The organism is Nitrospira sp. ND1, assembly GCF_900170025.1.
Classification (GTDB): Bacteria; Nitrospirota; Nitrospiria; order Nitrospirales; family Nitrospiraceae; genus Nitrospira_A.
Map to the genome: position 1 here is coordinate 1 of NZ_FWEX01000006.1, position 447,500 is coordinate 447,500.

Annotated in this window: 415 protein-coding genes, 3 tRNA genes, 2 rRNA genes, 1 pseudogene and 2 CRISPR repeat arrays (1 of these 423 running past the window's edge); of the genes and pseudogenes, 182 read left to right on the forward strand and 239 right to left on the reverse strand. The window is 59.0% G+C overall.

Translation table 11 applies throughout. The annotated features are described in order from the left end of the window. Positions 1 to 148: 148 nt before the first annotated feature. Both istA and istB read left to right on the forward strand, forming a co-directional pair. Entirely contained in the window at positions 149 to 1,387 is a 1,239-nt protein-coding gene (istA, locus tag NSND_RS04530) for an IS21 family transposase (RefSeq protein WP_159450537.1), read from the forward strand. After that, positions 1,384 to 2,175: an IS21-like element helper ATPase IstB gene (gene istB, locus NSND_RS04535; RefSeq protein WP_080877024.1), complete on the forward strand. Its 792-nt coding sequence runs from the start codon at positions 1,384 to 1,386 to the stop codon at positions 2,173 to 2,175. The genes istA and istB overlap by 4 nt, the downstream gene beginning before the upstream one ends. Before the next feature lie 59 nt (positions 2,176 to 2,234). On the opposite strand, the gene NSND_RS04540 is transcribed toward istB, so the two are convergent. After that, positions 2,235 to 5,636 (reverse strand): toxin TcdB middle/N-terminal domain-containing protein, encoded by a 3,402-nt coding sequence (locus tag NSND_RS04540; protein ID WP_080877860.1) that lies wholly within the window; start codon positions 5,634 to 5,636, stop codon positions 2,235 to 2,237. A gap of 716 nt (positions 5,637 to 6,352) precedes the next feature. Here NSND_RS04540 and NSND_RS21155 point away from each other — a divergent pair. Both NSND_RS21155 and NSND_RS21160 read left to right on the forward strand, forming a co-directional pair. After that, positions 6,353 to 6,712 carry a response regulator transcription factor gene (locus NSND_RS21155; protein ID WP_159450634.1) on the forward strand — a complete coding sequence of 120 codons (360 nt, stop codon included), beginning with the start codon at positions 6,353 to 6,355 and terminating at the stop codon, positions 6,710 to 6,712. A gap of 331 nt (positions 6,713 to 7,043) precedes the next feature. After that, positions 7,044 to 7,439 (forward strand): retropepsin-like aspartic protease family protein, encoded by a 396-nt coding sequence (locus tag NSND_RS21160; protein ID WP_159450635.1) that lies wholly within the window; start codon positions 7,044 to 7,046, stop codon positions 7,437 to 7,439. A gap of 374 nt (positions 7,440 to 7,813) precedes the next feature. On the opposite strand, the gene NSND_RS22055 is transcribed toward NSND_RS21160, so the two are convergent. Then, positions 7,814 to 8,089 (reverse strand): tyrosine-type recombinase/integrase, encoded by a 276-nt coding sequence (locus tag NSND_RS22055; protein ID WP_080877863.1) that lies wholly within the window; start codon positions 8,087 to 8,089, stop codon positions 7,814 to 7,816. Between the two features lie 367 nt (positions 8,090 to 8,456). Here NSND_RS22055 and NSND_RS04560 point away from each other — a divergent pair, with 367 nt between their 5' ends. Further along, positions 8,457 to 8,765, forward strand: coding sequence for a type II toxin-antitoxin system TacA family antitoxin (locus tag NSND_RS04560; protein ID WP_080877864.1), 309 nt, complete (start codon positions 8,457 to 8,459; stop codon positions 8,763 to 8,765). Next, positions 8,762 to 9,256 (forward strand): GNAT family N-acetyltransferase, encoded by a 495-nt coding sequence (locus tag NSND_RS04565; protein ID WP_080877865.1) that lies wholly within the window; start codon positions 8,762 to 8,764, stop codon positions 9,254 to 9,256. Before NSND_RS04560 ends, NSND_RS04565 begins: the two co-directional genes overlap by 4 nt. 466 nt (positions 9,257 to 9,722) lie before the next feature. Here NSND_RS04565 and NSND_RS04570 read toward each other — a convergent pair. The 3 genes from NSND_RS04570 to rph form a co-directional block, all read right to left on the reverse strand. Then, a tRNA-Pro gene (locus NSND_RS04570) sits at positions 9,723 to 9,799 on the reverse strand. Beyond that, positions 9,790 to 10,404, reverse strand: a complete 615-nt coding sequence (locus NSND_RS04575; protein WP_080877866.1) for an XTP/dITP diphosphatase — start codon at positions 10,402 to 10,404, stop codon at positions 9,790 to 9,792. Before NSND_RS04575 ends, NSND_RS04570 begins: the two co-directional genes overlap by 10 nt. A 2-nt stretch (positions 10,405 to 10,406) precedes the next feature. Then, on the reverse strand, positions 10,407 to 11,150 hold the full coding sequence (rph, locus tag NSND_RS04580; protein WP_080877867.1) for a ribonuclease PH: 744 nt from the start codon (positions 11,148 to 11,150) through the stop codon (positions 10,407 to 10,409). Between the two features lie 471 nt (positions 11,151 to 11,621). On the opposite strand from rph, the gene NSND_RS04585 reads away from it, so the two are divergent. Further along, a complete protein-coding gene (locus NSND_RS04585) occupies positions 11,622 to 12,800 on the forward strand; it encodes an HD domain-containing phosphohydrolase (protein WP_080877868.1) in 1,179 nt (392 codons plus the stop codon). Next, on the forward strand, positions 12,797 to 13,294 hold the full coding sequence (locus NSND_RS04590; RefSeq protein ID WP_080877869.1) for a hypothetical protein: 498 nt from the start codon (positions 12,797 to 12,799) through the stop codon (positions 13,292 to 13,294). The genes NSND_RS04585 and NSND_RS04590 overlap by 4 nt, the downstream gene beginning before the upstream one ends. A 107-nt stretch (positions 13,295 to 13,401) precedes the next feature. On the opposite strand, the gene metH is transcribed toward NSND_RS04590, so the two are convergent. Continuing rightward, on the reverse strand, positions 13,402 to 17,085 hold the full coding sequence (gene metH / locus NSND_RS04595; RefSeq protein ID WP_080877870.1) for a methionine synthase: 3,684 nt from the start codon (positions 17,083 to 17,085) through the stop codon (positions 13,402 to 13,404). A gap of 187 nt (positions 17,086 to 17,272) precedes the next feature. On the opposite strand from metH, the gene NSND_RS04600 reads away from it, so the two are divergent. Continuing rightward, complete coding sequence (locus NSND_RS04600) at positions 17,273 to 18,052, forward strand: hypothetical protein (protein WP_080877871.1); 780 nt, start codon at positions 17,273 to 17,275, stop codon at positions 18,050 to 18,052. Positions 18,053 to 18,149: 97 nt separating this feature from the next. Here the strand turns inward: NSND_RS04600 and NSND_RS04605 are convergent, their stop codons facing one another. Further along, complete coding sequence (locus NSND_RS04605; RefSeq protein WP_080877872.1) at positions 18,150 to 18,803, reverse strand: hypothetical protein; 654 nt, start codon at positions 18,801 to 18,803, stop codon at positions 18,150 to 18,152. A gap of 169 nt (positions 18,804 to 18,972) precedes the next feature. On the opposite strand from NSND_RS04605, the gene NSND_RS04610 reads away from it, so the two are divergent. Then, complete coding sequence (locus NSND_RS04610) at positions 18,973 to 19,425, forward strand: hypothetical protein (protein ID WP_143833408.1); 453 nt, start codon at positions 18,973 to 18,975, stop codon at positions 19,423 to 19,425. A 38-nt stretch (positions 19,426 to 19,463) separates the two neighbouring features. On the opposite strand, the gene NSND_RS04615 is transcribed toward NSND_RS04610, so the two are convergent. Together NSND_RS04615 and NSND_RS04620 are read right to left on the reverse strand one after the other, a co-directional pair. Then, positions 19,464 to 19,733 carry a putative signal transducing protein gene (locus tag NSND_RS04615; RefSeq protein ID WP_080877874.1) on the reverse strand — a complete coding sequence of 90 codons (270 nt, stop codon included), beginning with the start codon at positions 19,731 to 19,733 and terminating at the stop codon, positions 19,464 to 19,466. A gap of 229 nt (positions 19,734 to 19,962) precedes the next feature. Continuing rightward, a complete protein-coding gene (locus tag NSND_RS04620) occupies positions 19,963 to 20,247 on the reverse strand; it encodes a hypothetical protein (RefSeq protein ID WP_080877875.1) in 285 nt (94 codons plus the stop codon). Between the two features lie 47 nt (positions 20,248 to 20,294). On the opposite strand from NSND_RS04620, the gene NSND_RS04625 reads away from it, so the two are divergent. From NSND_RS04625 to NSND_RS04640, 4 genes are all read left to right on the forward strand, one after another. Beyond that, positions 20,295 to 21,047, forward strand: coding sequence for a TenA family transcriptional regulator (locus NSND_RS04625; protein WP_200810500.1), 753 nt, complete (start codon positions 20,295 to 20,297; stop codon positions 21,045 to 21,047). Between the two features lie 20 nt (positions 21,048 to 21,067). Further along, a complete protein-coding gene (locus NSND_RS04630; RefSeq protein WP_159450636.1) occupies positions 21,068 to 21,943 on the forward strand; it encodes a formylglycine-generating enzyme family protein in 876 nt (291 codons plus the stop codon). Between the two features lie 174 nt (positions 21,944 to 22,117). Next, positions 22,118 to 23,263 (forward strand): response regulator, encoded by a 1,146-nt coding sequence (locus NSND_RS04635; protein ID WP_080877877.1) that lies wholly within the window; start codon positions 22,118 to 22,120, stop codon positions 23,261 to 23,263. A 38-nt stretch (positions 23,264 to 23,301) separates the two neighbouring features. After that, a complete protein-coding gene (locus NSND_RS04640; RefSeq protein ID WP_080877878.1) occupies positions 23,302 to 23,937 on the forward strand; it encodes a response regulator in 636 nt (211 codons plus the stop codon). A gap of 11 nt (positions 23,938 to 23,948) precedes the next feature. Here NSND_RS04640 and NSND_RS04645 read toward each other — a convergent pair whose 3' ends face one another. The 3 genes from NSND_RS04645 to NSND_RS04655 are packed head-to-tail and all read right to left on the reverse strand — an operon-like array spanning position 23,949 to position 25,219. Further along, positions 23,949 to 24,638: a hypothetical protein gene (locus tag NSND_RS04645; RefSeq protein ID WP_080877879.1), complete on the reverse strand. Its 690-nt coding sequence runs from the start codon at positions 24,636 to 24,638 to the stop codon at positions 23,949 to 23,951. A 4-nt stretch (positions 24,639 to 24,642) separates the two neighbouring features. Further along, a complete protein-coding gene (locus NSND_RS04650; protein ID WP_080877880.1) occupies positions 24,643 to 24,960 on the reverse strand; it encodes a hypothetical protein in 318 nt (105 codons plus the stop codon). A 31-nt stretch (positions 24,961 to 24,991) separates the two neighbouring features. Further along, positions 24,992 to 25,219 carry an FmdB family zinc ribbon protein gene (locus NSND_RS04655; RefSeq protein ID WP_080877881.1) on the reverse strand — a complete coding sequence of 76 codons (228 nt, stop codon included), beginning with the start codon at positions 25,217 to 25,219 and terminating at the stop codon, positions 24,992 to 24,994. Between the two features lie 81 nt (positions 25,220 to 25,300). On the opposite strand from NSND_RS04655, the gene NSND_RS04660 reads away from it, so the two are divergent. The 5 genes from NSND_RS04660 (at position 25,301) to NSND_RS04680 (ending at position 28,212) form a co-directional block, all read left to right on the forward strand. Continuing rightward, on the forward strand, positions 25,301 to 25,555 hold the full coding sequence (locus tag NSND_RS04660) for a hypothetical protein (RefSeq protein ID WP_080877882.1): 255 nt from the start codon (positions 25,301 to 25,303) through the stop codon (positions 25,553 to 25,555). Between the two features lie 14 nt (positions 25,556 to 25,569). Further along, positions 25,570 to 26,721: a radical SAM family heme chaperone HemW gene (hemW, locus tag NSND_RS04665; RefSeq protein ID WP_080877883.1), complete on the forward strand. Its 1,152-nt coding sequence runs from the start codon at positions 25,570 to 25,572 to the stop codon at positions 26,719 to 26,721. 69 nt (positions 26,722 to 26,790) lie between these two features. Continuing rightward, positions 26,791 to 26,988, forward strand: a complete 198-nt coding sequence (locus NSND_RS04670; protein WP_080877884.1) for a hypothetical protein — start codon at positions 26,791 to 26,793, stop codon at positions 26,986 to 26,988. Between the two features lie 99 nt (positions 26,989 to 27,087). Beyond that, on the forward strand, positions 27,088 to 27,804 hold the full coding sequence (locus NSND_RS04675; RefSeq protein WP_080877885.1) for a hypothetical protein: 717 nt from the start codon (positions 27,088 to 27,090) through the stop codon (positions 27,802 to 27,804). A gap of 114 nt (positions 27,805 to 27,918) precedes the next feature. Then, a complete protein-coding gene (locus NSND_RS04680; protein ID WP_080877886.1) occupies positions 27,919 to 28,212 on the forward strand; it encodes an ATP-dependent Clp protease adaptor ClpS in 294 nt (97 codons plus the stop codon). Between the two features lie 49 nt (positions 28,213 to 28,261). Here the strand turns inward: NSND_RS04680 and NSND_RS04685 are convergent, their stop codons facing one another. Then, the gene (locus NSND_RS04685; RefSeq protein WP_080877887.1) at positions 28,262 to 28,609 is read right to left on the reverse strand and encodes a hypothetical protein; all 348 of its coding nucleotides are present in this window, start codon (positions 28,607 to 28,609) and stop codon (positions 28,262 to 28,264) included. 247 nt (positions 28,610 to 28,856) lie between these two features. Here NSND_RS04685 and NSND_RS04690 point away from each other — a divergent pair, with 247 nt between their 5' ends. The 6 genes from NSND_RS04690 to NSND_RS04715 all read left to right on the forward strand — a co-directional run bounded on the left by NSND_RS04690 (position 28,857) and on the right by NSND_RS04715 (position 33,334). After that, the gene (locus tag NSND_RS04690; protein WP_080877888.1) at positions 28,857 to 29,534 is read left to right on the forward strand and encodes a DUF3386 domain-containing protein; all 678 of its coding nucleotides are present in this window, start codon (positions 28,857 to 28,859) and stop codon (positions 29,532 to 29,534) included. Positions 29,535 to 29,563: 29 nt separating this feature from the next. Continuing rightward, complete coding sequence (locus NSND_RS04695) at positions 29,564 to 29,965, forward strand: DUF5069 domain-containing protein (protein WP_200810501.1); 402 nt, start codon at positions 29,564 to 29,566, stop codon at positions 29,963 to 29,965. 74 nt (positions 29,966 to 30,039) lie between these two features. Further along, complete coding sequence (locus NSND_RS04700) at positions 30,040 to 30,597, forward strand: hypothetical protein (RefSeq protein ID WP_080877890.1); 558 nt, start codon at positions 30,040 to 30,042, stop codon at positions 30,595 to 30,597. Positions 30,598 to 31,045: 448 nt separating this feature from the next. Beyond that, positions 31,046 to 31,642, forward strand: a complete 597-nt coding sequence (locus NSND_RS04705) for a hypothetical protein (RefSeq protein ID WP_080877891.1) — start codon at positions 31,046 to 31,048, stop codon at positions 31,640 to 31,642. Between the two features lie 325 nt (positions 31,643 to 31,967). Beyond that, a complete protein-coding gene (locus tag NSND_RS04710) occupies positions 31,968 to 32,525 on the forward strand; it encodes a universal stress protein (RefSeq protein ID WP_080877892.1) in 558 nt (185 codons plus the stop codon). A gap of 62 nt (positions 32,526 to 32,587) precedes the next feature. Next, a complete protein-coding gene (locus NSND_RS04715) occupies positions 32,588 to 33,334 on the forward strand; it encodes a zinc ribbon domain-containing protein (protein ID WP_080877893.1) in 747 nt (248 codons plus the stop codon). An 81-nt stretch (positions 33,335 to 33,415) separates the two neighbouring features. Here NSND_RS04715 and NSND_RS04720 read toward each other — a convergent pair whose 3' ends face one another. The 3 genes from NSND_RS04720 to NSND_RS04730 all read right to left on the reverse strand — a co-directional run bounded on the left by NSND_RS04720 (position 33,416) and on the right by NSND_RS04730 (position 35,450). After that, positions 33,416 to 33,838, reverse strand: a complete 423-nt coding sequence (locus tag NSND_RS04720) for a CBS domain-containing protein (protein ID WP_080877894.1) — start codon at positions 33,836 to 33,838, stop codon at positions 33,416 to 33,418. Positions 33,839 to 33,944: 106 nt separating this feature from the next. Beyond that, a complete protein-coding gene (locus NSND_RS04725; RefSeq protein ID WP_080877895.1) occupies positions 33,945 to 34,802 on the reverse strand; it encodes a universal stress protein in 858 nt (285 codons plus the stop codon). Between the two features lie 291 nt (positions 34,803 to 35,093). After that, a complete protein-coding gene (locus tag NSND_RS04730; RefSeq protein WP_080877896.1) occupies positions 35,094 to 35,450 on the reverse strand; it encodes a hypothetical protein in 357 nt (118 codons plus the stop codon). A gap of 296 nt (positions 35,451 to 35,746) precedes the next feature. Between NSND_RS04730 and NSND_RS04735 the strand changes: the two genes are divergently transcribed. Then, entirely contained in the window at positions 35,747 to 36,133 is a 387-nt protein-coding gene (locus tag NSND_RS04735; protein ID WP_080877897.1) for a nuclear transport factor 2 family protein, read from the forward strand. Between the two features lie 426 nt (positions 36,134 to 36,559). On the opposite strand, the gene NSND_RS04740 is transcribed toward NSND_RS04735, so the two are convergent. The 7 genes from NSND_RS04740 to NSND_RS04770 all read right to left on the reverse strand — a co-directional run bounded on the left by NSND_RS04740 (position 36,560) and on the right by NSND_RS04770 (position 42,709). Beyond that, the gene (locus NSND_RS04740; RefSeq protein WP_235000172.1) at positions 36,560 to 37,159 is read right to left on the reverse strand and encodes a hypothetical protein; all 600 of its coding nucleotides are present in this window, start codon (positions 37,157 to 37,159) and stop codon (positions 36,560 to 36,562) included. Positions 37,160 to 37,228: 69 nt separating this feature from the next. Then, positions 37,229 to 38,089 (reverse strand): formylglycine-generating enzyme family protein, encoded by an 861-nt coding sequence (locus tag NSND_RS04745; protein ID WP_080877899.1) that lies wholly within the window; start codon positions 38,087 to 38,089, stop codon positions 37,229 to 37,231. Between the two features lie 563 nt (positions 38,090 to 38,652). Continuing rightward, positions 38,653 to 39,333, reverse strand: coding sequence for a TPM domain-containing protein (locus NSND_RS04750; protein ID WP_080877900.1), 681 nt, complete (start codon positions 39,331 to 39,333; stop codon positions 38,653 to 38,655). Then, positions 39,330 to 40,088: a hypothetical protein gene (locus NSND_RS21165; RefSeq protein WP_159450637.1), complete on the reverse strand. Its 759-nt coding sequence runs from the start codon at positions 40,086 to 40,088 to the stop codon at positions 39,330 to 39,332. Before NSND_RS21165 ends, NSND_RS04750 begins: the two co-directional genes overlap by 4 nt. 186 nt (positions 40,089 to 40,274) lie before the next feature. Beyond that, the gene (locus NSND_RS04760; protein ID WP_080877902.1) at positions 40,275 to 41,552 is read right to left on the reverse strand and encodes an FAD-dependent monooxygenase; all 1,278 of its coding nucleotides are present in this window, start codon (positions 41,550 to 41,552) and stop codon (positions 40,275 to 40,277) included. Positions 41,553 to 41,564: 12 nt separating this feature from the next. Then, a complete protein-coding gene (locus tag NSND_RS04765) occupies positions 41,565 to 42,173 on the reverse strand; it encodes a phospholipase D-like domain-containing protein (RefSeq protein ID WP_080877903.1) in 609 nt (202 codons plus the stop codon). A 158-nt stretch (positions 42,174 to 42,331) separates the two neighbouring features. Then, the gene (locus NSND_RS04770) at positions 42,332 to 42,709 is read right to left on the reverse strand and encodes a hypothetical protein (protein ID WP_080877904.1); all 378 of its coding nucleotides are present in this window, start codon (positions 42,707 to 42,709) and stop codon (positions 42,332 to 42,334) included. Between the two features lie 392 nt (positions 42,710 to 43,101). Between NSND_RS04770 and thiS the strand changes: the two genes are divergently transcribed. The 9 genes from thiS (at position 43,102) to NSND_RS04815 (ending at position 48,980) form a co-directional block, all read left to right on the forward strand. Next, positions 43,102 to 43,302, forward strand: a complete 201-nt coding sequence (gene thiS / locus NSND_RS04775; RefSeq protein ID WP_013248375.1) for a sulfur carrier protein ThiS — start codon at positions 43,102 to 43,104, stop codon at positions 43,300 to 43,302. Next, complete coding sequence (gene cysK, locus NSND_RS04780; RefSeq protein WP_080877905.1) at positions 43,299 to 44,228, forward strand: cysteine synthase A; 930 nt, start codon at positions 43,299 to 43,301, stop codon at positions 44,226 to 44,228. The genes thiS and cysK overlap by 4 nt, the downstream gene beginning before the upstream one ends. Positions 44,229 to 44,544: 316 nt before the next feature. Next, positions 44,545 to 45,372: a HesA/MoeB/ThiF family protein gene (locus NSND_RS04785; protein WP_013248373.1), complete on the forward strand. Its 828-nt coding sequence runs from the start codon at positions 44,545 to 44,547 to the stop codon at positions 45,370 to 45,372. A gap of 13 nt (positions 45,373 to 45,385) precedes the next feature. Then, positions 45,386 to 46,636: a threonine synthase gene (thrC, locus tag NSND_RS04790; RefSeq protein ID WP_080877906.1), complete on the forward strand. Its 1,251-nt coding sequence runs from the start codon at positions 45,386 to 45,388 to the stop codon at positions 46,634 to 46,636. Beyond that, complete coding sequence (locus tag NSND_RS04795) at positions 46,633 to 46,905, forward strand: MoaD/ThiS family protein (RefSeq protein ID WP_013248371.1); 273 nt, start codon at positions 46,633 to 46,635, stop codon at positions 46,903 to 46,905. The genes thrC and NSND_RS04795 overlap by 4 nt, the downstream gene beginning before the upstream one ends. A 2-nt stretch (positions 46,906 to 46,907) precedes the next feature. Beyond that, positions 46,908 to 47,147, forward strand: coding sequence for an NIL domain-containing protein (locus tag NSND_RS04800; RefSeq protein ID WP_013248370.1), 240 nt, complete (start codon positions 46,908 to 46,910; stop codon positions 47,145 to 47,147). A gap of 85 nt (positions 47,148 to 47,232) precedes the next feature. Further along, positions 47,233 to 48,036 carry a molybdopterin-synthase adenylyltransferase MoeB gene (gene moeB, locus NSND_RS04805; RefSeq protein ID WP_080877907.1) on the forward strand — a complete coding sequence of 268 codons (804 nt, stop codon included), beginning with the start codon at positions 47,233 to 47,235 and terminating at the stop codon, positions 48,034 to 48,036. 1 nt (position 48,037) lies between these two features. Further along, positions 48,038 to 48,550 carry a M67 family metallopeptidase gene (locus NSND_RS04810; protein ID WP_080877908.1) on the forward strand — a complete coding sequence of 171 codons (513 nt, stop codon included), beginning with the start codon at positions 48,038 to 48,040 and terminating at the stop codon, positions 48,548 to 48,550. 100 nt (positions 48,551 to 48,650) lie between these two features. Then, positions 48,651 to 48,980 carry a hypothetical protein gene (locus tag NSND_RS04815; RefSeq protein ID WP_080877909.1) on the forward strand — a complete coding sequence of 110 codons (330 nt, stop codon included), beginning with the start codon at positions 48,651 to 48,653 and terminating at the stop codon, positions 48,978 to 48,980. Positions 48,981 to 49,082: 102 nt separating this feature from the next. On the opposite strand, the gene NSND_RS04820 is transcribed toward NSND_RS04815, so the two are convergent. The 13 genes from NSND_RS04820 to NSND_RS04880 form a co-directional block, all read right to left on the reverse strand. Further along, entirely contained in the window at positions 49,083 to 49,292 is a 210-nt protein-coding gene (locus NSND_RS04820; RefSeq protein WP_080877910.1) for a hypothetical protein, read from the reverse strand. Positions 49,293 to 49,337: 45 nt separating this feature from the next. After that, a complete protein-coding gene (locus tag NSND_RS04825; protein WP_080877911.1) occupies positions 49,338 to 49,532 on the reverse strand; it encodes a hypothetical protein in 195 nt (64 codons plus the stop codon). 229 nt (positions 49,533 to 49,761) lie between these two features. Further along, complete coding sequence (locus NSND_RS04830) at positions 49,762 to 51,486, reverse strand: ABC transporter ATP-binding protein (protein WP_235000173.1); 1,725 nt, start codon at positions 51,484 to 51,486, stop codon at positions 49,762 to 49,764. A 24-nt stretch (positions 51,487 to 51,510) separates the two neighbouring features. After that, on the reverse strand, positions 51,511 to 52,041 hold the full coding sequence (gene def, locus NSND_RS04835; protein WP_080877913.1) for a peptide deformylase: 531 nt from the start codon (positions 52,039 to 52,041) through the stop codon (positions 51,511 to 51,513). Positions 52,042 to 52,151: 110 nt separating this feature from the next. Then, positions 52,152 to 52,955, reverse strand: a complete 804-nt coding sequence (locus NSND_RS04840) for a HEAT repeat domain-containing protein (protein ID WP_080877914.1) — start codon at positions 52,953 to 52,955, stop codon at positions 52,152 to 52,154. Positions 52,956 to 53,006: 51 nt separating this feature from the next. After that, the gene (locus NSND_RS04845; protein WP_080877915.1) at positions 53,007 to 56,090 is read right to left on the reverse strand and encodes an efflux RND transporter permease subunit; all 3,084 of its coding nucleotides are present in this window, start codon (positions 56,088 to 56,090) and stop codon (positions 53,007 to 53,009) included. Between the two features lie 52 nt (positions 56,091 to 56,142). Then, complete coding sequence (locus NSND_RS04850) at positions 56,143 to 57,288, reverse strand: efflux RND transporter periplasmic adaptor subunit (protein ID WP_080877916.1); 1,146 nt, start codon at positions 57,286 to 57,288, stop codon at positions 56,143 to 56,145. Further along, complete coding sequence (locus NSND_RS04855; protein WP_159450638.1) at positions 57,285 to 58,631, reverse strand: TolC family protein; 1,347 nt, start codon at positions 58,629 to 58,631, stop codon at positions 57,285 to 57,287. The genes NSND_RS04850 and NSND_RS04855 overlap by 4 nt, the downstream gene beginning before the upstream one ends. Positions 58,632 to 58,728: 97 nt before the next feature. After that, complete coding sequence (locus NSND_RS04860; RefSeq protein ID WP_143833409.1) at positions 58,729 to 59,799, reverse strand: polyamine ABC transporter substrate-binding protein; 1,071 nt, start codon at positions 59,797 to 59,799, stop codon at positions 58,729 to 58,731. Beyond that, the gene (locus NSND_RS04865; protein WP_080877919.1) at positions 59,800 to 60,573 is read right to left on the reverse strand and encodes an ABC transporter permease; all 774 of its coding nucleotides are present in this window, start codon (positions 60,571 to 60,573) and stop codon (positions 59,800 to 59,802) included. Beyond that, a complete protein-coding gene (locus tag NSND_RS04870) occupies positions 60,570 to 61,460 on the reverse strand; it encodes an ABC transporter permease (RefSeq protein WP_235000174.1) in 891 nt (296 codons plus the stop codon). The genes NSND_RS04865 and NSND_RS04870 overlap by 4 nt, the downstream gene beginning before the upstream one ends. 2 nt (positions 61,461 to 61,462) lie before the next feature. Further along, the gene (locus NSND_RS04875; RefSeq protein WP_080877920.1) at positions 61,463 to 62,602 is read right to left on the reverse strand and encodes an ABC transporter ATP-binding protein; all 1,140 of its coding nucleotides are present in this window, start codon (positions 62,600 to 62,602) and stop codon (positions 61,463 to 61,465) included. 39 nt (positions 62,603 to 62,641) lie between these two features. Continuing rightward, on the reverse strand, positions 62,642 to 62,920 hold the full coding sequence (locus tag NSND_RS04880; protein ID WP_143833410.1) for a hypothetical protein: 279 nt from the start codon (positions 62,918 to 62,920) through the stop codon (positions 62,642 to 62,644). Between the two features lie 135 nt (positions 62,921 to 63,055). Here NSND_RS04880 and glgC (NSND_RS04885) point away from each other — a divergent pair, with 135 nt between their 5' ends. The 3 genes from glgC (NSND_RS04885) to NSND_RS04895 all read left to right on the forward strand — a co-directional run bounded on the left by glgC (NSND_RS04885) (position 63,056) and on the right by NSND_RS04895 (position 67,284). Continuing rightward, complete coding sequence (gene glgC / locus NSND_RS04885; RefSeq protein ID WP_080877922.1) at positions 63,056 to 64,294, forward strand: glucose-1-phosphate adenylyltransferase; 1,239 nt, start codon at positions 63,056 to 63,058, stop codon at positions 64,292 to 64,294. Then, positions 64,269 to 66,131: a helicase-related protein gene (locus NSND_RS04890; protein WP_080877923.1), complete on the forward strand. Its 1,863-nt coding sequence runs from the start codon at positions 64,269 to 64,271 to the stop codon at positions 66,129 to 66,131. Before glgC (NSND_RS04885) ends, NSND_RS04890 begins: the two co-directional genes overlap by 26 nt. An 82-nt stretch (positions 66,132 to 66,213) precedes the next feature. After that, a complete protein-coding gene (locus NSND_RS04895; protein WP_080877924.1) occupies positions 66,214 to 67,284 on the forward strand; it encodes a DEAD/DEAH box helicase in 1,071 nt (356 codons plus the stop codon). A gap of 442 nt (positions 67,285 to 67,726) precedes the next feature. Here NSND_RS04895 and NSND_RS04900 read toward each other — a convergent pair whose 3' ends face one another. Beyond that, on the reverse strand, positions 67,727 to 68,758 hold the full coding sequence (locus NSND_RS04900) for a hypothetical protein (protein ID WP_080877925.1): 1,032 nt from the start codon (positions 68,756 to 68,758) through the stop codon (positions 67,727 to 67,729). A gap of 508 nt (positions 68,759 to 69,266) precedes the next feature. On the opposite strand from NSND_RS04900, the gene NSND_RS21170 reads away from it, so the two are divergent. The 14 genes from NSND_RS21170 (at position 69,267) to NSND_RS04970 (ending at position 81,757) form a co-directional block, all read left to right on the forward strand. Then, positions 69,267 to 70,442: a BACON domain-containing protein gene (locus NSND_RS21170; RefSeq protein WP_080877926.1), complete on the forward strand. Its 1,176-nt coding sequence runs from the start codon at positions 69,267 to 69,269 to the stop codon at positions 70,440 to 70,442. A gap of 118 nt (positions 70,443 to 70,560) precedes the next feature. Beyond that, a tRNA-Arg gene (locus tag NSND_RS04910) sits at positions 70,561 to 70,636 on the forward strand. A 788-nt stretch (positions 70,637 to 71,424) separates the two neighbouring features. After that, positions 71,425 to 71,751 carry a YtxH domain-containing protein gene (locus tag NSND_RS04915; RefSeq protein ID WP_080877927.1) on the forward strand — a complete coding sequence of 109 codons (327 nt, stop codon included), beginning with the start codon at positions 71,425 to 71,427 and terminating at the stop codon, positions 71,749 to 71,751. A gap of 70 nt (positions 71,752 to 71,821) precedes the next feature. Beyond that, complete coding sequence (locus NSND_RS04920; protein ID WP_080877928.1) at positions 71,822 to 72,136, forward strand: BON domain-containing protein; 315 nt, start codon at positions 71,822 to 71,824, stop codon at positions 72,134 to 72,136. Positions 72,137 to 72,426: 290 nt separating this feature from the next. Further along, positions 72,427 to 73,902 (forward strand): DUF4403 family protein, encoded by a 1,476-nt coding sequence (locus NSND_RS04925; RefSeq protein WP_080877929.1) that lies wholly within the window; start codon positions 72,427 to 72,429, stop codon positions 73,900 to 73,902. A 176-nt stretch (positions 73,903 to 74,078) separates the two neighbouring features. Next, positions 74,079 to 74,477 (forward strand): hemerythrin domain-containing protein, encoded by a 399-nt coding sequence (locus NSND_RS04930; protein ID WP_080877930.1) that lies wholly within the window; start codon positions 74,079 to 74,081, stop codon positions 74,475 to 74,477. 108 nt (positions 74,478 to 74,585) lie between these two features. Beyond that, positions 74,586 to 75,689 (forward strand): Gfo/Idh/MocA family protein, encoded by a 1,104-nt coding sequence (locus NSND_RS04935; protein ID WP_080877931.1) that lies wholly within the window; start codon positions 74,586 to 74,588, stop codon positions 75,687 to 75,689. A gap of 141 nt (positions 75,690 to 75,830) precedes the next feature. Then, on the forward strand, positions 75,831 to 76,181 hold the full coding sequence (locus NSND_RS04940; RefSeq protein ID WP_080877932.1) for a hypothetical protein: 351 nt from the start codon (positions 75,831 to 75,833) through the stop codon (positions 76,179 to 76,181). Between the two features lie 19 nt (positions 76,182 to 76,200). Next, on the forward strand, positions 76,201 to 76,608 hold the full coding sequence (locus tag NSND_RS04945; RefSeq protein WP_080877933.1) for a phage holin family protein: 408 nt from the start codon (positions 76,201 to 76,203) through the stop codon (positions 76,606 to 76,608). Beyond that, positions 76,572 to 77,294: a hypothetical protein gene (locus tag NSND_RS04950; RefSeq protein WP_080877934.1), complete on the forward strand. Its 723-nt coding sequence runs from the start codon at positions 76,572 to 76,574 to the stop codon at positions 77,292 to 77,294. Before NSND_RS04945 ends, NSND_RS04950 begins: the two co-directional genes overlap by 37 nt. Before the next feature lie 133 nt (positions 77,295 to 77,427). Beyond that, complete coding sequence (locus NSND_RS04955; protein ID WP_159450639.1) at positions 77,428 to 78,357, forward strand: YihY/virulence factor BrkB family protein; 930 nt, start codon at positions 77,428 to 77,430, stop codon at positions 78,355 to 78,357. Positions 78,358 to 78,392: 35 nt separating this feature from the next. Next, positions 78,393 to 79,592: an AI-2E family transporter gene (locus tag NSND_RS04960; protein WP_080877936.1), complete on the forward strand. Its 1,200-nt coding sequence runs from the start codon at positions 78,393 to 78,395 to the stop codon at positions 79,590 to 79,592. Next, positions 79,589 to 81,343 (forward strand): thiamine pyrophosphate-dependent enzyme, encoded by a 1,755-nt coding sequence (locus NSND_RS04965; RefSeq protein ID WP_200810502.1) that lies wholly within the window; start codon positions 79,589 to 79,591, stop codon positions 81,341 to 81,343. Before NSND_RS04960 ends, NSND_RS04965 begins: the two co-directional genes overlap by 4 nt. A gap of 42 nt (positions 81,344 to 81,385) precedes the next feature. After that, a complete protein-coding gene (locus tag NSND_RS04970; RefSeq protein ID WP_080877937.1) occupies positions 81,386 to 81,757 on the forward strand; it encodes a sensory rhodopsin transducer in 372 nt (123 codons plus the stop codon). A gap of 36 nt (positions 81,758 to 81,793) precedes the next feature. Here NSND_RS04970 and NSND_RS21625 read toward each other — a convergent pair whose 3' ends face one another. From NSND_RS21625 to NSND_RS05010, 7 genes are all read right to left on the reverse strand, one after another. Continuing rightward, positions 81,794 to 82,054 (reverse strand): hypothetical protein, encoded by a 261-nt coding sequence (locus NSND_RS21625; protein WP_080877938.1) that lies wholly within the window; start codon positions 82,052 to 82,054, stop codon positions 81,794 to 81,796. Between the two features lie 148 nt (positions 82,055 to 82,202). Next, the gene (ligD, locus tag NSND_RS04980; protein ID WP_080877939.1) at positions 82,203 to 84,815 is read right to left on the reverse strand and encodes a DNA ligase D; all 2,613 of its coding nucleotides are present in this window, start codon (positions 84,813 to 84,815) and stop codon (positions 82,203 to 82,205) included. A 33-nt stretch (positions 84,816 to 84,848) separates the two neighbouring features. Further along, positions 84,849 to 85,616, reverse strand: a complete 768-nt coding sequence (locus NSND_RS04985; protein WP_080877940.1) for a Slp family lipoprotein — start codon at positions 85,614 to 85,616, stop codon at positions 84,849 to 84,851. Next, positions 85,573 to 86,205 (reverse strand): outer membrane protein, encoded by a 633-nt coding sequence (locus tag NSND_RS04990; RefSeq protein ID WP_080877941.1) that lies wholly within the window; start codon positions 86,203 to 86,205, stop codon positions 85,573 to 85,575. The genes NSND_RS04985 and NSND_RS04990 overlap by 44 nt, the downstream gene beginning before the upstream one ends. 385 nt (positions 86,206 to 86,590) lie before the next feature. Continuing rightward, positions 86,591 to 88,630: an amylo-alpha-1,6-glucosidase gene (locus NSND_RS04995; protein WP_080877942.1), complete on the reverse strand. Its 2,040-nt coding sequence runs from the start codon at positions 88,628 to 88,630 to the stop codon at positions 86,591 to 86,593. A 2-nt stretch (positions 88,631 to 88,632) separates the two neighbouring features. Then, entirely contained in the window at positions 88,633 to 90,588 is a 1,956-nt protein-coding gene (gene treZ / locus NSND_RS05000) for a malto-oligosyltrehalose trehalohydrolase (protein WP_080877943.1), read from the reverse strand. 214 nt (positions 90,589 to 90,802) lie between these two features. Beyond that, entirely contained in the window at positions 90,803 to 91,663 is an 861-nt protein-coding gene (locus tag NSND_RS05010) for a non-homologous end joining protein Ku (RefSeq protein WP_080877945.1), read from the reverse strand. A gap of 689 nt (positions 91,664 to 92,352) precedes the next feature. On the opposite strand from NSND_RS05010, the gene NSND_RS05015 reads away from it, so the two are divergent. Beyond that, the gene (locus tag NSND_RS05015) at positions 92,353 to 93,807 is read left to right on the forward strand and encodes an FAD-dependent oxidoreductase (protein ID WP_200810503.1); all 1,455 of its coding nucleotides are present in this window, start codon (positions 92,353 to 92,355) and stop codon (positions 93,805 to 93,807) included. Between the two features lie 199 nt (positions 93,808 to 94,006). Continuing rightward, positions 94,007 to 95,740, forward strand: coding sequence for an HAD family hydrolase (locus tag NSND_RS05020; RefSeq protein WP_080877947.1), 1,734 nt, complete (start codon positions 94,007 to 94,009; stop codon positions 95,738 to 95,740). A gap of 269 nt (positions 95,741 to 96,009) precedes the next feature. Here NSND_RS05020 and NSND_RS05025 read toward each other — a convergent pair whose 3' ends face one another. Further along, on the reverse strand, positions 96,010 to 96,876 hold the full coding sequence (locus NSND_RS05025; protein WP_143833414.1) for a DUF6279 family lipoprotein: 867 nt from the start codon (positions 96,874 to 96,876) through the stop codon (positions 96,010 to 96,012). A 218-nt stretch (positions 96,877 to 97,094) separates the two neighbouring features. Between NSND_RS05025 and NSND_RS05030 the strand changes: the two genes are divergently transcribed. Then, entirely contained in the window at positions 97,095 to 97,532 is a 438-nt protein-coding gene (locus tag NSND_RS05030) for a cupredoxin domain-containing protein (RefSeq protein WP_080877949.1), read from the forward strand. Positions 97,533 to 97,624: 92 nt separating this feature from the next. Here the strand turns inward: NSND_RS05030 and NSND_RS05035 are convergent, their stop codons facing one another. Further along, a complete protein-coding gene (locus NSND_RS05035; RefSeq protein ID WP_080877950.1) occupies positions 97,625 to 99,820 on the reverse strand; it encodes a catalase in 2,196 nt (731 codons plus the stop codon). A gap of 35 nt (positions 99,821 to 99,855) precedes the next feature. Continuing rightward, entirely contained in the window at positions 99,856 to 100,356 is a 501-nt protein-coding gene (locus NSND_RS05040; protein WP_159450642.1) for a hemerythrin domain-containing protein, read from the reverse strand. Between the two features lie 206 nt (positions 100,357 to 100,562). Here NSND_RS05040 and NSND_RS05045 point away from each other — a divergent pair, with 206 nt between their 5' ends. Further along, complete coding sequence (locus tag NSND_RS05045; protein ID WP_080877952.1) at positions 100,563 to 100,802, forward strand: hypothetical protein; 240 nt, start codon at positions 100,563 to 100,565, stop codon at positions 100,800 to 100,802. Between the two features lie 140 nt (positions 100,803 to 100,942). Here the strand turns inward: NSND_RS05045 and NSND_RS05050 are convergent, their stop codons facing one another. Together NSND_RS05050 and NSND_RS05055 are read right to left on the reverse strand one after the other, a co-directional pair. After that, positions 100,943 to 101,632, reverse strand: a complete 690-nt coding sequence (locus NSND_RS05050) for an endonuclease/exonuclease/phosphatase family protein (RefSeq protein ID WP_080877953.1) — start codon at positions 101,630 to 101,632, stop codon at positions 100,943 to 100,945. Between the two features lie 21 nt (positions 101,633 to 101,653). Then, positions 101,654 to 103,861: a VTT domain-containing protein gene (locus NSND_RS05055; protein WP_080877954.1), complete on the reverse strand. Its 2,208-nt coding sequence runs from the start codon at positions 103,859 to 103,861 to the stop codon at positions 101,654 to 101,656. Positions 103,862 to 104,093: 232 nt separating this feature from the next. Here NSND_RS05055 and NSND_RS22060 point away from each other — a divergent pair, with 232 nt between their 5' ends. From NSND_RS22060 to NSND_RS05090, 7 genes are all read left to right on the forward strand, one after another. Beyond that, positions 104,094 to 104,498: a four-helix bundle copper-binding protein gene (locus NSND_RS22060; RefSeq protein WP_080877955.1), complete on the forward strand. Its 405-nt coding sequence runs from the start codon at positions 104,094 to 104,096 to the stop codon at positions 104,496 to 104,498. Positions 104,499 to 104,549: 51 nt separating this feature from the next. After that, positions 104,550 to 105,008 carry a hypothetical protein gene (locus NSND_RS05065; protein ID WP_080877956.1) on the forward strand — a complete coding sequence of 153 codons (459 nt, stop codon included), beginning with the start codon at positions 104,550 to 104,552 and terminating at the stop codon, positions 105,006 to 105,008. Between the two features lie 119 nt (positions 105,009 to 105,127). After that, entirely contained in the window at positions 105,128 to 109,933 is a 4,806-nt protein-coding gene (locus NSND_RS05070; RefSeq protein WP_080877957.1) for a response regulator, read from the forward strand. Further along, positions 109,930 to 113,049 carry a hybrid sensor histidine kinase/response regulator gene (locus NSND_RS05075; protein WP_080877958.1) on the forward strand — a complete coding sequence of 1,040 codons (3,120 nt, stop codon included), beginning with the start codon at positions 109,930 to 109,932 and terminating at the stop codon, positions 113,047 to 113,049. Before NSND_RS05070 ends, NSND_RS05075 begins: the two co-directional genes overlap by 4 nt. Next, positions 113,046 to 113,885 carry a CheR family methyltransferase gene (locus NSND_RS05080; protein ID WP_235000176.1) on the forward strand — a complete coding sequence of 280 codons (840 nt, stop codon included), beginning with the start codon at positions 113,046 to 113,048 and terminating at the stop codon, positions 113,883 to 113,885. Before NSND_RS05075 ends, NSND_RS05080 begins: the two co-directional genes overlap by 4 nt. Next, a complete protein-coding gene (locus NSND_RS05085; RefSeq protein WP_200810504.1) occupies positions 113,882 to 114,487 on the forward strand; it encodes a chemotaxis protein CheB in 606 nt (201 codons plus the stop codon). Before NSND_RS05080 ends, NSND_RS05085 begins: the two co-directional genes overlap by 4 nt. Then, positions 114,481 to 116,562 carry a response regulator gene (locus NSND_RS05090; RefSeq protein ID WP_080877960.1) on the forward strand — a complete coding sequence of 694 codons (2,082 nt, stop codon included), beginning with the start codon at positions 114,481 to 114,483 and terminating at the stop codon, positions 116,560 to 116,562. The genes NSND_RS05085 and NSND_RS05090 overlap by 7 nt, the downstream gene beginning before the upstream one ends. A gap of 8 nt (positions 116,563 to 116,570) precedes the next feature. Here NSND_RS05090 and NSND_RS05095 read toward each other — a convergent pair whose 3' ends face one another. Then, positions 116,571 to 116,954, reverse strand: coding sequence for a hypothetical protein (locus NSND_RS05095; RefSeq protein ID WP_080877961.1), 384 nt, complete (start codon positions 116,952 to 116,954; stop codon positions 116,571 to 116,573). Between the two features lie 215 nt (positions 116,955 to 117,169). On the opposite strand from NSND_RS05095, the gene NSND_RS05100 reads away from it, so the two are divergent. Then, positions 117,170 to 119,149: a PAS domain S-box protein gene (locus NSND_RS05100; protein WP_200810505.1), complete on the forward strand. Its 1,980-nt coding sequence runs from the start codon at positions 117,170 to 117,172 to the stop codon at positions 119,147 to 119,149. A gap of 217 nt (positions 119,150 to 119,366) precedes the next feature. Then, positions 119,367 to 122,912 carry a PAS domain S-box protein gene (locus NSND_RS05105; protein ID WP_080877963.1) on the forward strand — a complete coding sequence of 1,182 codons (3,546 nt, stop codon included), beginning with the start codon at positions 119,367 to 119,369 and terminating at the stop codon, positions 122,910 to 122,912. A gap of 9 nt (positions 122,913 to 122,921) precedes the next feature. On the opposite strand, the gene NSND_RS05110 is transcribed toward NSND_RS05105, so the two are convergent. From NSND_RS05110 to NSND_RS05175, 13 genes are all read right to left on the reverse strand, one after another. Beyond that, positions 122,922 to 123,089, reverse strand: a complete 168-nt coding sequence (locus NSND_RS05110; RefSeq protein ID WP_080877964.1) for a DUF1328 domain-containing protein — start codon at positions 123,087 to 123,089, stop codon at positions 122,922 to 122,924. 392 nt (positions 123,090 to 123,481) lie between these two features. Next, positions 123,482 to 124,564, reverse strand: a complete 1,083-nt coding sequence (locus NSND_RS05120) for a DUF1207 domain-containing protein (RefSeq protein ID WP_080877966.1) — start codon at positions 124,562 to 124,564, stop codon at positions 123,482 to 123,484. An 86-nt stretch (positions 124,565 to 124,650) separates the two neighbouring features. Then, complete coding sequence (locus NSND_RS05125; protein WP_080877967.1) at positions 124,651 to 125,250, reverse strand: outer membrane protein; 600 nt, start codon at positions 125,248 to 125,250, stop codon at positions 124,651 to 124,653. 34 nt (positions 125,251 to 125,284) lie between these two features. Beyond that, complete coding sequence (locus NSND_RS22065; protein ID WP_369974241.1) at positions 125,285 to 125,515, reverse strand: CsbD family protein; 231 nt, start codon at positions 125,513 to 125,515, stop codon at positions 125,285 to 125,287. 195 nt (positions 125,516 to 125,710) lie between these two features. Then, positions 125,711 to 125,989, reverse strand: coding sequence for a PepSY domain-containing protein (locus NSND_RS05135; RefSeq protein WP_080877968.1), 279 nt, complete (start codon positions 125,987 to 125,989; stop codon positions 125,711 to 125,713). A gap of 67 nt (positions 125,990 to 126,056) precedes the next feature. Next, a complete protein-coding gene (locus NSND_RS05140; protein ID WP_080877969.1) occupies positions 126,057 to 126,296 on the reverse strand; it encodes a CsbD family protein in 240 nt (79 codons plus the stop codon). Between the two features lie 469 nt (positions 126,297 to 126,765). Then, entirely contained in the window at positions 126,766 to 128,904 is a 2,139-nt protein-coding gene (glgX, locus tag NSND_RS05150) for a glycogen debranching protein GlgX (protein ID WP_143833653.1), read from the reverse strand. 55 nt (positions 128,905 to 128,959) lie between these two features. Beyond that, the gene (locus NSND_RS05155) at positions 128,960 to 129,499 is read right to left on the reverse strand and encodes a ferritin-like domain-containing protein (RefSeq protein WP_080877972.1); all 540 of its coding nucleotides are present in this window, start codon (positions 129,497 to 129,499) and stop codon (positions 128,960 to 128,962) included. Positions 129,500 to 129,548: 49 nt separating this feature from the next. Further along, the gene (locus tag NSND_RS05160) at positions 129,549 to 129,740 is read right to left on the reverse strand and encodes a hypothetical protein (RefSeq protein WP_080877973.1); all 192 of its coding nucleotides are present in this window, start codon (positions 129,738 to 129,740) and stop codon (positions 129,549 to 129,551) included. Positions 129,741 to 129,876: 136 nt separating this feature from the next. Then, positions 129,877 to 130,344, reverse strand: a complete 468-nt coding sequence (locus NSND_RS05165) for a CBS domain-containing protein (protein ID WP_080877974.1) — start codon at positions 130,342 to 130,344, stop codon at positions 129,877 to 129,879. 29 nt (positions 130,345 to 130,373) lie between these two features. Then, the gene (locus NSND_RS05170) at positions 130,374 to 130,670 is read right to left on the reverse strand and encodes a hypothetical protein (protein ID WP_080877975.1); all 297 of its coding nucleotides are present in this window, start codon (positions 130,668 to 130,670) and stop codon (positions 130,374 to 130,376) included. Positions 130,671 to 130,774: 104 nt separating this feature from the next. Then, complete coding sequence (locus NSND_RS20875; protein WP_143833415.1) at positions 130,775 to 130,978, reverse strand: hypothetical protein; 204 nt, start codon at positions 130,976 to 130,978, stop codon at positions 130,775 to 130,777. A 10-nt stretch (positions 130,979 to 130,988) separates the two neighbouring features. Then, the gene (locus NSND_RS05175) at positions 130,989 to 131,624 is read right to left on the reverse strand and encodes a superoxide dismutase (RefSeq protein WP_080877976.1); all 636 of its coding nucleotides are present in this window, start codon (positions 131,622 to 131,624) and stop codon (positions 130,989 to 130,991) included. A gap of 312 nt (positions 131,625 to 131,936) precedes the next feature. On the opposite strand from NSND_RS05175, the gene NSND_RS05180 reads away from it, so the two are divergent. Next, positions 131,937 to 132,593 carry a response regulator gene (locus NSND_RS05180; RefSeq protein ID WP_159450643.1) on the forward strand — a complete coding sequence of 219 codons (657 nt, stop codon included), beginning with the start codon at positions 131,937 to 131,939 and terminating at the stop codon, positions 132,591 to 132,593. Positions 132,594 to 132,597: 4 nt separating this feature from the next. On the opposite strand, the gene NSND_RS05185 is transcribed toward NSND_RS05180, so the two are convergent. Continuing rightward, positions 132,598 to 133,281 carry a response regulator gene (locus tag NSND_RS05185; RefSeq protein WP_080877978.1) on the reverse strand — a complete coding sequence of 228 codons (684 nt, stop codon included), beginning with the start codon at positions 133,279 to 133,281 and terminating at the stop codon, positions 132,598 to 132,600. 91 nt (positions 133,282 to 133,372) lie between these two features. Next, positions 133,373 to 134,650 carry a hypothetical protein gene (locus tag NSND_RS05190; protein ID WP_080877979.1) on the reverse strand — a complete coding sequence of 426 codons (1,278 nt, stop codon included), beginning with the start codon at positions 134,648 to 134,650 and terminating at the stop codon, positions 133,373 to 133,375. A gap of 405 nt (positions 134,651 to 135,055) precedes the next feature. Between NSND_RS05190 and NSND_RS05200 the strand changes: the two genes are divergently transcribed. The 3 genes from NSND_RS05200 (at position 135,056) to NSND_RS05210 (ending at position 137,469) form a co-directional block, all read left to right on the forward strand. Next, entirely contained in the window at positions 135,056 to 135,817 is a 762-nt protein-coding gene (locus NSND_RS05200) for a hypothetical protein (protein ID WP_080877981.1), read from the forward strand. A gap of 16 nt (positions 135,818 to 135,833) precedes the next feature. Further along, the gene (locus NSND_RS05205) at positions 135,834 to 136,187 is read left to right on the forward strand and encodes a hypothetical protein (protein WP_080877982.1); all 354 of its coding nucleotides are present in this window, start codon (positions 135,834 to 135,836) and stop codon (positions 136,185 to 136,187) included. Between the two features lie 499 nt (positions 136,188 to 136,686). Next, positions 136,687 to 137,469 (forward strand): class I SAM-dependent methyltransferase, encoded by a 783-nt coding sequence (locus NSND_RS05210; protein WP_080877983.1) that lies wholly within the window; start codon positions 136,687 to 136,689, stop codon positions 137,467 to 137,469. A 10-nt stretch (positions 137,470 to 137,479) separates the two neighbouring features. Here the strand turns inward: NSND_RS05210 and NSND_RS05215 are convergent, their stop codons facing one another. The 12 genes from NSND_RS05215 to NSND_RS05275 form a co-directional block, all read right to left on the reverse strand. Continuing rightward, entirely contained in the window at positions 137,480 to 138,763 is a 1,284-nt protein-coding gene (locus tag NSND_RS05215; protein WP_080877984.1) for an NAD(P)/FAD-dependent oxidoreductase, read from the reverse strand. A 142-nt stretch (positions 138,764 to 138,905) separates the two neighbouring features. Further along, entirely contained in the window at positions 138,906 to 139,613 is a 708-nt protein-coding gene (locus tag NSND_RS05220; RefSeq protein ID WP_080877985.1) for a PRC-barrel domain-containing protein, read from the reverse strand. Between the two features lie 56 nt (positions 139,614 to 139,669). Next, entirely contained in the window at positions 139,670 to 140,029 is a 360-nt protein-coding gene (locus tag NSND_RS05225; RefSeq protein ID WP_080877986.1) for a PRC-barrel domain-containing protein, read from the reverse strand. A gap of 131 nt (positions 140,030 to 140,160) precedes the next feature. After that, positions 140,161 to 143,055 (reverse strand): malto-oligosyltrehalose synthase, encoded by a 2,895-nt coding sequence (treY, locus tag NSND_RS05230; protein ID WP_080880819.1) that lies wholly within the window; start codon positions 143,053 to 143,055, stop codon positions 140,161 to 140,163. Positions 143,056 to 143,079: 24 nt separating this feature from the next. Continuing rightward, positions 143,080 to 144,339: a glucose-1-phosphate adenylyltransferase gene (gene glgC / locus NSND_RS05235; RefSeq protein WP_080877987.1), complete on the reverse strand. Its 1,260-nt coding sequence runs from the start codon at positions 144,337 to 144,339 to the stop codon at positions 143,080 to 143,082. A 43-nt stretch (positions 144,340 to 144,382) separates the two neighbouring features. Continuing rightward, the gene (locus tag NSND_RS05240; RefSeq protein WP_080877988.1) at positions 144,383 to 145,840 is read right to left on the reverse strand and encodes a cytochrome B6; all 1,458 of its coding nucleotides are present in this window, start codon (positions 145,838 to 145,840) and stop codon (positions 144,383 to 144,385) included. Between the two features lie 449 nt (positions 145,841 to 146,289). Beyond that, positions 146,290 to 146,562 (reverse strand): HAD hydrolase-like protein, encoded by a 273-nt coding sequence (locus NSND_RS05250; protein WP_080877990.1) that lies wholly within the window; start codon positions 146,560 to 146,562, stop codon positions 146,290 to 146,292. 268 nt (positions 146,563 to 146,830) lie between these two features. Then, entirely contained in the window at positions 146,831 to 147,088 is a 258-nt protein-coding gene (locus NSND_RS22070; RefSeq protein WP_080877991.1) for a DUF6496 domain-containing protein, read from the reverse strand. Positions 147,089 to 147,103: 15 nt separating this feature from the next. Continuing rightward, positions 147,104 to 147,304, reverse strand: a complete 201-nt coding sequence (locus NSND_RS05260; RefSeq protein ID WP_080877992.1) for a hypothetical protein — start codon at positions 147,302 to 147,304, stop codon at positions 147,104 to 147,106. Positions 147,305 to 147,488: 184 nt separating this feature from the next. Then, complete coding sequence (locus NSND_RS05265; RefSeq protein ID WP_080877993.1) at positions 147,489 to 147,836, reverse strand: SPW repeat domain-containing protein; 348 nt, start codon at positions 147,834 to 147,836, stop codon at positions 147,489 to 147,491. A gap of 25 nt (positions 147,837 to 147,861) precedes the next feature. Then, the gene (locus NSND_RS05270; protein ID WP_080877994.1) at positions 147,862 to 148,425 is read right to left on the reverse strand and encodes a vitamin K epoxide reductase family protein; all 564 of its coding nucleotides are present in this window, start codon (positions 148,423 to 148,425) and stop codon (positions 147,862 to 147,864) included. Continuing rightward, positions 148,422 to 149,480, reverse strand: coding sequence for an NAD-dependent epimerase/dehydratase family protein (locus NSND_RS05275; RefSeq protein WP_235000178.1), 1,059 nt, complete (start codon positions 149,478 to 149,480; stop codon positions 148,422 to 148,424). The genes NSND_RS05270 and NSND_RS05275 overlap by 4 nt, the downstream gene beginning before the upstream one ends. Before the next feature lie 473 nt (positions 149,481 to 149,953). Here NSND_RS05275 and NSND_RS05280 point away from each other — a divergent pair, with 473 nt between their 5' ends. Then, positions 149,954 to 150,712 (forward strand): hypothetical protein, encoded by a 759-nt coding sequence (locus NSND_RS05280; protein ID WP_143833416.1) that lies wholly within the window; start codon positions 149,954 to 149,956, stop codon positions 150,710 to 150,712. Between the two features lie 20 nt (positions 150,713 to 150,732). On the opposite strand, the gene NSND_RS05285 is transcribed toward NSND_RS05280, so the two are convergent. After that, positions 150,733 to 152,118, reverse strand: coding sequence for a sigma-54-dependent transcriptional regulator (locus NSND_RS05285; RefSeq protein WP_235000179.1), 1,386 nt, complete (start codon positions 152,116 to 152,118; stop codon positions 150,733 to 150,735). A 284-nt stretch (positions 152,119 to 152,402) separates the two neighbouring features. Continuing rightward, a complete protein-coding gene (locus NSND_RS21630) occupies positions 152,403 to 152,552 on the reverse strand; it encodes a hypothetical protein (RefSeq protein ID WP_235000180.1) in 150 nt (49 codons plus the stop codon). Between the two features lie 228 nt (positions 152,553 to 152,780). Between NSND_RS21630 and NSND_RS05295 the strand changes: the two genes are divergently transcribed. After that, positions 152,781 to 153,335 carry a hypothetical protein gene (locus tag NSND_RS05295; RefSeq protein WP_143833418.1) on the forward strand — a complete coding sequence of 185 codons (555 nt, stop codon included), beginning with the start codon at positions 152,781 to 152,783 and terminating at the stop codon, positions 153,333 to 153,335. 670 nt (positions 153,336 to 154,005) lie between these two features. Here the strand turns inward: NSND_RS05295 and NSND_RS05300 are convergent. The 11 genes from NSND_RS05300 to NSND_RS05350 form a co-directional block, all read right to left on the reverse strand. Next, positions 154,006 to 154,356 (reverse strand): Na-translocating system protein MpsC family protein, encoded by a 351-nt coding sequence (locus tag NSND_RS05300; protein ID WP_080877998.1) that lies wholly within the window; start codon positions 154,354 to 154,356, stop codon positions 154,006 to 154,008. Positions 154,357 to 154,653: 297 nt separating this feature from the next. Beyond that, the gene (locus NSND_RS05305) at positions 154,654 to 155,013 is read right to left on the reverse strand and encodes an isocitrate dehydrogenase (protein WP_080877999.1); all 360 of its coding nucleotides are present in this window, start codon (positions 155,011 to 155,013) and stop codon (positions 154,654 to 154,656) included. A 35-nt stretch (positions 155,014 to 155,048) separates the two neighbouring features. Next, complete coding sequence (locus NSND_RS05310; protein WP_080878000.1) at positions 155,049 to 156,062, reverse strand: isocitrate/isopropylmalate dehydrogenase family protein; 1,014 nt, start codon at positions 156,060 to 156,062, stop codon at positions 155,049 to 155,051. Between the two features lie 260 nt (positions 156,063 to 156,322). Further along, positions 156,323 to 157,714, reverse strand: a complete 1,392-nt coding sequence (locus NSND_RS05315; RefSeq protein ID WP_080878001.1) for a bifunctional folylpolyglutamate synthase/dihydrofolate synthase — start codon at positions 157,712 to 157,714, stop codon at positions 156,323 to 156,325. A 32-nt stretch (positions 157,715 to 157,746) separates the two neighbouring features. Then, on the reverse strand, positions 157,747 to 161,022 hold the full coding sequence (locus tag NSND_RS05320) for a DUF2309 domain-containing protein (protein ID WP_159450645.1): 3,276 nt from the start codon (positions 161,020 to 161,022) through the stop codon (positions 157,747 to 157,749). 263 nt (positions 161,023 to 161,285) lie between these two features. Beyond that, positions 161,286 to 162,083, reverse strand: coding sequence for a sulfate adenylyltransferase subunit CysD (gene cysD / locus NSND_RS05325; RefSeq protein ID WP_080878003.1), 798 nt, complete (start codon positions 162,081 to 162,083; stop codon positions 161,286 to 161,288). Positions 162,084 to 162,540: 457 nt separating this feature from the next. Next, complete coding sequence (locus NSND_RS05330) at positions 162,541 to 163,941, reverse strand: sigma-54-dependent transcriptional regulator (RefSeq protein ID WP_080878004.1); 1,401 nt, start codon at positions 163,939 to 163,941, stop codon at positions 162,541 to 162,543. Between the two features lies 1 nt (position 163,942). Continuing rightward, entirely contained in the window at positions 163,943 to 165,916 is a 1,974-nt protein-coding gene (locus tag NSND_RS05335; RefSeq protein ID WP_080878005.1) for a PAS domain S-box protein, read from the reverse strand. 116 nt (positions 165,917 to 166,032) lie between these two features. Next, entirely contained in the window at positions 166,033 to 166,356 is a 324-nt protein-coding gene (locus tag NSND_RS05340) for a P-II family nitrogen regulator (protein WP_080878006.1), read from the reverse strand. Positions 166,357 to 166,433: 77 nt separating this feature from the next. Beyond that, a complete protein-coding gene (locus tag NSND_RS05345) occupies positions 166,434 to 169,784 on the reverse strand; it encodes a DUF2309 domain-containing protein (protein WP_080878007.1) in 3,351 nt (1,116 codons plus the stop codon). A gap of 38 nt (positions 169,785 to 169,822) precedes the next feature. Beyond that, complete coding sequence (locus NSND_RS05350; RefSeq protein ID WP_080878008.1) at positions 169,823 to 171,490, reverse strand: NADH-quinone oxidoreductase subunit 5 family protein; 1,668 nt, start codon at positions 171,488 to 171,490, stop codon at positions 169,823 to 169,825. A gap of 473 nt (positions 171,491 to 171,963) precedes the next feature. On the opposite strand from NSND_RS05350, the gene NSND_RS05355 reads away from it, so the two are divergent. The 6 genes from NSND_RS05355 (at position 171,964) to NSND_RS05380 (ending at position 179,278) form a co-directional block, all read left to right on the forward strand. Further along, positions 171,964 to 172,449, forward strand: a complete 486-nt coding sequence (locus NSND_RS05355; protein WP_080878009.1) for a hypothetical protein — start codon at positions 171,964 to 171,966, stop codon at positions 172,447 to 172,449. Positions 172,450 to 172,553: 104 nt separating this feature from the next. Continuing rightward, positions 172,554 to 173,813: a TolC family protein gene (locus NSND_RS05360; RefSeq protein WP_080878010.1), complete on the forward strand. Its 1,260-nt coding sequence runs from the start codon at positions 172,554 to 172,556 to the stop codon at positions 173,811 to 173,813. After that, positions 173,810 to 175,021 carry an efflux RND transporter periplasmic adaptor subunit gene (locus tag NSND_RS05365; RefSeq protein ID WP_080878011.1) on the forward strand — a complete coding sequence of 404 codons (1,212 nt, stop codon included), beginning with the start codon at positions 173,810 to 173,812 and terminating at the stop codon, positions 175,019 to 175,021. The genes NSND_RS05360 and NSND_RS05365 overlap by 4 nt, the downstream gene beginning before the upstream one ends. A 7-nt stretch (positions 175,022 to 175,028) precedes the next feature. Then, positions 175,029 to 178,151, forward strand: a complete 3,123-nt coding sequence (locus NSND_RS05370; protein ID WP_080878012.1) for an efflux RND transporter permease subunit — start codon at positions 175,029 to 175,031, stop codon at positions 178,149 to 178,151. Positions 178,152 to 178,339: 188 nt separating this feature from the next. Next, the gene (locus NSND_RS05375; protein ID WP_013248319.1) at positions 178,340 to 178,705 is read left to right on the forward strand and encodes a response regulator; all 366 of its coding nucleotides are present in this window, start codon (positions 178,340 to 178,342) and stop codon (positions 178,703 to 178,705) included. A 174-nt stretch (positions 178,706 to 178,879) separates the two neighbouring features. Next, positions 178,880 to 179,278, forward strand: a complete 399-nt coding sequence (locus NSND_RS05380) for a VanZ family protein (RefSeq protein ID WP_080878013.1) — start codon at positions 178,880 to 178,882, stop codon at positions 179,276 to 179,278. A gap of 2 nt (positions 179,279 to 179,280) precedes the next feature. Here NSND_RS05380 and NSND_RS05385 read toward each other — a convergent pair whose 3' ends face one another. The 7 genes from NSND_RS05385 to NSND_RS05415 all read right to left on the reverse strand — a co-directional run bounded on the left by NSND_RS05385 (position 179,281) and on the right by NSND_RS05415 (position 186,198). Next, the gene (locus NSND_RS05385) at positions 179,281 to 179,697 is read right to left on the reverse strand and encodes a glycine zipper family protein (protein WP_080878014.1); all 417 of its coding nucleotides are present in this window, start codon (positions 179,695 to 179,697) and stop codon (positions 179,281 to 179,283) included. Between the two features lie 84 nt (positions 179,698 to 179,781). Then, positions 179,782 to 180,639 carry a hypothetical protein gene (locus tag NSND_RS05390; RefSeq protein ID WP_080878015.1) on the reverse strand — a complete coding sequence of 286 codons (858 nt, stop codon included), beginning with the start codon at positions 180,637 to 180,639 and terminating at the stop codon, positions 179,782 to 179,784. 59 nt (positions 180,640 to 180,698) lie between these two features. After that, positions 180,699 to 182,462 carry a SagB/ThcOx family dehydrogenase gene (locus tag NSND_RS05395; protein WP_080878016.1) on the reverse strand — a complete coding sequence of 588 codons (1,764 nt, stop codon included), beginning with the start codon at positions 182,460 to 182,462 and terminating at the stop codon, positions 180,699 to 180,701. A gap of 48 nt (positions 182,463 to 182,510) precedes the next feature. Next, positions 182,511 to 183,206 (reverse strand): VIT1/CCC1 transporter family protein, encoded by a 696-nt coding sequence (locus tag NSND_RS05400; protein WP_080878017.1) that lies wholly within the window; start codon positions 183,204 to 183,206, stop codon positions 182,511 to 182,513. Positions 183,207 to 183,224: 18 nt separating this feature from the next. Next, on the reverse strand, positions 183,225 to 183,482 hold the full coding sequence (locus NSND_RS05405) for a hypothetical protein (RefSeq protein ID WP_080878018.1): 258 nt from the start codon (positions 183,480 to 183,482) through the stop codon (positions 183,225 to 183,227). A 321-nt stretch (positions 183,483 to 183,803) separates the two neighbouring features. Further along, positions 183,804 to 185,048 carry a hypothetical protein gene (locus tag NSND_RS05410; protein WP_143833419.1) on the reverse strand — a complete coding sequence of 415 codons (1,245 nt, stop codon included), beginning with the start codon at positions 185,046 to 185,048 and terminating at the stop codon, positions 183,804 to 183,806. Positions 185,049 to 185,340: 292 nt separating this feature from the next. Beyond that, positions 185,341 to 186,198 (reverse strand): HDOD domain-containing protein, encoded by an 858-nt coding sequence (locus tag NSND_RS05415; protein WP_080878020.1) that lies wholly within the window; start codon positions 186,196 to 186,198, stop codon positions 185,341 to 185,343. Between the two features lie 270 nt (positions 186,199 to 186,468). Here NSND_RS05415 and NSND_RS05420 point away from each other — a divergent pair, with 270 nt between their 5' ends. Further along, complete coding sequence (locus NSND_RS05420) at positions 186,469 to 187,170, forward strand: endonuclease/exonuclease/phosphatase family protein (protein ID WP_080878021.1); 702 nt, start codon at positions 186,469 to 186,471, stop codon at positions 187,168 to 187,170. Between the two features lie 120 nt (positions 187,171 to 187,290). Here NSND_RS05420 and NSND_RS05425 read toward each other — a convergent pair whose 3' ends face one another. Next, complete coding sequence (locus tag NSND_RS05425) at positions 187,291 to 187,860, reverse strand: thioredoxin family protein (protein ID WP_080878022.1); 570 nt, start codon at positions 187,858 to 187,860, stop codon at positions 187,291 to 187,293. A gap of 211 nt (positions 187,861 to 188,071) precedes the next feature. Here NSND_RS05425 and NSND_RS05430 point away from each other — a divergent pair, with 211 nt between their 5' ends. From NSND_RS05430 to tadA, 8 genes are all read left to right on the forward strand, one after another. Beyond that, positions 188,072 to 188,494, forward strand: coding sequence for a hypothetical protein (locus tag NSND_RS05430; protein WP_080878023.1), 423 nt, complete (start codon positions 188,072 to 188,074; stop codon positions 188,492 to 188,494). Between the two features lie 72 nt (positions 188,495 to 188,566). Continuing rightward, a complete protein-coding gene (locus NSND_RS05435; RefSeq protein WP_080878024.1) occupies positions 188,567 to 189,334 on the forward strand; it encodes a tetratricopeptide repeat protein in 768 nt (255 codons plus the stop codon). Between the two features lie 66 nt (positions 189,335 to 189,400). Beyond that, positions 189,401 to 189,718, forward strand: coding sequence for a tetratricopeptide repeat protein (locus NSND_RS05440; protein WP_013248306.1), 318 nt, complete (start codon positions 189,401 to 189,403; stop codon positions 189,716 to 189,718). 16 nt (positions 189,719 to 189,734) lie between these two features. After that, positions 189,735 to 189,935 (forward strand): hypothetical protein, encoded by a 201-nt coding sequence (locus tag NSND_RS05445; RefSeq protein WP_080878025.1) that lies wholly within the window; start codon positions 189,735 to 189,737, stop codon positions 189,933 to 189,935. Between the two features lie 56 nt (positions 189,936 to 189,991). Further along, positions 189,992 to 191,071 (forward strand): glycosyltransferase family protein, encoded by a 1,080-nt coding sequence (locus NSND_RS05450; RefSeq protein ID WP_080878026.1) that lies wholly within the window; start codon positions 189,992 to 189,994, stop codon positions 191,069 to 191,071. Positions 191,072 to 191,207: 136 nt separating this feature from the next. Further along, on the forward strand, positions 191,208 to 191,861 hold the full coding sequence (locus NSND_RS05455; protein WP_143833420.1) for a sigma-70 family RNA polymerase sigma factor: 654 nt from the start codon (positions 191,208 to 191,210) through the stop codon (positions 191,859 to 191,861). Then, on the forward strand, positions 191,858 to 192,874 hold the full coding sequence (locus tag NSND_RS05460; protein WP_080878028.1) for an anti-sigma factor: 1,017 nt from the start codon (positions 191,858 to 191,860) through the stop codon (positions 192,872 to 192,874). Before NSND_RS05455 ends, NSND_RS05460 begins: the two co-directional genes overlap by 4 nt. Before the next feature lie 132 nt (positions 192,875 to 193,006). Further along, on the forward strand, positions 193,007 to 193,495 hold the full coding sequence (tadA, locus tag NSND_RS05465; protein WP_080878029.1) for a tRNA adenosine(34) deaminase TadA: 489 nt from the start codon (positions 193,007 to 193,009) through the stop codon (positions 193,493 to 193,495). On the opposite strand, the gene NSND_RS05470 is transcribed toward tadA, so the two are convergent. The 3 genes from NSND_RS05470 to NSND_RS05480 all read right to left on the reverse strand — a co-directional run bounded on the left by NSND_RS05470 (position 193,492) and on the right by NSND_RS05480 (position 205,552). Beyond that, a complete protein-coding gene (locus NSND_RS05470; protein ID WP_080878030.1) occupies positions 193,492 to 194,256 on the reverse strand; it encodes a 4'-phosphopantetheinyl transferase family protein in 765 nt (254 codons plus the stop codon). The genes tadA and NSND_RS05470 overlap by 4 nt on opposite strands. 31 nt (positions 194,257 to 194,287) lie before the next feature. Next, on the reverse strand, positions 194,288 to 195,985 hold the full coding sequence (locus NSND_RS05475) for a cyclic peptide export ABC transporter (RefSeq protein WP_080878031.1): 1,698 nt from the start codon (positions 195,983 to 195,985) through the stop codon (positions 194,288 to 194,290). A gap of 204 nt (positions 195,986 to 196,189) precedes the next feature. Beyond that, complete coding sequence (locus tag NSND_RS05480; protein WP_080878032.1) at positions 196,190 to 205,552, reverse strand: non-ribosomal peptide synthetase; 9,363 nt, start codon at positions 205,550 to 205,552, stop codon at positions 196,190 to 196,192. Between the two features lie 280 nt (positions 205,553 to 205,832). Here NSND_RS05480 and NSND_RS05485 point away from each other — a divergent pair. Continuing rightward, a tRNA-Ser gene (locus NSND_RS05485) sits at positions 205,833 to 205,920 on the forward strand. 444 nt (positions 205,921 to 206,364) lie between these two features. After that, entirely contained in the window at positions 206,365 to 206,499 is a 135-nt protein-coding gene (locus NSND_RS21810; RefSeq protein ID WP_255373845.1) for a hypothetical protein, read from the forward strand. Here NSND_RS21810 and NSND_RS05490 read toward each other — a convergent pair. Continuing rightward, complete coding sequence (locus NSND_RS05490; protein ID WP_080878033.1) at positions 206,496 to 208,001, reverse strand: DUF2779 domain-containing protein; 1,506 nt, start codon at positions 207,999 to 208,001, stop codon at positions 206,496 to 206,498. The two genes, NSND_RS21810 and NSND_RS05490, sit on opposite strands and share 4 nt — an antisense overlap. A 95-nt stretch (positions 208,002 to 208,096) precedes the next feature. On the opposite strand from NSND_RS05490, the gene NSND_RS05495 reads away from it, so the two are divergent. Beyond that, positions 208,097 to 209,434 carry an MATE family efflux transporter gene (locus NSND_RS05495; RefSeq protein ID WP_080878034.1) on the forward strand — a complete coding sequence of 446 codons (1,338 nt, stop codon included), beginning with the start codon at positions 208,097 to 208,099 and terminating at the stop codon, positions 209,432 to 209,434. Positions 209,435 to 209,439: 5 nt separating this feature from the next. Here the strand turns inward: NSND_RS05495 and NSND_RS05500 are convergent, their stop codons facing one another. Continuing rightward, a complete protein-coding gene (locus NSND_RS05500; protein ID WP_080878035.1) occupies positions 209,440 to 210,807 on the reverse strand; it encodes a 2-dehydropantoate 2-reductase in 1,368 nt (455 codons plus the stop codon). A gap of 90 nt (positions 210,808 to 210,897) precedes the next feature. On the opposite strand from NSND_RS05500, the gene NSND_RS05505 reads away from it, so the two are divergent. Next, positions 210,898 to 211,629, forward strand: a complete 732-nt coding sequence (locus NSND_RS05505) for an SIR2 family NAD-dependent protein deacylase (RefSeq protein ID WP_080878036.1) — start codon at positions 210,898 to 210,900, stop codon at positions 211,627 to 211,629. Here NSND_RS05505 and NSND_RS05510 read toward each other — a convergent pair. Continuing rightward, positions 211,615 to 212,340, reverse strand: a complete 726-nt coding sequence (locus NSND_RS05510; protein ID WP_080878037.1) for an HAD-IA family hydrolase — start codon at positions 212,338 to 212,340, stop codon at positions 211,615 to 211,617. The two genes, NSND_RS05505 and NSND_RS05510, sit on opposite strands and share 15 nt — an antisense overlap. 222 nt (positions 212,341 to 212,562) lie before the next feature. Here NSND_RS05510 and NSND_RS05515 point away from each other — a divergent pair, with 222 nt between their 5' ends. The 9 genes from NSND_RS05515 to NSND_RS05555 all read left to right on the forward strand — a co-directional run bounded on the left by NSND_RS05515 (position 212,563) and on the right by NSND_RS05555 (position 224,012). Then, on the forward strand, positions 212,563 to 213,729 hold the full coding sequence (locus tag NSND_RS05515; protein ID WP_080878038.1) for a response regulator: 1,167 nt from the start codon (positions 212,563 to 212,565) through the stop codon (positions 213,727 to 213,729). 326 nt (positions 213,730 to 214,055) lie between these two features. Beyond that, positions 214,056 to 216,806 carry a valine--tRNA ligase gene (locus NSND_RS05520; RefSeq protein ID WP_080878039.1) on the forward strand — a complete coding sequence of 917 codons (2,751 nt, stop codon included), beginning with the start codon at positions 214,056 to 214,058 and terminating at the stop codon, positions 216,804 to 216,806. Continuing rightward, positions 216,778 to 217,674 (forward strand): carboxylating nicotinate-nucleotide diphosphorylase, encoded by an 897-nt coding sequence (nadC, locus tag NSND_RS05525; RefSeq protein WP_235000181.1) that lies wholly within the window; start codon positions 216,778 to 216,780, stop codon positions 217,672 to 217,674. The genes NSND_RS05520 and nadC overlap by 29 nt, the downstream gene beginning before the upstream one ends. Beyond that, complete coding sequence (locus tag NSND_RS05530) at positions 217,658 to 218,530, forward strand: biotin--[acetyl-CoA-carboxylase] ligase (protein WP_159450646.1); 873 nt, start codon at positions 217,658 to 217,660, stop codon at positions 218,528 to 218,530. The genes nadC and NSND_RS05530 overlap by 17 nt, the downstream gene beginning before the upstream one ends. Positions 218,531 to 218,565: 35 nt before the next feature. Next, the gene (locus tag NSND_RS05535; RefSeq protein WP_080878041.1) at positions 218,566 to 219,336 is read left to right on the forward strand and encodes a type III pantothenate kinase; all 771 of its coding nucleotides are present in this window, start codon (positions 218,566 to 218,568) and stop codon (positions 219,334 to 219,336) included. 134 nt (positions 219,337 to 219,470) lie between these two features. After that, positions 219,471 to 220,025 carry a nucleotide exchange factor GrpE gene (grpE, locus tag NSND_RS05540; RefSeq protein ID WP_080878042.1) on the forward strand — a complete coding sequence of 185 codons (555 nt, stop codon included), beginning with the start codon at positions 219,471 to 219,473 and terminating at the stop codon, positions 220,023 to 220,025. Between the two features lie 89 nt (positions 220,026 to 220,114). Continuing rightward, positions 220,115 to 222,046 (forward strand): molecular chaperone DnaK, encoded by a 1,932-nt coding sequence (gene dnaK / locus NSND_RS05545; protein WP_080878043.1) that lies wholly within the window; start codon positions 220,115 to 220,117, stop codon positions 222,044 to 222,046. Between the two features lie 81 nt (positions 222,047 to 222,127). Continuing rightward, positions 222,128 to 223,240 carry a molecular chaperone DnaJ gene (dnaJ, locus tag NSND_RS05550; protein WP_080878044.1) on the forward strand — a complete coding sequence of 371 codons (1,113 nt, stop codon included), beginning with the start codon at positions 222,128 to 222,130 and terminating at the stop codon, positions 223,238 to 223,240. A 34-nt stretch (positions 223,241 to 223,274) separates the two neighbouring features. Next, on the forward strand, positions 223,275 to 224,012 hold the full coding sequence (locus NSND_RS05555) for an RsmE family RNA methyltransferase (RefSeq protein WP_080878045.1): 738 nt from the start codon (positions 223,275 to 223,277) through the stop codon (positions 224,010 to 224,012). 19 nt (positions 224,013 to 224,031) lie between these two features. On the opposite strand, the gene NSND_RS05560 is transcribed toward NSND_RS05555, so the two are convergent. From NSND_RS05560 to NSND_RS05625, 14 genes are all read right to left on the reverse strand, one after another. Then, positions 224,032 to 224,904, reverse strand: a complete 873-nt coding sequence (locus NSND_RS05560) for a WD40/YVTN/BNR-like repeat-containing protein (RefSeq protein WP_159450647.1) — start codon at positions 224,902 to 224,904, stop codon at positions 224,032 to 224,034. A gap of 107 nt (positions 224,905 to 225,011) precedes the next feature. Next, complete coding sequence (locus NSND_RS05565; RefSeq protein ID WP_080878047.1) at positions 225,012 to 226,688, reverse strand: IPT/TIG domain-containing protein; 1,677 nt, start codon at positions 226,686 to 226,688, stop codon at positions 225,012 to 225,014. 243 nt (positions 226,689 to 226,931) lie between these two features. Beyond that, entirely contained in the window at positions 226,932 to 227,393 is a 462-nt protein-coding gene (locus NSND_RS05570) for a RidA family protein (RefSeq protein WP_080878048.1), read from the reverse strand. A gap of 45 nt (positions 227,394 to 227,438) precedes the next feature. Then, entirely contained in the window at positions 227,439 to 228,593 is a 1,155-nt protein-coding gene (locus NSND_RS05575) for a phosphopentomutase (protein ID WP_080878049.1), read from the reverse strand. 55 nt (positions 228,594 to 228,648) lie between these two features. Then, positions 228,649 to 229,338 (reverse strand): deoxyribose-phosphate aldolase, encoded by a 690-nt coding sequence (gene deoC / locus NSND_RS05580; RefSeq protein WP_080878050.1) that lies wholly within the window; start codon positions 229,336 to 229,338, stop codon positions 228,649 to 228,651. A gap of 74 nt (positions 229,339 to 229,412) precedes the next feature. Next, the gene (gene mltG, locus NSND_RS05585; protein WP_080878051.1) at positions 229,413 to 230,465 is read right to left on the reverse strand and encodes an endolytic transglycosylase MltG; all 1,053 of its coding nucleotides are present in this window, start codon (positions 230,463 to 230,465) and stop codon (positions 229,413 to 229,415) included. Next, positions 230,350 to 230,961: a Holliday junction resolvase RuvX gene (ruvX, locus tag NSND_RS05590; RefSeq protein WP_143833421.1), complete on the reverse strand. Its 612-nt coding sequence runs from the start codon at positions 230,959 to 230,961 to the stop codon at positions 230,350 to 230,352. Before ruvX ends, mltG begins: the two co-directional genes overlap by 116 nt. 4 nt (positions 230,962 to 230,965) lie before the next feature. Further along, positions 230,966 to 233,596 carry an alanine--tRNA ligase gene (gene alaS / locus NSND_RS05595; RefSeq protein WP_080878052.1) on the reverse strand — a complete coding sequence of 877 codons (2,631 nt, stop codon included), beginning with the start codon at positions 233,594 to 233,596 and terminating at the stop codon, positions 230,966 to 230,968. Further along, positions 233,593 to 234,051, reverse strand: coding sequence for a regulatory protein RecX (locus NSND_RS05600; RefSeq protein WP_080878053.1), 459 nt, complete (start codon positions 234,049 to 234,051; stop codon positions 233,593 to 233,595). The genes alaS and NSND_RS05600 overlap by 4 nt, the downstream gene beginning before the upstream one ends. A gap of 39 nt (positions 234,052 to 234,090) precedes the next feature. After that, positions 234,091 to 235,203 (reverse strand): recombinase RecA, encoded by a 1,113-nt coding sequence (recA, locus tag NSND_RS05605; protein ID WP_080878054.1) that lies wholly within the window; start codon positions 235,201 to 235,203, stop codon positions 234,091 to 234,093. 495 nt (positions 235,204 to 235,698) lie between these two features. Beyond that, a complete protein-coding gene (locus tag NSND_RS05610) occupies positions 235,699 to 236,778 on the reverse strand; it encodes a glycosyltransferase family protein (protein ID WP_080878055.1) in 1,080 nt (359 codons plus the stop codon). A 216-nt stretch (positions 236,779 to 236,994) separates the two neighbouring features. Continuing rightward, positions 236,995 to 237,375, reverse strand: coding sequence for a PilZ domain-containing protein (locus NSND_RS05615; RefSeq protein ID WP_080878056.1), 381 nt, complete (start codon positions 237,373 to 237,375; stop codon positions 236,995 to 236,997). Between the two features lie 185 nt (positions 237,376 to 237,560). Continuing rightward, a complete protein-coding gene (locus tag NSND_RS05620; protein ID WP_080878057.1) occupies positions 237,561 to 237,992 on the reverse strand; it encodes a type II toxin-antitoxin system VapC family toxin in 432 nt (143 codons plus the stop codon). After that, positions 237,989 to 238,222, reverse strand: a complete 234-nt coding sequence (locus NSND_RS05625) for a FitA-like ribbon-helix-helix domain-containing protein (protein WP_080878058.1) — start codon at positions 238,220 to 238,222, stop codon at positions 237,989 to 237,991. The genes NSND_RS05620 and NSND_RS05625 overlap by 4 nt, the downstream gene beginning before the upstream one ends. A gap of 202 nt (positions 238,223 to 238,424) precedes the next feature. Here NSND_RS05625 and NSND_RS05630 point away from each other — a divergent pair, with 202 nt between their 5' ends. Then, entirely contained in the window at positions 238,425 to 238,928 is a 504-nt protein-coding gene (locus tag NSND_RS05630) for a hypothetical protein (RefSeq protein WP_080878059.1), read from the forward strand. Between the two features lie 75 nt (positions 238,929 to 239,003). On the opposite strand, the gene NSND_RS05635 is transcribed toward NSND_RS05630, so the two are convergent. Beyond that, complete coding sequence (locus NSND_RS05635) at positions 239,004 to 239,390, reverse strand: hypothetical protein (RefSeq protein ID WP_143833422.1); 387 nt, start codon at positions 239,388 to 239,390, stop codon at positions 239,004 to 239,006. Between the two features lie 263 nt (positions 239,391 to 239,653). Between NSND_RS05635 and NSND_RS05640 the strand changes: the two genes are divergently transcribed. Then, the gene (locus NSND_RS05640; RefSeq protein ID WP_200810506.1) at positions 239,654 to 239,872 is read left to right on the forward strand and encodes a YetF domain-containing protein; all 219 of its coding nucleotides are present in this window, start codon (positions 239,654 to 239,656) and stop codon (positions 239,870 to 239,872) included. Between the two features lie 58 nt (positions 239,873 to 239,930). On the opposite strand, the gene NSND_RS05645 is transcribed toward NSND_RS05640, so the two are convergent. The 7 genes from NSND_RS05645 to NSND_RS05675 form a co-directional block, all read right to left on the reverse strand. Next, positions 239,931 to 240,908, reverse strand: coding sequence for a hypothetical protein (locus tag NSND_RS05645; protein ID WP_080878062.1), 978 nt, complete (start codon positions 240,906 to 240,908; stop codon positions 239,931 to 239,933). A gap of 12 nt (positions 240,909 to 240,920) precedes the next feature. Next, positions 240,921 to 241,670, reverse strand: coding sequence for a hypothetical protein (locus tag NSND_RS05650; RefSeq protein ID WP_143833423.1), 750 nt, complete (start codon positions 241,668 to 241,670; stop codon positions 240,921 to 240,923). A gap of 250 nt (positions 241,671 to 241,920) precedes the next feature. Next, positions 241,921 to 242,259, reverse strand: a complete 339-nt coding sequence (locus NSND_RS21180) for a DUF1353 domain-containing protein (RefSeq protein ID WP_235000328.1) — start codon at positions 242,257 to 242,259, stop codon at positions 241,921 to 241,923. Between the two features lie 761 nt (positions 242,260 to 243,020). Further along, on the reverse strand, positions 243,021 to 245,225 hold the full coding sequence (locus NSND_RS05660) for a patatin-like phospholipase family protein (RefSeq protein ID WP_080878065.1): 2,205 nt from the start codon (positions 245,223 to 245,225) through the stop codon (positions 243,021 to 243,023). 182 nt (positions 245,226 to 245,407) lie between these two features. Then, complete coding sequence (locus NSND_RS05665) at positions 245,408 to 246,541, reverse strand: hypothetical protein (protein WP_143833424.1); 1,134 nt, start codon at positions 246,539 to 246,541, stop codon at positions 245,408 to 245,410. Next, a complete protein-coding gene (locus NSND_RS05670) occupies positions 246,538 to 248,139 on the reverse strand; it encodes a hypothetical protein (RefSeq protein WP_080878067.1) in 1,602 nt (533 codons plus the stop codon). Before NSND_RS05670 ends, NSND_RS05665 begins: the two co-directional genes overlap by 4 nt. 14 nt (positions 248,140 to 248,153) lie before the next feature. Beyond that, complete coding sequence (locus tag NSND_RS05675) at positions 248,154 to 249,359, reverse strand: hypothetical protein (RefSeq protein ID WP_080878068.1); 1,206 nt, start codon at positions 249,357 to 249,359, stop codon at positions 248,154 to 248,156. 731 nt (positions 249,360 to 250,090) lie between these two features. On the opposite strand from NSND_RS05675, the gene NSND_RS05680 reads away from it, so the two are divergent. Then, entirely contained in the window at positions 250,091 to 250,282 is a 192-nt protein-coding gene (locus NSND_RS05680) for a hypothetical protein (protein WP_080878069.1), read from the forward strand. A gap of 178 nt (positions 250,283 to 250,460) precedes the next feature. Here NSND_RS05680 and NSND_RS21185 read toward each other — a convergent pair whose 3' ends face one another. From NSND_RS21185 to NSND_RS05695, 4 genes are all read right to left on the reverse strand, one after another. Then, positions 250,461 to 250,619, reverse strand: coding sequence for a hypothetical protein (locus tag NSND_RS21185; RefSeq protein WP_159450649.1), 159 nt, complete (start codon positions 250,617 to 250,619; stop codon positions 250,461 to 250,463). Continuing rightward, positions 250,616 to 251,155 carry a zeta toxin family protein gene (locus NSND_RS21635; protein WP_080878070.1) on the reverse strand — a complete coding sequence of 180 codons (540 nt, stop codon included), beginning with the start codon at positions 251,153 to 251,155 and terminating at the stop codon, positions 250,616 to 250,618. Before NSND_RS21635 ends, NSND_RS21185 begins: the two co-directional genes overlap by 4 nt. 50 nt (positions 251,156 to 251,205) lie before the next feature. Then, positions 251,206 to 252,453 (reverse strand): MFS transporter, encoded by a 1,248-nt coding sequence (locus NSND_RS05690; RefSeq protein ID WP_080878071.1) that lies wholly within the window; start codon positions 252,451 to 252,453, stop codon positions 251,206 to 251,208. A 161-nt stretch (positions 252,454 to 252,614) separates the two neighbouring features. After that, positions 252,615 to 253,877, reverse strand: a complete 1,263-nt coding sequence (locus tag NSND_RS05695) for an MFS transporter (protein WP_080878072.1) — start codon at positions 253,875 to 253,877, stop codon at positions 252,615 to 252,617. Between the two features lie 350 nt (positions 253,878 to 254,227). Here NSND_RS05695 and NSND_RS05700 point away from each other — a divergent pair, with 350 nt between their 5' ends. The 5 genes from NSND_RS05700 to NSND_RS05720 all read left to right on the forward strand — a co-directional run bounded on the left by NSND_RS05700 (position 254,228) and on the right by NSND_RS05720 (position 261,221). Further along, positions 254,228 to 254,602: a CZB domain-containing protein gene (locus NSND_RS05700; protein ID WP_080878073.1), complete on the forward strand. Its 375-nt coding sequence runs from the start codon at positions 254,228 to 254,230 to the stop codon at positions 254,600 to 254,602. A 214-nt stretch (positions 254,603 to 254,816) separates the two neighbouring features. After that, the gene (locus NSND_RS05705; RefSeq protein WP_080878074.1) at positions 254,817 to 255,245 is read left to right on the forward strand and encodes a response regulator; all 429 of its coding nucleotides are present in this window, start codon (positions 254,817 to 254,819) and stop codon (positions 255,243 to 255,245) included. Next, positions 255,239 to 258,511 (forward strand): efflux RND transporter permease subunit, encoded by a 3,273-nt coding sequence (locus NSND_RS05710; protein WP_080878075.1) that lies wholly within the window; start codon positions 255,239 to 255,241, stop codon positions 258,509 to 258,511. Before NSND_RS05705 ends, NSND_RS05710 begins: the two co-directional genes overlap by 7 nt. Continuing rightward, the gene (locus NSND_RS05715) at positions 258,508 to 259,806 is read left to right on the forward strand and encodes an efflux RND transporter periplasmic adaptor subunit (protein WP_080878076.1); all 1,299 of its coding nucleotides are present in this window, start codon (positions 258,508 to 258,510) and stop codon (positions 259,804 to 259,806) included. The genes NSND_RS05710 and NSND_RS05715 overlap by 4 nt, the downstream gene beginning before the upstream one ends. After that, positions 259,803 to 261,221 (forward strand): TolC family protein, encoded by a 1,419-nt coding sequence (locus NSND_RS05720; protein WP_080878077.1) that lies wholly within the window; start codon positions 259,803 to 259,805, stop codon positions 261,219 to 261,221. Before NSND_RS05715 ends, NSND_RS05720 begins: the two co-directional genes overlap by 4 nt. Before the next feature lie 195 nt (positions 261,222 to 261,416). Here NSND_RS05720 and NSND_RS05725 read toward each other — a convergent pair whose 3' ends face one another. The 11 genes from NSND_RS05725 to NSND_RS05775 all read right to left on the reverse strand — a co-directional run bounded on the left by NSND_RS05725 (position 261,417) and on the right by NSND_RS05775 (position 270,006). Beyond that, positions 261,417 to 262,073 (reverse strand): hypothetical protein, encoded by a 657-nt coding sequence (locus NSND_RS05725; protein ID WP_143833425.1) that lies wholly within the window; start codon positions 262,071 to 262,073, stop codon positions 261,417 to 261,419. A 99-nt stretch (positions 262,074 to 262,172) separates the two neighbouring features. Beyond that, complete coding sequence (locus NSND_RS05730; RefSeq protein ID WP_080878079.1) at positions 262,173 to 262,682, reverse strand: peptidylprolyl isomerase; 510 nt, start codon at positions 262,680 to 262,682, stop codon at positions 262,173 to 262,175. A 17-nt stretch (positions 262,683 to 262,699) separates the two neighbouring features. After that, positions 262,700 to 263,776 (reverse strand): ligand-binding sensor domain-containing protein, encoded by a 1,077-nt coding sequence (locus tag NSND_RS05735; protein WP_080878080.1) that lies wholly within the window; start codon positions 263,774 to 263,776, stop codon positions 262,700 to 262,702. Between the two features lie 35 nt (positions 263,777 to 263,811). Further along, the gene (gene tatC / locus NSND_RS05740) at positions 263,812 to 264,582 is read right to left on the reverse strand and encodes a twin-arginine translocase subunit TatC (RefSeq protein WP_080878081.1); all 771 of its coding nucleotides are present in this window, start codon (positions 264,580 to 264,582) and stop codon (positions 263,812 to 263,814) included. A gap of 105 nt (positions 264,583 to 264,687) precedes the next feature. Beyond that, the gene (locus NSND_RS05745; protein WP_080878082.1) at positions 264,688 to 264,903 is read right to left on the reverse strand and encodes a YdcH family protein; all 216 of its coding nucleotides are present in this window, start codon (positions 264,901 to 264,903) and stop codon (positions 264,688 to 264,690) included. 68 nt (positions 264,904 to 264,971) lie between these two features. Continuing rightward, entirely contained in the window at positions 264,972 to 265,472 is a 501-nt protein-coding gene (gene rimI / locus NSND_RS05750) for a ribosomal protein S18-alanine N-acetyltransferase (protein ID WP_159450650.1), read from the reverse strand. Positions 265,473 to 265,499: 27 nt separating this feature from the next. Further along, positions 265,500 to 266,324: a tRNA (adenosine(37)-N6)-threonylcarbamoyltransferase complex dimerization subunit type 1 TsaB gene (gene tsaB, locus NSND_RS05755; RefSeq protein ID WP_080878084.1), complete on the reverse strand. Its 825-nt coding sequence runs from the start codon at positions 266,322 to 266,324 to the stop codon at positions 265,500 to 265,502. Continuing rightward, entirely contained in the window at positions 266,321 to 267,205 is an 885-nt protein-coding gene (locus tag NSND_RS05760; protein ID WP_080878085.1) for a LolA-like protein, read from the reverse strand. Before NSND_RS05760 ends, tsaB begins: the two co-directional genes overlap by 4 nt. Beyond that, positions 267,189 to 268,550 carry a DNA repair protein RadA gene (gene radA, locus NSND_RS05765; RefSeq protein ID WP_080878086.1) on the reverse strand — a complete coding sequence of 454 codons (1,362 nt, stop codon included), beginning with the start codon at positions 268,548 to 268,550 and terminating at the stop codon, positions 267,189 to 267,191. Before radA ends, NSND_RS05760 begins: the two co-directional genes overlap by 17 nt. A gap of 227 nt (positions 268,551 to 268,777) precedes the next feature. After that, on the reverse strand, positions 268,778 to 269,596 hold the full coding sequence (locus tag NSND_RS05770; RefSeq protein ID WP_080878087.1) for a TrmH family RNA methyltransferase: 819 nt from the start codon (positions 269,594 to 269,596) through the stop codon (positions 268,778 to 268,780). 68 nt (positions 269,597 to 269,664) lie between these two features. After that, on the reverse strand, positions 269,665 to 270,006 hold the full coding sequence (locus tag NSND_RS05775) for a hypothetical protein (RefSeq protein WP_013248232.1): 342 nt from the start codon (positions 270,004 to 270,006) through the stop codon (positions 269,665 to 269,667). A gap of 175 nt (positions 270,007 to 270,181) precedes the next feature. On the opposite strand from NSND_RS05775, the gene NSND_RS05780 reads away from it, so the two are divergent. After that, positions 270,182 to 270,652, forward strand: coding sequence for a helix-turn-helix domain-containing protein (locus NSND_RS05780; protein ID WP_080878088.1), 471 nt, complete (start codon positions 270,182 to 270,184; stop codon positions 270,650 to 270,652). Between the two features lie 38 nt (positions 270,653 to 270,690). On the opposite strand, the gene NSND_RS05785 is transcribed toward NSND_RS05780, so the two are convergent. Both NSND_RS05785 and NSND_RS05790 read right to left on the reverse strand, forming a co-directional pair. Further along, positions 270,691 to 272,691 (reverse strand): OPT family oligopeptide transporter, encoded by a 2,001-nt coding sequence (locus NSND_RS05785; protein WP_080880822.1) that lies wholly within the window; start codon positions 272,689 to 272,691, stop codon positions 270,691 to 270,693. 7 nt (positions 272,692 to 272,698) lie between these two features. Then, positions 272,699 to 273,895 carry a class I SAM-dependent rRNA methyltransferase gene (locus NSND_RS05790; RefSeq protein WP_143833428.1) on the reverse strand — a complete coding sequence of 399 codons (1,197 nt, stop codon included), beginning with the start codon at positions 273,893 to 273,895 and terminating at the stop codon, positions 272,699 to 272,701. 222 nt (positions 273,896 to 274,117) lie between these two features. On the opposite strand from NSND_RS05790, the gene NSND_RS05795 reads away from it, so the two are divergent. From NSND_RS05795 to NSND_RS20885, 6 genes are all read left to right on the forward strand, one after another. Further along, positions 274,118 to 275,770, forward strand: a complete 1,653-nt coding sequence (locus NSND_RS05795; RefSeq protein WP_080880823.1) for an alpha-keto acid decarboxylase family protein — start codon at positions 274,118 to 274,120, stop codon at positions 275,768 to 275,770. A 193-nt stretch (positions 275,771 to 275,963) separates the two neighbouring features. Then, positions 275,964 to 276,926 (forward strand): hypothetical protein, encoded by a 963-nt coding sequence (locus NSND_RS05800; protein WP_080878090.1) that lies wholly within the window; start codon positions 275,964 to 275,966, stop codon positions 276,924 to 276,926. Then, complete coding sequence (locus NSND_RS05805; RefSeq protein ID WP_080878091.1) at positions 276,883 to 278,178, forward strand: hypothetical protein; 1,296 nt, start codon at positions 276,883 to 276,885, stop codon at positions 278,176 to 278,178. Before NSND_RS05800 ends, NSND_RS05805 begins: the two co-directional genes overlap by 44 nt. A gap of 130 nt (positions 278,179 to 278,308) precedes the next feature. After that, entirely contained in the window at positions 278,309 to 279,541 is a 1,233-nt protein-coding gene (locus tag NSND_RS05810) for a glycosyltransferase family protein (RefSeq protein ID WP_080878092.1), read from the forward strand. A gap of 398 nt (positions 279,542 to 279,939) precedes the next feature. Next, entirely contained in the window at positions 279,940 to 280,284 is a 345-nt protein-coding gene (locus tag NSND_RS05815; protein WP_080878093.1) for a hypothetical protein, read from the forward strand. 548 nt (positions 280,285 to 280,832) lie between these two features. Further along, complete coding sequence (locus NSND_RS20885) at positions 280,833 to 281,327, forward strand: hypothetical protein (RefSeq protein WP_143833429.1); 495 nt, start codon at positions 280,833 to 280,835, stop codon at positions 281,325 to 281,327. 1,068 nt (positions 281,328 to 282,395) lie between these two features. On the opposite strand, the gene NSND_RS05830 is transcribed toward NSND_RS20885, so the two are convergent. Together NSND_RS05830 and NSND_RS05835 are read right to left on the reverse strand one after the other, a co-directional pair. Next, entirely contained in the window at positions 282,396 to 283,109 is a 714-nt protein-coding gene (locus tag NSND_RS05830; RefSeq protein ID WP_080878096.1) for a hypothetical protein, read from the reverse strand. Continuing rightward, entirely contained in the window at positions 283,106 to 283,312 is a 207-nt protein-coding gene (locus NSND_RS05835) for a helix-turn-helix transcriptional regulator (RefSeq protein ID WP_080878097.1), read from the reverse strand. Before NSND_RS05835 ends, NSND_RS05830 begins: the two co-directional genes overlap by 4 nt. A gap of 203 nt (positions 283,313 to 283,515) precedes the next feature. On the opposite strand from NSND_RS05835, the gene NSND_RS05840 reads away from it, so the two are divergent. Both NSND_RS05840 and NSND_RS05845 read left to right on the forward strand, forming a co-directional pair. Further along, the gene (locus NSND_RS05840; protein ID WP_080878098.1) at positions 283,516 to 284,193 is read left to right on the forward strand and encodes a hypothetical protein; all 678 of its coding nucleotides are present in this window, start codon (positions 283,516 to 283,518) and stop codon (positions 284,191 to 284,193) included. Further along, complete coding sequence (locus NSND_RS05845) at positions 284,168 to 285,364, forward strand: tyrosine-type recombinase/integrase (protein ID WP_080878099.1); 1,197 nt, start codon at positions 284,168 to 284,170, stop codon at positions 285,362 to 285,364. The genes NSND_RS05840 and NSND_RS05845 overlap by 26 nt, the downstream gene beginning before the upstream one ends. Here NSND_RS05845 and NSND_RS05850 read toward each other — a convergent pair. Next, a complete protein-coding gene (locus NSND_RS05850) occupies positions 285,361 to 285,555 on the reverse strand; it encodes a cupin domain-containing protein (protein WP_080878100.1) in 195 nt (64 codons plus the stop codon). The two genes, NSND_RS05845 and NSND_RS05850, sit on opposite strands and share 4 nt — an antisense overlap. A 15-nt stretch (positions 285,556 to 285,570) precedes the next feature. After that, positions 285,571 to 286,401, reverse strand: a complete 831-nt coding sequence (gene proC / locus NSND_RS05855) for a pyrroline-5-carboxylate reductase (protein WP_080878101.1) — start codon at positions 286,399 to 286,401, stop codon at positions 285,571 to 285,573. Between the two features lie 114 nt (positions 286,402 to 286,515). Here proC and NSND_RS05860 point away from each other — a divergent pair, with 114 nt between their 5' ends. Further along, complete coding sequence (locus NSND_RS05860) at positions 286,516 to 287,592, forward strand: HEAT repeat domain-containing protein (protein WP_080878102.1); 1,077 nt, start codon at positions 286,516 to 286,518, stop codon at positions 287,590 to 287,592. 38 nt (positions 287,593 to 287,630) lie between these two features. Then, positions 287,631 to 288,149 (forward strand): hypothetical protein, encoded by a 519-nt coding sequence (locus tag NSND_RS05865; RefSeq protein WP_080878103.1) that lies wholly within the window; start codon positions 287,631 to 287,633, stop codon positions 288,147 to 288,149. A 611-nt stretch (positions 288,150 to 288,760) separates the two neighbouring features. Here NSND_RS05865 and NSND_RS05875 read toward each other — a convergent pair. The 6 genes from NSND_RS05875 to NSND_RS05900 all read right to left on the reverse strand — a co-directional run bounded on the left by NSND_RS05875 (position 288,761) and on the right by NSND_RS05900 (position 293,352). Continuing rightward, on the reverse strand, positions 288,761 to 289,204 hold the full coding sequence (locus tag NSND_RS05875) for a type II toxin-antitoxin system VapC family toxin (RefSeq protein WP_080878105.1): 444 nt from the start codon (positions 289,202 to 289,204) through the stop codon (positions 288,761 to 288,763). A gap of 1 nt (position 289,205) precedes the next feature. Further along, positions 289,206 to 289,454 carry a hypothetical protein gene (locus tag NSND_RS05880; RefSeq protein WP_080878106.1) on the reverse strand — a complete coding sequence of 83 codons (249 nt, stop codon included), beginning with the start codon at positions 289,452 to 289,454 and terminating at the stop codon, positions 289,206 to 289,208. Between the two features lie 34 nt (positions 289,455 to 289,488). Next, a complete protein-coding gene (locus NSND_RS05885; protein ID WP_080878107.1) occupies positions 289,489 to 290,610 on the reverse strand; it encodes an LPP20 family lipoprotein in 1,122 nt (373 codons plus the stop codon). Further along, complete coding sequence (locus tag NSND_RS05890; protein WP_080878108.1) at positions 290,607 to 292,037, reverse strand: COG3014 family protein; 1,431 nt, start codon at positions 292,035 to 292,037, stop codon at positions 290,607 to 290,609. The genes NSND_RS05885 and NSND_RS05890 overlap by 4 nt, the downstream gene beginning before the upstream one ends. Before the next feature lie 80 nt (positions 292,038 to 292,117). Beyond that, a complete protein-coding gene (locus NSND_RS05895; protein WP_080878109.1) occupies positions 292,118 to 292,747 on the reverse strand; it encodes a penicillin-binding protein activator LpoB in 630 nt (209 codons plus the stop codon). Positions 292,748 to 292,785: 38 nt separating this feature from the next. Continuing rightward, complete coding sequence (locus tag NSND_RS05900) at positions 292,786 to 293,352, reverse strand: hypothetical protein (RefSeq protein WP_013248205.1); 567 nt, start codon at positions 293,350 to 293,352, stop codon at positions 292,786 to 292,788. A 229-nt stretch (positions 293,353 to 293,581) separates the two neighbouring features. On the opposite strand from NSND_RS05900, the gene NSND_RS21490 reads away from it, so the two are divergent. Beyond that, positions 293,582 to 293,752 carry a hypothetical protein gene (locus NSND_RS21490; protein WP_013248204.1) on the forward strand — a complete coding sequence of 57 codons (171 nt, stop codon included), beginning with the start codon at positions 293,582 to 293,584 and terminating at the stop codon, positions 293,750 to 293,752. A 266-nt stretch (positions 293,753 to 294,018) separates the two neighbouring features. Here NSND_RS21490 and NSND_RS05910 read toward each other — a convergent pair whose 3' ends face one another. After that, the gene (locus tag NSND_RS05910) at positions 294,019 to 295,404 is read right to left on the reverse strand and encodes a caspase family protein (RefSeq protein WP_159450651.1); all 1,386 of its coding nucleotides are present in this window, start codon (positions 295,402 to 295,404) and stop codon (positions 294,019 to 294,021) included. 227 nt (positions 295,405 to 295,631) lie between these two features. On the opposite strand from NSND_RS05910, the gene acs reads away from it, so the two are divergent. Continuing rightward, positions 295,632 to 297,521 carry an acetate--CoA ligase gene (gene acs / locus NSND_RS05915; protein ID WP_080878112.1) on the forward strand — a complete coding sequence of 630 codons (1,890 nt, stop codon included), beginning with the start codon at positions 295,632 to 295,634 and terminating at the stop codon, positions 297,519 to 297,521. A 55-nt stretch (positions 297,522 to 297,576) separates the two neighbouring features. Next, positions 297,577 to 298,095, forward strand: coding sequence for an IPT/TIG domain-containing protein (locus tag NSND_RS05920; RefSeq protein WP_080878113.1), 519 nt, complete (start codon positions 297,577 to 297,579; stop codon positions 298,093 to 298,095). Positions 298,096 to 298,131: 36 nt separating this feature from the next. Here NSND_RS05920 and NSND_RS05925 read toward each other — a convergent pair whose 3' ends face one another. From NSND_RS05925 to NSND_RS05965, 9 genes are all read right to left on the reverse strand, one after another. Continuing rightward, positions 298,132 to 298,788: a riboflavin synthase gene (locus NSND_RS05925; protein WP_080878114.1), complete on the reverse strand. Its 657-nt coding sequence runs from the start codon at positions 298,786 to 298,788 to the stop codon at positions 298,132 to 298,134. Between the two features lie 174 nt (positions 298,789 to 298,962). Continuing rightward, a complete protein-coding gene (locus NSND_RS05930) occupies positions 298,963 to 300,138 on the reverse strand; it encodes an MFS transporter (RefSeq protein WP_080878115.1) in 1,176 nt (391 codons plus the stop codon). A gap of 10 nt (positions 300,139 to 300,148) precedes the next feature. Continuing rightward, complete coding sequence (locus tag NSND_RS05935) at positions 300,149 to 300,955, reverse strand: hypothetical protein (protein ID WP_080878116.1); 807 nt, start codon at positions 300,953 to 300,955, stop codon at positions 300,149 to 300,151. Further along, on the reverse strand, positions 300,952 to 302,283 hold the full coding sequence (locus tag NSND_RS05940) for a carboxylesterase family protein (RefSeq protein ID WP_080878117.1): 1,332 nt from the start codon (positions 302,281 to 302,283) through the stop codon (positions 300,952 to 300,954). The genes NSND_RS05935 and NSND_RS05940 overlap by 4 nt, the downstream gene beginning before the upstream one ends. A gap of 7 nt (positions 302,284 to 302,290) precedes the next feature. After that, positions 302,291 to 303,418, reverse strand: coding sequence for a bifunctional diaminohydroxyphosphoribosylaminopyrimidine deaminase/5-amino-6-(5-phosphoribosylamino)uracil reductase RibD (ribD, locus tag NSND_RS05945; RefSeq protein ID WP_255373848.1), 1,128 nt, complete (start codon positions 303,416 to 303,418; stop codon positions 302,291 to 302,293). Further along, entirely contained in the window at positions 303,415 to 306,264 is a 2,850-nt protein-coding gene (gene ppdK, locus NSND_RS05950) for a pyruvate, phosphate dikinase (RefSeq protein WP_080878119.1), read from the reverse strand. Before ppdK ends, ribD begins: the two co-directional genes overlap by 4 nt. 25 nt (positions 306,265 to 306,289) lie before the next feature. Continuing rightward, positions 306,290 to 306,808 carry a hypothetical protein gene (locus NSND_RS05955; RefSeq protein WP_080878120.1) on the reverse strand — a complete coding sequence of 173 codons (519 nt, stop codon included), beginning with the start codon at positions 306,806 to 306,808 and terminating at the stop codon, positions 306,290 to 306,292. A gap of 14 nt (positions 306,809 to 306,822) precedes the next feature. After that, entirely contained in the window at positions 306,823 to 309,015 is a 2,193-nt protein-coding gene (gene glyS, locus NSND_RS05960) for a glycine--tRNA ligase subunit beta (protein WP_080878121.1), read from the reverse strand. Between the two features lie 20 nt (positions 309,016 to 309,035). Further along, positions 309,036 to 309,956, reverse strand: a complete 921-nt coding sequence (locus NSND_RS05965; protein ID WP_080878122.1) for a glycine--tRNA ligase subunit alpha — start codon at positions 309,954 to 309,956, stop codon at positions 309,036 to 309,038. A gap of 242 nt (positions 309,957 to 310,198) precedes the next feature. Between NSND_RS05965 and NSND_RS05970 the strand changes: the two genes are divergently transcribed. The 6 genes from NSND_RS05970 (at position 310,199) to NSND_RS05995 (ending at position 315,343) form a co-directional block, all read left to right on the forward strand. Continuing rightward, positions 310,199 to 310,624, forward strand: coding sequence for an RrF2 family transcriptional regulator (locus NSND_RS05970; protein WP_080878123.1), 426 nt, complete (start codon positions 310,199 to 310,201; stop codon positions 310,622 to 310,624). Between the two features lie 22 nt (positions 310,625 to 310,646). Then, complete coding sequence (locus NSND_RS05975) at positions 310,647 to 311,702, forward strand: sulfate ABC transporter substrate-binding protein (RefSeq protein WP_080878124.1); 1,056 nt, start codon at positions 310,647 to 310,649, stop codon at positions 311,700 to 311,702. A gap of 102 nt (positions 311,703 to 311,804) precedes the next feature. After that, on the forward strand, positions 311,805 to 312,686 hold the full coding sequence (gene cysT, locus NSND_RS05980) for a sulfate ABC transporter permease subunit CysT (RefSeq protein WP_080878125.1): 882 nt from the start codon (positions 311,805 to 311,807) through the stop codon (positions 312,684 to 312,686). Between the two features lie 48 nt (positions 312,687 to 312,734). Further along, the gene (locus tag NSND_RS05985; protein ID WP_080878126.1) at positions 312,735 to 313,544 is read left to right on the forward strand and encodes a sulfate ABC transporter permease; all 810 of its coding nucleotides are present in this window, start codon (positions 312,735 to 312,737) and stop codon (positions 313,542 to 313,544) included. Positions 313,545 to 313,548: 4 nt separating this feature from the next. Continuing rightward, on the forward strand, positions 313,549 to 314,646 hold the full coding sequence (locus tag NSND_RS05990; RefSeq protein WP_080878127.1) for a sulfate/molybdate ABC transporter ATP-binding protein: 1,098 nt from the start codon (positions 313,549 to 313,551) through the stop codon (positions 314,644 to 314,646). Positions 314,647 to 314,746: 100 nt separating this feature from the next. Continuing rightward, positions 314,747 to 315,343, forward strand: a complete 597-nt coding sequence (locus NSND_RS05995; protein ID WP_080878128.1) for a hypothetical protein — start codon at positions 314,747 to 314,749, stop codon at positions 315,341 to 315,343. 340 nt (positions 315,344 to 315,683) lie between these two features. On the opposite strand, the gene NSND_RS06000 is transcribed toward NSND_RS05995, so the two are convergent. From NSND_RS06000 to NSND_RS06045, 8 genes and pseudogenes are all read right to left on the reverse strand, one after another. Beyond that, positions 315,684 to 316,583, reverse strand: coding sequence for an RHS repeat domain-containing protein (locus NSND_RS06000; protein WP_080878129.1), 900 nt, complete (start codon positions 316,581 to 316,583; stop codon positions 315,684 to 315,686). Between the two features lie 60 nt (positions 316,584 to 316,643). Next, positions 316,644 to 317,423, reverse strand: a complete 780-nt coding sequence (locus tag NSND_RS06005) for an enoyl-ACP reductase FabI (protein WP_080878130.1) — start codon at positions 317,421 to 317,423, stop codon at positions 316,644 to 316,646. 183 nt (positions 317,424 to 317,606) lie between these two features. Continuing rightward, positions 317,607 to 318,455, reverse strand: coding sequence for a hypothetical protein (locus NSND_RS06010; protein ID WP_080878131.1), 849 nt, complete (start codon positions 318,453 to 318,455; stop codon positions 317,607 to 317,609). Positions 318,456 to 318,495: 40 nt separating this feature from the next. Then, entirely contained in the window at positions 318,496 to 318,738 is a 243-nt protein-coding gene (locus NSND_RS06015) for a hypothetical protein (protein ID WP_080878132.1), read from the reverse strand. Between the two features lie 363 nt (positions 318,739 to 319,101). Further along, complete coding sequence (gene bcp / locus NSND_RS06025; protein WP_080878133.1) at positions 319,102 to 319,569, reverse strand: thioredoxin-dependent thiol peroxidase; 468 nt, start codon at positions 319,567 to 319,569, stop codon at positions 319,102 to 319,104. A 39-nt stretch (positions 319,570 to 319,608) separates the two neighbouring features. Next, entirely contained in the window at positions 319,609 to 320,049 is a 441-nt protein-coding gene (locus NSND_RS06030) for a tetratricopeptide repeat protein (RefSeq protein WP_080878134.1), read from the reverse strand. Between the two features lie 35 nt (positions 320,050 to 320,084). After that, positions 320,085 to 320,714, reverse strand: a pseudogene (locus NSND_RS22075) (DUF507 family protein). A gap of 57 nt (positions 320,715 to 320,771) precedes the next feature. Continuing rightward, positions 320,772 to 321,182 carry a cyclophilin-like fold protein gene (locus NSND_RS06045; RefSeq protein ID WP_080878137.1) on the reverse strand — a complete coding sequence of 137 codons (411 nt, stop codon included), beginning with the start codon at positions 321,180 to 321,182 and terminating at the stop codon, positions 320,772 to 320,774. 132 nt (positions 321,183 to 321,314) lie between these two features. Here NSND_RS06045 and NSND_RS06050 point away from each other — a divergent pair, with 132 nt between their 5' ends. From NSND_RS06050 to NSND_RS06085, 8 genes are all read left to right on the forward strand, one after another. After that, positions 321,315 to 322,088 (forward strand): ribonuclease H-like domain-containing protein, encoded by a 774-nt coding sequence (locus NSND_RS06050; protein WP_080878138.1) that lies wholly within the window; start codon positions 321,315 to 321,317, stop codon positions 322,086 to 322,088. 1 nt (position 322,089) lies between these two features. Beyond that, positions 322,090 to 322,896 (forward strand): PP2C family protein-serine/threonine phosphatase, encoded by an 807-nt coding sequence (locus NSND_RS06055; RefSeq protein ID WP_080878139.1) that lies wholly within the window; start codon positions 322,090 to 322,092, stop codon positions 322,894 to 322,896. Positions 322,897 to 323,054: 158 nt separating this feature from the next. After that, entirely contained in the window at positions 323,055 to 323,894 is an 840-nt protein-coding gene (locus tag NSND_RS06060; protein WP_159450654.1) for a nuclear transport factor 2 family protein, read from the forward strand. Positions 323,895 to 323,968: 74 nt separating this feature from the next. Then, a complete protein-coding gene (locus NSND_RS06065) occupies positions 323,969 to 324,970 on the forward strand; it encodes a hypothetical protein (protein WP_080878141.1) in 1,002 nt (333 codons plus the stop codon). 399 nt (positions 324,971 to 325,369) lie between these two features. Beyond that, the gene (locus NSND_RS06070) at positions 325,370 to 329,563 is read left to right on the forward strand and encodes a PilZ domain-containing protein (protein ID WP_159450655.1); all 4,194 of its coding nucleotides are present in this window, start codon (positions 325,370 to 325,372) and stop codon (positions 329,561 to 329,563) included. A 106-nt stretch (positions 329,564 to 329,669) separates the two neighbouring features. Continuing rightward, on the forward strand, positions 329,670 to 330,950 hold the full coding sequence (locus tag NSND_RS06075; RefSeq protein ID WP_080878143.1) for a two-component system sensor histidine kinase NtrB: 1,281 nt from the start codon (positions 329,670 to 329,672) through the stop codon (positions 330,948 to 330,950). 1 nt (position 330,951) lies between these two features. Next, complete coding sequence (locus tag NSND_RS06080) at positions 330,952 to 332,364, forward strand: sigma-54-dependent transcriptional regulator (RefSeq protein WP_080878144.1); 1,413 nt, start codon at positions 330,952 to 330,954, stop codon at positions 332,362 to 332,364. A gap of 186 nt (positions 332,365 to 332,550) precedes the next feature. Further along, complete coding sequence (locus NSND_RS06085; protein WP_159450656.1) at positions 332,551 to 333,693, forward strand: HD domain-containing phosphohydrolase; 1,143 nt, start codon at positions 332,551 to 332,553, stop codon at positions 333,691 to 333,693. Here the strand turns inward: NSND_RS06085 and recN are convergent. The 13 genes from recN to NSND_RS06150 form a co-directional block, all read right to left on the reverse strand. Then, positions 333,690 to 335,387 (reverse strand): DNA repair protein RecN, encoded by a 1,698-nt coding sequence (gene recN / locus NSND_RS06090; RefSeq protein WP_080878146.1) that lies wholly within the window; start codon positions 335,385 to 335,387, stop codon positions 333,690 to 333,692. The two genes, NSND_RS06085 and recN, sit on opposite strands and share 4 nt — an antisense overlap. A gap of 18 nt (positions 335,388 to 335,405) precedes the next feature. Further along, complete coding sequence (trxA, locus tag NSND_RS06095) at positions 335,406 to 335,702, reverse strand: thioredoxin (protein WP_235000329.1); 297 nt, start codon at positions 335,700 to 335,702, stop codon at positions 335,406 to 335,408. 155 nt (positions 335,703 to 335,857) lie between these two features. Then, the gene (locus NSND_RS06100; protein ID WP_080878147.1) at positions 335,858 to 336,391 is read right to left on the reverse strand and encodes a hypothetical protein; all 534 of its coding nucleotides are present in this window, start codon (positions 336,389 to 336,391) and stop codon (positions 335,858 to 335,860) included. 78 nt (positions 336,392 to 336,469) lie between these two features. Next, positions 336,470 to 338,953: an LPS-assembly protein LptD gene (locus NSND_RS06105; protein WP_080878148.1), complete on the reverse strand. Its 2,484-nt coding sequence runs from the start codon at positions 338,951 to 338,953 to the stop codon at positions 336,470 to 336,472. A 1-nt stretch (position 338,954) separates the two neighbouring features. Next, entirely contained in the window at positions 338,955 to 340,259 is a 1,305-nt protein-coding gene (locus tag NSND_RS06110; RefSeq protein ID WP_080878149.1) for a bifunctional folylpolyglutamate synthase/dihydrofolate synthase, read from the reverse strand. Between the two features lie 222 nt (positions 340,260 to 340,481). After that, positions 340,482 to 341,318, reverse strand: a complete 837-nt coding sequence (accD, locus tag NSND_RS06115) for an acetyl-CoA carboxylase, carboxyltransferase subunit beta (RefSeq protein WP_080878150.1) — start codon at positions 341,316 to 341,318, stop codon at positions 340,482 to 340,484. A 10-nt stretch (positions 341,319 to 341,328) separates the two neighbouring features. Further along, the gene (locus NSND_RS06120) at positions 341,329 to 342,117 is read right to left on the reverse strand and encodes a 3',5'-cyclic-nucleotide phosphodiesterase (protein WP_080878151.1); all 789 of its coding nucleotides are present in this window, start codon (positions 342,115 to 342,117) and stop codon (positions 341,329 to 341,331) included. 190 nt (positions 342,118 to 342,307) lie between these two features. Next, a complete protein-coding gene (locus tag NSND_RS06125) occupies positions 342,308 to 343,015 on the reverse strand; it encodes a HoxN/HupN/NixA family nickel/cobalt transporter (protein WP_080878152.1) in 708 nt (235 codons plus the stop codon). A gap of 60 nt (positions 343,016 to 343,075) precedes the next feature. Further along, entirely contained in the window at positions 343,076 to 344,140 is a 1,065-nt protein-coding gene (gene moaA, locus NSND_RS06130) for a GTP 3',8-cyclase MoaA (protein ID WP_080878153.1), read from the reverse strand. 53 nt (positions 344,141 to 344,193) lie between these two features. After that, positions 344,194 to 344,667 (reverse strand): molybdenum cofactor biosynthesis protein MoaE, encoded by a 474-nt coding sequence (locus NSND_RS06135; protein WP_080878154.1) that lies wholly within the window; start codon positions 344,665 to 344,667, stop codon positions 344,194 to 344,196. Between the two features lie 9 nt (positions 344,668 to 344,676). Continuing rightward, entirely contained in the window at positions 344,677 to 344,934 is a 258-nt protein-coding gene (locus NSND_RS06140; RefSeq protein WP_080878155.1) for a MoaD/ThiS family protein, read from the reverse strand. A gap of 1 nt (position 344,935) precedes the next feature. After that, the gene (moaC, locus tag NSND_RS06145; RefSeq protein ID WP_080878156.1) at positions 344,936 to 345,433 is read right to left on the reverse strand and encodes a cyclic pyranopterin monophosphate synthase MoaC; all 498 of its coding nucleotides are present in this window, start codon (positions 345,431 to 345,433) and stop codon (positions 344,936 to 344,938) included. Between the two features lie 181 nt (positions 345,434 to 345,614). Beyond that, positions 345,615 to 346,799: a YncE family protein gene (locus NSND_RS06150; protein WP_080878157.1), complete on the reverse strand. Its 1,185-nt coding sequence runs from the start codon at positions 346,797 to 346,799 to the stop codon at positions 345,615 to 345,617. A 293-nt stretch (positions 346,800 to 347,092) separates the two neighbouring features. Between NSND_RS06150 and NSND_RS06155 the strand changes: the two genes are divergently transcribed. Continuing rightward, entirely contained in the window at positions 347,093 to 348,451 is a 1,359-nt protein-coding gene (locus NSND_RS06155) for a dicarboxylate/amino acid:cation symporter (RefSeq protein WP_235000186.1), read from the forward strand. 16 nt (positions 348,452 to 348,467) lie between these two features. On the opposite strand, the gene NSND_RS06160 is transcribed toward NSND_RS06155, so the two are convergent. Next, entirely contained in the window at positions 348,468 to 349,736 is a 1,269-nt protein-coding gene (locus tag NSND_RS06160; RefSeq protein WP_080878159.1) for a DUF445 domain-containing protein, read from the reverse strand. A gap of 271 nt (positions 349,737 to 350,007) precedes the next feature. On the opposite strand from NSND_RS06160, the gene NSND_RS06165 reads away from it, so the two are divergent. Then, a complete protein-coding gene (locus tag NSND_RS06165) occupies positions 350,008 to 350,712 on the forward strand; it encodes a hypothetical protein (RefSeq protein WP_080878160.1) in 705 nt (234 codons plus the stop codon). Positions 350,713 to 351,034: 322 nt separating this feature from the next. Here the strand turns inward: NSND_RS06165 and NSND_RS06170 are convergent, their stop codons facing one another. After that, a complete protein-coding gene (locus tag NSND_RS06170; protein ID WP_080878161.1) occupies positions 351,035 to 351,214 on the reverse strand; it encodes a hypothetical protein in 180 nt (59 codons plus the stop codon). Between the two features lie 290 nt (positions 351,215 to 351,504). Here NSND_RS06170 and NSND_RS20890 point away from each other — a divergent pair, with 290 nt between their 5' ends. Then, the gene (locus NSND_RS20890) at positions 351,505 to 351,816 is read left to right on the forward strand and encodes a hypothetical protein (RefSeq protein ID WP_143833432.1); all 312 of its coding nucleotides are present in this window, start codon (positions 351,505 to 351,507) and stop codon (positions 351,814 to 351,816) included. A 5-nt stretch (positions 351,817 to 351,821) separates the two neighbouring features. Here the strand turns inward: NSND_RS20890 and NSND_RS06175 are convergent, their stop codons facing one another. From NSND_RS06175 to NSND_RS06190, 4 genes are all read right to left on the reverse strand, one after another. Further along, on the reverse strand, positions 351,822 to 353,267 hold the full coding sequence (locus NSND_RS06175; RefSeq protein ID WP_080878162.1) for a sensor histidine kinase: 1,446 nt from the start codon (positions 353,265 to 353,267) through the stop codon (positions 351,822 to 351,824). Next, a complete protein-coding gene (locus tag NSND_RS06180; RefSeq protein ID WP_080878163.1) occupies positions 353,264 to 353,947 on the reverse strand; it encodes a response regulator in 684 nt (227 codons plus the stop codon). Before NSND_RS06180 ends, NSND_RS06175 begins: the two co-directional genes overlap by 4 nt. 242 nt (positions 353,948 to 354,189) lie before the next feature. Then, positions 354,190 to 354,855: a glycosyltransferase gene (locus NSND_RS06185; RefSeq protein ID WP_080878164.1), complete on the reverse strand. Its 666-nt coding sequence runs from the start codon at positions 354,853 to 354,855 to the stop codon at positions 354,190 to 354,192. A gap of 366 nt (positions 354,856 to 355,221) precedes the next feature. Then, positions 355,222 to 356,256: a Tim44 domain-containing protein gene (locus NSND_RS06190; RefSeq protein WP_143833433.1), complete on the reverse strand. Its 1,035-nt coding sequence runs from the start codon at positions 356,254 to 356,256 to the stop codon at positions 355,222 to 355,224. Between the two features lie 203 nt (positions 356,257 to 356,459). Between NSND_RS06190 and NSND_RS21190 the strand changes: the two genes are divergently transcribed. The 3 genes from NSND_RS21190 to NSND_RS21815 all read left to right on the forward strand — a co-directional run bounded on the left by NSND_RS21190 (position 356,460) and on the right by NSND_RS21815 (position 358,230). Next, on the forward strand, positions 356,460 to 356,609 hold the full coding sequence (locus tag NSND_RS21190) for a hypothetical protein (RefSeq protein WP_159450657.1): 150 nt from the start codon (positions 356,460 to 356,462) through the stop codon (positions 356,607 to 356,609). 266 nt (positions 356,610 to 356,875) lie between these two features. Beyond that, positions 356,876 to 358,081 (forward strand): type II toxin-antitoxin system HipA family toxin, encoded by a 1,206-nt coding sequence (locus NSND_RS06195; protein ID WP_080878166.1) that lies wholly within the window; start codon positions 356,876 to 356,878, stop codon positions 358,079 to 358,081. Further along, entirely contained in the window at positions 358,030 to 358,230 is a 201-nt protein-coding gene (locus NSND_RS21815; protein ID WP_080880824.1) for a helix-turn-helix transcriptional regulator, read from the forward strand. Before NSND_RS06195 ends, NSND_RS21815 begins: the two co-directional genes overlap by 52 nt. 57 nt (positions 358,231 to 358,287) lie before the next feature. Then, positions 358,288 to 358,820: direct repeats of the CRISPR family, unit length 37 nt; unit sequence GTTTCAATCCTCGCCCGTCACTAAGGACGGGCGCTAC. 66 nt (positions 358,821 to 358,886) lie between these two features. Here NSND_RS21815 and NSND_RS06205 read toward each other — a convergent pair. The 8 genes from NSND_RS06205 to NSND_RS06240 form a co-directional block, all read right to left on the reverse strand. Further along, positions 358,887 to 360,043, reverse strand: a protein-coding gene (locus NSND_RS06205; protein ID WP_143833434.1) for an IS3 family transposase whose coding sequence is annotated in 2 segments (ribosomal slippage) — positions 358,887 to 359,770 and positions 359,770 to 360,043 — 1,158 coding nt in all. Because the reading frame shifts where the segments join, the coding sequence is not laid out codon by codon here. Between the two features lie 65 nt (positions 360,044 to 360,108). After that, positions 360,109 to 361,863: a CRISPR direct-repeat array (repeat unit 37 nt; unit sequence GTTTCAATCCTCGCCCGTCACTAAGGACGGGCGCTAC). A 178-nt stretch (positions 361,864 to 362,041) separates the two neighbouring features. After that, positions 362,042 to 362,332, reverse strand: a complete 291-nt coding sequence (gene cas2, locus NSND_RS06210) for a CRISPR-associated endonuclease Cas2 (RefSeq protein WP_080878167.1) — start codon at positions 362,330 to 362,332, stop codon at positions 362,042 to 362,044. Positions 362,333 to 362,340: 8 nt separating this feature from the next. Continuing rightward, entirely contained in the window at positions 362,341 to 363,372 is a 1,032-nt protein-coding gene (cas1c, locus tag NSND_RS06215) for a type I-C CRISPR-associated endonuclease Cas1c (RefSeq protein WP_080878168.1), read from the reverse strand. Positions 363,373 to 363,379: 7 nt separating this feature from the next. Then, the gene (gene cas4, locus NSND_RS06220) at positions 363,380 to 364,018 is read right to left on the reverse strand and encodes a CRISPR-associated protein Cas4 (RefSeq protein WP_080878169.1); all 639 of its coding nucleotides are present in this window, start codon (positions 364,016 to 364,018) and stop codon (positions 363,380 to 363,382) included. Between the two features lie 8 nt (positions 364,019 to 364,026). Further along, positions 364,027 to 365,022, reverse strand: a complete 996-nt coding sequence (cas7c, locus tag NSND_RS06225; RefSeq protein WP_080878170.1) for a type I-C CRISPR-associated protein Cas7/Csd2 — start codon at positions 365,020 to 365,022, stop codon at positions 364,027 to 364,029. Between the two features lie 11 nt (positions 365,023 to 365,033). After that, the gene (cas8c, locus tag NSND_RS06230; RefSeq protein ID WP_080878171.1) at positions 365,034 to 366,764 is read right to left on the reverse strand and encodes a type I-C CRISPR-associated protein Cas8c/Csd1; all 1,731 of its coding nucleotides are present in this window, start codon (positions 366,762 to 366,764) and stop codon (positions 365,034 to 365,036) included. A gap of 2 nt (positions 366,765 to 366,766) precedes the next feature. After that, positions 366,767 to 367,537 carry a type I-C CRISPR-associated protein Cas5c gene (gene cas5c, locus NSND_RS06235; protein WP_080878172.1) on the reverse strand — a complete coding sequence of 257 codons (771 nt, stop codon included), beginning with the start codon at positions 367,535 to 367,537 and terminating at the stop codon, positions 366,767 to 366,769. A gap of 8 nt (positions 367,538 to 367,545) precedes the next feature. Then, a complete protein-coding gene (locus NSND_RS06240) occupies positions 367,546 to 369,858 on the reverse strand; it encodes a CRISPR-associated helicase/endonuclease Cas3 (RefSeq protein ID WP_080878173.1) in 2,313 nt (770 codons plus the stop codon). A 694-nt stretch (positions 369,859 to 370,552) separates the two neighbouring features. On the opposite strand from NSND_RS06240, the gene NSND_RS06245 reads away from it, so the two are divergent. The 9 genes from NSND_RS06245 (at position 370,553) to NSND_RS06285 (ending at position 378,726) form a co-directional block, all read left to right on the forward strand. Then, positions 370,553 to 371,464 (forward strand): caspase family protein, encoded by a 912-nt coding sequence (locus tag NSND_RS06245; RefSeq protein WP_080878174.1) that lies wholly within the window; start codon positions 370,553 to 370,555, stop codon positions 371,462 to 371,464. Positions 371,465 to 371,492: 28 nt separating this feature from the next. Continuing rightward, positions 371,493 to 372,011, forward strand: coding sequence for a hypothetical protein (locus NSND_RS06250; RefSeq protein WP_080878175.1), 519 nt, complete (start codon positions 371,493 to 371,495; stop codon positions 372,009 to 372,011). A 613-nt stretch (positions 372,012 to 372,624) separates the two neighbouring features. After that, positions 372,625 to 372,864 (forward strand): hypothetical protein, encoded by a 240-nt coding sequence (locus NSND_RS06255; protein WP_080878176.1) that lies wholly within the window; start codon positions 372,625 to 372,627, stop codon positions 372,862 to 372,864. A 120-nt stretch (positions 372,865 to 372,984) separates the two neighbouring features. Next, on the forward strand, positions 372,985 to 373,455 hold the full coding sequence (locus tag NSND_RS06260; RefSeq protein ID WP_080878177.1) for a hypothetical protein: 471 nt from the start codon (positions 372,985 to 372,987) through the stop codon (positions 373,453 to 373,455). Positions 373,456 to 373,632: 177 nt separating this feature from the next. After that, positions 373,633 to 374,562 carry a dihydroneopterin aldolase gene (gene folB, locus NSND_RS06265; protein WP_080878178.1) on the forward strand — a complete coding sequence of 310 codons (930 nt, stop codon included), beginning with the start codon at positions 373,633 to 373,635 and terminating at the stop codon, positions 374,560 to 374,562. Next, positions 374,559 to 375,407 carry a PHP domain-containing protein gene (locus tag NSND_RS06270; protein ID WP_080878179.1) on the forward strand — a complete coding sequence of 283 codons (849 nt, stop codon included), beginning with the start codon at positions 374,559 to 374,561 and terminating at the stop codon, positions 375,405 to 375,407. Before folB ends, NSND_RS06270 begins: the two co-directional genes overlap by 4 nt. Positions 375,408 to 375,730: 323 nt before the next feature. Continuing rightward, positions 375,731 to 377,140, forward strand: a complete 1,410-nt coding sequence (locus tag NSND_RS06275; protein WP_080878180.1) for a serine/threonine-protein kinase — start codon at positions 375,731 to 375,733, stop codon at positions 377,138 to 377,140. Between the two features lie 8 nt (positions 377,141 to 377,148). Then, on the forward strand, positions 377,149 to 377,985 hold the full coding sequence (locus NSND_RS06280) for a Stp1/IreP family PP2C-type Ser/Thr phosphatase (RefSeq protein ID WP_080878181.1): 837 nt from the start codon (positions 377,149 to 377,151) through the stop codon (positions 377,983 to 377,985). A 9-nt stretch (positions 377,986 to 377,994) separates the two neighbouring features. Then, positions 377,995 to 378,726 (forward strand): FHA domain-containing protein, encoded by a 732-nt coding sequence (locus NSND_RS06285; protein WP_080878182.1) that lies wholly within the window; start codon positions 377,995 to 377,997, stop codon positions 378,724 to 378,726. Positions 378,727 to 378,934: 208 nt separating this feature from the next. Here the strand turns inward: NSND_RS06285 and NSND_RS06290 are convergent, their stop codons facing one another. The 3 genes from NSND_RS06290 to NSND_RS06300 form a co-directional block, all read right to left on the reverse strand. Then, positions 378,935 to 379,546 carry a cysteine rich repeat-containing protein gene (locus NSND_RS06290; RefSeq protein ID WP_080878183.1) on the reverse strand — a complete coding sequence of 204 codons (612 nt, stop codon included), beginning with the start codon at positions 379,544 to 379,546 and terminating at the stop codon, positions 378,935 to 378,937. Positions 379,547 to 379,668: 122 nt separating this feature from the next. Next, entirely contained in the window at positions 379,669 to 380,682 is a 1,014-nt protein-coding gene (locus NSND_RS06295; RefSeq protein ID WP_080878184.1) for a hypothetical protein, read from the reverse strand. A gap of 162 nt (positions 380,683 to 380,844) precedes the next feature. After that, positions 380,845 to 381,258: a secondary thiamine-phosphate synthase enzyme YjbQ gene (locus tag NSND_RS06300; RefSeq protein WP_080878185.1), complete on the reverse strand. Its 414-nt coding sequence runs from the start codon at positions 381,256 to 381,258 to the stop codon at positions 380,845 to 380,847. Between the two features lie 442 nt (positions 381,259 to 381,700). Between NSND_RS06300 and NSND_RS06305 the strand changes: the two genes are divergently transcribed. The 6 genes from NSND_RS06305 (at position 381,701) to NSND_RS06330 (ending at position 387,191) form a co-directional block, all read left to right on the forward strand. Then, positions 381,701 to 382,444 (forward strand): SH3 domain-containing protein, encoded by a 744-nt coding sequence (locus tag NSND_RS06305; protein WP_080878186.1) that lies wholly within the window; start codon positions 381,701 to 381,703, stop codon positions 382,442 to 382,444. Between the two features lie 158 nt (positions 382,445 to 382,602). Then, positions 382,603 to 383,310 (forward strand): HAD family hydrolase, encoded by a 708-nt coding sequence (locus NSND_RS06310; protein ID WP_159450659.1) that lies wholly within the window; start codon positions 382,603 to 382,605, stop codon positions 383,308 to 383,310. Beyond that, positions 383,307 to 384,239, forward strand: a complete 933-nt coding sequence (locus NSND_RS06315; RefSeq protein WP_080878188.1) for a cobalamin-binding protein — start codon at positions 383,307 to 383,309, stop codon at positions 384,237 to 384,239. Before NSND_RS06310 ends, NSND_RS06315 begins: the two co-directional genes overlap by 4 nt. A 7-nt stretch (positions 384,240 to 384,246) precedes the next feature. Beyond that, on the forward strand, positions 384,247 to 385,122 hold the full coding sequence (gene hpnD, locus NSND_RS06320; RefSeq protein WP_235000187.1) for a presqualene diphosphate synthase HpnD: 876 nt from the start codon (positions 384,247 to 384,249) through the stop codon (positions 385,120 to 385,122). After that, positions 385,119 to 386,429: a hydroxysqualene dehydroxylase gene (locus NSND_RS06325; protein ID WP_080878190.1), complete on the forward strand. Its 1,311-nt coding sequence runs from the start codon at positions 385,119 to 385,121 to the stop codon at positions 386,427 to 386,429. Before hpnD ends, NSND_RS06325 begins: the two co-directional genes overlap by 4 nt. A 90-nt stretch (positions 386,430 to 386,519) precedes the next feature. Beyond that, a complete protein-coding gene (locus NSND_RS06330; protein ID WP_080878191.1) occupies positions 386,520 to 387,191 on the forward strand; it encodes a uracil-DNA glycosylase in 672 nt (223 codons plus the stop codon). A 63-nt stretch (positions 387,192 to 387,254) separates the two neighbouring features. Here NSND_RS06330 and NSND_RS06335 read toward each other — a convergent pair whose 3' ends face one another. The 4 genes from NSND_RS06335 to tldD form a co-directional block, all read right to left on the reverse strand. Continuing rightward, on the reverse strand, positions 387,255 to 387,710 hold the full coding sequence (locus NSND_RS06335; protein WP_080878192.1) for a hypothetical protein: 456 nt from the start codon (positions 387,708 to 387,710) through the stop codon (positions 387,255 to 387,257). A 36-nt stretch (positions 387,711 to 387,746) separates the two neighbouring features. Then, a complete protein-coding gene (locus NSND_RS06340) occupies positions 387,747 to 388,301 on the reverse strand; it encodes a YbhB/YbcL family Raf kinase inhibitor-like protein (protein ID WP_080878193.1) in 555 nt (184 codons plus the stop codon). 290 nt (positions 388,302 to 388,591) lie between these two features. After that, complete coding sequence (locus tag NSND_RS06350; protein ID WP_080878195.1) at positions 388,592 to 389,950, reverse strand: TldD/PmbA family protein; 1,359 nt, start codon at positions 389,948 to 389,950, stop codon at positions 388,592 to 388,594. Between the two features lie 2 nt (positions 389,951 to 389,952). Then, on the reverse strand, positions 389,953 to 391,389 hold the full coding sequence (gene tldD / locus NSND_RS06355; protein ID WP_080878196.1) for a metalloprotease TldD: 1,437 nt from the start codon (positions 391,387 to 391,389) through the stop codon (positions 389,953 to 389,955). A gap of 192 nt (positions 391,390 to 391,581) precedes the next feature. Between tldD and NSND_RS06360 the strand changes: the two genes are divergently transcribed. The 6 genes from NSND_RS06360 (at position 391,582) to NSND_RS06385 (ending at position 400,108) form a co-directional block, all read left to right on the forward strand. Continuing rightward, positions 391,582 to 392,367 carry an isoprenyl transferase gene (locus NSND_RS06360; protein ID WP_080878197.1) on the forward strand — a complete coding sequence of 262 codons (786 nt, stop codon included), beginning with the start codon at positions 391,582 to 391,584 and terminating at the stop codon, positions 392,365 to 392,367. A gap of 43 nt (positions 392,368 to 392,410) precedes the next feature. After that, entirely contained in the window at positions 392,411 to 393,259 is an 849-nt protein-coding gene (locus tag NSND_RS06365) for a phosphatidate cytidylyltransferase (RefSeq protein ID WP_080878198.1), read from the forward strand. Positions 393,260 to 393,291: 32 nt separating this feature from the next. After that, positions 393,292 to 394,452, forward strand: a complete 1,161-nt coding sequence (locus tag NSND_RS06370) for a 1-deoxy-D-xylulose-5-phosphate reductoisomerase (RefSeq protein ID WP_080878199.1) — start codon at positions 393,292 to 393,294, stop codon at positions 394,450 to 394,452. 25 nt (positions 394,453 to 394,477) lie between these two features. After that, entirely contained in the window at positions 394,478 to 395,869 is a 1,392-nt protein-coding gene (gene rseP / locus NSND_RS06375; RefSeq protein ID WP_159450660.1) for an RIP metalloprotease RseP, read from the forward strand. A 6-nt stretch (positions 395,870 to 395,875) separates the two neighbouring features. Further along, a complete protein-coding gene (locus NSND_RS06380) occupies positions 395,876 to 397,582 on the forward strand; it encodes a proline--tRNA ligase (RefSeq protein WP_080878201.1) in 1,707 nt (568 codons plus the stop codon). Positions 397,583 to 397,795: 213 nt separating this feature from the next. Next, a complete protein-coding gene (locus NSND_RS06385; protein WP_080878202.1) occupies positions 397,796 to 400,108 on the forward strand; it encodes a GspE/PulE family protein in 2,313 nt (770 codons plus the stop codon). A gap of 28 nt (positions 400,109 to 400,136) precedes the next feature. Here NSND_RS06385 and NSND_RS06390 read toward each other — a convergent pair whose 3' ends face one another. From NSND_RS06390 to NSND_RS06430, 9 genes are all read right to left on the reverse strand, one after another. Next, on the reverse strand, positions 400,137 to 401,093 hold the full coding sequence (locus tag NSND_RS06390) for a tetratricopeptide repeat protein (protein ID WP_080878203.1): 957 nt from the start codon (positions 401,091 to 401,093) through the stop codon (positions 400,137 to 400,139). Next, positions 401,090 to 402,079 (reverse strand): MlaD family protein, encoded by a 990-nt coding sequence (locus NSND_RS06395; RefSeq protein WP_080878204.1) that lies wholly within the window; start codon positions 402,077 to 402,079, stop codon positions 401,090 to 401,092. Before NSND_RS06395 ends, NSND_RS06390 begins: the two co-directional genes overlap by 4 nt. A gap of 45 nt (positions 402,080 to 402,124) precedes the next feature. Beyond that, complete coding sequence (locus NSND_RS06400; RefSeq protein ID WP_080878205.1) at positions 402,125 to 402,856, reverse strand: ABC transporter ATP-binding protein; 732 nt, start codon at positions 402,854 to 402,856, stop codon at positions 402,125 to 402,127. Then, entirely contained in the window at positions 402,853 to 403,632 is a 780-nt protein-coding gene (locus NSND_RS06405) for an ABC transporter permease (RefSeq protein WP_159450662.1), read from the reverse strand. The genes NSND_RS06400 and NSND_RS06405 overlap by 4 nt, the downstream gene beginning before the upstream one ends. A 221-nt stretch (positions 403,633 to 403,853) precedes the next feature. Beyond that, the gene (locus NSND_RS06410; protein WP_159450663.1) at positions 403,854 to 404,186 is read right to left on the reverse strand and encodes a PilZ domain-containing protein; all 333 of its coding nucleotides are present in this window, start codon (positions 404,184 to 404,186) and stop codon (positions 403,854 to 403,856) included. Positions 404,187 to 404,241: 55 nt separating this feature from the next. Further along, positions 404,242 to 404,643 (reverse strand): PilZ domain-containing protein, encoded by a 402-nt coding sequence (locus tag NSND_RS06415; protein ID WP_143833435.1) that lies wholly within the window; start codon positions 404,641 to 404,643, stop codon positions 404,242 to 404,244. Positions 404,644 to 404,760: 117 nt separating this feature from the next. Beyond that, positions 404,761 to 405,699 carry an LpxL/LpxP family Kdo(2)-lipid IV(A) lauroyl/palmitoleoyl acyltransferase gene (lpxL, locus tag NSND_RS06420; RefSeq protein ID WP_080878209.1) on the reverse strand — a complete coding sequence of 313 codons (939 nt, stop codon included), beginning with the start codon at positions 405,697 to 405,699 and terminating at the stop codon, positions 404,761 to 404,763. 202 nt (positions 405,700 to 405,901) lie between these two features. Then, entirely contained in the window at positions 405,902 to 406,282 is a 381-nt protein-coding gene (locus NSND_RS06425) for a PilZ domain-containing protein (protein WP_080878210.1), read from the reverse strand. Positions 406,283 to 406,454: 172 nt separating this feature from the next. After that, entirely contained in the window at positions 406,455 to 406,811 is a 357-nt protein-coding gene (locus NSND_RS06430) for a cysteine rich repeat-containing protein (RefSeq protein ID WP_143833436.1), read from the reverse strand. A gap of 343 nt (positions 406,812 to 407,154) precedes the next feature. Between NSND_RS06430 and NSND_RS06435 the strand changes: the two genes are divergently transcribed. Both NSND_RS06435 and NSND_RS06440 read left to right on the forward strand, forming a co-directional pair. Continuing rightward, on the forward strand, positions 407,155 to 407,922 hold the full coding sequence (locus NSND_RS06435) for an acyl-CoA desaturase (protein ID WP_235000188.1): 768 nt from the start codon (positions 407,155 to 407,157) through the stop codon (positions 407,920 to 407,922). 365 nt (positions 407,923 to 408,287) lie between these two features. Further along, on the forward strand, positions 408,288 to 408,611 hold the full coding sequence (locus NSND_RS06440; protein WP_080878213.1) for an RNA recognition motif domain-containing protein: 324 nt from the start codon (positions 408,288 to 408,290) through the stop codon (positions 408,609 to 408,611). A gap of 80 nt (positions 408,612 to 408,691) precedes the next feature. On the opposite strand, the gene arfB is transcribed toward NSND_RS06440, so the two are convergent. Further along, complete coding sequence (gene arfB, locus NSND_RS06445) at positions 408,692 to 409,108, reverse strand: alternative ribosome rescue aminoacyl-tRNA hydrolase ArfB (protein ID WP_080878214.1); 417 nt, start codon at positions 409,106 to 409,108, stop codon at positions 408,692 to 408,694. A gap of 199 nt (positions 409,109 to 409,307) precedes the next feature. Between arfB and NSND_RS06450 the strand changes: the two genes are divergently transcribed. The 8 genes from NSND_RS06450 (at position 409,308) to NSND_RS06490 (ending at position 417,886) form a co-directional block, all read left to right on the forward strand. After that, positions 409,308 to 411,080 carry a sensor histidine kinase gene (locus NSND_RS06450; RefSeq protein WP_200810507.1) on the forward strand — a complete coding sequence of 591 codons (1,773 nt, stop codon included), beginning with the start codon at positions 409,308 to 409,310 and terminating at the stop codon, positions 411,078 to 411,080. Between the two features lie 23 nt (positions 411,081 to 411,103). Beyond that, the gene (locus NSND_RS06455; protein WP_080878215.1) at positions 411,104 to 411,565 is read left to right on the forward strand and encodes a response regulator; all 462 of its coding nucleotides are present in this window, start codon (positions 411,104 to 411,106) and stop codon (positions 411,563 to 411,565) included. Continuing rightward, a complete protein-coding gene (locus NSND_RS06460) occupies positions 411,562 to 414,558 on the forward strand; it encodes a PAS domain S-box protein (RefSeq protein ID WP_143833437.1) in 2,997 nt (998 codons plus the stop codon). Before NSND_RS06455 ends, NSND_RS06460 begins: the two co-directional genes overlap by 4 nt. 78 nt (positions 414,559 to 414,636) lie before the next feature. Next, positions 414,637 to 415,281 carry a response regulator gene (locus NSND_RS06465; RefSeq protein WP_080878217.1) on the forward strand — a complete coding sequence of 215 codons (645 nt, stop codon included), beginning with the start codon at positions 414,637 to 414,639 and terminating at the stop codon, positions 415,279 to 415,281. Between the two features lie 575 nt (positions 415,282 to 415,856). Next, entirely contained in the window at positions 415,857 to 416,288 is a 432-nt protein-coding gene (locus NSND_RS06475) for a PleD family two-component system response regulator (protein WP_143833438.1), read from the forward strand. A gap of 55 nt (positions 416,289 to 416,343) precedes the next feature. Next, the gene (locus NSND_RS06480; RefSeq protein WP_080878220.1) at positions 416,344 to 416,670 is read left to right on the forward strand and encodes a DUF2934 domain-containing protein; all 327 of its coding nucleotides are present in this window, start codon (positions 416,344 to 416,346) and stop codon (positions 416,668 to 416,670) included. 154 nt (positions 416,671 to 416,824) lie between these two features. Beyond that, the gene (locus tag NSND_RS06485; RefSeq protein WP_080878221.1) at positions 416,825 to 417,115 is read left to right on the forward strand and encodes a hypothetical protein; all 291 of its coding nucleotides are present in this window, start codon (positions 416,825 to 416,827) and stop codon (positions 417,113 to 417,115) included. Positions 417,116 to 417,136: 21 nt separating this feature from the next. After that, complete coding sequence (locus NSND_RS06490) at positions 417,137 to 417,886, forward strand: LuxR C-terminal-related transcriptional regulator (RefSeq protein WP_080878222.1); 750 nt, start codon at positions 417,137 to 417,139, stop codon at positions 417,884 to 417,886. 155 nt (positions 417,887 to 418,041) lie between these two features. Here the strand turns inward: NSND_RS06490 and NSND_RS06495 are convergent, their stop codons facing one another. Then, positions 418,042 to 418,623, reverse strand: a complete 582-nt coding sequence (locus NSND_RS06495; protein ID WP_159450664.1) for a Tgt2/MlaC family protein — start codon at positions 418,621 to 418,623, stop codon at positions 418,042 to 418,044. Positions 418,624 to 418,894: 271 nt separating this feature from the next. On the opposite strand from NSND_RS06495, the gene NSND_RS06500 reads away from it, so the two are divergent. After that, positions 418,895 to 420,145: a murein transglycosylase domain-containing protein gene (locus NSND_RS06500; protein WP_080878224.1), complete on the forward strand. Its 1,251-nt coding sequence runs from the start codon at positions 418,895 to 418,897 to the stop codon at positions 420,143 to 420,145. Between the two features lie 195 nt (positions 420,146 to 420,340). After that, the gene (locus tag NSND_RS06505; RefSeq protein ID WP_080878225.1) at positions 420,341 to 421,819 is read left to right on the forward strand and encodes a hypothetical protein; all 1,479 of its coding nucleotides are present in this window, start codon (positions 420,341 to 420,343) and stop codon (positions 421,817 to 421,819) included. Between the two features lie 29 nt (positions 421,820 to 421,848). On the opposite strand, the gene NSND_RS06510 is transcribed toward NSND_RS06505, so the two are convergent. Continuing rightward, positions 421,849 to 422,943, reverse strand: a complete 1,095-nt coding sequence (locus NSND_RS06510; RefSeq protein WP_080878226.1) for a glycosyltransferase — start codon at positions 422,941 to 422,943, stop codon at positions 421,849 to 421,851. Between the two features lie 136 nt (positions 422,944 to 423,079). Then, positions 423,080 to 423,805, reverse strand: coding sequence for a sterol desaturase family protein (locus tag NSND_RS06515; protein WP_080878227.1), 726 nt, complete (start codon positions 423,803 to 423,805; stop codon positions 423,080 to 423,082). Between the two features lie 530 nt (positions 423,806 to 424,335). Here NSND_RS06515 and NSND_RS06520 point away from each other — a divergent pair. The 4 genes from NSND_RS06520 to NSND_RS06535 all read left to right on the forward strand — a co-directional run bounded on the left by NSND_RS06520 (position 424,336) and on the right by NSND_RS06535 (position 428,858). Further along, positions 424,336 to 424,827 (forward strand): hypothetical protein, encoded by a 492-nt coding sequence (locus tag NSND_RS06520; RefSeq protein WP_080878228.1) that lies wholly within the window; start codon positions 424,336 to 424,338, stop codon positions 424,825 to 424,827. 115 nt (positions 424,828 to 424,942) lie between these two features. Then, positions 424,943 to 426,646, forward strand: coding sequence for an alginate export family protein (locus NSND_RS06525; protein WP_080878229.1), 1,704 nt, complete (start codon positions 424,943 to 424,945; stop codon positions 426,644 to 426,646). Between the two features lie 6 nt (positions 426,647 to 426,652). Further along, a complete protein-coding gene (locus tag NSND_RS06530; RefSeq protein WP_080878230.1) occupies positions 426,653 to 428,206 on the forward strand; it encodes a sigma-54-dependent Fis family transcriptional regulator in 1,554 nt (517 codons plus the stop codon). A gap of 370 nt (positions 428,207 to 428,576) precedes the next feature. Then, positions 428,577 to 428,858, forward strand: a complete 282-nt coding sequence (locus tag NSND_RS06535; RefSeq protein WP_080878231.1) for a hypothetical protein — start codon at positions 428,577 to 428,579, stop codon at positions 428,856 to 428,858. 281 nt (positions 428,859 to 429,139) lie between these two features. Here the strand turns inward: NSND_RS06535 and NSND_RS06540 are convergent, their stop codons facing one another. Continuing rightward, positions 429,140 to 429,487 carry a hypothetical protein gene (locus tag NSND_RS06540; protein ID WP_080878232.1) on the reverse strand — a complete coding sequence of 116 codons (348 nt, stop codon included), beginning with the start codon at positions 429,485 to 429,487 and terminating at the stop codon, positions 429,140 to 429,142. Positions 429,488 to 429,516: 29 nt separating this feature from the next. Continuing rightward, positions 429,517 to 430,812, reverse strand: coding sequence for a DEAD/DEAH box helicase (locus NSND_RS06545; RefSeq protein WP_080878233.1), 1,296 nt, complete (start codon positions 430,810 to 430,812; stop codon positions 429,517 to 429,519). Positions 430,813 to 431,106: 294 nt separating this feature from the next. Between NSND_RS06545 and NSND_RS06550 the strand changes: the two genes are divergently transcribed. After that, positions 431,107 to 431,394 carry a hypothetical protein gene (locus tag NSND_RS06550; RefSeq protein WP_080878234.1) on the forward strand — a complete coding sequence of 96 codons (288 nt, stop codon included), beginning with the start codon at positions 431,107 to 431,109 and terminating at the stop codon, positions 431,392 to 431,394. Between the two features lie 130 nt (positions 431,395 to 431,524). Beyond that, complete coding sequence (locus tag NSND_RS06555) at positions 431,525 to 431,839, forward strand: DUF3574 domain-containing protein (protein ID WP_159450665.1); 315 nt, start codon at positions 431,525 to 431,527, stop codon at positions 431,837 to 431,839. A 20-nt stretch (positions 431,840 to 431,859) separates the two neighbouring features. Here the strand turns inward: NSND_RS06555 and NSND_RS06560 are convergent, their stop codons facing one another. Next, positions 431,860 to 432,696: a hypothetical protein gene (locus NSND_RS06560; protein ID WP_143833439.1), complete on the reverse strand. Its 837-nt coding sequence runs from the start codon at positions 432,694 to 432,696 to the stop codon at positions 431,860 to 431,862. 642 nt (positions 432,697 to 433,338) lie between these two features. Between NSND_RS06560 and NSND_RS06565 the strand changes: the two genes are divergently transcribed. Continuing rightward, positions 433,339 to 434,826: a tetratricopeptide repeat protein gene (locus tag NSND_RS06565; protein WP_143833440.1), complete on the forward strand. Its 1,488-nt coding sequence runs from the start codon at positions 433,339 to 433,341 to the stop codon at positions 434,824 to 434,826. Positions 434,827 to 435,188: 362 nt separating this feature from the next. Here NSND_RS06565 and NSND_RS06570 read toward each other — a convergent pair whose 3' ends face one another. The 14 genes from NSND_RS06570 to NSND_RS21210 form a co-directional block, all read right to left on the reverse strand. Continuing rightward, positions 435,189 to 435,533: a hypothetical protein gene (locus NSND_RS06570; protein WP_080878238.1), complete on the reverse strand. Its 345-nt coding sequence runs from the start codon at positions 435,531 to 435,533 to the stop codon at positions 435,189 to 435,191. A gap of 90 nt (positions 435,534 to 435,623) precedes the next feature. Beyond that, a complete protein-coding gene (locus tag NSND_RS06575; RefSeq protein WP_080878239.1) occupies positions 435,624 to 435,866 on the reverse strand; it encodes a CsbD family protein in 243 nt (80 codons plus the stop codon). 443 nt (positions 435,867 to 436,309) lie between these two features. After that, positions 436,310 to 437,203, reverse strand: a complete 894-nt coding sequence (locus NSND_RS06580) for a thiamine pyrophosphate-dependent enzyme (protein ID WP_080878240.1) — start codon at positions 437,201 to 437,203, stop codon at positions 436,310 to 436,312. A 52-nt stretch (positions 437,204 to 437,255) separates the two neighbouring features. Further along, positions 437,256 to 438,152, reverse strand: coding sequence for a thiamine pyrophosphate-dependent enzyme (locus tag NSND_RS06585; RefSeq protein ID WP_080878241.1), 897 nt, complete (start codon positions 438,150 to 438,152; stop codon positions 437,256 to 437,258). 82 nt (positions 438,153 to 438,234) lie between these two features. Next, the gene (locus tag NSND_RS06590) at positions 438,235 to 439,440 is read right to left on the reverse strand and encodes a transketolase C-terminal domain-containing protein (RefSeq protein WP_080878242.1); all 1,206 of its coding nucleotides are present in this window, start codon (positions 439,438 to 439,440) and stop codon (positions 438,235 to 438,237) included. 57 nt (positions 439,441 to 439,497) lie between these two features. Next, positions 439,498 to 439,818 carry an iron-sulfur cluster insertion protein ErpA gene (gene erpA, locus NSND_RS06595; protein ID WP_013248027.1) on the reverse strand — a complete coding sequence of 107 codons (321 nt, stop codon included), beginning with the start codon at positions 439,816 to 439,818 and terminating at the stop codon, positions 439,498 to 439,500. A 428-nt stretch (positions 439,819 to 440,246) separates the two neighbouring features. Further along, positions 440,247 to 440,435, reverse strand: a complete 189-nt coding sequence (locus tag NSND_RS06600; RefSeq protein ID WP_080878243.1) for a hypothetical protein — start codon at positions 440,433 to 440,435, stop codon at positions 440,247 to 440,249. Between the two features lie 91 nt (positions 440,436 to 440,526). Next, positions 440,527 to 441,084, reverse strand: a complete 558-nt coding sequence (locus NSND_RS06605) for a phycobilisome rod-core linker polypeptide (RefSeq protein ID WP_143833441.1) — start codon at positions 441,082 to 441,084, stop codon at positions 440,527 to 440,529. 47 nt (positions 441,085 to 441,131) lie between these two features. Beyond that, entirely contained in the window at positions 441,132 to 441,299 is a 168-nt protein-coding gene (locus NSND_RS21200; protein ID WP_159450667.1) for a hypothetical protein, read from the reverse strand. 102 nt (positions 441,300 to 441,401) lie between these two features. Next, the gene (locus NSND_RS20895; RefSeq protein WP_143833442.1) at positions 441,402 to 441,590 is read right to left on the reverse strand and encodes a hypothetical protein; all 189 of its coding nucleotides are present in this window, start codon (positions 441,588 to 441,590) and stop codon (positions 441,402 to 441,404) included. Between the two features lie 55 nt (positions 441,591 to 441,645). Next, positions 441,646 to 442,254, reverse strand: coding sequence for an MlaC/ttg2D family ABC transporter substrate-binding protein (locus tag NSND_RS06610; RefSeq protein WP_159450668.1), 609 nt, complete (start codon positions 442,252 to 442,254; stop codon positions 441,646 to 441,648). 199 nt (positions 442,255 to 442,453) lie between these two features. Further along, the gene (locus tag NSND_RS21205; protein ID WP_159450669.1) at positions 442,454 to 442,750 is read right to left on the reverse strand and encodes a ComEA family DNA-binding protein; all 297 of its coding nucleotides are present in this window, start codon (positions 442,748 to 442,750) and stop codon (positions 442,454 to 442,456) included. 139 nt (positions 442,751 to 442,889) lie between these two features. After that, a complete protein-coding gene (locus tag NSND_RS20900) occupies positions 442,890 to 443,177 on the reverse strand; it encodes a hypothetical protein (protein WP_143833443.1) in 288 nt (95 codons plus the stop codon). A gap of 47 nt (positions 443,178 to 443,224) precedes the next feature. Beyond that, positions 443,225 to 443,362: a hypothetical protein gene (locus NSND_RS21210; RefSeq protein WP_159450670.1), complete on the reverse strand. Its 138-nt coding sequence runs from the start codon at positions 443,360 to 443,362 to the stop codon at positions 443,225 to 443,227. An 863-nt stretch (positions 443,363 to 444,225) separates the two neighbouring features. Here NSND_RS21210 and NSND_RS06620 point away from each other — a divergent pair. Then, positions 444,226 to 444,612, forward strand: a complete 387-nt coding sequence (locus tag NSND_RS06620; protein ID WP_080878247.1) for a hypothetical protein — start codon at positions 444,226 to 444,228, stop codon at positions 444,610 to 444,612. A gap of 367 nt (positions 444,613 to 444,979) precedes the next feature. On the opposite strand, the gene NSND_RS06630 is transcribed toward NSND_RS06620, so the two are convergent. From NSND_RS06630 to NSND_RS06645, 4 genes are all read right to left on the reverse strand, one after another. After that, positions 444,980 to 445,768, reverse strand: a complete 789-nt coding sequence (locus NSND_RS06630; RefSeq protein WP_080878249.1) for a carbonic anhydrase — start codon at positions 445,766 to 445,768, stop codon at positions 444,980 to 444,982. A gap of 136 nt (positions 445,769 to 445,904) precedes the next feature. Further along, positions 445,905 to 446,585, reverse strand: coding sequence for a uracil-DNA glycosylase (locus NSND_RS06635; protein ID WP_080878250.1), 681 nt, complete (start codon positions 446,583 to 446,585; stop codon positions 445,905 to 445,907). A gap of 199 nt (positions 446,586 to 446,784) precedes the next feature. After that, a 5S ribosomal RNA gene (rrf, locus tag NSND_RS06640) occupies positions 446,785 to 446,901 on the reverse strand. A gap of 126 nt (positions 446,902 to 447,027) precedes the next feature. Beyond that, positions 447,028 to 447,500: ribosomal RNA gene (locus NSND_RS06645) — 23S ribosomal RNA — on the reverse strand; it runs 2,534 nt beyond the window's last position.

Below are 447,500 nucleotides of genomic sequence, written 5' to 3' on the forward strand. Positions count from 1 at the left end.
GGAGGATAATCATGCCAAATTGACCCCTGTCATCATGTGAAATGGACCCCTCCCCCACAACCAGGAGAGGACACCCATGGAGCTAGCAGAACCAGTGCGCACCCCACTACCTTCTTCTCGGGAGACGGCTCGAACGGAGGAGGATGGGATGCTGCGAGAAGACGGCGTGCGAGAGGTGCTGGCGCGACTACAGCGCGGCGAGCGTATCAAAGCCATTGCGCGGGATCTCGGCGTGGCCCGCAATACCGTGAAGCGGTGGCAACGGCTGGGGGGCTGGCGCCCGCGGCCGTCGGGACCCCGCCCCAGTCAGATCGATCCCTATCGGCTATTCGTGGAACGCCGCGGCCCCGAAGTGAATTGGAACGGCCGGGTGCTCCATCGGGAACTGCAGACGTTAGGATTCGCGGGGACCTACCAACAAGTGCAACGGGCGATTCAGCCGCTCCGCGTCGATCGCGCCTGGGCGACCGTGGCGACTGTGCGGTTTGAGACGACTCCGGGCCAGCAAGCCCAAGTGGATTTTGGCCAAACCCGTCTCTGGATTGGCGACCGGCTGGAAGTCATCCACATCTTTGTGTTCACCCTCGGGTACTCTCGCCGACTGTGGGCGTCGGCTTATCCGCATGAACGGCTCAGTGCGCTCCTCGATGGGCATGAGCGGGCCTTCCAGCATTTTGGCGGCGTGCCGTTGGAGTGTCTGTACGATAACCCCCGGACCCTGGTCCTGGGCCGGCGCGAGGGCCGCGTGCTCTGGCATCCGGTCTGGGAGGATTTTGCGCGGCGCTATGGGTTTACGCCGCGGGCCTGCCAGCCGTATCGGGCACAGACCAAGGGCAAAGTAGAAAGCGGCGTGAAATATGTGAAGCGCAATGCCCTCGCGGGCCGCCGGTTTGCGTCGTGGGACGCCTTGAACGCCTGGCTGCAGGAGTGGACGGTGACGGTCGCGGATCAGCGCGTCCATGGGACGACGCATGAGCGGCCGATCGAGCGGTTCGCCCGGGAGACGCTCACGCCGCTGGGCTCGCGGTCCCCCTATCACTATGAACGGGTGCGTCTGCGCCGCGTTCCGGCCGATGCGCTCGTCGCCATCGCGGCCGCCCGCTATTCTGTGCCGGTGGAGTATGTCGGCACGACCGTCCACGTGCAGGAGAGCAGTCGTCACTATGAAATCTTCCATGGCGGGGTCTGCATTGCGCGGCATGCCAAGTCCCCGCGCCATGCGGTGGTCGTGGATCGGGCGCACTATCGCGGGCTGCTGCGCGCGGGCGGACCCGCCCCCACGCCCCGGCCGCCCCAGTGGGATCCTGGGTATGGGGACCTCGGCGAGGTGATGGTCCGGGATCTGGCCCTCTATGCCGCCGTGGCCGAACCGGGCGGTGCCTCATGAGCACGCCCCAACTGGAGCGACTCCAGGCACACTGTCAGCGCCTGCGCCTCTATCAAGTTGCCGCCGAACTGCCGAGTTTACTGGAGCAGGCGGCCAAGGCGGAACGCTCCTATACCGACTTTTTAGAGGAGGTACTGCGGCGCGAGGTGCAGGCCAAGACCGACAAGCATCTGGCGATGCGGTTGGCGATGGCGCGGTTCCCGTTCCAGAAGACGCTGGAGACGTTCGACTTTAAGGTCCAGCCCTCCATTGATGTGAAACTGATCCGTGAACTCGGCACCGGGCGCTATCTGGAGCAGGGCGAGAATGCGTTGTTCCTCGGGCCGCCCGGCGTCGGCAAAACGCATCTGGCCGTGGCCCTGGGCATCGCGGCCTGTGAACAGGGCCACCGCGTCTTGTTTACGACCGCCATGGGGCTCCTCGCGACGCTCGGCAAAGCGCTCTCCGAAAACCGGCTGGAGGACCGGCTCAAGGTGCTGGCCCAGCCCCAGCTCTTGATCATTGATGAGATCGGGTATATCCCCATTGATCGGCAAGGCGCCAATCTGTTCTTCCAGCTCATCTCTCGGCGCTATGAGAAGGGCTCGATCCTGCTCACCAGCAATCAGAGCCTCGGCGCCTGGGGCGACGTGTTTGGCGATCCGGTGATCGCCACGGCGATTCTCGACCGGCTCCTCCACCATTCCATCACGATCAATATTAAAGGTGAGAGCTATCGATTGCGAGAGAAGCGGAAGGCGGGGCTCTTCAAGTCCCCTGTCGGTGCCGCGGCCCAGTCGGAGTCATAGCGCCATCACATGCAGATTCAACTCGGGGGAGGGGTCAATTTCACATCAGAATAAAAGGGTCAACTTCGGCTGATGATTGACACTTTGTCCACGACCTGCCCATCTACCCCGTAATATTGAGTGGTGGTCACATGTCCCAACGGATTCGTGGTCGTTGTGGGGAACGTCTTCGTGCTGTCGTACGTCACCGTGCTCACATTGCCGTTGGCATCACGCGTACAGGTGATGTTCCCCCACACATCGTATTCGGCTCCCGTGACCGAGAGCCAGTTCGTCGCTTTCGTCAGGTGTCCCTTTGTGGGTGTGGTGGTCCCATTCGGCGAGGCGCATCCGCCCGTCCCGTCATACAAGAATGTCTTCTGCGCGACGAGATTGACCGAGCTGGTGTTACTGCTGTTGTAGTGCGACTCTCGCGTAGGAAGACCCACGATCCAGTCTGTCACATTGTCCGAGTAGGTGCGGTATATGGCACGATCATCATATGCGCTCGCCAAATCACCGTAATGGGTTTCATAGGACAGATTTCCGAACTGGTGATCGTATGCGAACGTGGTGCGTGTGTGGCTCGCACATGTCCCACTTTCACAGAGGTAGGTATCGATCTGCGATTGCGGGGTGTACCAGGGGGCCGCAAGGTCATTATCGGCCACGTATGCAGTTGTAGTTTCCGAGTAGACCTTCCCTGTCGCATCGGTCACCTTACTACGATAGGGCATGCCCTTCGTGTAGCCGGTAGGCACGTTCGGATTGTTTGAGTCCACCCCAAGATCATTACCTTGATGGAACCAAGTTTCAGTAATCGCTTGCTCGCCATTCGGTCCCGACGGGGCGGTGACCTTCACAGAGTTGAACCCGCGAAATTCGCGTTCAGCAAAGTGGTGGTACCCACCACTATATTCATAGCTTGTCGTGGCGGAGATGCCCGCACACGCCGTTCCATTCCAGTTGTCGCAGCTCACAATGGAGTTCACGGTTTGGATCGAATAGGGGAGTTGCGTGTTGGTATACCGGGTGGAGGGCTTGTAGGTGATCGCTCGGCGGCCACCTATCCCATTGGACACGGATAGCAGTTGGCCAGCCACCATGGTGCTTTGGTTTCCGCTTTTTGCCACCCAATAGTTGCCATTGGTGCGATCCTCGCACAGAAAATCCGTCTTCCCATCTCCGTTGAAATCGCCATATCTGGTAAAAATCCCGCTACCAACACGGCAAGCCCCTGAAGCCGAGTTTCCATTGCCGAGCCAAGTTCCGGTATAGCCATTGCCATTGCCGAATCTGATGCCATCACTCAGCGCCACATAATAGGTGCCGGTATTTCGGTCTTCGCAAACCAGATCGGCCTTCCCATCCCCATTAAAGTCCCCATATTGCGGAGTGACATTGGCTGCCGCCACACAGGCCCCATTGGCCGCATTCCCATTTCCCATCCATTCCTGGGTATACCCCCCTCCGCTCCCGAACTTCGTGCCGTCACTCAGAGCCACATAGTAGGTTCCGGAATTTCGATCTTCACAGAGCAGATCGATCTTTCCATCGCCATTGAAGTCCCCATACTGCGTCGTGATATTGGCTCCCGCAATGCAGGCGCCGGAGGCGGTGTTCCCGTTACCGAGCCACGTTCCGGTCCAGCCTGCACCGTTGCCGAATTGTGTGCCATCACTCAACCCTACATAGTAGGTTCCAGTGTTCCGGTCTTCACACAACAAATCCGTTTTCCCATCGCCGTTGAAATCCCCATATCGTGTCGTGACATTGAGTGCAGGACCACACGCCCCATTCGCGGCATTGCCATTGCCTAGCCAGGTGCCTGTCCACCCACCTCCGCTGCCAAACTTCGTGCCATCACTCAACGCCATGTAGAAGGTTCCCGTGTTCCGGTCCTCACATAACAAGTCGGTCTTCCCATCGCCGTTAAAGTCCGCATACCGCGTGTTGAGTCTGGCTCCCCAAATTGAGTTGGCCGGGTTCGGAAATGCGCAGGCGCCCCCCGCATAACTGCCATTGCCTAACCATATGCCCGTATAGCCCGCTCCATTCCCAAATTTGGTCCCATCGCTGAGAGCCACATAAAACGTTCCGGTGTAACGATCCTCACACAAGAGGTCGGTTTTTCCATCTCCATTAAAATCCGCATACTGTGTTCGAATTCCATCATTGTATGGAGGTGCGGCGGGATGAGCAGGATCCCGGTATTGAAATGGCGGCAGTCCACAAGCCCCGCTGGCGGCATTTCCGTTGCCTAGCCAGGTCCCTGTCCACCCGGCTCCATTATTGAACAGTTCTCCACTACTCAATGCCACATAGTAGGTGCCTGTATAGCGGTCCTCGCACAGAATGTCCGTCTTCCCATCCCCGTTGAAATCGCCATAGCGCGTATTGACGAGAGGGGCGTTCACGTTAGAGCACGCTCCCGACCCAAGCCACAGCCCGGTATATCCACCCTCGGGCCCAAATGTGGCTGGTCCCGCTGACCATTCCATGGAAGTGGACGGTAACCGTGTCGCCGTGGCTTCATTGGTAATCGCGCCCGTGCCATTAATCGTGGCATCGCTGCCAAACTGAGTCACGCTCGTGAGCACCGAACTAGGAATGCTCGATGTCTGGCCGTACGTCATCTTATACGCACGCACACTGTTTCCTGAGGCGTGCACCTCAATGGTTTTGAGCCGCTTGGCCGTCTTCACCACGTAGTTGGTCGTAAACATCGACGGCGCATCGCTTCGGTCCTCAAGATAAAACTTCACGACATTCGTGGGTGCCGTCGTCCCGTTGCCAGCGTACTCAATCCGAGAGAGATAGACCTGTCCTTGGTCAGACACATAGGTGGCCACCATATAGTTACCGTCTCGATCTTCAATACGATCCAGCAGCCACTTGAATATTCGTGAGGGATTGGCCGAATCCGCCATCCGGGACGCGGCCGTTTGGCCGAAGAAATACCGCACTCCCTTCTTGTCCGTCGCCTCAAAGTATGCTTGTCCATCCCCAGCACTGAGCTTACGGAACCTGACAAAACTGCGCTCGATCTTCGCACGATATTCGTTAGTCTGTGCTGGCGCTGGAGCCTGCACGAGCTCGGAATTGGCACCGCTCATTCGCGCCACAAAGTCATTGGCGGAATAATTGAGCCCGTATCGCACTTGTCGCTCCACAGCCCCAAGTTCGAGCTTCCATCCCACCCCTACCCAGCCGTTGCCATTCCCCGACATATAGACCAGACTGAGGTGTGGTTGGATGCCATTCCGCCCTGGGGGGACTTCAATGGGAATGCTCATCGTGGCTGCGCCAGTAAAGGGATCCGCGTGGGCCTCGCCACCAACATTCCCAATGGGCATTTCCGGCTGCTGAAGCATTTCTATGGTGCTTGCCTCTTCCGCACGCACCTCGGTCTCAACACTAAACGCCATCAGTAGTCCAGCCAACACCGTGCCTGCCATCCTATATCGACGTTCGGGACGCATGTGAACTCCTTGCTTCGGGGTAGCGGTGGCCTACACAAATGACACGTGCATCGAGCACGGAGCTTATGGGAAGCGAGTCTCAGCAACAATCACCCCAGATGGATGTACGCCGATCTGGGGGTATGCGCTCACAGGATTGGGATTAGCTGAGTGAGGGGAAGGGGCCTAACGTGAGTCCTACGGGACGATGTAGAAACTTTTCCGACACACAGTTCATTCGAAAGAGATCTTCCCTTCAGGAATTCCAGGACTCGTCCGCAGGCTTACGCGTGCTCACAAGCTCTCACTCTAAAGGAGGGCTACCAAATGTGGGATTGAGGGCTGCTAGTCCAGCCCTTAGACTCGCCCGAGTGCTTTTCCTCCGGCTGGATACTTCTGGTCAACCCCTAAGGCGAGGACATGACATGAAGGTGGCACCTGAATCTACATCGCTGACAGCAGGCAGCGGCGTGCTGAGTCGCACCGCTCATACCGGCATTCTCCTGCTATCATCCTCCCTTCACGTGCTATACATAAACCCGGAAGGTCGCGCACAGCTTTACGACTTCATCCTACAGCCGCCACCCTCTGCATACCTGCCTCCTGCCATTCGTGCCTTCTGTCAGGAACTCTTTGCGACATTGCCAACGACTCCTACACCCAAGGACTGGGAGCACCTTCACCGCTCGCACGTAGCGATGGTGCCCGCTGGTCCGATTCTCCTCCGAGCATTCGGAGTGCCTGCTCCACTCCATGATGGTGACGGACAACTCCTGCTCCTCATTGAACCGGCTCAGGCGACTTATCAGCCGGTTCGTTCATCCCCTGCCCCAACGCACCAGATCCACCTGACGCCGCGGGAAGAATCGGTCACGCGCTATCTCCTGAAAGGTTTCACGAACAAAGAAATTGCGGGCAAGCTAAGGCTAAGCGAACACACGGTGAAAGATCATCTGAAACGTGTGATGAAGAAAACTCAGGCCACCACCAGGACTGCCGTGCTCAGCCACCTGCTGAATCACCCCGAACTGATCACTCGGCTCACAACTACCTCGCCCCCTGTCTTGGACCAGGAAATTCATGAATTGGCAGTCTGAGGCCTATGCCAGCCTCCCCTCAGTCCAGCAATTGACGAACGTGCGTTTCCTCTCCCTCACGTCCTTGATAATATTTTTGGCAGCGGACGCCTCAGCGACCAACACACTCTTTGAGTGCGTCGATTCCCACGGTAAGCCTGTCTTTACCGATAGTCCTCACCAGCTACTGACCTGCCAGGCGATAGACTTTTCTTCTCTCCAGCACTCGCTATCCTCTTCACCTCCTGCCGGAGTGCCCTCGACATCGGGCGCAGGTCCGGATGCTGAAAAATCTTTCCCCACGGCCCCTGTACCGAGCGAACCACAGACTGCTAGGATCCCGGTCGAACGCGTGGAAAATATCCTCATCGTGTCGGCCACCTTGAACGGATCCACACAGGCACGACTTATCATCGACACCGGTGCGTCGCAGACAATCATCTCTCAACGACTCGCTTTGGATCTTGGACTATACTCGACAGCCCACACGACTCAGGTCTTACTCCACACCGCGAGTGGATCAGTGAAAGCGAATGCGGTGACGCTTGACTCGATTCGGATCGGCGAGGCGGAGATACGGAATAGCCAGGTGTTGATTCATACCCTTCCAGACCTTCCCTTTGCCGTGGACGGGCTGTTGGGATTGAGCTTTCTTGGCGCTTATCAAATCACCCTCGACACCAAGCGTGGAGAACTTCAGTTGAAATCCTCGTCAGAGAAATTTGGTGGCCTGGTGGAAAAGAAATAGATCCCGGAGAAGCAGAGGAGCAACAATTCTTTGTCGCGGACGATATGTATCCACCGGGTAAGGTTGCGCTCGCGATGACTACGTCAGTTCAAGAAATGTTTTCCGCCTTACCTCCCCCAGTATGACAACTACCAACCAGCTAGCTATTAACCCTACGTGTTCCCGGCGTGTTCACAATACAGCAAAAAATGCCTGAACTTGACTCATTTGAACTGAACTGAACAAAAACACAAAACAGCGAAACGCCTCTCCTGGAAAGGCATTTATCTACATCAACGACGGTTTATGAAGGAGTACCAGAACGGCTTAGAAGGCTGATGCTCTATCCGACTGAGCTACGGGCGCCCCTGTATTTTCAGTCACTTAAGAGATGATTACTCTACAGAGTTTTCGCCTAGTGTTCCCGGCCGGTTCTCATGGAGGTATCTGTGAACCTTTTGGGCAGCGTGAGTCAAGTCTCGCTCCTCGATGGCATTGTACCGTTTCCACATCTTCTCGGACTTATGGCCAACAATTTTCATAACTGTCGCTGTATCCACCCCTGCGCTTCTGAGATGAGTAGAAGCACAGTGGCGCATGCCATGAAACCTGAAGTCCGTGATACCTCCCTCCTCGAGGGCCGTATTGAAAGACCGGCTGCCGCGGCTCAATGGTCATTCCTTATACAAGAAGCTGTGTCGGGATGCCAGGCTCTCCCTTTCCCGACAGAGCCGATGGAGGGGCTCACGTTCCCCGAGCGATCGCGCAAGAACGATCCGCCGTTTGGAATCTGTCCTTCGACCGAGTGACCGTTCCTCGTTGTAGACCTACAGACTTGTCGAGCATGCTATGGCACTCTTCCAAGAAAGAGAAGTCCCATCCCCTACGTACCGTAGCTCATATGTACCCAACGGTCTTATTGACCTGTGAGAATCATTATATTCGCAAGAAATTGTGATCACTAAACATTTCTGTCATCACATTGTCTTGACATTAGATGAATGTCGAGCTATCGTAAGCAACAACAAGAGGTGGCTTATGGCAACTCGCGCGCTTCGTACTGAAAAACTGGATCTTCGGGTGAGCGTCTCAACCAAGAAAACGCTGGAAGCTGCCGCCTCTGTCTCTAGTCGTACAGTGAGCGCATTTGTCCTTGAAAGTGCCCTGGCCCGTGCAGATGAAGCATTGGCAGATCGCCGAACGTTCCATCTGAGCAAGGCTAAATGGACTGAGTTCTTAGCTGCCCTTGATGCTCCGACCCGCCCCCTTCCTCAGATGCAACGTCTCCTAGCTGAACCAGGCTTCTTTGATGCGACACCTGCGCCTGGCTTCAAAGAAAAGCGTTGACTAGGCGTATCGAGAAACTTCAGCCGCATCACGCAGTTGAAGCGTTCGACTGCGGACATGAAGTCCTCAATCGCTTCCTCCAGAAGCACGCAGTACAAAATCAATTCAGTGGTGGGTCGCAAACCTATGTGGGGTTGGTCGATAACATTGTCGTCGGTTATTACGCACTCGCGGTGGGATCGGTGGAACAAGATAACGCTCCGGAAAGAGTGAAGAAGGGGCTGGCAAAACATTCCATTCCCATCATGCTGCTTGCCAGGTTAGCGGTAGATCTTCACTGGCAGAAACAAGGAGTCGGTGCTGCCCTATTGAAGGACGCTACACTGCGGACGCTTCAGGCCGCCGATATTGCAGGAATTCGCGCCTTGGTGGTCCATGCCAAAGATAATGTAGCTAAAAAGTTCTACGAGCGTTTCGATTTCCTTCCTTCACCAAGCGATGCTTTGCATCTCTTCATTCTCCTCAAAGACGTCCGAAAGATAGGTTCATAACACCCACCATCAGCAAGACCGTCGCAGCCAGAAGAAATAGAATGGGTAGGAAGTCGTTTGCGCCTGCCCCCCAACTCACGGCAAATCGTCTCGCCGGACTCATGCGACCAACCGTCGTATTTAGCAGCGCACGCAGCATTCACAACGGCATGCGCTGCCCCTTGATGCTGCTCTGTTGTTCGACCGTGATATACGCAAGGTCTGAATGAGGGCCAGATGGGGCGTGCGGAGGCTCGATTGCCAGAGATTACGTTGTGGAGTGAATAAGAGGATAACGCTGCTGAACGTTTTGAGTATCCCCGCACGCCTGGGAGGGGCCTGGTCAGCCTTTCCCGAATCGTTGGAGGTGTTGTCAGGCGTCCCAGTAAAAGAGGAGACTCCGGGTCGAGCAAACGGGAAAAGACTTCACTGAAGGTGTTGAATATCCCCGCGCACATTTGAAATGCGGGGTCGAGCAAGCTTTGTTTGGTCGGGGCGAGAGGATTTGAACCTCCGACATCCTGGTCCCAAACCAGGCGCGCTACCGAGCTGCGCTACGCCCCGACTGAGTTCTGTTCCGCCATCATCTGCTCGAGCAGAGTCCTGGCCTGGGTAAAGGCACGGGCCCGATGGCTGATTCGATTTTTCACATCCGGCGACAGCTGGGCCAGAGTCTGATGATATTCCGGCAGGAAAAAGACCGGATCATACCCAAAACCACGGGAGCCCGTCGCCTCTTCGGCAATGACTCCCTCTAACACCCCTTTGGTCGAGAAGGTCTTGCCGGCAGGAAACGCAATGGCCGCCACGGTTATAAAGCGGGCACCACGATCTTCCGCTGGAATACCACGAAGCTCCTGCAATAGCTTCCGCCAATTGTCTTCATAGCTGGCCTGTTCACCGGCGTACCGCGCCGCAAAGGCTCCCGGGCGCCCGCCGAGGGCATCGACCTCCAATCCGGTATCATCTGCCACCGCCGGCAGTCCCGTATACCGAGCGATCTCGACGGCCTTTTTCATCGCGTTGGCTTCACAGGTCTCGCCGTCCTCCACCACGTCCGGCGCGTCGGGAAAATCGTCCAGTGTACGAATCGTGATATCCATACCGCCTAATAGGGCGACCAGCTCCTGCTTCTTATGCTGATTCCTGGTCGCCAGCACGATCTGCATGGTTAACTCAGCGAGCCGATCAACGACTTTTGCAAATCAACCAATTCACGGATCGCGCCCCAGCCGAGATCGAGAAACTCATCCATATCTTTCTTATTGAACGGCGTCTTTTCAGCCGTCCCCTGCACTTCGACGTACTGCCCGGCGCCGGTCATCACCAGATTCAAATCCACCTCGGCATGCGAGTCTTCTTCGTAGGCTAGGTCCACCATGACCTGTCCCCCGACCTTGCCGATACTGATGGCCGCCAGGTAATCGGTCAACGGATTAACCTTGATCAAGTCCTTTTTCTTCAGCACACCCACGGCATCCGCGAGGGCGATAAAGGAGCCGGTAATGGAGGCCGTGCGAGTTCCACCATCCGCTTGAATCACATCACAATCGATCCAGATGGTCCGTTCGCCCAAACGGCCCGTATCGATCACGGCACGGAGCGCACGTCCGACCAACCGCTGAATCTCCAACGTGCGGCCGCCCTGCTTACCCTTGACCGATTCCCGGGGCGAACGATCGTGCGTGGCCCGGGGCAGCATGGCATATTCGGCTGTCACCCAGCCGGCACCCTTACCTTTTAAAAACGGCGGAACTTTTTCTTCAATCGACGCCGTGCAAATGACCTTAGTGTCCCCCATTTCGATCAAGACGGAGCCTTCGGCATGTTTCGTAAAATTGCGCGTCACCCTAACCGGACGGATCTGATCCCGCCGACGGCCATCGATTCGACCTAACCCTGCTCCGCTCGCCATTGAGTCGCGCTCCTTCCTGCACAGCAAATCTAAAGGAGCGAATTATAGTGAACAGGGCTTCAAAGAGCAAATCCAGCGGCGCGACCGGTGCTCGTTTCTCAAACTGCGTTTCGGCTGGCAATCGGGAAAGCCCCCTGTATAATCCAGCGTGATGGTGCAGGTTGCTGTTCCCTCGGGAACGCCGCCTGCTCAAAGACCAACGGACGAGCGTCAGAGTTGACGATCACAGCCCCGGGCCGGGCAGAGCGGCCGGAAACTGCCACTCGTCGGATCTTGTCCCGATAGAACAGAGTTCCCAGCATTGATGCAGCAATGGGCGGGCGGCACGGGACAGTTGGTCGCACCGCGGCTTGAGTGGCATAAAAGGTGCTTTTCCCCTCAATCCATCTCGCACTTCAGACTTTACGCCCAACGACCGATACTGACTCTATTGCTGATCGACACCACGATTAACCTAGCCCGGCGAACCATATGAGCATTCCGAGCGTCACCGAAGTCACCACCCAGCAAGCAATCCTCGAAAACCGCAACATCCTGATTGTGGACGATGAAGAGCCTATCCGTCGATTATTGGGCTACCTTCTCGAACCCCACGGATACAAGGTGGCGCTGGCGGGAGAAGCGCGCGAAGCCCGTCAACGGATGGAGAGCGGTTCCTATGCGTTGGTGCTGTGTGACGTGAACATGCCGGGCGAATCCGGCATGGATCTCATTCGCCACATCCTGACGCAATACCCCAGCACCGCCGTCATCATGATTACGGGCCTCGACAGCCCCGTCCTCGCGAATGCGGCCTTGGATATGGGCGCCTTCGGTTACGTCATCAAGCCGTTCGAAGCGAACGAAGTCCTGATCAACGTGGCCAACGCGTTGCGACGACGCAAGTTGGAAATTGAAAACGCCATGCACCGGGAGAATCTGGAAGAAGTCGTCCGGACCAGGACGATTGCCCTTCAGCAGGCACTTGAGTGGCTGGAGCGGAGCGAGAAGGAACTGCGCCTCTCCCGCGAAGAAACCATTCAACGGCTCGCGATCGCCGCCGAATACCGCGACAGTTCGACCGCGCAGCATATTCAACGAATGAGCCACTACTGCGAACTGCTGGCCCGTCGCTACGGGCTTTCACCCGAGCGATGCGATCTCATCCGCACCGCCAGTCCGATGCACGACATCGGCAAGATCGGCACCCCGGACCATGTGCTGCTCAAGCCAGGCAAGTTCACACCCGAAGAATTCAAGGTGATCACCCAGCATACGGAAATCGGGTACCGGATTCTGGCCGGGTCTGATTCGGAACTCTTGAAAGTCGCCGCGCTCATCGCCTGGACGCACCACGAACGCTTCGACGGCACCGGTTACCCGCGCGGACTCAAAGGCGAGACGATTCCGCTTGAAGGCCGGATCACCGCCATCGCCGATAACTTCGACGCCCTGACGACGCAGCGTGTCTACAAGCCGGCCTATGATTTCGATCACGCGAAGGAACTGATGCTTAAGGAGCGGGGCAAGCACTTCGATCCGGAACTGCTGGATATCTTCTTCGACTCGATGGAGGAGATCACACGCATTTACGATCAATTTGCCGATCCGACCTGGTTGTCCACCTCCCGTCACCGCGCCATCACGCAGGACCAGGGAGAAGTCGCATGACCCGCACATCACGCAATTGGATCGCGTATCTGTGCGAGAGCCTCGCCTCCTCCGGCATGATGCCGACCTGGGAAGCCGCCACCTACCTGACCGACAACCTGTTCGGCGACAAGCCCAATCCCCGACTCTTGCGAACCGCCTGCCCCTATGAGGATACGACGCACCTGCTGCACCGGTTGTATCAACCGCTGGTCGAGGCCGCCACGCGCGATATCCCGATTCCCGCAGCAGCCATGATCCACGTCTTCACAGATATCAGCCTCACCGGCAAATCAGCCGTGCTGGTGGTGTATTTCCCCGGACACAATCAGCCGCACCAGCTCTTACTGCTGGATGCCGCCAAAGCCTGGGAACTGGTGTTTGACAATTCGGAGGAGTTTAACAGCTGGGCGGAGGAACGATATCATTGGATCAAGACCTCGCTCACGAGTGTCATCGCCGGCGTGTCCGTCTCCCCTGCCATTCCCTCGCCTCTCGAAGCCGTCAAGAACTGACTGGAAGGTAAGAGCGTATAGCCTGTGGCTTATAGCCTAGCCCGGAGCCTTCCTCATCCTTTCTGTCCGCCATCAGCTATATGCTATCTGCCATCGGCTCTTCGCAATTACGCATCGTAGTTCAGATTTGGAGCCAGCCACCGCTCTACTTCGCCGACCGGTAGATTCTTGCGGGTCGCGTAATCCTCCACCTGATCGCGATTGATCTTGCCCACGGCAAAATACTTGGCCTCCGGATGCGCAAAATACAAGCCGCTGACCGCAGCCGCCGGCAGCATGGCGTAGGATTCGGTCAGCGTCACCCCCGCTTGAGCCTCGGCATTCAATACATCGAAGAGCGTCCGCTTCTCCGTGTGATCCGGACAGGCCGGATAACCGGGAGCCGGCCGGATCCCCCGATACCGCTCGCGAATCATGTCTTCGTTCGTGAGGTCCTCCGTCTTCCCATATCCCCATTCCAGCCGCACCTGCTTGTGCAGCCATTCGGCAAAGGCCTCCGCCAGCCGATCCGCCAAGGCCTTGACCATGATGGAATTGTAGTCGTCATGATCCTTCTCATACTTCGCGCAGAGCGCCGGCACGCCGATGCCGGCCGTCACCACAAACGCGCCCACATAGTCGGCACGCCCGGACTCCTTGGGCGCGACATAATCCGCAAGCGCCAGGTTGAATTGGTCGGTCGGCTTCTCCATCTGTTGCCGGAGCGTGTGGAAAGTGGCCAGCGGCTCACGTCGATCCGGATCCCGATAGAGATGAATGTCGTCACCCGCGCTATTGGCGGGAAAGAACCCGTAGACACCGCGAGCCGTCAGCAACTCACCCTGGATGATCTCCTCCAGTAACGCCTGTGCATCCGCCAAGAGTTCTTTGGCCTTCGGACCCACCGTGGCATCGTCCAGGATAGCCGGATACCGGCCGCGCAATTCCCACGTATGAAAAAACGGCGACCAATCGATATAGGGCACCAACTCACGCAACGGCATCCGATCGATCTGACGCACGCCGGTGAATGAAGGCGCGGGGATATCGGCAGCGGCCCAATCAGTCGACAGCTTGTGCTTCCGGGCTGCTTCCAGGCTACGCAGGGTTTTCGGCCCTCGATCCTGATGCGCCTGCCGGATGCGGTCATAGTCGGCACGTACACCGGCAGAAAAGCTCTCTCGTTGCTCTTCATTGATCAGACTGCCCACGACACCGACGGCGCGGGAGGCGTCGAGCACATGCACCGTCGCATGGCCGTACGAAGGGGCAATTTTCACGGCCGTGTGGGCCTTGCTGGTCGTGGCGCCGCCGATGAGCAATGGCACCGTAAACCCCTGGCGCGTCATCTCCTTGGCCACATGCACCATTTCATCCAACGATGGAGTGATCAAGCCGCTCAGCCCGACCATATCCACCTGATGCTCACGCGCGGCCGCCAGAATCTTTTCGCAAGACACCATCACGCCAAGGTCGATCACCTCATAGTTGTTGCAGCCCAACACCACACCTACGATGTTCTTGCCGATATCGTGCACATCGCCCTTGACGGTCGCGAGCAGGACCTTGCCGTTCGCGCGGGACGTGCCCAACCGTAACTTTTCGGCTTCCATAAACGGCATGAGATACGCCACCGCTTTCTTCATGACTCGGGCGCTCTTCACCACTTGCGGCAGGAACATTTTTCCCGACCCGAAGAGATCGCCGACAATGTTCATGCCCGCCATCAGCGGCCCCTCGATCACGTCGAGCGGCCGGGAGGACTTCTGCCTCGCCTCCTCCACGTCCTGATCGATGTAGTCGGTCAGTCCTTTCACCAGCGCATGGGCCAACCGTTCCTCCACCGGTCTTGTCCGCCACTCATCATCCTTGACCGCCGTCTTGCCCTTCTGTTTGACCGTGTCGGCAAAGGCCACCAGCCGCTCCGTGGCATCCGGCCGGCGATTCAGCAGCACGTCTTCGACCAGCGTCAGCAGATCTTTGGGGATCTCCTCGTAGACGGCCAGCTGCCCCGCATTGACGATGCCCATGTCGAGGCCGGCCTGTATGGCATGGTAGAGGAACGCAGCATGCATCGCCTCGCGCACGACGTTGTTGCCGCGGAACGAGAACGAAATATTGCTGACGCCGCCGCTGACCTTCGCCAGCGGCAAGTGCTGCTTGATCCACCGTGTCGCATCGATAAAATCGACCGCGTAGTTGTTGTGCTCTTCGAGTCCGGTCGCGACCGTGAGAATATTCGGATCGAAAATAATATCCTGCGGCGGCACCCCGACCTGTTCCGTCAGCAGACGATAGGACCGCTCACAGATCTCGATCCGCCGTGCAACCGAGTCAGCCTGCCCCCGTTCATCGAACGCCATGACCACGATCGCCGCGCCGTACCGACGGATGAGCCGCGCCTGTTCGAGGAACTTCGCCTCGCCTTCCTTCAGACTGATGGAATTGACGATGCCCTTCCCCTGTATGTTGCGAAGGCCCTCTTCGATGACCTCCCACTTGGAACTGTCCACCATGATCGGCACCCGAGCGATGTCCGATTCCGCCGCCAGCAGCCGCAGAAACTTCTGCATTGCCGCTTTGGAGTCCAGCATGCCTTCGTCCATATTAATGTCGATGACCTGCGCCCCGCCTTCCACCTGCTGACGCGCGACGGTCAGCGCCTTGTCATAATCGCCGGCCAGAATCAGCTTGGAAAAGGCCGGTGAGCCGGTGATATTGGTGCGCTCCCCGACATTGACGAAATTCGACTCAGGCCGCACCGTCAAGGCCTCCAGGCCGCTCAGCCGCAAGTAGGGCTCGACCTTGGAGGGCTGCCGTGGCGTCACACCTTTCACAGCCGTGGCGATCGAACGGATATGGTCGGGCGTCGTCCCGCAGCAGCCGCCCACGATATTGAGCCAGCCGTTCTGCGCCCACTCGCGCAGCTGTGGTGCCAACGAATCCGGCGTTTCCGGAAATCCTGTCGGCAGTAAGGGATTGGGCAATCCGGCATTCGGATGGCTGCTGACAAAAATCGGCGCGATCTGCGAGAGCTCTTCGATCAGCGGCCGCATTTCTCTCGGCCCCAATGCGCAGTTCATGCCCACGCTGAGCAACGGCACATGCGAGATGGAATTCCAAAACCCTTCGACCGTCTGACCCGAAAACCCACGGTTGCTCCCGGCCTGAATGAAGGTGACCGAGGCCATGATCGGCACCTGCCGCGCCCCTTCCGCAAACAGCCGCTGGATCGCGAAAAATGCGGCCTTGGCGTTGAGCGTATCGAAAATCGTCTCGACCAGGAGCAGATCGACGCCGCCGTCCAACAGGCCGCGCACCTGCTCCCCGTAGGCCTGCACCAATTCAGGATAGGTCGTTCCACGCGCCGCCGCATCGTTCGAATCGGTCGAGACCGAAGAGGTCTTGGTGGTGGGACCGATCGCACCGGCCACAAAGCAGCGGCGAGTCGGCTGCGCGGCAACGACCTGTGCCACGGCCCGCTTCGCGCATTCGGCGCCGGCTTTCGACAATTCATATCCCAGGTCATCCATGCCGTAATCAGCCAGCGACACAGACTGCGAGTTAAACGTATTGGTTTCGATGATATCCGCGCCAGCTTCAAGGTACTGCCGGTGAATCGCCTCAATGACATCCGGCCGGGTGACATTCAGAAGATCGTTGTGTCCCTTGAGATCTTTGGTCCAATTTCGAAAACGCTCCCCACGAAACGCGGCTTCGTCCAGCTTATACCGCTGGATCATGGTACCCATGGCACCATCCAGGATCAGGATGCGCTCTCGCAGGAGGTCGCGAACTTCATGTACCGGCATGACTACCTATGTCTTTCTGCCACCGGACGTCAGGCGTGCGCCGTCTGCGTCGATGACTGGCAATTGGACGGCCATCATATCGGGAACGGACTTTTTTCAGCAAGCTATTGCAGGCTCTTCGCCTTGACATTGACTACCCCGGCCGATACGATGCCCACCGTTGTCTGCCCGAGCCTGAGACAATCCTATGGCGCATCAGACTGTCTCCCGCCTGTTCATCCTCTGCTTGTTCTGTATCACTATCGTCTTGTCGAGACTCGATCCTCTGTGGGCAGGCCCCTACTTCGAGGACGGCTACCTCGGGCTCACGCAAACGGAACTGCACGACAAGCTCGGTCTGCCGCAGGCCGTCCGGGACCGCAAATCTGCGCTGCGTGTCTTCACGTATTATCCGATCACCGATTGGGAGCAGTACTTCAAGAAGGTGGCCTCACCAGAAAACGGAGAGGATGTGTACACCTTCAAACGTGACGGCATCGACGTGCGCTATTCGTTCAGCTACACCTTCGATCCGAACGACCACAACGACCAACGCCCGCTCTTTGTGCGTTTGGTGGATATCGAATTCATGCCGCCGGTCGCGTTGAGCAAGGTTCCCCAACTCGTCCCGGAGTTCAAGCCCTCCGAAGACGCCAACGCGCCGGTCTTCCGTTCGAACATCATGCTGTTGTTTTTCGCCGGAAACCCTTCGCCGGAGGCGCGCTTTCTTGTGCGGGAAAAGGGGAAGGAGGCCTTGGACTGGTCACTCGCCTTTCAAATGTTCGCCCTGCAGGGACTACCCGATCCGCTGACCTCGAAGGCCCCGATCGACCGCCTGGAGATCAGCACGCAGAGTTTACCGCTGGTCAAGCTCCGCCAACGCAACACCCACGAGCCGGTCCTGAACCCTTACTCCAAGGCCTTCGCCCAACAGCCGCCTCCCCCGCCGACCGTAAAAAAGATTCCGGTGCCCAAATACGCCGACTGAGAGGTTCCGGACGGTCCTGCTCTCTGCCCTCTCGAAGCTACAGAGTGGGCGAAAGCCACACGCCTGGCTGCAAGTCTGTCTCATCCCACCGGGATCGTTACTGGGTAGGCGGTTCGATCTGCTCCAATTGACGGGCCGTGCGAGCGTCTTGCGCGCGATAACTTTGCTCGGTCTGGCTTCTCATTTTCCCCAGCACATTCTCCATGGCCTGTTCCGATCCCTGCTGAGGCGAGCCGGTCACCGCCTCGAAGGAAGGCATGCCTGAGATCGCCACCTGATAGAGAGCCGCGACGCCGACCAGCACCAGGAGAAACTTGCAGAGCAGCCGGATGCCGGGGTTGGAACTCATAAATATCGGCACCAGCAGTGCCAGCCAGCAGACGCCGGCCAGGATGATGACGGCGGTTTGATGGGCCGTGAGGCCCTTGATCGTGCGGGACCCGACTTTTGCCGCGATGACGTTGAGGAGGTTCTCCACCACCCCGGAAGCAGACGGTGACCGGCTGACGGTTGCAGCAGCCACAGGCGCGGGAGCAGCGGTCGGCGGAGCTTCCGCAGTGGCCATCGTTCGCACACGCCCGCGAAACTCTGCCGGTACCTGCTCGAGGTTATCGGTCAGCACAGCCTGTCCCTGAGCATCGGTGTAGACGTAGAGCGGTCCCGCCCCCGCCACGCCGTACCATGTCAGGCAAATACCCAGCATGATCAGCCCAATCCAACATCGGTTGATCGAATAACGCCAGCACCCCATGCGTCGCCCTCCACGGTCCTGCTTCAAGCATAGCAGGTCGAACAGCCGGCTCAAGGGAGTGAAACCCGTCTCTGATGCCCTCCCCCTCCCTTGACGGAGCGAAAAACGATTGTTTAGCATGCAGAAGTACCAGCACTCTTCTTGCCCATTCGATGACGGAAGGACCATTGTGACCGATCAGACGACCTCTGCAACTCCCGTTTCGGCCCTCCCCCCGGCGGTGGAACCGACACCCTTCATCCGCCAGCGGCCGGTCCGGATCATTATCCATACGTTTCTGGGGTTATTCGTGGTCGCCCTGATCGCGTTTCGTTTCGTGCCGGGCTGGCTGGATCCGGACTTCTCGAAGCACATCGAAAGCCACCGAGTGATGGTCGGCATGGACCGTAAACAGGTCCTCGACTCCTGGGGCTCCCCGAATACGATGAATGTGACGCACACCAGCGACGGGCTGCGGCGCGAAGAATGGATTTTCGAAGACTGGGAAAGTCCGGCGGTCGTGAAGCACCGCTACTTGTATTTCGAAGAAGGCAAGCTGATCGGCGGGCATTTTTCGGGATCGGATGTGCGCCTGCCCATTCCCACCACACCTGAGCCGGTCAAACCGAAGGGTCATCCGTAGGCGGCCGTTGACCGGCCGGTAGCCCGCTGCTCAAGACGTCATCCGTCCACATCACCGGTCGTTTCACGAATGTGCAGGGCCAGACGGCTGAGCAGCACCTCGGCCCGCTGCTTGTCCCGCTCCTCCACCATCACCCGGCTGCCCAACAGCGCGACCCCGGGGTACAACGCCCCGACGTGCTCATGCTGCACCGTGTAGGTAATCCCATTGCCGTCGAGCAGGCTCTTGATCAACGCCAACTCACCGACATCACCCGACTCACACAGGGTGACCAGCTTCGTGGAATTTTCAGGGTGGTGTCTTGGCATGAAGGTCGGCCTCCCGGTCGGCAGTTCGAAGCCACATTCCGATCAGGCTTGTCTGGAACCGGCAGGCCGGGCGGCTGACAGTGCGCGATTCGTTGCAATTCTGTCGGTTGGTCAATACACTGACTGATGAGTGAGTACTGCACCTTCCATCAGGTCGGCTAGACTACATGCGAGCGAGGCGAGAAGCCATCCACCGGTTGGCTGGCACCGGCGGTACGACACGGACGACTTACGGGGTTTCAGTGATCTGCACCCGCCGTTCCTTCCCGGCGCCCCCCGACACAGTCAGCACTCGCTTCCACTCGCGGACTTGGTAGATCGCCCAGGCCTGAGGCTGGTCCTTATAGAAGGCATCCGGATCCTCACCGGAGGCGTTCAGATAGATCGGTTCGGTAAATCCTTCGTCCAGGACATAATCCAGCAGGCAGTCGGTGGTAAACCCCTTGCCGTGCAGGGCCACTTCGGCGAGGAAGTTGAGAATCTGGTCGGAGTCTTGAATCGTGATAGGCTTCATCTGATCGGTGGCTGATTGTAGCCAGTGAGAAAGAAGGAAGGCAAGGCATGGCACACAAGAGATTGACCCGCACACAATTTCTCGAACGGCTGTTGGCGATCATGGACTGCAAACACCACTGGGCCTGGCCGATCATCATGGGGCCCGGCATCACGAAAGCCCAGCTGAAGCTTCACTATCAACAGGAGTTCCTGGTCTACGTTCGCGACTTCCCTGTTCTGCTGGCCCGCGTGCACGGGCAGAATCCGCCTTCCGATGTGCGGCGCATGTTGGCGGAGAATATTTATGAGGAAGATACCGGCGGGCTCTCCTTCGGCCGATCCCATCCCGAACTCTTTAACGAAATGATGCGCGGCCTGGGCTTCGACGGCGAGACGTTTCGCAGGACGAAACTCCTCCCTGCCAGCGCGCGGTATCGAGCATGGCTGGAAAAGGTCACGGCCAGTCGTGACTGGGTGGTCGGGGCGGCTGCCCTCGCCGTATTTGTCGAGGGCAGCATCAAGGACCGGCAGGAGATCCAGGCGCCCTCCAAGCCGAAAACCGAGACGGAGATTGAAGCCTATATCGATGCCCATCCTCTTATTCGTCACCATGGAATCGACCGGCAGCACATGGATTTGATTCGCGCCCACCAGAAGGTTGAGGCGGGTCATCGACAGGATGCGTACACGATGGTCGTCAACTACGCCGAAACCAGAAGCCAACAAAACGCTGTGCTCGCATGCGTCACCAAAGGCCTCGCCTTGTGGATGGCCTACCGCGACAGCGTCGCGAAAGCCTGTAAGCTGAAGAAAGCCTAGCCCGGATGAGACTGACCCGTGTGCTCCTTCTGACACTCTGCCTCTTTCCGACCATCGGCTATCAGCCATCAGCGTTCGCGGCTCCTCGGGTTGACGACATGGTCATGGTTCCGGCAGGTGAATTTACGATGGGGGCCTCGGCAGAGAGCGGCGGGCTTCCGGATGAACGTCCGCTACGGCTCATCTACCTCGGGGCGTTCTGGATCGATCGGCACGAAGTCACCAACGTAGCCTATCAGGAATTCGTGCAGGCCACCGGATACCAGGCACCAGCCAACTCCGCTCCGGCATTGACGTTGTGGGAGCACAACGCGCCTCTACCCGGCATCGAGCAACATCCCGTCGTCAATGTCAGTTGGCTTGATGCCGTGGCCTTCTGTCGCTGGGCGAACAAACGCCTCCCGACTGAAGCGGAATGGGAAAAGGCGGCACGGGGAACAGACGGGCGAACCTATCCCTGGGGCAACGAATGGAGTTTCGAGAACGGCAACAGCGCGAGCTACTGGGCCCGTCAGACGGTGCAGTTCGCCGACAGCACGGAATGGGACGCGTTCTGGGTCAAGGGTGTCGGCGCAGCCATCTCCAAAGAAAAGGGCCTGAAGGGAGAAATCCTGACCTTGCCGGTGGGCAGCTTTCCGGCTGGTGCCAGCCCCTACGGAGTGCTGGACATGGCGGGCAATGCCGCCGAATGGGTGCAGGACTGGTACAACCCCAACGATTACCGCACGGCGACGCTCACCAACCCCCAGGGTCCGGAACGCGGGGCCATCAAGGCCATGCGCGGCGGATCCTGGCTCAAACCGGCGATCAGCTTACGCACGACTGATCGCGACTGGGGGACGATGGACAGCCGCCCTTCTGGAACCGGGTTCCGTTGTGCCCGGGACGCCTACTGATCGGGGCACCTCCCGTCGCCGCTTCAAGCCTCATGCTGAGTGCCCCTCTGCTACCCTGTTCTGCCTGCTCGAATTTCAGGAGATCCTAGGTGCCCTACGCAATCGCCGCTATACTGCAGGTGAGCGCGACGCACTATCCTCGTCGCCGGGCGCTGATCGTTCGAGCACCGCACCATGACACTCCACACCGCCCGATTCATGACGACCGGCATCCTCGTCCTGCTGACGGGCCTCATCTTCCTCGCCGAACTGACATCTGAATTCAGACTGGCCACCTGGCTTCCGTACTTCTTGTTGACCATTCCGGCTTCTCGCCTCTATCCCCGACATATTTTCCTGGTTGCCGTCGGAGGATGGTCGCTGTTGATTGTGGCCGGATGCCTCGCACCCTTTCCAGCCGAGGAAGCAACCAACGCGCTCGTGAGTCGCGCAATCGGTATCCTTGGTGTATGGATCATCGCCTATCAGCTTGATCGACAACCTGCCGCTTGCGGCCTGCGCGAGGTCAACCGACCCACGTTGCCCGGATCGGAACATCCCCAGTTACAAGGACCGGCGTCTCAGGCGCCGGAGCCGGTCCTGCCGCTCGTGCCTGCGGAACCGGCAGAACAGAAAACCCGCGTCTTACTGGTCGACGATTCGATTGAGTCGCATACACTGATGCGGTTCTATTTCCGGAATACGCCGTACGACCTGGAGATCGCCTCGGATGGCGAGCAAGCCGTCGCGACCTTCCAGACAGGCCGATTCGACTTCGTCCTCATCGACCTGCACCTGCCCGGGATGGACGGCTTCACCGCCACCCGCGCGATGCGTGCCTGGGAAACCGCCCACAAACGCCCCCTCACCACAATCGTGGCACTGACAGCCAGCAGCGTGGCTGACACTCAGGCACAGAGCCTGGCGGTGGGCTGCACGGACTTCCTGACCAAGCCCATCACAAAAGCGCACTTGTTCAGCACCCTACGCAAGTACCGCCGGTCTTCTCCAGTCACCGACACCACTCCGGCACAAGCTGCGGGAACGCCGGACGTGACAGAGCGCATCGACGACGAGCTCCGGCGACGCCGGCCCGCGTTTCTCGCCAATCGCCGCACGGATCTCACCCTGATGCAGGATGCCCTGGTTCAGGGAGACTATGAAGCGATTCGCACCACGGGGCACCGCATGAAAGGCCTCGCAGGCTCGTTCGGGTTTCCCGACATCGGGGCGGTAGGACAACGACTGGAACAGGCGGCTCGATCCCGGGATCGGGAGGCGATTCGCCGGGAACTCGACGGACTGGCGACCATGCTCGACGGAGTGGATCAAGCCGCCTGAGGGGATTTCAGGAGACCCTTCGAAGGAACAGAGGGACCATGAGTATTCTGATCATCGACGACTTCCAGGAAGAGCGGGACCTGCTCTTCACCATTCTCAACAGTGCGGGGTTCGGCCCGCTCCTCCCGGTCGGCACCGCGCGGGAAGGGCTGCACCTCCTGGGGGTCGGGAAACGTGGAAAGCAGACCAGCGGAATCGACCTGGTGCTGATGGATATCGAAATGCCCGAGATCGATGGATTGGAGGCCTGCCAACGCATCCGGATGGAGGAGCAGCTGCAAGGCCTGCCCATCATCGTCATCACGGCGCACACGGAAGCCAAAGATATTCAGGCGGCCTATACGTGCGGCGCCACGGACTATATTCGGAAACCGGTGATCCCGGCTGAACTGATCGCCCGGGCGGCCAATGCGCTCAGCCTGAAACAGGAGATCGATGCCAGGAAACTTCGTGAGCAGGAACTTCTGGAGCGGACCAAGGAACTCGACCACGCGTTCGAGCAGATCACCACGCTCCATGGTACGGTCCACATCTGCGCCAAGTGCAAACGCGTAAAAGCCGACGGCCCGCATTGGCAACGCGTGGAAGATTACCTACGCCGGCAGGCCCGCGCGAAAGTCGCCGAAACCGTGTGCGACACTTGTCTGCATCAGGCCTATCCCCACCTGAAATAAAGACGTCCCGGTCACGGCTGCTTTTCCTGTCCGCCCTCCAGCACAAAGTCAACCGACTCGACACGCACCACCGGCATGATGAGTCCCAGCCCCTCTGCTTCATGGGAGAAATCGTACATCAACGACTCCTCCGGAATCAGCCGACCGGTGATCAGGACCGCAACGGGGGCAGGCGTTCCCTGCTGGATCCGCGTTCTGAGCTTGGCGGTCCCCTGCCCCGCCAACGCAATGAGCGTGGACGGCAGGTCCTCATGCTTGAACCGCACCTCACCCCATGCGGTTCGGTTGAACTTCGGCCCCAGTACGACGCGGAATCCGCCCTCCCGCTCATCGAACCCGGACAGTTCGCCGAGCCAGACAAACGCAATCAGCCACTGTAACGGTGCCTTCCCTTCACGCCGGGCATCGCGCTCGCGGTTGAGCGCAAAGAGTCGTTCATCGTGGCCCGGGTCATGGTGCCCCTGCCCATAGACAGTGGCCCAATCGGGCGGCGCGCCGTCCAGTTCCACAAGAAACTGTTCAATCGATTGCTGCTCGAGAAGGAGATGGGTCTGAGCGGGAAGGCTCGCCAGAGCGGCAGCCAGGCCGTTGCGTAACGGCCTGACACCGGCCGATTCTTCTGCTCGCGTGGAGACAGGACTCAGGGAGCCCAAGAGCAGGAGGGTCATGAGGAGTCGCAACCCTCTGTCGAAGCGAATCATGGGCTCAGGCGGCGGGTACCGACACCCGCTGAAAGAGGTCGCGAAGGTCTTTTGTTCCAGGATGGTCCCACGACAACACACCCATATCGACCAGCACCTGAAGCCGGGGCGCTGGGTCCAGCCGAGGCAATGAGGCGGCAGGGACCGGCTGGGACTTCAATACCTGCGCGTAGACTCCGATCCAGGATTCCGTCACCGCCCGCAATCCGGGGTCGGTGGCTTTCATTCTTCCCAACCTGACTTCCTGCAGCAACTTGATCAACGGGTCCGACTGTAGGAGCGTCCCGATCGCACGACGCACCTGCTCTTCCTGCTCGTCCATGATGAGGATGATCCAGTGAAATAAAAAATAATTAGTTCATCGAACAGGAACCGGGGCCGCGAGGATCCCCGCAGGAGCCACACCCGCCGCCGGAACTGGAGGTGACGGGCCATCCGCCGGTTGCGCCGACTCCAAAGGCCGAAAACTGCTTGTCGAGTCCCGTAGCCTTGCACGCGGGACAGGCCGGCACGACGTCGCCCCGGACCAACAGTTCAAACCGATGGTTGCATTCCTTACAGACGTACTCGAATATGGGCATGGTGCTGTACTCCTTGAGATTTAAAATATTATAAGTAAGGTCGGTTCCACTTCGCAATCATCAGCCGATGGGAGTCCACAGATGTGGTCAGAAGATACATCGTTTGTCTTTCGAATCAGTCTCGAAGCGCAATTCCCCGACGACTATGAAGGCCCTCACGATGAACATGCGTGGCTTCGTGAGTGGGAACTCCAGATCAAACCAGTACTCATCAAGAACCTGTTCGAGACGCTGCGAGAATATCCCGCGTGGAAGGCGCATGTCCGCAATCGCGGGAAATCGCCGACGGAAGAAATTGAAGTCGCGATGACCCGGGATTTTTCAACGGCACCCTAACCGGACGAACAGCCATGCGTCAGGCGACCGGCCGCGGCCTCTACATTCACGTGCCCTTCTGTCACCAGCGCTGCCATTTCTGCGCCTTCTATCTCGAAATTCATCACGCGCGTGCCGCGGAGGAATTTCTGGGGTCCCTGACGACCGAACTGCGCCTCTATGGTGAGCAGCGGCTCTTTGGATCGGAACCGTTGCAATCGGTCTACTTCGGTGGCGGGACGCCCACGACCCTGTCCGCTCCGCAACTCGCCACCGTCCTGTCGGCGGCGAGGGAGACGTTCGGACTCCAGTATGAGGCTGAAATCACCGTCGAGGCCCACCCGGGATCAGTCACGCGGGACAGCTTGTCTCACCTCCGCAGAGCCGGATTCACGCGGGTGAGCTTCGGCGCCGAATCCATGAATCAACTCGAATTGGATCGAGTCGGACGCCCCGGCAGTCCTATGAGCACCGTGCAGATGGTGACCGCTGCGCGGAAAGCCGGCTTCACCGATCTGAACCTCGACCTCATGTACGGCCTACCCGGACAAACCATCGAGAGTTGGGCGGCCTCGCTGCGCCAGATCGTCGATCTCGCCCCGACGCACCTCTCCTGTTATGCCCTGACGGTCGAAGAAGGCACCGCCTTGCAGGCGGCGATCCGACGTGGGACGGTTCCCGCCCCTGACGAGACGCTACAAAATGAGATGGAAGATCTGGCGGAGGACGTTCTGAGCAGAGCAGGTTTCACGCGCTACGAAATCTCCAACTACTGCCGTCCCGGATTTGCCAGCCGACACAATCAGTTGCACTGGACCGGCGGAGACTATCTCGGCCTGGGGCCCAGCGCGCAATCCTATGTCGCGGGCCGGCGGTTTGGAAATGTGAGCGATCTGAGCATGTACAATGCCTCTCTCCGAACCGGCGCCCTCCCCGTGACAGCATCCGAGCAACTCACGACAGCCGACGACGCCTGCGAACGACTGGTGTTCGGACTCCGGCTGACCGAGGGCATCACGCTCGGGGAAACGGGAGCCCTGGCATTCTCAGGTTTGACCGGCAAAGTAAACGAATTGATCGGCGACGACATCCTCGAACGCAGGGGTGAGCGGGTACGACTCACCGCCCGAGGCCGGCGCTATGCGGATACTGTCGCAGTAGCCCTGCTGGCAAGCCTGGAGCCCTAACTATCCTCCTCCCATTGACTTCGGGACCCGACAGAGGGGAGACTGACGAACTGAAAGGAGGCCTCCGTCATGCCAGTGAACATGGACCCCACCAAGCGGCGCCGACGTCAGTCCGCCGAACAGGCTGCGGCCGCGGCCGACCAGGACAGCAGCCAGATCAAGCGATTCGGAGAAGATACCGAAGCCGATCGGGAAAAGGCCATTGCAGAAGCGGAACTGAAAAACCTCTGGGACGCGACCGAAGTCATTGATATGGATACCTGGTGATTGAGCGCCGTAACCAGCAGAGATCGATACAACCAGTCCCGCGCACCACTCGAGCACACACCGATCCGATCTCACCTTCGATCGACAGCCATACGATCCATGAACGCCTTGTCCCCCCGCAACGCTCTCTTTCACCCGTTCCACCTCTGTGCCCCGCACACCCTTGAGGCTCTGCTCGCACGGTACGATGCCGTCCATTTCCGCGACTACATGGCGCTCCGTCTCACTCCGCTGATGGGCACCACGGCCTATCAGGACCGCATGGGGGACGATCATCCGATGCTCGTCACGAGCGGCCGGCTGGTGCAAGGCTATCCGGTCAGCGGCCCGCTGGACGACACCGCCGTGACGGCCATTGATCGTGACCTGAGCGATTCCCGTTGGCGCACCCTGTTCCATGACGGGCTCAGAAACGACCGGCGTTTTCAGCGCGGGCTCTTCGACCTGACGCATGCAATGAGGATCGGATCGTCGCTGGTGCCCGGCCCGGCCGCGTTGCTCCGACTGCTTGAGCCGAACCGTGCAGCCGCGCTCTACAACGTCGCCCTCGTGCAACGCCTCGCAAAACCGACCCTGACGCTGGACGAGGCCTATCAATTTGAATATGGTCTGGCCTTGTTGAAGACCGCCGCCGCGCAGGTCTATACCATTCGCCTGTCCCGAGCGCACAACCTGGTGCCGGTCACCGACTCCCACACCCACCATGTCCTGCTGAGCCGGACCCTGGCCCGTGAGGGGATCGACCTCGCCCACGAATCTATCGGCGCGTCCGTGGGAGCACCATTGTCGCAGCACACATCAGGGCTGCATGAATAAACCAGAGTTGGGATACTCAAGGAGCTTGATGCCACTGATCTACCGCTGTCATGAGTTCCGGTTGCATTCAGCCCTATCTCACCTGCTACACTCCGCGCCTGGCGAGACGACCGCATGAGCACACTGACCCCTGCCATGACCCCTGAGGCCCTCGACACGACCGACGTGGGCACCGGCGACGACCTGGAAGCACGGGTCATCGTGTTCAACTGCGACTGCCACACCTATCAGCAGGTCATCGCGCTCTTCTGCAAATGCATTCCTGGAATGAACTCTTCCCGGGCCTTCGAATTGGCGTGGCGCATCGACCACGAGGGCCAGGCGACGGTCTATTCGGGAGAGCGAAAAGCGGCGGAGGAGATCGGGAAGAAACTGGCGGCCGGAGGGTTACGGGTCGGAGTGCAGTAGAGAAGGGAACGGGGCTGGTCTGCGCCGAGGATCTCGACGCAGACCGACTTTACTTGGCTGGTTTCTTTGCCCCTGTTGCCTTGGTGGTTTTGGGCTTGCCGGCTGCTACAGGCTGGGATGTGGAGGGCTTCGGATTGCTCTTGGCGCTGCCATGCGCACCCTTGGCCATCTTCGCCGGTTTGCTGCTCGCCTGACTGGCCTTTTGTTCCTGCGCAGCCGCCGCTTTATAGTAGGATTTATTAAGTTTGCTGAGCATGTCGCCGTTCAGAACACGCACCTGGTACAACTCGAACAGCTTGCTGATGGCCTTGGGGTCGCCCTTGCGCGCCAGTCCCAGAAGCCGCCGCCGTTGATTCATTTCTTCTTCTTCAGTATGAGACGCTGCTCGCCGCTCCATAGCGCTCCTTTCAAAGGATGCCCGAAACTCACTGCCCAAATATGCCAAATTGCCGGATGAAATGCCCCGCAGTATAACAGATTCGGCCTAGCCAGTACTACACAAACATCGGTCATCCGGGAGAAAATATCGCGCCCTGGCCTGTTCGATCCGATCCGGTCCACCGATCAGGCCTCGGGTTGTAGAGGGGGGATTGAGGTCTCTATAATCAGCTTTTAGCCTTCACCACGACACAAAGGAGCACCTGATGGAACATGCTGCAGCGATCGATACACAAACCACCGTTGCCGACAACCCCCAAGCCCGCGCCCTGCTCCAACGGGCCTTCGAGAGCACGGCCAGATGGCAACCTGATTTTCGAGGATTTTCGGCCGACCTGACGGTGAATACCAACGGCCAGCAGGTGCGCGGAACCGTGGTGGTCAAGGGACCGCGTGAGGTTACGGTGCAGTTGCCGGACGAAACCATTCAGAAGTGGGCCCAGGAACAGATCGGCATGATCGCCGTGCACCGCGCGCCCCGCAAGTTCGAGGAATCGGACGGCAAACACCGCCTCACCATGGAAGCCGGCGAAGACCACCCGCTCGGCCGTCGGTTAGACATCCACGGCGACGGCATGCAGTCTTTCTACCGAATCAAAGATAACCGCATCACGCAGATCAATCGGAAGATGCCCCATGTGGCGTTCACTATCAACGTGGAAGAAAGCAGCACCACGCAGGACCAGAAACAGCTGACCACCAAGTACACGGTGTATTATTTCGCGCCGCAGGACGCCAAGCTGCGCAACGTCGAGAGCTTTACCGACACCCATATGCGGGTCGGCAACTCCGATCTGCCGTCCACACGCCGGATCATTTCGTACGAAAACGGCGCGGTCCTGGTTCGAACCCTGACGTTCACCAACCACAAGTTGCTGGCCTGATGGATTTGCGCACGACGTTCCCGCGCAGCATGCGCGTTAGATTGGAAGGATATGTGCACCTCGCGCGCATGATCGACAAGTGCCGCGCTGTGCTCGCGGGAACCGAAGGCGAGTATATCTATCCCTGCCCCATGGATGACCGGCTGATGGCATTCGCCGGTATTACCGCGGCGCAGTTCACCGCGGCCGTGAAGCAACACCTGAGTGACGAAGGCGTCATCCAATGGTTTCGCGGGATGGCCACGCCACACCCCCAAGCCGAGCTGGAAGAGTGGAACCGGATGATGTTGAGCCGGGGGCCGACCACGCCGGAGAAGCAGGCTTCATTTAATAAGTACCGGGACGCCGTGGATCCTTCCCGCACTGACCTCACCAGCTGGGCCGACCTCCAGGACCTCGAAGAAGGTCGGACGGTCCCACGAAGAGCCTAGGGGGCAATGGTTGACATCTGCTCCGCCTGCGCGTCGAGAGCAGACTCGTCCTACATTTTCATAGGAGGCACAACATGGCCCTGTTACAACAGGATCTTGTTCCTGCAAGCGGTGACTCGCTCATTACGTTCGACACCGATACCAACCTCGAATGGTTGAGCCTCACGAAGACCGTAAATCTTTCCATTTCGGACGTGCGGAACGGCACCGGGGGCTACGCCACCACCTACGGTTTTCGTTACGCCAACGGCGCTGAGCTCCAGGCGCTGTGGAACCATGCCGGAATCACAAGGTTTGCCCCCAACCAGCCTGTACCATTGCCCGATAGCAACTCCGCGGGAATACAAAAGCTCATCGACTGGATGGGCGGCGCGACGAGTTATCCGACAACCGGCACGATCCAGACGCAAGGAATCTTCATGGTTCCACCAGCACCCGGCCACCCGGGGGTGGGACAACTCTGGTTCTTCACCAACAACCCTGGTGGGTCGTACGCAACCACGGATATTTTTCCCAATGTACCTCAAGGAGTGACGCCGGAAGACTACCGGAGTTCTGCGCTGGCATCGTATCTGGTACGCAATCCCGTGTCCCCTGCTCCTCCCCGTAACCTTCGGGTGGGCGAAAAGTAAGGCGTGGCCATCGACTCGTTTTTTCACGGCAACTCTGCGCATCAGGGATGAAGCCCATGACGCGGAGAAGGCCGTTTCATCGACAGCAACCTGCCAGCTCCATGAAGCCGGACGGAATCGGCTTCATGGAGCGTGGGCTTCGAGGCAGGACAGTTCACCGCAGCAGTGAAGAGCCGGCACGACGCAGCGGGAATCCGACGCATGGGTCGAATCGTATCCATACAGATTCCGGCTGTATCTCCCCCGATACGTGTTGTTCACGATTATTTGTACTTACGACGCGCTTTATTGCTGCCCCGTGATCTTCCGCCAGGGCTACGTGCCTCACTCGGAATGGTCACACAATCAGGAAATGATGGCATTGAGACGTACTGGCATATGTATCGCAACCCTGACGATAGACCTCGCGCAATCGCCCACTCCACCACCATCCGCAGGAGGTACCGACATGGCTCTTGTTCAACAGAATCTTGTTCCCGCAACCGGCGACCATCTGGTGACGCTCGACACCGAAACCAACCTTGAATGGTTGAGCCTGAATGCGACGGCGAATCTGTCCTACCTGGAGGTGCTGGGTGGCGCCGGAGGGTACACCACCACCTATGGCTTTCGTTATGCCACCGGCCAGGAAATCGGACTGCTCTGGCAACATGCCGGCATCACAAAGTATGGCGTCACCCATGTGGTGCCGTTCCCTCAAAGCAATCACGTGGCGATGGAAACCCTCATCGAACTCATGGGCGGCGCAACGCTGTACCCATCGGTCACCAGCGGTTCCGTCCTGGTCCAGACACAGGGCATGATGAAGTTTCGAGGAGCGGGCGTCCCGACTCCCATCACCCCCATGAGCGTCGGGCAACTCTGGCTTTTCAAGAACAATCCAGGCGGGTCCTATGCAGACACCAACCCGGCTGGAAACGCCGGAAAACGAACTCCTGAAATCGCCTCCTATCTGGTGCGCGATCGAATCATGCCCGCCGGCTCCATCTCTCGTGGAAAATCCGCCAAGGCGGTGAAAGCCCGTAGCGCGAAAAAGCAGGGCTGATCTCAAGCAGCTCCATGAAGCCGAAGATCATCGGCTTCATGGAGCACAGGCTTCCATTTACTCCAGCCCTTTGGCGAACCCGTCTGCGCCCCCCACATTGATTTGTCCTCCGTAGAGGGATAGGCTACCACGTGTCCTGGTCGCGGGAGATGGTAGCTCCTCACGGGCATACTCGCTCCGCCACCGGCGACCATCACCGTATCACCGCAAGAGGGGTCGTATGGAAGACCTCAGTCCGCCAGATCACCATCATCGCCCAGACAACTAACCTGCCCCCTCGGGTACACAGTGAGGCAGTCTACTCCTGCACGCGCATGGTGATACTATGACGACCAAGACAACGGGTGACCAACCCCTTTTCACACCGGAACAGACGTTCAGCAGCCACACCTCTGCCAAGAACATTCTTATCGCCGTCGATGACTCGGACGAGTCCGCCCGCGCCCTGCACTATGTCGGCGCGCTGCTCCGGGACATTCAGGACGTGAATGTAACATTGTTTCATGTGCTGAACCCCATGCCTCGGGAACTGATGGAGCACGGCGGCTCGGAGAACCCTGAGACTGAACACCATCTCGGCGAACAACTCCGCAAGGACCAGGAAGAATGGATACGCACTGAAGGCGCCATTGAATATCCCATCCTGGTGACGGCGATGGAACGACTCGGGCAGACCGGATTTCCTCTCGACCATGTCACGCTTAAGTTGGGACATGAACGCGATATCGCCGACAGCATCATGGATGAAGCCAGGGCCGGAGGGTATGGCACCGTCGTGGTGACCCGATGCGGGCCGACAGGAACCAAGCGACTCTTCAGCAGCCGCATCACCGACCGCCTGGTGCGGGACCTCTCCGGAGTCGCGCTCTGGGTCCTGGGATAATCTTGTGACAGGCACAACTATCGTCCTGAAGAATGAGCGCGAGGCGCGCCTCGGAGGCTACCATGAACTGCACCAGTTGTGAGACTGCGCTCCCGTTGCGGGCCCGCTTTTGTCCCGCCTGCGGGGTGCACGTGACATTGCCGGAGGATCCGGCGTTCGATGAAGCAGCCTTGCAAGCGGCCGGGTGGGGGGACGAGCTGAACCAACGAACGGCTCCGGCGCCCCTCGACCGTGAAACCCTGAAGGCTCGATTGATCGATTGTTATGTGAATTTTTCCATGGCCAGGGAACTATCCGGATGGCTGCAAGCACTCGGGCTTCCATCAACAGGAACGATGCAGGAGAAACTCACCCGTGTGCGACAACAAGCGGATTCGCTGGTACTGCCGGCCGAAAGTCTTCCTCGCCAGACCATCTGGTACCTGAACCGATATGACGAGAAGATTCTCACGGAGATTTGCGAAGAGCTTGGTATCGACAGCAGCGGACCCAAAGAGCGGCAGATCACCAGGATCTATCATGCCGTGGGTCTGCGTGAGGGCTGGCTCCAACCGTTGTCGGAAGATGCTCGAAATATCATCACCGAGACGTTTCTGCCTATCCTGAGAGCGGTCGATCACAGAAATTATGCTGACCTCGACCAGTGGGGTGAACTCGGAGACCTGCTCGACAGGGAAAGTAGGACTCGGCTCGATCATCAAGGCCATGGGAGCGCCTTCATGGCCGTCCTCATTCCCAGCTTACTCCAAGAGGCGCATCGGGATCTGCTTCAACATGAACTCGATGCCAGAGCCGGGAAACCCTTTTGACGACACAACACCGGTCCCCTCGGGTCTCTGACAGCAGAGGCCCGAAAGCCCTCCTCTCTGCCGAACCGACCGTCGCAGTCTTCATGAACTGATGTATTGGTGGAGATAGGCGATGAGCGCCTCCTTTTCCTCCATCAACAGCGCAACCATATCCCGGAGCGAGACAATCCCGATAAACTCCTCGTTGTCGAACACCAAGAGGTGGCGGCAGCGATGTTCCTTCATCAGATTCAAACAATGATTCGCAGTATCCTTCGGACTCACGGTGACCATATTTTTCGTCATCACATCCTTGATCTTTACGTTCTCCGGATCTCGCTTCCGACCGACGACGCGCATCATCAAGTCTCGTTCCGTGAAAACGCCGGCGATTTTGGAGGAACTGGTGATGAGCGCCGATCCGACGAATTCCTCGGCCATCAGCGTCGCAGCATCGAGCACGGTATGGTTCTCGTCGATCGTCACCACCCTGTGAACAATTTTCGAGGCAATATTCCACGCCATCGTCGCCTCCTTTCTGTTGGATGCAGGTGGACGGAGCCTGTGCTTTATGCCAAGTACAGGGAGCACGTAACGCCGACGCCCATCGAAACCGGAATCAGCGCCCCCTTCATCGAAGGACCAGGATGGGACAGGTCACGTTGTGCAAGACCGCATGTGACACGCTGCCGAGCAGGAAGTGTTCGAGGCCTCTCCAACCATGCGATCCGACAATCACAAGATCGGCATGGCCTGCCGCTTGGGTAATGCAATGAGCCGGATCACCATGCTCGACTTGCGCGGTGACAGCAGGATACATGGTTCGCAAGGCTGCAGCCGTTTCGTCCACAAGTTGCCGGGCATACTGATCCATTTCAGCTGTCCATTTGTCGTATCGAAATTCCATCGTCGAATCGCCGATGGGAATGGTCGGCACGACGGTCGAGAGGGACAGTTCTATCGGCCGGCTGAACCGGTGAGTGCTCAACCAGCTGCGCAGCCTGACTGAATTCTCATACCCTTCCACGGCGAGCAACACACGTCGGATGCTCCCCGGGTCCTCCCTGACCAGCAGGGCCGCGCAGGGGGCATGCAACACCACCCGATGCGAGACGCTGCCTAAGACCAGCTCCGCAAGGCGTCCACGCCCCCGTGATCCGACCGCAACCAAGTCGGCATGAGCCGAACGAATCGCCTCCAGCACAACCGGCGCCGGGTTCCCGATCTTATAGACCCGCTGGATGGAAGGAATCGTGACCGGCACCAATGAGCCGGTTTGATCGAGCAGGCGCTCTCCTGCTGCAACCATCGCCTCTCGCATGGCGCCAGCGCTGTTGCGGCCGAGCGGTTGCGCAAAGAGCGGATTTTCGAACGGCCGGAGATCGACCGCATGGATGAGGGTCAATGATTCATGAGTGAAGAGACGGCAGACGACTTTAACGGCGTTGAAAGACTGCTCGGACCAGTCGACGGCAACGACGGTGCGCATCGCAGCCTCCTGAAGCGAAGGCGTGTCGGCAATCGCTCTTCTAGGAGGCAGAGAACCCTCATTCAGTAGAGCGACATCCGCAGATTGCAGGATGCGCCATCATACTCCCTATCCGGCGATGGAGGTCAAGCGCAGCGAAAATATTCGGCTGGTAGGGATCGAGGCGGAGCTTGCCGATGGGGAGAAACCCATCGAATATCGAAGCGTGCTTATTCTATTGCACGCCCGAGTCGTGAATGGGAACAGGAGTATGCCGCCGGGACCGGATCACCTCCCTGTTTGCAAAGACAGCTAACCGGCGTAACGCACATCACGGACATCGGCGAGGGACAGATACGCCTCTCCCCATTGATTGGAGCTCTGGAGACTCCAAGGCTCATCGAATTGGATGGGCCTGAACCGTAGACCATAGAGCCCTCCATACACGAGGTACGCCAACCCCGACCCCGAATCTTCAATCAGCTGGACGTAGGCGGGACATGTGGGAGCCTGTTCATTGTCGCTCCAGCCCGTCACCCAGCACCACTCACCGGTAGGGTTTCGCTCATACAGCCGGACTTGAACCACCGGTCGAGCCGGCCCGACTTCCTTGAAGCGCGCGAAGAAGCTGGTGTCGCAATTGTCGTTCGATTCAACTTCCACGATCATGAGGTCCTCATGCAACTGCTGGTAAATTCATCGCGGAGGATGGCCGACTGAAACATTGCCCTTACCGAGGGGCCGCACAATTCAATCATAGGTTGATCTGTTGCCACCAGCATAGGCATCATCTTCAGGGCTACGCCTGAGGATGCTCCTCAGGCTAAGTCGTCGCTGTGCCGGCGAAGAAATTTTCAGGAATAAGAAATCCACAGGATGCTACGCCTCCGTAATTCATCTGAAGGCCAGAGTTTCCAGCATGTTTATTCACACAACATTCCATCCGATGCAAAGGAGAATCAAGCATGACCTCTGAGAACGTTCCGGCAGTTGTGGCCCGGTATTTTAGCGCCATAGGAGAGATGGACCCGGACGCATGGGCCGCCTGCTTCGCAGAGCAGGGAACCAGTTACGAGCCAGGCTCCCCCACACCCCTCCAAGGCCATGCGGCACTGCGACAATTTCTAGCGGGGGTTCTCGGGGCCTTTGAAAAGATCACTATGACCCAGGACCATGTCTTCCTCTCCGGCAACCGGGTCGCGGTGAAGTTCACAGGGCGTGGCACCGGCAAGAACGGCCGAGCAGTGGTCTTCGAGGGCATCGACGTGTTTGAGATCAACCAGGAAGGAAAAATCCAAACCATGTGGGGTTACTGGAACCCAGCCGCGATGATGGCGCAGCTGCAGGGATGAAGCAGTATTTCCATCTCCCGCATAGCCAATTTCTGGTATGTTCTTTAGAAATGTGACCGTCCTAGAGCCCGATATTGTCGAAGCGTTTTGGGACTCGGCGTCGGTCAACTCAGCCCTCCGTTCGCTCCTAGAGATATGGCAAACAACGAGACGCCTCACCACCCGGCCAAAGCGAGCATCACGCAAACAGCCCCCTGTGTAAACGGCCTGAGACACAGTCGATCCCCGCAAACCAAACTCATCTGCTTCGGGATCTGTCGTATCTCCAAGAAAGTAAGTAAGTGCAGAAACGTCAATAGCCGCCACTTCTAGCTGGCGTGCACGCACTCTAAATCATTCCCGACACGATTTCTTCATCCCAACTCATGCCACCCCTGGCGACCAATCGTCCGACTGACAGGCGAAATTTAAGGGGTCCGACCCCTTTTATCTCTCGCCACACGAGAACACTCCGAGTTCTCGCAAGAATTGCTCCCATGCCTCAATGGCTTTCAGCTGAATGGTGTAAAGATCTCCGATCGAAGTACCATCGGAATTCAGAACGTCTGCCGTGACAATTAGATTGGCAGAGCCTGTCCCGGCCACTCGTTGCTCTCCGGAAGGAGCGATTGAGAAAGCAACACTTCCCTCGGGCCCTGCTCTTGTCGTAAGACGCATGACGCGGCGAAGGTTGGTCAACCTAGGCGCTTTGCCAGAAAACCCACCGTTTCGAGGCGGATAACCATGCTTGTCGTTATTGGATAGGTCTTGGATGACAGCAACCGATTCATTCGCCTTAAGAAACTCGTCCACCTGTTGCTTGTTTACCCCCTTGGCAGACTTCACTATCCATGAACGCGTGTGATCTCGAAGATTGGCAATGTTGTGAATGACTGAATGCGCGAGGTTCTCCAACTCTGCATCAGACAGACTGCCGCGAAAATCTTGAAATACGCCTCGACCTTGCGTGCTTGAGATAAGAACAGGAAGAGCTTTGTTAATATCATTGTCAATTACCGCATCCAGAGCGGCATAGATACGCTGCAATCGGACGCTAGCTTCGCCTGCAGTCATACTGCCTGAAAGTGATAATCACTGACTAGCCTATTGCGCTGATTACTTCGTAAAATCCTGAGCACAACGGAAGCCAATGGAGAAGTTAGTAAGCGACGGGTCAGACCAACTCGGTATCCGGATGGGGAGGCCCGTCGCAGGAGTGAACCACGATCCTCCACGCAGTACTTTGAACTGGCCTAGCACCGGCCCTGCTGGATTGCGACTTATATCGGTTTTGTAGTACTGGCCTTCAATATCGATCCAGTCAGCTACCCATTCTTCAGCATTTCCTGCCAAGTCATAAATTCCATAGGGACTGATGTCCAACGCATAGCTTCCAACCTTGGCGAGAGTGCTATAACCTTTCCACCAATCGTCTCGCCTATCGAAGTTTGCATGCTTTTGAGTTGGCACTTCCTGCCCCCATGGATATTCTCGGCCATCAGTCCCTCGAGCGGCTTTTTCCCACTCCGCATCCGTTGGCAGACGTTTATCTGCCCAACTGCAATACTCGTGGGCGTCATACCAAGTTACTCCGATCACCGGCCGGTCAGCATCAATGCCAAGATTTGATTCGCTCCACCTATTCGGATGCCTCCGATCAGAATTCGCTAGGAATTTCGAGTACCGAGAGACGGTGACTTCAAACTTATCCAGGTAAAACGCATCCAGATAAATCCGACTTGGCGGCCGCGGAATCTGATCGCTACCGCCCCAAATGAATTCACCGGCCGGAACCAGTACCATTGCGCCCCCGTCCTTTCCGTTGATTTCAATGGTTGGTTCATGAGCCGGAAAATTGAACTGCGCTGAAACTGTCAGTTCGGGATTGAACCCCTCTGATCTTAAGTACTCTTGATGACTGGCAAGCAAAAACAGCAGTGTGAAAAGTGTTGCGACAAGAACTTTCTGAACAAACATATAGGGTCCTTTAGCCCTAACAGCACGGCTCTCAATTAGCTCGTTCCCGGTATTCCAATGTGCGCCACGCCCGTCGGGTTAGGTCCTTCGGATGGCGCGGGATCCGGGAGCACATCCCTTAATGCTCCTTCAAAACTTGCTCGTTTTCCATCTCCGGGAGGGGCCGTCGAGCTGGTTCCAACTGCGCCCGTCGAGCGAGGTCCCTACTGAGGGCGCGCGCTCCGAGAGCACAATTCGATGCTCCTTCCAAGCTTGCTCGCCTTGCTTCACCAGCGGGTGGCCCGCTTGGTCTCCTACTGCGCGCGTCCAACGAGGGCCTTCTTAGGCCGCGCGTTCGCGAGGTGCGCGACGCGACGAATAAGGAACGTCACGTTTGCGCACGCCGGCGAGACGGTGAGCCGGCCGTGTCTTCATGAGACTAACGGGCCACATTCTTTCCGCCTTACTCACCTCGCTTAACAAGAGAGGGTGGGCTGGTGGGTCCTCAACCGCGCGCGTCGGACGAGCACCTTCCCAGTGTGCGCGTTCCGCGAGCAAGAGGACCCATCAACCCACCCTCTTCCCTACTTCCACCCCNNCCCCCAATATTCGCCGCGCCGCAGGCGCCCATAGGGATGGCGGAGATCCGGTCGGCTGAGCCACCAGAGAAACCAGAGAGCTCCCCCGACGGTAAAGATCGTGATCCAGAACCCGAGTCCGCGAAAGTGCGTCTTCTTAATGGAGCCGACGCGAATCTCCTGTGAGACTGAGGCCAATCCAACCACGGTGCGATACAGGCCTTCGCCGAAGTGGCCGTTCTTGACGGCGGGGTCGAGATATTCATGCCCGACCTTCCCGACGACGTTCCCCCCCATCACCGGCAACATCCGCCGTCCCATGGTAACGGCCGCCTGCCGCTCCTGCACAGACAGGAGCACCAGCACCCCATGCTCATTCTGGGCCGAACCGATGCCCCATTTCTGATAGAGCCCGACCGCGTAGTCATTGGCCGAACCATAGGGTTTCAGCGTGGGCACGGTGACGACCACCATTTCCACCCCGGTCTTGCGTTCAAGATCCTGGCAGACCGAACGGATTCGCGCGCGCCACTCGGCATCGATCACCCCTGCATGGTCGCTCACATACCCCTGTGGGTCATAGGAAGGCACCGGCTCGCGGGCGAACCCGACCGGCACTGCGACCAACAGCAGCAGAAGGCCCAGACTTACCACCGAACCGATATTGAGGCAGGATGGACGATTCATCGCGGCGTCACCGTCCCGTCCATGCGGATCAGCGCGATCAATGCGTCGAGATTTGCAGCATACCGTTCAAACAACCGTGGAACTTCCACCGGACCGGGAGAATTAATGCCCCGCTTCAACTCAAGCACATCGGTCAATCCGGCGAGATCGAGTCCCGTCAACGTGCGCATTCCTGCGAGCAACGCATCCGACTGAAACAAGGCCGGTTGTCCGGCAATCCGTTGCAACCCTCGCAAGCAGGGCAGCAACGCGGTGAGCGAGAGCGGCAATAACATGGTCATCGCTTCTTCCGTGCCGCCGCCTTCGATATATCGCTGCCGCAGACGCACCAGGTTCCCTTGAATGCCCTGCTGCACTTGATAGGCCAAATGCGTCCGGTCGATGTGCATGCCGATGAACGGATCCCGCCCCCAGAGCACGCGATGTTGCTCCTGAATCTCAAGGTATTCGAGGGGGAAGACAGTGCCGGGCCGCGTGAGTTCAGTCTCCGTCACCAGGAGCGGCACCACGAACTGTTCACGGCTCCACCGCTTATGCGCCTTGGCATACCGCTTCAGGCCCTCGCGCTCGTACCCGGTCAGCATGAGCAACAGATTCAGATTCGACCGGCCGGGCAGGAATTCGCCTCCCACGGCGCTGCCGTACAGCAGAATGCCTTCCAGCTGCGAACCGAGCAACGTCGTGGTTTCCTTCACGTATCGCTTGAGCAGTTGTTGAACCTCGGAGGGGATGTCGAGTGCAGTCGGTTGAGTCACAAACACCTCTGTCATGGTTGGGGTAGGATGCTGAAAAATCCCGCCAGCGGCGTTCTCGCTTCGTGTAGACCCTCAACGTACCGCAAGGGTACGCTTCGGCCCTGCACTCGCTGCGGCCTTGCTGGACGGCCTTTTTTGAGCATCCTGTGTTGGGTTTATTGTTGCCCGAACTGAAACATCTCCCTGTCACGCCTCGTCCGATGATCGCACCTGGGCGCGCGGATCTGGCAAGAGTCCGGCGGCCATTACGCGGTCCAACAATGAAAACGGCGGTCGGCTTCGCAATCCGGCCGTGGTCGAGAGCACACGGTAGCGCAGCCTGGCATTCCGGTCGAGCGTCCGGAACACCCGATCTCGCAAATAGGCCACCACCGGATTGCCGGTATTCCAGAATCGACATTGCTCATCGGCCAACCGCTGCAACATCATCACGTGTGGCCGCCGGGCCACCTCGAATGCGCGTAAGGCCTCAGCCGAGAAATCGTTTTTCTTCAACCAACCGGGAATGAGGTCCGCCACAACCACCGCGTCCACCATCGCCTGCATCCGCCCTTGGGACGCATGCGGGTTCATGGCGTGGGCCGCATCCCCGATGAGCAAGGCGCCATCCGCCACCCATCGATCGGTTTTCACACGTCCGGTGGGCATGTAACCCGTCTGGCTCCAATCGACCAGTTCTTGGACAATCCCTTCCATGCCGGGATCGATCCGGACCCAGGCCCTCCGCAACGCCTCCAACCCCTGAGCTTTGACCGCCTCATACGATCCGGCCTTGATCATATAGAAGGCATAGACCTGTTGCCCGGAGGCAGGAAAGAGGCCCAGGATTTCGCGCTTGCCCACCAGATACCGTGCCTCGTCGAAGCCCGGCGGAGCCTTGAGAATGGCAATGAGATAACTTTGGGGATACCGATGGAGTTGGGCGGTGATACCGAGCGACTCGCGTACTTTGGACAACGCACCGTCGGCGCCGACGACCAACCGCGCAGAGATATCGACCGGTTCCCCGTGACGTGTTGCCTGCAAGCCGATCACCCGCGAGCCGTCGAACCGGAGGCCGGTAAAGGTCGCGTCGTACCAGAGCGCGCCGGGATTCTGTTGTTCCAACGCATCGAGGATGGCATGGTGCGCCACATTCGGCAGCGTCACCAGGGCGCGATTATAAGGAGCCGGCAACTCGCCATAATCCACCGTACAGAGCCGTTCACCGCCCGCACGGCAAAAGTTGAATCGACGGACCGACCGGACTGCATGGGGGGGGAGCTTATCCAGTAACCCCAGACGATCGAGCACGCGCTGACCGTTCGGTTGCAGGATCTCGCCCCGCAATCCCTGCGGCGGCCCGGCAGCCCGCTCCAACACCAGCGACCGCACGCCCTGCTGCGCCAACATCAACGCCAACACGGCACCGCCGCCGCCCGCGCCGACAATCGCCACATCTGTCTCGATCATTGCACGGCCCATGCGCGGCTCATCCTATTGGGTCCAGGTCATAAATCGTTCGTGGTCGTTCCACATGGTCAAAAACTTCTCGCGGGCCTTCGCGGTCAGCCGCGCATCGGTGATGACATCGAGACGTTCGTCATTGTACCGGTTCCCGCTCGTCGTGTGGTTGGCTGAACCGGACGTATTGACGGCATCGTCGATCACGACCTGCTTCAGGTGCATCAATGCATCATGCCGGTTGATCCTGATGGGCACGCCTGCCAGTCGTAATGTATTCACGGCGCTATGCTGCTTCGGATCGTTGAGACGTTCGCGATCGGTAATCACCCGGACATCCACGCCCCGGCGTTTGGCCTCCACCAGCGCCTTCACCACCGAAGGCGCCGTCAACGCATAGACGGACACATAGATGTACCGCGTCGCATGCGCATAGAGACCGACCACCCGATCGATGGGCTGATCCTCCGGCGCATAGTAGACATCAATCGTGGCGGAGGCACAGACAGGAATCTGCGTCAGAAACACAAACCCAGCAACAATCAAGGCGATCAGGCAAGAGAGATTCCGGTGAGTCGTGCAGGGACTAGCAGGTTGCAGAGAACCGACGCCTTGCCCCTGCGAAATCAATACGTCACACATTGGAGGCCACGAGTATATATTCCCGCAGGATGCTCAAAACGTTCGCCCAGCAAGGCCGCAGCGAGTGAAAGTCCGAGGCGTACCCTTGCGGTACGTTGAGGATCTGAATGACGCGAGAACGCCGCTGGCGGAGGTTTTCAGCATCCTGCTAGAACCGATCACTCTATATCGAACAAGGTTCGAAAATGGTCGTCCGATTCCTCCCAGGCTTGCGGAGACGCTTTCGACAACCACTCACGCAAAAAGCCCTTCTGCTCCGGCGTCAACATCTGCTTGATCTGATGCGACCGGCCCTGCAAGGGTTGGAGAAAACCGGCGCGCGTACGAAAATCGAGTGTCGCGGTCCGCACATAGATGTTCGTGTACATGGAGGGACTGTCGTCCTCGCCTTCCCCCTGCACCCACACCGACAAAAATTTTTCCATCTGCAACCCGGCGCTGTCCAAGGCCGGTTCCGCATCATGAAACAGCTCGTTTTCCGACTCTTTCAGCGGAGCCGCCTCGTGCGCGCGAAATAAGAAATTTTTCTTCCACATGCCCTACCCTCCAGACCGGCGCATACTGTAAGCTAGGCATGGTGAAAGTCAAGAAAGCGGCCGCCTGCCTCATGCGACTCCGCAGCAGCCTCCGCCACATCGACCCATCGGGGTTTGTTGCCTTGACAAAACAAGAATGCGTTTGCTAACTTCTTGAAATTATTTAGCAGTTTCAGACAAACACGTCGAATCAAAAACTGTCGAGGGTCTGCGCTTACTGCGCAACAAGAATCCCTTTTGACAGGATGCTCAAAATGGCCGTCCAGCAAGGCCGTAGCGAACGAAGGGACGAGGCGTACCCTTGCGGTACGTTGAGGGCCTGAGAGATGCGAGAACGCCGCTGGCGGACATTTTGAGTATCCTGTCAGACTCTTACCTTCTCAGGAGCAGATATGCAGGTCATGATCAACGGCAAGTCCGAAGAGATCGCAGGGGGCAGCGTGCTGGATCTCTTGAAAGCCAAGAGCATCGAACCCCAAATGGTGGCGGTTGAAGTGAATGACACCATGCTCGAACGGACACACCTCGAGACCACACAGCTGAAAGACGGCGATCATGTGGAGTTTCTGTTCTACATGGGCGGTGGCCGGTGACCGTCAAGGCTCATGCAGATATCACCGAGTTGATCGGCGGAACCCCGCTGGTTCGCCTCAACCGCCTGAGCAAGCCGGGCGGGGCCACGATCTACGCCAAAGTGGAATCGTTCAATCCTGGCGGCAGCATCAAGGACCGCATCTGCTTGAACATGATCAACGAGGCCGAGCGCTTGGGCAAACTGAAACCGGGCGGCACCATCGTCGAACCGACCAGCGGCAATACCGGCATCGGCCTGGCGCTGGTGGCGGCGGTGCGGGGATATAAGCTCATTTTGGTCATGCCCGAAAGCATGAGTATGGAACGCGCCAGCCTCCTGTCGTCTTATGGGGCACAACTCGTGCTGACGGCGGCGTGGGAAGGGATGAAGGGCTCGATTAAGGAAGCGGAGAGCATCGTCGCGCAGAATCCGTCGTATTACATGCCCGACCAGTTCTCCAACCCGGCCAATCCGGATATGCACCGGAAAACGACCGGCCCGGAAATTGTGAATGCGCTGGATGGACGCGTGGACGCCTTCGTGGCCGCGGTCGGCACCGGCGGCACCATCACAGGCTGCGGCGAGGTGATCAGAGAACGGAATCCGGCAGCCAAGATCGTCGCCGTTGAACCGGCTGGATCGCCCGTGTTGTCGGGCGGAGATCCCGGGCCGCACAAGATCCAGGGAATCGGCGCCGGATTCGTCCCGAAGGTGTTGAACCGGACGCTGCTCGATCGCGTGGTGACCGTGACCGACGATGAAGCGTATCAGACGGCGAAGCTGCTCGCAAAGAAAGAAGGACTGCTGGTCGGCATCTCTGCCGGCGCCAACGTCTTTGCCGCGCAAAAGATTGCCGAAGAGCTTGGACCGGGAAAAAACGTCGTCACCATTCTCTGTGACACCGGCGAGCGATATATCAGCATCGAAAAGTATTTCAACATTTGACCATTTGGAATGAATGATTGAGGGGGGATGCTCATAATGGTCTCTCAGCAAGGCCGCAGGTGAGAGGAAACCGGAGGCGTACCCTCTGGGTACGTTGAGGATTTCCTCGAATCGAGAACGAAGCTGAAGGCCATTTGCAGCATCCGAAAGATTTTCAACATCTGAGCTTGGGACAGACCACTTAGGGAGAGGAGGCTCAAAAGCGTCATCCAGCAAGGCCGCAGCGAGTGAAGGTCCGAGGCGTACCCTTGCGGTACGTTGAGGGCGTGAACGATGCGAGAACGCCGCTGGTGACGGTTTTCAGCCTCCGTCGGATATGGAATTTACAGAAACACAAATCAACCGCTACAGCCGGCACATTCTTCTTCCCGAAGTCGGAGGCAAAGGCCAGAAGAAGATCGTGCAAGCGAAGGTCCTGATCGTCGGCGCAGGAGGGCTCGGCTCGCCGGCCGCGCTCTATCTCGCAGCCGCCGGGATCGGCACCATCGGGCTCATCGACAGCGATGTCGTGGATCTCAGCAACCTGCAACGGCAAGTCATTCACCAGACGCCCGACGTAGGCCGCCCCAAGGTCGTCTCCGGCAAAGAAAAAATTCAGGCGCTGAATCCCGACGTCAACGTGGTGATGTACGAAGAGCGGCTCACCGCCGGCAATGCGCTGAAAATCATGAGCGGCTACGATGTGGTCATCGACGGCGTCGATAACTTCCCGACGAAATTCCTCATCAACGATGCTTGCTTCTTCGCCGGCAAACCGTTGGTGCACGGCGGCATTCTTCGATTCGATGGTCGCGTCACCACCATCATCCCGAAGAAGTCGGCTTGTTATCGTTGCGTCTTTAAGAAGCCGCCGCCCGAGGGGCTCGTTGCCTCCTGCCAGGAAGCCGGTGTCATCGGTGTGCTGGCCGGCATCATCGGGACCATCCAAGCCACCGAGGCGCTGAAGCTGATCCTCGGCATCGGTCGCCCGTTGACCGATCGCTTGCTGGACTTCGATGCACGACGCACTCAGTTCAGAGAAATCCGCATCAAGCGGAACCCCGATTGTCCGCTGTGCGGCGAACGGCCCACGATCACGGAATTGATCGAAGACGGCGACGTCGCCGGGCCGACCTGTGCGCTCCCGGGTCAACGTAACTTGTAGCGAAGGTGTCTCCATGTCGAAAATGAAAGCGCTCGTGTGCCGGGAATGTGGGAAGGAATATCCACCCAAAGCCATCCACGTCTGTGAGATGTGCTTCGGCCCGCTCGAAGTCAAATACAACTACGACGAGATCAAAAGCACGATCTCCCGGAAAAAGATCGAACAAGGCCCGAACAGCATGTGGCGCTATATCGACCTGCTGCCGGTCGAAAGCACCGCGATCATCGGGCCCCATGCGGGACTGACGCCGTTGGTGCGGGCGAAAAATCTCGGCGCCTATCTGGGCATCGACGAGCTCTATATCAAGAACGATACGGTGAACCATCCGACCCTGTCGTTCAAAGATCGGGTCGTCTCGGTCGCCCTCACACGTGCGCGGGAACTCGGCTTTGAAACGGTGGCCTGCGCCTCAACCGGCAACCTGGCCAACTCCGTCGCGGCTCACGCGGCGGCGGCAGGCATGAAGTGCTACGTGTTCATCCCGGCCGACCTTGAAGCGGCGAAGGTGCTCGGCAACCTGATTTACAAGCCGAACGTGGTCGAAGTCGAGGGCAACTACGACGATGTGAACCGGCTCTGCAGCGAAATCGCGGGTGAACATGGCTGGGCCTTCGTGAATATCAACATTCGTCCCTACTATGCCGAGGGCTCGAAGACCCTTGCGTTTGAGACGGTGGAACAACTCGGCTGGCGCACGCCGGACCAGGCCGTCATTCCCATGGCCTCTGGTTCCTTATTGACGAAGATCTGGAAGGGCCTGCACGAAATGCATGCGCTGGGGCTGGTCGATTCCGTCCGCACCAAGATCAACGGTGCGCAGGCTGAAGGCTGCTCCCCGATCGCGACCGCCTTCAAGGCAGGCCGGGACTTTTTCAAGCCGGTCAAGCCGAAGACCATCGCCAAGTCCCTCGCCATCGGCAACCCGGCCGACGGCTACTACGCCTTAAAAGCCACCGCGGAGAGCAAGGGCGCGATGGACGCGGTGACGGACGAGGAAGTCGTGGAAGGCATCAAGCTGCTGGCCCAGACCGAAGGCATTTTCGCCGAAACCGCCGGCGGCGTGACCATCGGGGTCTTGTGCAAGCTCGTGAAGCAGGGGCTGATCAAGAAGAGCGACGTCACGGTCGCCTATATCACCGGCAACGGGCTCAAGACCCAGGAAGCGGTTGTGGACGCCGTCGGTCGTCCGTTCCGCATCCAGCCCAGCCTGGTGAACTTCCAAAAAACATTCAAAATGGGAAAGAACAGTGGTGGTGACTCATGATTAAGGTTCGTATTCCAACGCCCCTGCGTCCCCTCACAAAGGGTCAGGGCGAAGTTGAATCCGCGGCAGCCAACATTGTGGACATGATCGGATCGCTCGACGCGACCTATCCGGGGCTGAAGAACCGGCTCTGTGACGAAAAGGGCGACTTGCGCCGGTTCGTCAACATCTACGTCAACGAAGAGGACATCCGTTTCCTGAACGGGAAAGAAACCTCTTTGAAGGACGGCGATGAAGTGTCGATCGTTCCTGCGATTGCCGGAGGATAGCCATGACCAGCCTACGCTTTCATATTCGTTTTCCCGAGAACAAGATCAAGGAGCCGATCATTTATCAGATCGGCCATGAGTTCAAGGTCGTGACCAACGTGCGTCGGGCCGATGTGCGGGAGACGACCGGGTGGATGGATCTCGAACTGACCGGCGAGACCGAAGAAATCGAACGCGCCATCGACGGCATCCGCACCAAAGGCTGCGTCGTCGATCCCATTGAATTGAACGTAGTGGAATAACAATGGGTGAAGCGCACCTCGTGAAGTGTATCTCGTTTTAGGGCCAGACCGCTTCACGTTTCACGAACGACGAGAGACGAGTCGAATGGAATTTACCGAACAACAAATACAGCGCTATAGCCGGCACATCATCCTCAACGAGGTCGGCGGCAAGGGACAGGTCAAACTGTCCAAGGCCAAGGTCCTCCTGATCGGAGCCGGGGGACTCGGCTCGCCCGCAGCCCTGTATCTGGCGGCTGCCGGCATCGGCACCATCGGCCTGGTGGACGGCGACGTGGTGGATCTCTCGAACCTCCAGCGGCAGATTCTCCATACGACTGCCACCATCGGCGTGCCCAAGGTGGAATCCGGGAGAAGGATGCTGTCGGCCATCAACCCCGACATCACGATCAAGACCTATCAGCTAAACGTCGATACCGAGAATATTCTTGGACTCGTGTCCGACTATGACATCGTGCTGGACGGCTCCGACAATTTCACCACGCGCTTCCTCGTGAACGATGCCTGTTTCTTCGCCAGAAAGACACTCATCTCGGCCAGCATGTTTCGCTTCGAGGGACAGCTCACAACCATCAAGCCGCATGCCGGCTACCCTTGCTACCGGTGTCTCTACCCGGAACCGCCGCCGGCCGGATTGGTCCCGAACTGTCAGGAAGCCGGTGTATTGGGGGTCCTGGCCGGAACCATGGGCATCCTACAAGCCTCTGAAGCCATCAAGGAAATTCTGGGCATCGGCGAGACAATCGCGGACAAGCTCGTGATCTACGATGCGCTGGAGATGAAGTTCCGGAAAGTGTCGCGCCCGAAAGACCCGCGTTGCCCTCTCTGCAGCGCCACGCCGACGATCAAAGACTTGGGCGGGGACTACAGCGTCGCCTGCACCATCTGATATGCCCGATCTATCGATTCCGCAACACATCCTGGATCAGATCGTCGCGCATGCGCGCGAGTTGGCGCCGTTCGAATGCTGCGGCCTGCTCGCCGGCACGAACAAGACCGTCACACACCTCTACCGCATCACCAACATCGTGGCCGTCGAAGGCGCGGAAAAACTCTCCACCTTTGATGACGACAAGGTCGCCCATCTTGAACGGCTGTCCCCGGAAGAGCGAGCTGAGATCGCCTTCGTGATGGACATGGGGGATTTTTCGGCCGCTAAGAAAGACATCCGCAAGAATGGCTTGGACCTTCAAGTGGTCTACCATTCCCATCCGAAAGACCCGGCGCGCCCCTCGCACACCGACATCAAGATCGCCACCGATTACGAAGAAATCTGGGAACGCATCAATCTCCCCGTCCCCGCCTATCTCCTCGTGTCACTCATGCACTCCCCCGCAGCGGATATTCGCACCTACTGGATCGCCGACGGCAAGGTTCGCCCTGCCGACGTGCATATCATGTAGTCATCGCGCCGCTAGAACAAAACCATCTCGCTCCCTCTACCAATCGACCGGCAACGATGCCATAATTGCGCTTTGACCTTGTCATCGAAGGGAGCATTCGATGCGATTTGGCCTGCTCATTGTCGCACTCATTCTGTGCCTGACCGGGGTGACGAACCCTGAACACACCTCCGCCGCTGAAAAGAGCTACTACAGCCCGATCATCAACGTAGACGTCGATAACAGCCGCATTCTGATCTCAACGCTCGGCGCGGTGTTTTGGGTGGAGGTCCCGGAGGAGGCCAAAGCTCACATCGAGAAGCTGCCGCAATCAGGGCTCGTAGATATCGTGGTGGAAACACGCGAAGGGCAACCGCCGCTGCTTAAAACTTGGAAGGTCAAGTCCGGCGAATCGACCTGCCTGCATTTCGACGGAAAAGTCTGCAAGTAAAGTTGAGCCGTCGTCGCTGGTGCCTGTCGGTGGCCCAAGTTCCGACAGGCACACATGTAGAGACGGTCTGTTATGACCCGGAAGTCATGCGGTAGCGCTACGCTACTCCGAACTCCCCAACATGTCGTCGACTAACGGTCGATTAATATCCGTACACCCCATACAAATAGTATCGAACAACGATTCGTGATCGGACACGAAGTTGCGCTGATCGACCAGATTCTCAGCAAAGACCTGTTCATAACACACGTCACACAGCATCATGAGGCCGCGTGACACGGACACTGTTTTCCGGCCTGTACTCCCCGCCATAACACACTCCCTTTCGTATATATGCTCCGGTGCGCGCAGCCTGCGCTACACCGATCCCTTTTGCCTCGCGATCCAGAAATCTTCAGGCTCTAGATCAACACCACACACCGCGCACTCATAAATCGACTCTCCCTCCGGCAACCGGATTTCCGTCCGGTCGATCCTGCCCCGACAGACATGATAAAAATGCCCCCGGGCGTCCTCATTGTCGAGCGGATCACTCTCGTAAATCAGCACCATATCCCTTACTCCCTTTGATCATCATTCATGAAGTCTGCGCAACCGTAACACTCAATATTCAATCGACTCTTGGATATTGACCACGTATTTCTTATACATATTCGTAAGGATGCTCAAAATGGCCGTCCAGCAAGGCCGCAGCGACGTAAATGAGCGAGGCGTACCCTTGTGGTACGTTGAGCTCTTTCACGATGCGAGAACGATGCTGGCGGACTTTTTCAGCATCCTGTTAAATTTTAAACTGGGCCTCATACAGCCCCGCATACACCCCGCCCCGTTTCATCAGGGCCTCGTGGTCGCCTTCCTCGACAATCGTCCCGCGCTCCACCACGATGATGCGATCCACGTCATGCAGGGTGGCCAGGCGGTGTGCAATGATGAAGGTCGTTCGCCCTTTGGTGAGATCGTTCAGGGCTTCACGAATCTTCACCTCGGTTTCAGTATCGATATTGGAGGTAGCCTCGTCGAAGATCACGATGGGCGGATCTTTCAGCAGCACGCGCGCGATCGAGACCCGCTGCTTCTGGCCAACCGACAATTTCACCCCGCGCTCCCCGATCCAGCTATCATACCCGTCCGGCAGTCGGGTGATAAAGTCATGGGCACGCGCCGCACGGGCGGCCGCTTCCACACGCTCATGGCCGGCCGAGAGGTCGCTATAGACGATATTCTGGCGCACGGTGCCGTTGAAGAGAAAGGGCTCCTGCTGCACCAGGCCGATCTGCCCTCTCAAAAAGTCTAGCGGCAGCTCTCGCACATCATGCCCATCGACCAGCACCGCCCCGCTACGTACGTCGTAAAACCGCATCAACAGCTTCAAGAGCGATGTTTTGCCCGCTCCGCTCGGCCCGACCAGGGCGATCCGTTCGCCCGGCCTGACCGTGAGATTCACATCGGACAAGACGGTGCCGTCCTTCCGGTAGCCGAACCCCACATGCCGATACTCCACCGCGCCTCTCAGCCGCTCGACGGGCCGCACCGCGCCGGGCCGGTCTTCAACCTCCGTTTTGGTATCCAGGATCTCGAACACGCGCTCACTGGCCGCCAACGCATGCTGCAGCATGTGATTCAACGAGTGGATTTCGTTGATCGGCGTATAAAAGAGCCCGAGGTAGGAGAGGAACATCACCAACTGACCGACCGTCAGTTCTCCGGCCAGCACTTCCCCCGCGCCGTACCACAGGATCAACACCGTGCCGGTGCTGCCCACAAACACCATACCCGGCCAGTACCAGGACCACAGGAACATGGCCCGCAGGCTGTTCTGACTGTATGTCTGGCTCAATGTCTCGAACCGTTCGCGTTCATACTCGTGCTGATTGAAGCCGATGGTCTCCTTGATGCCCGACAGGGCATCCTGAAGATAGGCATTGAGGTCCGCCACACTTTTGCGGATCTCGGCGTAGTACCCGTGCACCCGTCGGGTAAACCAGGCGGCACAGACGATCAGGATCGGAATGGGCAGCAGCGAAAGCAGCGCGAGCTTCCAGTTCAGGAAAAACATCATGATCGTGATGCCGACCAGGGTCAGCGAGGCCGTCAGCAATCCCTCGAGCCCGTCGACGAAAATCCGTTCGACATGTTCGGTATCGCTGGTCACGCGGGTCATGATCTCGCCCGTCGAGCGGTTCTCGAAATAGCTCAACGACAAGCGTTGCAGCGCCCCGAACACCTGCATGCGCAATGCGTGCACGGCCTTCTGTTCGAGCAGATTATTGAACCGGACCCGCATCGAGCTCATCAGGTTCCGCAGGACATAGGAGCCGAGGAGCGCTCCCAACACCCAGGGCAACATCTCAGGACGCTTCGACTGGATCACATCGTCGATGACGATTTTGACGAGATACGGCGGAACCAGTTCCAGCGCCGTGGCGAGCCCCGCGCACACGAAGGTCACCACCGCCAGCATCCGGAACGGCTTGAGGTAAGACAGAACGCGTAGAAGCGAGCTCACGGCGACTCGACGATCCGGGACGGATCAGATGACACTGGCCGGTTCCTTCTGCCAATACTTCTGAAATTCATCCATCTGGGTGAGGGTGGAAAAGTCGGTCATGCGGTCGATGAACAGCTTACCGATGAGATGGTCCAGCTCATGTTGAATACAGACGGCGTACAAGCCGCTGGCTTCGAAATCGAACGGCTTCCCATTCCGATCCAGCCCGGTCACTCGAACGGTCGAGGGACGCGTCACTTTGCCTCGCAACCCGTCGACGCTCAAGCAGCCTTCCCAGCCTTCGACCTGCTCGGGCCCGTAAAACTGGATCGTCGGATTGATGAGCACCGTCTTGGGAAAACCGCCTTCACCGGGGCAATCCATCACGACAAGTTGCTGTGATCGTCCCACCTGCGGAGCGGCTAAACCGATCCCCGGTTCGTCGTACATGGTTTCAAACATGTCGTCGATAAGTTGCTGGAACGCGGCTTTTTTTATCTCCGCCGGGGTCAGAGGCAGGGCCTTCTGCCGGAGAATCGGGTTACCGAGTTTACTGATTGCCAATATCGCCATCCTGCACCTTTTCTATCAATACCATCGCGCGAGCGACTCACGCCGCGCAACCGGTCTCTTTATTACCTACCACGGCTTTTTGACTCTCCGCAACCGCCGAAATCCAGTCGTCAACCGGCCCGTTTCCGGCTCTTCGGTTCCGGCATTTCAAACGTCTCTTTCGACTGGTTCCACCATTCGATCCATTCCTGCGCCCAAGCCTGGCGATCCTGCTTGTTGGAGGCATCCCAATCGTGAAACTCCGTCTCATGCCGGGTCAAGGTCCAGAGCGACTGCACGGCGGACAGGGCCACGAACCGTTCGTCGTCCCCCAGCAGATCGATGAGGGGCTGAATCACCTCTTTCCGACGCACATACCGCGATTCAACCGCCGCCGCCTTCCGAATCGACGCATTGGCATCTTTCGCCATCGCTTCAATGGCGGGCGCGGCCTGCATCGGATCGAGCCGCACTGCGACCCGGAGCGCATGCTCACGAATGCGAGGCAGTTCGGTCCCCAGCTTCGCCGTATCCAGCAGAGCCGGCACGGCAGCCGGAGACTTGATCATGGAGAGGGTCTCAATGGCATTGTACCGTATCCGCGGGCCGGGCATGGCCAGCGCCTTGGTCACCACCGGCAGGACCGGCTCTCCCAGATGCACGAATTCTCCCATCGCCCAGAATTCTTGTTTTCCCTCCAACAACGGCAACAGCGCCTCGGCCCGCTGCAGTTCCTCAGGCGTCAGGGCCTTGGTATTGGGGGCCACCGAGACATCCGGGACCGGCTCGGACTTGGGCGGCGCCTCATACGGCATCTGCACCGGCCACACGGTAGCGTCGGACCAGGCTTGATCCACAGTGATTCCCACCAAGCCCAGGCACACCAGGCCCCGAACCAACAATCGACCGACCATCTGCTGCCTCGCTCCCATCATAATAGTGACCTACCCCCTACAGCATGACCATTAATGTGGAACCACCGGTTCCTACTCTGCTTCGACCGTGCGCGTGCTCGCCGTGCGACGATGCACGACTTCATACAAGACCGGCAGCACAACCAGGATCAACACCGCCGCAGTCAGCATACCACCCACCACCACCCGGGCCAGCGGTTGTTGTGCCTGCGAGCCGATCCCTGTGGCCAACGCTGCAGGAAGCAACCCGATGGCCGCGGCGAGCGTGGCCATGAGAATGGGACGCATCTGCACATCCGCCCCCTTCAAGACGGCCTCTCGCAAATCGAGCCCATGCCGACGAAAATCCTCAATGCGTGAGATTAGCAGGACTCCTCCGAGAATCGCTACTCCCAGCGTCGAAATCACCCCCACCGCTGCAGAGATGCTGAAGTGGGTTCCGGTGAAGACGAGCGAGAAAATACCGCCGATCAACGCAAACGGCACTGTGACCAACACCAGCAGCGCGTTCGTCAGAGAGTTGAAGGTCGTGTAGAGGAGAAACAGGATGATCACCAGACTCACCGGCACGATCATCGTCAGGCGTTTTTGTTCGGCCGTGAGTTGATCGTACTGACCGGCCCATTCAAGCCGATACCGTTCCGGGAGCGAAACCGCTTGAGCCATCTTGGTCTGGGCCTCCTTCACCGTGCTCTCCAGGTCGCGGTCGCGGACGCTGAACTTGATCGGAATATACCGTTCGTTGTTTTCCCGATAAATGATGAATGCGCCGGTCTGAGTTCTGATCGTCGCCACCTGTTTCAGGGGAATCCGCGCACCGTCCGGCGTATTCACCAGAATATTGCCGATGGTCTCGGCATCCCGTCGAAACTCGGGAAGAAACCGAACCACCAGATCGAACAGGCGCTCGCCCTCGTAGACCTGCGTCACCCCCTGACCGCCCACCGCCGCCTGCACCACCGCGTTGACGTCGGACACGCGCAACCCATATCGGGCGCTGGCTTCCCGATCCACCTGAATCAGCAGATTGGGCTGTCCTACTAACCGGAAAATTCCCAAATCCTTAACGCCTCGGACCCCCTTCATCACCGCTTCGACTTCGACGGCCTTCGCCTCCATGGTCTTCAGGTCGTTGCCGAATAACTTGATGGAATTCTCCCCCTTCACACCCGACATGGCCTCTTCCACATTGTCTTGAATGACCTGGGAGAAGTTGAAGACGATCCCGGGAATGACCTTCAGCCGCGCCTCGATCTCTTCCACCAACTGGTCCTTGCTGAGTCCCGGCCGCCACTCCTTCTGCGGCTTCAGATTTGCGAGGAACTCCGCGTTGAAGAAACTCGTGGGGTCGGTCCCGTCGTCGGGTCTCCCGAGCTGAGACACGATCGTGACGACCTCGGGCGACTGCCGGAACATCTGCCGGATTTCTCCGGTCAAGCGGGCGGCCTCGTCGTAAGAAATATCGACCGGCATGGTCGCGCGGACCCAGAGGTTCCCCTCCTCCAACGCCGGCATGAATTCTCCACCGATGAATTGCAGCGCCCCGAATGCTCCGACCAGCAGCAACAGCGCCGCGCCGATGACTTTCACGTTGTGGCGCAAGGCCCATTGCAACACGGCCAGATAGGTCCGGCGAATCGCGCCGACAAACCGCGTATCTTCTTCCTTGACCACACCCGTCAGCAGCAGCGAGCACAGCACCGGTGCCAGCGTAAAGGCCATGAGCAGCGCGCCGAAGAGGGCAAAACCATAGGTAATGGACATCGGCGCAAAAATCTTCCCGGGCACGCCGGTCATCGTGAACAGGGGAATGAACGCCACCACAATGATCGCCGTCGAAAAGAAAATCGGCTGCCCAACCTGGCGAGCCGCGCGCACGATCTGCTGCGGCACGGTCAGGCCCAGACGGCGATCGTGGCCGAGATGGAAAAAGATACTTTCCACCATCACCAGGGTCGCATCGACGATGATGCCGAAATCGATCGAGCCGAGCGAAATGAGGTTGGCGGACTGTCCGATCATCACCATCATCGTGAAGGTGAACAGCAGCGACATGGGAATGGTCAACGCCACGATGAGCGACGCACGGAAATGACCGAGAAACACGAACAGAATCACGAAGACCAGGACCATGCCGCTGATCAAAATATCGGTGACCGTTTCAACCGTGGTATGGATCAGGGCCGTCCGGTCGTAGAAGGTCTTGACCTTCACCCCTTCCGGCAATTTCCACTTGTTCAGTTCCTCGACCTTTTCCCGGACCCGCTCCAGCACGGACAGCGCCTTGTATCCGCGCTGCAAGAGGATCACCCCTTCCACGACGTCGTCGTTGTCGTCGATGCCGACCTTGCCCAACCGCACCCGATGACCCACCGACACGGTTCCCAGCGTCTTGACGAAAATGGGGGTGCCTTCCTTTTCGGCCACCATCACATTTTCGATATCCGCCAAACCGTTGATCAACCCGAGGCCGCGAATGTTGTAGTTCTGGGCGCCGACGGTGAGGTAGTTGCCGCCGACGTTGGCGTTGCTGTTGGTCAAGGCCTCCATGACCTGCGCGAGGCTGACTTGATAACTGATCAACTTCCCGGGATCGATATCGACGTGATATTCCTGGGTCGTGCCTCCGAAGGCCGTCACATCGATGATCCCCGGCACACGCCGGAACTCTCGCCGGACCTGCCAATCCTGGATCGTCTTGAGGTCGGTCAGACTCGTCTTCCCGTCTCCGGCCAGTTCATAGCGGTAGATCTCTGCAATCGCCCACCAGGGCGACAAGGCCGGCTGCACGTTTTGAGGAAGACTGACCGTGGCCAGGCGATTGATGACTTCCTGCCGGTCGAAGAAGTATTGCGTCCCGAAGTCGAAATAGATCTTCACGTCGCTCAACCCGAAAATCGATAAGGAGCGAATATCGGTGAGACCCGGCATCCCGTTTAAGGCAACCTCGATGGGAATGGTGATTTGCCGCTCGATCTCTTCCGCGGACCAGCCGGGAAATTGCGTGATCACCTCCACCATCGGAGGCGACGGATCCGGATAGGCGACGATGTCGAGTTGCTGGAAGGCATAGAGCCCGCCGAAGAGGAGACTGAATCCCAGCGCACAGATCAGAAACCGCTGAACGAGGGAGAGCTCGACGATACGAACGATCATGAGGCGGGATACCTCTGGGAGAGGCGAGAGCACATGATCATGACCTCGATCATTACTTCGCCTCCTGTCCCTTCACCAGCACCGCGCCCTTGATGACGATGCGCTGGCCGGATGTCAGTCCCTCCAGAATGCGGACCTGCCCGCTGGACACGTTGGAGACCACCACTTCGCGTTTCTCATAGTGATTGGGGGCGTCGATCAGGTAGACGAAATGTTTGCCGTCGATCTCGACGACCGCTTCCTTGGGAATCGTGAGGAATGGCGTAGCGTCGCCGACGTCCAACCTCAGCCGCGCGAACATCTCCGGTTTCAGGCGCTGTTCACGATTATCGACCCAGGCTCGAACTTTGATGGTGCGGGTGTTCGGGTCGACGACATCTCCGATGGAGGCCACGACGGAGGCGAAGTCGGTCCCCGGATAGGCTTCCACGTTGATGCGTCCGACCTGGCTGACTTTCACCAAGGCGAGGTCCCGTTCGTAGACATCGGCCACGACCTGCAACCGATCCAGATCGGCCACCGTGAACAACACCTGGCCGGCGTCGCTTCCGACAGACTGTCCCGGAGTCACGGCCCGTTCGACGACGGTGCCGGTCAAGGGACTCTTCATCTCGAAGCGCGAGGTAATACGCTGTTGGGCAAGCGGTTTCTCCAGCTCTTGAGCAGGAATGCGCAACGACAACAAGCGCTCTTTTGCCCGCCGAAATTCCGCGCGCGCCTTGATCAGATCGTTTTCAGCCTGCTTGAGATCTTTCAAGGCCAAGGCCTTGGTGGCATACAGTTCCTTCGCAAGTTCCTGCGCCCGCGTGGAATATTCCATCTCCGAGGCTTCTTTCACAAACTCCGAATAGGCGGCGGTAATGTCGGAACTGTCGATCACCAGCAAGGTCGCCCCTGCCTCCACGCGATCGCCCAACTTGGCCCGCACCTCCACCACCCGTCCTTGCAATGGAGAGGAAATTTTCGAATACCGGTCTTCCCCGTAGGCCACCTTTCCGACCAGGACCAGCTCGGGCTGGATCGGTTTAAAATCCACCACGGCCGTCTCAATCTGTCCGATGGACTGCGGCGGAGGCTGGACGGCAACATGTTCCGGGGTCACGGGAGGCTTCGAAGCGGCTGGTTCTTGCGTTTGACTGCAGGCCCACAACGACAGCGCTACGGCTACCCCTGCGACCGACCTCACGCCAATGATCATGACGTAATCTCCTGCCCGACCGAACTCTCCAGTTGGAACAGGTTCCGCTGATAGGAAAAGAGGGCCTCGATGAAATTCTGCTGAATCGTACGGGACGTCCGCGCGGCATCGAGAAGATCCAGGATGGTGGCTCCTCCCCGTTCATAGGCGCGCTCGACGATGGTGAAGGTGGAGCGGGCATCTTCCAGCACTCCCGCCAGATAGGCTTCCACCAGCCGGCGACTCTGGAGCAGATTCTGGTAGGCCACATCCACCTGGTTTTCCACCTGGTTGACCGTGCGATCCAATTCCGCCTGGGCCGACTGTACGCCGACTTCGGCCTGGACGATCCCGCCCTGGTTACGATTGAACAACGGCAGGGGCACACCGAGATTCAGGATCCCCATCTGCTGGTTATCGGGACCACGCGAGCCTTGCACCGCATAGCCGGCGCCGATCGTCACATCGGGAACCCGAAAGGCCTTGGCCAGTTTGAGATCCGCCTCTCGTTGCAACAAGGCCGCCCGCCGGCTCTTGATATCGGGACGGACATCCAGGGCCACCGACCTGAGCCGTCCCATGTCGGGATCCACCCGCCGGTAGTCCATTTCGGTCGTCAACTCCAGCCTCGACGCAGGAGAGAGACGCAGCAGTTGCCGGAGATCGGCTCTGGCGGACTCACCCTCCTGAATCGCCTCGATCACCTGCGCTTGAAAATCGACCACCTGCAGACGAATACGAATCAGATCGACTTCGGCGATATACCCTTTTTTAAAACGGATCGTGTTGACGTCTAAAATACGCGCAAACCGGTCCCGGTTTTCTTCGGCCAGAGACAACCGGCGCTGCGCCACCAGCACTCGATAGTAGGCGTCCTTGATCGTGAATCCCAACTGCCGGACGGCATCTTCAAAATCCGCTTCCGCCGACTGCACCCCGAAGCCGGCACTTTCGATGCGGTATCCGCGCTTGCCGGCCAATTCAAACAATTGCTGCACCTGCATGGTGAGCGCGCCGGTTTTGGACAGCGTATTGCCCTGCGTAAACGAGGCCACATTTCCCAGCTGCGCCACCGGATTCGGAAAGAGCCGTGCCGTAATCTGCTGCCCCTTGCTGGACTCGATCCCGTACTTGGCGATCAGCAAATCCAGGTTCTGCCTCAGAAACAGGGCCATCGCCTCGGACAAGTTCAGGCGGACCACCGGCGGAGAAAACGGAACCGTCGGGGGTGGAGTTGATTCAGCCGCCTGCGCAATCGCGCCGCCGATCACGAAGAATCCCAGCAGGCCGATCGCCAGCCAGGCACGACAGACCAGGGCCGATAGGCACGGGCCTACCCGCCTGCAATCTCTGTAGTGGAGCATGTCGTCACGCATTGTGCAGGAGTATCGAACCATCGAGGACAGCGCGCGCATTATACTGATTCTTCAGTGTTTTTGAAACAAGACCCGCGGCACTCGCTCATTGCATTTTCAGTTCCGTCCAGGCCCGGTCATAGAGACGGATGCCCCTGCCGACATCCTTCATCCACTCCAATCGATCGAGTTGATCGAGCGGCGGATACACCGCGGGATTGTCCCTCGTCGAGGCATTCACCAATTCACGGGCCGGCCGGGAAGCGGAGGCAAAACGCAGCCGCTCCGACGTGCGCGCCGCGACCTGAGGCTCCATTAAATAGTTGATAAACCGCATGGCTAACTGTTTCTGAGGCGCCGTCCGGAGCACCACCAGACAGTCGGCCCACAAGGTTGCCCCTTCCTTCGGAACGACATAGCGAATGGACGGCCGCTCGGCCATGGCCCGCGCCACGGGTCCACCCCAGGCATGCGCCAGGACCACCTCCCCTGAAGCCAACAACTGATCGTAATGGTCGCTCGTATAGGTCTTCACCAAAGGTTTCTGCCGCAGCAACCGCTCCTTTGCCGCCTCGATCACCTGCGGATCCGTGCTGTTCATCGATTGCCCCATCGAACGCAACACCGCACCGAACACTTCCCGCTGGTCGTTCAACATGCTGATGCGGCCTTTGTACCGAGGGTCCCATAGGATCGCCCAACTGTCCGGCGGCGTCGGGATCACCGCAGAATCGTACCCGATCCCCACGCTGCCCCACAGATACGGGATCGAGTACCGCCGCTCCGGATCGAAGGGCAGCGCTTGTAAATGCGGTTCCAAGAACGACGCGTTGGGCAGCGCCTGCTGGTCCAATTCACTCAGCAGCCCTTGCTGGATCATGATGGCCACCATGAAATCAGACGGCACCGCCACGTCATACCCCGTGGCCCCGCTCTGGAGTTTGGCCAACAACTCTTCGTTGCTGCTGAAGGTATCGATCACCACCTTCACTCCCTCGCGCCGTTCGAATTCCTGAATAAGCTCAGGCCCTACATAGTCGGACCAGGTGAAGTAATGCAGGACCGGTCGAGACTCGGCAGGATCACTCCCTGCACCTTGGCCGCAGGAAGACAACACCCCTGCCAGCCAAAGCAGACACAGCCCCCAGGGGCTCATTCGTCGGAGAGGAGTCCCCACTCAGACCTCCCGGCGTTGAAGATGAAGGGAGAGGGCGACACAGGCCATGGAAATGAGCAGCAGCAGCGCGGAAAGCGCATTGATCTCCGGCGTGACGCCGGACTTGATCATCGAATACACCTTCAACGGCAGCGTCGTCGCACCGGGACCGGCCGTGAAGAACGTCACCAGAAAATCATCGAGCGAGACCGTAAAGGCCACCAGCACCGCGCCCCAGATCGCCGGACGCAAGAGCGGCAACGTGACATGCCGGAAGACCTGCCAGGAGTCGGCACCCAGATCGGCCGCCGCCTCGCGCAACGCCGGATCCAGTTTGCGCAACCGCGTGCGGATCATAATGGTCACCAGCGGAATATTGAACACGATGTGTCCCAGAATGACCGTAGTGAGACCGAGCGGCATCTTGAGCATCACGAAAAGCAGCATCAGCGCCACGCCCATCATCACCTCAGGAATGACGAGCGGCAGCACCAGCCCGCCCTCGATGATCTGCTGCCGGCGAAGCGGCATACGCTCCATGCCGAGTGCCATCAGCCCGCCCAGCAAAGTCGCGCCGATGGTCGAGATCACGGCAATGAGCAGGCTGTTCGCGGTCGCAGCCAGCAGCGCCTCGTCTTGCCAGAGGGCGGCATACCACTTGAGGGTCGTCCCCCGCCAGGCCATCGACAGGTGGGCGGCATTGAACGAATAGAGCACGAGCACAAGAATGGGGCCGTAGAGAAACAGCATCGCCAGACCGCTCACGAGGCTCAGGCCGGTCGATCCTCGCCTCATCGTCCCTCCAACGGCCCGGCAGTCCGGGCGGCATGGCGGTAATACAGCGCCACCGCGGCCATGACGATCGCCATCAGCACAAAGGACACCGCCGATCCCAACGGCCAGTCCCGCACGACCAGATACTCGTGTTGAATGAGATTGCCGATCATCATGCTTCTCGCCCCGCCTAGCAGATCCGGCGTGATAAACGAGCCGATCGACGGGATGAAGACCAGGACACAGCCGCCGACGATGCCCGGCATCGTGAGAGGAACCACCACCCTCGTGAATATCGCCCAGCGCGAGGCGTACAGATCCCAGGCCGCCTCCACCAGGCGCGGATCCAGCCGTTCCACGGCGACATAGAGAGGCAGTACCATAAAGGGAAGGTACCCGTAGACCAGTCCGATCACGACGGCCGTCGGCGTGTAGAGCAATTCAAGCGGGGCGTCCACTATTCCGAGAGCCCGCAACAGGCCGTTCACAAGGCCGTCCTGGCGCAGCACAATCATCCAGGCGTAGGTTCGCACGAGAAAGTTCGTCCAGAACGGTAACATCACCAGAAGCAACAACACCGGCTGCCACCGGGCCGGACTTCTGGCGATCAAGTAGGCGAGCGGAAATCCGAGCACGAAACAGATCGCCGTGGTGAGACTCGCGTACCAGAGCGACTGCCCGAGGATCTTGCCGTACAGCGGATGCCACAGGTCCAGATAGTTCGCCGCCGTGAACTCCCACACAATGCCGCCATAGGTTCCGCGTGAAGCGAAGCTGATCGCAAACACCAAGGCCAGCGGCACGAGAAAAAACAGGCCCATCCACAACAGACCGGGAGCGGCCAGCCAACAGGAACGGCAGGTGGATTGACCAGGCGCAGGAGGTGAAGACAGGTCGTGAGAGGGCATGGTCACTCGAAGAACAACCGCGCATCAGCCAGGGACCAGTGAAGAAACACCGGGTCTCCCGCCGCGAACGCCGGGAGCGATGTGCCCGAGGTCATTCTCGTTTCCCAGAAGCGACCGGGAGCGACTCGAACCAAATACTTCATCTCGCTCCCGGCAAACAGGACTTTCTCAATCCGGCCGGAGAGCACCGGGTCGGATGTCGACGGCCGTTCCTGCGCCATGCGGATGCGCTCCGGCCGGAGCGAGAGCGTGGCTGAACGGCCGGCCTGTTCCGTGGAAGCGGTTCGCACCGTGAGCGGCGCCTGTTCGGCATCGTCCGGCCGAAACACGCGATCCTCCCCGACCGAGGCCCCGATCGTACCCGTTAGCTCATTCGACACGCCAAGAAATCGGGACACAAACAGATTACAGGGTCGCTCATACACCTCGCGCGGGCTTCCGACCTGCCACATGCGCCCCTGATGCATGACGGCAATGCGGTCCGACATCATCATCGCCTCTTCCTGATGATGCGTCACACAGACACAGGTCAGCCCGGCCTGCTCCTGAATGGATTTCAGCTCAACCTGCATGGCCTGCCGCAGTTGTTGATCCAACGCGGCTAACGGTTCATCGAGCAGCACCACAGCCGGCTTGTTCACCAGCGCACGGGCCAGGGCCACACGCTGTTGTTCGCCACCCGATAATTGATTCGGCATCCGTCCTTCTTTGCCGAGCAGCTTCACCATCGCCAAGGCCTGGCGTACCTGCTCAGCAATGAGTGCTGCGGACACCCGCCGCATCTTCAGGCCGAAGGCCACATTCTCGAAGACCGTCAGGTGGGGAAACAGCGCGTAGGATTGAAAGACTAGATTCACCGGCCGGCGATTCGGCGGCACGCCGAGCATCGACTGCCCGTCGATCAACAGATCGCCTTCGTCCGGATCGTCGAAGCCCGCCAGCATGCGCAAGACCGAAGTTTTCCCCGCGCCGCTCGGACCAAGAATGGAAAAAAACTCGCCCCGGCGGACCTGGAAACTCACCCGATCCACGGCCGTGACCGCACCGTGGCGGCGCACGATCCCGCGTATATCGATCGTTGGAAGTGTTGAGGAAAGAGACTGTTCAGAAGCGGTGAACGGAGGAGTGGACGACGTGGCCATCGAAGGCTGAATTCAAACCGCCGCGCCGACAGCCACGGCTCAATGCTCCAAATCGACTTTGGAACTGACATCGCGCAGGTGTTTGCGCACCCGCACCCGATGCTCATGTTTCCGCAAGAGTTCACGGCGAATGACGTCGCGATCCTCCGCCACAATGCGCACAAGCCGGTCGTTATCTTCGGCATGGTTCCGCACGAGCTCGGAGAGGCGCTGCACCTGCCGCTCCAGCCGCTCCAGCCGCCACACCATTTCCATCATCGGATTCGCGGCTTCGATATCGCGCTTGACGACCGCCTGACGGGCATTCTGTTTCTTCATGTCCGCTCCTTCGCATTGAGCCCGACCGGATGTCGGAGCCGCACGTTGAGTCGTAGTATCGTCCGAGATCGAGTTGAAGTCAATCATTCTGCATCCTTTCTATTCATCCGTCGTCCTGCTACAATCGGCCCGTCTATGGCTAAGATCTTCACCATGGTGCTGGCGGGCGGCAAGGGCGAACGCCTGAATCCGCTTACCGAACAACGTGCAAAACCGGCGGTGCCGTTCGGCGGGAAATATCGCATCATCGATTTCACGCTGAGCAACTGCCTGAACTCCGGCCTGCGGCAGATGGCCGTCCTGATCCAATACAAATCGCATTCTCTCGACCGTCATATCCGCACGGGGTGGAACATTCTCAATCCCGAGCTGGGCGAATACATCGTGTCTGTTCCTCCTCAGCAGCGTATCAGCGAAGAATGGTATCGCGGCACCGCGGATGCCGTGTATCAAAACCTCTTCCTGCTCGATAACGACCACCCCGAGTTCCTACTCGTGCTGGCCGGTGACCACATCTACAAGATGAACTATGCCGACATGTACAACCTGCTGATCGAAAAGCAGGCGGATGCGGTGGTCGGCGCGATTGAAACGCCGCTGGCGGATGCCAACCGGTTCGGCGTCATTGCGGTGGATAAAGACCGGCGGATCCTGAGCTTCGACGAAAAGCCGGAGAAGCCGATGCACATCCCCGGCGACCCGACCCAGGCGTTCGTCTCGATGGGGATCTACCTGTTTCGCACGGACGTCGTACGCGAGCAACTGATCCGGGACGCCAAAGAGGGCACCAAGCACGACTTCGGCAAGAACATCATTCCGCGCATGATCAAAGAGCAGCGCGTCTATGCGTTCAAGTTCCAGGACGAAAACAAAAAAGCCGTGAAGTACTGGCGCGACATCGGGACGCTCGATGCCTACTGGGAAGCCAACATGGATCTCGTGGCCGTCGATCCGCTGTTCAATCTGTACGATCAGCAATGGCCGATCCGCACCTACCAGGGACAATTCCCGCCCGCCAAGTTCGTCTTCGCCCAGGATTTTCAGGGAGGCCGCATGGGCGTGGCGCTGGACTCCATCGTCTGCGGCGGCTGCATCATTTCCGGCGGCCGCGTGCAGAACTCTGTGCTTTCGCCGAACGTCCGGGTCCACGACCATGCAGATGTGCGGGAATCGGTCGTGATGGAAAACGTCGTCATCGGCGAACAGGCCCGCATCAGGCGGGCGATCATCGACAAAGACGTGATCATCCCGCCCAAAACCGTGATCGGCTTCGACCCGGTCGCGGACCGTCAACGTTTCAAAGTCACCGATTCCGGATTGGTGGTCATCTCAAAGGGAATGAAACTGCATGCCGCCGTCGATTCATCCGGTTGATCTGGTCGCGACGCTCCGCCAAAGAAATCTCACTCCTGCGATTATCTTTCTCACATCGAGACGGGCCTGCGACGAAGCGATGCAGTCGTTCGAGCGCAGTCAGGTCACCCTGCCCAAGACGCAGCAGGAACAGATCGCCCGCGTCCTGGCCCAGGTCACCGAACAATATCCCAGCATCGCAGAACACCCGTTGATCGACACGGTTCAACGCATCGGTGTGGCGGCGCATCACGCGGGTCATCTCCCCTCCTGGAAGATCGCCGTCGAAGAACTCATGCGCACCGGGTCTCTGGACGCCGTCTTCGCCACCACCACCCTCGCCGCCGGCGTCGACTTTCCCGCCCGCACGGTGGTCGTGACACAATCCAGCATCCGGAAAGCGCGCGATTTTACCGACTTGACCGCCAGCGAAATCCAGCAACTGGCCGGCCGGGCCGGCCGCCGCGGCAAAGACCTGGTCGGATTCGCCGTCATCACCCCGTCGCCCTATATCGATCTCACCGTCCTGACCAAAGGGCTCACGGGACAACCGGAAGCGATTCACAGCCAATTCGTCATCAGCTACCCGATGGTGCTGAACCTGCTCAAAGCGCACCCGCGCGAACAGATCCAATCCATTCTTGCGAAAAGCTTCGCCCAGTTTCAGTTGAATCAGCGCACGGCCGTGCTCGAAACCAAACTCGATGGACTGCGCGTCGAGATGGAACCCTTCGGTCCGCGCGTCTGCTCGGATTGGATCACGCAGTGGCAGGTATTCGATCAGGCCAGGAAACGGAAGAAACCGCGCGGCCTGTCGGCCAGGCAGGAATCGCCCGATGTCGCCGCGCGCCTGCATTTTCTCACGCCGGGACGCGTCGTGGGGCTGATCCGGGGACGCGGCATCATCCTGCGCCAGTATCGAAGCAAGGGCCAGCATGCGCCGATGGTGACGTTGCTGCGGGACGGCGGTTCCCTCAATGAATGCCCCGCCTCGATCGTGACGCAGGTGTTCGATCGCACGTTCGACTGCGAGGAAACCTCCGCCTATCCCTGGTGTACTCCGCAGACACTGGAGCAGCTGACACACCACCTGCTGGATCTGCCGCCGCGTCTCCCGATTCTGCCGATTCTGACTCATCAGCACGAAGAGATTCCGCTCGACAGTTCGATCATCCAAACCCTTGGCGATTTCGCCTGCCCCACCTGTCCCTCGCGTCAGGCCTGTCAACGCGATTTCCCCAGGGCCTCACGGGTCCGCCAGGAAATCCAGCGGCACATGAAATCGATTCAAGCGCTCCAGACCAGCTTGTGGCACCGGTTTCAAGAGCGCATCGATGTCCTCGAGCGCTTCGGCTATCTCAACGCCACGGCACAGCTCACCGCCGACGGCGAGTGGGCGCGCTTGATTCGCATCGACCATTCCCTCCTGATTACGGAACTGATCCGGGCCGAGGCCTTCGGCGCCATCGATCCGCCGCTGCTCGCGGCCGTCATGGCCAGTATCGCGCATGACGACGATCGTCCCGGCTCATTTCCACGCGGCAGCGCGGGGCTCGTCACGCTCCTGTTCCAGGTCCGGAAGCTGGCAGAAAGTCTTGTGCCGCACGAGGCGCCGCCGATGCTTCGTGCCGATGTCGCCGCCTTGACCGAACGCTGGGTCGCAGACCAGACGCTGACCTGGATCGGCCTGGCCCGCCTGACCACGATGGCCGAGGGCGACATGTTCCGGCTGTTCGCGCGCACGATCGAGTTTCTCTCTCAATTGAAGACCCTCAAAGCGACCCACCCCTCGCTGGCCGAATCCGCCGATCGGGCCATCGCAGGCATGCGCCGTGGCGTCCTGGAGGAACTACCGTGAGCGTGTCGTTCGCAAGAGGATTTCCGACGGGCCTCGTATTCACACGTTTCACGTTTCACGTTTCACGCATCACGAGGCCTCTATGACGACGCACGAACTCGAACAGCTACTGCTGCAGCAACCGGTTTCTCTGCTGCACCGATTGGCACGTGGACGGATCAGCCGGCATTTTCGTTCCGGCAAACGCAAGCTGATCGATCTGTTGCTCCAGGCCTCCGCTGAAAATCGACCCGGCCTGGAGTCCGACCTGGCTGCCCTGATCGAGGAACAAACGCACAGGCGTCAGGCTGCACCGGTTGAGGAAGCCCCCAAATCGAAGGTCCATCCGAGACCGGCTGCATCGCCCACGACGCCACGCCCGCATAGGGCCGAGGAACACGGCCACCATGAGCCGCCGGTCTCGCTTCATGAATGGTTGTCGGGAATCGGAGTTCCGCCGGCACAGCCGTTTGTACCGGATGCCTGGCAGGTGGATGCGCTGGCGAAGCTGGCTGAAACCGACGTGGTGGTCAGCGTGCCGACCGGCAGCGGAAAAACCTATGTCGCCATCGAGGCCACGAAGCGGGCGATGCAGGAGAATCGCACCGTGATTTACACGTCTCCGCTGAAAGCGCTCTCCAATACGAAGTTTACGGAATTTTCGCGCCTATTCGGCCCGGGGCAGGTCGGGATCCTCACCGGTGACCGCCGCGAACATGCCCAGGCGCCCCTACTCATCATGACCACCGAAATTTTGCGCAATCTGCTCTACGATGCGGCGGGAGGCGAAATCGACGTACGCCTGGATACGTTGGGGCTGGTGATCATGGATGAATCCCAATACCTCGCCGATCCGGAACGCGGAGTGGTGTGGGAGGAGACCTTGATCTTCTGTCCGTCGCAGGCCCGCCTGCTCTTGTTGTCCGCCTCGATCGGGAATCCGCAGGATATTGCGGATTGGCTGACGGCCATCCGTCCGAACCCCTGTGCGCTCATTCGCCATACCAAGCGATCTGTCCCGCTCCGGGCCGGTTACATGCACCCGAACGAGAAACTGACGCCCCTCTTCCGGACCGCCGGAATCCCCTATGGTCAGCCGCACCTCCTTCATCCCGAAGCCAAACGGCTCATCGCGGAATACGAAGACGAAACCGGCCCATCTCGCTCGCGCTGAGCACCGCGCCGTGAAACGTCGTTCGTGAAACGTATCTCGGCAGCCATCCGAGCTGATGGCGGGAAAGAAGAGCGTATGGCTCATGGATGAAGGCAGAACGCCGCGGGTTGCTGTCGTTCCCAACTATACGCCATAAGCAATACGCTATTTGCTCCCGTTCTGCATCGAGAGACGAACGACGCGTACGCACACAATGCCGACTGACGTGTAGGTGGTCCAGCGCAAAACGAGGGATACACCGGACAACGGCTAGCCCGCATTATTCATGACGGTTCGTCGCGAGATTGCGGAGTCGCGACGCGAGACGGGCGCGCGGAGCCGTGAGGAAGGGAGGCATCCTTGAGCAGGATGTCGACCGACCGAGCGGCGAGCCCGCCCGCCGATAGGCCTGTCGCAGCTGCGAATCCGCGATTGCAGCAGGAGCGCTCATGAATAATGCGGGCTAGAACGAATAGGTCAGCCCGATGGTGGGGCCGTGCCGGAGAGTTTGAAACTGGTTCAGGGAGGCGGTAGCCGACGAGCCGTCGGAGCCGTACAGCTTCCACTGATCACCGACGAGCACGCGGTTCCAGAACACGCGATACCCGCCGGTCAGGTAGAGCCGGTCCCAGATCCTAATTCGCAGATTGATATCCGAATTGGTACCCAGGCCCAGGCCCGTCATTCTGAAGCTCGGATCCTGTGCGAGATCGGTTCTGAGGTGATGCACATCTTCATTGTTCAAATAGGACAAGAGCATCGCTATTTTGGCCTCAATGCTGATGCGCTTATCGACCCGATATTCGACCTCACCGCCGAACCGGCCTGATACCCAGGTAGACGTGTTGGTAATCACCGTCTGGTTACGGAACCCGACCGTACCGGCAGGCGAACAACGAAAATCCTGGTTCGGAGAGGATGCCGTGGTGCATTCGGCTTGTGTGACCCCGTTTGCCACATGCCGCTCCCGCCAGTACTGCAACCCCACAAACATCCCGAGGGTGCCTTTGTTTTCGGGAAAGGTGAACGTCGTCGCACCGATATCCCCGTTCAGATACCAGAGATTGTCTCCCCCGATGTCACTGAAGGTGCGCGAGAACCGATGTTCTCCGCTGACGGTCGCGCCCTGAGCCGCAGCCCCTTGTGCGCTGAGAAAGTCGTCATCTGTCAGCCGGCCTCCGCCGATCGAGCCGTACCCGAAGGCGCCGCGGAAAAAGATTTTGTTCTTCAACTGCACTCGACCGCTGATTTCGGTCACATTGGTGCCGGTATCCTTATACTTGAGTTTGGAACTTGGATTTCCAAGGTTGGCATCCAGGCCTGAGGCGTTGTGGCTCCAGACCGTCTCACCCTGGCTGAACCATTCGGACAGGCCGATGTCGACACGGGCGATAGAGGAGGACTGGGCAGGAGCAACCTCCGCCGCAGCAGGAAGCGCGCCGAAACCGGCCAGGCACGCGCACACCGCACACATGAGACGTCGTAGCGAGAACATGTCGTGGCCCCCTCTGCCACCGGCTCCGCATCGATATCAACGGACTACGTAACCCCTCGGAAACGGCGCGCCCACAGATACCCTACCTACCGAACATGGTCAACAACTTTCTCACACCTCATGCCCATAGGACCGTATGGCCACCCGCAAACGTCTCTGGTGCATACCTAGGGAATCTCTCTACATCGTGAACGGCAAGGCTGTCGGTTTTGTACAGACAGGTGCCGACACCCTACAGTGGTCATCGCCCTCATCCACTTTTTTCTACCAGATGTCTTCCTACGAGTCCTACGGGAAGCAAGTGAAATTTTTACTTGCCTATTCCGTCTTCTTCCGTTAGGGTCGGCACTGATAGTAATCCTGACGGGATTCTCACCGAACTCCGCTGAGCGATTCCCGACAAATAATTCAGAAGAACGCCGAAGCGATTTGTTGTGGCACGACTGTTGCTCACCAACGACCGTTTCCTTTTTTCTTTTCGGGAATATCACCTAAGGGAGTACTGACTATGAGGTTGCACGACACCACAGTGAACCAGCATCCACCCCGGCTCGTCGGACGACGCGCGAAGGGATTGCTTACGGCCTTGATGCTGACTCTGTGGTTCTGCGACTTCGGCACGGGAGGATCGGCACTCGCGCAGAACATCCAATTTACACCGGGCGCACTGTCCTTGACCGTCGCCAAGGGAGGAACGGTCAGCGGCACCCTCAGCCTGAAAAAATCGGATACGGCGCAACACACCTACTTCATCAGCGCCAACCAATCCTGGATCTGGCTGAATCCCCCCTACGGCAGTACCCAAACCATCAGCACAGAAACGGACGTCCTCACAGTCACGGTGAATACTGCCGCCATGGGACTTGCGGCCGGAACCTATTCGGGCACGATTTATATCGGACAGGCCGGACCCGGCGTGTCTACGACCTGGCGGATCCCGGTGACCACCACCGTGACTGCAACCGGCACGACACCGCCGCCTCCCCCGCCAGCGACCACGCCACCACCGCCGCCCTCGACGACGCCGCCCCCTCCGCCGCCGCCGACCGGCTCATTGACGCCCATGCTCCAGGCCTTCCCGTCTGCACTCTCGCTCAGCACAGCGAAGGGAAACACCGTGTCCGGAATCTTTAATTTGCAGAAATCGAGCACCCAACAAAGCACGTATAGCATCAGTGCGAACCAATCCTGGACGGCCCTCAATCCGCCCTATGGCAGCACGCAGACCATCACAACCGAAATTGACCCCATCACGGTGACGGTCAATACCTCTGCCATGAACATTGGGACCTATTCAGGTGTCGTCTATATCGTCGAAAGCGGCCCCAACGGGTCACAAACCTTGCGCATCCCGGTGTCGCTCTCCGTACTCGCGAGTGGCACGACTCCCCCGCCGCCTCCGCCTTCGCCGACCGGAAGCACGACGCCGCCACCGCCTTCTGGTACGGCAACCGGCACGGTGACGGTCACCTGGACCGCGAACAGTGAGGCGGACCTCAGAGGCTATCGGGTCTACGTCGGCACAAGATCCGGCGTTCGTTCTCAGTCGTTCGATGTCGGCAACGTCACCTCGACACGCCTGACATTGCCGCTGGGATCGACCTATTGGTTTTCCGTAGCCGCCTACGACTCAAGCGGCAACGAAAGTTCCCCCTCCGGAGAAATCAGCAGGAGTCTCTTCTAAAAAATATGTATGCTCGACAGACTTGACCGTTCTTCCCTCAAGCCTGTATAACGGGCGCTGCTCCTTTGAGCCCGCTCCGAAGGGACCGCTCTTCGAACGGGCTCAATAAATAGAATACGCGCCCGTAGCTCAATGGATAGAGCATCTGACTACGGATCAGAAGGCTACAGGTTCAAGTCCTGTCGGGCGCACCACAATCCCGCCCCACGTTCAAACCACCCACCATCTCATTCGCTGCGCTTGATCACTTCCGTTGTGTTTCAGCAGCTCTCCATCGCGCACTTTGCCGACCTCCGTGCGTGATATTCTAGCCCGGATTATTCATGAATGCCGTCGCAAGGCGTTCGAGACGGAAGTCCGCCGAGGCTGCTAGCACGTGAGGCCGACGCAGGCGTACTTGCAGTCCGTCGAGAAGGCCGAACGAGAACAGCCTCGCTGGGCGAGAGGATCGGACGCCGGAGCAGGTATTCATGAATAGTCCGGGCTGGAACACTTTGTATCGAACCCTCGCGGAGTCCCTGGTTCAGGGGCGCTCGGTGCAACACCCCTACCATGCATGATAGTCTGTTTCTCAGACATGCCGGTTGAAAATTCTGATCGCGCGCTTTAATAGGCCAAACCGTCGAATCCACACCGTTTCATTTTCCCTCGTCCCCTGCTCAGTATTGCCACGAATTTTCCGCGCCTGAGTTTCAGACATACCGTTACCGAACAGCTCAGCTCAATTGCCTATTTCCACTCCCTCATCACGCGATGCCACCCATGCCCGCATAACTCGCCGTCACGCATAGTCAATGCAATTTCACGCGTTCAAGCGCTGCGCATCGCTCAACTAGGGCCATGCCTAGTGGGAGGTTCGCGGCATCCTGTTACTGTGTAGTCAAGCAGAGGGATCGGGCGACGAACCGCTTGACCGCTGCTCCCCTGCTTAGCTTGAGATCAGGCAATCCAACATCATCGTCAATCCTAAGGAGGTCAGCAGATGCATACAGAAGAGTCTTCCAACTGGTCGGCATTTATGGCAGGCGCATTCATCGGTGCGGGGATCGCACTACTTTTGGCGCCCCAGTCCGGCACGGAGCTTCGCTCCACCCTGCGCGACTATGCATCCAAGGCCAAGGATGAACTGGACGAGGCTACCGAACAGGGTCGGGCCGCTTGGGATCACGCCGTGGATCGCGGGCAGGAATATGTCGAGGGTGGAAAGCAAACGCTGCGAAACGCCGGACGGGCTGCCCGGGAATTCGTGGATGAGACCGTCCAGACCGCCGAGAAAACCGTGGGCGAGGCGGCCTCCCGGCGCGCGTAGTATTCGTACGACATGGTCTGAGCGCATACGGATATACACCTGGACGAAATTCTGAAAAGGAGTACCGATAATGATCGCACATCTGACACGTTTCGTTTTTGCTGTGACGATGCTCTCGCTGGTCGGCTGCCAGTCCACGACCGGCAAGACCGCGGGACAAACCATCGATGACGCCACCATCACGGCTTCGGTGCAATCCAAACTGTCCTCCGATCGCTTGTCGAATTTTTCCCGTATCGACGTGGATACGGAACGCGGGGTGGTCACTCTGAACGGTGTCGTCACATCCACCGAACAGAAAATGCGGGTAGCGGAACTGACACGTGGAGTGACCGGCGTGAGGACCGTGAACAACAACCTGCAAATTCAACCGCAACCACAGTGAGAAGAAGCAAGCCACTGGCGCGCACAGGATGTGGGGATTCGCGGAGACGTCAGGCAGGTCTCTACCTCTCACCTCTGAGGCTGCATGCAATCTCACAATCGACGGGAGCCTCGTGAGGGTCCAGGCAGGATCTCGTCAGTTCGTGGTGTCATCGGTGGTCGAAAGAGCGGGAGTGCACAGATAACGCGTGACACACCGTGAGTGCCAGCCCTCTGTACGCCTCGCACGCAGGCCTGGCCACATCCGCTTCTTGGGTGGCTGCGGTCACGCATGGATTAAGGAGGTTCAATATGGGTCGATATACACAACCTGTTCTACCGGCGCTCTGCGCAGTCCTGCTGCTCGGTAATGCCTGCAGCCATTCCATCCCGCAGTCAACATCCAAACCGGTTCCCCCTCCGATCACCAGCGCGGTTCCTTCCTTCGCAGCGATGGCGAAGGAGGAGTCACGGGCTCCGCTCTCGCAGATGCCCTTCCAGGTTAAGACCGATCTGACGCCGATTCAGACGGCCATTCGAGATGCCATTCCGGAACGCATCACGGAGGCGGGGCATCCGCTCGGTCAAGAATTCCGTTGGACCTTTGTCAGGAGCAGCAATACACAGGTACATATCCAGGACGGCCTCGTCGCGATTCATGCCGAATATAAAGGAGAGATCGAATCGCGCAGCAGTTCACGGGCCTGTCGCCTGGATCCTGTTTTTGCCACACTGGACGTCACGGGCAAACTCGCCCTGCTGCAAGAAAGCGAATCGGTCTCGTTCGGCTTCGACCCCACTCATCTCGCGGTGAGAACCAAACCGGAGAGCGACGCGCGCTGCAACATGTTCAACGTCCCGGTGACCGATCAGGCTCCCGACTTGCTCGGACTGCCTGAAATCAAGATCGCCCTGACGGACGCCGTCCATGCCGACGCGTTTGCGATTCCATTGCAACGGCTCTGGGATGATCTCGACGGTCCCCTGTCCCTCTCGATGGCGACACTGAACACCCATGCCTGCCTCTACGGCAATCCGAGAGAAATGATTCTCGGACAACAGAAGGGTACGACACAGGAGACGGTGATTCTGGGCTCGGCAAAACAAATGCCCTTCATCACCTATGAGCCGACCTGTGCGGAGGCTGCTCCCACGGTCGCCCTCGTCAATTCTGGCCCTCTGTCGGCTGTTAATAAGCCCTACACGATGCTGGCCCGAGTCCCATTTTCTTATCAGCAGCTCTCGCACCAACTGCAGAGCAAGCTGTTCCACCAGACGGTGGTGCTCGATTCCACGGCCTCAGACAGGGCCGTCATTGAACAGGTCTCCGCCGCGGACGCCAGTGGGCGCGTCCTGGTGACGGTCGAACTCAGCGGCGATCTCAAAGGTACGATCTACTATTGGGGAACGCCACGCCTGGATGACGGGGGACGGAGCCTCTCCGTGCCGGACCTCCAAATGGCCAATGAGTCGAAATCCGCCATCGACTCCATTCGTATCGGCTATTGGCAACTGGTGGATCGGGAACTCAATCAGAAACTCCGGCAGGCTATGGCGGTCGACATCTCTGCGCAAGTCGATCGATTGAAGCAAACACTGACTGGAACACACCGGTCGGGAGGCGTCACGATGGATATCCTTGTGACACGGCAGATGCCCGACCAGGTCCGCTCTTCGCCGCAGGGCCTGACGGTCATCATTTTGCTGGAAGGGACCGCCAACGCCACCGGCCAGGTCACACTGGAGGGACAAAGGACCAGGGCGTTGCTCCCGCGGGAAAGCCGCTGACTCGCACCACAGGGAGAGGAGGCGTCCAACGACGCTTCCTCTCCGCACTCCGAATGTCGCCGCTCACCGTGGCGTCGATGATTAGGGTCCTGCCCAGTGCGCACGCGAACGATTGACTGATACGGCGGCGTTGAGACTCACGAACGACCACGCGTCACTCATTGGGAGGCAGCCCCATGGCGAATACACCGACGATTTCGAACACCGACGGCGCAGTCAAGCTGGTACGCGACGACCATCGTCATATTCTGGCCCTTTTCCAGCTGTACCGTGCCACACCGGCAGACTCCCGACAATCGTACGTCGAGCAGATCCTGCAACGATTGTCAGACCATTTCCACATGGAAGAGCGGTTGACTGAGGACGTTCGGCATCACGGCAACGAAGGCCGTATCCTCGTGGAACAACTCCTCGTGGAACATGAGGAGATCAAGGCAATGATAGACGAGTTACAACAGGCTGAAAACGATGACGACGAATCGTTGGATGCATTCTTTGAAGACATGATGCAGACCGTCCGTGCCCATTTCATCGCGGAGGAGCGCGATCTCTTTCCTCTATTGAACAAGGGATAGCACCACGCCCATCGGTAGCAGCACATCCGGAATGCTACACAGGATGACGGGTCGAACGACGGATGAGGACATCCCCTTCCCCGGGAGGGAGAAATGGAGTGGCACCGAATGAGTCTTTCACCACTGCGTTTTGCGGTCGTCGGTCTTGGACATATTTCCCAGGTTGCCGTGCTTCCCGCCTTCGCGCATGCAAAATCCTCGGCACGGCTGACCGCGCTGGTATCGGACGACCCCCTGAAGCGTCGCCTCCTCGGCCGACAATACGGGATCGCCCACACCTATGCCTACAAAGACTACGAACAGTGTTTGCGAAGCGGCGAGATTGATGCCGTGTACATTGCCCTGCCGAACAGTCTCCATCGCGAATACGCCGTGCGGGCAGCTCGTGCCGGCATACATATCCTGTGTGAAAAGCCCCTTGCCGTGACGGCCGCCGATTGCCGGAAGATGGTCCGGGCCGCCGAGCGGTATCGCGTCAAACTGATGGTCGCGTATCGTCTGCATTTCGAGGCCTGTAATCTTCAGACCATTGCCCTGCTGCAGTCCGGGCGCTTAGGTGAGCCGAGGCTCTTTCATTCAGTCTTCACCCAACAGGTTCGCCCCGGCGACATCCGTTTAAGCCAGAGGTTGGGCGGGGGGCCGCTGTATGATATCGGCATCTATTGCATCAACGCGGCACGATACCTCTTCCGCGATGAACCGACGGAAGTCACTGCCTTGGTCGGTCGCGGCCATGACCGCCGATTCCAAAAGGTCGAAGAATCGGCCGGCGCAATCCTTCGCTTTCCTCACGATCGCCTGGCGACATTGACCTGCAGCTTCGGCGCGACCGATGCCGCCATGTATGAAATCGTCGGCACAAAAGGCCGGGTGCGTGTGGAGCCGGCCTACGAATACCTGGGAAGCTTGAAAGCTTCCATCACCGTAAACGGGAAGACACGCGTCCGCACGTTCAGACCGGGGGATCAGTTCGCCCCCCAACTCATCTACTTTGCCTCCTGCGTACAAGACAATCGCCAACCGGAACCGAATGGGCTTGAGGGCCTGCTCGATGTGCAAATTATCGAAGCCCTGCATCGTTCCGCCCGGCAAGGCCGTAGCGTCCCGCTCCGACTATCGACGAAACAGGTGCGTCCCGACGTCCGGCTGCAGATGCACCGACCGCCGGTCGTCAAACCCAAACAGGTTCGTGCGACTTCCCCCACCCTCTGAGGGCACATGTCGGGGATGGAGTCATGCCTCCACCGGCGCGACTAGGGCTTTGCCCAGTTCATGCGCGGAACGCAGACCGTTACCTTGAGCATGCCGATGACACCGAGCCACAACCGTAATTGAGGATGAAGGAGAGTCCCGATGGACCAGGAGAAGAGCACTCTCGAACACACCGCCGAACAGATGAAGGCAACCGTTCATGACGCCGTGAGCGACACGATGGCTGCCGCCGATCGAACGACCAAACGCGCTGGTGAGGCGCTGGAATCCACGGCCGACCGACTGCGTGAACGGCTTCCACAAGATGGTGCAGCCGGTGCCGCAGCGGATGCCGTCTCTCGAGGCGTGAAACAAACCTCCCGCATGCTCCAACAACAGGGGGTGAGCGGCATCGTCGAAGATCTCGAAATCCTCATGCGGCGTTACCCGCTCCAAACCCTCCTCGTTGGACTTGGGTGCGGGTACCTGCTCGCTCGCACGCGGCCTGAATAGTGAAGGAAGGGCTTCGGACATGGACAATCCACATCCAATTTCAATCGGCGCGCTCGTATCGGGACTCATGTCCGACTTCCGCTGCCTCCTGCGACAGGAGATGGAACTGGCACGTCACGAAATGGAGCACGAACGGCACAAGCTCAGCTCGATCATGATACAAAGCGGAATCGGTCTTCTTCTGGGAATGATAGCGATCCTCTTTCTGCTACTGATGGTGGTCCATCTACTCGTGACCTACACAAACCTTCCGCTCTGGGCCTGTTTCGGCATTGTGGGGTTCATCTCGGCACTTGGAACCGGCGGGCTGCTCTATAGGGTGGCTAGGATAGGCGCGGGTCTCCGCCTCTGGCCATTTCGCACCTTTCACTCACTGAAGGAAGATATCCGATGGATCAAAGAACGAGTGCTATCGACCAGGACTTGAAAGACATTGCACAGACGAGAATCGCCATCGCTGAAAAGTGGGATGCGCTGGAGCAACAGATCACACACCGAGTGGAGGACGTGACGATGACGTGTTCAGACATGTTGAATCGAGCCACCGACAACATCGGTGCGTTCGTGAACAAAACCAAAGCGGTTGTGGATCCGGTCCATCGAATCGACCGGCATCCCTGGCTGATGTTAGGCGGTGCTCTTTGCGCAGGGTATGCCATCGGTTTGATTGAACAGGGGAACAGACATCAACGCCGTGGAGTGTATCCACACTACCCACCGGGTGTGCGCGGCCCCCGGGTCATGCCGGCTCCGGCTCAACGAAACGCCGAGTCCAGGCAGTCGGAAGGCGTGTATGACTACTATCCTCACGAATCGCAATCCTCGTTCAGAGGAACCGGAGGCAATGGCTCAAACCTTTGGAGTTCTCTGTCGCGCGAATTCGGCCCTGATACAGAAGAAGCCAAGCACATGGTGCTACAGGTCGGGCGCACGCTGCTGTTTGAATTGGCTCGCAAGGCCATGCCTGAAATCGCTCGCACGTTGGGTGTGAGTCTCTCAGCCCTCACGCCGAAGGACGAGCACCCCTTACGGACGCAGCCCTCATCGAACAAGGGAGCCGACGGCGGGAATCGCCGGAGCAACGATGCCCAACAGCCTACTCAGGCGACCTGATCTTAGGCTCCCTACTGGGAAGAACTGGACACTCATCACTCCTCCCATGACCTGCTCACGGAGCAGCATAAAATGTATGCGCAGTCCCGCTGGACGACGGCGGCAGGCCCTCAATGGAAATGGAGATAGATCCGTGCCTACCTCGCTCACCGGTTCCTCGCCCGGCTCGAATCCCTGGAAACTGGGCGGTCTAGGGTGGAAGGCATTGGTCCGCCGTTTGTGGCGGGAAAGTCTGCACGATGACATTCTCGGACGCGCCGCGCAGTTGGCGTACTACTTTCTGCTGGCCCTCTTTCCGGCACTCTTGTTTCTCACGGCATTGATAGGTCTATTTCCTCTGAAACAGACCATGCCCGAGTTGATGCAATATCTCCGGACCGTCCTCCCTGCCGATGCCCTCTCCCTGTTGGAGAAATATCTGGAAAACGTGATGCAGGGCAGCAGTGGCGACATCCTGTCCCTTGGACTGTTAGGCGCCCTCTGGGCCTCCTCCAGCGGCGTGACGGCGATCATGGAGGCGCTCAACGTGGTCTATGGAGCCAAGGAAACCAGGCCGTATTGGAAGGTGAGGCTGGTTGCCTCGTTGCTCACGATCGGCCTCGCGGGGTTCATTATCGTTTCCATCACGCTGATTCTCTATGGCGCCCGCATCGGCGAATGGATCGCCGATATCGTCGGGCTCGGATGGCTCTTCCTCATCACCTGGAACATTGCGCAATGGCCGGTCGCCGTCACGCTGATGCTCCTGGCCCTCGCAATTATTTACTACGTCTGCCCAGACGTGAAGCAGGACTGGCGTTGGGTCACGCCAGGATCTGTCTGCGCGGGGTCGCTCTGGCTCCTGGTGTCCCTGGCGTTTAAGGCCTACGTCGAGCATTTCGGAAACTACAATGCCGCCTATGGCTCCATCGCAGGGGTGATCGTCTTAATGTTATGGCTCTATCTCACCGGGGTGGTGATCCTGCTCGGAGGAGAAATCAATGCCCAGATTCAACAGGCCGCCTCATCGCTCCGCATCCGGCAGGAAAAGGCGCCACAAACTGTCCCGGCCCCTGCGAATTGAATTGAACGGCTCACACATTATGGACACGATGTTCTATGACGCCCGTCTATCCTGACCCGCTGATAAAACAAGAGGTGCCTTTGCCACCGGGAGAACAGGTCTCCCCTGCTCCTGCGGATCGGCATTTGTGGCAGATCACACCGATCAAAGACATGATGTGGTTGGGTGGGATTCTGTTCTGCCTCTGGTTCGGCTACTATCTGCGCGGCGTGTTTACGCCGGTCATCATCGCCCTGTTGTTGGCATACCTCTTCAACCCGCTGATCAGGCGAGCGAAAGACCGCTGGCACATTCCCCGCCCCGTCACGATTTCCTGCATTCTTTTCGTTTCAGCCGTGGTGATCCTCGGACTGATCACATGGCTGGGCCCGCTCCTGGCGGAGCAGGTGCAGTCGTTTGCCGAACGGGTCCCGTCGTATATCCAAAGCATTGCCCAGCGCTACCATGTCCGCCTGGGTGACTTCTCTGAGCACCTCTCGGGGCTTGCCACGAGCCTCAAGGACGATCCACTTTCAATCCTGAGACCGGTCTTCTCCGGAACCGGCCAGGCCTTTGGTGTGCTGGGGACCGTTATCGGCACCACAACCGACGTCGTCCTGGCATTCATCCTGATCCCGATTTATTTCTTTTTCTTTGCCTGGCACTTCGACGGCACGCTTGATCAAATCAAACGATACATCCCGACGACCTATCGATCACGAGTGCGTCACATCGTGCGACGCATGGATGATGCGGTCAGCGGATTCTTTCGCGGCCGCCTGGCGATCGCCCTCGGGTCGGCAGTCCTGTACTCACTCGCCTGGGCCTTCACCGGTATACGCTATTGGTTTCTTCTCGGTTTGATCACGGGCATCTTGACGATCATTCCCTATGCCTCACTGATCGGCTGGCCGCTTGCCATTGCCCTGAAATACCTGGACGTCCTCTCGTCCAATGCGGGCGGATTCGATCTGATGACGATCGTCATCTGGCCTTCTCTCGCCTACCTCCTGGTGCAGTTCATCGAGAGCTGGCTCCTCACCCCCTGGGTACAAAGTCAGTCGATGGACATGAATGCCGTCACGGTCTTGATCGTGGTCTTCATCGGCGGGGCCTTGGGCGGCTTCTACGGACTGCTGCTCGCCATTCCCATAGCGGCCTGCTTGAAGATCCTGGCGCAGGAACTGGTTCTTCCGCGGCTGGCCCGCACGGCCATTTTATCCGGGCCGCTCGACGAACAGAGGAGGGCGAGATGATGAGCAGCACCGTCGCGGACCTGTTAATCGACCGTTTGATCGCCTGGGGAGTCGACACGGTCTTCAGCCTGCCCGGTGACGGGATCAACGGCATCTATGAAGCCCTCCGCACCCGGCACGATCGCATCAGACTCGTCCAGGTGCGCCATGAAGAGTCGGCCGCCCTGGCTGCCTGCGGATATGCCAAGTTCACACGCCGATTAGGCGTCTGTCTGGCCACGTCGGGTCCGGGCGGCATTCACTTGCTGAATGGATTGTATGACGCGAAGAGCGACGGTCAACCGGTGTTGGCGATTACCGGGCACACCTTCCACGACTTGATCGGGACGCACTATCAACAGGACGTGAGCCTGGACAAACTGTTCAGCGATGTCGCCCTGTATAGCGAACGGGTCATGGGGCCAACGCATGTCCGCAACGTCGTCGATGAGGCCATCAAGACCGCCATCTCCCGTCGCACCGTGGCGCACATCACTATTCCGAAAGATATTCAGGATTGGAGCGCACAAGAGGAGGGCTCCAAGGCCAACATCCCGGGACACAGCGGAGATCGTTACAGCGATCCCTTGCCGCTCCCCTCGCAATCGCTGATTGAGCGGGCCGCCGCCGTCATCAATGCCGGGTCGAAGCCCGCCATCCTGGCAGGACGCGGCAGCCTGGGTGCGAAATCTGAAATTCTCGAACTCGCAGAGCTACTCGGGGCACCGATTGTGAAGCCGCTGCTGGGGAAAGCCGTCGTGCCGGACGATCATCCCTTGACCACCGGAGGAATCGGCCTGCTCGGCACCGCGCCCTCACAGGAAGTCCTCGAAACGTGCGACACCCTGATCATCGCCGGCAGCAGTTTCCCTTATCTGGAGTTTTATCCGAAACCCGGTCAAGCCAGGGCCGTTCAAATCGACCTCGATGCGAGCCGCATCGGCCTTCGATATCCGGTGGAGGTGGGATTGGTCGGACATTGCTGGGATGTCCTCCGCGCACTGCTTCCACTCGTGACGCACAGATCCGACCGCACATTCTTGACGGACGCTCAGGGGCGGATGGCGCAATGGAACACGTTGATGGAGGAGCGAGGCAGCCGCATGGACATGCCATTGAAGCCTCAGGTCGTGGTTCGCGCCGTCAACGAGTTCCTTGCCGACGACGCCATCGTCTGTTGTGATACCGGCACCGTCACCACCTGGGTCGCGCGACACATCAAGATGAAAGACCAAATGGAGTTTTCGGCCTCCGGGACACTGGCCACGATGGGCAACGGACTGCCTTACAGTTTGGGAGCCGGCATCGCACACCCCGGGAGACAAATCGTCTGCATCGCGGGCGACGGGGGATTCACCATGTTGATGGGCGAACTGGCGACGCTGGTGAAATACGCGCTGCCGGTCAAAATTATCGTCCTGAAGAACAATGTACTGGGCATGATCAAATGGGAACAGCTGGCGTTTGAGGGAAACCCGCAATACGGGGTCGACCTGCAGCCGATCGACTTTGCCGGCTTTGCGAGGGCTTGTGGCGCAACCGGCTTCACGGTCGAAGATCCCCGCCAGGTTCAGGACGTGCTGCGACAGGCGTTTTCGACACCGGGCCCGGTCGTCGTGGAAGCGGTGATCGACCCACTGGAAGCGCCGCTACCGGGAAAAATCACCACCGACCAGGCCTGGCAGTTTGCCAAGGCGTTAGCCCGTGGGCAGGACGACCGCTGGGAGATTATCAAGACCCTGGTGACCGGGAAAATCAGGGAAGTGGTCTAACAATACCCACGGCGACGGAGCGGGCTAGCAAGGAGGATCGAGATGGAAGCAATCGGTCGCAGACGATGGGCAATTGCAGAAGGATACCTGCCCGCCGGGAGTCATGGGCCGGCGCCGCAGATGACGAGTCATGAAACGGTCTGCATTCTCAACACGTCCGACCAGCACGCCGACGTCCGGATCACGATCTTCTACGCGGACCGGGAACCGGTTGGTCCCTATCTGGTCGCGGTTCCTGCCCGACGCACCAGACACGTTCGATTCAACGATCTGAAAGACCCCGCACCCATTCCAACGGATACGGATTATGCCAGCGTCATTGAGTCGAATGTGCGCATCGTCGTCCAGCATACCCGGCTCGACTCACGCCAGGCAGAGAACGCATTGTTCAGCACGATGGCGTTCCCCGCCTGATTCGCTGTTACCGTCCCGCTCGCTCCGTTTTTATCCTCACGCCGCTCGTACCACTTCCTGCGGCCTTTCCTGCGGCAGGTGTCGGTTTCGCAGGATCACCTCGTCGACGATGTCGCCGCATTGAATGCAACGCATGGCCCAGAACCAGTAGCCGCCGAGACTCTCGCCGATGTCCATACAACGCTCGCCGATCATCAAGCCTCCGCACCGTTCGCAGCAGGACGATGAACCTCGGACAGATTCGGCGGTCTGCCTGCTTCTATTGATGAGTGGGATGGTCATGCTGGTGGAGTTCATACGGCTCTCCTTTCATTGTGATCATTGACGGGATCGGCGGGCGCTCCCACCGTTTGTCATGCTCACCAATATCAGTCTGCCCTGAATCACTCCACTAGCACTCCCCCCAGGTCCCGGTTGAAAGCACCCTGGCCACGATCCTCATGCACTAGGTGAGTCTAAGCCGCATTGTTTTCGTGAGTCGTTGTTTCGTCGCACCGTACTCTGCCCACGGGTCTTTGGACAGTCGGCGGAGTCGATCCGGCAGATTGACGAGCGTGAAACTGTCGGACCGCAGGTCGATCGAGAGTTCGTCCCATGCCAGCGGCACTGACACCGGCGCGCCCGGCCTGGCGCGCGTGGAATAAGCGGCCACGGCCGTCGCGCCCTGCGCATTGCGCAGGTAATCGACATAGATCTTTCCCTGGCGCTTGGCCTTCGACATGGTGGCCACGAACCGTTCGGGAATCAGGCGTTCGAGATGTTCCGCGAGAGATTTTGAGAACGTCTTGACCTCATCCCAGGTGTGCACGCGCTGCAACGGCACGACGACATGCAGACCTTTCCCGCCCGTGGTTTTGACGAAGGAGGTCAGATTCAATTCGCGCAACAACGTACGAAGTAGTTGGGCTCCTTCGATGACGGACGACCAGTCCACAGCGGGACCAGGATCCAGGTCGAGGATCATCCGGTCGGGACGATCCAGTTTATCCCGCTTCGCCCCCCAGGTATGAATCTCCAGCACACCGATCTGAACCAGTCCCAGCAACGCCTCGAGCGAGTGGGCGATCGTATAGCAGGCACTCCCTTGATCTGCAGGAACCTCCACTCTTCCGATCACATCAGGCATCTGATCATTCGCATGTTTCTGATAAAAACAATCTTTTTGATACCCTTCAGGACAACGCACGAGCGTCAACGGACGGTCCTTCACGTGCGGAAGGATCCAATCGCGGACGGCCTCATAGTACCTGGCGAGCGCCAGCTTGGTGACGGCTTGCTCCGGAAACAGCACGCGGTCCGGATGACTCAGGGTTACTCCCCCGACCACGGTCGCTTGAGCAGATGAAGCCCTTTTTGAATCCCCTTGAGCGGCGCGGTTCTTTCGCCCAGTTCTCTTCGTGCGATCGTTCGGTTGTCCGGGCTTCTCACTCGAAGCGTTCTCCGATGTGCGCTCGGCAACGACGGAACCAGCGTCTTTGTCCTCACGCAAGCCTTGGAAGGAGGCGTGCCGCAATTGACCTTCATTGGTCCACTCGGCAAATGCGACTTCGGCGACCAGCGTCGGCTTCACCCAATGCACTCCCGCAGCCTGACTCCCGCCCGGTGGATTCACGAAAGGTGATTTCGTTCGTTGTAATCGTTTCAAGCGAGCGTGCAGTTCCGCAAGGGAACGGTTTGAAAAGCCCGTCCCGGTTCGTCCGGCATATCGCAATCGACCATTCTCATCGAACACACCCAGCAGCAACGCACCGAACACGGTCCGCGATCCGGAGGGATCGGTGAATCCGCCGATGACGAATTCCTGCCGCCGGCCACATTTGACCTTCACCCAATTGCGATTTCGCCCTGCGAGATAGGAGGCGTCGGCGCGTTTGGCAATCAGTCCCTCCATACCGCTTCGACAGGCCTCGGCAAAGGCCACCTCGCCCTGCCCGGCGATGTGGGCGCTATATCGAATCAGCGTGGACTGTGAGTTATCTTGAAGGAGAGCTGACAGGAGACGTTTGCGCTCAATCAGGGGGATCGGCCGCAGATCGTACCCATCGAGATAGAGCAGATCGAAGACGACATAGACCAGGTGACTGTCGGTATGCGCCTCGAAGGCATTTTGTAACCATTGAAAGCTGACCCGCCCATCCGGAAGCAACGCGACTACTTCACCGTCAAGCCAGGCGCTGTTGACCCGGAGGTCTACCGCCGCTGCAGCGACATGGGGCAGCTTTGCGGTCCAGTCATGGCCGTTTCTGGTCAACAAGGTTGCTGTGCCGTCTTTCACCCGACAGAGCATTCGATAGCCGTCATACTTGAGTTCGTGCACCCATTCCGGCCCTTCAGGAGAAGTCGAGACCAGCGTCGCCAGCTGCGGAGCCATCCATCGCGCTAGCGAGGCTTTTCGAGCTCCCGGAGCAGGAGCTCTTTTGATAGGACGATGCACGGACCCGGCGGGACTCCTTTTCCCCGATGGTCGCTTCGACTGCCACACGGCATGTCCTCCGGCGGCAATCTGCTCCAGATTTCTTCCGCTCGCCACACTCTCCCCCAGGGTCTGCGTAATGTCGCCCCCTTTCCCGCGCTGCGCCTCTTCATCATCCTCTTTGATGAGGAGCCAATTTTCCTTACCCCCTTCCTTTCGACCACCCATGCGCACCAGATTCCAGATGCCATGCAACTTTTCCCCGTGCAGGCTGAACGTGAGGCGTCCACGGCGATAACTGGAACCGGGGTCACCGATCGGCTCCCAGTAGCCCCGGTCCCAAAGCAGCACCGTGCCGCCACCATACTGTTTCTCGGGAATGACCCCCTCGAACCCGGCATACTCCAGCGGATGATCCTCCACATGCACAGCCAGGCGCTTTTGCGCCGGATCCAGACTCGGCCCTTTCGGAACCGCCCAACTTTTCAGTGTGCCATTCAGTTCGAGACGAAAATCATAGTGGAGACGGGAAGCGGCATGCTTTTGGATGACGAACCGCAGTCGACCGTCAGGCGGGACGTTCTTACCCCGAGGCTCCGGCGTCCTCTGGAAGTTTCGCTTCTTCCAATATTGCTGAAGCCCCATGGGATTCCTCCGCCTGATGACGGCCCCTCCAGCTCATTTCTTGAACTGTGGCGGCGCAGATGCGGGTGGTGGCCCGCTGGGGGCGGATGAACCGCTGCCGATCCCGTAGAACGGTCCATAGTAGGGATACCCATATCCGTACCCAGGATAACCGCCATACCAACCTCCCAATCCTCCGTATGGCCCCCAGTAGGAATAGGGGTAGGCATACATGGAGCGCCCATAGGGATAGGCGTAGGGTGCGGACCGTATTTGTGGATTGACTTCATCCCAATCCACCAGATGTTTGATCTCAAGCACCGGATAGGTGTACTCCCCTTCATCCATCGCTCGCGTCACGGCAGGTCCCACCTCACCGACGATCGTCACCGGTGTGCCGGCATCGACGACCGCAGGATCCAAAAACTCTCCGCTCTTGACCGCCAGAAATCGGCCCTGGGACCTCGTGCGATCGTTGGTCGGCACCGCGCCGGAGCCGGTAGGAATTTGCAGTACCTCAATCTCGGTGCGATCCTTCACTCGCCTGCTCTTGAGCACGATGCCGCTGACCATGATGGTATTGCCTTGATAGGCGGATGGATTGGCTTTCAATGCGGCGAACGAGACTGACGGGTCGACTTGTTGCTGCACGTGGTCCGGCAAGATTCGATCGAGCAGATCTCGGCCTGATTGGTGAGCGCTTTGGGCACAGCCGGTCGCGAGCGATAACAGCATAGCCGCCACGCCGGCCAGAAGATGCGGCCAGACCGGTCGGTTTCTAGAAATGGTAGGACAGGCCGGTGACCAGGATGTGCGCATCATAATCTCCGTTAAACCCACCCGCCGGTCCGAATGCCTGGTTGAACTCGAAGGTGGACTGATTATATTTGTACTCGGTATACACCGCCACGTAAGGGGTGATGAAGGCTCTCATTCCCAGCAGCACGTTCACCGCCGAAGACACGTCGGTATTCCCACGCGTCGTCGCCGAATCTCCGATGCGCGCAATCGCCGCGCCGGCGCCGATCCCAGCATAGGGCTGAAACGTCACCCCTGGGTAACGCACCAGCAAATTCACCCCCACATTCGTGACCCGCATATGAATTCCGGGCACATCATCCAGATTCTTGATGTGCGGCGTGCTATGGAAGGCGTCGAGTTCCACTCCGAACCAGCCGTTACCGGGAAACGTCCCCACTTTTCCCCCGTAGAGAAACGAATTCTGAAGATCGAAATCCGGCGCACGAAATCCGCTTAGATCGCCGGTCCCGCGAATGTCGCTGAGCCGGTCGGCCAGGTTCGCGCCGAACTGGCCCGCCACATACCATTCTGCGAAAGCCGAATGAGGGTGTAGCATGCCCGCCGCAAACCACAAAAAGCTCACCGCCACTATATTGCCTAACCGCGTCATAGATCGTGGTCTCTCTGGATTTATCGGGCTTGAGCTCAATCGAGACAGGCGCAGAAGCCGACTGTACCGGTACGGAACAGCAAGTGGTAGCTGGCGTTTATCCTAGCCGCGGCGTTTTTCCTATCCGACTTCAGAGGTGCATGAGGTGCGAAACGGGACGGGCCGGAGAAACGGAGGCTCTCTTCAAATCGGGTCCAAGCATGAACGAACGACGACGAAGGGCTCATCGCATGAGAAACGCCTGGATGGCAAGATGAAAAGAGTGAGGTCATTCCGTTGCCTCGCGGGCGATAGTAGGGTCCGCGCCGATGTTGATAGTGCCATCCCGATGTGCCGATGCGCACATGGGGCAGGTGTCGGCCCGGCCCACGGGAGATCCAGGTGTTCATTGAGGCTCCAGGGCCTGTTTCGTTTTTCTGCAGACCCGCAAAAGCTCTGCGACGCTCCAGGCTTGGGCGATGCACCCGCGTGGATGGTAGGGAGGTTCCGCATCGAAAATCTCGCTCACCGTGCCGATGCCGTTCTCCAGCAAATGGGAGTGAAAACCTTCCAACATCTCTCGTGACTTCGGCGCATCCTTGTAGACCTTCAACCAGGCGTCGATAAAGGGTCCGATCAGCCACGCCCAGACCGTTCCCTGATGATAGGCGGCATCTCTGGCGCGAAGGTCTCCGAAGTAGATCGGCTTGTAGTCGCGATGGTCGCGCGAGAGACTGCGCAGCCCGACCGGCGTCAGCAACTTGTGTTCGACGGCATCCACTACCGAGCGCCATCGCGATTCGTCGAGGATCGGGTGCTGTAGGGCAATCGCGAGAATCTGATTCGGGCGAAAACTGGGATCATCGCCCTGCTCGCCGTCGATGACATCGAGCAAATAGCCACCCTCCTGGCGCCAGAACCTCTCATTGAACGATTGCCGCGCCCTGGTCGCCATCAGCGCCCACTCGCTCGTCTCCTCCCCGGCCATCTCCCCCCACTCCACCATGCACCGGAGCGCGTTATACCAAAGAGCTTGAATTTCGACCGGCTTGCCGCGCCGAGGGGTCACGACCCACCCGTCCACCTTCGCATCCATCCAGGTGAGCTGATATCCCTCCGCGCCCGCCCGCAAGAGCCCATCGTGCCGATCCACGCCGATACCGAAATGGGTGCCGTTGTGATGATGTTCGATGACGGATTTCAAAACGGTCCGCAGGGCCAGCAGAGTCTCGCTGTCGCCGGTCACCCGGTGATACCGGTCCAGCGCGTGAAAATACCAGAGCGTCGCATCCACCGTATGGTAGAGCGCCTTCCGCTGTCCCTCAGGGAACAAATTGGGCAGGAGTCCGTCCTGCATATAGTTGGCGAAGGTGCGAAGAATCGACCGCGCTTCTCGGTATCGGCCGGTACAGAGCGTGAGTCCGTCTAAACTGATCATCGTGTCGCGTCCCCAGTCGGTGAACCAATGATAGCCGGCGATCACCGTTCGCGCTTCATCGCCTGACGCTCGTGCAAGCGCTTGCTCTTCCATGCGCGAACCCGGGAGGACGATAAACTGGTCTGCCGCAAGCGTCAGCCATCGTTCAATATCATGCTGACTTGCATCCGGCAGCTGTGCCACCAACTTATTGAGCCGTTGCGCTTCCGCGTCAAAAATCGCTTCGGGAGTGAACTCGAGGTGTTCCCACGGCTCCGTGCTGGACACAAACGCGATGGGCAGACCCGGCATCAGGTCCGCGCTGAAGTAGCCGGGACTTGCGAGGCTTTCGACATGTTCAGCCCCGCGATCGCGGTCCACTCGATAGGACACACCTGGACTCAACAGCGGGTCGGCCACAAAGACTCCAGCGTGAGGCCGCAGGCACATTTTGAGCGACGGGGCATTTTCGCACAGAGACATTTCGTAACGCCCGTCGAGCACCGTGAGCGGAAAGGGAGGCTTCCTCGCGTCATGGAGCGGCGCATCCAGCATGCGAAAGGTCACGAACGGGCGGAGATGCAACCGGACCGAATCACCCTCCAGCAACCGGTATTCCACATAGACCGAGTTGTGACCGTACGGCATGATGACGCGCTTTTCCAGCTGCCTGCCCTTGAATGAGCAGCGCCAGACAGGAGTTTGCCACTCACGGGTGAACGCACTGATCACCTTTGTCAGGTCGCTCTCCAAGCGCCCATCTTCAAACTCGATGCCGCTGAGGAGCACGGACTCTCCCTCCACCACGACTTCTTCGTCCAGGCGGGGAATCATGACTGTCCGCCCCCAAGGCGAGGGAAGATCGGGCACGAACATCCCGTGGTAACGGCGAGTCGGGGCGCCGAGCAATGTCCCGGAGGCATAGCCGCCGAGACCATTCGTCACCAGCCATTCTCTGGAGAGCAAGGCATCGCTGTCCTGAAGCTGCTCCAGCGGCACAGAGAGAGTCATATTATCGACTTGCACCATGGTTATACCGTTCCTATCGGACCTCGCTCCTCCAAGACTGACCTCCCGTTCTTAACCTTGGCGGAATACAACGCTGCCGATTCACCAGGAATGACCCATCCGGTTTCGGTCAAGGGCTCGATGACTCCGGGTCCTCCGTATTCCGGCGCATCGCTCGACCAGAGCAGGTGCCAGGTTCGCCCATCGGGCGGGGCAAGCAATGGTTCAGGAGCGGGACGATAGTCGCAATCCGCCCCCAGATTGATGAGCAGCAGCCGATCATCGCCTTGTTTACCGGCATACCGCAGGACGAACGCTGCCGGTCCGATCACGGCGCCATCCAGCCGGTCACGAGCCTGTTGCGCGATGACCGGATCTTCCCGCCGGAGGCGAAGCAGATCTCGATGCAATCGGACGGACCCGGCATGCCGCTCGCGCTCCGACCAATCGATTTTGGAACGCTGGAACACGGCAGGGTCGCGAGGATCAGCGACGGCCGCCTGAGCCCCCGCGGAGGCATAACTCGGAAACTGAGCGAGGAACTGCTTTCTCCCTTGGTGGATCTGCCGGGCCAATTCGCCAGGTGGAAAGTCGGCGAAGAACAAAAAGGGAGCGGATGCCCCGAACTCCTGCCCCATGAATAACATCGGTGTTTCGGGAGCCAGCAGGAGGAGCGCCGTCAAGGCGCGATGCAGACCGGGACCGGTCTTCTGGTGCAATCGGTCTCCCCGCAACTGATTGGCCACCTGGTCATGGTTCTGAAGAAAAAATACAAACTGCTCCGCCGGCTCGTCACGAACGGCCGTTCCACGCGGGCCATCTTGCCATTGATAGCGTTGTCCCTGGTAAAGAAACGCCCGCTTTACACAGGAAATCAGCTCCTGCGGCCCGCCCCGATAGTCGGTGTAATAGCCTTCGCTTCGGCCCGTGGCGGCTACACGCGCGCTGTGGTGAAAATCTTCACTCCAGACCGCATCGAGCCCCCATCCCTGTCCGTCCGTCGGTTGAATCGTACAGACCCACTGCGCCTCACATTCGGCGACCAGGATGATCGATCGTGCTCCTGCCGCCTTCCTGGCTGCCTGAGACAATTCTGCGATCACGTGCAGAGGCCCCTCATCATGAAATGCGTGGACGGCATCCAGCCTGAGGCCATCGAGATGAAACTCTTCGATCCAGTAACAAGCATTCTGGATAAAAAACTCCCGCACCTCTTTGGAGCCGGGTCCGTCGAAATTGATCGCTTGTCCCCATTCGTTGGGATATCGATCGGTGAGGTATTCGTCGCTGAAGGCAGGCAGATAGTTTCCATCCGGTCCCAAATGGTTGTACACAACGTCGAGAATCACACCCAGGCCTCGCAGATGCGCCTCGTCCACAAACCGTTTCAGGGCATCGGGCTCACCGTACACATGCGCAGGCGCATAGAGGCCGACCCCGTCATAGCCCCAATTCCATCGACCGGGAAACTCCGCCACCGGCATGATCTCGATAACGGTGATGCCGAGATCCTTCAGGGTATCGAGACGCGTGACGGCTGCATCGAATGTCCCTTCCGGGGTAAACGCGCCGATATGCAGCTCATAGATCACCTGCCCATGCATCGTCAGGCCTGGCCACCCGCGATCCCTCCAAACGAATGTGTCCGGGTCGACGATCAGCGAAGGCCCATGGGGTCCATCCGGTTGATATCGAGAACAGGGATCCGGATAGAGGCTGTTTCCATCCAAGCGATAGCGGTAGCTCATGCCGGCCTTGGCCTCCGGGATGACACCGGTCCAGTATCCATCGGCTCCCCTTGTGAGGGGATGAACGGTTCCATGGGGCTCGAGAACGACATCCAGCTGCGCAGGCTTGGGTGCCCAACAGCGGAATTGCACGCCATCCTGGATGACCTGAGCCCCAAGCCGTTTACGGCCGGCCGACGGGGCTTGATTGCCATGTGGTTGCTCCGGCACGACGGTAGCCGACCCGCTCATGATGCGATTCCTTTGGCAGCCCCGACTGAGAGCAGGATGCGGTTGCGCAAAAATCGCAATACCGCTGCCGCCTCCCTCGGGAGCTGCTGGGACGAGCCAGGCACTCCGTTGTGGATATTCGGGCCAAGGCTTTTCAGTAACGTGCCGTCCAAATAGGCGTGAACAATTTCCGGATGGATCGCTCTGAGGCCGCAGGCTGATTTCATTGGTCGATTCATGCCGTTTTGCGACCGGCCTGTCGCTCACGTTTCGGCAAATGCCGCTTTGGTTGTCCGGACTGTTGCACGCTTCGCTTGAGGAGTGCCATCAAATCCACGACTTTGGCACGGCCAGGCTTTTCCCCGGCTTCGCCTTTGTCCGGCGCTGTCACCACTTCAGTTTTTCCGGCCTTGATCCGCTTATTGATCAATCGCATGAGATCGTCGTGATAGGTGTCCTTGTATTGAACCGGCTTCCAGCTATCCGACATTTCCTCCACCAGTTTGGTCGCCATCTCTATCTCTCGTGGCGTCACGCCTGTCGCCTTTAAGCTCTTCGCCGGAATCTCGAGATCCTTGATCGGCCGAAGTTCGTTGGCATAGCGCAGCGTGTTCAACACCATCATCTCACTCCAGGGAATCAGCGCGGCGATATATTGCCTCGTCCTGATCACAACCGTGGCAATGGCAACCTTCCCTGTCTTGGTCAACGTTTCGCGCAGGAGCGCATAACTCTTTTCTCCCCGTTTATCAGGCGCCAGGTAATACGGCGTCTCAAAGGACGTGGGCGAAATATCTTCCGCGCGCACGAAGCTCAGGATATCGATGGTCTGCGTGGCCTCGACATTCGCGCGTCGAAAATCTTCGTCCGTCAGAACGACGTAACGGCTTTTGTCATATTCATACCCTTTGACGATGTGGTCCCACGCCACTTCCTTGCCCGTCTCCTTGTTGTAGCGCTTGAATCCGACCGGTTTCATGTCGCGACGGTCGAGGAGCGTCAGATCGAAACTGTTCCGGTTTTCGGCCGAATAGAGCACAACAGGAATATTGACGAGCCCAAAACTGATGGATCCTTTCCAGAGCGATCGCGGCATGACGTCACCTTTTTTGAGGTACCAGGGAAAACCCCCGCTCTGAGGTCAGGACGCAGATCATGCAGAGGTGCAGACAATTGACACAGGTCACTGGTTGGCCACAGCCCTCACAGACCACAGGCATCGTTTCGTTAACCTGTCGGCAGCCGTCTCGCCGGCAGGATGGATCAATGCAGCGGCTACAGTCGTAAGGACAAATCCTCATGGTCGTTGCTCGATCATTCCCTCACTGATTTCAGGGATCTCAAAATACCATGCGGGTTCCTGTCGCCAACTCGGATAACCCCTAGCCCGGACTATTCATGAATCCCTGCTCCGGCGTCCGATCCTCTCGCCCGGCGAGGCTGTTCTCGTTCGGCCTCCTCGACGGACTGCCAGTACGCCTGCGTCGGCCTTACGTGCGAGCAACCCCGGCGGGCTCCCGTCTCGAACGCCTCGCGACGGCATTCGTGAATAATCCGGGCTAGCCGCCGCGCCTGCGTCGAGAGCGGGCACTCGAAAACTAGGCCCCTGCCTAGCTGGATTTTCCGCTCTCTCCTCTAGTGTCACATGTATACGCCACCCACCCCGTCAATGGGCCTCTACGTTAGGAGATCACAATGAACGACAAGTCTGGACAAAGTGCTTCAATCTGGATGTCACAGGACGTCCCGGCCATGCCCCCGATAGTCTCAGGAGCTCACGCCGACGTGTGCATTGTAGGGGCTGGAATCGCCGGGCTCACGACGACCTACTGCCTGATGAAGGAGGGCAAATCCATCATCCTGTTGGACGCCGGACAGCCTGGCGGAGGCATGACTCAACGGACGACGGCGCACCTGTCGAACGCCCTCGACGATCGTTACGTGGAAATAGAACGACTCCATGGCAAGACCGGCGCGCAACTGGCGGCCCATAGCCACACGGCCGCTATTGATTGGATCGACAAGGTTCGATTCGAAGAACGGATCGAGTGCGACTTTACGAGGCTGGACGGTTATCTCTTCGCTCCTTCTGATGATGCCCGACACCTTATCGAGGAAGAATGGCAGGCCGCGAGACGGGCCGGCGTCGAGGGTGTCGAGCGACTGGACCGGTTGCCGGGGAATATGTTTGAGACCGGTCCCTGCCTGCGGTTTCCCAGACAGGCCCAATTTCACCCGTTGAAGTACGTGTCGGGTCTGCTCAAGGCCATTCGAGCCGGCGGGGGGCGAGTCTTCAGCAATGCCCATGTTACCAGCGTCGACAGCGATACGCCGATCAAACTGGAAACGAGCCAAGGGAGCGTGGTGACTGCAGATGCCGTCGTCATCGCCACCAATACACCCATCAACAATCTGCTGACCATTCATACCAAACAAGCGGCCTACATCAGTTATGTGATCGGAGCAACCATACCCAGCGGATCGATCGAACCGGCATTATTTTGGGATACGCTCGACCCGTATCATTATGTGCGAATTCATCGGCAGGTATCGGCTCGAGAGGGGGAGCATTCCGTCCTCATCGTGGGCGGCGAGGACCACAAGGCCGGACAGGCCGACGACGGAGAAGCCCGCTATGCTCGCCTGGAGGCATGGGCGCGCGAGCATTTTCCCATGATGAACGCCGTCGTATTTCGGTGGTCCGGACAAGTCATGGAGTCGGTGGATGGCCTAGCCTTCATCGGCCGGAACCCGGGCGACCCAGACAATCTTTACATCGCAACCGGAGACTCCGGTATGGGCATGACCCATGGCACAATTGCCGGACTGCTCATCACCGATCTCATTATGAAACGCGAGTCGCCTTGGTCCTCGCTGTATGATCCTTCGCGCCGGCCGGTGCACGCCGCAGGCGAGTTTATCCGCGAATCACTGAACGTCGCAGCTCAATATACCGACTGGGTAACCGGAGGGGATGTTGAAACCGAGGCACAGATTCCACGTGGACAGGGAGCGGTGCTGAGAGATGGGCTGACAAAGATGGCGATCTACCGCGATGCCCGGGGAGATCTTCACACATGTTCGGCCGTGTGCCCGCATCTGGGCTGCATCGTGGCCTGGAACCATGCAGAAAATACGTGGGACTGTCCCTGTCACGGCTCAAGGTTCGACAAATTCGGAAAAGTTCTCAATGGTCCTGCGACGAGCGACCTCACCCCGCTCAAGCAGGAAGACACCTAGGACAGCGTAGTGGCCGAGAGTCTGTTTCGCACCGACAAATCATATCCCGCACCTTCGACATTCTTATGGCGTGGATGGGAGCAGGTCAGGCGTGGAACGTCCCTAGGACACTTCCCAGCTTTACAATGGGTCGGCGCAGGTTAGGGTGTGGCTCATGCCAAACAGATGAATCCTTCGTGGGCAGAGGAGAAGAAACTGAATGCGTTACTTAGCGCTAGCCGCCGACTATGATGGAACATTGGCGAGTGCAGGCACTGTCGACACGGACACCATCCAAGCCATTGAACGCCTGGTGGCCTCGGGTCGAAAACTCATTCTGGTCACCGGACGGGTCTTGCCGGAAATCTTAGAGATTTTTCCCCAGATATCTCTGTGCGAACGTGTCGTGGCGGAAAATGGCGCCGTCCTCTACCGGCCGGCCACCAAAGAAATCACGCTGCTTGCCCCTCCTCCTCCATCGGCATTCCTGGAGGAAGTCCAACGTCGCAAGGTAGAGCATCTCACCCTCGGGAATTCGATCGTTGCGACCCGGGTACCGTATGAGACGGTCATCCTGGACATCATTCGTGATCTCGGTCTCGAACTGCGCATTATCTTCAACAAGGGCGCAGTGATGGTGCTATCCGATGGCATCAATAAGGCCACCGGGCTGACCGCAGCGCTCAAGCAGTTGGAATTGTCCCCTCATAACATTGCTGCGATCGGAGACGGAGAAAACGATCATGCCATGCTGACATACTCCGAATATGCCGTGGCCGTGGAGAATGCCGTTCCGATGTTGAAGGAAACAGCAGATCGCACCACCGTCGGCGATCATGGCCACGGCGTCATCGAGTTGATCAATGAGCTGGTCGAGAACGATCTGGCGGTAGCGGATCGATCGGTAGCGCGACATCGGATTGCGCTCGGCACACAGGAGAACGGAGGCGACATCACCTTTCATCCGGCGCGACAAAACCTCTTGCTTGCCGGCACGTCCGGCAGCGGAAAGTCTACGCTGGCGACGGGACTACTCGAGCGCCTTGGCGAACGAGGTTATCAATTGTGTGTGATCGATCCGGAGGGGGACTACGAGAATTTTCCACAGGCGATTGTCCTCGGAACTGCACAGGATGGTCCCAGTCACGCCGAAATTCTCACGGCATTGGCCAATCCGAACAACCATGTGGTCGTGAACCTTGTGGGACTTCCTCTACAGGACCGGCCCTCATTTTTTCTCACCCTGTTGCCCAAACTTCAGGAACTCCGGTCGAAATCGGGTCGCCCCCATTGGATGCTGGTCGATGAAACGCATCATCTGTTGCCCGTCGATGGGAACCCCACGGCACCGGGGCTGATGAAGGATTTAGCCGGCATGATTTACGTCACCGTTCATCCCGACCACATCGAACATTCGATCCTCAAGACCGTGGATATTGTGTTCGCCCTGGGCAAATCGCCGGACGAGACGTTGAAGCAATATTGTGCTGCGATCCAACAGCCGGCTCCGGCCGCAACCGCCGCCCGGCTTCAACCGGGTCGAGCGATTATGTGGAATCGCGCCTCCGGGGAGACGCCTTTCGTGCTTGAGATCGCACCAAGCACGATCGAACGCCGCCGGCATCGACGGAAATACGCGGAAGGCGAATTGCCTCCGGAGCAAAGTTTTTACTTTCGAGGGCCGGCCGGACAGCTCAATCTCCGGGCTCACAATTTACTGCTCTTTATGCAGCTCGGGGAGGGCGTCGACCAGGCGACATGGATACATCACCTCCGTTCTCACGATTATTCGACGTGGATCAAGCAGGTTATCAAGGATGAGGCGCTTGCGCAGCGCGTACACGACGTGGAACAGCAGGCTCATATGCCCGCAGAAGAGAGCCGGCAACTGATCCGCAGCGCGATCGAAGAACGGTACACGGTTCCAGCAGGCGGGGATGAACATACTTCTTGACCTGGCACACTGTCGCCCGCACCGCCAGGGGATCGCCTAGTAGCGAAGTTCCCGGTCCTGCGGCATGGTAAAAACAGCCGCGGACATGTATCCCTGGCTAATGTCCACGATACGGAAGGAAATCGGCGACACGAGAACAGCCCCGCTTCCTTCCTTTTTAACCCATTATCGCAAGAGGAGACGATACCATGCCGATCCTTTTATGGCTTCTGGGAGTGCCGATAAGTTTGATTCTGGTGCTGTGGCTGTTCGGTGTCGTCGGGTTCTGATCACGAACCGGGGGACAGGCCGTGCAGGTCGTCGATGAGACGTTGGATAGACGTTACCGCCTTACGCCTCTGTTGTGCGGTCAGCAGGCGGTCGGTTTCCAACAGCAGAACTGTCAGGGATGCCCGTAACTCGCCGACCAGCTCACGATAGCCGGCCGGCGCGGTCTGGTCCGCCTGGACGAATATCATTCGTAATTCCCGACTCATGTCTTCAAGCGATGCAGGACGCCGAAGCAACGTCAAGAGTTCCTGCTGGCGCTGCCGGCGATAATGCCAGCTCACAGGTTGGGTGTCGGGAAGGGCTTTCGTGAATGGGCTGAGTCGCGCCACCTGATCGGCACTCAAAGGGCCCAGCCAATCTTCGGCCATGGCCAGCATTTTCCTTGTGCGCTCTTCGAGACGTTTTGAAGTTGATCCTTGCAGCGTGCGCACGAACTTGTGTTCCTCTTTACGAAACACGTCCTCCAGATTTCGAACCTGCCGCTCGCTGACGGTCATTAATAATGCGCTGCCGTCCGGCACAGCTCGCTCGAACAAATCCTCTCGAAACCGGTCGTAGGACGCGTACATCCACTCCAGGTCTTCACGGGTAAGCCCTCGGCTCACCCGTTGCTGCAACTCTTTCAAGAATTGTTCGTACTGTGGGATCGCCTCGGTCCTGTGCCGTGCGAGGAGTGGTTTTAAGCGGGCCGTGACATCCCGGCGCTGGCCTGCCGTGAGATCCAAGTAGTGATCCAATTGCCAGCTGATCATCCAATCGACATGCCGATACCCAAAGGTAAGCGCGCAACCGCTCAGCAGAACAACCATCGACAGCAGGCAGAGCGCCGCAGTTCGTACCGTCCCCCACATATGCGTCCTTTTCATCGTTGGCCGACCCCCTGAAGGCGGTACATAAGCAGCTCTCGCTTGCATCTGTTCTTTTCCATCAATAACCAGTCAGGCCTCGCACGCATACTGGGGGTCTCCCGAGTACGGTCGCGTACCAGGCCTCGGTACTGTGAGTATCGAATGCGATGAGCTGCAAAATCCTGCAAGGACGGCATTCCTGCAACACCATGTTCATCTTACCAAGGAGGAAATCGATGAAGACCGCACTGCATTCGCTGCTCGCACTGGCGCTTGTTTCACTGGCTGCCTGCTCCAACTCACCGACCGCGTCGAAAACCCGCTCAGAAATGGAGGCAGGCACGAAGACCGGTATGGTCAAGAACATCGTCATCAAGGAAACGATCGTCCCCGATGCCTTAACGGTACGGGCGGGCGACGAGGTTCGATGGATCAATCAGAGACAAGACTCCGTCACCGTGACGATCGATGAACCGCTGGAACACAACGTCTCCTGCCGGAACGGATTTTCCAAGGCGATGGGAATGGGCGTAGACAACTCCACGACCTTATCGAGCAATGAGACCGCTGGTCTCTGTTTTAGCCGGATCGGCACCGTGAAGTATTCCGTACGACCGGCGGACGAAACCAAGACCAGTATGGCTAACACCCATGGCTCGATCACCGTTCAGTAATGCGTGAATAGCAAGCCGCCGCCCACACCATCACGGTGTGGACGGCGGCTCCCCTCAGTACAACCAGTCTCACGTTTAGATCACATTTCACGTCATGAGGGACTGGCGAGTCTAATTTCTCTGGCCCAATGGCGATGCATCTCGATAGCCTTTATGAAGCGGGCTGCGATCTGCTTGGGCGAAGAGTCCGGCGCCAGAACGATTCCTGAATCCTGCGACCAGTCTTTGGGCGTCTGTCTGGTTTTGCTTCCATGTTCCGCCTCCGGGTAGGCTGCCCCGACCGCCGCTTCAAAAAAGGCAACCCCCTTCCCCGTCGCGGCAATCGCCTTGCAATGCAGGTAGGCGTCCTGAACGAACATTCTCGCTTTGGGGGTTCGCAACAATGCGCTGACGCTTTGTTCACCGCCTGGAATGTAGACCGCATCGAATAACACCGATCCCGTCGTCAACAGGCTGAAATCGATCTTCAGCTCACTTCCGTTCGCAGCCTTGAGGCTTCCCGAACGGGTCGCCACAATCTTGCCCTGCCCTCCGGCGGCGACCAAGGCCATCTGCATTCCCTTGACCGCCTCGCCATCGACTCCATCGGCAACCAGAATCGCCACCTTTCTGGTTTGAATGCCTTCCTTTGGAGCCAACACCATGCTCAGCGCCGCAGACTTGTCCAGCGAAGTCACAGCGCGCTTGGGTTGAAAGTCCTTCGGATCACCGTCGGCGGGGATACTCAAATTGAGGAGCCCCTCGATCCTCTTCACCGGCATACCCAAGCCCTCCGCGACCCGCCCAGCCAGGCCCTTGTCGATCTGGGACAGCATGCCGACCATTCGTTCCCGAATCGGGAGGTTCTCGACCTTGCCTAGTTCAAACTGCAACGCCTGCACCAAATGCTCTTGCTCCGGTTCAGACTGACTTCGCCAAAACAGCGCAGCCTGACTGAAATGGTCGAAAAAGCTCTTGCTCCGTTCTCGCACTTTGCTGCCGGGCAGCCGTTCGGCATAACTCAGGAACCCGCCCATATCCGCCTTGGCCTGCATGGGACAACCACCCCCCAATGTATTCGGTTGGTAACTCACCGGCCCGGAATTGATCGTCTGCCGCATATGGCCGTCGCGTTGATTGTTATGCAACGGCGCCAGCGGTCGATTGATGGGAATCTCATGGAAGTTCGGTCCGCCCAGTCGAATGAGTTGAGTGTCCGTATATGAGAAGAGTCGACCTTGTAACAGCGGATCGTTCGTGAAATCGATGCCGGGAACGAGGTGGCCGGGATGGAACGCCACCTGTTCGGTTTCGGCAAAAAAATTATCCGGATTCCGATCGAGCGTCATCTTGCCGATTCGAACCACCGGCACCAGTTCCTCGGGAATGAGCTTCGTCGGATCCAGAAGATCGAAGTCGAACTTCTGTTCGTCCTTCTCCTCCACAATCTGCACCCCGAGCTCCCATTCCGGGTACTGCCCCGCCTCGATCGCCTCCCACAAATCACGCCGGTGAAAATCGGGATCCAAGCCGGAAATTTTCTGCGCCTCGTCCCACAAGAGTGAATGTACACCGAGGAGCGGCTTCCAGTGAAATTTCACGAACCGTCCGACGCCCTTGGCATTCACGAAGCGAAAGGTATGCACCCCGAAGCCTTCCATCATGCGGAAACTCCGGGGGATGGCCCGATCCGACATGACCCACATGATCATGTGCATGGATTCCGGCATCAGGGAGATAAAGTCCCAGAACGTGTCATGCGCCGAGGCCGCCTGCGGCATCTCATGATGAGGTTCCGGTTTCACGGCATGGACCAGATCCGGGAATTTCACCGCATCCTGGATGAAGAAGACCGGGATGTTGTTGCCCACCAGGTCGTAATTCCCTTCCTCCGTGTAAAACTTCACGGCGAAGCCGCGCGCATCCCGCGCCAGATCACTGGAACCTCGGGACCCGGCGACGGTCGAAAAACGCACAAAGACCGGGGTCTTGACCTGCGGGTCCTGTAAAAATTTTGCCCTCGTCAGCGATGCGAGCGACTTATACACTTGGAAATAGCCGTGCGCGGCGGCGCCCCTGGCATGCACCACCCTCTCGGGAATACGCTCATGGTCGAAATGCGTGATTTTTTCCCGTAGGATGAAATCTTCCAGCAATGTCGGGCCGCGAGCCCCCGCCTTGAGGCTGTTCTGATCATCGTTGATGCGCAGGCCTTGATCGGTGGTCAGAAAGTGATCGCCGGACTTCTCCCGCGCGCTGTCAAGGGCAGCGGTTTTCTCATTCTCCCGCTTGGAACGATCTTTGGGCATGGCACAGTCCTCCCCTGGTCGGCCTTCGCCGGCATCTACCGAATTGTTTTCCTGGATGGGCGGGTGCCGGTTTTTCGACCGGATGCTTTGGCCAGCAACGTCTCCTTGCGCTTCATGACACTGGCCTCTAACGATTCCCAATCGATGTCGCACTCTTCGGCTTTCGGAAACATTTCACCTTCTTCTTCCTCGATATGGTGCTTCACCAGTTCACTTAAAACGCTGAACTTGGCCTGAAATTTCTCGTCGCCAGGTTTGAGTTTCTTCAATTCGGCGATGAGCACATGGACGAGGTGGTGTTCCTCAATCGCCTCGTTCATCATGTCCGCTGCATCCACCTCCGCTCGAATTGCCGGATAAATCAAACGTTCTTCCAGGTCGGCATGAATTTCCAGCTCCTGGATCGCCGTTTTTGCAATCTCGCCCCGCTCCCGTCCCTCCGCCGATTCGAAATCCTCAAACAGCTTCTTGACCTTGTCGTGATCCTCTTTCAGCATTTCGAAAACCGTCGAAACAAATCCTGCCGCTCGTGCCATGTTCAGCTCCTTTCCAATGAGACATTCCATACTGCTACGGAAACCTATCATGCATATCGAACGGGGCTAGCTCGTGGAAGCCCTAGTTATCGACGCGAGTGACGACCCTTGTGTACGGACTAGGGCTACTCCTAGTGGACCGGCTAGGGGCGTCACGTATGCTGCTAAAGAATCCGTTCAACACCCTCAACCCTGGAGGTGTAGCCATGACAACGCCACGGTTCATTCCCATTTGCTGCGGTTGCAACAATGTGCGAGACGATTCACGACGTGATGAGAGAGAACCGGGATGGGGAACGTTGGACGCCTATCTCCACACCCATCATCTGACCAGCGGGGACTACCGGTTGACCCATACCTACTGCCCTTCCTGCTCGGTTCGTTTTTCGAAACTGAGCGGTGGCCATGCGGTCACGCCGGAGGTTGCGGCAAGCCGTTCGCTGTGAAACGTGAACGGGCAGACGTAAAACGTATCCAGGAGCACTTCCTCCGACGGATTATGACGCCACCTGCGCGGGAACAGCCCGGGAAAAGTGGCGACGTGTCACGTTTTGCGCCCCACATTTTACGCCTCACGGTTCACGTCTCAAGGAAGGTAAATATCGGCCTTGACCGGCAGATGGTCCGAGGCCAGTCGGCTCCGGGGAGTATCGTGCGCTTCCACTGTGAGTAGCGCCTGAGCGGGAAAGATCCAGATCCGGTCCAGCGCCAACACCGGCCATCGAGCGGGAAAGGTGACCGGAGCAGCCGGGGAACCGAACACCCGACGCAACCCGCGCAAGGATTTTCCCCATCCGTGCCACTCATTCAGGTCTCCCATCAAAATAGTGAGATCACGCCGGCTGAGTGCCAGGAGTTCCAACAATCGATCCGCTTGTTGCGGCCGTTCGCGAGGCCACAGTCCCAGGTGGGTATTGAGCACGTGAACCGTTCGGCCGCAGATTGTGAGCTCGACATCCAGCGCGCCCCTCGGTTCGTGCCGACCCACTGAGAGATCCCATCGCCGTACCCGATCCACCGGGTACCGGCTCAGCAGCGCGTTGCCATACCCCACACCTTCCCGTGACCACACAGGTCCGCCGATGGCTATCATCCCGGTTTTCTGCGCCAGCCACGGCGCAATAGGAGCGTGGTCCTGCCTTGGAAAATCAACTTCCTGCAACGCAATGATGTCCGCGTTGAGTTCTTGCGCGACACGCAGGATGCGACCGGGCTCATATCGCCCGTCCCGTCCGATAGCGCGATGGATATTGTAGGAGGCTACCCGCAGACGCATCGTGCTCCTATTCACACGGCCTCAGGCGGCCGGCGCCACCTGCTGAACGTTGCCGACATCCGGTGGGGTGTCCCTGACCTGTAACCGCCGCGACACGTACCAGGCGACACTCCATGCCGCAGCCATGAGCAGGCCCAGCACGCCAAAGGCGACGGGACTCGGATTGCGCAGGGCTTCCGCCAAACGGTCGACGAACGCCGACATCAGCACAATTCCGGGGCTCATGCCGAGCGCCGTCCCCAGCAGAAAATCGCGGAGCGACAGCGAGGTCGCCCCGGCAACCAGATTGACCATGGAAAAGGGCGCGATAGGCAGGAGCCTGACGATCAGAATCGCCCAGAATCCTCTTTGGGCAATCCGGCGGCTCAAATGCGCCACTCGACGGCCGGCAAAACGCTGCACTCGATATCTACCCAAGGCCCGACCCAGGCCAAAAATGGTCACCGCGCTTAGGAGCGCGCCGGCCAGGGCGGATGGCGCACCGACCAGCGGGCCGAACGCCAGAATCGTCACCACAATCAACACCGTGATAGGAACCGCGAGAAAACCACCCACCAGGAAACCGCCCAGCATGACGAGCGAACCGGTAGGTCCCTGGCCGAGGGCCCGCACGGCATCGACCAGGTCGTTCACATTCATCCACTCACTCAGAGGGCTCCAACGCCACGCAGCCGCCAAGAGGCCCAGCAGGAGCAGCACCGTATATCCAAGGAACACCCGGCGCCCCACATGTGCCCGCTCCCGATGTTGAACCACGGCCCCCAACACCTCATCCGCGGCCATGGGACGTTCGGGGTCGATCAGGAGTTGTTCCGGGATTGAAATGGCTTCGGCGGGGCTCTTGTCGAAGCATCCATCTTCCAGGCTTCGATCGCCGCCCCGCAGGTGATCGATCGCAGGCCCCAGGGAATCCAGCCGCTGGACATGCTCAGCCACCAGCTCAGGCTCGACGCCGAGATGTTCCCCGATCAATCCATTGCGCAATCTCGCAATCACCGCCTGGAGCCGGGAGGTCCCGCCGGATTCGATCGCGAGATTACACTCCGTATCGAATCCCATCGAACGATTCGACACATTGGCCGACCCCAGGCAAACAAAATCTTCGTCAACGATGAGCAACTTGCTGTGCACCGCCACCATGTCCCTGCCCTGCGTGCCCGGCACGGTAGGCGCGTAGATGCGCAGACGTCCATAATGGTCGGCAAGTTCCAGCTCATGCAGGATACGGGAACGGAGCGCATCCATCGTCTGGCGTTCCAACCATCCGTCGCAACTGTGACGAAGAACCAACACGACTTCCGGACCATCCTGCTCCATGAGCCGGGCCGCCAGGGCCCGACTGATCGCATTGGACGTAAAATACTGCGACTCGATATAAATAGAGCGGCGAGCGCGCTTGATTCCTTCCAGATAGGCCAGTTCGATCTCCCGGACCTCAGGTTGCCCCGCATAGGCAGGCTGGGTGCGCATGATACCGACGCCGCACGGTTCCACGTCCGGCACGAGGGCGACCGGCCAGAGCTCCTCCACTGGTCGTTGAATGGCAAGGGGAAGTCGCCGTCCCGTCGCGTTAAACCATCGGTCACGAGCCAACTCACCCAAGGCAGCGGCCGCCTCACCCGACACCATCATCTGAACATCGTGAAACGGCGCATAGGGTTGCCCGTCCGCGTCGACCCGAAGGGGATCCTGGCAAGCATGCGCAGGGGTATCCCATCGGGATTTCGTCAAATCCAGCCCTCCGACAAAAGCAATCGTGTCGTCGATGACCACAAGCTTCTGGTGATGCGAGGCGCCGATAGGATGCTGCCCATCCACCTGATAGGAGAGCCGACGGTGGCCGCTCCAGCCCGTCTGGGCCGTCGGCATCCATTCACGCTCCAGAGCGTAGATCATGGCGAAGTCCCAATTGAGCACATGGACTCTCAGCTTCCGCTTACGCCGTAGGAGCGCCGACACAAACTCCCCGAGTTTCGACGGAAATTCGGACGGCTCTGCCGGACCCCTGACTAATTCGATCTGCGTATCGAGATCCCATCCGACAATCATGATGGAATGTTTGGCGTGCAATGCCACATCCCGAAACGTCTTGAAATACGCTTCCCCATCGATCAAGAATCCGCATCGATCGCTTCGTTCCACACGCCAACAAGTGCGGCCTCGCACTAAAAACGGCTGCGGTGTCTGTTCCTGCGCCTGACATGCCTTCAAAACTTCGGCTCGCTCCATGCAACACCCTCCCGCATCCACGGTCACAGTCGTTCCACGCGCAGTCGGTCTCACAGGCGATGCGCGCAGTCACTTTAACTCAGACCACGCAGGATGCCCAGCTGGTCATACCCCTAGCTGTTCGATCGGCTTCATTCGAGCGGCTATCGGGATGTGTCGAGAGGTTTCCCTAGTACCTCTTGAATCGTGGAACGTTAGAATGAACTTGTCAATCTGAACTGGAGGACGGCCTATGACGATCGCGGCATCAAACCATTCCATCGCGCAGCACCGGTTCGAATGTATTCAAGCCTGTTTGGATTGCGCTCGCATGTGCAACACCTGCGGGGACGATATGATCGGCATGTCTCATGAAGGGGGAGAGGCAGATGTGATGACACGATGCATCAGGCTCTGCCGGGATTGTTCCGATATCTGCCTCCTTGCAGCCCAGTGGATGGGCCGCACTTCGGCCTTTGCTGTCCAGCTTTGCGCGTTGTGCGCCGAAATTTGTGAGGTCTGTGCGGGAGTCTGTGAGCAACATGCGCCGCATCATGCCCTGTGTGGAGAATGCGCGACAGCCTGCCGCCGTTGCGCTGTAGAATGCCATAAGATGGTGATGGAAACAGTCCCGAGTTCCTCCGGTGGTACGGCCTAGCCGCCCCGCATTTGATCGTCAGTCGCCAGTAACCGGGGAAAGGAGGTCATCATGTTACGCACCATCATCGGAGTCGGCCTGGTAAGTGGAGCCTTGCTGACGGGGTGGAGTCCTTCATGGAACGAGGCGCCGGCTCCGATTCCGCATCCCGGTCCCGGGCCGACCGTTCCACCGAAACCGTCCGACCCCGTTCCGCTTCCACCCGATCCGAAACCGGTGCTGCCGCCCCATCCAGCAAATACTCCGCATGCTTATCTCATGGCGGATCCGGCGACAGATCCACAGAACACCGTGTCCGGGGTGTTGGAAAAAGTGGATTTGATCGCGAAACAGGGACTGCTCAAGACCGATCTTGGTCGGGAAGTGGCTTTTCAAATCCCAAAACCGGAACTCTTTCTCAATTTGTCCGTGGGTCAACGTGTCACCCTCAAACTCGATGATCGCCAACAGGCTGTCCGGGTGATGGACACCACGGCGCCTGAGATTCCCCCCCCTTTCCCCGCAAAATAAGGTACGGTGTCATACACGCCGGTGTCGAACTAGGGGTTTCACTAGTGGGGCGACCTGGCTCAAGGTGCTACTACCCATGCGCATTGTGCATGTTGCGTCTTGGCCCCTAGAGTCCGTCCATGACCTGGCACACAGAGTCATCATTCACCCCCGATGCGATTGACCGGCAGATGAATGCGAGCGAAACCTTCAGTTGGTTGACCGGCAGTGAGATGGGTGGCCGGATCCGGGCATTCGATTGGCGCCGGACCCCGCTTGGGCCGATCGAGAATTGGCCCGCCGCACTCGTGTCCACCCTCGGTGTCTGTCTGACGGCGCAATATCCCATGGCCATCTACTGGGGGTCGGAAGGCTGGCTCCTCTATAACGACGCCTGGCGGCCTATCCTTGGCGATAAGCACCCTTGGGCGCTCGGTCGCGCGGCCCACGAGGTGTGGCCTGAGTTGTGGGACACCATCAGTCCCCTTCTCCATAGCGTCCAGACTACCGGTCAAGCCGTCTGGCGAGGCGACGAACTCTTGCCCATGCAACGGTTCGGCTATACCGAGGAATGTTATTTCGACTATAGCTTCAACCCCATTCGCGGACAAAACGGCGCAGTCGAGGGCATCCTGAATATCGTCCAGGAAACCACCTATCGGGTCTTAAACGACCGGCGCATGCGCCTCCTGCGTGAACTGGCCTCCCGGTCAGGGTTCGCCCATAGCCAGGAAGATGCCTGCAATCTGGCCATGGAAGCGCTCGCTACCGATCAAACCGACGTTCCCTTTGCGCTCCTCTACCATATCGACCGGGATCGTCGGCACGCACACTTAATCGCTTCCACGGGACTGCCTCCGGAAAATCCGGCTCGGCAACAGACCGTGAGCCTCACGCCGGAGGAGCCTGATTCCGGGTGGCCGCTGTCAGCCCCTCTCCAAGAAGGCGTTCCGGTTATCGTCGACGACGTAGGCGACCGCTTCGGGCCACTGCCCGGCGGGTCCTGGTCGGAACCGACCGGGCAAGCCCTCCTCCTGCCGCTCAGCACGGTACGCTGGGATGGCCGTGCCGTCATACTGGTGGCAGGGATCAACCCCCGCCGGCCGCTGGACGACGACTACCGCTCGTTCTTCACCATGGTCGAGTCTCACATCGCAGGAGCCCTTACTAATGCGGAGGCCTACTCTTCCGAAAAACGCCGGGCGGAAGCCCTGACCGAACTCGATCGCGCCAAGACCGCGTTCTTCAGCAATGTCAGTCACGAATTTCGAACACCGCTCACCCTCATGCTCGGGCCGCTGGAGGAGGAACTGCGTGAGCGTCCCCATGCGCCCCGCCTCGAAGTGGCGCATCGCAACAGTCTGCGGCTGTTGAAACTGGTCAACACGCTGTTGGAATTCTCGCGACTGGAAGCAGGCCGCGTTGAGGCGCGCTATGAACCGACCGATCTGGCAGCCTATAGCACCGATCTCGCAAGCCAGTTCAGATCGGCCGTGGAACAGGCAGGATTGGTATTCCGTATCGACTGCCCGCCATTGCCTGATCCGGTGTATGTCGATCGTGACATGTGGGAGAAGATCGTTCTGAACCTGCTCAGCAACGCCTTCAAATTCACCTTCCAGGGTGACATCACGCTCTCACTGCATGCGCAGACGGGCGGGGTGGAACTACGCGTCCAGGATACCGGCGTCGGCATTCCACCGGAGGCCCTCCCGAGGCTCTTCGAACGTTTTTATCGCGTGCAGGATATGCGCAGCCGGACTTATGAAGGAAGCGGTATCGGCTTGGCGCTGGTTCAGGAGTTGGTCCAACTTCACGGAGGAACCGTCCGGGTCAACAGCCAGGTGGACCAAGGCAGCACCTTTGTCGTTACGCTGCCGTTCGGAAACGCCCATCTCCCGCCGGATAAGGTCGTCCCGCACGGCCGACCAACCACACCCACGACGGGAGTCGGGCCCTATCTGGAGGAAGCGCTCCACTGGCTGCCCGAACCGCAACACGCGACGAAGCCGGCGGACGGGAGGCCTGATCCTGCCGAAGCCCCTCTCTCCACAACGAGCGCGGAGACGGCCCGACCCAGGGTTCTCGTGGTCGATGACAATGCGGATATGCGGCAATACATCGCCCGTCTCTTGGCGGATCGGTATCACGTCATTGCCATGCCGGAAGGCATGTCCGCCCTGATCGAGGCCCGCCGGCAACCGCCGGATTTGATTCTCAGCGATATCATGATGCCGCAACTGGACGGCTTCGGACTGCTTCAAGCCCTGCGCGACGACCCCGCCCTCAAGACCATTCCCGTCATTTTGCTCTCCGCGCGCGCAGGCGAAGAGTCCAGAATCGAAGGGCTGGGGCGTGGCGCGGACGACTATCTCGTCAAACCTTTCGGCGCCCGTGAATTACTCGCGCGAGTCGCCACCCATCTCGACATGGCGCGCGTCCGACGTGAGGCGCAAAGGGAGATTGCACACAGCGAGGCAAGGTTTGAGGCCATCGTCAGCCAAGCGACGGCTGCCGTCGCGCAGACCGATCTCAACGGGCGATTCCTGTTCGTGAATCAACGCTTCTGCGAGTTGCTCGGATACAGTGCAGCTGAACTGCTCGGGATGAACATGCAGCAGGTCACCGATCCGGATGACCTGCCGGCCAACCTCGTGCTCTTTCATCGGTTGACCGCCGGCGGTCCGGACTTCGTGATTGAGAAGCGATACCGGCGAAAGGACGGCTCCGCGGTCTGGACCAGAGTCAGTGTGGGCGGGGTTCGGGAAGACGGCGAACTGCGCCATATCCTGGCCGTGGGGCTCGACATCACCGACCGCAAACGTCAGGAAGCGGAACTCCTGGCCCTCACCCACCGACAATCCCTCTTGTACGACCTGGCCGATGTCGTGAACCGGGCGGAGGCCTTGACCGGCCTCTACGAGAAAGCCATCGACACGATCATCGAGGCCCTGCATGCGGACCGCGCCTCGATTCTTCTGTTCGACGACGAGGGCGTGATGCGCTTCGAAGCCTGGCGCGGCCTGTCGCAAGCCTATCGAGAGGCAGTCGAGGGCCATTCCCCCTGGATTCCCGACCAGCAGGATCCCCCGGCCATCTTCATTCCCGATGTCGCCGCATCCGACCTCCACACGTCTTTGCGATCCGTTATTCAGAGCGAAGGTGTCTCCGCGCTGGGATTTATCCCGCTGACGTATGGCGGCCGGTTACTCGGCAAGTTCATGATGTATTTCGACCGGCCCCACGTGATGGACGAGCAGGAGATAGGCTTGGCCCAGACGATAGCCAGGACACTGGCCGTCGGGATCGAACGGGCTCGGGCCGGCGAGTTATTGCGGTCCAATGAGGAACGACTTCGTTTGGCCATGGCAGCCGGCTCGATGGGTGCGTGGGACGCGGACCTCTCGACCGGAGCAACCGATTGGGACGCCAAACAATACGAGTTGTTCGATAGACCGAAAGACAAGCCCCTCACCCATGCGGAGCAGTTCTACGAATCCATCCACCCCGACGATGTGCCCCGCGTGAGGGAAGCGGCCGCGCAAGCCGAGCTGACGGGTTCATTCTCTCAAGAATTTCGAGTGATCGCGCAGGACGGCTCGATCCGCTGGCTCTCCGGGCACGGGACGGCGGTGAAGAACGACCAGGGACAGGCCGTCCGGATGGTCGGGATCAATTACGACATTACGCGACGAAAGCACGTGGAGGAAGCCCTCCAGCGGTCCGCCTCCGACCTGGAGCAGCGGGTCGTGGAACGCACCCTCGAACTGTCTCAGTCCCGGGAACAGCTGCGGGCGCTCGCCACCGAATTGAATCTCGCCGGACAGCGGGAACGGCAACATCTGGCAACTGAACTGCACGATTATCTGGCGCAACTTCTGGCCCTGAGCCGAATCCGTCTGGCCCAGGCCAAACAGCAACCCATGACGACGGCCCTGGGAAAGATCCTGAGCGAGTTGCAGGACGTGATGGATCAGGCCCTGACCTATACCCGCACCCTTGTGGCCCAACTCAGCCCGCCGATTCTGAAAGAATTCGGATTGCCGATGGCCCTAAAGTGGTTGGCGGAACAAATGATGCAACGGGACCTGCAGGTATCCCTGGAGCTCGGAACAGATCATCTCGCCCTGCCTGAGGACCAGGCCATGTTGCTGTTCCAATCCGTACGCGAACTGCTCATGAACATCGTGAAGCATGCCTCTGCCAAACAGGCCCGGATCACGGTCAGGGAAGAGGAGGGATGGCTGCATATCACCGTCGCAGACCAGGGCCGAGGCTTCTCCCCTCCCGATTCCATTCCTGCGACGAGATCCTCGGGCATCTCCGGCTTTGGACTTTTCAGCATACGGGAGCGTATGCTCGCGCTTGGCGGCCGTTTTGAATTGCAATCCCATCCCGGTCAAGGCACCGAAGCCACATTGACCGCACCGCTTGCACCGAGACAGCCTCGCGCGAAACCACAGGCAGGAGCCGACGCGAGCGTACCGGGCGCTCTGTCTCACAAGACGGCACACGCGGCGACTGTGCGGGAAGGCCTCGCCGACGAACGTGAACCTGTCGATCGCCCCATCCGCGTCTTGATCGCCGACGACCATGCCATGGTGCGACAGGGCTTGTGCGGACTTCTGGCCGCCTATGGGAATATCCAGGTCGTGGGAGAGGCAGCCGATGGTGAAGAGGCCGTCACCCTGACGATACAGCTACAGCCCGACGTCGTCCTCATGGACGTCAACATGCCGCAAATGGACGGAATCGAAGCCACCAGGCGGATCAAGCAAGTCCTTCCGGCGACGATCGTCATCGGGCTCTCCGTCCAAAACGCTGCCCATGTGGGACGCGTGATGAGAGAAGCAGGGGCTGCGGCCTTTCTCAATAAAGAGGCCGCCGTGGAAGACTTGTACCAGACCATCCAGGTCGCCCGGAAGGAACTGCTGCAGGTCCCATGAGACGATTCCAACAATCCCCCAATCCCCTGCTGTCCGGAGCAATCGTCTTCTCTCTGGCAACCGTCTTCGTGCTGGATTTTTACACGCCGCTCGGCATCACCGTGTGGGTGCTCTACCTGATCCCGGTCGTGCTCGCCTATCTCTTCTGGTTTCCTGTCACGCCGGTGGCCGTGGCAGGAGCGGTGACAATCCTCACTCTAGCGGGCCTCTTGCTCAGCGCCCCTGGCATCGACCCCTCCGTTTCACGCATCAATCGCCTGGTTGGAATCATTACCTCCTGGGCGCTGGCGGCCTTCGGCGCGCATTTCATCCGCAACCGGATCGCCGTGCGCAAAGAAGAATGGATACGGGCAGGCCAGACGCTCCTCAGCGAACGGATGATGGGAGAGTTGGCGCTGAACAGCCTGGGCGAAAACCTGTTGCATTGCCTCGCAAAATACCTGGGAGCTGAGGCCGGCGCCATTTTCATCGACGACGGGCGCGGCTTTCACCGCACGGCGACCTATGGCGTCCCGGAAGGCACTGCCATGCCGGAACGGTTCGCAGCGGGCGACGGACTCCTGGGCCAGGCGCTACAGCACAAACACACGGTCGTGGTGCATGACTTGCCGGAAGGGTATTTCACCATCGGCTCCGCTTTGGGACGGAGTGCCCCACGCCACCTGATGATCGCGCCGTTGACCGTCGATGGACGCGTCAACAGCGTTTTGGAACTCGGATTCTTTACTCGCGTGACGGAATCCGACCGGGAGTTTGTCGATCGCGTGGCGGAATCGATCGCCGTCGCCGTCCGGTCGGCCCGATACCGGACTCGCCTTCAGGATCTCCTGGAGGAGACCCAGCGGCAAGCCGAAGAGTTGCAAGTGCAAAGTGAGGAACTCCGCGTCGCCAACGAAGAACTCGAGGAACAGAGCCGGGCGCTGAAGGAATCGCACAGCCGCCTCGAACAGCAACAGGCGGAACTGGAACAGACCAACTCCCAATTGGAAGAGCAGGCTCAAATCCTTGAAATTCAGAAGGAAGATCTCAATCAATCGACGGCGATTCTCGAATCGCAAACCAGACAGTTAGAGCGGGCCAGTCGCTATAAGTCCGAGTTTTTGGCCAACATGTCGCACGAAATGCGGACCCCCCTGAACTCGACGCTGATCCTGACGAAACTGTTGGCCGACAATCCACAGGGCAACCTCACCGCCGACCAGATCAAGTCCCTCACAACGATCGAATCCTCCGGCCACGACCTGCTGGCGCTGATCGACGACGTCCTGGACCTGGCCAAGGTGGAGGCCGGACGTATCGACCTCACCCCGCAACCAGTGCCGATCCCGCGGCTGCTCGACAGCTTGAGATCGATATTCAAACCACTCGCGGAACAACGGGGGCTCCGGCTCACCATGCAACAGCGGCCGGGCACGCCCGACTCGTTCGAAACCGACTCGCAACGGCTCGAACAGGTGTTGAAGAATCTCCTGTCGAACGCCATCAAATTCACCGAGGTCGGCGAAGTGTCGCTGGAAGTATCCCGCCTCTCGGACGGGCGTCTGGCGTTCACGGTTCAAGACAGCGGCATCGGCATTCCGCAAGACCAGCATGAGTTGATTTTCGAACCCTTCTGCCAGGCCGACGGCACCACCAGTCGAAAATACGGGGGAACCGGACTCGGACTCTCCATTTCGCGCGAATTCGTTCGATTGCTGGGGGGAGACATTCATCTGACGAGTACCCCGGGCCAGGGCAGCAGCTTCACCGTGCTCCTCCCCCAACGCTTATCGTCCGCGCCATTTCCTACGCCTGCCCGTTCCCTCCATCCACAATCGCCGCCCAAACCGATGAGGCCCGGCGACATTCCCCCCATCCCTGCAATCCCGTCTGAGAGCCGGGTGGCGACGACACACATCGAGGATGATCGGGAACAGCTGGCCGCCAACAGGCGGGTGATTTTGATCGTCGAGGATGACGAACCCTTTTCGAAGATTCTTGCGGACCTGGCCCATGAACTGAATTTTCAGGTCCTGGTCGCCACGACAGCGGCCGATGCCCTGGCGCTGGCCTCGCGCTACCTGCCGAGCGCGATCATCCTCGATATCGGACTTCCCGACCACTCCGGGCTCTCCGTCATCGATCGCCTGAAAGCCGATCCCCGGACGCGACATATTCCGATTCACGTCGTCTCGGGTCACGATTATGAGAGGACCGCGCTCTCGTTAGGCGCCGTCGGCTACATGCTCAAACCGGTGAAACGGGAGCAGCTGGTGGAGGCCTTCCGGCAATTCGAGACCAGGCTGACGGATAAACCGCGGCGAGTGCTGATCGTGGAGGACGACCCCGCCCAGCGGGAGAGCCTGCGTCTACTGCTCGGTTCGGACGAAGTCGAAACGATCGGCGCGGACAGCGCGGCGGAATGTCTCGCCCATCTCGCCGAGCGAACCTTCGATTGCATGGTGCTCGACCTCACGCTGCCCGATGCGTCGGGCTTTTCGTTGCTCGAAACCCTCAGCCGGGAGGAGCACCTCGCGTTTCCACCGGTGATCGTCTATACGGGCCGGGAGCTTTCTCCCGATGAGGAGCAGCGGCTGCGCAAATATTCGAGTTCGATCATCATCAAGGGCGCGAAATCTCCGGAACGGTTGTTGGACGAAGTGACCCTGTTTCTGCACCAGGTCGTGACGGCGCTTCCACCGGAGCAACAGCGGATGTTGGAGAAGGCGCGCAGCCGGAACGCCGTGCTGGAAAGCCGGCGCATTCTCATCGTCGAAGACGACGTACGGAACATTTTTGCCTTGAGCGCGGTCCTGGAACCGCATGGGGCGAAGATCGAGATCGCGCGGAACGGCCGCGAGTCGCTGCGCATCCTGGAGGAATCGCTTCAACACGACGACCGGCTGATCGATCTGGTGCTGATGGATATCATGATGCCTGAAATGGACGGCCTCACGGCCATGCGCGCCATCCGCGAACGGCCCGAATGGGACACACTTCCCATCATCGCCCTGACGGCCAAGGCGATGAAAAACGACCAGGAGCAGGCGCTGGCCGCCGGGGCGAACGACTACATGGCCAAACCGCTCGATGTCGATCAATTGCTGTCGCTCGTGCGCGTATGGATGCCCCGATGACCTCCGACACGGCGATGAAGACAGAAAATATCGAACTGCAGCTGTTCCTTGAGGCCGTGTATCAACGGTATCACTATGATTTTCGAGGCTACTCCAAGGCCTCGATCAAACGGCGGCTCCTGCTGGCACGCGAACGCATCGGGTGCACCACCTTTTCCGGGCTACAAGATAGGATGCTGCACGATCATGCGGTGCTTCCTCAGTTGCTGGACTACCTGACCGTGCAGGTCAGCGATATGTTCCGCGATCCCGGCTATTTTCGCGCGCTACGGGAACAGATCCTTCCCCACCTCAAGACCTATCCCTCGTTGAAGGTCTGGGTGGCCGGCTGCAGTTCGGGTGAAGAATTGTACTCCCTCGCCATTCTGTTCCGTGAGGAAGGGCTGGAGAGTAAGACCATGTTTTATGCCACCGACATCAATGCCGGCGCGCTCGCCAAGGCAGAGGCCGGGGTTTACGATCTCCAGCGGATCGCTCTCTTTACGAGGAACCACCGTCTGGCCGGCGGGAGGGGTTCGCTATCAGACTACTACACGGCCGCGTACGGGGCGGCCAGGTTCGATAAAACGCTCCGGCGGCGGACGGTCTTTTCCGACCATAGTCTGGTCTCGGATTCGGTCTTTGCCGAGGTGCATCTGGTGTCCTGCCGGAACGTGCTGATTTATTTCGACCGGCCGATGCAAGACCGCGCGATCGGCCTGTTCAAGGAGGCCCTCGTCCGAAAAGGATTTCTCGGTATCGGCGCCAGAGAGAGCCTCCGTTTCAACGCCCACGTCAAGGCGTTCACGGAGTTACTTCCCGGCGAGCGGATTTATCAGAAACGAGGCGATGAGTGACGGCTCTCCCCCTGCATGGATGCCTGCGAGAACCACGCGCCATCGTCATCGGCGCGTCCGCCGGCGCGGTCACCGCGCTGTCGTGCCTCCTGCCCCCGCTGGCGGCAGACTTTCCGCTGGCAATTCTGGTGACGGTACACGTGCCGGCCGACAAGCCCAACAGTATTCCGGCCTTGTTGCGGACCAAGTGCCGGATTGCGATCAAGGAAGCAGAGGATAAGGAGCCCATCGTGCCCGGAACCGTCTACTTCGCTCCGCCCGACTATCATCTTCTCGTGGAGCGGGATCGACGCCTGTCGCTGTCCAATGAGGAACCGGTGAACTTCTCCCGCCCGTCGGTCGATGTGCTCTTCGAATCGGCTGCGGACGCGTACGGCAAGGACTTACTGGCGATCATTCTCAGCGGCGCGAACGAGGACGGCGCCAAGGGGGCTCGCGCAGTCCGCGAAGCCGGCGGGATCGTCGTGGTGCAAAGCCCGGATTCTGCCGAAGCCCGCATGATGCCGGAATCCGCCTTGACGGCCTGTCCGAAGGCGCGAGCGATGAACCTGCATACACTCGCGGAGCTGTTGTGCGCCTGTGGAGGCACCGTCCAGTGCTGACCGATTCACCGGCCAAATTCCTTTTAGTCGACGACCATGAGTCCAACCTCGTGGCCCTGAGCGCCGTCCTGTCCCGTGACGACGTCGAAATGTTACGCGCCAGGTCCGGGAGGGAAGCGCTCGAGCTGTTGCTCCAACACGACATCGCCCTGGCTGTCATCGATGTCCAGATGCCGATCATGGACGGCTTTGAACTGGCGGAACTCATGCGTGGCTCCCGGCGCACCCAGCATGTGCCGATTATTTTTCTGACGGCAGGGCCTCAAGACAACCTGCGCCGCTTTCGCGGCTACCAGGCCGGCGCGGTGGATTTTCTCTACAAGCCCATTGAGCCGGACGTGTTGCGCAGCAAGACCGGGATTTTCCTGGACCTGTACCGGCAGCGGGAGGAGCTGGCCCGGCAGCGTGACACATTCATCACGCTCGCTGAAGAAAAGGCCCGCCTCCTGCGGGAACGCGACGAGGCCGATCGTCGGCTGCGCGAAAGCGAAATGCGCTTCAGGACATTGGCCGACAGCGCGCCGGTGATCATCTGGATGAACGGACCAGCCGGCTGCGAATTCGTCAACCAGACCTGCCTCGATTTCCTGGGCATCGACCACCTGGGCCAGATCGACATATTCGACTGGGCTCGCCACGTCCATCCGGACGATCGCGACCAGGCGGCCGCGGTCTACCGGCAGGCGGTCGAGGGCCGAACCCGTTTCGAGGCCTCTTTGCGCTGTCGTCGACGGGACGGCACCTATCGATGGATTCGTTCTGTCGGCATGCCGAATCTCTCTGCCGACGGAGGCGTCCTGGGTTATATCGGGGCGAGTTTCGACGTCACCGAAAGCAAGGAAGCCGAAAAACGCCTGCAACGATGGAGCGTGGACCTTGAACGGGCCGTCAGCCAAAAAACATCGGAGTTGCTGCAATCGCAGGAGCAGCTTCGTGCGTTGGCGACGGAGTTGAACCTGACCGAGCAACGGGAACGCAAACGACTGGCCACGGAGCTCCACGACTACCTGGCCCAACTGCTTGTGGTCGTGCGGATGAAATTACGGCAGACCATTCCTCTGGTCACGGGGGAACGGATCCCCGAACTGTTGAAAGACGCCGACCATGCCCTGACTCAATCCCTGGACTACACCCGGTCGCTCGTCGCAGAGTTGACGCCCCCCACCCTCAAGGAATTCGGCCTGCTCCAGGCGCTGACCTGGCTGGCCACACAGATGCATCGCCACGGGCTCACCGTCACCGTACGACAGGACGCAGCGCCTCTGCCGCTGCCGGAAGACCAGGCGGTGCTCCTGTTTCAATCCGTGCGCGAACTGCTTTTTAACGTGCTCAAACATGCCAAGGCTACAGAGGCGACCATCGTGCTCACGGTGAGAGCCGACGGCCAGTTGGAGGTGGTGGTCGCCGATGACGGCTGCGGGTTTGTCACTGCGCCGAAGAATCGACCCGGAACCACCGCCAACCGCTTCGGGTTGTTCAGCATTCAAGAGCGCATGGCCGCGATGGGTGGGCAATTGGTCATCGAATCCGTCCTGGGCGGCGGGACACGCGCCACACTCACGACGCCCTATTGGAACAGCCGGGAGAAACCGGAGGACGACGACACCCTGACCCCGGCGGAATCACGGGCACCCTCGCTGCGGACCCGGTCCACAGACGTGGAGCACCTTTCCCATTCTCATCATCCCACGTCGAAAATCGGCATTCTGCTGGTAGACAACCACGCCATGGTCCGCCAGGGATTGCGGAGCGTGCTGGAACATTATGACGACGTCGCGGTGGTGGGCGAAGCTTCAACCGGCCGCGAAGCCATCGAGTTCGTGGAACGGCTGCGGCCTGCGGTGATCGTCATGGATATCAATATGCCGGAGACCAACGGGATCGACGCGACGGTCGAAATCAAGGCACGGCATCCGGACGTGGCCGTCATCGGACTCTCTGTCCACAACACTGCCGAGGCACGGAAGGCCATGCTGCAGGCCGGCGCCACCACCTTGCTCTCGAAAGAGTCGGCCGTCGACGAACTCTACGCCGCGATCCGACAGGCGCTGGCAGACGAGGGAGTGCCACGGTGAGTCGCCGGTCACCACATGACGATGGAGCGCCAGCGATGCCCCAAATCCGCGGTCGGGACGGACATTCGTACGATGCCTGCGTCGATGGTCACCCTGGCATGTTCGATTTGGGCATCCGTCGGGATCGGCACGTATCGTTGATGCGACCCGCTGCTGAGAATGATGCCCTGCCGGGCGAACTCAACGGCAATCTCCTCGGCACTGGCCATCTCCGGCATCGCTCGAAAGTCTGCATAGACATTGAACGTGCCATCGGACTCGGACACCTCAATCAAGGGGCCTTGCTGAACAGCGCGAGAGGAACCGAGTGAACCGGCAGTTGTCTGTGCGGATGCTTGCCGGGAGTCATTCAATCGCATTCCATCGATCTCGCCACCCAATGTCTGCTTCATACTTGCTCCAATCGTTTTGCCATCATGTTGAAGGAGTCTCGCTGTGTCCTGCCGGTACCTTACGGCATACTGTCGGGCAAACCACTAGGATTTTCCCGCGGTCCAGACCTGGAAGACGCTAGCGGTTTGCCTAGTTGTTCACCCGGGCCCGACATCCTAGTATCAGGTCCGCCGCTTGAGTCGGTCTCTGTTCTCGCACAATGAGGCACACTGAGATGCATTCGACAGACGGAGACAACCCCACTGCTTCCGAGATTCCGCTTCAGATTGATCTCCTCCTGTCGCGTCTGGCTGCGATCGTGGAGTCGTCCGATGACGCCATCATCTCCAAAGACCTCAATGGCTGCATCATGAGTTGGAATCAGGGGGCGCAACGCCTCTTCGGATACACAGCACAGGAAATGATCGGACAGCCGGTGCATCGCCTGATCCCCCAAGACCGACTCGATGAAGAACCCAGAATTCTGGAACGCCTCCGCCTGGGGCAACGGATCGACCATTACGAAACGGTGCGGCAGCGCAAAGATGGAACGATGATCGACGTTTCGCTTTCGGTGTCGCCGATCAAGGATCGGGGAGGCCGAATTGTCGGCGCCTCAAAAGTCGCCCGGGAGATTTCGGAACGAAAACAGGGTGAGCGTGACCTGGCAAATCTGGTCGAAGCCCTTCCGGTCGCGGTCTACACGACCGATGCCGAGGGACGAATCACGCGCTACAATCAGGCGGCTGTGGATCTCTGGGGATCCAGACCCGTGCTCGGCACCACCAGATGGTGCGGCTCATGGCGGGTCTACTGGCCAGACGGTCGCCCCATGCCGCTTGCAGCCTGTCCGCTCGCCCAGTGCCTCAGGCTCAATCGCCCGATACGCGGACTTGAAACGATCATTGAACGCCCGGACGGAACCCGGGTCCCGGTCGCACCCCACCCCACCCCCCTTCGCAACGCGGCCGGAGAATTGGTCGGCGGGGTGGACGTGCTCATGGACCTCACGGAACGGAAACGCGCGGAACGCCAACTGCAGGAGTCCGCGGCTGAGCTCGAACGTCGCATCAAGGAACGCACGCATGAACTCGTCCTGTCTCAGGAACGGCTGCGGGCACTGGCCTCGGAACTGACGTTGACTGAACAACGCGAGCGCCGACGGCTCGCCGTTGAATTGCACGACTATCTTGCGCAGCTCGTCGTGGCCAGCCGGCTCAGGCTTTCGCAAGCCATCTCCAAGGTTCAGGATGAAACCGCATCCGCCGCGCTGACGAACGTGGACGGGATGCTGGATCAGGCCTTGACCTACACCCGATCGCTCGTGGCCGAATTGAGCCCTCACATCCTCTACCAATTCGGCCTCTCCAAATCGCTGGTCTGGCTGGGAGAGCGGATGAAGCAACACGCGCTTGAAGTCACGGTCAAAACGGGTCCGACGTCGTTTACCCTGCCCGACGACCAGGCCGTTCTCTTGTTTCAATCGGTCCGCGAATTGCTGTTTAACATCGTCAAACATGCCAAGACAGATCGCGCTGTCATCACGATCAACGTCGATGAGCAACGGGAGCTGTGGATCTGCGTCGAGGATGAAGGCGTCGGATTCGACGTGACGGAACTGACCGACGGCGAGGACAGCCGGGGAAAATTCGGCCTGCTCAGCATCCGGGAACGGATGGAAACGCTGGGAGGAGAATGCGAACTCTCCGCCGCGCCCGGCGCCGGCACCGTCGCGATCCTCCGCCTGCCGCTCTCCGGGAGCGCCACCGCCTCGCCTTCCACGCCACCCACCACGGTTCCTTCGCATACGCCGGCCGCCGCGTCCAAAGACCCTGCCCGACGGATCAGAATCGTGCTTGTCGACGACCACGCCATGGTCCGGCAAGGACTGCGCAGCATACTGGATGGCTATGCGAACCTGATCGTTGTCGGCGAGGGAGCCGACGGCCAGGACGCCGTCGTGATGGTCCGTTCGCTTCGCCCGGATGTCGTGATTATGGACGTGAACCTGCCGCTCATCGACGGCATCGAAGCCACCCGCATCGTGTCGCGCGAATATCCCTCTATCGCCGTCATCGGCATCTCGGTGAGGAACGACCCCCAGGTGCATGTCGCCATGACTGAAGCCGGAGCGGTGGCATTCCTCCCGAAAGAATCCGCAGCCAGCCAACTCTACGAAATTATCCTCCGCCATTGCCCTGCGATCGCTATATGAGATTTCGCCCCTGACGGAGGAGGACTAGGGTATCCCCCAGTTCTCAATCGTCTTCCAACGCGGTATGCTGTTTGTACCCGTGTGTACCGCCGCTTGCCTTGCTGTTCCGACCTGACCGACTCTCGTGCCTGCACTGGGTATGTCCTTCGATGAAGAGCCTGCGAAAGGCCTTCATCGCACGATGTGACGGCATCAACCGAAGGTATGTTGTTCTCGCATGACCTCGATGCTCCTCACATTGCAGCGTGTGGTCCTATCGGCCGCCGGACTGGCTATCGCGTTCCCAGCCCTCACATTGCTCTGCTGGGCCTACGACCATTCGATCCTGTACCATCTGCATACGTCTTTCCGCACACTGAAACCCACGACCATGTTGGCGGTCCTCTTCTGCGGCCTATCCCTCTGGTTGCAAGCTGAAGAGGGCGCCGTCACGACCGCACGGCGGTATGTTGCACAGGGCTCCGCGATCGTCGCCTGCCTGCTTGCCAGCCTGATCCTGTCGGAACACCTCCTTGCTCTCGACCTGGGAATCGACCTCTGGCGCATTGCCCTCCCGGAAATCTCCAGCGATGCACATCCTGGGCGCACGGCTCCTGCCACAGCCGTCGCCATTCTGATGCTGGGACTGACACTGTTGTGGCTTGATACCAAACCGTTCGCGACATACTTCTTCGATCAGTCTGCCGCACTCATAGGAGGAACGATCGGCTGCATCGGGCTGGTCGGGTATTTGTACGGGGTTCAGAGCCTTTACAAAGTGGGGACCTTCTCATCCACCTCCGTCTATAGCGCCCTCCTGTTGGTGACATTGGGCCTGGGAATTCTCTGCGCGCGACCGGCGAGGGGCCTGATGGCCACCCTCACCAGCGAGAAGCTCGGGGGGGTGATGTTGCGACGTCTCCTGCCCTTCGCCGTCATGCTGCCGATACTCGCCGGATGGATTCGCATTGCAGCCCAGCGGTCGGGGAAGTACGACTTCAATTTCGGCGTGGCACTGGCTGTGGCCGCTGTGATGCTGATCATGCTGGCGTTCCTCTGGCTTCTGGCAGGAAGCCTGAACCACACCGACGGCCAGAAGAAACACATCATGCAAATTCTCCAACAGCGTGAAGCCCGGCATCGCCTGGCGTTGAGAGCCGGCCGCATGGGCACATTTCACCAGGACCTCGACGACGAGTCGCTGGTGTTCTCCCCTGAACTTGAGGCCATTTTCGGCCTCCCTCCCATGAGCTTCGCCAGCACCTTCGCGGCCTTTCAACAACTGATTCATCCCGATGATCGACAACGGGTGCAGCAGACCGTTGCCGAGGCGGTTGAAAACAGGACCGCCTACGACCTTGAGTGCCGGATCCTTCGCACGAGCCCTCCCGGTGAGAGTTGGATTGCGGTGACCGGGCAGGTGCTCCCCGACTCGACCGGGCATCCGCGACAAATCACCGGCGTCATGTTCGACATTACCGAACGGAAACGATCGGAAACCGCGCTTCGACAGAGCGAAGAACAACTGCGGGTCGTCACCGATGCGTTGCCCGGCCTCATCGCCTATGTGGACCGCGATGAACGATACCGTTTTGTGAACGCCGGATATGAACGGCATTTTGGACGGTCTCGTGAGCAGATCGTCGGAAGCTCTGTCAAAGAACTCCTGCAACAGGATTATCCGCAAGTACAACGTTTCATCGAGCGGGTACTGGAGGGCGAGCAGATCTCATTCGAAACTACCAGTCTTGGTGAGACCGACGAACAGACGCTCCTGGCGACCTATGTCCCGGAACGGACAGCCGGGGGAACAGTCGAAGGCTTCTATGTCCTCATCACCAACATCACAGACCGGAAACGGACAGAGCAGGCCCTGAGGGAAAGCGAAGAACGGTTTCGACATCTTTTTGAGCAGGCTTCCGACGGTATCGTCATGGCGGATATGTCGGGCCATTACCTGGATGTGAATAGTCGGGCTTGTCACATGCTGGGATATTCTCGCGAAGAACTGCTCGGCATGGGCGTGACCGACCTGCTCGATCCGCATGACTACAAACGCCTGCGGGAGATCAAGGCCGAGTTGCTGGAAGGACACCGTCATTCCGGTGAATGGAAGTTGCGCAGGAGGGACGGAGCGACACTGTCCGTGGAGATCAGTGCCAAACTCCAGCCCGACAGACGCTGGCATGCCATCGTCCGCGACATCACCGAACGCAAACGGGCCGAGGCCGGGCTGCGGGAGAGCGAAGCCCATTTCCGCATGTTGGCGGATGCCACTCCGGTGCTCGTTTGGATGGCGGGCACCGACACCCGCTGCACCTGGCTGAATCGATCGTGGCTTGAGTACACAGGCCGTCCCCTGGAAGACGAGCTCGGCAGCGGATGGACATCCGGCATTCATCCGGACGATCAGGCCGAGTACCTGCGAGTCTACAAAGCGCACTTCTCGCGGCACGAGCCGTTTGAAATGGAATACCGCCTCCGCCGTCAAGACGGGACCTATGGGTGGATTCTCGACCGGGGGGTGCCGCTCCTGACGCAGAACGGAGAATTCAGCGGGTACCTCGGCTCAGCCATCGACATCACCGACCGAAAGCATGCCGAAGAGCAGTTGCAGCAATGGACGGGCGAGTTGGAGAAGCGGGTGGATGAACGAACACAAGCGTTGGTGCGTTCACAGGAACGTCTTCGTGCCCTCGCCTCCGACCTCAGTGCGACCGAACAACAAGAACGCCGGCGGCTGGCGACGGAACTTCACGATTATCTGGCGCAATTGCTCGTGGTCGGGCGCATGAAACTGGGCCAGGCGAAACCGCACGTGCAAGATTCCAAGACCCTGCAACTCCTGAGCGAGGCGGATGACGTCCTCACGCAATCACTCAACTATACTCGTTTTCTCGTGGCGGAACTGAGCCCCCAGGTGCTCTATCAATTCGGCTTACCTGCGGCGCTCAAATGGCTAGGCGGCCAAATGAAAACCCATGGGCTGACCGTCATCGTCCATTGTGACCGCGATCATCTCCCCATGGACGAGGAAAGCGCGGTCATTCTCTACCAAAGTGTTCGGGAATTGCTGTTCAATGTCGTCAAGCATGCACGGACTACGGAGGCCGCCATTTCCCTCTCGTGCCGCACCCATGACATCGTCACCATCACCGTCTCCGACCAGGGATGCGGATTCAATCTGTCGACAATGACGGAAACCGATCGGGCTCTCCCCGGCCGGTTCGGCCTGTTCAATGTGCAAGAGCGCGTTGAGGCGATCGGCGGGCGTCTTAATTTGGATTCCACGGAAGGCAAGGGCACGACCGTCACGCTGACAGCCCCGATTGACGGCAACTCCCAATCCGAGCCGGGGTCAGCGTCCTCCCGCGCGAAACAACGTGTCGCCGCGCCCGTTCCTCCTTCCGAACGGCTTCGCATCCTCCTCGTCGATGACCACGAAATGGTTCGACAAGGCCTACGGAGCGTGCTGGACAACTACGAGGACCTGGAGGTTATCGGCGAAGCGGGTGACGGCGAGTCGGCGATCAGTATCGCCGCGGCGCTCAAGCCGGATGTCGTGGTGATGGATGTGAATATGCCGAGGATCGACGGGATTGAAGCGACCCGCCGCATCGTCTCAGCGCAACCCGACATCGTCGTGATCGGATTGTCGGTTCAGAACGAACACCATGTAGAAGAGGCCATGACCAGAGCCGGGGCGGCGGTCTTTGTGACAAAAGAACGCGCCGCCGGCCAGCTCTATGAAGCAATCGTGCGCACAGTTCGCACGAGAAAGTAGGAGCGGCCTTTAGACGGCGGGAGGGCGCTTGCCCATCACCATGCCGATCACCGCCAGAATCAGAAATACGACAAACAGCACATAGGCGATATGGGTCGCGGTCCCCGCCACACCGCTCACTCCCAACACCCCCGCGATCAGCCCGATGACTAAAAATGTCACAGCCCAGCTCAACATGATGGCACCTCATCTGAAATGGTGGACGATACGCTTGCACCGCATGGAACCTCTATGAATGCAATGGATGCTTCGTGGCGCAGCCCTTGTGCCCGCAGGCACAGGCTCCGCTGGGAGCCGACGAACTGCGACAGGCGTCGGAACAAAACTCCCGCCCCTTCTCAGCAGGGCAGGAACATCCGGGATGCGCACAGGATTTCTGTCCACTGGCGGGATCTGGCATCATGACCTCCTTCCAGACGACCGAGGCCGTCTTTCATGACGGAGTTGCGGAACCGAACGAACACCCATAAGCACCACGGGTCCCACCGAGAAGGCGAGCGGCACAGCTCGATACGTTTCTACCGCCGGTCCTCTCATCAGAAAAACGGGCCGCTCATCGCAGGCTTGGATCAGAACCAGAGATGGACTCCCATTCCGATCCATTCGACTTTTTGTGTGAACAGTTGTCCGTCCGGACTGGGGCCGGAAAAGTATTCGGCTAAGACCTGGAGCTTTCTATCGCCGATCCGGGCATTCTCAAACTGCAACCCTCCCATGATCGATTGGGCGACATTCCAATTCGTGCGAGCGTTGGCTTGAAAATCCGCATAGACGACCGGCCGCACCTTGCCGCCGAAGAACAACCAGGGACTCTTGAACTCGACTCCTCCCTGGCTCGTTTCCCGGCCGAGGGTGCTGGGATCCTTTCTGACGATGGTACCGACCCCACCGTAGACTCTCAGCCATGTCGTCAGGTCATACGACACCTTGAGATCGATCTCTTCATAACTCAGATTGATTCTGGCGACCTGGGCATTGTTGAGGAGAAACTCATCGCCTAAATGCGAACTCTGGTGACGAACCCGGAAGAACCCGGAGAGTTTATCCGCGCGATAACTGGCCAATAACCCGACCATATAGTCGGCATTGATCAAATCGATGGACCGTTTCTCCGTATCGAAGACGCCGAACACCCCCGCCTGCATCCCCAATTCCCATTGTCCGTCGAACGGAGCGGCGTTCCGGTAGAAGGCAAACGATTCACCGAACGCGCTGGCAAATTCCTTCCCGGATGAAAGATTGTGATAGGCCGCGCCGAAGTGTGGCCACCTCAGGTCCGCGTGCAGGGGATCCACGAGCAATCCCCGCGGCAGGAACTTTGATTCTGCTTCCGGCGTCACCGCCCGCGCTGCGGTGCCCCCCGACGACGGCACCGGCTCTTTCCCCGCCTGAACATCGGCCCTCACCACGCCGGGTATCTGCTCTAACGCTCTGACGATCTTGGAAGGGTCTTCTCCTCCCAATCGTTTGACCTGTACGGTGACGGCGCCACTGTCTACTTCTATCACCGCTCCAGAAAGGTGAAACTCGTGCTCCAGGGTAGCGGCCGCATAGCCCGCGATATACTCATCGGAGCCGGCGGCCGCCGCCCCCGCCGCAACGAACGCGCAGGTCACACACGCGAGGAGCACCACCTTCCATGGAGGGATCATTCCCTTCGGACTCCTCTCAGAGTCATGCCCGATCCAGACCGTCTCCGCCTGTTATCCAGAATCACAGATCGAACCATAGCCACACCCTAGAAATGGAAGTTGAGGCCGACCGTGACCATGTGACCATTGTCCTGGAACTTCTTGTCCACGATGTTCTGGTCTCGAGACTCAATCTTTTCCAGCCAGATGTAGCGATAGGTGCTATCGATCGAGACGTGCTTATTGAAGAAGAATTGCAGACCGCCACCGGCATGCGCGCCGAACCGGTTCTGCGTGTCGTCGAACCCGCCCGGTCCTTTCACCGTCGTGTAGTGCCAGCCGCCACCGCCCAACAGAAACGGAGCCAGCCTTGTGGTACCCAGGGGATAGATCAACGCCGACACCATCACCGGATAGCTGTGCACCCGTGTGTCGCCGATATCATTCCTGCGATAATCCACCGAACCTTCAAATGCGAAGTACCGGGACGGGTGGAGCCGCACCTGCCCGCCTCCGAACCAGCGGCTCGACCCGTCTTTAGGATCGACATAGGTGGCGCGACCACCGATGGAGAGCAGCCCGATATCGATTTGCTCAAACAGCCCTTTATCGTCCGCAGCCTGCGCACCCGTGGGGGCGGCCATGCTGCCGACTGCGAGTGTCAACCCCAATACAACCATAAGTATCGAAGGGGAAACTGTTTTCATTGTTCACTCCTCTCTGAATGTGTCGTGTAGGGCATCATGAGGACGTTTGCTCTCGTTGAGTGCCGTGGGTGTCGAACCATTCATCGACCCAGCGCTTGACATCCTCGCGCCGGTCGCCGTATCGCTCCTGGATCTTACCTTCCAGTTTATCGACGCTTCCTTCGATCGCCAGGAGATCGTCGTCGGTAAAGTCACCCCACTTCTGCTTCAATTCCCCCTTGAACTGTTTCCATTTTCCTTGTAACTGGTCCTGGTTGACTGCCACCGTGACAGTGCCCGGGTGTTCGTCAGCCCCATGTGTGCTGCCGAAGGATCGGTCGCCGGCCTGGCTCAGACCCGATGTCAGGACCATGCCTGTCAGAGTCATCGAAAGCAGCCTCATCCTGAGTTTCATGGCCTCTCTCCTCCGCTACATCGCGTGGCGCGCGCCGGCCTGCGCGGCCGGCACGCCCGTCTCCATCTAGTGATCGATTTTCGTTTGACCACTCTGCGCATCGACATACACCTTCTGCGTCTTGTTGTTGGCGTCGACGATCTCCACTTCGTAGACGGTTCGGCCGTCCTCCTTTCCGATCTCCGCTTCGACAGCCTTACCCGGCACCGCCTTCAACGCGTGCCGGACGGCGTCTTCAAGCGTGACCGTCGCAGTGGAGGCCAACTGCTTGTTGGTTTCGAACAATGCCCAGGCGGGACTCGCCAGGACTCCGGACATCAACGCCATCGCAATAATTTTTTTCATCTCGAGTGCTCCTTGTTATGCTTGTTATGTATGATTGATCTGATATTCAATGAAGACAGGCCCACCGTCAACGCTGGGGTTGAGCCTGGCGTCCTTCGGTGCGCGGCTTGCCCTGTTGCGCGTACCAGTCGTCGGCCCATTTCACCACTTCTTCCTTCTTGTCGCCGTAGCGTTCCTGGACCCGCCCGACAAATTTGTCGTAATCGCCTTCGACCTGCATCAGGTCGTCGTCAGTGAGCGTGCCCCACTGTTTTTTCACTTCGCCTTTGAACTGCACCCACTTTCCTTTGAATTGATCGGTATTCATCGTGATCCTCCTTGTTGTGATGTCATCGCTGCGGAAGCAGGCGACGCTGATATCGCCGCATCTCCGCCTCGCCTTTGCTGGGCGGCCTCTCGAAACACCCGATGATCCGGGGTCCGGAAAGCCAAGCCGGTCCTGCCGCCACGGTAAAGCACGACGGTGTTCCTGCCGTCATCTTCACCGGTCCTGACGACGACCGTCTGCTTGACTCCTTTGAATTTCAGATGTTTCATCGGCGCCTCCATGCTGTACATGCTTGTTATATCTCTCAGGGCTTCCGGCCAGGACTGGACATACCCCTAGTTTTTACAGCGGCTTACCCCGGACGATCGCATCCGCATATACGTACTTCATCTATTCCTTCGCACGATGATGAGGTCGAGCACACTCGGCTCGGCCGATCAGCCGGCCGGCACAAACATAGACATGACGTTGTTCGTGAATAAGGGCAGTCGGCCCGGGTGCGGAAGGATCACGCGCCGTGTACAGACTCCCGGCAAAGGATCGCCATGGAGCGGGCTTCGATGGTGTATGGCTCGCCGCCCTTGAATACAGCGCTCGATCGACGAGGTGTAGGATCGCAGGTATCCAACATCAGGACCCAGGAGGTGCGCTCATCGCATGCCGGCAGGACAAATGGAATAGATTCATGATGGGCGTTGAAGAGTAAGACAACCGTATCGTCGACGATGGCGTTGCCTCGTGCATCCTTTTCTTCGATGGCGTCGCCGGCGAGGACGAGGCCGATGGCTCTCAAGTGCCCCTGATTCCAATCGGCCTCATCCATTTCTTTGCCGTCCGAGTGCAACCAGACAATGTCTGTGATGTCGGACCCGTGGATCCGCCGCCCTTGAAAGAAACGCCGGCGACGAAACACCGGATGGTCCTGCCGCAAGGCAATGAGCCGGCGGACGAACGTCAGCAAGGTCCGGTTCTCCCGGCTGAGGTCCCAGTTGTGCCAACTGATTTCATTGTCCTGACAGTAGGCATTATTGTTCCCGAGCTGCGTCCGGCCGATCTCATCACCGCCGCACAACATCGGCACCCCCTGCGAGAGGAGCAGAGTGGCCAACATGTTGCGTTTCTGGCGACGACGGAGTTCCAGCACGTCCCGATCCTCAGTCGGTCCTTCCGCCCCGCAGTTCCAGCTCAAATTGTCGTTATGGCCGTCCTGGTTATTCTCGCCGTTGGCCTCATTATGTTTTTCGTTGTAGGACACAAGATCCTGCAAGCTGAATCCGTCATGCGCTGTGATGAAGTTGATGCTGGCAAACGGGCGTCGCCCGCTCATCTCGTAGAGATCGCTGCTGCCGGAAAGCCGATATGCCAGCTCGGCAACCTGCCCTCCGTCTCCCTTCCAATACCGGCGGATCGCATCACGGTACTTTCCGTTCCATTCAGCCCAGCCGACAGGGAAATTACCGACCTGGTATCCGCCCGCCCCGAGATCCCAGGGTTCGGCAATCAGCTTCACCTGCGACAGCACCGGGTCCTGGTGAATGATATCGAAGAAGGCGCTGAGGCGATCCACCTCATGCAGTTCACGGGCAAGCGTGGAGGCCAGATCGAACCGGAACCCGTCTACATGCATGTCCAGCACCCAATACCGCAAACTGTCCATAATCAACTGCAGCGTTCTCGGATGACGCACATTCAGGCTGTTTCCACAGCCGGTGTAATCCATGTAGTAACGCGGATCGTCGCCCATCAGCCTGTAATAGGCGGCATTGTCGATTCCGCGAAACGACAGCGTCGGCCCGAGATGGTTGCCCTCAGCGGTGTGGTTATAGACCACGTCAAGAATCACCTCGATACCGGCGCTGTGTAACGTCTTGACCATCGTCTTAAATTCACGCACATGCCGGCCTCGAACCGGAGACAGGGCATACCGCATGTCCGGCGCGAAGAACCCGATGGTGTTATACCCCCAATAGTTCGTGAGTCCCTGGTCGGTCAAATGTTTGTCCTGCACCGCATGGTGTACCGGGAGAAGCTCGACGGCTGTCACACCCAGCCCCTGCAAATATTCGATGACGGGCGGGGTCGAGAGTCCGGCGTAGGTACCGCGCAAATGCTCCGGCACATCCGGATGACGAGCGGTAAATCCTTTGACATGCACTTCGTAGATGACCGTCTTCGACCAGGGTGTACGGAGCAGATGGTCGCCTCCCCAGCTGAATGCTTGATCGATCACCACACACTTCGGACTCTCGTCGGCATTGTCGCGATCGTCCCTCGCCAGATCTCCCTCCGGGTCGCCGATGCGATATCCGAACATGCGATCGGACAATCGGATCGTGTCGGCGATGGATTTGGCATAGGGATCGATCAGCAGCTTAGAGGGGTTGAATCGATGCCCGGCGCCGGGCTCATAGGGCCCATCCACACGATAACCGTAATGGAGGCCGGGGCGACCCTCCGGCAGGTAGGCGTGCCAGGTTTGATTGGTCCGTTCCTCCAGCCGAATCCGGTGGGATTCTTTCGAAGCATCCGGCCCATCGAACAGGCACAACTCCACCGACGTGGCATTCTCCGAAAAGAGAGCGAAATTGACCCCCTCCCCGTCCCACGTGGCTCCCAGCGGATAGGGTCGGCCCGGCCATACCTTCATCATGTCTCCGTTTCAATCACAGGGTGAACCGAGGCAACCGTCGTGGGAAACCGGGTCATTTCAGGAGACTGACCAGATCTTCGGCATGCTCTTCTTCTTTCATCAGAATTTCTTCCAGCAACCTGCGCGTGGTCGGATCATCGCTGCCGACGAAGGCGATCATGTCCCGATAACTCTCGATCGCGATTCGCTCCGCCACCAGATCCTCCTTGATCATGTCTTCTAGATTCTCACCCTCGATATATTCGGAATGGCTGCGGTCGGCCAAGCCCTCCGGTGAAAGGTTCGGTTCACCGCCCAGTTGGACGATACGTTCGGCCAGCTGATCCGCATGCGCCTGCTCCTCGCCTGCGTGGGCCAGAAATTCAGACTTCACGCTTTCCGCGTTCATGCCCTCTGCCATGAAATAGTGCCGTCTATACCGCAGCACGCAGACGATTTCGGTGGCCAGCGCTTCATTCAATAATTTGATGACGGTTTCCCGATCGGCTTTGTAGTCGAACGTCATCGCTCCCTCTTCGATATGTTGACGCGCGCGTTCTCTGATTGTTTGCACATCCTTGATGATCGACACCTGGGGCTTGGCCGGTTTCATAACGACTCCTTTCACGGGCTAACAATGATGTTCGCGAACCATCGGGTTGTTATGGGGCCGCAAGATCTACACGCAGATGGGGCAAAGCGGACTCTAACCCCAGCCCGGCGGCCGGCTCGACGCCCGGACCACGGTCGGTGGCCGGTTGAAGCAGGCCCTTCGACTGGGTACCGACCACCAATGCGCAAGCGGCCAGCGAGAGAAACAGACCGACTTGTTTTCCGGTTGTATCAAACGGCATGACCTGTTCTCCTCTCTCATGGATCTCAATTTGCCTGTGCGTAGAGTAGAGGCAGATGGCCCCGGAGACGTACTAGGAGGAACCCTGGACAGGCAATTCAACTGCCCTGGAAACCGAAGCGTTTTTTTGATTCACACTAGGAGGCGTGGACGGAAAGCACTCCGACCAGCTGTTCGTGGCGATTCATCACCGGTAACCAGTCCGACTGCGACCCGTGCATGACCGAAATCGCGTCCGCCAGCAAATCATCTTCCAGACAGCAGGGCACAGACGTTCTCATGAATCCAGAAATGGGGGCATCTTGAGGGGCTTCCTGCACTCGGCGGTTCAAGCCGATGTCTCGATCAGTGAGCATTCCGACCAGCCGTCTGCCGTCATACACCACGACGACCGGCACGTTAAGCGAGGTCATCATCGACATCGCCTCCTTCAGACTTGTCTTAGGAGAGGCCACCGTAACCGCGGAGCTCATCGCGCTCTTCACCTTCCGAGCCTCGCCCGGGAGCAACCCCAACTGCTCATCCAGCGTGGACTCCAGGTATAAACTGGACCGGTCTCGTCTCGCCCTGGCCTCCTCCATTGTTCTAGGACCTTCGTGTTTCATTCCAGACCTCCCTCTTTCACTCACACACACTAAACCGCCTGCGGACGAACTTCATGCACCGTGAGTCGAAGTCTGCCATACTCAACCGGCTTATCCGGATTTCTGGTGTATTTCGTTTTGTCTTCACCGATCGAGACTATGCTTAAAGGAAGCGTGAGGTGCTGTTTGTAATGCGGGAATGCGGTTTCGAGCAGGAGCGTGACGGTTTGGCTTTCACACTCGATCACTTCGGCATTCAAGTCACGCTCATCCTCAAAATCCACCGTGATCCGCTCCTCGGGATGGATCCACCGACGGATCGTCATGACCTTCTCATGGGAATCCATGCGGTGCCTCCTCGTGGCGGTTTGTTCGAGCGCATGCTGCCGTTCAGCACAGTGACAAGTGGTATCATCTCACGCACAGTGCTTCCCGCCCACTAGCGATGTCTCTAGGCCATCTCCGAAACCACAGGGACGGGGTCCCGGCACATGAACTCCGGTTCCAGGAGCTGTGGAATGGGCGGCCTGGTCGGCAGAGGCGGAATCGGAGGGGGAAAGGGTTGCGGAGGAAACGGGCCTGGGTCCGGCCCGGGGAAAGGAGCCGGATCGGGCGGTTGCGGATCTGGATCGGGTCTGATGACGAGCAGTTTCATAGTCACCTCCTCATCGCGGGACGACCGGGGCCGAACAGGCGGCCTGCAGTCGCTCCTCTACCGCGCTCCAAGAGATGTTGCTGAAGAATGCCTCGATATACTGCTTCCGCTCCTGCGGTTGATAATCCAGCAAGTACGCATGTTCCCACACATCCATGACGAGGATCGGCAGGAAGCCGGCAACATTTCCATGCTCATGCAGCGAGACCCAATGGTTGGAGACAAGGCCGGTGGAGGGATCGATATTGCAGATCGCCCAGCCCACACCTCGCAACATGCCCACACTGCAAAAGTCCGTCTTCCAACGATCATAACTCCCGAAGGTCCGCTCGACTGCCTGGCCGAACGGCGACCCGTCCGCCGGACGATCCATTCCTCCTCGTCTGAGATTGCCGAAGTAATATTCGTGCAGGATCATTCCGTTATATTCAAACCCCAGGCGCCTCGTCAGTTCGGAGTAGGCCGGCATTTCTTCTTGATCCACCGTCCCGTCGCTGAGTATCTCATGTAAGCGGGCTCGCAACGAATTCGCCGCCTTGACATACCCTTCGTACAGCCCGAAATGAACCGCGAGACTGTGATCTGAAATGCCTGACAATCCGAACAGATCGTAGGATTTTGCTGTATACGGGTCGATCTTCCTCATGTGTCCCTCCATTACATCACGTATGCATCACCTGACGTCGTCCGACGATGAAGGACACCCTATCACCGAGCCGGTTCCTCCCCCACTAGGTGATGCCCTGGCGTGGACCGATGCCGGGGAGTTTCCTAGGAGCGCGACCAGAGGTCTCGTGGTATGAGAGAATGAATATCGGGGGAGCCGTGGGGGGTCGTTAAGACTTATCCGGCAGCTATAGGTGTAAAGACGAAGAGAGCCTGCTATTCTGAGACCGTTCAGGAGTGTATGTTCCTGAATCGCCTATCGGAACGCAGCAGGTACGGAGGTAGGAATCCTGTGTCAAAAGCACGTCTCGTCATCGCCGATGACCACAGCATCGTGTTGGAGGCCTATCGCCAACTTCTCGAGCCGGAATTCGAAGTCGTCGGCACGGCCGAAAACGGTCAAGAGCTTCTGAACATCGCGCCGGGGCTGGCTCCCGATATCATCATGCTCGATATCTCCATGCCGACCATGAACGGCCTGGATGTCACGAAACAGCTGCGTGCCGCAGTACCCCGGGCGAAACTGATTTTTGTCACGATGATGAGCGAACCGTTTTACATTTCGCAGGCATTCGAACTGGGCGCCTCCGGCTATGTGCTCAAACAGTCGGCTTCCACCGAGCTCCTGTCGGCGCTGAATGCCGCCCTCAAGAATCAGCGCTATATCTCCCCGCAGCTCTCCCTGGAGGTGCAGGATGCCATTGAAACGCCGTGGGTGAAGCCGGAAGGATTCTCCTCCAAACTGACGCCGCGCCAACAGGAGGTGTTGCAACTTCTCACGAAGGGGTTTTCCACGAAGGAGATTGCGGCCACGATGCAGGTGTCGACCAAGGCGGTGGAATTCCACAAGGGCAATATCACGAGGCGCCTGGGCATCCGCACCACCGCGGAATTGACGAGGTTCGCCCTGTCACAGGGCCTCACCAAGCTGGACGACCAACATCCCTGAACCCTCAGACGTGAGGCCCGGGGACAGTCGGCTGCTGCGGCATCGCGATCAAGCCGATCGTGATGGCATGTTTGGTGAGTTCGGCAGTGCTGTGGACGCCGAGTTGTTTCATGATGCGGGTCTTGTGAAACTCGACGGTCTTGATCGACACGTTCAGAGTCGATGCAATCTCCTTGGTGGATTGGCCTTCCGCGATCAATTGAAGCACTTCCCTCTGGCGCGCACTCAACTTGTCGTTCGACGTTGCGGAACGTGCCGGGCCCGGTTCAGCAGGATTCAGCGCCTGCTCGACCAGATTTTCCGCCACACTCGGGGAGACGTACAGTCGCCCCTTCAGCACTTCCTTGATCGCAAACACCAACTCTTCCGCGACAGACTGCTTCAGCACATAACCGGACACGCCGGCGCGAAACGCCTCCGTGACAAAATACTGCTCGCCATGCATGGTGAGCACCAGCAGCTTGACTTCCGGGGTGGATTTCTTGATCTGGCGGCAGGCATCGAGCCCATTGAGCAGGGGAAGCGCGATGTCTACCAGCGCAATGTCCGGCTTCTCTTTCTCGACGGCTCGCACGAGGGCCCGGCCGTCCGCAACCCGGCCGCATAACTGGAAGTCATGCTCCAGGAGTTTTTCGACACCTTCAGCAACGAGCGTATGATCGTCGGCGATGAGAACTCTTGGTTTCATGGGTGTGCTCCGGGCTGAGATGAGAAGGTGGCCAGGAATGGATGGAAAATCCTACCACCCTCACGCGACGATAGCGAGGGGCTTTCTCCGGTTAGAGCTCTTTCGACCAGAAAAAAATGATTCCATGGCCGCCCTTGGTCGGCGGCGCTCCTCCTGGATCGCGATAAATGCCGAAATTATACGTGTAATTCAGCTCGACTTGCGATTTCCAAGGGGCACCGGTGACCAGCCCGCCCCCAAGGGCCGGCATGGAATCCGTAATATTTTTGACCGCGCCGTTGCTCGTGAAGACCGGACGCTCGACCAGCCCCCATGTGGCTTCAAGGTATGGATACAGGAAGAACAAGGCTTCATATCGATACTGCAGATTGGCGACGGCATAACGTGTCGGGAACAGCTCGTTGAAGGCGACACCGTGGATCATGGGGAGCGAGATGGCTTCCCATTCATATCCCGTCGGCCTTCCCGGCAACCGAAAAGCTGAAAACCGATCCAAATCCTTGCCGATACCTCCATGTACACTGGTCACGAGCCGGTGCTTCTCGCTCTCAATGAACGGAAGCCCGGTGGCCACCAATGCATAGGCGCTGGCTTGAAGGTACGTCTGCTCTTTCGTGAAATCGGGCGTGTCGAACGGCGCCCCACCCCATCGATCCCACTTCGCCCGGTGGCCGTGAATCAGATCTCCCCCCATGGTGAACCCTTCGTGGGGCAGTTCCATCAAGTTTCGCTTTAACGCATCGGCGCGGATTCGAAAATGGATACGTCCCTCATACGTGTCTTTGGGCACACCATACTGGGCAGAGGTATGGCCGGTTCCTTTGAACCACCGATAGCCCGCTTCATACGTAAGGGACATGTTGACGGCGCTGTCCTGTCGAAACGGATGCACGGGCAATCGATACCCTAACCCTGCCCCGGCAAAAGCATAACTCCATTCCAATTCCGTTCCCCGTTGGCGCTGACCCTGGACATATTCCGAACGTCCCATGGGAAGAATGAAATTGTCCCAGGTGAAGATCAGCGACCAGTTGGGATACTCCCGCAGGCCGATCGTGTAATCCACGTCATTGACCACTCCGGAGAACGTGCCGCGGAGCCGTCGGTTGTCGTCGTCCCAATTACGCCACACATAGAGGGCGCCGAACGGCAGCATCTCCATTTGACTCGGCCCGTTCGGAATCGCCTGAACCCCGAAACTTGCCGCCGTGACACTCCTCCGATCGCGGGGCGGCACATAGATCTCTTCCCCGAACAGAGTCGTCCGAAACTCTTCCCCGGCAATGGGAGTCGGGTCCTCTCCCTGCGCAATATTCCCTCCAAGGCCACAGAGAACGAGGCCCAAGCCACATGCGAGCACTCGGGCCACCTTACGGACTCCTCTTCGATGCATAACGGCCATATCGCGTCTCTCTGCTCTTTCACAACACCGCCTCAGCCAATCACTCATGGTGTCTCCTTATAAGACAGTGGTGATATGACTCGTCCTAGTAAAATCCCTGGATGTGCTGTCCGGAACGGCGAGTATTTACCCGGCCATTGCTTACCGATCCTCAAAGACTGCCGGCTAAGAGTGAATGTATCGCCGGAAGGGCATGCCATTTCACGCCCGCAGCCGGTGGGACTAAGACTAGGTAGATCTCCAGTATCGCAATCTGCTGAGGTTCGATAGGCTCGGCGTGTGGCAATGCGGCTTTGGCAACCTCAGCAAGATCAGTCGACTTCCTCATCGTTCGGCCGAAGGCTTGCTCTGTTAACACTGGCCCGCGCCGGAATGTGCCTCATTGCCACGAACGAGCTCCTTGCCGCACCGATTGAAGTCATCTACCCCGAGGGTGTCAGCGAGGGATTCGTCACGCTGAAAAGCATGGATGGCAAGAAGCTCGCCGATGGGGAATTGAGCCAGTTGACGACAGGGGCCGATCGGTTGGCCAGTCGTCTCACGTTTCGCTTCACCGACGGATCCCTCTATGACGAAACGGTCACCTTTTCGCAAAAGAAGCATCTGGCCATGTTGAGCTATCAATTGAACCAGCGAGGACCGGCGTTCCCTGAACCCCTGACGATTTCGCTCAACGGAGAGACGGGGCAGTACCAGGTGCGCCGGCACGAGCAGGCGAAAACCGAACAGACGATTTCCGGTCGCATAGATCTGCCGGCGGATATCTATAACGGCATGACCATTACAGCGTTAAAGAACCTGCGCGGCAGAAGCGGTGCCTCCATCCACATGGTGGTCTTCAACCCGGAGCCGAAAATTTATGAACTCGATTTGAAGCTGGTCGAGCATGAAGAAACGCGGAACACCAACCGGAAGGAAGTGAAGGCCACGGCCGCGCATTACCTCTTAACACCGAAGCTGGGATGGTTTATGAGCGCGCTTGCCTCCTTAGTCAGAAGAACGCTTCCTGAATATCATTTTTGGCTGATTAAGAAGGACGCGCCGGCGTTTGTCCGCTTTGAAGGTAGTTTGTACCCCGACGGTCCGACCTGGATCATCGAGCAGATATCACCCAGGGTCAAGGATGGGCACTAGATCATAGGGAGGGAACATGAAGAGAATCGTTGAGAAAAAAATGCAGGCCCGCAAAAAGAGCAGTTCGAAGGTGCGACGCGCCAAACAGCGCGAGATCGAGCCCTCCACTCATGTCATCGAACGGAAGCCACGACGAGCCTCCGGCGTGGCCACAGAACTCAAGAAGCAGAGGGCCAAGAAAACCGTTGCGCTGACCAAAAAGGCTTCGACCTCACGCGGACAGGCCAAAAAGGTGGGCCGCGCCGTCGGAAAGATTCTGGGCAGAGTGATCGGCACAGTCGAACAAACAGTGGCGAAGGTGATGCCAGGGTCGAAGCCAACAGCGGCACGCCAGACCCCATCAAGCGGTCGGCGCAAACGGCGTTCATGAGAGTCCCGGGCTGTCAGGATGAGCGGACCACTAGCCTCACAGCGATCGGCTTGAATTATGGGGAGAATCAGCCATGAGAAAAACATCGGCACAGCTTCTTATCGCGGCGCTTCTCCTTTATCTGCCGGCTGCAGGTGTGGCCACTGCCGACCCCGGGCCCGCGTTGCCGCCTGCTGAGTCCGCTCCCCCTTTGCCCAAGCCTGGCCTGGCGCCCCCGGCGCCGCCATCCCAAACTGACCCTGGGATCCTCAAACAACCGGAGCATCTGCCTCCGCCGGCGCCCGAAGCCGTCGTGCCTCCACCGGTCGTCGACCCCAAGATGGCGATCGACCCCGAGAAGCCTCCACGTCCGGGTCCCCCGCCACCACCGTCATCTGGAAATCCTCCAGCTAGGACCAGGTAGGCTATCTTCCATGACGAAAGAGAGCATGCTATGTTGAACCCTTCACTCCGGGACTCGACGCCTCTTACTGAATCACCACGTCGCCGAGGTGTGCCCATGAGTGCACGCGGAACCTTCGTGTCGATCCTCGCATGGCCGTTGAAGGGACTCGTCAGGACGATCCTGGGCCCTTCCCTCTATCAGCAAGTGCGAGTCACGTTCCTCGGTGAACAGTCAGGATTGGGACTCGACTGGCGGTGGGCAAATTCTCTGCGCCGCCCGCATCCTATCCGTCGGGACTTCGGTTGGCAGGCGGGACAACCGATCGATCGGTATTATACCGAGCAGCACTTTCTACCGGCCTGTCGCGCGGATATTCGCGGCAGGGTGTTGGAAATCGGAGACGATCGATATACCCGGCAATTCGGTGCGGAGAAGGTCACGGTGTCGGAGGTCCTCCATCTTCACCCCGACACTCCCGGCGCCACGATCTGCGCGGATCTGACCAAAGCGGATCACATCCCCTCCGACAGTTTCGATTGCATTATTCTCACCTTCACCCTGCAATTTATCTTCGATGTGCGGGCGGCGATCAGGACTGTGGCACGCATTCTCAACCCCGGGGGCGTCGCCCTGCTGGTGTTTCCCGGTATCACCCAGATCTCCCGCTATGACATGGACAATTGGGGGGAGTTCTGGCGCTTCACCTCCTTGTCGGCACGAAGGCTGTTCGAAGAAGTTTTTCGGCCCGACGATGTGACGGTCACCACCTATGGCAATGTCTTAGCCGCGACAGCAAGCTTGCAAGGACTGATCTCCTCGGAATTGCGTCGCGAGGAATTGGACCATTGGGACCGGGATTATGAATTGGTGATCGGCCTGCGTGCAGTGAAGCGATAGGACTCCTGGCTCAGGGCAGCCCATTCGCCTCCCCGGCTCCCTCTTCGCGCAATCCCCGCGGCTTCCCATAGATCAATCGTGCACCGGGCTTGAACGTGATGTAGTACCAGATCCATTCCACCATCACCCGAAACCGGTTCCGGAAGCCGATCAAAAAAAATATATGGATGAAAGACCAGGCCAGCCAGGCGACCAGGCCCGAAGACGACACAGGTCCGAATCGGGCCACGGCCTTGGCTCTGCCGATGGTGGCTAACATGCCACGATCCCTGTAGCGAAAGAACCGGCGATGCTCCTTCCGGATGTCGTGGGCAATCAACCCGGCTACATAGCAACCTTCCTGCATCGCGACCGGCGCCACGCCCGGCAGAGCGCGCCCTTCGGGAGACTCGCAATGCGCGGCATCGCCGATGACAAACGTCCACGGATCACCCGGCAGACTGAGATCTCGCTCGACGCGGACGCGCCCGGTCTGATCCAACGGCACATCCAACGATCGCAATATCGGCGACGCGATGTTCCCTGCTGCCCAGAGCACATTGGCGGTTCGAATGAATTGCGCGCCGGCCAAGACCCCGTGCCCGGTTACGTCATGGACCCGGCAGTTCACCATGACGGTGACCCCGAGCGCCTCCAATGCCATCTGCGCCTTCCCGGACAAATCAGGCGGGAAAGCCTCGAGTATGCGGCCTCCACCCTCGATTAAGATCACCCGAAACTCCGCCCGATGCAACACCGGAAAATCCGGCGCCATCGCCCTCCGTCCGATCTCCATAAGCGCGCCGGCCAGCTCGACTCCGGTTGGCCCGCCTCCGACAATGACGAAGGTGAGATAGTCGCTCGCACGCTGCGCGTCACCCGCCTGTTGGGCCTGCTCAAAGGCCATCAACATCCGCTCGCGAAGCTCCAAGGCATCGGGAATGGTTTTCAGCCCCGGGGCATGCATCTCCCAATCTTCATGGCCAAAGTAGGCATGTCGCGCACCAGGCGCCAGGATCAGTCGGTCATAGGGAATCGGCGCGGTCTCGGAGAGCAGGACGCAACGCGCCGCTCGATCGATCTTGGTGACCTCCCCCAGCGTAATCCGGATGTTCTGCTGTCCTCGAAACAGCGTCCGGAGCGGCCAGGCGATATCAGCCGGTGACAACGCCGCAGTCGCGACCTGGTAGAGCAGCGGCTGAAAGAGATGGTGATTAACGCGATCCACGAGTACAACTTGAGCCGCCGCCCCTTCGAGCGCTCTGGCAGCAGCCAAGCCCCCGAACCCTCCCCCGACGATCACCACACGCTGCATCGCGCGTTCCCTCCTTGCCGGGCTGGCATATCCGCATATCAGCTGCCCGGAACCATGTGTATCATGCCACTCTATCCCAAAAAGGAAAGGGCAGGCTCTCTCACAAGAGCCTGCCCTGTATCACTTCACACAAGGTGTCGAACTAGCGCTTGCTGCTCGGATGGCCGCCTTCGAATCCAGGGGCCTGTCCGGGAGGTAATCCACTGGTTCCACTCGGGCCACCACCGCCCACGCTTTCTTCACCCATCGGCCCGGTTGCACCCGGCCCCTTCTGCCCTGGAATGCCGGGATTACCGGGAGCGGAGGGCGCTTCGCGAACCTGTTCCATCTTATCCATATAGTGCTTGATATCCGGCGACATGTCCTTGCTGCTGTTCATGGACACCGGATTTTGAATGTCTTCTTTCTTGAGATTCAACTGAAGTTTGTCGCCCTTCGTCACAAACTGACTCCAGCGAATGGGAATCGGCCGCTTCGATTCGTTGGGCACGAACACGACGTATTCGATGTCACCGGTCTTCGTGTCCTTCAAGACTTGATGAATCTTGCCGATCTCGGCGCCCTGTGTATTGTACACAGAAGCATTGGCGTATTTGCTCCCTTTCTCCTCTTCGAGTTTTCCCTGTCGAACCGGTGTATCCGCATATTCTTCAGGCACTCCCTGTTTTCCACCGGTCAGATCTGTTTTCTTGTCGGGATTGATCGTTTCTCTCGGGGTGGACGTTCCTGCACCCTTCCCCATGGTGGAATCGGATGTCCCGCCTTCCCTGGATCCTTGCGTGAATCCCGGTGAACTCGTAGCGAGTAAGAGAGCAATCGTTCCGGCGTAAATGGCTATTTGTCGCATCATTAGATTCTCCTTCTTGCAGGTGTGCTACCGTTGCCTGAGAAACTCAGATGAACGTCTCACCAGTAGGGCTTGTAGCCATAATAGGTGTGGAGGCGCTCACCCCAGGCGGTATCCGCCATATCCGGCCAACGATCCTTATCAAACCCTTCGGCCTGTTCCAGCCGTTCCCTGGACACGTTCAAAATGAAGAAATCTCCCCCCGCGGACATCGTCAGGGCCTCCCAGGGAAGTGCGAACAGTTTGTCGCCCAACCCAAGAAAGCCGCCGAACGAGAGCACCGCATAAGCAATGCGTCCCTTTTCGAGATCGATCATCAGTTCATTGATCTCTCCCAGATCTTCTCCCGCCTGATTCTGTACGGGTGTGCCCTCTATCGTAGAAGCCGCCAGCAATCGTCGCCCTGTATGTAACGCCATGAGAAACCCTCCTTGTGTTGATATGCGATGCTCTGAGGCAGACACGTTGACCTCGTACTCTTAGTCATAACGCCCGAGGTCGAGAGGAACAGCTAGGAAGGCCCCTAGAAATTCTGTCGGCGGGAGAAGAATCAGTCTGAGCGAATCAGCAGGGCCACAGGACAATGTTTCAGGACTTGCCCGACAGGCAGTACCTGGCGCTCGCCCCGGTTGACCGTCTCGAACCGTTCTCCGGTGAACAGGTGCTCATAGGCTGATCCGGCTTTCCAGGACGGAACCGTCAACCACGTGTCCCGCCAGGTGTCATCAGGTCTGCCCTCGTCTCTCGTCGCGGCCGATCCGGCCATGAAACGCGGAGCGACGGCTACCACCGCTTGATCCTGGTGCAATCGCGCGAATGCGCAGAGGTGGAACTGGTGAGGGCCCTCGCAGTTTAGCGGAACGTAGTCACCATCCAGATACAGATCCGGATACGCTCGCCTGTGGCGCAGTGCCGCCTGCAGGATAAATAGTTTCAGTCGCCCGTCTTGCCATGATTCCGCGAGACAACGGAGAAACTCGATACGATCGCCCGCCTCGTTTGTTGCGGCTCGATCGAACTCCTTCAACATCCTGGCGCGAAGCGCGTACTCCACCGGACGGCGGTTGTCCGGATCGACAAGATTCAATTCCCATAATTCTGCGCCCTGGTAACAGTCCGGAACACCGGGTGCGGCCACCTTCACCAACAACTGCGACAAGCCGTTGTACATGCCATATCGAGCGACCATCGCCTGAAACGGCAGAAAGTCGTTCAGAAACGGATTGGCTTCCCGCGATGACAAGATGGCACGAATGAACCGGCACAGCGCAGCTTCGTAATCCGGGTGGGGATTGATCCAACTGGTGTGCGTCTTCGCTTCTCGAGCAGCCTTGATCATGTACCGCTCAATGCGCGTCACAAACTCTTCGTACCGGACCTCATCCATCGTCATCAGCGGCCAGGCCCCCACCAATGTCTGGTACAAGAGATATTCGTCATTGCGATCGGGAGCAGGCGCCTCTTCGACCTCCGACCTGTAGCGCCTATTGAGCCTGGCCCAGCGGGCGATGGCCTTGCTCCAACGCTCTCGAAGTTCCGGGAGCACATTGATTCGAGCGCGCACATCTTCGCCACGTTTCGTGTCATGGGTTGAGGTTGCCGACATTGAGTAGGGCCAGCCGGCACGGCGTTCGCGAATGGCCTCGTGAAACGCCTCCACGGAGGAGCCGAAATGAGCCGGATCTCCCCCCACCTCATTGAGCGAGATCAGTCGGTTGTAGACATAGAAGGCCGTGTCCTCGACTCCCTTGGCCATCACCGGACCTGTCGTCTGTTGAAACTTCGTGACGAACCGGATCTGCTCCTCCTTCGTCAATCCTGTGGACGGGTCCAGCTTTCCCACGAGCAGGTCGCGGACGAAATCGAATATCTGACCGTTCAGCGTTGGATTGCGCCGTTTGGCCCTGGCGACAGCCAGCACGATATAGGCCTGATCGCGGTCGAGCGGAGCCTCGCGGTGGGTCGTCAGATACGAGCGGTAGACCGGAAAACAGGCAATGATTTCACGGACGGCATGGGTCAGGCTGTTGAGGGTAAAGTCCCGGTAGTGCCGGTCCCGCTCGGAAAGTCGATTCAATTGGTGACCGAGCACATTGAGTTCGCTGGACATGGAGGCCCGCATGATCAGTTTCTTGGACTGGTACACCAAGTCACGATAGGGTCGCCGCTCTCCGGTAAAGCGCGCATACAACGCCTCCATCGCCTGTTCTTGGTCCGCCCGGACAAACAATCCATTCACCAGATTGAGAAAGTCATAGCCGGTGGTACCGGCGACGGGCCAGCTGCGGGGAAGCTGTTCGCCTTCACCCAGGATCTTCTCGACCAGGACGAATAGCGAGGGCGTGTCTTTGTCGCGCTCCCGAGGCAATTCTGCAGCCGCCCAGGCTTGCAGCTGCTGCAGATAATGCTCCGGATCGTACAACCCATCGACATGGTCGATCCGCAGGCCGGTCGCTATCCCTCGCTTAAGCAAACGGAAGATCAGCCGGTGAGACTCAGTGAAGACAGATTCCTCTTCGGTCCTGATGGCGGCCAATTCATTGACGTCGAAAAATCGCCGATAATTGATCTCCTCCGACGCCACACGCCAGGACGCGAGCCTGTAACTTTGTTCGTTCAGCAGAGCGTCGAGTTTGTCGAAGCTTGCCGACAGACCTTTCGTGCCGTTATAGGCCGCCACGTTGGCCAGGACATGCGCATGCACTTCCCGGCAATCCATGATCACCGCAGCCAACCGTCTCCTGACAATTTCTGTTTCCCGATAGCGCTCGGCGACTTTTTCCGGAACACGTTCCCGGCCCGGCGGCAAATGAGACAGCGCGGTCAGAATGCTTTGCAGTTCGAGGACGGCTGCATGCCCTGATCCCAGGAGTTCGATAAGCTCGGTGAGCCGGAAGGACAGGATCGACGCCCAGGACGTGGGAGCAAGAGGAAGCCGCTGCCGGTAATAGGACACCAGGAACCCTCCCTCCTCATACTGCAGGCGGATCTCCTGGTTCTCGAGCACCGTTCCATACTGCTCGCCGAGAATGGGGAGCAGCACCTTATCTTCGAGTTCCCGTTTCAACGGAGTCCAATCGACGTCGAAGGCCGCGGCGTAGCGAGCGCCAGGACCGTTTTCGAGCACATCCCACCACCAACGGTTGTCCGGGGTCCCGATGCCCATGTGATTGGGGACGACATCGACCAATAACCCCATGTCGTGTTGTTTCAGCGCGTCAGCGAAGAGGGCAAAATCCTCGTCGCTTCCCAACTCAGGATTCAAGGTACCGGGGTCCACCAGATCGTATCCGTGCATACTTTCCGGTGCCGCCTTGAGCAATGAAGAGGCATAACAATCGGTAATACCCAAGGCGTGCAGATAGGGCACCAGGGCGGCGGCGTCCTTGAACGTGAAGGTGTGGTTGAACTGGAGACGATAGGTCGAAACAGGAATCCTCGGCATGACCTGTTGCACCTCGGCCGGCTCTCAGTGGGACGACAATCGGCGCTTGAACAGCTCCGTCCGTACGTCCGGCTTGGGAAACACCATGACATCGGAGGCCATCCAGGGAGCGTTCGGTCCGGCCTCACGATCCCCATGCCCCAATTCGACCCCGGCAGGAATTTCATTGTTCCGGTCGATCACAACTCGACGCAGATGCGCCTTCGCGCCGATCCTGGCGTGATCGAGAATGACCGAATCTTCTATGTGGGCACCGGCTTCGATCCGCACATGGCGACCGATGATGCAGCGACGAATGTCCGCTTCGATCAAACGGCTCCCCTCTCCGACCACCGCATGATCCAGATAGCAGTTCACTACACTGGCGGGAGGGCCGAATGACGGCTCACTCCGGATGGGCCACTCCGGATTGCGCAAATCGTTGAGCGGCGCGTCCCCGAGCAGGTCCATGTTGGCTTGCCAATAGGCGGGAATGGTCCCGACATCCCGCCAATACCCCGGCTCCTCGTAGTACGCCAGTCCGGGAATTTCGTTCTCCTGAAAGTTGTACGCCATCACTCGTTCCTGACAGATGAGGCGTGGAAGAATATCTTTCCCGAAGTCATGCGATCCTTCTCTCTCCGCGTTCTCCTCCAAGGCTCTGATCAACACGTCCGTATTGAACAGATAGTTGCCCATGGACGAGAGGGCGCGATCCGGTTGTCCCGGGAGGCCTTTGGGATCAGAGGGTTTCTCCTCAAATCCGACGATCCTGCTGTTCCGATCGACCTCGACGATACCGAACCCCTGCGCCGATGCCAGGGGAACCGGCAGGGTCGCGACCGACACCTCGGCCTCCCGCTCCTGATGAGCACGGACCATCTGGCGGATGTCCATACGGTAAATGTGGTCGGCTCCGAACACCGCGACGATGTCGGGATTGAAGTCGTGAATCAGGGTGAGGTTTTGGTACACGGCATCCGCGGTGCCTTCATACCAGCCGCGATGCAAATTCATTTGCGGCGGCACCACCGTGACGAACTGCCGGTCACCGTCGCCGATGCGCCAGGCTCGTCGGAGATGCTCGATCAACGATTGCGAGCGGTATTGGACCATCACATGCATGGCGGTGATCCCGGAGTTGTAGAAATTACTCAGGACAAAATCGATGAGACGGTACGTGCCTCCGAAGGGCACGGCGGGTTTACTGCGTACCTGCGTCAAGGGCATCAATCGTTCACCCTTGCCGCCGGCAAGAATCAAGGCCAGGACACGAGGTTGGTTGAGACGCGCATGAGTTCCCATATGACTCCTTGGCTACTATCAGCCTGCTGCGGACGGACGTGGACTACAGCGCGCGCATAAACGCCACCAGCGCAGACTTTTCGTCGCGATTGAGTTGGAGGCCTGCCACGAGGTTAAAAAATTCAACCGTATCCTCCAACGTCAACAATCGCCCATCGTGGAGATAGGGCGGCGAATCCTTGATTCCCCGTAACGCGAACGATTTGATCGGACCATCGGCCTCGGCACCGAATCGTTCCAGAAACAGATCGTGGAGCATGTGATCGGTATAGGACGGCGGCTGATGGCAGGTGACACAGTGCGCCTTCCCGAAGAACAGGTCCTCGCCTGCGATCTCTCGCTGACTCGCCCGTGCACGATCCAACCGCCCGGTCATGGGATCCAGTTTCGGCGCCGGAGGAAAATCGATCATGTTCTGGATTTGCGCCATATGTGCCACCTGCAGACGATCGATGACGTTCATTCCTTTCTTCATCGCGCGGATCGGATCGCCGTTAAAATAGGCTGTCCGTTGTTCGAATTCGGTGAAGTCCTCGATCGATCTCAAGCTTCGCTTTGAACCGTGAACCTGTTGATTGAACATCCCCCTGAGACTGACCGTATCCAGCCGTAACCGGTCGCGTTGAGGGCGGGTGTCCGGATTGAGATGAAATTGACCGGTGGTGTGAAAATTGACATGGCAATCCAGGCAGGCCACGCCCAGACTCGGCTTGGGAGATTTCCGATCCGGTGTCAGGTTGAATTCTTCCTGCGGGAACTGGGTCACCAACATTCTCAAACCATCCAACTGAACGGGCGTGATGAGTCCGCGAAAAAGGCGATCAAAATTATCCGCGCTCAGCACCTCTCCCTGCGAGACGTCGCCCAATTCTGGATGGGTGGTCAGGAAAATGGGCGGGGGAAATTCAGGAAGAAAACAATCCGGGAGGTCGAAGTCTACATCGAAACGCTCAAGCCGTGGAAATTGCTCCACCTGCTTTTGAGGAAACACCTGGCCGCCGACCTCATGTTTGACGTGCGGTAAACGCATGAATCCGGATGGGAATAATTTCTGCCGGCGAATATCCTCCGGGCTTATGTGCGAGAGCTTGTCCCAGGTCATGCCTTCCTTGAGCTGTACCGTAGGTCCGATTGGCTGCGGCTTCCCCTTTGTCATGATGGCCCCTGTTTGCGTCTTACATTCGAACGTATAGCGCGACTGCAATAACGCAGCGTGATTGGCCATCACCCTGGGTTTATCGCCCATGTCTTTCCTCATCACTTCTTCCGCTATGTGAGCCGTCGATTGACCGGATGGCGCCCCGAACAGATCGTAAGAAAAGTCCACACCGTCGAACCCCTTTTCCTTTGCTTTTTCGATCGCGGATTGTGGCTGGTTCCGCTTCTCCTCGCCATGCCCTTGAGCCCCGACAAATACCAGCCCGGACACGATGGCGATGCCGAAAACAGACGCTCCCAGAAGCCCCGCTGTGGCAATTCGCCTTCTTCGTGACGTACGCATGTGAGACCTCATGTGGTTGAGAGAAGCGTTCGCGGATGGTTCGTGAGTGTGAATTTACCGGCGTATGGCCTATTGCACTACTAGGTAGTTCCCTGGCGATGAAGACCAGTATTGTCAATAACCAGGGTTGCCCCTAGTGATGTCTCTGAGCGCTATTCCTTACGATCACAAGTGTCATTGATGCCACCGAACGGGAGGACGCACCATGCACTGTCATCGTTGCAATAATTTGATGTTCCCGATTGCCTTACAGGACTGGGGCGGCGGATTAATGAGGAAAGACTCGCCCGCCTGGCGATGCTTCGCCTGCGGGGAGATCATGGATCAGCAAATCCGGAACAACCGGAACAAGGACCATGAGAGCGAGGAGGCGCGTCACAACAGAGGAGCGCGACATCGTATCAACGCCATAGCGGTACAGCGATAGCCCGGCCGACTAGGACGGCGTGTCAGTCGTCCTGGTCGGATTCCTCATCGGACACCGATGCCACGAATGTACCGCCTGCGTTTACGATCAGACAGGCTGTTTCCCAGATGTCACGTACAATGAAATGGGGCCAGCGCATGGCGGTCATATCCCAGTCAGTCTCACTCCCGTTCAAACAGAGTATGGTGTTGCACCCCAACAAGCAGCCGACTTCAATGTTGTCCAGCCGGTCGCCGACGAGCCATGAGCAGGCCAGATCAATGTGCAATGCCGCCGTCGCATCAAGGAGGGGCATGATCTGTTTGCTGAGCGGGGTCGGCCTGGTGCTATAGCGGACAGCATCGCATGTGCTGCTTCCCTCATGGCTTCGGCGCAGACGGCAAGGGCGTCCGATGTGAATAGGACGATCGTGAATCCCGCCAGGGTCAAGAGGCGATAAGCTCTCCGTTCCGCTTCGCCGGCCGTAGCTGAAGCGGGCCGAGAATACATTCCCTGACGCCCGACCATTTCCCTCGCTACTACGAACACTGCCTTCTCCCGCATCCCGGCCGACATGTGGTTTCTCACGTCTTTGCTGAACTCCTCGACTTCCGGCGAGACCTTGTGGACCTCGAATTCGAAGCGCGTTGAGGAACTTTGATTCCGGACTTCCGCGCCTTCGAGAGCCCAATGGCCACAGCCTGCTTACGAGACTTCACCGGATGTTTGCCGGTTTTCATGTGCTCAATCTCTTCTTTCACGAAAGCACCGGCTTGCGTCGTCGCAGCCTTTCCCTCTCGTTTCGTCTTGCGCGTCTCTTCGAAAGTCTTTTTTTTCGGCATGCTGAATCTCCTCGGTTATGGCGTGGCCGGCGTGTGGCCGTAGCCCTCGATTGGATGCCGCCCGATCGTCAGCACGACCGCCACGAGCCCTAGAAGTATGATCAGGTAAAATCTAATCCTGAAGGCGTCTGTGTAGGGTGTGTTGAACACTCCGAACGCATACAATGCAGTGATGATCATTCCTATCAGCACAGTGGCGACGAGCAACGTGACCATGACGTCACCTCACTTTCATCGGTGGGTTCCCATCGATCGGGTCCTTTTGTGGGGGCTCATCGGTAGGTGGGTCTTGCCGCGGAGGAGGATCCTCCGGCGGTTCCTGCTTTGGCGATTTTTTACGACCCGGTTCTCTTACTGGTGCCGGAGCGCCCATAGGTATACCTCCTTGGTCTTATCGAGTTCACCGTTCAGCCTGTCTCCACAATGACGTCCAGCCTCCGCCGAAGCGTTCTCTTAGAGGCGCTCGAACCAAGGCCAGCGATATTGCCGCAATCCCGACGACGATGCTGCCGCAGGCTCGTTCGTCCGGATACTCCAGAATAAACGGCGCAGCGACGAGCCAGACACCCAGCGCGAGATTGGCCCATTGCACCGCTCGCAGGCACTCCGAGATCGCGATCGCCCCGAAGGTGGCCATCCACACCCCGACGAACTGGTTGCTGAGGCGGGCATGGCCGCCATACCCCATCACATCCGGGGCCGCCGCCAACCAGACTCCGAGCATGCCGGTCACTGCCGGGGGCCACACGATTGGGCCGCCTTTCTTTGGATGATTATCCGCTCCATACCGCCTTGCCCTCGCCTTTCCAAAAGGTCGTCCACACCGCTTTCCTCTGCTCTTTAGCCCGTTTCAGGACCTGCAGACTGGCCAACACTTCGTCCATCGCCGGTCCGATCATCACAACGGAAATCACGGCCGACAAGAGACACAATGTGCACCACGCGTGCAAGAGAAGCGGCTGGGCTGTCACCAGCAAAACACTGACCAACCCCAACGGCCCCACCGCCAACCCGAACAGGATCACCATCCAGGGCATGGTTCTCCAACGCATGGTTCCACCGATTGCACCGGCCACCGCGTCGATCGCATAGGCCATCGCCCCGAGAATCGCATCCGGCACCGGAAACACTCGTGACAGCGGCGAATGCAGCACGGTCTCGCTGCCCCGCTCAAACCACGGTTCCCAGACAGATTCGATGATCCCCCATTGATACAATCCGAGATACCCCGAAATGAGAAACCCGAGAATCGCCACTCCGATCAGCCACAGACGTTCGGACCAACTCGACGGGTTATACGTCCATCCGGGGGGTCGAAGAGAGTCGGTTCCCGTCATCGTTTTTCCTCCAGTTCGGCGGGGAGGCTCAAGTGATGAGCGCGATACCAAGCCACCGGGTCTCGTCTAAGCGCGTCGATCATCTTCGGCAGCGTGTCCCGGAGTGAATGCCGGGGCTCCCAATGGAGCCACTCCTTGGCGCGGCTCACGTCCAAAGCATAATGATCGTCGGCAAAATCGATCATCCAAGGTTTAATAAACGGATCCTCCAGCAGCGGCGTCACGCCCTGCAGCCAGGCGCCAGTCTTCGCCATCATCTTCGGAATTCGTACGGTGTCCCAGTCTTCGCCATGCAGCAATCGTCCTAATCGATGCTGTAATTCGTCGTAGGTCAGCGGCTCCGGTTCGCCCAACAACATCACTGCCGTCTCAGGCAAAGTTCGGCGACGTTCGAGCACGCGCACAATCGCGTCGACCAGGTCTTCGAGATGCAGAAACGATTGGCCATGGGAAATATGACCGGGAAACATCTTGCTCGTGATGTGGCGTTCGTAGATCCGCTCGATTTGATGTGCCAGCGGAATGGATTGACAGTCATCGTCATACACCCCGGCGATTCGCAAGACGGCCGTCGGATAGTTCCCCCGTTCCTTCTCAAGCATCCGCTCCGTCTCCACTTTCGATTGCGGATAGGGCCAACGGGGATCGAGCGGCCATTCCTCAGTGATCGCTTCTCCTGGTTCGCAGGGTTTATGCACGAGCATCGTGCTGGAGAAGATGAATCGCGCCACCCGGAACCCGAGGGCATGCAGGGCGCGAAGCAGGCGTCGAGTCCCCTCGACCGTGACTTCACTGTACTTGGAACTGGGCTCACCCGAGAAATCGAAATACGCGGCCAGATGAACAACCGCGGCGATATCCGAGCCAAAGCGCCCTTTAACCATGGTGAGGGCCTGGACGACGCTGTCATCCGAGGTGAGATCACAAGGGATATTGTCCGCTGAGGACGGCGGATGCGGTTCACCGGGCCGATCCAATCCTGCCACTCGAAACTGAGCAGATAGTCGATCGGCAGTTCGAGCGCCAATGAGCCCACTGCTTCCTGTTACTAACACTAACTCCTTGGGTGTTGTTGTTTGCATGAGACCTGTGCTCAGCAAGAGCAATGCCGAAGCGCATTCAGATAGCCCCATTCAGACATTACAGCCCTATCATTGCCATGAACGGGCGAGTTGGCCCCTTAGAGCCACCGTTTTATATCCGGGGACTTTCTCTCGCGAGGACGAGGCCTGAATCATGTCTCGCGAAGGCTCTCAGTTCGGATGGATTGTCCCATGAGAGACATTTTGTCCCCGAGATCCGGGAAGCAGGCCCATCATGACAACCGGGTCATGCTCGTACGAGCCGCCCTCTGGTGGAACGGAACAGGCCTATTATGTTTGGGAGGGAAAGGCGCGGCTCTTGCTAGGAGAGTAGGCCTGACCACATTCAACATGAGGGAGTCATCATTAAATATATTACTCGCAGCATCGGCATTCGGATGATGATCTGCTTCGGTCTCATCGGAATGTGGGGTTCCGTGCTACCGATGGCGGAATCAGCGGAAGCCGGACAGCGTATCAATCCCGGCGAAGGAGCTCAATTGCGAGACGATGCGGAAAAACTCCTGAAAGGGAATCGCTCTGTATTAGGAAAGGTGTTGGCAATCACATCGGATCAGATCAAAGTCGACATCGGGGAAGTGCAGCCCCGCTTCCTCCCCCTCAAACAGGCCCAGCAGAAAGGGTTCCTCGGTATCACGGAAGGGGATGATTTGATCGTCGTGCTGAATGCGCAAAATCTGTTGGTGGACTATCACCCGCTGGACGGGCAAGCCAGCGCCCATACGATTATTCGAGGAGAGATCGCCCAAAACCTCCCGGTGGGTCAGGAACGGGTCGTGATTAAGTCCGCCGGGAAAGAAATGTCCTTCACCATCCGTTCACAGGCACGCAGCAAAGTTGCCGCGATACCCGTCGGCGTGGCCGCTGTGTTCTTGATCGATGAGACGAATCAGATTGCGGATGTAGGACTGTCCGGTCAACAGACCAGCAAACAGGCCGATCGACTCACAGACTCCATGCCGCCCATCAAGGGCGCCCATAAGCAGATAGACGGTACCGTTACCAGCCCGCTCCGGGCCAATCACATTACCGTTCGAACGGCCAATGGGTCTGAGAAACCTTTTGAAGTACGGGAGCTCCTTCACAAAAAACTCGCCGCCCTTCGTAAAGGGGATGCCGTCATTCTGCTCGTAGATACAGATGATAAAGTGATCGATGTTGCGGTGCCACCGCCGGGACGGTGAGCACAAATGCTCCCGCGCATTCATAGGCTGCCATGCGCGGGAGCGGCAGTCGCCATGCCGTATTGACGGAGCTTTCGAAGCAGCGTCTTCCGATGGATGCCGAGAATGACGGCCGATCGACCCACATCATGCCGGTGTGAATCGAGCACCCGCAAGATGTGGTCTCGTTCAAGATTCTCCAGCGTCACCCATCCCTGAGCGCGCGCGAGGGACTCCGGCGCAGCGTTCTTGACGACCGGAGGAAGATCCTCCGGATAGATCACGGCATGCGGACTCAAAGCGACGGCTCTCTCAATCGCATGTTCGAGTTCCCGAACGTTGCCCGGCCACCAGTATCGACTCAACAATTCCATGGCTTCGGAGGAGATCTCCTTCACCGGCGGAATTTTTATCGCCCCGTACAGGTTGAGGAACCGTTGCGCCAGGGCTGGAATGTCCTCCGGGCGCTCTCTCAAGGGCGGTATGTCGATCGTGACGACATTCATTCGATAATAGAGATCTTCGCGGAATGTCCCTGCGCGGACGAGAGGTTCGAGGGGCAGCTTGGAAGCCGCAATAATCCGCACGTCCAGCGACGTCGAAGCGCTGCTCCCGACACGCCGGATCTCCTTCTCCTGGATGACTCGTAATAGCTTGGCTTGCAGAGCCGGAGACAAGTCAGCGACCTCGTCCAGAAAACAGGTCCCGGAATGTGCCTTTTCAAGGAGACCTTTGCGCGATGACACCGCCCCGGTAAAAGATCCACGTTCATGTCCGAACAATTCGGATTCGAGCAGACTGTCTGCAAGTGCCCCCCCATCGACGGTGACGAAGGGGCCGCTGCTTCGAGGGCCGCTGACGTGAATGGCGCGAGCGATGAGTTCCTTTCCGGTACCGCTCTCGCCTTGTAATAAAACGGTGCTGTCGGTTTGTGCCACCCGGGCGATCGCTTTGTACACATGCACCATGCGTGGACTACTGCCGACGAGACTACCGAACGGCGAAGCGTCTTCCGGCTGCAGGTCTGAGGCGGTGGGACTCTCTGAAGGCGGAGAGGTATGTTCTAGTGCCCGTCTGGCGACGCATCGCACTTCATCGACAATAAATGGTTTAGTCAAATAATCGAAGGCACCGGCTTTAAGACCCTCTACGGCAGTCCTGAGAGAACCGTGGGCCGTCATCAACACCACGGGCATATTCGGGAAGCGGGTACGCATTTCAGTGAGAAACGTCAGGCCATCGAGCTGAGGCAGTTGCAAATCCGTTAAAATCAGATCCGCTGATCCCTGCTCGAAATATCGCCGCGCGCTTTTCGGATCACGCGCGGATGACACCTCATAACCCTCATGGGACAAAATGTTGCGCAATTCCTGAGCAGCCTCAGCGTTGCTATCGACGAGAAGAATTCGGGCATGTGAAATAGTCATCTGTACAGGTCCATGAAGGCCATCAATTAGGCCCGGTATAGAAATTGTAGAGTACGCCCCAGGGGCAACATCGTAACCTGGAAGAAACCCTGGCCACGAGACAATCGAGAACCATGAGTCGGCCTCAGCGTGGTACAGCATGGAATGGCTGGGACATGACGTGAGTAATCCTCCTCCTCTGCCTGGCGTTGGTCATCATTGCCGCATCATCACATGCTTCCTGGCGCTCCTGAGCGCGCTCATTCCTCCTGTCACCAGCGCTCAGATTCTTCAAAAACCAGAGCCTATTCCACCTGCGCCCATTCCAGGGCCGATTCCAAAACCGATTCCTCCGTCACCGATCCCGGCTCCTGCTCCAAAGCCGATCCCCCCTGCCCCTCCCCATTAACCCGGTTGCTCCTGATGTTCAGTTGTGAAGAAAATTGTGGTCTCATACGGAGGACAAGTTGTCCCGTGCGGGATACTTCGCTCCCTTCACGACCACGCCGTTGCCCCAATCGCACTCCATCGCGCGCATTTTAGAGAGTGCGCCCTCCGGCATGCCGTTTGCTCATATGTCCGATTGAGTCAGGTCGAAACACTCAGAGCACTCCGGTGCAACGCTCTGGGCGAGAGTCACCTCACGGCAGGTTTGGTCTCGCCCTCCACAGAATGGGGCAGGTATGAAACACCTGAGCCTATATGCGCTGATGGTAGTGGTCGCGGCAGGAATCTCGCTTCCATGCGAGGCGTTGGAATTTACCGCAGAGCGACTATCCCGTAGCGGTCAGGAAGTTCACCATGCCCGGATCTTCTACCGCGACCACATGTGGCGGTTGGAATACAACGAGCCTGGAGCCGTCAGCGCGACAATCGTCAGGGCCGACCGTAACCAGGTCTGGCACCTGATCCCCTCGATCCATCACTTCAGGACGGAGTCATACGGCAGCGACTATGCGCTGCACCTCACGATCCGATTGGATAACGAGACATCACGAGAATTCATCGGCACGCAGACCTTAGACGGGCATCCGACCACGCTGTACGAAGTGATTGCGACCGGTCCCGGAGGACAACAGGAAACCTATTATCAATGGGTCGCTACCGATATGAATTTTCCACTCAAGCTCGTCAAAAAGGACGGTGACTGGATGGTGGAATATCGTGACGTCAAGCTGGGCCGGCTCGCCGACTCGTTTTTCCAGCTTCCGCACCGGTATGTGCCGATGGAGCCATAAGGGGATCCTTTATGACCAATTCAACGTCCCTGCATCAGGCCCCCGGAGCAGGCGGTCATGTCATCGTCGGCCTCCTGCCGAGCGTGGATGCCGCCAGACTGGCTCTTGAATCTCTCCGTTCGCAGGGTGTTTCAGACGAGCAGATCGGACTGGCCATGCGGCAAGCGGACAACCCCTCTCAACGACCGAGGAGGACCGGCCCTCACCCACAGCGGAGGAGGCCACCAAGGGGGTTGTAGGAGGCGGTATCATCGGAAGGCTTGCCGGGTTGCTGACAGCGGCAGGCTTCGCGACCATCCCCGGTCTGGCTCCCCTGCTGGCAGGTGGATCGCTCATTTCTTTATTGGGAGCAACCGGTGCCTCCATCGTGGCGGCAAGTGGACTCGGCCTGTCACTAGTGGCCTCGTCGGCGCGTTGATCAGTATCAATCTACCTGAAACCGCGCTCCATCATTAGGAGCAGGCGGTACACCGGAGCAATGTACTCATCACCGTCAGAACCGACAGGGATTCCCAGAAGATTCTGCATGTACTGACCTCCGCAGGAGCCGACACGCACGTGCAATCGCAACGCCCACGATGATCGCCGATTACATGGGTTCGTCGACAAACCTGATAAGGGATGAGCGCTGGGGAATGGAAGGAACCGCCGGGAAACTTCCCGGGCACGTTCAGAATCTGATCGCGATACGGCTTTGCCCCGAGAGGGGGTCGAGGGTGGTCACCATTTCTCGTACTTTTCGCTCCACTACGGGTTCGATACATTCCCTGAGAATGTCCTCACAGGATACAAACATGGCTTCATGCACTTGGCGAAGCAATGCGCACCCCTCCTCGGATCGGGCCAATCTCATTTCAGCGGGGACGGATCCCTGTCTCGTAAGGGTCACATCAATTTCAGCCGGGGACATTTGAACCCGGACATGCGCATAGTTAGACTTCATGAACTCGGTGTGAAAGTTCAAGATCGCCAACATCACGGCATATTCAACATCGACTTTGTTCGGATTCATGCTTGCCATGGTCTACTACTCGTCACTCATGCGGCGTCTACCGGCGAGAGGATGATCGATCTTGGCTCGGACGGGCATCAAGACGGGCCACCCGTCCGGGGAAACTCCCTGCGGGTGGCGTCATAGCGGTCGTCCCGGTGAGATCGTTCGACACTGTATCTACGATATCGATTTCTCGGTCAACGTACCAATAGAGCGGCTCGCCAATGCAACACTTCTGGCGTGTCACCTCGGCCCCTGGGACGCCGCAGACCCATGATCGCCTCGGGGTGCGCATGACGGCGCACCCCGAGACATCCAGCCTATTCAGTACGCTTTGCTATATGCGGCCTCTCCGTCGTGAGTCCACAGCTTTTGTGCCGCCGACCACCACCACCCTTTTTTGGTCAAGGTCACCAGGAACGTATCAATATCCGCATCCTGGACATCTTGAGTGGCCATAAACCGGCAGCGATACCAGTTCACCATCATCAGGTCTGGACTGACGAAGCCTGGCCAGACTTTTGTTCCGCGATTCGAAATGAATTCGCATTTAAATGGTCCGAACTCCCCGTCCGGGAAGTTTGGAATACCCTTCTCGGTGATGATGTACATATCTACACCCACGAGCCGAATCTCTTTTTTCTTCTTTGTCGATTTCGCTGCTTCCGAAAACGTCGTTGCCATGAGCGACTCCCCCTTCGCGATTTGGTTGTGGGATCTCAGTTCTGTGCATGCATTTTGTCGACGATGGCCCGGGCATATTCGTCGGTCGTCGCAGTGCCTCCGACGTCGTAGGTGACATGTTTCCGTTCGTCCAGGACAGCGAACATGGCCTTTTCGATACGGTCTGCCGCCGCCGTCTCTTTCAACCATCGCAACATCATGATTCCTGACACCAACACCGCCGAAGGATTCACCTTCTTCATGCCAGCATACTTCGGCGCGGACCCGTGAACCGCCTCGAAGATCGAACAGTTGTCGCCGATATTGGCGCCGGGAGCGAATCCCAGCCCCCCCACGAGTCCCGCGCACAGATCCGTCAGGATATCGCCATACAAGTTCGGCAGGACCAGGCAGTCGAATTGGGCCGGGTTTCTCACCAGCTGCATGCAGCAATTGTCCACAATGACATCCCCGATCTCGATCTCAGGATATTTCTTCGCCGCTTCCCTGAATGCATCGAGAAACAGGCCGTCCGTCATCTTCATGATGTTGGCCTTATGCACGCAGTAGACCTTCTTCCGGCCATTGGCCCTCGCCCACTGGAATGCAAAATCGGCGATCCGGTAGGACCCCGGCCAGGTGATGACTTTCAAACACTGCGCCACCTCATCGGACACCATATGCTCGATGGCCGCATAGCAGTCTTCCGTGTTCTCACGGAAATTGATGATATCAATCTTGTCCCACGGGCGTTTCAACACCGGAATCAACTTCGCCGGTCGAACGTTGGCGAACAAATCGAACACCTTGCGGAGCGTCACGTTCGCGCTTTTGTGCCCCGTTCCGATCGGCGTGGTCGTGGGCCCCTTGAGCGCGACCTTGTTCTTGGCGATGTTCTCGATGGTCTTGTCCGGGAGCAAGGTGCCGTACTTCTCCAAACAGCCTAATCCGATCTCTTCGTATTCCCATTTGATATCGACGCCGCTTGCGTCGATGACCAGCCGCACCGCTTCGCAAATCTCAGGACCCGTACCTTCTCCCGGAAGCATCGTGACCACATGTTGTGCCATCAAAGAACCTCCCTTAAGCAGCAAGGGTATCGGACCATCCGCTCCCCTCTATACGAGCGAAGTGAATGCAAATTGAATTCCAGAATGAACTGCGTGGTGCTGGCACACGATCGCTGAAAATCGACCGTAGAATCGCGGTTCCTGCGATACAGGCTCCTTGTGCAATGCAGCACAGCCATTCGGGATGGTGCAACCGCACACATTCGGCGGATCTCCGTGCACCGACGCTCACCACGAACAATGTCGAATCGACTGTGCACCTAGGAGCGTGTAGGGAGTTCGGTCACAAACGTTTTGGCCAGCGGTCGGCAATAGCCTCCCAGCTGAGGCGATCCGGTCACGACCACGAGTCCCTGTGGACCGGCCGCCTGCAGAGCGCGTCTGAATGCGACATCAGGGTTCTCGACGATTTCCGCTGCCGCGGAAGAGTAGTTCCGCCATCGCTCCGTAATTGTCTGCGCATCGACGGCCAGCTCAAGTGGGTAACTGGTAACGATTATTCGGTCCGCTCCCGAACCGGAAAAGAAGCGAAGCATGTGCTCCCACTGTTGCTCGCGGGAAAGGGAGACGACCCATACGCTGCGACGCCCCTCGAATGCACAGCGGAGGTTTGCAACCAGCTGCGCCGCCGCCGGGGGATTGTGAGCGCTGTCAAGCACGACGGTCGGGGCGCCTGGAAAGACTTCACAGCAGGATGCAAGCTCCATCTCACTGAACAACCTTCCGATCTCTCGCGCGCCGATTTCAGGCACCAGTCCCCGGCGCCGCAGAACGTCGTAGGCCGTCAGCGCCTGTGACGCGTTGACCGCCGTAAAAGAGGCCGGCGACGGGATCGAGACCGTGGGAAAAATGGACGAACCGACCGTCAGCGTGCAGGTCCCTGTAGAACCGGTCCGGACGAAGTCCGTCATATCGTAGTCTTGTCCGCTCCACAACACCGGTGCTTTGAGCTCTGCGGCTCGGGATTCGATCACGGCGCGAGAACCCTTGGTCATGGGCCCGCACAGGACCGGGGTAAGCGGTTTGATGATTCCCGCCTTCTCGACCGCAATCTGCTCCAATGTCTCCCCGAACAGATCCGTATGGTCATACTCAACGTTCGTAATGACCGACAGCTCCGGCGTAATGACATTCGTCGCGTCCTGTCGCCCGCCGATCCCCACTTCAATTACCGCTAGATCCACCTTGGCAGCGCGAAACGCGAAGAAAGCCGCCGCGGTAAGAAACTCGAATGGGGCGAGCTGGAGGCCATACAGATCCAAAAACGATTTGATATGGTTGCAGGCATCGACCAGCTCTTCCTCGCCGATCGGCTGTCCGTTGATCGCAATGCGTTCCCGAAAGTGCAGCACGTGAGGACTGGTGTAGACGCCCACCTGCAAGCCGCTGGCTCGAGTCAGCGCCCCGAGCATCCGGCTCACCGTGGTTTTTCCGTTGGTGCCGGTTACGTGAACGGAACGGAATGCTCGATCCGGCCGCTTCAGCTCATGCAGGCAGCGCGACACGGCTTCCAGGCTGATGGTGCCGTCCGAAGGCCGCCCGCGGAGAATACAAGCCGTTTCGACTTGCCTGAGGAAATCCGTGACTTCCGTATAGTTACGAAAGGGCACGGTCCAGGAAGGCGGAAATGTGCGTGATCGCCGCTCAAGCATATTGACCTCGGAAGACGCACCCCGTACGGGGGCTACGCCAGTGAAATCGTCTCTTTCTCGAACTGATCGCCGGGCTCGACGACCTGACGCCAACCGTTGATGCCGTGATATCGATAATAGCGTTGCTCGGATGGCTCATAGGCGATCAGTAACAGCCACTGGTTATGAAAGAGTTTCTCGAGTAATGGCTGTCGGTTGATGATAGCCGTAATCCGGTCGCATGGAGCCTCGATAATTGCCGTCAACCGCATCGGCTCGTGATAGGCAACCCCGTCCTTCAGAACGGTTTGCGCCGGAAGACCCATCCGAAGATCGCTGTGACCGCCTGTCATCACCCCAATCCGACCCGTAACATTGTGATAAATTTTGCTTCCGCTTCCATAAACTTCAGGAGCCACCGTGGAGAAGTAATATTCCATGTTGATCCATTGCGCGACGATCAACGGCGCCGTCATGATGACCTCCAGGAGCCTTCCGTCTTTATCAGCGACATGATCGTAGGAGTGGAGAAACGAGCGGCCGCACAGATCGGCCGCCTCGGTCATCCGGCGGCGCCCGACTATAAATACGCTGTTTCTGGCCAGGCCCCACTCGGGACGCACTTGCCCCCAATCCACGCTGCGCCGCTCTATTTCACGCAAACATTCCCGCTGGTCGGCAGGAAAAGGGGTTGCGGACAAGGCTGCCCACCGCTCCGCGGCAGCCGCAGCCCCAGCCGCATGGACGTCCGCCTGAATTTGAGCGAATTCCTTCCGATGAGTGGACGGAATGTCTTCAAGATCGGCGATCCTGACCTGATCCGTAGTCGTGTCGTGGAGCGCCGCCACGAAATGAGTATCCGAAGGAATGGTCAGTCCTCGACCGGCAAGAAGATCTCGAACCTGCGGACGATTCGCAATCATCGCGAACACCCGCGCATTGGGAAGTCCCTGCCCCCCTCCACATGCTCCGCAATCCAATGACGACTCATAGGGATTATTTTCCGATGTGCTGCCGTGCCCGCAAAGAACGATCAATCTGGCGAACGGCCCGGTTAAACCCATGAGTCGTAAAGCCGTTTCAACGTAGTACGCCTGTTCGTTGACCGTAAAGCCCGTCCTCGTAATGCGGTCCAGTCGCGACCGAAACCCTCGGGACGTGAGACGGCAATCTCGGCGGAGTGCTTCGATTGCGATCGTTTCCTCCTCCCGGGGAAGGGACAATAGACGCCCGAGTGGCCCGGAACCCGCTCCAGTTTGTTGATCTGGTTCGAGCGCCTGCCGGCGGATATCTTCCAGGGCCTCTGCGGTCACTCGGCCTCTCAAGGCCTGCATGCGTGTTCGCAGCCAGGCTGCGATCTGCAGACGTTGTTCTGCGGCAAGCATGTTCTCGGCATCGGCGGTGGAGAATTTATCCACGGTCAACGTGGTGGACACGGCCGGCATGAGTACCGACTTCAAGAACGCGCTAAGACGATGGTACCAACGCGGGCATAGCGTCTTTCCGATGAAGGGAACCAGAAAGAACCATCCGATCGCTTCGACCATTACATACGGCGTAATCACATTATGCTTGAGGTCGTGCAGCAGTTCATGACTGGCGTGGACAAAGTGCGTCGTTTTCCGGCGACGCTGCGCCCGCTCTTTTTGGTAAGTCCTCGGGACCTCCCGGATCAGGTGTTTCGACTTCAAGAGCACAGGGCAGAGGGTCGTTTCGCCCTGCTCGTCCAATGATTGATATGAAAACGGCAACCCGAAGAAACCGGCGAATCCGAAAGTTTCATACGGGCCGCACTGCTCAAGATGCCGCCTGAACACCTCGGATCGCACATCGATGCAGAACGCAAACTGCGCCAGCGGGCGAGCAGAGTTCCCCTGTCGCACGGAGACAGAACCGTTCTCCTCACCGGAGGGGGCAAGCTGCCGCAACACCTCATGTTGGTGTGCCAATTCGAAGGCCTCCAGCCATTTAAGTTCCTGCTGTCGTACCGTAAACCGGTCAAGCCAGTTCACTAGAACTGACAGGTCGCTGGACGGGGTTGAGATCAGGGCGCTCGCAGGAAGCCCCAGAGCCTCCGCGATCTTCATGCAGGCATGAACGTGCAGGGCAACAGCGACATGATGCTGCCTGTCTCGCTCGTCCTGAAACCAGCGCGCGCAATGACGCTCCCACTCAGTCGCATCGCACCGCGTCCACCGACCCTGAAGGCGCGCGGCTTCCGACAAGGTTTTCTCGGACAGGCACCCGGAAACGGAGGCTCGCTTGAGCCACACCGAATGGGGGAATTGCCTGGCATACTCTTCGATCGCCCCAATCGTTCCGGCGCACCCCATGGCCTTCCGACAGGTGCTCTCGACGAGTTCCTGTTCATAGAACAGACGAACGGCTAAATACTTGACCAGATCGATGCGATAGGCTATCTGCCAAGGCCGCGAGGTCTGTTCCTCACGCCACTTGATGAATCCTGCCCAACCCGGCAAGGCGGCCAGGTGCAGCGACAGATATTCCTGCCAGGACTGATTGGGAACTTGAAGCCTGTCCAACGATTGCAACAGAGCATCCTCCGGACGGTCAGCCAACGCTCGGATTTTAGAAGCCGCCCGTTCAATACCTGACAATCTAAGGCTTACGTCATACTGGGCCGCCGCTTTCCAAGCTCTGAAGAACGTCTCTTCCCGTTTGGGCATCGGCCATACCGCTTCCCCCTCGTCGCAGAACGCCGCGCACCATTTGATCATGTGACGATTGATCTCGCTCGTCATCTCAGTCCCAAGCGTGCGATCACACCAGGCGGCCAGGGTTTCCAGGCGCCCGGCTTCCCCGGGCACGCACGCAAGTCCTTGGTCGGACAGATTCGTGTCCCCCTCGCCGATTCTCCTCGTACATGCCGCGATCTTGTCGAAAAGGGCCGACTGTTCCTGGCTCCAAGGCGGAGAGGAATTCTCCCGACCAAGGCGTTGAATCCCTTCAGTCATCGAGAGGCGCAGCACGTCGAGATGAGAGAGCACTCGATCACCAAAGGCCACATGCGTCTCCGTGGCGATCGGCTTCAAGACTGCCTCGAGGTGCGTGGCCTTGATACGGCCCGTTCGAAAGGCTTCACGAAAAGCAGGGCCCGGGAGGGTGCTTCGCCCTCCGAACAAGTGCTCTCCCCGCTCAACCGCGTCCTCGAATTTCTGGTCTTCCAACCCCTGCAAAGGATTTCGCGCGATGATCGTTTGCATCGGCCAGACCCTGGGGATAACCTCGCCGGCCAAACTGACATATGACCGCAAGGCCATCCGCTGCGCGTCGGTATAGTGCGATTGCATGCGATCTGCTGTGTGCATACGGTTCACCTCACATTGCCTGAGCTGCACGAAGCAAAACCGGGGCCACCATTTCATTTGACTGCACCAGTGCCGGCGAACCTTGAAAAATAGAGGGAAACACTGGCCGCTGCGTTATTCCAATATGACAAGGCTTCCTAGGAGCTTCCGCACTCAGTGCAAGGACACACCTACAGTGTGCCCTTGCACGCAAGGGGCAACTCACCCGCTCGATGAGGCGCCGCGTCGATACAGCTCAGATGGGATGCGCATAGGCGCCGACGTCACATGTGACCAAGCTTGCGTAGGGTCTCCATCCCACGACCCTCATCCTGTGCACGGCCGGCTCGTTCGGCGGTCGCAGTCGTGCGCAGCTCCGTGATGATCTGGGGAATGGTCGTCGCACAGGAGGCGATCGTGCCCGTACAAGGGACACACCCCAAGCTGCGGTACCGAGTGCCGGCTCCTTGGTCGAAATATGGCGTCGGCAATTGGACTCGCTCAAGCTCCAGGTATTCCCAAATATTCAGTTCCGTCCAATCGAGCAAGGGATGGACTCGAACATGCGACCCAGGGGCAAATGTGGTCTTGTATTGATCCCACAACTCGGGCGGTTGATCGCGGAAATTCCATTCCCCGTCTTTGCCTCGTAACGAGAAATAGCGTTCCTTCGCCCTCGTGCCTTCCTCATCCGCACGAATACCGAGAATCACGGCAGTCCAGCCATGCTGCGCGATCGTCTGCTTGAGTGCCTCGACTTTCATCGCGGTGCAACACACGACACGTCCTTGCTCCGGCCCCATTCCGGAGACGAGCGCCTCTTTGTTCTGGCCGACCACGACGTTGAGCTTCCACTCCCGGGACAGCCGATCTCGATACTCGATCAATTCAGGCATTTCGTAGCCGGTATCGATGTGGACCAATGGAAACGGCACGTGCCCGAAAAATGCCTTACGCGCCAGCCAGAGAAGAACCGTCGAGTCCTTGCCCATCGACCATAGCATCGCCAAGTCACGGAAATGTTTGTACGCTTCGCGCAAGATATAAACACTCTGGTCTTCTAATGCTCGCAGATGCTGCATACAACCTCCTTGGCTTCCTGAGCGTGCAATCCGCATTCGCCCCGAATGAGGGACGACAACAGACCGCGTTCGGTGCGTCCGTGTCTTCCATTTGGAACGTGCTTGAATGGCGAGTTGAGCCCACGTTCTTTTAAAGGTATGAGGCAACAGATGAGCAAATCGAGTGCCGACGAAGACAAGATGAGAATCCATCTCTGACTCGAACGGGGAACACGAAGTCGGAGCCCTGTCTCGGGGAATGAAAGGGGGTAGTCCGATGGGTGGGTATATGAAAGGGAGCAGCGACCGGGTGCGAGACCACCCGGCGCGTGCGTCCGCAGACGCTGCGCGTGCAGCCAGAGTGCCTGCGCACATCTATTCAACATGAAGACTGGTCTTCTCAGGGAGCCCTGACCTGGTACAGGCGGCAGCTACAGATCAGTAAGGAAGGAAGAGATGGAGGCCACCCGGAGTGCTCTCACATTTTACGGCGTCGGTCGAGCATCCACCGCGTGATTTTCAGGTGTTTGGCGGCAAGCGTTTTATTTCCGTCGGCTCGTTCCAGCACGGCACGGATAATGTCGTCCTCGAGATCACTTAACGAACGGTCTCCGACCTTGAATGAGAGATGGATCATCTGATGATCGTCGAAGGAAGCGGACGCTGGAACGTACGCCGACGTCTCATGCGGCACCGGCGCCGCCGACACTGCGACATCGGCGGGAAAATGCGCGGCATCCAGCGAGGAGGCGTTGCAGAAAATCACCGCCCGCTCGATGAGGTTACTCAATTCTCGAATATTGCCCGGAAAGTGATACGCTTGCAGTAAATGCTTGGCTGAATCGCTAAGGCCCCGAACAGGTCTCTTGAGCGCGAGGGCTGAACGCAACAAACAATGCTCGGCAAGCGGAATAATGTCCTCAGTCCGCGCGCGCAACGGTGGCACCGTGAGGGTCACGACATTCAGACGAAAATAGAGGTCTTCCCGAAACTCCCCCTTCGCCACGGCCTCTCTCAAATTGCGGTTGGTCGCCGCCATAAATCGCACGTCCACAGGCACGGTGGTCATCCCGCCCACTCTGCGCAACGACCGTTCTTCGATGACGCGCAGCAACTTGGCCTGTAAGACCAACGGGAGATCGCCGATTTCATCGAAGAGCACCGTCCCGCCTTCAGCCATCTCAATCAAGCCGCACTTTCGACCCGTCGCACCGGTAAAGGATCCCTTTTCATGCCCGAACAGCTCACTCTCGAACAAATCACGCGGAATCGACGGACAGTCCACTTCAATACAGGGTCTCGCGGCGCGAGCGCTGTTATAGTGAAGCACCCGCGCCATATATTGTTTTCCGGTTCCTGTTTCGCCCTGCAGCAGCACCGTCACACGGTCGTTCTTGATGAGTTCCCGCACCTGAGCTAGAAACATCCTCGTGACGGGACTCTTGGCGATCACCCGATCCAGCGCATACCGCGCGGCATCCTGCCCGCTGTGCAGCTGCACCTGGCGCTGCAGCGTCAACAACTCCGTCGCCCGGCGCAGCGTGTGGAGCAAATCGTCCATATCGATGCTCTTGGCGACGAAATCAAACGCCCCGAGCCGCATGGCCTCCACCGCGTCCTTCACCGTGCCTCTCGCCGTCAACACAATAATCGGGAGAGCGGGGGACATCTGCTTGACGCGGCTCAACACATCCAGACCGGAGAGATTCGGCATGACAAGATCCACCACCAGCACGTCCGGTTCGAACGACCGCAGGAGCCCCAAGGCTTCCTCCCCGGACTCCGCCGTCTGCACCACATACCCCTGATCGCGCAGACGCAACGCGAACGCCTCGCGAACCGACGCTTCGTCTTCCAACAATAGGAGATGCCACGTCATGTTATGCCTCGTGTTTCACGGGCAGCCACACATCCACGACGGCTCCGCTCCCAGGGGGGCTCTGAATCACGAGCTGTCCGTGATGCCGCTCCACGATGTCGCGCGTGATGGTCAATCCAAGCCCCACCCCCTTTGCCTTCCCGTTCGTGAAAAACGGCTCGTAAATGCGTTTGAGGTCCTTTTCTGAAATCCCTTTTCCCGAATCCGCAAATCGCATCAACACACCGGGAATGCGCCGGGTATCCGGCGCGATCGTAACAGTCAGGTTACCGCCGCCCGGCATCGCATCGATCGCATTCATCGCGATATTCAGGCAGACCTGCAGGATATGGGCTCGCGATGCGTCAACCGCGGGCAGATCCGGCGCCAGCGACGACGTGACCAGAATGTGATTCTTCATCAGGTTCGGTCGAAGGAGCGTCAACGTATCGTCGAGCACCAGGGGAAGGTCGCACGCGGCGATGTCGAAGGGGCGAGGCCGCAATTGACCCAAATGAGATTCCAGAAGCTCATCGATCCGCGCGGCCTCGTGTGCAATCAACCGGCAACGATCGCGGGCCTCCTGCGGGAGCGAGGCCTGATCGGCCAAATGCGTGGCCAGGCTGCCCAAGCCGATGAGCGGATTGCGAATCTCGTGCAAGATACCGCCGGCAAGTTGGCCCACCAATTTGACTTGCTCCGTGTGGCGCAACGCCTCCAGCATCTGCTCCCTTTCACTGAGATCGGTAAGAATCGCCATAAAATACTGCGTCGTCCCGTCTAATGCTTTGACCGGACTCACACTCTCCCACACCAGAAATTCCGAGCCGTCTTTCCGTCGATTGACGAATCGTTCGACAAACGGGTGACCGCCTCGAATAGACGCCCACAGACGCTCATAAAACTCGGGAGAATGTTTCCCCGACCTGAGCATCGCCGGTCGCTTCCCCAAGGCCTCCTCGCGGGTCCACCCGGTCATCCGCTCAAGAGCCGGGTTCCACTCCATGATCCGGCCGGTCGTGTCCGTCATCATCACGCCGTCCTGCGCGGACAGAAACAGGCGATGATAAAAGTCCCGCTGCGTTTCTTCATGACGCCGCCGCTCCAGCACCGTGCCGATGGTATTCGCCATGGTGCAGAGGAACTCCTGCTCCTTCTGGTTGAATTTGCGGACTCGCTTGGAGTGCGCGGTCATGACCCCAAGAACCCGGTCCTCGACCAGCATGGGCACGCACATGCCTGCGACGGCACCATGTTCGGTGAGCAGTTTAGAGGGAGAAAATCTAGTTTCTCGGCGAAAGTCGTCGACCACCACCGGAACCCGTTCCCGGATCGCATATCCCGCCTGAGAATGGGTGCCGCCTTCGATCGTGAGTTTGCCGATGAGATCGCTTCGCAATCCGATCCCCGCCATGATGTAGAGATGGCCGTCCTGCTCGCGCGGCACCAGGATCTTGCAGAGTTCCACTTCCAGCGCCGTGGCCGTCTCCTGCACGGCTTCATTCATCAACGCCTGGGCGGACAGTCCGCTGACCGCCAGGGTACCGATACGCGCCAATGCCGATTGAAACCGCGCAACGTGCGACGCGTCCTGCGCGAGCAGCACCCGCTCGGTCACATCTTCCAACACCATCAGCACACCGCGCTCACCACGATAGGGCACCACATTCAACCGGCAGGCATAATAGAGCGGACGCCCATCCTGAGCCTCCACTGTATATTCGACCGTCTTCCGGGCTCCGAGCGCGCGTGCGTTCCAGGCAATGGCGTCACCCAGCAAGCGCTTTCGAAGGGCATGCGCCTCCGCCTCCGCCTGAGGCCGCGCACTCTTCACTAATTCAGCAAATTGAGAATTTTCAAAGATGAGAAGGCCTTGGCAGACGAAACAGAGGCCCCCGCGAATACAGTCACTCACCCACGCCAGGACCTCGGCGGCGGCGAGCTCCGACTGGATCGGGCTGGACGCTCTGGAACGGCTACGATGGGTAGAGGCCATGACGGTCGCGCTCGCCGGGAATGACACGTGCCTGGTTCAACACGCACGTGCGTGCGGGCTCAGTATAACGGGCAGGTCTCCACCCGTCGAGAGGGAGAAACCGGTCCCAACGCCTGCTACGGAACCATGAAATGATCCCGGCGGGTGACCGCCACGTCACTGACGAACATCGCGCCGGAATGTTTGTGAAAAAGCGGGCCTAGCCCGGCCAGAATCGGCTCGATCCGTTCTTCAGGCACGACGGTGAAGATAATCACCTGGCTACTGGTGTCGTCGAACAGCAGGTGGCCTTCGTGGAACCCGTGATGTCCCTTGCCGGAGACGTTGTTGATGATCGTATAGCCGGTGGCGCCGACTCGATCGAGCAGGTTCGTCACTAACTTGAGGTGCTCACCCTCGACCACGATGCGGATTTCTTTCATCGGATGCAACGTCAGCATACTTTCGCCCCCCTCCTCCTGTCTTTCAGGCCCCTCGATGCCAAAGACTATTTACGCTCATTCCGCCCTGTCTTGCGTCAGGGGCGCGAGGCAGCCGGCTCCTCGCCCTCCCGCACCGGCCCGCCGGATCCCGGCTGCGCTCCCGACTCATCTGCATCGGGACGCCGACCGGAACTCCCCTCCAATTCCTGGCGCAGTTCCGATTCTTCCGACACCACTCGCCAGCCCTGCATAATGTCGTAATGGTAAAACGCCGCTTCGTTCGGCTCACACACCACCAGCGACACCCACTCGTTCTGGAACAGCCGTTCGAGTCCGGGATGTTTCGCAATCACCGACTCGACGAGGGCGCGCGGCGCCTCAATCACCGTCAGCAAGCGTATCGGCTCATGGTAGGGGACCGGACCGTCCAGGACGGTCTGAGCCGGCAGGCCGAGGCGAAGGTCGCTGGTCGCTCCGCTCATCACACCCACTCGTCCGACGATATTGTGGTACACCTTGCTCCCGCTGCCGTACACCTCGTTGTCGACGGTGGAGAAATAATGCTCCATGTTGATCCATTGGGCCACGATGAGGGGAGCGGTCATGATCGTCTCCAGGAGTTTGCCCGAGGAATCCTGGCGATAGTCGTAGGAATGCAGAAATGACCGCCCCTGGAGATCCAGCGGCCTCGTGAGTTCACGACGCCCGATGATGAGGAGGTTGTTCTTCGACAGGCCCCACTCAGGGCGGACCTGGGCCCAATCAACACTGCGCCGGCTCGCCCGTTGCTGCGGATCGCGGCGGGTCGGTTTCGTCCCCGGTCTCTCCAACGCCAGACCACGTTCCAACGCCGCCTGCGTTCCCGCCTCCTTCAGATCCTCCAACAACCGCACGAGGTCCTTCCGGTGCGTCGGCGGCACATCCTCCAAATCTACGATGCGGACATCGTTCCTGGTCGTATCGTGCAGTGCCGCGACAAAATGCGTATCGCCGGGGATCTTGACCCCCCGCGACTCCAGCACCTTTCGAACGGCCGGATTGTTGGCCATCGCTGAGAAGGCGCGCGCGTTCGGGAGGCCGCTGTTGCCGCCGCAGGCGCCGCAATCCAGGGCGGATTCGTACGGATTGTTGTCCGACGTACTCCCGTGGGAACACATCACCACCAGCCGTGAAAATCCGGACGTGAATCCCATGAGACGGAGCGCCGCTTCGACGCCGTAGGCCTGTTCCGCGACAGAAAATCCATGCAGGGTAATGCGCTGCATGCGGGTCGACATGCCCCGAGGTGTGAGGGCCAACTCCCGGCGCAACCCTTCATGCAGCGCATCCGCTTCGGAGGGAGCAATTCCGAGCGCGTTCGCAACCTCTCCCCTGCTTTGCTCGTCCCGATTCTCCAGCGCCCCGAGGCGGATCGTCTCGATCAAGGCCGGCGTGATCGCGGAACCAAGCGCGGGAAACTCTCGCCGGAGCGCGGCGCGGATGGATGCGCGCTGTTCCGCCGCCACCATTTCTTCCGCCTCTTCCCGGGTCAGCTTGTCGATCGTCAGGGTCGTCGCCAGCGGCGGCAGCCACAGCCCCTTCACCCAGGAGGTCAGACGGTGATACCAGAGTGGACAAAGGGTCTTGCCGAAAAAGGGAACGCTGAAGAACCATCCCAGGGCTTCGACCATGACGTAGGGCGTAATGACGTTTTCCTTGAGATCATGGAGGAGCTCATGACCGGCCTTGTTGAGTCGCGCAAACAGCCGGTGCCGACTCGCCGCCGCCCCATGGTAACTCCGCGGGATCTCCCTGATGTGGTTTTTGGGTTTCAACAGCACGGGCGAATGCGTGACCGGGTGCTCTTCGCCGAACGCCTGATACTTGACGGGAATGCCGAAAAATCCCGCCACCCCCAACGTCTCGTATCCTCCGAGCTGTTCGAGATGCCGCCGCAACACCTCGGACCGAATATCTATACAAAACACCATCTGCGCCAGGGGACGTGACGATCCACCCGACGAGACCCGATCACCGGCGTCCCGCAGCTGCGTCGCGACGCTGCGCAATTGCCCGACGATGTCCCGGCGGTGACGTGCTTCAAACGCTTCCAGCCAACGCTGGCTCTGCTGTCCGGCGGGGAATCCATCCAACCAGTTCAGTATCGTCGACACATCGGTAGGCTGCGTTTCGCTGATCTGTTCCGGATCGACACCCATCGCAGCCGACAGGGCCCACAACCGCCGGACATCTCGCTTCACGGCTTCAGAAGCCCGCCACCCGGCGGTCTGTTCATAGACCTGTCTCCCGATGCCATTCCACTCATCCGGCCGGGCAGTCCGATGAAGACGCCGCCACTCCCGCGCCTCTGCGGCGGCTGAGGCGGGCAACCGCCCCTCCATCAATTGACGCCGGAGCCAGTGGGCATAGGGAGCCTGTTCGATGGACGCACGGATCGCATCGTAATGCCCGGCGATGTCAAGCGACTGTCGACAGTGCAGCGCCACGAATTCGCGCTCATAAAACAACCGAACCGCCAGGTATTTCACCAGATCGACCGGATAGCGGGCCTGCCAGGGATGATGCTGCTCCTCCGACCGCCACTTGATATAGCCGGTCCATCCGGGCATGGCGGACAGATGCAAGGCGAAATAGGACTCCCATGCCGACTTCGGGATGCCCATCACGGCCAGACTATCCAGCACGGCCTCTTCCGGCCGGTCACCCAAGGCATCGATCTTCTGCGCCGCGTCCGTCACACCCAATAACCGCAGGCTGGCGTCATAACGGGCCAACCGCTTCCACGCGCGATAAAAGGTATGTTGCCGATCCGGCATCGTCCAGGAGGCTTCCCCTTCATCCAGGAATGCGCTGCACCATTTGATCATCTGCTCGTTGATATCCGACACGAGCGATGTCCCCAACGTGCGATCGCACCAGGTTGAGAGAGTTTCGTGGGACAACAAATCGACCGTCTCCCAGGGAATCAGCGTATCCGCCTGGCTGGTTCTCGTCTGCCCCACCGCAGTCGCAAGCCACAAGGCCAGCTGATCCAGCCTGTCCTCAACCGGCACGGAAGGATCCGCATACGCCTCAGCCGCCTCACTGAGCCCGTGCACCATGGAGAGCCGCAACAGGTCCAGATGGGAAATTTCACGCCCCGCGAACAAAACCTGCCGCTTGCTGGCCAAGGGGGCGAGCACCCGGGTCACGTCTTCCTGACGAATGCGGCCCTGTTCGAAGTAGCGACGATACAAGGCGCTGGGCAGGTAGCCTTTTCCTCCGAGCAGCTGTTCCCCGCGTTTTACCGCTTGACCAAACGGAAGATCTTCCAGCCCGTGCAGTGGATTGTGGTGAATGAACGTGCGCATGGGCCAGTAGGAGGAAATCGCCTCCCCGGCCAACTCCACATGGGAGCGCAACTCCATCCGCTCGGCATCTGTGAAGGTGCGTGATTCAACCGCCATGCCACCACCCCGTTTCAGCCTGCCCGCGCTCAGCCGGACTACCGGCGAAAGGCGACCCGACCGATCATGCGAACCAGATCCTCAACATAGAGGCCGTTGAGAAACATCACGTAAGCCCGGACGCGCATCGTCTCGATCCAGTCCGGCATCAAGAGGCTGACGCCTTTGGCTTTCCCATAGATCATTCCCCAGGCGCCGACAATCAGGATCGCGGCGAGCCCGATCACCAGCTCGAAGAACGAGCGATTCCATTCTGCCGCCCGAAGATAGGATTCCGCTATGCCGGTGCCCGGAAACAGGAGATGCGTGAATGCCTCGCCTGCCCACAGGTACGTGAGCCCGATAAACGCCAGGGTGCCGAGCATGGTCAGCGACACGGCCCAGGATGCTCCCGTGTGCAATCGATACAACGTAAACATCGCCTGGGAGGTCGTCACCCACCCGAAGAACAGGAAAATGACCGCTCCCTGCGCATCCTGCAACGGAATACTGACCACGCCATGCACAACCAGCAGGATAACCAGCGGCAGCACCAACGTCGCGACTAGCCCGGTGGTCCAGGTCATCGGTGAGAAGGTATGCGCCTCATCCGCCCGGCCGACGGGAGGAAGTTTAAATTCCGTTCGGGCCTTATGAATGACGGAGCCGGAATTGAGGAACAGCGTGGCCTTGAACAGGCCATGCGCGCAGAGGTGGAACACGGCGAGGGCAAAGGCACCCAAGCCGCACTCCATGACCATATACCCCATCTGACCCATGGTGGAATAGACGAGCCGGCGCTTCACGCTGGTCTGCGTGAGCATCGCCGTGGCGCCGATCAAGGCCGTAATGCCGCCGATGACGAACATCAGATGGAGCGTCGTCGGCGCGAGACCGAACAGAGGCGCCAGCCGGTTCACGAGAAACCCTCCGGCATTGACGATTCCCGCGTGCATCAGGGCTGAAACCGGGGTCGGCGCTTCAATCGTGCCGATCAACCAGAAATGAAACGGAAATTGGGCAGACTTGGTCATGACCGAGAGGACCAACAATAGGGTCACGACGAGAGGCACATCGCATTCCCATTGCAGGCCCGGCCAGACCGTCAACGGCGCCGGGGCTGTCTGCAACCGGGCAAAGAGGTCAGTCATATCCCAGGTCCCGTACGATCCGTACAGGACCAGCAGCGCCACAGCAAATGCGGCATCGCCGAAACTCTGGACCCAAAAGGTCTTCTGGCCCGCATCCCTGGCCGCACGGCTATCGGGGTTGCACACCAGCAACGTCGCCAATAACCAGGTCACCAGGTGCCAGCAGACAAACAGCCAGAACAGGTTGCCGCTGCTGACCAGGCTCAACAACACAAACGTGAGCCCTCCCAGCAACGCGAAGAAGCGCACGTAGCCCGCATCGCCGACCATATACCGTTCGGAGTACACATGAATAATCAGGCTCACGAGACTGATGAGCGCCATCATCACCGCCGCCAAGCGATCCACCATGACCGTATAGGTCATCGTGCCGGATGGCGTGCCGATCAGGGCCAGCTGGATCGTGTCTCCCGACAGAACCACCGCCAGGGTGGCAAGCGAGGTCAGGGCGGAACACCAGAGCGCGGCAATGCCGAGACGTGCAACCCGGTCGCCCAGATCACGCCAGAACAAACTGATCAGGAGCGTACCGAGAAGCGGCGCGAAGATCGTAATCAGAGGAAATATCGCGACCATGGGATCAGACTCTCCGAGAAACGCGTGATCTATGCGGGGTCATCAGCAAGAACAGAGCCTGGCCGCCGGATCGCCCGAATACTGGGAATTCCATCGAATTTGAAGCCTCTCCGCGTAGAGATTCAACATAGGGGCCGGTTCGACCTCACGACCGACGTGCATCACTGCACGAACGTGCATATATGCACAGCTTGGTTGGCGAGGTCAATGAAAGGAAGAGAGCATCCGGAAGCGTATGCGTCTCACGGCTAAATCTGAGACGCGGAGAAGACAGAGGCAGTCAGACGGGCAATCACTGATGAAAATCGTTTTCTACGGTTACCACGCAAAAAAGAGAACTTGCCGGAAAGATCTCACCGGTAGCACACGACTTTGTTGCTCGTTCGAATTTTGTTTAGAATTCGCCTCGTTCCCTGCTCGTTTCTTGATGTGTTTCTCTCCTTGTGATAGCGTCCACTTAGAAGCGTATGCACATGCGTTCCACTCACAGCCGATTCCTCCGACTCGACAGCCTGCTCCGCGCCTGGGCGGTACTGTGGCTGTTGGCCTTGCCGCTGTTCCATATCCATCCTGAGACGGATCCCCATCATGGCGAAGCCGGTCACATCCACGCGGCTGCCGTGCACACGGTCTTTTCGGCCGACCTTGAGGGTGAATTCGAAGACCACCACGATGCTCATCACCATGCGCAAGACACAGATTCGGAACCTGTTCTTTCTGCACAAGGTCCGCATACCTGGGAGAACGATCACGAGCTGGGCTTTTCGCTGCTGAACGATGCCACCGACCGCAAGCTCGTGAAGCCGCTGTTGGCCCATCTGCAGTTTGTGCGTCATAACCTCCTGCCCGTTCCGGAGCAGCGTGATCAGCCTGCCGAACAGGACCCTCCGATCCTCTCCAACACAATCCTCGCTTGTGATCTTCCTACGCGCGCGCCGCCATCCTCACTCCTCAGCTAATCGTCGTCCGTCCTGACATCCTGGATTCTGATCGCATAGCGCTCGCAGGGCGAAGCCTGTGCCTCGCACCATCGCGAGCCGATTGCGCACGGAGGAGGCTGCTGATGATTGCTCGTCTTGTCTGTTCCCTGGTCCTGGCAATGGCTGCCGCCGGCCCCCTCGCGGGCGTTTCCGTAGCCCGGGCTGAAGCGCCACGCACCGCCGCCTATTCCTTGCCGTATATTCTGACGCTGGCGGTGCAACACAACCCCACACTGGCCGGCGCCGAGGGGGTGGTGAAACAAAGCCAGGGCCAACAGATTGCGGCAGGCGCCTATCCGAATCCGTCCGTCTCCGGCAGCGCCGGGCGTGGCGCCATTCGTGACCCGAGCACCGGCACACGCGTGACCGAGCGCACGTTTACGGTGGAACAACCGCTTGAATGGACCGGTAAGCGACAGGCCCGCCAGGAAGCGGCCGATGCCGGAGCAGCCGGGGCGACTGCCGCATTCGAGGACACGCGCCTCACCCTGCTCGCCGACGTGAAAGTGGCCTTCTACCATCTGCTCTTCGCCCAGCGCGATGCGGACCTCGCCGCGCAAAACGTCACCAGTGTGGAGGAAGTCCTGCGGACCGTGCACGCGCGCGTGGCGGCCGGAGAAGCCACCTCCTTCGACAGCATGAAAGCCGGGGTGGAAGTGCAGAAGGCCAAGAAGGAAGTCGCCCGGGCGAACAGTACCCTGTTGGTGGCCAAGGCACGTTTGAATACGCTGACCGCCGGGTCGCTCGGAAAGGCATTCTCCATCCAAGGCGATTTCGAGTCGCCCAAGACGGGGGTGAATGCGGAGACCCTGGCGACGCAAGCCCTGGAACAACATCCGGCGGTCCGCCGCCTGAGCAAGCTGGCGGAACAGGCGGAACATACGCTGCGGTATGAGCGGGAAGCCCGCGTGCCCAACATCAGCCTGCTGGGCAGTTATCACCGGGAGGCGGGTGACGAATCGGTCACCGCCGGACTCAGCATGCCCCTCCCCCTCTGGTACCGGCGGCAGGGAGAAATTCAATCCGCGCTCGGCGCCAAGCACCATGCCGATGCAGAACGCCGGCGGCAACAGAACGAGCTGGAGCAGGCCATCACTCAACATGCGCAGGAAGTCCGCACGGCGCAGGATCAGCTGCAGGTATTTGAAACCGGCTTGTTGAAACAGGCCGAACAGACCCTGACCGTCGCCCGCACGAGTTTTCGGCACGGCGCCGCCAGTTTGTTGGATGTATTAGATGCTCAACGCGTGTACCGGCAAACCCAACAGGAATATGCGCAGGTGCGGGCCGATCTCTCCATTGCGCTGGCCCGGTTGGAGCGGGCAGTGGGAGCTTCGCTATGAGCATCCCCGCCTGGTTCACACCTCGGCAAGAGACGATGATCGGACGCTGCGCAACGACCGGAATGATCCTGACCATCCTCTCTGTTCTCCCCGGATGCGGGGAGCAGGGAGCGGAACCGCCGAAACCGCCCTCGCCCGTCGAGGTGGCGCCGCAAGCCGCCTTCACCCATGCGATTCACCCGCCGCCGGCTGTCCGGGAACGGTTGCGCACCGAGTCCGCCACGCGACGCGCCGTTCCGGAATTGGTGACCGCACCTGGCGAGGTCGCACTCGATTTGAAGAAGGTCGCCAAGATTACCTCCCGCATCGGCGGGCAGGTCGAACATATTCACGTGCAGTTGGGTGACCGGGTCAAGCCCGCTCAACCGCTCGCCGCCATCGGCAGCCTGCAGCTCGATCAGCTCGTGGAAGAATACCTCGTCGGGAAGGCGCAGGCCGACGTGGCGGAAAACAGTCTCCGACGGACCGAGAAGCTGCGCACGGACGACATCGTGCCGGAGCGAAAGCTCATTGAAGACAAGGGGCACTACCTGGAGACGAAGGCACGCTATCAGCACGTCCGCGAAAAACTGCTGGCCATGGGCATCACGAAAGCCGAACTCGCCGGCCTCGAACGCGGCGGCCATGAAGAAGGCCACCACTATACACTGACGTCTCCCATCGCCGGGACAGTGGTGGCCCAGAATGCGGTGCGCGGACAGGGGGTCACACCCGGAGCAGAACTCTTCGAAGTCGTCGATACCAGCCGTGTCTGGGTCTTTGCCAACCTGCCCATCGAACAGGCTAGAAAATTCAAAGAGGGCGACCTGGGCACGATCACGCCGAAAGGCGGCGAGGTGATCACGGCCCCACTGACATATCTGGCGCCGGTCGCAGATGAGACCACGCGCACGATCCAGGTTCGCTTCGAGGTGGAGAACCGGCAGGGACAACTGAAACCGCATGAATATGTGGAGGTGGCGCTCACTCTCTCAGGAGCACCCACGGTGGCGGTTCCTGTGTCTGCTCTCACCACCATCGACAAGACTCGAGGGGTCTTCCTCGAAGGTCCCGACGGGTACACGTTTGCGCCGATCGACGCAGGACGTGAGAGCGGCGGCTGGGTCGAAATTCGAACGGGTGTGAAGGAAGGCAACCCGGTCGTGATTGATGGGGTCTTCGATCTGAAAAACGTGCTGCTGAAAGAACAGATCGGATCGGGCGAGTGAGGACCCCATGAACCACCTGCTGACATTTTCGCTCCGCTATCGATTTTTTACTCTGGTGGCGATCGCCGTCGTAATTGCCACGGGCATCTGGTCCTTTACGAACCTCACCATCGACGCCGTCCCCGACCTCACACCGGTGCAAGTCCAAGTTCTCACCCGCGCTCCTGCCTTGGGCCCGGTAGAAGTCGAGCAGTTTGTGACGTTCCCCATCGAGGCGTCCTTGAACGGCTTGCCGGCATTGCGGGAGCTGCGTTCCGTTTCACGTTACGGACTCTCCGCCGTGACAGCGATCTTCGACGACCAGACCGACATTTCCCGGGCCAGACAGTTCGTGACCGAACGGTTGGCGCAGGCCATGGAGCGCATCCCTGCGGAATATGGCCGTCCGGTCATGGGCCCCTTAACCACCGGGTTGGGCGAAGTGTATCAGTTCACGGTCAAAGGACCTGGCTATAGTCCCATGGCCCTGCGAACGCTGTTGCAGTGGGACATCGGGATGAAATTACGCGCTGTGCCCGGCGTGGTCGAGGTCAATATCTGGGGAGGCGAGCCACAACAGTTCCACGTCATCGTGGATCCGTCGAAGCTTCTTTCCTTCAAGTTGACCATGAAGCAGATCTTCGACGCGCTGCAACGGAACAATGCGATCGCCGGCGGTGGATATATCGAACATCAGCGTGAGCAACTGCTCATTCGAGGGGAAGCGCTCGCCACACAGGTGAGCGACCTGGCCCGGATCGTCGTGGCCCACGGATCGGGCGGTGTGCCCGTCTACATTGCCGACGTGGCCGAGGTAAAAGAAGGCTCAGGACTCCGGATCGGCGCAGCTACGGCCATGGGCGAAGGCGAGACGGTCATCGGAATGGTACAGATGCTCGCGGGTGAAAACGCCCAACAGGTCGTGACCCGCGTGAAAGCACGCGTGCAGGAAATCCAGGCGACCCTGCCCTCCGGTGTCACCATCGAACCCTACTACGATCGCACGATTTTTGTGTCCAAGGTCATGACGACCGTGCGCAATAACCTGCTTGAAGGCGGCCTGCTGGTCGTCGCCGTGCTGTTTCTCTTTCTCGGCGACCTGCGGGCCGGACTGATCGTCGCGTCGGCCATTCCTCTCGCCATGCTGATCGCCTTCACCGGCATGATGCAGGCCGGGCTCTCGGGCAATTTAATGAGCCTGGGCGCCATCGACTTCGGGTTATTGGTCGACGGCTCCGTGGTCATGATCGACAACATCCTGCGCCGACTAGCGGACAAGCCGGTGCGTAACCGGGACGAGCGCCTCGCGACCGTGCTGGCGGCCGGACGGGAAGTCCTGCGTCCCATGACCCTGGCCGTGAGCATCATCATTCTGGTGTATGTGCCAATCCTGGCCCTGACCGGTATCGAGGGCAAGATGTTCCGTCCAATGGCGTTCACCGTGATCATGGCCCTGGCCGGCTCCCTGCTCCTCGCAGTCACCGTGACGCCGCTGCTGTCGTACTGGTTCGTACGGACCGGAGCGAACCGGCAAGAAACCCTGGTCATTCGCGGCCTGAGAGGCGCCTATGCCCCTTGGCTCAAATGGGCCGTGGCGCGGCCTGTCTGGCCGGTCTCGATTGCCATCATCTTGTTTATCATCAGCCTGGGGGCAGGAACCAGGCTCGGCATCGAGTTCGTGCCCAGGCTGGAAGAAGGCGACCTTGCGCTGCAAGTGTGGCGGTTGCCCAGCATCTCGCTGACCGAATCGGTGGCCACTGCACTCGAGATCGAGCGGGTGCTCCGCCGTTTTCCCGAGGTCACTCAGGTGGTCACGCGCACGGGCAGCCCCGAAGTGGCAACAGATGTGATGGGCGTCGAACTTTCCGATGTCTTCATCATCCTCAAGCCTCAACAGGAATGGGTGACAGCCGGGACTCGCGACGGCTTGATCGAAGCCATGAAACGACGCATCGAGGAACAGGTACCCGGTGTCGGCCTCGGATTCACCCAACCGATCGAAATGCGTTTCAATGAGTTGATCGCCGGCGTGCGATCGGATCTGGCCGTCAAGATTTTCGGCCCCGACCTGGACATTCTCAAGCAGCAAGCTGAACGCGCGGCGCGCGCGCTCCAAGCCGTACCGGGCGCGGCAGACGTCAAGGTCGAACAGGTCGCAGGGCTCCCGCTGCTGCGTGTCATCGTGGATCGCGCAGCAATCGCCCGATACGGGCTCACCGCCGACGAAGTGCTCACGCTCATTCAATCGACCCGGGTGGGAACGGTCGTCGGCACCGTCGTGCAGGGCTCCCGTCGATTCGAGCTGGTCGTGCGGTTGGCCGACCGGGTGTCGCAGGATCCGGCGTCGTTGGGCAACCTGCTGATCCCGACTATGCATGGCGAACTGGTACCCCTCTCGCGTGTGACGAGCATCACAGTGGATTCAGGCCCGGCGCAGGTCAGCCGTGAACATGTGCAACGGCGGATCGTCGTGGAGTGCAACATTAGAGGACGGGATCTAGGTGGGTTTGTGGCCGAGGCCCGACAGGCCGTCGCCCGGGTAGTCACCCTGCCCGCCGGATACGAGATGCGCTGGGGCGGGCAATTCGAACACCTGCAGGAGGCCACTCGCCGTCTGACCCTGGTGGTGCCGGTCACGCTGCTGCTGATCCTCGGGATGTTGTCGGTGATCTTCGGCGCAATGCGGCCTGCCCTGCTGATCTTTCTCAATGTGCCGCTGGCGCTGTCAGGCGGCATTCTGGCGCTGTGGCTCCGGGGGTTGCCGCTCAGCATCTCGGCCATCATCGGGTTTATCGCGCTCTTCGGAATTGCCGTGCTCAACGCAGTCGTCCTGGTGAGCCATATCCGCCGGCTGGAAGCGGAGGGCGCATCGACCGGCGAGGCGGTTGTCCAAGGGGCCATGGATCGACTCCGCCCGGTACTGATGACGGCCCTGGTGGCGAGCCTGGGATTTCTCCCCATGGCCTTGGCGACCAGCATGGGCGCGGAAGTGCAACGCCCACTGGCGACAGTAGTGATCGGAGGCCTCCTGACCTCGACAGCCTTGACCTTGTTGGTCATTCCGGCCCTGTATCCCTACTGGGTGCGTGACGAGACCATGAGGCCGCGGCCCCTTACCGACCAGGCAGACATGAACGAAACCGGCGCGTAACCTATTGTCTGACCAAGGGGAAGCAGGAGAGGGTCGAATCGATGCCCAGCTGTTTCAGACTCTTTCCTGGACAGACTTTCGTCACCGCGGTAAGCTTCCTCTACGAGTCGAATTGTCTGCAACCGAGCCCGAATACTGCGAAATCGTTCCATCACACGCAGAACCGGTGCCCATCCTGAGGAGTAGTTATGGCGACCATCATGGTGATCGACGACGAACCATCCATCCGCGGCCTCCTGCGGGAGGTCCTGGAACGATCAGGGCACAAGGTCGTCGAGGCGAAAGATGGGCGGGAGGCGCTGGATCTCTATCAAAAACATAAAGCCGACCTGCTGATCATGGACCTGCTCATGCCGGAGGTCGATGGACTGGAAGCCACCCTGCAACTGACCCGCGAATACATGGACACGAAAATCATCGCGATGACCGGCGCGCAAGGGGACCGGAACTTTCTGGATATCGCGAAACTCTTCGGCGCCCACCGGACCTTCGAAAAACCCTTCGACTTGAAGGAAATGCTGAACGCCGTGGAAGCGGAACTGGCTCAGAAGTAATCCGCACGCCCCTCCGCGCCCCTGCCCTTCCCCCGGAAGCCGTTCACGAAGGAAAATCTGCTGGAAACCCCACCGCTGCTTCTGCAAGAATCGAACGGTGCAGCGGACAGCCACAGCCAAACACCCGTGTTTCTAACCCCCACTCGCGCATGGCGTCTCTGGTGTGCCTGGAGCATGCTGATCGTGCTCGTGGGTATCCTCCCGCTGCATAACTTTGTCGGCCACGCGCATTGGCAATACATTCGCTGGGTGCCGACACCGGACCAGCTGAGTTCGCCGGCCATCCTCCTGGATCTCGGCATCGATGCCGTGGCCAACATCCTCCTCTTCCTCCCCTTCGGCCTGCTTTATACCCTGCGCGGATTGGGCGGCAAATCCTTCTCTCCCGGCCACCTTGTGCTGATGGCCTTCGCACTGTCCTTCAGCATCGAGTACTACCAGGTCTATTGTCACAACCGCAGCACATCGCTTCTCGACCTGCTGGACAATGTCCTGGGTGCGTATATCGGGATGAAAGCGGGGGAAGCGTATGTCAGGAGATATATGGCACGAGTGGTGGAACCGGCCGCATAAGATTATTGCCAGCCTGTCGGATCATATCCCCGATCACGCAGACAACGATCCACATAGTTGGTAAACGCCCCGCTCGGCGGCGATCGCCTGAACAGGCCTCGCAGAAACCCGGCCGTCGCGCCGCTGGCTGCGCCGACCATGGCTCCACGCCCCGGATGTCCCAGGATCGCTCCGCCCACCGCACCGGCGGCCGATCCGATCGCCCCGCCCGCCACCGTGCCGGTGGCAACTTGCGCGGTTTTTCCTTCGCTGGGAGAGGCCCCGGCTTGCTCGGCCAAGGTCATGCAGTCTTTGATATCCGATTCGGCCGCATCGGCGCCGACCTGTCGATAGTGATCGTTGGGATAGAGAATCAGCTTGGGCCCCGCACAACCGGCGAGCAGCAGACTCGCGACACCGATGAGAATCGTTTGCTTCATGGCTCACAGGTCCTCTGTTCCACAGGCACCGGAGCGGACAAGGTTGACCGGCCGCATCGGCGGAATCCTGGTGCGTGCTGAGGATTAAATCCGTCCCCCCAGATCCTTCCGCTGCAACGTTCGCATCATCACCGAATCGTTATAGGCCACTTCGCTCAAGGCATCGAGAATATGCAGCCCTTTGCTCGCCGCCAATTCTTTCGCTTTTGTGTAGTTCTTCGCGCTGAAGCGGGCGACTGCCGGTTGACCGTTCACGATCTGACAGGCCAGCACTTCTCCGCCGGCCACATCCATCGTCCCACCCTCCTCCACGAGTTTCTTGGCCTGCGACACCGTAATCTGGTGCAGCTGCGCAAACTCCTCCAGCCCGCCCGTTTCCACCAAACGTCCATCGGGCATGATGCAGAGCCTCTTGAAATGGGGAGACCAGTCTTTGCGGAAGTCGATGAACTTAATGTCGCCGCCCTTCGCTACCGCACGGTCGAGGGTCCGGTAATCGAGGCCGAGATTCTTTTTTGCCAGCTTGGTCTTTAATTCCTCGGGAAGCGTTCGATAGAACACCTCTGTCGCCGCCTCGATCAACGGCACCGCGCGCAACCGGGCCCATTGCTCCGCCTCGGCAAACTGCATCAGGTCGAGCACCCAGGTCTGTTTCGGCGTGGCGCCCGTGGTATCGATCCGGCAAGCAAAGAGGCCACGCGTCAGTAATCCGCCCACTTGGGGATACACATAGACACCGCCCTCCGCGAGCAGCTGCGTCATCTGCTCCAACGGGACGTCGTAACTTTCGGCCAGAATTTTCGCATGCGCTGCCTGGTCTTCCGGCAACGTCATGGCGCAGGCCGTCACGTTACCCGGCGCATCGAACTCCGAGTAATCTTCGATCACGTTGTACAAAATCGGCGGCTTCGGCTTTTCAATCTTCTTCTTGATCTTAAACATAATGAGCTCGTTCCTCGTATCTCGTCGTTCGTCTCTCGTTCAAAGCAGGTCCTGCACAATCACTCATGCTGGAGGTGATGATAGGGAGGAAGCGTCATGAGCCGCTGGTCGTCCACCGGTCCGCCGACTGTAAAGTGATACAGCGATTGAATGGACAGGTCCTTGATGCCCACGACCTCATGCACCGGGTCGTCGAAAAAGCAGCCAATGCCCGTGCCCCGCACTCCCGCTGCCTCCGCCTCCAGATAAAGCACCTGCCCGACCACGCCGGCCTCCCAGAACAGGCGTGGATACCACCAAGCCCCGCCCTGCCGCAAGCGGCCCTCGAACTCCGCCAGCATCCCGAGCGAAAAGGCACTATCGCCGGCAATGCCCTGTTGGCAACTGACTTGCGCCGCCAGACGTTGTGCATCCCCCTGCAGCAGCCAGAACAGCGGAAGATCGTTCGGACAGCCAGGTGCCGGGGTCCATTCCAATTCGGGATTCATCGATTGCTGCAGAAACGGCAGCTTGTTCGGGTCACGCGCCAGCATATACAGCCCGGCCTCCAGCCCCTCGACGCGATGCACAAACAGCATGAGATGAATCGCCGGATCCCAAGGCAGGACATCCCACGGCATGGGCCGCTGCAATTGCGGTCGCTCCACGCGAGGCATCACCCGCTGCAGGATGTGAAAGAATGTGGCGGCTGAAATAGATGTGCGGCCATCGAAGGAGACGGCGCTGCGGCGCTGCCTGATGATCGCCGCTGCGTCGTCCGTCGTTCGTGAAGCGTGAAGCGTCTCGGGTGGGACAATGGGGGTCCCAGCAAGCGACACGATCGGGTGCTCCAGGCTGGTCTTCCAAGAGGCCTCTGCCACCTGATCGATGACGTCCCAATGCACCCCATGTTCGCGACTCAGCTCATTGGCCTTCCCATGCCACGGCCCCACAGCCACACCGGTGACGGCCGCCTCCTCCAGAAACAACGGCAAATTTTGATTCTCACGCGATGAGCTCGATGCACGAGCCTCGGCTTCAACAGGCCAGATCACCGCGAGACAATCTGGATGTTCCGGCTCCACCCCGCTGAAATCGTCTACGCGGTGGGTTCCCAGTACCCTCGCGGTCTGGTTCTGATCGGCTCCATCCAACAGCGCCATCTTCCAACCGAGTGTCGCCGCCGCAATACGCGCGGACCCGATCGCATGGCCGACATCGTGGTTGCAGTAGCGAAACGCCCGCTCGCCGTACTTCCAGGCTTCCCGCCAATGGACTGAGGTGAGACCGAACAGAAACGCTCCTGACGGAAAGGGAGCCAATAGACGCGAGATGGCGGCCGGCGAACAGTCAGCGCGTAACTCCACCCCATGTTCTCTCGGTGCGTAGTGATAGAGCCCCGGCTTCAGGTCGAGCCCCTCGGCCGACGGCAGAAGGACGTAGCCTTCCGTCGGGTGGAGATTGCCGGACGAAGGATTGTTCCGCAGGGCCCATTCCGACTCCCCGGCCTTCTTCCAGGCTGAGAGCCCGAGGGCCAGTTCGAAAAACCGTGAAACGGTCCGGTTGGTCAGCGGCTGCACAGGAACAGACCCCGGTTGATAGATGGCGTCGTAGGACGGCGACCGTGGCTCCTCGTCTGCCTTCAGCAATGGCAAGCGCACCAACTGCGTCCCGTCAAATCGCCGAAAGGGATTGGGCTGGTTTGCCCAGTCCAGATACCCCAATGACCGCGCATATCGATTGAAATGGTGTTTGGTTCGAACGTGATAGGCAATCACGCGATCGACCGGATCGGTTGAAAGCAGCTCAGTGGAGATGGCGGAAGACGGTTGTTCAGGAGTCATGGCGGCCAGTCTAACGAGGCGGAGGAAGGAAAGTAAACGCGGGCCACCTCAACCGAGCAGGCGGGCGATTCCGAAAGCGGCCGCCGCAGCTAGTCCGCCGACCAGCACGGTTTGGAACCCGCCGCGCCAAGGCGGTACGCCGGTAAACCCGCTTTTCACGTAGCCGAATACAAACAGAGCCACGGGAGTCACCGCCACCGACCACCAGAGCGCGGTGTGAATATCGGAGAACACCATGTAGGGCAGCAGCGGAATAAGTCCGCCGACCACATAGGACAGCGCGATCGTCCAGGCGCTGATCCGCGCGCGCGTCGGATCAGGCTCCTCGAGCCCCAGCTCAAACCGCATCATGAAATCGACCCACTGCGTCGGATTGGCCTGAAGTGTCTCAATCAACGGAGCAATCTGTTCATCGCGCAAACCATAGCCGCGAAAAATCTCGGACACTTCTTCGGCCTCCCGTTCCGGAATATGCTGCGTCTCCCGCAACTCCCGCAGGCGCTCAGACGCGTAATGTTCCAGATCCGTCTTTGCCACGAGATACCCACCCAAGCCCATGGCAATCGAGCCGGCCGCGATCTCGGCTAACCCGGCTGTGACCACCAGGCCGGATGAAGCCACCGCGCCGGAGAGGCCGGCCGCCAACGCAAAGGGCACCGTCAACCCGTCGGCCATACCGATGACGATATCGCGGACCGTCGCGGTGGCGGTGAAGTGTTTTTCAATATGAGGAGTCACGGGCATGTGAGCACTCCGAGCTGCCTATGCCTCTTGAATGCGCACGAACTCCCGCGCGCTGCGCAAATCTTCCTGCGTGCAGAGTTTCAGTTCCAGCAAGAGATGCTCCAAGGCCGCCACCCGGGCGGCTACCTCCGGCAGCACCACATCGATCCGCTCCACGAGATCTTGCAACCGGCGGGTCATCCCGGCCTCGCCGCTTTTCGTCGCCGCGCCCTTCCGTTTCTGTCCGACCGAACGATTGCGGCCCGACTGCCGTGGCACTTTCCTTTTGGGTGGCATAGGTCCCTCCTGGTTAGGCTGCTTGTGTACGCGCCTTCCTGGCGCCGGTCAAGCGGAGGATGTCGAGAAAGGGATGTCGATGCGAGAAAGGAAACCTCAAGCGATAGTTAAAGCTCTCAGGCAGGCACGTCCAACAGCCTGAATTGTCGAGGGATCGCCGATAAGCCGATCAACGCCTCCAAGACTCTCCAATCTTCCAGAAGTCAAACTTCATACCAACTACAGCAGCATGGGAATTTGCATCGCACATAAATTATTACTTCAAGTTGTATTGTGCCGATGAGAGCGCGGAAACAGCCCCCTAGTTCATGGCTGGGGCGACTAGCGGACGGACTTCGGCTTGACGTGATTCAACCCACCCGCCCCCGTGCTGTCGTTGACGATGGCGGGGTAGGATTGAATGAATTTCAGCATGCTTGGCGTGGAGGCATCCCCCAACCAATAGGGATTGTTCCGCTGCATGACGGTGTAGTTGGCTTTGAGTTCATCGCGCACCCGCAGGTAAATCCACTCGTACCGTGGATGGTCAGGGGGAGTGTCGTGACCGTAGGTACCTCGATAGTCATCACCCTGGACCTCAGGCGCCAGGATTACGGTGCCACTCAATCGCGGATAGTACGTAAGCACTCCCGGTGCACCTGAAGGCGGCTGCAGGACGAGACCTTTGCTCTTGTTACTGTTCGAACTCCCGAGTCCGATCCCTTCGGCTTGCAGAATCGGCACCATCGCAGCGACATGTTCCCGGCTGTAGTTGAAATCCGGCACCACGTCACTCTGCACAAAGTATTTCTTCATGGCGCGAATCACCGCAAGTTGTCCATCGTACTGCCTCTGCGCACTCCCCCCCTCCTCCACGAAGGAAGTCACGGGCTCGCCGATTGCGGATTCGGTCGTGGAGATCTGCGTCAGGTTCGGGTGCTGATCGATGTGCGCGGCCAGGGCGGCAAGGAAGGCATCCAATCGACCGAGAATCGTCGGATGCCACAACTTGAGATTGTAGGCATACTTGCCCGGCTGATTACTCATTCGATAGGCCCACAGATACTCGTACTGGGTATGGGCGCGGTTTGGATCGGCATTCCAGGCCCGTCCCCCCTGCAGGTCGTTCGGCAGGATCTCTGACGCTCCCTTCGCACTTTTAAATTCACGCCATGCCAGCGCCACAATGAGATGCTTGTTCTCCAGTGCACCCAACCGGGTCAGAATCTGATCGATCTGGCCGAAATCGTACCGGCTGGCTCCGCCGCGACTATCCCTGGATTCATATCGCCCCCACAACAGAATCACTTTGATACCTCGCAGCTGAGGCGTGTTTCTCAATTCCTCGTAAATTGTCTCCATCTGCGCAGGTGAACGTAATTGCCAGTCTTCAATCTTGACGTAAATGCCTGGATGCCATCTGTCGTCCGCAGCGGACGTGCCGGGGACGACCACCAGAAGCAACATCGAGACGAACATCAGGCAGAGCCGGCCGAGAAGACTCCTGGCTGATTGACGCCATTGTGAGCCCGTGGCGCTCAGCACAAGGCCACCGTTGGTGGTTGCTCCTGAATGATCGATAGGCATGAGTCAATGTTCCCTGTGTCCCCGCCCGTCAGTCGATGGAACTCTCGCTGGACGACGAACCTTGTCGGTCCCTCGCCATTCTGAAGGGAGAACCGACCATTGTCTGTAGTCACCCCTGGGACAGGGATGATCGCACAGGAGATCGGCTTGACTGGGGGCAGATGAGAAGGGAGCGGTCAGCGCGGACTCGACGAGTTGGAGGGGAAAATCAAGAACAAGATCCGCCTCCGCCGGCGAGCTGTCTCGAACCTCGAGTGCATCTGCGGCGGTGAGATCGCGACTCTGCCTGAAGTCAGGCGGCCATGGCCACGGGACTAAACAACTTCACCGTCTCCTGCAATTGCTCCTGCGCCTCGCTCAGTAATGCCGGCCACTCACTGACATCGAATCGGGTGGACTGCAATGCGGCCCGATGAAACGACAACTCCTTCGGAGCAACGGAGGGATGCAATTCATTGTGGTCTGCAACGACCCCGGCGAGATGTACGATCGAGGCATGGAGCGCATAGTCGCCCGCCTCGTCGGGACACAGCTGATGTCTGATGGCCTGCTCGATTTGAGACGGCATCCCCCAGGAATGAATCAGTTCCGTGCCCACTTCCGTAAAATCGCACCCGAAGTTGGATTGCTCGACTTCCGCCAGCGGGCTGCCCAGGTTGCCGGCTTCGATGAGCGCCGATTGAGCGCGCTCGGGAATGGTCTGATACAACACCAGGTGCCCGATATCCCGCAGCAGCCCCTCGATAAAGAACCGCTCACTGTCATCGATGCCGCAGGATTTGGCGATCTTGCCGGCCATCAGGGCGCAAAGCACGCTCTTGCGCCAATAGGCAGACAGATCCATGATCTGCACCGTCATGCCGCTGAAACTGCGGCCGATGGTCGTCGCGGTCACCAGGTCACGGATCGCTTGCATCCCGAGCAAATTCACCGCGCGGGTCACCGTATCGACCTGCTTGGGAACCCCATACAGCGGGCTGTTCACAATCTTCAGGACGCGGGCGGAAATTGCCGGGTCCATTTTGAGGACCTTCGCCAAATCATCCATCGTCGAGTCCGGGTTGTCCACGACATCGCGAACTCGATAGTAGATCTCAGGGAGGGTGAAAACGTTTGAGCAGGATTGGACGAGTTCTTGCGCCGATGCCATGATAGACGATCCTCCTTGGTGCGCGTTGCGCGTGCGCCCTGCACAGGGGCCCCCGGCTATCTTTATCGGTTGCGGCCTGTCTTTTCTGAAGCGGCGGGAGATCTGGGGTCTATCGAAAGCCGCGGGGCGGTTGTGATCGTCTTATTTGTTCCACAATGAGTTGGACAAGCGTTAGGACATTCGGTAACTTCTGACGGCAATTGATTGGTGGCGAAAACTGCCGTTTCCACTCACATATCAAAGCTAGAACCACCCCTATTTGTTCACCTCATGAGAATTGTCAGCTGGAATTGCAATGGCGCACTTCGTAAAAAGCTCCCACAGCTTCTCTCGCTCAATGCTGATATCTATATTATTCAAGAATGCGAAAGCCCAGAGGGCTCGATAGACAGCTCATATAAGGATTGGGCTAACGGTTCATTGTGGGTTGGGAGTAATAAACACAGAGGGTTGGGAGTATTTTCGTGCAGCGCACGTCTGGCCATGCTCGACTGGGACAGCAACGGACTTGAGTCATTCCTTCCTTTTACTATCGACAACAAGATCACAGTATTGGCGGTTTGGACCCGCCACGCTAATTCGCCGACGTTCCGCTACATCGGTCAATTGTGGAAATACCTTCAAGCACACAAGACAAGGGTTGAGAACCGCCGCATGATCATCTGCGGAGACCTCAACAGCAACGCATGCTGGGACGTCTGGGATCGGTGGTGGAATCACAGTGATGTCGTGAGGGAGCTGTCCTCAATCGGCCTCGAGAGCGTCTACCACCATTACACCGGCGAGCAGCAGGGGAAGGAAACACAACCCACCTTTTTTATGCACCGGAAGGTTGCTCGGCCCTACCACATCGACTATGCATTTGCTTCCGCCGATTTGTTTCAATCCTCCGAAATTTCAATCGGCAGAGCCGATGAATGGCTGGCCTTCAGTGACCACATGCCCTTAGTGCTCGATATCGCTTGCGTCTAATTTACCGTTCAAATCGACGGGTGTACTGGAGGCGGTTTTGCCAGGCGCTCGCCCGCAGATAATCAACAAAACAAAAGAACGGCCCAACAACTCCCAACTTCTCCCAGTAGCCTCCCGGCCCTAAACCGGCGCGTTGCCGGGCCTCCACTTGATACTGCAGCCGACGCTGGCTTTTTGGCTGGGATTCACAGGCTTTCCGCCCAGCACGGCATCGATCGCAGCACGGAGGTCTCGACCGGTGACCGGCTTGTTGTTGCCGGGGCGTGAGTCGTCCAGTTGGCCGCGATACACCAGCCGCCGATACCGATCGAACAGGAAAAAGTCCGGCGTGCAGGCAGCCCGGTAGGCCTTCGCCACCTCCTGCGTGTCATCACAACAGAACGGAAAGGTGAACGCGAGCCGCTCGGCCATCTCCTTCAGTCGCGGGGGCGCGTCGTCCGGATACGACTTCGGATCGTTGCTGCTGATCGCGATCATCCCGAGGCCCGTGCCCTGATAGTCCCGCCCGATCCCGGCGAGTTCCTGCTCCACATGCACCACATAGGGGCAATGGCGGCAGATGAACATCACCAACAAGGCGGATGAGCCGGCGAAGGAGTCGAGTTGATACACCTCACCGCTCACCACATCGCGTAACGTAAACGCAGGCGCACTCGTGCCCAGCGACAGCATGAACGACTCGACGGCCATATCCACCTCACCATATTCTGTCTCACACGGGTTTGACCCCGTCGCCTCACCGCCCATTCACTCTACAAGTCTCGCGCCGACGACTCAAGCGCGAGACCTCATTGACCTGCTTTTCACTCCCCGCGTATGCTGAGACCTGAGGTGCCTGCATCTTCACGACGGGCACCACGCAAAGACGGTCCACTGCTCACGTTTCAAGAAAGAATCATCTATGCAATTCGATGCCGCTCTGGCCGCACAAGATACCCTCCAGGAATCGGAAACCGAGCTCGGTGCCGATTGGGACCGCGCCGTTGAACTTGAAAGTACGTTCTCTTCCAACGCCGGTTCCACAGCCCGCGAGGCCTACGAGCAATTGCTCGCGCTGGCCGATCGACACCCCGACGCACATCGTTTCCAGGCCTTCTGTATCTACATCACCTGGCAACAGGTCACAGAAGAGACGATCGCTCGCCATTTTCAAACCGGAATGACGCTCTCCGAGACCTATCTGGCCTCGCCTGAGGGGAAGGATCCACGCCATCTTGCCTACGTCGCCGAGCTGCTTGAGTCATTTCGCGCCGGCCTCGGCCTGGATGAAGAAGACGACATCGTGGTGGAGTTTCGCAAAGACACTCCCAAGGGCGGCGACTGACCCAAGCCGTGAAGCGTAAAGCGTTTCAAAAACGAGATACGAGCGACGGGAGACGAACGACGGTTCTAAGACATGGCTGAGAACGACAAACACCGCGCACGCATTTTTCTCCATCGTGGCGATCTCGTCCAGGCACGCGTCGCCTGGGAGGCGGCCGTCAAGGACGACCGCCTGACCGGGACCCAGCGTGAACTCTCGAACAGCCTCGGCAACCTCGGCAACACCTATGCCTTGGCCGGCGAATTGGAGAAGGCCGACGCCTGCTACAAAGAAGTGCTGGCGATCCAACGTAGCGAGCAGGATCCCCACGCCATCGCCCATACTCTCGTCAATCTCGGCAACCTGTACATCGGCGCCGACCGGCCCGAAAAGGCCCGTCCTTACTATCTGGAAGCCCTCGATCTTCTCAAACCGCTCAACGACCATCGCGCCCTCGGCATCCTCTACCACAACCTGGCCATGGAAGAGGCCCGGCAGCACCAATGGGATGAGTCCATCCGGTTGTTCACGCAAGCGCTGGACTCCCACCGGGTGGTCGGCAACGAAGAAGGCCTGGCCGGCACCTATAGTCAGCTGGGAAAGACCTTCCTCGACAGCGGCCGCACGGTAGAGGCCGAACGATGTTTCAACAATGCCTCCGAGCATTTCATCAAGCTCGGCAATCCGGCCGGCGAGGCGGCGGTCCTCCGGGAACTGGCCGAACTCTATGAACAACGACAGGATACGGTCGCGGCCATCCGTTGTGTAGAACGGCTGCACCATCTGGCGCTGGGAACCGGACGCGCGCCCGCTGACGCGGACCGCGAACGGCTCGCCAGACTCCGGGCCGCCCGTAGCTGAACGAACAACGGTGATGGTAGAATCCCGCGTCACCAGACCAGCCAATCACGCTTCATAAGGAGCCTCATGGATATCAGCGCGTTTCGCCAAATGGTTGAGAAAAACCCGAAAGGATTCCTGGGTCGCTACGGCCTAGGCAATAAGATTTTGCAGGAAGGCGGCAGCGTCGAAGAAGCCGCGGAGCACCTCACGGTCGCCACCCAACTGGATCCGACGCATGTGGCGTCGCACCTCGCCCTCGGACGCGCCCTCGTCACACTGGGCAAGAAGGAAGAGGCCAAACCTGTCTTGAAGGCCGGGATCGACGCAGCCGTCTCCGGGCGATCCAACGGCGGTGTGGATCTGGTGCCGGAACTGCAACAACTCTTGAGGACGCTCGGGTAGGACGGTTGGAGGATTTATGACTCTTGACGCAGCCAGACAACGGATCGAATCTGCGATCGCACAATACGGCCAGCATGCGGCCATGGCGATCGAGCTGGTCATCAATGAAGTACGCTCCGATATGGGCCGGGACGCCGTGAATGAATTGATCGACGAGTTCGACCTCGAACTGATGTACAACATCGCCCCCATGGAATCCGACTACTCGAACAGCTGAGACCGGATGGAACGTATCGAGATAGGGTCGGCGGGGACCTGTTTGAGTAACCTGCCATGCCGCTGATCTGGTGTTCCATCTCCGGCCACGGCTACGGGCACGCGGCGCAAGTGGTGCCGGTGCTCAACGCGCTGGGACGATTGGTGCCGAATCTCAGCGCCATTTTACGAACAAGCGTTCCCGCCGACTTCTTCGAACCTCGCCTCGACATTCCCTGGCAACTCAAGGTCGGGCAGCAGGATATCGGCTGCATCCAGGACGGTCCCCTGAAGATCGATGTCTCTCGCACCTGGGCCGCCCACTCTGTGCTGCACAGCGATTGGCAGCAGAAAATTGAGGCTGAAGCCGCGCTCATCCGCAGTGCCGGACCCGCCTGTTTCCTTTCCGATATCTCCCATCTCGGCATTGCCGCCGGCGCGGCTACGGGCATTCCGACCATCGGCCTCTGCTCCTTGTCCTGGGATCTGGTCCTGGAGCCGTTCGCAGATCCCGTCCGGTGCGAACATGCGACGATTCTTCGCCAGATCCGCGAGGCCTATGCCAAAGCCGACTGCTTCCTGCGCGTGGCGCCGGCCCTTGCAATCACCGCGTTTCATCCTGTCCGGGAGATCGGCCCCATCGCGGAACCGGCCGTCCCTCAACCCGCGGCGCTCCGTAAGGCCATCGGCGCCGGGCAGTCTGAACGGGTCGTGCTGGTCGGGTTCGGCGGCATTGCCCTGCGAGCGTTTCCCTTCGAACACATGGAGGCGATGGACGGCTTTCGTTTCGTTGTGGATGGCGTCGTGCCAAATGGACTGACTCGCGTCCTATCGCTGGCCTCCCTGGGCATGACCTTTAAAGCGGTCATGGCGTCCGTAGATATGATCCTCACAAAGCCAGGGTACGGCACGATCGTCGAAGCCGTGGCGCTCGGCATCCCCGTCGTCTATGTGCGACGATACAATTTCCCCGACGAGCCGCCCCTGGTCGATCACCTGCATCGATATGGTCGCGGTGCAGAACTCTCACTTGCCGATTTTCTCCAGGGACGATGGAACGCAGCCATAGAACAAGCCTTCGCCCGCCCCCTTTCATCGACCCCGCCTCCCCTGTCCGGCGCACAGGACGCCGCGCACATTCTGAAAGACTACGTATGAGGCCGTGCCGGCTGATCCTTCGTGGCACTGCCCTCGATCCCCGCTGAAGACCGTCACGCTGCCGTGAACGGCTGTGCTACGACTACCGACGGGTTCTCACATCCGATTAGTCGTTTTTCACGTAGAGTGGTATAGTGTGCCCTATTCCGATCCGGAGAATTGCGCCCGCGCCCAGGCCGACTGCATGGAAGCTGCCTCCCGACAAGCTGCATCGACGATCGACCCCAAACTCCTGGCCCGTGTGGCCAAGGGTGATCAACAGGCATTCGGCCAACTGTACGATCAATCGAGCACCCTGCTCTTTACCCTCGCGTACCGCATCTTGAATGACCGCGATGAGGCTGCAGAGTTACTTCAGGAGGTCTACCTGGAGGTATGGCGCAAAATCGCCAAATACGATGTCGGCCGTGGAAGCCCGATCGCCTGGCTGGTGACACTCACCCGCAGTCGAGCCATCGACCGGCTCCGTGCACGAGCATCGCGCGGGCAACATGTCGTCGCCGATTCGTTCGAACATCCCCTGGTTTCGCGCACACCCGACGTCAGCCCGAATCCGTACGAAGCCCGGGAGGATACCGAGCTGCGTCAGCTGATGGCAAAGGCCATCCTCGAGCTGCCGCTGCCGCAGCAACAGGCCATCGAGATGGCGTTTTATCAGGGCCTGACTCACACGGAGATTGCCGCCAAGCTGAACCAGCCGCTGGGGACGGTGAAGACACGCATCAAACTAGCGATGGCCAAGCTCCGCGCATCGTTGCAGCAGACATTGCCGCAGGGTGAGGGGGTATGACACACGAGGAACTGGAAGACGCGGTCCCCCTCTACGCGATCGGCGCCCTCGAACGCTCGGAGCGGCAGGCCATCGAAGCCCACCTGTTATCGGGATGCGCGGCCTGCCATGCCGCTCTCAAGGACTATCAAACCGTGGCGTCCCTGCTGCCGTTCGGGCTCACCCCGGCGACACCCCCGAATACGCTCAAAGCCAAAATCATGATGGCGCCGACACCGATCGCGGGTGCGGTGGAAGCGGAACAGGCCGGCCCGAAGTCGAGCCTGGAACCGGGCGAATGGATGAACCACCTGTTCCCGCCCATCGCGCCGGCCCGCTCGCTGCCGTTCCGTCTGGCAATGGGATTTTCCGCGGCCGTCCTGATTGTGGGAGGCGGGTATCTCGCGTGGTCGTCCTACACGCAAACCTCTCAGCGTTCGGGCGAGATTCAACAACTGCACGCCGCCGTGCAGCAGGAGACCGCCCGTGTGGCCACCCTGCAGTCGGAGCTGCAACAGCGTGAACAGACCATCGGCACGCTCAAGTCGGAGATCGAGCAACGGACCACGGAGGTCGCGGAACTTCGCGACCAAATGCTGCAGCGGGAAGCGGAGTTGGACGATGCGCACACCCAGCTGACCCAGAACGAATCCTCCCTTCAACGCCTGGCCAGGCAGAATGAGGAATTTGCCGGACTGTTCAAGAACCCCTCGTCAAAAGTCGTGTCGCTGGCCGGGTCCGACATGGCCAAATCAGCAGGCGCCTTCCTGCTATTCGACCCGTCAACCAAGAAAGCCTGGCTCTATGCGTACAATCTGCCGGCCTTACCGAGCGGCAAGGTGTACCAGCTCTGGGCCATCGACGACAAACCGGTGAGCGCGGGCATCTTCGGACTGGATGCGGGCCTGAAAGCCCGTATGCTCATCAGGAATATGACCGAATTTTCACGGATGAAAAAATTCGCCGTGACCGTGGAACCGGACGGCGGACGCCCGGAACCCACGGGCGCGATTTATTTGATCGGGCAGATCTGACCGGCCGGTGACTCGACCTTCCGCTCACGCCTCCTCTCCCGGTGCCATTCCACACACAGAACGTGCTAGCATGCAGGCGCTCTATCGACTGCCGTAGCGTTCAGCCCCTGACAGGATTCATCCGACGACACGATGCTCCCCCTCGACGATCTCGATACCCGCTTCATGCAACAAGCCCTGACACTCGCGCGTTCGGCGCCGTTGATCGGTGAAGTGCCGATCGCCGCGTTATTGGTACATGAGGGCATCGTGATTGCTCAAGCCCACAATCTCAGGGAAACCAGGCAGGACCCGACGGCTCATGCGGAAGTGATCGTGATTCAAGACGCAGCCCGGCATATGGGGAGCTGGCGACTCATCGACACGACCCTCTATGTCACGCTGGAACCCTGCACGATGTGCATCGGCGCCATCGTGCTCGCTCGCATAGCGCGGCTGGTCTTCGCGGCCACCGATCCCAAAGCCGGCGCCTGCGGATCCATCATGAATATTCCCCCTGAGCCGCGACTGAACCACCGCGTGGAGGTCGTCGGAGGAGTCTGTGCTGAAGAGAGTCAGACGTTGTTACAGGACTTCTTTCGGCAGCTGAGAAAAGACGCAGCCCGGCGGGAGATCACCTAACGAAACAGATCTGTACTCGAATCACACATTCGAACCTGCCAGGCTTGGCCTTCAACGGCGAGCGCCCCGGAGACGTCATCGGCCAATGAGAGGGACTGCACCTGCCAGTTCGTATCGAGGGCTCCGGAGTCGGTCATCCGCACATGAGCGAGCGGCGACCCGTCATCGAATAGGATCTCGAATCGATCCAGCCCGAGAGACAACCCCACCCCACGCCCTTTGAGATAGGCCTCCTTCGCCGTCCAAGAGCGATAGAACAATCGCTGTTGCGCGTCCCCCTGTGCCTGAATAATCTGCTGCGCTTCCCCTGCCGCAAAAAACCGCTCCGCGAGCTTGAGCGCATCCACGTCCGGCGTGCGCACCTCTACATCCACGCCGACGGCCCGGCCGGCTGCCACCGCCACCACGGCATACGCCCCTGAATGGGAAAGGCTGAATTGGATATCCTGCACGGCACAGGACTGACCGCTCAGAGCCGGCTTGCCATGGGCTCCGGTTGCAAACTCAATCTGCGTGGCTTCTCTGCCGACGTAGCGGGCCAGAATGGCGCGCAGCAAACCGTGCGACAGGATAAACCGGTGACGATCCCGCTCGAAGGCAAACCGGGCCGCGCGGGTCTGTTCATCACGCGAGAGCAGGGCGGCAAGGGCGGCGCGTCGGCCGTCATGCCGGGCAAGACGGCAGAACCAGACATGCACATCCTCCCGGCTCAGAGCGGGCGACGGCGAAGAATCTCTGGAGGGAATCAGCAATCCGGACATGGGTTGAGATACACGAGGCGCAGACCCTGCGTTACGCCGAGGAGCGGATCACCGGCTTGAACACCGGGGTCGCTCGGTGCGAGCCGGTTGAAGCGGTCGAGTTCGGAATTTCCAGGATCTTGCCTTCGTCCAGTTTTAGCACGCGGTCGCCCACATGGAAATACCGGTCGTCATGGGTGACCACGATGACACCTTTTCCTCGCGCCCGCAACTCCGGCAAGAGCTCACCGTAAAAAACTTCCTTGTACTGTGGATCCTGATCGGCCGCCCATTCGTCGAACACATAAAACGGTCGATCTTCCAGCATGGCCGTCACGAGAGCGAGGCGCTTCCGTTGGCCCTGTGACAGGTTGATCGTCGAATACTCGCCGTCGCGGATCGTGACCTTGTGTTGAATCCGGAGCGTCTTCAACCAGCCCTCCGCCTGACTCTCAATCAGCGCCGGATCGAGCCCCAACAGTTTCTTGAACAGGTAGAAATCGGAGAACACCGCCGCAAAATGCTGCCGGTACCAGTCCTGGGTCGCGGGCGTGATCGCCTCGCCGTTCAGCCTGACCTCCCCCTGTTGCGGAAGGTACAGTCCGGTGAGCACTTTCACAAAGGTCGACTTCCCGCTGCCGTTTCCCCCGATGATAAAAACCAACTCGCCGGTCCGGACCGTCACATTCAACGGCCCGAGGCTGAACGACCGCTCATCCTCGCCTTTCGGTTCATACGAAAAACACGCCTCTGAGAACTCCAGGGATTGCGTGCCGTGAATCACCGCGCGCTCCGCTCCGCCCTCTCGACCGCCTTCTCCCAATGCCAGCCCCAAAGATTCGATCTTCTCCAACGCCACCTGGCCGCGGCTCAGGGTGGGCACCATCCCGAGCAGACCCCACATCGGGCCGATCATGTAGAGCATCGCAAACGCATATCCTGTCAGAGCCTCCCCCGACAACGACAACAATCTGGGAAAGAGCAGGAGAATGACCCCGATCAATCCGTAGAAAAGCACCTGCGTCCAGGAGTCGGTGGTGAGGTATTGCTTCGTCGTCACCAGGTTGTGATGGCGGAGCGCTTCGGCAGCCTGCCGGATATCCGAATCGACGAACGTTTCTCGACGCCCGCGATGCAACATCAGCTCCTTCATGCCTTCCGTCAGACTGCGAAAATGCTCGAAGAGGACCCCTTTCGCATCGCGCACCGCCAGCGACGACCGGAGCACCCGGTTATACAGCTGCCGGTACCCGAGCAGTCCGAACACGGCCAGAAGAACCACGCCGAGGAACGCCTGCCACGAGAGCCACGCGAGATAGAGTGAGCAGCCGGCAAGGATCGCGACATTGATCGCCAGGCCCGGCAACCCGTTCACCGCCCAGGCCATGGCATTCGTGTCATCCGTCAGCGTCGCCAGGATTTCATGCGCACCGCGGCGCTCCAGCGTGCGATAGGGTGCCCGCACCACTTTCCAACAGAGATCCATCCCGAGATTCAGGATGGTTTTCTGCGCGAAGGTGACAAGCAACAGTTGGGAGAGGTAGTTCGACACGACTTTCAGCACCGCCAGGCCGATGAAGGCCACGGCAAACAGCTCCGGGGTCGCCCCGGCGCCGTTGATGAGCTTGTTGATGACGGCGAGCAGGCCCACGCTGGACAGACCGGCCAACAGACCGGTCAGGACCATCAGTACCATCATGCTTCGGGCGTCGCGGAGCAGGAACAGGAGAAACCGATACATTTTCATCATGGTGAGGTGACTGCTGTCTCGTTGGCCTTAACCCGGACTATTCATGAATCCCTGCTCCGGCGTCCGATCCTGTCGCCCGGCGAGGCGGTTCTCGTTCGGCCTTCTCGACGGACTGCCAGTACGCCTGCGTCGGCCTCACGTGCGGGCAGCCTCGGCGGGCTTCCGTCATGAACGCCTTGCGACGGCATTCATGAATAATCCGGGTTAAGCGGCTCTTGAGGAAGGCCCTTTCCCCTGATCCTCCGATTTGTTCCGGAGCGTCGCCCAGGCTTCCTGCCAAAACGTCTTGAGATGGTGCGCCAACTCCTGCACATGCGGCGCGACAAATAACCGCCCCGAATCTTCGGCCGGCAGATAGATCGTACGGCTCATGCCCAGCGCGGATTCGCCGAAGACCAACCGCGTATCATCGCTGGAATTCGTCAGCGGATGTTTGGAGGCAATCACGTTCAAGACCTGTCCGCGGAACGGTTTCAAATCGTAACGCGCCACCGCATGGAAGGTGGCATAGGTCACCTGATCCTTGTACAGAAACTCGTCCTGATGCTCGGCCGCTTCGGTATGGTGCATGAGATTCCAAATCCGTTTCAACTTGCCTCTCCAGAACGACGGCCACTCCTGGATCGGCAGTCTCCGCATGAGACGAAGGTACGTCGTGATCTTCATCCACACAAATAGGATCGGCCAGAGCAGGTAGGGAGGTCGACTCCAATGCGTCAGGTAGGATCGCGGGTGCCAGGATTCCATGACAGCCAGAATCACCTGCTCTCCCTGCGCCATGAGCTGTTGGGCGATCTCATAGGCCGCCAGCCCGCCCGTGCAAGTTCCACCGATGAGGTACGGTCCATGCGGTTGAATCGACCGTATTTCCTCGATGTAATGCGCGGCCATCTCCTCCACGCGCATGAACGGTTTTTCTTTTCCGTCGAGTCCGCGGGCCTGCAGTCCATAAAACGGTTGGGCATCCCCGAGCAACTTGGCCAGGCGGGCAAATACGAGCACATTGCCGCCGACCCCCGGAACCGCAAAAAAGGGAGGATTTTTCCCCTCCGGTTGAATCGCGACCAACGACCGCCAGCGCACGGTGCACCCTTCGCCGGCCAGGACATCCGCCAATTGTTCGATCGTGGGCGCCTGAAAAAGTACCGCCATCGGCAGGCGGATGCTGAACGTCTGCTCGATGGCGCTGAACATCCGGAGCGCCAGCAGGGAATAGCCGCCCAGCGCGAAGAAGTTGTCGCGCACGCCGATGGGTGTGATTCCCAGGACCTGCTCCCAGATGGCCACCAACTGCAATTCAACTCGATTCCTGGGCTCAATCGGCTGGGCGCTGTCATGCACCGGCTCCGCCACCGGCGCTGGCAAGGCGCCACGATCCACCTTTCCATTCGACGTAAGAGGAAATTCGTTGAGCGGCACAATCGCCGCCGGCACCATATAATCCGGCACCATGTCTCGCAGGGCCCGTCGAAGCGCCTGCGGATCGCAACGGCGCCCTTCTCTCGCCACCACATAGGCCACCAGCCGCTTGTCTCCCGGTGCATCTTCCCGCACGATGACCACCGCTTGCTTCACCGTCGGATCGTCCGCCAGGACCGCCTCGATTTCTCCGAGTTCGATCCGGAACCCGCGTAGTTTGACCTGATAATCGATACGCCCGATATAATCCAACCGTCCGTCAGGCAGCCATTTGACCTGGTCACCCGTGCGGTAGAGCCGCTCGCCCGCCCGGAACGGACTGGAGACGAATCGCTCCGCCGTCAGCTGAGGAGCACCCCGGTATCCGCGCGCAAGCCCCATCCCGCCGATATACAGTTCACCCGGGATTCCCACCGGGACCGGTTCCCGGTTCAGATCCAACACATAGACCTGAGTATTCGCAATCGGCCGCCCGAGAGAAATCGTGCGTTCAGCAGTACGCACGCGCTCCAACGTCGACCAAATCGTCGTCTCCGTCGGTCCGTACACATTCCAGGCCGATCCCGCTCGGGCAAGCAGCTCCTGGGCTAATTCCCGCGGCAAGGCTTCCCCGCCGCACAGCACTTTGAGCTGTCGCCCCCCCTGCCATCCTGACTGCAACACCATCCGCCAGGTGGCAGGCGTCGCCTGCATCATGGTCACTGCGCCCTGATCAAGTTCGCGTTGCAGCCATGCTCCCTCCATCGCCTGAAGGCGACCGGCCAGAATAATGCGGGCCCCGACCAGCAACGGAAGATAGAGCTCCAAACCGGCGATATCGAACGACAGCGGCGTGATGGCCAACAGGACGTCCCGGCTGCCGATTCCCGGCTCCTGTTGCATGGAGTGGAGAAAATTGACCAGTGCGCGATGTTCGATCTCCACGCCTTTCGGCTGCCCGGTCGATCCCGAGGTGAACAGCACGTAGACGAGATGCTCGGGTTTCGCGAGGGGCTCAGGATTACACTCCGAATATCGTGTCAGTGACTCCGCCTCCCCGTCCAGACAGACCACCCGAAGCTGGTGTTGGGGAAGCCCTCCCAGGAGCGTCGAGTCTGTCACAAGCACCGCCGCGTGACTGGCTTCGACCATGGCCGCCAACCTGCGGATCGGCAATCCGGGAACCAGCGGCAGATAGGCGCCACCGGCCTTCATGACCGCCAGGAGACCGATCAGCAAATCGGGAGACCGTTCGAGAAACACCGGCACCACCACATCCGGGCCCACGCCCTGTTCCCGCAAGCGATGCGCCAGCCGATTCGCGCGCCGATTCAGTTCCCCATACGACAATTCAACGCCTTCACACACCACGGCGATCGCATCCGGAGTCCGGCCGACCTGCGCTTCAAATAGTTGCGGGAAACAGGTCTCTCGCTCCACCGGCCTGTCGGTCGCGTTCCATTCATGAAGGATCCGATGTTGTTCCTGTTCCGTGAGGATCGCCACACGTCCGACCTTCTCTTCCGGATGCTCCGCGATGACCTCCATGAATTGACGGTACTCCGCCAGCCAACGTTCGGCGGAGGTGCGGTCGAACAGGTCCGTGTTGAACTCCAGATAGGCTTTTCGCGAAGCCAACGGGTCGATCGACAAACCGAGATCGAGCTGTGCCGCACCCCGACTGACTTCATAAGGGGTCCACGACAGATGCTGAAACTCCGTCCGGGCGAAGGGGGTATTGGCGAAGTTGAACAGAACTTGTACCAGGGGCAACCCACCCTGGCTGCGATCCGGGCGCAGCTCTTCCACGAGCTTTTCAAACGGAATGTCCTGGTGCGCATAGGCATCGAGGGACAGATCTTTCACCTTCTGCAGTAATTCGCGGAAGGTCAGTTCCCCCGTGACATCCGTCCGCAACACCAGCGTATTCACGAACGTGCCGATCAAATCCTCAATCTCCAGCCGATTACGGTTCGCGATCGGCGTCCCGATCACCAGATCACGCTGCTGCGTGAGGCGATGCAGGAGGCCGAAGAATCCGGCCAGGAACACCATGTACAACGTGACGCCTTCGCGCACGCTGAGCTGCTTGAGGCGATTCACGAGCGCCCAGGACAGGTCGAGAGAGACCTGATCGCCCTTGAACGAATGGATGGGCAACCGCGGCCGATCGGCCGGCAAGGCGAGCACCGGCAGATCCGTGAGTTTGGATTTCCAGTGCGCGAGTTGCTCAGCCAACACCGAACCGGTCAGCCATATCCGTTGCCACTGGGCGAAATCGGCATACTGGATCGCGAGGTCCGGTTGAATCGCGACGGGTTTCCCCGCACAGAACGCGTTGTAGCACTTCACCAGTTCACGGGCGATCACGCCGTACGACCATTGATCGGAAATGATGTGGTGCGTGCTGACCACCAACACATGATCCTCTTCGCCCAATTGAACCAGCAGAACACGCAGCAACGGACCCTGCCCGAGGTCGAAAGGACGGCGCGCCTCGCCGGTCGCCAGTTCTAACGCCCGAGCCTCGCGCATCTCACGGGGCAACCCGCGCAGATCTTCTTCCACCCAGAGCGGATCCAACGAGGTATGAACAATCTGGCGCGCCTGACCATCCACCGTGGCAAAGGTCGTCCGGAGTGCGTCGTGGCGCCGCACCAGCTCAGCCACACCCCAACGCAACGCCGCCCGATTGAGCGGACCGTGCAAGCGCACGCTCGCCGGAATGTTGTAGGCGGCGCCGGTCGGCGACAACTGATAGAGAAACCACATCCGTTCCTGCGCAAACGACAGCGGCAAGGGCGCTCCTCCCGCCGCTTTGGTCATCATTCGTCCGTCCCGAGCCGCCTGCTGCGTTACGCCCTCCTGAGATCGCTTGATCACCTCAGCCAGTGTCGCGATGGTCGGCCGTTCGAACACTTGTCGCAGAGGCAGGACGACTCGGAAGAGGGCTTGGACTCTGGACACCAACTGTGTCGCCAGCAGCGAATGGCCCCCCAGCTCGAAGAAGTTGTCATGCACGCCGACATCCTTCACATGGAGGATTTCCCCCCAGATGTCGGCCAGCACTTGCTCTGTGGGCGTCCGTGGGGCGAGAAACTCAGACGTGAGATCGACCTTGCTCGCGCGACTGTCCGTAGCGACACGGAGCGCAGCGCGATCCACCTTGCCATTGACGGTCAGGGGAAGCGTCTCCATCTCGACAAACATCGAAGGAATCATGTGTGCGGGCAACTGGCTCCGCAGCTGTTCGCGCAGCTGCACCAGTCCCAGTCGGTTCTGCGGACGAGGGACCATAAAGGCGACGATCCGCTTATCGCCCGGCTGATCTTCCCGCACCTCAACCACCGCACGCTCGATGTCCGGGTGCCGATTCAGCACCGCCTCGATCTCTTCCAATTCGATCCGATAGCCGCGGATCTTGACCTGACGATCCACACGGCCGCGATAGTCGAGTTGCCCGTCAGGTCGCCAGCGCACCAGGTCGCCGGTCCGATACAGACGGGCTCCAGGAAGGCTTGAAAACGGATCGGGAATAAACTTCGCGTCAGTGAGTTCCGGTCGGCCACGATAGCCTCGCGCCACCCCCACTCCGCCGACATAGAGTTCTCCGGGCACGCCCACCGGAACCGGTCGTCGATGCCGATCCAACACATAGACGGACGACTCAGAAATCACGCGCCCGATCGGCACGTCCTGGCGCAACTCCTCCTGTAGCCCGAGACCCGTGAGATCCGACCAGGTGACGGCGACCGTCGTTTCCGTCGGCCCATAGGTATTCAACAACCGAACCCTACGACCGATCAATTTGGCCCATCGCTGCACGATCTGAGGAAGGACACGTTCTCCACCGATGATCACCGTCTTCACCGACTCCGGGAAGGCTAGTTGCTCCAACTCCATTCGAGTGACGACTTCATGCCAGTAGGCCGTCGGCAAGTCCAACAGTGTCAGCTGCCAGTCGCGGCATCGATCCAAGAAGCCCGACACCGAATCGATCATCATCTGAGTGCGCAGCACCAACGTCGCGCCCGTCGTGAGGCAGGGAAAAATTTCTTCGGCGGCGGTGTCGAAACTCATCGACGCAAATTGCAGCACCCGGTCGCGCGAGTGGACACCCGCGATCTCCGTGATCGCCCGCACATAGTTGGCGATCGATCGGTGCTCGATCATCACCCCCTTGGGCTGGCCGGTCGAACCGGAGGTGTAAATCACATACGCCAGATTCTCCGTAGCGTCCGTGCCTTCGATGGCATCGTCCGGGAAACGGGCGATTTGGTCCCATTCGGAATCGAGACAAATCGTGTGGGGGTTCGTCGCAGGCAGCCGGGCGAGTTGATCCTGCTGCGTCACCAACACCCGGACCTGGCTATCTCTCAGCATGTATTCCAAGCGGTCGGTCGGATAGTCGGCATCCAGGGGCAGGTAGGCCCCACCCGATTTGAGAATGCCGAGCATGCCGACGATCAAGTTGAGCGATCGTTCCAGGCAGAGGCCGACGACCACACCGGGTGCGACACCCCTCCGGCGGAGGTAGTGAGCCACACGGTTCGCGCGCGCATTCAACTCCCGATAGGTCAATTCCTGGTCGCCCTGTCGAACCGCGATCGCATCAGGGGTGCGCAACACCTGTGCTTCGATCTGGCGATGGAGGCACTGTGCCGGCGCCTGCAGTTCCGGAGACTGTCCCCACGTCAGGACTGTCTCGCGACACTCCGCCTCGGACATGAGAGGCAGTGAGCCGATCTGCGCGGCGGGGTCGGCGACAAGCCCCTCCAGCACCCGCAGGAAATGCTGCTGCATCCGTGCCATCCGGTCGGGCGTAAAGAGGTCGTCTTTGTATTCGAAGTAGCCGGTTAACCCCTGCTCCGATTCGGCGAGCTCAAGGCAGAGATCAAACTGCCCGCTCTGCTGGGGAATCACATAGGCCTCCCAGGCAGGCAGGCACGATTCAGAAACAGATGACGACGACCCACTCATCCGGCCATCGAGTTCCGAGAGCAACCGGAACTGTTGCAACACGAACAGGATTTGCCCCAAAGGGGCGCGTTGACGATCACGGGCCGGTCGCAAGTCCGACACGAGCCGCGCATAGGGATAGTCCTGATGATCGAGGGCTTCCAGCAGAGTACGCTTAGTCAGCGCCAGCAATTCGCGGCCGGTCGAATCGACCTGAACCGTCTCCCGCAACACGAGCATATTCACAAAATCACCGACGGTCCGGGCGAATCGAGACCGGCTTCGACCGAATACCGGAGTGACCACGGCTGTGTCTTCCACATTCGTGTAGCGATACAGCAGGGCGTGAAGCGCAGTCAGACAGACGGCATACAGTGTCGTGCCTTCCGCCTGCGCGAATGCCTTGAGCCGCTCCGTCAATGCCCGATCGATATGGATCGCCTGCCACGCATATCGGCCTGGCGCAACCGTCGTCTGCTGCCGATCGTAGAGCATGTCATAGTTCGGGAGTTCACCTGCCAGCCGCGCCTTCCAATACTGAGCCAGCCGACCGCCCTCAGCACTCTCCATCAACGCGCGATGCCAACCGATGAACGCACCGTAGGGGGCCGGCTGGCTGCCGAGTCCGTTCGGTCCATCCTGAGGCATGAATCCGTCGGAGGCGTAATTCCGCTTAAGGTCCTCGACCAGGTGGATCATCGACCAACCGTCCACGGCGATATGGTGCGCGACCAGCAGCAACCACGCCTGTTGTTTCCCCTTGAATAACGACGCCCTCCACAAAGGGCCGTGCGCCAGATTGAACGGACTCGCCGCCGCTTCCATGGCTTCCCGCCGCGAGCGCGCCCAATCCCATGTGGAGGCATCAATGACCGTCCAGATCAAAGGCAACCGGGCATGAATTCGTTGAACCGGCACCTCGTCCTGCGTTTCATAGGTCGTCCGAAGCGTCGCATGGCGCTCACCGAGTCGATCAAGCGCCTGTTCCAGTACGGCCTGATCCACGTTGAACGGCAGAGGCAGAATGACGGAGACGTTGGCGGCGGCGCTATCCGGAGCCAACTGGCTGAGGAACCACAGAGCAGCCTGATTCTCGGACAGTGGGGCGACATTCTCCGCTGTGAGATTCTGGCCACCGGCAGCAGTGAGTTCACTGCCTTCCCGGAGTATTCCCGCTTCGATGGTCGCAGCCAGATCGCCGAGTGTGGCACCTCCCAGGAGATGCTGCAACGAAAGCGGAACCTGGAATGACTCTTCCACGCGATGCGAGACCTCAGCGGTCATCAACGAATCGAGCCCCAGGAGATGTATCGGCCGGTCATGAACGATGGCCTCTCGGCTGCACCCGAGGCGATCGGCAATCATCCCCTGCACATCCTGCTCAATCTGCCGCCGCCGCGCATCGGACGAGAGCGCGCGCAGATCTTCCAGGTTCACGACGGTTGCTTGCGCCTGTGACAGGGGCGCCGGCAAGACACTCTTCCCGATGATGGAAAGTTGGCCGGTCAGAAATTGATCGCGGCAGGCCCGTCGTTGGAGTTTTCCACTCGACGTCTTCGGCAGGCTCCCGGCTTTGATAAAGATGACGGAGGAAACATGGAGGTCATGCTGTTCGGAGACAGCAGAACGAATCGCGGCAGCCAGATCATCGACGGCCAAGGCCGTTGCCTGGCGCTCGACCTCCTGCACCACCACCACCACTTCCTCCCCCGCATCCTGGACGGAGAAAGCCCCTGCGCCCCCGCCCCGAAACAGCCTGTGGCTTTGCTCTACGGTTCGCTCAATATCCTGCGGGTAGTGATTTCTGCCTCGAACGATGAGCAGGTCCTTCAAACGCCCGGTGACAAAGACTTCACCGTCTCTGACGAACCCGAGGTCACCGGTCCGCAGGAACGGCCCTTCTCCCGTATCGCGAAGTGTCGCGCCAAACGTGCGCGCAGTTTCCTCCGGATTGTTCCAATATCCCTGGGTGGTGCTGGCTCCGGCCAACCAGATTTCACCGACCTGTTGCACGGCACAGCGGGACAGGGTTTCCGGATGGGCGATGACCACCCGGGTATCACCCACCGGAGCACCGCATCCAACGACCTGCCGGACGGGAGCGATACCGGCCTTGGCTTCCGACACCACCCCCCGTTCCAACGTCGCCGGATCCAGGGACAGCACCGTCGGTGCGACACTTTCCCGCTTCAAGGAGATCAACAGGGTGTATTCCGCCATCCCGTAGGCGGGGAAAAACGCTTCACGCCGGAATCCGGCCGGCGCAAACGCTTCGGCAAATCGGTCAATCGTATCGTGGGCGATCGGTTCAGCGCCGCAACTCGCAACCTGCCAACCGGAGAGATCCAGCCTTGCGCGATCTTCGGCTGCGATGGTCTCCACACAGCGACGGTACGCAAAGTTGGGCGCCCCACTGTGCGTGACGTGATACCGTTGAATCGCTTCGAGCCAGCGTAACGGCCGCTTCAGAAACGTGAGCGGCGACATGAGGTAGGCCGGGCGGCCGATCCAAGCAGGCTGGACGATTCCCTTCACCAATCCATAGTCATGGAAATGCGGCATCCAAGACAGGGTGACGGAATCCGCATCGTAACGGCCGGCCTCGGTGATGCACCGGCTCTGTGCGGTCATATTCCCGTGACTGACCATCACACCTTTGGGGGCGGAGGTCGAGCCGGACGTATATTGCAAGTAAGCCAGAGTGGAAGGGAGCGGATGGATCGACCTCCACTGAGCCGTCGAGTCCGGCCTGGACGCATCACAAATCACCCACTGTTCGAGCGGAATCGTGGTTCCTTGCGCCCGAACCAGCTCCAGAATCTGGTTGGTGCTCAAGGCTCCGGCCGCGCCGGCATCCTCGGCGAGACGCTGTACACGCGCGACACCCACCTTTGCACGATAGGCATCCGGCGGAGGGACCGGCACGGCCACTAACCCGGCATACAAGGCCCCCCAAAAGGCCTGGACGAATTCAAGACCGGGCGGATAGACGAGAAGCAGGCGATCTCCCGGAGCGAATCTGGATTGCAGATCACCGGCAATCGAGCGAGCTCTGGCATCGAGCTGTCTATACGTCAGGACGGTATCGGGGCTGATCCCATCGCGCAGGAAGACATACGCCGGCTGCTCGGGCTGGTGTTCGGCCCGCCAACGTAGGACATCGAGCAGGGTCTCGCCGGGTGGAATGCTAAGGGATGGATGTCTGACCACAGAATGCTCTACCCCAGTGGGACCGAGAAGCGGACAAGAACTATGCTTCGTAGCCTATATCGGATGGATGACTGGAAAAGATCAGTCACGAACTGTCTCCAACCGGTCTCACCACGCCAGGTGAGTCTACGGTGGAACCGATTCATCGCAAAACGGAATCACCTTTTCCTCACGTCGTGGCTTCCCCCTAAGGATGAAAGAAATATTCTCCAAGCACATGATTTCATTTGAAAGTTACGCTCGACCACGCTAAGCTGCACATCTTTGTCGGCCTGGTCACGGAGAGGTGCGAGAGCGGCCGAATCGGACGGTCTCGAAAACCGTTGTCCTGAAAGGGACCGTGGGTTCGAATCCCACCCTCTCCGCCACACCTGCGGCAAGGCCTCAAAACTCTGCCGGTGGGATTCGAACGGGGGTTCTGAAGGGGGTATGCCCCCTTCACGGGGTGACCGGAGCGAAGCGAAGGCGCGAGGGGGCCTGGCCCCTTAGCGGGAGCGCGTGCGAAGCACCTAAGCGCGACTTCGAGTTCCCACCCTCTCCGCCATACAAAGCTTGCTTGATCCCGGAGCCCAGGTAATGGTCTTGGCGACGGGATAATCACCAACAGTGCCCCACCTCTCCTGCCGACTGCTCGACCGGAGCCGTCTGTTGCTCAATAGCCCCTCGGTTTCCCCCCAACTCCCCGTAGTTCCTTTGGGTTTCAGCGACGTGTCGGCCCAGCACCTACCGAAGTTTTGGGCGCTCCCCCTCCTCCAGTGGTCTGTTCGTCACCACAGTTCCAGGCTACTCTCTGTTTCACACAGGAGGGCCGCATGTTTGAACAAACTGAAGCTGCGCTGGTGATGACGCTGTTGGCCTTGGGGGGAATCGCATTGATGGCGGATGAGTCGATCGAAACGACGTGCATGCAGATGGTGAAATGGCTTCGAACCAGAGGCAGGCGCTAACCGGCTCTTTTCTTCAACTCCTTCCGCAATTCGACCATGGCCAGGGTGTCGCGTTCGCAGTACCGCAGGAGCGCCTCTTCGATCTGCGCCTTCTCGATCCAGTCACTGACCGTAAAAATCATACGGGCATATTCGCAAGCTGCCACGCCCCCGTCACGGATAGCCAGATCCGCATAACTCAACGAGGGCACCACAGCCGGCAGGACGGCCTTGATCGAATAGCTCCCTTCGAAGGCCGGATGGTAGTAGTGGTCCCTGATGACAATGTGAAGGTCCCACAGTCTCGCGATCACCCGCTTCAGGTCCTTTCGCAGTGACGGAAAATCTTCAGCCAAACGCTCCAACACCGAACGTTCATAACTCGAATACACGCAGATACTACCTTCCCCACCCAACGAATCCAGCAACGTGACGGCCAACTCTTCACGCGGATCACGCCCGTCGCGGCAGAGATACTCGGCGTGGTCGAGCATCCCCTCAGGGTGTTCGATGTGGTTGGACCATTGAGTGGGAATCACCTGATAGGGCCTAGTATCCCCGAATTTCGGCACGGCCGGCATGAAGGTCTCGAAATCCAAATGATGCACGGGATACACGATCTTCTCCAGCGCCGACCGCAAGCCTTCCCCGATCCATTCCCGATTGTCCCTCACCCGTCGCTGTACCTGCGTCAACGTCACGTGATCGGGAATTTCGTCGATGGTCTCCACCCCCAACTCGCGCAGCTGAATGACCGTCTTGCTGCTCCCGGGCAGATGATAAATCCAGCGAGGCGGCTTCTCCTGCGTGCAATGCGCCCAGAAGGGACATTCGTAGGGGCTGTGACAATGTTCATCCGGGGCAATGGGCGGCGCCGACATCTCGCTCAACGCGGCGTGCATCGACGTCAGACGTGAGGGCACATCCGGCAACCGTGGGCGTATCGTTTCATTTAAGGAGCGGAGACTAAACAATTGGCCAAGGTCGAGTTCCACGCCGTCGAACACATACTGGGTGTTCACGTGCATGAGGCAGATGTCGTCGAGAACCAAGCCGGCCCCTTCGAGGACGTAACTCTGGATCGTCAAATCCTCCACATGGATCGGCTTCAACTTGGTGGAGGATTTCACTTCCACCAGCCGCCAGGTGGGTTGCCCTGACTCGTTCACCCCGACACGCTCCAGGACATCGACACGGATCAAGACCTGGTCGAACTGAAATGCGCCTTCGAAGATGGCCGACACCGTCGAATCCTGGAGAAGCTCCGCCGTCTGCGCCAGGGCCTCCTGAGATTGGCGGTACCCGGCCGTGACGAGGCGACCGCCGGGAAATCGCCGACGGGCGAGTTCCCCGAGATCCGTGCCCATGTCGAGAATTGCTTGGGTGGCCGCATCCGGCTTCGTGGCCAGCGCCGGAGCATGAATTTCCAGGTACAGACGCTTATGGCACTGCAGGCCCGACAGATATCGCGATTTTGACAGCCGATAGGAGGAACGAGCGGCAGGCTCGGGCGTGATCAACATGGATAGGTCCAGGCTACCGAAGCCGTGCGCCTCTTGTCCAGTCCCAGGAGAAGGACATCCTCGTCCGCAACCGAGTTCTGGTAGGATGACGCCCCATGGCAAACGGCGTCGCACAAATCAGACGATCGGTCATGACCCTCGCGCTCCCGGTGACGGTGAGCAGCCTGCTGCAGCGAACCGAAGGCATCGTCGCGGTCTTTCTCGTCGGAGGATTGGGCGCAATCCCCATTGCCGCTGTGGGGTTGGGCCAACTGCTTGCGTTTATCGCAACGACACTCGTGTCGGGTCTCTCGGTCGGGACCAACGTCATCATCGCTCAACAGTGGGGTGCCCGCCGGTATGAAGAAGCAGGCCAGGCCTCCCGGCATTTTCTAGGCCTGTCGATATTCGTGTCCTTCGCCCTGGCCCTGCTCGGCCTTTCGGCGAACGGACTCATCATGCAGCTGCTCGGAGCGCAGCCGGAGGTCATCGGCCTCGCACTCCCCTACTCAAACCTGATCTTTCTGGTCATCCCCTTCACCGTGCTTCTGGCAGTGCTCTCGTCGATTCTCCAGGGGACCGGGGACACCAAGACACCGATGTACGCCATGATCATGGTCAATGTGCTCCACATCGCCATTGCCTATCCGCTGATCTATGGCCAATGGGGATTGCCGGCGTTCGGCGTGAAGGGCGCGGCCGTCGCCGTTGGGATTGCGGAGGCGACCGGATCAGTCTATCTGTTGTTGCGCTGCCGGGCGATCCTCAAACCATCGAAGCGGCTCAGGCGAGACCTGCTCCGCACCATCTGGCAAGTGGGTGCTCCGGTCTCCGGAGAACGGATCGTGCAACAGGCCGGAATTCTGCTCTACACCAAAATCGTATTGATCTACGGCACGGTCTCCTACGCTGCGCATCAAGTCGGACTCTCAATTGAATCGCTCTCGTTCCTGCCTGGCTACGGCTTTGCCATCGCCGCCGCCACCATGGTCGGGCAAAGTATCGGCGCCGGCAAATACACCAGGGCCAAACTCGAAAACTGGGAAGCGAACCGGCTGGCGACGTTCATCATGTCCGCCATGGGCATCGTGTTTTTCTTTTTTCCCTATGCCCTGCTGCGCGCGTTCACCAGCGATGAAGCGGTGATCGAGCTGGGAACGACTTTCTTGAAGATCGTCGCGCTTCTGCAGGTGCCGTTGGCCCTGACCATGGTGCTGGCCGGCTCACTGCGCGGCGCGGGCGATACGCGATTCATCATGATCGCGACGATGATCGGCATGTGGGGCGTGCGTATCCCCATCGCGTTCGTGGCAGGCTACTGGCTGACAATGGGAGTGTTTTACGTCTGGCTGGCCATGATCGCGGACTGGACGCTACGAATGGCGCTCATGCTCTGGCGCTATCGATCGGAGCGGTGGAAATCGATCCGGGTGCTCCGTTCCTCGACGACGTGAACCGCTTAGCGTGAGCCCTCAGTCGAGCACTCCGGAGGCCTGACAGACGGCCGCGTATCCTTCCCCGATCCGGCCCGTACCTCGATGCGTCCCACCGCCTTCACGTTGGCGCAAAGATCACCCAGGCCCGGCGTCACCAGGCGGTAGGGACCACCCTTGCCGTCCGGTAGCGGCTGGCCGTCGAGTTCGTAGAGCAACAACCCGAAATCCCGCGCCTGTTGCAAGGTGAGCGTCGCCGCGTACTTGCCATCCACGGAATGGAATGTGACATGGTCGGCATCGACCGCAAGGGCTGGAATATCCAACAGGCCATTGACGCGAATGGCCCGGCCGCGCATCGACGGCATCAGCTGACTGATATCTTCGACATGTTGTGCTTGCGGCAGTTGCGCCAGCGCCGCTCGCGTAAGAGAAACCGGTTGGACGACCGCGCCATCTATCCGGACGACACCGGGACCAGCGGGCTCCCGCTCCGTGATGGCTTTCACCATCGCCGTTAACGCCTCGTTCACCGGTGTGGGAATCCCCAACTCCCGCCCCATACGAACAATGTAGCCGTTCAGATAGTCGATCTCCGTCGGGCGCTTGGCTTTCCAGTCATCGTACATCGAAGTGTGAATATCGCGCAGTTCCTGCGTCCACTTCACCACCTTCTCGGCCATATCCGGCGCCAAGGGCACCTTCACCGCCGCCGACACCGCCATCACTTCGCCCACGATCTGCCGGATCACACCGGCCATCTCCGGATGGTCCAGCGCCTTGGCCACCTTGTCGTCGATCAAGACCGTGAGGGGGTTAAAGACGCAGTTCCAGCACATCTTTTCCCATTTGCTCTTCCTGATATCGTCGCTGAGCTGGCAGGAAATGCCAGCCTGCTTGAAGATCTCCGCAATCTGCAGCACGCGTTCGCTCTTGTGGCCCATGAGTTCGCCGATGGCCACGCCGCCCCGCTTGTAATGTTCAATGACGCCGGGCGCCACGATCTTCGAGTAGATGAACGCCACACCGCCGACCACAGAGTCGCGATGCACCCGGGCGATGATGCGATCTTCCGTATCGATGCCGTTTTGAAGCGTGAGCATGACCGTACGCTCGGTGATCACCGGCTCCAGCTGCGCCATGACTTCATCGAGGTCGTAGGCCTTCACCGCCAGAATGATGAGATCCGGTGGCGCCAGCTCTCGCGGATCGGAAGCCGCCGGTGGATGCACGGTGAAGTTGCCCTTGGCACTTTTGATCATCAAGCCATGGCGCTTCACGGCCTCCAGGGTGCGGGGTCGCAGAAGAAACGAGACGTTCGGATTATTTTTTGCGAGATGGGCCCCGAAGAAACCGCCGACGGAACCAGCCCCAACCACCATGATCTGCTTCATGAGACTCCTCACTCGTTGCGTTCGAAAGGACGGTACTATAGCATGCAGCCGCGCACCTGAAACAGTGATCGCTCCCTCGCGTTGAGACCCATGGGAACCGGATCAACTCTCGGTCTGATCCAACAGAAACTGGCCTCGGCACGATCGGTGACCGTGCTCACCGGGGCCGGGATTTCCGCCGACAGCGGCGTGCCGACCTTTCGCGGGGTCGATGGACTCTGGCGGAACTTTCGCGCGGAGGATCTCGCCACACCCGAGGCCTTCGCGCGTGATCCCCGCCTCGTGTGGGAATGGTACAACTGGCGGCGTGAACTCATCGCCTCCAAACGACCCAACCCCGCGCACGATGCCGTGGCTCAGATGGAGCAACGCTTCGAGCGGTTTTGGCTCATCACGCAGAATGTGGACGGACTGCACCGCGACGCCGGCTCTCGCAGGTTATCCGAGATTCACGGCAACATCTGGATGGTGCGCTGCACGCAGTGCCGGCGCGTAACTGAAAATCGCGACGTGCCGATTGCAATCCTGCCCCTCTGCAGCAACTGCAACGGGCTGCTCCGCCCGCATATCGTCTGGTTTGGAGAAGCACTCGCCGAGCAGGATCTGGACGCCAGCGAGGCCGCCCTGCAGTCCAGCGACCTGTGCCTGATTATCGGCACCTCCGGCCTGGTGTATCCGGCGGCTGGTTTTGGTTCAATCGCGAAACAGGCGGGCGCGTTTGTCGTGGAAATCAATCTGGATGCCACCGCGCAATCCGGCATTGTCGATGCGGCGCTCCAAGGGCGCGCCAAGGACATCGTTCCCTTGTTATTGCAGGCGTGAGAGCAGCGGCAGCAATTCGTTGAGGGTACCGATTGTCGTCCCGCCCGAAGGACGCGCCCCCTCCCCTCTCGCGAGCAACACCCCGGTCAGTCCGACGCCCTGCGCCCCCTTCACATCGTCACGCTCGCTATCGCCGACATGCAGCGCCTCGTCCGGATCGACCGCATGTTTCTCTAGCGCCTGGTGAAAGATCCGCGCGGAGGGTTTGGCGGCACGGGCCAAACTTGAAATCGTGACTGTATCGAATAGATCGGCAATCCCCAATCCGCGTAACACGGAAAATAACCGCGAGTCGAAGTTGGAAATGATGCCCAGCTCGAATCCCTGGTCCTTGAGAGTCCTGAGCACATCCACCGTCTCCGGGAACAGCCGCCAGGACTCCGGCTGCTCGAAGCGCGCAAACACCTCCTCGAAAAACTCGTCGAAGGCCTCGAACATCCCCACGCGATAAAAGACGTTGTGCACGATGTCGAACCACCACAACCGTTCGGACTGCTTGATCGCGGCCGGTTCCGTCGCGGCAAACACCGGTGGCGGCGCATCGCGGAACGAACGGGCAAAGGCGGATTTGATGGCGGTTAACGACTCTGGAGTTTTCCTGAACCCATGCTTCTCCGCATGCTGCAGGTAAATCTCGGCCACTGACCCGTGAATATGGAACAGGGTGTCGGCGGCATCGAAAAAGACGACTTGAATTCGGCTCCGGGTCATTGTGTCGTGTGACTCCTCATGCTCGCCATCCACGAAGGCCGATAGGCCCAGCCGGGAAGACGGCCGGATTCTACAGGATGGTCACCAGCTCCGCCAGCATTCAGTTCGTCTCCCGCGGCGCATAGGCAGAGGCCTCATCAGACCGCTGGTTTCGGCGTTTTCTTTGACAGTTCACGGGGCCTTTGTTAGCTTCGGCTGAGTGGGTATGGAGAGGTGAGTGGGATGGGATCGACCATCTTTGTGATCGACAGCAGCCCGGCCGTGCACCGCATGGTGGAACAGATTTCTGCGCCGGAAGGCCACAAGGTCATGGGATTTTCCGACGGCCCCTCGGCCCTCGACGCTGCCCGCAAACTCAGTCCGGCGCTGGTCATCGCGGACTATCATCTCGACAAGATCACCTTCTCGGGACTCTGCAAAGAAATCGGCCGGCAGGATAGTCTGGCCGAAACCCTGATCGTCTCCATGGTGGACGGCTCCGATCGCCTGGACGAAAGCAAATTGCGTTCGCTCGGGGTCCGGGCCTTTCTGAAGAAACCGCTGCAACGGGAACAACTGCTCGATACGATCAAGGGCATCTTGAATGGCGCGGCGGGAGATCCGCGCGGCGGGAAATCTGCAAAAACACGGACGTGGCCCCCTGTCTCCACGGGAACGGACGATGAAGACGACGAATCGCCGAACGATGCGTCCATTGACGACGCCCCCCACCACGAGATGGAGAAGGAGCACAGCCCCATGTCCCCATCACTGAGCCCCACTGCCGCCCCGGCCGCATCTGCACCTGCCTCGAACGGACCGAGCGGAGATGCCTTGATGAAGGGGCTGTTCGATCACTTGTTGCATTCAGTCACAGTCCAGGCCGACCGGAAGATCGGCGAACTGCTCCCGCCCGCCATGGCGAAGGAAGTCGCCGGACAGGTGAGTCTTGCCGTGGGGAAGGCCGTTCAAACGGAAGTGGCGAAACAACTGGCAGACGCGCTCGCACCCGAACGCTTACAGCCCGTGATGCGAGAACTGATTCTGGAAGAATTGAAGCGACAGGCTCAGACCCAGCTTGCCGGCGTCGAGGCGACTGTTCGTCGGACCGTAACCGAGCTGGCCCCTACCCTGGTGGAGCAGTCCACAGAGAAACGATTGGGTGACCTCACGGACACCGGCGTGAAGAAACACCTGCCGGAGGCCTTGAAATCACACCTTGAAACGATCGACCAGCTGGTGAAAAAGGAAGTCGAGCAGGTGGCCGCGAACTGCGCGCGACAGGCGGCCGATGAGATTGTGCACGAAATGGCAAAAGATCCGATTCAGCAGGCGGTACAGCGGATCGTTCCAGACGTAGCAGAAACTCAGATCCGGGTGGAGATCAAACGACTGAGCTCGCCCGACTAACGTCCCGTTCGCCTACCCTCGCTTGACCTTCTTGGCCGCCGCACGGCGGGCCTTGACCAGCCCCTTCATACGATCCACGTTCTTCCGATGCTTCTTGCGAGTCTTGCGATCCTTCTCTCGTCCCCTCGGCATAATCTCTCCTTCAACGGTGATAGGCTCTCAAGCCGGCGATCTGGAACAACCAGCTGAACCGCCGGATGTATATCACAGGGCTTGAGTCCGCTACAACCTTTAGAACGATCACAGACGCGCGTCCATTACCTTGTGAGCCCACACGGCGCATGTTAAGATGCGCCCGCGTTGCGCCCCGGGCGCCTCCAAGAACCATGTCCACACCGCAACTCGACAAAACCTACAGTCCCCACGACGTCGAAGACCGCTGGTACCAGCGCTGGATCGACGCCGGTCTGTTTCATGCCGACTCGGCCCATCCCGGGCAGCCCTATTCGATGGTGATTCCTCCCCCGAACGTCACGGGATCGCTTCACGTCGGCCATGCCCTCAATAATACCCTGCAGGACATTCTGATCCGTTGGCGCCGCATGCAAGGCCGCAATGTGCTCTGGATGCCCGGCACGGATCACGCGGGCATCGCGACCCAGAACGTGGTGGAGCGGCAGCTTCAGGCCGAAGGCACCACGCGGGAGGCACTCGGTCGGGAAGAGTTCCTCAAGCGGGTCTGGCAATGGAAAGAAAAGTCGGGCGGCACGATCATCTCCCAGCTCAAACGGCTCGGCGCCTCCTGCGATTGGGAACGTGAACGCTTCACTATGGACGCGGGGCTTTCGGAAGCCGTCCGCGAGGTCTTCGTTCGGCTGCATGCAGACGGACTGCTCTACCGCGGCGAACGATTGATCAATTGGTGCCCGCGCTGCCTGACGGCCTTGTCCGACATCGAAGTCGAACATGAAGAGATTACCGGAAAACTGTACACCATTCGTTATGCCCTGGCCGACGATCCCGCGCAGGTGCTGCTGGTGGCGACCACGCGTCCCGAAACCCTGCTCGGCGATACCGCCGTGGCGGTGCACCCGGAAGACGAACGGTACCGTCACCTCATTGGCAAACAGGTCCGGCTCCCCCTCACGACCCGCGCGATTCCAATCGTAGGAGACTCGATTCTGGTCGATCGCGAATTCGGCACCGGCGCCGTCAAGATTACCCCCGCTCATGACTTTAATGACTTTGAGGCGGGAGAGCGGCATGGGCTCCGGCGCATCAAGATTTTGGACATCCACGCCAACCTTCGGCTGGAAGGCGCACTGGTAGAGTCCGAGGTGGCGCACATCGTCGAAGGCCTTCCTGTCGCCAAGGCCAGACCGAAGATCGAACAACTGCTGACGGATCAAGGCCTGCTTGAAAAATCCGAGCCCCATAAGATGGCGCTCGGCAAATGCTACCGCTGCAAGACTGTTGTCGAACCTCTGTTGTCGGACCAATGGTTCGTCAAAATCAAGCCGCTCGCGGAACCGGCGATTCAAGCGGTCGAAGATGGTCGGGTCAGGATCATTCCCGAGGCCTGGAAGAACAACTATCTCGGCTGGATGCGAGACATTAAGGACTGGTGCGTCTCCCGGCAAATCTGGTGGGGTCATCAGATTCCTGCCTGGTACTGTGAAACCTGTTACGGAAGCCCGTTTCTGCGCCGCTCGTCAGACGGGGCGCCGCTCATTCCTTCCGACGCAGCCGTCATCGTGGCGAAGACCACACCGGCAACCTGTCCCAAGGGCCACTCAGATGCGTTGGTGCAGGACCCCGACGTGCTCGACACCTGGTTCTCTTCCGCCCTCTGGCCATTTTCTACCCTGGGCTGGCCGAAGCAGACGCCGGATTTGAAGACCTTCTACCCCACCTCGACCCTGGTCACCGGGCTCGACATTCTGTTTTTCTGGGTCGCGCGCATGATCATGATGGGCCTGAAGTTCATGGGCGACGTCCCCTTCCGCGACGTCTATATCCACGCCCTGGTTCGCGATGCCGAGGGCCAGAAGATGAGTAAGTCGAAGGGCAATGTGATCGATCCCTTGCATGTGATGGAGCAGTTCGGGACCGACGCCCTGCGTTTCACCATGGCCGCAATGGCTTCACCGGGCCGTGACGTCAAGCTGGCGGAAGAGCGAATTGAAGGTTACCGGAACTTTACGAACAAAATCTGGAACGCCGCCCGGTTTCTGCTCATGCACTTGGACGGCGAACGGGCCGAAGTGCCGGCTGCGCAGCGGTCATTCCCCGACCGTTGGATTCTAAGTCGCCTGACTGCCACCATCGGCACCGTCACTCAGGAGTTGGAACAATATCGCTTCGACCGCGCGTCGAGCGCGATTTACCAATTTATCTGGCATGAGTACTGCGACAAATACATTGAGATGATCAAGCCCACGCTCAAGGATCAGGCATCGGAACAGGCCAAATCGACGCGACAGACCCTCGCCGAGACGTTCGAAACCATGATGCGGCTGCTGCATCCCTTCATGCCGTTTATTTCGGAAGAGATCTGGCAAACCCTGCCGCATGAAGGTACCAGCATCGTCCGCCAAATCTACCCAACAACGAGACCGGATTGGGAATCACAGGAAGTCGAGCAGGAATTCGCGCTGCTGGAGGAGTGCCGGGGCCTGATGAATCAGGAGCGCGCGATCCTGAATTATGCCGCCGGTAAGCGTCTCCATTTCAAAGTGCATGGAAAGACGGATCAAGCCGCTGCAACCTTCAAGAAGCATCGAGAGTTGATCGAGTACATGGAGAACGTGGAGGACCTCTTTGTCGGAAGCACCTCGGAGGTCACGGCTTCCCACCTGCTGACCCTGACGAGCGGTTCAGCCGAGGTCGGCACATCCATGGAGGGCGCCGATCTCCAAAAGGCTAAGGACAATGTGCTCAAACAGATCGCGCTGCTTCAAAAGGAAGTGGCACGCACGCAGCAGAAACTGGGCAATCCCGATTTCGTCGCCAAGGCGCCGCCGGAGGTCCTGACCGATCACCATGATCGCCTGGCGCGTGAATCCCGCATGATCCAATTATTTGAACAGGCGCTGCAACAGATCATCAGTGAGCAGAAACAACATCAAAGTTCCTAGCCTTCAGACCATCCGCAAAGCGGTCCAGCTGGCCCTCGACGAAGACCTGGACCACGGCGACGTCACCACGAGTGCGCTGTTTCCCCTTTCCATTCAGGCCAGGGCCGCCATCCTCGCCCATCAACCCATGACGGTAGCCGGCGTGGCCGTCGCGCGTGAAGTCTTCCTCGCTGTGGACCCCTCGTTGCGCATCGTCAAGAGCATCAACGACGGAGCCACCGTCAAGCCAGGCACAGAGGTCATCGTCGTCAGAGGCGATGTGCGGTCGTTGTTGATGGCGGAGCGCGTCGCTGTCAATTTCCTTCAGCAGCTGTCCGGCATCGCCACGCTCACCGCGAAATTTTGCGCCGCAATCCGACATACGGAGACCGCCATTCTCGATACACGCAAGACCACACCGGGCTTGCGGGCACTCGAAAAATGGGCGGTTCACCTGGGAGGCGGGAGAAACCATCGCTTTTCACTGGGCGATGGCGTCCTGATCAAGGACAATCATCTCGCAGTCTTGCGCTCAACCGGCGTCGATGTGGCCGGAGCCTGCCGGTTAGCACGCGCCGGAGCGCCGCATGGCCTTCGCATCGAGGTAGAAGCCAAGAGTTTGCAAGAAGTGAAGGAAGCGTTGGCTGGTCACGCCGACATCATCCTGCTCGACAATATGTCTCCGGCCCTCGTGCAAAAGGCGGTGGCCCTCATCAAAAAGCGCGCCTTGGTAGAAGTCTCGGGCGGCATCACCCTGCAGACCGTCGCCGACATGGCCCAAACGGGTGTGGACTTCATTTCCGTCGGTGCCCTGACTCACTCCGCACCCGCAGCCGACCTCAGCATGGACCTCACCGGCTATCGAGGGAGCCGTGGGCGGACCAGCTAACGATCAATGTCCAGCCGATCGGCTGGACATTGATCGCCTTCAAGCCAGCCTGCACACCCACACCTTCGGACAGACGTTGCGGTACATTCCTTCCACGGCTTCAACCAATGCAGACGCGTTGGCATACCTCCAACAACCGACCGGACCAGCGGCTGCGCACGGAACGGTGATCCTCGCAGACTGCCAAACAGCCGGTCGGGGACGCCGCGGACGCGCCTGGCACTCTCCGGCCCAGGGCAACATCTACATGTCCGTGATTGTGGTGCCCGAACCCGGCTCCACACGCATAGGGCCCTGGCTCTCCTGGATTCCGTTGTTTTCCGCTCTGGCGGTGTCCGATTGCCTCTCCGGCTGCACGGGACTGGCAGTCTCGATGAAGTGGCCGAACGATCTGTTGATCGGCGACAAGAAAATCGGCGGCATCCTCTGCGAACAAACCACCACCGCTGACCGAACCCTGGCGATAGTCATCGGCATCGGATTGAACATCAACGCTGCACCCGACAGTTTGCCGGAGGAGCTCAGAGCCGGCGCAACCACCATGGCTGCCGAGGCAGGCCATCGGCTCGATCGCGCCATGATCCTCGCAGATCTCTTGCTCCGACTCGAACAACGCATGGATCGTTTGTTCCACGACGGACCGTCCGGCATGATCGATGAATTCACACGACGCTGCTCCACACTCGGCAAGACCGTCCGTGTGGCTCTGGAAGAAAACGGGATCGTACAGGGGATCGCCGAGTCGATCGGCCCGGATGGATGCCTCTGTTTGCGTGTGACCTCCGATCCCTCCCCCACTCTGCCTCACCGGCTGCTGGAAGTTCGAAGCGCGGAAGTCATCCACGTGCGGGGGTGAAATCGGACAACCTGTTGGGGTAGAGTGGAGACACGATGCTGCTGACCATCGACATCGGAAATACCAACGTGGTGTGGGGCCTGTTCGAAGATTCCACCCTGCGCGGGCATTGGCGCCTCGCCACCGAATCACGGCGAACCGACAATGAATACGGCATTCTGTTGCTCAATCTGCTCAACAACGCCGGCTTCACCCCGGAGCAGATTACGGGCTGCATTCTCTCGAGCGTCGTGCCCGCGCTGACCGGCACCTTCGACTCCCTGGTGCAAACCTACTTTCACCGAACACCGGTGATCGTCGGACCCGATACCGATTCCGGGCTCACCTTGCGGTATGCCAACCCGAAGGAAATCGGCAGCGACCGCATCGTCAACGCCGCCGCGGCTTATGCGCGGTATCGGTCCGATCTCATTATCGTCGACTTCGGAACCGCCACCACCTTCTGCGCCGTGACCAAATCCGCCGAGTATCTCGGCGGTGTCATCGCACCGGGTCTCGGAATTTCAGCCGACGCTCTGTTTTCCCGTACCGCCAAGCTGCCGAAGGTGGAAATCATCCGGCCCAAAACCGTCATCGGCACCGATACGATCGGCGGCATTCAAAGCGGTCTGCTGTTCGGCTATGTTGGGCTGGTGGACGGTATCGTCCGACGCATGGAGCGAGAACTCGGACGGACATCGACCGTCATCGCCACCGGAGGGCTCGCGACGGTCATCGCCCAGGAGACCGAAACGATCCAAGAAGTCCGCCCCTTCCTGACGCTTGAAGGCTTGGAACTCCTGTACCATCGAAACCGCCTGACCTAGGCCTGGCTCACCGCAGACTGACGTTACCCCTCGCCTCAAACCCTTAGAGAGCTGAAAAAACGATGATTTCTTTCTATTCCCCGTTGACTTCCGTTCTCCGGTGGCTATCTCACTCCCCAGCAAAGGTGTAATCAATGTCTCAAGACGACAAGAATATTCACAGTATCGACAACTTAGACGGTTCCAGCGAGGCATCTTCCGGCACGATGGAGGGTGTCAATGAACTCCAGCAGGTGCTGGATGCCAAGTCCGACGAATGCAAAGCCCTCAACGAAAAGTATTTGCGGCTCGCCGCAGAGTTCGACAACTACAAGAGGCTGGCTCAACGCGATCAACGTGAGCAAATCAAGTTCGGGAACGAACAGATCCTCAAGGAACTTCTACCCGTGCTGGACAATCTTGAGCGCGCCATTAAGTCGTCGAAGGGAAGCGGCTCCGTCGATGCGTTGACAGAGGGTGTGGAATTGACGCTGAAGCAACTCGTTGGCGCGCTGACGAAGTTCGGTGTCAAAGCAGTGGAGAGCGTCGGCCTGGCCTTTGACCCAGCCACGCAACAGGCAGTCGCCCAGGTTCCGTCAGACACGATCCCTGAAAACCATGTCGTGGAAGAGTATCAAAAGGGATATCTCCTCCAAGACCGCATCCTCCGCGCCGCCATGGTGACCGTGTCGACCGGAGCCGCAAACTAGGGCCGAATCATCGGTGTGAAGAACAGGTTTCGCAAGCACAACTGACACGACCGTTCATGTATTGATATTTTTTGCGAAGGAGCCAACCCATGGGCAAAGTTATCGGAATCGACCTCGGCACGACGAACTCCTGCGTCGCTATCATGAGCGGTGGAGACCCGGTCGTCATCGCCAATGCGGAAGGAAGTCGCACAACTCCGTCGGTGGTGGGCATCACGGATAAGAACGAGCGCCTGGTCGGACAAATCGCCAAGCGGCAAGCCATCACCAATCCTGAAAACACCATTTTCTCAGTCAAGCGTCTCATGGGACGCAAGTTCCGCAGCAAAGAAGTGCAGGAAGCCATGAAGCGGCTCCCCTACAAGGTGGTGGAGGCGGACAACGGCGATGCGCACGTCGAGTTGCGCGGAAAGCGTTACAGCCCGCCGGAAGTCTCCGCCATGATTCTGCAGAAGATGCGGCAGACCGCCGAAGATTACCTGGGTGAGAAGGTCACTGAAGCAGTGGTGACGGTCCCGGCCTATTTCGATGATAGCCAGCGCCAGGCCACCAAGGATGCGGGGCAGATCGCCGGATTGAACGTCCTGCGCATCATCAACGAACCCACGGCGGCCTCACTGGCCTACGGTCTCGACAAGAAAAAAGACGAGCGCATTGCCGTCTACGATCTCGGCGGCGGGACGTTCGACGTGTCCGTCCTGGAAATCGGCGACGGCGTGTTCGAGGTCAAGTCCACGAACGGCGACACCTATCTCGGTGGCGACGACTTCGACGAGCGTGTGATGGACTGGCTCGTCGAGGAGTTTAAGAAAGATCAAGGTATCGACCTGCGCAAAGACCGGATGGCGTTGCAACGCCTCAAGGAAGCGGCGGAGCGGGCCAAGATCGAACTCTCCTCGTCTCAGGAAAGCGAGATCAACCTGCCGTTCATTACGGCGGACGCCAGCGGCCCGAAGCACATGGTCACGAAGTTGACCCGCGCAAAGCTGGAACAACTCGTCGGCGACCTCATCCAACGGACCATCGAGCCCTGCCGGAAGGCTTTGGCGGATGCCGGTGTGAGCGCGAAAGACATCCAGGAAGTCGTGCTCGTCGGCGGCATGACCCGCATGCCGAAAGTCATCCAGGTCGTGAAGGAATTCTTCGGCAAAGAACCGCATCGCGGCGTGAACCCCGACGAAGTCGTCGCCATCGGAGCCGGTGTTCAGGGCGGCGTGCTTAAGGGCGAAGTCAAGGACGTGCTGTTGCTGGATGTCACGCCCTTGTCGCTCGGCATTGAGACGCTCGGCGGCGTCTTCACGAAGTTGATCGAGCGAAACACCACAATTCCCACGAAGAAGAGCCAGGTGTTCTCGACCGCTGCCGACAACCAGACAGCCGTCACCATTCGCGTATTCCAGGGCGAACGTGAAATGGCGAACGACAATAAGCTGTTGGGACAGTTCGATCTCGTCGGCATTCCTCCCGCTCCGCGCGGCATGCCGCAGGTCGAAGTCTCCTTCGACATCGATGCCAACGGTATCGTGCATGTGGCGGCCAAAGACCTGGCCACACAGAAGGAACAGTCCATCAAGATTACGGCCTCGAGCGGACTCAGCAAGGACGAAGTCGATAAGCTCGTCAAGGACGCCCAGTCCCACACCGAGGATGACAAGAAACGTCGTCGGGTGGCTGAAGCGCGTAACCAGGCCGACTCGTTGCTGTACAGCACCGAAAAGAACCTGAGCGAGCATGGCGATAAGATCGGCGAAGACGATAAGACCAAGATCACCGAAGCCATCGCCGGACTCCGTAAGGCGATGGAAGGCGACGATCCCGCAGCCATCGAAACGGCCACGCAAACGCTGACCACGGCATCCCATAAGCTGGCTGAAGAGATGTACAAGAAAGCCTCTGCCGCAGCCGGTGCCGGCGCCGGGGCTGATGCAGCTGCTTCATCCGGAGACGGCGGCGCGCAGGCCAAGACCGATGAAAAGGTCGTGGACGCGGAGTTCGAAGAAGTCGACAAAGACAAAAAGTAAGACCCTCACCGATTGCACGACCGAGTTTCACCATGCGTGAAGCTCGGTCGTGTTGCACATTTAACCGGGTAAGAATCTTCCGTGGCTAAGCGCGACTACTACGAAACTCTCGGCATTGAGCGAACCGCTTCCGACGACGAGATCAAGAAGGCATTCCGGAAACTTGCCCGCCAGCACCACCCCGATCTCCACACATCGCCGGAACAGAAAAAATCCGCGGAAGAAAAATTCAAAGAGCTGAACGAAGCCTACGAGGTCATCAGCGACCAGGAAAAACGGCGGCGATACGATGCCTTCGGCCATGCCGGTGGACCGCAGGGAGCGGAGGGATTCGATTTCGGCGGACAGGGCGGATTCGGCGACATCTTCAACGATATTTTCGAAGACTTCTTCGGCCAGCCTCGCGGACGTGCCCGCGCCGAGCGCGGCAACGACCTGCAATACAACCTTGAGGTGACGTTTGAAGAGTCGGTATTCGGAAAGGAAGCGAAACTCAAAATCCCCCGCTGGGAAATCTGTGCCGATTGCAAAGGCACCGGAGCGCGCTCAGCCACGGCCATTAAAATGTGCCCGGCCTGCAAGGGACAGGGCCAACTCCGGTTCCAACAGGGTTTTTTCAGCGTCAGCCGGCCCTGCGGTCAATGCGAAGGGGTCGGACAGATCATCACCGAACCCTGCCAGGCCTGCGGCGGGCGGCAGCGTATCCGCAAGGAACGCATGCTCTCCGTGCAAATTCCCGGCGGGATCGAAACCGGCATGCGCCTGCGTCTCGCGAACGAGGGCGAACACGGCGTCCAGGGCGGCCCTCAGGGGGACCTGTATGTTGCCATCACCGTGAAGCCCCATCCTCATTTTAGGCGGGAAGGCCAGGATATCGTGTCCGAACTCCCCGTCAATCTCGTCACCGCCATCCTGGGTGGGCGTGTGGAGGTGCCGACGCTCAAAGGCAACACCTTCATGAAGATCCCTGCCGGCACGCAGCCGGACAAAATCCTCCGCATCAAAGGCCTCGGCTTTCCAAACCTCAAGGGCGGCCATACCGGCGATCAGCTGTTCAACGTGAAAGTCGAGATTCCGACCAAGCTCAATTCAAAGCAAAAAGAGCTGCTTGAAGAATTTGCCAAGGAAAGCGGCTACACGAAAGACACCGAGGGCGAAGGCTTTCTCGACAAGATGAAAACGTTCTTCGAATAGACCGATCACCGCCCCACCTGTTCCGCCGACCACCATGCCGGCTTTCTTCGTCTCCTCATTAGATATTCGTGAAACCCAGATCACCCTCACGGGCGATCTCTGCCATCATGTGCGGGCCAGCCTACGCGTCAAACCCGGCGAAGATCTCTGGCTCACCGATGAACAACGGCGACGATATCGTGTGCGGGTGACGTACGTATCCCAGCAGGCGGTGATGACGGAGATTCTCGAACAACGGCTGGGACCCGTCGAGACCGGCCCCCCCCTGCTGCTCGCACAAGCCCTGCTCAAAGGCGACCATATGGATTGGGTGGTGCAAAAGGCGAGCGAGTTGGGCGTGCGGACGATCCTTCCCCTCGTCTCACGGCATGGGGTCGTACGACCGCAGCCGGACAGGATCGCCGCCCAAGTGGCCCGCTGGCAGCGCATCGCCACCGAAGCGGCGCAACAATCGGAGCAGTGGCAGCCCCCGGAAGTGTTGGAACCGCTGGAGTCACGCCGCTTCTTCTCCACTCACAAAGCGACCTGCTCGCTTCTCCTGGCAGAACGCCATGAGGCTGCCGCATTGGCCAGGATACCCCTGCCGAGTCTCCCCTCGGAACAGCTCACCGTGATGATCGGACCTGAAGGAGGATGGGCAGAAGAAGAGATCACTCTGGCCCTGGCTCAGCAGTGCCAGGCCGTGAGTCTCGGCTCGTGTATCCTCCGTGCGGACACCGCAGCAGTTACTGCACTGAGTATTGTGCAAAGTCGATTGGGCCGACTGGGGTAGGATCGGGATCTGGCGAGCGCTACCGACGGCCAGGGCTGATCGAAATGATGGTGCCCCCCTCGCCTGCCGCCCACCCGGCGGTGGTATGAGGAAAACTCAAGGCCATGAGCGAGCGTTTCACGGGGCTGGCTTCTTCCACCCAATTAAATCCTGCATCGGTGGTTCGCAAAATCTGCCCATGCTCTCCCACGATCCAGCCTTGCTGCGCGTCGATAAAACGAACACGAATCAGATCCGTGAGTTTATTACAGGTCCGGCCGCAGGGTAAGGTTCGGTCGATCCAGTGGGTGCCGCCGTCGGTCGTTTGAAACAACGCCCCGGCATTGCCGACCGCCCAGCCGTTCGCCTCATCTGCGAAGGCCACATCGAAGAACGTCGCAGAACTCTGGCTGACCTGCGGCGTCCACGTCACGCCACCGTCGGATGTCGTGAGAATCGTGCCCAGCGCCCCGACGATTGTCCCATGCTGCTGGTTGGTCAACACAATGGAATGTAGCGCGGCGCTCGTGCCGCTGGCTTGATCCGTCCAGTTCTCTCCACCGTCGGTCGTCTGTAGAATGGTGCCATTGCCGCCGACCAGCCAGCCCTTCTGAGGCGTCACAAACGCGATCCCATAGAGCGGGGCCTGCGTGGACACAAACACGGCGCTCCAGGTTTCTCCACCATCCCGGCTGGTCCGCACGGTGCCATTGGCGCCCACGACCCATCCTCGACGAGCATCCTGGAAATACACGGCCGTCAGCAGCGACGTGGTGCCGCTGGAGAGCTTCTTCCATTTGCGGCCGCCGTCGGTTGTCTTGAGAATCGTTCCGCCGGACCCCACGGCCCAGCCAAGTTGAGGATCGTGAAAGAACATGCCCAGCAGTGTGGCTTCAGACCCACTTTTCTGCATAGCTACGGTAGCCCGGCTCTCCGGGGAAGTCGCCTCGGCCGTGCCTGCGCACAGGAGGGCGATGAACAACCACGATACAACTGCCAGGATATGCAACGTACGACGCCTCATTGTTGGTGGTGGGTATTCTCTGAACTTTGATTCCGCCAGTAACTCGCATCAGGCAGTCCGGTAGGCTGGATCGTAAACGTGCCGGCCTCGAGCGTAAGCCACTTCTTCGGGGTGCAACAGGAGCCGTCCGGCAGGAGATCCCACGATCCACGACGGACCACGAGCGGCCCGGACGTCAGATCCGGATTAAACTCGCCGAGCTTGCCCACGCCGTAGGAATGGCGATGAGGAATCTTGACTGTGATTTCCGTGTCCGTCCAGGACTGCACGATCGCCCCGACTCCGTTGAACAACACTTCGGTGCGGGATACGTTTTCTCCCAACACGGGCGCAACCCGGGCATAGACGCTATCCGTGATAACCTTGCTTGGTTCGGCCGTCTTGAGAAACTTCCCGAACCCGCTCCCCTTGATCGTCACCACCTCGTCCAATCCCCCGGTGGTCGGACTGTAGGAATCGATCTTCGGTGTGACGAGCGTAAAATTGCCGACTTGCGTTTCAAGCACCTTCTTATCGGCGCAGCACGTGCCATCCGGCTTGGGAGCATTGGCAGCACGTTTGACCACCACCGGACCACTTTTCGCGCTGAAGGGCACCCAGACATCAATGCGGTCGTGGCCCCATCGATACACGATCGCCTGCACCCCGCCGATCTCGACAGTGTTTTCACTCAACGAAAAATCGATATAGTTAAAGGGCGTAGACCCGGCCTCCGAATAAAATCCAAAATTCTCTCCCGTGATTTTCAACAACGTGCCGATAGGCGCCTCGGCCGGAGTCAGCCCGGTGGCCTGGGGCGTCTGTACAGTGTACGTCCCGATGGCCCGTTCCTGCCCATTGCGCTTCATCACGACCGGACCGGTTTGGGCATCGAGCGGCACATGCACCACAATGGTCGTATCCGTCCACTGCGACACGGTGGCCAGATGCCCGCCAAAGAGCACGCCATCCTCAGGGTTCCTGGACGTCCCGAACCCTTTGCCGAACAGCACCACCTTCGTTCCGACCGGCCCACTCGTAGGATCGACCCGCACCGACGCCAGCACCTTCATCGGCATCGAATTGCTCACCACCTGCTTGACCGGCGCACAGCAAGACCCGTCCGGCAACGGATCGGACGAAGCCATGCGAATCACCACATCACCCGACTGCACATTGCCCGGCAGTTCCACTTCAATCTTATCGTCACGCCACTTACGGACGCGCACCGTCACATCGCCCACGGCCACAGTATTGACGCCAAAAATCGTGTTCGGATCGCGCGGACCGGCAGTGTTGCCGAAATGTTCGCCCGTGATCTCCAGAATCGTTCCCGGTTCGGCCTCAGCCGGCGACAAGGACTGAATGGCGGGCTGTAATCGGGTAAAGGACCCGGCCTTCAGATGTTTCTTGCCGATGATGATGTCGACCGGTCCATTGGCAGCCTGCGAAGGCACGCGCACCTCAATGAGATCGGCCTCCCAGCGTTGGATCAAGGCCGGCACGCCCTTGAAGGTCACCTGATTAAACTTCGTCGATTTATAGGGGCCGAACCCCTTCCCGGTGATCGAGAGGGTCGATCCCGGCACGGCAGCATTGGGATGAAGAACCGGCCCCTCTGCCCGGACTTCTCCGGAAACGACCGGGCCTGCGAACAGAGCGACACCGAGCAGCATACGAGCGATGTATTGCATGGGATGGCACTCCCTACAAACAGCCTCGGCGTAGGCCTGACCAGCAGGCTCGGGCAAGGCTGAAATGATGACACATCAGACGAACGCCCCGCACGTGGCACGGAAACCCCACGCAACTGAGGCAGCGAGGCCGGATGGGGGGTACGGCAATGAACGAAGGGGCTCACGGACTATAACAAGCGGATTTTTTTGATGTCAAGGCAAGCAGGCGCGGCAGGAAGGGAACAGTCTTAAGAAAGTTTTTTATGGTCGGACCTGGACCAGCAATTCGAGTTCAATTGCAGCGTGCAAGGGCAACTCTGCCGCACCCAGCGCCACGCGAGCGTGGCGTCCGGCCTCGCCGAACACCTGCACCAACAGATCGGACGCGCCATTGATGACAGCCGGCTGCTGCACAAACCCGGAGGCTGATGCCACATGCCCCACGACACGCACAATCCGCTGGACGCGATCCAACGAACCGAGCTCGTGCCGGATCACCGCCAAGGCATTCAGCAGCGCCAGTCTCGCCGCTTCGGCTCCCCGTTCGACCGTCACATCCGCTCCCAGCTTGCCCGTGATCGCCACCTGCCCGTCGCGAAACGGCAAGATGCCGCTGAGATAGAGCAGATCACCGGCCAGCACGGCCGGAACATAACTCGCCACCGGTTTCGGCGGAGCGGGCAATTCGATCCCGAGAGATTTCAACGTCGCATCGATCGACACAGATGATCCTTTCGCCAGCCGCCGCTATTGATGAATACTCAAGCTCTACCGAGACTGCAGCGCATCCAGGAAACTGTCGCCCCAGGGCAGTCTGGTCGCGCCCAACGCTTCGCCGATGGTTTGGCCAAGGTCCGCCGCGGTCGATCTGGTTCCGAGGTTCACACCGCGCGCGAGACGCGGACCGCTCACGAGACAGGGCACATATTCGCGTGAATGACCGGGATTCGGCCTCGCACAGTCGAAGCCGTGATCGCCGGTGATGATCAACACGTCTCCGACCTTGAGGGATTCCTGCAAATCCCGCAGCCGACGATCGATCTGCTGCAATGTAGACACTGTGGTCTGAAGATCGGGATTGATGACCGGGAGGCTTGCGTAAATCAGACCGCGCGGCACCTTGCTGAACATACCCACCACTTCATCCATGACGGCTTCCGCCTGGAACAGCGGCACCGATCTCGTCACCCCGCGCCCGCTGAACAGGTCGCCGACCTTTCCTACCCCGATGACGAGCTGGCTGGCCCGGCTCAAGTGATCCAGTAACGTCAGCCCCGGTGGCTCCACGGCAAAATCACGCCGCCGCTCCGTCGCAGTAAACTTGCCTGATTGCCCGACGAAGGGGCAGGCGACCACACGCAGAATCGGCACCATGCCCTTGAGCAACTTTCGGGCTTCACGGGCCAGGCGATAGAGTTCTTCAGGCGGCACCACCTGCTCGTGCGCCGCCAGAAAAATAGTCCCTGCCGTATCGATCCAGGCGATGGGCATCCCCGATTTCTGATGCTGTCCGCCGAACTCGACGATCGGCTCCTGCGTGACCGCACGGCAATTGCCCAGGGTCTTCTGTCCCAGCGCGGCCTCGAGCGCATTCGCCAGCTCGGTCGTAAAGGTTTCACAGGGGCGCTCGCCTTCTTCGATCACGTATCCGGCGATTTCCCAATGCCCGGAGAGAGAATTTTTTCCCTTGGTCGAAAACCCGAGAGTCCCGTAGCAGCCTTCCGGCTGCACCATCGGGCGGATACCTTGAAACTGGCCCAGATGCCCGAGACCGAGTTGCTCAAAATTCGGCAGGGCGAGCCCCTTCGAAATGGCAGCCAGCCGCTGCAGGGTGTTGCAGCCGGCGTCGCCATACAGGTCGGCATCGGGCAAAGCACCGATCCCGAAACCATCGAGCACCAGCAATACGATTCGAGTCATCATGGGCGCACTATACCAAATCCACCGGAACGAGCAAGGCTTTCACACGGATGGCGGTTCATCGCACCGCAACCAGCGCGGCGCGCCATTCACTCAGAATCTTCAGACTCGCACTAGTGCCGATCCGGTCGGCCCCTGCCTCCAGCAATTCCCGCGTGGTCTTCCAATCTCTGATTCCACCGGACGCCTTCACCTTGGCCCGTCCGGCCACGGCTTCTTTCATCAGCCGAACGTCTTCCACTGTCGCTCCGGCCTGATTGAATCCGGTCGAGGTCTTCACATAGTCCATCCCGGCCTCGACGGCCAGACGGCAGGCAGTGATCTTTTCTTCTCTCGTCAGCAGGCAAGTTTCCAGAATCACCTTATGATTCACGCCCGGCGTCGCTTGAACGACGGCGGCCATATCGTTTCGCACCACATCGTAATCGCCGGACTTCAAACGGCTGATGTTGATCACCATATCGAGCACCCGCGCGCCATGCGCCACCGCCTCCATGGCCTCCGTCACCTTGGCGTGAGTCGAATGCCCGCCAAGGGGAAACCCGATGGGGATGCCCACCTGGACATTGGTTCCTGCAACCGCGGCAACCGCCTCATCCACATAACAGGGCGGCACGAAAATCACGACAAATCCTTGCTCCCTGGCTTCCGCGCAGAGGCGTAACACATCGGCCTTAGTAGCCTCCGGACGCAGCACCGTATGGTCCAGGTAACGCGGCAACGATTCATTCCACGACTTCACACTCATACGAATGTCCCTTTCACATTCTACGATCGATGAGGAAATTAGACAGGACGTGTCGTGACCGGTTCTCAATACGATCACGCACCGTGGGCGACAAGGTTGCCCCTGGCACGTTTGCGGAAGTACTGTTTCTGATATTTCTCCACCGCTTGATTGTGCTCGGCCAGCGTGGAAGAAAATTGATGGGTCCCGTCGTTCCGCGACACGAAATACAAATACGACGCCTGGGCGGGAAACAGCGCCGCACGCAATGAATGGGCCCCGGGGCTGGCGATCGGTCCTGGCGGGAGACCCTGCACACGATAGGTATTGTAGGGGCTCATGACGGAGAGATCGCGCTTGTGAATGTTCCCGTCGAACGCCGGTAACCCGTAGATCACCGTCGGGTCGCTCTGAAGCGGGATCTTTTTCCGCAACCGATTATGAAACACCGCCGCAATCAGTTCCCGCTCGTGCTTCGCTCCGGTTTCTTTTTCGATGACAGAGGCGAGGGTCAGCACCTGATGCAGGGACATTTTCATGCGGGCCGCCTGCTCCTGCAACTCGGTACCCCAGACACGATGGAGACCATCGACCATCGCCTTAATCACCTCCCGCGCCTTCGTACCCTTCGCAAAGGAATAGGTTTCGGGAAAGAGATACCCTTCGAGGGAATCGGCCTCGATGCCGAGGGTCGAAATAAACGTGCGATCTCGCACCAGCTTCGTGAACTCTTTCGTATCCGTCACCTGCTGCGCCGCCAGCACTTCGGCAATCTGCGTCAGGCTGTATCCTTCCGGGATCGTGACGGGATGCAGCACCACTCGACCGGCCAACAGCTTCGTCAGAATGTCCTGCGGCGACATACCGGCATCCAACTCATACTCACCGGGGCGGATCTTGCGATCGATGTCCCGTGTCTTGCCCAGCAATACAAAAGCTGACCGGCTGCGGATCAACTGTTCGTTTTTGAGAAGAGCGGCGACCTGCTGAAAGGTGCTGCCTTCAGGAATGAGGACAATGTGGGAGGGAGGTTTAGGAGGTCCGCTCGCGACGGGGCTTTGAGCCCAACGCAGCACCAGATATCCCGCGAGAGCCGCGAACATCACTGCCGCCAGGGCCAGACCCATGATCGCTTTCTTCTGCATCATCGACTCGGGGTTCGTCAAAGACCCAGGGATCGGTCTCCACGGATGCGTTCAGATCGTTCGCCTGGCTGGTGGCCGGCTGTTCCAAACTCGCCAGATAACTCTGCAGGAGAATCGCCGCGGCAATACGGTCGACGATCCCCTTCCGCTTCCGGCGGCCGACGTCAGCCGCAATCAGCAGGTCCTCCGCCGCGCAGGTAGTCATCCGTTCATCCCAGGTGATCACCGGGACAGACAGTGCCGGCTCCAGTAACTGGATGAACTCCGCGACGACTTTGGCCGCGGGACCGATCTCGCCATCCAACCGCAACGGCATGCCGACCAGAACCTGCCCGACTTCGTGTTCACGAACCAGGTCCTGGATATGCCGGATATCGGCATCGGGATTTCGCCGGTAAAACGTTTCCAGCGGCTGGGCCGTCCACCCGAGCTCATCACTCAGGGCAAACCCGATCCGCTTGGAGCCGTGATCGATGGCGAGAATCCGTCGGCCTTTCATCAGTCTACCCTTCGAGGGCCTTCTGGACCAACCCAAAAACTTTTTCTAACGCGGTGCCGAGTCCCTCGGGATTTTTTCCTCCGGCCTGCGCCATCTCAGGACGTCCTCCCCCGGTCCCGCCCACTTCCGTTGCCATCTCCTTAATAAGTTCGCCCGCTTTCAGACGGCCCACCAGATCCTTCGTTACCACGACGAGCAGCGACACTTTGCCGTCATTCGCCGCCCCGAGCGCCACGACGCCGCTGCGAAGCTTATCGCGCAGTTGATCGGCCAGCGCCCGCATGCCATTCACATCGAGGCCGTCCGTGCGTTGCGCGTGGACCTGCACACCCTTGATCTCGCGCGCCTGCGCGTCGCCTGAGGAGGTACTCGCCATCTTGAGCTTCACTTCCGCGAGTTCCCGTTCCTTCTCTTTCAGTTGCTCGTTCAGTTTGCGGGTACGGGCGACGACTTCACCCGGCGCCACTTTCAGGAGGTCGGACAACTCACGAACATCCGCTTCCAATCGCTTGAGCGAATCCAACGCGCCACTGCCGGTGAGACATTCGATGCGGCGCACACCGGCGGCCACTCCCGATTCAGACACGATCCGGAACAGGCCGATTTCGCCCGTGCGCCGGCAATGCGTACCGCCGCACAATTCCTTGCTGAAGGTGTCGATATGAACCACTCGCACCTGATCGCCATACTTGTCGCCGAAAAACGCCAGCGCCCCGCCGGCCACGGCCTCCTGCACCCCCATCACATCCGTTTGCACCGGCTGATCCTGACGCACCTGCTCATTGACGATCGATTCGATCTCGTCGATGTCGCGTGAGGCCAATGGGCGGAAATGCGCAAAGTCAAACCGCAGCCGATTGGGCGCCACCAGCGACCCGTACTGTTTCACATGCGGCCCCAGCAGATCCCGCAGGGCGGCATGCACCAAATGCGTCGCCGTATGATTGCGGGCCGCATCGTGCCGGGTGCGACGATTCACGGAGAGCTGCAACCGCTCCCCCTCACGGATCGAACCGGATGTGACTACGCCCTTGTGCACGATCAAGGTCGGCACCGGCCTGGTGGTTTCACGAATCTCCACACGGCCATCGGGACCGGTCAGGAGTCCTTGATCGCCGGCCTGCCCGCCGCCTTCCGCATAGAACGGCGTGACATCCAGCACGACTTCGATGTCATCACCTTCACGCGCGTCCTTCACCAGCCGATCGCCCTTGAGCAACGCCTGCACGACACCTTCCGAATTCAGGTGCTCGTAGCCGACGAATGCCGTAGTGCCGACACGAGCGGCCACTTCACTCAATGCGGGGCGGGCCGTCTCACCCTCGAAGCCCCCCGTTTTCCTGGCGCGCGTGCGCTGCTCTTCGATGGCCGCTTCAAATCCCGTCTCATCGAGTCGGATGTCCTGCTCACGGCAGGCTTCCGCAATGAGGTCCATCGGAAAGCCATAGGTGTCATACAACTTAAAAATTTCGGTGCCCGAGAGCATGTTTTGACCGGAGGCTCGCACCTTGGTCAGCATGTCGTTGAGAATCGGCAACCCCTGGTCGAGGGTGGCGATAAACCGTTCTTCTTCGCCCCGTGTCGCCTCCGCCACCGTACCGGCTGCCGGACGCAATTCGTGATAGGCCTCGCCCATTTGCTCCACGACCGTCGCCGTCAGTTCATGCAGGAACGGTTCGGTAATACCCAGCAACCGGCCATGGCGAGCCGCGCGTCGCAGAATCCGGCGGAGCACATATCCACGTCCTTCATTCGACGGCAAGACGCCGTCGGCCATGAGGAATGTGATGGCCCGCAAGTGATCCGCAATGACGCGCATGGAACGATCCGCTTGTTCCACTGCACCGTACTCCGCTCCGGCCCTGCCTCCGATCGCCGCCAACAAGGGCGCAAATAAATCGCTGTCGTAGTTGCTGAGCCGCCCTTGCGCCACCGCCGTCAACCGTTCCAGGCCCATGCCGGTATCGATGCTCGGTTTCGGCAGCGGATTCAGGGTGCCCGCACTGTCGCGATTAAACTGCATAAACACCAGGTTCCAGATCTCGATGACCCGGTCGCCTTCTCCGTTCGGCGTCGCGTCGCCCGGCACCGAGGGGCCCTGATCGAAATGGAGCTCAGAGCAGGGACCGCAAGGGCCCGTATCCGCCATCTGCCAGAAATTATCCTTCTCGCCGCAACGTACAATCCGACTCGGGGAGACGCCGATCTTTCTCCAGAGACGGTCGGCTTCATCGTCCTCGCGGAAGATCGTGATCCACATCCGGTCTTTCGAGAGCCCGACGACTGAGGTCAGAAACTCCCAGCCGAACCGGATGGCGTCTTCCTTGAAATAGTCGCCGAAGGAGAAGTTGCCGAGCATTTCGAAAAAGGTGTGGTGACGCCTTGTGTACCCCACATTTTCGAGATCGTTGTGCTTGCCGCCGGCGCGCAGGCACTTCTGTACGGTCACCGCCCGGTTATACGCACGCGTCTCCTCGCCCAGGAACACCCGCTTGAATTGATTCATGCCGGCGTTCGTAAACAGCAGCGTCGGGTCTGCCTGGGGAATCAAGGGAGCGCTCGGAACCGCCCGATGTCCCTGCTGTTCAAAGTACTGGATGAAGGCTCGTCGCAGATCGTTCACACTTTGGCTCATAACTCGTCCAACCCCGTCTCCAAATCTACTTGAGTGACTTGCTGAATCGTGTCGTCATCGAACCCGCGTTGCCGCAGAAACCGCACCCATTGAGCCGGACGCGTCCGGCTCGCACGCCCTTCGAGCGCCTGGCAGGCTAACTCCTGTTCGGAAATCGAACGGTATGCCTGCCGCAACGCCCGCTCTGCGACACTGTCCTCAAAGCCACGGCTGAGCAGTTCCGCCTTGAGCCGTTCACGGCCCATCGGATGTCGCGACAGTCTCGTTTCCGCCCATCGGATCGCATAGGCCTGATCGTTCAGATAACCTCTGCGCTCCAGTTCACGAACGACGAGGCGCTCTTCCGCCCGGCTCGCACCTTTTTCCAGAACATACCGCTCGACCTGGGCCACGGTCCGATCGGTCCGCGCGAGATACTTGATCGCCAGCGTGAGATAATCCGGCGTCGGTTTCATACGCCGCTCTGGGCTGCGCGCTGTCCGCACTGCCACCACCTAGGTCGTGACTCTGGCACTGTGACCGCGTTTATCGTCCTGGCGTCCCTCTGGCTTCCGTTCGGGCTTCTCATCCTTGGCTTCTTTCCCCTCGACCTTCTTTTCAGTGCCGCGGGAAGGCAGACCGGCGAGATCGCGCACCTTGCCCTCGATCTCTTTCGCAATGGCGGGATTCGCCTTGAGAAAATCGCGGACGGCTTCACGCCCCTGCCCCAATCGTTCACCTTTGTAGGAGTACCAGGCCCCGGCTTTCTCCACCACGCGCTTCTCCACGCCGATATCGACGAGCTCGCCGGATTTCGAAATGCCTTCGGCAAACATGATGTCGAACTCCGCCTGTTTGAACGGCGGCGCCATCTTGTTCTTGACCACCTTGACCCGCACGCGGCTGCCGGTCACATCCTGACCGTCCTTGATCGATTCAATGCGGCGGATGTCGAGACGCACCGAGGAATAAAACTTCAGCGCGTTGCCGCCGGTCGTAGTTTCGGGATTGCCGAACATCACGCCGATCTTCATACGGATCTGATTGATGAAAATCAGGGTGGTCTGCGACTTGGAAATCGCTGCCGTCAGTTTACGAAGCGCCTGCGACATCAGTCGTGCCTGCAATCCCATATGGGAATCGCCCATCTCGCCTTCGATTTCCGCGCGCGGCACCAGGGCCGCCACGGAATCGACCACGATCACATCGATCGCGCCGCTGCGCACCAGGGTTTCTGCAATTTCGAGCGCCTGCTCCCCCGTATCCGGCTGCGAGACGAGGAGATCGTCGGTCTGCACGCCGAGCTTTTTGGCATAGGTCAGATCCAGCGCATGTTCCGCATCGATGAACGCCGCCACGCCGCCCGCCTTTTGTGCCTCGGCAATGGCATGCAGAGTCAACGTCGTTTTGCCGGAAGACTCCGGGCCGAAGATTTCGATCACGCGCCCGCGAGGGAAGCCCCCTACACCGAGGGCAATATCCAACCCCAACGAGCCGCTGGAGATCGCCGGGACATCCGCGGGACGGTCGTCCGCGCCAAGCTTCATCACCGCACCTTTCCCATATTGCTTTTCAATCTGGGCCAGGGCCAGGTCCAACGCGCGTTTTTTCTCGTCTTTTTCAGTCATTCCAAACTCCTTATCGAAGCGTGACTCTGAAGCGTTTCTTGTATCGAACACCGTGGGAGACAACGCACCAGTCGGCGCTGAGTTGACCGAACGTGAACTGGACCGGGGCCAGTCTTTTAGAACGGAATGAATTGCGGATTATACCGGAGTTAGAAGGGAGAAACCTAGCCCGCAGGAGCCGCCATAACGGTTGGGCCTGACCGGCCGGAAATGGCAGGCCCCAGCGGCGTTGCGCACCCCCAAACAGGGGTGAACGTGGTCTATGTCACGCGTCACGATGCATCGCTGCGCAAGATGAGAGCGGTCGTAGCGGGAGGCTTCAAGCGCCTCTAGCCAGGATTATTCATGAATGCCGTCGTGAGTCGTTTGAGACCGAAGCCCGCCGGGGCTTCTCGCAAGTAAGGCCGACGCAGGCGTACTAGCATTCCACCGAGGAGGCCGAACGAGAAAACCCCCGCCGGGGCGGGAGGATCGGACGACGTAGAATAGTCCGGGCTAGCAGGCGACCTGGAGACCGAGTTGCGTGCGAATGGTCGTGGCGAGAAACCGATACTGCCCGGCAACCGTGAGCAGGTACTGCTTCCTGGGTCCTTCCGGCGTCCGTTCGGCCGCCTGGAGATGCGTGCGTTCGGCGCTTTCATATACCAGGACGAGCGACGATTGAATTTGGAGGTGCCGCGAACGGCGAACCCGAATCTGGCCTTGAAGCGGCGCCGTCTCCACCACCTGCAGAATGGCCTGCGCCCGGTGCAAACTGGTGTGGGAGGCCATCACCGCCTCATATCCCTGCCTTGCCACCGCATCCCGCTCGGCCGGACGGCCGCAGTAGTGTGCGACGATCTCGATCACCTGCTCGACATTGCCCCTGTCATAGAGGGCACAATGGGTCCGATCCTGGAACAAGTCGTTGAAACCGTTTCCGATCCGCTCGCCGATCAGGAGCGCCCCGCAAGCCATGGCCTGGAAGGTACGGAAATTCACGTCATTGGCGGCCGATTGATTCAGCACCATCAGGGAACGATTGAAGGGTTCGCGGTACGAGCCGCTCCCCACCGCAATGGGATACCGTCGTTGCAGGCCTTCGATCAACGCGACACGCTCCGGATTCCACTGCCGGTTGAGTGTTCCGACGAACGAGAGTGGCGTATCCCGTAAGCGGCCCGAATCCCCATCGTCGGGCACATGACAGAACAGGGGCTGCCACGAGACGATTTGCCGGTCAGGATCAACCCGATACCGGGAGACCCAGTCTCTCTGCGCCACACAGATGACGTCGAACGCCGCCGCATACTGTTGATGCCAACTTGCATGGAGATGGGAGTCGATCGCATACCACACCAACGGCACGTCGAGCGCCTCCAGCCCTAACAGCTTCGGCGGCCCACTATCGTCCCCCACCACAACCAAGTTGGGAAACCATCGCGCCGGAAACTGCGCCGAAAGACTATGCAGGCTTTCCACGTACGGGCTCAGGACGAAATCGGCCGTGCGATCGAACGCCGCCCATTTGACATCATGGCCGAGCTGCCTGAAGTCCTGCAGAAAGAACGGATTGCCGAGGTGAAGGATGTTCATACACGTGTCAAACGACGCCGCCAGTCCATTTCCTACATCGGTGTATCAGTCTGATAACTTGAAGCAATGGGTCGATCAGACTGGAAACGCGAGGACCGTTTGTCTAGACAGCGGCACGAGCGGCCATCAGCCAAGGACGCTGCCGGGTGGCAAGAGTGCGTGATTTCGTTGGCGAGAGACTAGGGGCGCCTCGAAAAGTGAGGAAACGAACGCAGGTTAGTTGTCCGGATTGGATGTTTCCGGCAGGGCACTGCTGCTCTGGCGGCTCTTCAACCATTCGATCAGTTCAGTCCGGAGCGTGCGATTGAGGCGTTGTTGGGCTTCAAGGGGAAGACGGACAAACTCCACACCGAAATGACGCCCCTTCACCCATTTGATCGTGCCGAGGTCGATGGGGAGTGCCGGCGGCTGATGGTTGAGGAGCACACTCACGCGCACGTCGCTGCCGCAGAGGACTTCTCTATCGCACATGACGGAACAGCCCTTTAGCGACAGGTTGGTTAGCACGCCCTCCCCGACAAAGGGCGCCCCGCCGAAAATGACCGGATAGTTGAGCGGAAACCGGTAGTAGGTTCGAACGTACCGACGAGGTGCCATCAGATCCTCCCTGTGGGCGGATGGTACTCAGGCCGGCCCTGCAACCGATATCCTACCTTGGGAGGGGAAGGGGCAATTACCGACCCGATGACAAGGAGCGAGGGAAGTCAGTGGCCTGAAAACCGACTTTCAGGAGAGCGGTGTGAGCCAGAATAGGATACAGAGCCTGAACACATTCCGGGAGGCTATGCTGTGGGGGGAAGATCTTCCACCCACAGCACCCTTCGCCCATAAACGCCCTTGGCCACAGCGGCGTAGAATTTTCGATCAGCCGTCACGAGGATGCCGTCAATCGCCGCAGCCAACGCCAGGTACAGGCAATCGTACAGACTTCGTTGCGTGTCTACCGCAAACTGATACGCGGCAGGAAACAATCGTGCATCGGCATGCTGCTGAAGCGGAAGTTGCTTCAACTCTCCTCTAATCGTTTCGCCTTCAGCCAGCGTGAGCTCCCCGCGCCGGATTTTCTTCACGATGACGTTGCCCAGTTCCAACGTCACGAATGCCGGCACATGCAGTCGAATCTGTGAGCGACATAACCGAAGTGCCGCCTCCGAGTGGACTTCCGGAATAAACCATTTGATTGCCACGCTGGCATCAACGACGTATCGACTCACCGATCACGATCCTCACGAATAAGCCCCGCGCTGTCACTGAATTTTCGACCGGATTTTTTTAATCGGCTGCGGAACCCTTCTATCCGCAACCAAGCGCCTTCGTAGTCGGGAACCGCTTCCTCCAAAATCGTTTTCACCTCCGACTGCAAAGACCGCCCATGCTCTTTCGCTCGCTTCTTTAACCGTTCGACCACCTGCTCATTGAGCTGTCGTACAAGGACCTGCGCCACCGGGACCTCCTAAATTCAGAGCATTGATAGCAGAACGATAGCAGGCGCGTATCCCATGGTCAATAGGTAGCCGCTTGGACGACAATAGAGCATTCTTCGTCGAGTACACCTCTGCCTCTTCCTTGTTTTGCCGGCGAGGAGTAGGCTGCGGCGGAAAATGGAACTGCGACCCCCGAGGTTCTATCGAGAAAGAAAGGGCTGTATGCGGAAGTATCGACAGGTTGTGATCTGGATGGCCGGGGCCTTGCTGCTGCAGGGATGCGTCGGTTTAGGGGCCTGGACGCTGGGGAGTCGTACTGAATCCAGCGACCATCCCAAAATTGATCGGACGAGAGGTGTGATCGACGTGCGCAACGGCGAACCAGAACGGACACTCAAGACTGCAGCCGAGCTCCGCGCACAGTGGGGCGAGCCAGATCGGGTGGAGTCGCTTGAAGGCGGCAAGGAAGAATGGATCTACAAGACCGACGGCTTGCGATGGTCTGGACTCGTTCTCTATGTCGTCATTGTTCCCCTCCCCGCTATGCTTCCAGTCGGTTCACAATACGTGTCGTTCCTGATGAATGAAGGCCGGATCGAGAAGGCCACGCGCGCGAGCTGGGCGTTCAAGGCCGGTGCCTACTGCGGCTTCTTCGGGATGATGTACGGAGGATTGGGCTGCGGAACGGGCACGTTTGAAGAGCGGCAGAGTGTCGCGACCCACTAAGCAGTTTCCACAAAAAGGCCGGGCTGCGGCTTTCCGCAGCCCGGTTTCCACTTCACTAATTCTGTCACCCACGCATCAATGAGCGCCGGATTTTTCCGGATGCACATCGATGATGTGACCGGCTTCGTTCAGCTCCGCCCGTACCCGCGCGCCATCCTTGATGGAGGCTGAGAGCACCTGTTTCTCCAGCGGAAACTTCTGCTCCCCCTTCGCGGTCTTTAATGTCATCTCATTTTGCATTGTGCCGATTGACACAACTTCACCGGTGACAAACCGATGTTTGCCTTCCGTGCCCTTGGGATGCACTTCCAGCACCATGTTGTTTTCATCAATGACCACGGTGACTTCGTCGCCAGCTCTGGGCAATTCATGACCATGACGCTCGGCACGGTTCTCATTGAGCTGATACGTTGCGCCGTTGGGAACCTTCACCGCAAGCGCGCCGCCCTTCTCCACCACCACCCCTTGCAGCTCCTGGTGGTGACTATTGCGAGAGCCTTTGTGGGAGCCTTCGCCGGCCCTTCCAACCTGACTCGTCACTCCAACCACAGCCAATACCACGCACACATATGTGAACAATTTTGACATGTCCCACCCTCCGTTAGCGAGTCGTCTGTAAACTCTCCCTACGACATACTCAGTAGAGTGGAGAATAGCGGTTTTCCGCGTAGTGAAGGACTAGGAGAAGCCCTGGCAAAAACTCAGAGGAAAGAAGAGTCTGATGAGTGCGGTCTTCTGCTATGGAGCGGTATCTGGACGGACTGCCGTTGATCCTGGTCGATCAAGGCCGGCCGTTGAAGGAACTCATGCACCGGGCGCGCGTGGATGAACGGGATATCCTCGCGGCTGCGCGGGAAAAGCATGGTTTGGAGCGGATGGACCAAATCAAGTATGCGATCCTTGAAACGAACGGCATGATTTCCATCGTACCGAAGACGGGATAGCCGAGGTGAACCCTCCGTTCAAGCGACAATGAACGGCGGGGAAAGCCTGGGGCCATGGCTAGAATCCGAGTTCTTTTTCGAGATCCGCTTTCTTTTTGTCGAATTGCTTCTGCTCCGCCTGACTCTGCTCCGCGAAGGCCCCCTTCACTTTCTCACCGGACTTTTCCAACGCACGGCTGGACGCTTCCATCTTCTTCTTCATCTGCGCGACTTTGTCTTTTGACTTGGGCGACCCGGCGAACTCGAAGTACATCAGGGCATTCGCCTGGGTGAACGTCGAATCGGAACGCGCCGTGATCGTATCGCCCCGCTGCTCGGCCCGCTCCCGCGCCGCCTTGTCGCCGGCCGACAAGAACTTCATCCACCCGGCTGCGGTTCTGAGCTTCTCAAGAGACATGGTGGTGGCCGCAGCCACTTCGATCGCACTGCCGGAAAGCCCCTTTGCAGCCTGCTCTTCCACTTTCATCAGGCGATCGGCCGTGGAGGACGCTATCTTCTGCAAGTCCTGACGATAGGCCTGCGGCGAGACATAGGGCTGACGCGCTCCTGTTTTCGGATCCGGCACCACCCAACGACCTTCATCCACACCCCAGGCCGTCGTGAAGAGCGCGAGATCGTCCGGTTTCGCCTGCAGCGCTTTCATCATCACACGATTCGCATCGGCATAATCCCCGATGGTCTCGAAATAGCGAAACGCCGAGGTCTGCCCATCGCTCCGCACCGGATCGGCAGAATACAAAAGGCCCTTCGCCTCAGCCGCCTTGGCCAAATCCCGGCCCAGTTTCGGCACACCGGTTTTGGCGCGGGACAAGGCGGTCTTGTCGTAACGATCGAGACACTCGTTGCCGAGGATGAATCGATAGGCCATGAACAGCTCGGCCGGCCGCCCGGCCTGTTCGGCCTTCGTCAGAGCAGCGACCGCCGCCTTGGCGCTCTTCTCCTCCTCATCTCCCGAACAGGGATCGTCGGCGCGAACCGGGGACACCGTCACGGCAAGCATCAGCAGGCCACAGCCCAGGATTCTGACCGTACGCATCGCGCACCTCCCCTATCGGCCGAAGAGACCTTTGAGCATTTTGTTCACTTCGGCAGCAGGCGTCTCGCTCTCCTGGCTCTTGCTCCCGCTGTTGCTCCTGGACGAGCGTTTCTCCTTCGCCCGCTCCTGCCCGGCGTTCTTCATCATCTCTTCCATGTTCGGCATGCCGCCCTGCCCCATCATGGCGCCCATATCGTTTTTTGTCGCACCGGCGGGGACTTCGAACAGCGCAGGGTTCTGCTTCTCGATTTTCACATTCGTCAACTCGCTGGCCATGCGCATCTTCTTGTCACCCTCCTTCGACAGCAGATCCATTTTCACCGTGACACCCTCTTTGGTGGTCCAAAAGAAACCGCCGAACTTCGACCCGTCCGGCTTGGTTGCGATGATTTTTGTTTTCGTGGTCTTCAAACCGTTGATGGTCTCTTCGCCGACCTCGGTCTGCTCCTGAATATCGAAGCCACCCATGTCGGGCGCGTTCGATTGATCCAGCGGCATCTCCATATACATATCGCCCATCACCTGCCAGACGACCTTCTTGTCCTTGCGGATGATGGTCACGCTGCCGTCCGCCCCGCCCATTTCCATTCGCTGCTTCGTGGGCGTGTGATAGACGCGGGACTTCATCGTCATACCACCCTCGGTTTCCATCGTGCTGTCCGCCGAATACTCCACCGTCGGCTCCGGCGGCGGCGCAGCCGCGACCGTCAGAGGCACAAGGACCAACGAGATCAACATTGCGACAGATCGACACAGCGTCATGGCCTAACCTCCTGGTGAACCGGGTGATTGTCTGGCGGGGCAGAGGCTAGCGGGGATTCAGGGGGGAGTCAATATGGGGGGCAGGGTCAGTCGAAGCTTACCATTTACGCCCGCCAATACGTTGAAATGCCCTGCACTACATTCCTACATCACTCGCATCAATCATCTGACAGGATTCGCAGACATATCCACAATCGGATAGACCAGATGCGAGAAGTAGGTCGGCAATTTCTCCAACATTAGAAGAGCACTACCCTGCCTTCGGCATCCGTTTGTAGCTGATCCATCCCCCGCTGCGCACGCCTAGATACATAAGTCCAGCCGTCAATCGCCACACACCACGAGCACGCATGCCCCAGTAAAAAACTCGATCCACAGTTTCGCGTGGTAGACTGCGTGCGAACTCGTCTGCAGGATCCCTGTAAAGGTAATCATGCAAAATCGCAGCGTAAATCGTGTTATTGAGGGGAGAAATGAGTGAATGCAAAATCCGCGGGATGCTGGCAAAGTCCGTAGTAGCAAGTTTCGGAATGATGAGTTTGTGCTCCACACCGTCAATCACGATGGGCACATGCCAATCAAACACCATCACGAAATGGCCTCGGACGCAAGCAGGGATTTGATATGTATCTCCAGTTGGAAGACTGATGACTCGTTGGTCATCAGTGGCGTTCTTCGACGGAGCGTTGACCCGAGCGACAACCGGTGGCGTCCGAGAAAATCGAATTCCTACATGCCTTGGCTCGATCAAATATGCGCTTAGGAAAAGGAGGCTAAACACTCCCCAGAACTCAATGCTTGTGCCCATTTATTGGCTTCCCCCGCAGCTGCATGATAGTAACGGCGCTTCGATGGCCATGAGGTCCGCCGAGACAAACTGGCAAAAGTCTGCCATGAACTCATCCCTACCAAGCGCAAGTTGCAACAGTCACGCTGTAGACAGGCAAGCCCTTCCTTGCCATAGAGGGCGCTGGGGCACAATGGTCGTAGCGCTATATCCAGGAATGCGTAGGGTCAGGGACGAATGTAACTCCACTTGCCACACCGGTTTCAATTTCCACAGCTCCACCAGGAGGCGCAGCTTGCTCGCGGTGTAGGACCAGAATTCTAACCAGCCAGCCGCCAGGAATTCTCGCACGATCCGTGCGCAGCATTGACACTAGACCAGGGGCTGGACCTGTCGCTTGTTGCTGCTGATCGATTGTTTGCCAAAACAAACTATCCATTGCGCCTCCTCTCGTAGCAATCAGGCATTCTTCAACACTACCCCAAGCAAAACTCAAAATACTCATCAATGGGGCTGAGCGAAATGGAGGTTAATCTATTCATGTCTCAGTGTTAACAATAGACCTACCTGAGACAAATACCTATCGGTCCAGCCTTGCCATCAACAAAACGGGTCACCGGAATGAGGGCATCTTGCATTTGGCTTTCGATGACTTGTCGATATCGATTATGTCTAGTGACAATATCACCCATCGGCCGAACGCTATCTGAGCCAAAGAACCAGCGGAGTTGCGTGGCGTAGTAACTTCCCAAATCTCTATATGCTCCAAACAGAAACGGCGATGAGTCTGCTGTGATTGCTGCAGTCCCGTTTTGAGGAACGTACGGGCATAGGTCCTCGTCGTCGAACCCTCCCTTGTTGAACGCATTGATCATCATAAAACTGATCAACTCGCAACTCACATCATTTTCAAGGGGCCAGGACTCAGGTCGACTAGCCACTCCCACAATATGGCGAGAATGACTATCTCCAGCCAGAAACTGATGACAATGTCCCACAACCGCAGCTTTGCACGAGGCTGTGTTCGTGCCGCTTCGGCAGTCTCGTCCCACAGCTTCCAACTTACGTCCAAGCGCGTCATGACTTTGCGCACTAGGTAGGGCGGGCTTGATGAGATAAAGTCTTTGAAAGTGAGGGCGTTCCGCGTTGAGTGCGCCAGAACAGATCACATCCCGTGGGTTGGATGTAATGCATCCCAGTACGATTGGGTGATCCCATCTAAAAATATCGTATCCCAACTCCAAGTCCTGATTACAGACCTGGTCAAGGTTGGCTAAGCCTGGGAAATAGACGTACAAAGGTTCAGGCCCTTGATCTCTTAATAGACCGTACTTTAGTCGGCAGAGATCAGCCATTGATCCACTCCGATCCGCAGAATGATCTGAAACGATAACGTCCTCCAACTTGCGCTGAACAAGCGCATACACTCCCAGGTTTTCCGACTGCCCACCATCGGAAAGGCGGATATTCACAAAATCGTCCGCGGAATCTCCAGCTCGCCCATGGAGAAGATACAGTGGAAAAGGCAGAAGCTTGTGGAAGATGTTTTCAGCCAGAGAAATATGAGGGTTTGGAACACTTCTCCCCCAATCAAGCGTAGTCAGCTTCAAAGCAGGGTTAGCAATCGCAAGCCATTTCTTAAGAACCTTTTGCTGAGAGTCGAGAAATGCGGCGGAAGAAGTTACGGCCTGCCACGGACGCAAATCGTCCAATTGATTCGTCGAGTATCTGAAGAGACCAGATCCAGATCCGTATGGAGAAAATTCAAAAGCTGTAAGTTGAAAGCGTTTCTGCTCTGGAGTGCCATCAAAATATAACCAACTTCGATTTTCGCCTGCCGTGGCATTGATGACCCACAGTGGCACGGCACCTTTTTCATATTGTTGCCGCAGCAGGCTAAACGTGAGGTCATTGCGGACCCAGGCTTCGTCCCCCAGCGGACGGGTATCTTCGCTGCAGGCAACAGAAAGCTTGTTGCAATTATGTGGTGTGGCTCCAAACGTTCGAACTATTCCTGCCTCATAACGCCGTCGAGAGGGAGAAAGTGGAATTTCCCAGTCGAAAACAAGGTTCGGCACCACATTGATCGCCATGGCCCCTAGGGTCAACGCACTAAGTCCTGCGTAATCCAAATAGACCTGTAACTTCTTTCTGGTCGTCTCGTTATAACGGAATGGTGCGTTCGACCCGAAAAGGTCCTGGTACCCACGCAGATGATTCTGGTAGCGAACTGGATCACTGTGAAATCTGGAGTTGGAATTCACGTCATAGTTGGTAGCGGATCGAGGGCAACCCGACCAAATTGGATTTGTAGAACTGTAACTCTCCCTGCTTCCTACTGAGCTGATATTTGCAGAGTCAGCGTAATACTCCACATACTTGATAGGGAGGCAGTCCTGGAAGAATTTACTGGCCAGGAACCCTGAAGAAAGAGGCACGCTTGCCGTTTGTGGATTACCCTCCGGATTCAGCAACCGCGAAAAATACCAGAGCGCACCATACCCGCCTCCAGAAACGGTTGAAATCACATCGACACGCTCCATAACTCCGGTTTCTGTCAATCCCTGAAGAACACCGATGGAAAAATTTGCAGCCTTGGTGCCTCCTCCAGCCAATGCCAAGCCAACTGTAGGGGGAATTCCGTTATTGCCGCGGATCCGTGCTTCAACACCCTGCGCGAAATAGGAGTTGCTATCTATTGCCCCAGGCAGTGGCTGTGTTGTACATCCCGCGAATAGCAGCATGATACCTACCAACATAACGCTCATACTCTGCTTCCATATTTTCAAGAGACCAAACAAATCTTCACGCCTAGATGACGAAGGTTTGTTGAAGTTGCTGCCGGTAAGGATTCCTTCTAATTTTGGACAATTCACCAGCTTCCTCTCGTTCGCACAGCTGTTGGTTCGGGCACATCTGGAGATATGCGGGCTGGACCTGTAACCCTGCCCTATGGCGTAGGATCAGGGAAAAACCTCTTTTTGATGGTGTCGAGAATGCCGATAGTACGACGAATGGCGAAGCCAAAGATGAAAGCCACGCCGATGTTCATCGTGATCGAGGATTGGCTGGGGACAAACTCTGCCATCCCGCTCAAGGTGAACAGAAAAAAGATCACGGGGACGACGACCGGGGCCATGAGCAACTCGGCCCAAAACATTGGCCCCTCCTCAGAACGGAACACACCTTGCCCAAGAAGACCGGCGATATAGAAGAGCAGGCCGACCAGGCAACCCATGCTCGCCCACAGCGAGAGTTCAAGCCAGCGCCAGGGATGACTGGTCCAAAAATATGACGTACTGAGGCTTTCGAGGTCTGCGTGGAGATGTTTTAAGAAAGCTTGGTATGTGACAAAGAGGCTGCTGTCTTTCGCTTCAGACTCTGCCGAGAACATGCCCATCAACCGCATGGTTTCATAGGGCAGCGCGATACCATACAGCACGTGCTTCGCAGACACCCACTGATCTTGAATGGCCTTCCACTCAACGGCGAGTTCCTGTTCTAGCGATGCAGCAGGCGCGCCCGAGAGTTTCCTATTCTGCCGATCCTTCAACGCGGCAAGCTTCAGCTCAATCAATCGTGCCTGATTCAGAGTCTCAACGATTTTTACAGACGGAAGGCCCGCCCCTACCTGAGAACTGCCTGCCTGTCGATGCACACACAGATAGCCTGAGACGACCAGAAGGAACAGTATGGAGAACAGCGCAAAATACCGCCTTCCACTGACAAGCGAGGCGGCATTTAGGGAACGCAGTTCATCATGGATGGCAGAGACCTTCTCCCAGACCGCTCGTCGGTCGGCTTCAGGTTTCGCATCCCAACCAACGCGGTCTAGCGCACCATCCTTCATTGGAAGCTCCGCAACGGCCTGTCCAACCTTGGCACTTTTCAACTCGGTCATAGACCGCTTGATCCGCTCCAGTCGAACAGTATGGGTGGACGTGGGGTCGAGCTGCGCGAGCATCACATCAATCTTGCCAAGGATCTGCCCCACCGCTTGGCCGTCTGGTGTATAGGGCAACGGTGCGGTGCCGCAGCTTAGAACCATTGTCAACCACCTTTCGACCGTTGTGACGCTACTCATTGCTTTGTGACCGTCGAACTGAGCAGATCGACCAACTGGCTATGGTCATCGATGAGTGCAGCCCATTTCTCGATGACAGTTTTTCGGTGAGCGGCCAGGTCCTTCTGTGCGTTCGCAAGCGCGGTCCCGGCAGTCTTTTCCTCCTCAGCCAGGATCTGTGTGTTTAACGTCGAATCTTGTTTGGCTTTTTCAAGCGAGGCTTTGACTTCATCGCTGGCTTCTTTTGCTATTTTGACTTTATCGATTAGCTCTTTGTCTTTGTTCAGGTCAGTTCGTACATGTGTGGATTTCAGTTGTCCGTCGATACGGGCGCGGAGATGATTCAATGACAAGGCACCGCCAGACGGTGTGGCCTGCAGGGGTTTATCAGGGTCAGTTTGACGGGCAATGGCAAGGAGCTCATCCGCAGCCTTCTTGAACCCGGCATCGGCGCCGCCGCTGGCAATCTCACCGGCGATTTCGACGACACCTTCGAGAGCTGATTTTGTAACCTTGGTATAGGCATCCAGCAATTCAGTGGGGTCATTGTCGAAACTCTTGAGATTCCAGTTGCCAGTTTCATCCTTGATGAATGCCATCTGAGCCTTGCCACGGCCACTGGCATACACCGTGTTGATCTTCGACCAAAAATGATCGGCGTAGAGTCGATCGACGATCTTGATACGCTCTTCGAGATTAGGTGAAAAATTGAAGTGGACATAATCGTAGAGCCGAGGTAAATGGCCGTCCGTCCAGTCAAAGAGGTGCATAAAGTCTGTTGGTTCCGCTTCCCGGAGATGCGCACTCAGTGGAAGTTCCCGTCGATCCCGCCCCTCAGTCCCAAGCTGCTTCAATAGGGAATCGGCCCGAGCTTGAATCTGGTTCCCATACTCCGATGTCGCCGCGATAAAGTAGGCAGTCGCAATGCGTACTACAGGATCAGCAGATTGCCCCGCTGTGCTGGCTGTAGCATAGTAAAATGCCTTTGCCTGCATCGCTGCTGCTATACGGGTGGATTCTAATAGGGCCTGCCGGTAGTCAACCGCTCCGCCGGTGGCGATGGACGACGCTGATTTCCTATTAGGGGAGGAAAGGGGCAGTTCGGATAGCTGCTTGTTCACTGCACTGAGTATTTCCGTCCATTGCACACCAGTAAAATTTTCACCATTTGGAAGTTTAAGATTTGCATATTGAAATATACCTTCCGGTAGGCACTTCTTATGGTCAGACTCGCCTCGCAGGGCGCAGAGTGGTACGGCCAGCCTGAGTTCCAAGCTCGCAGCATCATTGGTAAGGGCTGTAAGCAGGGAGCAATTGAGTTGCTGAGAGATGCTCGCGTTACTCGCTCCACATAAGTCATTCAGAGAGGCCTCCAAACCCACAAGCTTAAGCACTCTACTAATGAACTTGCTTGTGTTGATCAAGCCATTCTGTGCCTCGGTTAGATAGCCGTATAGCTCTCCGAGTTGAATCTCCGGTTCAAGCGACAGCGGGCCCTTGTAGACCTCCACCTCAATGCGCATCGCCGCTGAGTCATTGACTATTCCACAGCCAGGCAGGCTGATGAGAAAAAGGATGGCCGCCATGGCGCATTTGCGAATGACCATTGACAAAAGCATATTCTGGCACTCCGTTACTTGTCGGTGGTTGTGTACGGCTTGCGAAGTGTGTCGAGCAAAGTCTCCAGTTTTGACTGATCGGTAGGCCCGGTTTCACGTTGCAGATCGCCTGTCGCTCTAAGCAAAGCCTTCTGCGCGTCGAAGATTCGTCCACGTTCTTCCAGCATACGTTCCATCGTCTTGAGGTCCGGATCAGCCGCCTCGAATTTTCTGGCAGATAGCTGCTGAAGCGCGCCGATCAGTGGCTTACTGTCGAGGGAGAGGGCGAGAAGGAGGCGATCATTCGGGTCGAGTTCCTTGGCACCTTCCGGCCCAAGGAGATAATATTTTGTCTCCGATGGCCTTCCCGAACAGGAAGCATTCTTTTGGACCTCGCTCCTGCTCTTGGCCGCCTCCAGCTCTTCGAGGCGGCCTTCGATCGTGTTTGAGAGCGCTTGCAGAGTGGCCTCTTCTTTTGTTTTCTGATTTGCCAGAGCATCGTTGGCCTCATTCAACTTTGTCTGCAACTCTGTCGCCTGCCCGCCAGTCTTAAGATCCGACTGTGCAGAAGGTTTATCGCTAGCCTCTGCAGATTCTTTGGGCTTCTCTATCACTACGGCTCGCGGGGGTAGGCTGACCGCCCGCAACGGCTTCAATTGCTCTAGACGGTCCTCGATGATCGACACCACCTTCGCCAACAGAGCTTCCCTGGCTGTCGATTCGAGGAATTTATCATCTCTAATCTCTTGGTAAAGCACCCGCAGGTCGTGGATCTCCCCTCTCGCGATCTGGCGTTTGGCGTCTGCTCGCAGGTCATCCGCAGAAACAGGAAGAAATGAATTGGTCTGTTCGTTGTAACGGATCGCGCTGCCGAAGGGGTCGATCTGACTTTTCTTGAGTACGCCGGACTCGAAGTGCACCTTGCTGTACAAGGCCGCTGCCTGCCCAGTCATACGAAAGCGATACAGGGAATCACTCAGTGGCTTGAACTCGCCTCGGACGCGCTTCATAAATGGCAACGAATCCGCTGAATACTCATCCTTAGGAGTTGTGTCGATCCGGCATCCACTCAACACACGGAAGTAGTACGTGGTGCGGAACCGGACTTGATCATCAATGTGCTGCGGTTCAAGACCCGAGTCCACGCGAAGGGCAGCGGGGACATCCCCCCAGCTTGTGCAACCGGATAGCGCTATTGCGGCCAGGCAGATCAGTGGAATGAGGCATAGTTGGTGTGTCATTAGGTTGATCCCTCTGGAAGTATTTGTCTCAGCGTTCCGATGGGCAGCTACGTCTAACCATTTTGGGCAAGGCATCAAAACGAATCCCCCCTCATCTCAGGCGGCTGGTTGTAGACGAACTACTACGCAGTAGCAATACGGCCAAATGGCCCTATTAGTGCTGAAATGGAACCATTTTTACGGAGAATATTAAGGAACTACCGCACCCTAGTATCTCTACTAGCGGCAAGCATCACTACGTATTAGGAAGGAAGAAATTGAAACATATTGTCCAACCGTGAGACTGCACACCCAAATTCACACGCCATACCCCGCCAGCAACAAAGGTGACTCGACCGGAGCGACACACTCCGCATCCCGTCCACTCACTCCAACCGCATCCAAACAGATACTCCCCTTCTCAAGTTGCCGATCTCGCTCGGGTCCGACCGTCATATCCCTGTAATTTTCGTCATGCGAACCACTCAGCAGTGCCAATTCCCGCCGGCTGCCCCGGTAAACCACCAGGGTAGAAAGATGCCGTTCCTAGGGTCATGGCGAGCCACATTCCCGCGCTAACTGTATGAAAATATGTTCATGGTAGGATGAATCATGAGCCCTGAATTCCCTGTTGAGCATTCCGCCGAAGAAACCTTCGTGACACAGAGGGCAGAAGCCCTGAACTGGCACTAAGTTTGCTCACTTATTCGAGTAGCGAGTATCAAAAGGGCGAATCACCCAAGGAGGACACCATGCGAGAACGCACCCTCACCTATGACGAGACGAAGGCCGCCGAAGCGGCATTCAAAGGCGAGCCCTTCAATCCAGCTTGGTCTGCCGCTGCTGCCACCGTGTATGCTGGAATTACGGAAGCCATAGAGAAGCGACTGATGACTGGGGCTGTTGAGTCTGAAGTAGCTGAAGAATGCCTTGCCGGGCGATAAGACCGGCAATTTCCGAGAATTAAGATGCACCGGCTGAGGCGATCATGATTTGGACACGCCGATGAGATAGCAAGAAGACCTGCCGGCTGTCCGGCAGCCTAGAAGCGGAACATGCCATGATTGGTGAGAGTGGAAATCGGTTAGTTGGTTGGTCTTTGCTTCTCGCCCGGTATAGGCGTCACGGTTTCTTCGCCACCACCTTGCCGTTCTCCCACACATAGACGGGTGTGCCGTACATGCGAGCGGTCTTCCTGGCAACCTTGGCGGCCCGGCGCAGCGCGGCGCCGACCTGTTCAGCACCAACACTCGGCTTCACTTTCCTTCGAGTTATTTTCACGGCCCCTCCTTCTGGAGTCTCGGCACTGGTTCTGAATTATCGTAGAGGTACCACTTGTCTGCCAGATCCTGATACAGCAACTGAAAATTCTTCAAACTCCGACGAAATCGACGCAGGACATCGGCTCTGGGTACATCATGCCCTCCCTGACGCACCCGCACGGCGATCCGCTGGAGAGCCAGCGCGACAGAAGGCAGGGAGAGGAACACGATTTCAATCCGATAGCCATCAGTCTTCCACTGTTTTAATAGTTTGAGGTAGGTCCGTCCGCTCAAGGTTGTCTCAAAAGCAAAGTCTGCCCGAGCACCAGCCAATCGATTCAACTCCATCAGCAACAGGCGTCCTCCCTGCCGGGTTGCCAGTTCCGGCTTGAGTGGCGACAACCCGCTCGCAATGAGATCGGCATTCACGAAATGGATGACTCCGCCCTCACGCGGAAGAAACTCCCGAGCGAATGTGGTTTTCCCAGCGCCGTTCGGCCCGGCAATCACAATACATCGAGGAGTGCGGCTCGATCGACCTCGTACGCGTGGCATCGGCGCATTGTCTCTTTTTTTCATGCATGTGACAAGCCGGCAACTGCACGTCACACATCTGCTTTCTCGATTTTGGCCACACCAACCTTCTTCCCAAACCAGGCACTCCCCCCTGCCAAGACACACATCACTCCGCCGATCCCGATGATGCTGGCGACAGAGCCGAACGACTCCGCTACCCAGCCGAACGCACTCATGCCGAGCATGGATGTCGCGGTGGCACTCGCCGTGTAGACCGCCATGACGCGGCCGACCATTCCCGCCGGAGCCACTTCCTGAATGATGCCCCAGGCGATGGGGGTCCACGCGCCGAAGCCGATGCCGATGCAACCCACGAGTACAGCAGCCAGGCGCAAATCATCCGTCCACGTCAGGCCCAACAAGGCCAACCCCGCGAGTGCGCAGGAGAGAGTGATTACCGAGAGCCGCTGCGAAAGGTCCCACCCGCTCATCAGGATCAGCCCGACCGAAGAGAGCAGCAACCCCACCCCAAGCCAGGACCAGAGATACCCGACCTCCACCGGCCCGAGCCCGAGCAGGTGGCGCCCAAAGACAGGGAACAGTGTCGTGAACGCGCCGCTGCCGAACGTATAGATCGACGCGAGGACAATCAGAATCAGCACGGTGCGGTGGGTGAGAAACGCATAGCGGATGCCTTCGAGCAGGTTTCGGATGAACGGTCTCCATCCCTCTCCATCGACCGTTGTAGGCTCCGTCACTCGCAGCCGGATCGGCAGCAGGCATGCGGCTGACGCGAAATAGGTCATGGCGTTCAGGCAGAGCACGTCCTGAGAACCGGCGAACGCAATACCAAGTCCGCTGACCGCCGGCCCGATGATGATCCCGAGACTGGTCGTACTTTGGAGCAGCGCATTCGCCGCCGTGAATTGAGGGCGAGCGACCATGAAGGGAACGGCCGATGACAGCGTGGGCACAAATACCGCCGTGGCGACGCCATACAGAAAGGTAAGAAGGTAGAGCGACCCGACGGTAAAATGTTCCACCGAGACCAGGCAGGGGATGAGTCCGATGAGGACGCCTCTGGCGATATCGCTTCCGATGAGGATGGTTTTCTTGGGGAAGCGATCGACGATTACGCCGATGAACGGGCCAAACAGAATCGGCGGGAGCGTCTGGAGAAGCCCGATGACGGTCGTCTTGAGCGGTGAGCCCGTCACCGCATAGACGAACCAGAGCAAGGCCAGCTTGCTGATACCTTCGGCAACTTGGGACAGCACCTGACTCCACCACATCAGACTGAAGTCGCGTGTGAGCAGCCACCGATGGGCTTGGGCCATACCGCCAGTATAAACGTTTACCGCAGGAGTGGAATCAGTAGGAATGGGTGGCGCTGAGAAATGTCTCGCGCATGGTCCTTCCGCTCACGAGGGCTCGCTTGCCACATATCATCGCGTTCGTTCCATGCAGACAGTTAGGTGTTCGCCATCTGTGAGGATCATCATGCCTGCGCGACAAGAACGGGACGGGCTCTGCGAACACATGACACCGCCACTGCTGCAGTGAGCAGGAGCACAAGCCCCAGCCCCACCAGGCTGGCAGCGGGACCGATCGCGTCGGCCACCCACCCGAATCCCGTCATCCCCGCCATGGCGGAGGCCATGGAGCCCACACTAAACGTCGTGAGCACGCGGCCGATCAAATGTTCCGGTGTCACTTCCTGAAGCACCGCCCATACGATGGGATTGAGCACCGCCGTACTGCCGCCCACGATGATGACGATCGCCGCCGCGACCAGAGGCGTCTCCAGCAGGCTCAAACTACAGACCGCAAGACCGCCGATGGTCATGCCGCTGACGACGATACGTAAGCGCCCCTGCATGTCACTCTGTTTTTTCCACGCCAGCCAGGTCGAGGCCGCCAACATCCCCACACCCAGCGCGGACCACAACCAGCCCAGTTGCACGGGCCCGACTTGGAGAAACTCTTTGGCATAGACCGGCAAGATGAAGACGAAGGCGCTCACACCCAGATTGTAGAGCGATGAAATGATCACCAGGGTCAATACCATGGGTTGCTGCCCGAACACGAAACGAAATCCGACCTTGAGCTCGTCCCACACGGAGGAGGAAGCATCCCTCGCTGCAACATGAGGAATGCTGAAGCGAATCGGCATCAGGCACAGGGCCGAAAGAAGGAAGGTGGCGGAGTTGACGAACAACACATTCTCCGCGTTGATGAGTGCAATCATCACGCCGCTGATCGCCGGCCCGAGCAACATGCCGATATTGTTCGTGCCTTGAATGAGCGCATTCGCCGACATCAGCTCCGAAGGTCGAACCAATAACGGCACGGCCGACACCAGCGCGGGACCGAATACGGTGGAGACCACCGACGTGAGAAAAATCAGTCCATAGAGTCCCTCGATCGACAGCATGTCCATGGCATATAGCGCCGGGATGAGAACGGTGAGCACTGCGCGAAGCAGATCGACCCAGATCATGACGGCTTTTTTCGGCAGCCGGTCCAGGTATACGCCGATCAGCGGACCGAACAAGAGCGGGGGGATGGTCTGGAGAAGTCCGACCATGGTCATCTTCATGACCGAGCCGGTCAGTTCATAGACGAACCAGAGCAGCGCAACCTTGTTTAAGCCCTCTCCGATCTGAGAGGTGGTCTGCCCCCACCACAGCAGCCCGAAATCTCTGGTTTGAATGAGACGCCACCCGCGGCTTGGAATCGAGACTGAACCATCCTCTGACATGATCGGGTTCCTCCTGGACTGACCGACGCACTGTGGTCGCAGGCACACCTCTGCTACCTCTCGTACCTACGGCCAAGTCGTCCTGAACCATGCTACTCATTTCTGCCAGCCGGGGAGGCTAGGAAAAGCCCTGGAGGCAGATCGACAAATGCCTGGGAGGCATAACGGTTTTGTCCAGTGAGCTGGCCTCGGGGCATCGTTCTAACTGTGCGTATCCAACGAGGGCCTTCATAGGCCGCGCGTTCCGCGAGCAAGAGGACGACCAGGCCGCGCTCCTCCCCCTCAAGCCTTCCCCTCCTCCCTCCGATACAGGAACAGGAAACCCTTTTCTTTATTTCCCGGGAGGTCGCATGTCCAACATCATCGAACAAATCGACAAGGCAATCGGTGCGCATGGCGCGTGGAAGGTGAAACTGCGGCAGAACATCGACGGCACGCTGGCACTGGTCCCGGCAGAAGTCGGTGTGGACAACCGCTGCGAATTCGGCAAGTGGCTGTATAGTCTGGCCGGTACCCCCGCCGCCACAGACCCCTATTACAAAGAGATCCTCGAACTGCACAAGGCCTTCCACAAGGTCGCGGCGACGGTCGTCACCAAGGTGCAATCGGGGGATAAGACCGGCGCGGAAGCGTCGATCGGCTTTAAGGGTGACTACACGGCGGCCTCCTCCAAGTTAACGGCCAAGATGATGGAGTGGAAAAAAACAGCCCCGAAGGCAGCCTGATCGAGCAAGGCCATGCTCTGGAGAAATTCCCTAGACGCCAGGGAGTTTCTCCAGCCTCCGCGCCCGACGACAAGGCCACCGACTCCCCTTCAGACCAGATCGCGCCTGACTAAGCCATTGTTTTCTCACACACTTTCTGGAATGACTACGCAGAAAGCTCCTCCGGCACGGTCCCTGCTCTACGCTGCGTAAAGAATCACTTGATCTATACACGATGCCCTCATCCATCCTGCTCATCGACGATAGCCCCGGCGAATGTGAACTCTTTCGCCAGGCCCTGACGCAGTCGGGATACAAGGGACGCTTGGAGATCAGCGATGGCAGCCGTGCGGCAATGACCTATCTCAACGATCACGTACCCAGCGATGAACCGGGCTTGATCCTGCTCGACCTCAAATTACAGGGAGAACGCGGCGTGGATGTGCTGAAACAGTTGAAGCAGGATGCGCGGCTTGCGCCGATCCCAGTGGTGATTCTCACCAGCTCCGATGACGCCGCGGACGTGCAAGCCTGCTACCAGGCCGGAGCCAACGGCTATGTGGTCAAGCCGGGACAATTCGACGATCTGGTGAGCCTCTCCCTGCACCTCTGGAAATTCTGGCTGGAACACAACTGTACCAGACGGATGGCCACCCCATGCTGACGCGCGCCGCCCTTAAAAATCCTTACGCCGTCTTTGCGATCTGCATGATTGCGCTGATCCTGGGCGCCGTGTCCTATCAGAAAATGCGCGTGGACATCTTTCCCGAGATCAAGCTGCCGTCGATTCTTGTCACCACCTTCTATCGCGGCCTGAGCCCCAGCGCAATGGAAGGGGCGATCACGCTCAAGATGGAGCAACGCTTCGTCGAGGCGAGTTACGTCGAACACATCGAATCTCAATCGCTCTCGGGGATGAGTTACATCAAGGTCTTTTTTCAGCCTGACTATGGGATCGATGCGGCCCAGTCGGAACTGACCAGCCTGGCCTACAGCATCATTCGCCTGCTGCCGCCCGGCGTCTATCCGCCCTCCGTCTATAAGTTCGGCGTATCCAGTCTGCCGGTGGGCTACCTCTCCATCTCCAGCGACACGCTCGGCCCCAAAGAAATTCGTGACCTCGCTTACTTCAACGTACGCAACCAGATCGCCACCATCCCCGGCATCTCCTTCGGCCCGCCGTTGGGCGGCAAGGTCCGGCAGATCACGGTCTTTCTCGACCAGCAACGGCTGCTCGCACGCGGCGTGTCTCCGTCTGAGGTCGTGAACGCGCTGAATGCCCAGAGCGCCATCATCCCGGCCGGCAACATCAAGATCGGCGACCTCGATTATTACGTCTATTCGAACAGTCTCGTGGACGTGGTGGACAAAATCAACGACATTCCCATCAAGATCGTGAACGGCACGCCCGTGCTGATTCGTGACATCGGCACCGCCGCCGACAGCGCCGCGGTACAGACCTCGATCGTGCGGGTAAACGGGCGTGAAGCGACCTACCTTCCGATCACCAGGCAGGAAGGCGCCAACACGCTGGAAGTGACCGACGGCATTCGCGCAAAACTCTCGAATCTCACAGAGATTCCGTCCGGGACGACCATCAAGTTTATCTACGACCAGTCGCTGTACATCCGCCAGGCCATCGCCAACTTGCAGAAGGAAGGCCTGCTCGGCGCCGGTCTCGCCGGCCTCATGATTTTTATTTTCCTGGCAAGCATCAAAGCGGCGCTCGTCGTCGGCCTGGCCATTCCCCTCTCCTTGACCGCCGCGCTGGTGGCCCTCTATCTGACCGGACAAACCGTGAACCTGATGACGTTGGGCGGACTCGCGCTAGTGATCGGCACTCTGCTGGACAACAACATCGTGGTGCAGGAAAACCTGCATCGGCACTTGGAAATGGGCAAGGACGGCCGTTCGGCGGCTGAAGACAGTGCCATGGAGCTGACCCTGCCCATCCTGGTGGCCACGATTTGTATCCTCATCGTGTACCTGCCGATCATGTTTTTTACCGGGATCGTGAAGTATCTCTTCGTCCCGCTGGCCATGACGGTGGCCTTCGCCATGTTGGCCGACTATGTCGTCTCCATGTCGGTAACACCGGTCGTGCTGGCCTGGCTCTATCAAGCCGGGCATGCAAAATCTTCGGAACATGAGTCCTCGGCCGACCAAGGATGGTTTCGCTACGTGCTCGCGATCTACGAGCCACTGCTCACCGCCGGTGTACGTTTCAAACCGGTCGTGATCGGCCTGGCTATGCTCGCCCTGGTCGGCACCGGCGTTTTTCTGCTCCCCAGACTCCACACCGAGTTCTTCCCCAAGGTAGATGCAGGCAATTTCACCATGTCGGTGATGGCGCCGGAGGGATCACGGATCGAAAAGACCACGGCCATCGTGGGTCACATCGAACAACTCGTGCACGATACGATCCCGAAGGACGACCTCGAAGAAGTCATTTCGAACACCGGGCTCTACTACGGCGATGCCGCCCGCTTTGCGCCGAACACCGGGAACCATACGGCCTTCGTGCTGGTAAACCTGGCCACCGGACATCAGGGTCATACGGAAGACTACATCGCTGAGCTCCGGAAGAAGTTTAAGGCGTCGCTGCCAGGCGTCGAGATCGCCTTTCAAACCGGCGGCATCATCAGCGATGTGTTGAACTTCGGCCTCAAAGCCCCGATCGACATCCAGGTCAAGGGGCCGAACCTGGACATCGTCAGGCCGGTGGCGGAGCAGATCCAGCGACGGATTGCGCAGGTACCCAACACGGTCGATGTGCGGATCAAACAGGGAAAGAGTTATCCCGAGCTGCACATCGATGTGGATCGCACGAAGGCCGCGTATTACGGTATCAACCAGAATCGCGTGGTGGTGGATGTCATCACCGGCATCAGCTCCAATCTGGCCCTTTCCCCGAACTACTGGCTGGATCCCAAGACTGCCAACGGCTATTTCCTGTTGGCGCAGTATCCGGAGCAATCGCTCACCACGACGGAAGATCTGCTGAACATTCCCATCATCGGCGCGCGCACCCCTCTGTTACCGACGGCCAGCCTCACGGGCGGCGGCATGCAAGGTTCCACACTGGCGCTGCAAAACACGCCTTTCGCGGGACGACAGATGGAACTGACGAGCGGCTATTACGCCTCGGGAGACGACCGGCGCGGACCGCCGGTGATGCTGCGGGATGTGGCCTCTCTGAAATTCAAAACCGGTCCCGACTCCATCGATCACTATGATCTGTCCCGGTTAATCAACGTGCTGGTGACGCCGGTCGGAAACGATCTCGGCCGCGTGGCAAAGGATATCGAAAAGGTCCTGGCCGAGGTGCCCCTGCCCAAGGACGTCACAGTGCGACTGCGCGGCGAAGTCGCTAACATGCGCGGTGCGATTCAGAACTTCGCACTGGCCCTCCCGCTCGCCGTCGTCTTGATCTATCTCGTAATGGTGGCGTTGTTCCGCTCGTTCATCGATCCCCTCATCATCCTGGTCGCCGTTCCGCTGGGCTGGATCGGTACCGTGTTGACGCTGCATCTCACGAATACGTCGGTGAACGTCGAGTCGATGATCGGAACCCTGATGATGATGGGCATCGTGGTGTCGAACAGCATTCTACTCGTCGACTTTGCCAATCGTATGGTCCGTCATGGAGCCACGGCCGAACATGCCGTGCTCGAAGCGGGACGGCGACGCATTCGCCCGATCCTCATGACGGCCCTTGCCACGATTCTCGGCCTGTTGCCGCTGGCCCTCGGCTTCGGCGAGGGGAATGAAACCATGGTGCCCCTGGCCCGTGCGGTGGTCGGCGGACTGGCGGTCAGCACGATCATGACGTTGCTGGTCGTCCCCATCATGCACTCACTCGTGTTGATTCGCCGGGAACGTCCCCCTGTGTCTTCGACCGCGCCCGCGACTCTGGAGGAAATTCGATGACCGAACAGGTAGCCCCGCCCCAGCCCGTGGCACGCTCCTACCGCACGTTGCTCTGGACTGGGGCAGCCGTGCTTCTGATCATGGCCATCGGCAGCTATCTCTATTGGCAGGGAGACGAACCGGCTTCCCCCTCGGCTCCGGCCCGTCCCACTGTAACGGCCCAACCGGAACCAGCGCCCGGTTCCGCTCCCCCGGAGCCGGACTCCGCACCGGTCGATGTGCAAGTCATCAAGCCCACCCGGCGAGACCTGGTCTATACAGCCAAGCTGCCGGCCAACGTGTCGCCGTTGTATCAAACCACGCTCTACGCCAAAGTCGCCGGTTATCTGAAATGGATCGGCCCCGACAAGGGCGACACCGTGAAGAAGAACGAAGTGGTCGCCGTGATCGACGCGCCGGAGGTAGAAGAGCAGTATCAGCAAGCCGTGTCGGATTACAGAATCAAGAAGCTGACCTACGAACGACTGGCCAAGGTCTGGAAGGAATCGCCGGATGTGATCGCCAAGCAGGACGTGGACGTGGCCGAAGCGACGTTTCAAGGTGCCCGACACCTGATGGAGCAACGGGTCGTCATGCGGGATTACACGAAGGTCCGTGCGCCCTACGACGGCATCGTCACCGCCCGCTTCGCCGATCCCGGCTCGCTCATTCAGATCGCCACGTCCTCGGCCTCCAGCGCGATTCCGCTCTTTACGGTCATGGACCTCAACACGGTTCGTGTCTATGCAAATGTCCCACAGGACGACAGCCCCTGGGTCGTTCCAGGCAAAACCACCGCGACCGTGAAGGTCACGGAGCTGCCCAACCGGTCGTTCAGCGGTGTCGTCACCCGCTCCACCCTGGCGCTTGATCCCGCGACGCGCAGCCTGCTCATAGAGATCGATTTGCCCAACACAGACCATGCGCTCCGGCCCGGTACCTTTGCCGAAGTGACACTCGGCTTGCGGGAAATCCCCCAGGCTCTCGTCGTGCCGCCACAGGCCGTCATCAGCACACCCAAAGGAAAATCGGTCTTCATCGTCGAAGAGGGCAAGGCCAAGTCGGTCGTAGTACAGACCGGCATCAGCGACGGCCGCTGGATCGAAATCACCTCCGGTTTGCAGGGCCACGAAGAAGTGGTCGCGGTCGGAAAACGCCGCCTACTGGACGGCATGCCGGTCGAGGCTGCGCCGTTCAATCTGCCTGACGCCAAACCGTCCCAACAGAAATTCGAGCGTCGCGCTCCCGGTGGCACTCCTCCGCCGCCGACCCCTGCTCCGAATGGAACCTTGCAGAAACAGGGAGAACGTTCATGAGTCGATTATGGTCCCAGCCCCCCCTCAGGACGCTGACCACGCTGGCGGTCACGGCCCTGTTCCTCTCGGCCTCGCAGGCTGCCGAGACGGATCAGCCCTTCACGCTGCCTCACGGTAGTTTTCTGGGCGTCGAGCGCGCCGTCGATATCGCGGTGAAGAACCACCCCATGCTGCTCGAAGGCGCGGCGAACCTGAAGGCCTCGGAGGCCCGCACCGAACAGGCCCGCTCCCTCTACTACCCGCAGGTCTATGCGAACGCCAACACGATAGCGGGCGCCGGAGTGAGCAACCCGCGCTTCATGGTCGGCGGTGGATTACTCCGTGAAAACCAGACCACCTTCACCGGCGGTGTCATCGCCAACCAGCGCATCTACGACTTCGGATACACGAGCAATTTGGTGGAGTCGAACAAGCTGGCCGAACGCGCGCAGGGGCAGGATGTCAGCGCTCGCCGCGCCCTCGTGTTGCTGTATGTGCAACGCGCATATCTGAACAGTCTGAAGCGGAAGCGGCTGGTCCAGATCGCCGAAGAAACCGTCCGGGAGCGCGGGATCATCGCCGGGCAGATCGAGACTCTCTACCGACAACAACTGAAATCGAAGCTCGACTTCGATCTGGCGCATGTGGAACTGGTCAATGCGCAGTCGCTCCTGGTGCGCAGTCGTAACGATTTAAAAGCCAGCTTTGCGGACTTGAACCGGACCATGGGCATCGTCGGAGGCGACGACTACGTCCTCGAAGACATTTCCGTGGAGGTGCGCCCGCAAAAGACGCTGGAAAGCCTGATCAACGAAAGCCTGTCGCATCCGGAAGTGAAACGCGCGAAGGAGCAGACCGCGTCAGCCGATGCGAGACTCACCGCGGCCAAACGCCAGTACCTGCCGACCGTCTCGGCGATCGCCAGCGGCGGAACCTTCGATCCCTTCGACGCCCGCCAGAACCAGCAGACCGGCGGCTGGTGGATGGCCGGCGCGATGGTGTCGATGCCCCTCTTCACCGGATTTCTGATCGAGAATCAAGTCGTGGAGGCGAACGCCAATCGTCAGGCCGCCTCCGCCGCAACCAGCAGTATCGAACAGGCGCTGACGCAACAGGTGACCAACGCCTATCTCGACACCCTGACCTTCGCCCAACAAATTACCCTGGCCGAGGAACAGGTCAAGACGGCGCAAGAAGCGTTGCAGCTTTCGAAACAACGCTACAAACTGGGGTTAGGCACAGTGGTGGAAGTGACGCAATCGGAAGTGGCGGTCACCGCGGCGCAAACCCGGTTGGCAGAAACCCAATTCGACTACAAGATTGCGGAAGTCACGCTAGCCTACACGTCTCAGGGCGACGACACCGGGCGCGCGCTCTTATTGAGTCGCGCCAGCCCCCCTTCACCGGATGCAGTAGGACCGCACCCGGCCAATTAGCAGGTGCTCCGACCGAGGCATGCTCGCCGTTCGTGACGCGTGATGAGTGGTGACTTTTCTTCCCGCTTCACGATGGACGCGTGTTTTGGGCTTCTAGCCAGGATTATTCATGGATACCTTCGCGAGGCGTGTGAGTCCGAGGGCCGCCGGGCGAGAGGATCGGACGACGGAGCGGGCGGTCAGGAATAGTCCGGGCTAGACCGGTTGGCCGGGGAAGACTCTGGCAAGGTCGATCACCAGTTCGTCTTTGGAGTTGGCGAGGAGCCAGTCCCAGATGCTGGTACTCTGAATCACCATGGCCTGGTCGAGATCGAAAAACAGGTCGAAGCCTTTGGAGACGATGGGATTCATGGGGTAGCGGCGATCGTAAATCATGCCGTAGGCCGGAATACCGTACACGGTTTGCCAATTTCCCAAAATAAAGTGCAGTTCAGTCCCCCTCACGTAGAGCCCGCCTGACGTGATGATCCGCTTGACCGACGTCTGCGGCTGACTCAGGTAATAGGTGACCCGCTCATTCTCCCGCGCCAACCGTAACGCTTCGACCAACTGCGGGACCAGAATCGCGATCTCCCCATCCCGAAACATCGGCAACCGGATCGAGTCCCCTGAAATCCAGCGCTGGATCGAAGCCTGGTGCTCCTGGACCGTAAGGCCCATCAGAACGCGACGCACCTGGTCGTGAGAGAACTGGGCCGGATGCGTGAAATGACCAGGCGGCCACTCCGGCAGCACATTGGCATCCAACTCCAAGCGGACAAAATTGACGGGATCTTCGTAGACGGTCCGCGAGGGGACCTGGGGAATGGCGCACCCCGCAGCGGCCAAGGCCGCTGCGGCAAACACAGTCATCCGTGAAACGTGAAACGCGAAACGTCGGCCGACCCGCCCCTCTTTCTTTGAGTTTTCCCTCTTCACGTCGTACGTGTTACTTTTTACGTTTCACGGCCATCACTCGGTAATAGTGACGGTCATTTCGACGCGCTCCAGCGGGTTATCCCGCCCGTCGCGCTTGGAGCCGACCACTTTGTCGACCACGTCCAGTCCGCTTTGCACTTCACCGAAGACCGTATACTGCCAGTCCAGAAAGTTGGCGTCGTTGACGCAGATAAAAAACTGCGAGCCCGCGCTGTCCGGATCGTTGGCGCGCGCCATGGACAGGGTCCCTCGCTTGTGCGGCTTGCTGTTGAACTCCGCCTTCACGTTGTGCCCTGGACCACCCATTCCATGCGACGCGCGGTCCGGATTCTTGCTATTGGGATCGCCGCCCTGAATCATGAACCCGGGGATCACCCGGTGAAACGTCGTGCCGTTGTAGAAGCCCTTCTTCGCCAGATCTACGAAGTTCTTCACATGACCGGGCGCCACGTCGGGAAACAAACGCAGCACGATCTCGCCCCATGGCTCGTTCTTGGATGTGACAGAAATGGTCGCTACCGGTGAACCCGCTTGTGCCGTCATCTCGTATCCTTTCCTACTCAGTTAAACTTGAAGGGCGCAACACTCTCCCCTTCCAATCCCTGGCTGACCGCCGTCCAGGTGAGGCCATCGTCATCGCTGCGAAAGACCCCCGAACTGGTGCCGGCGTAGAAGCCCCCTTTTTCACCTTCGATCAACACTTGCACCGACAGATTGCTGAGCCCCTTGTTCAAGGGAACCCATTGCCGCCCCTTGTCGACGGTCTTGAAGATTCCCCGGCCCGTGGCGACATAGACGCCGCGCTCATTGCTGATCAAACCGCGGATCGAATCGTTCGGCAAGGCCCGGCTGATCGGCGACCAGGTTTTGCCCGCATCGCCGCTGCGGAAGACACCTCCGTCGAACGTGCCGGCATAGACACCCTGTTCCTTATCCACGGCCAACACCCGGATAAAATTTTCGACCAATCCCTCGTGGTCGCGCAGCCCTTGCCGCAACCGCGTCCATCCGGTCGACCGCTCCTTATAACTATGCACGCCCTTCCCGGAGGTGCCTGCGTAGAGGGTCCCATCGTCGGTCCTGGCCAGCGCGTGCACCAGAATCTCATCCAAACCGGTGGACACGACCTTCCATTGATCCTGCGCGGCATTCAACAGATAGACGCCGTCCCCGGTTCCGGCATAAAGCCCCTTGGCATCCATCATCAAGGCTTTGATCTCCAGACGCTTGAGGCCCTTGTTGACCGGCTGCCAGATCTTGCCCCCGTCACGCGACCGGAAGACGCCGCCGCGAAACGTACCCGCGTAGATCGCGCCGTCCTTGCCGGTGGTGAGACAGAGCACGAAGGGATCGGTCAATCCCTGGTTGGCCGACGTCCAGGACCCGCCACGATCGGCGCTGCGAAAAATGCCCATGCCGAAGGAACCGGCATAAATCACTCCTCCGGAGCCGGCCGTGAGGGCCTGAATACTCGTATTGCCGATATCGGCGGAGGCGCCCGGTTCCTGCCCCGGATGCCCCTGCTCCAGATTCAACGGAGCACCGCCCTCGCTCCCGCCCGGGAAAGATGCCGCATGCGCGAACCCCTGCAGACCGCCGAGTGTAAACGCCGTCAACACCAGCATGTGACGCAGCATAGAATGATCATCCTTCCAAAAGTGTGGGCGCCGGATTACCGGACGCGATGACCGGCCGTGCCGATGGGTATATCAGGATCGAGCGGCAAATTCATGTCGGGAGCCGGCCCTGCGGCCCGCCCGAAGATCTTGGCCCCGATGATCCCGATCTCATAGAGTACCATGAGCGGGACGGCCATCAACAACATGGTAAACAGCGTCGCGTCCGGGGTCACGATGGCCGAAATGATCAGCGCCGCCATGATGGCATGTTTGCGATAGTGCGCCAGCACCGCGGCCGAGACGACCCCCACGCGAGACAACAGAGTCAGCACCAGCGGCAGTTCAAAGGCGCAGCCGAAGATCAGGAGAAATTTGACATTGAAGTCGATATAGGTCCCTACACCGAGCGCGGGGGTGATGTCGCGATCCATACCGAAGCTGACGAAGAAGTCGATGACGAGCGGCAGAATGACGAGGTTACAAAAGACCAGGCCGAGCGCAAACAGAAACGCCGCCAGCAGGAACAAGGGAATCGCCCAGCGTTGCTCCTTGGGGAGCAACGCCGGTTCGATAAACTTCCAGCACTGGTAAAACACCATGGGCAGGCTGAGGATGATCCCCGCCAGAAACGACACTTTGATGGACGCAAACAGCGCTTCCGTCGGCCCGTAAAACACCAGTTGATTGGGAAACGGGCGATTGAGCCAGGCGACCATCTCGGAGGAGTAGGCAAACGCCGTGGCGAACGCGACCGCCAAGGTCACCACGATGATCAGCAGCCGCTTCTTGAGCGACTGAATATGGGCGGCCAGTGGTGCGAGCATTGCCTGTCTGAATCAACGACCCGGCCTTCCGCGCCTTCGGCTCTCACACCGGCTCGATGCGAGCAGCGGCGGGATGCGACCGGGACGGAAAGCCGGAGATCTTCGCTAACGCGACGATCGAATGAATTCGGCTATTTTGTCTTTGGTGGCCAGCTTCTCTTTTTGCAACTGCTTCTTCAGCACTTCTTCCGCCGGCGTGAGCACATGCCGCTTTTGTAAATCGGCTAACTCGGCATCGAGGCGGTGGTGAGATTCTTCAAGCGCACGGAATTCTGTATTGGACCGCCGTAACCGTTCAGTGATCGCCGTCTCCGTCTGCATGTCGCACCTCCTGGTTGACTACATACGTTCGTGGATGACTGTCCTGTTGCCCGGCTCCCGGAATCGCCCTACGACCGTTCGCACAAGGGACCTAACTGGAGCGGCGCCATTTCCATCAGCACCGCATCTTCGTCAGGGTTCACATAATACCGCGTCCGCGTGGCGGTCTGACGAAATCCCAACCGATAGTAGAGGGTCAACGCCTCCTGATTCGAGGCCCGCACCTCCAGCATCGCCCGGCTGGCACCACGCTCCAACCCGGCCCGCAATGCCGTACAGACCAGCCGCCTCGCCACACCCTGCCGTCGAAACGGGGCGAGCACAGCCAGGTTCATCAACCGCACTTCCTCGAACACGATCCAATAGCAAAAATACCCGGCAACCACGAAGGCCCCTGACCCGGGGTCAGGACACTTCGCGATAAGGAACTGGGCAAATTGATTACCGGACAACTCGGCTACCAACATTTTGCGCGTCCAGGGGGCAGAGAAGCAAGCCTGTTCGATGGCGAATACCTCGTCGAGAACCTCAGCGGTCGCCGGTTCAATCAGCACCGAATCTGACGCCATATCCGACTCAATTCCCAATGCCATTGCCTACTTCCGCGGCTGCGGATCGGCGTCGGTTCGACCGCGTTTCCCACGGCCCTGCGCTAATTTGCTGGCGACCCGCTGCCGGCGCCGTTCGAGAGCCGACACCCCCTGCTGCTCGTCGAATTTCACTTCCGCTTCCGTGCGCTGAACATAGCAGGGAACCAGCTCCGGTCCCGCAACCTGCCCTGCCCCCAGACGCTGTCGCCCGGCGAGACCGACACTCACGGCTGAAGGGCGTTGTTGCTCCGGCCTGACTTCTCGCACCTGCCCGCCCGCCGCTTCAACGGCCTCCCGGATGTCCTTTTCATAGGCTTGCCAGCCGTCGCCGAACAACGTACAGGCTTTGGCCGCTTGTAACGCCCGGGCCACCGAAGCAGGAGGACCGACCTGCTCGGCGATGTGAGTTCGCAAACCCGTTCCAGGCAACCATTCGTAGGCGGCCCAATACACTTCATTGTGCCGACTCTTCAGGACCGGCACTAATACACCCTTCACATCGCGCAGATTCCAGGCCATCGCTTCCAAGGTCGGCACCGTCACAATGGGAGTGCCCAACACGGCACGAAATCCCAACATCGTGGCAAGCCCCACACGCAGGCCGGTGAACGAGCCGGGGCCAATGGACACGGCCAATGCTTGAAGATCCTTCAACGAAAGTCCGGCCCCGCGCAACAGACGATCGATGGCGCCCATCAACGAGCGCGCGTGCGATCCTTCGGCATCCTGTTCAAGCAGGGCCAGCACCTGATCATCCTGAAGCAGCGCGACACTTTGCCAGGCCGTGGCCGTATCGATTGCCAGCAAATGCCTGACCGGTTTCGCCTTCATACCCGCCCAAGCTCGCTGGGCTTGATCGGTTCGTTCGGCACCAATTCGTGAAACGTCACCTGCAAACTGCCCGATCCCTGTCCGTCGGTCATCCGGATGGCGAAGGGGCGCATGATCCGCTTGTCGGCTGTAGGCGCCTGGCCGTTCACCGCCGATACGGCCTCGACCCCGCCGCCGACCGCGCGATAATCATCGAATTGCATCGTGGCTTCGACGTCACCGGACGGCGACAGGCGCTCTTCCTGCACAACCAGCAAATTCCGACGATCGAACCAGATCCGCCTGGCCACGAACGGAGCCGTGCCATTCAGGCCCGGCGCGGTCACCACATCGAGTCGATACCGGTTGCCGTCCTCCGTCAATCGTACCGACTCGTGAGGCCCGACCACCTGGGTCCCGATGATCCCGCTCATCGCCCAGACGCTCAGTTGGAAAGGGCGCGTCAGTTGGCCGAGTTGATCCGCCTCAGACGGGCGGCCGGTCACCTCACGTCCCATGGTCGGTAACCGAAGCTTGAATTGATCTTCGATCTGCACAAACTCGAAAATTTCGCTACCCACTGCAGAGAATCCGCGCAATCGGATGGCATTGGGACGTTGATAGAACACCGTGCCTTGCACACGCTGGCCGATCGACAGAATGCCGCCGGTGATCTTTGCACTGAAGAGCCCCTTGATCGTACGAACCTCGCCGGCCTGTTCCTGCAGGAGTGCCGTTAACTGCTCAGCCGTCGCCTGCTTGAGCTGGATGGTCTCAGCCGGACCGAAGAGCGCGCAGCCGGAGAGCACCGAGAGACACAACAGAACAACAACCGTACCGAGCGAGGCAGTCTTGCGTGTCACCTCTACCGTTTCACCTTTTGCTTCACGCCAGTACTGCATCCAACGCGTCTCCGACTTCATGAATGCCGATCAACTCAATGCCTTCGACCGGTTCCAGCTTGGCGACGTTTCTCTCCGGCAGGAGACAGCGTTTGAATCCCATTTTGGCGGCTTCGCGAATCCGCAGCTCGGCCTGGCTGATCGCCCGGACTTCACCACCCAGTCCGACTTCGCCCATGACGAGCGTCGTAAAATCGATCGGACTCTCCCGCAAACTCGACGTGACGGCGGCGACAATGCCCAGATCAATGGCCGGTTCGTCGATGTGGATCCCGCCGACCACATTCACATACACGTCCTGCCCTGAGAGGTGCATGCCCAATCGTTTCTCCATCACGGCCAGCAGCAACGACAGCCGATTCGGTTCCACGCCATTGGCCATACGCTTGGGCATGGGATAATTGGTCCCCGAGACCAACGCCTGCAGTTCCACCAGGATCGGCCGCGTCCCTTCCAGGCTGGACACCACCACCGAGCCGGTACTGCGTTGCGGCCGCTCGGCCAGAAACAATTCGGAGGGGTTACTGACTTCCTCCAAGCCGCCATCCTTCATTTCAAAGACGCCGATCTCGTTCGTCGATCCGAAGCGATTTTTTACCGCTCGCAGAATCCTGAAACTGTGGCTCTTATCCCCTTCGAAATACAGTACCGTATCGACAATGTGTTCCAGCAAGCGCGGTCCGGCGATGGCACCTTCCTTCGTGACATGCCCGATGATGAACACCGGCACGTTGCTGCGCTTGGCGAACCACATCAGCTGCCCGGCCACTTCCTGCACCTGGCTGATGCTGCCCGGCGCCGAGGTGAGCTGCTCGGTGTAGACCGTCTGAATCGAATCCACCACCACGGCCGCCGGCTGGATTTCCTGGATGGCCTTTAAGATCTGTTCGAGACTGGTCTCCCCGAGAATCAGCAGATGTTTGCCGTCGATGCCCAGACGTTGCCCCCGCATCTTGATCTGCCGGGGAGACTCCTCGCCGGAGACGTACAGAACCTGCTCACCCGGCGCCGCAAGCAGCGGCAATGCCTGCAAGAGTAACGTGGTCTTGCCGATGCCGGGATCGCCCCCGATCAGCATCACCGAGCCTTGCACCACACCACCGCCCAACACACGGTCGAACTCCCCCATGCCCGTGCTGTGCCTGGGTTCGCCGACGATTTCGATATCGGAGATCGGCGTGGCCACGGCCATGGCTGTTTTGGGCATACCCTGGCGGCCTTTGGGGGCAGCCGGCAATCGCTCTTCCTTGAGCGTGTTCCAGCCTCCACAATCGGGGCAACGCCCAAGCCATCGCAGCGCCTGATGGCCGCAGGCCTGGCAATGAAATGTCGTCTTCGCCTTCATCTCTACTCGCTCCACCTCAAGGTCACAGATCTCAAGGCATCGTAAATGAAACAGCAGAGAAAAAGGAAGGAGTCGATGGGCGCATGAATGGGGAGATCCGCATGAAGTGCTGGTGAAATCCTACGTCTATCAGCGCAGCAATCAATTGGAAGCAGCAAGAGGATGAAAGGGAAGAGCAGGAGGAATACCGGGAAGAAACAGAAGCTCGGCACACAGATCGTTCGGCGTCAGGCTTTCCCGCCCTCAACCGGCAATCCTGACAATTGGAAGAGTGCGATGGCTGTCGCCGCCGCGGCATTGAGAGATTCGACCCCCGGTTTCAACGGGATGGTAAATCGCACGGTGGCGGCGTCCAGAACCGGTTCAGACAGGCCCCGACTCTCGCTGCCGATCGCCAGCACCGTTCGCGCAGGAATACTCCGAATCGCCCGGATGGGCACGCAGCCCTCACTGGTTCCGGCGTCGGCGGCCATGATCACGCAATCCAGGTTCTGCAGTTCTTCGAGGCTGGTGTGGGGAAAGATGGGCAGCTGAAACAACGCGCCTGCGGTCGCCCGCACGACTTTTGGATTGAACACATCGACGGAGTGGGGTGCCAGCCACAAGGCACTCACATTGAGTCCCGCCGCAGTTCGAATGATCGTCCCCATATTCGTCGGGTCCTGCAGCATGTCCCCGTAGAGGCCGAAAATTTTCGGTTGCGCCAGTATGGCCGACTGGTTCCAGGTCGGCTGATGAACGATGGCCAGCACGCCGCTGGAGGTTTCGACATCGGACAATTGGGCCAACTGGTGTTCCGGACAGCTGTGGACGGTACACCCGCTGCTGACCATCTGCTGCGCGACTTCCGGCGGTTGTCGTTCGAGAAACGTGGGGGTGACGACGAGGCAGACGATGTGTTGAGGTGCCGACTGCAACAATTCGAGGATGGGTTTGGTGCCTTCGAGCACGAAGACCCGTTCGCGGTCACGCGTACGCTTCGTCTTGACGACATCCCGTATGTGGGAGAGAAAGTTGCGAGAAACGGTGCGAGGTGAGGAGGTCAACAGTTACCCAAAGTCTGCGACACTGCGAGGAGGCCTTACTGAACAGGCAAGGCCTCCCCGACATCGACCTATTTGCGTTTCTTACCGGAAGCCGCTTCCGCCGCGCGAATGCGTTGCGCACGAACCTTCGCTCGCTTGAGCGCCGACAGCTTGCCGCGGGTCCGATCCCGCTCGGCCTTCAATCGCTCCAGCTGAGCACGAAGATGAACGCGCTCTTCCTTGTAAATATTGGCACATTCCGCAGGCGACAGGTTCGTCCAGTCTCCCGTTCCACGCGCCCGCTTGATTCGCGCTTCCAACGATTCACGCAGCAGCTTCTCGCGCATCGACATCAATGACTGCAAGGCTTCCTGCCGCCGCTGGACTTCTTCCTCTTCGGCCATAATGCCGCGAATGTCGGTTCCTAACATCGGCTGATCCTCCTCGCTCGAGACAACAATTAGAACGCCTCATTCTACCCGATTTGAGCGGCTTTGTTCTACCTAGGAGAATGGATCGTAACACGTTGATGTTACAGGCAAGTATCGGATGAGCCTCGAAAATGCGCCGTTGCAGACCGGGAAAGGGATACAGTAAGATCCGTCCATGCCGAACGTTGGCACTCTCATTCGCGCCTGGCGGATCTCGCAAAAGTGCTCCGAGCAGGCGCTCGCAGAACGAGCCGGGATCACAGCCTCGGTGCTGGAAGCGCTGGAATCGGAACAGGCCGATCCTCCGGCCTCCACCCTGGAAGCGTTGGCCGGCGCACTCAAGATTCCCCTCCCCTGGCTCTTTATCCACCCCACGGATTTAGACCTGCTGTGTAAAGACGATGACGATGAGCCGGCCCCCCTCGCCACATTGACCGGAGCCGATCCCGTCCTGGAGAGAATTCTCGTGGCGGCCGGACATGACCGGTCGCTATACGTCCTCCTGACGACGCTCATGCAAAGCAGCGACCCTAAACTCCTACGCGCCGCAGAGGTGAGCCTGCGAAGCCTCGTGAAACAATCCAAGCAGGCGACGGTCCCCTGGCAATCACGACCACCGGGACATTTCGAACCACCCAGCGATTAGCGCCCCCTCGCCGACCACCTCTACACCGTCCCACACCATCAGTGTCGATGAACAGTCGCTGAATCTTTTTGTCCGGCCGACCGGGCGGCACGCACCAGCAGCAACCCCACCACAATCAGTGCAGCGAGCCCCGGCCATCCACCAAGCGGCGGATCGGCAAACAATTGAAACGGATCTCCCGAGAGTGACGGCCAGATCGAACTGAGGGCAATGGGAAGCGCCAACAGGATCCCGACCAGCGCTTCACCTGTGACTAAACCAGCGGCGCACAGCAGACCTCGATCTTCCGTCGGAACATCGGAAGATTTCCCGGCGGCCCGTACATACTCGGCCAACAAACCACCGAACAAAATCGTCGCCGACAACTTAAGCGGCAGGTACATACCAAGCGCCACCGCCAGGACAGGGAAACGAAGGGCGGCACCCCGTCGTGCCTGCCGCAAGTCGAGACCGATCACGACGACTCCCAGCACCATCCCCACGCCCACCAGATGCCAGGGTAAGGAACCGCCGAACACTCCATTGGCAAGATTGGCCATGAGAGTGGCCTGTGGTGCCGAGAGCGGATGGGGATGGGCGGCCGTTACTTCACCGATTCCATATTTCGCCTGCAGCAGGGACAGCACCGGCACAATGACAACCGCGCCGGTCGCCACGCCGATGACCTGCATCACCTGTTGCTTCCACGGGGTCGCACCGACGACGTGCCCGGTTTTCAAATCCTGCAAATTGTCGCCGCCCATCGCCGCGGCGCAGCAGACGACCGCCCCCACCAGCAAAGCCGCAGCCGGACCGGCCGGATTGCCCTTCCCAAGAATCCCCAGCAGGAGCAATGACGCGAGCATAATGGTAGCGATCGTCACACCGGACACCGGATTGCTTGAGCTGCCGACCAAACCAGCCATGTACCCAGCCACGGCAGAAAAGAGAAACGCCGTCACGACCATGAGCAGGGTCAACCCGATGCCGCCCCACAGATTGTGATTCAACAGGCCTTGATACAACAGCACCATGGGAACCAGTGCCGCCACCGTCAGCCCGATCAGCCAGACGACTCCCGCATCCCGCTCAGTGCGCAGAAGTTCCGATTGCCCATCAGATTGGTTGCGAGCGCCGTACAGCGCCAGGAGTTGACGCAGACTCTGCAAAATCGGGCCCCGTACTTGAAACAGGGTCCAGACTCCCCCCACCAGCATAGCCCCGATGCCGATGTAGCGAATCTGCCCGCTCCACGTCGCTTTCGCCGCGCCCACGCCGACCAATCCCTCCGGCGAACCGATGATCGCCTGGTACAGCGGCAGCAGAATTAACCAGCCGATTGCCCCGCCGAAAAAGACCACGACGGCCGTGTTGAGCCCGATGATGTATCCGACTGCCACCAAGGCCGGTGACAGGTTCAGCCCTCCGTACAACGTCGAACGCCCAAGTTGAACGGCCCCTTCCAGCGACTCGCTCCAGAGTTTCAAACCTCCCTCGGCAAACTTGAACCCGCCACCCAGCGCCGCAGCGCCCAACAATAGGCGAACCCGGCCGCCGGCACCGGCATCCGACGAGGCTCCGACCTTCAGGACTTCCGCCGTCGCAACCCCTTCGGGAAATCGCAGCCTGGCGTGGATAATCAGGGCGCGGCGCAATGGAATGGTGAACAACACCCCGAGTACCCCTCCGACGAGCGACACCGTGAACGTGTGCCAGTAGTCAAAAGAGGTCCAGTAGCCGATCAGGACCAGCCCCGGAATGGTAAAGATCACCCCGGCCGCCAACGCTTCGCCTGAGGAGGCGGCGGTTTGCACGATATTGTTTTCGAGAATATTCGACTGACGGAAGAGACGCAGCACCGCCATGGAGACGACGGCGGCTGGAATGGAGGCGGACACCGTCATGCCGGCAAACAGGCCCAAATAGGCGTTGGCTCCGGCCAGCACGGCGGCCAGCAGAATCGACAGGACGACCGCTTTCAGTGTGATTTCCGGCAGCGTGACCGAGGCGGGAACGAGCGGCGCGTCTACCGGCTCCGTTGGCGCATCCTGCTCAAGCATCATCCCCTCAGAACACCTGCACGAGGTAGCATTTGAGATAGCGCGTTTCCGGCATGCCCGCAAGCACCGGATGGTCCGGACCCTGTCCACGTTGTTCAAGGAGCCTGATCTGCCGGCGCGCATCCCGAGCGGCCGCCTGCAGCATCTTCCAGAAGTCCTCGTCCGTGATCGGCTGCGAGCAGGAACAGGTCACCAGCACGCCCCCCGGCTGAAGCAGACGAAGGCCGCGCAAATTCACTTCCTTGTACCCGGCGATGGCATGCGGCACCGCCTTCTTGCTACGCGCGAACGCCGGTGGATCGAGAATGACCAGGTCGTACCGTTGGCCGTTACGCTCCAACAGACGCAACTCTTCAAAGGCATCGGCCTGGCGATAGCGACAACGAGCCGCCACCTGGTTCTGCTCCGCATGCGCCTGTGCCAACGCTACGGCCGCCGCGCTCACATCCAACCCCTCCACCGACTGCGCTCCGGTCAGCGCAGCCTGAATGCCGAACCCGCCGGTGTGGCAAAAGGCTTCCAACACGGTTTTCCCTTTTGCGAAGAGGGCCGCGGCGATCCGGTTTTCCCGTTGATCGCAGAACCAGCCGGTCTTCTGCCCCTCCGCAATATCGACCGTAAACTGGGCCTTCCCCTCGTGAATGTTTACCGTCGTGGCACCCTCACCGCGCAGAAATCCTTTTGACAAAGGCAGCCCTTCCAGTGTGCGGCTCTTGGCATCATTGCGGAGGTACACCGTTTTAACGCCCGCTTCCTGCACCAGCAACTCGCCCAACAGTTCCTTTCGCACATCCATGCCGTACCCCAGGGTCTGCATCACCGCCACATCTGCAAACCGGTCCACGACCAGGCCCGGCAGGAGATCGCTTTCACCATGCACGAGGCGGCAGGCCGTGGCATGGGGCGCGACCGTCCGGCGAAGAGCCGCCGCGGCACGGAGACGCGCGGCAAAAAACTCCTCGTCGATCGGCTCCTCCTGAAACGTGAGCATACGGATGCGAATCTTGGAATGGGGATTGAAGAGGCCGCGGCCGAAAAACCGTTTCTGATGGGTGTACACATCGACAAGGTCCCCGGCAGCCGGTGTGCCCAGCACGTCGGCCACATTGCTGTCGAACACCCACAGGTGCCCGTAGTAGCGCGGCCCTTCACGTTCGGCGGTCAGTCGGACTTTGGCAGTAGAACCGGTCACAAGCTGTGTCATGGTAATGGTTACGTCCCGTATAAGCTGTTTGATTCGACGATGGTGAAATGGCTCACGAGGGTGCCTGAAATCAACCCGCGAAGCAACCGGACAGTGGGCAGGCAGCATGCCGATGTGACGATCGCTCCTGTGCTTGACCTTCCCTACCACCTATGGTTTGCTGCAGGAAGACGGGCGGACAGTACGCAAATTCACGACCTCTCACTCGACAGCCGAGGCACCATGACCATACAGACGATCGGAACAGCAGTCCTGGATCGGCTCCACCGGCTCGGAGTCCGTCACATGTTCGGCATCCCCGGCGACTACGTCCTCGGCCTTTACAAATTGATGGAGTCTTCTCCCATCCAACACGTGGCCACCACGCGGGAAGACTGTGCGGGGTTTGCGGCCGACGCCTATGCACGCATCAACGGGATCGGCGCCCTCTGTGTCACCTACTGCGTCGGCGGTCTCAATACCGTCAACGCCATCGCCTGCGCCTATGCGGAACGATCTCCCGTCGTGTTGCTGACCGGCTCCCCCGGATTGTCGGAACGTGCCCGTAACCCCTACCTGCACCACATGGTGCGCGAGTTTTCGACGCAGCGGGAAGTCTTCGAAAAAATGACCGTGGCGGCCGTAAGCCTGGAAGACCCCGTCACCGCCGAACGTGAGATGGATCGCGCCTTCGCGGCCCTGCTCCGGTATCGCCGCCCGATCTATCTCGAAATTCCGCGCGACATGGTGCACGTGCCGTTGGCCCAAACGTCGCACAAACATCAGACCCAGGGCGAGCCGACCGACCGCGCAGCGCTGAGCGAAGCTTTGAATGAAGTACGTACCATGTTGGAGTCGGCCAAATGCCCGGTGATTCTGGCCGGCGCCGAAGTGGGCCGCTTCGGGCTCCATGACGAATTGACGAGCCTGGTCGAGCGCCTGAATGTGCCGATCGCCTCGACGCTCCTCGGCAAGTCCATCATTCGCGAAGATCATCCGCTCTATGTCGGCGTGTATAGCGGACTCGTCGCACGCGATGAAGTGAAGGAATTCGTCAATCAGACCGATTGCCTGCTCATCCTGGGCTCCATCCTATCCGACGTGGAGGACCTGGATGCGCACAGCGCCCTCTTTTCTGACGGCCATACCATCCATGCCACGGCGGATCGTGTCGCCATCAAGCATCACCGGTATGACTCCATTCTGTTCGAGGATTTCGTGAAGGGACTGGCCGCGGCCTCGCTCCCTTCATTTCCAACCCCGCAATTGCCGGCTCCGTACAAGCCCGAAGAGCCCATGCCGCCGGCGCAGGCGTCCGTCAGTCTGCAGGGAGTGTTTCGTCACCTCGATACCGTGCTTCATGAGAAAACCCTCGTCATTGCCGACGTGGGCGAATCACTCTTTGCTTCCGTCGATCTCCACGTACACCGCCGCTTCGAATTTTTGTCCCCCGCCTACTACACATCAATGGGATTCGCGGTCCCGGCTGCCATCGGCGCCGGTTTCGCCGACCCGTCGCTGCGGCCGATCGTGCTGGTAGGAGACGGCGCCTTTCAAATGACCGGATCGGAGCTCTCGACGGCCGTGCGCTACAAACAAGCACCGGTTGTAATCGTCCTGAACAACCACGGCTATTCGACCGAGCGCGAAATTCTGGAAGGCCCCTTCAACGACATCCACGAGTGGCGATATGAACGGATCTGCGAGCTGATCGGCGGCGGTCAGGGCTCCCGGGTGGCCACCCACGGGGAATTCGTCCAGACCCTGGGCAAGGCACTCGCGGATCCCAGCCAACCCCATGTCATCAATGTGTTGCTCGATCCGGCCGACCGCTCGCCGGCCATGATGCGGTTGGCGCGGCGGCTAGCGAAGCGGCTCTCGACCGACCGCCCCTAACCCCTGCGCGCAGCACGATTCTTTTGCTCCTCAGGCCCTCTGACCGGAGGGCCTCGCACCCCACCTCCGGACACCTGTTTCACGCTGATACAGTGCGGCGTTGCGGCCACCGCACCCATTGACCCTCCGTAGACAAATGTGGTCTTCTAGGGGCGTACTTGTCGAATTGTCATTTGACGGGGAATTCGCCACTATGTCGACGAAGCTGCCGGATGGAAAGTCCATGCGAGACGGTCAAATCTTCTCTGCACGACTGAACAATGTCGTCACCACGGAACGAGAGTTCGACGAGTTGGTCGCCAAGTCGCTGCCGGAATTGTTGGATCGCGCCACGGGTCAAACCAAGCGCTTTCTCCGTGAAACCAATCAATGGGGCGACGACATCACGCATGAGAAGCTGGCGCTGCGCTGGGGGTATGAGTTGGTGGAGCGGTTCGTGGTCTTCGGTCGTACCGAAGTGCCCTGCCGTCCCTTCTTCCTCCTGGATAGCCTGATCGCCAAATCGTTCAGTCAGCCGGACCCGCTCTGTTATCACAAGGAGCTCCTGACGCCGGTGGGACGCTTTCTCGATGGGCTGGCCTCTCGCGCTGTGGTCAGCCGCGACGCCCTGATCGCCCTGTTCTATCACTTCTATGGCTTCAGTCAGGCCCATGTGGTGAAGTTGTTAGGGTTCGGACAGGCCGAAAGCCAGCGGGTCTATAAGAACTTCGAGCGGTGGCGCCAAACGGGGTGGCAACGCACGATGAACGAAACCGGGTTAAGTGGATCGGAAATCGAAGTACTGGAGCAGGAATTACGCACCAGACCCGACCACCTGAACCATGAAGTCGACCGGCTGATGCCGGTCTTGCAGTCGCATTATCGAAAGAGCGAACCGGAGCATTACCCCTGCCTGTCTGAACAGAAGTGGGGTCAACTATTTCACGATGACTACGGCCACGACTACCGCGTCTGGCATTTGGCCTTTTGCCGCGACTGCTTCCTGGAAGTCGCAGATCGCCGGCAAGCCGAGGTCAGCAGCGGGTTGAAGCCGCAGGTCAATCTCCATATACATCCGCTGAAAAAGGGAGGCGTCTTGGCTCTCTTTGGAGGGGATCGGGGGGGACGGCACCATGGAAACACCAGAGCTCAACGACTATCGCGCACATCTGCTTGACGCCCTGGACGACCAGCCGCGGCGCGCGGGGGAGGAACGTCCTGAATTCCTCCAGGTACTGGTCAACCACGAGCGCGTCGGGACGCTGAATTGCGCCCACACCGACCCGTCCTTCTCCTACACGGCCCGTGAGCGGAGTATTCAACACCTTGAGATCCGGAGCGAGTCCGGTGTGCTGGTCGGAGGGTGCGTCGCGCCCGAAGCCGGCCAGAAAAGTGTTCGCGTTCCCGTCAGAAAAGGCAGCGTCGCCATTCAGGTCCAGAACCATTTCGACGGCGGGTCGCTTCGACTCCAGTACGCGGCCGCCCCCGGATGGTGGTCTCACCTGGCAACGTCGATCGGACTCTCCTCAGCAACCACCGCACCCGCTTCAAGCAGAACTCCCGTCTGGACCATGACGACGGCCTTCGCGCAGATCGTGCTAGCCGTGGGAGTCGTGGCGCTGTTGGCTGAACGGATTCCAACCTGGCTCAACGCTGAAGACCGGGCGCATCAGCTTGAAGAAGAGCTGGCGGCCAGGCAATCCACACAGGAGCAGATTGATCGTGTGCACCAGCAACTGGCGCAACTGGTTGAGGCGCAGGCGTCAGCCGTGGCGATGTCCCGGTCGGAGCAGGACCGGATCGCCCAGCTGAATGCCCTCCTCGATACCGTCGCCCATGCACAACAGAAACTCAACACACAAGTCGTCTCCGTCCAGGAAGACCTCAAGACAGTCAAGACCGATGTCGCCCAGGAAGTCGAAACCGGCCTGCGCGTCGCGGTCAATGCGGTGGAAGCCGACCGCGACCTCGTGCGGCAGGATCTGAGGTCGATCAAGTCGGTCAATGAAACCCTGATCAAGCAGGTCGCCCTGCTGGAAAGCCGCAATCGGGAGTTACATGCCCGGCTGGCGCTCACCTCGCTCGAAGTCGCCAAAGCCAACGCGACGCCCAAACCGACCGTCGTGGCCAAGGGAGACCTGCCGAAGGAAGCGCCCATGGCGACCCCGGTCGCGGATAACATCCGGGAGGCAGACCGTCAGGCCTTTATGTTCTGGGTGGCGTTTCAAGACGGCACGACCGAGAAGAGCATTGAGGATCTGGTCCAGGAACTGAACGGCATCAAAAAGGGACCGATGAAGTCGGGCTGGTATTCCGTTGAAGTGAACTTGCCGAATCCGGAACCTCCGGACCGCTTCCTGGAGTCTGTGAAGCGAGCCAAGATCGTGAAGTCGGTCGTGACCAGCAAGGCGATGCCTCCGGCTCAGTAGTCGCGCTCTCCCCTCAGCAAATTCAACCACCCGGCACGGTGAGTGTCCGCCTCTCGTGTGGAGGGCGCCTCCCTGCCGCACTGGTCATTTGCTTTCTATCATCCGCTCCAAACCCGACACAGGAGGGAATATGTCGGATTTTCATCAGAACGGGCTCGTGACGGTCTTGCACCGTCTGGGCGCCTCCAATCTTGAGCAACTCGAAAAGGAACTGGAACGACACGCGGCGAGCAACCCGATTGCCCTCGTCCTGCCTTCGCTGTATTCGGAACTTGAGAACCCCGCGCTGAAGCACATCGTGCAGGTGCTGAAAGACATCCGGTACGTCAATGAAATCGTGATCTCTCTGGATCGCGCCTCAGCTCTGGAGTTCCGGCTGGCTAAACAATTCTTTTCGGTGCTGCCGCAGCGGGTCCGGATCGTGTGGAACGACGGGGCAGGGATTCAGGACATCCTCAAGCTGCTGGCGAACACTGAAATCGACACCGGGCTGCAAGGCAAGGGCCGGGGCTGTTGGATGGCATTCGGCTACGTCTTGGCCCGCGGCCAAAGCAACGTGATCGCGCTCCACGACTGCGACATTCTCAGCTACAACCGGGAATATCTCGCGCGACTCTGTTATCCGATCGTCAACACCAACCTCGGCTACGAGTTCTGCAAGGGCTATTACAGCCGGGTCACAAATCGCCTCCACGGCCGTGTCACCAGGCTGTATCTCACGCCGCTGATCCGAAGCCTCCAACAGGTGGCCGGATCGCATCCGTTGCTGACCTTCCTGGATAGTTTTCGTTATCCCCTGGCCGGTGAGTTCGCCATGGTGCGGGATCTTGCCTGGATCAACCGGGTACCCGGCGACTGGGGACTGGAAGTCGGAGTCCTCTCCGAGATCTATCGCAACTGCGCGCTCAGGCGGATCTGCCAGGCCGATATTGCCGACGCCTACGAACACAAACACCAGAGCCTGTCGGCCGACAACGCCGAGCAAGGGCTGCAGAAAATGTGCGTGGATATCACCAAGTCTCTCTTCAGAAACCTCGCGAGTGAAGGCGTGGTGCTGTCGGAAGCCGTGTTGAAAACCCTACGAGCCACGTATCTACAGACCGCGCAGGAAGCGATCACCCGCTATCAGAATGATGCGGCCATCAACAGCCTGCAGTTCGACCGGCATGAAGAGCGAATGGCCGTCGAAGTCTTTCTCAAGGGCATGAAGATCGCCACGGAAGCGTTTCTGGACGATCCGCTCGGGGTGCCGATGATCTCCAATTGGAGCCGGGTCACCGGCGCCATTCCCGATATTTTCGAACGCTTGATCGGCGCGGTGGAACGCGACCATGAGTGGGATCCCGTCGGGGACCGGGTGTAACGGGTGACAGAACACCCACGGAGATCTCGATGCGACTGACAGATGGATCCTGGATCTGCACCAAGTGCAGAGTGCTGTGCTCGCTCAAAGGATATGAGGAGGGCCCGTTAGCCTCAATGCGGGAAATTTGCAGCAATTGCAAAAAGCGCGCTGAAGCAAGCTGGCTGACTGCGATAGGCGATAGACGACGACTGCCCCAACCCTCCTAGAGCGATCGTCCCGGTCTCATGCCAATCCGGCCACAGTCCTCGATAGATTCCGCTCCTGGCACATCCACACATCATAGCCTCTGAACGTCTTGCCGCCTTCCAGTCGATTGGCGTAGGATTCCGGCACAGCTTGAATCACAAAACGTCGGCGAAAGAAGCATTGGCGAGGAAACAGAAGGACGAGCAACGATGACAGACGATTACGCTCAGAGGAAGGTGCAAGTCATTCGAGAATTTCTGGCTGCGAGATATCCTGCCCCCTATACCGTGGAAGCCGTGGTCCCCCGAAGAGATCCGTTAGCCGACACGAAGTTCAAGATTATTCTCAACAACCAGGTGGAACGAACTCTCGCCGTCTGCGCCGCCGTCGTGCTGGACAGCCTTCCCACCCCGGACCAACTGAAACAGCTCCTGGTCTCGCAGGGCATTCTGGAACAGGTCAAAGCATCGACGGATTCCCGGATTTGCCATGAGGCCTTGGGAACCGACGAAGAATCACATGTGCGCCCGATGAGGTCGGTGCGAGGGACCTAGCAGGGTACTTCGAAGCAGAGTGTGTCACCGCCATTTCCCAACGAGGGGATCCAGCCGAGCCGCGTTGAGATCCGCTCGGATACTCTCGCACTCGCCGCTGCCCCACAAACAAGAGGCGAAGCTTGCAACCTCGCCTCCCGCTTATCGCACTACCCACCGTGTAGCGACTCACCCGCAGAACCTTATGCTTTCGCTTTTTGAGCGAATACAGTGGCATCGCAAGCGATGTACTTATTCGAAAGTCCCAAATTGCGACTGAGTGCGATTTGTTGCGCTAACCTATGAAATATAAGGAGAAAGTGGCCATAAAGGCTCGGGCTTGATTGCGACCATTTATGACCAAATTTGACCTGGAACCGTGACCAAAACCGTGACCAAGAAACTACTTAGAAGACGACAACAATTTCCGGTTTGAAGCACGGAATGGCTCCCCGTAATGTTTCCATGTCGAACGATTCAGTTTGCATTATTGAGAATGACTATGACATAGGGCATTCCAACTGAATGACATAGATAAGTGATATGTCAGCAAAATTTGAGAGGTTCCTATGCGCAACAGCATAATTGCTGCGTTAGTGTTTTTTCCCCTTAGTTTGCTAGTGATCACGGCTATAGCCTGTTCACAGCCGACCAGCACTGATCCACCGATCGCCAACACAAATGAAAAGGGCGGCGATGAGGGTGCCGATTTCAATGCTCTGATTGATCTTCTAAAGCTTGCAGGAAAAAGACTGGATGAACACTCGCCCAAATGGACCTGTGTTCCGACTTCAAAATTTCTGTGTAATGAAGCATCCTGCAAATCTATCCAACCCAGTGTGACAGTGTTTTTGGATTTTCCAATGCAGAACTACCAGCGGTGTGATGAAAAAGAATGCACTACGTTTCGGTTATCAAAAACGAGCTCCGGAATCTACACAGTAGCATCGCTTACTGGGGGGGCTTTCCTTAAAGCTCTCAATGACGGGCGATCATTCGTCGAGGTAGCCACTCTGGGATTCGACATTCACCTTTCTTACGGTGCCTGCTTTCCAGCCAAATAAATCCATTTGTAGACCACATTGAAGTCATACGCGAGATCAAGAATTTTGCTCACTTTTGGCTTATCGTAATGCCATGTAGGGCTGGTTCTACTTTCACACTTATTTCCTTTGTTCTATCGAATCCATCAAGGAGATGTCTGTCGGCAAGCACTCGATTTTGGTCGTCGGTGAGCGTGTCGCTTGGAGAAAAATCACGTTCCGACAACGTAGAATCAATGAGTTCCTTTTCAGGTATAAAACGTGTTGGCATTTACAATTTCTTTCTCGTGGTCTCGACCCACGCGGTCAAGAAGTCATTGATTCTGTGCCTATCGCTAAGCTCGCACTCGCCCCTGAGGGACGTAGTTACGCCTACGGCTCGTAGAGGCATGCCGTTTTGAAGCATATTTAGAGCTTTGCATTCCACAGCATCCGAGTCATCGTCATCAAGACCGGCATTCATTGTGTAGGGATTCCACTCGACTCAATCATTCACTGTTCTTGTATTATACCCTTAATGAGCGAGCGTAGACCAATCTACGATATCGCAAGACTACTTTGACCATATAGATCAAGTGAAGCGGGGGCTGCGCCCCCGATCCCCCCGGCCGTCCGGTCCAGTGGTCCGGAGCGGCCGGGCGGCCTCGTTGGGCGAAATCTTTGCGTGACCAATCTCCCCATGGTTTCAGTATCACTGTTCTTCTCTTACTCTTTGTTTATAAGCAACGATCCAACAGGACGGCGGCCAAGCTGACGCATCGCCGCCTTGCACAAGGATGGAGCATGTTCCCTCTCACCCGTAAAGATAGTGGACGGGTGACAGGGACAAATTGATTCCATGGCCTCACCGACGCCCGCTGAGCCCCGCACACTCTACACAGAGCCAGATTTCGCATGTGACGTCATGCTCCCTATAACAAAACCGCACCCACGCCCATTCGAAGTGGCAGAACTCGCAGAGCCGTTCCTTCGTATGTTCAGGACAGAGCCACGCTTTTCGCGCCCGGTCGTACGTGGTCGCTTCCCGTCCGCAACAGGCTGGACCAAAGAGACTCGGCAACTTCAGATCACATCGATGCCAGATCATCCTCACACCTCCTGATAGACCAGCCCCTTCCCCAACACCAGTTGCAGAATCGTGCCGCTGAACCAAATCGGATGCCCCGAGAGCAGATCCTCCCAGGTCTTCAGGAAGACGATCTTTGGGATTTCGATCTCGCCCCTGATCCGCCGATAGGCGTTCCTGGTGGACCATTGATGCCGCATCTCTTCCCACAATCGGCTGATGGGAAACCCGAGAGAGCGTTTCCACGACCAGCACATATTCACGTAGCCACATTGATCCTGGACATACTGGCTGATGACATAGCGGCTCAGACGATTCCGGGAACGGTGGCTGGGCTGGTAGGCCTTGATCCAGACAACGGGAGCCCCATGCAGGGCTTGCCATTGCGCCGAGAGCCATTCCTGGGAGATCCAGAACCGGCGAGCGCGTTCCCCATCCGGCACCCGCCAGGCCCAGAAGATATGGAGGACGCCATGCCCTTCTTCCGTCCGGACCTGGTAATACTCCAATCCCTGAAAGCCGAGTTGACGTTCGATCCGTTGACGCAGTTGCTTGTGGTGATAGGTCAGCTTCTCGGCATCCCCGCCTTCTGCCGTGGAGAGTGTCACCCAGAGCACTTGGAACTGGTGGCACTCCCAGAACCAGAGCAGCGAACGAACGCGGTGATAGCCTCGCTTTTGCTTTCTGGTCCATTCCCCGGCGACTGGCTCCCGCCGGAACTCCTTCCAGCGGCTCATCGCGCACCTTCCGCCTGGGGAATCACCGGCCTCAGGCCGGCAACCAGAATCCGTTCGAGTTCTTCGATGGGAATCCGCACGGCACGCACGGACGGCTTCACGTAGGCGATCTGCCGCTTCAGGATGTATTTCCTGATCGTGCTTTCCTTGAGTCCTAACCGTTCCGCCGCTTCTCGAATGGTGATCAATTTTGTACTGACCATAAGGCACCTCCTTGAAAGAGTGATTGTGAAGAGATCACGCGTCTTACGATTTAGGCGTGAGCACTCTTGACAGCCATTAGCAGTGCGGAGGTACACTTGCCAAACAAATTCAGGTGGAGTGGGCCCTTCAGCCCGACACTTTTTTCGGTGGTGTTGGGATCACGTATACGGGGAGGGTTCGGCATGAAAAAGGAGCAGAAGGCATGAGCGCACAGGGGAAGGCCGAGCAGGAATTCCAACAGGAGTACGAGAAAGCCATCGAACGCATCCGCACGATGCCGGATGGCGCCGTCGGGTGGGTGCTCCGGTTTTTACAGACCGATCTGGAGGCCTTGACGCCCACGGAATGGACGTTGGTGGCGTTTGAAGTCGCGGCCTTTGTCGATGAGACGGGAGACCGGTACGGCGGGATGGTGGCCCCCGAAAGTGGCTGGAGCGTGGAAGGGGTGCCTCATGCGAAGAACTATCAGACCATTCCCAGTCGCAAAGAAGCCCAGGACATTCAGGCCACAGTCCTGGAGCACTTGGAGCTCTATTGGCATGAAGGATACACCACCTTCACGTTTCCGCAAATGACGCTGGCCGTGGTGTCGCCGGGTGAAGGCTCTGACGAGGCCGGGACCATCTTCGTGAGCGCGAAACGCAAGGCGAAGGAGTTTGAATACCGATTTGTCCACCTTCTGGCCCAAACGGGGGACTACATCCGACGCTGCCCGGAATGCGCCAAGATCTATTTAGCGATCAGACGCGACCAGGTATACTGCCACCCGCGCTGCCAGAACCGAGTCGCGGCGAGAAAGTGGCGAGAAAGCCGGAAGACCGACGAAAAGACAGAGCGACGAAAGGAGGACCGCCATGGCAAGAAAAGAGGGAAAGGATAGAGGCATCACCCAGCGGAAGGGCCGTGAAGGGTGGTGGGTGCGTGTCTATGAAGAGGGGCGCCAGACGTGGCACAAGTGCGACACCAAAAGCCAAGCACGCACGCTGTATGGGAAGTTGAAGGCCAATGCACGAGAGGGAAAACTCTTTCCCAAACAGAAGACGACGAAATCAATCCTGCTCAAAGATTACTTCGTGACGTGGCTCAAGAATCAACCGGCACGAGGCAAGAAGGTTTCGACCATCAAGACGTACGAGTCGCGATTGCGAAAACATGCCCTCCCCGCTTTCGGCACCTCTCAACTCTCCGCCATCTCACGACCACGGATCAAAGCATGGGCCGCAGGGCTGCTTGAAAAGGGGCTGGATTTCGATACGGCACTCAATGCGCTGCTCACGCTCAGCGCGGTGTTGACCGAAGCCGTCGAAGATGGGCTGATCACTCACAACCCGGCCCTCCGTTCCGGCAAACTGCTGAAACGGCCGGCGACGATCGAGGAATCCGAACTGGCGATCTTCACGCCAGAAGAGGAAGGCCTGTTGCTGGAGACAATACGACGCGAACGCCCGCTGTTTTTCCCGATGGCCCTGACCTTCTTTCGCACCGGCCTACGAGCCGGAGAGGTGCTTGGACTCCATCGGGGCGATCTGAACTTTCACAGCCGATCCATCTACGTGCAACGGAACTGGTCACGAGGAATTCTGGGCACACCTAAGAACGGCAAGGCTCGACGGGTGGACATGTCGCAGGGTCTCGCAAAGGCTCTGACGGAATGGAGCGAGCTACAGGACCTGGAGGCGGCCGCCGCTGGGCAGGCAGCACCTGAAATTCTCTTTCCAGGCAACCTTGGCGGAACCAGACGGGAGCCGAGCTATATGGCCGAGAATTGGTTGCGGTACAAACTGTGGTTTCCCATGGTGGCGAAAGCGGGACTACGACGACTCGATATGCATAGTGTCCGACATACCTATGCAAGCCGACTCATCGCGAATGGCGAGAACCTGAAATATGTCCAAGAGCAACTGGGCCATGCGTCGATTACCATCACCTGTGACACCTATGGGCATCTGATTCCAGGCGGGAATCGACAAGCGGTCGATAAGCTGGATTCGTTAAAAATCGGTTTTGGAACCGTGACCAAAACCGTGACCAACGCTTCAGAAAACTGCTAAGTCTTTGATTTTTGAGCGAATACAGTGGCATCGCAAGCGATGTACTTAATCTGTTTCATGGGGACGATGATCACTTCCTTGGCCGAATCGACTTCCAGCACCTCCATGTCTTCGCTGATCGTGTGACGAATCGCATCCTTCACCAGTAATTCCTGATTGTCGGCAAACACGACTTTCACCCAATATTGCACGAGACACGCTCCTTGTTAGAGGTGATGGTTCTCTTCTTTCCCCAACTCCTGCGATCGTTGCGCCGCGGCTGTCACGGCCGACATCAAAGTCGCGCGCAGCCGCCCCTGCTCCAGGCGGGAGAGTCCCGCAATCGTGGTGCCGCCCGGCGAAGCCACGCGATCTTTCAACACCGCCGGATGTGTCCCCTGTTCCAGCACCATACGCGCCGCGCCGGCTACTGTCTGCGCCGCCAGAACTTGCGCGGTGATTCGAGGTAGTCCCATCAACACGCCGCCGTCGGCCAATGCTTCGATCATGGCGAACACGTAGGCCGGTCCGCTTCCGCTCAGGCCTGTCACGGCATCCATCAGCCGCTCCTCCACCACAACCACCTTACCGACCGATTCGAACAGGCATCGCGTCCGGTCCTGATCTTCGGATGAGAGACCCGGCATCATGCTCATCGCCGTCACCCCTTCTCCGATGGTCGAGGGCGTGTTCGGCATGGCACGGACCAGTCTGGTTGCGGTCTTGAGGTGAGCCTGCAGGCGGGAGATCGGATACCCGGCTGCAACGGACATCACGAGGGGCCGGGATTGGAGACTTGAAGCCACCTCATCCAAAACAGAATCGAGCACCTGCGGTTCGACACAGAACACGACGAGCTCCGCACCTTGCGCCGCCGTCCGGTTGTCGGCATGGACCGCGACCCCGAATCGCTCTGCCAGCAGTTCCCGGCGATGGACATCGGGATCGCTGACGGTGAGGTGCTCGGCGACAGCCACGCCCTTGCGCAGGAGACCTGCCAGCAGCGCCTCGGCCATATTGCCGCCGCCGATGAACGCGATTCGTGTCCCCGTCAACATGGCGCGATTATACGGACGGCTCTCCGACAGGCGCAACTTGCAACAGCCGGAAGGGGTTGTATAGAGTGGCGGCAGGGTTCGTGATCATCGTCTTTTCATCTAAATGGAGCAGACATGAGATGTATCCTTTCGCTCATCACCCTGGGGGCACTGGTACTCCTGGGCGACCAGAGTTGGGCCCGCCGCGACGCCTTAACCGCCGAACAAAAGAGTCAACTGGAACGCATCGATCGCGTGTTGGTCGATGTGATTGTCCTCTCGGACAAGGGCAGCCTCGACGCCAAACCCCTGGTCGACGTGGTCGTCACCCGCATGAAAGAACTCGACTACACGACCGTGACCGATCCGACCCAGCCGCACGATGTGGAACTGAAGATCAAATGCGAGCAGCGAAAGACCTGGGAGGGCACCACCACGATGGGCAGCGATGCCGACCTTCCCGATGCGCCGTCACGAATCTGGAAAGGACCGGCCTGTCAGCTCGGCTATCTCCTCAACGGGAAAAAAATGGCCTGGCGCAAAGAGGTCCGGACAGATTTCGACGACGCCCAAGCCGCGGCCATGCTCGCGAAAGCCGGCGATCCCACGGCCTACGCGATGGCCAAGCTACAGGCGCGACTGGAAGAGTACGATTTCCCCGCACTCATCACCGCTGAATGGGGACAGGAAGCGCGCCTGTTTCGCCTGTACGACGATCCCAAGACTCCGGTCGCGCGCAAGGTGAAGCTGGTGGCCCTGTTCGGCGACCTGTTCTCCGTGAAGGCGATCCCTCGCCTCCTCGACGGACTGAACGGAGCCGACCGCAGTATCGCCAAAGCCTCGGCCCTGGCGCTGGGCAATATCGGCCAGAAAGACACGATCCCGGTGCTCATCAAGACGATGAAATCCGGCCCCCCGGATTTGCGCGCGCCGGCCGCAAAAGCCCTGGGCATCGTCGGCGCTTTGCACGGAGACTTCACGATCGTGGATCCCCTGCTCGAAACGTTGAATACCGAGGATGTCGCCGTGAAAACCGAGGTCGCCTGGGCGCTCGGGAAACTGCCGGACATGCGGGCGTATGAACCGTTGTTCACGCTCCAAAAATCGCTCTACCGCGTGCACGAAAACGATGCCGATCCCAACCTGGTCAAATTGAAGGAAGCCGTCAATTGGAGCATCAAACAGATCGACACCTGGGAACACGTGCAATAGCAGGCTCCACCTTCTTCCTCTGCTTCGGCAGGTCGGCCATGCGGCGGACCCTCGTGGCCTGTCAGATCCTGGCGGTGGCGCTCATCGTCTGTATCGCCGGCAACGGGCAGGCTCAGGTGATGGGGGAAGAGGCGGAACTCGACCGCCTCCGGGCAAAGGCGGAAGATGCCATGGGTAATGACGATGCGGAGACTGCGTCGATGAGCATGGGACGCGCGGCATTGATGGCGGCGCAACTCTCCAAGCGGCAGACTGAGCCGGCCCCGCGACAGACCTTCAACGCGACGGAGCACCTCTACCGGTCGCAGGAACATGGATATCGGGCGATCGCCCTGTTTCGGCGAGCCGGCGGGGAACTCCCCGCTTCAGCCGGCGTCTGCGGCAGTCTTCAACTGGCACAACTCGAACTGCGCCATGCGCAGGAAGCTCTCAGCGGGCCGAACGATACGGAGGGGAAGACCACCGCCTCCCCTCGACGGAAGGCGGCGCAGCAGAGTATGGAAGACTGGTCGATTGTGTTGGATTCGATACAGGGGGAATTTCGCTGCCCCTCCTAGGAGCCTGTCCGAGTCATCCTTCGTAGCGAGACGAAGAAGATGCCGGCGGATGCGAGGCCGCAGGCTCGAAAAAACCGGAAGCGTATTCGCTGAATACGTTGAGGATTTTTACGGACCGAGAACGAGGCAGATGCAGGCAGATCATTCGTCGCAGCAGAACGGCATGACTCGGACAGACTCCTAGCCCGGACTATTCATGAATACCTGCTCCGGCGTCTGGTCCTCTAGCTCGGCGGGGCTGTTCTCGTTCGGCCTCCTCGACGAACTGCAAGTACGCCTGCGTCGGCCTCACTTGCGAGAAGCCCCGGCGGGCTTCGGTCTCAAACGCCTCGCGACGGCATTCATGAATAATCCGGGCCAGCCATCCGTTGAAAAAGACCGCTTGCTTCGTTCTCGCATTGCTCCGAGGCTCAGCCTCATGAGCACCCTGCGGGAACACTCACTGCCTCCACCAAAGACATGTCGATGGGCCGTATGTCTGCAGGATGTGCAAACAGGCCGTCCAGCAAGGCCGCAGCAATGCGAAGCGGGGAGGCGTACCCTTGCGGTACGTTGAGCCTCTGAGCGATGCGAGAACGCCGCTGGCGGGCTGTTTCCGCATCCTGCCACCGCTAGTCGTCTTCGGGATTGATGATATGCAGCCCCGCCGGACGACAGGCCGCCAGGAGCTGCTTATCCGCACTCACGACCGTCAGCCGGAGCGGCTTGAGTTCCAACGCCAAGGCCAGGTGTAGCAACTGCGGCGAACGCAGAGCCGGATAGTCCAAAATCAACTCCTTCGCAGCCAGATAGGTCTCCATCGTCGGGGAGATAAATTGGAAAAGCCCCTGCGAAGCTTCCATCTCGAACTTGTACAGCACCGAATAACAGTCGTCCCTGGTGATTTCACCCTGCTGCGCGCGAACGGAGAGGGCCGAATAAAAATCCGTGACGCTCCACATGGGCAGAATGGCGACCTTGCCCCGCTTCACCATGAGCTTGTTCACCACCCGCGTTCCGCGTTCCATGCTGTATCGCTTCACCAACGCCGTGGAGTCGAAATAGTAATACGGCATCCTACACCCTCCCCTTCAAGAGACTGTCAGCCAACGGCGACTGGAGCTTGGAGAGGCGATCCTGCAACTCATCCAATGGCAATTCCTCGTAGTAGCCCTGTTTGCGAAAAATGCTCACGATGTCGCTCTTCAGTACCTGCTGCGTATCTGCCGTCAGCCGTTCGCGCAACCGCTTCTTCATCGCCTGACTGGACAACCGGCGTCCACCGTTGCCTTGCTCACCCGACTTCCGGGTCCCTATTTTACTCATCCCTGCTCCTCTCTCCTGTGGTTGACTCACCGAGTTAACGACTGACCGGCGGCTGCACCGCCTCTTTCGGACAACCGGACGGCGTCGAGGCCGACGCCGGCAGATCCATCTCTCCATACACATGCGCGGCCACGGATCGGGCCAGATCGGAGGCAAACTCCTGCTGCATGACACGGACCGCCTTAGCGGCTGCCTCGCGCTCCGTGACATGCCCTTCCTTCCCGCCTTTCGACAGGGCCCCGACCACACGATGGGTCGCGACCTCTTCGATCACGGACTCTGCGCACCAGCGGACATAGCGGAAGTGGGGATCGTTCACTTCGATCGGCCAGAGACGCACCGACCCGGTAATGAGTAATTCTGCAGGAACGGCACCGGCGCCGCGCCCCACCACCGTGAAGCCTTCCTGTGCGAGGCCGTCTACGAGCGCACGCTCAAGCGGCTCGGCTTGATCGCCAGACAGATCGACGGCCATGACGAGATTTTTGGCAAGAAACTGTTCCAATTCAGCAGTCAACTCCGCCACACGATACGTCGACGCATTGCCCTGACCGTTCGAGCGCAGGACGCGAAGATCGGTGTTATAGGCCTCGCGCAGCACCAGGTTCTTGGCGGCCCGTTTGAGATTACGCACGCGCGAGAGCTTGTCCTGGGTCTGATGCGCTTCGGTCACTTCGGTCTGAATCGTGCGATCGAGTTCATTGAGGCGTTCCACCATCGCCGCTTCGGCTTGCGCCCGGTTCATGCCTGCCAGAGCATAGTACTGTCGCGTCTTTTGGTCAAACCAGGTATCCAGAACCTGCACATTTTCCAGCACCTTGTCGGTCGTCACACGGGTCACGTTGTCCAAGGTGAGGCGACGCTCCGTGCTCGTCTGCCCGCGGGACTCCACAACCAGGTACGATTCCCAGTCTTTCGCCTGCGCCGTGATCTCGGCCTTAAAAATTCTGGAGACGGCAGCATAGGCCTGCTCCGTTGCCTGCGGTCGCGAATCGGCCTGACCCACCCCGACGAGATACTGGGCTGACGGAAACTGGGGGCTTCCTCCGTCGATCCACGCAGGACGGGCAGTTCCGCCGAACCATCCGCAGCCGGCAAGCAACAGCAGCAATGCCGAGAGAACGGCCGCTCGCCCTCGCCCCGTGACCAGCTTCATAACACCACCCGCTCGATCAGGAAGACGGTGTGCCCGGCGCGAAGGACCAGCGGACGAGACACACCGGCCTGGGTAGCCCCGCCGCTTCGAAGCACCGGTTGAATCCGACTTTCGTATTCGCCGGCCGGGACCCACAGGCGGGAAATCTGAATTTCGTCCGGCAGGGTCCGCCAACTTCGCGTATCGGCGACTTCGGACGCCACCGCCAGACCATGCGTGAGCAACCCCACCAAGAGCCCGACCCACGCCGCATCTCCCTTGTTCACGGCATGTTGGGATCCACGGGTCGCCGCTTCGGCTGCGGTGAATTTCACGGCCGCGCGCGCAAGGGCTTTCGTAGTGATTCCGGGCATGCGGTCCGACAGGGATTTTTCCGCCAACGCCGTACTGTTATACATCAGCTGCGATTGTCCGGTGATCGGCTCTCCGTTTCGCGGCACCAGCGTGATGGATTCGTGCGAGACCTGCGTTTTTTGTGGCACCAACCGGGGCAGGGCCACCCGCACGACACGCCCGTTCAGGCCATACAACACACTGTCCGCCACTCGACGCTCCTGACGATTGGACGCGTGAATCACGCCTCGATTCAGCAGGACCAGTTGCAGTGCGCCCAGGCTGACCGGAATATCGAGATGGACCTCTTCCTTGCGCGGCGCGCGGCCATTATAGCCGATCACCACCACCTGAGCGAGATCGGGTTGCCCCTGCAGCGACACCCATCCTGTGTCGGGAAACTGCCGACGATACTCCTCGAACTCAGCCGTCATGTGCAGGGCATCGGTGGTTCGGAGCAGATCTGCGCGAAGCATCGGCGGCATGGGCGTCCTGGCCCACCCCCGCGTGGATTCATAAATTTCGTAGGCTTTCCGGTAGGCGATGAACGCATTGTTGAGATCGCCCGTCGCCTCGTACAACACACCGGTCAGGTACCGGGCAAACGCATCCTCTCGATACCCGTCTTTTTCTTTGGCGCTGTCCGACAGCACGTTCAATCGATGATCGATCTGCCGCGCCTCAACGACGGCCTCCATCAACTGCCCCATCGCCGCATAATTGAGCGCCTTGACGACGTTGATCATCACGTGCTCGTACGGATCGCCTTCGTAGGGCAGCATGGTGTCGTTGGTAAGGAAGGCGGCGGTTTCCGTGCGGATGGTCCTGGTATACAGTCGCTCCACTTCGAGCGAGGCCTGTTCCAGCAGGCTGTTACTCTGCACATAGTCCCCGGCCAGATGGAGCGTCATCCCGCGATCCATGTCGTACAGCAGACGATTCCGCGAGCCGTATTCGGATTCGGCCTGCGCCATGATGGCGTCCGCCCGCCTGGGGTCGTTCGCCAGCAAACTCTGGTCGATGAGGAGATAATGATTGGCGGAGAACCCGCACCCGGACAGGGTCCACAACAGGCCCAGGAAGACAACGCGCATCCAGGGGAGAGAAATGAAACGGCCTCCCTGAAAGGAGGCCGTGGTCGATGGGGAGTGGCGTCTCAACAGAATACGTCGGGCTAAAAAATCGTTCGTTTCTTCTCGACGACCTTCTTGATTTTCTTCTGCCCGAACCAGGCCTTCACGTTGTTCTCCATATCCACCATTTCCAGGTCGATCTGATAGAAGACCGCTTTGGCCCCATCCTGTTCATCCAGAATCGTGGAGATGCTCCCGCGCATCATGTAGTCCGCGCCGATTTCTTTCCCGGGAGCTTTCTGCGTGTCTTCACGGGCGTGTACGGCCTGCTCGCGCCGCTCCTCGCGCACCTCTTCCCGCTCGCCCTTGCCGGCGACGAACGTCACTTTTTGCGAGTTCGTCAGTTCCCGCTCCAGATCACTGATGAAGGTCTGCACGTTGATATGTTCATGGCTCTTGTTGAGGACGGTTCCGACGATGACGACCGGTTGGCGACTCTTGCCCTTGGTAAAATTGCCGAGCCAGGGATTGCCCAGGGCTTCTCGCACCATGGCTTCAGCCACCATTTGTGAATCGGTGTCGTTCCAGCGCCCGCTGAGGTCCGTGACGATGCCGGTATCGACGCGCGTCACTTTCGTTTCGTGCCCACATCCGCTCGCCGCCGCGGCCACAGCCACCAGCGCTGCCGTCGCGAAGGTCCGGCCCACTGAACGATTCCGCCACTCGATCATGCTCTCTCCTCCTGGTCTGCGCGCACCGGCACGTCCGCTTACTTCGTCGCCCGCTTGTCTTCTTCCTTCTCCAGACGATCAAACAACCGGTCGGCATTCTTTCGCACAAAGTCGCGGACCTGGCCGTTCAACTCCTTCGCCTGCTCCAGATTGTTCTTCATGTCTTCGAGGCTCAGCTTGGTGAGGACGTAGTAAGTGCCGGACTTCTCATCTTTGTACCGATCCATCGGCTTCACACCGTTCAGAGTGACTGCTGAGAAGGTCTTCACTGCCCGTTCGATGTTCTGTTCTTCACTGTTGCGGGAAAAGTCGCCGGCGGTCGTCGAGGCCGCATAGTCGCGCATGAGATAGGCCGTGTAGGTCTCGAAGGTTTTCGCGATTTCCGCGCGGCTGCGGTTCTCAGCCGTGTCCCAGGCTAAGGGCTCGTTCCGCACGCCCACCACCGACCCGACACCATAAAAAGACTTATCGCTCTTTTCGTTGAAGGCGCCGGATCCCTTCTTGACCCAGTTCGGAGGACCGCCGCAGGCAGTCAGCCCGATGAGGAGTACGAGCGCCAACGCGCTGCCGGTGAACTTGGAAAAAGCCCCCTCTACTCTGCGCATACGATTCCTCCTTGGTGTGACACAGCTGAACGCTGACGGCTTCGTGGTGTGTGGCAAGATGATGGGAGAGAGACGTGTGTGGCTCACTGTCACCCGACACAGTTGGGCGAAAAAAGCAGATTTTATGCTAACATGCACCCCTAACACTGTCAACGCGCAACGACTGTTCCGGTTGACGGCGAACTCGAACCATCTACCTAGACACAGGTCTTACAGAGGAGACAGACATATGGCTGATGTGCAGATTGAAGACGGCATCATTAAAGTGGTTCAACTCGATATCCAGGATCCCAAGGCCGCCGCCGTGTTGGCGGAATACCCCCAGGTCCGCTGGCCGGAAATCACTCGCCGGGCGTTGAAGATTGGATTGGGGTATCTGAAAGGCGGAGGAAAAGACTAGCAGGCTGCGGAAAAAGTCCGCCAGCAGCGTTCTCACAAGACACTGCCGCCTCACCGTCTCGGCGGCGTTCACAAACGTGACACGCGTTATTCCGCGCGTCGTGAACCTCAGAGGCTCACCGTACGGCCCGAGTACGATTCGCCTCTTCGCTCGCTGCGGCCTTGCTAAACAGCCTTTTTACGCAGCCTGCGAGCGATTCTGACATCGACACGGCACGTGAGCTGATCGCGAGCTATCGCGCACAAGCCGAGTTTCTGCGCAGCCTGCTAAGGCCCATGTTTCTCAGCTGGAGGAGCACTGCCTTGAACGGCGCGGATCGCGCGTTCACTTTGTCCCCCCAGCTCCAGATATCGGCGGAAGGCGTCGACGGACTTTTGCGGTTCGTTCAAATGGTCGGCGTAGAGCTCGCCGAGCGAGAAATAGACATCCCCGTAGGCCGGGTTCACTACTAATGCCTGCTGCATGGCCTGCTCGGCTTCCTGGTACTGTCCCTTCTTTGTGAGGGCCAGTGCCAGGGAGTAGTGGGAATCGGGATTCTGCGGCGCATGTTGCACCGCCGCGCGGGCGGCGAGCAGCGACTCCTCCAGATTCGGCAGCACTTCCAAACGGATGTAACTCTTTAATACGTAGGCATCGCCGAAGGACGGATCGTAGCCGATCGCGCGGTTGAGCCGTTCCAACGCCTCTTCGGCCGACTTTTGCTGCTGCAGCAATGCAAAGGCCTGTTCATACTGAGTGCGGGCCTCCCTCATCCGGTCCGCCTCACTCGTCGGTTCCTTTCCGGCCTGGAAGGCGCCTTTTCGTCCTTCAATCAGAATGACGTCCCCGTCGCCCTCCAACTGCACGAACTGCGGGTGCTGAGCCCCCTTCGTCGCGGCCTCCACGTCCTGCTTCACCTGCGCCGCGAGTTCACTGGCCATGACCCAGCCGTTCTTGTTGAGATCGGCAGCCCCGTTCAGCCCAGCGACCAATGCCGTTACAAAGGCGCTCTGGCCCGGAGCACGTCCGACCGCCTCCTCTTTCTCAGCCGCCGTGAGGACCTGGACGGCTCGTTTTTCCGTATCATCTTCGGGCGACAAACGGCCTTCGAGTGAAAGCGGCTGCGGCGCGGTCACCTCCCACCCCCGGATGTTCGCGTCGAACAACATCAAGATGTGTTTGGAAGCGGACCGTCGGCTGAATTCTTTGAGTTGATCGAACGTGATGGCTTTAGCGGGATTGTTCAGCTGCGCATCCCAGGGAACCAGATAGCCCAGTTCTTTGGATTGAGAATCCTGAGTGCCCCCTGCATGCCCGGCAAAAAAGAACAGCACGCGATCCTGACGCCCTACTTTGCGGGGCAAATAGTCATTGAGAATCTGGAGCAGATGTTTGGAACTTGCCTCTTTATCCTGCAGCTCGATCACTTCATCGAACCCGAGCCCCCGCAACGCCGCCGCCACCGCATGCGCACTCTCCAACGCGCCGGGCACTTTCGGTGCCACGAGATAGTTCTCGACACCGACCACGACCGCCCAGGACTTGTAATAGAGTCCTTCCGGCTTTCCAACCTGCGCGTGGGCAATGGAGAGAATTCCAACCGTTCCAGCAGCGCACATGGCCACCAGGCATACGAACATCCGACGAAGATGGGGGAATGTAGACGAGCGCATGAAGGGGTTAATCCAGTGAAGTGCAACGCAATCAGCGTACCCTCGTCTCCTCCTGACTGTCAAGAAAGGCGGAGTGCTCCGGCCTTGCGCCACGCGGCCTCCGTCTGCATCAGGCAAGGTCTCACAGGGGCGCTGAGGGTTGCAGTTCCTTCGCCCCATACGCATAATGCCGGTGATGATTGAATCGCGTGCCGGACAGGCCCGCGCTTTGTGGAGGCATGGCACTGATGGACGAAAAGATCGATACCCTACTGAAAGAAGGACGTGTTATTCAGCCGACCGCCAAGACCAAGGCGGCTGCTCATATTCAGGACTATGAGCAGGCTTACCAGGCTTCCATCGCCGATCCGGAAGCGTTCTGGGGCGGTGTGGCCAAGGAACTGGATTGGTTTTCGCCGTGGAACAAGGTGCTCGATTGGAACTACCCCTGGGCCAAATGGTTCGTCGGCGCGACCTGCAATATCGCTTATAACTGCCTGGATCGCCACGCGAACACCTGGCGGCGCAACAAAGTCGCCATCATCTGGGTCGGTGAAAACGGCGAGGAACGCATCTTCACCTATGGAGAACTGTTGCGTCAGGTCAACCGGTGCGCCAATGCCCTCAAGGCACTTGGCCTGCAAAAGGGCGATCGCGTCACCATCTATCTCCCGAAAATTCCTGAACAGGTCGTCGCCATGCTGGCTTGCGCCCGTATCGGCGTGATCCACAGCGTGGTCTATTCCGGCTTCAGCGCCCCGGCCCTCGCAAGCCGCATCCAGGACGCCGAAGCGCGCGTCGTCATCACGGCTGATGTCGGGTACGATCGCGGAAAAACCATCAACCTCAAGGGCGTCGTCGACGATGCCGTGCGAACCTGCCCTTCCGTCGAAAAAGTGGTAGTCGTGCGGCGCGAATCTCCAGGCGTCGCCCTCGCGGCTCCCAAAGAAATCGATTGGGTCGAGTGGCTGCAAGCACAGAGCGCCGTCTGCCAGGCAGAAGCGCTCGATGCGGAAACTCCCCTCTACATTCTCTACACCTCAGGCACAACCGGTAAACCCAAAGGCGTCGTGCATGTGCACGGCGGCTATATGGTCGGTACCTACATCACGACCAAATATGTGTTCGACCTCAAGGAAGAAGACGTCTACTTCTGCGTCGCCGACCCGGGCTGGGTCACCGGCCACAGTTACATCGTCTACGGCCCGCTGCTGAACGGCGCGACGATCCTCATGGCCGAAGGCAAACCCGACTATCCGAACCCCGGCCGCTGGTGGGATCTCATCGCCCGCTACGGCGTCTCGATTTTCTACACCACGCCGACGGCGGTCCGGCTCCTGATGAAGTACGGGGAGGACTGGCCCAAGAAGTACGACCTCTCAACGTTGCGCATCCTCGGCAGCGTCGGCGAACCCATTAACCCCGAAGCCTGGGAATGGTTCTACCGGGTCACCGGCAGCGACAAGCCCATCATGGACACCTGGTGGCAGACCGAAACCGGCTCCATCCTGGTCACGCCCCTGCCTTCCGTGCCGCTCAAGCCCGGTTCGGCCACCAGACCGTTTCTCGGCATCGAGGCCGACGTGGTGGACAAGCAAGGGAACAGCCTCCCGAACAATGCCGGCGGCTTTGCCGTGATCAAGAAGCCCTGGCCCTCCATGATGCGCACGATCTACAAAGATCCCGATCGCTACAAGGTCTACTGGAATACGATCCCCAACTGTTATACGGCGGGCGATGTCTGCCGGAAGGACAACGACGGGTACATGTGGTTCATGGGTCGCGCAGACGATGTGATCAAAGTCGCCGGCAACCGCATCGGCACGGCGGAAGTCGAAAGCGCCCTGGTCAGTCACGAAGCCGTGGCCGAAGCGGCGGTCATCGGCAAGCCGCATCGCACCGCCGGTGAAGCGATCAAGGCCTTCGTCATCCTGAAGCAAGGCTACCAGGACTCGAAAGAGTTGGTGCAATCGCTCAAAGACCATGTGCTGAAGGAGTTGGGGAAAATCGCGGTGCCGCAAGAAATCGACATCGTGCCGTCGTTGCCGAAGACCAGGTCCGGCAAGATCATGCGGCGGGTCCTCAAAGCCAAGGAACTGGGACAGGACGTGGGCGATATTTCGACGATCGAAGACTGAGACGATTCGTCTTCAGTCAATGCATCATCTTTTATTGTGTGCATGGAGGCCGGTCATGCAGAGGCAGAGCGAGAAGCAGAGTGTGGTGTGGTCGACGGTGATGGGATTTGTGCTGCTGGGAGGGGTCATCCCCGTCGCGGCCGCCGAGGACACCAAGAAGCCGGCTGAACAGGCCGCACCAGCAGCAAAGAAGACTCCCGAGAAAAAGGCCACCGCGAAGAGCGGAAGTCAGAAGGCGAAGCCGGCGGCCACCGCCAAAGACCAGGCCCCCAAGTATACTTCGGCAGAAACGGCAGCCAAGGCGCAAGCCTGCTTCGGAGAAGCACCGAAGATCCAGTCGGTCACGCCGGATGAAGCCAAAGCAGGCGAGAAGGTCACGACCTCGGGCAGAGGATTCGGTCCCGCCGACTGTCTGCGCTCACTATCCTTCGGTCCCGGGTATCCCGCCGCATTCACATTCGTCAACGACACCCAGATCACGGCAACCGTGCCGACCGGCAGACGCAAAGGCATGGCTATGATGACCGTCACGACTGCGTCCGGTGAAGATTCCAAGGCATTTCTGGTGAAGTGAGAGGGCGCGGCTACGGCCTGATCGACCTTCATTGCTCTAGATCAATCCCCGCCGTTTCAGATAATCCGTATCGATAACCGGCGTTGGTTTTGGGGGGAGGAGACCGCGCTCCTGGAGCAGGCGCTCTACGTATTTGCCGATCAGGTCTGATTCCAGGTTAAGCTTGTCGCCCACCTGTTTCAGTCCGAGTGTGGTGACTTTTGCAGTGTGGGGAATGATCGAGACGACAAACGAGCGTTCGGTCACGTCGTTGATGGTGAGACTGATGCCATCGACCGTGATCGATCCCTTCTGAACACAGAGGCGCAGAATCTCCTTCGGCGCCTCAATCTCCAGAATCAGCGCGTTCCCGTCCTGATGCCGGCTCCGGATGGCACCGATGCCATCCACATGTCCTGACACCATGTGCCCGCCGATGCGCTCGTTCAACTTCATGGCACGCTCCAGATTCACGGGCGAACCGGAAGTGAGACCGCCGAGCGTCGTCACCGCGAGGGTTTCAGGCGAGACATCGACCGAGAAGTCATGGTCGGTTCTGGCGACCGCCGTCAGGCAGGTCCCATTGACGCTCACGCTGGCGCCGATGGTGAGATCGCTCATGATCGTCGAGGCGATGATGGTCAGACGCGTGCCGGCCAGCCCCTTATTCAGTACGGAGACCGCGCCCATCTCTTCCACGATGCCGCTGAACATGGCTTACGCTCCCTTGCGAGTCTTCAAGAGATAGAGACAAAAACCCAGTAGTCCGATCCCGCCCACGACGGCAATGCCGCGCTGCAGCGTTTCGATAAAATCCGTGTCCATCCTTCTCCGCTTCCTTTTGCAAAATGTGACCGTCCCCAGGCGAAAAGCGGCGGCATTATAGCACTACCGCGAGAGAGTTCTCATCGTGGCCCAGAAGGCGATGGCCGCCAGGATCTGGAGACCGGCAATCACGGCAAAAGCCCCCTGGTAACTCACATGGGCGATCAGCAGACCGGCCAGCAGGGGCCCGCTGGCATGGCCGATGTCCATCACCGTCCCCTGCATACCCATCCCCGCCCCCAATCGCTTGAATTCGGAACTGTCTGCGACCAGCGCGGCGGACGACGACGACACCACAGCCTCTCCGAATCCAAACCCGGACGAAAGCACCAGCAACAGAGCAAATGAGCCGACATGGGGCATGCTGATGAAGGTCGCGGCGCAAATCAGGAGGCCGGCCAGAATCAGCGGCTGCCGCCCTACGCGGTCCGAGACCCGCCCCATCACCGGCTTGGAAAGAAATGACGTCACCGCCTGCACACTAAACAGCAGCCCCACCTGTCCCGCGTTGAGGCCGACTGAAAGACCATACAGCGGCAGGAATGCCATCAGGGCGCCGTTGGCCACCATCTTGGCGGCATCTGTTGAACTGGTGATCAACACCTTCCGGTTGCGCGCCACGGCGAGAAACCCTTTCCCCATCTCAGCCATGACCGGTGCCAAACCCCGCTCGCGCACGCGCGGCGGCGGTTCATCCAGATGGAGACTGAAAAAGATCAGGATCGCGATACAGCCGAACACTCCGGCCGTCACGAAGGCCGTGGAAAATCCTGCCGTGTAGGCCAACCAGCCACCCAGGAACGGGCCGAGCAGAGAACCGGATTGGGTGCAGGCCGTATAGGTTCCCAGCGCTGCGCCGCGCCGTTCCTTATACAGATCGGCCACGGTGGCCAGGGCACTCGGCGCAAAGATGGCCGTGGCCAGGCCATGCACAAACCGCAGCGCCGTCAGCGCGTTGAGATCCGAGATGAAGGGGTAGATGAACGGCGGCAGTCCGAACGCCACCACGCCGATACGCAGCAGCATCTTCCGGCCATAGATATCGGAGAGGGCACCCGAGGGCAATTTCAGCAACACACCGGTGATGGTCGAGACCGACACGATCAACCCGATCCGCTCAGGGCCTGCACCCAGCGATTCTGCAAAGAGGGATAAGACCGGCATGCGGACGAGGTTGTAGCTGATGAAGCAGAACACGCCAAGGGTGCAGAGATAAAAAAAACTTCGGCAAGTCGTCATGGATATCTCATCAGGGAGTTGGGCGAAGCGATTCGACAGGATTGTGCAGACCCGCAAGAGCGGCTTTCAAGAAGGCCACCTCGTCATCCGGCAGAGCCGGTGGATCCGTCGCTTCAAACAGGACCTGCTCGGAATGTTCGCGCATCGCGCCACCTAACCGGCGGGCGGCATCGAAGGCTTTCAGGATCTGACGATTCACCACATTCCCGATCAACGGACGGAGCAGCGACAGCATCCCCGACAAGAAGCGATTGTCGAGTCGCAGGTAGGCGACCATCGTACTGTCGATCGATTCGACTCCCCGGTTGTCGGTCACAGGGTGCAGCCTCAACAGGACCACCGCCTTGCCGCTCACCCGCGGCAGAAACCGTCCGTCATGGCTTCCCTCCACGTAATAGATACGCGTCGCAGGATCTCGAAACAGGGAATGGACGATCCCTTCCGTGCCTTCCCCGTCGGTGGCCCAGAATTCCCCCAGCCCGCGCTGCTCGGCCTTATACAGCCCGAGATCGAGGCGATTGACCAGCATGGCGGCCATCACCGGATGATCCAGGAGATAGAGGAAGACCGGTTGCGGCAAAGGCGTGCGTTGTGGTCCGACTTTATTGGCGGTGGTGTAATGCGTAACGATCGGCTCAAGTCGGCAGGCCCAGGCGGCCTCGACTTGATCCAGCGGAAAGACGACACCGGCATGGTGTGCGGGAAGGGAGCACCGGTCCGATTCAGTTCGCCCGACAGACGCGAGGACCGCCAGCCCGGCTGTGAGCACGACCCCGATCAGGCCGGCTCGTCGCGCGACCGGCCTGAACCTGCTCATGAAGGCCGTTGCGGCAGTGAGAGCGTGAGATGAGCGGGATACAGTTGCCCGGGGTCCTGCCTGAGCCGCGCTTGCCGCAGCAGCGTATCGACCTGTGGCGTGACGACGCCCTCGAAGGAAACCTGCCCATCGGTGGTGATGACGACCGGCTTCGACAGATCGACAAGGTCTTCGTTCAGGAACAACGTGTATTGCCGGACGCGATCGGTCTTGACCTCAATCCGATTCGGCCCGGTCACCTGAGCGGTCAGCCTGGCGTAGATGCGCTGCCGGATACTCGCATCCCGCTTATCGACCAAATCTTCTGAAAAGGATGCGATCTGGTCCGTCGCATCGATCCGCACCCAGCCGAACGGCAGCAAATGGCTCGCATCGCGCACGACCGTCAGCGCCTTCGGAACAGGAGTCCGCCGCTGGTCGTCGAACCACTTCACCAGATCGGGAAGTTCTTCACGCGGAAAAAAGTGGCCCCCGGCCATCGCATGGGTGCGATCATGCTCGCGATAGATGTAGGGATACCCGAGGTTCTTGAGTTCTCCCGCCAGCTTCCGGCTCAATTCCACCGGCATCACCTGATCCTGCGCTCCATGAATGATGTAAGTCGGCGTCGTGCGAAGGTTCTCCAGAAACGGAAACAAGACGTCATCGATCCCGCTGGCCATCGGCGCAAGTCCGGCGAACAGAGGCGCATGATGCATGCCGATCAGCCAAGCGCCGATACCGCCGTTGGACATGCCGCTCAGGAAGATGCGGTTGGGATCGATCCGATACCGCTGCTGCACGGCCTGCACGGTCGCCAGCACCAGATCTTCCGCGCGTCTGGTGAACCAGGCTCCGGCTGGATAGGTCGGACAGGCCAGGATGTAGCCCTCGCCCAAGCGTGATTTCCATCGATCTAAGTAGGCCTCGCCGGTGAATCCGGCGCCATGGAGACAGACGATCAGGGCATAATCTCGGGTCGGTTCATAACTCTGAGGGACGGACAAGCTCAGCTGATACGGTCGTTCGCGGACGACGATCTGCTCATCCGGCAGGAGTCCCACGGGCTGCAACCCGTGAGGCGGACCTTTGCGCAACAGTTCCTGTACGGCCTGCACCGTCGCGTCCGGTCGCTGCACAATCGACGCGAGCACGGTGCGCTGCTGTTCGGCATCCTGGGTCGTGAGATATTGCCAGACCTGCGAGGCCAGGTCGGTCGAGGCCCCCTCCTCCGCGGCGTGGGTGGCCGGAATCGAAAGACTCGCCCATAGCAGGCACGAGAAGAGAACCGGGAGCAGGAAAAGTCTGCGTTGGTGAAACCGGTCGAAGGGCCGGAAAGAATGTCGCACAACGCTCCTAACGAGTCGAGAAGTCAGCCTGTATCAACATATCACGCCCCACCGGCTCGATGCGCAGATTCTTCAGGGGTACGGCATTCCGGAGTCGGTGCGGCGACTGCCCGCCGAAGATTCCTTTCGCATCCTGCCCGCCGAGCAGCAACGGGGCGACATACCACATCAATCGCTGGGGCAATCCGGCTTGCAGCACGGCCGCGTTCAGGTCGCTGCCGCCTTCGACCAAGACCGTTGTGACGCCAAGCTGACCGAGGCGCGCCCACAACACCGGCAAGTTCACATGGCCACCAGCCTTCGGTAAGACCAACACATCGATCCCCCTCTTCCTCAGAAGCGCAATCTTACGCCCTGAAGCTGCCGCTGTCGTAGCGATCAACGTGTGAGCCGTCTGCTGGTCCTGCAGCACCTTGGCCTTGAGGGGAATACGCAATCGACTATCGACCACAATGCGCAACGGCTGCCGCGGAGCCAACCGCGCCGGGCCGTCGGTCAGCCGGGCGGTCAACTGTGGATTGTCGCGTAACACCGTGCCGATGCCGACCAGGATCGCGTCTACATCAGCCCGCAAGCGATGGGCCTGCTGTCTGGCGGCCTCATCCGTAATCCATTGCGACTCGCCCTTCGCAGTGGCGATCTGCCCGTCCAGCGTCATCCCGGCTTTCAGGATCGTAAACGGACGGCCTGTCTGCACCCAATGAAGATAAGCTTCATTGAGCTGCCTCGCCTCGGCCTCGCAGCAACCGACATCGACACGAATTCCCGCCCGCGTCAGCTGCGCAACCCCATTGCCCTTCACCTGCGGGTTGGCATCGACCGTGGCCACCACGACGCGGCGGACTCCCGAGGCAATGACCAGCGGAACACAGGGTGGAGTGCGTTTTTTGAGATGACTGCAGGGTTCGAGGGTGACGTAGAGGGTGCCGCCTTTAGCCCGTGAGCCGGCCTGGCTGAGGGCGATGACTTCGGCATGTGGACCGCCGGCTTTGCGATGGGAACCCTGACCGACGATCCGGCCGCGGGTCACCACCAATGCGCCGACCATGGGATTGGGGCTGGTGGATCCCCGGCCCTTCGCCGCGAGGCGAAGCGCCAGGGTCATGTATTCACGATCGCGGGAAGACAACCTCACCGTTTCGTACGCTTGGGGCGACGGACCACACGCTTGGCGGCGGGCCGCTTCTTCACCGGCGCGTGCGTTGCGGACTTCTTGGCCGGCTTGGATTTCGCCACCCGCTTGGTGCTCGGTTGAACTTTCTTCGGCTTGGCTTTTTCCGTTTCAGCCTCCGCCAGCGCCGCCTGTGCCGCAGCCAATCGCGCAATGCCGACCCGGTAGGGTGAACAACTCACATAGTCCAGGCCCAGTTGATGACAGAATTCCACAGAACTGGGATCGCCGCCATGCTCGCCGCAGATGCCCAGCTTGATCGTGGGACGGGTCTTGCGCCCGCCCACAATGGCCGCGCGCATGAGCGATCCGACGCCCTCCCGGTCCAGCACCGCAAACGGATCGCTGTCGAGAATATTGGCCGTCTTATAGAAATCGATGAACTTCGCGGCGTCGTCGCGGGAGAACCCGAACGTCGTCTGGGTCAGATCGTTCGTCCCGAAGGAGAAGAACTCGGCCTCCTCCGCGATACGATCGGCGGTCACGGCGGCGCGCGGCAATTCGATCATGGTGCCGACCAGGTACGACAGTTTCACGCCGTACCGCTTCATCGTGTCCGTGGCCACTTCGCGGACCAGATCTTTCTGCGCCTTCATTTCCGAGACCATGCCGACCAAGGGAATCATGATCTCAGGCACGATCTTCGTGCCTTCCTTCGCCAGCTCGCAGGCCGCTTCGATGATCGCGCGCGCCTGCATCTTGGTAATTTCCGGCATCGTAATCCCGAGACGGCAGCCGCGCAGACCCAGCATGGGGTTAAACTCATGCAGCTCTTCCACGCGAGCCAGCAACCGCTTCTTTTCCTCCAACACCGTCGGCGCGCCGCTGGTGAGTTCGAGCTGAGCAATTTCGACCATGAGATCTTCGCGCTTCGGCAGGAACTCGTGCAGGGGCGGATCGAGCAGACGGATCGTGACCGGGAACCCCTTCATCTCGCGATAAAGACCGATGAAATCCTGTTTCTGCAACGGCAGCAGCTGATCCAGATACATTTCCCGCTCTTCGCGTTTCCGCGCCAGAATCATCTTCTGCATGATCTGGATACGGTCTTCGGCGAAGAACATATGTTCCGTGCGGCACAGGCCAATACCTTCGGCGCCGAAACTGCGCGCAATACGGGCTTGATCCGGCACATCCGCATTCGCCCGGACCTTCAGCTTGCGCACTCCGTCGGCCCACTTCAGCACCGACTCGAACAATTGGTACTTCTCGGAAGCCGAGGCTTCCATCTTGCCCTGCAGCACTTGAATCACTTCTGATTCCACGACGGGAATGTCGCCGCCATACACGTTGCCGGTCGAACCGTTGACCGACAGGTATTCGCCTTCGCGAAACACCTGGGTCCCGATCCGCACCGACTGACTATCCAGCACCTCGATCGCTTCACAGCCGGCCACGCAGACTTTCCCCATCTGCCGGGCGACCACGGCCGCGTGGGACGTCATGCCGCCACGCGCAGTCAGAAAACCTAACGCCGCGTTCATGCCGTGAATATCGTCCGGGCTGGTTTCCTGCCGGACAAGGACCACGCGATTGCCCGCGGCTTTCATCTCCACCGCACGGTCCGCCGTCAATGCGAGTTTTCCGGCGGCGGCGCCGGGACCGGCCGGCAATCCCTTGCCGAGCGGCGTGCAGCGCGACTCTTCCTGCGCGTCGAAAATGGGATAGAGATACTGCGCCAGTTGATCGGGCCCGATGCGCTGGAGCGCCTCCTTTTTGGTAATGAGGCCTTCCTTCACCATATCCACCGCAATCCGGACGGCCGCCACACCCGTGCGCTTCCCGACGCGGGTTTGCAACATGTAGAGCTTCCCTTCCTGGATCGTGAACTCCAGGTCGAGCATGTCGCGGTAATGGCGTTCGAGTTTTTTGTAGGTCGCTTCGAGATCCTTGTAAGCCTCCGGCATGAACTTTTCGAGTTCCTTGACGGGCAGCGGGGTCCGGATACCGGCAACGACGTCTTCACCCTGCGCGTTCGTCAGACACTCGCCGAAGAACTGACGCTGACCGGTGGCGGGATCGCGCGTGAAGGCCACGCCGGTGCCGCTGGTTTCACCCATGTTGCCGAACACCATGGCGACCACGTTGACGGCAGTGCCCCAGGTTTCGGGAATGTTGTACAGACGGCGATACGTCACGGCGCGCGCACCGTACCAGGAGGAAAACACGGCGTTGATCGCCATCCGCAGTTGCTCCAGGGGATCATCCGGGAAATCCCGCTTGGTCTCTTCCTTCACCAACTCCTTGAAGCTGACGACGAGTTCCTTGAGCGCCTTGGCATCGAGGTGCGTGTCCTGCGTCACCCCGAGATCCCGCTTCTTATGCTTGAGAATGTCTTCGAAATGTTCGCGATTGACGCCCATCACGATGCTGCCGAACATACCGATGAAGCGGCGGTAGCTATCCTGCGCAAACCGCTCATTCTTCGTCTTGAGGGCCAGGCCGTGGACGGTCTTGGTCGTCAAGCCGACGTTCAACACGGTATCCATCATGCCGGGCATGGACGCGCGGGCGCCGGAGCGCACGGACACCAACAAGGGATTGTCCGGATCGCCGAAACCGGCCTTCATCGACCGTTCGATCCGCTTGAGAGCGTGCAGCGCTTCGTCCATCATGCCGGGAGGATAGGCCTTGCCGCGTTTGTAATATTCGACGCAGGCTTCGGTGGAGATCGTAAAGCCGGGGGGCACGGACACTTTGAGGTTCGTCATCTCGGCCAGTCCGGCGCCTTTGCCGCCGAGCAGTTCCTTCATGTTGCCGGTGCCTTCGGCTTTCCCATCTCCGAAATAATAGACGTATTTCTTGGCCACGCGACGCTCTCCTTGTGCTATGAGGTCAATGAGTCGGAACCGAATGGCGGGCGGCGGCTTCCAATCGCAGGCGGTAGCGGTTCACGACGTGCCTGGTCACTCGAATGCCGCACACGATGATCCCCACCACGAACGCGCCGACCGCAAACAGTCGGTAGTCCACGAACGGTCCATAATCGAAATAGAACTTTCCGTCTGCGCCCTGTTTGAGTTGTGCGTCTTTTTGAAACGTATGGGTCTTCCCGGTCGGATCGGCGAGGTTGAGCCACTCCGAGCAGAACTGCACGGGGTTCTCCGAACCGGGGACATGTTGGTAGGCCAGTCGCAAGCAAATGTCTTGTCTGGAGTCATAGATATCCGGTGTCCGCACCAGCCGTTCGAAGTTGACGCCGGTCACCCAGATGCCGAAGAGGAACACCGCGTTGCACACCACCATCATGACGACGCTGATGCCGGACGCAAACCGCCGGACCTTGGTCGCCCTCAGCTGGGCCGCGGCACTCGCCTCGGGTGACTCAGGAAGGCTCTCTGACGTAGAGTCCAAACGTTCACCATCCGCTACGTCCCTTGTACCATAATCTGGGAGAAATCAGCGAATGACATGAACAAATCGTCGACGCTCTTCAACAGGGATAGCCGGTTTCCGCGCACCGCCGGATCGTCGGCGTTCACCATCACCGCATTAAAAAAGTCGTCGATCGGACCCTTCATTCGAACCAGCACATCGAGCGCCTGTCCATACTGCCCGCCGCGCATCGCCGCCGCATAGTCCTGCTGACTGCTCTGCACGGTCTGATGCAGGGCCGACTCCGCACCTTCCCGGAAGAGACCGGACTCCACCGGCTTGCGGTCCCACTGTTCCTTCTCGGTCAGCCGGTGGGCGCGTTTGAATCCGACGATCAACGGATCGAACTCCGCCCGCACGGTGATCTGCTGCAATGCCTTCATCTTGTCGAAGAGGTCCGTCAGGTCGAGGGTCTGGCGATCGGCCGACTTCAACACGGCTTCCATCACATCGTCCCGTACCTGATGCGCGCTCTTTCCGTAAAAACGGACACGTTCGAAGAGAAAGCCAATGATGTCCGGTGTCCCGCCCTTGCCTGTCTGCGGCGCGGCGATCACATCCTGGGCGCTCAGCACCTCCTGTGCCGTTCGCACAGCTTGGGCGAGATTGAGTCGCAGCTTGCTCTCGATCACGATGCGCACAATGGCCGTGGCATGGCGCCTCAAGGCAAAGGGATCTTCAGAGCCGCTCGGGACCATACCGACGAGGAAAAATCCAGCGATGCTGTCCAGGCGGTCCGCCAACGACAGCACTTTTCCCGCGAGCGACTCAGGCAACTCCCCTTCCATGGCGCGAGGCATGTACTGCTCACGGATTGCCGCGCTCACCACCGGAGATTCGCCGTCATGTTTGGCATATTCCCCGCCCATCAGGCCCTGCAGGGTTGGAAACTCCCCGACGATACCGGTCAAGAGATCGGCCTTACTGAGTTCCGCCGCGCGCCGGCAATCCTGAACCAGTCGGTCGTCACCGAGTTGCCCGGCCACATGGGCCGCCATCGCGACGACACGTTGCGTTTTCTGATGCAGGCTGCCGAGTTTCTGGTGGAACGTCACCGCCAGCTGTTTCGCTACGCGATCGACCAACGAGGTCTTGCGATCTTCATCGAAGAAGAACTTGGCATCGGCCAACCGCGCCGCCAGAACCCTCTCGTTCCCTTCGCGAATCAGCTGCATGTTCGACAACTTCATGTTCGTGACGGCGAGGAAATTCGGCAGCAGCGCGCCCTTCTGATCGACCAGGGAGAAATACCCTTGATGCTCCTTCATGGAGGTCATGAGGATTTCTTTCGGGAGCGAGAGATAGTGCGGCTTAAAGGAACCCAGAATCGTCAGCGGAGACTCCACCATATAGACGGCCTGCTCCAGCAAATCGTCGTCCTGGTGCAGATGGCCGCGGGCCGATTTGGCGAGCGAGGCCAGCTGGTCGAGGATCATCGCGCGCCGCCGCTCCTGATCCACAATCACCCCATGCCGTTCGGTCTCCTTCAGATAGTGCGCAATCGACTTCACCGCAAAGCCCTTCGGGCTGGACACCTTGGCGCCCAGCACCCGATGTCCGTGACTGAGATTGCCGGCCTTGATCGTGGCGAACTGGATCGGGAGTACCTTCCCGCCGCACAAGGCCACCAACCACCGCACCGGTCTGGCAAAGCGCACCCCGGTCTGGTTCCAATGCATGGCTTTGGGAAACGACAGTTTGCCAAGGAGCTGCGGCAAGGCCTGGGTCAGAACCGCCGCCACGGCCTGCCCCTTCTCCTGCTTCACCGCAAAGAGATACTCGCCCTTGGGCGTCTGCCGCACTTGTAAGTCTTCAACCGGAATACCATGGCCCGCGGCAAAACCGACGGCCGCTCTCGTAGGCTGTCCATTTTGGTCGAAGGCCACCGCCTTAGAAGGCCCCATGGCCTCTTTCACGGCAGACGCTTGTTGCCGCGCAAGTCCTTCGATCAACAGCACCAGCCGCCGCGGAGTGCCCATCGTGCGGACCGTGCCGTACGTGAGACGCAGGTCTTTCAGCAGAGTCTCGGCCGATTGCTGCAGAGCGCGCATGGCCGGGGCAACGAACTGATAGGGCAACTCTTCCGTTCCGATTTCCAACAGGAGTTCCGTGGTCGCCGGAGCCTTGGGGGCTTTGGCCACCTTGGAGCGTGAGGCAGTTTTGGTCATGGTCTTTTTCGTCGGCATCGTCAGGTACTGCCTGCGGATTATTTGGTTGGAACGGGTGAATGAGCGCCGGCGCGCTTGCCGGTCCCAGCCGATTGCTTGATCAAGGGATGTCCCATCGCTTCGCGATCAGCCAGGTAGGACTCGGCGCAACGACGGGCCAGCGCCCGCACACGGGCGATATAGGAGGTCCGTTCGGTGACGCTGATCGCCCCGCGGGCATCGAGCAAATTGAACATGTGCGAGGTCTTGATGCAGTAGTCGTAGGCCGGCAGCGTCAGCTTCTTGTCCAGCAACCGCTGGCACTCGCCCTCGAACGCCTGGAAGGTGGCCATCAGCATGGGCACCTCTCCCTCCTCGAAGTTGTAGCGGGAAAACTCCACTTCGCTGCGGTGATGCACATCGCCGTAGCTCACACCGTCGGTCCAGGCCAGGTCATACACGTTATCGACCTGCTGCAGGTACATCGCAATACGCTCGGTGCCATAGGTAATTTCGCCGGTGATGGGATTCAGGGGAATGCCGCCGATTTCCTGAAAGTAGGTGAACTGGGTAATCTCCATGCCGTCGAGCCGGACTTCCCAGCCCAACCCCCAGGCGCCGAGCGTGGGGGACTCCCAATCGTCCTGCACAAACCGGATGTCGTGTTTCTTCGGGTCGATGCCCAGCTGTTTCAGGCTCTCCAGGTAGAGGCTTTGGATATTGTCGGGAGCCGGTTTCAGCACCACCTGATACTGGTAGTAGTGCTGCATACGGTTGGGATTTTCGCCGTATCGACCGTCGGTCGGCCGGCGACAGGCTTGCGGATAGGCGGCTCGCCAGGGTTCCGGACCGAGGGAACGGAGAAACGTGGCGGGATGGAATGTTCCCGCGCCCATTTCCAGGTCATAGGGTTGGTGGACGACACACCCGCGGTCGGCCCAAAAACGATGCAGGGTCAAAATGAGGTCTTGGAAATTCACCGGGTATCCAGATCTAGCAGCAGTCTGCTGGTGGTGGCTGACAAAAAACAGGCTGAAGCTAGCAAGAACGGTTACAGGGTGTCAAGAAACAGAACCTCCGATTTCAATGAGTTGCATTCATGATTCCGGCAGCACGGAGCGCGAATCACACCAGTCGCCTGGCATCTGAAACGCTTGAATCACAGCGCGCGCTGGTTTATTCTTCAAAAACTTGAGCAACTCACTAGACAAAATCTCCCCGCATGAAGTTCTCCAAGAAAAGCGAATATGGCCTCCGGGCACTGCTCGAATTGTGCGAGACCTATGGCGGGCGTGTCCTCCAACGCCATGAAATTGCAGAACGGCAGAATATCCCGGTGGAATTCCTGGAACAGATTCTCCTCGCGTTGAAACGCGCCGGCCTGCTGGCCAGTCGTCGAGGAGTCCGGGGCGGCTATTCCCTTATCAAATCGCCGGAAGAAATTACGCTTGGCCAGGTCATCCGTATTCTGGATGGACCCCTCGCCCCGATCAGCTGCGTCAGCAAAACCGCCTACCAAAAGTGCGCGGACTGCCCCTACGCGGCCAAACCTTCGTGCCCGCTCCAACAGGCCATGGGTGAGGTGCGGGATGCCATCGCGAACATTCTCGACCATTACACATTGAGTCGATTCGCCCATTCGAAATAGGTGGAAGGAGCCGCGACCCGCTATGACTCGTCAGACACGAACCATTTTTGGCCTTGCACTCGGCGCCTGGTTGACCATGCTCCTTCCGACCACTGCCCCGGTGCAGGCCGCCGAAACCCGTGATCTCATCCTGGCCGCCTACAGCGTGCCGAAAGAAGCCTACGAACGACACATCATCCCCGCCTTTCAACGACATTGGAAACAAAAAACCGGGCAGGACGTGCGTGTGCGCAGCTCTTATGGAGCCTCGGGCGCTCAGGCTAGGGCTATCATCGGAGGTTTCGATGCCGATGTCGCCGTGCTCTCGCTGGAAGGCGACGTCGATCAGATCGTCAAAGCCGGATTGATTACCCATGATTGGAGAAAGGCACCCCATGGGGGCATGATCTCCGCATCGGTCGTGGCCCTCGGCGTACGCAAGGGCAATCCTAAAGGCGTTAAGGGATGGGACGATGCCGCGCGCCCCGGCGTGGAAGTGCTCTACCCGAATCCCAAGACATCCGGCGGCGCGATGTGGGATGTGATCGCGATTTATGGCGCCGGCTTGAAACTGGCGGAGCAGCGCGCAGGTGGAAAGCCCCTCGCCCCGGAGGCGGTGGCTTCGCAGGCCGTGGACTTGCTGACCCGCGTCCAACGCAACGTCAAGGTCATGGACAAGAGTGGCCGCGAATCGGTGACCACGTTCGAACGCGGCGTCGGCGATGTCATCGTCACCTACGAAAACGAGTTGCTGCCGCGCGTGAAGAGCGGACGGCCCTATGAAATCATCGTGCCGGCCGAAACCGTCTGGATCGAAAATCCGGCGGCGGTCGTCGACACCTATGCCGACCGCCACAAGGCCAGGGATCTCGCTGAAGCGTTCGTCGCGTTTCTCCACGGACCGGAGGCACAGGCTGCCTTCGTTGAATTGGGCTTTCGCCCGTTGGACAAGAATGCCGGTACCCAGGCCACCACGCTCCCACTACCGGCTCGACTCTTCACGATTGCAGACCTCGGCGGCTGGGACCAGGTGAGCAACAAACTGTTCGGCGCGCAAGGTCTGTGGACGAAGATTGTCGAAGACGTGACAAAGAAATAGCAGCCTCCTGAGAAAATGATTCGTGATGAATCATCACGACCAATGATAGGAATGGTGCCTGTCGAACATGCGTGACCGTAACCAGTAAGGTAGAACGCTCGTATGACCGCTCATCTCTTGCTCAGCCTGGCCTTACGATCTGCCGCAGTCGGCTATGTGCTCGTGCTGATTTTCTTGCCCCTTGCGGCGCTGGCGCATCAATCGTTCGCGGCCGGATGGGACCGGTTCATCCAGGATCTGTCGGCTCCCCAAGCTGCGGCAGCGCTGTGGCTCACCGTGGAAACCGCCGCCATTGCGACCGCCATCAATGCCCTGTTCGGCACCTTGTCTGCGCTTGTGCTGGTGCGCTACGAATTCCCGGGCCGGTGGCTCCTCAACGCGCTCGTCGATTTGCCCTTTGCCATTCCAACCCTGGTCGCCGGCCTCATGATCGCCGCGATCTATGGACCGACCAGTCTGCTGGGCACCTGGCTTCAACAGGGCGGGATGGCGGTACTCTACAACCAGCCCGGCATCATCCTGGCTATGGTGTTTGTGACGATGCCGTTTACCATCCGCTCTCTGCAGCCGGTGTTGATGGGACTTGAGCGCGATCAGGAAGAAGCAGCCTTCACGTTGGGAGCCAGCCCCTGGATCACCTTCTGGAAGGTCACGGTCCCGTCGATCCTGCCCGGCCTGCTGACCGGCGTCTTCCTCACCTTCGTGCGGGCGCTCGGCGAATTCGGGTCCATCGTGATCGTGGCGGGTAATATTCCGATGAAGACGCAGGTGGCTTCCGTCTATGTCTATGGGGAAATCGAGAGCTACAACCCCCAGGCAGCTACCTCCGTCTCGGTGCTGATTCTACTGATCTCCTTTCTGGTTCTCTTGCTCTTAGAACGGTTGACCCGTCGTCCCGGAGAACGGCTGCCAAGATTGTTTCAATGGACCCGACAGAAAGATGAGCGCGGCTCCGAGTCAGCGGTGTCGACCGCGACAATCTGAGACTATGAATCCGGCAGAGCGTGAATTGGTAGTGATGGGAGCATGTGCATGCGTTGGCTGTTGATCGGGATCGTCTGGCTCTACTTCCTCGTCCTGCTGGTCGGACCGATCCTCTATATGGCGAGCCAGAGCTTCAGCGAAGGGCTGACGGCATTCTGGACGGAGATCTCGAGGCCGGAAGCGTTGCACGGCTTCACGCTCACGGCAGAAATCACCCTGATTGTGTTGGTGCTGAACGTGATCTTCGGCACCATGACGGCGATGGTGCTGGCGAGGCAGAAGTTTTGGGGCCGCAGCCTGGTGAGCGGTGTCATCGACCTGCCGTTTGCGGTCTCCCCCGTCATCGCGGGCTTCATGCTCATATTGCTGTTCGGCCCGGACACCGTGCTGGGCACGTTTTTCGGGCAGGCACAGATCAAGGTGCTGTTTGCCCTGCCGGCCATGATTCTCGCGACCCTGTTCGTCACCTTCCCATTTATGGTGCGTGAGCTGACACCCTTGCTGCAAACACTCGGCACCGAAGAAGAGGAAGCGGCAAGAACGTTGGGGGCCGACGAATGGCAGGTGTTTCTCAAGGTCACCCTGCCGGCCCTCCGATGGGGACTGGTCTATGGAGCCACCCTCACCGTGGCGCGCGCGATCGGCGAATTCGGAGCCGTCCTCGTGGTCTCGGGGAATATTTTGTTGCTCACGCAGACCGCCACATTGCACATTTATCAAAGTTACGTCGATTTCAACTATGTGGCGGCAAACGCCGTCGCATTGACCCTGTTGGCTGTCTCCTTTGCCATCTTGACCGTGCTGGAGATCGCCAAGGCACGCGCTGAAACGACGGTAGCGGAAGCGGGAGCGCAGTAAGCCAGTGAAGATAGAAGTACGCGGGCTCACGAAGACGTTTGGTTCGGCCACGGCAGTGGGAGGCGTCTCGTTCGTCGTCAACGAAGGAGAATTGCTCGGTCTGCTCGGACCAAGCGGCAGCGGAAAAACCACGGTGCTGCGATTGATCGCCGGCCTGGAGGTTCCGACCGCCGGCGATATCTTCATCGACGGCAAACGGGTGAACGACCTCACCGTGCAGGAACGTAATATCGGCTTCGTCTTCCAGCATTACGCTCTATTCAAACACCTGACGGTCTTCGACAACATCGCCTTCGGTCTCAAAATCAAAAAGTGGAACCGGCGTGACATCGAACAACGCGTCACGGAACTGCTCGCACTCATGAGCCTCGAAGGACTGGGCGGTCGGTATCCGCATCAACTATCCGGCGGCCAACGACAGCGAGTCGCCATCGCCCGCGCCCTGGCCCCGCGCCCGTCGGTCTTGCTGATGGACGAACCGTTCGGCGCCGTCGATGCGAAGGTGCGGCAGGAGTTGCGCGAGTGGCTCATCCGCCTGCATACGGACCTGAACGTCACCAGCCTGTTCGTGACACACGATCAGGAAGAAGCGATGGAAGTGTCCGGCCGCATCATCGTGTTCTCCAAAGGCAAATTGGAACAGGCCGGATCTCCCGCTGATGTGTATGAAGAACCCGCCACCGAGTTTGTCGCCCGCTTCATCGGTTCGATGAATATCGTGGCCGGCGTTGTGCGGCGCGGGCAGGTCCAGGTCGGCTCGCTCGAATTCCCTGCCCCCGGCTTTTCCGACGGTCAGACGCTGCAAGTGGGCTTTCGTCCCTACTACGTAAAGGTAGCGGAAGATCCTACGCGGTACCGTCAGCAGGCGAAACTACGACACATCTACTTCCTGGGCGTGGCCTACCGACTCGAAATTGAAACCCCGGATGGACTCATCCTCCGCTCCCGCATGAACAAGGAAGAATTTCGGCGCTGCCGCTTCACCGTGGGCCAAGCCGTCTCGTTCGCTGTCACCCATTTCCGCATTCTTCCCCAGGAAGGCACGAGCCCCTCGCCGGGCGCAGAGGCCGGAAAACCGATCACCGGGCCACTGACTCCATAGCAGAGAACAGCGGCACAACCCTGACTCAACGAACCAAAGTAGGTTGGTGAGAGTTTCCGAGCGCACTCCCCTCCCACCATACTCCTAAGGAGGACCCACAATGCCTGCCCATTGTCTAGATGGCTGGAACCAACTAGTCATGCAGAATGTATGTCGAAATCTTTCAATCTTTCTCATAGTGCTGACCGCTGCGCTTGCATTCCCTTTCACGCAGGCTCAGGGTTCTGAATGGGGAGACGTACCCGCAATCAAAGGCCTCGATTTTTCGAACGTCGAAATCTACGCTCTCATCGCAGTTCAAACTCGCAACGCTGGCCAGGACACCAGCCAGCTTTACTCCCACACGATTGCTCGGCTTGCAGAGCACAAGTTAGTCGGAGTTTCGCCAGATTCGAAGGATCCCAAACCATTGAAGAACCCACGGCTTATCATTACGTTGCTTGCCAAGCAAATCCCCGACTGTCCCGACAAACTCTTGTACGTCAGAAACTTTGAGTTACGAGAACGGGCTGTTCGAGAGCGAGAGCCCGAGGTTTATACGGATGGGATCAGTTTTGGGGGAACAGATCTGCTTCCTGAGGTTATAGATGTGAACGCAGCCTCTAGGGACCGATTCGAAAAGGATCTTGATCAGATGATCGATCGGTTTGCCCAGCACTACTGGGAGTGGAACGGGAAAAATAACGTCTCCCAATAACCATAATCACGGTTGACCATGAACGGGCTGTTTGAATAAACGAAGATGCGCCAGTTCGCCGCTCGGCATAATACGGTTCATTTAAGACCGGCTCCCCGATCGTCAGTTCATGAAGAGTGCCGAATGGGTCCATGTATATGGAGTTGTAGCCTAGAACGAAGCTTTCCCAGACAAAGTCCCGGTCGCCGCCGATCCCGCGAATGTGATCGGTATCGAGAAGCATGACCTTACGGCCATCGGCTGTGGGAAGATTGCAGGCATGCCCTCATCAGCAACCTGCCAAGAACTCGCGGTGGCATAGAGGCACCAGCGCGCCTGAAACAAACACTGGCGACTGGGGTTAGTGGTAGATGATGCTCCGCTCGCGAACAGAAGATTGCTTGAGCGTCTCGCGGCCATCAGCCACGGCCCACCACTGGAGCGTTTCCTTGATCCAATTCCCCACGGCGTCGTATTCGTAGCGGTAGACTTTGCGGTCCGTGGCCTGTCCCTTGGCATTGAAGATGCGTTCTTCGTTTTGATTGCCCTGTTCGTCGTAGCGAAACTCCGAACGGCCCTGTGGTCGGCTCCGGAGATCGGACACGACTTTCTCGCGAACATGCCCCTGCTCATCATAGACGATGGCGACTTCATACCCGGTATCGAATCGATCGGTCATGACGACCTGAGTCCCGGCTGCATTGTAGTGATAGTTTCGTTCGAACCGCTCACGCACCAGCCGTCCGGCACTGTCGAAGGCATAGAGATTTCGATTGATCACTTGCACGCCATTGAAGTGAAGCCCTCTGATCGGCCGATGTGCTTCGTCGTATTCATACAAGGAGACGTTCTCAAACGTGCCGTCGCCCCAGGCTGCCAGTTCGGCGGACCGATTCCCGCGGTCATCGTAGACCGAGCGCGTCTCTTTCACGACGGCGCCCCGCGCATCCTGCACAACCTCGGCAGTCCGTCTTCCTGCCTGGTCATAGGTATAGACAAATCGAAGCGGCCATAACCCCTGAGATGTCTCCCCGCCGCCCTGAATGCGCTCGATGAGGCGACCGACCGGATCGTACCGATCGGTTTGCACCAACAGGCTCTCTCTGGTTTCGACGGACCGGACGTCACCCAGCAACCCGTCCTCCTCCCGATCGGAGAGATCGGCAGAGAAGGAGGGTATGGCAAGGCCAAGCGTGGGAAAAAGAATGAAGAAAGTCAGGAAGAAGGACGAACCTAGAAAATCCCGTCTACGCCGCGTCATGGCATCGGCTCGATCGGGCAGGGCGTACGACACGACTGTGTGAGCAGCCCACCAGACCTCTTAGTCGACAGAGGCCAATGACCCCAGGATATGATAACCCCCATCGACGTAGATCACCTCTCCGGTGATGCCGCGCCCCAAAGGACTTACGAGGAACAAGGCCGTATCGCCGACCTCGCCCTGCTCCGTCGCCCGCCGGAGCGGAGCGAACGCGCGATGGTGATCGACCATCTTACTGATACCGGACACGCCACGCGCCGCCAATGTCTTGATCGGCCCGGCTGAGACGGCATTGACCCGGATATTCTTCGGCCCCAAATCGTGAGCCAGATACCGGACCGTCGCCTCAAGCGCCGCCTTGGCCACACCCATGACATTGTAATGCGGCACCACCCGCTCGCTGCCGAGATAGGTCAGCGTCACGACCGATCCGCCTTCCGTCATCAGCGGCATCGCCGCCCGCGTGACGGCCACAAGGGAGTAGGCGCTGACATCAAGGGCCGTCGCAAATCCCTGACGGGTGGTATTCACGAATTCTCCGGTGAGCTCTTCCCGCGGAGCAAAGGCCAGGGAATGCACCAGAAAGTCCAACCGCCCCAGCTTCTCAGAGGCCTGTTTCATCATCGCATCGATCTGACTGTCGTCTCCGACATCGCACACGCAAGCCGACGCGCCGGGCAGGGTCTGCACCAACTCCTCGACGTTTTCGCGCAACCGTTCGTTCTGATAACTGAACAGCATCTGCGCGCCTTCTCGCGCCGCAGCCTGCGCGATAGCCCAGGCGATGCTGTGCTTGTTGGCGACACCGATGATCAGACCCTTTTTCCCTTCTAACAACATACCGGCTCCTACTCCTTCAATGTGATGAGACCCTATAAGGCGCTGAACATACCATGATTCGCCGCGGGAGTGAATCGCCCTCTAGCCATGAACGCTCGCAATCCCTTCTCGCCTATGATCACAGGCCGCGGACAAACCAAAAGACCCTGCGACGTTCGCGCGCCCTCACGTCCCCGTCACCCCTCACAACTTCTTTCTGACGTCCTTCCACTCTTTCGCCGCCTTAGCCTTTCGCGGCATCTCGCCTTTGGGCAATTCTGGGACCACCACCACCTCGAATCGATGCTGCAGCAGCATTTCTGCAGACGACCGCGTGCGGACGATGCCGGTTTTCATGGTCGCCCAGCCGCCCTGCTTGAAGGTGTCCAGCGTGGCGCCCAGTCCTTCCGACGACGGCGCCACAAAGCCGGGCGGAAACTTGTGAGACTCCAACCATCGACGCACGTTTCCGATCGCGGCAATCTCCGACGGCGACTGTTCGCCGCCCGTTACATAGACCACGTTGTAGTAATACTGGGTCAGCCGCGACAGTTCGTCGGCTGCATCGGACACAGGCTGCAGGGATGATTCAGTCACTGTTCCCGTCGAGGCGGAAACTGCCGGCTGGATGAGGGCGGCCAGTTCGACAAGAATAATCGGACGCCGGCGCTCCCACACACAGAGCGTCGCGTGACCGTTGTCCGCCGCAACTGACGCCGCGTCATCGACCGATACCGCAATAACGTACGTGCCCCGCATCTTCGCGAGGTAATCGAACGAGGCGTGCCCGCTCTCATTAGTCTTCGCCGTCGCCACGGCCTTGCCGTCTATAGACAGGTGCACGCCAACGCCGCCCCATGGGGAACTTCCCCCAGGAGCCTTCCCGCCAAGTTGGGCCTCGATGCGGACCGGGTGATTCGGCAACGTCAACGCATCATGTACGGTCAGGATACCCTGCACCTTCTCGGCAGCCTCGCCGGTGCCCGCCATGGTCCAGCCGAAGAGCAGCAGCAGGAGGAACGTGCGTGACCCGAGACGAAGCCATTTTGCCATGATACGGTCCACGCTCCCTTTCTGAGGACGATCGGCTTGGTTAGGCGAGGAGGCCGCGATCGCGGCTGACGGTGAGATAGGTATCTCCCATACAAAACAACACCAGACCGATCAACGGCACGAGCGCAACCGAGAACACCGCCATCCAGAGGACAATCAGCAGCACCCCGGCCAGGAACAGAGGACCGCCGCGCTTTTCCCCGATGTAGAGATGTCCGAGCCCCGGCACGAGGGAGAGCGCGGCGGCACGGCAGGCATGAGAGGTTTTTTCCAGCGGATCCATGTCATTCAACCAAGCAGTCGACCCGTATAGTGGATCGCCGCCCTAGCAGGCAGCGGAAAAACTCGATTGTTGCGCAATGCGCTACGATCACTCATGTGCTGTGTCGGTATTACCAGAACCCGCAGGATGCGCAAAAAGGCTGTTCAGCAAGGCCGCAGCAAGCGAAGCGGCGAATCGTTCATTCGTACCCGCCCACCCCGAGCCTGTCAAGACAGGCTCTTGTCCCGTGGCCGTACGGTGAGCGGTGAGCCTCTGAGGTTCACGACGCGCGGAATAACGCGCGTCACGTTTGTGAACGCCGCCGAGCCGGTGAGGCGGCAGTGTCTTGCGAGAACGCCGCTGGCGGACTTTTTCCGCATTCTGCTAGGCCTTCAGCGCCGCCAGCACTTCATCGACATGGCCGGGCACCTTCACCTTCCGGAAAAGGGCCTTGATCCGACCCGTGGCATCGATCACAAACGTGCTCCGCTCGATGCCCAGATACTTCCGTCCGTACATGCTCTTCTCTTTATAGACTCCGTAGGCCTTACAGACCTCGGCCTCTTCGTCGCTCAACAACGCAAAGGGCAAGCCATACTTGGCGATAAACTTCTGGTGCGAGGCTTTCCCGTCCTTACTGACTCCAATCACCACCGCCCCGGCCTTTTTGATCGGCGCAAGGGAATCCCGGAAATCGCAGGCTTCTTTCGTACAGCCCGAGGTATCGTCCTTGGGATAAAAATAGAGGACCACCTGCTTGCCCTTGAGGCTCTTCAGCGTCACGGTACTGCCGTCCTGGTCCGGCAAGGAGAAATCCGGCGCCTTCGCTCCCACGTTCAATTCGTCAGCCATGTCTCAATCCTCTCCAGTGCAACGCTTCGTGTCAGCCGGTCAGCGTGGTCCGCTGCCGATCACCGGACGCTGTGTCCCATACGGGTGTTCCCTGGGCGGCCCCTTTTGCGCCTGGGGACTGCCGAAGGGGCGTAACGCAGGAGAATCCCAGATCACCTTATCCCCGGGAGCTAAATTCGCCGCCTCAATAAACTCCAGGCGGGCCTGGTCCGTTTGCCCCAACGCATTCAGCGCGAGCGCGTAATTGTAATGGGCCTGGCCGGAATCCGGCGACGCCTTGATGGCCTGCCCGAAAAAATTCTTGGCTTCCGCAACCTGTCCGGCCAGATAGGCTTGCATCCCCTGATTGTTCAGAGCGATGGCGTCAGCCTTGGCCCCATAGGCCAATTCCAACGGAACCAGCGGCTGCGGTTTGGAATGGGTACAGGCGGGCAACGACACCGCCATCACGCAAAACACTATCCATAGAGCAACTCTCATCGCACAACCTCGTCGAAATCTCTCGCCACGCCGGATCAGGGCTTGGCGCGCTTTTTTTGTTCTTCTTCAGCTGTTTTCCGATACATCACGTCCCATTCCGGACTCCCCTCCACGATTTGTCGTGAGTAGGACGCCAGTTTGGTCCGTACTTTCTTATCGATCTCCGCTTCCAACAACAACTCTGCGGCCACCACCCGTTTGATCTCGCGCAGCACCTTCCCATCATCTTCAGTAAACCGGCAGTGCGGGCTCTTCTTCAAGGCGCCGAGAGCGAGGTGGGCAAGATGGCTGGCTTTATCGTCGCTGATCACGAATTGGACTCCAGTCCTGAGTGAGGCTACTCTGCGCTTTTCTATGACGAAGATTCACACACCGGTCAGCACCTATAAAATGATGCCCCGTTCACGCACCAGCTTCTGCTTGATCATCGTGAACATCTTCTGGTAATCGACCTGTCCCTGCTCGATCTGCCGTTCATAGGGTTGCATCATCCGGCGCACTTCAGCATTGAGGCGATCTTCCACTCCGAGCTCTTCCGTCATCGTCTGTTCCAACGAATCCCGAAGCGCCTTTCGATCCCCGGTGACGTCCAGAAAACCCAGCTCGTGGAGCCGTGCGATCACTGATTCCGCCATATGATGGACCCGCTCTTTTGCCAGCCTCATCGCAGAAGACTCCCCGCCGACAAACTATGGCCGCTTACAAGACCACTCCCCATGAGCCTATCCGATCGACGACCCCTGTTCAATCCGTTCGACTCGAATCGTGCTGGCATTCATCGCCTGCCGCAGAGTCGCCGCGTCTCCCACGACGCGACCCACCACATTGACCCGGTCAGCCGGCACGGGATCGGCCCCCATGCTCATCGGCGTACGCCCGAAGAAAATCGCCAACACCTGACCGGCGCCCCAGAAGGCCACGTCACCGACTTTGACCTGCGTGGTCGCCGTTTCGCGATGGTCCTTCACTCCGGGAATCTTAAAATAGAACTCTTCGCCCCAGACATTCAATGGTCCCTCAGCGGGCAGCGCCTGGTAGAGTTCTTCAGCCGTTCTCGTGCTTTTCAACTCCGCCTCCAACTGTATCCCGCCGACCTTGATTCGAATACGTTTCGCCGATCCGTTCGTGGTCATGTTCCCTCATTTACACCGTGATACACTGCACAACTCAAGCGCACGAAACTCCGCACCAGTCGCGGACTCTAACTTGTTTATCCCTTGAAATCAAGGCTACAATCCCGGCGGAGGGAGATCGCGACCCGCATTATGTTGACCTCGACATTCGTCCATCTGAACGGCATCGGCCCGTCCACGGAGCGGCGGCTCTGGGAAGGCGGCATCGCCGATTGGACGACCTTTCGCCGTGAGCCGAACCTTCCCGGCATCTCACCCTCGCGCAAAGTCCTGTACGATATCGATCTTGCCTCGGCGCAGGAGCAGCTCGACCGCCGCAATGCCCGGTACTTTGCCGGCTGCCTGCATACCCGCGACCACTGGAGGCTGTTCCGCACCTTCGGCCCACGGGCACTCTATCTGGACATCGAAACGACCGGACTGTCCGCGCACGAGGGGCAGGTGACCATCGTCGGCCTCTACCGCCAGGGGCGACTGCGCACCCTGATCAGCGGTGACGACCTGACGCTTGGCGTGATTCAGGAGGAACTCGACCAAGCCGACTTGCTGATCACGTTTTTCGGCAGCGTGTTCGATATCCCCTACCTCCAAACCTGTTTCAAGGGCCTGCGGGTGTCGATTCCTCACTTCGATCTCTGTTTCGCCGCGAGACGCGTGGGCCTGCAGGGAGGCCTCAAGCACATCGAGCGCGAGTTGGACATCGCGCGGGACTCCGATCTGCTGACACTCGACGGCATGGAAGCCGTTCGTCTCTGGCACCAGTACCGCGCAGGCGACGAGGCAGCGCTGGATCAACTCGTCCGTTATAATGCCGCCGACACCAGAAACCTTGAACCACTGGCGGAGTGGCTATATGACCGGCTCGCCCTGCGCTACGGTCCACCGTCATTGACGCCGGCCGGATAGCGTGAGCACACAGCAGAACAGATGGGCATGGAGGGCATTCGGGCAGACCGAGGGCGGGTTGGTCCGTCCCACGAATCAAGACACCTTCCTCGTTGAGAACCGACATCGACTCTGGGCAGTGGCGGACGGAATGGGAGGCCACCCGGGAGGAGATGTGGCCAGCCGTCTCGTAATGGACTCCCTCGCCGAACTTGCGCCGACTCTCGGCGGAATTGCATCTGCCCCCGACCTTCACGAGGAAGAGCGCGCAACCGACCGTCTCACAACCATGGCGGAGCAGGCTCATGCCTCCATCCTCACCCATGCGGCTCAGCACCCGCCGCTATACGGCATGGGAACGACACTCGTGATGGCCCATCTCCTCCCGCTGCCCAAGCCACGCTTACTTGTTTTGAACGTCGGCGATAGCCGGGCCTACCTGGTCAGAGCCGGCACCCTCACGCAACTCACACGGGACCATACCCTGATTGAAGAGTACGTCCGTGACGGGCGCCTCACACCTGCGCAGGCCGCATGCCACCCGAACCGCCATGTGCTCACCCGCGCCATGGGCCTTGCCCCTCACCTGGAAAGCGACCTGTTCTTCTTCGATCTTCTCGATGGAGACCTCCTGCTGCTCTGCTCAGACGGCCTCACAAAAATGTTGACCGACGAACGCATTCTGCAGACCGTGAGGCCTCATCAGCATATCCCTTCCCTTGCCACCCAGGCACTGATTCACACAGCGCTCGATGCGGGAGGGATCGACAACGTCACCGTGGTGGCTTGCACCATTACTGAGATACCCGATCAGGCAAATATCCATTGACACCAACTCGAGGCACCAGGTAGCCTCGCAGAATTGCCGCCTCGTAAAATCACGAGGCTTTCGTCCATATATTTCCCTATACCCCTATGCACTTTCAGCCCATTGAACGTCGATCCCGCCGCGCCTCGTTGCGGCACTGCCTCTTTATCTGTTCCCTCATGAGCATCCTGGCGGGCTCCCTTGCAGCGGCCAAGGAGCCAGTCGATGCAGAAGCCACTCTGCGCCTCATCGTGCAAGCAAACGCCGATCGTGATCTGCCCACTATGTCGAAGTATATGTCTCACGACTCCGACGCCGTCGGCTACACGATCGACGGACACAAATACGTAGGATGGACGGCTTTGGCTACCGACATGCGCACCGAGTTCACCTCGGTCGCCAAACTGGAACTTCCCATCACCTACCTGCAATTTTGGCATAAGGGTGACATCGCCTGGTTCGCGATGGAACTCGACTATATTCGTTATCTCAACGCAACGGACCTGACCCAACGCATGGTGCTTCCACTGCGTGAGACAGGGGTGATGGAGCGAAGGGACGGCACCTGGATTCTCGTGACCTGGCACGAATCCACTAGACAGCCCGATACCGGAATGGGGATCGCCCTGGCCGACCCCGGCACCGTAGTGCGTCGCGTGTCAGACAATCAGGCGCCCGGGCCGAATGGCGCGGACTTGAGCGGCGAATGGGAAGTCACTGAAATCGAAGACAATAAGAAATACGTCGCCACTCTGGACGCGCACGGCAACGGCCCTTACACCTGGCAAGGGGGACAGTTCGCCACCACCAGCTTCAACGACCGGCGCTGGCAGGGGACCTGGAAACAGACCGGCAATGACCGCGAAGGTGCGTTTGAAGTGGTGATCTCGGAGGATGGCACCGAAGCCAAGGGAATATGGTGGTACGTGCGTGTCGGCACCAGAGACAATATTCCGCCCCGGCAACATGGCGGTACTTACCTGTGGAAGCGACTGACCCCGCCCCCGACGGCTCCCTAACGGGTGGGCCTATTTCCCAACATTGTCTCACACACACTCACGGACGGCCGGTCTGTTATAAACGAGGAGGGGCTATGAATCGTGCGCTGCTATCGATGGTCATGCTGCTGATGGTCACCAGTACGGTCTACGCCGACGGTGGCCACGATCACCATGCCATTCCAACCATGCCGAGTTTAGGCGACACTAAGATTACCATCGATGATCACACGGTCACTCTCACCTTCGGTCCGGTCGATTTGCCGACCGGTCATGACGGCGATCTGGCATCCAGTATGCCCAAGAAGGTCTTCCAGTTGCCGGACGACACGTACATGATCGGCTATAAGTCCGAGGTCTACACGAAAGACGGCAAGCCGCTGCCCAAGAATTACCTCCATCACATTCTCATGCTGAACAACGACAAGCCGAGCGTGTCATGCGATGGCGAGCCGTTGTTCTTCGCCGGTGCCGGTTTGGAAATGACGGAAGCACGTTTTCCGGACGGATACGGGGTCAAGCTGGGAAAAGGGCAAAACCTCATGTCCGTTGTGGCGTTCTACCACAAGGCTCCCCCGACAAAGGACGTGATGGCCCGTTTCACGATGTATGTCGCGCCGAAAGGCACGAAGGTGCAGGAAATGGATGTCTACCAGGTCGGGGTCAATATTGTCTGCTACAGCAAGTTCGGCCAGCGTGGCGCGGACCAAACTGACGAAGGCATCGAAATCAAGCCCGGGGTTTCAGTTCTGTCAGCCCCTTTGAAATTCAACATGGACGGCTGCGTCAAATTCGCCTACCCCCATGGCCACGATGAATTGCTGATGGTTGCCCTGGAGAATAAATCCTCCCGAGAAACCCTCCTGCGAACGGTCCCTGAAGTGGGTGCCGACGGCACGTTTCGTGATTTTCGCCCTCATCAGGTGTACCGGGATGACAAAGGGTTCACGGTAACCAAACGCGACGACTATGAAATGGTGATGGTTCACCACCACCCGCTTCAAAACCCGAATATTCATCATGGAATGGGAAATTACCTGCTGTATATGACCCCTGGCGTTTGCCCCCGATCTGCCAACACCGCCTCAGCACGCTAGACTTAGGAGTTTCTCGCCCACCGCGATCCAACGATTGCGGTGGGCACCCCGTTCGTTCCGGAAGCCTTCGCCGCATCACCCGACCGGCGAAACCCTCGCCCCGAACCCTCTCCCCAACGAGAATTGCACCTTTTTCTTGGGGTGTGATCACTGTTGCCTGCTCCGCACAGCACACTCCCCTACTGAAGTACACGCGCCCCCTCAGGCAGCGGGCTGGGATTCTCAATAAGGTGTATGATATTGAACCAGTCATGCACTCCAACCGGCTACCGGAGGACACAATCGTCCCTTTGACAGCGAGCGCATGTTCACTTCTGTGCGGTGGTGCAGTTCCAAGCGTCCGCCCGGCGGCATCGAACCAGAATGATCGCACCCCTGCATAGGAAGATGAAATCCTCCATGTCGCCGGCTGAACCGTCCCTCAACATTCTCCTCATCAACGAACAACCGGATGAAATCAAGCTGGTGACCTCCAGCCTGAGAGGATTTTTCCCCGGCTGCCGGATCGAAGCGGGTTACTCATCCGAAGAAGCCCTGACATTCAGCCATCAGGGCGAATGGCACATCATCCTCATCGATCACGATTTACGCCCTGAACGCGGTCTCGACATTCTTTCCCGCCTTCGTCGCAATGCTCCCTATGCGGCCATCATCCTCCAAACGAATGAAAGCGATTCCCAAACCGCCGTCCAGGCGCTGCAAAACGGCGCTGACTTCCTCCTGTTCAAACGGTCACCCGCCTTTATCACCGAGTTGTTGTTTTCCGTCCAGGAGGCGGTTGAAAAGCGCGACCTCCAAATGAAACTGGACCACACCTTTCAACGGCACCAGCGGTTCATCGAAACGCTGAGCGACTTGGTGTACGAGCTTGATCGGGACGGTCGCTTTGTCTACGTGGGTACTGCCGTCACCGCCATGCTCGGCTATACTCCCGAGGAGCTTGCCGGACGACACTATTCGCTTCTACTCCCTCCCCTCCAAGAGGCAACAGGACGCTTTCGCCTGAACGAACGACGGGCCGGCAGCCGCTCGGTACGCAGACTTGAGCTCACTCTTCATCGGAAAGCCCTACCAGATGCACCACCCGCATCGATCACCGTCGATGTAACAGCCAAGGGACTCTTCGATTCGGCCAATCGTTATCTCGGCACGGTCGGGGTCCTGCGCGACCTTTCCCAACAGAAGGCGCAACAGGACCGACTCACCGAGTTGGAGTCACGCCTCCAGGAAACCACCCGTCAACTCACGCTTTCCCGGGAGGCGGCCCGGGTATCCCGCCAGCTCCAGCAGCCCCTCACCACGCTATTGCAGGATTCACAACGATTGCTCAGCTCAATTCAGCACAGCAAGATCGAGCAGCATGTCGAAACGATGATCGAGAAAGCGTCGCAGGCCAGCCAACTTGGCCACCAATTGGCTCAAGCCATCCATGCCCCTCCTTTAGAGTTTTTCCCCCTCGATCTGCACCATGTTCTTGAGACCGTGGTACAAACGATCCGGCACGAGACAGAAGGCTCGGGGCTCCTCGTGACCACGCACTTGGCTCAACACCTTCCACTCATTCTGGGCTCACCGGACGCGCTGGAGGATCTCGTGAGAATCCTCCTTAATTATGCACACCACTACACGTCCTTGCCCAACACTCCGTCCCATCTTCTGCTACAGACGGCGCTGCTGGCCGGAGTCACTCCTTCACTCGCTTCACGCAACCTTCCGCTGCATTCGAGCGTCTCGCGCGAGTATGTGAGCTTCACCATCAAGGAAAGCTCCAACCACACCGCTGCTCCCATGGGCGAACAGCCAGATTTCCATATTTCTCCCGAGCAGTTCTTTCGGGCTCACCAAATTGTCCAGGCACATGGTGGCGCCATCGAAATAGAACATGCACCCGACAGCGGTCTGACCATCACGGTACGAATTCCTGTTCCCACTCATTTCTTCGCGGATGAGGGCGCTGAATCTCCCACAGCCTCGCCCGCCAAACCCGGCATTGTTCGAGTTCAATCTCAGCACGTCGCCGGAGAACGACCCGACCGACGGCGCTCCGAACGCAAGCTGTTCGCGCTCCCCGTGCAACTATCCGTCGGAAGCACCACCCTTCGAGGCGTCTTACGAAACATGAGCACCGGCGGCGCCCTCCTCACCATCCATGACCTGTCGGCCTCCATTCATCTGCAACCAGCCTACGTAGTGATCAAGACACCGGTGAGCTTCCTGGAACTTCAAGGAGTCGTGCATGAACGACCGGCTGCACTTACGGACCTGCCTCTCCCTGCCATCAAGAACTTTGTGATTTCCTTTTCACCGAGCGGCGAACGCGACCGCAGTGTCCTCCGTTCACTTCTCGACGGGCTGCAAGACGGTTCAACAATCGTCACGTTCGAAGGATTAATCCTTCCTCTTTTCACAACCGCCGCGAACAACCCCGACGCCCCCCTCCCCTCCACCGCAGCGCCGACAGATAGACGTGAGGCCGCACGTCTCAACGTCCCATGCCCGATTCGACTGGTCGGCTCATCAGCCACGCCAACCCGTCCTCTCGGAGTGACGGTCAACCTGAGCCTGGATGGGGCCTGCATCGGATTACCGGGAGGTTCCGACTTCCCTGAAAATCAGCAGGTCCTTCACCTGGTGCCCGTTGAGCCAAACACTTCGTCAATCGGCGCCGCCTTGCCTGAGGGTTCTGAAACCCCTTGGCCTGCGCGGATTGTCTGGACACATCAATCTCAGGTCAGGACAACCTCGAATCCCGCAGCACCAGAAGGAGTCCGACGCCGCTTCGGTGTGCGCTTTGAGGGTTTATCGCCCGCGCAGGAGCAGAGACTCCGGGCCCTTATCTCGCCGCGGATCGGCACTTCGCAAGATCTTGCCGAACCGATGTCAGACTCGCCGGTCCTCACCGTTTCACACCACCTACGCAATCGTGAGGGCCTCACGATTGCACTGTGTCACGATGTTCCGAGACGAGTAGACGGCACACAATGCCCGCTGGTACTGCTCTGCTCGGGGTATGGGACGACACAACAGGCTTATGCCGCCCTGGCCTACACACTTGCTGCATGCGGCCTGCAAGTCCTGCGCTATGATCACAGCCGTCACATCGGATTGAGCGACGGCGACCCCACGCAAACCACGCTCACAACCCTGGAAGATGATCTCGATACCATACTGAGCTTTGCGCAGAAAGAGTTCCCCGGACTCCCCCTCACGTTGCTGGCACCGGACCTGCTCGGCCGCATCGCGCTACGTCGCCAGGATTGGCACAAGTCAGTCCGCCGGCTCTTACTTCTCAATCCGACACTCGACATCCGAAACTGCCTGACAAGCCTCCATCAGCGGGATCTGGTAGGTGAACATCTGACTGGAACGCGGCTCGGGCTCGGCAACCTCCTGGGGATTCCACTCGACATCGATCATTTCGTGGCCGATGCGGTGGCCGCTCAATATACAGAGAGCAACGCGCTTCAGGAGGACCTCTCGCATTGTGGAACCGAGGTCGTGTTTCTGACGACCGGCCCAGGCGCTGCTGAATACCCGACTCCCTCACCGGCGCCGGCACTCGTGGAGGATGCTCTGCATCGGCTCGGATCAAGAGGTAGTCGCGTCATGCTACAAGCTCCGCTTCTGCCTGCCGACGCTGTCGCACCATCGGCACTGCACGCAAGCTGGCACCGAATCGCACAGCTCTGCCTTACTCCAGATAGCTTCCCGTATCCCACCGCCCCGGCTCCCTCGAATCTCTCACGCATGATATCCATTCGCGCACGACTCGAACGCGACCGACTCCGCATCAAATATGCCGCCGGAACGGCAGGCCGCGAGCGCCTCTGGGCCGCACAGACCGACCTCACACGAAGTTTGGATGAACTCCCCGCGCATTGGCAATATATCGATCAGCTGTATCAACTCCTCCAACCGCTCGATGGAGGCCTGGCCCTGCTCGATGTCGGATGCGGCATTCATTCATTCGCCAGACTCCTGCTCTTGAACCTTTCCTACCGTCTCCGCGCTCAAACCTGGAACCAGAACCAGCCTCTTCGATACATCGGCATAGACTTCTCAGTGGCCGCGCTGCATGCCGCGCAGGACGCGACGAGTGACGCCCTGAAGCACGTGGATCGGCTGTTCTCCGGTCGCATCTCCGGGCCGACACCCGTCAGTCAGCAGTGGGTACGTGGTCGATCCGTAGAAACGCTTCCCTTCGCGGACCATTCGTTCGATCGCATCGTGGTGAATCTCTCCCTCAGCTTTTCACGTTCTCCTCTCCATGCTCTTCGTGAACTGTTCCGTGTGCTTCGCCCCGGCGGAAAACTCATCGTGAGCGTCATCACCCCCTTGGCAGATATGGCCCTCCCCTATCGTTCATCCTTGCAGGAGCTCGGCGTCGATGCCTTCTCGGGAGACGCCCGCCTTGCCCTCAATCGCATGGCTCAGTGTTGCGTCGCCCTGCGCGTCGGTCAACTCCACGCATTCCAGGAAGAGAGCCTGAGCGCCGCCCTCGCCCAAGTCACATCTACTCCAACAAGACTCGTGCGTACGTTCTCCGGACAAATTCTGGTCGCCCTCGCTGAAAAACCTGATTCCGCTGGCTGAAACAATACCTCGCATATATACTTCAGTCACTAACACACGACATGCGGCGCGTCGGACGACACCACATGCACGATGGTGTCCGGGTTGATATTTTCTGCGCAAGACTATGGCACTCCACGAGCACATTCGGCACACCCCTATTCTTTCTGCTTCCGAAGCCCCCATCAGAATGATCGGCGCGTTTGCCGAATCGGTGGGACAGGCCACCGACCTCACGCAGGTCGGCGAGTGCATCTTGAGGATCCTCAGCGAACAGTTGCGCTTGCCGAAAGCCGCCATATGGATACGAGAAGCAAACGGCGAATACCATCTCCTTGCCTCTCTAGGACACCGCACGCTTGCGGCATTGCCGGCTAGCCTGCCGGATAACCACGCCCTTATCACGGGCCTTTCCGATCGGCTACACCTGCTCCGATACGACCAGGCCTCATCTTCGCCCGCCGGCTCAGCCATGATATCGATACAGGCAGCCGTGTGCCTTCCTCTCCGGAACAAGACGCAGTTTCTCGGACTCTGCGCCCTTGGGCCGATCGGCACGGAGTGTCACCTGGACGAAGACACCGTGATCATTGCAGAGACCGTCGCACGCATCGCTTGCAATACCTTGGACCATCACCTGGCGCAGGACGACCTTCGGCGCTCCTCCACCTTGATGAGACGCACCGATCGATTACGCTCGTTGGAAATTATGGCGGGCGGGTTCGCACATGAAATCCGTAACCCCCTCACGTCGATCAAGACGTTTATTCAGCTGGCCCCGCAACGCCAGCAGGACCCGGTGTTCATCCGTGAATTCAGCCAAGTCGCCATTGAAGACGTCCATCGCATCGAGCGGCTGCTGCACGAAATCCTCGACTATGCGAGTTACATGACTCCCCAGCCGAGCGACGTGGACCTGAACGAACTGGTCACCTCCTGCCTCGGTTTCGTCTCGTCCACCGCCTCGCATCGAGGAATTCGTCTGCACACGACACTGGCCCCTCAACTGCCCACGCTCTCGCTCGATCGCCAGCAGATCAAACAGGTGCTCTTGAACCTGCTATTGAATGCGCTCGATGCCATGCCCAACGGCAACGGCGTGATTCAGATCCGCACGCGCGTGCTGCCGCAAGCCGGCCGCACAGCCTGGGTACAGCTGGAGGTCGAGGACGAGGGATGCGGCATTGCCCCGGACCACCTGGAGCATATTTTCGATCCGTTTTTTACAACCAAGCATACCAATAGCGCGAGCGATGGGTCCGGCCTTGGCCTGACCACCGCGCATCAAATCGTCCGCGAACATGGCGGCACGCTATTGGTGGAGAGTCGAGTCGGCGCAGGTTCGACGTTTTCCGTGAATCTTCCAGCACCGGATGCACGCACCACAGTTTCAGCCGCACGGGAGTAACATGAAAAAACGGGTACTACTTGTCGATGACGAGCCGCGTGTCCGCGCCTCGCTGAGAACAGTGCTGGAACCGACCTATGAGATTCTCGAAGCGGCGGACGCCGCGGAAGGCCTCAAGAGTTTCAAACACGATGCGCCGGACCTGGTCCTGCTGGACGTGATCCTCCCGGGAACAGACGGTCTGGCGGCGCTCCAGACAATGCGCACCGAGAATCGTGCCGTCCCGGTGATCATGCTAACCGGGACCAAATCGGTCAAGACGGCCGTCGATGCCATGAAACTGGGGGCAGCCGACTATCTATCCAAGCCATTCGATGTCGAAGAGCTGCAAATCGTCATTGAGCGCACGCTGGGCAAACAGGAATTAGAACAAGAGGTTCGTCAACTGCGCGCGCAGGTTGTCCAGCGGTATGCCTTTCACAATCTGATCGGCAAAAGCCCGGCGATGCAGGAAATCTATGCGAAGATCGAGCAAGTGGCCGACAGTCGCACCACCGTCCTCGTAACCGGCGAGAGCGGGACCGGAAAAGAACTCGTCGCCAAGGCCATTCATTACAACAGCGCGCGGCGCGAACGCCCGTTCGTGGCGCTCAATTGTGCGGCTCTGCCTGAAACTCTGATCGAAAGCGAACTGTTCGGCCACGAAAAAGGCTCCTTTACCGATGCCACGGCAAGGCGCGTAGGCCAGTTCGAATTGGCGCATACGGGCACGCTTTTTCTCGATGAAATCGGGGACCTCAGCGCGGCGACCCAGGCCAAACTCCTCCGCGTGCTACAGGAACGGGAGTTCACCCGCGTGGGCGGAGTGCAGTCCATCAAGGTGGATGTCCGAATTGTGGCGGCCACCAACAAAAACCTCGATGAGATGGTCCGGAAGAACCAGTTTCGCGAGGACCTGTATTACCGCATCAACGTCATCGCGCTGTATCTACCGCCCCTGCGCGAGCGGGGCGAAGACATCGCCCTCCTGGCCAAACACTTTCTGGCAAAACGTATCGAAGAAGAGAAACGTCCTCCTCAGGAATTTACGAAAGGCTCGCTGGAGTTGATCTCGCACTATCCCTGGCCCGGAAACGTCCGCGAGATGGAGAACATCATCGAGCAGGCGTTCATCTGGTCAAAAGGCTCCGATGTCATCACGCCGGAGCACTTACCGAATATCCTACGCACCGATACACGCTCCACCTCACTCCGGGACGACACCCTGGCGGGGCGATTGTCGCTCGAAAAAGCCGTCATGGAATTCGAGCGTGAAATCATCCTGGATGCACTCAAGCGAACAACGTACGTACAGACCCATGCGGCCGCCATGCTGGGAATCAGCCGCCGCATGCTGAAGTACCGCATGGATACCCTAGGCATCAGCCGGCCCGATAACGGAGTGACTCCCGAGCCTCCACTGACTCAGGAATGACACAGGTGGCGCAACGTGTCCCGCAGCCTGTCTCAGTTCCTCAAAGGTGAAATCACTTACATCAAATATCTAGTGGCCTGAATATGCGGGACCTGCTATATATGGGCCGATCAGCACAATCAGGAGCGGTATAGGTTTTGCGTTTATCCTTCAGTAACGCCTGCAATGCACCCGGGAGCGCTCTGGATGGGGACCCATACATCACCTGAATACGTAGGCACGAAACCGTCGGTACTGGTCGTCGATGATGAGACCGGCCCACGGGACGCCCTCAAAGTCATTCTTCGCCCGTTCTTCACCATCCACTCCGCCGACAACGCCAAATCCGCCCTCCGGGTCCTCAAAGATCAGCATATCGACCTCATCACCCTCGATCAAAAACTGCCCGACCGCCAGGGAATCGATCTGCTGCAAGACATCAAGCAGGACTACGCCGACATCGAAGTCATCATCATTACCGGCTATGGCAGTTTGAAGTCTGCGATGGAAGGCATCCGGCACGGCGCGGCGGGATATCTGCTCAAGCCATTTAACGTGACCGAACTGATCACCCTCATCAACCAAACACTCGAGAAAAAGCAGCGGCTGGACTACCTGCGCTCGTTCCTCAAAACATCGACCGCCTTGTGGGGAACGGAACAGGAAGCGGCCCAGGCGTGGAAAGATCTGCAAGCCAACTATTTCTCCATCGGCAAATCCGCCCCCGAGCCGGCCGCCAAGACAGGCGATGTCACTGCGTTGATCCCGTTGTTATCCGACCTCCTCGAAGCAAAGGACCGCCAACTCCTGAACCACTGCAGCCGCGTCAGCTTTTATGCGTCGCTTCTTGCCAACCAGCTCAACCTTTCCCTTCCCGATCAGAAGGGACTCGCGCTGGGCGCGTTTCTCCACGACATCGGGAAGATCAGTATTCCCAACTATAAGTATGCAGCGAACGATGACGACGGTATCAAGAACGGAGTTCTCGCCAAAGCATACTCCGAGGCCGGTGCGCGGATGCTGCTACCGCTTGAATTTCAGGCCGAGGTGGGACAGATCGTGGTCTATCACCATGAACGATTCGACGGACTGGGCAATCCGCACGGGCTGGAAGGCGAAGGCATTCCACTCTTGGCACGCATCGTCGCCATCGCCCAAGCCTTCGACAACCTGACGGTCGATATGCCGGGACACCTTCCGATGTCCATCGACGACGCCATCCGCAAGATCGTGCTCCAAGCGGACACTCACTTCGATCCGAAGCTGACCGAGCTTTTCGCCCAAGTCGTGCGGGAATGCAAATCTTCCCTGCCCGCCCTCGCGATCGCAAAAACCTCACCGACGACCTAATCCGATCGCGCCCGTCGTTCCTTCGCGCTGCCGATCATTTCAGCCGCCGCCGCGCGCGCACTGTTGGTCACCGTGACCCCGGCTAACATCCGCGCCACTTCCTCTTCCCGCTCGCGCTCCGTCAGCAACCGGACTTGCGTCACGGTGCGCTGCTGGCGCACCTGCTTCTCTACCAGGTAATGCGCATGGGCTTGGGACCCGACCTGGGGAAGATGCGTCACACAGAGCACCTGGTGGTGCCGGCTGAGATCCCGGAGACGTGTCCCCATGACCTCAGCCACGGCCCCGCCGACTCCGGCATCGACTTCGTCAAAAATCAGCACGGGAACTCGATCGCTCTCGGCCAGAATGGTTTTCAACGCCAACATGACACGGGACAGTTCCCCCCCGGAAGCCACTTTGGCAAGCGGCTTGAGTGGTTCACCCGGATTGGCCGAAAAGACGAACTCCACGGCATCGTGGCCCATCTGGCCGTAGGACGTCTCGCCGGGCAGCGGAAGCACCTCCACCGCGAAGCGGGTTCGCTCCATTCGAAGCGCGCTCAACTCTTTCGTCACCTGCGTCGTGAGTTTCTTGGCCGCGTCGATTCGCTTGCGAGAGAGACGCCCGGCCAGTTCACCCACGCGACGTGCAGCATCCTCCACGGCAGTGGCCAGGTCCTGCAGCCGGGTTTCCGCTGTGTCCAGTTGGGCCAGCTGAGCGCGTAGAGAGTCTTGTAGCACCAGCATGGCATCCAACGATCCGCCGTATTTCTTGCTCAGCCGATGCAATCGATCCAGCCGCTGCTCGATTTCCATCAATCGTGCCGGGTTGGCTTCGACTTGATCACGATAGTGCCGGATCTGGTCGGCCAGGTCCCTCAGCGGAACGATGGCGTCCTCTACTACCCGCGTCCATTCGACGGCAGTCTGATCGATCGACACCATCTTCGCGAGCAGTTTGCGCGCGGAAGCCAACAGGCTCAGCACGCCCTGATCACCCGCATACAGCAACTCATGGAGTTGGTCGGAGAGGTCGCCCAGTTGTTGACTATGCATGAGACGCGGGCGTTCCTGTTCAAGCCGCGCGTCCTCCCCCGCCTCCACTGCGGCATCGGAGATTTCCTGAAATTGAAAACGCAGCAGATCCTCTCGTTCTCGGCGTTGGGCGATATGCACAGTCAGTGTCTCACGTTCAGCCACCCGCTCCTGCCACGACCGATATGCGACCTGATAGTCCTGACGAAGAGCATGAAGTCGGCCGAAGGCATCCAACGCCTCCAACTGAGCCGCGGAGGACAACAGCGATTGCTGCTCGTGCTGGCCATGCACATCCACCAACGCGCCGCCCAGTTCCTCCAGAAGATGAACCGGGCAGAGATTGCCGTTGAGATAGGTCCGGTTGCGGCCCGTCCTGGAAATCACGCGACGGATGACAATGTCCGTCTCACCCGGACGGGCGAATTCCTTGGTTTGGAGCAGATGGAGAATGGGATGGCCGGACGGCAACACAAACGCCGCTTCGAGGTCGGCTTCATCGGACTGGGCACGGATCTGATCCGTCGAGGCACGGCCCCCGACCAAGAGCGTCACCGCATCGATGAGGAGAGATTTGCCGGCTCCGGTTTCACCGGTAAACACGATGAAGCCGGAGCCGAAACAGACGGCCAGCTGCTCGATCACGCCGAAATTCGAGATGCGCAGCTCGGTCAGCATGCCGCTGAGGATCAGGCGCTAGGCAGCGCCGGAATGTTGCGCGAGAAGCGAATCGATGATTTCTTTAAACTGGCGCTTGGGACGCGCCCCCACCAGCCGCTCGACCGCTTGACCGTTCTTGAAGAAGAGAATGGTCGGAATGCTCATCACCTGATAGCGTCCGGCAATTTCCGGGTTCTCATCGGTATTGAGCTTACGGACCTTGACCTTGCCGGCATATTCTGTTGCTAATTCATCGACGATCGGCGCGACCATCTGACAAGGCCCGCACCAGACCGCCCAAAAATCCACCATCACTAATTCGGATGCCTTCATGACATCCTCATCCCACGTCGCATCAGTCGCCTTCAACGCATCGCCTGCCACAGTGTCCTCCTTCGCTCGACCTGCCATATCATCGTTTTTCGATGTGCTGAAGCGGTTCCACACACCGTCCGTCATCCTATAACACGGTTTTGCAGAGAGTCAAATCACGGCCTGTCCCAGTGCCACTCAGCTGGCGCACCCGACCACCAGTCCGTCGGCCTGGCGCGTCGCCACGCATCCTGTTCCTTCCAGAACTGCCTCACCAGGACCTCATCCAGGCGAGCCGCCATCGCCGCAGTGACGTCAGACTGTCGCTGCACCGCCTGCTGGATCACTTCTTTTGCGATACGCGCGAGCACATCCGGCGGATCAATCAGATCTTCACTCCGTCCGGTCGCGAGATTCAGGTAGAGCTGTTCCACGCGAACCCATTGATCGGTGGTCGCCAGGTGCTCAAGGTAGCCATCGAGCGCGTGATACACATACGTAAGAAAGACATAGGTTCGAGCCGAGGGTGTCTCCCTCACCGCCGCCTGACAGGCCTCGACCGCCTGACGGTAGTCAGCGGCTTTGAGAAACACCGCGGCGCGTTGAAGATGCGATGGCTGCTCCGCCGCCTCCAACTGAGCCGGGACCGCCCCCTGAACCGCGCTCCACAAGCATACCCCGATCAACAGGAAGAGCTGGTTTCGTCGCATGAGGATGCGCCTCCCTCACCGTCTCCGCATCGCGCTCCGGGCCGTCTAATTTCGACCCGTCAGGCGAGACTTTGCGGCTCAATACCGACCCATCGGCATCGACTGCACCGGCATCGGATTCAGGGTTCGTCCATAGGGGCCACCCGGCGCTGCCCAGGGCAAGCCGCGATCCCCGACCAGCAATGGACCCAAAATCGTGCGCGCCACAATCGTGCCGAAGTTCTCTGTCCAGCCGATGCCGGTCATGCTCAGCATGAAGGAGTAACTCTGGCGGTCCGGGAACTGCAGATAGTACAACCCGAGCGACCAGCACTTGCACGGATTCTGATACAAGGCGACCACATCGTATTCCGGACTGCGGCCGCCTTTGACATCGTAATAGCCCTTGGCGCCGACGGTCCAGCCCCACGGTGTTCTAAATCCGCCGCCCGCGGTGACGAACTGGATCTCCTCGGTTGGAGCATAGACCTCATTAAACGAGACCGGATTCCAAATATCGCCGCGCCGGACCCGGTTGCCGTCACGACTGAACCGTTGCCCGACCTCCACGTACCAATAGTTGGATTGCTGCACCCGAAGATCGGTATTCCACTGGCTGAACGTCCCCCGGTAGGGATCGAGAAAGGCATCGACCGTCAGATACGAATTCGTCGGAGGTAACATCTGTCCGCCCGTCACATTCTTTCCGAGCGCTTCGTTGACACCGGGTGGACGAAAGAATTCCGGCGCGGTATTGCCGATCACCGCCCGTAGCCACAAGTCGGACAGTTTTCGCCCCTGCACCTCCACGGTCGCCGGCTGCAAGGGCTGCGTGAGAGATCCCAGGAACGGTAACACGCCGGGAGTAAACTCCCGCGCGCGGGTCTGCACCCCGCCCACGTGATAACTCTGCGCCAGGGTCAAGTCGAGCCAGTTGAACGATTGGCCGTTCACCTGTTGTTCGAGCAACTTGGTCCGGAGTGAATAGGTTAATAAGTTTTTCTTCGGGATGTCATCGACTTGATCGATCTGGGCGATCTGAGACTGGTTACTCCCCGGCACGTATTCATACATCACACTCGGTTCGATCGTGTGCAGGAAACTCCCGCCGTCACCCCCGGTATACCGGCGGCTCAGCCTGGAAGACGCATCCATAGCCGCCCAAAACGTCTCGCGATGGAGAGGACTGGCCTCCTGAATGCCGCGCGTATAATAGACTTCCTTGAATTTAAAATGCGGCGTCAACCCGATCACATGCCCGACATCGATCACATCGGTGGTGACGCCAGGCATAAAATCCATGCGATTCACAGCGAATCCCTGCTCGCGATAAAAATTCACAAAGTTACTGTCGAGATTCATGAGCAGCGGCAGCCCGAACGCCGACGTATTCGGCAACACATAGCCGACCTCCGGGAGGCGCTGGAACGTGTCGGGACCGCCGGAGTTCAACGGCTGGAGATACTGACCCAGAAAATAGGCGCTGCCGTAGGGCAGGCGTTGCGTCGCCAGTAATGTGGATTCGCCGCTGGGAGAAGCCCGCTGGGCTCCTGAATTGCTCAACTGTTGGAGATACTGCCGATCGGATACAAACGACGCCTGGCCTCGCACCAGGAGTGTGTCCGTGACCTGTTGAACATGCTGGCCGCTGATCAAGCCTCGCAAGCGCCGCTCATCCGAGGCGGTCTGATCGACGCCCGACACATTCGGCAGTTTCGTCTGCTGCAGAAAGCTGGCAAACCACTGCCCGCTCGACCGCCGGTCCAGATAATAGCGATAGGTAAAATCGCTTCCGTACCCAAGATCCGAATAATACGAAGGTGCGATCGTCAGGTCCTGGCTGGGGTTAATGGCCCAGAAATAGCCCTGCTGGTAGTGCAGCCCGAAGCGGTTGTCGTAGCCGGGCGTGGGAATGAGGAACCCGCTGTGACGATTACTGAGCGGATAGGTCAGGGTCGGCACAGGGATAATGGGCGTATCCCGCATGCAGAGCCACGCCCGCTTCATCCCGATACTTTCGCCCGTGTTCACATCGAGATCGTCGAACTTGAATCGCCAGGCCGGCACTTCGCCGTCTTTGGCGTCACAATTCGTGAACGTCCCCTCCTTGATGCGATAGTGATCCTCGGACAGCCTCCGGATGCTGCGACCGGTAAAAAACGAGTTGCTCGGCCGGATATACATCGACCCATGGGTGATGACTCCGGCTTCGGTATTCACGTTTAACTCCAGCCGCTCCGACTTCAGATCGGAACTCGGGTCGAAGAAATGCACATGCCCGGTCGCCACTAAGGTACCCGGCAGCGAATTGATCGTGACATGATCGGCCGTGAGTCGAAACGAGCCTTGCGTCACCACCACCGACCCGTCCGCTTCGTACACCTCCTGCTCCTGCAGATGGTCGATGCGTTCGGCCGTCACGGTGAGGGGCTGGTTGCTCGGTGAGGCGGTGGTCACCGTTGATTGCGCCGAGGCGGCTTCGACCAGCAGCAACACACTGAGGAGGAGAGTAAGGAGGACAACCGGGAACGGACAACCAGCCGTCCGCCGCCGTATGGAAGCCGAGTAGCGGTCTGGCCCCATCTCAACCACGAACAGGTGAGAGGGAACACCCTCGAAGAAGGGCCTTGATCTCGCCGACCAACATCAAGGAGCCCGTGACACAAATCAGATCGGACGGAGCGGCGGATCGCTTCGCGGCAGCCAGCGCATCGGCTGGCGTGGCCGCCACCTGGGCGGACGGCGCACAGTCTTGCAGCAGCGTGCGCAATTCGGAACCGGTGGATGCACGCGGCAGATTCGTCTGTGTCAGGATCAACGTATCCACCTGGGACAACAACGGCGCAAGGAATTCGCGTGGATGTTTGTCGCACATCATTCCGACGATCAGGCTGATCCGCGCTCCGGGCCGGCCACGCCGCCAATCGGCGAGATACTCGGCCAGCACAGCCGCGGCAGCAGGATTGTGGGCCCCGTCCACCATGATCGTCGGCGACTCGGCGACAATTTCCAGCCGGCCTTCCCATGCGACATACTGCAATCCACTCCGCACCGCCGTCTCAGACACGCCTAACCCGCGCTCGCGGGCGAGTTCGATCAAAGCCAGCGAGCAGGCGATATTGTCCAGTTGAAACCGTCCCTGGAGCGGGCAGGAGAGATGATCGTAGTGCGAAGACCTGCCGACATACCGGCAATCAGCCGTTGAAGAGCCGTCGCACTGAAACTCGCGCTCCAAACAATACAGGGGAGCCGCCACCTCCGACGCGCGCTGTTCAATGACCCGGCGAGTCGAGGACTCGATGCGACCAAGCACGACCGGCACGGCTGGTTTCACAATGCCCGCCTTCTCAAATGCGATCGCCTCCAACGTGGACCCGAGATAGGCCTCATGGTCCAAGCCGATCGTCGTAATGGCGCAGGCCAGCGGCTCCACCACATTGGTGGCGTCGAACCGTCCGCCCAACCCGACTTCAAGCACCGCCACATCCACCTGACAGTCCGCAAAATACTGGAACGCCAGTGCCGTCGTGAACTCAAAAAAAGTCGGCGCAAGATCGGGCGCAGCGGCACCCCGTAAGGTCTCGACCAGTCTGCCGACCGTCTCCTCCGGAATCATCACACCGTTGACACGGATACGTTCACGGAAGTCGATCAGATGCGGCGACGTGTAGAGCCCGACCCGATATCCGGCAGCTTGCAAGATGGCCGCAGTCATCGCCGCTGTAGAACCTTTCCCGTTCGTCCCGCCGATGTGAAGCACCGGATAACGACGATGCGGCTCCCCCACCCGGGTCAGCAGGACACGGATCGTCTCCAGTCCCAACTTGATGCCGTGCTGCTGTAGGCCGTAAAGAAACTGGACGGTGGCGGAATAGGTCATTGTGGTCATGCGTGAGAACTCGCCTGCGCTAGAAGACTGCGGGAAAATCCACTCTTGCACCAGCCAGCACGATCAGGTCACGTAGCATGTTGAAATTGGAATTACCAGCAGGATGCACAAAAAGGTCGTCCAGCAAGGCCGCAGCGAGCGAAGGGGCGAATCGTACTCTGGCAGTACGGTGAGCCTCTGAGCGACGCGAGCACGCCGCTGGCGGACTTTTTCCGCATCCTGCTAGAAGTGGCCGACCAATGTACTGACCGCTTCCTTCAACTGTTTCCGTTCGACGATCATGTCGATCATGCCGTGATCCAGCAAGAACTCGGCCCGTTGAAACTGATCCGGCAATTGCTGTTTGATGGTTTGCTCGATGACGCGCGGACCGGCAAACCCGATGAGCGCCTTCGGCTCGGCAATAATGACGTCTCCCAGCATCGCAATGCTCGCGGTCACTCCGCCGAACGTCGGGTCCGCCAAGATGGAGATGAACGGCACCTTCGCCTCTCCCAACTTCGCCACCGCTGCGGACGTTTTAGCCATCTGCATGAGCGACAGGATGCCCTCCTGCATGCGGGCGCCGCCCGAAGCCGTCACGAGGATCAACGGCATGCGCCCTTCCAAGGCCCGATCGACGGCGCGACAGATCTTTTCACCGACGACCGACCCCATACTGCCGCCCATGAACCCGAAATCGAAGACGCACAACGCCACCTTGCGCCCATTGATCGCCCCCTGGCCGATGACCATGGCGTCTTTACGGCCGGTCTTTTCCTGTTGCGCCTTGATCCGGTCTTTATACGTGCGGGTATCCTGAAACTGGAGCGGGTCTTGCGGCTCCAGCTCGGCGTCCCACTCTTTGAAGGTTCCGAGATCCACCAGCAGGTTGATACGTTCAATCACCGAAATGGGAAAGTGATAGTCGCACTTCGGACAGACCTTGTTGTTCCGGTCCACCTCTTTGCGATACACGATCTCCCGGCAGTGATTACACTTCAGCCACATCCCCTCCGCCACTTTGGAGCGTTTGGGAGGCTCTGCCTCCTCGGTTTTGCCTTTTTTAAACCATGCCATCTGTGCTCACCTATAGTACAAGGGTTTGCCCCTCTTCAAGCGCGGTCAAATGAGGAATGCCCAGTTGCCCGAGCTCCTGCCGGATCTGGTCGCGAAACCGCGGCTTGAGATGGTAGGCGTATACCGGCAACTCCGGCCTCGCCATCTTGGTAAATTCCTGTGCCAGCAGCGCCGGAGTCAGGTGTTTCGCCACACGCGCCAACTCATCCATCTCATTGGGAAACGAACTCTCGATAAACGCCGCCCGCAACCCGGTGACTTCCTTCGCCACCTGCCAGAGCGCGTCCGTTTGATACGTATCACCGCTATAGAGCACCCTGTGCGCCCCTTCGCGAAGGAGAAATCCCACGGTCGGCACGACATGGTTGACGCGAATCGGCGTCACGCCCATCCCGCACAGCAGATCCTCTCGTCCCGCTCGCAACTCGTAAGGGACGAACACCGGCCTGGCGGGATCGGGAAGCCGGAAGAAATCAGGGTACACCGTTCCGTTAAAAATATGCGCGCGTAGCCCGTCCAACACTTCGGGAATGGCCGCAATGACCACCGGCTCGTCGATCTCACCGACCAGGTTATCGGCCAGCGTCGGCAATTCACGAATATGATCGAAGTGCAGATGGGTCAGCAGGACCACCCGAATCCGCCGTTGCTCATCGAGGAACAGGCGCGACCCGATCGTGCCGGCATCCACGAGCAACTGGTCATTGACCAGGAATCCGCAGGTACCGCACTGAATCGGCCCGTTCGCCCCCGGAACCAACTGTCCGGACCCATGACAGCCCAGCACGCGGACATTCATGGCCCTGGATTCCCGGAACGTCCCTCGAACCCCGGCGCTCCCTCAGAAGCTTGTGGATGAGTCCTCCGCACTGCGCGGCAGAATAGCATACCTCTCGAAAAGGCGCACACAGATTTGCACGGCCCGTTCCGGGAAGACCTCACGTGATATGGGCGGGAGTGACTCTGTCATGAGCGCATCATGCAGGCACTTAGGACCAACCGCCGCCCAGCCCGATCCGGACCATCATCAACAATCCCAAGCCAATACTTGCCAGACAAGCCAAGCCCTGCACCATCCAATAGGCGCGCGGACCAACTGTGACAGAATAGACCACCGGCAGACTCAGTACCGCCCCGACGCCGACCATGCCGAGAATCGACCCCACGCCGAACACCACGATATAGCCGATGCCCTGACCGATCCCCGTCACCGTCGAAAGCACGATCAACATGAGCGCCGCCGATCCGGCCAACCCATGCGCCATTCCGATCAAGAGCGGTCGCAGCGATCCTTGATACCAATGTCCGTGCGCGTGATCCGGCTGCAGATGGTGACTATGTAAATGAACGTGCGGCCGCCCATCGTGTTCATGCGTATGGAGGTGCCATTGCTCGCGGTAGATCCGGCGAGCCAACGAGAGGCCGAGGACCACCAGCATCACTCCGACGGCAAACTCGAACAGCGTGGCCAGCCGGTCTGGAATCGTGAGGTTCAACGCCAACAGCAGGGTCCCCACGCACAACAACATCAGCGTGTGCCCGAGTCCCCAAAAAAACCCGATGGCCGTGGACGCCTGCACCGTCGGACGCTCTGCCAATACCGTGGAGAGCGCGGCAAGATGATCCGCGTCCAGGGCATGACGCAGCCCCAGCACGAATCCAAGACTCAGGATAGTCAGGGTATGAGGATCGAACATCCGCTGCTCCGAGAGAGGTGCGTCGACTGCCCCAGTGATAGGAACAGCATGAACTGACGGTCAGCCCCCTCGCGCATGCATTTCCAGGTGGGGATCTTCGCGTAGACGGTTGATTTCGATGAGTCGTTGTTCCCGGAGGCCGAGCGCTTCGAGCGCCTTGCGCTCTTCGGCACCCCGATCCGCCCGCCCTTCCCAGGCAGCGGTGATCAACGATTTGATCTCGTCGCGGGAGCGGCCCTGGCGCAACGGCGCCCGCAGGTCGAGGCCGTCCTTCGCATACAGACAGAGATACCACATGCCGTCCGCCGTGAGGCGGCTCCGATCGCAGGAGCGACAAAAGGGCGTGGTGGTGGACGGAATGATGCCGAAGCTGGTGCCGTCCGGTAACCGGAACCGCTCCGCCGGCGCAACACTGTTCTCGACGATGGGTGTGACTTCGCCATAGTGTCGGCCGATGTGCTCCAGCATCTCCGCCCGCGAAAGTACCTGATTCATGGACCAATCCGTGGCCCCTCCCACATCCATGTACTCAATGAACCGGACCTCGCCGCCGACTGTTTTTCCGTACTCGATCAGATCGATCAGTTCGTCGTCGTTGTACCCTTTGATGATGACCGTGTCGAATTTCAGCGAAGGAAACCCGGCCTGCACCACCGCCTTGATACCGTCGAACACCTGATGATGAAGATCACGCTTGGTCAACGTGCGGAACCGGTCGGCCCGCAGGGTATCCAGACTGATCGTGACGCGATTCAACCCGGCAAACGACAGGTCGGCAGCCTGGTCCGCCATGAGCACACCGTTGCTGGTGAGGGCGATCTCCGTAATCCGGCGATTCTCGGACAGCTGCCGGACAAACCGCGGCAGGTCCCGACGCAACAGCGGCTCCCCGCCCGTAAGCCGGACCTTGTCCACCCCCAACTCCGTGAAAATCGCCGTGAGTTCGGCCATCTCTTCAAAGGTCAGGATGGTATCGCGCGGCAACCAGGCATAGTCGTCTTCGGGCATACAATACTTGCACCGAAGGTTGCAGCGGTCGGTCACAGACAGGCGCAGACTGCGGAGCGGGCGCCCTAAACGGTCGAAAATTGTGGGAGCGGGTGTATCGAGCGTGCGGTGGTCCATGGTGACTCGAAGGCGCGGGCCTCTCCCCCCTGACTGCTCGCCCCTGACAGGGGCTATGGGTGCTCCTCGACCCACACCTCTCCTTCGGGGGTGTGCTCGAGTTTCCAAATCGGCGTAATTTGCTTCAGTTCGTCGATCGCCCACTGACAGGCACGGAAGGCCTCGGCGCGATGCTCAGCCGCGGCAATGATCAGCACAATATTCTCTCCGATGGTGATCTCACCGTACCGGTGCAGGACCAGCACTTCGATCACGCCGAAATCTTTGATGGCACGCTCACGAATCTCGCGGAGTTTCTTCTGCGCCATGCCCTCGTAATGCTCGAAGGTGATGCCATCCACATCCTTCCCCTTCGAGCGATCACGGGCCGTGCCCAGAAACATGGCAATGCCGCCGATCCGTTTGGAGCGTCGGCGTACCCGCTTGAGTTCCTCGTCGATCGAAAAGTCTTCCCGTTGGACGCGAACCAGCATCGCGTCATCGTCGGTCGCGGGCTGATCGGCTTTGGTGACCTGTTCGAGACTCATCCTGTGCTCCTATCGATTACCACCCGCGAAGGGTGGCAACAGCGCAATTTCGTCCCCATCTTTCACTTCAAGATCCTCGTGTGCGATCTCTTGATTGACCGACACCAGCACCTTTTTCTTCTGCAACAACTCGCCGATCTTCGGATAGGCCGCATCGATCACCGACACCAGGTCTTTCACCCGTTTCCCGTCGTGGAGCGACAGAGACAGCGTCCCCTGGTTACCGGCCAGCATCTTGGTCATGCCGAAAAGTTGTATCGTGACCATCTCAGCCGACCTTCCTGGTATAGAGGCCGGACTTCCCGCCGGATTTCGTCAACAGGCAGATGTCGCCGAAGCTCATGCCCCGGTCCACCGCCTTGCACATATCGTAGATCGTCAACGCGGCCACCGAAGCGGCGGTCATGGCTTCCATTTCCACGCCGGTCGGACCCGTGGTCTTGGCCGTGGCGGTGATCGTGATCGCGCAACGCCCTTCCTGGTCGGGTTCAGCTGTTTCGGTGAAAGAAATATCGACGCTGGTCAGAAGGATAGGATGGCACATGGGGATCAAATCCGGGGTCTTCTTCGCCCCCATCACCCCGGCGACCTGGGCAACGGCCAGCACATCCCCCTTGGCAATCTTCCCCTGCCGGATCTTTTCGAGGGTCTCGGGCTGAAGGAATACCGTGGCTTGCGCCGTCGCGAGACGCTCGGTGGAGGCTTTCGCCCCGACATCGACCATCCGTGCCCGCCCCGACTCGTTGAAATGCGTAAACTCGGCCATTCTCTACGCCAAATCAGCTGGTTGCCGCGTGTGAACCGCCGAATTATAGGAGCCGGTGAAAATGGGAGTCAAGAAGGGAAGCGGGCGTAGCCGGGCGACAGAATGTTGGAGTTTCCTCCAATTTCGCACTGAACATCCGCCTGCGCTGTCTCGTTTGCCTACGTTGTGCCCTCACACCATTTCACTTTGCAACGAGGCTTGCGCGCAAGTTGGCCTGCCGGAAATGATTCGGCAGCAGCATGATGCAGTTCGGGTTGAACCCTTGCGCCTTCAACGTGTCGATACTCCCCAGCACCGTCCCGCCTTTGGCCAGATCAATCACGGTGATGGACCCGTCGCTCATGCCTTCCAGGTTGAGCAGGCTGTTTTGGACAAAGAGGTAGCGTTCATCGGGCGACAGCACGCTATGGTGCGCGCCCTGGGCCGCGGGGATGGCCTGGAGAAACCGCGGGTGACTGGGGTCGGAATTGTCGTACAGGTTCACAAATCCCGGCTTCGCCGTCGTGACGAACAATCGATCTCCCTTCGCATTGTAAAGCATCTCCAACGGCATGCCCTGTTGCCGGGGCCCGTAGTCGTCCACCTGCTGAAACGAAAACGACTGGCTCGCCGCATCCCAGGTGCCGGTCCACAAGGTTCCCTCCAACATGTTTGTGATCTGCACCACCGGCGGGTTCGAAAAGGGAGCGAACATCACCTCGACCGGGGCAGCCTTGGCCGGTGACGGTTTAGAGGACACTTTGTGCGTTGAGAGCACCGCACCCGTACTCGCCTGCAACACCGTCACCGAGTCGCCCGCATCCGACATATCGGGCTTCACCGTGCTCGTAATCAGCACACGGTCGATCCCGTTGTGAATCGCAATGCCGTGCGGATAGAGCACGGACGCGCCCCCGCCGTCCGGCGTACGAATGGTCTTGACCGGCTTGTCCTTCACAGCATCACCCATGATGACGGCGCTCGACCCCATACAGGTCAGGTACCAGATCCGGTTATCCTCCGACACCACGAGATCTTCCAACACCTGGCAGTCGGGCACATCGATGGCGCGGAGGCGATAGGGAAAGCGGGTGAGGTCCACGACGTGGAGGACGCTTTTGCCTAAGGCCGTGATGTAGGCTTTCGTCCGGTCGCGGTTGAAGAAAATGTGGTGCGCGACAAGGTCCGGCGGAAGGGGAATCTCCATCAAGACCTTTCCGAAGTCCGACGACTCGGGATCGATGTCCATAATCGCGATCCCTTCCCGTCTGACCGATTGGTCTGGTTTACTCTCGTAGTTGAGCAGGGCCAGCAGTTCCGACAAGGCCGGCGATGTACAGGAAAGAAGCAGCCCGAGGGTCAAGGAGAGGAGTCGGAAGCGTCTCATAATAGCCTCCTTCTGTGAGGTGAGAATGCTTAAGAAAATACTCCTTTCACAAGGTCCTCGCAATGGGCAGCGCTGGCGCTGATCGCCTGCGCCGGGTTTCAGACCCACTCCCTTAGGGCCCAGCCAGGATTTTTCACCAATGTCCTACCGAGGAGTTCAAGACTGAAGCCCGCGGTTCGAGAGGAGCAGACGACTGAGGAGGTCCTCCTGAAGAGTCCGGGCTAGCCTTTCCCCCAAGCGGGATGTTATCCAGTGAAGAAACCGGTATTCTTCCGCCTCCACTAGAGATCGACATGAAGCCGACGCATCGCTGGATCCCACTGCCGCTCTACACACAAGTGCTCATTGCCGTGATCTGCGGCGGGCTGCTGGGCGCCCTCTTCGGGCAGGAGCCCTATTGGGGCGGTCTGCGCAATGCGCAGCTGGGCAAACTCGGCCTCTTCGTCGTCACCCTGCTCAAGACACTCGCCATTCCGTTGATCTTTTTCGCGATCCTCGATGCGCTCATCCGCACCACCATTCCGCTGCGCCAGGGGGGTAAACTCCTGCTGATCTGCCTCGTGAACGTCTCCGTCGCCATGGCCATCGGCCTCGCGATCATGAACACCTGGCAGCCGGGCCTGGCCTGGCAGGGCCGCGTCGATGCCCTGCTCCAACTGGTGCCGGGGACCAAGCCCTCCGCAACCGTGCTGGCCAACGTGCAGGCCGGGTCTCAAAGCCCGATCGAGTACCTCGCCTCCTACATTCCCCGCACCATCGCCGACCCGTTCTCGAGCAACAACATCATCGGCGTCGTCCTCCTCGCGCTGGTGCTCGGCGCCACCCTGCGGATGGTCCGGAGCGAAAAGGACCAGACCACCGGGCTGGTCAATGCCCTCGTGCGCGGCATCGAACGGGTCTATGTCTGGCTGGTGCAGATACTCGAATGGATCATCCTGGTGGTGCCGCTCGCCGTCTTCGGTGTCGTGGCGCAGGTCGTGGGCAAGGCCGGCATCGGCGTCTTTTCCGTGCTCTGGATCTTCCTCGTCGCCATGCTCGCAGGACTCGCGGCCCACGCGCTCATCTATTATCCGCTCCTCGCCTGGCTGGTGGGAAAGAAGTCGCCAAAGGTCTACCTGGGCCAGGGGGCCGACGCCATCCTGACCGCCGTGTCCTGCAACAGCAGCCTCGCGACCGTGCCGGTGACACTCCAGTGCCTCCATCGCATGAACGTCTCGCCGCAATCGTCGCGCCTCGCAGCCTGCGTCGGTACGAACCTCAACAACGACGGCATCACCCTCTATGAAGCCATGGCCGCCCTCTTTCTCGCGCAAGCGCTGGGCTTCGACCTGCCGATGGTGAAACAGGTGCTGATCGTGCTCGCCTCCATCATTGCGGGGGCCGGCGTGGCGGGGATTCCCGAAGCCGGACTGATTGTCCTGCCACTGGTGTTGGCTGCCGCGGGCCTGCCGGATCACGTCATCATTGCGGCCATTCCACTCATCATGACGGTGGATTGGATCATCGCCCGCGCCCGCTCCGGCGTGAACGTCATGAGCGATATGCTCGTCGCCATCCTGCTCGATGCCGGGCACGTCGCGCCTGCCGCCGAACCGGCCGCAATTCCTCGCCCGTCCGGCGCGCAGCATTCGGGAGAAGCACAGGCATCCTGAAGAGCGCAGTCCCCATTTACCGCCCCCCGATCAACAGGGCCAGGGCATGCAGGAGCAATCCCACCAGGCCTCCGACGATCGTCCCGTTGATGCGAATGTACTGCAGGTCTTTGCCGACTTCCCGCTCGATGGTCTCCACCATCTGAGCCGGCGACCATTCCCTGACCGTGTTGGCCACCAACTCCCCGATCTTGTCGCTGTGCCTGGTGGCGAGTGCCTCGACCAGACCCTGCACCCCATCATGCAACATGGCGCGCAATGCGGCATCTTTCTGCAACGTGCGCCCGATATCGGCCAGGGCGGCATCGAGATAGGTCCGAATGTCGGAGGGATCCTGGCTCAAATCATCGAGCATCCATTGCTTGAGCCGATGCCATGAATCGTCAAGGAACTGCAACAACGTGTCGTATGCGAGCAGCTTTTCTTTGAGGGACGCCTCTCGCCTCAACGCTTCGCCGGAATGCATGAGCCACTGAGACAATTCGTGGAGCCGCTCAATCGCCTTCCGCCTCATCGGATCGTGCGGATCGTCCCGCATCGTGCAGAGGGTGTCGTAAACCGAGTCCAGGACTTTGTGGGAGACGGGGTAATCCAACTTCACGAAACTGAGCACCCGCGACCAAGGGAGCTTTTCAGCCACCGTCCTGCCCAACGAGTCTCTGTTAGCGTCCACATACTCGAGAACAGCAGACAGGATGTCGTTCAGCAGGCGATCCCGTTGGTGGCTCCCGAGAAAGCCGGCCAGCATCTGACCGGCAAGGGGGGCGACGCTCACGCCCCGCATGACCTTGGTGGCAATGTCGCGCAGCATCCTCTGCATCGTCGCATCTTCCGACGCGTTCAGCGCTCGAACGAGTATCTGCGCGCATTCGTATGTCAGCGCACGCCTGCGTTCGGGGGCGAGGAGCGCCTCGATCAGTTCTTCAGGGATGCGCCAGGAACCGACCAATCGGGCGATCCCCTCCGGCGTGACCAGCTTCCGCTGGGTGAGACTGCCGATATTAGAGGCAATGCGCTCGGTATTCCCGGAGATGATGGCCGTGTGCGGAATCGGCAAGCCGAGGGGGTGTCTGAACAGCGCCGTCACCGCATACCAGTCGGCAAGCGCGCCCACCATCGCGGCCTCAGCGAAGGCTCGGAGCCATGCAAACATGGGATGCGTCTCTTGTTGAAACAAGGCCACGACAAACAGCAGCGCCATGAACAACAGGAGCCCGGTTGCCAAGGCCCGCATGCGAACATAGTCCTCAGCCTTCGTCGGCAGGGTCTGCTCTGTAGCACTCACAGCTCTTCTCCTCTCTCACACCTGGAGCAGGCGAACAGTTTCACCCGTACTCACACACTCACACGCGCGCGCCGGGAGCGCCTCGGGACGGCATTCATGAATAATCCAGGCTAGTTGATCCTTCAGACTTGCGCAACCGGGAGACCTCCAGGCCTTGACCTTCTTCCTGTTGCCTTAATCCTTCCACTTTCCTATAGTGGAGACATAGGCGCTCCGCGTATGAGCTGTGTGACGAGCCTTCCTGGTACGAACCACAAGGGGGGAGTACTCCATGGCGAGTCAAGACGAAACAGACCGGACCGATACCGCAAACCAGGCCGGTCTATCTCCGCAAGCCCAAGCCCGTTCGGCTCAGGGAGACGGAAGTCACGGCCTGCCACCACCCCAGTTACTCTCCGACGCCGAAAACAAGCAATTCCGGCTGAAACTGACGATTTTTTGGAGCGTGGTGATCGCGGCGATTGTTGCGGCCTTTGCGACCGGTTATCCCAGTTGGGAAAACTATATCGTTCAAGAGGCGGCGAAACGACAATTGCGCGCCTACATCGATGTGCGGCCCCGGGGAATCAGTACGATCGAGGAAGGCCTGGTGCCTCGCGTCCACGACACCTTCCACAATATCGGCAGGACTCCCGCATACGACAACGGGTCGTTTTCAAGAATTCTTGTGATGGATTACCCTCTGACGCGTCGGCTCGTCAACGACGAGTGTCGCCACGTCACGCCGGATCCGAAGGCGGGGAAGTGGTTTATCGGAACGCCCAAGCGCCCGGGAATCGCGCGGGAAAGCCCCCTCACGGCTGCGGAGGTCGATGCCATCAAGGGCGGAAAATCCGCAATCTATTTTCACGGCCGGGTCTGTTATCGGGACATTTTTAACGAGCCGCACCGCACCGACTTTTGTCTCTATTGGAAATGGGACGCCGGCCGGATCAGCCCGAGCCTCTCGTGCCCGGAAGGAAATAGTACCGGCTGATGTCCCTCGTTCGTGAAACGTCGTTCATCTCCCGTCCGCGGAAGAGAACCTATGGCCGGCAAGCGGAAGAGGGCGTCTTTGCTATACGCTATGAGCCATACGCACTTATTCCCCCTAGCCACGTGTTACGTTTCACTCGCCCGCATTCTTCATGACGGTTCGTCGCGAAAGTGCGGAGTCGCCCAGCGAGACGGGCGCGCGAAGCCGTGAGGAAGCATCCTTGAACAGGCTGTCGACCGACCGAGCGGCGAGCCCGCCCGCCGACAGGCTCGTCGCAGCCGCGAGTCCGCGATTGCAGCGGAACACTCGTGAATAATGCGGGCTAGGCCGCCTGATCCGATGGCGCGAACCGGGTAAAGGTCAGTCGCTTACCCGCCGACATCAAGCCTGATACGGGCAGTTTCATGAACTCACGTGCCGACAGGGGCCAGACTTCCTGTTTGCGCTCATCGGCCCGATGCGTCTTGCTCAGATGAACCGGACGTTCGATGTGCTTCTGCATGGTCACTCCCTCCTTTCCTGATCCAGACATCTCCGTCTCCACTTAGATCGACCCTCCACCTTCACACATTCCTGTTCTATCTCTACCCTGCGAGGCAGGTTCTCGGGACTGGATGAACCCCTGGACTCTCCAGGTCTTATCCCTGGAGACTTGTCAGCCCGGTGGATGTGAACCGGTTGCCGAGTCCTCCGGTTCGCCCTTTCCGTTAGCTTTTCCCCCGATGCAATCGCCACCAAGGATCGAGTAGAGTATTTGCGTCACACATCGGTGCCTGATGACCTGGAGGAATAATGGCGAGATCGAGACGACCGGAATTGGAAAAAGATAACCCGACAGCCCCGCAGTTGTATGTCGGGCCCAGAAGAAGGCGCGCCCTCTCCCGTGCAACCACACCATCCCGCCCTGCTGCACAGGACGAGATTGCTGCGGCGATGCATACCTTGATGTCGGCAGCGGAAGAATTCGTGAACGGCGTGCCCTACGTGCAAGAGCTGGACAAGGAACGGAACGCTCTGCTCGAGGCGATCGCGCAGGCGCAGACCCTGCTGTCGCCCGAGCACGTGGCTGTGACGCGACCGGCGAAGAGGAAGCAGAAACGGTAGGCGCGTTAGTTCAATGAATGGCTTTCAGGAGGGCGGTCAAGGGGCAAGCGGATCGTAAATTCCGACCCTTTTCCCGGCTGCGTGTCGACGGAGACCGTCCCTCCGTGCGCCTCGACAATTCCTTTGACAATCGCCAGCCCTAAACCTGTCCCTCCGGACTCCCGTGCCCTGGCCTTGTCCGCCCGATAAAACCGATCGAAGAGGAACGGCACATGTTCCGCCTCGATTCCAGGGCCTGTGTCCCGGACCGCAATCTCAAGAGATCCATCGGAACGGCGGAGACGAACCGTGACCGAGCCGCCGGGCGGCGTATACTTCAGACCATTGTCCAGCAGATTGATCAACGCCTGTTTCAACCACTGCGCGTCCGCCGAAATCGTGGGCACGGGCACCACATCGAGGGCGAGTGAGATCCGGCGGTCATCGGCAAGCAGCTTCAGTTCGATGATCAGTTCCTGAAGCAGGGGCTCCAGTTCGAGAGGAGCGAGTTGCAACGGCGGCCGATCACCGGTAACCTTGGTGAGCGTCAGCAGAGACCTCGCCAACGCAATCAGTTTCTCCACCTGCTCCAGATTCCCGATGAGTGCCTCGCGATACTCGTCCGTGGATCTGGCCTTTTGAAGCGTGACTTCCAGGTTCCCCTGCAACACGGTCAGCGGCGTCTGCATTTCGTGGGCGGCGTAATCGACAAACCGGCGCTGGCTCTCGCAGCTCTTCTGGAACCGGTCCATCATGGCGTTAAAGGTGTGTGTCAGCCGGTGGAACTCTTGAAACGGAGAATCGAGAGATAATCGCTCGCCCAGGTCTGCTTCCGACATGGTTTCCGCCCGCCGGCTCAAGAGACCGATCGGCGTTAGGACCGTTCGCGCGATCCATGCGCTGCCGGCCCAGGCCACCACGATGACGAGGCCTGACCCGAGCGCCAACAGGATCGCGAGCCCCTTCAGCGTTTCCTTTGAAAAGTGGAGCGACTCCTCCGCTTGCAGGATGTACCGAACCTGGCCGCTCCTGGGCACAGGGATAGAGACGCGACGCACAGGGGAGCCCTCCCGCAAGCGGACCATATCGAAGACGGTCTGGCCCTGCTTGACCTGCTCGAGGAGGGATGCCGACACGGGAGGGCGAGGAACCACATCGGACCCTTTCCACAGCAGTTGTCCATCGATCGACAAGATCCGGACACTATGCGCGGCCTCCCGGAGTTCATGTTGCTCTTCCTGGCTGCGGCCCTTCTCCCCCAATACGACCAGCTCGTCACCGGCGCCGCGGATCACATCCGGACGCTGTTCGATAATGCGGCCCAATGTTTCCGCAAGTTCAAGCAGACGCCCATCGACATAGCGGCTCAACAGCGTGTCGCCGCCGACATAGATCAGCGCCGAAAAACCGAGGAGCAGCCCTCCCATCAAGATCAGCGCCGTCCGGCGGATCAGGCGTCCCAGTGAATTCATCGTCCGGCTTCCTCATCTTCCAGCATATAGCCGGCCCCCCGCACAGTCGTAATCAACGCCGGAGAAAAGTCGCGATCCATCTTCGCCCGCAACGACCGGATATGCGCATCCACGATATTCGTCATAGGGTCATAACTGATGTCCCACACGTGCTCGATGATGGCGGTCCTGGTCAGCACACGATTCTTGTTCCGCAAGAGAAATTCGAGCAGCGCGTACTCCTTGTTCGTCAGCGCGATTTCATTGCCGCTCCTGCACACCCGGTGAGTCGCCGGATCCAGCTCCAGGTCGGCGGCCGTCAGCCGGGCCTGCAGTTGAGGCCCGCCACGTCGCAACAGGGCCCTCGCTCTCGCGAGGAGTTCTGCGAAGGCAAACGGTTTCGTCAAATAGTCATCGGCGCCCATGTCCAGACCGGAGACCTTGTCCTGCACCGTATCGCGGGCGGTCAACAGCAAGACAGGCGCCGTCACGCCGGTATCGCGTAAACGACGACAGAGTGACAGGCCATCGAGCACAGGCAGCATGATGTCCAGGATGATGAGATCGTACGGATTCGCGATGCCGAGCTCGAACCCCTGCTCGCCATTAGACGCGACATCCACCGCATAGCGCTCTTCCTTCAAGCCCTTTCGGATGAATTGCGCCAGATCAGCATCATCTTCTACGAGAAGAATGCGCATACCGATACATGCTCCATCGAACGATCGAAGGGTGAGGAAATCAATAGCCTGCGATGTTCCCGTGGCCGGGCCTATCGTCATCACCATACTAATACATCAGCCCGTCTCGATTCGATCAGCGAGAAGGTAGTGAAAGAGGAGACACTCGGACAAGCACGCACGCGCACCTGGATGCTGGGACCAGGAACTCAGATGGTGCCCGACGACCGGAGGAAGTTCAGCCGCTCATCGGCTCGTCGTCATCAGTATGGGGAAGCTGCGATAGAGCGCTCGTGGGTGGTGTTGGCCTTCGCGCTCGTGACAACACGCAAGTGAGGCGCGACGCGTTCGGGGAGACCCATCCCGATCGTACTCCATTCGTAGACCGTCTCGTGCGCGCGCGCGATCTTTTCCACGGCCTGCGGCTCGTTCTTCCACCGCAGCATGTCCAAGCAGGGAATGACCGCTTGCCAATTCAAGTCAGGCACCTGTTTGAGTTGCTCCGCGCATGTCGCGATCAAGGCCAACTCCTTAAATTCACGATAGACCTTGATCACTTCGGGGGCGTCCAGAGCATCGTACACGGTCGAGACGATCGGAATCGGGCTACGACGCATCAGCGGCAAACAAGACAATCCTGAGTGAAGATGGATGATGTCGAAGGACGGCAGCGTGGCGAACGCTTTCTCCAATGCCAGCATGGCCAATGCCTCCGCGAGATGGCGTTTCGGCGCAGGATAGGATCGCATGGAAAGCGGAGCGACGGGGATCAGCTCACCGGCTGTTCTGCTGTCCCCACTGGCAAAGACCATCACTTCATGTCCCAGCCGGGTCAATTGCTTCGTCAAATGGAAGATCATCCTGCCCTGCGGGTCCTGACTCTCGGATGACACCTGTTCCAGAAACGGGCTGATGTGAGCAATCCGCATGGTCTTTTTCCCTTTGTCCGGTCCAGCGTGAGACGTGCCCTTCAGGCTCGCGTCCAGCAGCGCAGACGAGCTGTCGACGGGGCAGCAACGGTCGCCGTGACGAATGTATGGTTTGAGGGAGCAGTGCAGGCAGCCGAATCAGCCGCCGCTCTACGTTTCAAAGAGAAGGTACAACGGCAATCATGAAAATTCGGCGAAGAGGGGGTGAAGTCATCATGAAGTGATCTCACGATGCCGGAGACGTGGAGGTCGTGCGATCGCACAAGCAAGCGTACTGCCGAAAACAAAACGGGGACAGCCACTCGCGTGACCGCCCCCGTATCCAACCAGCTCACACTGTCCCCATCGGGACCGCTCGGCAGGGTCTTACGCGACCTGCTGAATCGCGGACAACAACCACTTGCCGTGTTGATATCGCATAAAGGTCCAGACCTCCGTCGTCTCGATCGGCTTCTCTGCACTCCCCTCGATGAGATACCCGGCATCGCCCGGTGCCTTCGACAGGGACACGGTATAGTCCCGGGCGCTCCAATGCAGGCTCACCGTCGCATACTGCACCGTATTTTCAACCCACGACTCCCGAACTTCGGCTTGGAGCAGCACCACATCCTCCACACGGTTCGCCTGATCCTGACTGGTCAGTTCGGCCAATCCGGTACTGAAATACTCCAGCATCTCCGGCGTCACCAGCCGACGCAATGCGGACAGATCCTGCTTCCCCCAGGCGGTTTGGATGTCGGTCAACGATTGCTGAAAGGCCGCCTTGTCGGCTGAGGTGATCTCGCTATCGATTGTGGCGGTTCGGAGTGTCGACACGGACGAATCGTCCAAGAGCGAGCCACTCACCGCACTGCTCCGCGTGATGCCTGAGAAATCAGGCGCCACCGCAGGCTTACGCGATCGTAGATAGAAAAACAGGGCCCCGGCGCCCATGAGCATCAACAAAATAAGCATTCCGCTGGGACCGGAAGCCCCGGCCTGACCGGTTTCCCCGACCTGTTCACCCGCTTCGTTCGTTCGCGCGCTGCTGTCGGTCGCCCCGAACAGCATATGACCGATCCATGATCCGGCCAGACCGCCGGCGATACCCGCCAACAGAGGATTGCGCTGAATCCATGACGGCTGCGCAGCAGGCGTCGGCCTGGCCGTCGAGGCCGGACCGCTGGCGACGGAAGGCGGCGGGCTCGTGGCCTGCCTGGCGGTCGTAGATTGTTCGATCGGCTTCGCGCCGTTGTCTTGATAGGTGCGCGAACCACGGCTGCCCATGCTGCCGGATGAACCACTGCTGCGCCCACTGGAGAACCCTCCCCCCGATCCCCCCCGCGCCTTCGCAAAGGAAATCGTCGGCACGCCGACGAGAGACAACACAAGACATGCAGCCATCAATTTAGTTGTATTCAAGCGATACGTCCTTTCTATTGAACGTCAAGATCAGGCTGGAACCAGAAGTTATCCTAACAGCAATGCCGGAAGAAAACCTACATTTCCTCCTCGACGCCAGACGCATCGCATCACAACCGGCTTCCTTGTAAGATAGCCTCTCACCTTCGTTCGGTTCTGTCGTCCCCGGAAACAGACCGGGCCTCCCGTTGAAAGGAGTCATCGTGAAACAGGGTTATCGTTTGATCGTGGTGGATAAAGACGGTGTGTTGGTGTCGGAATTCCAACTGACGGAACAGGCCTTGGCCGCGCCGGAGGCGTTCGTCGCAGCACTCAGAGAATCGGTCGAGGCCATCGAAGAGGCGGAGCCGTAAGAGCTGAAGCAGCGTGATCATCTGACGATACAAACCTCGATCATTCTCTCGCCCTTATACATCCCTCCCCCATCCGGCCTGTGCCCCGTTGCTATTCCCCACTCGCGCGGGAAAAACCTCGAACACCAGCCGGATGGTGCGTCCGCCTCGCTGGACCGGGGGCCATGGTAAACTATAATTTCCTCGATCATTTACAGCGCCTAATGCGGTTTACTATGATTTACCAGATTGATTCGAGTGCAGATTCTGGTAAACTTTGACTTACCATGGCAAACCTTCTCTGGGGCAATGTCTATTATCAGGATCGCTTCGCCGGCGTGCTGCGCCAGGAACCGGGCGAACGGATGTCCTTTACCTACGATGAGCACTATCTGGCCGGGCGCCACCCCTCCATAGCCCATACGCTGCCCTTGAGGACGGACACTATTGTCAGCCAGTCCGGACTGCCGCCATTTTTTGACAATCTGGTGGCCGAGGGCTGGCTCGAGGAAGCGCAGACGCGACTGCTGGGAAAGCGTCGGGTCTCGCGCTTCGAACTGCTGCTGGCCTTCGGCCAGGATTGCGCGGGCGCTGTCTCCGTCATCGATCCCGATCCGGAACACCGGGACGCTGCCCGCCCGGACGATCCGATGGATCTCGCCGTCCTGTCGGGGAGAGCGTCGCTCTCCGGCATTCAGCCCAAACTGGCTCTGGTCCGACGGGACGGACAATTCCGTCCCGCGCGAACGGATGAACTCAGCACCCACATCGCCAAATTTCCCTCGCCGCGGCACGGCGATCTGACGGCCAACGAATATCTGACCACGCAGGCGTTGCAAGCGTTTCTGCCCGGTGACGAGATTGTCGATCTGCGCATGGGCCACGTTGCCGGATTCGAAGAGCCGACCTTGATCATCACGCGCTTCGACCGGACCAACGGCGGACAACGCATTCATTTCGAGGAATTCAATCAGCTGCTCGGGAATCCTTCCCACGCCAAATATGAAGGCAGCCACAAAAGCATGGCGGATTTCATCCGGCAGACGCCCGGTTGCCTGCCGGCCGAGGTGTACCGGCTCTACCTGCGCATTCTTGCCGGCATTCTCCTTGGGAATACCGATATGCACCTGAAAAATTTCGCCATGTTTCACACCGAGGCGGGACTGCGCCTCACACCTGCCTATGACGCAGTATCGGCGACGTTATACGGGTACAACACCATCGCGTTATCGATAGGCGGCAGCGCCCACATTCCCATCAGCGAGGTCAAGGCGCGAACGCTCATCCGTTTGGGTGAAGAGTTCGGATTATCGAAGCCGGCCATGGCCATGGCCGCCGGGCATCTAGAAAAGCGGCGGGAAGCGGCCAGGAACGCGATTGCTGAAAGCACCACCGGCACCCCGGAATTGCGGGATGCCATCATCACCTTCATGGAAAAACGATGGAACGGAACCTTCGCCTTGATTGGCCACGCCTTGTCGAAGAAGCCGTAAAGCGGCGCAAGGAACAGAAGTTGACGCAAAAGACATTGGCCGTCCTCGCGGGCGTCAGCGGGCCGACCGTGAATGCGTTCGAGCAGCAACGAACGAGCATCACGCTGGAATCGGCATTGAAGATTTTCAGATGTCTCGGAATGGCCTAGCCCGTAGGTAGCATCGTGGGATCACGGGTACTCGCGCGGGGAACATGCGAATGGTGTTCTTTGAGTAGCGCCCGTCACTAAGGACGGGCGCTACAACGCTCCAAGTCGGGCGCTGTGGTGTCTTGTGTGTTTCAATCCTCGCCCGTCACTAAGGACGGGCGCTACCAGCGAGTGTACGGAAACACATCGAAGTTCCCGGGTTTCAATCCTCGCCCGTCACTAAGGACGGGCGCTACGGCGGGAGTAGCTTCTTGTGCGCGTAGCTCTTTTGTTTCAATCCTCGCCCGTCACTAAGGACGGGCGCTACATTGCAAGGCTCGGCGTGGTGTCCAGGTCGGTGGTTTCAATCCTCGCCCGTCACTAAGGACGGGCGCTACGGTTTACCCATGGTTTCCTCTCTCGGATTTCTAAGTTTCAATCCTCGCCCGTCACTAAGGACGGGCGCTACGCAGGCCCATCGTGAAGCCGTGGCCCACTTCATAGTTTCAATCCTCGCCCGTCACTAAGGACGGGCGCTACGGGATTCCAGCGACGGCCTCATCGTCTGGCTCATGTTTCAATCCTCGCCCGTCACTAAGGACGGGCGCTACGGGACGTGCTCTTTCTCTGTCACGCCAAGCCGAAAGTGACCTTCCCCCAGTTTCATGGACACCAGGTTACGCGACTGCGGCCCTCGCTTCGTACTCGGCCGGGGAGTCATAGCCGAGGGTCGAGTGCCGACGCGTCCGATTGTAGAACACCTCGATGTATTCGAAGATGTCCTGTTTCGCTTCCGCTCGTGTGGCATAGTGCCGATGGTACACGAGTTCCCGCTTCAATGTTCCGAAGAAGCTCTCGACACAGGCGTTGTCCCAGCAATTGCCGGTGCGGCTCATGCTGGCCGTGATGCCATACGTGGTGAGCAACTGCTGGTAGGCCCCTGCCGCATATTGCCCCCCGCGATCGGAGTGATGCAGGAGTCCTGCTGAGGGCTGCCGCGTGGCGAGCGCCATGCGGAGGGCCTGTTCGGTTAACTCTCCGGTCAAGCGCGGGCCCATCGCCCAGCCGATGACGGCACGCGAGTACAGATCCAGCAGCACGGCCAGATACAGCCAGCCCTCCAGCGTCCAGACGTAGGTGATATCGCCCGCCCAGACCTGGTTGGGCTGGGGCACCCTGAACTGGCGGTCAAGCGTGTTTGCCGCCACGGGCAAGCCGTGCGACGAGTACGTCGTGGCCCGCCACTTCTTCACGGTCTTGGCCCGGAGGCCATCGTGGCGCATCAGCCGCGCCACGCGATGCTCTCCCACCTGGTGGCCCTGCTTGCGGAGCGCCCGCCAGATGCTCGGACTGCCGTAGGTCTGGCGACTGTCCTGATGGAGCACGCGGATGGTGACCAGGAGGGTCCGATTGGCGGCGGCCCGCCGACTCTCGGGACGTCCGCGCCACGCATAATACCCCGCAGGGGAAACCGCCAGTGCTCGGCACATGAGGCGGATCGGATAGCGACGGTCGTGTTCCTGAATGACTCGGTATCTCATCGCGACTCCTTCGCGAAGAACGCCGCCGCACGCTTTAAAAAATCCCGCTCCTGCTTCAGCACGGCATTTTCACGCCGCAGCTGGGCCAGTTCCGCCTGCTCGACCTGTAAAGATTGTCGGGTCTGTCCACGCTCTTCTGCCTGCTGCTGCTCCGCTCGCCATCGGTAGAGGAGATGATCGGCAATCCCCAGATCCCGCGCCACCTGGGCGACGGGATGCCCTGACTCCCGGACTAACCGCACGGCTTCTTCCTTGAACGTCTCCGTATACGACCGTCGTGTCTTCGTGCTCATCCTGTCCTCCGATTTCCTCATTCTCCCACGTATGGAAGTGTCTGTGAAATCGGGGGAAGGTCAAAGTTTCAATCCTCGCCCGTCACTAAGGACGGGCGCTACATCAACAATGATCCGATCAGCCGAGGAATCTAAGTTTCAATCCTCGCCCGTCACTAAGGACGGGCGCTACCTGTGGAGTCGCGGGCACCAGTGGGTTTCCGCCTTGTTTCAATCCTCGCCCGTCACTAAGGACGGGCGCTACTTGAGCGACATAAGAGCCAGCGCAGCGCGAGCCCGTTTCAATCCTCGCCCGTCACTAAGGACGGGCGCTACGGGCGCACGCTTGTCCAGGGGCAAACGCTTGTCGGTTTCAATCCTCGCCCGTCACTAAGGACGGGCGCTACGGCAGGGAGTAACAACTAATGAGCCTCTCAGCCAGTTTCAATCCTCGCCCGTCACTAAGGACGGGCGCTACGATAGTTGGTGTAGAACTTAATGGCTTCCGACTTGTTTCAATCCTCGCCCGTCACTAAGGACGGGCGCTACGGCAGAACCACCGGGCAAAGGGCTTATTGTCATCGTTTCAATCCTCGCCCGTCACTAAGGACGGGCGCTACCGTTTCGCCACAGCGGTGGGGCGTCCTGCCCCTGTGGTTTCAATCCTCGCCCGTCACTAAGGACGGGCGCTACGCCCGATGAGTTGGCAGAATTTCTTTCGCTGTACTGGTTTCAATCCTCGCCCGTCACTAAGGACGGGCGCTACTGCGAGGCGTTGATGCATTACTGCCGGTTCTCCGTGTTTCAATCCTCGCCCGTCACTAAGGACGGGCGCTACGGCCGCAGGGGCCACAATCAACCGTGTCACGCTGGTTTCAATCCTCGCCCGTCACTAAGGACGGGCGCTACTGCACGTCGCCATTCTTGGTCATGGGCTTGATCCAGTTTCAATCCTCGCCCGTCACTAAGGACGGGCGCTACGGCCTCGGCGCGACGTAGTACATCATATAGAAATAGTTTCAATCCTCGCCCGTCACTAAGGACGGGCGCTACTACAAGCTGCACGGTGAGTTGCCACGCTATGACGTTTCAATCCTCGCCCGTCACTAAGGACGGGCGCTACGCTCAAAGCGGATGTGATGCGAGTGGGCGGACAGGTTTCAATCCTCGCCCGTCACTAAGGACGGGCGCTACGCCGTCACCACCGGCCAGGGTGCGCGGTTTCCTTCGTTTCAATCCTCGCCCGCCCCGAAGGACGGGCGCTACCTCATGCGCTTGGAGCGCCGCATCGGCGCGATGCCGTTTCAATCCTCGCCCGCCCCGAAGGACGGGCGCTACGGGAGGGTTTAGGTTTGGGAAGGTGAGAATCTGGGGTTTCAATCCTCGCCCGCCCCGAAGGACGGGCGCTACGATGAGCGGCGTAACTTGTCCTGATCGATAAACGGTTTCAATCCTCGCCCGCCCCGAAGGACGGGCGCTACTGGAAAGCCGCATCCGCCGGAGCCGATTATGAAGAGTTTCAATCCTCGCCCGCCCCGAAGGACGGGCGCTACTGAAGACTGAGGGGGATCTTCTCGCGCTGTGTAAGTTTCAATCCTCGCCCGCCCCGAAGGACGGGCGCTACTTAGAACGAAGGAGAAACGAAAATGTATAAGCCAGTTTCAATCCTCGCCCGCCCCGAAGGACGGGCGCTACGCGTCTACGATGGTCACGAATTGCCAACTATTATTGTTTCAATCCTCGCCCGCCCCGAAGGACGGGCGCTACGGTGAGTTGCTGCACCAATCGAGTCAACTTATCAACGGTTTCAATCCTCGCCCGCCCCGAAGGACGGGCGCTACCGCGTGAACAAAAACCCATGATTTCCCGAGAGGTTTGCCTGCGGTCGGCGCGAACCTACCGGAATCACCTGGGGGCGGCGACAATGGTTGGGTGTCACCTGATGAAATCTCCTTTCAATTCGCGCTCTTCTCGTCTGCGCGATCCCAGGCCCTATTTGGCAGCGCTTCTGGTTCGCGTTTACAAAACCAATGGTTCGTCAAAATCGACTGACGTGTCCACACCAAACACCTGTACATACTTTTCTTTGGGCTCTACCAATCGATACACCCGCAAACTGTCTTCCTTCTCATCAATGATCTCGACAAGGCGCCGGACAAGTTCTTCAAATTGCATCTCAGTGACCGCGCATTCGAACACCGATTTCTGTACGCGTTGCCCGAAATCCTGGCAGGCTTGCGCGATCTTGCGTAAGCGCCGCCGCCCTCCTGTTGATTCCGTTGCCACGTCATACGCGATCAAGACATTCATGCACCCTCCTACCGGTACAAAAACGGCGGATAGGCCTCCAGATCTCCGCGCAACACGCGGGCCAGTAACCGTGCTTGCACGTGTGGAATCAAACCTAACGGCATCTTTTGATCCAAGACTGGGTGGGTAATCTCTTCCTGCTTACGTTTTTGATAGGCGACGATGACCTCTTTGCGGGCAGCATCTTCCAGATGCACCGCCCCACCCGGCCGCGCATGAAACTGATTGGCGGCCACCTGTTTCCGGTTGATCAACGTGAGTGCGAGCCGATCGGCAAAGACACTCCGCAACTCTTCCATGAGGTCCAGCGCCAAGGCTGCTCGGCCTGGACGCAACGCATGCAGAAATCCCATCTGTGGATCAAGGCCGACGCCTTCCAGCGCTGCGACGCAATCGTTCATCAACAAGGCATAGAGAAACGACAAGAGTGCATTCACCGGATCGGTCGGAGGCCGCCGGTTTCGACCATTCAGCGTAAACGTTGCGCGGTCTTCACGGACCATACGGTCGAACGTGGCGAAGTATTTTCTCGCGGCCTCGCCTTCCAAACCTCTCAGGTAGTCCAGGTCCTCCGCGAGCGGCACGCGACCCAATACGTTTGCCAGGGACTCTGCTGTCTGCCGCAACGTCTCGCCATCGCCTGGGTCGTCGGTATCTCGCGCAGCACGCAAAACGATCTGACGGCTATTCTGAATTTTCCCACCCACTACATGCCGAGCGATTGTCAGGGTTTTGTCGGCATTGCCGATGGCTGCATGTTGTGCGCAACGCAATAACACGTTGCCCGAGATCGGCCCTTCAACGCGCGCTTGAAAGCGTCCATTCCGATCGAGAAACACCACGAATCGGCCATCTTGGGCGCAGCGCGCCAGCGCCGCCGGACTCACCAGCACGTCGCCAAAACAGACGATGCCACCCAGGTGATGGATCGGCACTTGCAGCTTCGTTTCCCGCTCGACCTCGACCCGGAGCGTGTCGTGATCGAGCCGGAGATAGGCCCCTTCGGTCGTGAGATAGAGGGTATTGAGTAATTGGTGCATAGGAGGCTCAGCTCGGTTCCGATATGACAAACAGCGTACGGACCAACGCTGCAGCTCGCTGCTGCTCGCCGATGACCGACGGCATACAGGTCTCATTCAATGAACAGTGTTCACAACGTTGATCATTCACCGGAGAGGGAAGAATCTTGTCGCCCAACATCGCGCGAATCGCCGTCACGACCTCTTCCACCCGAATTCGCAATGCCGGCGTAAAGATCACTTCACGTCGCCTTCTAGATTTGTGATGAAAGATGGCGCCACGCGGAACATCGCTGCTCAGCATTTCTTCCAGACACAGCGCTTGAGCGCAGAGCTGCAAATCATCATTCTCGTATCGCCGGTTCGACCCAGATTTGTATTCGACGGGATAGGGGGTCTCTCCATGAAACTCGACTACATCAGCTTTTCCAATCAAACCTAGTCGCTTGGAACAGAGCGGTAAGGCTCGCTCAACTCGTACGCCTTCCTCCCAACCGCTCTCATCCTCTCGATCTGTTCGTTCGTGAAGATCGTGACCGCGCATGGTGTACACGTTTTCAGAGTACGTCTGCTCCACATGAATCAACGCACATCTCCGAGGGCAGTAGGCGTAGTGATTCAGCGCGGAAATAGGAATCAACTCCCGATCAGCATCATCCTGCGGCATCGTTTGGCCTACGACAGCTTGATAAGCGTACCCTTGCTGTCATCCCACACCCACAACTCCACGCCTTTCGGTAGATTGGCCACATTCGTTGTTACCGTATAATGCGCGAACTTGCGGGGGCTTCCGATCTTGTCTTCTTTCATTGCCGATTCATTGCGCTTCACGTCGATGACGCGGCCGACGTCCAACAACGCTTGTGCAGGCGCACAGCCGAGCATGGCTTGACGCTTACGCTGTTCCGCATTGCTGTCGGTGCCCACATGTTTAAACACAAACAACCCCCGGCGGGACATCATGCCTTTAGATGCGGAGCGGTCGTGATCCCACATGCCTGCCAATGCCTCCCACAGATGAGTGAGGTCGTCTTCTGAAAATAGCGTTCCTTGGGCAAGATTGGCGGATACGAACCCTTTGGCAACATAGAGACCATAGGGAATCAGCGCCTTACGGCCCATGGTGCGGAGCTTGTCTTCTTCTTGTTCGTTTTCCCATTTCTGGTAGTCCGCAACCGACGTGGCACCGGATACTTTTTCCGCAACAGCCATGCGGGTAATTGAAACATCCATCGGCAGAATTGGATCAACTGAACGTGAAAACGCCACCTGCACCGGGCCTCGCACTTGTCCGGCGTTGGGACCGGTGGACATAACCGCGCCAAAGGTCCGCACATCGAAAAACTGTTGGCACATCCAATCTCGAGCTTTTCCAACTTGTGTTCTGTTTCCACCACCAGCAGGGGAACCGCCCGTTGCTTCATGCGCCGCAGTAATCGGCTTATTTAGGTTGGATGAATGCTCGACAAAAATAGCATTGGGTGCCTGATTGCCAAACGCGGCCTGTATGTAATTGCGCACCCGCCGCTTGATGGCCACATCTGAAACCAGCCCGTGCATGTCTTCCGCGTCAATGCGTGGGCTGTTGCCGGCATCTGGGTCGCCGTTCGGATTGCCGTTTTCGCAATCGAAGAGATACAAAAATTCGTAACGGTTTTTAATAGCGCTCATTGGTTTTCTCCTTATACGGTTTCGTTGGTTTTCTTGCTTGATCGCAGTGCGGCAAGTTGCTGGTAGTAACCGAGGGCAAATAACCCCTGACCGTTGAGGTCAAGAATGCGTGGTGCGCCGTCGCCCAAGTGACCCATCACATCGGCGATCTGATTTTCGTACCACCAAGCCAAGCCGCCTTCGAGCTTGCCCAAGTGGTTACGCGCATTGCTGGTCAAGCGGCCGAGAATCAGTCCCGGAGTCTGGCTAGCGGCAGCGTAGTAGCGTTGCACTACGCCTGCGCCCACGTCGCCCAGTGCGGCGCGTTGTAAATTTGAAAATACTGCCAGTAACCGCCCGCAGTGGTAGGCTGGTTCTGGATGATTGGGGTTAAGATACGCAGTCATGGTGTGATCACCTCCAGATTTAAGTCGAACAAAATAGGCTTTGATAAGCCCCATGCAGGCGTGGTTGAACGGAGGCTGGTCTTTATCGACCAGATTGGAACGGAACCTCGCTAGCGCCTGCACCATTAACGGTTGCGGGATGGGTAGACGCTGCACTGCCACCTTCCATAGCGTAGCGCTGGTAGGCGCGGGCAAGTCCTTCAGTTCGCGCACCAATGCTCCACACACTGCCATGAACTTGGGATCATGAGCTTGCCCTTTGCCGTCGCGGGCGACAATGGCGAGATCGGCAAACCATGCTTCGACATTACGCACCAAATCCTCGAAAGGTCCTTCCATCCAGTCGCGCACCATCACTCGCCCTGATGCACCCGAGAGCACCAGTGCGTAGTAATGGTTGTTGCCCAAATCAACGCGTTCGCCTTTGCGGATGGATTCAAGCAGACGACGCGCAGCCCCCAGTGCAGCCGCCTCCGTCTGTTCCTTCGACTCGAAACCGCTCACCCATTCCAGAGGATCGTCTTGTGGGACAACCTGTTCCTTGAACCAGTGAACGACCAACGCGTTGGCGAGCTTGCGGGAGTGGCTGCGAATCAAGTCGTTGAGGCCATCCACATATTTCTGAGCAGCTTCGGCGCTCATGGCGGCGTTGGCCGATTGATCTAAACCGAAAGAACCAAACGCAGCTTTATCGAAACCCACCATCACATCGCCCATGCTCAAGCCACCAACGCCAGATAGCCCTGTAATCTTAGGATGGGTTGGCAAAGCTTGAGTTGCATTACCCGTGAGGAAACAGACCATGTCGCCCTCGTCAGAAGACCTAGAATTTGGCTGGCCTTCTTCCATATCCTTCTTTCGCCATTCGCGCCACCAAGCCTGAACAGTTTTTTCCTCACGCGGATCGACACCATCCACCCGCCAGCCCAGCCAATCGGCAGGCTTGGCTTTGTGCTGAGTCAGAGCTTCACGAAGTTTCGCGAGCAGACCATCATCTTCCAACGCACTTACAACCGGAATGAGCGTGGGAATCGAGCCTGAAGCCTTGCGGAGCAGATCAACAAAGAATCGGTGTTTGTTCTTGGTGTTGACAATCTTTTCGGCCTCTTCATTGCTCTTGAACAGAAGCGCCACCGTTTGCACCGTTTCCACGAGAAAATGGGATTTACCGCCCGCATTTGTGCCTGGCATTTCCGTGCAACGAGGTTGCATCACCCCACGTTTGCCATCGCCCAGCGGCAACACATTCAGAAACCGTCCGTCAGCGGCCAGTTCGACGCACCAGCGCACTTCACGGGTCCTGAAGCCGGGTTCAGAATCAAGCCTGTTTCCATAATTCATCAGTGCTTGCAGCATGGCTATTGCCTCCCCGGCTTTTTCACCACCGAGCTGTCGAACGGCGGAACTTCCAGTACGCCGTTGCGGATGTGGGCATCAAACAGAGTGATGAACGGTTTGTCGGTATCCTTAACCGTGTCCTTTCGCAGGTCAAACACGTCGTAGAGCATAAAACCCAGATGCTGATCCATGGCAGCGCGTGACTGGCTTTTGGCATCTGACGATTCCACATACTCAAAGAACGCGGGGAATTCTCGACAGCCGAAATAGGGTTGCTGAAAGCATTTGCCCTGCTTAGCGCGACGCTCGAAACAGGCGTTGAACTTGCCGTAGTCGTGACTGAAGACTGGCTTGGGAACGATCTTCGCCGTGAGTCGGTAACGCACGTTCTTGAGCGCCATAGTTTGACGCTGTGTACGGCCCTTCTGATCGGTACCAAGCTCATCCTTGCCGCCGTCCGCCCAGATGGGTTCGGGTTGCTCGCGCCCTTCCATCCACGCCTTGAGCGTACGATCCGCAGGCACTTTGTCCTTTACTTCGTTCCGCCGCAAGGCAATGTAGCGCGGCAGTTCCAGCACCTCGATACGAATTAGCTGCCAGTGGAAATAGGGACGCATAATGCTTTCCCTGCCTTGCCGTTCCCGTAGTCCATCCCAGTAGATGGCGTCGAAGATGCCACGTGCCGCAGAAGGCGTGATGACCGGGTAGGAGAAACGCTCGACCTTCATTTCTGGCCGCGTAAAGCAGGCGAAGTCGCCCCAGACTTCCAATGTGTGTGTGCCGTTAGCCATGTCTCCTCCTATGCAATGAACACCTGTTCGCCTTTGGGTGGATTCAACCCGATGGTATCGTCGTAAAAATCTCCTTCAAGAATGAACCACTCGTCGGAGACGCCACCGCGCCGCAACTTCGCCGGAATTGCCCAGGCGGGTGAGCCGTCATTGGTGCGATAGACACTGACGGCAAGCCCTTGGGCGCGGCGCATCCAGTTGGCGCTGATGCCTTGTCGATCGGCTTCCCTTCGCAATTCCAGGAATTCGTCGTGTCGGCTCACCCATGGCACCAGCACTTGAATGGCATCCTGAACAATGAGGCGGTATACCTTGGCAATCTCCACAAAATCGAGCTCCTGAATCGCTCTTGTAAGATCAGCATTCTGACTGGCTGGATCGTTCAGATTGTAGAGCCGGTGATAATAGGCCCGGAAGACTTCGGGGTCGTTGATATCCAGATTATTGTCGTGCAGCTTGAGCAAGGCTTGTGTGACTTGAGTCGCCTGATAGTAGTTATGCGTGGGAAACCGTTTTCTCCATCCAGCCTCCTCATCCGGTTCAAAGACCACAACCTCGCCAAGACGGCCCTGCTCATTGAGCCTGCCTTCCCGGTTACAGCGTCCTGCCGCTTGTGCAATAGAATCTAATGGCGCCATAGCACGGAAGACGGTGGGGAAATCCACGTCCACTCCTGCTTCAACACATTGGGTGGAAACAAGGCGGCAGGGAAGTCCGGCTGCAAGTTGATCCCTGACCTTATCCATCACCACCCGTCGGTGTTCAGCACACAAGTTGGTTGAGAGATGGAACTCGCTTTCCGTCCCGTCCATCTCATTGAGCAGAGCGAGTGCGTGGCGTTTAAGGTTAACCACCACCAATGCCTGATCCACGTCTCGCAATTCAGCCGCGAGTTGAGTCCAAGTGCGCTTCTCACCAATTTCCGGCCAGCGCACGGCGACACGTTTCAGTGCCGCGAATAGTGCTGGGTGTTCCGGTACGGCCTCGATCGGTTGCCAGCCTTGCACGGCGTGCTTTCTTACGGCCTCGTTCAGAGTATCGAACGCGGGTTGTGTCGCGGTGGCAAAAACTACGGTGGAGCGATAGGCCGCCGACAGGTGAGACAGCGCCGCCAAGGTAGGTACCGCCAAGTGCTGAGGCAGACTCTGCGCCTCGTCGAACAGGATGACCGAGTTCATTAGGTTATGCAGCTTGCGACAACTGGACGGGCGGTTGGAGAAAAGCGACTCCAACAACTGCACGTTGGTGGTCAACACGATTGGCGCATCCCAATTTTCCGCGAGCAAACGGCGCTGACGTTCGCTCGCTCCTTCGGCATCCTGCTGCTCCGCTTCTACCCCCAACCCAGCCAGACTATGGTGTTCCAATACGAAATTATCCTCGGATGCCTTGAATACCGCTCGATAGATACGCGCCGTCTGCTCAATGACAGTCAAGAAAGGGACAGCCAGAACGATCCTCTTCAGTCCATGCTTCTTCGCGTGTTCCAGCGCGAACTTGAGCATCGCCAGCGTCTTGCCTGAACCGGTCGGCGCGGTCAACGTGAACACGCCACGCTCCGCCAGGCCTGCATGCATTACTGCACCCCACAAGTTTTCCCGTGCCTTCCGCACCGCAATCTGTGCTTCAGTGACGGCGTGCAACGAGGCCATGTGAGCATCAAGCGCGGCAATTGCTGCACTGGGATCCAGCCTTGGGCCTTCAGGGCGTGGATGCTTCTCCTGTGCGTCACCATCGAAGTGCGACTCGGTGTCGAGAAAGTCCGCATCCACCAGACACGAAAAGAGCAGCCGCACATCAAGCATGGCGGAGACGGCTTGCGCCCACGAGTTAAGAACAAAACTAGATGGTGCGCTGAATTCAATTCCATCCCTGGCGGCAAGAGACTCCAGGCGTTCCAGGTCGGGTTCACTGAGGGCTAACCCTGGTAAAACAGCGGCAGAGAGATTGCCTGGCAGTAACCGCCTTAAGGAATCTTTACTCCCGCGCTGCAAGCCAATGTGATGACCTTCGATAGCTAACGCAGCGGCAACTGCACGGTGCCTCAGAGCCAACGATGCACCCTGTGACCAATGGTCCAACCCCTTATCTTTGCCGTGCAACCGTGCCTGAAAGCGTTCGCCATATTTCCCAAGATCGTGCAATAAACCAGCGAGTGCCGCTTCTTCAGCACCGCTCTGTCCTTGCAGGAATTCTTTTGCGATCTTCGAGACGCTGGTGAGATGCTCCGCTAACTTATGCCATTTCCCATATCCGTTCGCGCTGTGTGCGAAGTACTGGCGTGGTTGGGACTCAGCGTCTGTGTGATAATCAAGCTTCATTGATATATTGTTGCGCTATCCGCGCCTGTTCATTCCGGTCCATGTTGTCCTCCGAATGCCGCGCACTGTACCAAGAATCGACAACGCCGTCCCGCGAGAAATACGCCGTTTCGAACCAGGTAAATGCCTAGGGCACTTCATCTCGTGGAGCGTCTCTCGTCTTGAAGACACATGCTCAATTGACCATTCCCGGGAGACCCGAACGATGCGGCACAAGAAACGTGGCCTGGCTTCTCCGCTCTTGCTATCGGCCATATGCCATACGCCATGTGCTCTGCGCATTCGCCCGACCCTACCACCGTGGTGTGACATCCGGGGTCACAGTTTGTGGCGACATCGTTTTTTTCTTACGACACGACTTTCCCATCCCCGACGCGGTTGAAATACCACCATTCGCCCCTTGCTCTCCGTTGACAGATTTCGCCGTAACCCGCATATTCATGACGGTTCGTCACGAAATCGCTGAGGCGCGTCGCGAGACCGGCGCGCGGAGTCCGGAGGCCCCGACGCGTACTCGTGCAGTACGTGGAGGGTCCGAGGGGCGAGCCCGCCGGCCGAAGGCGTGTCGCAGCAGCGGATCGGCGGTTACAGTAGAAGCGCTCATGAATGATGTGGGTTGTGGATTACCGTACCGCCATATTTTTCACTTCGTCCTATTCATTCTGACCGCTTCCCGCCGACCAAGGAGGTACGTATGGTAAAGACCACGTCGTCATCCAGCAGCAAACCGAAGGGACTGTCCCTGCACATCGGCCTGAACGCCGTGAGCCCCGCCGCATACGGTGGCTGGAGCGGCGACCTGGCGGCCTGTGAGTTCGATGCCAAGGATATGGCGGCGATCGCCGCCTCGCGCGGCATGAAATCCACCGTCCTGCTGACCAAAAAGGGAACACGCGCCAAGACACTGGCGGCCATGCGCAAGGCCGCCAAGGCACTGCGGAAAGGCGATTTCTTTTTTCTGACCTATTCAGGCCACGGCGGACAGGTCCCCGACGTCACGGGTGAAGAAGCGGACAAGCAGGACGAAACCTGGTGCCTGTATGACGGCCAGCTGATCGACGATGAGTTGTACTTCGAATTGAGCCGCTTCGCGGCGGGCGTGCGCATTCTGGTGTTCTCCGACAGCTGCCATAGCGGCACCGTCACCCGCAACCGGCCGCCCCAGGTCGATCCTGCCGCACCGGTCAGGCGCTCGAGAATGATGCCGATCTCCGTCGGCCTCCGCACCTATCGCGAGCACCAGCAGTTCTACGACAGCTTGCAGAAGAACGTCGCGAAAGCGGCCGGCAAGGTCTCTGCGGCAGACCCGGATAGCGTGCTCGCCCAATTGGCCGTGAGCCCGCGTTTGACCGCGATCGCGAAAGATTTCAAAGCATCCGTCATCCTCATCTCGGGATGCCAGGATAACCAGACCTCCATGGACGGAGAGCAGAACGGAGCGTTCACCGAACAGTTGCTGAAGGTCTGGAACCATGGGAACTACAGCGGGAACTACGCCCAGTTCCACGCGGCCATCAGGGCGGAATTGCCGGCGAGCCAGACACCGAATCTCTTTACGCTCGGAGCGGCCGCCCGTTTTGTGCGCCAGCGCCCTTTCACGGTGTGACGACAACGACCGACAGGAGGGGAGGGTCATGAAGATGAAGCGGCTTGTCTGCATGGGAGTGATGGTCATGGCGCTGGTCATGTCCGACACCATTGAAGCGGCAGACCTGACCGGCGCCTGGAAAGGTCTGCTCAGCAGTGCCGACGGCAGTCAGGCCGAAGTGCAAATCGACTTCAGTCCGCAGGGCTTTCCCCTCTACTCCTACACCAACAACAAGGGGCTGACGCGGCAGGTGGAGTTGTCGCACGTCGGTCAAACGGTAGAATACGTTCCGCCGGGAGGCGGCGTACAACGGATGGTCGTGGAGCGTGTCGAGAAGGGGCAAGGGCGATTGTCGGTCGGGATCGTCGGCTCCTTCGAGCGGGCGAGTCAGGGCTATCTGGATCAGCGACAGGAAGCGGCGCTGTTCGAATATGCCCTCGTCCCCGGGGGCCTGAAGATGCGGGTCACCACCAGTTCGACATCCCACTTCGGCGACAAGGATCTGATGGTGGGAGGCGATCCGGACGCCGTTGTCGCGGAGGGGGTCCTGCAGAAGTTGCGTTGAGGCGGAAAGCACGAGGGGTGCACCGGAGCAGAGTCAACCTGACTGCCTTACCGGAAGGGCGCCGAATACCATGCCCTTCCGGTCACACAGGTGAGGGTCGCCATCGTCGGGCGGCGGTGACGCACGCACGAAATTGAATCAGCGGCCCTTCTTCGCGCTTTTTTCCGCGCGTTTCTCCATCAGCGTCTTCGCCGGCTTCTTCTTGGTCGACTTTTTCTGCTGCATGCCCTTCGCCATACGTCACCTCCCGTGGTAAATGAATAAGTAGCAGGATGCGAAAAAAATCCGCCAGCGGCGTTCACACACGCGACGCGCGTTATTCCCCGCGTCGTGAACCTCAGCAGCTCACCGTACGGCCACGGGACAAGAGCCTGTCTTGACAGGCTCGGGGTGGGCGGGTACGAATGAACGATTCGCCTCTTCGCTTGCGGCGGCCTTGCCGGACGGCCTTTTTGCGCATCCTGCGGGTTACTGCCATACCGACACGGCGCAGGAGTGGATCGTCTCGTATTGCGCAACAATCGAGTTTTTCCGCAGCCTGCTAGTACCCTGTCGATGTCGATGCTCCACGTTCATACACGCAATCCGGGCAAAATGGAATAGGTGCAATCCCATGGCAGACCCATCTCACGTGTCTTTCTCCGACTCGCTCACCTTAGCGCGACGCACCGCCTTCTATGAGCGGCATAAACCCATCGCGGTGGTGATGATCCTCCTCGTCTTCCTCCTCCCGTTCTTCGGGGTCTTTGTGCGCGGGGTGATCGGCGCGGCGGCGGGCGTGATCGTTTCGGTCTTGTGTTATTACCTCACGCCTTACCTGGTGCTCAAACTTAACGGAGAGACAAACCGATAAGCACGCCCGGGCACAACGACCGGGACGGCTGCAGAAATTCTGTCTTTGCTGTTGCGATCAGCCAACCTGCCATACAATGCCTGCTGTACGTGAGCTGGTTCACGACAGGAGGGATCTGGAATGTTTCTGCCCGCGCGATTGTTCGGTTCGAAAAACCGTCGCACTCCCCTGCAACTGACTCCACGGCGGCTCACCGGGCAATCCGTGGACGAACAGATCCGGCGCCTGCAGTCGGCATGGGGCGATGTCCTCTCGCTGCCGATGTGTCTCGGCGCTCTGGCCCTCTATGAATGGTGGCGATGGTTGTTCTCCATCCCCTCGAATCCCCTGCTCCTCACCATCGTGGCCGCGGTCGCCATTCATGCCACCTGGCGGCGCCGCGCTGTGTATAAAGCCGAATTGAAACTGCTGCGCCTTGGTCGCGGCGATGAACCGACCCTCGCGCAAGCCGCAGAGTTGCTGCGATTGACCGCCGCTCGCCTTCTGCAGCACATCGCGAACATCCGTATCCCCTCAACGATCCTGTCCTCGGTGCGCCGTGCGCTCTCGCCGGCGAATGGACTCGCCAAACGTCTCGCCGCCCGCCTCTAGCCCGGATTATTCATGAGTTCCGTCGCGAGGCGTTCGAGACGGAAGCCCGCCGAGGCTTTTCTCGTTCGGCCTCCTCGGAGGTACGTTTGACGTTTCACGCTTCACGCTCATCCTGCCCGGCAGGGGTCCGCCCCACCTTGCTTGACAGCCCGAAAGCCCATCCACGACAATGCCGCCATGGCACCGCGCATCATCATCGAACGTCTGGAGTGTTACGGCCGCTGTGGCGTCACGGAAGCGGAACGCGGCACACCGCAGTTGATCGCCATCGATGTGGAGTTGGAAGCGGCGGTCGACGCCGCCGGCCTCTCGGATCGCCTCGATGAGACGATCGATTATGCCCGGGTCGCGGAACGCCTCGTGGCGCTCAGCGGTTCGTTGACCTGCCGCCTCCTGGAAACCCTCGCGGAACAGCTGGTCGGGATGCTCTTCGCAGAATTCCCGGTCGACCGGGTGCAGCTTTGGATCCGAAAACTCCATGCGCCGTTGGCGATGGTCGCCGGCTCAGTCGGTGTTCGTGTGGACCGGACTCGCACCGCGCAGCAGGCAGGACCGAGCCCCGCGCCGTTTCTGACGCAGCAGCTTGGGCGCCTCCCCAAAGGCCGGGTCCTGGATGTCGCGGCAGGCCGAGGACGCCATGCCCTGCATCTGCTGTCCCACGGCATGCAAGTCGAAGCCATCGATCGAGACGCTCTCGCACTGACGGCGCTGAAAGAGGCCGCCGAGGAGCGGCAGCTCTCAGGCCTGACAACGCGGGTGCTGGATTTGGAAGAGAAGCCCGACCATCCCCCCGACCTGGGCCGGGACTGTTATGATGCCATCGTCGTCTTTTTTTACCTGCATCGTCCCCTCTTCCCCGTGCTGATGGACGCGCTGAAACCGAACGGCATCTTGATCTACGAAACCTTCAGCATCGAGAATTACTTCCGTCACCAACATCCGCGCCGATGGGAATTCTGTCTGGCGCAGAACGAACTACTCCGATTGACCGCCCCGCTTCGCGTGCTCCATTACGACGAGGGCGAACATGACGGGGGCCATGGCAGCGGGCCATGCTACACCGCGCGCTTGGTCGCGCAGAAAGCGGGGCCTGAACTACCACGATGAGTCGCATCGACCTTCACCTCCATACCACCCATTCGGACGGCAGCTTTTCCACCCGCGACGTAATGGCCTTTGCCAAGCAGGCCGGCGTAACCGCGCTCGCGATCACCGACCACGACATTGTCGAGGGGATTGCGGAAGCCACGGCCATCGGGGCCGAACTCGGCATCGAAGTCGTCCCCGGCGTCGAAATCAGCTCGCGCCTCGGCGAGAGCGAACTCCATATCCTCGGCTATTTTCTGAACTGGACCGATCCGCTCCTGGCCCAACGTCTCAGCACCTTGCGGGACAGCCGCCACACACGCAATCCGAAGATCGTCCAACGCCTCAACGAGCTGGGCATCCCGATTACCTATGAAGAAGTGCGGGCCCTGGCCGGTACCGAATCGGTGGGCCGCCCCCACATCGCCCGGCTGTTGATGGAGAAGAAATTCGTCACATCGGCCAAGGAAGCCTTCGACCGCTATCTGGCCAACGGCCGCCCGGCCTTTGTCGATCGTGAGTTGCCGGAACCGGCCGAGGCGGTGCGATGGATTCGTGAGGCCGGCGGCGTACCGGTGCTGGCGCATCCGACCTGGGTGAGAACATCCGCAGACGGCTTGCGCACCCTGGTCCGCGACCTGAAAGCCGCCGGACTGGGAGGCATCGAAGTGCACTACAGCACTCACACACCCAGCCAGACCACCGAATACCTTGAGCTGGCCAAGCAGTGCGACCTCCTCGTCACCGGAGGAAGCGATTTCCACGGTGTCACCAAGCCGGATATCGAGGTCGGCATCGGCCGGGGTCAGTTGAAGGTGTCCGAGAAACTGCTCGATCCGCTCAGAAAAGCCGCAACCTCGAACTGATCTTCAGGCAAGTAGCCCGACGATCACCGCATCGCCCTCTCCGGGACCAATCCCTCCCCTGTCTCTAGCCCGGACTATTCATGAACACCCGCTCCGTCGTCCGATCCTCTCGCCCGGCGGGGCTGTTCTCGCTCGGCCTCCTCGACGGACTGCAAGTACGCCTGCGTCGGCCTTACGTGCGAGAAGCCCCGGCGGGCTTCGGTCTCAAACGCCTCGCGACGGCATTCATGAATAATCCGGGCTAGGGTGCACTATTCCCTCGTTTCGTTGACACTCCAAGACCTTCAGTTACACTGAGGGATAACTACGCACGACTCCAACACATGACCACATCCTGGGGCTGGATCGGCCCGTATTTGATCGTCATTATCCTTGCGATTATGGTCGGGCCGTTACTGGCCACCCTTCCGCTGTTCACACACACGTTCCTCCAACCGTTACGCATGAACGCCGCGCAGGCCGTGCGATTGATCGCCGACGGGATCTGCCTGTTGATGATCTGGCTCACCGCGGCCAGGGCCAGGCAGGACCTGCACGACAACGGCAAGGGCCAAACCTTTTTCCGTGCGATTCTGTTTCCCTCCGCGCTCCTCCTGATCGTCCTCGTGGCCACTCGCGCGTATGAGGCGCATGGCGTTCCGGTGCTCGGGACTCCCAAGCAACCGCTCTATAACTGGCTGATCACCGGCGGCCTGATCGGCGCGGCCATCTGGCTGACGTTCGCCTGGGTTCGTCATGCCGACGCGCTGACCCAGGCCTTCGCCGGTCGTCCACGCCGTCGTCCGGTTGAGGAGGAAGACGAACCGGCAGACACGGCCGGCGAGGCCCGCGCGACCGCCGACACGATCACTCCCAACCCAACCCGTGCAGGCGGCACCGTGATCGTCCGCAATGGGACCGCCGTTCCGGACACGCTGGGCCGCTATCAGGTCGTCAGGGAACTCGGTCGTGGCGCCATGGGCGTCGTCTACCTGGGCAAAGACCCGACGATCCAACGCCACGTCGCCATCAAAACCATGCGGCTCGACGACATCGATAACGAAGACGAGCTCAAAGCATTCCGGGACCGCTTCTTTCGCGAAGCCGAATCGACCGGACGCCTCTCACACCCCAATATCGTCACGGTCTATGACGCCGGCGAGCAGGAGGGTCTCGCCTATATCGCGATGGAGTACCTCGAGGGCACCTTGCTCAGCTGCTATTGCCAGAAATCCACCCTCCTTCCGGCCAAGCAGGCCTTGCAGATCGTGGCAACGGTCGCCGATGCCCTGGACTATGCACACAGCCAGGGCGTGATCCATCGCGACGTGAAACCCCCGAACATCATGATTCTGAAACAACGCCTCGTGAAGGTAATGGATTTCGGCATCGCCAAGATGGCCAGCGGCTCGAAAACCCAGACCAGCATGATTCTGGGCACGCCGCGGTACATGTCGCCGGAGCAGGCGACGGGAAAAGATGTGGACGGCCGGTCCGATGTATTTTCCCTGGGCATCGTGCTCTTCGAGCTGTTGACCGGCGAACGTCCGTTCGACGCGGAAAACATGCCGGCGCTCGTCACGCGCATCGCCAAAGCTCCGCATGCCCCGCTGCTCAAATACCGCCGCGATCTTCCCACACGGGTCCAGGCCATCCTCGATCGCGCACTCCAGAAAGAAATCCCGAACCGATACCGACACGCCAGCGATATGGCGCAGGACCTCCGTGACGTCTTCCAAGTGATGCCGAGATAGGCCCGACCATGCACTCCTTGCACATCACACATGGAGCGACCTCGGACGTCGGTTTGACCCGCGCGCACAACGAAGACCGCTTTCATGCCGATCCCTCCGCCGGTCTGTTCGTGGTCTGTGACGGAATGGGCGGCCACCGCGCAGGAGAAGTCGCCAGCAGCCGCGTCATCGACATCATTCCCCGCCACCTGGCGGAGGCCGAGGCCGACCCGTCTCTCCCCCTGATCGGCGCGGTACGACCGGAGTTCTCCTCAGCCACCAACCGGTTGGCGAGCGCCGTCCGGTTGGCCAATCACAAGGTGCATCAGGAGGCGGCGCGTCATGTCGAATACGCCGGCATGGGCACTACGGTCGTGGCGGCCTGGCTGGTCGGGCCGATCCTCTCGATCGCCCACGTGGGCGACAGTCGGCTCTATTTGATCCGCGGCAATGCGCTGCAACTCCTGACGACAGACCATTCTCTGGTGCAGGAGCAGGTGCAGTCCGGACTACTGACCGCCCATGACGCGACGCGCGCGTCGTACAAGCATGTGTTGACCCGCGCCGTCGGCGTACATCCTCTGGTGGAGGTCGAGCTGGGAGAACTCCCCGTGTTGAACGGCGATATGTTCCTCCTGTGCTCCGACGGCCTGACCGCCGGCGTGTCGGCCGACACGATCCTCCGCGTCGTGCAGGAATCTTCCGATCCGCAGACCGTCTCAGACCGTCTCATCGCCCTGTCGAATGCCGCCGGGGGGACCGACAATACGACCGTCATCGTGGCGATGCTCAGGCACCGCAAGCCGGGCATGTGGCATCGCATGTGCTCACAGTTGTTCGCCGCACCGACCACCGAACCATCCTAAGGAGCGACCATGTCCCAGCACCACCCAGCATCACCTACGCTCCTCGTGAAGGCGCCGCAGGGCGGCACACGAGAACTCGAGGTCTCGCGCACGCCCTTCACGATCGGACGGAAGCACGACAACGATCTCTGCCTGGAAGACCTCGCCGTCTCCGCCCACCATGCGCGGATCGTCCAGGTGCAGCAAGTCCTGTTTCTCGAAGATCTGACCAGCACCAACGGCACTTTCGTGAACGAGCAGAAAATCGACCGGCGACAACTGCGCGACGCAGACAGCATTCGTCTCGGCACGCACCGGTTGATTTTTCGGGAAGCACACCCGATCGCAGCGGAAACGGCCGGCACCGGCGAGGTCCTGATTACCGACGACACGATGGTGGTGTCGCGTCCGATGGGCGGCGAGCGCCCGCCGGCGGAGCAGAACATCGGCGTGGTGGAAATTCTCTCGGGAAAGAGCGGGCAATCACAGTATCACCTGACGAAACACGTGTCGCTGATCGGCGCACAGGACGACGCCGTCATCACATTGACCGGGTGGTTTGCGCCGAAAACGGCCGCGGTGATCAGTCGGCGCGGCGAGGGATACGTGGTGAGCCAGACCGAGAGCGGGAAACGTATCCTCGTGAACGGCCGTCACATTCAGGGGGAACACGTGCTTCGCAACGGAGATGTGGTGGAAGTGGCCGGTCTCACCATGCGATTTTTGCTGCGCGACCCGAAGGGGAGTCTCGTCGCGCGCTAGCCCGCATTAGTCACGAGAGTCCGTCACGAAACCACGGAGACGCCTTGCGAGACGGGCGCGTGGAGCCTCTCGGGCCGAGGCATACTTGAACCAGTATGGTGAGGCCACGAGGGGCGAGCCCGCCTGCTTGGGTGCGAGCATCTCGCACCCAAGCTTGTCACAGCGGCGTGTCGGTGGTTGCAGTAGGAGTCATCGTGAATACTGCGGGCTAGTTGAGCAAACGACCCCGTTTCGGCAGGAGTTGAAAACACTGGTCCGAGACTTCCTGGGCATGAGATTCCAGACACTGCACCAAGGCCCCGCCGCCTAGAGGCACCTCCCGACAGAACTGCCTTCGGTCCGCCTCACAGGCTGTACGCAGCTGTTGCATCGCCTCTTTCATTCGCACGAGCCGTTCCCGCAGCATCGGCCGGCATGGGGCGGAGAGTTGTGCCGTCTTGCGTAGCAGACAGGCGCGCCGCTCCCCTTCCTCCTCGGGGCACAGCGCCTCAATTTCCAGATCGCATTTCAGCTCCCTCCCGAACGGCGCACGCACGGGCTCAACCGGAGGATGCTCCTGGGCTTCGGTTTGTACGACCGGGGCCGGCTCCCGCACCACCACCGGTTGCGAAACCGGCTCCGGGGTCGGCGGGGCGGGAACACCGGTGTGTGCCGGAGAAGCAGGTGTCGCAGGTTGTGGCGGGAAGGAAACCGGTGTCGGTTCGGAGGCCAGGTCGTTCTGCGGCAGCGTATAGAGCACGAGGCTCCAGACCGCGCCCAACACCACACAACTGAGTACTGTCACAATCGCGATGGAACCGAGTCGGGATGGGCCAGCCAAGGAGCTCCTACGGGGTATGAGATCGATCCTGCCTGATCAGCAGGATCTGGGAAGAGGCTTCCCCTTACCCGTTCGACGCGGGCGACGATGCGGCACACATGGAATTGTCCGGCAACCGCCGCTCAGTTCTCAGGCGCTTCGACGATGTGGTTCTCGAAACGGGTGCAACCTTCCGCCAGCAATCGATTGGTCAGCATTTCCCCCGGCCATTCGATCGGGAGGTCGGCCGTGAACACCCATACGTCGGGCGACGTCCACACAGGACCGTGGTCCTCCGGCAACTCCGGATCGAAGAGATCGGTCCAGACCGGCATATACACGCCGTTGCCACATTGCGTGTGCAGATGGGCGATCGTGCGCGCCCGCACCATGGGATCCAAATCCCGCCAGACTGCGGCGGTTTCGTCGGCCAACCGGTGCAGTCGCACCGCATTCTGCGCGTCGAACAGCGCATAAGAGGCGTAGACCGGCACCTCCAGGGTGTCCGGGGCCAGCGCCAGCTCGGCGCATTGTGCGACGAGACCTTCCAGCAGCGCCCGGCGCTCCGGTTCCTCCAGGGAATCGGGCAAGCCCGGATCGGGCATGCCGATCAATTGAAAGAACAGAAACGCGGTGTTTTCGACCGGGGGATAGAGACGCGACGCAATCGCCTGAGTGCGCTGAGAATCCGCGATGCTCACGAGATGTTCGTTCAACGTCTGGAGGGTTAACCCTTCGAGGGTCGCGTCGGTCAGGAGACGGGGTTCCACCCGCACGACCACGCCGGCCGGAATCTGCAAATGTCGATGCAGCAGATCTGCCGTCGCGACGGGGTCGATCTTCAATCCGAGCGGCTGCCCCAAGTTGGCTTGGAGCGGCAACTCCAACGCGGCCATCAAGGCATAGGCGCCCTTGTCGTCATCCGGCCCATCCATGATGACGGCGCACGAGGCCTCCGCCACCAGATCAAACATCCACTCCGCCATCTCCTCATCGAGCGCCGCCAAGACGGTCAGCAGATCCTGCTCACGTCCCTGCTCGATAAAGGCTTGCAGGGTATCGATTGCGGCATCCGTGTCCCCATGGTCATGGCGACGGGCGTTGATCAAATGAATCAAATCCCTCGTCAGCGGATCCGGTCGTGACCAACTCAACATGGCTGGCCTCCCATGTCGATACGAAGTCCTGCTGAATGGTATCTGTTCATGCTGTTATCCATGTTGCCAAACTTTCCAGAGCGTGGCAAGCGCGAATGCGGTTCTTCGTCGACCTCAGCAGCACACCATCCGTGGCAGCCTCGCCACAGAACGTTCGACGCATCATTCTCCGATGACTTTGACCAGCACACGCTTACGCCGCCGCCCATCGAACTCTCCGTAAAATATTTGTTCCCACGGCCCGAAGTCCAGCTTCCCATCCGTAATGGCGACCACCACCTCCCGCCCCATGAGCTGCCGCTTGATGTGCGCATCGCCGTTGTCTTCACCGGTGTCGTTGTGGCGGTACGTCGCCTCGTGCGGCGCGAGACGCTCAAGAAAATCGTCATAGTCGCGCAGCAGCCCTGCCTCGTCATCGTTGATATACACGCTGGCGGTAATGTGCATGGCATTCACCAGCACCATCCCCTCCCGCACCCCGCTTTTTTGCACCACGGCATCGACCTGCGGCGTGATATTCACATACGCGCGCCTGGTTTTCGTTTCAAACCAGAGTTCTTCTCGATAGGACTTCATCGGTCTTCACATTCAGGGTGGTGCGCGATTCTGCAACGAGGATGTTGGAACTTGCAAGCCCTTGCGCATCAAGTCAACCCTTCACGCGCTCCGCCTCCGCGGCCGCAATCGGTTCGACATTTCCAACCCAGGAACCTGTCCGACATGGCCTTCGTAGCGGGGCGAAGGAGGCGCGACCAGATGCTAGCCCGAAAAAGCCGGAAGCGTATTCGCTGGAATACGTTGAGGACTATTTCGGGCCGAGAACGACGCAGATGATCGTGGATCGTTTGCCGCAGTCGAACGGTCAATGTCGGACAGACTCCCGGCCGGCCGGGCCTTGTCGCAGAACATGCGTGCCGCCTGTCGCTTTGTCGAACAAAATTGACAGGCTGTGGGGCCGGTGATAAGTACCTACAAATAGACAGACCCGCGCCATTGTTTCGAATGAGGAGGTCCTCCGATGGTTTCATCTACGGGCATTCCTGCCATGCGCAGCGAGTGGACGAACTGGCATCTCCTGTTCGCAAGTCAACCGGAGCCGGATCTGGAATTCACCGAGGAAGACCTGGATGAATCAATGCCGCCCCCGGCGCCACCGATGAACTCGCCGAAGCGATCCGGCAAAAAGCCGTTGCTCTGGATTCTGCTGCTTCTGCTGGTGGGAGGAGTCGGCTACGTCGCCATGGACCCGGATGGAGCCATGCAGCTGGTTGAACCCTATCTGGGTGGCGGCGCAGAGCCCGCTCAGCCCGTGATCCAGAAACCGCCGGTCAAAGCTCAAGCTCCGAAACAAGCACCGACGGTGGCACCACCCGTGGTGGCCGACAACAGCACCCCAGCTCCGGCTGATGTGCCTGCCGCATCGTCCGCCATACCGGCTCCCGCAATACCCGCACCTGCCATGCCGGCCCTCCAGCCCGCAGCTTCAGCCCCCAAGCCCGCGGCTCCGACCGTGCGCGTCGCCGGTCCGCTCTATGCGGAAGGCCAACGGGTGACGGTCATCGCCGATCCGACCAGACCCAAGTCCCCCATACCCCTCTTCGTTGACGCCGTAGGGACTAAAACCAGCACGGCAGTGCTGGCCGGCGCCACGCTCACGATCCTGGACGGCGATTACCAAAAGCGCGGCTGGGTCTACTCGGTTCGAGCTCAGGATGGCCGAAAAGGCTGGGTCCCTGAACGTAGCCTCAGGCTGAAACGCTAAGCCCGCGATCGTCTCTCAGGCCTCGTATGACGGCCCGTTCCTCAGTGGGACGGGCCGTCGTCTTTTCTTGTCGATACGCCCTTGTTATAATGCCGCGCCCACACGACCGACAGCCCGATATTCAACGAACTACGCACAGGGATGCCAGAATAACGACCATGAGCGAACTACGCGCCATCATTTTTGATTTTGACGGAGTCATTGCCGACACCGAGCCCCTGCACTTTGCCGCCCTGCGACAGGTCCTGGCCGGCATTGAGATCTCCCTCACCGAAGCGGAGTACTATACCGACTACCTCGGGTTCGACGATCGCGGCTGCTTCCTGGCCGCCTTGCAGTCCCACCGGCGCCAGGCGTCTCCCACGCTCCTTGGCGAATTGATGGAGCACAAGGCCCACGCCTACCTGGCCGCCGTCAAACAACATCTGGCAATCTTCCCCGGCGTGCGCGAACTGGTTCATGAGGCCGCCGCTCGATATCCGCTCGCCATCGCCTCCGGCGCGCTGCGGAATGAAATCGAACTGATTCTGGAAGAGGCGGGTCTTCGTAAGGCATTTCTGCACATTACCAGCGCGGAAGACGTGACCCGTGGCAAGCCGGCGCCCGATCCCTTCCTCCACGCGATGGCCGGCTTGAACTCACAACCGAACCAACCCGCACTATTCCCGAACGACTGCCTGGTCATCGAAGATTCCCTGCCCGGCATCAGAGCCGCACGCGCCGCCGGCATGAAAGTGCTGGCTGTCGCCAATACCCACACGGTGCAGGATCTCGGAGAGGCCGATGCCATTACCCATTCGCTTGCAGACACCAGACTGCAGGACCTGCAGGCGCGCCTGTGGGGAGCGGCTCAAGGCCGCCCATGAAAATTTGTTCGCTGGTGCCGGGTGCCACGGAAGTCGTCGCGGCCTTGGGGTGCCAACACAATCTGATCGGGATCAGCCATGAATGTGACTTTCCGCCGAGCCTCGCACAGATCCCGGTGATGGTGCGTCCGCGCATCGAGAGCCATCATCTCTCCAGCGCTGAGATCGACCAGCAGGTCGGCGCGCTGCTCGCCGCCGACGTAGGGCTCTATGAATTGGATGAGACACGGTTCTTGGCCGCACGACCGGACCTGATCATTGCCCAGGCGCTGTGTGATGTCTGCGCCATCACCCCGTCACAGTTGGAGCGGGTCGTTCATGCACTCTCGCCGCCGCCTCGCATGCTCACCCTCAGTCCCGGGCGACTTGATGACATCCTCCTGGATATTGAAACGATTGGAACAGCCATCGGGCGGGAAGAAGCCGGAACACAGTTGTCCGCGGTGCTCCGCAGCAGGCTCGACACCGTACGGGCCACCGTGGGCGCTCAGGCAACGCGCCCCAGAGTCGCCTGTATCGAATGGCTCGCGCCGCTCTACACTGCAGGCCACTGGGTTCCCGACATGGTGGCCGCTGCAGGGGGCATCGACGTCCTGGCGCAGCCCGGCACGGCCTCCCGAAAAATGGATTGGGACACACTCGCGGCCTCTGAACCGGACGTGATCGTCCTCATGCCCTGCGGATTTACCGTCCCGCGCACGAAAGCCGAACTCGCAAGCATGACGGCACATCCGCAGTGGCAACATCTTCCCGCCGTTCAGCGGGGAGACGTCTACCTCGTCGATGCGCTCTCATACTTCAGCCGCCCCGGCCCACGACTGATCGACGGCGTGGAACAACTCGCCGCCATTTTGCACCCAGCCTCTTACGGCCGCCACCTTCCCGCGTCCGTCGAACGACTTGAGGGACAGACGACGCACTCACACTGATGACACGATGATGACACCAGCTGAAGCCCAAACCTACTGCACGACCCTCACCAAAAAAAGCGGGAGCAATTTCTACTACTCCTTTTTGTTTCTTCCGAAAGCCCGCCGCGAAGCGATGTACACGGTCTACGCCTTCTGTAAGGAAGTGGACAACGCCGTGGACGAGCCGCCTTCCGGCAGTCATCCGCAGGAAGAATTGGCCCGCTGGCGGCGCGAGCTGGCCGCCGCCTACGACGGCACGCCGACGTTCCCCGTCACCGTCAGCCTTGCCCGGCACGTACGGGAGCTGTCCATTCCGCAGGCCTATTTCGAGGAACTCATCAAGGGCGTCGAGATGGACCTCACGACCACCCGGTACGCCACCTTCGACCAACTGTCTCTCTACTGTTATCGGGTGGCGTCGGTGGTGGGATTGATCTGCCTGCACGTGTTCGGCACCACCTCCCCGCGCGCCCAGGACTATGCCGTCAATCTCGGCATGGCCTTTCAATTGACCAATATTCTTCGCGACCTGGGCAACGATGCAGAATGCGGTCGCGTCTATGTGCCGCAAGAAGACCTCGCGCGTTTCGCCTACCGGGAGGAGGATCTCCTGCACCGGCGGTACAAACCGGAATTTACCGAGTTCATGCGGTTTGAAGTCGGCCGAGCAAAGGAATTTTACGCCAAGGCGGCGCGGGCGCTCGATTCGCTGCCACGCGCCGAACGCCGGGCCCTGACGGTGGCGGAAATCATGCGCGGTGTGTATAGCCGGATCTTGCACCGGATCGAGCAGTCCGGTTACCGCGTATTGGGAGATCGGGTCACGCTGACTCCGAGCCATCGCTTGGCCGTGGCAGCAGGCGTGTGGTTGCGCTCCCGTCTCCCCTCTTCGACTCCATGAACCGGACAGTGCTCATCCTCGGCGGCGGGATCGCCGGTCTGACGGCAGCCTTACACCTCGCCGCCGACGGCCATGCCGTCACCGTGATCGAGCAGGCCGACCACCTGGGAGGCCGCCTCTGTCACGCGCCTCCCCCGTTGCTCCTCGAAGCCCACACAGCCACCTGGTCCCTGCTCAAGACCCTCGGCAAAGACACCGCCACCAGGCGGCTTCGACATACGCCGCTTGAATTTCTTCAGGCGACGGGAACTCGCACCCAATTTCTGCACCTTCCCCTGCCGTCCCCGCTCAACACCCTCCTCGGAACCACCCTGTTCCAGGGTCTGTCGATGCGGGACCGCTGGCATCTCCTCTCCTTCCTTGAACGCACATGGGAACAGGATCCTCCGTTGCCGAACGATCTCGACACACGAGCGGCCGACGAATGGCTCGCGAGCATCGGCCAGTCGGAACATGCCCGGCACGGTGTCTGGAACAGCCTTGCCCGCTTGTTGCTGGGGGCGGCGCTTCCGCAGGTATCCGCAGAGCTTTTCATGCGCACACTGCGACGCTGCTTTTTGACCGGTGCCCGCGCCACGAAGTTAATCATCCCGCCTCACGGACTCGATTCATTCTTGCTCACGCCGCTTCGGGCGCAGCTTGACCGGATGGGAGTCCGGTCTCGGCTGAACACGACGGCGACGCAATTGCACTTCACCCAGGATCGTGTCGCCCATGTCGAACTGGCAGACCGCACCCGGCTCACCGCCGATTGGTATGTCGCCGCGCTGCCGCACCATCGACTCACGCCACTCTTGCCGGAACGAGTCGTGACGCACTATGCCTATTTCCAGCAAATCAGCCGCCTGAGCGAGTCTCCCCTGGTGATCGTTCGCCTGCACCTTGCGCAACCGGTCGAACAGACACAACTCGTCCTTTTGGAACGCAACCGGCTTCATTGGATGATCCGGCACGCAGACGAGGAACGGCACGAGCAGGCCGCTGTGTTGTGGGCCGTCGCAGTCGATGAGCCGGGCCTGTTGCCGCAATCGAAAGACGACCTCGTTCAACTGACCCTGAAAGACATGGAGAGAGCGTTCCCCGGCGGCCCGCTTCCCAGGCTCATCGAGTCGGATATCGTTCGTCTCCCGTCGGCCATCCTGACCACCAAACCGGGTACGCAACAGTGCCGACCGCTCTCACACAGTCCGTTTACCAATTTTCTCGTCGCCGGCGCCTGGACGGACACCGGCTGGCCGGCCAGTCTGGAGTCCGCAATTCTCAGCGGCCAACGCTCCGCCGCGCTCGTTCCCGCCGACGCATCATGACTCGTCCGATGGGCGAATGGCTCACGACATCACGTTGACAACCCCTCCCACCGCGACTAAGATTTGGCCCTCCACTCGAATGGAACGCATATGTCTTCATCCCTGACCACCCTGCAGGAACTCGCCGAGTCGCTTCACAATTGCCAACGCTGCCCGCTCGCCAAGCTCGGTCGACGCCAGGTCGTCTTCGGCGTCGGCAACCCTCATGCATCCGTCATGTTCGTAGGGGAGGCACCGGGATTTCACGAGGATCAGAAGGGGGAGCCATTCGTCGGGGCAGCCGGACAATTGCTCAACGACTTGTTGGAGTCAGCGGGGCTGTCGCGCGCGGATATCTACATCGCCAATGTGATCAAATGCCGCCCGCCGAATAACCGCGACCCCGAACCTCAGGAGGTCGAGACCTGCAAACCGTTTCTCTTGCAGCAGATCGCCATGATTCGGCCGAAGCTGGTCTGTTCGCTGGGCAATTGGGCGACGCAGACACTTCTGGAGCGCAAGGTCGGGATTACGAGAGTACGCGGACAGGCGTTTTATCTGAAGGAATTCGTACTGTTTCCCCTGCTCCATCCCGCCGCAGCGCTGCACCAGGGGACCATGCTGCAGCCGTTGCGGGAGGACTTCCAGAAGCTGAGGGAGTTTCTCGACCGGCACAGTCAGCCTCCTGCGACGCAGGAGGGAGCCGCTTCGAGCACCACCGAAACGGTGCGGATCGATCCCCCCGCTACGATCGCGCAACAAATGGATTTGTTCGGGTCATAGCACGACCGCTCCGAAGAGACTGAATCAGGAACGACCGCCCGTCCGGGGCCGTCACAGCCGCCTTCAGGTGCGGGCGGGATCCTTCACGGCATCGGGAGTTGCGGCCTCATCAGCCGTGGCTTCCTCCGACGACTCCTCTTCTTCCGGAGCGCCGAACCAGGCAACCAACATTTCTTCCCACCAGGCCTCATCGATTTCAGGGCCGGGATCGACACCGAGAAACGCCACATCGTCGGCCGAAATACCTTCTCCGACCAGGTGCGGCTGAAACTTCGCGCGATCAATCACTTCCTTCGTGGCGTACCCGCCTAAGATCCAGGAATCCGGATCCGCCCGCCTGGACTTGTATGCCTTGAGGTTGAGCTTCAGGTACATAAAGACCTGCTGCTGATGATCGTCTCCGACCCCGCTCTGCGGCAGACTGAGTGTCTTTTCGATTTTTTTTCTCCAGTGCCGATCCTCGTATCGCGAGGTGATCAACTGAAGCATCGTCTTTCCCAGTTCGGCATCAAGAGACATGGTCTGTTCCCTTACTCTGTTCTGATGATTGTTCGCTTACCGGCCGTAGGTGCCGGTGAAGGATGCTTTTCCGATGGCGTTCTGATTGAGATAGTACCCGACCATCGCGCCGGAGGCCTCTTTCTTGAGCGGCAACTGATCCACCTTCAGCGCGAACACCGTGAAGATATACCGGTGCGGTTTATCTCCCGGCGGTGGACAGGGCCCGCCAAAACCAGGCTGGCCAAAATCCGTCACGCTCTGAATGCTCCCTTGAGGCACGCCGGCACTCTCCGGCTGCCCCGCTCCGGCCGGCAAGTGCGTCACGCTCGGAGCTATATTGAAGATGAGCCAGTGCCACCAACCGCTTCCCGTGGGGGCATCCGGATCATAGACTGTCACGGCAAAACTCTTCGTGTCTTTCGGCGCATGATCCCATCGCAGTTCAGGCGACAGGTTGCCACCCGTGCAGCCGAACCCGTTAAACACGTGCTCATTGCCGATCGTGCTCTGATCCTTGATCGTCGGGCTCGTTACCTGAAATTCCGCTGCCCGCCCGACCGCAGGACCCACCAGCAAGGCACAGATCATCGAGGCCATCAGTCGTCGCATCACTTACCCCCTTCGCAACCTAGCAGGATGCGGAAAAAGTCCGCCAGCGGCGTTCTCGCAAGACACTGCCGCCTCACCACCTCGGCGGCGTTCACAAACGTGACGCGCGTTATTCCGCGCGTCGTGAACCTCAGAAGCTCACCGTACAGCGCGAGTACGATTCGCCGCCTCGCTTGCTGCGGCCTTGCTGGACGGCCTTTTTTCACATCCTGCGGGTTATTGCAATACCGACACGGCGCATGAGTTGATACGTGGCGTATTGCGCAACAGTCAAGTGCTTCCGCAGCCCGCTAGTTCCCTGCCAGCGTCATCTCCGCGAGCTTCACGGTAGGGCTGGCAATCCGTCCGCGAAACACGAGATCCGTGCCGATCGTCTCGATATTCGCATACATCTGCTTCAGATTACCGGCGATGGTAATTTCTTCCACCGGGTAGGCCAACTCGCCGTTCTCAATCCAGAACCCGCTCGCCCCGCGGGAATAGTCGCCGGTAACCATATTGATGCCGAACCCGATCAGATCCGTCACATAGAGACCTTGCTTCACAGACGCCAAGATATCCTCCGGACTGGTGGTGCCCGGGACCATATAAAAATTCGTCGGCCCGGCGGAGGGACTTTCTCCGATGCTTCGCGCGGCATTTCCGGTGGAAGGCAGTCCTAACTTCTTGCCTGAATAGGTGTCCAGGATATAACTGGCCAGACGACCACGCTCGACCATCGCCTGCTTCCTGGTCGGCAGCCCCTCGCCATCGAATGGACGCGTCCCCAAGCCGCCGGGCATCCGTCCGTCGTCATAAATGGTGACAAAGTCCGGCGCGATCTGCTGGCCCAGTTGTCCGATCAGGAAGGATGCGCCTTTATACAGGGCATAGCCTGAGAGGGCACTACAGAGGTGACTGAGTAAACTCCCCGCCACTTCAGGGTCAAAGATCACCGGCACACGGCAGGTAGAGACTTTGCGCGCACCGAGCTTCCGGACCGTCCGCCTCGTCGCTTCCCGGCCGATAGCTTCCGGACTCTCCAGTTTGGCAAACGCACGATTCACCCCGTACCAGTAATCCCGCTGCATCCCGGCCGCATCCGACGCAATCGGCGAGACGGATAGGGAGAAACTACTGTTGGCATAGTGCCCCACAAACCCGTGGCTGTTTGCCAGGATGATCCGGCCGGATGACGAGTCGCACTCGCCCCCTTCGGAATTCGTGATACGCGAATCGGCGGCAAACGCAGCCCGCTCGGCACGCAGCGCCAGGTCGATCTGCTGATCCGTCTGAAGTTTCGTGGAATCGTGAATATTCAACTCAGGGAAATCGGTGGCGAACTGGCCCGGCTCCGGAAGGCCGGACACCGGATCCTCGACGACCGCTTGCGCCAAGGCACAGGTTTCACCGACGAACCGTTCCAGGGACTCGCGGGAAAAGTCGGAAGTCGATGCGCTGGCGGACCGTTGACCGAAAAAGACCCGCAGGCCGAGCCGCTTTTCACGTGCCTTCGTGAGTCGATCGACGGCGCCCATCCGGACCTGCACCGACAGGGTTTCCCCGTCGGCCACCATCACGTCCGACGCCGTCGCGCCATGTTTCGCCGCACGCGCCAGCAGATCCTGCGCGATATTCGTATAGTCCTGTTCCACAATCGCACGTGTCATGGTTATGCTTTCGTCCCACCGACGGTGATTTCGTCAATTCGAATGGTCGGCAGGCCGACGCCGACCGGCACCGACTGCCCTTCTTTTCCGCAGGTTCCGATGCCTTCGTCGAGCTTCAAATCGTGCCCCACCATCGAGACCTGCTTGAGAATATCCGGTCCGCTGCCGATCAGGGTTGCACCTTTCACCGGCTTGGTGATCTGCCCGTCTTCAATGAGGTAGGCCTCGCTGGCGGAGAACACGAACTTCCCGTTGGTGATATCGACCTGCCCGCCGCCGAACGAGACGGCGTACAGCCCCTTTTTGACCGACTTGATGATGTCCTTCGGATCTGATTCTCCGGCCAGCATGAAGGTATTCGTCATCCGCGGCAACACGACACTTTGATAACTCTCACGCCGCCCGTTACCGGTCACCGGAATACCCATCAGGCGGGCATTCAATTTGTCGGTGATGTATCCGCGCAAAATACCGCGTTCGATCAAGACGGTGCGGCTGGTGGGCGTGCCCTCGTCGTCCACATTCAGCGAGCCGCGCCGGAAGGGAAGGGTCCCGTCGTCCACGATCGTGCAGACCTCTGAAGCGACTTTCTTTCCCAGCAGATTCGAGAACGCGGAGGTTTTCTTCCGGTTAAAATCGGCCTCCAGCCCATGTCCGATCGCTTCGTGCAGCAGGATCCCCGGCCATCCCCCGCCCAACACCACCGGCATGACACCGGCCGGCGCATCGACTGCGCTCAAGTTCAGGATGGCTTCCCGCGCCGCTTCTCTGGCGAACTGCAGATATCGCTGGTCGTTCTGGAAATACTCCAGTCCGATTCGTCCTCCGCCGCCGAACGTCCCCACCTGCCGATTGCCGTTCTCTTCGGCAATACAGGTGACCTGGAGCCTCGACAAGGGTTGGATATCGCCGACCATCAGACCGTCGGACGTCGCCACCAGCATGACCTTGTATTCGGTGTTATAGGCCGCCATGACGTTCTTGATCCGGGGATCGTACCGCCTGGCTTCGGCATCGATAGCGTTGAGCAGCGTGACCCGATCGCGGGTGGCGACTTCAATATTGGCCCGGTCATGGGGATAGAGATTGCGTGCGAGGGCGGGGCGGTGGGTGACCGGAACCGGTGCCGTTCCCTGGGCGCTATTGGCGATATACCGCGCCGTATCGGCGGCAATGTTCAAATCTTTGGGGGTCAGTTCGTCGGAATAGGCAAAGCCTGTTTTTTCGCCGGCGGTTGCCCGGACGCCGACGCCCTGCCCGACACTCTTCGTGGCCCGCTTGACGATCCCCTCTTCCATGGAGACCGACTCGGACTGGCAATACTCAAAATACAGGTCCGCATAGTCGACGGTCGAGACCTTGACCCGTCCCAGCGCCTGCTCGATTTCTCGATCGGTTACCCCGAAACGCGCCAGTGCGCCGGACTCGTCATTGGACATGCATGTGCTCCTCTCGTACGGTGCGTGAGTATAACGCACTCTTTTCCGGAGGCGCAATGCAAACACGCTCGAACCATCTGCAAATACAGCGAAATTGGGAAATACTGTTTGACTTTCCTGGACCCCACCGCTAGACTCGCCTTACTTCCCCGAGGATCCACATAGTCTAAAAAAAGGTGCTCACGCCGTTCCATGAACGATTCTCGATCACGCGATATCGAGCCTGCCCCCGACTCTGATCTGCTCTCGCAACTCGAACCGGACCTGCTGCCGAAACATCTGGCCGTGATTATGGACGGCAACGGCCGCTGGGCCGAGCTACGGGGCCTCCCGCGTATTGCCGGGCACCAGGAGGGCATCAAGTCCGTGCGGGAACTGATCTCTCTTTCTCTGGAACTGGGGATCAGGGTGCTCACGATTTATGCGTTTTCGCAGGAAAATTGGAACCGGCCCGCCCAGGAAATCACCGCGTTGATGGGCCTACTGGAACATTATTTGTCCACAGAACGATCCAGCCTGGTTGAAAAAGGCGTGCGCTTTCAGACCATTGGCCGGGTCACGGCCCTGCCCCCGTCCGCTTTACAATGGGTCCGGACGACGGAGCAGGAAACCGCCCACTTGGACAAACTGATCCTCAATGTGGCCTTGAGCTATGGTGGCCGTGCGGAACTGGTCGATGCCGCGAGAGAACTCGCCCGGGCCGTGCAGAGCGGCCGGCTTTCACCGGATCAGATCGATGAACAGGCTATGCAACAGGCCCTGTACACCCATCGCCTGCCCGATCCGGACCTCCTGATCCGCACCAGCGGCGAAACGCGCATCAGCAATTTCCTGTTGTGGCAACTGGCCTATACGGAACTGTACTTCACCCCGACACTCTGGCCTGATTTCCGGCGGCGCGAAACGTTGGTCGCCCTGATCGAATACCAGCGGCGCGAACGCCGCTTCGGCCGGGTGCTCAGCAGCGTCTCCTCCTAGCTTCTCCGTGGTGAAACCAGGAGCTATTCAGTGCGAGAAGACTATGCCGCCCACAGTGGACAGGGCTCGACCACGATCTTCATCCGAAACCGTTCGTCGCGTACTGGCGGCAGCGGTGTTTCTGCCGATCTTTTATTACCTCGTCCACGACCTCGGCGCGATCGCGTTCTTCGGCCTGGCCGCGATTGCCGGCATGCTCGCAGCCGGAGAGTTTTATCGGCTCCATTTGGGACAGGCCCCTTGGCCATGGTGGTGCTGGCTGGGCGTCGGGGCGACCGGACTTTTGATCAGCAGCGCGCAGTGGCCGACCCTCGTCACCGACCGTGCGGTACTGCTCGGGACCCTGGCGATTGCGCTGTGCATGCCCCTGCTCTCAGGAAAGTCGCTGCGCGACTCACTCACGGACGGCATGGTGCTGGTCATGGGCGTGCTCTATCTCGGCCTCACACTCAGCTATCTTGTGCTCACGAGAGGGTTGCCCGACGGCGCCCTGCTGATTTTCTTCGTCTTCCTGGTCACGTGGGCCGGTGATACCGGCGCCTATGTGGCGGGAAAGTCCATGGGACGGCACGCGCTGGCGCCGGTCATCAGCCCGAAGAAAACCTACGAGGGATTGGCAGGTGGCCTCGTCCTCGCCTGCCTGATGGCCGTCGTCGCGCGTGCCTGGTTCCTACCCGCTTTCTCGCTGGTGGATTGCCTGGCGCTTGGGATGATCCTCACCATCACCGGCCTCATCGGCGACCTGGCGGAATCGGCCATGAAGCGCAGTGCGGGATTCAAAGACTCGGGGGCCCTGATCCCGGGCCATGGAGGTATGCTGGATCGCCTGGATAGCCTCTTGTTCACCGGCCCGGCCTTTTACTACTATGTCACGATCGTCAACAACGGGTGACAGATGATTGTCCCCCCGTTCTGGAGCACGCTATGAAAAACATCGTCATTCTTGGTTCGACCGGCTCGATCGGAACGAACACGCTCGATATCGTGGACCGGTTTCCGCAAGAGTTTCGCGTGGTCGGCCTGACCGCCGGCTCGAACGACGAGAAACTCGAGGCGCAGATCCGCAAGTTCCGTCCTGCCTTCGCGGCGCTCGCCAACGAGGCGGCGGCGGCAAGATTGCGTGATCGATGCGCCGACCTCCCCGTCAAGATCCTTGCGGGCAACGAAGGCGTGGCCGAAGTGGCGCAGTCGCAGGAAGCTGAATTGGTCATTTCCGCCATCGTCGGCGGCGCAGGGCTGCTCCCGACGCTGGCGGCCATTCGAGCCGGCAAACAGATCGCGCTCGCCAACAAAGAGCCGATGGTCATGGCCGGCGCATTGATGCAGGCAGAAGCCAAGAAACATCACGTCCGCATTTTCCCCATCGACAGCGAACACAGCGCCATCTTCCAGTCGCTCGAAGGACACCGGCGCGAGGACGTCAAACGTATCATTCTCACCGCCTCCGGCGGCCCGCTCTGGGGCTTCTCCCGCGAGCAACTTCAAGACGTCAGTCCCGAGCGCGCCCTGCAGCACCCGAACTGGAAAATGGGCTCCAAGATCACGATCGACTCGGCCACACTGATGAACAAAGGACTGGAAGTCATTGAGGCGCGCTGGCTCTTCGATATTCCGGAGACGCAGATCGAGGTCCTGGTGCACCGCGAGAGCATCATCCATTCTCTGGTAGAATACACAGACCGGTCGGTGATTGCGCAGCTGGGCCTTCCCGACATGCGAACACCGATTTCTTATGCCATGCGGTATCCTGAACGGATGCCGTTAGACCTTCCCTCGCTCGATCTGACGGAGATCAGCACCTTAACGTTTTTCAAGCCCGACCATGCTCGATTCCCCTGTTTGCAGCTCGGTTATGAGGCGTTACGGATCGGCGGAACCATGCCGGCCACGATGAATGCCGCCAACGAAGTGGCCGTGGAAGCATTCCTTCAGAACGGAATTCGTTTTCTCGATATTCCGGAGATTATTCGGAGTACAATGGAGTCTCATGCGCCGCGTCCGATCGACGGCCTCGACGATGCGCTGGAAGCCGATCGCTGGGCTCGCGACAAAGCCGAGTCTCTTGTGCATGCCTTGACGCGGTAATACCCTGAACCCAAGGAGTGTTGTTGTGGGAACAGCCTTTGCCTGGTCTCCTGATGTGGTGTCGCTTCTGACCCACTGGGCGCTTCCGTTCCTGGTGGTGTTGGGCGTCCTCGTCGCCTTTCACGAAATGGGACATTTTCTCGCTGCGCGCTGGGTCGGGGTGAAAGTCCTGAAGTTTTCGCTCGGGTTTGGGCCGAAGATTTTCGGGCGCCAGATCGGAGAAACGGAATATCTGTTGTCGGTCGTGCCCCTGGGCGGATATGTGAAGCTCTTCGGCGAAGACGAGCACGAAACCCTGACGCCGGAAGACAAGAAACGGGCGTTTGTCCATCAGTCGCTGTGGGGCAAGACACTCATCGTCGCTGCCGGTCCAATCTTCAACTTTATCCTCGCCTATCTCATTTACACCGCCTATATCGGACTGGGCTATACGCTGCCGGTCCCAAGCTTCAAGGACATCATTCCTGAAGTCGAAGCCGTACTCCCTGGATCACCTGCCGACCAAGCCGGCCTGAAGCCTGGCGACCGGGTCATCCGGGTGAACGAAAAAGAAATCTCGACCAACGCCGAACTCCTGAAATACATTTCCCAAAGCAACGGGAAACAACTCACGTTGGACCTGACTCGCGGGGAACAGGTCAAGACGGTGCTGGTCACACCAAGCAAAACGACCGTGCAGGACAACGGCAAAGCCACGACCATCTTCCAGCTTGGCATTGAAGAGCGGGCGCCGGTCATCACGGCCGTGATCCCGGGGTCTCGCGCACAGGCTGCAGGCCTATCGGCTGGCGACCGGGTCGTCCGCATCGACGGACACGACATCTTCACCTGGTCGCAGATGACCTCCCTCGTGCGGGAAAGCCCGAATCGCGCGCTTCAGTTTGATATTCAACGGGGCGGCACCACCCAAACGCTCTCCGTCACGCCGATGGGCGAAAAGGCCACCGTAGAGGGAAAGCCGGCCGAAGTCGGGAAAATCGGCATTTCGGCCCAAAACCAAACTATTCTCCAGACGAACGATCCGCTCAAAGCCCCGTGGCTTGGTGCCCAGGCCACCTGGGGATGGACCGAACTGACGGTGGTGGGCATCTACAAAATCATCACGGGGGACATCTCCCGCAAGAACATCGGCGGGCCGCTCACGATCGCCAAAACCGCAGGGGACGCCGCTGAACAGGGCACCTCCAGCCTGGTGTTCTTGATGGCTATGCTCAGCATCAATCTGGGCGTGCTCAATCTCCTACCCATCCCCATTCTGGACGGCGGGCACCTGCTGTTCTTTTTTATTGAGGCCATTCGTAGAAAACCACTTGAAGATCGGCAGCGAGAACTGGCACAACAGGTGGGCCTGGTTCTCCTGGTCGGCATCATGATTTTTGCGTTCTGGAATGATATTGAGCGGCTGATTTCCCCATAAACCCACATGCGCGTTTCCGAAACCCTTATCCCCACATTGCGAGAAGATCCAGGCGAGGCTGAAACGGTCAGCCATCGCCTCATGCTGCGCGCCGGCCTGATCCGGAAGGTCGCGGCCGGAATCTACACCTATCTCCCGCTGGGCCTGCGAGTGCTCCGTAAAATCGAACGCATCGTTCGCGAAGAGATGAATCGGGCGGGAGCGCAGGAACTGCTCATGCCCGTCGCCTCTCCGGCGGAGCTGTGGCGAGAAACCGGACGCTGGGACTTCTATGGCAAGGAGCTGCTCCGGTTCAAGGACCGGCACGAGCGCGATTTCTGCCTCGGGCCGACACACGAGGAAGTGATCACCGATCTCTTCCGCCGGGAAGTTCGCTCCTACCGGCAGATGCCGTTGAATTTCTATCAGATCCAGACCAAATTCCGCGACGAGATCCGTCCACGCTTTGGATTGATGCGCGGCCGCGAATTCATCATGAAAGATGCGTACAGCTTCGACCGGGATGAAGCCGGAGCCAGACTGAATTATCAAAAAATGTACGACGCGTACAACCGCATCTTCACGCGCTGCGGCCTTACCTTCCGTCCTGTGGAAGCCGACACCGGGTTGATCGGTGGCACCTCTTCGCATGAGTTCATGGTGCTGGCGGAGACCGGCGAGGAGACGATCGTCTATAGCGAAGACGGCACGTACGCCGCCAACGTCGAACGTGCCGAAGTCCTCCCTCCGGATACCGCTGACACTTCGGCTCACCGCCCGCTTACGCCGGTCTCAACCCCGAACCGACGAACCGTGGAGGAAGTCACTGCCTTCCTGAAAATTGAGCCACGACAACTGGTCAAGACGCTGCTCTATAGCACGGGCAAAGAGACGGTCGCCGTCCTGGTCCGCGGCGATCATGATGTGAATGAGATCAAGGTCAAACGCCTCTTGGGTGTGCCGGAGATTGAGCTGCTGAAACCCGAGTTGGTTCCCGGCCTCACGGGCGCGCCGGTCGGATTCGTTGGGCCGGTGGGATTGAAGCAGGTCCGCATCATGGGCGACTGGGCCGTGAAGGCCATGGCCAACTTCGTCGTCGGAGCCAACCAGGCCGACACCCATTTCGTAGACGCCAACTGGGAGCGAGACTTCAAGGTGGATCAGTTTGCCGATCTCCGCAATGCACGCGCCGGTGATTGTTCACCCCGCAAGGACGGCACGCTGAAGACGGCCAAGGGCATCGAAGTCGGCCATGTCTTTATGTTGGGGACAAAGTACAGCCAGGCGATGAAGGCCACCTTCCTGGATGCGCAGGGACAGGAACAGCTGGCGGTCATGGGCTGTTACGGAATCGGCGTGAGCCGAACCGCTGCGGCTTCGGTTGAGCAGAATCACGATGCGAAAGGCATCAAGTGGCCGGTTCCCATCGCGCCCTTCCATGTCACCCTGTTGCCGCTCAGCCAGTCTCAACCAGTCACGCAGTTAGCCGAGACCCTCTATCGCGCCATGCAGGAGGCCGGTATCGAAGTCTTGTGGGACGACCGTGACGAGCGGGCCGGGGTCAAGTTCAACGACGCCGATCTGATCGGTGCCCCCTATCATTTGGTCATCGGGGAGAAAGGGTTGGCGCAAGGTCAGGTCGAGCTCAAACTTCGTCATACCGGCGAGACTCAAAAAGTCGCTCCCGACCAGGTGGTCTCCCTGCTGTCCTCATTCCTGAAAGCCGCTTCCTAGCTCCATCAGCCGGTTCAATCGTTCACTCCCCCCGACAGAACTTCACTCCTGCGGATACGTCCTCACACGACCGGCAGAACCGGTTTGGGAAAGTGTCTTTTACTTGCCTTGACTGCGCGTTGCGATACACTGACTCACACGGAAGAAGCCCGGCGTTCGGATCCCGGTCGACACCGCAACCGCCCTCTGCGCAAGCGTTTTGGAGACAACTTGATGCAGCCCAAACCCCCGCTGCCCGGTCTAGGCGACGCGACTCTCAAATCCGGCAACGCGGAAAACGTCAAGCGGATCAGCGGGCAAATTCTCGCCGCGGCCGATGTCGACCAGATCTTGCTGGATCTGCGCCATGAAATCTTGAGCTGTTTCGACGCGGAAGATCTCACGCTCTTTGTGGTGGACTCGGAAAAGAAAGAGATCTTCTCCAAAATTCCCCATCTCGATACCGTTCAGGAAGTCCGCACCCCGATCACCGAACAGAGTCTTGCCGGGTTCTGTGCCAAATACCTTCGCCCCGTCAATGTCGGCGACGCCTACAGTCCGGTCGAACTGAGTGCGATCCACCCCTCGCTCACCCACGATGCCTCCTACGACAAAAACACGGGCTTCAAAACCAAACAGGTGCTCACCTATCCCGTCGTCGCCGAGAACAAATATCTCATGGGTGTCATCCAGCTGCTCAACAAGAAGAGCGGCGGACGGTTCACGCGCAAAGACGAGGAATGTGTCGCCGAGATCGCCAAGGCATTAGGCACGGCCTTTTACGCACTCAGGAAGACGTCGAAAAAACCTCCCTCGAAATTCGACTATCTGCTGACCAACGGAAAAGTTTCGCAACACGATTTGGACAATGCGCTCGCGGAGGCAAAAAAGGGGACCACCGACATCGAGTCGCTGCTCATCGAAAAATATAAAGTGCCCAAATCGGAACTCGGCAAGTCGCTCGCCAATTTTCACAAATGCCCCTACATCGAATACAACGAGCGGACAATCGTCGATATCGAACTGCTCAAAAACCTCAATGTCGACTACCTCAAGAAAAATCACTGGATGCCGCTCAAGCGGGACCGCGCAGCGATTGAAATTCTGACCGACGATCCCGGCGATCTGGATCGCGTCCAGGACATCAAACGCACCTTCCCCGGCCTGAACATCCGCTTTGCGGTCAGTCTTCGTCGCGATATCTCCCTCTTCCTTGCGAGCACGACCGGGACTCCGGAGATCACCAACAAGATGAATGAGAATGTGTCCGACATTCTCGGCGAACTGGTGAACGAATCCCAACTTGAGGCTCAGGAAGACGCCTCCAGCGCAGGGCTCGACGAGAACGACAACGCCATCGTGCGCCTGGCCAATCAGATCATCGCCGACGCTTTCCGGCAAGGCACCTCCGATATTCACATCGAACCCTATGGTGAAAAGCGCGATACCCTCGTGCGGTTCCGGGTCGACGGCGACTGCTTCGAGTACATGAAAATTCCACCGAGCTATCGCCGCGCCATCGTCTCCCGGCTCAAGATCATGGCGAGTCTCGACATCGCGGAACGGCGAAAACCGCAGGACGGAAAGATCAAATTCAAGATCGGCGAGAACAAGGAAATCGAGCTGCGTGTCGCCACCATCCCAACCGCCGGCTACAACGAAGACGTGGTCATGCGTATTCTGGCTGCGAGCGAACCGCTGCCGGTGGACAAGATGGGATTTTCGGAGCGGAATCTGCGCGAAATCAAAAGTATCGCGGAAAAGCCGTATGGCATCATTCTCTGCGTGGGACCGACCGGATCAGGCAAAACCACCACGCTGCACTCGGTGCTGGGTTACATCAATACACCGGACATCAAGATCTGGACGGCGGAAGACCCCGTCGAAATCACACAATACGGACTTCGTCAGGTGCAGGTGCATTCCAAGATCGGCTTCACGTTCGCTGCCGCAATGCGCGCGTTTCTCCGGGCCGATCCGGATGTCATCATGGTCGGAGAAATGCGGGACAAAGAAACTGCGGACACGGGCATCGAGGCCTCGCTGACCGGTCACTTGGTCCTCAGCACCTTGCACACCAACAGCGCGGTGGAAACCATCACCCGCCTGCTCGACATGGGCTGCGACTCGTTCAGCTTCGCCGACGCCATGCTGGGAGTGCTCGCCCAACGTTTGGCGCGACGGATCTGCAAAGACTGCAAGGAAGCGTATCAGCCCTCGAAGGAAGAGTATGAAGAACTGCGGTTGGGATATGGCCCTGACTACTGGGACACGCTGGGCGTGACATTCGACGCCAACTTCAGGCTCTATCGAGGCAAGGGCTGCGACACCTGCAATCGGACAGGGCTGAAGGGCCGCGTGGCGCTACACGAACTGCTTCTGGGCACAGATCAAATGAAGAAGTTGATTCAAAACAAAGCGAAAACCGACGAAATGCTGAAGGCCGGCATGGCGGAGGGCATGACGACTCTGGTCCAGGACGGGATCCAGAAAGTGCTGCAAGGCCACACGACCTACAAAGAAGTCAAAGCCGTCGCCATTAAGTAACATCGGCGGACGACAACCGGAGCGTACGCTATCGCCCGGAACGGGAACCGGTCAGACGGATCAGCTCCTTCTCCAGCCGAGCAACCTCCTCAACCAGCCCCAATCTCCTCGCACAGTCCAACGCAAAGGTGATCGCCGCAATCGCCTGAGCCTGATTCCCTTGCGCCAGATAACTACGGTAGGCCCGCTCGGAATAGGCCAGCCCACGATCGGGAAATCCCCGCCGTTCTGCAACCCGGCCTAGCCGCAGAAGATCGGCAGCAATCTCCGCCCGGCGCTCCGCAGTCTTGTCCAACTCCAGAGCGCGCTCAAATTCCCGTTCCGCGACTTCGTACTCGCGGCGCTCCTCCGCCAGAATCCCCAGGTTCACATGATTGCTGGCCTCGGCAGCGGGGTGCCCCGCGGCCTGATTCAGGGCCATCGCCTGCCGGAACAATTGTTCTGCCTGTCCGACATCACCGGTCGCCTGCCGGATCAGTCCGAAATTATTCCGGAGCATCGCTTCGGTACGCTGGTCTGCTGCCCGCTGAAGGAGATCCAGCGCCTGTTGATAGCGCCGGTCTGCCTCCTCAGTCCGCCCCTCTTGATATTCTGCCGCCCCCAACGATGCGAGACCAGCGATCAAGAGGTCCGTCTCTCCGAATTGTTGCGCCAGGGAGACGGCCCGCCCATGAAGCTGGATCGCCTCACGCCCGGCCCCACGGCCAAGCGCAACAGACCCAAGATCGTTCAAGGCCCCGACGAGCCCTTTCATATCATCCAGACTTTCGGCCAGCCGGCGAGCCTCTTCATAGGCCTCCCCGGCACGGGCCAAGTCCCCCCGGATCATCCAACGATCTCCTTGCATGCGCAGGGACTCGACCTGAGTGCTTAGAGGCCTGGGCGCGGGAACGGAAGGCGGTGGCGGCGTAGCGGCGCACCCGAGCAGGAGAGACAATATCACCCCCCAGAAACCCGAGGAACATCCATGCCGCTTCACAATCATCGACGCAGGTGATCTCCGCGCAAACTCGGGGGAGCCGTGGGTGACAAGGCGGTCTCCGGCTTCGGCGCCGGCCCGGCGTTCTGCGCGAATCGGTTAAAGGGAAAGGTCTGCTTTGCGCCACGCACCAGGATGGAGACGTCTGCCAGCGTAGTTTCCGCCGTGTGAACGACCGGCAGCAGCTCATGGCTCACCTCCTCCACGGAATCGGAGAGGCGCTTCACACTGGTGAGTGTGGATTGAGCACTGTCCAAGATAGCCGGCAAGCGACTGGTCGTCCGCTGCATGTCTGCCGTGACACGATCCACCACCGCCAGCGTGCGCTGAACTGAGCCGGTCATGGCGGGAAGCGCAGTCGCCGTTTGCTCGACCGAGGCGATGGTGCGTTGGACGGATGCCACGACCGCCGGCAAATCCTGCGTCGCCACCGCCACCTGCTCCAGAGCTTTGCCGCCGGCTTTCAACCCGCCCTGCAGATCCTGCGTAATGGTTTCGACACGCAGCAACGTCTGCTTCACTGCCATCAGCACCGGTTCAACCTCATTGAGCAGGTCCCCGATATCTCTCGGCTCAACCGCGCGAATGATCGCGCCATCGGTCAACACGGGGCTGCTGGCGGTACCCGCCCCGATCTCGACTTGGGTCTGGCCGACCACGACACCGCTCTTGGTAATATGCAGTTCCGAATTGCCCTTCACCATGTCCTGGTAGCGGGCCGACAGTTGCAGCGTCAGATCGACCGTCCCGCGATCGTTGAGATCCACCTGCTTCACCCGCCCGACCCGAATCCCCGATACGACAACCGGCGCGCCCGGCTCGAGACCGTACGACTTGCTGAGGCTGGCCAGCAAGTGGTACTTCGGCTCGAAGAGATGTTCCGTCTTCGACATCCAGAAGCCGGCCACCGCCAGGATCAGGACGGGAATCAGCACGAATGTGCCGACAATCTGAGCCAACCGCCCGCTGGATAAGCGATGTGAATAGTGCATCCCCCCACCCCTCAGTCTTGCTGGACCGCCTCGGCAGAACGCGGTCTATTCCACATACTTTCTGAGCATCTCAGGAACGGTGCGGGCCACCGTATCACGGGCCCCATCGGCTTCCACGCGGCCGTCGCGAAGCACGACCAGACGATCCGCCCCCTCGATAAACGGAGAAAAGGCACGTAAGGCTGCGACCACGGTCAGCGGATGGTGAGCCCGACGTTCTTCGACGCAGGCCTTGAGCGCCAACACCATCTCGGCATCCAGGCCGGCCACGGGATCGTCCAGGAGCAGCACCTCGGGGTCCAACATCAAAGCCCGCGCAATGGCCGCTCTACGTACTTCGCCTTGATTGAGCTCGGCAGGAAACCGGTCTCGCATCGGCGCGACGCCCAGTCGTTCCAGCTGCGCCATCACGGCTTGCTCCCGACTCCGCTCCGGCATCGCTCCATGATGGTACCGGAGCGGCAGAAGCACGTTATGAAAGAGGGTCATATTGCTCAACAACCCCGGCTGTTGCAGCACAGTCCCCACTCGAAGCCGCACGGGAGTCTGCTCACTCTCCGAGGTATCGTTCCACTCATGCCCCAGCAGAACCACCCGACCGGCTTCCGGTCGCACCAACCCCGCTGCCAGCTCGATCACCAGGCTTTTCCCCGAGCGGCTCGGCCCCACCAGCACGACGAACTCGTCCGCGGCAATCCTCAGATCGACATCGAGAACATGAGGACTGCCCGCCATCGGCGTCCGGACCTGCTCCAGAACGAGGGCTGCCTCATTCATAGGTACAACGGCACCGTGACGACGACATCGATCAGCAGACAGAGGACAAATGAATTGATCATCGCCCGGGTCGTTTGCTGCGGCACTTCGGTAAAGGAGGACCGGACAGCCAGGCCATGGTAACAACAGATGGCCGCCACGGCCGACCCGAATGACAATCCTTTGATGGCCGTCATCAGGACATCCGTCGTCGACAACGCCTTCGTGATGCTCTCGACGAACGCATAAAACGGAATGGTCAGTTGCGCGTCGGCGATGAGATAGCCCCCCAACACCGCCACCACATCGAAATACAGCGTCAAACAGAGCATCGAGAGGACCATGCCGACCATACGAGGCATAATGACAAATCGGCTGATGGAAATCCCCATGAGCCGAAGCGCCACCACCTCGCGTGTCACGGACATGTTGCCCAACTCCGTCGCGATGGCCGTTCCTGACCGCCCGACCACAATGAACGCCGTAATCAACGGGCCCAGTTCGCGAATGACGGTCACGACGATGATGCTCCCCACCAGGCCACCGGCCCCGAGCCTCGGAAGCTGTGTCCCGGCCTGCGTGACGATGATGATGCCGAGCAGGAGCGCGATAACGGTCGTCACGGGCAACGCATCGACCCCCGTGAACAGAATCTGCCTGACGAGTACCCGCCGCGTCTCCCCACGGCCTTGGCGTGTGGGGAGCACGAGGTCCAGCACGGCTTGCGTAAAGAGTGCCGCCAGCGCCGCCAGATACGTATACCCCGCGATGGCCTTACGCCCCACCCACTCGATCATGCGTTGTGAGCCGCCTTTTTCATGGAGCAACACCGTCGGGCCGAGGCGATATTCATGTGGGATCCCGCGAAATTGTAGGGGAAGGATCGGAAACAAAGCAATGAGTCGCCCTGCCGGCGACGTCTCGAAACGGCGCGAGTGAGAGGAACGGCCATGTGGGCTGGTCAGCGTGGACAAATAACGGCGGAGCAACAGCAGGAAGGAAGAACGTTGTACGAGGCCTATGACAACGGCCTGGCCTTGATGACGAACTGCTGGATGCGCTGGAGTTGGGCAGGGCGCATCGCCAGAAACTCCACACCGAACTCCCCGCCTCGCGCCCATCGAACCACGGCTTCATCCACTCGGACCGGCCATTCATGCCCATCCGACAGAAATAAAGCCACCTTCATATGAAGTCCCGGTGACATCCTGTTATCCGACTTGGCCATACAGCCGGTCGAAGAGACATCCAACACCTCCGCCTCCCCATCCACCTCATCCTCCCCGGTAAATTCCAATCGGCAATCGGCTGCGACCCGACGAGATTTTCGCGGCGTTTTCGTCTGTTCCACACAAACTCCTTTCTCAGCACACCACCCCCCAGCCTCATCGGCCCCGATACCGGCCCTATTCGGGACCGGTGGATGCGAGAAACTGGCGGATCCGATTGAATTCGGTTGTCCCCATGGAGACAAATTCCACACCAAAATGTAGATCCCGACCCCATCGCACCAGGGCCAGATCTATGGTGGTCGGGCACAGTTCCCCCGGAAGGAGGATGATCAACGACATCGCATCTCCCACAGTCACACCCGCGTCGCTGCTGATTTTGCAACCACCGGCGGACAGGTTGATGACGACGCCTTCACCTTCCGCATCACCGTTAAAACTGATGGTCGGAGCAAAGGGTGCGAACGAGAGCAGGCATGCCGGGGGCACAACACACCGCTGGTGTTGCCGGAGTTCAATGCGCGCAGAAGAGAGGTTGTTGGATTGATCCATGGCGGAGCGGATGGTGCGATCGTGCACGATATTCAGCCAGGATCAGTATATCGCAAGGAGCGGGAGACGCCGAATACTTCTCATCATTTTGCGGAGCCCAAGTCGAATACACACGACCGCGCTACCACGTCGATGGAACGCCACTTAGCGTCGATAGATCGGCGGCTCACCGGGAGGACGGCTTTTGAAGCGGCGATGCTGCCAGAAATATTGCTCCGGAACTCGACGGACCGCACCTTCGATCAGCCGATTGATACGTGTGGCATCCTCCACCATTTCACCGGACGGAAAGTGCTCGAGCGCCGGCCCCACTTCAATGTCATAACCGGATCCGTCCGCTCTTCGATAATAAAAGCAGGGGACCACCGCGGCACCGCTGACCTTCGCCAACCGCGACGTGGCCGTCAGGGATGCGGCCTGTACACCGAAAAACGGGGCAAAGACGCTGCGCTTGGAGCCTGCATCGATATCGGGGGCATACCACACCACCTGGTTCCTGGCTAAGGCTCGCAGGATCCCCCGCATATCCCGGTGCTGAATCAACTCGGAATAGTACCGGCTCCGGCATCGATTCGCGACGGTTTCGGCGACCACATCGTTCTGTGGCCGGTAGACGATCGCCACCGGCTGCTCCAGCGCCATAAACCGACCGGCCAGTTCCGCCGCATGCAAATGGGCGCCGCAGAGCAACACGCCTCGTCCCTGACGGAGTGCCTCGCGGATATGCTCCAATCCCTTGATGGTGCACTCGCAATAGGTGCGAGGATCCTTCGCCCACCAGGCCATCGCGATCTCCAGCACCCCCATTCCCATGGACTCGAAGCAATGGAGCGCGACCTGGTTACGCTCAACCGGTTCCTGTCGGGGAAAACACACGGCCAAGTTCACCCGGACGATATCGCGCCGCTTGGTCAATAAACCATGCAGCAGACGCCCGCATTGCCGTCCGAATGCAAGTTGCCAGCGGTAGGGAAACAGGGCCAGCAGGCGAAACAATCCGAGACCGACCCATGTCGGCCAATACAGCGGATGGTAGGAACTATGCGGGCGCTGCCGCTTCTTTCGTGTGTTCGTACTGGACATGGCCGAATGGGGAAGCCATTGTAGGGAAACGGAGCGGCGAGCGCAATCTCGAAGCGATGCGGGGAATCGCCACAACGGGAGCTGGCGAGGAGCAAGCGGTTGGGACTGACGCACCAGGGCCGCAATGCCGGCCCGATAGAGGCTATGCGCAGTTCTGTGCGCCTTCGCGCTACTGCGCCGGACAGATCCCCGTAACGTGCGGTTATGCCCCCGGCTTCGTCGCGATGGTAATGAACTTTCGCAAGCGCATCTCGGCCACTGGTGACAGATCGACAAACTCTAATCCGTACACCTGCTCTTTCTCCCAGCGCACCGTCGCTTCCTCCACCGTCATCGGCGACACCTGATTGGGCAAAGCAAGCGTCACCGAGACCCTGTCGCCGCGCTGAATACCGGACTCACTCATCACTTTGGCCCCTCGCATCGACACATCGAACACGACCCCGATGCCGTCCCCCCCGCGCCCAAGCCATTTAGCCAAGCCAAGGCGGGAAAAGGAACAGACGAACGGTGCCGAGACGCGCAAACGAGGATGCTGCCGCAAATCGACGGAGAACTGTCCCTGTCCCGTAGTGCCATCCATACGTACCCTCCCGTATGTAATATGGCCACTGTATCGCACCTGCGCCGGTTCGAAAAATAAATTAAGAAAACCAACCGGACGCAACGGAACAAAAAGAGACGGTGCCGGAAGTGACCTGACCGATCGCCACCTTCCCGACACCTCTCCTCCACCCGCCCCAAGCCGGAGGCGACTACCGGTGCTGGCCGCGTTGCCGAATCATTTCGGAGCAGGTTTGCGAGAGTTCCGCGGCATGCGCCTTCAAGCACTGAGCGATTCGCCCTTCTCCCGCTTTGACGCCCGGGCAGAGTTGTTTCACATCCTCGGCGCAGGCCTTTCGCATGCGATGGCCCCCAAAGCCTTTTTCCTTAGCCCCTGCTCCAGGACTGCCGGAAGACTCGGGCGGAACAGCGGATTGGTCCTGGCCAGCTGCCGTTGCTGGATCGGATGCCGACCAGGCGGGTTCATAGAAGCCAAACAGCTCGACCGCCAGTCCGCTCAAGACCACAATCCCCATCGCCTTTCTTAGAACCCCACAATCAACCCGCATACTCCCCCCTTTCGAAAATAAATGATCGCACTCGGGCCGCTCTCCTTCCGCACCCACGATGACTGCGTGCGGAGCCTGTTACCGACACAGTGACTCAACGCCTCCGCAGGAAAACGGTTGACGGTCCCCCTCGTCCACCGCTACCCCAGGCAGGAACGGCCGCAACACATCTGCGACGCATCGACCCTACGGCGCCCACCAGACACTTGCGAAAACCCGCACGCTTGACTATTGTAGCGGGATGCAACAAATCGCCCCGAGTTCGGTTCCAACCGACATTGTCCATCGTGTTCACCATAAGTTCTGGACCTATCTCCTATTCTGGTCAGTCGTCGCAGGTTCAATGATCGCGGTGCCTGGCTATGGACTGGTCTACGGCTACTCCTGGCTGGATTGGACGATGTTCGCCATCCTCTATGTGGTGACTGGACTGGGGATCACTGTGGGCTACCACCGGTTGCTGACCCATCGCAGTTTCGAATGTCCCGACTGGGTGAAGGGCTGTCTATTGGTGGCGGGGGGTTGGGCGCTCCAGAACTCCGGCGCGAAATGGACAGCCGATCATTTGCGACACCATGCGCACTGCGACGATCCGGCCGATCCCTATAACGCCAAACGGGGGTTCTGGTACAGCCACTGCGGCTGGCTGCTCGATCCGGTGCCATGCAACGATGAACGATTCGGCTCCCGCGTCATGCAGGACCGGGTCGCGATGTGGCAACACCGCTACTATGCGGCGATCGTCCTCGTCGGCCTGGCTCTCCCCTTTGTCGTAGGCTTCCTGCATAACGGCTGGAAGGGCGGAATCGGTGGCTTCATGCTGGCCGGCGTCGGACGCACCTTTGCCGTACTGAACTCCACCTTCTGCATCAACTCAGTCTGCCACCTGTGGGGCGAGCAGCCCTACGGTACAGCCGATTCCAGTCGCAACTCCTGGTTTGTCTCACTGCTGACCTTCGGCGAGGGGTACCACAACTATCACCACACCTATCCGAGCGACTATCGCAACGGGCCGCTGTGGTACAACTTTGACCCGTCAAAGTGGTTGATCTACACCTTATGGAAGTTAGGACTCGCCTCCTCGCTCCGGACGGCCTCTTCCGGTCACTAAACCGCACCCATTGTGTGCCACGACAAGGAACGACGGGATCACCACCACAGAGATCAGGCCGGAGGCGCGTGGGCCCTCTCCGTGCAGCGATCGACCGCATCCGACCGATACAAACTATTTTTTCCCTGTCCATGAATCGTGTAGCAATCCCCCTATTCATCTGTTAGGATGCAGTGTGATCTCATGACGGGCCGCATGAGAATCATGGTTCCGGATGGCTCATCACCGATGTTGTTTGTTACCGAGAAGTTGATCGGAAGTCAGACCCAAGTCGCCTCAATCATCGCGTCTTCGGCCCGCTCATTCCCCTCATATGTCTGTTCTCGTGTCGCCGACAATGTCACTATTCAAAAGGAGAGACCCCTATGGGTACTAAATTGTATGTCGGCGGACTGCCGTATGCTGCAACTGAATCGCAACTGAGCAACTTGTTTTCCACTCACGGCACCGTTGAATCGGCGCGCGTGATCACGGACAAGTTCACCGGACAATCGCGCGGCTTCGGCTTCGTGGAAATGTCCACGGCAGAAGAAGCGAAGGCAGCCATCACGGCGTTGAACGGCTCGGACATGGATGGCCGGCAGCTCACCGTCAATGAAGCGAAGCCGCAAGAAGCTCGCTCCGGTGGCGGCGGCGGGGGTGGACGGTTCGGCGGCGGTGAAAACCGTGGCGGACGCAGCCGCTTCTAAGAAGTGACGAGATTCGTCTCGTCTCCGAAGGGGCGCTTCAACTGAAGCGCCCCTTCTTTTTTGCCCTGCGTCTGGTGAGACTACTGCTCGTCCGGCTTTCCCCGCAACGATTTCAGACGCGCCCGCTTGGTCTTGCTGTCCAGCCTTCTTTGGGTCGATCCCTTCGTCGGCTTTGTCGGACGACGCGGCAGACGCAGCACCGCCACTGACTGAATCAATTCCTGCAGACGATCCAACGCCAACGCACGGTTGCGCTCCTGGCTCCGTGAGTCCTGCGCCTTAATAATAATGGTGCCGTCACGCGAGATTCTATGGTCCCGCAAGGCCAGCAGTCGCTCTTTGTAGAACGGCGGAAGGGAAGACGCGAGAATATTGAATCGAAGATGGATCGCGGAGGAAACCTTATTGACATGCTGCCCGCCTGCGCCTTGCGCCCGCACAGCGGTCAATTCGATCTCCTCGTCCGGAATGGTCACATGCGTTGAAATAGACAACATAGCGGTGAGGTCCTGCGCCCGACAGTGAAGAGAACGTACTTGGGAGACAGGGCGGGAGTCAATCACGTGAGCACACCACACCTTGTTCGCAGGCGGCAATTCACCGATGAGACGCCCCTATCTGCCGGATGGAACTGTATCCGTGAACAGGGTATGATACTAAGGTCTTTTCCCTTGAAACCCCTGACACAAGAGTGCGATGGAACCTGCGCTGAACAACGCGCCCTCCAAGGTTGGCTTGGTATCAGACAGAAGCAGATCGACCCAAGGGGGCCTCCCGCTGGTCCTGCTTCTCTGTTTTGTCATCGCTACTGCACTGGGACTCTATGCGTTGTCGTTCCTGCGAACGGTGCTGGTCTCAGAACGGGGACGAGAATTGGCCATGAATGCCGCCGCAGTCGCGGATGCGCTCGACCGCGTCATGTTCGAACGGTTCGGCGATATCCAGCTGTTTGCGAATGACGGCATACTCCGAGACGGCACCTCGCCTGAAAAGACCGCCCGGCTCCTGGCATACAAACAACTCTATCAATATTACTCCTGGCTGGGGGTCGCCGATGAGAACGGACAACTCACGGCTGCCACCGACGCGCTGCCCGCGCAGGGCACGCAAGGCTTGAACCCCGAGTCGTTCGAGTTGGTGCGCAGGACAGGGAAGGTTCACTTCGAAGACATGCGACCCTCCCCGGCATCGCAGAGAAAGATGGCGATCGGATTCACGGCACCTATCTATGGTCCCAAAGGAGAGTTTCGTGGGGTAGTGGTCACACGAGTGCCGTTTGAGAATCTTCAGTCGATTTTCGAGCAGGAAGGCAGACTGCGATACGGAGAGTTGGCCTACGACTGGCTGCTGCTCGACCGAGAAGGGACGGTCCTCAGCGAGAAACATCGCCCCTCGAATCTGAACGGCAATCCGGTAAAGATAGATTTGCCTTCGCAAGCCCAAGCCGTCATTCATCGAGATCACCTCGGTTTCGTGCAAGAAACCCATCGCCGGGGAGGAAACGCAGTCGTCACCGGCTATGCCTGGACCAGAGGGTATGCCAACTTTCCCGGATTCGACTGGCTGGTCTTGTTTCGCTTGGACCGCGATCAGGTCTATGCCCCGATCGATCGACTGATCTGGATGGTGGGAGGGATTGGATTGCTGGTCATCCTCCCCCTCACCGGCTACGGCATCTGGGTCTCGTGGGAACTGGGACGCGAGAAGAATGACCTGGTCGAGGCCCGGCAAAAGTTGGAGGAGTCCGTAGCGGAATTAGGCCGCTCCAATGCCGACCTCCAACAATTCGCCTATGTGGCGTCGCACGACTTGCAGGAGCCCCTCCGCATGGTAAGCAGCTACACGCAGCTCATTGCGAGGCGCTACAAGGGAAAACTCGATGCGGATGCGGATGAATTTATCGCCTTTGCCGTGGACGGCGCCAACCGCATGCAACGGCTCATCCTGGACCTCTTGGCCTATTCGCGAGTCAATACGGCAGGCCGACAATTCGAACCGACAGCCATGGAGACGGTTCTAAAGGCTGCGCTGAACAATCTCACCAACGCCGTCAAGGAAAGCCAGGCCGTCATCACCCATGACCCGTTGCCGGCGGTGATGGGCGATGACAAACAATTGGCGCAATTGTTCCAGAATCTGCTGAGCAATGCCGTCAAATTCGGCGGGGCACAACCGCCGCGCATACACATCTCCGCGAAACAAACCGATGGTGAATGGTTGTTTTCCGTTCGCGATCATGGCATCGGACTCGACCCACAATATGTGGATCGGATTTTTGTCATTTTCCAGCGGCTCCACACGAGAGCAGAATATCCGGGGACCGGTATCGGCCTGGCCATTTGCAAGAAGATCGTCGAACGCCACGGCGGACGCATATGGGTGGAATCCGAACTCGGCAAGGGAGCGACATTTTATTTCACCCTGCGCGATGAGGAACCGGGCACCTCGGCGCACACCCCGAATCGCTGACGGAAGGAAGGAGCAGGAGTTGTATGGTACCTGAGATGGTGAAGCCCATCGAGATTCTGCTGGTCGAGGATAATCCGGGCGATGTTCGGCTGACGATGGAAGCACTGAAGGAAGCCAAAGTCGTGAACCATCTGACCGTGCTGAAGGACGGTGAGGAAGCATTGACCTATCTGCGACGACAGGGTCCCTACGCCCACGCGACTCGCCCCCACCTGATCCTGCTCGACTTGAATCTGCCTCGAAAAGACGGTCGGGAAGTGCTGGCTCAAATCAAGGCCGAGGAGCCGCTGAAACGCATTCCGGTGGTCGTGCTGACGACCTCAGAGGACGAGCAGGATGTCCTGAAGAGTTACAACCTTCACGCCAACTGCTATATCACGAAGCCGGTGGATCTGGATCAGTTCATTCGGGTGGTGCGATCCATCGAAGATTTTTGGCTCGGGATCGTCGTCTTGCCGGTCCCACCACAAAACGGAACCAGGTGAGCACCGGTCCCGCACATATCCTGCTGGTCGAAGACAATGCCGGCGATGCTCGTCTTCTGAGGGAACTCTTGACGGAAACCGGCGCCGGCCGGCTCACCCTCACGCATGTCGACCGGCTCGATGCCGCCATCCGATGCCTGACTCAGGCCGCGTTCGACATCATTCTCCTGGATCTCTCGTTGCCGGACAGCCAAGGGGCCGAGACCCTAGTCAGGATGCACGCGGCGGCGCAGGGGATTCCAATCGTGCTGGTGACCGGACGGGAAGATGAGGAATTGGGACTACAGCTCATCCAGGCAGGCGCCCAGGACTATCTCGTGAAAGGACAGACGACCGCCCCGCTCCTGGCACGCGCCCTGAAGTATGCCGTCGAACGCAAGCGGCTGGAAGAAGAACTGCGGCAGAAAACGCGCTTTCTCCAGTCCGTGCTGGACAACATGGCCGAGGGCGTGGTGATGGCCGACGAAAGGGGAACGTTCCAAGTGTGGAACCAGGCCGCTGAACGTATCATCGGAAGCGGTCCTGCCGACATAGGAATCGGAGAATGGTCCAAGCATTACGCGCTATTTTTACCGGACAGGGTCACACCATTCCCGACCGATGACCTACCGCTGGCACGAGCGATCCGTGGAGAATCCGTGACCGATGTCTTGATCTTTTTTCACCGGCCGCATTGGCCGGGCGAAGCCTGGCTCAGCGTGACGGCCAGACCGTTGCTGGATGACACCGGGCATCTCAGCGGAGGGGTTGCCGTCTTTCGAGACATCACCGCTGCAAAGCGAACCGATGAAGCGCTCCGGGACAGCCAAGAACGGTATCGACTGCTGGTCACTAAAGCCAACGACATCATCTATAGAACGGATGCATCGGGTCGGTTCACCTTTGTGAACCCGGTCGCCATGCGCATCATGAAATATACGGAACCGGAACTGTTGGGGCGTCGGTTCATCGAGTTGATTCATCCCGATCATCAGCCCGCGGCCGAACGATTTTACGGACGGCAGTTCGTCCGTAAACAACCAAGCACCTATTACGAATTTCTGGCCCTTGCCAAGGACGGGAGCGAAGTGTGGATCGGCCAGAATGTGCAAGTTCTTTTGGAGGAAGGCCAGGTAGTCGGGTTCCAGGCGGTGGCCCGCGACATCACGGACCGCAAACGGGCGGAGGAGGCACGGCTGGAGAGTGAAGAACGGCTGCGGTCGATTGTGCAATCAACCGGCGACGCGATTATTCTGATGGATACCCGAGGGCAGGTGGCCTTCTGGAACAGCGGCGCTGAAAAGATCTTTGGTTATACGGCCGAGCAGATGTTGGGGCAACCGGTAACCCGTATTATTCCACAACGATTCCGCGAGGCGCACCAACGAGGCGTCGAACGGGTTGCCGCCGCCGGACGATTGACCTTACAGGCAGACATGTTTGAACTGATCGGTCTGAGGAAAGACGGAACTGAGTTTCCGTTGGAGTTCAGTCTGGCGGCTTGGACAGCCAAGTCCACACTCTTCATCACCGGCATCATACGCGATATCAGCGAGCGCCGGCAGGCAGAGACGGCACTGCGAGATAGCGAAGAACGATTTCGAGCGATCATGAACAATAGCCCAGCCCTGATTTTCATCAAAGACCTTGCCGGACGCTATCTCCAGGCGAACCGTCAGTTTGAAATCATTTCCCATTTGTCCCACGAGGATCTCGTCGGTAAAACCGACGAGGAAGTCTTCCCTCCGGAACAAGCCGCCGTATTTCGAGACAACGACCGCAAGGTCTTGGAGACCGGAGAACCCATGAGATTCGAAGAATCGGCGCTCCATGACGACGGCCTCCACACCAGCATCGTCGTCAAGTTTCCCCTCCGCAATGCCCAGAATCGTTGTTACGCCCTGTGCGGCATCGCAACCGATATTACGGATCGAAAGCGAGCCGAAGAAGCCCGACAACAGCTCGCCAAGGATCGTTTGCTGCTGCTGGAGTCCAGCGGGGAAGGGATTTATGGCATCGACCGTGAAGGTCGCTGCACATTCATCAATTCAGCTGCAGCGCGCATGCTGGGCTATCTCCCGGACGAGCTCCTCGGCCAAGATATGCATGAGCGCATCCATTATTCCTTCACGGGTGGCACCGCATACCCCCGTGCGGCCTGCCGTATTCAAGAGACGCTCGAGCGCGGAAAAGGGTGCAAGGTGGATGACGAAGTGTACTGGCGCAAGGACGGGACGGATTTTCCGGTGGAGTACTCTTCGTTTCCGATCATCGAACAAGAGCAGATCATCGGAGCCGTGGTGGTGTTTCTCGACACCACCGCGCGCAAACGGGCCGAACAACAGCTCACCCTCTCGCACGATCAACTCAGAAAACTGACCGCGCGGCTCGAATCAGTTCGGGAAGAGGAGCGAATTCTGATCGCCCGTGAGATCCACGACGAATTGGGGCAAGCGTTGACAGGCGTGAAACTTGACCTCTGCCTGTTACGCGACCAGATCTCCGAAGTCTCTCCTGCGATGATGAAAAGGCTGGAGTCGATTTCCACGCTGGTCGATGGCACGATCCAGTCGGTTCAACGCATCGCCACAGAATTACGCCCTGTCGTCCTCGACCAACTCGGCCTCATCCCTGCCATCGAATGGCAGGCCCATGAATTTCAAGCACGCACAGGGATTCAATGCACGCTCGACGTCTATCTGCGCGCTATCACGTTGTCTCATGCCGGGTCGACGGCCATGTTCAGAATTTTTCAGGAAATCCTGACCAATGTGGCTCGCCATGCCCAGGCGTCGATCGTCCATATCACTCTTCAAGAGCAGGCCGGCAGCCTTGTGCTTGACGTGCGCGACAACGGGCGCGGCGTCACCGATGCTGAATTGGCCGACCCGCATTCCCTGGGCCTGGTGGGAATGCGGGAGCGAGCCCTGCTTCTGGGAGGTGAAACCATCGTCACAGGGAGTCCTGGGACAGGCACGGCGGTGAGGGTCCGGATTCCTCTTGGTCAGCCATAGTCGGCCCGACGCCGGAACGCAACAGGGGGCACTGCGCGTTCAACCTCTCAGGCGCGATAGCGGAAGGAGGAACAGGTTGTGACAAGAATTCTCGTTGTGGATGATCACGCCGTCGTCCGACAGGGCGTCAAACAAATTCTCAGCGAACAGTTCCATGGGGCCGTCCTCGGCGACGCTCAAAACGCGGAGGAGATGATCGCGCAGGTAGGGAAGCACAGCTGGGATATTGTGATTCTCGATGTCGGCATGCCCGGGAAGAGCGGGCTCGATGCGCTCAAAGAGCTCAAACAGGCCCGGCCGAAACTCCCCGTCCTCGTCCTGAGCGGTTATCCGGAAGACCAGCTGGCATTACGAATGTTGAAAGCCGGCGCGGCCGGCTATCTGTCGAAAGACAGTGCGCCGAACGAATTAGTGCAAGCTCTCCGGAAGATCCTCGGCGGCGGAAAATTCGTCAGTGCCGCAGTGGCGGAACTCCTGGCCCTGAATCTGGAGAGTGATTGGGAGAAACCGCTGCACGAACAATTGTCTGATCGCGAGTACCAGGTCATGTGTTTAATCGCGGGGGGGAAAAGCTTGAAAGACATCGCGGATGATTTGTGCGTCGGTGTCAGCACCATCAATACCTATCGGGCGCGCATCCTCGAAAAAATGCAACTGAAGAACAACACCGAATTGACGCATTACGCGATAGAACATCGTCTCGTCAACCGGCTCATCAGGTGAAATCCTTCCTCTCTGTCATCATTGCCTATCCGTTCCCGCTCCACAAACTCCCTTCGTAGCATAAACGTCGACACGGGCCGCACAGGAAACGGCGACGCGTAAATTGCGTAAAAGGCTATGCTTTTCTGAACCTGCTTCCGGTACAGATAGCACTGACGGTGCGATCTGGTTGCGAGACCGTTCGCACCGTCATTCGCAAGAGAGGACCGGGTGGCATGGTTGGGCTGGTCCCTCCTTACAACTCAGACGATGACCGGTCAGAGGGGGATGACATGACCGAGCTCTATGAGACAGAGGCCCTCATTATCCGAGAGCTGGAACAGCAGGGCCCCTGCAGATTGGATGCACTGGCCTATAGATTCCCCGCCTGCACCTGGAACCAGATATTCATCGCAGTCGATGCCCTGTCGCGGGAAGGAACGATCTCTCTCCAACCGCGCGCTGGGTGCCAATACCTGGTTTCTCTCGCGTCTGTCCACGCACACACCTTGCACCACTTCGATCCCGACAGGCGTGTAGCGGAAACCCGGCAGCACACCGGCCGTTCGTACGGGAGATAAGAGGGAGGTCGACACATGAGCGCGACAATGAACAGTACCAAACAGACCGGAAGATCCCGTGTCATGATCGTCGATCCTGAATGGCAATTCGGACTCAAACTGGCGGATTGCCTCGCGACCAATGGGTACCATGCAGTTCTCGTTCGAGACCTTCAATCCATGCTCACCGAGCTCGGGGAGATACAGCCGGAGGCCATCCTGCTTAGTTCGGACTCTTGCGATGAGAAACGGGGGACCGCTGAACTCGATACTCTTCGAGCCCTCAACGTCCTCTGCCCACAAGCGCCGATCTTGACCGTCGTCGAACCGATGCGAGACGCGTTGGGTACTCTTTCTCCGCCAATAGACGCTCGTCCACGTCATCAGGCTCCGCTCGTGCACAATCGCGTCGAGGAGTTGCTGCGAGCAAATCTCGGTATTCCATGTGTACGCGCATCTCTGACGTGATGCGCTCATCTCGGGAAGAACACCACTCACTCGGACTCAACAGGGAGGTTCAGTCATGGCACAGCGACGGTTAAGGTCAATCGAAGACAGCGTCCGGATACCGAGTCGATCCACGAAAGAGATGGAGACCTCGGCACGACAACGGTCGGGTCCTGAGAGCTCGCCGCAGCAGGCCGACAACGAAGCGACGACCGAAGAAATCAGGACGCGCATCGAGAAGTTGGCCTATGAGCTCTATCAGCAACGAGGGCGGCAGGACGGGCACGACCGTCAAGACTGGCTGGAAGCCGAACGATTGACACTGACGGAACCGACGCGCGCGCGCCACGACAGAACTGACCGCCTCCCGACCTCTGTCCAGGCGTCACGCGTGGGACGATGAGAAGGTCGCACACGGAAGATCCTGCACGGAGAACAGTACGATGCGCTGCCCAACCACCAACTGCGGCCAACTAATGGCATCTGATTATCGTGCAGGCTATGACGCACACACTGGTCTTGAATGCCTCCAGTGTGGACACTGCGGACATCGTGGGATGAGGGCACGAGAAGGGCTGCAGCTGTTGTTCTCCGGGCAGCATGAATATGTCTTCAGCTATGGTCCGTCCCTCTCGTACCTCAAGGTCGTGCTGTCGACGGTTGCGCTGAATCTGTTCAGCACCCATGGCCTGGAACCGGTCCGACTGGCAACCCACGTCGCCGAATGGGCACTCCTGATGGGGCAGGTCTGTGGCACGGTTCGCCCTTCAGGTGACCTCGTCCCGTCCAGTTGTTACGAGTATTGCCGACGACAGGCGGTGACCCATTCCGGCGTCTCACCGCGCTAAGGCTACGGATTCGAGGACTGATTGATTCACGAACGCGGCTCGGGCTCTGCCCTCATTACCATCGCGATCGTCAGCCAGAATCAGCTCCTGCGGCTTGGACTGCAAGCCGTCATCGCACCGCACGCGCACATCCGGCTGATCGGAGAGGCGACGAACATGCTGCAGGCGGTGAGCATCGTCACGCAAGAGAAGCCACAGCTGCTCATCATTGAGCTGCAGCCCGGCATGGACATCCTCGGGCTGGTTCGAAAGGTGAAGGCTTCGCTTTCGACCATACGAATCATCGCCCTGCATGGAATTGAAGACAGTCGAGCCGGGCTGGAAGCCTTGTCGTCCGGAATAGACGGCATGGTGTTGACCACCCAGCCGGGAGTCGTGCTGCTTGCCGTCATCGAGTATCTCTGTCGGCGTCCGGCGAACGTGGCGCGCTGTCATCCTTGCGACGCAAGCGCGTTGGAGACAACCGGCTCAGCAGGCGGCTTCGAGGACCGGATCCCCGTTCTGCCGAATTGGTCCGAGGACCTCACGAAACGTGAGCATGACATCATCACCTTGATTGGAGAGGGCCTGTCCAACAAAGATATCGCCTGCCGCCTCAGCATTTGCAGCACGACCGTACGCCATCACCTCACCAGCATTTTCGGCAAACTCGATGTGCACAGCCGCCAGCAACTCCTGATTCGAGCGCACAAATACGGCCTGGTCAAACTCCACGCGAATGGGACAGCCGCTCGCGCACACCTCGTAGCGGGTTCGGAGCAGTCAGCCTGAGAGCGTCGGAAAGCTCGTCCAGCCCATTCATCGTCGGCATGAAGAGCAACGAGCCGTGCCATGAGGAACCTCGTTGCGGAGCATCCAGCGGATATGAACCGACTGCAGACCAGGGAGACAGTGACTGACGGCCCAGGAATCGCTCTGTCGAGCACTTAGGCAATGACTGCCTTCTGTTTGAGATATTCCATGAGATCGGAAAACGAACCCTCGCGAAGGATGCGCGTGAATTGCGCCTGATACTTCGCCATGATGCTGGCCCCGTCGATGCTGATATCATTGACAAGCCAAGCCCCGGATCGCCGAACCACTTGAAATTCGATCCGTGTGTCGACTTCCTGGCCGGCAGGCGCAATCATGACTTGTGCTCCGTCGGCATCGTTTCCTTCAGCGAGATAGACCACTTGGGCCGCAGAATAGTCTCGCAGGTGGTCCGCCAGATCATCGCGTAACACCTGCACAAAGAGTCGCACAAACTGCCGGCGCTCTGCAGCATTCGACTTGATCCCGGTCTCCCCCAGCGACCGTTCGGCCATTTCTTCATAGTTGAAGGCCCGCCGGACCACCTGCTCGATTTCCCACTGACGCTGCGCAGAGCGGCTCGCATCCTTCAACTCCGTCAGGATATACAACATGTCCTTCATCGTGCGCTCGACGACCTCCGTAGGCGTCTGTGCAGCCCACGAAGAGGTGGCATGACCGGATACCGCCACCAACATCACCGCGAGTAGCCACACGATCACCCCCCGGACGGACCTCGAAGTCGAGGGACAAGGATGGCTCAGGCCAACAAATCTGTGCTTCATACATTCTGCCTTCCAATAACTTCTGCCAATGATCGTTCATGGTACCGGCCGTCAAAACCGAGCGTCAAGCACGTGGATATACCTGCGTTTCAGCCGCCAAAGGATCAGGTACTGAAGGAGCCGGCTATTGCGCCGAACGGTAACGACGCGCCATTGAGAGATTTTATTTTCCTCTCTGCGGCACCTTCGGTATACTCGCGCCATGTCCCTTCCACGAATGCCCCTCCTGCTGCTGAGTCTCTCCATCCCTGCCCTCTTTTCAGGCTGCGAAACAACCGACAAAATGCTCGGCGCCGCCGAACGGGCTGTCGGCAGCAGCACAGGAAGAACCGTCCTGGATATCGTCGGCGGCAAGGATCCGGCTGAAATCGCCAGGCGGCGTGTCGAGAATTATGGGCGGGACCCCCAAGCTTTATTGCGGGACCTTCGGTCGATCCAGCGGGACTTCCAAGCGCTCATGGCGGCGTTGACCGGAGAAGTCGGGAAAAAGTGGGGCACCAAGGAAGTGAAACTGCCCGAGCAGAAGAAATATGTGAAATACACGCAGAATTACCGCAGTCGCGCCATCGTGGATTTCGATGCGGGCAATATCCTGGTCGAGACGCTTGACGAGAAGGATCCGCGGGCCAGCCTGAAGAATGCCGTCGTCACCACCCTCCTCACTCCCAACGATCCTCGCAGCGTCGATCTGTTTACGGACAAAGAAATCACCCTGACCAGTGACAAAGAGCCGTACCTTTTGGGTCTCGTGCTGGATCAAGCCGGCAAGCCGGTGCGCACACCCGCGGAAGCGGAACAGTTCGCCGACACACTCCTCTCCAAGAGCACGACCACCCGGAAGGTCGGGCAAGAAGAGGGACCGAAAACCGCCCACATGGTCACCATCTCGATGGTCACGAATTTCTCGCACAAACAGGCCGAGAAATACCGCGCGGTCGTCGGACAGTTTGCGGAGCGCTACCAAATCAGTCCCAGCCTTGTCTTTGCCATTATCCGCACCGAGAGTAACTTCAATCCCTTTGCCGTCAGTTCTGCGCCGGCTTACGGATTGATGCAATTGGTCCCCACCAGCGGAGGGCGGGATGCGTACCGCAAGGCAAAAGGTGAAGACAAGGCGCCCTCACGCGACTACCTCTTCGATCCGGACAACAACATCGAATTGGGCACGGCCTATCTCAACGTGCTGACGTACGCCCAATTGGACGATGTCACCGACCTGGTCTCGCGTGAATACTGCGTGATCTCAGCCTATAACACCGGCGCCGGCAACGTCTTCAAGACATTCTCCAAAGATCAGCGGAACGCGTTGCAGCAGATCAATGGATTACAACCGGCCGCACTCTATGACCGCCTCCGTACCGGACTCCCCTACCAGGAGACCCGCGACTATCTCGCGAAGGTCGTCGGGTTTCGAAAGCAATTTGTGAGTCTCGGCGATACCGCCGCTAAATAACCACGCACCGGTTCCGACAATTCTCCCAAACCAGTGATGGTTGGATTCTTGCCTTCCGGCGCCCGCTTGTTTACAACAAGTCAGGCAACGGGTTTTTCAAGGAGGAGCACCGCGAACTCATCACCTGACAAGAGCACTGCATTCGGCATCCTCGGCGCCGCCTTCGCCCTACTGTGCATCGCGCTGGTCCCGTTGATGACGGTTGAGATCCCGCCGCTCGTAGACTATCCCAATCACCTGGCCCGCATGCACATCCTAGCCGATGGCGGGCATTCCCCCTGGCTTCGCCAATACTACGACATCCACTGGGACCTGCTTCCTAACCTTTCGATGGATCTGGTGGTGCCGCCGCTTACCCGGATCATGTCGGTTGAACAGGCAGGCAAGATGTTCATCGCGCTGACATTCGCACTGCTGGCGGGCGGCACGATGGCGCTTCACGCTGCCCTGCATCGACGCTGGTCTCCCTGGCCACTCCTGGCATTTTTCTTTCTCTATAACAGTGTCTTCCTGTGGGGCTTCCTCAACTATCTCTTCGGGCTCGGACTGGCTCTGTTCGCCTGCGCCCTGTGGGTCAGGCTCCGCACTCGTTCCGCGCTCCTGGTCGTGCCGTTGTTTTCACTCACCGCCGTCATGTTGTTATTCGCCCACCTCTTCGCATTCGGCAGCCTCGCGCTGATCGTGTCGACCTATGAGCTCTCTCAATGGTGGCGTCTGCGAGACGAGGCCATTCACCCTGCCAACGCCGCCTGCTGGAAGGCCGCTCCGGCACTCATCATTCCACTCATCATCCTGACACTGACCCCGACCTTCAAAGTGGCCCCCGAAGACTATCCCTTGTGGCTCAGAGGATCTTCCCCGCCCCCACTCATCTCCTTTCTTTCTCCCGTAACAAAACTCGAAGCCCTGAAAGGGACCATCCGAACCGAACACCGGCTCTTAGATCGCGTCACCGTTCTCATGCTGGTCGGGCTGGTCGGCATAGGGTTGGTTCGGCGACGTTGCTCCATCCTGCCGTCGATGTTCCTCCCGCTCGGCGCAACCGCGCTGGCCGCCATGGCGATGCCTAATACGATCGGCACAACCGCGGTGGTCGATATACGAATGCCGATCGTCTTCGTCTTACTCACCGTGGCGAGTTCGGATTGGCGCGAAATCAGCCGAGGATGGTTTCTTCCGGTGGCACTGGCCCTGAGCACGGTATTCGCGGTGAGGATGGGCTACATCACCGAGCACTGGCAGAACACGGCACACCACTACCGACAGTTCAAACAGACCCTTGATCAGCTGCCGGAAGGAGCGCGCCTGCTGTCGGCCATTAAAATGGCCTCCTATGACAACTGGTCTCCGGCAGAAGGCCAGATACCTGAGCCCATGCCCATGGTAAACCTGTCCTGCTGGGGAGTCATCCGGCGGTCGGTCTTCGTCTCGAACCTCTTCGCCGCACCGGGCCAGCAACCGGTCCGACTCACGCCGGCAGTCCATGCACTGCTGACGGTAGAAGAATTCCTCTTTCGCGCGGCGCCGATTCCCTGGGACCAGCTCCGCGCCCAGTACGACTACGTGGTCGTCCGACGCACCCAACGCTTGCGCCCCCCCCCTCCTGCCGACTTCGTTCCATTCGGCTCAGGAGACGAGTTCCAGTTTTATCGTACCGGAAGGGTACAGCCCTAGCGCACGGCCGACAGGGCAATCCCGATTGCTCACCGAGCCTTGACTTTCCAGGTGTAGGACGAGGTGACGGCATAATTCCATACCGTCCCCACAAGAATGCCTGCCAGGGCGGACAATCCCCAATGAAATTGCTGCGTGAACAGATACGACGCAACCCCCACATTTCCGACAGCGCCAAGACTACACACCAGGACGAACGACAACCACCCTCGCAACCACTGCCACCCTCGTAGCCGCTGGTCCCGATAGGTAATAATGTTGTTCAAGATGAAATTACTCGTCATCGCGAGCAACGTGGCAATACCCTGCCCCCAGGCAAAGGGCACCGCCAACCAGCGATACAGCACCCACAACAGACTGAAGTGGATCAGGACGCCGGAGCCCCCCACGAGGCAAAATGTCACCAGGCGCACAGGCACAAACCGGCCGATGGACTTATCAAGCAGCAGCATGACGTAGTCCCACGCCACCTGGCTGTCGAGCTTGCTCTCCCCGGCTTGTCTCGACCTGAATTCATAGGGCAGTTCTATGAACCGCAACGGATGCGGGGACGAGGCCAACACATCCAGCAGGAGTTTAAAACCCATCCCGGACGTCCGTCTCACCAGCCGCTCGAACACCTCTCTGCGCATGGCAAAAAAGCCGCTCATCGGGTCCGTCAATCCGGCAGGCACCAGTGGGCGGCTCAACCGCGTAGCCCATCGACTGGTCAAGGCCCGCATGCCATCCCACTCGCCGATGCTGCCACCCGCCATGTACCGGCTCCCGACCACGATGTCGTACCCACCCTGCAATAAGACCTTGAGCATGTCGGGGAGCAATCGTTCGTCGTGCTGAAGGTCGCCGTCCATCACGGCCACAACCGGTGCGGAACTCGACAACATCCCTTCGATACAAGCTGAGGACAACCCCCGACGTCCAATCCGATGGAGACAACGCACCCGATGGTTGGCGCAGGCCTGCGCGCGCACCACTGCGGCAGTCTGGTCCGGAGAGTCGTCGTCGACCACGATAAGTTCCCACTCTACCCCAACCAGGCAGGCGTCCAGAGCCCCCACAAGCCGGGGGATATTGTCCCGTTCGTTAAATGTCGGCACGATGATGGACAGGACAGGCCCTTGCACTACTACCCTCTCAATGGCTTTCGCGAAGCATCAGAGACACCTGCCGGCCCGGACCGTGATCGACGCCGGGCTTTGTCCATCAGGCCGAGAACCAGCTCGAAGAAGACAGCGAAACGCTTGCGACGCAATGGTACTCTTACAATCCGATGACCAGCCTCACCGGCGGGACCCGTTCGGCAAGGCCAAACGACAATTCACCTCTGACATCGTCCGGATTGTAGTAGGTTCCGAACAGCCGGTCCCAAATCGTGAGCAACGCGCCTAGATTTGTCCGTTGATGAGCAGGATCTGTGCTGTGATGGATCTGATGGTATCGCGGGGTCACAAACACCCATTCCAGCCAGGACGACCTCCAGGTGACATTCAGATGCATCCAATTGTTCCGCACAATGTGCTCTACCATGATCACCTGAAATGCCCATGCCGAAGCCTCATGCAGTAACGGAAGGGCGATGATATACGTCAGGTTGAACAGAGCGATATGCGGAATGGTGGCGCGGATTCCAGAAAGCCAGTACAGGGAGGTGGGGGAATGGTGCCAACGGTGGATGCGCCACACCGGCTTGGTATGCATGAGCCGATGCACCCAATAGAGCCCGAAATCTTCGACGATATAGAAGAAGGCCAACTTCACGACCGTGGGCAGATTGTACAGGACCGCAGGCATATAGTTCGGGATCGGAATCCGATCCGTCGCCTGTACCACGGCAAGGAACGATACATTGTACAAACCTAACGCGATCAGATCCCGCCAGAATACAGACCGGTAGGCAATCGGACGTGCAGGAAATCGCCACTCGGCGAGAAAACATAGGAGCCCGATACTCCAGAACAGCAGATAGGGATACAGCGCCTTGTCCATAGGCCTCCGTTCGCCTCCCAAGCCTCACGAGGAACCTCCTACGCGCCTTATTCCGAAACTGCTCCCCGCCATGTTCGCCGGCATCGGGGCGGGCGCTTGCGCCCCTTCAGTACCGCCGGATTTTACACTTGGCCTACCCTACCGAAAACCTCCGCAGTTGCGAAACCCTTTGTAACTTTCCGCATCTCCGCTCTCGGCGGCGACCTGCCGCATGCCGATCGACATGCTTCGTAGACGCCCACATCGCAGACAATCGATCGGCACCATTGTTTTGCCCGTTACAACTCATCGGGCCAACGATCAGCACCGTTTTATTTCACGCCGTCACCGTGAATAGAAACGGTGTACTCCGCACCACATGAGCGCCTGCATCAACTTTTCGCACTAATTCAATGCGTTGGCAATCTTCGCCCTATTCACCCGTAAAGGCACAGGTATTGCTCTACCTACGAGCAAATCGTGGCTCACTAACCATGCACACCATCCACCCGGCAAATTTCTGCCGGATAGACCTCAAGGAGGAGGACAACATGAAGCGACACATCGCAACCTATTCCGCAATCGTGCTGGCCTGCAGCTGGGCCTTACTCGGCCCCGCTCCCACCCAGGCAGCCGCCGACAACATTGAGCCGGTGACCTGGAGCAACAGTCAAAAATCTTCCGTCTGGGCGGAAGAACTGCTGGGCCAGGTTGTGACCTACCAAACACTCGCCGAGAAGAGCCTGATCCCAGGAAATTTTGAGGCCTATGTGGAGCAGATGCGTAAAGTGCGCGAACTGTACCGCACGGGAAACCGGCGAGCCACCTACGACGGCGTGAACCAACTCATGGTCATGCTGGAAGCCAGGGTCGGAGGAATCGATGCACACAGCGCCGACGCCTTGTGGGACTTCTGCTATCGCGTTACCCCGGATGAATACCATGCACGCGATCGCCATATCCGGGCAAAGGGGGCCGATGAAGTAAAGAAACACGAAGACTTTATGCGGGACATGGAAGAAAGAGCGTCAATGGCTTTCTAAGCCCCATTGGCTTCATCGAACTGTGGAATCTGCGGCGGGCCGACCATCCACCCGAGGCCGTCGGCCCGCCGCCCCGCACCAGTGAATGGAGGATTCCGATGCTCCATGATCTTCGATGTTACGATCTACGCTCACGAGAACCGTCCTGCTGGTGTGTGTCATCCTGCTTGAGAGCACAGGCGCAACCCTTGTCTTGCCTCCGGTGTGGGCAGAAAGCGAACGCGCCGGATATGGGCCTGCCTCACCAGGCTTGTCATCGTCACCCGTGCGCCCTCGGTTTGAACCGGATGACGCGGTATCCTCGCCCCTCGGGTCGTCCTTCGATCTCCAGCATGTCTGGATGCGCGCGGATCTCCGGGTGAGACCTGAATGGCGCAACGGCGTCTGCTTTGGAGGCGGCCCCCCGATCGCCGGCGCCTGCAACAGTCTCGATCAATTCGGGTCCGGCACAGGAGCTCATAGCGGTCGTCATGCCGGCGATTTCTTCATCCAGCAGTGGGCACGCATTGGCCTGGGCTATGATCCTTCCCCCAATGTAAATTTTTATGTCGAGCTACAAGACTCCGCCACATGGGGGGGGAATGGCGACCCCACCGGAAGGAATCAAGTGAGTGACGCGAGCACTCATAATTGTGGGATCCAGCTAGCGGGACAATGCCGCTTAGGCATTCGCGCCGGCTATATGCTGGTCAGGAACATCGCCGGTATCGATGGATTCAGCGCCAAGATCGGCCGGCAGTATGTCGTCTTCGGCAACCAACGACTCTTCGGCCATTTCGACTGGGCCAATACCGGCTATTCGCACGACGGCATCATGCTGAGTTATGCGACCGCCGCCTTCGATACGAAACTGGGCTGGTTTCGAAATTCCGAAACGGACTTGGGGCAGGCGAGCCCGGGTGGAAGCCTTACACCAAACCTGTTGACATGCAACCCGGAGGCAAACTCCTCGGCCACCTGCAATCCGGCCCTTGCGCAACATGCGACCGACGCGGGCAGCGACGTGGATCTGGTGGTGTTCTACAGTCAACTCCGCAGCATCCCCCGCATGATCGTAGAGCCCTACTATGTCCTGTACTCGAACCGTCTTCCGGAGCGGGCCAATCCCGGCCAATACTTACCCAAATCGGCCTCTCAGTTACGGCACATGGTCGGCCTCCGCATTGAGTTCCGGGACGGCAATTGGGATTTCACCCATGAAGCGGCCTATCAATTCGGCCGTAGCGCCGATGGATTCGATTTCGACAACCGGCGCAATCTGCGTATCAATGCCTGGGCTTCCGGGACGTGGCTCGGCTACACATGGTACACCCATCGTTGGAAGCCCCGGGTCGCCATCGGATTCGACTACGCCTCCGGAGACGGCGACAGCAACTGTGTCCCCCCCGGCGGAAACCTGGCACGCAGTTGCGGCGGCAATGCCAACACATTCGAGAATTTTTTCCCGACCAATTTTCTGCACGTCGGCTACATGCTCAACGGCGCCTGGCGCAATAGCGTCCAGCCGCAGGTGAATGTCCAGGCTCGACCGACCGCTCGAGACCATATCGAACTCTGGGCGCTGCGCAAGTACTTGGCAAGCGCCCGAGACAATTGGTACCGTGGATCACAAGGGCCGTTGATTTTCTCCGCGTCTGACAACCGGACGACTCACATCGGCGATGAACTCGACATCGCATGGAGCCATATGTTTGCGGACGGTACGGTCTCACTGTCAATCATCTACGGCCACTTCTTTTCGGGCTCCTATATCAAGCACCAGCTCGGTACCGCCGCGGACCAGGACTGGGGCATTGTGCAACTCTGGACGAATTTTTAGACGACTATGCAACGCGCCACACTGAATTTTGAAACGCTGCTGGAAGTAACCAACGCCCTGAACTCGCAACGGGGCATCGACAGTCTCTGGCGCGTCATCGCCGATCAAATTCGAAAAGTGATCCCTTGGGATAGGGCCGGGATTACGCTCTACGAATCACAGACCGATTCCTTTCGCTTTTATGCCGTCATCACCAACATGGCGACTCCGGCCCTGGCGCACGATAGCGTCATTCCACGCAAGGGCAGCGCAGTCGGTTGGGTCCATGATAACCGTCGCCTGCATATCAGAGAGGATCTCCAGAAAGAACAAGTCTTTCTGGAGGATCGGTATTACGTGCAGGAAGGTTTGGGACGAATGATTAATCTGCCCTTGCTCGTCCGGGAACATTGCCTCGGCACGTTGAACATCGGCAGCGTTCAGACCGGGCATCTCGATCAGGACGATTGTAAATTTCTCCAGCAAGTCGCCACCCAGATCGCATACGCGATCGACCACGTATTGGCGTACGAGCAGATCCAGCAGCTGAGTGACCGCTTGCGTCGAGAAAATGAGTATCTCGCAGAAGAGGTCAAAGCCAGCCGCAATCTGCGCCTGGTTGTGGGAACCTCTTTGTCCTTCAGAAAGGTGGTCGATCTTTTGAAGGCTGTCGCCCCGACAGACACGACGGTTCTCCTCCTCGGAGAAACCGGCACTGGCAAAGAAGTCCTGGCCCAGGCTCTTCACGATTTGAGCCTCCGCAGCCACACGCCCTTTATTCGCGTCAACTGTGCAGCCCTGCCATCAGGACTCATTGAAAGTGAGTTGTTTGGCCACGAGAGGGGCGCATTCACCGGCGCGCAGCTACGAAGAGCCGGGCGATTTGAACTGGCCCACACCGGCACCTTGTTCCTGGACGAGATCGGTGAAATGCCGTTGGAAACCCAAGCGAAGTTGCTCCGAGTGTTGCAAGACGGTATGGTCGATCGTATCGGAGGAACCCAACCCGTCGCAGTGGACGTTCGACTGGTCGCTGCCACCAACGCCGACCTCCAGGCCGCCGTTCGACAGGGGACGTTTCGCGCAGACCTGTTCTACCGCCTTCATATTTTCCCCATCGCCCTGCCGCCCTTACGGGAGCGGCGGGAAGACATTCACCTGCTTGCGCAGCATTTCCTGGCGCAGATCGGGGGCAAGCTCAAGCGGGCACATCTCGCCTTTGATCCACAATCGATGGCGCGGCTCCTCACCTACAACTGGCCCGGCAACGTGCGTGAGCTTCAAAATGTGATCGAACGCGCCGTTATTCTTTCCGGCTCCTCCCAAGTCACCGTAGACGAGATGTTGCTCCCGGTCGTGCAGGCCGTTCACAGCCCCTCCAGCAGCCAGCCAGTCAGCTTGGGGGATCTTGAGCGCCACCACATCATCGAGGTGCTGGAACGGACGAAATGGCGAATCTATGGCGAGCAGGGGGCCGCGCATCTGCTGGGACTCAACCCCGAAACGCTGCGGAGCCGCCTGAGAAAACTTGGGCTGCGACGGCCGGCTGGCATATCGCCGGAACCTACGGCTCTCCCCTAACCCATGGAGATTGCTGGACTGACGGTGGAACCTGCCCTTGTCGAGTTCCCCCTCTGCGACGCAGTATGACAACGCGCGCTCCAGCCGAAGCCGGGTCATGCTTCCGCCAATCAGCTCATTTGACCGGACTATGGAAAGCATGATAAATTGCTGAACCGTACGAGCCCCGAGCGAAATCCCACGCTTCGCGTTTCCGCCCCTATCACGGCGCGATCGCTTCCTTAACTTACGCTCCTCCTACGGCCCATTTCCCCCATTCAGCGGACAAGGAAATGGGCAAAGCAGTGGTCCGAACCGCATGCCCGACCCACTGCAACCAGTTTGATGGCCTGGACATCGCCATCCTGTTGTTCGCCGAAAGGAGTGTACGATGAAAATTACGTCCGTCTGGCGCGGCAACAAACCCAATCATAAGAAAAAGCGCACGGTCCCGAAGCTCAGAATCCGTTGGACACAGCTCGGACTCGTGGATCCCTCTGTGGACTCGCCGGAGACGCCGATGGATGAAATCCGTCGTGCGGTCACGAACTTGGCCAGTTCAGGGTTCGGTGCGGAGACCCGTGCCCGCTCAGAACAGACCCAGGCACGCCCTGCGCGTGCCCATGCCCGTACCAGTGCCACTCGCACCACTCGTCGACCGTCCGGATCATAACCAGGCAGGCCTATTCGATCACCGATCAGGGAAGACGAATAGAAGGAGGGAACCATCGCACGAGCAGGCAAAACCACCATCGCGAAACGCGATCGAGAAAAAGCGAAGCAAGTGAAGCAGCGCGAAAAAGAAGCCCGCCGGGTCCAGCGCAAAGCCGAAAAACCCGAGCGCACGGTGACATCGGGGGGAGATGATCCTGACCTGGAAGGGTTGCAGTGGGGCCCCCAGGAACCCCTGTACTGAACAGGGGTTCCTGGGTACTCCCGGAACACTCGGCCGGCTTAGGATGCCTTAATTACAAAGCGGTCTTCACCGAACACACCGCGGAGTTGCTTGCTGACCAGCGAGCGATATTCGCCCTTCTCCTTGGCCATTCGCACTAACCCCTCGGCATCCGTCAGGATCAAGAGATCTTCCTCGGCAATCAACACCCGATCTCCCTTTCCAACGTTAATTCGATACTGAGTCCGACCATCGGGATTCCGACTCGGGCCGTTCACAATTTCAGTCAATCCGTCGATATGCCCCTTCTGCCCATCCAATCGATGCTGTACCATCGTTCCATCAGGAATTCTGACCCACTGACTGGCGGCCCGAGGCGCATCTTGATTCTGATCGCTCACCTTCATTCCTCCCTTGCTACGTATGCGCGGAAAAATTAAGACTTTGGCCCAAGATCACTTCCGTTCTTGATTCCCCCATTGGCCTCCCGGGGACCTCCGTCGGCGCTCTGACTCCACACCTGAGAAGATCCGCCGCGTCGGCGTCGACGCTCCGGTTCGCTCCGTGGCGCATGGCCGTCCGATCGAGGTGAGGCGCTCATCGAAGCCGGGCTCCCCTCGGCGCGCGGCACCGCCTGCCCAAGTAAACGCTCGATCGCCCGCAATTGCTCCTGGTCCTCGGACGTCACAAACGTGGTAGCGCGACCGGTCGTCCTCATCCGGGCTGTCCGTCCGATCCGGTGCACGTAGTCTTCAGGACAATTCGGCACGTCGTAATTGATCACGTGGGCGATATTTGCCACATCAATGCCACGTGCGGCAATATCCGTGGCCACCAACACTCGATAGGTACCTCGGCGGAACCCTTCCAACGCCGCGCGGCGTTGCGGCAGGGTCCTTCCGCCATGGAGCACCGCGACGCGGTGACCGGCCGAATCGAGCAGATTTCCCAATCGATCCGCACGATGTTTCGTCCTGGCAAACACCAGCACGGTATCGGACTCGGACTGGAGCAACGACATCAACAGCCCGTTCTTACGATCGTGCGTGGTGTGGTGCACGGCTTGAGTCACACCGTCCGCTGTCGTCGCCGATTTCGTGACCATAACCCGCACCGGGTCTTTCACGCTGGCCTGCGCCAATCTGGCGAGATCGTTCGGCATCGTCGCGGAAAACAGCAACGTCTGCCGCTCTTCCGGCATGGCATCCAGAATCTGATTGATCTGCTGGGCAAATCCCATATCCAACATCCGATCGGCCTCGTCTAGGACCAGAATGGACATGGCAAGCAGGCTGATCGTGCCGTTCCACATATGATCGAGCAACCGCCCCGGAGTCGCCACGATAATGTCGGGACGCTGCCGCAGCCCTCTCACCTGAGCCTGCATATCGGCTCCGCCCACCACCGTCGTGGCAAACAATTGCAGATCGCGACCCAACGTATCGATCGTCGCTTGAATCTGTATCGCCAACTCGCGTGTCGGCGCTAAAATGAGCGCGCGAGGCTGCCCTTTCGGGGTCCCGCTGAGACGCTCCAACATCGGAATCACAAAGGCCGCAGTCTTTCCCGTTCCGGTCTGCGCGCATCCCAAGACATCCCGGCCGGCCAACGCATGGGGAATGGCTTGAGCCTGGATGGCGGTCGGTTCAGCAAAACCTGCCTTAGTCAGATTTCGCAACAGGGTGGGAGACACACCAAGGGAGTCAAAACTCGTAAACGCAGTCGTCTGCACGCAGCTATCCTTTCGTTGTGGATCGCATTAAGACGGGATCAGAGAACCGAGGGGAGGGTGAATCCGGAAGGAGTCAGCTCCAAACTGGACCTGGTCGCGATGCGATCGCGCGGTCCACGTTGAGGAGGTACAGCATTGGTGGACCGATACAATGCTGCAGTAGATCCTCACTCTACCGCATGGTGCCCCTACCGGTCAACAGGCCTGCGAGTTCCGGCAACCTACCGGCACCAAGACGGGGCTTGCCGCAAGGCCGAAATGCCTTATACTACGGTCAACAACGGGAGGCCCGCGGTGCGTACGACACTGATTGCATTCGCTCTGTCCCTGAGTAGCTTTCTGTTTACTCTGTCCTCGCATGCGGCGGCGGAAAACTCCGGCACGGCAAAGAGCGGATCCGACCAGAACCTGACCCTCGACGATATCGGGCGAGGCTTGAAGAGTGCGGCGAAAAACATCGAAGAAGAAATTCCGAAAATCGGACCGGCGATCGGTGGAACCTTCAAGAAAGTAACGGGCGGCGGCAAAGAAAAATCTCCACCCAAGCCTTCCGTTCAGAACACGACCAAGGATAAGAAGTAACGCTGACACGCACCAGACTTCTGAAATGAGACGGTTGATCCCTATCGTGTTCCTACTGTCCGTACTGATACAGACCGCTGGCTGCCTCTCTGCTCGGGCACCGGCCTGTTTACCGGGCGAGCATCCTGCGGTGCTTGAGTCGCTGTATTTCGGGACGGCCAAGCCCGGGGGAATCGTCAGTCCTGAGGAATGGACGGCCTTCGTCAAGGACATTGTCACACCGGCATTTCCGGAAGGCCTCACCTCATGGCAGGCGTCCGGTCAGTGGCGAAAGAGCACCGGCGCGATCGAATACGAGACCTCACGCATTCTGCAGCTGACTCACGAACAGAATATGGCCAAAGAAGCCGCGATCCAACGCATCATGATCACGTACCAGCATACCTTTCAGCAAGATGCAGTCATGAGAGTTCGCTCTCCGGCCTGTCTCTCATTCAAAGGGTAACTCGTGCTCGCTGCACGTTCCTACCGATCTTTCTTCCCATGGCCCTTTCCGATCTTTCCGACCTCGGTCAAGATTTCCTGAAGCAACCTGCTGCTGTTCAAACCTCCGGATTGCGCAAGCCCTGAACTCCCGACACCGGCGCTTTGAACGGGAGGCACTGCCGGCGGAGGCAAGACGGTCGGCACACCGGTGGAGGTTCCACTTACAGACACTTGGCTTGGCGTTTGACTAAAAGTGACGACCGGGAGCGCGATACTGGTTGCGAGAATAGTTCCCTTGGTCGAGGGACCGGGAAGCTCCTTCTCCCCTCCAGCAGAAGAAGCCTGCCGAATCTCTTTTTCCAGTTCAAGTGCGTGCCCGACCTGTGTTCCGACGATTTGCCGCGTGACAGGACTAGGAAGGGCTCGATGCTCCTCTCTTACGGCAAGAGGCTGCGGAACGTGAGAGCCCTCTTGGAGCTCGGAAAGAGAAGTCACCATCCCGCTTCGCAATGCGAACTCCGTCCCTGCTTTAAGGGAAAATGCCTTGCGGTCTCCGGTCAATGGCTCAACACGAGCCTGCCCTTCCAACACCCGCAACGTATCGCCCGGAGGCGCGGTGACCAGCCGAGCCAAACGTGATTGCCGCTCTCCCCCCAATACCGTCGCCTCCATAATGCCGCCACGGCTGACGACGCGTGCCAGCGGTGTCCAGAGCGTCAGAGTATCGGTCATTCTCCCCGCGTTGTAGGACAATGCGATCCTGACCTTACCCTGGGGCAACAAGAGTTCCGTTTGTCCACGGTGCAATTCCTGAACGTTCATTCGCGCGCCTTCATTCAACGTCAGCACTGCACGATGATCCCACAGCAGGGTCACTTGCTCTCCTGTTCCAACCCGCAACTCCTCCCCCGCAGAGATGACGTCACCGACGCTCAAAACTCCACTCGAGGTGATGGCAGGAGAAACGATCCTCACTGGGGTTCCGACGATCCCAATCACGACTCCTCTCGCCTGACCTTCACCGGACATAGACTGCGGCGGCTCCTCCGCCCATGCCACCGTTGACATACTTAAAAGAAGCATCACGCTATAACCGAACACATGCGAGCGTATATCGACGATTCTCATTGGACCACACTCCCTGGAATCACCCTGTTCAAGAACGGGTTAAAACGAACGCTCACGGTTCAACGCATATCTTGCAAATCGTTTACAGCAGCCACTTTGCGGCCATGCTGACTCGGAAAACAGGCGAACAGTGGCGTATAGTAGGTGGCTCGCTGCGCGCAGGTCAAGCGGCCGGTATGCATGAGAAATTACGGAGCCCGGAACGGGGAACCAACTCAATGATATGCACGACACAGCAGAGAGGCAGGACTTCGAACGGCACGCACCCGCAGTTCAGCTTTCTTCTTATGATGATCCTCATCCTGATGGCAATGGCCGTGTCACCTGGCTCCGCCCAGGCTCAAGAAGCCGATGCGGAGGTGTTAGTTGCCGAGGGAATCTTGGCCTACGATGGCAAACGTTATGACGAAGCTGCCGCCCTCTTCTCTAACGCAGTCAGGACCGATCCGCGCAATGCGCGCGCTCTACTACTTGGCGCTCTGTCATCTGGCGCGGGGGCAGGCGGAGCTAGCAATCGCGCCTCTCACTGCTCTGCACACCCTTCGCCCATCCGACCCAGAAGCCACCTACCAATTGGGCGTCGCCCATTTCGCCACGAAACACTATGACAAGGCCGCGCCCCTTTTGGAGGACGTGTTTCGATTGGAGCCGGATCGCGAGAACCTCGGATTTTATGTGGGATTTTTACGCTATCGGCAGAAGAACTATAACGGCGCGGAGGCGGCATTGAGCGTCAGCCGCTCCGCAGATCAAGACATCCGGCAATTGACCATGTTCTATCGAGGCCTCGTGCTGGGGATACTCGGACTCTCAGATCAGGCGCAGGCCGAATTGGCGTCGGCGCAGCGGATGCAACCCACTTCTCCGATCACCGGCGCATCTGTACGCATTCAAGAAGCCCTCACGGCAACAACACGAGTCACGGACCCTCAACGGCTTCGCATGCAATTGGCGGTCGGAGGCTATTATGACGACAATGTCGCCGTCAATCCACGGAAGAGCAGCGACCAGGTTGCAGAACTGCTTCGCTCCCGTAACACCCAATCACCCGGGTTTGTCACGTCGTCGCGGGGAGATTATGCCTGGTATCGCAAAGGACCGATCGAATCAACCGTCACCTATTCCTATTACCAAACCGTAAATACCGATAGCGGCGCGGGAAGCTTCAACATTCAAGATCACCTCGGAGGCTTGTCAGGCGTCTATCGCGGCACCGTCGGCACGATGCCCTACGAGATCGGTGGTCAGTACAGCTACGATTACATGCTCCTCGGCCTCAAGGGATTTCTCTCCCGCCACACCGTGACCCTCCCTGCGACTTTCGTTCCGCCCGCGATCACGCTTCCAGCCCTCGGCCGCATGGACAACTTGACGACCCTGCTCTATCGCTTTCAGCGCAAAAGCTTCTTCACGGAGCCTGGCAACAGCGACATCCGGTTCGCTCCTGAGTCGCGCGATGCCTTCAACAATATGATCGGCGTTCTCCATGCCTTCCGGTTTCGACAGGACACCATCATTGTCCGTGTCGGCTACCAGCACGATACCGAAGCTGCCAGCGGATCCAGCTTCGCGTATTCCGGCAATCGGGCCCAGCTGGGCGGACAAACCACTCTTCCCTGGTATGATCTCAGTTTTCGAGTCGACTATGAAGTGCACTGGCGTGCATACAACCATGCGCAAGTCATTTTTCTCGACGATGCCGGCCAGTTGTCCCGGCGCCGGGATACCGAGCAGGATATTTTCGTTCAAATCGCCAGGCCGCTGTTTCGTAGCGTGACGGTAGCACTTCAATATCAAGGCGTGCTCAACGGTTCGAATATCCCCGTCTATGCCTATGACAAGAACGTGTTCACCACCCTGCTGACCTGGACGTATTAACACAATCGTGATCCCAGCCAGAGCCTCGATCACAACGACCGTGTTTCTACCGCCAGGGTGACCAACCAACTCGGCTCTGGCTTGGGCTCAAAAGGCAGGACCGGAACAGCATGCTATGAGCAGAGTCGCCACCGTGGTAAGAGACAGACTCTGCTCGCGATTTGAGAGAAGGCAGGCTAGATCTGGGTAGATTAATCCTCCGAAAGCAGGTCTTCAACCTCCCCTTCCAGGCAGGTCAAACTCGTCACCGTACGCTTTAAGAGTCTCGCACGGGCAGACAGGCCTCGCTTCCCCGTAATATCAGGCACCCTAGTTCAATCCAACCCGTAGGCAGGCGTGCCCGTCCTACGTTCCTCATCGGCTCAGCTCCACGTCCGATGCTGTTCGCTCACATGCTCACTGCCGTTCGCTTTCGCGATGACCCATGACACGTCGTCCGGGATCGACACGACCTTCAGTTGGGCACAATGGCCATTGGCCTCACCCTGCAATTCTTCGACCACCTGAACCAAGCGCTTGTCGTCGCGTGGAATCAACATGCCGCATTGGTTGAGGCTCGGCTCCTGAGGGCCGGCCGCTGAGGGCCAGTAGGCTCCCAGATCCGTCTCCTTGAGCGCATCCGGCTGACCCAACTCACGCAGACGCAAGAACGCTTTGTGGCTCAGGCAGAACTGATCGTAACTCTTATTGATGACGATTTTTCGCATAACGGGTACTCTCTTTCTGTTTCTTATCGCAAGCGAGGGCGCGACCCACCCATAGAAATCGACTTCCTGAACGGAGGTACCGAATTAGAATTAGACGGCCGGCTTTGGATCCTTATAGCCGATGTAATTTCCGCTCCAATGCGCATGCCGGCGGTCAGCCCAGAGGCTGACTTCATCTTTGTGCCCTTCACCATAACGCTTCTGAAGCACATCACCGAACTTCACCAGACTGCCCTGGATTTCGCCGAGATCGCTTTCAGTGATCTTGTCCCAGTTGGCCTTGAGGGGAACTTTGAGCTGCAGCCAGAACTGTTGGAACTGTTCCTGTGTCATTGCATTCTCCTTTATCGGTGGCGAGCACAGCGCCACACCGTTGTGAGGGCTGACACGCGCAAACGCATGCCGAGACCTGGTGGTCTGAGATGGAAACTCTGGCGTAGAAGCGGCGAAGACCGGGGAATCAGACGCGCGAAGGATGGAAGGAGGCGCGCAAGATGGGACAGTCGGCGTGGCTCAAGACGTCATGCCACACCCTACAGTGCACGACCGGCTGTGTCAATGGAGGCTGCGAAGGTCGATGAGGCAAGCCCTTGATTCCACGCGGCTTAATTATTTTCTGGCAAGACTCGAGAGAACCGCTCGTGTGGGGCAGTGTGATGGATCAGAATCAACTGCAGTCAACTGCGCCCCATGCCTAGCGAACTGGGCGGGCAGGAGGTTCAGCTCCTGCCCGCCAGAGCGAGTCTGGAGAATAACTGCTTATCCTTTACGACTCCTCAGGCCGTCGTGACGGAAGCAGGCACGGCCTTCGGCATGAATTCCTTGTAGCCATAGCGCTCGGCAAGATACGCTTTCGCTTCGTCGCTGACATACTCGGTAAATTTGTAACGATCGTCCTCAACGGTCTTGGCATCTTCCATGACCTTGTCGGTCGGGATCGCATACTCGATGTTGCATGAGGTATACGCCTGAATATAGGTCGGGCCGATGTCCCTGGCGATCAGCACGGCCTTCTTGATGACGCTTTCCACCCGTCGCGGATTGTTCGGCACAACCGTGGCGATATAGGCACAGCCGGCGACTTTGGCCATCGTGACCATATCCATCTTCTCGAACTTCTTTCCGAGCGGAGCCATTTTCAGCACGGCGCCTCTGGTCGTCATCCCGCTTTCCTGACCGCCGGTGTTGCCGTACACTTCGTTGTCCAGCATGATGGTCGTGAACCGTTCCTTCCGAAACCAGGAATGCAGCACCTGCTGAAACCCGATGTCAGCGGTTCCTCCATCACCCGCGATTACGACCACATCCTTCGGCTTGTCGCCGAAACGGAGCCGGAGTCCCCGCGATAAACCGCTGGCGACACCGTTCTGGTCGCCGTAATTCCCGTACACGAACGGAATCGCCGCTTGCGAAATGGCCAATCTTCCACAACCCGCCGTCCCGACGGTAATGGTGTCTTCGGGATTCGGAAAAGCAATGATCGCCAACCGAATGAACAGGGTCATGGCGCAACCGGCACACATCGGGTGCTCCTCCAGGATTTCCTTGAAGCTGCCCATCTGCGACACCGTCGTCTTTTTTCCGAATGGTCCATGCTCGACCATATCCCGATATTCTTTCGGCATGAACTGTTCAAAACCGGGTGTGAACTTTACATAATCAAGACTCATCTGAAACCTCGCTCTCTCATAGCCGCGGAAGCGGCGGTGACAATCCTACCGCTTACGAAACCAGTTGCTTTGCAGCGGCTTTCTTTTCTTTGGCCTTGGCATCACGCTCCGCCAGAAGCTGTTTCGCCGGCTCGCTGATATATTCCTTGAAGGCAAACCGTTCAGTAGGCTTCTCGGAGTCCCGCATTTCCTGCAGACCCTCCATGCTGTTCTTGCCGATTTCCAGAATGCAGGGCGTATAGAGCTGAAGATAGGTCGGGCCGATTTCCCGTGCGATCAGAACCGCGTTGCGGACGACCTTTTCAACCAGCGACGGTTTGCTCACCGTACAGTTGACGACGTAGTGACAGCCGGACTCCCGGGCAATTTCAGGCAAACGTACTTTATCGAAAAGTTTTCCGACGGGCGCCATTTTGGCAACGAACCCCTTCTGCATGAGACCGCTCTCCTGCCCGCCGGTATTGGCGTAGAGTTCGTTGTCGAAGCAGATCGTCGTGAATTTTTCCTGCCGGAACCAGGCCTGCAGCGTCATGTCCAGACCGATGTCCACCGTCGCGCCATCTCCCGCCAGCACCACCACATCCTTAATACGATCAGGAAAGCGGACGCTCAACGCACGCTTGAGCCCCGACGCGATGGCATTCTGGTTGCCGAACAGGGAATGAATGTTGTGGACGGCCACCATCGGAAACACAAGACTCGTACAGCCGGTCGAGCCGACCATGACCGTGTCTTCGGGGTTGGGAAGCGACGCCAAAATATATCGAAACGCCATGGATTCAGGACATCCGGCACACAGTGAATGCTGCTCGATCAATTCCTTGGAGGTGCCGATGTCCTTCCATCCCCGATCTTCCTTGCCGTACGTGGCGCTGCTGACCAGGTCCTGGTAATCCGACGGCATGATGTCATACAGATCTGGCGAAATCTTGATGCGTTCTTTGCTCATATCTATCTCCTCTCAGCCCTGCTGAGCGTCAATGTGCTGCACACCGTATCGAAACCGTTCTCGTTGTCTGGCCCTCTGCGCTTCACCCGCGACCGGCGAGCGTGCCAGAACGCACGCCAAGCGCACGCTTAATCTCTTCCACGATGATCTCCGGCGGCATGGTCATCCCGCCACACACTCGCGGACCGGCGATGACACGCTCACTTCTTGGAATGGTGGCCTTGATCTCTTTCGCCATCCAGCCGATGACATTGAATTCCGGAACGATGATGTGCGTGGCGTGCTTGGTGGCTTCCTTAATTTCCTCTTCCGGCCAGGGCCGGAGCGTTTTGATCTTGACGAGTCCCACGCGAATACCTTCATCCGCCAGGAGACGAATGGCTTCCCGCCCCTGAGATACCGCGGTACCGGATGTGACAATGAGCACATCGGCGTCAACGTCTTCGGTTTCGATCAGCCCGTTCAACCAGGCGATCGTGTGCTTCCGCGACCGTTCTGCGGCAGCCCAGACTTCCTGCTGCCAGCTCGCGTGCGTGGCATAACTGATGTAGTTGCTTTTCATGATGAACGGATCACGCATCATCCGGACAGGCGGACATTCCATATCCATGCAGGGCACCGGCGAGCGATACGGGTCATAGGGCGGCAGGCACATATCTGTCGGGGTCAGATCGACGACGTCTTTGGTATGCGTCACAAAGAACCCATCGCAACAGAGCGCCAATGGTAAATGCACCTCGGGCTCCTCCGACACCATATAGCCCATAAGAATCCAATCATAGAAGTCCTGTGCCGTCTCCGCATGCCAGACGAGCATGCCTGTCTGCATCAGATAAGAGATCTCGATGGTGTCCGGTTGAATCGACAGCGGGGAATTGATCCCGCGACAGGTTACGATGCATTGGATCGGCAAGCGGGCACCCGCCCACATGGGGAAGTTTTCCATCGCCCGCATGGTTCCGGGACCGGCCGTCGTCGTGAAGACACGAGCCCCACCGAAGGCGGCCCCTGCACATTGCGACATGACGGCAAATTCACTTTCCCCGCGGAAATAGTCTCCGATATACCCCTCGGCAAACAGCTCGCCGATCAACGCAGCGGCCTCGCTTTGTGGCGTGATCGGATAGGCGATCATCACGTCGATACTGGCGCGCCGGATGGCTTCCTTAATGACTTCGCTGCCGGTATAAAACGATGGCGTACGAGGCGCCTCCCGCATCATGATGCGGGGGTCGGTGAAGACCTGGCCTTTTTTATTCTTTGTTCCAATGACGGATGTGGGTTCCATGGCGGACCTCCTTCAGTCACAGTGACGATCATGCAAAGACAGCGACATGCGCCGGGATTAGGCACTGAATGAGCTACCGCATCCGCAGGTCGTCTTGGCTTGTGGATTCTTGATCGCAAAGCCCGAGCCCTGCACGCTGTCAACATAATCGACTTCGCAGCCGCTCAACAGCGGAGCGCTTTGCGAATCCATGATCACTTTCACATCACCCTTTTCAATCACCGTATCGTCGTCGCTCATCTTCGACTCGAATGCCATTCCATATTGATAGCCGTGGCAGCCCCCGCCTTTTACATATACACGCAGCCCGAGCGTATCTTTTTCTTCCAGCATCAACTCGCGAATTTTCTCTTCAGCCGTTGCCGTGATGGTAATCATAATGGTGCTCCCTTGTACTGCTATATGAAACGGATAATGGTGTCGGATGGAACTGCTGGTCACGACACCGCTCCTCGCCGGAAGCGACAATCGCTCCGTTCACGAAGACGGCATCATCGGTCAGTGCAGGGCACTCTGGCGTAAGAAGCGGCGGAGACCGGACGATCAGTCGCGCGGGATGGAGGCTCGAAGCGCGAGGGAGAGAACAGTCGGCGGAGCTAAAGACGTCATACCTTCACGCTAAGCGCTATGGCGATCGGAGTCAAGCGATATTGAGGCCTAGTCCGTAGGTTGACTCGTGCCGGGAGACAGCAAGGGAGTACACATGAAACCTATGCTCCCAACGACGAGAGACATCGGAGCATCGCCGAACCGCACGGCTCCCTCACCGATCAGACAGTGGGCCCGGTGAGGCTTCATCGCAGCTCTTAGGCCTGAGTGGCGGCCCCGACTGGCACTGGCTTCTCCTGCGGTGCCGTCTGCATTGAGGCCTTCAGGCCTTGGATAGCTCGCGCCACATCTTCCTCTGTCGACCCGAAACGATCCCCCATCACCTTGATGGCTTGATTGATCGCCTTTGTCATAATTGCGATGCGTTCTTCCGGCGTCATACTCATCCGTGCTTCTCCCCCACCTTCACTGAGGTTATTGCCGTCCCGTCAAGCCACCTGCGCTAGTGAATCCTGAGCCTGCTGCGCGAAACCGCTGTTACAGAGCCACTTGCGGGCAACCGACTGCCGCCTGCTTCTCACTGCTCACCTGAGGCACTTTGGCGTCACCGAACCGGTCTCGGTATTCCTTCCCGTCGATCACGTCACGGATCACCCGTTCAAAGCCGGAACTCACCAAATCCTTGCGAGCGCTGGCCAACGACACACTATCTACACGCCGGCCTAACAACGCACAGTACAGGCTATCGATGGCCTTTTCCGGGGCCGCCACGGGCGGTACTCCCGGGGCCGATCCGGTCTGCGCAGTTCCCATGTGGGGCGTTATCCACTTGGCGTTAAACTCCGATGATAGGGCGATCGCCTCAACAATCTGCTTCACACTTTTCTCCCCTTTTGCCAACTGCAACGCATAGCCGGACTGCACCATATACCGTTGTTGGTCCGCCTCGTTCTTCTGAAGCGAACTTGGCTCCATCCCCATCGGTCGCATGAGCAGCTGCCCGTACGACTGCGCGAGAATTGCCGTAACCTCCTGCGGCGCCCACTCCTTCGCAGCTTCGACCTCACTGAAGCAGGGCGCACTAATTCCCAGCACGGCGCTTATGATGCATGCATAGCGGAGTCGCATAGTGATGGGTCCCCTTACCACACGCGGGCCGGTCGCCTTGTCGCAACGTGGATCAGCATCAACAGCATTCCCCCCACTGTAAAGACCCAATAGACCTGGGTCGGCATCTCGGCGAGCCCGGTCCAATTAAGCCCCCAAACCACGAGTCCAAGCACGAGAGCAATCAACGCGGCATGCAACATGACACACTCCTTACTCTTCCTGATATCTACCGGGAATTCGGCTCATCGGGCGCCATAACCGGTCATGCGAACCAACGACAACAAGGAAAGTGATTGCGTGACCTAGCAGGCAGCGACAGCCAAATGCGCCCACGTCGCGCGGGGCTCCAGATGCCATTGGCGGTGAATATCGATCAGCGAATCGATGACTGCGCCACATTGACGGCAGCCCCACCCATAGGCCAGCGTCCCGCTCACAATATCCTTCATTTTGATCATCATCATGGGACCATAACAACGCGGACATCTCATTGCGCTCTCTCCCGGGGACATGACCGCTCGTGACCGTGCCATTGCGCCCCTCGCCTCACGACCCGCTCTTCTCAAACAATTTCACGACCAGTGTCTTCTCTTTGATTCGCTCCATCAACTGCGCACAGGAGGCATCGCGAATGATACTCGCGAACTGCGCATGGTAGCTCGCGACCAAGCTCCCTCCGTCCATCACTGCGTCGTAGACCAGCCAGCGTCCGTCCTGACTGACCAAACGAAAGTCGATGAAGGTGTCGACCTTGTTCCCGACCAGCCGCGTTTTGACCTGCGCGAACGTGCGCTCCCGTTGTTCTGAGAGATAGCTGATTCGTTCACCGGAATACTCCACCATCCGGTTCGCAAGCGCATCGCGAAGCAGCTGGACAAAGAGCCCGACATACTCCCGGCGGGCCACATCACTCAGTTGCCCCCAGGATGCTCCCAGAGACCGCTTGGCCATGTCTTCGTAATGCACATGATGCCGAATGACCTGTTCGATTTCCCAACGCCGCGCCTCGGATCGAGTCGGGTCTTTGAGCTCCTTGAGGATAGAGAGCAGCTCGGAGACGGTCCCCTTCACGGCCTCGGTCGGACCCTGCTCGGACCAAGCGGCCGTGGCCTGCACGATGCCCATCAGCAGGCTGATGGCTGCTACGAGGGCCATGCCCCGCCACGATACCTGACGTAGCCAGAACCTTCTCGCCGCCCCTGCTGTCCTGCTATTGTCCGTCATGCAGTCGTTCCTTCCGGTCATTCGAGCCACCCGTCCCATTCATGAGAGAGAACAACCTGGTTATTCAATATCGAATGGCCATCTCACGCGAGGCATCCGATGCCAGGCACGTCACCCCATCCCTCAAATCCTAAGACTGGCTTGCCATCAGTCGATCCATGATTCTGCCGTAGATGTATTCCGGCAAAATCTCCTTGGTCAGCAACTCTTCTCGATGATGGTAAGGCCGCCCTTCCACGATCTTCTTCGCATAATGTTCGCCGATTCCGGTCAGCGACTTGAGTCGGGAAATCTCAGCCCTATTGATATCGAGAAGCATATTTCGACCGACTCCCGCAGGCGTCTCACCCGCCCCTGCCACCATTCGCTCCTCGACGACACCAGGCCGGCCGGCCGATCTTGAACGAACTCGATGTTCCATACGCATACAGTCATCCTTCCTGCATTGCTCACCCTTCAACTTAGCCCCGAGCCACGAAAAAATGGCCGCTACATCTGCCTCGTGCACAGCCGGCGCACCACACCCGGTCAAATCCATGCGCAGGCAGCCATGTGGGACGATCGGGCTACCGTCCAGGAACAACCCGCATGGATGCACGATCGGATTCATCTCGCTGGCAACTCTGTTCGGCAATCAACCGTTGCCCGGGTGTCGCCCCCTGAGGAATTCTCGTCAGGCAAGTCGGCAGCGTATCCTCGACGGCACCGGAAGCCACCGCAACGGACTTGACCGGCGCGACGGTCACAACGGGTTTCTGTTCCGCGGCATGGACGGTCAGTGAGACGGCAAGCAACCAAGCGGTTGCCAGAAAAAGACTCAATACTCTAGTGGTGATTGTTCGATGAATACGCATAGGATAAAACCTCCCCAATAGGCAACCGTGTACCTTACAGAAACAGGCTAGCGCCCCTTCGTCACCAGCACATAATCATGCAGGTAGGTGTACAGCATAACGGTCAACATGGCCCCACCGAAGCAGACCGTCGCCACCGTAAACAGATTGTGTGCGGCCCAGAACAGTACCGTCTGCGCCATCATGGTACCCTCCATTTGTCATCAGATCCCTGCCGGTTGGCAGGAGACCTCAAGAGCACTCGTAACTCGAATCGTCTGTCTACGCAGTGCCGTCCGAGTAACTAGCCCACTTCGCAACCGCCCACTTGAAGACCATGATTCCGATGAGTGTCCAAATTTGATACATGACAACCTCCCTCGCTGCGCGAATCTTGCCGTAAGTAGAAGACTCCATCCTGAGTAGATCGTCTGATCGGTCAATGACCGATCACTGCGGGCCTACCATCGCTGGATTCTTGTTCTGTGGCGTCGAAGCGGCGAAGACTTGAGACTCGCACGCGCAGGGAGTGAGGGGGGAGAGAAAGTGCGCGCGAAAGGAGAAAGCCGGCGTGGCTTAGTACGTCATGGGTTCACCCTATAGGGCTGCGAGAGTGGTGTCAACGTGCCGGAGCGCCGATCTCAATGCAAGAGCATGATTCTATGCGGCAATAATTATTATCAGCGATCGGTCGTTTTGCACCATATTCGTGTGCCGATTGCTCCAAATCAACAGCATCGCGCATGACCACACCTGCATATGGGGATTGCGGAACCTCGACAATAAGCACCTCCATCCTAAGGCGTGGCTGATGCGGCATGAACAAATGTGATACACTCTGCATGCATCGCTGACTCCTCAGCCGCTTAACTTTGCTTCCTATCGACCCTGTGTCCGTAGATTAGCAAGATCGATTCAACCGCCCTTCCGTCCGCGATACTCCGCTCGTTTCATTCTGAAATTCGCAGTCGTCATCCCAGCCGTGTACCGCGATGCAATTGTGCGCTCACGGAATCACGAGCACCCTGGCGGCTACGTACGGGTACGATAACAAGGAGACACACGCGCTATGAGCAACGGGCAAGACAGTCAGGCATCGCCGGTGGCACGATGGGTACGCATTCCAAACGGCACCAAGGTCAGGCACCGGCATAAGGGGTATGACGGCCACATCGACGGATTGACTGAGATCGTGGTCGGACCGAATCGGAATCCCGATGGAAAAACACAGTACCGATTGAACATCGGTGGCTCGTCCCGGGAACTAGTTACTGAAGACGACCTCAGCATCCTTGTGGATGGGGACAATCTCGTGATCATGATCCGGCAGAAGGAACCGTACCGTCGCTCGATCACGGCACAACTACACGGCGTGCTCGCCGAAGATCGATTCATCAAAGCCGGCAGATCGAGCGCCGTGCCAGCAACGACGCCCCCTCAAGTGCCATCCGCCTGATATACGTCGCTCCCATGCGAGCCACGGAGGTGACCATGAGCCATACGACTTCTAAAAAACGGCAACGGGAACAGACCCAACGTGATCGCCGCACGCAGAAAGAGGCTCACCGCCTAAAACGAAAAACAGAAGGGCCAAGATCGCAAGGTCAAGATGACCCCGACCTGGCAGGTATGGTCGCAGGACCTCAGCCTCCACAGGAGGATGGCATCCACTAAGTGGGTGAGGCTGGTCGACACACGTTCACGTGACCGCCCACAATTGCTCGAAAGACACTCGAAGTAAAGCTGGGACTGGTGTCGCGGGAAACGCCCGAATCAACGGTGGGTGGCTCTGAAAATCTGATCGTTGTCTGAACTAAAAAAGCTTATTCTTCGTCAATCTCACGCTCATTCAACGATTGAACCGGTCGAGCGTTGTGGCCAATCAGCAACACGAACCGTTCAATATGGGCAGAGGTAATGGAGGTGGGTTCCTTCAGCACAATCCAGTGCACCCCTTCCGTACAAGGGGGCGTGGTCAGTGAGCCATCATAGGCGTAATGGTGCAAGTCTTTCGGCAGCAGATCCTGCGGGTTAATCAGCAAGTCCCGCACCTCATCCTGCTTCTCGCTCGGAATCCGATCCCACACGGCTGACAGAGAGGCCGATTCATTACCCAAATCCATCAGCACCGCCAGGACCACCAGATGACCCGTCTCATCTCGATGCACGAGGTGCGCCTCCATCGGATAAGTGCGGCCGTTCAGCTGATGTTCGCTGGGCTCGTGGAAATGAAACTCTTTGAGCGTATACGTTCGTCCAAGGACTTCAAGCGACTCGCCTGATTGAAAATCCACTTCAATGGTGTGGTGAGAAGTGACAACGTGACCGGAAGCGGCAGTGTAATGAACTAAGAGCCCGTCATGGCTCTGGTGATGGGGAGTGGTCCGAATATTAATGGGCGACTGGTGAGTGCCTTTTTCACAGGAGGCGGTGGTGGGAGCGATTTCCCCCCAATGGGAGGGCCCTTGGTCGCCATCATACTGCCACGCGACGGGCGCCGATCCAATAGACGTTGGCGTCCGCAGTCCGGCAAGGTCGCCCTCGGCCGCCAACAACGTACCTGCTACAACTAGAGTACTAAAACCGAGACCCAGACCCAGACGAATCCTCATTCCCGGCGGCCACTCTCCTGCGCAGATGATTGAGTAAGAACTAAAAGAATTCCTGTAGTATAAAAAAGGACTTACCACAAGTCAAATCATTTAGGTGTGAGCACCGATCACTGCTACCGCGCCGCCCGACTTCGATTCAGAGATCGGGAATCTGCCAATCGATCGGTTTAAGGTGCACCTCAGTGAGGGCTCGATTGACCTGCGAGAAACACCGTGAACCGAAGAACTTTCTCGCGGACAAGGGCGAGGGGTGAGCGCAGGAAATCACCACATGCTGCGCATTTGTGATCAGTGATTGTTTTTTCTTCGCCTCCGCGCCCCAGAGCAGGAATACCACACGACTTGGTTTTGCATTCAGGACCGCAAAGATACGATCAGTCACAGCTTCCCAGCCACGCCCCCGATGTGAATTGGCCGCATGCGCGCGAACCGTCAGAACGGCATTCAACATCAGCACTCCCTGCCTGGCCCAGGGCTCCAGGCAGCCGTTGTTTGGAACAGAGCAGCCGACATCCTCCCGAAGTTCACGATAGATATTTCTGAGCGAGCGGGGTAAAACCGGGACGTCAGGCCGTACCGAAAAACAGAGTCCGTGCGCCATTCCTGGTGTATGGTAGGGATCCTGACCAAGAAGCAGAACATTGACCTGTTCGTATGGCGTCGCCTCCAAGGCCCCAAAAATATCCTGCGAGGGAGGCAAGATTGTTTCACCTGCCTCCGCTTCCCGATCGAGAAACGTTTCGAGAGCTCGAAAGTTGTTGCCATTTATCTGTTCCGTGAAAAACTGGTACCAGCTGGATGGAATAGGTGGCAGCATAGAAAGGCACTCTTTAGTCAGCAATGAATTTCAAATGAAAAGCGCTGTACACTGTACGCTTCAATTGCCATTGAGCTCTGATAAGCGCTAAATCAATTCGGCAAACACCCATCGGCGACTGCACTAATCAGTTAGACATTCTGAGATTCAATGACAAATAAAAAAGCCTGCCCGATTTCTCGAGCAGGCTCTTTTTGTAACCCGGCAGCGTCCTACTGTCCCACTGCCTCACGGCAGCAGTATCATCGGCCTTGGAGGGCTTAACTTCCGTGTTCGGTATGGGAACGGGTGTGACCCCTCCGGCAAGGCCACCGGGAACTTCTGAAGAATCAAACCAGTGAGTTCCTATTCTAGACGATCATATGGGACTCGTCCCTGATCGACGAAGACATAGTTCGTCATTCATTTGTTCTTATTAAGACCACGTCTATCAGGAGCAAAGGATGTTAAGCCGCACGGACGATTAGTACTGGTTAGCTACAGCCCTTACGAGCCTTCCACACCCAGCCTATCAAACTCGTAGTCTACAAGTGTCCTTTAGGGGGCTTGCGCCCCGGGAGAGCTTATCTTGAGGCAGGCTTCCCGCTTAGATGCTTTCAGCGGTTATCCCAACTGAACATAGCTACCCGGCACTGCCGTTGGCACGACAACCGGCACACCAGAGGTTCATCCTTCACAGTCCTCTCGTACTAGTGAACGCCCCTCTCAACTCTCCTCCGCCCACAACAGATAGGGACCGAACTGTCTCACGACGTTCTGAACCCAACTCTCGTACCGCTTTAATAGGCGAACAGCCTAACCCTTGGGACCAGCTTCAGCCCCAGGATGCGATGAGTCGACATCGAGGTGCCAAACCTCCCCGTCGATGTGAACTCTTGGGGGAGATCAGCCTGTTATCCCCGGCGTACCTTTTAT

What these genes read in the sequence shown, in the direction of transcription:
- NSND_RS21200 (WP_159450667.1), bottom strand. Translation starts at nt 441,299, where the DNA reads ATGTTGCATGCCGCGTTGATTGCTCTCGTGCTTGGACTCGTGGTTTGG.
- NSND_RS04655 (WP_080877881.1), bottom strand. Translation starts at nt 25,219, where the DNA reads ATGCCCATATTCGAGTACGTCTGTAAGGAATGCAACCATCGGTTTGAA.
- NSND_RS05675 (WP_080878068.1), bottom strand. Translation starts at nt 249,359, where the DNA reads ATGACACACCAACTATGCCTCATTCCACTGATCTGCCTGGCCGCAATA.
- NSND_RS06150 (WP_080878157.1), bottom strand. Translation starts at nt 346,799, where the DNA reads ATGAGACGCTTCCGACTCCTCTCCTTGACCCTCGGGCTGCTTCTTTCC.
- NSND_RS06175 (WP_080878162.1), bottom strand. Translation starts at nt 353,267, where the DNA reads ATGAATTCACTGGGACGCCTGATCCGCCGGACGGCGCTGATCTTGATG.
- NSND_RS04960 (WP_080877936.1), top strand. Translation starts at nt 78,393, where the DNA reads ATGACGCCCGTCTATCCTGACCCGCTGATAAAACAAGAGGTGCCTTTG.
- NSND_RS05510 (WP_080878037.1), bottom strand. Translation starts at nt 212,340, where the DNA reads ATGACCCGGAGCCGAATTCAAGTCGTCTTTTTCGATGCCGCCGACACC.
- NSND_RS06600 (WP_080878243.1), bottom strand. Translation starts at nt 440,435, where the DNA reads ATGAGTATGACGCCGGAAGAACGCATCGCAATTATGACAAAGGCGATC.
- NSND_RS04730 (WP_080877896.1), bottom strand. Translation starts at nt 35,450, where the DNA reads ATGATCGTGGAAGTTGAATCGAACGACAATTGCGACACCAGCTTCTTC.
- NSND_RS05380 (WP_080878013.1), top strand. Translation starts at nt 178,880, where the DNA reads ATGCTGATCGTGCTCGTGGGTATCCTCCCGCTGCATAACTTTGTCGGC.
- NSND_RS05330 (WP_080878004.1), bottom strand. Translation starts at nt 163,941, where the DNA reads ATGACGTGGCATCTCCTATTGTTGGAAGACGAAGCGTCGGTTCGCGAG.
- NSND_RS05095 (WP_080877961.1), bottom strand. Translation starts at nt 116,954, where the DNA reads ATGAAGCAGACATTGGGTGGCGAGATCGATGGAATGCGATTGAATGAC.
- NSND_RS05790 (WP_143833428.1), bottom strand. Translation starts at nt 273,895, where the DNA reads ATGACACAGCTTGTGACCGGTTCTACTGCCAAAGTCCGACTGACCGCC.
- NSND_RS04785 (WP_013248373.1), top strand. Translation starts at nt 44,545, where the DNA reads ATGGAATTTACAGAAACACAAATCAACCGCTACAGCCGGCACATTCTT.
- NSND_RS06110 (WP_080878149.1), bottom strand. Translation starts at nt 340,259, where the DNA reads ATGACCACAATGACCTATTCCGCCACCGTCCAGTTTCTTTACGGCCTA.
- NSND_RS06435 (WP_235000188.1), top strand. Translation starts at nt 407,155, where the DNA reads ATGATCGCGGTGCCTGGCTATGGACTGGTCTACGGCTACTCCTGGCTG.
- NSND_RS04670 (WP_080877884.1), top strand. Translation starts at nt 26,791, where the DNA reads ATGCCAGTGAACATGGACCCCACCAAGCGGCGCCGACGTCAGTCCGCC.
- NSND_RS06015 (WP_080878132.1), bottom strand. Translation starts at nt 318,738, where the DNA reads ATGGATCCGCTGGAAAAAACCTCTCATGCCTGCCGTGCCGCCGCGCTC.
- ruvX (WP_143833421.1), bottom strand. Translation starts at nt 230,961, where the DNA reads ATGAAAGGCCGACGGATTCTCGCCATCGATCACGGCTCCAAGCGGATC.
- NSND_RS05305 (WP_080877999.1), bottom strand. Translation starts at nt 155,013, where the DNA reads ATGGCAACGACGTTTTCGGAAGCAGCGAAATCGACAAAGAAGAAAAAA.
- NSND_RS05780 (WP_080878088.1), top strand. Translation starts at nt 270,182, where the DNA reads ATGCCGAACGTTGGCACTCTCATTCGCGCCTGGCGGATCTCGCAAAAG.
- NSND_RS05500 (WP_080878035.1), bottom strand. Translation starts at nt 210,807, where the DNA reads ATGAAGCAGATCATGGTGGTTGGGGCTGGTTCCGTCGGCGGTTTCTTC.
- dnaK (WP_080878043.1), top strand. Translation starts at nt 220,115, where the DNA reads ATGGGCAAAGTTATCGGAATCGACCTCGGCACGACGAACTCCTGCGTC.
- def (WP_080877913.1), bottom strand. Translation starts at nt 52,041, where the DNA reads ATGGCGATATTGGCAATCAGTAAACTCGGTAACCCGATTCTCCGGCAG.
- NSND_RS22070 (WP_080877991.1), bottom strand. Translation starts at nt 147,088, where the DNA reads ATGCCGAAAAAAAAGACTTTCGAAGAGACGCGCAAGACGAAACGAGAG.
- NSND_RS04965 (WP_200810502.1), top strand. Translation starts at nt 79,589, where the DNA reads ATGATGAGCAGCACCGTCGCGGACCTGTTAATCGACCGTTTGATCGCC.
- NSND_RS06475 (WP_143833438.1), top strand. Translation starts at nt 415,857, where the DNA reads ATGAGCGCGACAATGAACAGTACCAAACAGACCGGAAGATCCCGTGTC.
- NSND_RS04810 (WP_080877908.1), top strand. Translation starts at nt 48,038, where the DNA reads ATGCCCGATCTATCGATTCCGCAACACATCCTGGATCAGATCGTCGCG.
- arfB (WP_080878214.1), bottom strand. Translation starts at nt 409,108, where the DNA reads ATGTTGTCTATTTCAACGCATGTGACCATTCCGGACGAGGAGATCGAA.
- NSND_RS06060 (WP_159450654.1), top strand. Translation starts at nt 323,055, where the DNA reads ATGAGCATCCTGGCGGGCTCCCTTGCAGCGGCCAAGGAGCCAGTCGAT.
- deoC (WP_080878050.1), bottom strand. Translation starts at nt 229,338, where the DNA reads ATGAGTGTGAAGTCGTGGAATGAATCGTTGCCGCGTTACCTGGACCAT.
- NSND_RS04875 (WP_080877920.1), bottom strand. Translation starts at nt 62,602, where the DNA reads ATGGCCACGTCGTCCACTCCTCCGTTCACCGCTTCTGAACAGTCTCTT.
- NSND_RS05420 (WP_080878021.1), top strand. Translation starts at nt 186,469, where the DNA reads ATGAGAATTGTCAGCTGGAATTGCAATGGCGCACTTCGTAAAAAGCTC.
- NSND_RS05075 (WP_080877958.1), top strand. Translation starts at nt 109,930, where the DNA reads ATGAGACGATTCCAACAATCCCCCAATCCCCTGCTGTCCGGAGCAATC.
- NSND_RS06310 (WP_159450659.1), top strand. Translation starts at nt 382,603, where the DNA reads ATGAGCGAACTACGCGCCATCATTTTTGATTTTGACGGAGTCATTGCC.
- NSND_RS05135 (WP_080877968.1), bottom strand. Translation starts at nt 125,989, where the DNA reads ATGAAAAAAATTATTGCGATGGCGTTGATGTCCGGAGTCCTGGCGAGT.
- NSND_RS05565 (WP_080878047.1), bottom strand. Translation starts at nt 226,688, where the DNA reads ATGCAATACATCGCTCGTATGCTGCTCGGTGTCGCTCTGTTCGCAGGC.
- NSND_RS05445 (WP_080878025.1), top strand. Translation starts at nt 189,735, where the DNA reads ATGACTCTTGACGCAGCCAGACAACGGATCGAATCTGCGATCGCACAA.
- NSND_RS05045 (WP_080877952.1), top strand. Translation starts at nt 100,563, where the DNA reads ATGACAACGCCACGGTTCATTCCCATTTGCTGCGGTTGCAACAATGTG.
- NSND_RS05105 (WP_080877963.1), top strand. Translation starts at nt 119,367, where the DNA reads ATGACCTCGATGCTCCTCACATTGCAGCGTGTGGTCCTATCGGCCGCC.
- NSND_RS06270 (WP_080878179.1), top strand. Translation starts at nt 374,559, where the DNA reads ATGAGTCGCATCGACCTTCACCTCCATACCACCCATTCGGACGGCAGC.
- glgC (WP_080877987.1), bottom strand. Translation starts at nt 144,339, where the DNA reads ATGGGAACTCATGCGCGTCTCAACCAACCTCGTGTCCTGGCCTTGATT.
- NSND_RS05785 (WP_080880822.1), bottom strand. Translation starts at nt 272,691, where the DNA reads ATGCTTGAGCAGGATGCGCCAACGGAGCCGGTAGACGCGCCGCTCGTT.
- NSND_RS05425 (WP_080878022.1), bottom strand. Translation starts at nt 187,860, where the DNA reads ATGGCCGTCGAGTCGTTCATGCTGTCGCTGGGCACGAGTGCGCCTGCG.
- NSND_RS06240 (WP_080878173.1), bottom strand. Translation starts at nt 369,858, where the DNA reads ATGAAGCTTGATTATCACACAGACGCTGAGTCCCAACCACGCCAGTAC.
- NSND_RS05280 (WP_143833416.1), top strand. Translation starts at nt 149,954, where the DNA reads ATGGCGGAATCAGCGGAAGCCGGACAGCGTATCAATCCCGGCGAAGGA.
- rimI (WP_159450650.1), bottom strand. Translation starts at nt 265,472, where the DNA reads ATGGCGTCAGATTCGGTGCTGATTGAACCGGCGACCGCTGAGGTTCTC.
- NSND_RS05355 (WP_080878009.1), top strand. Translation starts at nt 171,964, where the DNA reads ATGCGTTCCACTCACAGCCGATTCCTCCGACTCGACAGCCTGCTCCGC.
- NSND_RS20895 (WP_143833442.1), bottom strand. Translation starts at nt 441,590, where the DNA reads ATGAGATGTCCGCGTTGTTATGGTCCCATGATGATGATCAAAATGAAG.
- NSND_RS05050 (WP_080877953.1), bottom strand. Translation starts at nt 101,632, where the DNA reads ATGCGTCTGCGGGTAGCCTCCTACAATATCCATCGCGCTATCGGACGG.
- NSND_RS06075 (WP_080878143.1), top strand. Translation starts at nt 329,670, where the DNA reads ATGGCACTCCACGAGCACATTCGGCACACCCCTATTCTTTCTGCTTCC.
- trxA (WP_235000329.1), bottom strand. Translation starts at nt 335,702, where the DNA reads ATGAAGGCATCCGAATTAGTGATGGTGGATTTTTGGGCGGTCTGGTGC.
- NSND_RS04815 (WP_080877909.1), top strand. Translation starts at nt 48,651, where the DNA reads ATGCGATTTGGCCTGCTCATTGTCGCACTCATTCTGTGCCTGACCGGG.
- NSND_RS05645 (WP_080878062.1), bottom strand. Translation starts at nt 240,908, where the DNA reads ATGCGTACGGTCAGAATCCTGGGCTGTGGCCTGCTGATGCTTGCCGTG.
- NSND_RS05295 (WP_143833418.1), top strand. Translation starts at nt 152,781, where the DNA reads ATGAAACACCTGAGCCTATATGCGCTGATGGTAGTGGTCGCGGCAGGA.
- NSND_RS05700 (WP_080878073.1), top strand. Translation starts at nt 254,228, where the DNA reads ATGTCCAACATCATCGAACAAATCGACAAGGCAATCGGTGCGCATGGC.
- NSND_RS04995 (WP_080877942.1), bottom strand. Translation starts at nt 88,630, where the DNA reads ATGGTGCAAGTCGATAATATGACTCTCTCTGTGCCGCTGGAGCAGCTT.
- NSND_RS04660 (WP_080877882.1), top strand. Translation starts at nt 25,301, where the DNA reads ATGTGGTCAGAAGATACATCGTTTGTCTTTCGAATCAGTCTCGAAGCG.
- NSND_RS05210 (WP_080877983.1), top strand. Translation starts at nt 136,687, where the DNA reads ATGAGTGCACGCGGAACCTTCGTGTCGATCCTCGCATGGCCGTTGAAG.
- NSND_RS06580 (WP_080878240.1), bottom strand. Translation starts at nt 437,203, where the DNA reads ATGAGTCTTGATTATGTAAAGTTCACACCCGGTTTTGAACAGTTCATG.
- NSND_RS05175 (WP_080877976.1), bottom strand. Translation starts at nt 131,624, where the DNA reads ATGAGGAAGATCGACCCGTATACAGCAAAATCCTACGATCTGTTCGGA.
- NSND_RS05165 (WP_080877974.1), bottom strand. Translation starts at nt 130,344, where the DNA reads ATGAAACACGAAGGTCCTAGAACAATGGAGGAGGCCAGGGCGAGACGA.
- alaS (WP_080878052.1), bottom strand. Translation starts at nt 233,596, where the DNA reads ATGAGCCAAAGTGTGAACGATCTGCGACGAGCCTTCATCCAGTACTTT.
- NSND_RS06245 (WP_080878174.1), top strand. Translation starts at nt 370,553, where the DNA reads ATGGTAAAGACCACGTCGTCATCCAGCAGCAAACCGAAGGGACTGTCC.
- NSND_RS06515 (WP_080878227.1), bottom strand. Translation starts at nt 423,805, where the DNA reads ATGGACAAGGCGCTGTATCCCTATCTGCTGTTCTGGAGTATCGGGCTC.
- cysT (WP_080878125.1), top strand. Translation starts at nt 311,805, where the DNA reads ATGACCGCTCATCTCTTGCTCAGCCTGGCCTTACGATCTGCCGCAGTC.
- NSND_RS06135 (WP_080878154.1), bottom strand. Translation starts at nt 344,667, where the DNA reads ATGAGTCTCGAACAGGTCACCAAAGCCGATCAGCCCGCGACCGACGAT.
- NSND_RS05535 (WP_080878041.1), top strand. Translation starts at nt 218,566, where the DNA reads ATGCTGCTGACCATCGACATCGGAAATACCAACGTGGTGTGGGGCCTG.
- NSND_RS04855 (WP_159450638.1), bottom strand. Translation starts at nt 58,631, where the DNA reads ATGCTCCACTACAGAGATTGCAGGCGGGTAGGCCCGTGCCTATCGGCC.
- NSND_RS04760 (WP_080877902.1), bottom strand. Translation starts at nt 41,552, where the DNA reads ATGGGCCGTGCAATGATCGAGACAGATGTGGCGATTGTCGGCGCGGGC.
- NSND_RS20900 (WP_143833443.1), bottom strand. Translation starts at nt 443,177, where the DNA reads ATGCGTATTCATCGAACAATCACCACTAGAGTATTGAGTCTTTTTCTG.
- cas2 (WP_080878167.1), bottom strand. Translation starts at nt 362,332, where the DNA reads ATGAATGTCTTGATCGCGTATGACGTGGCAACGGAATCAACAGGAGGG.
- NSND_RS05630 (WP_080878059.1), top strand. Translation starts at nt 238,425, where the DNA reads ATGCGGAAGTATCGACAGGTTGTGATCTGGATGGCCGGGGCCTTGCTG.
- NSND_RS05435 (WP_080878024.1), top strand. Translation starts at nt 188,567, where the DNA reads ATGGCTGAGAACGACAAACACCGCGCACGCATTTTTCTCCATCGTGGC.
- mltG (WP_080878051.1), bottom strand. Translation starts at nt 230,465, where the DNA reads ATGATGCAGAAGAAAGCGATCATGGGTCTGGCCCTGGCGGCAGTGATG.
- NSND_RS06080 (WP_080878144.1), top strand. Translation starts at nt 330,952, where the DNA reads ATGAAAAAACGGGTACTACTTGTCGATGACGAGCCGCGTGTCCGCGCC.
- NSND_RS04540 (WP_080877860.1), bottom strand. Translation starts at nt 5,636, where the DNA reads ATGCGTCCCGAACGTCGATATAGGATGGCAGGCACGGTGTTGGCTGGA.
- NSND_RS05450 (WP_080878026.1), top strand. Translation starts at nt 189,992, where the DNA reads ATGCCGCTGATCTGGTGTTCCATCTCCGGCCACGGCTACGGGCACGCG.
- NSND_RS04615 (WP_080877874.1), bottom strand. Translation starts at nt 19,733, where the DNA reads ATGCCAAGACACCACCCTGAAAATTCCACGAAGCTGGTCACCCTGTGT.
- NSND_RS04990 (WP_080877941.1), bottom strand. Translation starts at nt 86,205, where the DNA reads ATGACGCGGTTAGGCAATATAGTGGCGGTGAGCTTTTTGTGGTTTGCG.
- NSND_RS05395 (WP_080878016.1), bottom strand. Translation starts at nt 182,462, where the DNA reads ATGACTCCTGAACAACCGTCTTCCGCCATCTCCACTGAGCTGCTTTCA.
- NSND_RS05805 (WP_080878091.1), top strand. Translation starts at nt 276,883, where the DNA reads ATGGAAACACCAGAGCTCAACGACTATCGCGCACATCTGCTTGACGCC.
- NSND_RS05745 (WP_080878082.1), bottom strand. Translation starts at nt 264,903, where the DNA reads ATGCAGACGGAGACGGCGATCACTGAACGGTTACGGCGGTCCAATACA.
- NSND_RS05995 (WP_080878128.1), top strand. Translation starts at nt 314,747, where the DNA reads ATGCCTGCCCATTGTCTAGATGGCTGGAACCAACTAGTCATGCAGAAT.
- NSND_RS06170 (WP_080878161.1), bottom strand. Translation starts at nt 351,214, where the DNA reads ATGCAGAAGCACATCGAACGTCCGGTTCATCTGAGCAAGACGCATCGG.
- NSND_RS04870 (WP_235000174.1), bottom strand. Translation starts at nt 61,460, where the DNA reads ATGCCCTCTCACGACCTGTCTTCACCTCCTGCGCCTGGTCAATCCACC.
- NSND_RS06280 (WP_080878181.1), top strand. Translation starts at nt 377,149, where the DNA reads ATGCACTCCTTGCACATCACACATGGAGCGACCTCGGACGTCGGTTTG.
- NSND_RS05730 (WP_080878079.1), bottom strand. Translation starts at nt 262,682, where the DNA reads ATGACGGCACAAGCGGGTTCACCGGTAGCGACCATTTCTGTCACATCC.
- NSND_RS05875 (WP_080878105.1), bottom strand. Translation starts at nt 289,204, where the DNA reads ATGCCGTATTACTATTTCGACTCCACGGCGTTGGTGAAGCGATACAGC.
- NSND_RS04600 (WP_080877871.1), top strand. Translation starts at nt 17,273, where the DNA reads ATGGCGCATCAGACTGTCTCCCGCCTGTTCATCCTCTGCTTGTTCTGT.
- NSND_RS05930 (WP_080878115.1), bottom strand. Translation starts at nt 300,138, where the DNA reads ATGACGACTTGCCGAAGTTTTTTTTATCTCTGCACCCTTGGCGTGTTC.
- NSND_RS21625 (WP_080877938.1), bottom strand. Translation starts at nt 82,054, where the DNA reads ATGAACTCCACCAGCATGACCATCCCACTCATCAATAGAAGCAGGCAG.
- NSND_RS05575 (WP_080878049.1), bottom strand. Translation starts at nt 228,593, where the DNA reads ATGATGACTCGAATCGTATTGCTGGTGCTCGATGGTTTCGGGATCGGT.
- NSND_RS05385 (WP_080878014.1), bottom strand. Translation starts at nt 179,697, where the DNA reads ATGAAGCAAACGATTCTCATCGGTGTCGCGAGTCTGCTGCTCGCCGGT.
- NSND_RS06305 (WP_080878186.1), top strand. Translation starts at nt 381,701, where the DNA reads ATGGTTTCATCTACGGGCATTCCTGCCATGCGCAGCGAGTGGACGAAC.
- recN (WP_080878146.1), bottom strand. Translation starts at nt 335,387, where the DNA reads ATGCTGACCGAGCTGCGCATCTCGAATTTCGGCGTGATCGAGCAGCTG.
- NSND_RS05340 (WP_080878006.1), bottom strand. Translation starts at nt 166,356, where the DNA reads ATGCTGACGTTGCATCCGATGAAAGAAATCCGCATCGTGGTCGAGGGT.
- cysD (WP_080878003.1), bottom strand. Translation starts at nt 162,083, where the DNA reads ATGCAGCATCTGCGAGCATTAGAAGACCAGAGTGTTTATATCTTGCGC.
- NSND_RS04925 (WP_080877929.1), top strand. Translation starts at nt 72,427, where the DNA reads ATGGGTCGATATACACAACCTGTTCTACCGGCGCTCTGCGCAGTCCTG.
- NSND_RS21205 (WP_159450669.1), bottom strand. Translation starts at nt 442,750, where the DNA reads ATGCGTATGGAACATCGAGTTCGTTCAAGATCGGCCGGCCGGCCTGGT.
- NSND_RS04585 (WP_080877868.1), top strand. Translation starts at nt 11,622, where the DNA reads ATGAGCATTCCGAGCGTCACCGAAGTCACCACCCAGCAAGCAATCCTC.
- NSND_RS22060 (WP_080877955.1), top strand. Translation starts at nt 104,094, where the DNA reads ATGACGATCGCGGCATCAAACCATTCCATCGCGCAGCACCGGTTCGAA.
- NSND_RS05110 (WP_080877964.1), bottom strand. Translation starts at nt 123,089, where the DNA reads ATGTTGAGCTGGGCTGTGACATTTTTAGTCATCGGGCTGATCGCGGGG.
- NSND_RS04970 (WP_080877937.1), top strand. Translation starts at nt 81,386, where the DNA reads ATGGAAGCAATCGGTCGCAGACGATGGGCAATTGCAGAAGGATACCTG.
- NSND_RS05055 (WP_080877954.1), bottom strand. Translation starts at nt 103,861, where the DNA reads ATGGAGCGAGCCGAAGTTTTGAAGGCATGTCAGGCGCAGGAACAGACA.
- NSND_RS05025 (WP_143833414.1), bottom strand. Translation starts at nt 96,876, where the DNA reads ATGAAAAGGACGCATATGTGGGGGACGGTACGAACTGCGGCGCTCTGC.
- istB (WP_080877024.1), top strand. Translation starts at nt 1,384, where the DNA reads ATGAGCACGCCCCAACTGGAGCGACTCCAGGCACACTGTCAGCGCCTG.
- NSND_RS06300 (WP_080878185.1), bottom strand. Translation starts at nt 381,258, where the DNA reads ATGAAGTCCTATCGAGAAGAACTCTGGTTTGAAACGAAAACCAGGCGC.
- NSND_RS06520 (WP_080878228.1), top strand. Translation starts at nt 424,336, where the DNA reads ATGAAGCGACACATCGCAACCTATTCCGCAATCGTGCTGGCCTGCAGC.
- NSND_RS04895 (WP_080877924.1), top strand. Translation starts at nt 66,214, where the DNA reads ATGACGACGCACGAACTCGAACAGCTACTGCTGCAGCAACCGGTTTCT.
- NSND_RS05775 (WP_013248232.1), bottom strand. Translation starts at nt 270,006, where the DNA reads ATGTTAGGAACCGACATTCGCGGCATTATGGCCGAAGAGGAAGAAGTC.
- NSND_RS04685 (WP_080877887.1), bottom strand. Translation starts at nt 28,609, where the DNA reads ATGGAGCGGCGAGCAGCGTCTCATACTGAAGAAGAAGAAATGAATCAA.
- NSND_RS05350 (WP_080878008.1), bottom strand. Translation starts at nt 171,490, where the DNA reads ATGGTCGCGATATTTCCTCTGATTACGATCTTCGCGCCGCTTCTCGGT.
- NSND_RS05975 (WP_080878124.1), top strand. Translation starts at nt 310,647, where the DNA reads ATGACTCGTCAGACACGAACCATTTTTGGCCTTGCACTCGGCGCCTGG.
- NSND_RS06610 (WP_159450668.1), bottom strand. Translation starts at nt 442,254, where the DNA reads ATGGCCCTCGTAGCAGCCATCAGCCTGCTGATGGGCATCGTGCAGGCC.
- NSND_RS05415 (WP_080878020.1), bottom strand. Translation starts at nt 186,198, where the DNA reads ATGGCATCGGCGCAAGAACTCGTCCAATCCTGCTCAAACGTTTTCACC.
- NSND_RS05185 (WP_080877978.1), bottom strand. Translation starts at nt 133,281, where the DNA reads ATGAAACCAAGAGTTCTCATCGCCGACGATCATACGCTCGTTGCTGAA.
- hemW (WP_080877883.1), top strand. Translation starts at nt 25,570, where the DNA reads ATGCGTCAGGCGACCGGCCGCGGCCTCTACATTCACGTGCCCTTCTGT.
- NSND_RS05335 (WP_080878005.1), bottom strand. Translation starts at nt 165,916, where the DNA reads ATGGCCTCTACCCATCGTAGCCGTTCCAGAGCGTCCAGCCCGATCCAG.
- NSND_RS21635 (WP_080878070.1), bottom strand. Translation starts at nt 251,155, where the DNA reads ATGCCACGCGTACGAGGTCGATCGAGCCGCACTCCTCGATGTATTGTG.
- NSND_RS06250 (WP_080878175.1), top strand. Translation starts at nt 371,493, where the DNA reads ATGAAGATGAAGCGGCTTGTCTGCATGGGAGTGATGGTCATGGCGCTG.
- NSND_RS06255 (WP_080878176.1), top strand. Translation starts at nt 372,625, where the DNA reads ATGGCAGACCCATCTCACGTGTCTTTCTCCGACTCGCTCACCTTAGCG.
- NSND_RS06350 (WP_080878195.1), bottom strand. Translation starts at nt 389,950, where the DNA reads ATGACACGTGCGATTGTGGAACAGGACTATACGAATATCGCGCAGGAT.
- NSND_RS05155 (WP_080877972.1), bottom strand. Translation starts at nt 129,499, where the DNA reads ATGAAACCGGCCAAGCCCCAGGTGTCGATCATCAAGGATGTGCAAACA.
- NSND_RS06405 (WP_159450662.1), bottom strand. Translation starts at nt 403,632, where the DNA reads ATGATCGAGTGGGTGGGGCGTAAGGCCATCGCGGGGTATACGTATCTG.
- NSND_RS06155 (WP_235000186.1), top strand. Translation starts at nt 347,093, where the DNA reads ATGAAGCCGACGCATCGCTGGATCCCACTGCCGCTCTACACACAAGTG.
- NSND_RS05250 (WP_080877990.1), bottom strand. Translation starts at nt 146,562, where the DNA reads ATGCCCCTCCTTGATGCGACGGCGGCATTGCACATTGATCTGGCCTGC.
- NSND_RS06100 (WP_080878147.1), bottom strand. Translation starts at nt 336,391, where the DNA reads ATGCGACGAAACCAGCTCTTCCTGTTGATCGGGGTATGCTTGTGGAGC.
- NSND_RS05860 (WP_080878102.1), top strand. Translation starts at nt 286,516, where the DNA reads ATGAGATGTATCCTTTCGCTCATCACCCTGGGGGCACTGGTACTCCTG.
- NSND_RS06275 (WP_080878180.1), top strand. Translation starts at nt 375,731, where the DNA reads ATGACCACATCCTGGGGCTGGATCGGCCCGTATTTGATCGTCATTATC.
- NSND_RS04845 (WP_080877915.1), bottom strand. Translation starts at nt 56,090, where the DNA reads ATGATCGTTCGTATCGTCGAGCTCTCCCTCGTTCAGCGGTTTCTGATC.
- NSND_RS06570 (WP_080878238.1), bottom strand. Translation starts at nt 435,533, where the DNA reads ATGCGAAAAATCGTCATCAATAAGAGTTACGATCAGTTCTGCCTGAGC.
- lpxL (WP_080878209.1), bottom strand. Translation starts at nt 405,699, where the DNA reads ATGTCCAGTACGAACACACGAAAGAAGCGGCAGCGCCCGCATAGTTCC.
- proC (WP_080878101.1), bottom strand. Translation starts at nt 286,401, where the DNA reads ATGTTGACGGGGACACGAATCGCGTTCATCGGCGGCGGCAATATGGCC.
- NSND_RS04820 (WP_080877910.1), bottom strand. Translation starts at nt 49,292, where the DNA reads ATGGCGGGGAGTACAGGCCGGAAAACAGTGTCCGTGTCACGCGGCCTC.
- NSND_RS05125 (WP_080877967.1), bottom strand. Translation starts at nt 125,250, where the DNA reads ATGAAAACAGTTTCCCCTTCGATACTTATGGTTGTATTGGGGTTGACA.
- NSND_RS05925 (WP_080878114.1), bottom strand. Translation starts at nt 298,788, where the DNA reads ATGTTCAGCGGCATCGTGGAAGAGATGGGCGCGGTCTCCGTACTGAAT.
- NSND_RS06295 (WP_080878184.1), bottom strand. Translation starts at nt 380,682, where the DNA reads ATGTTGAGTTGGTCACGACCGGATCCGCTGACGAGGGATTTGATTCAT.
- NSND_RS21170 (WP_080877926.1), top strand. Translation starts at nt 69,267, where the DNA reads ATGAGGTTGCACGACACCACAGTGAACCAGCATCCACCCCGGCTCGTC.
- hpnD (WP_235000187.1), top strand. Translation starts at nt 384,247, where the DNA reads ATGATGACACCAGCTGAAGCCCAAACCTACTGCACGACCCTCACCAAA.
- NSND_RS06395 (WP_080878204.1), bottom strand. Translation starts at nt 402,079, where the DNA reads ATGCACTATTCACATCGCTTATCCAGCGGGCGGTTGGCTCAGATTGTC.
- NSND_RS05760 (WP_080878085.1), bottom strand. Translation starts at nt 267,205, where the DNA reads ATGCAGTACTGGCGTGAAGCAAAAGGTGAAACGGTAGAGGTGACACGC.
- cas5c (WP_080878172.1), bottom strand. Translation starts at nt 367,537, where the DNA reads ATGGCTAACGGCACACACACATTGGAAGTCTGGGGCGACTTCGCCTGC.
- NSND_RS05515 (WP_080878038.1), top strand. Translation starts at nt 212,563, where the DNA reads ATGGGATCGACCATCTTTGTGATCGACAGCAGCCCGGCCGTGCACCGC.
- NSND_RS04560 (WP_080877864.1), top strand. Translation starts at nt 8,457, where the DNA reads ATGGCAACTCGCGCGCTTCGTACTGAAAAACTGGATCTTCGGGTGAGC.
- NSND_RS21210 (WP_159450670.1), bottom strand. Translation starts at nt 443,362, where the DNA reads ATGATGGCGCAGACGGTACTGTTCTGGGCCGCACACAATCTGTTTACG.
- NSND_RS05065 (WP_080877956.1), top strand. Translation starts at nt 104,550, where the DNA reads ATGTTACGCACCATCATCGGAGTCGGCCTGGTAAGTGGAGCCTTGCTG.
- NSND_RS05615 (WP_080878056.1), bottom strand. Translation starts at nt 237,375, where the DNA reads ATGGCACCTCGTCGGTACGTTCGAACCTACTACCGGTTTCCGCTCAAC.
- moaA (WP_080878153.1), bottom strand. Translation starts at nt 344,140, where the DNA reads ATGGACCACCGCACGCTCGATACACCCGCTCCCACAATTTTCGACCGT.
- NSND_RS05815 (WP_080878093.1), top strand. Translation starts at nt 279,940, where the DNA reads ATGACAGACGATTACGCTCAGAGGAAGGTGCAAGTCATTCGAGAATTT.
- NSND_RS06335 (WP_080878192.1), bottom strand. Translation starts at nt 387,710, where the DNA reads ATGTCTCTTGATGCCGAACTGGGAAAGACGATGCTTCAGTTGATCACC.
- rph (WP_080877867.1), bottom strand. Translation starts at nt 11,150, where the DNA reads ATGGCGAGCGGAGCAGGGTTAGGTCGAATCGATGGCCGTCGGCGGGAT.
- NSND_RS06195 (WP_080878166.1), top strand. Translation starts at nt 356,876, where the DNA reads ATGGCAAACCTTCTCTGGGGCAATGTCTATTATCAGGATCGCTTCGCC.
- NSND_RS05680 (WP_080878069.1), top strand. Translation starts at nt 250,091, where the DNA reads ATGCGAGAACGCACCCTCACCTATGACGAGACGAAGGCCGCCGAAGCG.
- NSND_RS05555 (WP_080878045.1), top strand. Translation starts at nt 223,275, where the DNA reads ATGCCGGCTTTCTTCGTCTCCTCATTAGATATTCGTGAAACCCAGATC.
- NSND_RS04705 (WP_080877891.1), top strand. Translation starts at nt 31,046, where the DNA reads ATGGCTCTTGTTCAACAGAATCTTGTTCCCGCAACCGGCGACCATCTG.
- tldD (WP_080878196.1), bottom strand. Translation starts at nt 391,389, where the DNA reads ATGTCCAATGACGAGTCCGGCGCACTGGCGCGTTTCGGGGTAACCGAT.
- NSND_RS05935 (WP_080878116.1), bottom strand. Translation starts at nt 300,955, where the DNA reads ATGAGCAGGTTCAGGCCGGTCGCGCGACGAGCCGGCCTGATCGGGGTC.
- NSND_RS04635 (WP_080877877.1), top strand. Translation starts at nt 22,118, where the DNA reads ATGACACTCCACACCGCCCGATTCATGACGACCGGCATCCTCGTCCTG.
- NSND_RS04950 (WP_080877934.1), top strand. Translation starts at nt 76,572, where the DNA reads ATGGATCAAAGAACGAGTGCTATCGACCAGGACTTGAAAGACATTGCA.
- NSND_RS05715 (WP_080878076.1), top strand. Translation starts at nt 258,508, where the DNA reads ATGACCGAACAGGTAGCCCCGCCCCAGCCCGTGGCACGCTCCTACCGC.
- NSND_RS05650 (WP_143833423.1), bottom strand. Translation starts at nt 241,670, where the DNA reads ATGACGCTGTGTCGATCTGTCGCAATGTTGATCTCGTTGGTCCTTGTG.
- moeB (WP_080877907.1), top strand. Translation starts at nt 47,233, where the DNA reads ATGGAATTTACCGAACAACAAATACAGCGCTATAGCCGGCACATCATC.
- NSND_RS04900 (WP_080877925.1), bottom strand. Translation starts at nt 68,758, where the DNA reads ATGTTCTCGCTACGACGTCTCATGTGTGCGGTGTGCGCGTGCCTGGCC.
- NSND_RS06505 (WP_080878225.1), top strand. Translation starts at nt 420,341, where the DNA reads ATGACGGTTGAGATCCCGCCGCTCGTAGACTATCCCAATCACCTGGCC.
- NSND_RS05365 (WP_080878011.1), top strand. Translation starts at nt 173,810, where the DNA reads ATGAGCATCCCCGCCTGGTTCACACCTCGGCAAGAGACGATGATCGGA.
- NSND_RS05040 (WP_159450642.1), bottom strand. Translation starts at nt 100,356, where the DNA reads ATGGCACGAGCGGCAGGATTTGTTTCGACGGTTTTCGAAATGCTGAAA.
- NSND_RS04605 (WP_080877872.1), bottom strand. Translation starts at nt 18,803, where the DNA reads ATGGGGTGCTGGCGTTATTCGATCAACCGATGTTGGATTGGGCTGATC.
- metH (WP_080877870.1), bottom strand. Translation starts at nt 17,085, where the DNA reads ATGCCGGTACATGAAGTTCGCGACCTCCTGCGAGAGCGCATCCTGATC.
- NSND_RS05845 (WP_080878099.1), top strand. Translation starts at nt 284,168, where the DNA reads ATGGCAAGAAAAGAGGGAAAGGATAGAGGCATCACCCAGCGGAAGGGC.
- glgX (WP_143833653.1), bottom strand. Translation starts at nt 128,904, where the DNA reads ATGAAGGTATGGCCGGGCCGACCCTATCCGCTGGGAGCCACGTGGGAC.
- NSND_RS05810 (WP_080878092.1), top strand. Translation starts at nt 278,309, where the DNA reads ATGTCGGATTTTCATCAGAACGGGCTCGTGACGGTCTTGCACCGTCTG.
- cas8c (WP_080878171.1), bottom strand. Translation starts at nt 366,764, where the DNA reads ATGCTGCAAGCACTGATGAATTATGGAAACAGGCTTGATTCTGAACCC.
- NSND_RS06385 (WP_080878202.1), top strand. Translation starts at nt 397,796, where the DNA reads ATGCAGCCCAAACCCCCGCTGCCCGGTCTAGGCGACGCGACTCTCAAA.
- NSND_RS05985 (WP_080878126.1), top strand. Translation starts at nt 312,735, where the DNA reads ATGCGTTGGCTGTTGATCGGGATCGTCTGGCTCTACTTCCTCGTCCTG.
- NSND_RS06180 (WP_080878163.1), bottom strand. Translation starts at nt 353,947, where the DNA reads ATGCGCATTCTTCTCGTAGAAGATGATGCTGATCTGGCGCAATTCATC.
- NSND_RS05865 (WP_080878103.1), top strand. Translation starts at nt 287,631, where the DNA reads ATGCGGCGGACCCTCGTGGCCTGTCAGATCCTGGCGGTGGCGCTCATC.
- NSND_RS05405 (WP_080878018.1), bottom strand. Translation starts at nt 183,482, where the DNA reads ATGCCACCCAAAAGGAAAGTGCCACGGCAGTCGGGCCGCAATCGTTCG.
- NSND_RS06360 (WP_080878197.1), top strand. Translation starts at nt 391,582, where the DNA reads ATGAACGATTCTCGATCACGCGATATCGAGCCTGCCCCCGACTCTGAT.
- NSND_RS05600 (WP_080878053.1), bottom strand. Translation starts at nt 234,051, where the DNA reads ATGAAACCGACGCCGGATTATCTCACGCTGGCGATCAAGTATCTCGCG.
- NSND_RS06370 (WP_080878199.1), top strand. Translation starts at nt 393,292, where the DNA reads ATGAAAAACATCGTCATTCTTGGTTCGACCGGCTCGATCGGAACGAAC.
- NSND_RS05695 (WP_080878072.1), bottom strand. Translation starts at nt 253,877, where the DNA reads ATGTCAGAGGATGGTTCAGTCTCGATTCCAAGCCGCGGGTGGCGTCTC.
- NSND_RS04675 (WP_080877885.1), top strand. Translation starts at nt 27,088, where the DNA reads ATGAACGCCTTGTCCCCCCGCAACGCTCTCTTTCACCCGTTCCACCTC.
- NSND_RS06565 (WP_143833440.1), top strand. Translation starts at nt 433,339, where the DNA reads ATGGCAAACGTTATGACGAAGCTGCCGCCCTCTTCTCTAACGCAGTCA.
- NSND_RS05080 (WP_235000176.1), top strand. Translation starts at nt 113,046, where the DNA reads ATGACCTCCGACACGGCGATGAAGACAGAAAATATCGAACTGCAGCTG.
- NSND_RS04800 (WP_013248370.1), top strand. Translation starts at nt 46,908, where the DNA reads ATGACCAGCCTACGCTTTCATATTCGTTTTCCCGAGAACAAGATCAAG.
- NSND_RS05690 (WP_080878071.1), bottom strand. Translation starts at nt 252,453, where the DNA reads ATGGCCCAAGCCCATCGGTGGCTGCTCACACGCGACTTCAGTCTGATG.
- NSND_RS04680 (WP_080877886.1), top strand. Translation starts at nt 27,919, where the DNA reads ATGAGCACACTGACCCCTGCCATGACCCCTGAGGCCCTCGACACGACC.
- NSND_RS06525 (WP_080878229.1), top strand. Translation starts at nt 424,943, where the DNA reads ATGTTACGATCTACGCTCACGAGAACCGTCCTGCTGGTGTGTGTCATC.
- NSND_RS04945 (WP_080877933.1), top strand. Translation starts at nt 76,201, where the DNA reads ATGGACAATCCACATCCAATTTCAATCGGCGCGCTCGTATCGGGACTC.
- NSND_RS04640 (WP_080877878.1), top strand. Translation starts at nt 23,302, where the DNA reads ATGAGTATTCTGATCATCGACGACTTCCAGGAAGAGCGGGACCTGCTC.
- NSND_RS05430 (WP_080878023.1), top strand. Translation starts at nt 188,072, where the DNA reads ATGCAATTCGATGCCGCTCTGGCCGCACAAGATACCCTCCAGGAATCG.
- NSND_RS05035 (WP_080877950.1), bottom strand. Translation starts at nt 99,820, where the DNA reads ATGCCCAAAGATCGTTCCAAGCGGGAGAATGAGAAAACCGCTGCCCTT.
- tatC (WP_080878081.1), bottom strand. Translation starts at nt 264,582, where the DNA reads ATGCTCGCACCACTGGCCGCCCATATTCAGTCGCTCAAGAAGCGGCTG.
- NSND_RS21180 (WP_235000328.1), bottom strand. Translation starts at nt 242,259, where the DNA reads ATGGTGTTTGATTGGCATGTGCCCATCGTGATTGACGGTGTGGAGCAC.
- NSND_RS04715 (WP_080877893.1), top strand. Translation starts at nt 32,588, where the DNA reads ATGAACTGCACCAGTTGTGAGACTGCGCTCCCGTTGCGGGCCCGCTTT.
- NSND_RS05895 (WP_080878109.1), bottom strand. Translation starts at nt 292,747, where the DNA reads ATGATCGAGTGGCGGAATCGTTCAGTGGGCCGGACCTTCGCGACGGCA.
- ligD (WP_080877939.1), bottom strand. Translation starts at nt 84,815, where the DNA reads ATGGGGCTTCAGCAATATTGGAAGAAGCGAAACTTCCAGAGGACGCCG.
- NSND_RS04575 (WP_080877866.1), bottom strand. Translation starts at nt 10,404, where the DNA reads ATGCAGATCGTGCTGGCGACCAGGAATCAGCATAAGAAGCAGGAGCTG.
- NSND_RS04795 (WP_013248371.1), top strand. Translation starts at nt 46,633, where the DNA reads ATGATTAAGGTTCGTATTCCAACGCCCCTGCGTCCCCTCACAAAGGGT.
- NSND_RS06380 (WP_080878201.1), top strand. Translation starts at nt 395,876, where the DNA reads ATGCGCGTTTCCGAAACCCTTATCCCCACATTGCGAGAAGATCCAGGC.
- NSND_RS05660 (WP_080878065.1), bottom strand. Translation starts at nt 245,225, where the DNA reads ATGAGCGTTATGTTGGTAGGTATCATGCTGCTATTCGCGGGATGTACA.
- NSND_RS21815 (WP_080880824.1), top strand. Translation starts at nt 358,030, where the DNA reads ATGGAACGGAACCTTCGCCTTGATTGGCCACGCCTTGTCGAAGAAGCC.
- NSND_RS05720 (WP_080878077.1), top strand. Translation starts at nt 259,803, where the DNA reads ATGAGTCGATTATGGTCCCAGCCCCCCCTCAGGACGCTGACCACGCTG.
- NSND_RS05970 (WP_080878123.1), top strand. Translation starts at nt 310,199, where the DNA reads ATGAAGTTCTCCAAGAAAAGCGAATATGGCCTCCGGGCACTGCTCGAA.
- NSND_RS05495 (WP_080878034.1), top strand. Translation starts at nt 208,097, where the DNA reads ATGGCAAACGGCGTCGCACAAATCAGACGATCGGTCATGACCCTCGCG.
- NSND_RS04880 (WP_143833410.1), bottom strand. Translation starts at nt 62,920, where the DNA reads ATGAAGAAACAGAATGCCCGTCAGGCGGTCGTCAAGCGCGATATCGAA.
- NSND_RS05070 (WP_080877957.1), top strand. Translation starts at nt 105,128, where the DNA reads ATGACCTGGCACACAGAGTCATCATTCACCCCCGATGCGATTGACCGG.
- NSND_RS06535 (WP_080878231.1), top strand. Translation starts at nt 428,577, where the DNA reads ATGAAAATTACGTCCGTCTGGCGCGGCAACAAACCCAATCATAAGAAA.
- treY (WP_080880819.1), bottom strand. Translation starts at nt 143,055, where the DNA reads ATGCCGAGGATTCCTGTTTCGACCTATCGTCTCCAGTTCAACCACACC.
- NSND_RS05100 (WP_200810505.1), top strand. Translation starts at nt 117,170, where the DNA reads ATGCATTCGACAGACGGAGACAACCCCACTGCTTCCGAGATTCCGCTT.
- acs (WP_080878112.1), top strand. Translation starts at nt 295,632, where the DNA reads ATGGACGAAAAGATCGATACCCTACTGAAAGAAGGACGTGTTATTCAG.
- NSND_RS06165 (WP_080878160.1), top strand. Translation starts at nt 350,008, where the DNA reads ATGGCGAGTCAAGACGAAACAGACCGGACCGATACCGCAAACCAGGCC.
- NSND_RS06425 (WP_080878210.1), bottom strand. Translation starts at nt 406,282, where the DNA reads ATGGATGGCACTACGGGACAGGGACAGTTCTCCGTCGATTTGCGGCAG.
- NSND_RS05215 (WP_080877984.1), bottom strand. Translation starts at nt 138,763, where the DNA reads ATGCAGCGTGTGGTGATCGTCGGGGGAGGGTTCGGGGGCTTGGCTGCT.
- NSND_RS04890 (WP_080877923.1), top strand. Translation starts at nt 64,269, where the DNA reads ATGCCGCCGTCGATTCATCCGGTTGATCTGGTCGCGACGCTCCGCCAA.
- NSND_RS05225 (WP_080877986.1), bottom strand. Translation starts at nt 140,029, where the DNA reads ATGGCGTTACATACAGGGCGACGATTGCTGGCGGCTTCTACGATAGAG.
- NSND_RS05885 (WP_080878107.1), bottom strand. Translation starts at nt 290,610, where the DNA reads ATGAAGCTGGTCACGGGGCGAGGGCGAGCGGCCGTTCTCTCGGCATTG.
- cas7c (WP_080878170.1), bottom strand. Translation starts at nt 365,022, where the DNA reads ATGAGCGCTATTAAAAACCGTTACGAATTTTTGTATCTCTTCGATTGC.
- NSND_RS05400 (WP_080878017.1), bottom strand. Translation starts at nt 183,206, where the DNA reads ATGCCCGTGACTCCTCATATTGAAAAACACTTCACCGCCACCGCGACG.
- NSND_RS05470 (WP_080878030.1), bottom strand. Translation starts at nt 194,256, where the DNA reads ATGTCCGGATTGCTGATTCCCTCCAGAGATTCTTCGCCGTCGCCCGCT.
- NSND_RS06400 (WP_080878205.1), bottom strand. Translation starts at nt 402,856, where the DNA reads ATGAATGAGGCAGCCCTCGTTCTGGAGCAGGTCCGGACGCCGATGGCG.
- NSND_RS04865 (WP_080877919.1), bottom strand. Translation starts at nt 60,573, where the DNA reads ATGAGGCGAGGATCGACCGGCCTGAGCCTCGTGAGCGGTCTGGCGATG.
- NSND_RS04920 (WP_080877928.1), top strand. Translation starts at nt 71,822, where the DNA reads ATGATCGCACATCTGACACGTTTCGTTTTTGCTGTGACGATGCTCTCG.
- NSND_RS05020 (WP_080877947.1), top strand. Translation starts at nt 94,007, where the DNA reads ATGCGTTACTTAGCGCTAGCCGCCGACTATGATGGAACATTGGCGAGT.
- NSND_RS05460 (WP_080878028.1), top strand. Translation starts at nt 191,858, where the DNA reads ATGACACACGAGGAACTGGAAGACGCGGTCCCCCTCTACGCGATCGGC.
- NSND_RS06330 (WP_080878191.1), top strand. Translation starts at nt 386,520, where the DNA reads ATGTCTTCATCCCTGACCACCCTGCAGGAACTCGCCGAGTCGCTTCAC.
- erpA (WP_013248027.1), bottom strand. Translation starts at nt 439,818, where the DNA reads ATGATTACCATCACGGCAACGGCTGAAGAGAAAATTCGCGAGTTGATG.
- NSND_RS05795 (WP_080880823.1), top strand. Translation starts at nt 274,118, where the DNA reads ATGACCATACAGACGATCGGAACAGCAGTCCTGGATCGGCTCCACCGG.
- NSND_RS05670 (WP_080878067.1), bottom strand. Translation starts at nt 248,139, where the DNA reads ATGCTTTTGTCAATGGTCATTCGCAAATGCGCCATGGCGGCCATCCTT.
- glgC (WP_080877922.1), top strand. Translation starts at nt 63,056, where the DNA reads ATGGCTAAGATCTTCACCATGGTGCTGGCGGGCGGCAAGGGCGAACGC.
- NSND_RS06050 (WP_080878138.1), top strand. Translation starts at nt 321,315, where the DNA reads ATGTTGACCTCGACATTCGTCCATCTGAACGGCATCGGCCCGTCCACG.
- NSND_RS20890 (WP_143833432.1), top strand. Translation starts at nt 351,505, where the DNA reads ATGGCGAGATCGAGACGACCGGAATTGGAAAAAGATAACCCGACAGCC.
- NSND_RS04930 (WP_080877930.1), top strand. Translation starts at nt 74,079, where the DNA reads ATGGCGAATACACCGACGATTTCGAACACCGACGGCGCAGTCAAGCTG.
- NSND_RS06260 (WP_080878177.1), top strand. Translation starts at nt 372,985, where the DNA reads ATGTTTCTGCCCGCGCGATTGTTCGGTTCGAAAAACCGTCGCACTCCC.
- NSND_RS04935 (WP_080877931.1), top strand. Translation starts at nt 74,586, where the DNA reads ATGAGTCTTTCACCACTGCGTTTTGCGGTCGTCGGTCTTGGACATATT.
- NSND_RS06065 (WP_080878141.1), top strand. Translation starts at nt 323,969, where the DNA reads ATGAATCGTGCGCTGCTATCGATGGTCATGCTGCTGATGGTCACCAGT.
- istA (WP_159450537.1), top strand. Translation starts at nt 149, where the DNA reads ATGCTGCGAGAAGACGGCGTGCGAGAGGTGCTGGCGCGACTACAGCGC.
- NSND_RS06480 (WP_080878220.1), top strand. Translation starts at nt 416,344, where the DNA reads ATGGCACAGCGACGGTTAAGGTCAATCGAAGACAGCGTCCGGATACCG.
- NSND_RS06485 (WP_080878221.1), top strand. Translation starts at nt 416,825, where the DNA reads ATGAGGGCACGAGAAGGGCTGCAGCTGTTGTTCTCCGGGCAGCATGAA.
- NSND_RS05910 (WP_159450651.1), bottom strand. Translation starts at nt 295,404, where the DNA reads ATGCGCTCGTCTACATTCCCCCATCTTCGTCGGATGTTCGTATGCCTG.
- NSND_RS06140 (WP_080878155.1), bottom strand. Translation starts at nt 344,934, where the DNA reads ATGGTCACGATACAACTTTTCGGCATGACCAAGATGCTGGCCGGTAAC.
- NSND_RS04690 (WP_080877888.1), top strand. Translation starts at nt 28,857, where the DNA reads ATGGAACATGCTGCAGCGATCGATACACAAACCACCGTTGCCGACAAC.
- NSND_RS06085 (WP_159450656.1), top strand. Translation starts at nt 332,551, where the DNA reads ATGGGGACCCATACATCACCTGAATACGTAGGCACGAAACCGTCGGTA.
- NSND_RS06620 (WP_080878247.1), top strand. Translation starts at nt 444,226, where the DNA reads ATGAGCAACGGGCAAGACAGTCAGGCATCGCCGGTGGCACGATGGGTA.
- NSND_RS05140 (WP_080877969.1), bottom strand. Translation starts at nt 126,296, where the DNA reads ATGAATACCGATCAATTCAAAGGAAAGTGGGTGCAGTTCAAAGGCGAA.
- NSND_RS05835 (WP_080878097.1), bottom strand. Translation starts at nt 283,312, where the DNA reads ATGGTCAGTACAAAATTGATCACCATTCGAGAAGCGGCGGAACGGTTA.
- NSND_RS04745 (WP_080877899.1), bottom strand. Translation starts at nt 38,089, where the DNA reads ATGTTTGTTCAGAAAGTTCTTGTCGCAACACTTTTCACACTGCTGTTT.
- NSND_RS04695 (WP_200810501.1), top strand. Translation starts at nt 29,564, where the DNA reads ATGCGCGTTAGATTGGAAGGATATGTGCACCTCGCGCGCATGATCGAC.
- NSND_RS06045 (WP_080878137.1), bottom strand. Translation starts at nt 321,182, where the DNA reads ATGACCACGAACGGATCGGCGAAACGTATTCGAATCAAGGTCGGCGGG.
- NSND_RS05310 (WP_080878000.1), bottom strand. Translation starts at nt 156,062, where the DNA reads ATGGCACAACATGTGGTCACGATGCTTCCGGGAGAAGGTACGGGTCCT.
- NSND_RS06030 (WP_080878134.1), bottom strand. Translation starts at nt 320,049, where the DNA reads ATGAGAGTTGCTCTATGGATAGTGTTTTGCGTGATGGCGGTGTCGTTG.
- NSND_RS04650 (WP_080877880.1), bottom strand. Translation starts at nt 24,960, where the DNA reads ATGGACGAGCAGGAAGAGCAGGTGCGTCGTGCGATCGGGACGCTCCTA.
- NSND_RS06390 (WP_080878203.1), bottom strand. Translation starts at nt 401,093, where the DNA reads ATGATTGTGAAGCGGCATGGATGTTCCTCGGGTTTCTGGGGGGTGATA.
- recA (WP_080878054.1), bottom strand. Translation starts at nt 235,203, where the DNA reads ATGACTGAAAAAGACGAGAAAAAACGCGCGTTGGACCTGGCCCTGGCC.
- NSND_RS05120 (WP_080877966.1), bottom strand. Translation starts at nt 124,564, where the DNA reads ATGATCCCTCCATGGAAGGTGGTGCTCCTCGCGTGTGTGACCTGCGCG.
- NSND_RS05370 (WP_080878012.1), top strand. Translation starts at nt 175,029, where the DNA reads ATGAACCACCTGCTGACATTTTCGCTCCGCTATCGATTTTTTACTCTG.
- cas1c (WP_080878168.1), bottom strand. Translation starts at nt 363,372, where the DNA reads ATGCACCAATTACTCAATACCCTCTATCTCACGACCGAAGGGGCCTAT.
- NSND_RS20875 (WP_143833415.1), bottom strand. Translation starts at nt 130,978, where the DNA reads ATGAAACTGCTCGTCATCAGACCCGATCCAGATCCGCAACCGCCCGAT.
- NSND_RS06325 (WP_080878190.1), top strand. Translation starts at nt 385,119, where the DNA reads ATGAACCGGACAGTGCTCATCCTCGGCGGCGGGATCGCCGGTCTGACG.
- NSND_RS05390 (WP_080878015.1), bottom strand. Translation starts at nt 180,639, where the DNA reads ATGTTTAAGATCAAGAAGAAGATTGAAAAGCCGAAGCCGCCGATTTTG.
- NSND_RS05240 (WP_080877988.1), bottom strand. Translation starts at nt 145,840, where the DNA reads ATGCGTACGTCACGAAGAAGGCGAATTGCCACAGCGGGGCTTCTGGGA.
- NSND_RS04720 (WP_080877894.1), bottom strand. Translation starts at nt 33,838, where the DNA reads ATGGCGTGGAATATTGCCTCGAAAATTGTTCACAGGGTGGTGACGATC.
- NSND_RS06070 (WP_159450655.1), top strand. Translation starts at nt 325,370, where the DNA reads ATGTCGCCGGCTGAACCGTCCCTCAACATTCTCCTCATCAACGAACAA.
- NSND_RS05735 (WP_080878080.1), bottom strand. Translation starts at nt 263,776, where the DNA reads ATGCTGCGTCACATGCTGGTGTTGACGGCGTTTACACTCGGCGGTCTG.
- NSND_RS05900 (WP_013248205.1), bottom strand. Translation starts at nt 293,352, where the DNA reads ATGCGCAGAGTAGAGGGGGCTTTTTCCAAGTTCACCGGCAGCGCGTTG.
- NSND_RS06010 (WP_080878131.1), bottom strand. Translation starts at nt 318,455, where the DNA reads ATGGCAAAATGGCTTCGTCTCGGGTCACGCACGTTCCTCCTGCTGCTG.
- NSND_RS05160 (WP_080877973.1), bottom strand. Translation starts at nt 129,740, where the DNA reads ATGCCGTTTGATACAACCGGAAAACAAGTCGGTCTGTTTCTCTCGCTG.
- NSND_RS05375 (WP_013248319.1), top strand. Translation starts at nt 178,340, where the DNA reads ATGGCGACCATCATGGTGATCGACGACGAACCATCCATCCGCGGCCTC.
- NSND_RS05260 (WP_080877992.1), bottom strand. Translation starts at nt 147,304, where the DNA reads ATGGTCACGTTGCTCGTCGCCACTGTGCTGATAGGAATGATCATCACT.
- NSND_RS05440 (WP_013248306.1), top strand. Translation starts at nt 189,401, where the DNA reads ATGGATATCAGCGCGTTTCGCCAAATGGTTGAGAAAAACCCGAAAGGA.
- NSND_RS06585 (WP_080878241.1), bottom strand. Translation starts at nt 438,152, where the DNA reads ATGAGCAAAGAACGCATCAAGATTTCGCCAGATCTGTATGACATCATG.
- NSND_RS05360 (WP_080878010.1), top strand. Translation starts at nt 172,554, where the DNA reads ATGATTGCTCGTCTTGTCTGTTCCCTGGTCCTGGCAATGGCTGCCGCC.
- NSND_RS04735 (WP_080877897.1), top strand. Translation starts at nt 35,747, where the DNA reads ATGACCTCTGAGAACGTTCCGGCAGTTGTGGCCCGGTATTTTAGCGCC.
- NSND_RS05665 (WP_143833424.1), bottom strand. Translation starts at nt 246,541, where the DNA reads ATGAGTAGCGTCACAACGGTCGAAAGGTGGTTGACAATGGTTCTAAGC.
- NSND_RS06120 (WP_080878151.1), bottom strand. Translation starts at nt 342,117, where the DNA reads ATGAATGTCCGCGTGCTGGGCTGTCATGGGTCCGGACAGTTGGTTCCG.
- NSND_RS04770 (WP_080877904.1), bottom strand. Translation starts at nt 42,709, where the DNA reads ATGTGGAAGAAAAATTTCTTATTTCGCGCGCACGAGGCGGCTCCGCTG.
- tadA (WP_080878029.1), top strand. Translation starts at nt 193,007, where the DNA reads ATGCTCCCCCTCGACGATCTCGATACCCGCTTCATGCAACAAGCCCTG.
- NSND_RS06630 (WP_080878249.1), bottom strand. Translation starts at nt 445,768, where the DNA reads ATGAGGATTCGTCTGGGTCTGGGTCTCGGTTTTAGTACTCTAGTTGTA.
- grpE (WP_080878042.1), top strand. Translation starts at nt 219,471, where the DNA reads ATGTCTCAAGACGACAAGAATATTCACAGTATCGACAACTTAGACGGT.
- NSND_RS04850 (WP_080877916.1), bottom strand. Translation starts at nt 57,288, where the DNA reads ATGATCATTGGCGTGAGGTCGGTCGCAGGGGTAGCCGTAGCGCTGTCG.
- NSND_RS04985 (WP_080877940.1), bottom strand. Translation starts at nt 85,616, where the DNA reads ATGATGCGCACATCCTGGTCACCGGCCTGTCCTACCATTTCTAGAAAC.
- NSND_RS06590 (WP_080878242.1), bottom strand. Translation starts at nt 439,440, where the DNA reads ATGGAACCCACATCCGTCATTGGAACAAAGAATAAAAAAGGCCAGGTC.
- NSND_RS05705 (WP_080878074.1), top strand. Translation starts at nt 254,817, where the DNA reads ATGCCCTCATCCATCCTGCTCATCGACGATAGCCCCGGCGAATGTGAA.
- NSND_RS05320 (WP_159450645.1), bottom strand. Translation starts at nt 161,022, where the DNA reads ATGCACACAGCAGATCGCATGCAATCGCACTATACCGACGCGCAGCGG.
- NSND_RS06450 (WP_200810507.1), top strand. Translation starts at nt 409,308, where the DNA reads ATGGAACCTGCGCTGAACAACGCGCCCTCCAAGGTTGGCTTGGTATCA.
- NSND_RS05475 (WP_080878031.1), bottom strand. Translation starts at nt 195,985, where the DNA reads ATGATGAAAATGTATCGGTTTCTCCTGTTCCTGCTCCGCGACGCCCGA.
- NSND_RS05830 (WP_080878096.1), bottom strand. Translation starts at nt 283,109, where the DNA reads ATGAGCCGCTGGAAGGAGTTCCGGCGGGAGCCAGTCGCCGGGGAATGG.
- NSND_RS05725 (WP_143833425.1), bottom strand. Translation starts at nt 262,073, where the DNA reads ATGACTGTGTTTGCCGCAGCGGCCTTGGCCGCTGCGGGGTGCGCCATT.
- NSND_RS05560 (WP_159450647.1), bottom strand. Translation starts at nt 224,904, where the DNA reads ATGCAGAAAAGTGGGTCTGAAGCCACACTGCTGGGCATGTTCTTTCAC.
- NSND_RS05270 (WP_080877994.1), bottom strand. Translation starts at nt 148,425, where the DNA reads ATGACGGGAACCGACTCTCTTCGACCCCCCGGATGGACGTATAACCCG.
- NSND_RS21630 (WP_235000180.1), bottom strand. Translation starts at nt 152,552, where the DNA reads ATGAGACCACAATTTTCTTCACAACTGAACATCAGGAGCAACCGGGTT.
- NSND_RS06540 (WP_080878232.1), bottom strand. Translation starts at nt 429,487, where the DNA reads ATGAAGGTGAGCGATCAGAATCAAGATGCGCCTCGGGCCGCCAGTCAG.
- thrC (WP_080877906.1), top strand. Translation starts at nt 45,386, where the DNA reads ATGTCGAAAATGAAAGCGCTCGTGTGCCGGGAATGTGGGAAGGAATAT.
- NSND_RS05520 (WP_080878039.1), top strand. Translation starts at nt 214,056, where the DNA reads ATGTCCACACCGCAACTCGACAAAACCTACAGTCCCCACGACGTCGAA.
- NSND_RS04625 (WP_200810500.1), top strand. Translation starts at nt 20,295, where the DNA reads ATGGCACACAAGAGATTGACCCGCACACAATTTCTCGAACGGCTGTTG.
- NSND_RS06340 (WP_080878193.1), bottom strand. Translation starts at nt 388,301, where the DNA reads ATGCGACGACTGATGGCCTCGATGATCTGTGCCTTGCTGGTGGGTCCT.
- treZ (WP_080877943.1), bottom strand. Translation starts at nt 90,588, where the DNA reads ATGAGCGGGTCGGCTACCGTCGTGCCGGAGCAACCACATGGCAATCAA.
- NSND_RS04915 (WP_080877927.1), top strand. Translation starts at nt 71,425, where the DNA reads ATGCATACAGAAGAGTCTTCCAACTGGTCGGCATTTATGGCAGGCGCA.
- NSND_RS05505 (WP_080878036.1), top strand. Translation starts at nt 210,898, where the DNA reads ATGGGAACCGGATCAACTCTCGGTCTGATCCAACAGAAACTGGCCTCG.
- NSND_RS04645 (WP_080877879.1), bottom strand. Translation starts at nt 24,638, where the DNA reads ATGATTCGCTTCGACAGAGGGTTGCGACTCCTCATGACCCTCCTGCTC.
- NSND_RS05890 (WP_080878108.1), bottom strand. Translation starts at nt 292,037, where the DNA reads ATGCGCGTTGTCTTCCTGGGCCTGTTGTGGACCCTGTCCGGGTGCGGG.
- NSND_RS05010 (WP_080877945.1), bottom strand. Translation starts at nt 91,663, where the DNA reads ATGCCGCGATCGCTCTGGAAAGGATCCATCAGTTTTGGGCTCGTCAAT.
- NSND_RS04700 (WP_080877890.1), top strand. Translation starts at nt 30,040, where the DNA reads ATGGCCCTGTTACAACAGGATCTTGTTCCTGCAAGCGGTGACTCGCTC.
- NSND_RS05170 (WP_080877975.1), bottom strand. Translation starts at nt 130,670, where the DNA reads ATGGATTCCCATGAGAAGGTCATGACGATCCGTCGGTGGATCCATCCC.
- NSND_RS04590 (WP_080877869.1), top strand. Translation starts at nt 12,797, where the DNA reads ATGACCCGCACATCACGCAATTGGATCGCGTATCTGTGCGAGAGCCTC.
- NSND_RS05610 (WP_080878055.1), bottom strand. Translation starts at nt 236,778, where the DNA reads ATGAACATCCTTCACCTCGGCAATCCGTTCTTTCTGCAGGACTTCAGG.
- NSND_RS05920 (WP_080878113.1), top strand. Translation starts at nt 297,577, where the DNA reads ATGCAGAGGCAGAGCGAGAAGCAGAGTGTGGTGTGGTCGACGGTGATG.
- NSND_RS06125 (WP_080878152.1), bottom strand. Translation starts at nt 343,015, where the DNA reads ATGTTCGATCCTCATACCCTGACTATCCTGAGTCTTGGATTCGTGCTG.
- NSND_RS06315 (WP_080878188.1), top strand. Translation starts at nt 383,307, where the DNA reads ATGAAAATTTGTTCGCTGGTGCCGGGTGCCACGGAAGTCGTCGCGGCC.
- NSND_RS04825 (WP_080877911.1), bottom strand. Translation starts at nt 49,532, where the DNA reads ATGGTGCTGATTTACGAGAGTGATCCGCTCGACAATGAGGACGCCCGG.
- NSND_RS05710 (WP_080878075.1), top strand. Translation starts at nt 255,239, where the DNA reads ATGCTGACGCGCGCCGCCCTTAAAAATCCTTACGCCGTCTTTGCGATC.
- NSND_RS06185 (WP_080878164.1), bottom strand. Translation starts at nt 354,855, where the DNA reads ATGCGGATTGCTCACATCAGCCCGTTTCTGGAACAGGTGTCATCCGAG.
- glyS (WP_080878121.1), bottom strand. Translation starts at nt 309,015, where the DNA reads ATGCCGACGAAAAAGACCATGACCAAAACTGCCTCACGCTCCAAGGTG.
- NSND_RS06635 (WP_080878250.1), bottom strand. Translation starts at nt 446,585, where the DNA reads ATGCTGCCACCTATTCCATCCAGCTGGTACCAGTTTTTCACGGAACAG.
- NSND_RS05490 (WP_080878033.1), bottom strand. Translation starts at nt 208,001, where the DNA reads ATGTTGATCACGCCCGAGCCTGCCGCTCGTTCCTCCTATCGGCTGTCA.
- NSND_RS05285 (WP_235000179.1), bottom strand. Translation starts at nt 152,118, where the DNA reads ATGACTATTTCACATGCCCGAATTCTTCTCGTCGATAGCAACGCTGAG.
- NSND_RS21490 (WP_013248204.1), top strand. Translation starts at nt 293,582, where the DNA reads ATGGCTGATGTGCAGATTGAAGACGGCATCATTAAAGTGGTTCAACTC.
- NSND_RS05300 (WP_080877998.1), bottom strand. Translation starts at nt 154,356, where the DNA reads ATGGCAAGCATGAATCCGAACAAAGTCGATGTTGAATATGCCGTGATG.
- NSND_RS05200 (WP_080877981.1), top strand. Translation starts at nt 135,056, where the DNA reads ATGTGCCTCATTGCCACGAACGAGCTCCTTGCCGCACCGATTGAAGTC.
- NSND_RS04940 (WP_080877932.1), top strand. Translation starts at nt 75,831, where the DNA reads ATGGACCAGGAGAAGAGCACTCTCGAACACACCGCCGAACAGATGAAG.
- NSND_RS05205 (WP_080877982.1), top strand. Translation starts at nt 135,834, where the DNA reads ATGAAGAGAATCGTTGAGAAAAAAATGCAGGCCCGCAAAAAGAGCAGT.
- NSND_RS20885 (WP_143833429.1), top strand. Translation starts at nt 280,833, where the DNA reads ATGCGCAACAGCATAATTGCTGCGTTAGTGTTTTTTCCCCTTAGTTTG.
- NSND_RS06365 (WP_080878198.1), top strand. Translation starts at nt 392,411, where the DNA reads ATGCCGCCCACAGTGGACAGGGCTCGACCACGATCTTCATCCGAAACC.
- NSND_RS04620 (WP_080877875.1), bottom strand. Translation starts at nt 20,247, where the DNA reads ATGAAGCCTATCACGATTCAAGACTCCGACCAGATTCTCAACTTCCTC.
- NSND_RS05030 (WP_080877949.1), top strand. Translation starts at nt 97,095, where the DNA reads ATGAAGACCGCACTGCATTCGCTGCTCGCACTGGCGCTTGTTTCACTG.
- NSND_RS04710 (WP_080877892.1), top strand. Translation starts at nt 31,968, where the DNA reads ATGACGACCAAGACAACGGGTGACCAACCCCTTTTCACACCGGAACAG.
- bcp (WP_080878133.1), bottom strand. Translation starts at nt 319,569, where the DNA reads ATGGCTGACGAATTGAACGTGGGAGCGAAGGCGCCGGATTTCTCCTTG.
- cas4 (WP_080878169.1), bottom strand. Translation starts at nt 364,018, where the DNA reads ATGCCGCAGGATGATGCTGATCGGGAGTTGATTCCTATTTCCGCGCTG.
- NSND_RS05410 (WP_143833419.1), bottom strand. Translation starts at nt 185,048, where the DNA reads ATGCCTATCGATCATTCAGGAGCAACCACCAACGGTGGCCTTGTGCTG.
- NSND_RS06530 (WP_080878230.1), top strand. Translation starts at nt 426,653, where the DNA reads ATGCAACGCGCCACACTGAATTTTGAAACGCTGCTGGAAGTAACCAAC.
- NSND_RS05220 (WP_080877985.1), bottom strand. Translation starts at nt 139,613, where the DNA reads ATGATGCGACAAATAGCCATTTACGCCGGAACGATTGCTCTCTTACTC.
- folB (WP_080878178.1), top strand. Translation starts at nt 373,633, where the DNA reads ATGGCACCGCGCATCATCATCGAACGTCTGGAGTGTTACGGCCGCTGT.
- radA (WP_080878086.1), bottom strand. Translation starts at nt 268,550, where the DNA reads ATGAAGGCGAAGACGACATTTCATTGCCAGGCCTGCGGCCATCAGGCG.
- NSND_RS05315 (WP_080878001.1), bottom strand. Translation starts at nt 157,714, where the DNA reads ATGCTTGAGCGGCGATCACGCACATTTCCGCCTTCCTGGACCGTGCCC.
- NSND_RS04840 (WP_080877914.1), bottom strand. Translation starts at nt 52,955, where the DNA reads ATGATGGGAGCGAGGCAGCAGATGGTCGGTCGATTGTTGGTTCGGGGC.
- NSND_RS05345 (WP_080878007.1), bottom strand. Translation starts at nt 169,784, where the DNA reads ATGGCGGTTGAATCACGCACCTTCACAGATGCCGAGCGGATGGAGTTG.
- NSND_RS04725 (WP_080877895.1), bottom strand. Translation starts at nt 34,802, where the DNA reads ATGCGCACCGTCGTTGCCGTCGACTGGTCCGAGCAGTCTTTCAACGCC.
- NSND_RS05840 (WP_080878098.1), top strand. Translation starts at nt 283,516, where the DNA reads ATGAGCGCACAGGGGAAGGCCGAGCAGGAATTCCAACAGGAGTACGAG.
- NSND_RS06430 (WP_143833436.1), bottom strand. Translation starts at nt 406,811, where the DNA reads ATGCGGGTTGATTGTGGGGTTCTAAGAAAGGCGATGGGGATTGTGGTC.
- NSND_RS05880 (WP_080878106.1), bottom strand. Translation starts at nt 289,454, where the DNA reads ATGAGTAAAATAGGGACCCGGAAGTCGGGTGAGCAAGGCAACGGTGGA.
- NSND_RS06455 (WP_080878215.1), top strand. Translation starts at nt 411,104, where the DNA reads ATGGTACCTGAGATGGTGAAGCCCATCGAGATTCTGCTGGTCGAGGAT.
- tsaB (WP_080878084.1), bottom strand. Translation starts at nt 266,324, where the DNA reads ATGAAGGCGAAACCGGTCAGGCATTTGCTGGCAATCGATACGGCCACG.
- NSND_RS06105 (WP_080878148.1), bottom strand. Translation starts at nt 338,953, where the DNA reads ATGGGGCCAGACCGCTACTCGGCTTCCATACGGCGGCGGACGGCTGGT.
- NSND_RS06005 (WP_080878130.1), bottom strand. Translation starts at nt 317,423, where the DNA reads ATGTTGTTAGAAGGGAAAAAGGGTCTGATCATCGGTGTCGCCAACAAG.
- NSND_RS06440 (WP_080878213.1), top strand. Translation starts at nt 408,288, where the DNA reads ATGGGTACTAAATTGTATGTCGGCGGACTGCCGTATGCTGCAACTGAA.
- moaC (WP_080878156.1), bottom strand. Translation starts at nt 345,433, where the DNA reads ATGGCCGAGTTTACGCATTTCAACGAGTCGGGGCGGGCACGGATGGTC.
- NSND_RS05800 (WP_080878090.1), top strand. Translation starts at nt 275,964, where the DNA reads ATGTCGACGAAGCTGCCGGATGGAAAGTCCATGCGAGACGGTCAAATC.
- NSND_RS06575 (WP_080878239.1), bottom strand. Translation starts at nt 435,866, where the DNA reads ATGACACAGGAACAGTTCCAACAGTTCTGGCTGCAGCTCAAAGTTCCC.
- NSND_RS06285 (WP_080878182.1), top strand. Translation starts at nt 377,995, where the DNA reads ATGTCCCAGCACCACCCAGCATCACCTACGCTCCTCGTGAAGGCGCCG.
- NSND_RS06000 (WP_080878129.1), bottom strand. Translation starts at nt 316,583, where the DNA reads ATGACGCGGCGTAGACGGGATTTTCTAGGTTCGTCCTTCTTCCTGACT.
- accD (WP_080878150.1), bottom strand. Translation starts at nt 341,318, where the DNA reads ATGGCATGGTTTAAAAAAGGCAAAACCGAGGAGGCAGAGCCTCCCAAA.
- NSND_RS06500 (WP_080878224.1), top strand. Translation starts at nt 418,895, where the DNA reads ATGTCCCTTCCACGAATGCCCCTCCTGCTGCTGAGTCTCTCCATCCCT.
- thiS (WP_013248375.1), top strand. Translation starts at nt 43,102, where the DNA reads ATGCAGGTCATGATCAACGGCAAGTCCGAAGAGATCGCAGGGGGCAGC.
- NSND_RS04765 (WP_080877903.1), bottom strand. Translation starts at nt 42,173, where the DNA reads ATGTGTGACGTATTGATTTCGCAGGGGCAAGGCGTCGGTTCTCTGCAA.
- NSND_RS21810 (WP_255373845.1), top strand. Translation starts at nt 206,365, where the DNA reads ATGTTTGAACAAACTGAAGCTGCGCTGGTGATGACGCTGTTGGCCTTG.